The 452,762-nt window shown below is 62.7% G+C and carries 412 protein-coding genes, 6 tRNA genes and 12 pseudogenes (2 of these 430 cut by a window edge); 216 read left to right on the top strand and 214 right to left on the bottom strand.

What is annotated here, in order from left to right; genetic code table 11:
- Positions 1-588, bottom strand: the 5' portion of a protein-coding gene (gene nhaR / locus PspR32_RS16675) for a transcriptional activator NhaR (protein ID WP_159388912.1). 309 nt of this gene lie to the left of the window's left edge; 588 of the gene's 897 nt are visible here — the first part of the coding sequence; its start codon is at positions 586-588; its stop codon lies off the left edge, out of view.
- 135 nt (positions 589-723) lie between these two features.
- On the opposite strand from nhaR, the gene PspR32_RS16670 reads away from it, so the two are divergent.
- Both PspR32_RS16670 and PspR32_RS16665 read left to right on the top strand, forming a co-directional pair.
- Positions 724-966 carry a hypothetical protein gene (locus PspR32_RS16670; RefSeq protein WP_010222442.1) on the top strand — a complete coding sequence of 81 codons (243 nt, stop codon included), beginning with the start codon at positions 724-726 and terminating at the stop codon, positions 964-966.
- A gap of 32 nt (positions 967-998) precedes the next feature.
- Positions 999-1,748 carry a TerC family protein gene (locus PspR32_RS16665; protein ID WP_010222440.1) on the top strand — a complete coding sequence of 250 codons (750 nt, stop codon included), beginning with the start codon at positions 999-1,001 and terminating at the stop codon, positions 1,746-1,748.
- Positions 1,749-1,875: 127 nt separating this feature from the next.
- Here PspR32_RS16665 and PspR32_RS26200 read toward each other — a convergent pair whose 3' ends face one another.
- Entirely contained in the window at positions 1,876-2,052 is a 177-nt protein-coding gene (locus PspR32_RS26200) for a hypothetical protein (protein ID WP_010222439.1), read from the bottom strand.
- A gap of 161 nt (positions 2,053-2,213) precedes the next feature.
- Between PspR32_RS26200 and PspR32_RS16660 the strand changes: the two are divergent.
- Positions 2,214-2,952 (top strand): annotated as a pseudogene (locus PspR32_RS16660) (peptidase C39 family protein).
- 29 nt (positions 2,953-2,981) lie between these two features.
- On the opposite strand, the gene PspR32_RS16655 reads toward PspR32_RS16660, so the two are convergent.
- The gene (locus tag PspR32_RS16655; RefSeq protein ID WP_010222437.1) at positions 2,982-4,265 is read right to left on the bottom strand and encodes an NAD(P)/FAD-dependent oxidoreductase; all 1,284 of its coding nucleotides are present in this window, start codon (positions 4,263-4,265) and stop codon (positions 2,982-2,984) included.
- Between the two features lie 186 nt (positions 4,266-4,451).
- On the opposite strand from PspR32_RS16655, the gene PspR32_RS16650 reads away from it, so the two are divergent.
- The 5 genes from PspR32_RS16650 to PspR32_RS16630 all read left to right on the top strand — a co-directional run bounded on the left by PspR32_RS16650 (position 4,452) and on the right by PspR32_RS16630 (position 6,498).
- Positions 4,452-4,528: transfer RNA gene (locus PspR32_RS16650), tRNA-Val, on the top strand.
- A gap of 159 nt (positions 4,529-4,687) precedes the next feature.
- Positions 4,688-4,764 (top strand) — tRNA-Val (locus PspR32_RS16645).
- A 155-nt stretch (positions 4,765-4,919) separates the two neighbouring features.
- Entirely contained in the window at positions 4,920-5,489 is a 570-nt protein-coding gene (locus tag PspR32_RS16640) for an SPOR domain-containing protein (protein WP_100782418.1), read from the top strand.
- A 54-nt stretch (positions 5,490-5,543) separates the two neighbouring features.
- Positions 5,544-6,059 (top strand): GNAT family N-acetyltransferase, encoded by a 516-nt coding sequence (locus PspR32_RS16635; protein WP_010222435.1) that lies wholly within the window; start codon positions 5,544-5,546, stop codon positions 6,057-6,059.
- Positions 6,060-6,072: 13 nt separating this feature from the next.
- Positions 6,073-6,498: a bifunctional (p)ppGpp synthetase/guanosine-3',5'-bis(diphosphate) 3'-pyrophosphohydrolase gene (locus PspR32_RS16630; RefSeq protein ID WP_010222434.1), complete on the top strand. Its 426-nt coding sequence runs from the start codon at positions 6,073-6,075 to the stop codon at positions 6,496-6,498.
- A 3-nt stretch (positions 6,499-6,501) separates the two neighbouring features.
- Here the strand turns inward: PspR32_RS16630 and PspR32_RS16625 are convergent, their stop codons facing one another.
- The 3 genes from PspR32_RS16625 to PspR32_RS16615 all read right to left on the bottom strand — a co-directional run bounded on the left by PspR32_RS16625 (position 6,502) and on the right by PspR32_RS16615 (position 8,722).
- Complete coding sequence (locus PspR32_RS16625; protein WP_159388910.1) at positions 6,502-7,194, bottom strand: endonuclease; 693 nt, start codon at positions 7,192-7,194, stop codon at positions 6,502-6,504.
- 6 nt (positions 7,195-7,200) lie between these two features.
- On the bottom strand, positions 7,201-7,470 hold the full coding sequence (locus PspR32_RS16620) for a DUF1654 domain-containing protein (protein WP_026001273.1): 270 nt from the start codon (positions 7,468-7,470) through the stop codon (positions 7,201-7,203).
- 163 nt (positions 7,471-7,633) lie between these two features.
- A complete protein-coding gene (locus tag PspR32_RS16615; protein WP_010222430.1) occupies positions 7,634-8,722 on the bottom strand; it encodes an asparaginase in 1,089 nt (362 codons plus the stop codon).
- A 335-nt stretch (positions 8,723-9,057) separates the two neighbouring features.
- Here PspR32_RS16615 and PspR32_RS16610 point away from each other — a divergent pair, with 335 nt between their 5' ends.
- The 7 genes from PspR32_RS16610 (at position 9,058) to PspR32_RS16580 (ending at position 16,002) form a co-directional block, all read left to right on the top strand.
- The gene (locus PspR32_RS16610; protein WP_159388909.1) at positions 9,058-10,014 is read left to right on the top strand and encodes a sugar ABC transporter substrate-binding protein; all 957 of its coding nucleotides are present in this window, start codon (positions 9,058-9,060) and stop codon (positions 10,012-10,014) included.
- A 51-nt stretch (positions 10,015-10,065) separates the two neighbouring features.
- On the top strand, positions 10,066-11,616 hold the full coding sequence (locus tag PspR32_RS16605; RefSeq protein WP_036996269.1) for a sugar ABC transporter ATP-binding protein: 1,551 nt from the start codon (positions 10,066-10,068) through the stop codon (positions 11,614-11,616).
- Positions 11,613-12,605, top strand: a complete 993-nt coding sequence (locus PspR32_RS16600; RefSeq protein ID WP_036996268.1) for an ABC transporter permease — start codon at positions 11,613-11,615, stop codon at positions 12,603-12,605. Before PspR32_RS16605 ends, PspR32_RS16600 begins: the two co-directional genes overlap by 4 nt.
- Positions 12,606-12,609: 4 nt before the next feature.
- The gene (locus tag PspR32_RS16595; protein ID WP_010222426.1) at positions 12,610-13,632 is read left to right on the top strand and encodes a LacI family DNA-binding transcriptional regulator; all 1,023 of its coding nucleotides are present in this window, start codon (positions 12,610-12,612) and stop codon (positions 13,630-13,632) included.
- 14 nt (positions 13,633-13,646) lie between these two features.
- Complete coding sequence (gene rbsK, locus PspR32_RS16590) at positions 13,647-14,555, top strand: ribokinase (RefSeq protein ID WP_159388908.1); 909 nt, start codon at positions 13,647-13,649, stop codon at positions 14,553-14,555.
- The gene (gene rbsD / locus PspR32_RS16585; protein ID WP_159388907.1) at positions 14,552-14,956 is read left to right on the top strand and encodes a D-ribose pyranase; all 405 of its coding nucleotides are present in this window, start codon (positions 14,552-14,554) and stop codon (positions 14,954-14,956) included. Before rbsK ends, rbsD begins: the two co-directional genes overlap by 4 nt.
- 74 nt (positions 14,957-15,030) lie before the next feature.
- The gene (locus PspR32_RS16580; protein WP_374045212.1) at positions 15,031-16,002 is read left to right on the top strand and encodes a nucleoside hydrolase; all 972 of its coding nucleotides are present in this window, start codon (positions 15,031-15,033) and stop codon (positions 16,000-16,002) included.
- Here PspR32_RS16580 and PspR32_RS16575 read toward each other — a convergent pair.
- Entirely contained in the window at positions 15,974-16,183 is a 210-nt protein-coding gene (locus tag PspR32_RS16575; RefSeq protein WP_010222421.1) for a hypothetical protein, read from the bottom strand. The genes PspR32_RS16580 and PspR32_RS16575 overlap by 29 nt on opposite strands.
- A gap of 191 nt (positions 16,184-16,374) precedes the next feature.
- Between PspR32_RS16575 and PspR32_RS16570 the strand changes: the two genes are divergently transcribed.
- Together PspR32_RS16570 and PspR32_RS16565 are read left to right on the top strand one after the other, a co-directional pair.
- Positions 16,375-16,677, top strand: a complete 303-nt coding sequence (locus PspR32_RS16570) for a hypothetical protein (RefSeq protein WP_010222420.1) — start codon at positions 16,375-16,377, stop codon at positions 16,675-16,677.
- 130 nt (positions 16,678-16,807) lie between these two features.
- The gene (locus PspR32_RS16565; RefSeq protein ID WP_010222419.1) at positions 16,808-17,128 is read left to right on the top strand and encodes an I78 family peptidase inhibitor; all 321 of its coding nucleotides are present in this window, start codon (positions 16,808-16,810) and stop codon (positions 17,126-17,128) included.
- Between the two features lie 211 nt (positions 17,129-17,339).
- On the opposite strand, the gene PspR32_RS16560 is transcribed toward PspR32_RS16565, so the two are convergent.
- From PspR32_RS16560 to PspR32_RS16550, 3 genes are all read right to left on the bottom strand, one after another.
- The gene (locus PspR32_RS16560) at positions 17,340-17,552 is read right to left on the bottom strand and encodes a cold-shock protein (RefSeq protein WP_007956027.1); all 213 of its coding nucleotides are present in this window, start codon (positions 17,550-17,552) and stop codon (positions 17,340-17,342) included.
- A 160-nt stretch (positions 17,553-17,712) separates the two neighbouring features.
- A complete protein-coding gene (locus tag PspR32_RS16555) occupies positions 17,713-18,009 on the bottom strand; it encodes a hypothetical protein (RefSeq protein ID WP_010222418.1) in 297 nt (98 codons plus the stop codon).
- 45 nt (positions 18,010-18,054) lie between these two features.
- A complete protein-coding gene (locus tag PspR32_RS16550; protein ID WP_145959287.1) occupies positions 18,055-18,249 on the bottom strand; it encodes a hypothetical protein in 195 nt (64 codons plus the stop codon).
- A gap of 143 nt (positions 18,250-18,392) precedes the next feature.
- Here PspR32_RS16550 and thrS point away from each other — a divergent pair, with 143 nt between their 5' ends.
- The 10 genes from thrS (at position 18,393) to PspR32_RS26710 (ending at position 26,768) form a co-directional block, all read left to right on the top strand.
- A complete protein-coding gene (gene thrS, locus PspR32_RS16545) occupies positions 18,393-20,315 on the top strand; it encodes a threonine--tRNA ligase (protein WP_010222416.1) in 1,923 nt (640 codons plus the stop codon).
- The gene (infC, locus tag PspR32_RS16540) at positions 20,315-20,866 is read left to right on the top strand and encodes a translation initiation factor IF-3 (protein ID WP_174242331.1); all 552 of its coding nucleotides are present in this window, start codon (positions 20,315-20,317) and stop codon (positions 20,864-20,866) included. The genes thrS and infC overlap by 1 nt, the downstream gene beginning before the upstream one ends.
- 60 nt (positions 20,867-20,926) lie before the next feature.
- A complete protein-coding gene (gene rpmI / locus PspR32_RS16535; RefSeq protein WP_009394045.1) occupies positions 20,927-21,121 on the top strand; it encodes a 50S ribosomal protein L35 in 195 nt (64 codons plus the stop codon).
- Between the two features lie 29 nt (positions 21,122-21,150).
- Complete coding sequence (gene rplT, locus PspR32_RS16530; protein WP_010222414.1) at positions 21,151-21,507, top strand: 50S ribosomal protein L20; 357 nt, start codon at positions 21,151-21,153, stop codon at positions 21,505-21,507.
- Between the two features lie 104 nt (positions 21,508-21,611).
- Positions 21,612-22,628 (top strand): phenylalanine--tRNA ligase subunit alpha, encoded by a 1,017-nt coding sequence (gene pheS, locus PspR32_RS16525; protein WP_010222413.1) that lies wholly within the window; start codon positions 21,612-21,614, stop codon positions 22,626-22,628.
- A 36-nt stretch (positions 22,629-22,664) separates the two neighbouring features.
- Positions 22,665-25,040 carry a phenylalanine--tRNA ligase subunit beta gene (pheT, locus tag PspR32_RS16520; RefSeq protein WP_159388906.1) on the top strand — a complete coding sequence of 792 codons (2,376 nt, stop codon included), beginning with the start codon at positions 22,665-22,667 and terminating at the stop codon, positions 25,038-25,040.
- A 3-nt stretch (positions 25,041-25,043) separates the two neighbouring features.
- Positions 25,044-25,346, top strand: a complete 303-nt coding sequence (gene ihfA, locus PspR32_RS16515; protein WP_002553164.1) for an integration host factor subunit alpha — start codon at positions 25,044-25,046, stop codon at positions 25,344-25,346.
- Positions 25,327-25,683 (top strand): MerR family transcriptional regulator, encoded by a 357-nt coding sequence (locus PspR32_RS16510; protein WP_010222411.1) that lies wholly within the window; start codon positions 25,327-25,329, stop codon positions 25,681-25,683. The genes ihfA and PspR32_RS16510 overlap by 20 nt, the downstream gene beginning before the upstream one ends.
- 106 nt (positions 25,684-25,789) lie before the next feature.
- A tRNA-Pro gene (locus tag PspR32_RS16505) sits at positions 25,790-25,866 on the top strand.
- A gap of 551 nt (positions 25,867-26,417) precedes the next feature.
- Positions 26,418-26,768 (top strand): hypothetical protein, encoded by a 351-nt coding sequence (locus PspR32_RS26710; protein WP_232531746.1) that lies wholly within the window; start codon positions 26,418-26,420, stop codon positions 26,766-26,768.
- 177 nt (positions 26,769-26,945) lie between these two features.
- Here the strand turns inward: PspR32_RS26710 and PspR32_RS26405 are convergent.
- Positions 26,946-27,409: pseudogene (locus tag PspR32_RS26405) on the bottom strand (IS5/IS1182 family transposase); the annotation flags it as partial.
- A 232-nt stretch (positions 27,410-27,641) separates the two neighbouring features.
- Between PspR32_RS26405 and PspR32_RS16490 the strand changes: the two are divergent.
- The 5 genes from PspR32_RS16490 (at position 27,642) to PspR32_RS16470 (ending at position 37,109) form a co-directional block, all read left to right on the top strand.
- Positions 27,642-29,600 carry a UvrD-helicase domain-containing protein gene (locus PspR32_RS16490; protein ID WP_159388905.1) on the top strand — a complete coding sequence of 653 codons (1,959 nt, stop codon included), beginning with the start codon at positions 27,642-27,644 and terminating at the stop codon, positions 29,598-29,600.
- Between the two features lies 1 nt (position 29,601).
- On the top strand, positions 29,602-32,886 hold the full coding sequence (locus PspR32_RS16485) for a helicase-related protein (protein WP_159388904.1): 3,285 nt from the start codon (positions 29,602-29,604) through the stop codon (positions 32,884-32,886).
- Positions 32,887-34,785 carry a DUF1998 domain-containing protein gene (drmB, locus tag PspR32_RS16480; protein WP_159388903.1) on the top strand — a complete coding sequence of 633 codons (1,899 nt, stop codon included), beginning with the start codon at positions 32,887-32,889 and terminating at the stop codon, positions 34,783-34,785.
- Between the two features lie 3 nt (positions 34,786-34,788).
- Entirely contained in the window at positions 34,789-36,519 is a 1,731-nt protein-coding gene (locus PspR32_RS16475) for a nuclease-related domain-containing DEAD/DEAH box helicase (RefSeq protein ID WP_159388902.1), read from the top strand.
- A gap of 428 nt (positions 36,520-36,947) precedes the next feature.
- On the top strand, positions 36,948-37,109 hold the full coding sequence (locus PspR32_RS16470; protein WP_159388901.1) for a hypothetical protein: 162 nt from the start codon (positions 36,948-36,950) through the stop codon (positions 37,107-37,109).
- Positions 37,110-37,373: 264 nt separating this feature from the next.
- Here PspR32_RS16470 and PspR32_RS16465 read toward each other — a convergent pair whose 3' ends face one another.
- On the bottom strand, positions 37,374-37,817 hold the full coding sequence (locus tag PspR32_RS16465; RefSeq protein WP_335927529.1) for a very short patch repair endonuclease: 444 nt from the start codon (positions 37,815-37,817) through the stop codon (positions 37,374-37,376).
- Positions 37,818-38,286: 469 nt separating this feature from the next.
- Between PspR32_RS16465 and PspR32_RS16460 the strand changes: the two genes are divergently transcribed.
- From PspR32_RS16460 to PspR32_RS16445, 4 genes are read left to right on the top strand one after another with little or no spacing between them, the layout of a single operon-like run.
- Positions 38,287-39,951 carry a DNA cytosine methyltransferase gene (locus tag PspR32_RS16460; protein WP_159388899.1) on the top strand — a complete coding sequence of 555 codons (1,665 nt, stop codon included), beginning with the start codon at positions 38,287-38,289 and terminating at the stop codon, positions 39,949-39,951.
- Positions 39,948-41,969: an ATP-binding protein gene (locus tag PspR32_RS16455; protein WP_232531744.1), complete on the top strand. Its 2,022-nt coding sequence runs from the start codon at positions 39,948-39,950 to the stop codon at positions 41,967-41,969. The genes PspR32_RS16460 and PspR32_RS16455 overlap by 4 nt, the downstream gene beginning before the upstream one ends.
- On the top strand, positions 41,969-44,293 hold the full coding sequence (locus PspR32_RS16450; protein WP_159388898.1) for a Z1 domain-containing protein: 2,325 nt from the start codon (positions 41,969-41,971) through the stop codon (positions 44,291-44,293). The genes PspR32_RS16455 and PspR32_RS16450 overlap by 1 nt, the downstream gene beginning before the upstream one ends.
- Entirely contained in the window at positions 44,286-45,239 is a 954-nt protein-coding gene (locus tag PspR32_RS16445; protein ID WP_159388897.1) for a PD-(D/E)XK motif protein, read from the top strand. Before PspR32_RS16450 ends, PspR32_RS16445 begins: the two co-directional genes overlap by 8 nt.
- 710 nt (positions 45,240-45,949) lie before the next feature.
- Here the strand turns inward: PspR32_RS16445 and PspR32_RS16440 are convergent.
- From PspR32_RS16440 to PspR32_RS16430, 3 genes are all read right to left on the bottom strand, one after another.
- Positions 45,950-47,917, bottom strand: coding sequence for an ATP-binding protein (locus PspR32_RS16440; protein WP_159388896.1), 1,968 nt, complete (start codon positions 47,915-47,917; stop codon positions 45,950-45,952).
- Between the two features lie 147 nt (positions 47,918-48,064).
- Complete coding sequence (locus PspR32_RS16435; RefSeq protein ID WP_159388895.1) at positions 48,065-48,490, bottom strand: hypothetical protein; 426 nt, start codon at positions 48,488-48,490, stop codon at positions 48,065-48,067.
- Positions 48,491-48,697: 207 nt separating this feature from the next.
- Positions 48,698-49,660, bottom strand: a complete 963-nt coding sequence (locus tag PspR32_RS16430; protein ID WP_159388894.1) for a bifunctional GNAT family N-acetyltransferase/nucleoside diphosphate kinase regulator — start codon at positions 49,658-49,660, stop codon at positions 48,698-48,700.
- A 428-nt stretch (positions 49,661-50,088) separates the two neighbouring features.
- Here PspR32_RS16430 and PspR32_RS16425 point away from each other — a divergent pair, with 428 nt between their 5' ends.
- Positions 50,089-50,316 (top strand): hypothetical protein, encoded by a 228-nt coding sequence (locus PspR32_RS16425; protein WP_159388893.1) that lies wholly within the window; start codon positions 50,089-50,091, stop codon positions 50,314-50,316.
- Between the two features lie 81 nt (positions 50,317-50,397).
- Entirely contained in the window at positions 50,398-50,685 is a 288-nt protein-coding gene (locus PspR32_RS16420; RefSeq protein WP_159388892.1) for a DUF3077 domain-containing protein, read from the top strand.
- A gap of 61 nt (positions 50,686-50,746) precedes the next feature.
- On the opposite strand, the gene PspR32_RS16415 is transcribed toward PspR32_RS16420, so the two are convergent.
- Both PspR32_RS16415 and PspR32_RS26260 read right to left on the bottom strand, forming a co-directional pair.
- The gene (locus PspR32_RS16415) at positions 50,747-53,995 is read right to left on the bottom strand and encodes a DEAD/DEAH box helicase (protein WP_159388891.1); all 3,249 of its coding nucleotides are present in this window, start codon (positions 53,993-53,995) and stop codon (positions 50,747-50,749) included.
- 104 nt (positions 53,996-54,099) lie between these two features.
- Positions 54,100-55,440, bottom strand: a complete 1,341-nt coding sequence (locus tag PspR32_RS26260) for a hypothetical protein (RefSeq protein ID WP_178114660.1) — start codon at positions 55,438-55,440, stop codon at positions 54,100-54,102.
- A gap of 112 nt (positions 55,441-55,552) precedes the next feature.
- Between PspR32_RS26260 and PspR32_RS16405 the strand changes: the two genes are divergently transcribed.
- The 4 genes from PspR32_RS16405 (at position 55,553) to PspR32_RS16390 (ending at position 58,829) form a co-directional block, all read left to right on the top strand.
- Positions 55,553-56,818 (top strand): phospholipase D-like domain-containing protein, encoded by a 1,266-nt coding sequence (locus PspR32_RS16405; RefSeq protein WP_159388890.1) that lies wholly within the window; start codon positions 55,553-55,555, stop codon positions 56,816-56,818.
- Between the two features lie 187 nt (positions 56,819-57,005).
- Complete coding sequence (locus PspR32_RS16400; RefSeq protein WP_159388889.1) at positions 57,006-57,914, top strand: NAD synthetase; 909 nt, start codon at positions 57,006-57,008, stop codon at positions 57,912-57,914.
- Complete coding sequence (locus tag PspR32_RS16395; RefSeq protein ID WP_159388888.1) at positions 57,911-58,333, top strand: hypothetical protein; 423 nt, start codon at positions 57,911-57,913, stop codon at positions 58,331-58,333. Before PspR32_RS16400 ends, PspR32_RS16395 begins: the two co-directional genes overlap by 4 nt.
- Before the next feature lie 52 nt (positions 58,334-58,385).
- Positions 58,386-58,829: a hypothetical protein gene (locus tag PspR32_RS16390; protein ID WP_145997609.1), complete on the top strand. Its 444-nt coding sequence runs from the start codon at positions 58,386-58,388 to the stop codon at positions 58,827-58,829.
- A gap of 206 nt (positions 58,830-59,035) precedes the next feature.
- Here the strand turns inward: PspR32_RS16390 and PspR32_RS16380 are convergent, their stop codons facing one another.
- On the bottom strand, positions 59,036-60,373 hold the full coding sequence (locus PspR32_RS16380; RefSeq protein WP_010222389.1) for a ferredoxin reductase family protein: 1,338 nt from the start codon (positions 60,371-60,373) through the stop codon (positions 59,036-59,038).
- 242 nt (positions 60,374-60,615) lie between these two features.
- On the opposite strand from PspR32_RS16380, the gene PspR32_RS16375 reads away from it, so the two are divergent.
- Positions 60,616-60,948 (top strand): hypothetical protein, encoded by a 333-nt coding sequence (locus PspR32_RS16375; RefSeq protein ID WP_148276790.1) that lies wholly within the window; start codon positions 60,616-60,618, stop codon positions 60,946-60,948.
- 748 nt (positions 60,949-61,696) lie between these two features.
- On the opposite strand, the gene PspR32_RS16370 is transcribed toward PspR32_RS16375, so the two are convergent.
- The gene (locus PspR32_RS16370; protein ID WP_159388887.1) at positions 61,697-62,854 is read right to left on the bottom strand and encodes an aminotransferase-like domain-containing protein; all 1,158 of its coding nucleotides are present in this window, start codon (positions 62,852-62,854) and stop codon (positions 61,697-61,699) included.
- A gap of 446 nt (positions 62,855-63,300) precedes the next feature.
- Here PspR32_RS16370 and PspR32_RS16365 point away from each other — a divergent pair, with 446 nt between their 5' ends.
- Positions 63,301-64,719: an amino acid permease gene (locus PspR32_RS16365; RefSeq protein ID WP_026001269.1), complete on the top strand. Its 1,419-nt coding sequence runs from the start codon at positions 63,301-63,303 to the stop codon at positions 64,717-64,719.
- Positions 64,720-64,856: 137 nt separating this feature from the next.
- Here PspR32_RS16365 and PspR32_RS16360 read toward each other — a convergent pair whose 3' ends face one another.
- The 4 genes from PspR32_RS16360 to PspR32_RS16345 form a co-directional block, all read right to left on the bottom strand.
- Positions 64,857-65,471 (bottom strand): START domain-containing protein, encoded by a 615-nt coding sequence (locus PspR32_RS16360; RefSeq protein WP_010222383.1) that lies wholly within the window; start codon positions 65,469-65,471, stop codon positions 64,857-64,859.
- 48 nt (positions 65,472-65,519) lie between these two features.
- Positions 65,520-66,881, bottom strand: coding sequence for an LLM class flavin-dependent oxidoreductase (locus PspR32_RS16355; RefSeq protein WP_159388886.1), 1,362 nt, complete (start codon positions 66,879-66,881; stop codon positions 65,520-65,522).
- Positions 66,882-66,890: 9 nt separating this feature from the next.
- A complete protein-coding gene (locus PspR32_RS16350; protein WP_159388885.1) occupies positions 66,891-67,871 on the bottom strand; it encodes an aliphatic sulfonate ABC transporter substrate-binding protein in 981 nt (326 codons plus the stop codon).
- A 195-nt stretch (positions 67,872-68,066) separates the two neighbouring features.
- Entirely contained in the window at positions 68,067-70,010 is a 1,944-nt protein-coding gene (locus tag PspR32_RS16345; RefSeq protein ID WP_159388884.1) for an autotransporter outer membrane beta-barrel domain-containing protein, read from the bottom strand.
- Between the two features lie 105 nt (positions 70,011-70,115).
- Here PspR32_RS16345 and PspR32_RS16340 point away from each other — a divergent pair, with 105 nt between their 5' ends.
- The 4 genes from PspR32_RS16340 (at position 70,116) to PspR32_RS16325 (ending at position 74,140) form a co-directional block, all read left to right on the top strand.
- Entirely contained in the window at positions 70,116-70,559 is a 444-nt protein-coding gene (locus PspR32_RS16340; RefSeq protein WP_159388883.1) for a GNAT family N-acetyltransferase, read from the top strand.
- 219 nt (positions 70,560-70,778) lie between these two features.
- Positions 70,779-71,390: an SCO family protein gene (locus PspR32_RS16335; RefSeq protein ID WP_036996237.1), complete on the top strand. Its 612-nt coding sequence runs from the start codon at positions 70,779-70,781 to the stop codon at positions 71,388-71,390.
- A complete protein-coding gene (locus PspR32_RS16330) occupies positions 71,390-71,863 on the top strand; it encodes a copper chaperone PCu(A)C (protein WP_010222377.1) in 474 nt (157 codons plus the stop codon). The genes PspR32_RS16335 and PspR32_RS16330 overlap by 1 nt, the downstream gene beginning before the upstream one ends.
- A 162-nt stretch (positions 71,864-72,025) precedes the next feature.
- On the top strand, positions 72,026-74,140 hold the full coding sequence (locus tag PspR32_RS16325) for a TonB-dependent receptor (protein ID WP_036996235.1): 2,115 nt from the start codon (positions 72,026-72,028) through the stop codon (positions 74,138-74,140).
- Between the two features lie 43 nt (positions 74,141-74,183).
- On the opposite strand, the gene PspR32_RS16320 is transcribed toward PspR32_RS16325, so the two are convergent.
- The 7 genes from PspR32_RS16320 to PspR32_RS16290 all read right to left on the bottom strand — a co-directional run bounded on the left by PspR32_RS16320 (position 74,184) and on the right by PspR32_RS16290 (position 79,799).
- Entirely contained in the window at positions 74,184-74,711 is a 528-nt protein-coding gene (locus PspR32_RS16320) for a cytochrome b/b6 domain-containing protein (RefSeq protein ID WP_100782441.1), read from the bottom strand.
- Position 74,712: 1 nt separating this feature from the next.
- Complete coding sequence (locus PspR32_RS16315) at positions 74,713-74,976, bottom strand: PepSY domain-containing protein (protein WP_036996232.1); 264 nt, start codon at positions 74,974-74,976, stop codon at positions 74,713-74,715.
- 41 nt (positions 74,977-75,017) lie between these two features.
- On the bottom strand, positions 75,018-76,253 hold the full coding sequence (gene glcF, locus PspR32_RS16310; protein WP_159388882.1) for a glycolate oxidase subunit GlcF: 1,236 nt from the start codon (positions 76,251-76,253) through the stop codon (positions 75,018-75,020).
- Between the two features lie 3 nt (positions 76,254-76,256).
- Positions 76,257-77,312: a glycolate oxidase subunit GlcE gene (glcE, locus tag PspR32_RS16305; protein ID WP_159388881.1), complete on the bottom strand. Its 1,056-nt coding sequence runs from the start codon at positions 77,310-77,312 to the stop codon at positions 76,257-76,259.
- The gene (glcD, locus tag PspR32_RS16300; RefSeq protein WP_159388880.1) at positions 77,312-78,811 is read right to left on the bottom strand and encodes a glycolate oxidase subunit GlcD; all 1,500 of its coding nucleotides are present in this window, start codon (positions 78,809-78,811) and stop codon (positions 77,312-77,314) included. Before glcD ends, glcE begins: the two co-directional genes overlap by 1 nt.
- A gap of 125 nt (positions 78,812-78,936) precedes the next feature.
- On the bottom strand, positions 78,937-79,161 hold the full coding sequence (locus PspR32_RS16295) for a hypothetical protein (protein WP_010222367.1): 225 nt from the start codon (positions 79,159-79,161) through the stop codon (positions 78,937-78,939).
- Between the two features lie 62 nt (positions 79,162-79,223).
- Complete coding sequence (locus PspR32_RS16290) at positions 79,224-79,799, bottom strand: NADAR family protein (RefSeq protein WP_159388879.1); 576 nt, start codon at positions 79,797-79,799, stop codon at positions 79,224-79,226.
- Between the two features lie 223 nt (positions 79,800-80,022).
- Between PspR32_RS16290 and PspR32_RS16285 the strand changes: the two genes are divergently transcribed.
- Positions 80,023-81,204 (top strand): sugar transporter, encoded by a 1,182-nt coding sequence (locus PspR32_RS16285; protein WP_100782446.1) that lies wholly within the window; start codon positions 80,023-80,025, stop codon positions 81,202-81,204.
- 94 nt (positions 81,205-81,298) lie between these two features.
- Here the strand turns inward: PspR32_RS16285 and PspR32_RS16280 are convergent, their stop codons facing one another.
- The 4 genes from PspR32_RS16280 to PspR32_RS16265 all read right to left on the bottom strand — a co-directional run bounded on the left by PspR32_RS16280 (position 81,299) and on the right by PspR32_RS16265 (position 84,123).
- Positions 81,299-81,634: a hypothetical protein gene (locus PspR32_RS16280; protein WP_010222364.1), complete on the bottom strand. Its 336-nt coding sequence runs from the start codon at positions 81,632-81,634 to the stop codon at positions 81,299-81,301.
- Between the two features lies 1 nt (position 81,635).
- Complete coding sequence (locus PspR32_RS16275) at positions 81,636-81,896, bottom strand: YceK/YidQ family lipoprotein (RefSeq protein WP_223253850.1); 261 nt, start codon at positions 81,894-81,896, stop codon at positions 81,636-81,638.
- Between the two features lie 76 nt (positions 81,897-81,972).
- Entirely contained in the window at positions 81,973-83,496 is a 1,524-nt protein-coding gene (locus PspR32_RS16270) for an FAD-dependent oxidoreductase (RefSeq protein ID WP_036996221.1), read from the bottom strand.
- Positions 83,497-83,508: 12 nt separating this feature from the next.
- Positions 83,509-84,123, bottom strand: a complete 615-nt coding sequence (locus tag PspR32_RS16265) for a LysE family translocator (protein WP_036996220.1) — start codon at positions 84,121-84,123, stop codon at positions 83,509-83,511.
- 180 nt (positions 84,124-84,303) lie between these two features.
- Here PspR32_RS16265 and PspR32_RS16260 point away from each other — a divergent pair, with 180 nt between their 5' ends.
- Positions 84,304-84,972: a hypothetical protein gene (locus PspR32_RS16260; protein ID WP_010222360.1), complete on the top strand. Its 669-nt coding sequence runs from the start codon at positions 84,304-84,306 to the stop codon at positions 84,970-84,972.
- Positions 84,965-85,615: an RES family NAD+ phosphorylase gene (locus PspR32_RS16255; protein WP_010222359.1), complete on the top strand. Its 651-nt coding sequence runs from the start codon at positions 84,965-84,967 to the stop codon at positions 85,613-85,615. The genes PspR32_RS16260 and PspR32_RS16255 overlap by 8 nt, the downstream gene beginning before the upstream one ends.
- Here the strand turns inward: PspR32_RS16255 and PspR32_RS16250 are convergent, their stop codons facing one another.
- From PspR32_RS16250 to fdnG, 5 genes are all read right to left on the bottom strand, one after another.
- A complete protein-coding gene (locus PspR32_RS16250) occupies positions 85,616-85,843 on the bottom strand; it encodes a hypothetical protein (RefSeq protein WP_010222358.1) in 228 nt (75 codons plus the stop codon).
- Between the two features lie 121 nt (positions 85,844-85,964).
- A complete protein-coding gene (gene fdhE, locus PspR32_RS16245; protein ID WP_010222357.1) occupies positions 85,965-86,876 on the bottom strand; it encodes a formate dehydrogenase accessory protein FdhE in 912 nt (303 codons plus the stop codon).
- Positions 86,873-87,520, bottom strand: a complete 648-nt coding sequence (locus tag PspR32_RS16240; protein ID WP_010222356.1) for a formate dehydrogenase subunit gamma — start codon at positions 87,518-87,520, stop codon at positions 86,873-86,875. Before PspR32_RS16240 ends, fdhE begins: the two co-directional genes overlap by 4 nt.
- The gene (gene fdxH / locus PspR32_RS16235; protein ID WP_269467564.1) at positions 87,517-88,407 is read right to left on the bottom strand and encodes a formate dehydrogenase subunit beta; all 891 of its coding nucleotides are present in this window, start codon (positions 88,405-88,407) and stop codon (positions 87,517-87,519) included. Before fdxH ends, PspR32_RS16240 begins: the two co-directional genes overlap by 4 nt.
- A gap of 17 nt (positions 88,408-88,424) precedes the next feature.
- Complete coding sequence (gene fdnG, locus PspR32_RS16230; RefSeq protein ID WP_081839691.1) at positions 88,425-91,475, bottom strand: formate dehydrogenase-N subunit alpha; 3,051 nt, start codon at positions 91,473-91,475, stop codon at positions 88,425-88,427.
- Positions 91,476-91,996: 521 nt separating this feature from the next.
- On the opposite strand from fdnG, the gene PspR32_RS16225 reads away from it, so the two are divergent.
- Genes PspR32_RS16225 through PspR32_RS16185 form a run of 9 tightly spaced genes read left to right on the top strand, consistent with a single transcriptional unit; the run spans position 91,997 to position 104,677 of the window.
- Positions 91,997-94,060, top strand: a complete 2,064-nt coding sequence (locus PspR32_RS16225) for a TonB-dependent receptor family protein (protein WP_232531743.1) — start codon at positions 91,997-91,999, stop codon at positions 94,058-94,060.
- Positions 94,061-94,104: 44 nt separating this feature from the next.
- Complete coding sequence (locus PspR32_RS16220) at positions 94,105-95,820, top strand: ABC transporter substrate-binding protein (RefSeq protein WP_159388878.1); 1,716 nt, start codon at positions 94,105-94,107, stop codon at positions 95,818-95,820.
- A complete protein-coding gene (locus tag PspR32_RS16215; RefSeq protein ID WP_010222351.1) occupies positions 95,817-96,749 on the top strand; it encodes an ABC transporter permease in 933 nt (310 codons plus the stop codon). The genes PspR32_RS16220 and PspR32_RS16215 overlap by 4 nt, the downstream gene beginning before the upstream one ends.
- Before the next feature lie 22 nt (positions 96,750-96,771).
- Complete coding sequence (locus tag PspR32_RS16210; RefSeq protein WP_036996217.1) at positions 96,772-98,055, top strand: acyl-CoA dehydrogenase family protein; 1,284 nt, start codon at positions 96,772-96,774, stop codon at positions 98,053-98,055.
- A 20-nt stretch (positions 98,056-98,075) separates the two neighbouring features.
- Positions 98,076-99,419 (top strand): LLM class flavin-dependent oxidoreductase, encoded by a 1,344-nt coding sequence (locus PspR32_RS16205; protein ID WP_159388877.1) that lies wholly within the window; start codon positions 98,076-98,078, stop codon positions 99,417-99,419.
- Positions 99,420-99,479: 60 nt separating this feature from the next.
- Positions 99,480-100,370, top strand: a complete 891-nt coding sequence (locus PspR32_RS16200; protein ID WP_010222348.1) for an ABC transporter permease — start codon at positions 99,480-99,482, stop codon at positions 100,368-100,370.
- A complete protein-coding gene (locus tag PspR32_RS16195; RefSeq protein WP_010222347.1) occupies positions 100,367-102,028 on the top strand; it encodes a dipeptide ABC transporter ATP-binding protein in 1,662 nt (553 codons plus the stop codon). Before PspR32_RS16200 ends, PspR32_RS16195 begins: the two co-directional genes overlap by 4 nt.
- Positions 102,029-102,054: 26 nt before the next feature.
- Positions 102,055-103,263: an acyl-CoA dehydrogenase family protein gene (locus PspR32_RS16190; RefSeq protein WP_159388876.1), complete on the top strand. Its 1,209-nt coding sequence runs from the start codon at positions 102,055-102,057 to the stop codon at positions 103,261-103,263.
- A gap of 1 nt (position 103,264) precedes the next feature.
- On the top strand, positions 103,265-104,677 hold the full coding sequence (locus PspR32_RS16185) for an MFS transporter (protein WP_159388875.1): 1,413 nt from the start codon (positions 103,265-103,267) through the stop codon (positions 104,675-104,677).
- 650 nt (positions 104,678-105,327) lie between these two features.
- On the opposite strand, the gene PspR32_RS16180 is transcribed toward PspR32_RS16185, so the two are convergent.
- Both PspR32_RS16180 and PspR32_RS16175 read right to left on the bottom strand, forming a co-directional pair.
- A complete protein-coding gene (locus tag PspR32_RS16180) occupies positions 105,328-106,428 on the bottom strand; it encodes a sigma-54 interaction domain-containing protein (protein WP_010227094.1) in 1,101 nt (366 codons plus the stop codon).
- Positions 106,429-106,438: 10 nt separating this feature from the next.
- Positions 106,439-107,614 (bottom strand): acyl-CoA dehydrogenase family protein, encoded by a 1,176-nt coding sequence (locus tag PspR32_RS16175; protein ID WP_010227093.1) that lies wholly within the window; start codon positions 107,612-107,614, stop codon positions 106,439-106,441.
- A 214-nt stretch (positions 107,615-107,828) separates the two neighbouring features.
- Here PspR32_RS16175 and PspR32_RS16170 point away from each other — a divergent pair, with 214 nt between their 5' ends.
- On the top strand, positions 107,829-108,044 hold the full coding sequence (locus PspR32_RS16170; RefSeq protein WP_010227092.1) for a TOBE domain-containing protein: 216 nt from the start codon (positions 107,829-107,831) through the stop codon (positions 108,042-108,044).
- Here the strand turns inward: PspR32_RS16170 and PspR32_RS16165 are convergent.
- The 3 genes and pseudogenes from PspR32_RS16165 to PspR32_RS16160 all read right to left on the bottom strand — a co-directional run.
- Positions 108,039-108,260 (bottom strand): annotated as a pseudogene (locus PspR32_RS16165) (helix-turn-helix transcriptional regulator); the annotation flags it as partial. The gene PspR32_RS16170 and the pseudogene PspR32_RS16165 overlap by 6 nt on opposite strands.
- Positions 108,261-108,360: 100 nt before the next feature.
- Positions 108,361-108,486: a hypothetical protein gene (locus PspR32_RS26485; RefSeq protein ID WP_257792416.1), complete on the bottom strand. Its 126-nt coding sequence runs from the start codon at positions 108,484-108,486 to the stop codon at positions 108,361-108,363.
- Positions 108,487-108,617: 131 nt separating this feature from the next.
- On the bottom strand, positions 108,618-110,039 hold the full coding sequence (locus tag PspR32_RS16160; RefSeq protein ID WP_010227090.1) for a purine-cytosine permease family protein: 1,422 nt from the start codon (positions 110,037-110,039) through the stop codon (positions 108,618-108,620).
- A 212-nt stretch (positions 110,040-110,251) separates the two neighbouring features.
- Between PspR32_RS16160 and PspR32_RS16155 the strand changes: the two genes are divergently transcribed.
- The 5 genes from PspR32_RS16155 to PspR32_RS16135 all read left to right on the top strand — a co-directional run bounded on the left by PspR32_RS16155 (position 110,252) and on the right by PspR32_RS16135 (position 117,393).
- Entirely contained in the window at positions 110,252-111,139 is an 888-nt protein-coding gene (locus PspR32_RS16155; protein ID WP_036996208.1) for an EamA family transporter, read from the top strand.
- A 134-nt stretch (positions 111,140-111,273) separates the two neighbouring features.
- Positions 111,274-111,759 carry a DUF2165 family protein gene (locus tag PspR32_RS16150; protein WP_036996206.1) on the top strand — a complete coding sequence of 162 codons (486 nt, stop codon included), beginning with the start codon at positions 111,274-111,276 and terminating at the stop codon, positions 111,757-111,759.
- A 24-nt stretch (positions 111,760-111,783) separates the two neighbouring features.
- Positions 111,784-112,881, top strand: coding sequence for an efflux RND transporter periplasmic adaptor subunit (locus PspR32_RS16145; protein WP_159388874.1), 1,098 nt, complete (start codon positions 111,784-111,786; stop codon positions 112,879-112,881).
- A 22-nt stretch (positions 112,882-112,903) separates the two neighbouring features.
- Positions 112,904-115,987, top strand: coding sequence for a MexW/MexI family multidrug efflux RND transporter permease subunit (locus PspR32_RS16140; protein WP_010227082.1), 3,084 nt, complete (start codon positions 112,904-112,906; stop codon positions 115,985-115,987).
- Positions 115,984-117,393, top strand: a complete 1,410-nt coding sequence (locus PspR32_RS16135) for an efflux transporter outer membrane subunit (protein ID WP_159388873.1) — start codon at positions 115,984-115,986, stop codon at positions 117,391-117,393. Before PspR32_RS16140 ends, PspR32_RS16135 begins: the two co-directional genes overlap by 4 nt.
- A gap of 449 nt (positions 117,394-117,842) precedes the next feature.
- Here PspR32_RS16135 and PspR32_RS16130 read toward each other — a convergent pair whose 3' ends face one another.
- A complete protein-coding gene (locus tag PspR32_RS16130; protein ID WP_010226769.1) occupies positions 117,843-118,580 on the bottom strand; it encodes a nitroreductase family protein in 738 nt (245 codons plus the stop codon).
- Positions 118,581-118,610: 30 nt separating this feature from the next.
- Positions 118,611-119,270 (bottom strand): helix-turn-helix transcriptional regulator, encoded by a 660-nt coding sequence (locus PspR32_RS16125; protein ID WP_036996200.1) that lies wholly within the window; start codon positions 119,268-119,270, stop codon positions 118,611-118,613.
- A 309-nt stretch (positions 119,271-119,579) separates the two neighbouring features.
- Here PspR32_RS16125 and PspR32_RS16120 point away from each other — a divergent pair, with 309 nt between their 5' ends.
- The 6 genes from PspR32_RS16120 (at position 119,580) to PspR32_RS16095 (ending at position 125,630) form a co-directional block, all read left to right on the top strand.
- Positions 119,580-120,623 carry a methyltransferase gene (locus PspR32_RS16120; protein ID WP_159388872.1) on the top strand — a complete coding sequence of 348 codons (1,044 nt, stop codon included), beginning with the start codon at positions 119,580-119,582 and terminating at the stop codon, positions 120,621-120,623.
- A complete protein-coding gene (locus PspR32_RS16115; RefSeq protein ID WP_010226775.1) occupies positions 120,623-121,513 on the top strand; it encodes a VOC family protein in 891 nt (296 codons plus the stop codon). Before PspR32_RS16120 ends, PspR32_RS16115 begins: the two co-directional genes overlap by 1 nt.
- 81 nt (positions 121,514-121,594) lie before the next feature.
- Complete coding sequence (locus tag PspR32_RS16110; RefSeq protein ID WP_159388871.1) at positions 121,595-122,605, top strand: formylglycine-generating enzyme family protein; 1,011 nt, start codon at positions 121,595-121,597, stop codon at positions 122,603-122,605.
- 29 nt (positions 122,606-122,634) lie between these two features.
- Positions 122,635-123,231 carry a GTP cyclohydrolase II RibA gene (ribA, locus tag PspR32_RS16105; RefSeq protein WP_010226778.1) on the top strand — a complete coding sequence of 199 codons (597 nt, stop codon included), beginning with the start codon at positions 122,635-122,637 and terminating at the stop codon, positions 123,229-123,231.
- A 29-nt stretch (positions 123,232-123,260) separates the two neighbouring features.
- Positions 123,261-124,952, top strand: a complete 1,692-nt coding sequence (locus tag PspR32_RS16100; RefSeq protein WP_159388870.1) for a WD40 repeat domain-containing protein — start codon at positions 123,261-123,263, stop codon at positions 124,950-124,952.
- An 18-nt stretch (positions 124,953-124,970) separates the two neighbouring features.
- The gene (locus PspR32_RS16095) at positions 124,971-125,630 is read left to right on the top strand and encodes an SAM-dependent methyltransferase (RefSeq protein ID WP_010226782.1); all 660 of its coding nucleotides are present in this window, start codon (positions 124,971-124,973) and stop codon (positions 125,628-125,630) included.
- Positions 125,631-125,678: 48 nt separating this feature from the next.
- Here the strand turns inward: PspR32_RS16095 and PspR32_RS16090 are convergent, their stop codons facing one another.
- Positions 125,679-126,407: a class I SAM-dependent methyltransferase gene (locus PspR32_RS16090; RefSeq protein ID WP_036996196.1), complete on the bottom strand. Its 729-nt coding sequence runs from the start codon at positions 126,405-126,407 to the stop codon at positions 125,679-125,681.
- A 34-nt stretch (positions 126,408-126,441) separates the two neighbouring features.
- Positions 126,442-127,869, bottom strand: coding sequence for an MFS transporter (locus PspR32_RS16085; protein ID WP_159388869.1), 1,428 nt, complete (start codon positions 127,867-127,869; stop codon positions 126,442-126,444).
- A gap of 184 nt (positions 127,870-128,053) precedes the next feature.
- Between PspR32_RS16085 and PspR32_RS16080 the strand changes: the two genes are divergently transcribed.
- The 3 genes from PspR32_RS16080 (at position 128,054) to PspR32_RS16070 (ending at position 129,176) form a co-directional block, all read left to right on the top strand.
- The gene (locus tag PspR32_RS16080) at positions 128,054-128,374 is read left to right on the top strand and encodes a YbjQ family protein (RefSeq protein WP_010226788.1); all 321 of its coding nucleotides are present in this window, start codon (positions 128,054-128,056) and stop codon (positions 128,372-128,374) included.
- A 175-nt stretch (positions 128,375-128,549) separates the two neighbouring features.
- On the top strand, positions 128,550-128,735 hold the full coding sequence (locus PspR32_RS16075) for a hypothetical protein (protein ID WP_010226790.1): 186 nt from the start codon (positions 128,550-128,552) through the stop codon (positions 128,733-128,735).
- Between the two features lie 138 nt (positions 128,736-128,873).
- Complete coding sequence (locus tag PspR32_RS16070; RefSeq protein WP_010226792.1) at positions 128,874-129,176, top strand: hypothetical protein; 303 nt, start codon at positions 128,874-128,876, stop codon at positions 129,174-129,176.
- Here PspR32_RS16070 and PspR32_RS16065 read toward each other — a convergent pair.
- Positions 129,167-129,589, bottom strand: a complete 423-nt coding sequence (locus tag PspR32_RS16065) for a group II truncated hemoglobin (RefSeq protein WP_036996192.1) — start codon at positions 129,587-129,589, stop codon at positions 129,167-129,169. The two genes, PspR32_RS16070 and PspR32_RS16065, sit on opposite strands and share 10 nt — an antisense overlap.
- Positions 129,590-130,024: 435 nt before the next feature.
- On the opposite strand from PspR32_RS16065, the gene PspR32_RS16060 reads away from it, so the two are divergent.
- A complete protein-coding gene (locus PspR32_RS16060; protein ID WP_158491194.1) occupies positions 130,025-130,174 on the top strand; it encodes a hypothetical protein in 150 nt (49 codons plus the stop codon).
- 371 nt (positions 130,175-130,545) lie between these two features.
- On the opposite strand, the gene PspR32_RS16055 is transcribed toward PspR32_RS16060, so the two are convergent.
- On the bottom strand, positions 130,546-130,878 hold the full coding sequence (locus tag PspR32_RS16055) for a hypothetical protein (RefSeq protein WP_010226796.1): 333 nt from the start codon (positions 130,876-130,878) through the stop codon (positions 130,546-130,548).
- 362 nt (positions 130,879-131,240) lie between these two features.
- On the opposite strand from PspR32_RS16055, the gene PspR32_RS16050 reads away from it, so the two are divergent.
- The gene (locus PspR32_RS16050; RefSeq protein ID WP_026001537.1) at positions 131,241-132,731 is read left to right on the top strand and encodes a DASS family sodium-coupled anion symporter; all 1,491 of its coding nucleotides are present in this window, start codon (positions 131,241-131,243) and stop codon (positions 132,729-132,731) included.
- Between the two features lie 122 nt (positions 132,732-132,853).
- On the opposite strand, the gene PspR32_RS16045 is transcribed toward PspR32_RS16050, so the two are convergent.
- The 8 genes from PspR32_RS16045 to PspR32_RS16010 form a co-directional block, all read right to left on the bottom strand.
- Positions 132,854-133,399 (bottom strand): cupin domain-containing protein, encoded by a 546-nt coding sequence (locus PspR32_RS16045; RefSeq protein WP_010226800.1) that lies wholly within the window; start codon positions 133,397-133,399, stop codon positions 132,854-132,856.
- Between the two features lie 72 nt (positions 133,400-133,471).
- Positions 133,472-134,680, bottom strand: a complete 1,209-nt coding sequence (locus tag PspR32_RS16040) for an MFS transporter (RefSeq protein ID WP_051636791.1) — start codon at positions 134,678-134,680, stop codon at positions 133,472-133,474.
- Between the two features lie 94 nt (positions 134,681-134,774).
- Positions 134,775-137,276, bottom strand: coding sequence for a TonB-dependent siderophore receptor (locus PspR32_RS16035; protein ID WP_159388868.1), 2,502 nt, complete (start codon positions 137,274-137,276; stop codon positions 134,775-134,777).
- A gap of 85 nt (positions 137,277-137,361) precedes the next feature.
- Positions 137,362-138,315, bottom strand: coding sequence for a FecR domain-containing protein (locus tag PspR32_RS16030; protein ID WP_159388867.1), 954 nt, complete (start codon positions 138,313-138,315; stop codon positions 137,362-137,364).
- Positions 138,312-138,842 carry a sigma-70 family RNA polymerase sigma factor gene (locus PspR32_RS16025; RefSeq protein ID WP_010226805.1) on the bottom strand — a complete coding sequence of 177 codons (531 nt, stop codon included), beginning with the start codon at positions 138,840-138,842 and terminating at the stop codon, positions 138,312-138,314. Before PspR32_RS16025 ends, PspR32_RS16030 begins: the two co-directional genes overlap by 4 nt.
- Positions 138,843-138,930: 88 nt before the next feature.
- On the bottom strand, positions 138,931-140,184 hold the full coding sequence (locus PspR32_RS16020; RefSeq protein ID WP_010226806.1) for an OprD family porin: 1,254 nt from the start codon (positions 140,182-140,184) through the stop codon (positions 138,931-138,933).
- Between the two features lie 133 nt (positions 140,185-140,317).
- On the bottom strand, positions 140,318-140,848 hold the full coding sequence (locus PspR32_RS16015; RefSeq protein ID WP_159388866.1) for a cytochrome b: 531 nt from the start codon (positions 140,846-140,848) through the stop codon (positions 140,318-140,320).
- The gene (locus PspR32_RS16010; RefSeq protein ID WP_159389396.1) at positions 140,845-141,897 is read right to left on the bottom strand and encodes a catalase family peroxidase; all 1,053 of its coding nucleotides are present in this window, start codon (positions 141,895-141,897) and stop codon (positions 140,845-140,847) included. Before PspR32_RS16010 ends, PspR32_RS16015 begins: the two co-directional genes overlap by 4 nt.
- A 125-nt stretch (positions 141,898-142,022) precedes the next feature.
- On the opposite strand from PspR32_RS16010, the gene PspR32_RS16005 reads away from it, so the two are divergent.
- From PspR32_RS16005 to PspR32_RS15980, 6 genes are all read left to right on the top strand, one after another.
- A complete protein-coding gene (locus PspR32_RS16005) occupies positions 142,023-142,532 on the top strand; it encodes a sigma-70 family RNA polymerase sigma factor (RefSeq protein ID WP_036996182.1) in 510 nt (169 codons plus the stop codon).
- Positions 142,529-143,278 (top strand): anti-sigma factor family protein, encoded by a 750-nt coding sequence (locus tag PspR32_RS16000; protein WP_010226811.1) that lies wholly within the window; start codon positions 142,529-142,531, stop codon positions 143,276-143,278. The genes PspR32_RS16005 and PspR32_RS16000 overlap by 4 nt, the downstream gene beginning before the upstream one ends.
- Positions 143,279-143,353: 75 nt before the next feature.
- A complete protein-coding gene (locus tag PspR32_RS15995) occupies positions 143,354-143,689 on the top strand; it encodes a DUF2790 domain-containing protein (RefSeq protein ID WP_159388865.1) in 336 nt (111 codons plus the stop codon).
- Positions 143,690-143,927: 238 nt separating this feature from the next.
- A complete protein-coding gene (locus PspR32_RS15990; RefSeq protein ID WP_010226815.1) occupies positions 143,928-144,437 on the top strand; it encodes a sigma-70 family RNA polymerase sigma factor in 510 nt (169 codons plus the stop codon).
- Entirely contained in the window at positions 144,434-145,381 is a 948-nt protein-coding gene (locus PspR32_RS15985) for a FecR domain-containing protein (protein ID WP_036996180.1), read from the top strand. The genes PspR32_RS15990 and PspR32_RS15985 overlap by 4 nt, the downstream gene beginning before the upstream one ends.
- An 81-nt stretch (positions 145,382-145,462) precedes the next feature.
- Entirely contained in the window at positions 145,463-145,714 is a 252-nt protein-coding gene (locus PspR32_RS15980) for a hypothetical protein (RefSeq protein WP_010226819.1), read from the top strand.
- Between the two features lie 20 nt (positions 145,715-145,734).
- Here PspR32_RS15980 and PspR32_RS15975 read toward each other — a convergent pair whose 3' ends face one another.
- Positions 145,735-147,024, bottom strand: coding sequence for a sensor histidine kinase (locus PspR32_RS15975; RefSeq protein ID WP_159389395.1), 1,290 nt, complete (start codon positions 147,022-147,024; stop codon positions 145,735-145,737).
- 14 nt (positions 147,025-147,038) lie between these two features.
- A complete protein-coding gene (locus PspR32_RS15970; RefSeq protein WP_010226824.1) occupies positions 147,039-147,773 on the bottom strand; it encodes a response regulator in 735 nt (244 codons plus the stop codon).
- A 216-nt stretch (positions 147,774-147,989) separates the two neighbouring features.
- On the opposite strand from PspR32_RS15970, the gene PspR32_RS15965 reads away from it, so the two are divergent.
- Together PspR32_RS15965 and PspR32_RS15960 are read left to right on the top strand one after the other, a co-directional pair.
- Positions 147,990-148,253: a DUF2790 domain-containing protein gene (locus tag PspR32_RS15965; RefSeq protein WP_010226826.1), complete on the top strand. Its 264-nt coding sequence runs from the start codon at positions 147,990-147,992 to the stop codon at positions 148,251-148,253.
- Positions 148,254-148,280: 27 nt separating this feature from the next.
- Positions 148,281-148,871: pseudogene (locus PspR32_RS15960) on the top strand (thioredoxin family protein); the annotation flags it as partial.
- A 111-nt stretch (positions 148,872-148,982) separates the two neighbouring features.
- On the opposite strand, the gene pdxR reads toward PspR32_RS15960, so the two are convergent.
- Positions 148,983-150,491 (bottom strand): MocR-like pyridoxine biosynthesis transcription factor PdxR, encoded by a 1,509-nt coding sequence (gene pdxR, locus PspR32_RS15955; RefSeq protein ID WP_159388863.1) that lies wholly within the window; start codon positions 150,489-150,491, stop codon positions 148,983-148,985.
- A gap of 99 nt (positions 150,492-150,590) precedes the next feature.
- Here pdxR and PspR32_RS15950 point away from each other — a divergent pair, with 99 nt between their 5' ends.
- Both PspR32_RS15950 and PspR32_RS15945 read left to right on the top strand, forming a co-directional pair.
- Positions 150,591-151,796 carry a benzoate/H(+) symporter BenE family transporter gene (locus PspR32_RS15950; RefSeq protein WP_159388862.1) on the top strand — a complete coding sequence of 402 codons (1,206 nt, stop codon included), beginning with the start codon at positions 150,591-150,593 and terminating at the stop codon, positions 151,794-151,796.
- Between the two features lie 52 nt (positions 151,797-151,848).
- Entirely contained in the window at positions 151,849-152,319 is a 471-nt protein-coding gene (locus PspR32_RS15945) for an FAD/FMN-containing dehydrogenase (protein WP_159388861.1), read from the top strand.
- A gap of 121 nt (positions 152,320-152,440) precedes the next feature.
- On the opposite strand, the gene PspR32_RS15940 is transcribed toward PspR32_RS15945, so the two are convergent.
- Positions 152,441-152,896, bottom strand: coding sequence for an Lrp/AsnC family transcriptional regulator (locus PspR32_RS15940; protein WP_159388860.1), 456 nt, complete (start codon positions 152,894-152,896; stop codon positions 152,441-152,443).
- A gap of 98 nt (positions 152,897-152,994) precedes the next feature.
- Here PspR32_RS15940 and rarD (PspR32_RS15935) point away from each other — a divergent pair, with 98 nt between their 5' ends.
- The gene (gene rarD, locus PspR32_RS15935) at positions 152,995-153,924 is read left to right on the top strand and encodes an EamA family transporter RarD (RefSeq protein WP_036996172.1); all 930 of its coding nucleotides are present in this window, start codon (positions 152,995-152,997) and stop codon (positions 153,922-153,924) included.
- On the opposite strand, the gene PspR32_RS15930 is transcribed toward rarD (PspR32_RS15935), so the two are convergent.
- Together PspR32_RS15930 and PspR32_RS15925 are read right to left on the bottom strand one after the other, a co-directional pair.
- A complete protein-coding gene (locus tag PspR32_RS15930; protein ID WP_100782470.1) occupies positions 153,888-154,895 on the bottom strand; it encodes a GlxA family transcriptional regulator in 1,008 nt (335 codons plus the stop codon). The genes rarD (PspR32_RS15935) and PspR32_RS15930 overlap by 37 nt on opposite strands.
- Before the next feature lie 81 nt (positions 154,896-154,976).
- Positions 154,977-156,026 (bottom strand): MBL fold metallo-hydrolase, encoded by a 1,050-nt coding sequence (locus PspR32_RS15925; RefSeq protein WP_159388859.1) that lies wholly within the window; start codon positions 156,024-156,026, stop codon positions 154,977-154,979.
- Positions 156,027-156,253: 227 nt separating this feature from the next.
- Between PspR32_RS15925 and PspR32_RS15920 the strand changes: the two genes are divergently transcribed.
- The 5 genes and pseudogenes from PspR32_RS15920 to PspR32_RS15900 form a co-directional block, all read left to right on the top strand.
- A complete protein-coding gene (locus tag PspR32_RS15920) occupies positions 156,254-156,514 on the top strand; it encodes a GNAT family N-acetyltransferase (RefSeq protein WP_010226842.1) in 261 nt (86 codons plus the stop codon).
- Positions 156,511-157,071: a hypothetical protein gene (locus tag PspR32_RS15915; RefSeq protein ID WP_036996167.1), complete on the top strand. Its 561-nt coding sequence runs from the start codon at positions 156,511-156,513 to the stop codon at positions 157,069-157,071. Before PspR32_RS15920 ends, PspR32_RS15915 begins: the two co-directional genes overlap by 4 nt.
- Positions 157,072-158,493: 1,422 nt before the next feature.
- A complete protein-coding gene (locus PspR32_RS15910) occupies positions 158,494-159,153 on the top strand; it encodes an HD domain-containing protein (RefSeq protein WP_036996166.1) in 660 nt (219 codons plus the stop codon).
- 60 nt (positions 159,154-159,213) lie between these two features.
- Positions 159,214-159,525 (top strand): NIPSNAP family protein, encoded by a 312-nt coding sequence (locus PspR32_RS15905; RefSeq protein WP_010224063.1) that lies wholly within the window; start codon positions 159,214-159,216, stop codon positions 159,523-159,525.
- Positions 159,525-160,421 (top strand): annotated as a pseudogene (locus PspR32_RS15900) (LysR family transcriptional regulator); the annotation flags it as partial. The gene PspR32_RS15905 and the pseudogene PspR32_RS15900, both read left to right, overlap by 1 nt.
- Here PspR32_RS15900 and PspR32_RS26705 read toward each other — a convergent pair.
- Both PspR32_RS26705 and PspR32_RS15895 read right to left on the bottom strand, forming a co-directional pair.
- A pseudogene (locus PspR32_RS26705) lies at positions 160,372-160,485 on the bottom strand (hypothetical protein); the annotation flags it as partial. The pseudogenes PspR32_RS15900 and PspR32_RS26705 overlap by 50 nt on opposite strands.
- Before the next feature lie 62 nt (positions 160,486-160,547).
- A complete protein-coding gene (locus tag PspR32_RS15895) occupies positions 160,548-161,000 on the bottom strand; it encodes an Lrp/AsnC family transcriptional regulator (protein WP_010224061.1) in 453 nt (150 codons plus the stop codon).
- 154 nt (positions 161,001-161,154) lie between these two features.
- On the opposite strand from PspR32_RS15895, the gene PspR32_RS15890 reads away from it, so the two are divergent.
- From PspR32_RS15890 to PspR32_RS15870, 5 genes are all read left to right on the top strand, one after another.
- Positions 161,155-161,787 (top strand): LysE family translocator, encoded by a 633-nt coding sequence (locus PspR32_RS15890; protein ID WP_010224059.1) that lies wholly within the window; start codon positions 161,155-161,157, stop codon positions 161,785-161,787.
- 105 nt (positions 161,788-161,892) lie between these two features.
- A complete protein-coding gene (gene nspC, locus PspR32_RS15885; protein WP_010224056.1) occupies positions 161,893-162,990 on the top strand; it encodes a carboxynorspermidine decarboxylase in 1,098 nt (365 codons plus the stop codon).
- 27 nt (positions 162,991-163,017) lie between these two features.
- Positions 163,018-164,253 carry a saccharopine dehydrogenase family protein gene (locus PspR32_RS15880; RefSeq protein WP_036996162.1) on the top strand — a complete coding sequence of 412 codons (1,236 nt, stop codon included), beginning with the start codon at positions 163,018-163,020 and terminating at the stop codon, positions 164,251-164,253.
- A 271-nt stretch (positions 164,254-164,524) separates the two neighbouring features.
- Positions 164,525-164,599: transfer RNA gene (locus tag PspR32_RS15875), tRNA-Gln, on the top strand.
- 167 nt (positions 164,600-164,766) lie between these two features.
- A complete protein-coding gene (locus PspR32_RS15870) occupies positions 164,767-165,399 on the top strand; it encodes a LysE family translocator (protein WP_100783475.1) in 633 nt (210 codons plus the stop codon).
- Between the two features lie 9 nt (positions 165,400-165,408).
- On the opposite strand, the gene PspR32_RS15865 is transcribed toward PspR32_RS15870, so the two are convergent.
- The 6 genes from PspR32_RS15865 to PspR32_RS15840 all read right to left on the bottom strand — a co-directional run bounded on the left by PspR32_RS15865 (position 165,409) and on the right by PspR32_RS15840 (position 170,842).
- A complete protein-coding gene (locus PspR32_RS15865; protein WP_159388858.1) occupies positions 165,409-165,840 on the bottom strand; it encodes an MAPEG family protein in 432 nt (143 codons plus the stop codon).
- Positions 165,841-165,951: 111 nt separating this feature from the next.
- Positions 165,952-168,369, bottom strand: coding sequence for a glucose/quinate/shikimate family membrane-bound PQQ-dependent dehydrogenase (locus PspR32_RS15860; protein WP_159388857.1), 2,418 nt, complete (start codon positions 168,367-168,369; stop codon positions 165,952-165,954).
- Between the two features lie 155 nt (positions 168,370-168,524).
- Positions 168,525-168,812 (bottom strand): barstar family protein, encoded by a 288-nt coding sequence (locus tag PspR32_RS15855; protein WP_159388856.1) that lies wholly within the window; start codon positions 168,810-168,812, stop codon positions 168,525-168,527.
- Positions 168,809-169,222 carry a hypothetical protein gene (locus PspR32_RS15850; protein ID WP_159388855.1) on the bottom strand — a complete coding sequence of 138 codons (414 nt, stop codon included), beginning with the start codon at positions 169,220-169,222 and terminating at the stop codon, positions 168,809-168,811. The genes PspR32_RS15855 and PspR32_RS15850 overlap by 4 nt, the downstream gene beginning before the upstream one ends.
- A gap of 217 nt (positions 169,223-169,439) precedes the next feature.
- Complete coding sequence (locus PspR32_RS15845; protein WP_159388854.1) at positions 169,440-169,838, bottom strand: hypothetical protein; 399 nt, start codon at positions 169,836-169,838, stop codon at positions 169,440-169,442.
- A complete protein-coding gene (locus PspR32_RS15840) occupies positions 169,835-170,842 on the bottom strand; it encodes a hypothetical protein (RefSeq protein ID WP_232531741.1) in 1,008 nt (335 codons plus the stop codon). Before PspR32_RS15840 ends, PspR32_RS15845 begins: the two co-directional genes overlap by 4 nt.
- Before the next feature lie 597 nt (positions 170,843-171,439).
- Between PspR32_RS15840 and PspR32_RS15835 the strand changes: the two genes are divergently transcribed.
- The 5 genes from PspR32_RS15835 to PspR32_RS15815 all read left to right on the top strand — a co-directional run bounded on the left by PspR32_RS15835 (position 171,440) and on the right by PspR32_RS15815 (position 176,789).
- Positions 171,440-172,039 (top strand): DUF1842 domain-containing protein, encoded by a 600-nt coding sequence (locus PspR32_RS15835; protein WP_159388852.1) that lies wholly within the window; start codon positions 171,440-171,442, stop codon positions 172,037-172,039.
- A 19-nt stretch (positions 172,040-172,058) separates the two neighbouring features.
- Positions 172,059-172,538, top strand: a complete 480-nt coding sequence (locus PspR32_RS15830; RefSeq protein WP_010224032.1) for a DUF1842 domain-containing protein — start codon at positions 172,059-172,061, stop codon at positions 172,536-172,538.
- 114 nt (positions 172,539-172,652) lie between these two features.
- A complete protein-coding gene (dapF, locus tag PspR32_RS15825) occupies positions 172,653-173,483 on the top strand; it encodes a diaminopimelate epimerase (RefSeq protein ID WP_010224030.1) in 831 nt (276 codons plus the stop codon).
- A gap of 121 nt (positions 173,484-173,604) precedes the next feature.
- Positions 173,605-175,809, top strand: a complete 2,205-nt coding sequence (locus PspR32_RS15820) for an OsmC domain/YcaO domain-containing protein (RefSeq protein ID WP_100783229.1) — start codon at positions 173,605-173,607, stop codon at positions 175,807-175,809.
- 167 nt (positions 175,810-175,976) lie between these two features.
- Positions 175,977-176,789, top strand: coding sequence for a class I SAM-dependent methyltransferase (locus PspR32_RS15815; protein ID WP_010224026.1), 813 nt, complete (start codon positions 175,977-175,979; stop codon positions 176,787-176,789).
- Between the two features lie 230 nt (positions 176,790-177,019).
- Here PspR32_RS15815 and PspR32_RS15810 read toward each other — a convergent pair whose 3' ends face one another.
- Positions 177,020-177,958, bottom strand: coding sequence for a WD40 repeat domain-containing protein (locus PspR32_RS15810; protein ID WP_036996151.1), 939 nt, complete (start codon positions 177,956-177,958; stop codon positions 177,020-177,022).
- Between the two features lie 296 nt (positions 177,959-178,254).
- Here PspR32_RS15810 and PspR32_RS15805 point away from each other — a divergent pair, with 296 nt between their 5' ends.
- Entirely contained in the window at positions 178,255-178,950 is a 696-nt protein-coding gene (locus PspR32_RS15805; protein WP_036996147.1) for a tRNA (adenine(22)-N(1))-methyltransferase, read from the top strand.
- Here PspR32_RS15805 and PspR32_RS15800 read toward each other — a convergent pair.
- From PspR32_RS15800 to PspR32_RS15785, 4 genes are all read right to left on the bottom strand, one after another.
- Positions 178,931-180,520, bottom strand: a complete 1,590-nt coding sequence (locus tag PspR32_RS15800; protein ID WP_159388851.1) for a hypothetical protein — start codon at positions 180,518-180,520, stop codon at positions 178,931-178,933. The two genes, PspR32_RS15805 and PspR32_RS15800, sit on opposite strands and share 20 nt — an antisense overlap.
- A gap of 163 nt (positions 180,521-180,683) precedes the next feature.
- Positions 180,684-180,842: a DUF2986 domain-containing protein gene (locus PspR32_RS15795; protein WP_081492815.1), complete on the bottom strand. Its 159-nt coding sequence runs from the start codon at positions 180,840-180,842 to the stop codon at positions 180,684-180,686.
- 4 nt (positions 180,843-180,846) lie between these two features.
- Positions 180,847-181,737, bottom strand: coding sequence for a GGDEF domain-containing protein (locus PspR32_RS15790; RefSeq protein ID WP_159388850.1), 891 nt, complete (start codon positions 181,735-181,737; stop codon positions 180,847-180,849).
- 142 nt (positions 181,738-181,879) lie between these two features.
- Positions 181,880-182,278, bottom strand: coding sequence for a hypothetical protein (locus tag PspR32_RS15785; RefSeq protein ID WP_081492814.1), 399 nt, complete (start codon positions 182,276-182,278; stop codon positions 181,880-181,882).
- 187 nt (positions 182,279-182,465) lie between these two features.
- Between PspR32_RS15785 and PspR32_RS15780 the strand changes: the two genes are divergently transcribed.
- From PspR32_RS15780 to PspR32_RS15770, 3 genes are all read left to right on the top strand, one after another.
- Positions 182,466-182,903 carry an NUDIX hydrolase gene (locus PspR32_RS15780; protein WP_010224017.1) on the top strand — a complete coding sequence of 146 codons (438 nt, stop codon included), beginning with the start codon at positions 182,466-182,468 and terminating at the stop codon, positions 182,901-182,903.
- Between the two features lie 57 nt (positions 182,904-182,960).
- Positions 182,961-183,440 carry an isochorismatase family protein gene (locus PspR32_RS15775; RefSeq protein ID WP_010224015.1) on the top strand — a complete coding sequence of 160 codons (480 nt, stop codon included), beginning with the start codon at positions 182,961-182,963 and terminating at the stop codon, positions 183,438-183,440.
- A gap of 363 nt (positions 183,441-183,803) precedes the next feature.
- On the top strand, positions 183,804-184,094 hold the full coding sequence (locus PspR32_RS15770) for a hypothetical protein (protein WP_159388849.1): 291 nt from the start codon (positions 183,804-183,806) through the stop codon (positions 184,092-184,094).
- Between the two features lie 59 nt (positions 184,095-184,153).
- On the opposite strand, the gene PspR32_RS15765 is transcribed toward PspR32_RS15770, so the two are convergent.
- From PspR32_RS15765 to PspR32_RS15755, 3 genes are all read right to left on the bottom strand, one after another.
- Complete coding sequence (locus tag PspR32_RS15765) at positions 184,154-184,480, bottom strand: low molecular weight protein tyrosine phosphatase family protein (RefSeq protein WP_010224011.1); 327 nt, start codon at positions 184,478-184,480, stop codon at positions 184,154-184,156.
- Complete coding sequence (locus PspR32_RS15760; protein ID WP_010224009.1) at positions 184,477-184,671, bottom strand: hypothetical protein; 195 nt, start codon at positions 184,669-184,671, stop codon at positions 184,477-184,479. Before PspR32_RS15760 ends, PspR32_RS15765 begins: the two co-directional genes overlap by 4 nt.
- Positions 184,672-185,496: 825 nt before the next feature.
- Positions 185,497-186,366 carry an AraC family transcriptional regulator gene (locus PspR32_RS15755; RefSeq protein ID WP_036994743.1) on the bottom strand — a complete coding sequence of 290 codons (870 nt, stop codon included), beginning with the start codon at positions 186,364-186,366 and terminating at the stop codon, positions 185,497-185,499.
- 459 nt (positions 186,367-186,825) lie between these two features.
- Between PspR32_RS15755 and PspR32_RS15750 the strand changes: the two genes are divergently transcribed.
- Positions 186,826-189,045: a TonB-dependent receptor gene (locus PspR32_RS15750; RefSeq protein WP_159388848.1), complete on the top strand. Its 2,220-nt coding sequence runs from the start codon at positions 186,826-186,828 to the stop codon at positions 189,043-189,045.
- Positions 189,046-189,199: 154 nt separating this feature from the next.
- On the opposite strand, the gene PspR32_RS15745 is transcribed toward PspR32_RS15750, so the two are convergent.
- The gene (locus PspR32_RS15745) at positions 189,200-190,687 is read right to left on the bottom strand and encodes an aldehyde dehydrogenase family protein (protein WP_010224004.1); all 1,488 of its coding nucleotides are present in this window, start codon (positions 190,685-190,687) and stop codon (positions 189,200-189,202) included.
- Between the two features lie 159 nt (positions 190,688-190,846).
- Between PspR32_RS15745 and PspR32_RS15740 the strand changes: the two genes are divergently transcribed.
- The 5 genes from PspR32_RS15740 (at position 190,847) to PspR32_RS15720 (ending at position 197,880) form a co-directional block, all read left to right on the top strand.
- Positions 190,847-191,791, top strand: coding sequence for a LysR family transcriptional regulator (locus PspR32_RS15740; RefSeq protein WP_010224003.1), 945 nt, complete (start codon positions 190,847-190,849; stop codon positions 191,789-191,791).
- Positions 191,792-191,875: 84 nt separating this feature from the next.
- The gene (locus PspR32_RS15735) at positions 191,876-193,288 is read left to right on the top strand and encodes a DOPA decarboxylase (protein WP_159388847.1); all 1,413 of its coding nucleotides are present in this window, start codon (positions 191,876-191,878) and stop codon (positions 193,286-193,288) included.
- A 223-nt stretch (positions 193,289-193,511) separates the two neighbouring features.
- Positions 193,512-194,681, top strand: a complete 1,170-nt coding sequence (locus PspR32_RS26190) for a p-hydroxyphenylacetate 3-hydroxylase oxygenase component (protein WP_100783220.1) — start codon at positions 193,512-193,514, stop codon at positions 194,679-194,681.
- Between the two features lie 58 nt (positions 194,682-194,739).
- Positions 194,740-195,681 carry a p-hydroxyphenylacetate 3-hydroxylase reductase component gene (locus PspR32_RS15725; protein ID WP_100783219.1) on the top strand — a complete coding sequence of 314 codons (942 nt, stop codon included), beginning with the start codon at positions 194,740-194,742 and terminating at the stop codon, positions 195,679-195,681.
- 105 nt (positions 195,682-195,786) lie between these two features.
- Positions 195,787-197,880, top strand: a complete 2,094-nt coding sequence (locus PspR32_RS15720; RefSeq protein ID WP_010223997.1) for a TonB-dependent siderophore receptor — start codon at positions 195,787-195,789, stop codon at positions 197,878-197,880.
- A 12-nt stretch (positions 197,881-197,892) separates the two neighbouring features.
- Here the strand turns inward: PspR32_RS15720 and PspR32_RS15715 are convergent, their stop codons facing one another.
- Both PspR32_RS15715 and PspR32_RS15710 read right to left on the bottom strand, forming a co-directional pair.
- Positions 197,893-198,270, bottom strand: a complete 378-nt coding sequence (locus tag PspR32_RS15715) for a GFA family protein (protein WP_036994751.1) — start codon at positions 198,268-198,270, stop codon at positions 197,893-197,895.
- A gap of 13 nt (positions 198,271-198,283) precedes the next feature.
- Positions 198,284-198,676, bottom strand: a complete 393-nt coding sequence (locus PspR32_RS15710) for a VOC family protein (RefSeq protein ID WP_010223993.1) — start codon at positions 198,674-198,676, stop codon at positions 198,284-198,286.
- A 98-nt stretch (positions 198,677-198,774) separates the two neighbouring features.
- Here PspR32_RS15710 and PspR32_RS15705 point away from each other — a divergent pair, with 98 nt between their 5' ends.
- Positions 198,775-199,599, top strand: a complete 825-nt coding sequence (locus PspR32_RS15705; protein WP_010223992.1) for a class I SAM-dependent methyltransferase — start codon at positions 198,775-198,777, stop codon at positions 199,597-199,599.
- Positions 199,600-199,755: 156 nt separating this feature from the next.
- On the opposite strand, the gene PspR32_RS15700 is transcribed toward PspR32_RS15705, so the two are convergent.
- Complete coding sequence (locus PspR32_RS15700; protein ID WP_036994754.1) at positions 199,756-201,696, bottom strand: DNA topoisomerase III; 1,941 nt, start codon at positions 201,694-201,696, stop codon at positions 199,756-199,758.
- A 250-nt stretch (positions 201,697-201,946) separates the two neighbouring features.
- On the opposite strand from PspR32_RS15700, the gene PspR32_RS15695 reads away from it, so the two are divergent.
- A complete protein-coding gene (locus tag PspR32_RS15695; RefSeq protein ID WP_159388846.1) occupies positions 201,947-203,797 on the top strand; it encodes a polyurethane esterase in 1,851 nt (616 codons plus the stop codon).
- A gap of 25 nt (positions 203,798-203,822) precedes the next feature.
- Here the strand turns inward: PspR32_RS15695 and PspR32_RS15690 are convergent, their stop codons facing one another.
- The 3 genes from PspR32_RS15690 to alkB form a co-directional block, all read right to left on the bottom strand.
- Positions 203,823-204,404, bottom strand: a complete 582-nt coding sequence (locus PspR32_RS15690) for a class I SAM-dependent methyltransferase (protein WP_100783215.1) — start codon at positions 204,402-204,404, stop codon at positions 203,823-203,825.
- Positions 204,401-205,678, bottom strand: a complete 1,278-nt coding sequence (locus PspR32_RS15685; RefSeq protein ID WP_100783214.1) for a bifunctional O-acetylhomoserine aminocarboxypropyltransferase/cysteine synthase — start codon at positions 205,676-205,678, stop codon at positions 204,401-204,403. Before PspR32_RS15685 ends, PspR32_RS15690 begins: the two co-directional genes overlap by 4 nt.
- Positions 205,679-205,784: 106 nt before the next feature.
- Positions 205,785-206,441, bottom strand: a complete 657-nt coding sequence (alkB, locus tag PspR32_RS15680; RefSeq protein WP_159388845.1) for a DNA oxidative demethylase AlkB — start codon at positions 206,439-206,441, stop codon at positions 205,785-205,787.
- 308 nt (positions 206,442-206,749) lie between these two features.
- Between alkB and PspR32_RS15675 the strand changes: the two genes are divergently transcribed.
- Positions 206,750-206,823, top strand: a tRNA-Cys gene (locus PspR32_RS15675).
- Positions 206,824-206,919: 96 nt separating this feature from the next.
- On the opposite strand, the gene PspR32_RS15670 is transcribed toward PspR32_RS15675, so the two are convergent.
- Positions 206,920-207,159: a hypothetical protein gene (locus PspR32_RS15670; protein WP_442966883.1), complete on the bottom strand. Its 240-nt coding sequence runs from the start codon at positions 207,157-207,159 to the stop codon at positions 206,920-206,922.
- A gap of 47 nt (positions 207,160-207,206) precedes the next feature.
- On the opposite strand from PspR32_RS15670, the gene PspR32_RS15665 reads away from it, so the two are divergent.
- The 3 genes and pseudogenes from PspR32_RS15665 to PspR32_RS26400 form a co-directional block, all read left to right on the top strand.
- Positions 207,207-207,410 carry a hypothetical protein gene (locus tag PspR32_RS15665; protein WP_159388844.1) on the top strand — a complete coding sequence of 68 codons (204 nt, stop codon included), beginning with the start codon at positions 207,207-207,209 and terminating at the stop codon, positions 207,408-207,410.
- A gap of 96 nt (positions 207,411-207,506) precedes the next feature.
- Positions 207,507-207,992, top strand: coding sequence for a tail fiber protein (locus PspR32_RS26285; protein WP_198421645.1), 486 nt, complete (start codon positions 207,507-207,509; stop codon positions 207,990-207,992).
- A gap of 266 nt (positions 207,993-208,258) precedes the next feature.
- Positions 208,259-208,408, top strand: a pseudogene (locus PspR32_RS26400) (lysis protein); the annotation flags it as partial.
- A 66-nt stretch (positions 208,409-208,474) separates the two neighbouring features.
- Here PspR32_RS26400 and PspR32_RS15655 read toward each other — a convergent pair.
- The 6 genes and pseudogenes from PspR32_RS15655 to PspR32_RS15630 form a co-directional block, all read right to left on the bottom strand.
- The gene (locus tag PspR32_RS15655; protein ID WP_159388843.1) at positions 208,475-210,925 is read right to left on the bottom strand and encodes a PEP-utilizing enzyme; all 2,451 of its coding nucleotides are present in this window, start codon (positions 210,923-210,925) and stop codon (positions 208,475-208,477) included.
- 9 nt (positions 210,926-210,934) lie between these two features.
- A complete protein-coding gene (locus PspR32_RS15650) occupies positions 210,935-212,377 on the bottom strand; it encodes a TIGR01777 family oxidoreductase (RefSeq protein WP_010223976.1) in 1,443 nt (480 codons plus the stop codon).
- A complete protein-coding gene (locus tag PspR32_RS15645; protein ID WP_159388842.1) occupies positions 212,370-212,855 on the bottom strand; it encodes a cell division protein in 486 nt (161 codons plus the stop codon). The genes PspR32_RS15650 and PspR32_RS15645 overlap by 8 nt, the downstream gene beginning before the upstream one ends.
- 178 nt (positions 212,856-213,033) lie before the next feature.
- A pseudogene (locus PspR32_RS15640) lies at positions 213,034-213,237 on the bottom strand (GNAT family N-acetyltransferase); the annotation flags it as partial.
- 307 nt (positions 213,238-213,544) lie between these two features.
- A complete protein-coding gene (locus PspR32_RS15635; RefSeq protein WP_159388841.1) occupies positions 213,545-214,585 on the bottom strand; it encodes a fimbrial protein in 1,041 nt (346 codons plus the stop codon).
- A 160-nt stretch (positions 214,586-214,745) separates the two neighbouring features.
- Positions 214,746-214,991 (bottom strand): hypothetical protein, encoded by a 246-nt coding sequence (locus PspR32_RS15630; protein WP_159388840.1) that lies wholly within the window; start codon positions 214,989-214,991, stop codon positions 214,746-214,748.
- A 455-nt stretch (positions 214,992-215,446) separates the two neighbouring features.
- Between PspR32_RS15630 and PspR32_RS15625 the strand changes: the two genes are divergently transcribed.
- On the top strand, positions 215,447-216,103 hold the full coding sequence (locus PspR32_RS15625) for a Bax inhibitor-1 family protein (protein ID WP_010223969.1): 657 nt from the start codon (positions 215,447-215,449) through the stop codon (positions 216,101-216,103).
- A 178-nt stretch (positions 216,104-216,281) separates the two neighbouring features.
- A pseudogene (locus tag PspR32_RS15620) lies at positions 216,282-216,704 on the top strand (IS5 family transposase); the annotation flags it as partial.
- A 24-nt stretch (positions 216,705-216,728) separates the two neighbouring features.
- On the opposite strand, the gene PspR32_RS15615 reads toward PspR32_RS15620, so the two are convergent.
- From PspR32_RS15615 to rimI, 3 genes and pseudogenes are all read right to left on the bottom strand, one after another.
- Positions 216,729-217,154, bottom strand: a complete 426-nt coding sequence (locus PspR32_RS15615; RefSeq protein ID WP_159388839.1) for a hypothetical protein — start codon at positions 217,152-217,154, stop codon at positions 216,729-216,731.
- Between the two features lie 356 nt (positions 217,155-217,510).
- Positions 217,511-217,684, bottom strand: a pseudogene (locus tag PspR32_RS15610) (DUF2388 domain-containing protein); the annotation flags it as partial.
- Positions 217,685-218,100: 416 nt separating this feature from the next.
- Positions 218,101-219,210, bottom strand: coding sequence for a ribosomal protein S18-alanine N-acetyltransferase (gene rimI, locus PspR32_RS15605; protein WP_159389393.1), 1,110 nt, complete (start codon positions 219,208-219,210; stop codon positions 218,101-218,103).
- Positions 219,211-219,302: 92 nt separating this feature from the next.
- Here rimI and PspR32_RS15600 point away from each other — a divergent pair, with 92 nt between their 5' ends.
- The 3 genes from PspR32_RS15600 (at position 219,303) to PspR32_RS15590 (ending at position 222,741) form a co-directional block, all read left to right on the top strand.
- The gene (locus PspR32_RS15600) at positions 219,303-220,889 is read left to right on the top strand and encodes a RimK family protein (protein ID WP_232531739.1); all 1,587 of its coding nucleotides are present in this window, start codon (positions 219,303-219,305) and stop codon (positions 220,887-220,889) included.
- Positions 220,890-220,918: 29 nt separating this feature from the next.
- Positions 220,919-221,929 carry a magnesium transporter CorA family protein gene (locus tag PspR32_RS15595; RefSeq protein WP_036994769.1) on the top strand — a complete coding sequence of 337 codons (1,011 nt, stop codon included), beginning with the start codon at positions 220,919-220,921 and terminating at the stop codon, positions 221,927-221,929.
- A gap of 341 nt (positions 221,930-222,270) precedes the next feature.
- Positions 222,271-222,741, top strand: coding sequence for a GNAT family N-acetyltransferase (locus tag PspR32_RS15590; RefSeq protein WP_010223960.1), 471 nt, complete (start codon positions 222,271-222,273; stop codon positions 222,739-222,741).
- A gap of 205 nt (positions 222,742-222,946) precedes the next feature.
- On the opposite strand, the gene PspR32_RS15585 is transcribed toward PspR32_RS15590, so the two are convergent.
- Complete coding sequence (locus tag PspR32_RS15585; RefSeq protein ID WP_159388838.1) at positions 222,947-223,765, bottom strand: helix-turn-helix domain-containing protein; 819 nt, start codon at positions 223,763-223,765, stop codon at positions 222,947-222,949.
- 108 nt (positions 223,766-223,873) lie between these two features.
- Between PspR32_RS15585 and PspR32_RS15580 the strand changes: the two genes are divergently transcribed.
- Positions 223,874-224,185, top strand: a complete 312-nt coding sequence (locus PspR32_RS15580; RefSeq protein WP_010223958.1) for a hypothetical protein — start codon at positions 223,874-223,876, stop codon at positions 224,183-224,185.
- Positions 224,186-224,241: 56 nt separating this feature from the next.
- Here the strand turns inward: PspR32_RS15580 and PspR32_RS15575 are convergent, their stop codons facing one another.
- Positions 224,242-224,562, bottom strand: coding sequence for a YceK/YidQ family lipoprotein (locus PspR32_RS15575; protein WP_010223956.1), 321 nt, complete (start codon positions 224,560-224,562; stop codon positions 224,242-224,244).
- Between the two features lie 415 nt (positions 224,563-224,977).
- On the opposite strand from PspR32_RS15575, the gene PspR32_RS15570 reads away from it, so the two are divergent.
- From PspR32_RS15570 to PspR32_RS15545, 6 genes are all read left to right on the top strand, one after another.
- Positions 224,978-225,382 carry a hypothetical protein gene (locus PspR32_RS15570; RefSeq protein ID WP_159388837.1) on the top strand — a complete coding sequence of 135 codons (405 nt, stop codon included), beginning with the start codon at positions 224,978-224,980 and terminating at the stop codon, positions 225,380-225,382.
- 159 nt (positions 225,383-225,541) lie between these two features.
- Positions 225,542-225,736 carry a hypothetical protein gene (locus PspR32_RS15565; protein WP_036994773.1) on the top strand — a complete coding sequence of 65 codons (195 nt, stop codon included), beginning with the start codon at positions 225,542-225,544 and terminating at the stop codon, positions 225,734-225,736.
- A 35-nt stretch (positions 225,737-225,771) separates the two neighbouring features.
- On the top strand, positions 225,772-226,212 hold the full coding sequence (locus PspR32_RS15560) for a GNAT family N-acetyltransferase (RefSeq protein ID WP_036994775.1): 441 nt from the start codon (positions 225,772-225,774) through the stop codon (positions 226,210-226,212).
- A gap of 56 nt (positions 226,213-226,268) precedes the next feature.
- Positions 226,269-226,625, top strand: coding sequence for an I78 family peptidase inhibitor (locus tag PspR32_RS15555; RefSeq protein WP_010223950.1), 357 nt, complete (start codon positions 226,269-226,271; stop codon positions 226,623-226,625).
- A gap of 214 nt (positions 226,626-226,839) precedes the next feature.
- On the top strand, positions 226,840-228,420 hold the full coding sequence (locus PspR32_RS15550; protein ID WP_036994777.1) for a sensor domain-containing diguanylate cyclase: 1,581 nt from the start codon (positions 226,840-226,842) through the stop codon (positions 228,418-228,420).
- Between the two features lie 125 nt (positions 228,421-228,545).
- Positions 228,546-228,830: a hypothetical protein gene (locus tag PspR32_RS15545; protein WP_010223948.1), complete on the top strand. Its 285-nt coding sequence runs from the start codon at positions 228,546-228,548 to the stop codon at positions 228,828-228,830.
- A 72-nt stretch (positions 228,831-228,902) separates the two neighbouring features.
- Here PspR32_RS15545 and PspR32_RS15540 read toward each other — a convergent pair whose 3' ends face one another.
- Entirely contained in the window at positions 228,903-229,568 is a 666-nt protein-coding gene (locus PspR32_RS15540; RefSeq protein ID WP_159388836.1) for an SOS response-associated peptidase family protein, read from the bottom strand.
- Positions 229,569-229,635: 67 nt separating this feature from the next.
- A complete protein-coding gene (locus tag PspR32_RS15535; protein ID WP_100783205.1) occupies positions 229,636-229,878 on the bottom strand; it encodes a hypothetical protein in 243 nt (80 codons plus the stop codon).
- Positions 229,879-229,988: 110 nt separating this feature from the next.
- On the opposite strand from PspR32_RS15535, the gene PspR32_RS15530 reads away from it, so the two are divergent.
- Both PspR32_RS15530 and PspR32_RS15525 read left to right on the top strand, forming a co-directional pair.
- Entirely contained in the window at positions 229,989-230,444 is a 456-nt protein-coding gene (locus PspR32_RS15530; RefSeq protein ID WP_159388835.1) for an anti-virulence regulator CigR family protein, read from the top strand.
- A gap of 69 nt (positions 230,445-230,513) precedes the next feature.
- A complete protein-coding gene (locus tag PspR32_RS15525) occupies positions 230,514-230,723 on the top strand; it encodes a hypothetical protein (RefSeq protein ID WP_010223944.1) in 210 nt (69 codons plus the stop codon).
- A gap of 38 nt (positions 230,724-230,761) precedes the next feature.
- Here the strand turns inward: PspR32_RS15525 and PspR32_RS15520 are convergent, their stop codons facing one another.
- From PspR32_RS15520 to PspR32_RS15510, 3 genes are all read right to left on the bottom strand, one after another.
- Positions 230,762-231,175: a DoxX family protein gene (locus PspR32_RS15520; protein WP_159388834.1), complete on the bottom strand. Its 414-nt coding sequence runs from the start codon at positions 231,173-231,175 to the stop codon at positions 230,762-230,764.
- Between the two features lie 143 nt (positions 231,176-231,318).
- Positions 231,319-231,403 (bottom strand) — tRNA-Leu (locus PspR32_RS15515).
- Positions 231,404-231,608: 205 nt separating this feature from the next.
- Positions 231,609-231,803 (bottom strand): hypothetical protein, encoded by a 195-nt coding sequence (locus tag PspR32_RS15510; RefSeq protein WP_036994782.1) that lies wholly within the window; start codon positions 231,801-231,803, stop codon positions 231,609-231,611.
- 331 nt (positions 231,804-232,134) lie between these two features.
- On the opposite strand from PspR32_RS15510, the gene PspR32_RS15505 reads away from it, so the two are divergent.
- From PspR32_RS15505 to PspR32_RS15495, 3 genes are read left to right on the top strand one after another with little or no spacing between them, the layout of a single operon-like run.
- Complete coding sequence (locus PspR32_RS15505) at positions 232,135-233,298, top strand: two-component system sensor histidine kinase NtrB (RefSeq protein ID WP_010223939.1); 1,164 nt, start codon at positions 232,135-232,137, stop codon at positions 233,296-233,298.
- Between the two features lie 4 nt (positions 233,299-233,302).
- Positions 233,303-234,745: an ATPase domain-containing protein gene (locus PspR32_RS15500; RefSeq protein ID WP_010223938.1), complete on the top strand. Its 1,443-nt coding sequence runs from the start codon at positions 233,303-233,305 to the stop codon at positions 234,743-234,745.
- A gap of 19 nt (positions 234,746-234,764) precedes the next feature.
- The gene (locus PspR32_RS15495; RefSeq protein ID WP_010223937.1) at positions 234,765-235,136 is read left to right on the top strand and encodes a response regulator; all 372 of its coding nucleotides are present in this window, start codon (positions 234,765-234,767) and stop codon (positions 235,134-235,136) included.
- A 76-nt stretch (positions 235,137-235,212) separates the two neighbouring features.
- Here the strand turns inward: PspR32_RS15495 and csrA are convergent, their stop codons facing one another.
- The 7 genes from csrA to PspR32_RS15465 form a co-directional block, all read right to left on the bottom strand.
- The gene (gene csrA / locus PspR32_RS15490; RefSeq protein ID WP_010223936.1) at positions 235,213-235,410 is read right to left on the bottom strand and encodes a carbon storage regulator CsrA; all 198 of its coding nucleotides are present in this window, start codon (positions 235,408-235,410) and stop codon (positions 235,213-235,215) included.
- A gap of 367 nt (positions 235,411-235,777) precedes the next feature.
- Complete coding sequence (modC, locus tag PspR32_RS15485) at positions 235,778-236,866, bottom strand: molybdenum ABC transporter ATP-binding protein (RefSeq protein ID WP_010223934.1); 1,089 nt, start codon at positions 236,864-236,866, stop codon at positions 235,778-235,780.
- A gap of 2 nt (positions 236,867-236,868) precedes the next feature.
- Positions 236,869-237,549 carry a molybdate ABC transporter permease subunit gene (gene modB / locus PspR32_RS15480; RefSeq protein ID WP_010223932.1) on the bottom strand — a complete coding sequence of 227 codons (681 nt, stop codon included), beginning with the start codon at positions 237,547-237,549 and terminating at the stop codon, positions 236,869-236,871.
- Positions 237,549-238,307 carry a molybdate ABC transporter substrate-binding protein gene (gene modA / locus PspR32_RS15475; RefSeq protein ID WP_010223930.1) on the bottom strand — a complete coding sequence of 253 codons (759 nt, stop codon included), beginning with the start codon at positions 238,305-238,307 and terminating at the stop codon, positions 237,549-237,551. Before modA ends, modB begins: the two co-directional genes overlap by 1 nt.
- 81 nt (positions 238,308-238,388) lie before the next feature.
- Positions 238,389-239,462, bottom strand: coding sequence for an NAD(P)H-dependent flavin oxidoreductase (locus tag PspR32_RS15470; RefSeq protein WP_010223928.1), 1,074 nt, complete (start codon positions 239,460-239,462; stop codon positions 238,389-238,391).
- A 28-nt stretch (positions 239,463-239,490) separates the two neighbouring features.
- Positions 239,491-239,661 (bottom strand): hypothetical protein, encoded by a 171-nt coding sequence (locus tag PspR32_RS26185; RefSeq protein ID WP_010223926.1) that lies wholly within the window; start codon positions 239,659-239,661, stop codon positions 239,491-239,493.
- 4 nt (positions 239,662-239,665) lie between these two features.
- Positions 239,666-239,968 carry a DUF1883 domain-containing protein gene (locus PspR32_RS15465; protein ID WP_028941873.1) on the bottom strand — a complete coding sequence of 101 codons (303 nt, stop codon included), beginning with the start codon at positions 239,966-239,968 and terminating at the stop codon, positions 239,666-239,668.
- A gap of 159 nt (positions 239,969-240,127) precedes the next feature.
- Between PspR32_RS15465 and PspR32_RS15460 the strand changes: the two genes are divergently transcribed.
- From PspR32_RS15460 to ahpF, 7 genes are all read left to right on the top strand, one after another.
- The gene (locus PspR32_RS15460) at positions 240,128-240,478 is read left to right on the top strand and encodes a hypothetical protein (protein ID WP_010223918.1); all 351 of its coding nucleotides are present in this window, start codon (positions 240,128-240,130) and stop codon (positions 240,476-240,478) included.
- 133 nt (positions 240,479-240,611) lie between these two features.
- Positions 240,612-241,262 carry a c-type cytochrome gene (locus tag PspR32_RS15455; protein WP_010223916.1) on the top strand — a complete coding sequence of 217 codons (651 nt, stop codon included), beginning with the start codon at positions 240,612-240,614 and terminating at the stop codon, positions 241,260-241,262.
- Entirely contained in the window at positions 241,259-242,161 is a 903-nt protein-coding gene (locus PspR32_RS15450; RefSeq protein WP_159388833.1) for a c-type cytochrome, read from the top strand. The genes PspR32_RS15455 and PspR32_RS15450 overlap by 4 nt, the downstream gene beginning before the upstream one ends.
- A gap of 189 nt (positions 242,162-242,350) precedes the next feature.
- Positions 242,351-243,190, top strand: a complete 840-nt coding sequence (galU, locus tag PspR32_RS15445; RefSeq protein WP_010223914.1) for a UTP--glucose-1-phosphate uridylyltransferase GalU — start codon at positions 242,351-242,353, stop codon at positions 243,188-243,190.
- Positions 243,191-243,279: 89 nt separating this feature from the next.
- On the top strand, positions 243,280-244,635 hold the full coding sequence (gorA, locus tag PspR32_RS15440; protein WP_159388832.1) for a glutathione-disulfide reductase: 1,356 nt from the start codon (positions 243,280-243,282) through the stop codon (positions 244,633-244,635).
- A 239-nt stretch (positions 244,636-244,874) separates the two neighbouring features.
- Positions 244,875-245,438 carry an alkyl hydroperoxide reductase subunit C gene (gene ahpC, locus PspR32_RS15435; RefSeq protein ID WP_130264974.1) on the top strand — a complete coding sequence of 188 codons (564 nt, stop codon included), beginning with the start codon at positions 244,875-244,877 and terminating at the stop codon, positions 245,436-245,438.
- 121 nt (positions 245,439-245,559) lie between these two features.
- On the top strand, positions 245,560-247,122 hold the full coding sequence (gene ahpF / locus PspR32_RS15430; protein ID WP_159388831.1) for an alkyl hydroperoxide reductase subunit F: 1,563 nt from the start codon (positions 245,560-245,562) through the stop codon (positions 247,120-247,122).
- Positions 247,123-247,224: 102 nt separating this feature from the next.
- Here the strand turns inward: ahpF and PspR32_RS15425 are convergent, their stop codons facing one another.
- From PspR32_RS15425 to PspR32_RS15410, 4 genes are read right to left on the bottom strand one after another with little or no spacing between them, the layout of a single operon-like run.
- A complete protein-coding gene (locus tag PspR32_RS15425; protein ID WP_159388830.1) occupies positions 247,225-248,373 on the bottom strand; it encodes an ABC transporter ATP-binding protein in 1,149 nt (382 codons plus the stop codon).
- A 19-nt stretch (positions 248,374-248,392) separates the two neighbouring features.
- Positions 248,393-249,202, bottom strand: a complete 810-nt coding sequence (locus tag PspR32_RS15420) for an ABC transporter permease (protein WP_159388829.1) — start codon at positions 249,200-249,202, stop codon at positions 248,393-248,395.
- Positions 249,203-249,208: 6 nt separating this feature from the next.
- Entirely contained in the window at positions 249,209-250,129 is a 921-nt protein-coding gene (locus PspR32_RS15415; RefSeq protein ID WP_159388828.1) for an ABC transporter permease, read from the bottom strand.
- The gene (locus PspR32_RS15410; protein ID WP_159388827.1) at positions 250,126-251,151 is read right to left on the bottom strand and encodes an ABC transporter substrate-binding protein; all 1,026 of its coding nucleotides are present in this window, start codon (positions 251,149-251,151) and stop codon (positions 250,126-250,128) included. Before PspR32_RS15410 ends, PspR32_RS15415 begins: the two co-directional genes overlap by 4 nt.
- A 239-nt stretch (positions 251,152-251,390) precedes the next feature.
- On the opposite strand from PspR32_RS15410, the gene PspR32_RS15405 reads away from it, so the two are divergent.
- A complete protein-coding gene (locus PspR32_RS15405) occupies positions 251,391-251,579 on the top strand; it encodes a hypothetical protein (protein ID WP_100783199.1) in 189 nt (62 codons plus the stop codon).
- Between the two features lie 137 nt (positions 251,580-251,716).
- On the opposite strand, the pseudogene ribB reads toward PspR32_RS15405, so the two are convergent.
- Positions 251,717-252,549 (bottom strand): annotated as a pseudogene (ribB, locus tag PspR32_RS15400) (3,4-dihydroxy-2-butanone-4-phosphate synthase).
- A gap of 74 nt (positions 252,550-252,623) precedes the next feature.
- On the opposite strand from ribB, the gene PspR32_RS15395 reads away from it, so the two are divergent.
- Together PspR32_RS15395 and PspR32_RS15390 are read left to right on the top strand one after the other, a co-directional pair.
- Entirely contained in the window at positions 252,624-252,911 is a 288-nt protein-coding gene (locus PspR32_RS15395; protein WP_159388826.1) for a DUF1330 domain-containing protein, read from the top strand.
- Positions 252,912-253,056: 145 nt separating this feature from the next.
- Positions 253,057-254,064, top strand: coding sequence for an Ldh family oxidoreductase (locus tag PspR32_RS15390; protein WP_159388825.1), 1,008 nt, complete (start codon positions 253,057-253,059; stop codon positions 254,062-254,064).
- A 29-nt stretch (positions 254,065-254,093) separates the two neighbouring features.
- Here the strand turns inward: PspR32_RS15390 and PspR32_RS15385 are convergent, their stop codons facing one another.
- From PspR32_RS15385 to PspR32_RS15265, 25 genes are all read right to left on the bottom strand, one after another.
- On the bottom strand, positions 254,094-255,674 hold the full coding sequence (locus tag PspR32_RS15385) for an aldehyde dehydrogenase (NADP(+)) (RefSeq protein ID WP_159388824.1): 1,581 nt from the start codon (positions 255,672-255,674) through the stop codon (positions 254,094-254,096).
- 25 nt (positions 255,675-255,699) lie between these two features.
- Positions 255,700-257,082 carry a fosfomycin efflux MFS transporter AbaF gene (gene abaF / locus PspR32_RS15380; protein ID WP_100783196.1) on the bottom strand — a complete coding sequence of 461 codons (1,383 nt, stop codon included), beginning with the start codon at positions 257,080-257,082 and terminating at the stop codon, positions 255,700-255,702.
- 69 nt (positions 257,083-257,151) lie between these two features.
- Positions 257,152-258,069 (bottom strand): dihydrodipicolinate synthase family protein, encoded by a 918-nt coding sequence (locus PspR32_RS15375; protein WP_010223887.1) that lies wholly within the window; start codon positions 258,067-258,069, stop codon positions 257,152-257,154.
- Between the two features lie 124 nt (positions 258,070-258,193).
- A complete protein-coding gene (locus PspR32_RS15370; protein WP_010223886.1) occupies positions 258,194-259,222 on the bottom strand; it encodes a trans-3-hydroxy-L-proline dehydratase in 1,029 nt (342 codons plus the stop codon).
- Positions 259,223-259,318: 96 nt separating this feature from the next.
- On the bottom strand, positions 259,319-260,041 hold the full coding sequence (locus tag PspR32_RS15365; protein ID WP_159388823.1) for an amino acid ABC transporter ATP-binding protein: 723 nt from the start codon (positions 260,039-260,041) through the stop codon (positions 259,319-259,321).
- Positions 260,034-260,684, bottom strand: a complete 651-nt coding sequence (locus PspR32_RS15360) for an amino acid ABC transporter permease (RefSeq protein ID WP_159388822.1) — start codon at positions 260,682-260,684, stop codon at positions 260,034-260,036. The genes PspR32_RS15365 and PspR32_RS15360 overlap by 8 nt, the downstream gene beginning before the upstream one ends.
- A gap of 10 nt (positions 260,685-260,694) precedes the next feature.
- Positions 260,695-261,360 (bottom strand): amino acid ABC transporter permease, encoded by a 666-nt coding sequence (locus PspR32_RS15355; RefSeq protein WP_010223883.1) that lies wholly within the window; start codon positions 261,358-261,360, stop codon positions 260,695-260,697.
- Positions 261,353-263,134, bottom strand: a complete 1,782-nt coding sequence (gene lhpI, locus PspR32_RS15350) for a cis-3-hydroxy-L-proline dehydratase (RefSeq protein ID WP_159388821.1) — start codon at positions 263,132-263,134, stop codon at positions 261,353-261,355. The genes PspR32_RS15355 and lhpI overlap by 8 nt, the downstream gene beginning before the upstream one ends.
- A gap of 10 nt (positions 263,135-263,144) precedes the next feature.
- On the bottom strand, positions 263,145-263,963 hold the full coding sequence (locus PspR32_RS15345; RefSeq protein ID WP_010223880.1) for an ABC transporter substrate-binding protein: 819 nt from the start codon (positions 263,961-263,963) through the stop codon (positions 263,145-263,147).
- Between the two features lie 242 nt (positions 263,964-264,205).
- On the bottom strand, positions 264,206-264,955 hold the full coding sequence (locus tag PspR32_RS15340) for an AraC family transcriptional regulator (RefSeq protein ID WP_159388820.1): 750 nt from the start codon (positions 264,953-264,955) through the stop codon (positions 264,206-264,208).
- A 56-nt stretch (positions 264,956-265,011) separates the two neighbouring features.
- A complete protein-coding gene (locus PspR32_RS15335) occupies positions 265,012-266,268 on the bottom strand; it encodes an NAD(P)/FAD-dependent oxidoreductase (protein WP_159388819.1) in 1,257 nt (418 codons plus the stop codon).
- Positions 266,265-266,501, bottom strand: coding sequence for a (2Fe-2S)-binding protein (locus PspR32_RS15330; RefSeq protein WP_010223875.1), 237 nt, complete (start codon positions 266,499-266,501; stop codon positions 266,265-266,267). The genes PspR32_RS15335 and PspR32_RS15330 overlap by 4 nt, the downstream gene beginning before the upstream one ends.
- Complete coding sequence (locus PspR32_RS15325; protein WP_010223873.1) at positions 266,494-267,609, bottom strand: NAD(P)/FAD-dependent oxidoreductase; 1,116 nt, start codon at positions 267,607-267,609, stop codon at positions 266,494-266,496. The genes PspR32_RS15330 and PspR32_RS15325 overlap by 8 nt, the downstream gene beginning before the upstream one ends.
- On the bottom strand, positions 267,606-268,538 hold the full coding sequence (locus tag PspR32_RS15320; protein WP_159388818.1) for a 4-hydroxyproline epimerase: 933 nt from the start codon (positions 268,536-268,538) through the stop codon (positions 267,606-267,608). Before PspR32_RS15320 ends, PspR32_RS15325 begins: the two co-directional genes overlap by 4 nt.
- 246 nt (positions 268,539-268,784) lie before the next feature.
- Positions 268,785-269,456 (bottom strand): GntR family transcriptional regulator, encoded by a 672-nt coding sequence (locus PspR32_RS15315; protein ID WP_010223870.1) that lies wholly within the window; start codon positions 269,454-269,456, stop codon positions 268,785-268,787.
- Between the two features lie 93 nt (positions 269,457-269,549).
- Positions 269,550-270,113: an NUDIX hydrolase gene (locus tag PspR32_RS15310; protein WP_010223868.1), complete on the bottom strand. Its 564-nt coding sequence runs from the start codon at positions 270,111-270,113 to the stop codon at positions 269,550-269,552.
- Between the two features lie 2 nt (positions 270,114-270,115).
- Positions 270,116-270,868 (bottom strand): GntR family transcriptional regulator, encoded by a 753-nt coding sequence (locus tag PspR32_RS15305; protein WP_036994810.1) that lies wholly within the window; start codon positions 270,866-270,868, stop codon positions 270,116-270,118.
- Positions 270,869-270,912: 44 nt separating this feature from the next.
- Positions 270,913-271,302: a carboxymuconolactone decarboxylase family protein gene (locus tag PspR32_RS15300; RefSeq protein ID WP_100783306.1), complete on the bottom strand. Its 390-nt coding sequence runs from the start codon at positions 271,300-271,302 to the stop codon at positions 270,913-270,915.
- Between the two features lie 18 nt (positions 271,303-271,320).
- Complete coding sequence (locus PspR32_RS15295) at positions 271,321-271,806, bottom strand: flavin reductase family protein (protein WP_036994813.1); 486 nt, start codon at positions 271,804-271,806, stop codon at positions 271,321-271,323.
- Positions 271,807-271,818: 12 nt separating this feature from the next.
- Entirely contained in the window at positions 271,819-273,300 is a 1,482-nt protein-coding gene (locus PspR32_RS15290) for an aldehyde dehydrogenase (RefSeq protein WP_159388817.1), read from the bottom strand.
- A complete protein-coding gene (locus PspR32_RS15285; RefSeq protein WP_010223858.1) occupies positions 273,297-274,130 on the bottom strand; it encodes an alpha/beta fold hydrolase in 834 nt (277 codons plus the stop codon). The genes PspR32_RS15290 and PspR32_RS15285 overlap by 4 nt, the downstream gene beginning before the upstream one ends.
- A 26-nt stretch (positions 274,131-274,156) precedes the next feature.
- Positions 274,157-274,747, bottom strand: a complete 591-nt coding sequence (locus PspR32_RS15280; RefSeq protein ID WP_010223857.1) for an amino acid synthesis family protein — start codon at positions 274,745-274,747, stop codon at positions 274,157-274,159.
- A 206-nt stretch (positions 274,748-274,953) separates the two neighbouring features.
- Positions 274,954-276,000, bottom strand: coding sequence for a class I SAM-dependent methyltransferase (locus PspR32_RS15275; protein WP_010223856.1), 1,047 nt, complete (start codon positions 275,998-276,000; stop codon positions 274,954-274,956).
- Positions 276,001-276,091: 91 nt separating this feature from the next.
- On the bottom strand, positions 276,092-276,958 hold the full coding sequence (locus tag PspR32_RS15270; RefSeq protein WP_159388816.1) for an alpha/beta fold hydrolase: 867 nt from the start codon (positions 276,956-276,958) through the stop codon (positions 276,092-276,094).
- A gap of 29 nt (positions 276,959-276,987) precedes the next feature.
- Positions 276,988-278,043 carry a sugar phosphate isomerase/epimerase family protein gene (locus PspR32_RS15265; protein ID WP_010223854.1) on the bottom strand — a complete coding sequence of 352 codons (1,056 nt, stop codon included), beginning with the start codon at positions 278,041-278,043 and terminating at the stop codon, positions 276,988-276,990.
- A gap of 110 nt (positions 278,044-278,153) precedes the next feature.
- Here PspR32_RS15265 and PspR32_RS15260 point away from each other — a divergent pair, with 110 nt between their 5' ends.
- Entirely contained in the window at positions 278,154-278,750 is a 597-nt protein-coding gene (locus PspR32_RS15260) for a TetR/AcrR family transcriptional regulator (protein ID WP_159388815.1), read from the top strand.
- A gap of 1 nt (position 278,751) precedes the next feature.
- Here PspR32_RS15260 and PspR32_RS15255 read toward each other — a convergent pair whose 3' ends face one another.
- A complete protein-coding gene (locus PspR32_RS15255; protein ID WP_010223852.1) occupies positions 278,752-279,348 on the bottom strand; it encodes an eCIS core domain-containing protein in 597 nt (198 codons plus the stop codon).
- A complete protein-coding gene (locus PspR32_RS15250; RefSeq protein WP_010223851.1) occupies positions 279,335-279,889 on the bottom strand; it encodes a TetR/AcrR family transcriptional regulator in 555 nt (184 codons plus the stop codon). The genes PspR32_RS15255 and PspR32_RS15250 overlap by 14 nt, the downstream gene beginning before the upstream one ends.
- 91 nt (positions 279,890-279,980) lie before the next feature.
- Here PspR32_RS15250 and PspR32_RS15245 point away from each other — a divergent pair, with 91 nt between their 5' ends.
- From PspR32_RS15245 to PspR32_RS15215, 7 genes are all read left to right on the top strand, one after another.
- On the top strand, positions 279,981-280,712 hold the full coding sequence (locus PspR32_RS15245; RefSeq protein ID WP_010223850.1) for an SDR family oxidoreductase: 732 nt from the start codon (positions 279,981-279,983) through the stop codon (positions 280,710-280,712).
- A gap of 34 nt (positions 280,713-280,746) precedes the next feature.
- Positions 280,747-281,355, top strand: coding sequence for a 2-hydroxychromene-2-carboxylate isomerase (locus tag PspR32_RS15240; RefSeq protein WP_100783310.1), 609 nt, complete (start codon positions 280,747-280,749; stop codon positions 281,353-281,355).
- 79 nt (positions 281,356-281,434) lie between these two features.
- Complete coding sequence (locus PspR32_RS15235) at positions 281,435-282,064, top strand: LysE family translocator (RefSeq protein WP_026001380.1); 630 nt, start codon at positions 281,435-281,437, stop codon at positions 282,062-282,064.
- A gap of 17 nt (positions 282,065-282,081) precedes the next feature.
- On the top strand, positions 282,082-282,954 hold the full coding sequence (locus tag PspR32_RS15230; protein WP_100783311.1) for an alpha/beta fold hydrolase: 873 nt from the start codon (positions 282,082-282,084) through the stop codon (positions 282,952-282,954).
- Positions 282,955-283,059: 105 nt separating this feature from the next.
- Complete coding sequence (locus PspR32_RS15225; protein WP_159388814.1) at positions 283,060-284,517, top strand: efflux transporter outer membrane subunit; 1,458 nt, start codon at positions 283,060-283,062, stop codon at positions 284,515-284,517.
- Positions 284,514-285,641 carry an HlyD family secretion protein gene (locus PspR32_RS15220; RefSeq protein ID WP_100783313.1) on the top strand — a complete coding sequence of 376 codons (1,128 nt, stop codon included), beginning with the start codon at positions 284,514-284,516 and terminating at the stop codon, positions 285,639-285,641. The genes PspR32_RS15225 and PspR32_RS15220 overlap by 4 nt, the downstream gene beginning before the upstream one ends.
- On the top strand, positions 285,631-287,145 hold the full coding sequence (locus PspR32_RS15215; RefSeq protein ID WP_159388813.1) for an MDR family MFS transporter: 1,515 nt from the start codon (positions 285,631-285,633) through the stop codon (positions 287,143-287,145). Before PspR32_RS15220 ends, PspR32_RS15215 begins: the two co-directional genes overlap by 11 nt.
- Here the strand turns inward: PspR32_RS15215 and PspR32_RS15210 are convergent, their stop codons facing one another.
- Positions 287,146-287,925, bottom strand: a complete 780-nt coding sequence (locus PspR32_RS15210; protein WP_159388812.1) for an AraC family transcriptional regulator — start codon at positions 287,923-287,925, stop codon at positions 287,146-287,148.
- Between the two features lie 93 nt (positions 287,926-288,018).
- Between PspR32_RS15210 and PspR32_RS15205 the strand changes: the two genes are divergently transcribed.
- Entirely contained in the window at positions 288,019-291,975 is a 3,957-nt protein-coding gene (locus tag PspR32_RS15205; RefSeq protein ID WP_159388811.1) for a glycosyltransferase, read from the top strand.
- Between the two features lie 19 nt (positions 291,976-291,994).
- On the opposite strand, the gene PspR32_RS15200 is transcribed toward PspR32_RS15205, so the two are convergent.
- A complete protein-coding gene (locus PspR32_RS15200) occupies positions 291,995-292,903 on the bottom strand; it encodes a LysR family transcriptional regulator (protein WP_026001379.1) in 909 nt (302 codons plus the stop codon).
- A gap of 96 nt (positions 292,904-292,999) precedes the next feature.
- Between PspR32_RS15200 and PspR32_RS15195 the strand changes: the two genes are divergently transcribed.
- The 4 genes from PspR32_RS15195 to PspR32_RS15180 all read left to right on the top strand — a co-directional run bounded on the left by PspR32_RS15195 (position 293,000) and on the right by PspR32_RS15180 (position 296,339).
- On the top strand, positions 293,000-293,890 hold the full coding sequence (locus tag PspR32_RS15195) for a pirin family protein (RefSeq protein WP_159388810.1): 891 nt from the start codon (positions 293,000-293,002) through the stop codon (positions 293,888-293,890).
- Positions 293,891-293,917: 27 nt separating this feature from the next.
- The gene (locus PspR32_RS15190) at positions 293,918-294,604 is read left to right on the top strand and encodes a hydrolase (RefSeq protein WP_010223832.1); all 687 of its coding nucleotides are present in this window, start codon (positions 293,918-293,920) and stop codon (positions 294,602-294,604) included.
- Between the two features lie 51 nt (positions 294,605-294,655).
- Entirely contained in the window at positions 294,656-295,282 is a 627-nt protein-coding gene (gene ycaC, locus PspR32_RS15185; protein ID WP_010223830.1) for an isochorismate family cysteine hydrolase YcaC, read from the top strand.
- Between the two features lie 142 nt (positions 295,283-295,424).
- Positions 295,425-296,339 (top strand): DNA-3-methyladenine glycosylase family protein, encoded by a 915-nt coding sequence (locus PspR32_RS15180; protein ID WP_159388809.1) that lies wholly within the window; start codon positions 295,425-295,427, stop codon positions 296,337-296,339.
- Position 296,340: 1 nt separating this feature from the next.
- On the opposite strand, the gene PspR32_RS15175 is transcribed toward PspR32_RS15180, so the two are convergent.
- The 3 genes from PspR32_RS15175 to PspR32_RS26700 all read right to left on the bottom strand — a co-directional run bounded on the left by PspR32_RS15175 (position 296,341) and on the right by PspR32_RS26700 (position 297,446).
- Entirely contained in the window at positions 296,341-296,568 is a 228-nt protein-coding gene (locus PspR32_RS15175) for a DUF6555 family protein (protein ID WP_036994827.1), read from the bottom strand.
- Between the two features lie 100 nt (positions 296,569-296,668).
- The gene (locus PspR32_RS15170) at positions 296,669-297,229 is read right to left on the bottom strand and encodes an ATP-dependent Clp protease proteolytic subunit (RefSeq protein WP_010223824.1); all 561 of its coding nucleotides are present in this window, start codon (positions 297,227-297,229) and stop codon (positions 296,669-296,671) included.
- A 49-nt stretch (positions 297,230-297,278) separates the two neighbouring features.
- Positions 297,279-297,446 carry a KGG domain-containing protein gene (locus PspR32_RS26700; protein ID WP_081492811.1) on the bottom strand — a complete coding sequence of 56 codons (168 nt, stop codon included), beginning with the start codon at positions 297,444-297,446 and terminating at the stop codon, positions 297,279-297,281.
- Between the two features lie 229 nt (positions 297,447-297,675).
- Here PspR32_RS26700 and PspR32_RS15160 point away from each other — a divergent pair, with 229 nt between their 5' ends.
- On the top strand, positions 297,676-297,948 hold the full coding sequence (locus PspR32_RS15160; RefSeq protein WP_081492810.1) for a DUF1652 domain-containing protein: 273 nt from the start codon (positions 297,676-297,678) through the stop codon (positions 297,946-297,948).
- A 21-nt stretch (positions 297,949-297,969) separates the two neighbouring features.
- On the opposite strand, the gene PspR32_RS15155 is transcribed toward PspR32_RS15160, so the two are convergent.
- Positions 297,970-298,584 carry a Yip1 family protein gene (locus PspR32_RS15155; protein ID WP_100783319.1) on the bottom strand — a complete coding sequence of 205 codons (615 nt, stop codon included), beginning with the start codon at positions 298,582-298,584 and terminating at the stop codon, positions 297,970-297,972.
- Positions 298,585-298,731: 147 nt separating this feature from the next.
- Between PspR32_RS15155 and PspR32_RS15150 the strand changes: the two genes are divergently transcribed.
- Positions 298,732-298,899, top strand: coding sequence for a metallothionein (locus PspR32_RS15150; RefSeq protein ID WP_010223820.1), 168 nt, complete (start codon positions 298,732-298,734; stop codon positions 298,897-298,899).
- A 40-nt stretch (positions 298,900-298,939) separates the two neighbouring features.
- Here the strand turns inward: PspR32_RS15150 and PspR32_RS15145 are convergent, their stop codons facing one another.
- Together PspR32_RS15145 and PspR32_RS15140 are read right to left on the bottom strand one after the other, a co-directional pair.
- Complete coding sequence (locus tag PspR32_RS15145) at positions 298,940-299,227, bottom strand: hypothetical protein (RefSeq protein ID WP_010223819.1); 288 nt, start codon at positions 299,225-299,227, stop codon at positions 298,940-298,942.
- A 14-nt stretch (positions 299,228-299,241) separates the two neighbouring features.
- Positions 299,242-299,751, bottom strand: a complete 510-nt coding sequence (locus PspR32_RS15140) for a DUF4142 domain-containing protein (RefSeq protein ID WP_159388808.1) — start codon at positions 299,749-299,751, stop codon at positions 299,242-299,244.
- Between PspR32_RS15140 and PspR32_RS26695 the strand changes: the two genes are divergently transcribed.
- Together PspR32_RS26695 and ku are read left to right on the top strand one after the other, a co-directional pair.
- Positions 299,636-300,139, top strand: a complete 504-nt coding sequence (locus PspR32_RS26695; protein WP_442966880.1) for a PSPA7_2676 family Cys-rich small protein — start codon at positions 299,636-299,638, stop codon at positions 300,137-300,139. The two genes, PspR32_RS15140 and PspR32_RS26695, sit on opposite strands and share 116 nt — an antisense overlap.
- A gap of 13 nt (positions 300,140-300,152) precedes the next feature.
- On the top strand, positions 300,153-301,016 hold the full coding sequence (gene ku / locus PspR32_RS15135) for a non-homologous end joining protein Ku (protein ID WP_159388807.1): 864 nt from the start codon (positions 300,153-300,155) through the stop codon (positions 301,014-301,016).
- Here the strand turns inward: ku and PspR32_RS15130 are convergent, their stop codons facing one another.
- Both PspR32_RS15130 and PspR32_RS15125 read right to left on the bottom strand, forming a co-directional pair.
- Complete coding sequence (locus PspR32_RS15130) at positions 301,017-301,415, bottom strand: DUF4440 domain-containing protein (RefSeq protein ID WP_159388806.1); 399 nt, start codon at positions 301,413-301,415, stop codon at positions 301,017-301,019.
- 9 nt (positions 301,416-301,424) lie between these two features.
- The gene (locus tag PspR32_RS15125) at positions 301,425-302,621 is read right to left on the bottom strand and encodes an MFS transporter (RefSeq protein WP_159388805.1); all 1,197 of its coding nucleotides are present in this window, start codon (positions 302,619-302,621) and stop codon (positions 301,425-301,427) included.
- A 113-nt stretch (positions 302,622-302,734) separates the two neighbouring features.
- Here PspR32_RS15125 and PspR32_RS15120 point away from each other — a divergent pair, with 113 nt between their 5' ends.
- The gene (locus PspR32_RS15120; RefSeq protein ID WP_010223809.1) at positions 302,735-303,658 is read left to right on the top strand and encodes a LysR family transcriptional regulator; all 924 of its coding nucleotides are present in this window, start codon (positions 302,735-302,737) and stop codon (positions 303,656-303,658) included.
- Positions 303,659-303,726: 68 nt separating this feature from the next.
- Here PspR32_RS15120 and PspR32_RS15115 read toward each other — a convergent pair whose 3' ends face one another.
- The 3 genes from PspR32_RS15115 to fusA form a co-directional block, all read right to left on the bottom strand.
- Positions 303,727-304,491 (bottom strand): PIG-L deacetylase family protein, encoded by a 765-nt coding sequence (locus tag PspR32_RS15115; protein ID WP_036994837.1) that lies wholly within the window; start codon positions 304,489-304,491, stop codon positions 303,727-303,729.
- A 58-nt stretch (positions 304,492-304,549) separates the two neighbouring features.
- On the bottom strand, positions 304,550-307,033 hold the full coding sequence (ligD, locus tag PspR32_RS15110) for a DNA ligase D (protein ID WP_159388804.1): 2,484 nt from the start codon (positions 307,031-307,033) through the stop codon (positions 304,550-304,552).
- Between the two features lie 191 nt (positions 307,034-307,224).
- On the bottom strand, positions 307,225-309,330 hold the full coding sequence (gene fusA / locus PspR32_RS15105) for an elongation factor G (protein ID WP_010223806.1): 2,106 nt from the start codon (positions 309,328-309,330) through the stop codon (positions 307,225-307,227).
- 179 nt (positions 309,331-309,509) lie between these two features.
- Here fusA and PspR32_RS15100 point away from each other — a divergent pair, with 179 nt between their 5' ends.
- Positions 309,510-310,862: a D-serine ammonia-lyase gene (locus PspR32_RS15100; protein ID WP_159388803.1), complete on the top strand. Its 1,353-nt coding sequence runs from the start codon at positions 309,510-309,512 to the stop codon at positions 310,860-310,862.
- A gap of 2 nt (positions 310,863-310,864) precedes the next feature.
- Complete coding sequence (gene dsdC / locus PspR32_RS15095) at positions 310,865-311,797, top strand: DNA-binding transcriptional regulator DsdC (RefSeq protein WP_159388802.1); 933 nt, start codon at positions 310,865-310,867, stop codon at positions 311,795-311,797.
- Here the strand turns inward: dsdC and aroQ are convergent.
- Complete coding sequence (aroQ, locus tag PspR32_RS15090; RefSeq protein WP_010223802.1) at positions 311,790-312,260, bottom strand: type II 3-dehydroquinate dehydratase; 471 nt, start codon at positions 312,258-312,260, stop codon at positions 311,790-311,792. The two genes, dsdC and aroQ, sit on opposite strands and share 8 nt — an antisense overlap.
- A gap of 59 nt (positions 312,261-312,319) precedes the next feature.
- A complete protein-coding gene (locus PspR32_RS15085) occupies positions 312,320-313,372 on the bottom strand; it encodes a Gfo/Idh/MocA family protein (protein WP_159388801.1) in 1,053 nt (350 codons plus the stop codon).
- Positions 313,373-313,455: 83 nt separating this feature from the next.
- On the opposite strand from PspR32_RS15085, the gene PspR32_RS15080 reads away from it, so the two are divergent.
- The gene (locus tag PspR32_RS15080) at positions 313,456-314,400 is read left to right on the top strand and encodes a LysR family transcriptional regulator (RefSeq protein ID WP_036994847.1); all 945 of its coding nucleotides are present in this window, start codon (positions 313,456-313,458) and stop codon (positions 314,398-314,400) included.
- A gap of 105 nt (positions 314,401-314,505) precedes the next feature.
- Here PspR32_RS15080 and PspR32_RS15075 read toward each other — a convergent pair whose 3' ends face one another.
- The gene (locus tag PspR32_RS15075) at positions 314,506-314,937 is read right to left on the bottom strand and encodes a hypothetical protein (protein WP_010223796.1); all 432 of its coding nucleotides are present in this window, start codon (positions 314,935-314,937) and stop codon (positions 314,506-314,508) included.
- Between the two features lie 173 nt (positions 314,938-315,110).
- Here PspR32_RS15075 and PspR32_RS15070 point away from each other — a divergent pair, with 173 nt between their 5' ends.
- On the top strand, positions 315,111-315,401 hold the full coding sequence (locus PspR32_RS15070; protein WP_010223794.1) for a hypothetical protein: 291 nt from the start codon (positions 315,111-315,113) through the stop codon (positions 315,399-315,401).
- 9 nt (positions 315,402-315,410) lie between these two features.
- Here PspR32_RS15070 and PspR32_RS15065 read toward each other — a convergent pair whose 3' ends face one another.
- Positions 315,411-315,899 (bottom strand): DUF2938 domain-containing protein, encoded by a 489-nt coding sequence (locus PspR32_RS15065; protein WP_159388800.1) that lies wholly within the window; start codon positions 315,897-315,899, stop codon positions 315,411-315,413.
- A gap of 75 nt (positions 315,900-315,974) precedes the next feature.
- Here PspR32_RS15065 and PspR32_RS15060 point away from each other — a divergent pair, with 75 nt between their 5' ends.
- A complete protein-coding gene (locus PspR32_RS15060; RefSeq protein ID WP_100783349.1) occupies positions 315,975-316,610 on the top strand; it encodes an ArsR/SmtB family transcription factor in 636 nt (211 codons plus the stop codon).
- Here PspR32_RS15060 and PspR32_RS15055 read toward each other — a convergent pair.
- Entirely contained in the window at positions 316,607-317,857 is a 1,251-nt protein-coding gene (locus tag PspR32_RS15055) for a 2-aminoadipate transaminase (protein WP_100783329.1), read from the bottom strand. The two genes, PspR32_RS15060 and PspR32_RS15055, sit on opposite strands and share 4 nt — an antisense overlap.
- A 376-nt stretch (positions 317,858-318,233) precedes the next feature.
- Between PspR32_RS15055 and amaB the strand changes: the two genes are divergently transcribed.
- From amaB to PspR32_RS15040, 3 genes are all read left to right on the top strand, one after another.
- Positions 318,234-319,724 (top strand): L-piperidine-6-carboxylate dehydrogenase, encoded by a 1,491-nt coding sequence (gene amaB, locus PspR32_RS15050; RefSeq protein ID WP_159388799.1) that lies wholly within the window; start codon positions 318,234-318,236, stop codon positions 319,722-319,724.
- Positions 319,725-319,862: 138 nt separating this feature from the next.
- Positions 319,863-321,272: an amino acid permease gene (locus tag PspR32_RS15045; protein ID WP_051636752.1), complete on the top strand. Its 1,410-nt coding sequence runs from the start codon at positions 319,863-319,865 to the stop codon at positions 321,270-321,272.
- A gap of 108 nt (positions 321,273-321,380) precedes the next feature.
- The gene (locus PspR32_RS15040) at positions 321,381-321,878 is read left to right on the top strand and encodes a PaaI family thioesterase (RefSeq protein WP_010223767.1); all 498 of its coding nucleotides are present in this window, start codon (positions 321,381-321,383) and stop codon (positions 321,876-321,878) included.
- 4 nt (positions 321,879-321,882) lie between these two features.
- Here the strand turns inward: PspR32_RS15040 and PspR32_RS15035 are convergent, their stop codons facing one another.
- The 4 genes from PspR32_RS15035 to PspR32_RS15020 all read right to left on the bottom strand — a co-directional run bounded on the left by PspR32_RS15035 (position 321,883) and on the right by PspR32_RS15020 (position 325,798).
- Positions 321,883-323,199, bottom strand: a complete 1,317-nt coding sequence (locus PspR32_RS15035) for a hypothetical protein (protein ID WP_159388798.1) — start codon at positions 323,197-323,199, stop codon at positions 321,883-321,885.
- A 108-nt stretch (positions 323,200-323,307) separates the two neighbouring features.
- Entirely contained in the window at positions 323,308-324,456 is a 1,149-nt protein-coding gene (locus PspR32_RS15030; RefSeq protein WP_036995207.1) for a M14 family metallopeptidase, read from the bottom strand.
- A gap of 49 nt (positions 324,457-324,505) precedes the next feature.
- The gene (locus PspR32_RS15025; RefSeq protein WP_010223762.1) at positions 324,506-325,018 is read right to left on the bottom strand and encodes a DUF4880 domain-containing protein; all 513 of its coding nucleotides are present in this window, start codon (positions 325,016-325,018) and stop codon (positions 324,506-324,508) included.
- A gap of 447 nt (positions 325,019-325,465) precedes the next feature.
- The gene (locus PspR32_RS15020; protein ID WP_010223760.1) at positions 325,466-325,798 is read right to left on the bottom strand and encodes a DUF6124 family protein; all 333 of its coding nucleotides are present in this window, start codon (positions 325,796-325,798) and stop codon (positions 325,466-325,468) included.
- 131 nt (positions 325,799-325,929) lie between these two features.
- On the opposite strand from PspR32_RS15020, the gene PspR32_RS15015 reads away from it, so the two are divergent.
- A complete protein-coding gene (locus PspR32_RS15015) occupies positions 325,930-326,589 on the top strand; it encodes a LexA family protein (protein WP_026001374.1) in 660 nt (219 codons plus the stop codon).
- A 116-nt stretch (positions 326,590-326,705) separates the two neighbouring features.
- Here the strand turns inward: PspR32_RS15015 and PspR32_RS15010 are convergent, their stop codons facing one another.
- The 4 genes from PspR32_RS15010 to PspR32_RS14995 are packed head-to-tail and all read right to left on the bottom strand — an operon-like array spanning position 326,706 to position 332,267.
- Positions 326,706-328,661, bottom strand: a complete 1,956-nt coding sequence (locus tag PspR32_RS15010; RefSeq protein WP_010223756.1) for an acetyl/propionyl/methylcrotonyl-CoA carboxylase subunit alpha — start codon at positions 328,659-328,661, stop codon at positions 326,706-326,708.
- Positions 328,658-329,476 (bottom strand): gamma-carboxygeranoyl-CoA hydratase, encoded by an 819-nt coding sequence (locus PspR32_RS15005; protein WP_010223754.1) that lies wholly within the window; start codon positions 329,474-329,476, stop codon positions 328,658-328,660. The genes PspR32_RS15010 and PspR32_RS15005 overlap by 4 nt, the downstream gene beginning before the upstream one ends.
- Before the next feature lie 2 nt (positions 329,477-329,478).
- On the bottom strand, positions 329,479-331,086 hold the full coding sequence (locus PspR32_RS15000; protein ID WP_159388797.1) for a carboxyl transferase domain-containing protein: 1,608 nt from the start codon (positions 331,084-331,086) through the stop codon (positions 329,479-329,481).
- A 17-nt stretch (positions 331,087-331,103) separates the two neighbouring features.
- A complete protein-coding gene (locus PspR32_RS14995; protein ID WP_010223751.1) occupies positions 331,104-332,267 on the bottom strand; it encodes an isovaleryl-CoA dehydrogenase in 1,164 nt (387 codons plus the stop codon).
- Between the two features lie 256 nt (positions 332,268-332,523).
- On the opposite strand from PspR32_RS14995, the gene PspR32_RS14990 reads away from it, so the two are divergent.
- From PspR32_RS14990 to glgB, 5 genes are all read left to right on the top strand, one after another.
- Positions 332,524-334,197, top strand: a complete 1,674-nt coding sequence (locus PspR32_RS14990) for an AMP-binding protein (RefSeq protein ID WP_036995203.1) — start codon at positions 332,524-332,526, stop codon at positions 334,195-334,197.
- 45 nt (positions 334,198-334,242) lie between these two features.
- The gene (locus PspR32_RS14985; protein ID WP_158467532.1) at positions 334,243-334,386 is read left to right on the top strand and encodes a hypothetical protein; all 144 of its coding nucleotides are present in this window, start codon (positions 334,243-334,245) and stop codon (positions 334,384-334,386) included.
- Positions 334,387-334,455: 69 nt separating this feature from the next.
- Positions 334,456-336,480 carry an alpha-1,4-glucan--maltose-1-phosphate maltosyltransferase gene (locus PspR32_RS14980; protein WP_036995202.1) on the top strand — a complete coding sequence of 675 codons (2,025 nt, stop codon included), beginning with the start codon at positions 334,456-334,458 and terminating at the stop codon, positions 336,478-336,480.
- Between the two features lie 13 nt (positions 336,481-336,493).
- Positions 336,494-339,805 carry a maltose alpha-D-glucosyltransferase gene (gene treS / locus PspR32_RS14975; RefSeq protein WP_100783335.1) on the top strand — a complete coding sequence of 1,104 codons (3,312 nt, stop codon included), beginning with the start codon at positions 336,494-336,496 and terminating at the stop codon, positions 339,803-339,805.
- Positions 339,806-342,016 carry a 1,4-alpha-glucan branching protein GlgB gene (glgB, locus tag PspR32_RS14970; protein WP_100783336.1) on the top strand — a complete coding sequence of 737 codons (2,211 nt, stop codon included), beginning with the start codon at positions 339,806-339,808 and terminating at the stop codon, positions 342,014-342,016.
- Between the two features lie 96 nt (positions 342,017-342,112).
- Here the strand turns inward: glgB and PspR32_RS14965 are convergent, their stop codons facing one another.
- From PspR32_RS14965 to PspR32_RS26180, 9 genes are all read right to left on the bottom strand, one after another.
- Positions 342,113-343,183, bottom strand: a complete 1,071-nt coding sequence (locus tag PspR32_RS14965) for an autotransporter domain-containing protein (RefSeq protein ID WP_159388796.1) — start codon at positions 343,181-343,183, stop codon at positions 342,113-342,115.
- A gap of 310 nt (positions 343,184-343,493) precedes the next feature.
- Complete coding sequence (locus PspR32_RS14960; protein WP_249684659.1) at positions 343,494-344,309, bottom strand: endonuclease/exonuclease/phosphatase family protein; 816 nt, start codon at positions 344,307-344,309, stop codon at positions 343,494-343,496.
- A 43-nt stretch (positions 344,310-344,352) separates the two neighbouring features.
- Positions 344,353-346,515, bottom strand: a complete 2,163-nt coding sequence (glgX, locus tag PspR32_RS14955) for a glycogen debranching protein GlgX (RefSeq protein ID WP_159388795.1) — start codon at positions 346,513-346,515, stop codon at positions 344,353-344,355.
- A gap of 119 nt (positions 346,516-346,634) precedes the next feature.
- On the bottom strand, positions 346,635-346,886 hold the full coding sequence (locus PspR32_RS14950) for a DUF2934 domain-containing protein (protein ID WP_010223739.1): 252 nt from the start codon (positions 346,884-346,886) through the stop codon (positions 346,635-346,637).
- Between the two features lie 18 nt (positions 346,887-346,904).
- Positions 346,905-349,670, bottom strand: a complete 2,766-nt coding sequence (locus PspR32_RS14945) for a malto-oligosyltrehalose synthase (RefSeq protein WP_159388794.1) — start codon at positions 349,668-349,670, stop codon at positions 346,905-346,907.
- Positions 349,667-351,739: a 4-alpha-glucanotransferase gene (malQ, locus tag PspR32_RS14940; protein ID WP_036995197.1), complete on the bottom strand. Its 2,073-nt coding sequence runs from the start codon at positions 351,737-351,739 to the stop codon at positions 349,667-349,669. The genes PspR32_RS14945 and malQ overlap by 4 nt, the downstream gene beginning before the upstream one ends.
- Positions 351,732-353,510, bottom strand: a complete 1,779-nt coding sequence (treZ, locus tag PspR32_RS14935) for a malto-oligosyltrehalose trehalohydrolase (RefSeq protein WP_232531736.1) — start codon at positions 353,508-353,510, stop codon at positions 351,732-351,734. Before treZ ends, malQ begins: the two co-directional genes overlap by 8 nt.
- Positions 353,511-353,526: 16 nt before the next feature.
- Positions 353,527-355,086: a glycogen synthase GlgA gene (gene glgA / locus PspR32_RS14930; protein WP_010223733.1), complete on the bottom strand. Its 1,560-nt coding sequence runs from the start codon at positions 355,084-355,086 to the stop codon at positions 353,527-353,529.
- Between the two features lie 455 nt (positions 355,087-355,541).
- Positions 355,542-355,709 (bottom strand): DUF6026 family protein, encoded by a 168-nt coding sequence (locus PspR32_RS26180; RefSeq protein WP_010223732.1) that lies wholly within the window; start codon positions 355,707-355,709, stop codon positions 355,542-355,544.
- A 170-nt stretch (positions 355,710-355,879) separates the two neighbouring features.
- Here PspR32_RS26180 and gnd point away from each other — a divergent pair, with 170 nt between their 5' ends.
- Positions 355,880-356,890: a phosphogluconate dehydrogenase (NAD(+)-dependent, decarboxylating) gene (gnd, locus tag PspR32_RS14925; RefSeq protein ID WP_257792415.1), complete on the top strand. Its 1,011-nt coding sequence runs from the start codon at positions 355,880-355,882 to the stop codon at positions 356,888-356,890.
- Entirely contained in the window at positions 356,887-358,389 is a 1,503-nt protein-coding gene (gene zwf, locus PspR32_RS14920; RefSeq protein ID WP_010223729.1) for a glucose-6-phosphate dehydrogenase, read from the top strand. Before gnd ends, zwf begins: the two co-directional genes overlap by 4 nt.
- 25 nt (positions 358,390-358,414) lie before the next feature.
- Here zwf and nhaB read toward each other — a convergent pair whose 3' ends face one another.
- Complete coding sequence (gene nhaB / locus PspR32_RS14915; RefSeq protein ID WP_159388792.1) at positions 358,415-359,917, bottom strand: sodium/proton antiporter NhaB; 1,503 nt, start codon at positions 359,915-359,917, stop codon at positions 358,415-358,417.
- Positions 359,918-360,075: 158 nt separating this feature from the next.
- On the opposite strand from nhaB, the gene PspR32_RS14910 reads away from it, so the two are divergent.
- On the top strand, positions 360,076-360,888 hold the full coding sequence (locus tag PspR32_RS14910; protein ID WP_010223724.1) for a crotonase/enoyl-CoA hydratase family protein: 813 nt from the start codon (positions 360,076-360,078) through the stop codon (positions 360,886-360,888).
- A gap of 34 nt (positions 360,889-360,922) precedes the next feature.
- A complete protein-coding gene (nudC, locus tag PspR32_RS14905) occupies positions 360,923-361,753 on the top strand; it encodes an NAD(+) diphosphatase (RefSeq protein WP_036995193.1) in 831 nt (276 codons plus the stop codon).
- On the opposite strand, the gene PspR32_RS14900 is transcribed toward nudC, so the two are convergent.
- Positions 361,721-362,500: a TSUP family transporter gene (locus PspR32_RS14900; protein ID WP_010223718.1), complete on the bottom strand. Its 780-nt coding sequence runs from the start codon at positions 362,498-362,500 to the stop codon at positions 361,721-361,723. The genes nudC and PspR32_RS14900 overlap by 33 nt on opposite strands.
- A gap of 164 nt (positions 362,501-362,664) precedes the next feature.
- On the opposite strand from PspR32_RS14900, the gene PspR32_RS14895 reads away from it, so the two are divergent.
- Positions 362,665-367,578 carry a dermonecrotic toxin domain-containing protein gene (locus PspR32_RS14895; RefSeq protein ID WP_159388791.1) on the top strand — a complete coding sequence of 1,638 codons (4,914 nt, stop codon included), beginning with the start codon at positions 362,665-362,667 and terminating at the stop codon, positions 367,576-367,578.
- Positions 367,579-367,643: 65 nt separating this feature from the next.
- Here PspR32_RS14895 and PspR32_RS14890 read toward each other — a convergent pair whose 3' ends face one another.
- Positions 367,644-368,411 carry an SDR family oxidoreductase gene (locus PspR32_RS14890; RefSeq protein WP_159388790.1) on the bottom strand — a complete coding sequence of 256 codons (768 nt, stop codon included), beginning with the start codon at positions 368,409-368,411 and terminating at the stop codon, positions 367,644-367,646.
- Positions 368,412-368,433: 22 nt separating this feature from the next.
- Entirely contained in the window at positions 368,434-369,501 is a 1,068-nt protein-coding gene (locus PspR32_RS14885; RefSeq protein WP_159388789.1) for a phosphotransferase family protein, read from the bottom strand.
- Positions 369,502-369,728: 227 nt separating this feature from the next.
- Between PspR32_RS14885 and PspR32_RS14880 the strand changes: the two genes are divergently transcribed.
- Positions 369,729-374,921 carry a dermonecrotic toxin domain-containing protein gene (locus PspR32_RS14880; RefSeq protein WP_159388788.1) on the top strand — a complete coding sequence of 1,731 codons (5,193 nt, stop codon included), beginning with the start codon at positions 369,729-369,731 and terminating at the stop codon, positions 374,919-374,921.
- 71 nt (positions 374,922-374,992) lie between these two features.
- On the opposite strand, the gene PspR32_RS14875 is transcribed toward PspR32_RS14880, so the two are convergent.
- Positions 374,993-375,310 (bottom strand): SCP2 sterol-binding domain-containing protein, encoded by a 318-nt coding sequence (locus PspR32_RS14875; RefSeq protein WP_036995189.1) that lies wholly within the window; start codon positions 375,308-375,310, stop codon positions 374,993-374,995.
- A gap of 56 nt (positions 375,311-375,366) precedes the next feature.
- Entirely contained in the window at positions 375,367-376,077 is a 711-nt protein-coding gene (locus tag PspR32_RS14870) for a histidine phosphatase family protein (protein WP_010223707.1), read from the bottom strand.
- A gap of 197 nt (positions 376,078-376,274) precedes the next feature.
- Here PspR32_RS14870 and sohB point away from each other — a divergent pair, with 197 nt between their 5' ends.
- The 3 genes from sohB to PspR32_RS14855 all read left to right on the top strand — a co-directional run bounded on the left by sohB (position 376,275) and on the right by PspR32_RS14855 (position 378,556).
- A complete protein-coding gene (sohB, locus tag PspR32_RS14865; RefSeq protein WP_010223706.1) occupies positions 376,275-377,294 on the top strand; it encodes a protease SohB in 1,020 nt (339 codons plus the stop codon).
- Positions 377,295-377,393: 99 nt separating this feature from the next.
- Entirely contained in the window at positions 377,394-378,299 is a 906-nt protein-coding gene (locus PspR32_RS14860) for a dermonecrotic toxin domain-containing protein (RefSeq protein ID WP_159388787.1), read from the top strand.
- Positions 378,224-378,556 (top strand): hypothetical protein, encoded by a 333-nt coding sequence (locus tag PspR32_RS14855; RefSeq protein ID WP_159388786.1) that lies wholly within the window; start codon positions 378,224-378,226, stop codon positions 378,554-378,556. Before PspR32_RS14860 ends, PspR32_RS14855 begins: the two co-directional genes overlap by 76 nt.
- Before the next feature lie 57 nt (positions 378,557-378,613).
- Here PspR32_RS14855 and PspR32_RS14850 read toward each other — a convergent pair whose 3' ends face one another.
- Positions 378,614-379,108, bottom strand: a complete 495-nt coding sequence (locus PspR32_RS14850) for a DUF934 domain-containing protein (protein ID WP_010223700.1) — start codon at positions 379,106-379,108, stop codon at positions 378,614-378,616.
- Positions 379,092-380,744, bottom strand: coding sequence for a nitrite/sulfite reductase (locus tag PspR32_RS14845; RefSeq protein WP_159388785.1), 1,653 nt, complete (start codon positions 380,742-380,744; stop codon positions 379,092-379,094). The genes PspR32_RS14850 and PspR32_RS14845 overlap by 17 nt, the downstream gene beginning before the upstream one ends.
- A 217-nt stretch (positions 380,745-380,961) precedes the next feature.
- On the opposite strand from PspR32_RS14845, the gene PspR32_RS14840 reads away from it, so the two are divergent.
- The gene (locus PspR32_RS14840) at positions 380,962-382,044 is read left to right on the top strand and encodes an ABC transporter substrate-binding protein (protein ID WP_159388784.1); all 1,083 of its coding nucleotides are present in this window, start codon (positions 380,962-380,964) and stop codon (positions 382,042-382,044) included.
- Positions 382,045-382,305: 261 nt separating this feature from the next.
- On the opposite strand, the gene PspR32_RS14835 is transcribed toward PspR32_RS14840, so the two are convergent.
- Both PspR32_RS14835 and metH read right to left on the bottom strand, forming a co-directional pair.
- A complete protein-coding gene (locus PspR32_RS14835; RefSeq protein WP_010223692.1) occupies positions 382,306-382,524 on the bottom strand; it encodes a DUF2970 domain-containing protein in 219 nt (72 codons plus the stop codon).
- Between the two features lie 152 nt (positions 382,525-382,676).
- A complete protein-coding gene (metH, locus tag PspR32_RS14830; protein WP_159388783.1) occupies positions 382,677-386,384 on the bottom strand; it encodes a methionine synthase in 3,708 nt (1,235 codons plus the stop codon).
- 156 nt (positions 386,385-386,540) lie between these two features.
- On the opposite strand from metH, the gene PspR32_RS14825 reads away from it, so the two are divergent.
- Both PspR32_RS14825 and nfuA read left to right on the top strand, forming a co-directional pair.
- Positions 386,541-388,841 carry a fatty acid cis/trans isomerase gene (locus tag PspR32_RS14825; RefSeq protein WP_159388782.1) on the top strand — a complete coding sequence of 767 codons (2,301 nt, stop codon included), beginning with the start codon at positions 386,541-386,543 and terminating at the stop codon, positions 388,839-388,841.
- A gap of 85 nt (positions 388,842-388,926) precedes the next feature.
- The gene (gene nfuA / locus PspR32_RS14820; RefSeq protein ID WP_010223686.1) at positions 388,927-389,511 is read left to right on the top strand and encodes a Fe-S biogenesis protein NfuA; all 585 of its coding nucleotides are present in this window, start codon (positions 388,927-388,929) and stop codon (positions 389,509-389,511) included.
- Positions 389,512-389,609: 98 nt separating this feature from the next.
- Here the strand turns inward: nfuA and PspR32_RS14815 are convergent, their stop codons facing one another.
- The 8 genes from PspR32_RS14815 to PspR32_RS14780 form a co-directional block, all read right to left on the bottom strand.
- Positions 389,610-392,069, bottom strand: coding sequence for a TonB-dependent receptor plug domain-containing protein (locus PspR32_RS14815; RefSeq protein WP_159388781.1), 2,460 nt, complete (start codon positions 392,067-392,069; stop codon positions 389,610-389,612).
- 37 nt (positions 392,070-392,106) lie between these two features.
- A complete protein-coding gene (locus PspR32_RS14810; RefSeq protein WP_159388780.1) occupies positions 392,107-394,344 on the bottom strand; it encodes a TonB-dependent receptor in 2,238 nt (745 codons plus the stop codon).
- A 216-nt stretch (positions 394,345-394,560) separates the two neighbouring features.
- On the bottom strand, positions 394,561-395,619 hold the full coding sequence (locus PspR32_RS14805) for an ABC transporter substrate-binding protein (protein WP_010223683.1): 1,059 nt from the start codon (positions 395,617-395,619) through the stop codon (positions 394,561-394,563).
- A 30-nt stretch (positions 395,620-395,649) separates the two neighbouring features.
- Entirely contained in the window at positions 395,650-396,690 is a 1,041-nt protein-coding gene (locus PspR32_RS14800; protein WP_010223682.1) for an ABC transporter substrate-binding protein, read from the bottom strand.
- A gap of 12 nt (positions 396,691-396,702) precedes the next feature.
- Complete coding sequence (locus PspR32_RS14795; protein WP_010223680.1) at positions 396,703-397,857, bottom strand: LLM class flavin-dependent oxidoreductase; 1,155 nt, start codon at positions 397,855-397,857, stop codon at positions 396,703-396,705.
- Between the two features lie 202 nt (positions 397,858-398,059).
- On the bottom strand, positions 398,060-399,898 hold the full coding sequence (locus tag PspR32_RS14790) for an ABC transporter ATP-binding protein (RefSeq protein WP_159388779.1): 1,839 nt from the start codon (positions 399,896-399,898) through the stop codon (positions 398,060-398,062).
- Positions 399,891-401,660, bottom strand: a complete 1,770-nt coding sequence (locus tag PspR32_RS14785; protein WP_159388778.1) for an ABC transporter ATP-binding protein — start codon at positions 401,658-401,660, stop codon at positions 399,891-399,893. The genes PspR32_RS14790 and PspR32_RS14785 overlap by 8 nt, the downstream gene beginning before the upstream one ends.
- Before the next feature lie 31 nt (positions 401,661-401,691).
- A complete protein-coding gene (locus PspR32_RS14780; protein ID WP_159388777.1) occupies positions 401,692-402,909 on the bottom strand; it encodes an acyl-CoA dehydrogenase family protein in 1,218 nt (405 codons plus the stop codon).
- A gap of 310 nt (positions 402,910-403,219) precedes the next feature.
- Here PspR32_RS14780 and PspR32_RS14775 point away from each other — a divergent pair, with 310 nt between their 5' ends.
- The 7 genes from PspR32_RS14775 to PspR32_RS14745 are packed head-to-tail and all read left to right on the top strand — an operon-like array spanning position 403,220 to position 411,533.
- A complete protein-coding gene (locus PspR32_RS14775) occupies positions 403,220-404,278 on the top strand; it encodes an ABC transporter substrate-binding protein (RefSeq protein ID WP_036995169.1) in 1,059 nt (352 codons plus the stop codon).
- 12 nt (positions 404,279-404,290) lie between these two features.
- Positions 404,291-405,025 carry a class II aldolase/adducin family protein gene (locus PspR32_RS14770; RefSeq protein ID WP_010223671.1) on the top strand — a complete coding sequence of 245 codons (735 nt, stop codon included), beginning with the start codon at positions 404,291-404,293 and terminating at the stop codon, positions 405,023-405,025.
- 9 nt (positions 405,026-405,034) lie between these two features.
- A complete protein-coding gene (locus PspR32_RS14765) occupies positions 405,035-406,210 on the top strand; it encodes an LLM class flavin-dependent oxidoreductase (protein ID WP_036995168.1) in 1,176 nt (391 codons plus the stop codon).
- A 10-nt stretch (positions 406,211-406,220) separates the two neighbouring features.
- Positions 406,221-407,792: an ABC transporter substrate-binding protein gene (locus tag PspR32_RS14760; protein ID WP_010223668.1), complete on the top strand. Its 1,572-nt coding sequence runs from the start codon at positions 406,221-406,223 to the stop codon at positions 407,790-407,792.
- Complete coding sequence (locus tag PspR32_RS14755) at positions 407,785-408,846, top strand: ABC transporter permease (RefSeq protein WP_159388776.1); 1,062 nt, start codon at positions 407,785-407,787, stop codon at positions 408,844-408,846. Before PspR32_RS14760 ends, PspR32_RS14755 begins: the two co-directional genes overlap by 8 nt.
- A 12-nt stretch (positions 408,847-408,858) precedes the next feature.
- Positions 408,859-409,677 (top strand): ABC transporter permease, encoded by an 819-nt coding sequence (locus PspR32_RS14750; RefSeq protein WP_159388775.1) that lies wholly within the window; start codon positions 408,859-408,861, stop codon positions 409,675-409,677.
- Positions 409,674-411,533, top strand: a complete 1,860-nt coding sequence (locus PspR32_RS14745) for an ABC transporter ATP-binding protein (protein ID WP_232531734.1) — start codon at positions 409,674-409,676, stop codon at positions 411,531-411,533. Before PspR32_RS14750 ends, PspR32_RS14745 begins: the two co-directional genes overlap by 4 nt.
- Here the strand turns inward: PspR32_RS14745 and PspR32_RS14740 are convergent.
- The 5 genes from PspR32_RS14740 to PspR32_RS14720 form a co-directional block, all read right to left on the bottom strand.
- Positions 411,530-412,453, bottom strand: a complete 924-nt coding sequence (locus PspR32_RS14740; RefSeq protein ID WP_159388774.1) for a LysR family transcriptional regulator — start codon at positions 412,451-412,453, stop codon at positions 411,530-411,532. The two genes, PspR32_RS14745 and PspR32_RS14740, sit on opposite strands and share 4 nt — an antisense overlap.
- Positions 412,454-412,471: 18 nt before the next feature.
- Complete coding sequence (locus tag PspR32_RS14735; RefSeq protein WP_159388773.1) at positions 412,472-413,446, bottom strand: quinone oxidoreductase family protein; 975 nt, start codon at positions 413,444-413,446, stop codon at positions 412,472-412,474.
- 124 nt (positions 413,447-413,570) lie between these two features.
- Positions 413,571-414,458, bottom strand: a complete 888-nt coding sequence (locus PspR32_RS14730; protein ID WP_159388772.1) for an alpha/beta fold hydrolase — start codon at positions 414,456-414,458, stop codon at positions 413,571-413,573.
- On the bottom strand, positions 414,455-416,305 hold the full coding sequence (locus PspR32_RS14725; RefSeq protein ID WP_010223653.1) for a caspase family protein: 1,851 nt from the start codon (positions 416,303-416,305) through the stop codon (positions 414,455-414,457). The genes PspR32_RS14730 and PspR32_RS14725 overlap by 4 nt, the downstream gene beginning before the upstream one ends.
- Positions 416,306-416,411: 106 nt before the next feature.
- Positions 416,412-417,278, bottom strand: coding sequence for an alpha/beta fold hydrolase (locus PspR32_RS14720; RefSeq protein WP_100783359.1), 867 nt, complete (start codon positions 417,276-417,278; stop codon positions 416,412-416,414).
- Between the two features lie 186 nt (positions 417,279-417,464).
- On the opposite strand from PspR32_RS14720, the gene PspR32_RS14715 reads away from it, so the two are divergent.
- From PspR32_RS14715 to PspR32_RS14670, 10 genes are all read left to right on the top strand, one after another.
- Positions 417,465-418,040, top strand: a complete 576-nt coding sequence (locus PspR32_RS14715; protein ID WP_036995164.1) for a CGNR zinc finger domain-containing protein — start codon at positions 417,465-417,467, stop codon at positions 418,038-418,040.
- A gap of 253 nt (positions 418,041-418,293) precedes the next feature.
- On the top strand, positions 418,294-419,127 hold the full coding sequence (locus PspR32_RS14710; RefSeq protein ID WP_036995163.1) for an urease accessory protein UreD: 834 nt from the start codon (positions 418,294-418,296) through the stop codon (positions 419,125-419,127).
- 9 nt (positions 419,128-419,136) lie between these two features.
- Positions 419,137-419,439 (top strand): urease subunit gamma, encoded by a 303-nt coding sequence (locus PspR32_RS14705; RefSeq protein ID WP_010223644.1) that lies wholly within the window; start codon positions 419,137-419,139, stop codon positions 419,437-419,439.
- Between the two features lie 9 nt (positions 419,440-419,448).
- Positions 419,449-419,766 (top strand): urease subunit beta, encoded by a 318-nt coding sequence (locus PspR32_RS14700; protein WP_010223642.1) that lies wholly within the window; start codon positions 419,449-419,451, stop codon positions 419,764-419,766.
- A complete protein-coding gene (gene ureC, locus PspR32_RS14695; protein WP_100783360.1) occupies positions 419,763-421,466 on the top strand; it encodes an urease subunit alpha in 1,704 nt (567 codons plus the stop codon). The genes PspR32_RS14700 and ureC overlap by 4 nt, the downstream gene beginning before the upstream one ends.
- 9 nt (positions 421,467-421,475) lie before the next feature.
- A complete protein-coding gene (gene ureE, locus PspR32_RS14690) occupies positions 421,476-421,955 on the top strand; it encodes an urease accessory protein UreE (RefSeq protein ID WP_100783361.1) in 480 nt (159 codons plus the stop codon).
- A 22-nt stretch (positions 421,956-421,977) separates the two neighbouring features.
- Positions 421,978-422,523 (top strand): HupE/UreJ family protein, encoded by a 546-nt coding sequence (locus PspR32_RS14685; RefSeq protein WP_010223636.1) that lies wholly within the window; start codon positions 421,978-421,980, stop codon positions 422,521-422,523.
- Positions 422,523-423,197, top strand: coding sequence for an urease accessory protein UreF (locus tag PspR32_RS14680; RefSeq protein ID WP_010223635.1), 675 nt, complete (start codon positions 422,523-422,525; stop codon positions 423,195-423,197). The genes PspR32_RS14685 and PspR32_RS14680 overlap by 1 nt, the downstream gene beginning before the upstream one ends.
- Positions 423,198-423,207: 10 nt before the next feature.
- A complete protein-coding gene (gene ureG, locus PspR32_RS14675; RefSeq protein ID WP_010223633.1) occupies positions 423,208-423,828 on the top strand; it encodes an urease accessory protein UreG in 621 nt (206 codons plus the stop codon).
- 100 nt (positions 423,829-423,928) lie between these two features.
- Entirely contained in the window at positions 423,929-424,414 is a 486-nt protein-coding gene (locus PspR32_RS14670; protein WP_159388771.1) for a DUF2199 domain-containing protein, read from the top strand.
- 47 nt (positions 424,415-424,461) lie between these two features.
- Here PspR32_RS14670 and PspR32_RS14665 read toward each other — a convergent pair whose 3' ends face one another.
- The gene (locus PspR32_RS14665; RefSeq protein WP_036995213.1) at positions 424,462-424,782 is read right to left on the bottom strand and encodes a cupin domain-containing protein; all 321 of its coding nucleotides are present in this window, start codon (positions 424,780-424,782) and stop codon (positions 424,462-424,464) included.
- 73 nt (positions 424,783-424,855) lie between these two features.
- Between PspR32_RS14665 and PspR32_RS14660 the strand changes: the two genes are divergently transcribed.
- Positions 424,856-426,760, top strand: coding sequence for a M14 family metallopeptidase (locus PspR32_RS14660; protein WP_159388770.1), 1,905 nt, complete (start codon positions 424,856-424,858; stop codon positions 426,758-426,760).
- Between the two features lie 91 nt (positions 426,761-426,851).
- Positions 426,852-428,024 (top strand): MFS transporter, encoded by a 1,173-nt coding sequence (locus PspR32_RS14655; RefSeq protein WP_100783363.1) that lies wholly within the window; start codon positions 426,852-426,854, stop codon positions 428,022-428,024.
- Between the two features lie 128 nt (positions 428,025-428,152).
- Here PspR32_RS14655 and PspR32_RS14650 read toward each other — a convergent pair whose 3' ends face one another.
- Positions 428,153-428,938, bottom strand: coding sequence for a PhzF family phenazine biosynthesis protein (locus PspR32_RS14650; RefSeq protein WP_010223623.1), 786 nt, complete (start codon positions 428,936-428,938; stop codon positions 428,153-428,155).
- A 5-nt stretch (positions 428,939-428,943) separates the two neighbouring features.
- Complete coding sequence (locus PspR32_RS14645; RefSeq protein ID WP_159388769.1) at positions 428,944-429,639, bottom strand: helix-turn-helix transcriptional regulator; 696 nt, start codon at positions 429,637-429,639, stop codon at positions 428,944-428,946.
- A gap of 160 nt (positions 429,640-429,799) precedes the next feature.
- Here PspR32_RS14645 and PspR32_RS14640 point away from each other — a divergent pair.
- The 4 genes and pseudogenes from PspR32_RS14640 (at position 429,800) to PspR32_RS14625 (ending at position 435,638) form a co-directional block, all read left to right on the top strand.
- Positions 429,800-430,326 (top strand): annotated as a pseudogene (locus PspR32_RS14640) (sigma-70 family RNA polymerase sigma factor).
- Entirely contained in the window at positions 430,323-431,270 is a 948-nt protein-coding gene (locus tag PspR32_RS14635; protein WP_010223617.1) for a FecR family protein, read from the top strand. Before PspR32_RS14640 ends, PspR32_RS14635 begins: the two are co-directional and overlap by 4 nt.
- A gap of 77 nt (positions 431,271-431,347) precedes the next feature.
- A complete protein-coding gene (locus PspR32_RS14630; protein ID WP_159388768.1) occupies positions 431,348-433,804 on the top strand; it encodes a TonB-dependent siderophore receptor in 2,457 nt (818 codons plus the stop codon).
- A gap of 262 nt (positions 433,805-434,066) precedes the next feature.
- A complete protein-coding gene (locus tag PspR32_RS14625) occupies positions 434,067-435,638 on the top strand; it encodes a TerC family protein (protein WP_010223613.1) in 1,572 nt (523 codons plus the stop codon).
- Here the strand turns inward: PspR32_RS14625 and rarD (PspR32_RS14620) are convergent.
- Both rarD (PspR32_RS14620) and PspR32_RS14615 read right to left on the bottom strand, forming a co-directional pair.
- Positions 435,601-436,488 (bottom strand): EamA family transporter RarD, encoded by an 888-nt coding sequence (gene rarD, locus PspR32_RS14620; protein WP_159388767.1) that lies wholly within the window; start codon positions 436,486-436,488, stop codon positions 435,601-435,603. The genes PspR32_RS14625 and rarD (PspR32_RS14620) overlap by 38 nt on opposite strands.
- A gap of 61 nt (positions 436,489-436,549) precedes the next feature.
- A complete protein-coding gene (locus PspR32_RS14615) occupies positions 436,550-438,121 on the bottom strand; it encodes an EAL domain-containing protein (RefSeq protein ID WP_159388766.1) in 1,572 nt (523 codons plus the stop codon).
- A gap of 326 nt (positions 438,122-438,447) precedes the next feature.
- On the opposite strand from PspR32_RS14615, the gene hppD reads away from it, so the two are divergent.
- Positions 438,448-439,524, top strand: coding sequence for a 4-hydroxyphenylpyruvate dioxygenase (gene hppD / locus PspR32_RS14610; protein WP_010223608.1), 1,077 nt, complete (start codon positions 438,448-438,450; stop codon positions 439,522-439,524).
- 59 nt (positions 439,525-439,583) lie between these two features.
- Here the strand turns inward: hppD and PspR32_RS14605 are convergent, their stop codons facing one another.
- Both PspR32_RS14605 and PspR32_RS14600 read right to left on the bottom strand, forming a co-directional pair.
- Entirely contained in the window at positions 439,584-440,384 is an 801-nt protein-coding gene (locus PspR32_RS14605) for a CSS-motif domain-containing protein (protein ID WP_010223605.1), read from the bottom strand.
- 142 nt (positions 440,385-440,526) lie between these two features.
- Entirely contained in the window at positions 440,527-441,222 is a 696-nt protein-coding gene (locus tag PspR32_RS14600; RefSeq protein WP_010223603.1) for a type 1 glutamine amidotransferase domain-containing protein, read from the bottom strand.
- 179 nt (positions 441,223-441,401) lie between these two features.
- On the opposite strand from PspR32_RS14600, the gene PspR32_RS14595 reads away from it, so the two are divergent.
- A complete protein-coding gene (locus tag PspR32_RS14595; protein ID WP_010223601.1) occupies positions 441,402-441,839 on the top strand; it encodes a nucleoside deaminase in 438 nt (145 codons plus the stop codon).
- Positions 441,840-441,891: 52 nt separating this feature from the next.
- Positions 441,892-443,931, top strand: a complete 2,040-nt coding sequence (locus tag PspR32_RS14590) for a hybrid sensor histidine kinase/response regulator (RefSeq protein WP_159388765.1) — start codon at positions 441,892-441,894, stop codon at positions 443,929-443,931.
- Here PspR32_RS14590 and PspR32_RS14585 read toward each other — a convergent pair.
- The 6 genes from PspR32_RS14585 to PspR32_RS14560 form a co-directional block, all read right to left on the bottom strand.
- Positions 443,892-444,851: a lysylphosphatidylglycerol synthase domain-containing protein gene (locus PspR32_RS14585; protein ID WP_159388764.1), complete on the bottom strand. Its 960-nt coding sequence runs from the start codon at positions 444,849-444,851 to the stop codon at positions 443,892-443,894. The genes PspR32_RS14590 and PspR32_RS14585 overlap by 40 nt on opposite strands.
- Positions 444,848-446,059: a cardiolipin synthase ClsB gene (gene clsB / locus PspR32_RS14580; protein ID WP_010223595.1), complete on the bottom strand. Its 1,212-nt coding sequence runs from the start codon at positions 446,057-446,059 to the stop codon at positions 444,848-444,850. The genes PspR32_RS14585 and clsB overlap by 4 nt, the downstream gene beginning before the upstream one ends.
- Positions 446,056-446,829 carry an endonuclease/exonuclease/phosphatase family protein gene (locus PspR32_RS14575; RefSeq protein ID WP_100783370.1) on the bottom strand — a complete coding sequence of 258 codons (774 nt, stop codon included), beginning with the start codon at positions 446,827-446,829 and terminating at the stop codon, positions 446,056-446,058. The genes clsB and PspR32_RS14575 overlap by 4 nt, the downstream gene beginning before the upstream one ends.
- Before the next feature lie 232 nt (positions 446,830-447,061).
- Positions 447,062-448,117: a tetratricopeptide repeat protein gene (locus PspR32_RS14570; RefSeq protein ID WP_159388763.1), complete on the bottom strand. Its 1,056-nt coding sequence runs from the start codon at positions 448,115-448,117 to the stop codon at positions 447,062-447,064.
- Between the two features lie 254 nt (positions 448,118-448,371).
- Positions 448,372-449,799, bottom strand: a complete 1,428-nt coding sequence (locus tag PspR32_RS14565) for an efflux transporter outer membrane subunit (protein WP_036995146.1) — start codon at positions 449,797-449,799, stop codon at positions 448,372-448,374.
- Positions 449,796-452,762 carry the 3' portion of an efflux RND transporter permease subunit gene (locus PspR32_RS14560; RefSeq protein ID WP_159388762.1) on the bottom strand. The gene runs 213 nt beyond the window's last position, so the window shows 2,967 of its 3,180 coding nt (coding positions 214-3,180); its start codon lies off the right edge, out of view; the stop codon is at positions 449,796-449,798. Before PspR32_RS14560 ends, PspR32_RS14565 begins: the two co-directional genes overlap by 4 nt.

Raw genomic sequence — 452,762 nt, 5'->3', positions numbered from 1 at the left:
GATCAGCAGCGGCGCATGTTGCAGGCAGGCTGGGAAGGGACCCCCGTACTGTTCGGCCAGTGCGGGCGTGGCAAAAAAACTGATCCCGCATTCACCGAGCTTCTGGCTGTAGCCCTTGATGTCCAGGTGGCTGGGCATCGGGCTGTCGGAAATCACCAGGTCCAGGCGCTGGATCGCCAGGTCCGCCAGCAAGCGCTCGAGTTTGTCTTCACGGCAGCTCAGGCGCAGGGCGTCCTCCATGTCCATGGTCGGCGCCAGCAGGCGATAGACGATGGACTTGGGCACCACATCGGCCACGCCAACCCGGAACAGGATCTGCTGTTCATCCGGCCGGGCCCGCAGCATCGCCTCCAGCTCGCCGCCAATCTGGAACATCTGTTCGGCGTAGGCCAGGGTTTGCCGGCCGCTCTCGGTCAGTTCCAGCTGGCGCCCGACCCGGCGAAACAACTCGATGCCATAGGTTTGTTCAAGCAGGGTGATCTGCCCGCTGATGGTTTGCGGGGTCAGGTTCAGTTGCTCGCAGGCGCGCACGATGCTGCCGGTCTTGGCCACCACCCAGAAGTAATGCAGTTGGCGGTAATTGAGCATGCCGATTCCCGATTCGTAAAAACCGAAGTATAACCGCTGAAAATACGAATTTTCCTGATGTATTCGTCTCTTTAGAATCCCTTGCCATCACGGTGCCCCTGAATGAGCACCGATCAATTGCACGGAGATCCACAGATGCTGCACGTCAAATCCATCGGTACACCCCTGGTGTTGCTGCTGGCCCTGCTGGCCATGAGCGGTTGCGAGCAGGCGGAAAAGTCCGCCCAGCAGATGCTCAACCAGGCGGCGGAGTCGGCCAAGGAGGCCATCGACAAAACCAACGAAGCCGCCCAGCAGGCCCTGAGCGAAGCCACCGGCTCCGAAGGCAGCGACAAGGCCGGCAAACCCGAGCGCGACGCCAGCGCCCAGGACATCTGACCCACCCCTTACCCCGATGCAGGATTTGATTCATGGAATACTTGTTGGAACTCGCTGCAAGCCCGACTGCCTGGGTCGCCCTGGCCACCCTGGTGGCCATGGAGATCGTCCTCGGTATCGACAACCTGATCTTCATCTCGATCCTGACCAACAAGTTGCCTGAGGCCTACCGCTCCAAGGCGCGGCGCATTGGTATCAGCATGGCGCTGGTGATGCGCCTGGGCCTGCTCAGCACCGTGGCCTGGATTGTCCAGCTCACCGAGCCGGTGGTCGATGTGTTCGGCCATACCTTCTCCTGGAAGGACATGATCCTCGTCGCCGGTGGCCTGTTCCTGCTGTGGAAAGCGACCAAGGAAATCCACGAGAGCGTCGACCCGCGTGCCCAGGCTGAAGCCAAGGCGTCTTCGACCATCACCCTGGGCTTTGCCGCGGCGATCGGTCAGATCCTGGTGCTGGACATCGTCTTCTCGATCGACAGCATCATCACCGCCGTGGGCATGACCGAGCACCTGCCGATCATGATCATCGCCGTGATCAGTGCCGTGATCGTGATGCTGGTGGCCGCCGACCCGCTGGCCAAGTTCATCAACGACAACCCGACCGTGGTAATGCTGGCCCTGGGCTTCTTGATCATGATCGGCATGACCCTGATCGCCGAAGGTTTCGGTGCTCACGTACCTAAGGGTTATGTGTATGCGGCGATGGCCTTCTCGACGGCGATCGAAGTGCTGAACATCATGTCGCGCCGGGCGCGCTTGAAGCGCGAGGCTACTGAAGCTTAATAATTGCTGAAGTAGAAACTGTGGGAGCCGGCCTTGCCGGCGATGGGATCAGCGCGGTGCTTGTGACTGCGCGGTGTCCGCATCGCTGGCAAGCCAGCTCCCACAGTGCTTTATGCCAGCTATGAATCTAATGCGCCCCGGCATGCCGGCGACTACGCCGCACCGGCACCGCGTCTTTGCCTTCAGGCTGAATACGATGGTGCGGATGGTGACGCCGGGCGATGCGCAACACTCCCCAGAGCATGGCGGCAGCGACGCTCAACCAGGCGCCGACCAGCATCAGGATTGCCATTGTCAGGCTCATGTCTGCCTCCTCACGTCCGCGCCAAGGCAACAAGGCTCGCCACGCGGACACCTGTTCAGTCTAGCCCTTTGCATGTTGCAGGCTATTGACCGATGGTCTAGCCGCTTGGGCCGCTTTGTTCTAAGCCTGTGTCGGGCTATACCCCGGACGCTGGCCAGCCTATGATCAGCGCTCAGGGCCGGGCAGTGGCTGCCGGCCGTCATCGAGCGAGTGTTCATGCCTCCACTGACTTCCCTAATCGGCTTCACCCCACGGCACCTGCTGGCCGCCTGCGCGGTGAGCCTGGCCCTGGCCGGTTGCGCCAGCCAGCCGCTGTCCCAGCTTAAAAGCCTGCCGCAACGGGTCGAGATCGGCTCGGTACCGTTCTACCGTGGCGAAGCCAACCAGAGTGCGTCGATGGCCTTGGCGGCATTGCTGTCGCAACAGGGCGTGCGTATCACCCCGGGGCTGCTCGACAAACCGTTGGGCCTGCCGCACAACATCGACAAGCTTGAAGACTCGATCCAGCGGGTTGGCCGCGAGTACGGCATGGTCGTCTATCCGCTCGACCCGCGTCTGGACGCCTTGCTGGCGCAAGTGGCGGCGGGCAATCCAGTGTTGCTGCGTTTTCAGGAGGGTTCGGCGTTCTGGAGCGAGCCGCGCTATGCCTTGCTGGTCGGCTACGACCGCTACAAGCAGCGGGTGTTGTTGCGGGCGGGGGCGAACCGGCGCCTGCTGATGGAATTCGACGATTTCGAGTCAGCCTGGCAAAAGCAGGGGAGTTGGGCGGTGCTGCTCCAGCAGCCGGGCCAGTTGCCGGCCCAGGTTGACCGTCAGCGCTGGCTGAAAGCGGCCAATGACCTGGCCCAGGCGGGCCAGGAACAAGCGGCCCGGCAGGCCGTCAGCGCCCTGGGGCAATGATGGCGCAGGCCGGGCCGGGCCAGGGGAGCTTAGAAGCCCAGGCGGTCGCGCAGGCTGTAGTACCAGGCGCCCAGGGCGCTGAACGGTACGCGCAGCAGTTGGCCACCCGGGAACGGGTAGTGCGGCAGCTCGGCGAAGGCGTCGAAACGCTCGGCCTGGCCACGCAGGGCTTCGGCCAGCACCTTGCCCGCCAGGTGGGTGTAGGTGACGCCGTGGCCACTGCAACCCTGGGAGTAATAGATGTTGTCGCCCAGGCGGCCCACTTGCGGCAGGCGCGACAGGGTCAGCAGGAAGTTGCCGGTCCAGGCGTAGTCGATCTTCACGTCCTTGAGCTGCGGGAAAGCCTTGAGCATTTTCGGGCGGATGATCGCTTCGATGTTGGCCGGGTCACGGGCGCCGTACACCACGCCACCGCCGAAGATCAGGCGCTTGTCGCCGGTCAGGCGGTAGTAGTCGAGCAGGTAGTTGCAGTCTTCGACGCAGTAGTCTTGCGGCAGCAGGCTGCGCGCCAGGTCTTCGCCCAGTGGCTCAGTGGTGATCACCTGGGTGCCGCACGGCATCGACTTGGCCGCCAGTTCCGGCACCAGGCCGCCGAGGTAGGCGTTACCGGCAACGATGATGAACTTGGCGCGCACTTTACCTTGTGGGGTGTGCACCACCGGGTTGGCGCCGCGCTCGATGCGGATGGCTGGTGATTGTTCGTAGATCTTGCCGCCCAGCGACTCGACTGCGGCGGCTTCGCCCAGGGCCAGGTTCAGCGGGTGGATGTGGCCGCCGCTCATGTCGAGCATGCCGCCGATGTACTGGTCGCAGTCGACCACTTCACGGATGCGCTTCTGGTCCATCAGCTCCAGCTGGGTGTGGCCGAAGCGTTCCCACAGGCGCTTTTGCGATTCCAGGTGACCCATCTGCTTGGCGGTCAGGGCGGCGAATACGCCACCGTCTTTGAGGTCGCACTGAATGTTGTATTTGGCCACGCGCTCACGGATGATGCGCCCGCCCTCGAACGCCATGTGGCCCAGCAGTTGCGCCTGCTTGGGGCCGACGGTACGTTCGATGACGTCTATGTCGCGGCTATAGCTGTTGACGATCTGGCCGCCGTTGCGGCCCGAGGCGCCGAAACCGACCTTGGCGGCTTCGAGCACGGTAACCTTGAAACCGCTCTCAAGCAGGAACAGGGCGCTGGACAAGCCGGTGTAGCCGGCACCGATCACGCAGACATCGGTCTGTACCTCTTCCTGCAGCGCCGGGCGCGGCGGAACCGGATTGGCCGATGCGGCGTAGTAGGACTGAGGGTAGGGGGTATTGGCCATGCTGCGAAACCTCTGTTTTATATTTTTTACGACTGTACCGATGCTATCAATAATAATAAACACCCGCTAGTCGTGTGTTGAAAATCCTTTACCCCGGGTTTTCGCAAATACTTTTGTTATTCAGTGGCTTAGCGTTAAAAAAAGAGTTGACACTGTTCGTCGATTGCGTAGAATGCGCCCCACAGCAGGCACATAGCTCAGTTGGTTAGAGCACCACCTTGACATGGTGGGGGTCGTTGGTTCGAATCCAATTGTGCCTACCAAATCAAATCCGCCCCTGCTGGCGGTACACAAAAAGGCGATCCGCAAGGGTCGCCTTTTTTGTTTCTGGGCAATTTTGCCTGGCAAAGCAAAGCTGCTGATTTTTTTATGAAATTTCGCTTTACGAAGGTTAAAGACCTGCGTATTATGCGCCCCACAGCAGGCACATAGCTCAGTTGGTTAGAGCACCACCTTGACATGGTGGGGGTCGTTGGTTCGAATCCAATTGTGCCTACCAAACAAATCCACACTGCTGTGTGGTAACAAAAAGGGCGATCCGCAAGGGTCGCCCTTTTTGCATTTCAGCTGTAGGAGCGGGCTTGCCCCGCGATAGGGCCCTAAAGGCCAGCCAAGAATGCTAAAATCCGCCGCTTGCATTCAGGAGATAGACGCGTGCGCAAAGTGGCGGTGGTAATGGCGGTGCTGGCTCTGGCCGGTTGCGAGAACGAAGTCGAAGGCGTGCACAAGCAGGTGGCCGAACACCTGCAGAACCCCAAGACAGCCAAGTTCGCCAACGTGCGAATCGACCAGCAAGGCACCATTTGCGGCCAGGTGCGCGGCAAAGACGACGCCGGCGCCTTTGTGCCGTACCGCAGCTACGTAGCCCTCAAGCAGGCCAGCGGCTATGAAATCATCATCGCCGAGCAGGGCAGCAACCTGCGTATCCGTGAGCAGTGCGGCGGTGCCGACCTGCAGCGCGCCGCCGATGCTGCGGCCGACCAGCCTGCGCCACAAGGCTGGGATGTCGAGATCGTCCAGGGTGCGAACATGGGCGCCCTGAGCGACATGACCGCACGCCTGATCGAAAAACAGATCCCGTCCTCGGTGGTCTACCGCAACGGTAAGCCGGTGGTGCTGCTCGGCCCTTATCCGGACAAGGCTCAAGCCGAGGCTCAGCAAGCCGACGTCATGGCGCGCCTGGGCACCGACTCGATCGTCATCCAGCACGACGCCCCGCGCTAGCCAGCGGCTTCAAGCGCCTCGTACACTGGCGGCTCATACGCAAGGAGAGCCGTCATGAGTGATTCATCCGCCGCCATTACCCTGCAGCGTTGTACCGAACAGCATGTCGAGGGCCTGACTGCGCTGTACAACGACCCGCGGGTGGCGCGTCAGGTGCTGCAGATGCCTTACCAGTCAGCGGAGATCTGGCGCAAGCGACTGAGCCTGGACAACGAACGGATGCTGTTTCTGGTGGCGCTGCACCAGGGCGAAGTCATCGGCAGTTGCTCGCTGGAACAATACGCCCGCATCCGCCGTGCCCACTGTGGCGGGATCGGCATGGGCGTGGCGCCCGCCTGGCAAGGCCAGGGTGTCGGCAGCCGGCTGCTTGAGGCGGTGCTGGAGGTGGCCGACAACTGGATGGGCCTGCAGCGGGTCGAGTTGACCGTGTACACCGACAATCAACCGGCGCTTGCCTTGTACAAGCGCTTCGGCTTTGCGGTGGAAGGTCAATTGATTGACTATGCTATGCGTGACGGTGAGTTGATCGATGTTTACAGCATGGCGCGTCTGCGACGACATCAATGCTGAGCAGGAGGGCCATATGTCTACGCTGGAGCGGGCCATTGCGGTGGCGGCGAGGGCACATGAGGGGCAGCACGACAAAGGCGGGGCAGCTTATATCCTGCATCCGTTGCGGGTGATGCTCAGGGTCTCGACGCCCGAGCAGCGCATTGTCGCGGTGCTCCACGATGTGCTCGAGGATTCGCCGATGACGCTCTCGGACCTGGCCCGCGAAGGCTTTGCCCTGAAGATTCTCGCTGCGGTGCAGGCGCTAAGCCGGCGCGATGACGAAAGCTACGAAGCGTTCGTTGTGCGTGTCGGTGATGATCCGCTGGCGCGTGTGGTCAAGCTGGCCGATCTTGCCGACAACAGCGACCTGTCGCGCATTGCCGTTCCCGGCCCCGACGACATCGCCCGCCTGGCCCGTTACCAGCAGGCCAGCGCCTACCTGCAGGCGCTGGCCTGAGCCTCAACCGCAAGCGCTGAGGTTCACCGGGCCGACGAACTCGTTGCCGTGGCCCATCACACAGGCCACCCGTTGGTTGCGCTGGCGTTCCCAGGGCTGCGGCGGGTAGGTCTTGTTCCAGGCTTCGTACAGCTGGCGGTCCTGTTTGGACAGCTTGAGGCTGTACTGCTTGCTCATATAGAAGTAGGTGCGCGCGATCATCCCGCGAATCGACGGCCGCGGCATGACCTTCTTGGCCTTGAAGTCCACCTGGGTCAGGCACGAACCGTATTGCCCGCGCTGCTCGGGCAGCCAGCCGAAGCTGAAGTTACTGCGATCGCCATTGACCTCGCCAATGCTCGGCACCAGGTTGTGCAGGTCGGCCTCGGCGCGCTGGTAGACCTTGTCGTTGCGCGAGCAGTTCTTGCGCCCGCCGCTTTGCCAGCATTGGCGCTGATGGCCGATCTGCCAGGCGGGGACGATATGCTCCCATTCGATGCGCGAGGCGCGGTTGGCATTTTTGCGCGGCACATAACCGCAGGCCTGCAAATCGACCTTGTTACCGGTGTACTTGCAGCCGCAGTAGAACTCGGTGGACTGCGGAGCATACAGGCGCCAGGCGACCTTCTTGGCTTCGCTGAAGGTACGTGGTGCATCGGCGTGGGCGGTGGTGACACTGAACAACAGGCAAGCTACTGCAAAAAACGGAAATCTCATGCGCTTTCAATCTTCCTTCGGCACAACCCAGAAAATCTGCACGCCACCGTCGTCGCGGTAGGCGAGGGTGACGTTGTCGTTCTCGGCGATTTCCTCGAGCAGGGTCGCCCAGTCTTCAGGCGATTCGTGCTCCAGGCGGAAGATCAGCGCGGCGCGGGCTTTTTGCGCGGTGGGGGCGTTGATGATTTTCTGGATGCGGATGCCCAGTTGCTCGTAACTGCTGGCAGGGGCGGAAGTGGTGGCCACGAAGCGTTCCTTTTTTAGCTGTATGCGCATACAGTATTTTACTGTAAGCAATTTCGCAACAGCTCGTCGGTGAAAGAGCGCATGTGACCGCAAACCGCGCGGTTTGCTGCGGTCTGTTTAAAGTATTTTTGCGAGGGTAGGGGAGGCAGGCTTGCCCGTCCTACAGGGCGGGCAAGCGCTTTGGGTTACTGAATCAGTATTCCCAGAAGATCCGCTGCAGCTCTTTGCTGTCTTGGGTCTTGGTCAGGGCGACCATGGCCAGGATGCGGGCTTTTTGCGGGTTCAGGTCGTGAGCGACGACGTAGTCGTTCTTGTCGTCAGGCTGTTCGGCGTTGCGCAGCACGAAGCCGCCAGCATTGACGTGGGACGAGCGAATGATCTGCACGCCTTGTTTGCGCAGTTCCTGCAGGGTAGGCGCTACACGGGACGATACCGAGCCATTGCCGGTGCCAGCGTGGATGATCGCCTTGGCGCCATTTTGTGCCAGCGACTTGTAGGCGGTATCAGTGACGTTGCCATAGCCGTAGGCGATGTCCACGGCAGGCAGGCTGCTGATTTTCTTGATGTCGAATTCCGAATCGGCGGTGTGACGCTTGGCCGGCAGGCGGAACCAGTAGGATTTACCTTCCACGACCATGCCCAGCGGGCCCCATTGGCTCTTGAAGGCTTCGGTCTTGATGTTCACGGCCTTGCTGACATCACGGCCCGACTGAATCTCGTCGTTCATGGTGACCAGCACGCCTTTGCCGCGCGAATCCTTGTTGCTGGCAACGGCCACGGCGTTGTACAGGTTGAGCATGCCGTCAGCCGACATGGCGGTACCTGGGCGCATGGAGCCGACCACGACGATTGGCTTGTCGGTTTTTTCGACCAGGTTGAGGAAGTAGGCGGTCTCTTCCAGGGTATCGGTACCGTGGGTGATGACGATGCCGTCGACGTCCTTGCTCTCGGCCAGTTCCGCAACGCGCTTGCCCAGTTGCAGCAGGTTTTCGTTGCTGATGCTTTCGGAAGCGATCTGCAGCACTTGTTCGCCGCGCACGTTAGCCAGGGTGGCCAGTTCCGGAACGCCGGCGATCAGCTTGTCGACACCGACTTTGGCGGCCTGGTAGGTCGCGCTGTTGGCGGTGCTGGCGCCGGCGCCGGCAATGGTGCCGCCGGTGGCGAGGATCACCACGTTGGCGAGTTTCTGTTGGTTTTCGACTTCCTTGGCGTTGACGCCTGCGGGCATTAACAGCAGCAGGGCCATAGCGCCCGGAACGAAGGAATTAAGCGCAGCTTTCATCGTTGATTTCTCTTCTGGCTGGAGTTTGCTGTGTAACGCGCTCAAGGGAGCAGGTTTCATACCAGAACTGCCGTCCGTCGGTTTTCATCTTGATTCTATTGATTTTCATGGGCTTAGAAGAGTCGGTGATGCGCGGACGGAGCATTTTCCTATTCGGAATTCCGAATATTGTGTACAAGAGGTGTTCGGTTTTCCGGTTGTTTTTAGGATAATTCCTACGAGCACTGACCAGGTGGTCTCCGGCAGCGAATTTGACAAAACCGGGTGACGTTCTCATAGTGAGTTAACGCAAACGTTTGCGACCCGATAAAAATCATAAGATCCGGAGTAAACCCATGAAGCTGCCCTTTGCTGGACGCCTGCTGGCGCTCGCCGTTCTGTCCTCGCTGACCCTCGCCACCCCCTTTTCCCAAGCCCTGGCCGACGAAGCCAAGCCCAAAGTCGCGCTGGTGATGAAGTCGCTGGCCAACGAATTCTTCCTGACCATGGAAGACGGCGCCAAGGCCTACCAGAAAGACCACGCCAATGAATTCGAACTGGTGTCCAACGGCATCAAGGACGAGACCGATGCCGGCAACCAGATCCGTATCGTCGAGCAGATGATCGTCTCCGGGGTCAATGCCCTGGTCATCGCCCCGGCCGACTCCAAGGCCCTGGTGCCGGTGGTGAAAAAGGCCATGGACGCTGGCATCACCGTGATCAACATCGACAACCGCCTCGACCCCGGGGTGCTCAAGAGCAAGAACCTCAGCGTGCCGTTCGTAGGCCCCGACAACCGCAAGGGCGCACGCCTGGTCGGTGAATACCTGGCCAAGCAGAAGCTCAAGGCCGGTGACCAGGTCGCCATCATCGAGGGCGTCTCGACCACCACCAACGCCCAGCAGCGCACCGCCGGCTTCAAGGATGCGATGCAAGCGGCGCAGGTCAAGGTCATCTCGGTGCAGTCGGGCGACTGGGAAATTGCCAAGGGCAATGCCGTCGCCGCCGCCATGCTCAACGCCAACCCTGACCTCAAAGCCCTGCTGGCCGGCAACGACAGCATGGCCCTCGGTGCGGTTTCCGCGGTGCGCGCAGCGGGCAAGGCCGGCCAGGTGCAGGTAGTCGGTTACGACAACATCAACGCCATCAAGCCGATGCTCAAGGATGGCCGCGTGCTTGCCACCGCCGACCAGTACGCCGCCAAGCAGGCAGTGTTCGGCATCGAGGCGGCGCTGAAGATGCTCAAGGGCGAAAAAGCCGACGTCGACGCCGACAACGTCATCCAGACGCCGGTCGAGCTGGTCACCCACTAAGTAGTCGCATGATGGGCGTCCGCCGTGCGGCGGGTGCCAGGAGAACAGGCAATGTCAGCGACTGCGGATGTCGTACTTTCAGTCAGCGCGATCGGCAAGACCTACGCCCAGCCGGTGCTCGGCGATATCGACCTGAGCCTGCGCCGGGGCGAAGTGCTGGCCCTGACTGGCGAAAATGGCGCGGGCAAGAGCACCCTGTCGAAGATCATCGGCGGCCTTGAAGTGCCCACCACCGGGCAGATGCTCTATCAGGGCCAGCCTTACCAACCGGGCAGCCGCGCCGCCGCCGAGCGGCTGGGCGTGCGCATGGTCATGCAGGAACTCAACCTGCTGCCAACCCTGACCGTGGCCGAGAACCTGTTTCTCGACAATTTGCCCGGACGTGCCGGCTGGATCAACCGCAAGCGCCTGCGCCAGCTGGCGGTGGCGGCCATGGCCCAGGTCGGCCTGGACGCCATCGACCCGGATACCCCGGTCGGCGAGCTGGGCATCGGCCATCAGCAGATGGTCGAGATCGCCCGCAACCTGATCGGCGACTGCCATGTGCTGATCTTCGACGAGCCCACGGCGATGCTTACCGCCCGCGAGGTGGAACTGCTGTTCAGCCAGATCGAGCGCTTGCAGCAGCGCGGCGTCGCCATCATTTATATCTCCCATCGCCTTGAAGAACTCAAGCGTATCGCCCAGCGCATTGCCGTGCTGCGCGATGGCAAGCTGGTGTGTGTCGAGCCGATGCAGCGTTACAACAGTGAGCAACTGGTCAACCTGATGGTCGGCCGCGAGCTGGGCGAACATATCGACCTGGGCGTGCGCAACATCGGCGCGCCGATCCTCAAGGTCAACGGCCTGACCCGCAGCGACAAGGTCAAGGATGTCTCGTTCGAGGTGCGCAGCGGCGAGATTTTCGGTATCTCCGGCCTGATCGGTGCCGGGCGCACTGAGCTGCTGCGGCTGATCTACGGCGCCGACAGCGCCGACAGCGGCAGCCTCGAGCTGGGCAGCCCGTTGCGCCCGGTGCGGGTCGACTCACCTGTGGCTGCGGTGCGCCAGGGCATTGCCCTGATCACCGAAGACCGCAAGGGCGAAGGCCTGCTGTTGAGCCAGTCGATCAGTGCCAATATCGCCCTGGGCAACCTGCCGGCGATTTCCCGCGCGGGCGTGGTCGACAAAGGTGCCGAGCGCGAACTGGCCGAACGGCAGATCGCCGCCATGCGCATCCGCAGTTCCAGCCCCGAGCAGGTGGTCGGCGAGTTGTCGGGCGGCAACCAGCAGAAGGTGGTGATCGGCCGCTGGCTGGAGCGCGACTGTTCAGTGCTGCTGTTCGACGAACCGACCCGCGGCATCGACGTGGGCGCCAAGTTCGACATCTACGGCCTCTTGGCCGAACTGGCGCGCCAGGGCAAGGCGCTGGTGGTGGTGTCCAGCGACCTGCGCGAGCTGATGCTGATCTGCGACCGCATCGGCGTGCTCAGCGCCGGGCGCCTGATCGACACCTTCGAGCGCGACAGCTGGACCCAGGACCAACTACTGGCCGCGGCCTTTGCCGGCTATCAGAAACGTGATGCGTTGCTGCATGAAGCGGCGCCCAGGACAACCCCATGAAAACCACGCAACTGGACACCGCCGCCCCGAGCGCCAAGCGCAGCGGCACCTACTTTGGCCTGGGTACCTACCTGGGCCTGGCCGGCGCCTTGCTGGCGATGATCGTACTGTTCTCGTTTTTGAGTAGTCACTTTCTGTCGTACGCCACCTTCAGCACCCTGGCCAACCAGATTCCCGATCTGATGGTGCTGGCGGTGGGCATGACCTTCGTGCTGATCATCGGCGGCATCGACCTGTCGGTGGGCTCGGTGCTGGCCCTGGCCGGGTCGGCGGTCAGCGTGGCGATGCTCGGCTGGGGCTGGAGCGTGATGCCCGCGGCCCTGCTCGGCATGGCGGTGGCGGCGCTGGCCGGCAGCATCACCGGTTCGATCACCGTGGCCTGGCGCATCCCGTCGTTCATTGTTTCCCTCGGCGTGCTGGAAATGGCCCGGGGCATGGCCTATCAATTGACCGATTCGCGCACCGCCTACATCGGTGATGCCTTTGCCTGGCTGTCCAACCCCCTGGCCTTTGGCGTGTCGCCGTCGTTCCTGATTGCCTTGCTGGTGATCATCCTCGCCCAACTGGTACTCACGCGCACGGTGTTCGGCCGCTACCTGATCGGTATCGGCACCAACGAAGAAGCAGTGCGCCTGGCCGGTATCGATCCGCGCCCCTACAAGATCCTGGTGTTCTCGTTGATGGGCCTGCTCGCGGGCCTCGCCGCGCTGTTCCAGATTTCCCGCCTGGAGGCCGCCGACCCCAATGCCGGCTCCGGCTTGGAGTTGCAGGTGATCGCCGCGGTGGTGATCGGCGGCACCAGCCTGATGGGCGGGCGCGGTTCGGTGATCAGCACCTTTTTCGGCGTGCTGATCATCTCGGTGCTGGCCGCAGGCCTGGCGCAAATCGGCGCCTCGGAACCGACCAAGCGCATCATCACCGGGGCGGTGATCGTCATCGCCGTGGTCCTCGACACTTACCGCAGCCGGCGCGCGCGCAGGCGGAACTGAAACAATGGCTACCATCAAAGATGTCGCGGCACTGGCGGGGATTTCCTATACCACCGTGTCCCATGTACTGAACAAGACCCGCCCGGTCAGTGAGCCGGTGCGCCTCAAGGTCGAGGCGGCCATTGCCGAGCTCGACTATGTGCCCAGCGCCGTGGCCCGCTCGCTCAAGGCGCGCAGCACCGCAACCATCGGCCTGCTGGTGCCCAACAGCGTCAACCCGTACTTCGCCGAACTGGCCCGGGGGATCGAGGACGGCTGCGAGCGCAACGGCTACTGCGTGATCCTCTGCAACTCCGACGACAACCCGCAAAAGCAGCGCAGCTATCTGCGCGTTCTGCTGGAAAAGCGCATTGATGGCCTGATCGTCGCCTCGGTCGGCGAAGACCGCGACCTGCTCGACAGCCTGGCCAGCGTGCGCACGCCGATGGTCATCGTCGACCGCGCCCTGGAGGGCGTGGCCGCCGACCTGGTACGCATCGACCATGAGCAGGGTGCTTACCTGGCCACCCGGCACCTGCTGGACCTGGGCCATCGCGACATCGCCTGCATCGGCGGCCCGGCCAGCACCAGCGTTGCCCAGTTGCGCCTGGCCGGTTTCCATCGGGCGCTGGCCGAGGCCGGCGTTACTCCACGTCAGGACTGGCTGCTGAGCAGCGATTTCACCAGCCTCGGCGGTTATGCCGCGGCGGCGCTGCTGCTCGAAGGCGAGCGGCCGACGGCGATCTTCGCTGGCAACGACATGATCGGCATCGGCGTATTGCGCGCCGCTGCCGAACGCAACATCTGCGTGCCCAGCGAGCTGTCGGTGATCGGCTTCGACGATATCCAGATCAGCCAGTACGTGTTCCCGGCGTTGACCACCGTCGGCCAGTCGATCCGCGAGCTCGGTGAAAACGCCGCCGAACTGCTGCTGCGGCGTATTGCCGAACCGCTGCGCGGCGCGCCGGAGCAGCGCATTGTCGCGCCGAGCATCGTCCTGCGTGAGTCGACTGCGCCGCGCCCCGACCTTTTCAATGATTACCGCTGAGAACGAGCCCGCACATGCACGCCAATGTAGTAGTGGTAGGTAGCCTGAACATGGACCTGGTAACGCGCGCCCAGCGCTTGCCGCGCGGCGGCGAAACGCTGGTGGGTGAAACCTTCGTCACGGTGCCCGGTGGCAAGGGGGCCAACCAGGCGGTGGCGGCGGCGCGCCTGGGGGCGCAGGTGGCAATGGTCGGCTGCGTCGGTGACGATGCCTATGGCCAGCAATTGCGTCAGGCCCTGGCCGATGAACAGATCGACTGCCAGGCGGTGGGCGTTGCTGCCGGTGTGTCCAGTGGCGTGGCGCTGATCGTGGTGGACGCCGCCAGCCAGAACGCCATCGTCATCATTGCCGGTGGTAACGGCCAGTTGCTGCCCGAATCAGTGCAGCGTTTTGATGCCTTGCTGCAACACGCCGATGTGATCATCTGCCAGTTGGAAGTGCCCATGGCGACCGTCGCCTACACCCTTGAACGGGGCAGGGCGCTGGGTAAAACCGTGATCCTCAATCCGGCGCCCGCCAGCGGCCCGCTGCCGGTCGAATGGTTTGCCAGCATTGACTACCTGATCCCCAATGAAAGCGAAGCCGAGGCCCTGAGCGGTGTGCCGGTCACTGACCTGGAAAGCGCCAAGGTTGCCGCCACGCGCTTGTTGGCATTGGGTGTGGGCAAGGTGATCGTCACCCTGGGGGCCCAGGGTGCGTTGTTTGCCGATGGCCAGGCGTTCAGGCATTTCCCCGCGCCGGTGGTGCAACCCGTGGACACCACGGCGGCCGGCGACACCTTTGTTGGCGGTTTCGCCGCGGCCCTGGCGCGCGGCGAAGAGGAGGGCGCAGCCATCGCCTTCGGCCAGCGCGCGGCGGCGCTGTCGGTCACCCGCGCCGGTGCGCAGCCTTCGATTCCACACTTTGCCGAGCTGCAGCCATGAAGAAGACCCCGTTGCTCAACATCGCCTTGTCGCGCCTGGTTGCCTCCCTTGGCCATGGTGACATCCTGCTGATCGGCGACGCCGGCCTGCCGGTGCCGCCGGGGGTGGAACTGATCGACCTGGCGTTGATGCCGGGTGTTCCTGATTTCGCCAGCACCCTGCGGGTGGTGCTGAGTGAAATGCAGGTCGAAAGCCACGTGCTGGCGAACGAAATCCTCCAGCATCAGCCGCCGGGCCTGGCAACGGTCGAACAGTTGGCGGCCCAGGGCGAGTTGGGCGCCCGGCGCTTGCTCAGCCATGACGAGTTCAAGCAGTTGAGCCGCAGCGCCCGCGCTATCGTACGCACCGGTGAGTGCCAGCCCTACAGCAACATCGCGCTGGTTGCCGGGGTGACCTTCTAGCGCTTTTCCCTCTGACCATAAGGACGTGTCTTATGTTGAGCTGTGCCAAACGATTGCTCCAAGGAGTACTGCTAATGTCCATGCTGTCGGCTGGCGCCCAAGCCGCGCCCATTGACCTGATTATTGATACCGACCCTGGCGCCGATGATGTGGTGGCGCTGTTCCTGGCCATGGCTTCGCCTGATGAGTTGAAAATCCGCGCCATCACCACTGTGGCGGGCAACGTGCGCCTGGAAAAGACCTCGCGCAATGCCCGCCTGGCCCGGGAGTGGGCCGGGCGCGAAGAGATTCCGGTGTATGCGGGGGCGCCCAGGCCGCTGCTGCGCACGCCGATCTACGCCGCCGACATCCACGGTGAAGAAGGTTTGCCCGGTGTCACGGTCAGCGAGCCGCAGAAGGGGCTGGCCAACGGCAATGCGGTGCGCTACCTGATCGACACCTTGAGCAGCGCCAAGCCGCACAGCATCACCGTGGCCATGCTCGGGCCGCAGACCAACCTGGCCCTGGCGCTGATCGAGGCGCCAGAAATCGTCAACGGCATCAAGGAAGTGGTGGTCATGGGCGGTGCCCACTTCAACGGCGGCAATATCACCCCGGTGGCCGAGTTCAACCTGTTCGCCGACCCCCATGCTGCCGAAGTGGTGCTCAAGAGTGGGGTCAAGCTGACCTACCTGCCGCTGGACGTCACCCACAAGGTGCTGACCAGTGAGGCCCGGCTGAAACAGATCGCCAGCCTGAACAATGCGGCCAGCAAGCGCGTGGTGGATATTCTCAACGCCTACGTCAAGGCCGACATGAAGCACTATGGCATCCCAGGTGGGCCGGTGCATGACACCACGGTAATCGCTTACCTGCTTAAGCCCGAACTGTTCACGGGTCGCCAGGTATTCATGCAGGTCGACAGCCGTGATGGGCCGACCTTTGGCCAGACCATCACTGACTGGTACGGGGCCTTGAAGCAGCCGGCGAACGTCACCTGGATCGCCGATGGCGATGCCCAGGGCTTTTTCGACCTGCTCAGTAGCCGCCTGGCGCGTCTGCCGTAGCCGTATGGGCGTAACGTTCGAAGACCTGGTCGATGTAGCTGCGTGCGCCGTCGTGGCCCAGGTCTTTGACCAGCAGGTCGACCGCGATCAGCATCAACTCCTCGGCGCTGGCCGGGCTGTAGGCGCTCTGGCCCTCGGGCCATTTGACCTTGATGTCGGCATCGATGGTGTGGCTTGTCATGATCAATCTCGAAAGAAAACTGCGCGCGCTGTCGGTTCAAATGCCGGGCCCTGGCGTTTGAAGGGGAGGCTGGCCTGCGCTCCGCCGATGTTTGCAGTAAATCATGGGCGCCACCTGCCGCGCACTGCGACTTAGGCATAAGCACAGGGTCGTGGCAAACTAACGGTGTTTTAGCTTGCCGGGACAGCGCAGTGCAGATCGATTTGACCAACCCCAACGACTTTACCCTCGACAACGTGCGGGCCCTGCTGGTGGCCGGAAATGGCGCGGTACACAATCAGCTGCGGGTCAGTCGCGCCGGCATTGCCTGGTTGTCCCAGGTCACCGGTGGCCGTGAGCTGGACGGCCTGGCCTTTCGTCTGGAAACCTGGGCTGCGGGCTCCGGTTGCGTCGGCCCGCAAGTGGCCGACGACGAGCGCTGGATACGGCAGGTGTACAACGCCCTGAAGAATAACTGGCCGAAACCTGCCAGTGATTACATCGATCTGTATTGAGATCGTGCAAAATCCGGTCACGATTGCACTTGGCCCTGAGCGCTCTGGCTCGGGCACAATGGCGCGGTTTTGCAACAAAAAACCAGGAGTGCTGTCACATAGGCAGCATTCAAGTATTTAAGGAGGATTCATGTTCCGCACGCGTGCATCATTGGCAAGCCTGTTGGCTGTCGCCGTACTGGCAGGTTGCAGCAGCACGGGTGGCTCTTCGTCGAAGGCCCCGGAAGACGTTGCCGCCAATACCGATGGCCGTTGCCAGGCCAGCGGCGCCGAGTTCGCCATCGGCAAGCCGGCCACCCCCGAGTTGCTCGAGCAGGCGCGTAAAGCCAGCGGCTCGCAACTGGCCCGTGTGCTCAAGCCTCACGACGTCATGACCCTGGAGTACCGCTCCGAGCGCCTGAACCTCAACGCCGACGAAAAAGGCGTGGTTACCCGCGTGAACTGCGGCTAACACAGTCTCTGTGGGAGCAACTGTCTGTGGTGGGAGCGGGCTTGCCCCGCGATGAGGCAGTGCGGCTGACACATCAGGTGGCGCCTGGATTACGGTCGCTTCGCGCCCGATCGCGGGGCAAGCCCGCTCCCACAGAGAAACGCCCTTCAGCCCCAAAATACAGGCACAAAAAAACCCGCCACAAGGACGGGTTTTTTTATTCGGTCAGATCTTACTCTGGACGAACTTGTGCAGCCTGCATGCCCTTCTGGCCTTTTTCGGCAACGAAGGAGACAGTCTGGCCTTCCTTCAGGCTTTTGAAACCGTCGGTTTCGATAGCCTTGAAGTGAACGAACAGGTCGTCGCCGCCACCTTGTGGAGTGATGAAGCCGAAGCCTTTCTCATCGTTGAACCATTTTACGGTGCCGGTTTGGCGATTAGACATGGGTGTATCTCCAGGAAACATGATTTTCAGTAGTGCGGTGTTGCCGAGGCCAACAGGGTGCACGCCGACCATCATAGTCTAATTATGGGCTTGTAGCCCCTTTTACCTTCGCAGAATGCTGATCTGGAGCAAATTAGCGATGGATAACTGGCGAAAGGCCCTATTTTTTCGGGCCGCAGACCGCTGCAATATTTTTTTGCGCGCGTTCCATTACCGCTGCATCTACGCCATCCTGCAGGGTATCCAGGTCCTTGATCTCCTTGTCGCTGAGATTTTTTTCGAGCACGTCTCCGGCGCATTTGCAGTGCTGTTCGGCTTTATCCTGTGCCAGGCCTTGCTTCTGCGCCTGCGTTACGCAGGTCGTCTGGTAGTTGGCGGGTAGCTTGCCGGCATGGGCTCCCAGCGGCAGCAGCAGGGCAGATGCAGCCGCCAGGGCCAGAAGAGACTGAAGTCGCATAACCAACACTCCTTGGGGTCGAGTCTCACAAGAGTAGGACGCTTCTCAAACTCTGAGCGGAAAAAATCCGCGCAAGTTCACCGCCAAGGCATATTTTCCGAATATTTCTGCCCAGCCGGTCAATCTGCCCGCAATCGCCCGAAAGCTTTGTGCTAGCATGCGTGGCTTGAGCTCGCCGCCGGCTTTTTCTTGCAGCTTGCGGCTTGCAGCTCCCAACTGTTTTTTTACTATTCCAGTCACTCTGGTTCGTTCCCTGGCAGGCCTTCGGGCTTCTGCCACTGTGAGGCAGGCTTTGCTTGTGCAAAGACAGGGGCGGATCGCGTACTGGCTCATCCCAACCCACGTGACCTTTGGTAGGGGTCACCACTAGGAGAGGAGGCGCCATGCCCATTATTACTCTTCCCGATGGCAGTCAACGTTCATTCGACAAGGCAGTTTCGGTTGCCGAAGTCGCCGCATCCATTGGTGCGGGCCTCGCTAAAGCCACCGTCGCCGGCAAGGTCGACGGCAAGCTGGTCGACGCCTGCGACCTGATCGAAAACGATGCCAGCCTGCAAATCATCACGCCCAAGGACGAAGAGGGGCTGGAGATCATCCGTCACTCGTGCGCCCACCTGGTCGGCCACGCGGTCAAGCAGCTGTACCCGACTGCGCGCATGGTCATCGGTCCGGTCATCGACGAAGGCTTCTATTACGACATCGCCTACGAGCGTCCTTTCACGCCCGAAGACATGGCGGCGATCGAGCAGCGCATGCAGCAGCTGATCGACACCGAATACGACGTCATCAAAAAGGTCACTCCGCGCGCCGAAGTGATCGACGTGTTCAAGGCCCGCGGCGAAGACTACAAGCTGCGCCTGGTCGAGGACATGCCGGATGAACAGGCCATGGGCCTGTACTACCACGAAGAATACGTCGACATGTGCCGCGGCCCGCACGTGCCGAACACCCGTTTCCTGAAATCCTTCAAGCTGACCAAGCTGTCCGGCGCCTACTGGCGCGGCGACGCTAAAAACGAGCAGCTGCAGCGCGTGTACGGCACCGCCTGGGCCGACAAGAAGCAGCTGGCTGCTTACATTCAGCGCATCGAAGAAGCCGAAAAACGCGACCACCGTAAAATCGGCAAACGCCTGGGCCTGTTCCACCTCCAGGAAGAAGCGCCGGGCATGGTGTTCTGGCACCCGAACGGCTGGACCCTGTACCAGGTACTGGAACAGTACATGCGCAAGGTGCAGCGCGAGAACGGCTACCTGGAGATCAAGACTCCGCAGGTTGTTGACCGTTCGCTGTGGGAAAAGTCTGGCCACTGGGCCAACTACGCCGACAACATGTTCACCACCCAGTCGGAAAACCGCGACTACGCCATCAAGCCGATGAACTGCCCATGCCACGTGCAGGTGTTCAACCAGGGCCTGAAGAGCTACCGCGAGCTGCCGCTGCGTCTGGCCGAGTTCGGTGCCTGCCACCGTAACGAGCCGTCGGGTGCGCTGCACGGCATCATGCGTGTACGTGGCTTCACCCAGGACGACGCGCACATCTTCTGCACCGAAGAGCAGATGCAGTCCGAATCCGCCGCGTTCATCAAGCTGACCATGGATGTCTACGCCGACTTCGGCTTCAAGGACATCGAAATGAAGCTCTCGACCCGCCCTGAAAAGCGCGTCGGTTCCGATGAGCTGTGGGATCGCGCCGAAGCCGCACTGGCCGCCGCCCTCGACAGCGCCGGCCTGCCGTACGACCTGCAGCCGGGCGAAGGTGCCTTCTACGGGCCGAAGATCGAGTTCTCGCTGAAGGATTGCCTGGGTCGCGTCTGGCAGTGTGGTACCCTGCAGCTCGACTTCAACCTGCCGATCCGTCTGGGCGCCGAATTCGTCTCCGAAGACAACGGCCGCAAGCATCCGGTGATGCTGCACCGTGCAATCCTCGGTTCGTTCGAGCGTTTCGTCGGAATTCTCATCGAGCATTACGAAGGTGCATTCCCGGCCTGGCTCGCGCCAACCCAGGCGGTGATCATGAATATCACCGACAAGCAGGCCGAATTCGCCCAGAATGTTGAAAAAACTCTCAATGAAAGCGGGTTCCGTGCCAAGTCCGACTTGAGAAATGAGAAAATCGGCTTTAAAATCCGCGAGCATACTTTGCTCAAGGTCCCTTACCTTTTGGTTATAGGGGATCGCGAAGTCGAAACGCAAACCGTCGCTGTGCGTACTCGTGAAGGCGCTGACCTGGGCTCGATGCCCGTCGCTCAATTCGCTGAATTCCTCGCTCAAGCGGTTTCCCGGCGTGGTCGCCAAGAATCGGAGTAATTACTATTAAGCGTGAAATGAGAAACGATAAACGAGCTGCACCGAAGGCCCCGATCAACGAGAATATCTCGGCACGCGAGGTTCGGTTAATTGGCGCTGACGGCGAGCAGATTGGCATCGTCTCGATTGATGAAGCGCTTCGTATCGCTGAAGAAGCGAAGCTGGACCTGGTAGAGATCTCTGCCGACGCAGTACCGCCTGTCTGCAAAGTCATGGACTACGGCAAGCACCTCTTCGAAAAGAAGAAGCAAGCCAACGAGGCCAAGAAGAATCAGAAGCAGGTCCAGATTAAAGAAATCAAGTTTCGTCCAGGGACGGAGGAGGGGGATTACCAGGTAAAACTACGCAACCTGGTACGTTTCCTGAGTGATGGGGACAGGGCCAAGATTTCCTTGAGATTTCGCGGTCGTGAGATGGCCCACCAGGAGCTGGGTATGGAACTGTTGAAGCGGGTCGAAACTGACCTTTTGGAATACGGTTCCGTCGAACAGCATCCTAAGATGGAAGGACGCCAGCTGATCATGGTCATCGCACCCAAGAAAAAGAAATAACCACCAGGGCACGGCAGGCCTTGCGGTTATGTTTATCAACTGAATGCGGAGTATCCGAACATGCCAAAAATGAAAACCAAAAGCGGTGCAGCGAAGCGTTTCTTGAAAACCGCTTCGGGCTTCAAGCACAAGCACGCTTTCAAGAGCCACATCCTGACCAAAATGTCGACCAAGCGTAAGCGTCAACTGCGTGGTAGCAGCCTGCTGCACCCGTCGGACGTTGCAAAAGTCGAGCGCATGCTGCGCGTACGTTAATTTCGGTCAAAGATTAGAGGAAGTTACTCATGGCTCGTGTAAAGCGTGGCGTCATCGCTCGTAAGCGTCACAAGAAAATTCTGAAACTGGCTAAAGGCTACTACGGCGCTCGCTCGCGCGTATTCCGTGTTGCCAAGCAAGCGGTCATCAAGGCAGGCCAATACGCCTACCGCGACCGTCGTCAGAAAAAACGTCAGTTCCGCGCTCTGTGGATCGCTCGTATCAACGCTGGTGCGCGTATCAACGGTCTGTCCTACAGCCGCCTGATCGCTGGCCTGAAAAAAGCGTCGATCGAAATCGACCGCAAGGTTCTGGCCGATCTGGCAGTGAACGAAAAAGCGGCGTTTGCTGCGATTGTCGAGAAAGCTAAAGCCTCGCTGGCTTAAGTACCCCCGACAATCACCCGGTGTCATTTCCGGCACCTGGTGTTAAACGTCTTAATAGGGGAAGAGCCTGCGCTCTTCCCCTATTTCGTATCTGGAGTCTGTACATGGAAAACCTGGACGCGCTGGTCTCCCAAGCCCTGGAGGCCGTGGAACGCGCTGAAGACATCAATGCCCTGGAACAGATCCGGGTGCACTTCCTTGGCAAGAAAGGCGAACTGACCCAGGTGATGAAGACCCTGGGCAATCTGCCTGCCGAAGAGCGGCCAAAGGTTGGCGCGCTGATCAACGACGCCAAGGAACGCGTCACCGAGGTCCTCAACGCGCGCAAGGCGGCGTTTGAAGAGGCCGAGCTCAGCGCCCGTCTGGCTGCCGAGTGCATTGATGTAACCCTGCCGGGCCGTGGCCAGACCTCCGGTGGTCTGCATCCGATCACCCGTACCCTGGAACGCATCGAGCAGTTCTTCACCCACATCGGCTACGGCATCGCCGAAGGCCCTGAGGTCGAAGACGACTACCACAACTTCGAAGCGCTCAACATTCCCGGCCACCACCCGGCCCGGGCAATGCACGACACCTTCTATTTCAATGCCAACATGCTGCTGCGTACCCACACCTCGCCGGTGCAGGTGCGGACCATGGAGTCCACTCAGCCGCCCATCCGCATTGTCTGCCCGGGCCGCGTTTACCGCTGCGACTCGGACCTGACCCACTCGCCGATGTTCCACCAGGTCGAAGGCCTGTTGATCGATCGCGACATCAATTTTGCCGACCTCAAAGGCACCATCGAAGAATTCCTGCGGGTGTTCTTCGAAAAAGAACTGGCGGTGCGTTTCCGTCCGTCGTTCTTCCCCTTCACCGAGCCATCGGCTGAAGTCGATATCCAGTGCGTGATGTGCAGCGGCAAAGGCTGCCGTGTGTGCAAGCAAACTGGCTGGCTGGAAGTCATGGGCTGCGGCATGGTTCACCCCAACGTGCTGCGCATGTCGGGCATCGACCCCGAAGAGTTCCAGGGCTTTGCCTTCGGCATGGGCGCCGAGCGCCTGGCCATGCTGCGTTACGGCGTCAACGATTTGCGCCTGTTCTTCGACAACGACTTGCGGTTCCTTGCGCAATTTCGCTAGGTCGCGCACCCGTAACGAATCTTTCAGGAGAGCAGGATGAAATTCAGTGAAAAGTGGCTGCGCGGTTGGGTCAACCCGCAGGTATCCCGTGACGATCTGGTCGCCCGTCTGTCGATGGCCGGCCTTGAGGTCGACAGCGTCACCCCGGCCGCCGGCCAGTTCAGCGGCATCATCGTCGGTGAGGTGCTGAGCACCGAACAGCACCCCGATGCCGACAAGCTGCGCGTGTGCCAGGTCAGCAGTGGCAGCGAGACCTTCCAGGTAGTGTGCGGCGCGCCTAACGTGCGCCCTGGCCTGAAGATCCCCTTTGCCATGATCGGCGCCGAACTGCCGGGCGACTTCAAGATCAAGAAGGCCAAGCTGCGTGGCGTTGAATCCAACGGCATGCTCTGCTCGGCCGCCGAGCTGCAGATCAGCGAAGAAAACGACGGCCTGCTGGAGCTGGCTGCCGACGCCCCGGTTGGCGAAGACATTCGCGTGTACCTGGACCTGGACGACGCCAGCATCGAGATCGGCCTGACCCCGAACCGTGGCGACTGCCTGTCTGTAGCTGGCCTGGCGCGTGACGTCGGTGCCTTGTACGACGTAGCGGTGACCCGTCTGCAAGTGCCGGCCGTTGCCGCCGCCCACGACGAAGTGCGTCCGGTTGAAGTGCTGGCGCCAGCGGCCTGCCCACGCTACCTGGGCCGCGTTATCCGTAACGTCGACCTGTCCAGGCCGACCCCGCTGTGGATGGTCGAGCGTCTGCGTCGTTCCGACGTGCGCAGCATCGACGCTGCCGTCGACATCACCAACTACGTGATGCTCGAACTCGGCCAGCCGATGCACGCCTTCGATCTCGCCGAAATCAACGGCGGCATCCGCGTGCGCATGGCTGAAGAGGGCGAGAAGCTGGTATTGCTGGACGGCCAGGAAGTTACCCTGCGTCCCGACACCCTGGTGATCGCCGACCACAGCCGCGCCCTGGCCATTGCCGGCGTGATGGGTGGCGAGCACAGTGGCGTTGCCGCGGGCACCCGCGACCTCTTCCTCGAGAGCGCCTTCTTCGAGCCGATCTCCGTTGCTGGCAAGGCACGCTCCTACGGCCTGCACACCGATGCCTCGCACCGCTACGAGCGTGGCGTCGACTCGCAACTGGCGCGCGAAGCCATCGAGCGCGCAACCGCTCTGCTGCTGGAGATCGTTGGCGGCGAAGCGGGCCCGGTAATCGACGTGACCAGCGAAGCGCACCTGCCCAAGGTCGCACCGATCACCCTGCGCGCCGAGCGCCTGAGCCAGATGCTGGGCATGGAAATGGCCAGCGCCGACGTCGAGCAACTGCTCAACGGCCTGGGCCTGAAAACCACCGCCGGGGAAGGGCAGTGGCAGGTCGAAGTACCTAGCCATCGCTTCGACATCAGCCTGGAAGTCGACCTGATCGAAGAACTGGCGCGCCTGTACGGCTACAACCGCCTGCCGGTACGTTACCCGCAAGCGCGCCTGGCCCCGCAGGCCAAGGCCGAAGCCCGTGGCGACCTGCCAGCGCTGCGCCGCCTGCTGGTGGCCCGTGGTTACCAGGAAGCCATCACCTACAGCTTCATCGACCCGAAACTGTTCGAACTGTTCAGCCCGGGCGTCGAGCCGCTGCTGCTGGCCAACCCGATCTCCAGCGACATGGCGGCCATGCGTGCCTCCCTGTGGCCGGGCCTGGTCAAGTCGCTGCAGCACAACCTCAACCGTCAGCAAGACCGCGTGCGCCTGTTCGAAAGCGGCCTGCGCTTCGTCGGCCAGCTGGGCGACCTCGAGCAGCAGCCAATGCTCGCCGGTGTCGTCTGCGGCAGCCGCCTGCCGGAAGGCTGGGCAAACGGTCGCGACAGCATCGACTTCTTCGACGTCAAGGCTGATGTCGAGGCGCTGCTGGGCTTCTCCGGCTCGCTGGCCGAGTTCAGCTTCGTGCCAGGCAAACATCCGGCGCTGCACCCGGGCCAGACCGCACGCATCGAGCGTGACGGTCGCGAAGTCGGCTACCTGGGTGCCATCCACCCTGAGCTGGCCAAGACCCTGGGCCTGGACCGTCCGGTGTACGTCTTCGAGCTGGTCCTGGGTGAAGTGGCCGAAGGCCGCCTGCCGAAGTTCAGCGAGCTGTCGAAATTCCCGGAAGTGCGTCGTGACCTGGCCTTGGTGGCAGGACGTGATGTTGCTTCGAGCTCGGTGCTTGAAGTAATTCGTGACAATGCAGGCGAATGGCTCACGGACCTCAGGCTGTTTGATGTTTATCAGGGTAAAGGCATTGATCCTGATAGAAAAAGCCTGGCCGTCGGCTTGACCTGGCAGCATCCATCGCGCACTCTTAATGATGAAGAGGTGAATACTGCAACCCAGAACATCCTCACCTCGCTCGAACAAAGGTTGAACACCACGTTAAGGAAATAGCGTATGGGTGCTCTGACGAAAGCTGAGATGGCCGAACGGCTGTACGAGGAGCTGGGCCTGAACAAGCGCGAGGCCAAGGAATTGGTCGAGCTGTTCTTTGAGGAAATCAGGCACGCTCTAGAAGACAACGAGCAGGTCAAATTGTCCGGATTCGGCAATTTCGACCTGCGCGACAAGCGCCAGCGGCCGGGCCGTAACCCCAAAACCGGGGAAGAAATCCCGATCACGGCACGTCGGGTTGTCACCTTTCGTCCAGGGCAGAAGTTGAAAGCCCGAGTTGAGGCCTATGCTGGAACCAAGTCATAACGACGAGCTTCCGCCGATTCCAGGCAAACGCTACTTCACCATTGGTGAAGTGAGCGAGCTTTGCGCGGTAAAACCGCACGTGCTCCGCTACTGGGAGCAGGAATTCCCGCAACTCAACCCGGTAAAGCGCCGCGGTAACCGGCGGTACTATCAGCGCCAAGACGTGCTGATGATCCGCCAGATCCGCGCGCTGCTGTACGACCAAGGCTTCACCATCGGCGGGGCGCGCCTGCGCCTCTCTGGCGACGAAGCCAAGGACGACACCACCCAGTACAAGCAACTGATCCGGCAGATGATTGTCGAGTTGGAAGACGTGTTGGTGGTGCTGAAGAAGTAACCCTTATCGGGCCCGGAATTTTGGAAAAAATGCTTCCATAATTCAAAAGGTTAGGGTACATTCTTCAACGTTCTCAGCAACAAGGGGAACATGCTTCAAGCCCAGTCGGGGCGTAGCGCAGCCCGGTAGCGCACTTGCATGGGGTGCAAGGGGTCGAGTGTTCGAATCACTCCGTCCCGACCATTATTTAGAACGACTAAGCCACCTTCGGGTGGCTTTGTTGTTTTTGGGGTAGGGCACTTTTGGGTGAATTGGCTTTGTTCAATATCCCGATCTTCTGCTCAAAATAGTCAATGCTGGTCCTCGTGAAGCAGTGGCTCACATCGTATTTGTCGCCTCTATCAACTGGTAAGCCCGTCGTCTGAGTTGTGGTTGCGGATGCTCCCGTTCTTGTGATTAACCTTGATGAAAGGCCTGAGGTTCTTGGGCATCAAGGTGCCGGGGTAATCTGAAATCAGTCGGTATCTATTTGTTTTTGCTAGTAAATAATTATTTGGTCAACTTGCTTGGAATACCAGTTGGAACGCCGCGTGGTCTGGATTTCGATGGACGGTGCTGTTCGAGCTACGCGCCATAAATGAATTGGCATCGAATCTATAAAAATGGTCTTATAAAATCTAACTATTGGATGTCGTTTGTCGAATTTATGCATCTAATTTTCGGATGCCGCCGCACTGATAGATTTCAACATTCGCCAGTGCTACCTCAGTCCTTAATTGAACGAACGTAATTACATGCCAGACAACTACGGCGAGCCGCGTTGGCAGTTTGCTACCAGCCAGCAGTCGGGGCGCTGTGCCAGCAGATCGTTGAGCAATTGCGCCACCGCCATCAAGGCCGAGGGCATTGGTGAACCGGAGCTGATCCAGGGTGAATTGGATGCCGTGCAGGCAGACCTGCGGCCTGATTTGGCCTACGCGGAACTGCGCAACAGCTACGAGCAGGTGTTCGCCAGTGCTAGGCTCAACTTGCTGCTGAGCACCTTGCCGTCCAATGAGCTTGGACAGGCGGCAATGCGGGGCTTGGCCGGGGAGGACTCATCGCGCTGGTTGGCGAACAGTTGGTACTCCGCCTTCAGCGCCTGAAGTCGTTTGGTTCAGTCGATCAATCTTCGTCTCCTGTCGCGACACTGTTCCCGCGGTGTGTCTGGCCGCTGCAAGGTCATTTTGCGTGGTAATGATGTCGCACGGCTATGGTTCTACTCTGGTCTGAATTTGCTGGACGATTGAATAGACGGTATCGGCAGTAATTGCCCCGCCCTCCTAGGTTCTGTACGAAAAGAGATGTCGCAAACACCGCATGGAATAAGCCACTGAGACCATGGCGGCATAATTTTTCGCGAGCTTATCGAAGCGTGTCACGATCAGGCGGCTCTCTTTTCGCCAGCCAAACATGCGTTCGACGATGTTGCACTGCCGGTAATTGGGCTGATCAAACAGTCTTGGTAAGCCAAGCTTGGGCTTGCGCTTCACTGAGCTCCGAGGGGTGACGGATTGCATTCGACATTGGTCCCAGTCGTGGCGTAACCCTTGTAGGCAAGCAGCCATTTGCAGCGCTTGCGAGGGCGGCCGCGTTGGCTCGGTGGAGCGCTGACCTCGTCCAGCAGTGGTTGTGCGTAGCTGATGTCACTGGCTTGACCTCCAGATAGGAAGAAGCATAACGGTGTGCCGTTGGTTTCGCAGAACATGTGGATTTTGGTTTGGTGCATGAATCGCTTACGCATTAGCATCTACTGCTGGCCTTTTGCTTCATTTCAGGTCAGCCTTACGCACCTAAAAAATCGGATTGACCTGCTTAAAGAACCGCCTAGCGCCTCTGCGCACATCACTTAGGTGGTGGGGGGAAACGTGCCATTTGGCTGCTCCACGATGATCTGGCTCACTACATAAACGACGAATCTAAAATGAGAGCGAGGCTGCGTCCTAATTGAGACTCTCTTAAGTAGTCAAGGAAAACGCATGAAGCTTGATCTTGATGTAGAACAAAAGGAAGTCGTTGAAGCACCACCCAGCCAGTGGATGCTGGTCAACGCAGGGCCGGGCACCGGGAAGACGCAGGTTTCTGCCCTCAGACTAGTTCACCTGTTGCACCACGGACTGAATCCCGGACAGATCCTCGTGCTGAGCTTCTCTCGTAGCGCAGTACACACCTTATCTCGTCGCCTCGAGCGCATGAGCCTTTTAGATGAAAGCATTGCCGAGGATGTACGGCATCTTACCATTCGCACCTTCGACGCATGGGCATTCCGAGTATTAAGGCAGAGCGGTAGTGAAACAAAGTCTCTTCTAAATCGCTCTTACGATGAAAATATTATAGATGCTACCAGCCTTCTAAAAGATGATGACGCAGAGGAAATGCATAGTCGTCTTAGGTCTATCCGCCATGTCATTGTTGACGAGTTTCAGGACTTGCCAGGTGTGCGCGCCGACTTGGTCCTAGCCCTTTTGAAACGACTGAACGACGGTGCCGCTGATCCAGTTGGCTTTACAGTACTTGGTGATCCTGCACAGGCAATATATAGATTTTCGGAGCGAGCGCTTGGCAATGCTCCACCTGAGGACCCATGGCTGAAATTGAAACGTAGTTTTGCGCGTGGCCTGAAAGAAATCGAGCTGGCTCGCAACTATCGCGCAACTCCTTTACTCGCGACGCAGACAGAACTCTTACGAAGCGTTCTCCGTAATGATGGTCTGGATGGAGGCGAAAAATTGCAAGCACTCAGGGATCATCTAGAATCCTTGCCAATGAAGGAGCCCGGGACAAAAATCGGACCGGAATGGCTGACGCAATTACCTGACGGCTCAGTGGCAATTCTGACGCGAACTAACGGAGAGGCCATCCTATTGGTGCAGATGCTAATGGGAAAAGACCCTGGCGCCCCAACAACGCCTGTCGTTTTGCGACTGGCCGGTCAACCACGTTCCATACCAGCTTGGATCGGGGGATTACTGAGTCAACTAAAGGTCGCGAAATTAACGTTCACTATTTTTAAAGCAGTTTATACCAGTGCACTTTCCCGTCTCGGGTCCGAGGGAGGGATCCATCTACGTTTACCCACCTTAGTCATCTCATGGCAGCGACTTTTGAGGGTTAGCGGTGGCTCTGATACCGATACCTCAATAGACATGCAGAGTTTGAGAGATCGATTGGCTTGGCCGGATACCTGTCAAGAAGATCAGCTGGATGAGCAAGAACCAAGGGTATTTGTTACCACGATTCACCAAGCTAAAGGTATGGAGTTCGATCACGTGGCCTTGCTCGAAGTTCGGCCTTCGCGGAATAATGAAGCCGAAGAAGAGAAGGAGTCAGACCCCCAAGAAGAGGCGAACGTTAGCTTTGTAGGCATAACGCGTGCGGCTCAGAGCATTGGGCGACTAGCTGCAGATTGCATTTGGACGCCACCCTACGAATACAAGCTGCCGAGCAAAAGAAAGCGTTATGTGTCACGGATAGGAATGATCAACATTCAATTAGGCCTATCAGGTGATATTGAACCGAATTCATTTGTGTCAACGCAATTACTTGGTAATGACGAAGCGGTAAGTGAGGTTCAGGCACTCCTCATGAAACGAGGAAAAACGCTTTGTGGCCGAAAAATTGAACTTCGAAAAAAAGACGCAGAAATAGCTGTTGGCTTACGGTATGGAATTTTTCTGCTGGAAGATGATGGTAGTGAGTCGTTGATCGGATTGACGACTAAACAATTCACATTAGATCTGTTGGACTTGCTGAAAAAAGATAATCTCAGACCCCCATTCAAGCTATATAATCTACGGATTTCTGATGTAGTCACCGTCACGGCGCCTATTCGTGCCGATGACGCTATTCCGGAGCCGTGGCAAAGCAGTCGTATTTGGCTTGGTGTTACCCTATCAGGTACTGCAGCATTCAAAAAAATCAAACGCAAAGGCGCCTGACATGAAAGAAAAAAATAACCGGAAGCAGGCGGCACGCAGCGCTTTGTTGGAAATGACCTCTGCGCTCTTGTGCGGTCCACTTCAAGTCGATGAGATACTTACATCCGCGCCTGTGGACACCTATCTGACTGGAATACTCTGGCCAAGGGGAACTCTTGTCGGAGCGGAAGCAGATGACGACGATGTGCCACATGACGCTAGAAGCGGAGAGGCAGGAAGTACCTCGGATAATGAGCAAGGGATACCGGGATACCGCGCTATTCGACCTTGCTCGATTGGGATGACATTGTCAGTAAATCAGCGTGTCTCTTTAAAAGTTTCACTAGGTCAGACAGCTCGCTACGTCCCTGTCGACATGAGTGTTGAATCTGAGCAGAAAGAGAGAACTGAGGGAACGACTTTCGATACTAAAGAATCACGGCGCTGGGCTCGAAAAGTTCTTGGCTACTCAGTTCTAATACCAGCAGACCACGCGCCAGGAGACCATACCCTGAATGATTTTCTGGACGATTCGGGAAATCCTATTAGGGACCTCCGTCTTTCTTTACGAATGCGCCTACGGTGTAGGAACGGTCAGTCGGTTTTTACATTCACCTTGGTCAATGAAGAACAGGACAATACAGATACGCTTCGCGATACCAACTGTCTGTTTCAGTCAGAACTGATAGTGCATGCAGTCGAGGGAGAAAAAGGGGCCATTCAGCCCCGCGCGTTTGCAGAAATTGAGGAAGCGGATGAAGACGCGCTGTGCAATGCCTTGCTGTATCGGAATGTCCATGAATATGCAGTCGGTCATGGTATCGCTACTGTCTGGGATGAGCCAAATGGTCTACTAGTTAAGGAGGTTCGGACCGCTTGGCTGCCAATCACCAGCGTCCGCGGAACAAGTCCCAGTGGGCACGCACTGCTGAAGGGTTTCGTTGCGAACCATCCAGATGGTCTGAAAGCATCCTTTCTTGGCCAGGAAGGCAAACGCAGCATAGTTTTACATTCTCTCGAGTCGTTTGTTAACAGCTACCAGCTATGGATAGAGTCAGTGCTGGTACCAAACATCACCATTATTGAGGGGCAACTGGGTAGAGCTGCTGCGATCAATCTAGAGCGCTGTAAGTCTGTTCATCAACGCATGCAGCAAGGTCTGATAATGCTGCACGAAGATTCTGCTGCTTGGTCTGCATTTGCCTTGGCCAATCAAGCGATGGACAAACAGTCGCGCTACCCATCAAAGGAAGATCAAGCTAGACCTCTGGTCTGGCGACCGTTTCAGCTCGCGTTCATGCTGCTGGTTTTGCCGGGGATTGTGAATCCGGATCGAGAAGACCGTTCATGCATGGATCTTTTGTGGTTTCCAACTGGTGGTGGCAAAACCGAAGCCTATTTAGCCTTGACGGCCTTCCAGATTTTTCATCGCCGCCTCATCAGCCAAGTAGCAAGAAAGCAGGGAGGAGTAGATGTTTTAATGCGCTACACACTCCGGCTTCTGACCGTGCAACAGTTTCAACGTGCAGCAGCATTGATCCTTGCATGTGAAACCATGCGTAGTCTGGACAATCGCCTAGGCGTTGCGCGAATCAGCCTTGGGTTGTATGTGGGGGACGGTAGCACACCAAATAGTATGGAAAAGGCGCGTACGGTGCTTGAAGAAGAGCGCCTTGGACAAAAGCCTGTATCAACCCCTCGACAGCTGCTGCGCTGCCCAGCTTGCGGTAAAGATCTGCTCGCAAGCGCCTTCCGAGCTCATCCGTCGGAACCGCGGATTGATATTGTGTGCGAGAACAAATCATGTGAAACAAAAGGGTGCACGATACCTGTTCTTACAGTCGATGAAGCTATATTCGCATCACCGCCCTCGCTTTTGATCGGTACCATCGATAAATTTGCCCAGATACCTCGCTCTTCAAAGATGAGGCCTTTATTTGGACTGGATGGCGGAGAACCTCCAGGCTTAATTATACAAGACGAACTCCACCTGATATCAGGACCCCTTGGGTCCATGGCAGGGTTGTACGAGACAGCCATCGACATGCTTTGCACTCGAGGTACCGTTGGACCAAAAGTAATTGGGTCTACAGCTACTATTGGCAAAGCGGCATCCCAGGTGCGCGCGCTATTCGATCGCAACGTTTTGCAGTTCCCCCCTCCAGGCTTCGACGCTGATGACTCCTTTTTCGCCGTTCGAGATACCGTCGGTGCAGATCGCCTTTACGTCGGGCTACCCTCTGCGGGGAGAAGTCCCAAGTTTGCGTTACAAGCTATTATGGCCGCATTGCTGCAGTCGGCACACACGCTGGTAGAGCGGGGGAGCACTGACTTTGAGTCAATCGATGCTTATTGGTCCTGTGTAGCTTATTTCAATAGCCTTAGAGAGCTGGGTGGGGCCCACGTCCTCATGCAGGACGACGTACCTCGTCAAATGAACTTTCTTGCCACAAGGCTGGGTGTTTCCCCTCGACCACTTGAGAGCCAGCCAGTCGAGCTCAGCAGTCGCAAATCTTCACGTGAATTACCCGGAGTCTTACAGGCCCTATCTGCGACGCTACATGATTTCCATGAAGCATTGGCCCAAGGTGAATTCATGGACCAGCCAGAAGATACCGTGCTTGCATCCAACATGATTTCTGTGGGTGTAGACGTGCCTCGGCTTGGCTTAATGGTCGTTAATGGGCAGCCAAAATCCACTGCAGAATATATTCAGGCAAGCAGTCGGGTGGGACGAAACGGACCAGGATTGGTCTTCACGCTATACAACTTTAGCCGACCTAGGGATCTGTCTCACTTCGAGCACTTTCGGGCCTATCACAGCGCTCTGTATCGAAGCGTTGAAGCAACCAGTGTGACGCCATGGGCACCTAGAGCTCAAGATAAAGCCTTGCATGCAGTTGTGGCCTCAGTGATTCGACATCTTGTTCCTGGTATGTCGGGCGATGAGGATGCGCTGCGCTTCGATGGCGACGCTCCAGAAGTACATGCGTTGTTAGACCGCATCCTTACTAGAGCATCAGATGCCACAGAGGGAACCGAAGAAAATTCGACTCTGGCTGGGCTGCAGGGGATTATCAATCAGTGGGAATCACAAGTTTCCAATACTAAGGCTGCTAACAGGAAGTTGTTGTACTGGAAAAGACGAGCTCCGTTCGGCCGTTCGTTGCCACACCTAATGTGTTCAGCTGAAGAAAGCACTGGCGCAGCAGGTCAGGCTTGGCCAACACCGGGCTCGATGCGAGAAGTGGAGCCATCGTGTGCCTTTGTGCTGAAGTCCATTGCTCCCAAAGTCAGAGATCAGTAAATGGCCATTTTCAAGCGGACAGAAAAGCAATCTAGCAATTCGACATCGGTCTCTCCGGGCAATCCTGGAGTGGAGCCTGTAGGCCGTATTCGTCGCTCGCAACTGATTTCGACATACGGAGTGGGAGCGATTGTCGACCTTGAAAAAGGCTCCTACATGCCCATGGGGCTTGAAGATTGGGATCGAGCGACCAGTGCGCCAGCATTATCTATCAGTGAGGATCGTTTACAAATTCTACTGGGCGTTGATCATTTCCGTTTGGCTCCCATTGCAGAAGACCTACTGCCGACACGCCAGGTAGATCCTAAACACGCTGTACCTGTCATACGTTTTCCCAAGTGGCATCAATGCCCGAAATGTCTTCGAATTGGCAAAGAGGGGCAGCCATTTGAGTTGGCGGCAAATGGTTCTGAGCTGGAGTGTCGAGGACACCCTAAACCACTACTCACGACACCTGTACGCTTTGTAGTCGCATGCGCCAAGGGGCACATTGACGACTTTCCTTGGGAGTGGTGGTCTCATCGTCGTCGAGAAAGCGCTTGTGATCGCCCTACCCTTGAGCTCAAGTCGGATGGTAAGTCCGCTGCATTGGCTGACATTTATGTCCAATGCAAAAATTGTGGCGCAAGAGAGTCCCTAGGTGATGCTTTCCGACCTGAAGCCATGAAAGGTCAGAGCTGCCGCGGAAGTCGTCCTTGGCTGCACGACCGACAAGATGATTGTGATGCCCCACCTAGGGTCATCCAGCGCGGCGCGTCCAACGTGCACTTCCCTGTTGTAGCCTCCGCTTTGTCTATTCCGCCTGCATCTGAGGCGGCCTTTCAAATTATCGATGATCAGTGGCTTGCTCTGGGCGCATTGCCGGAGGAAGCCGTCATCCCCGCCTTGGCCGGTATTGCCAAGTCTTTAGGGGTGGACTTATCGATTTTATTGATCGCATACAGGGCAAAGCAGAAGCTACTCGAAGGTGCCTCAGAAAGAACTGAAATCAGTTCACGGCGAGAGGAGTACGAAGCGCTATCAAGCGACTGTAATCATGGCGCCTTCGCTGGGATAATGCCGCAGTTTTGTAACCAGGTAAAAGATGCTCCGGATTCCCTTTCGAAATGGTTCGATATCGTCGGTGCCGTATCTCGTCTACGAGAAGTACGTGCGTTAGCAGGATTCACGCGAATAGAACCCTATCCGGTCAGCCCGGAAAATATTCGGGACGCGCTAAACAGGGGGGTGATTTCACCGTTATCTAAGACTCCTAAAAAATGGCTGCCTGCCACAGAAATCCGCGGCGAGGGAATTTTTTTAAGGTTTCGAACAGCTGCAATTGATGAGTGGATCAACGACAATCGGAATGTCCAAGATCGAATTAAAACGCTAGAGCACCGCTCAGCAACTATTGCTTCAGAACGGAACTATGAGCGAGATTACACAATTACAGCTCGACTGCTTCTGATTCATTCTTTCGCACACGCGATGATTCGGACAATTTCAATTGATTGTGGCTACTCATCATCTTCATTGCGCGAGCGTTTGTACGTAAGCGAGGCTGATGGTGCGCTGGGCCCTATGAACGGTGTTTTGATATACACGGGTTCTCCCGACTCTGAAGGGAGTCTTGGGGGGCTAGTACGACTCGCGGATCCCACTCAGCTGACTCGGGTGATAATGAAGTCAATTCGATCCGCACTTTGGTGTGGCAGTGATCCGGTGTGTTCGGAAACCGAGCCGGAGCAGTCAGGTGACAAAGTTAGCGGTGCAGCCTGCCACTGCTGTCTTCTAGTTCCAGAAACCGCCTGCGAAAAGTTCAATAGAGAGCTTGATCGTACAATGTTGGTCGGCTCGGCACATCCCAAAGAAAATGGAGGCTGGCTAGGCTTCTTTTCAGATAAAAATGTGGAGTGAGTAATGGCAATTCTGATTCCGGAAAAACCAAAAGATTGCACTTATAGCGAGCGGGTTTTTTACGAGCGGCTGGGGCGAGAGCTGGACAGTGAGTGGATTATCTTACACTCGCTAGGCTTGCATGGCCATGAATCAAAAATTTGGGGAGAAGCCGACATTGTGATTCTTTCTACGAAAGGATTCTTCTCACTTGAAGTCAAGGGCGGCAGAGTATCTTGCAAGGATGGGGTGTGGCAGTTCGGGGATCCTTCTCGAAAGTCTTACAGCAAAAAAGAAGATCCTTGGACCCAATCTAAAGGGACCATGTTCGCGGTACGCAAGCTTCTTAACCAAATAGATTCTAGGTTCAAAGATCTGCTAATTGGATTCGGTGTAGTAATGCCAGGAGAGCGCTTTACTGCTACAGGAGCAGAAATCGAACCCGCAGTTTTGCTTGATAAGCGTGAATTCAGTAAAGATCTAGGCTTTTACATTGGAAAACTGGAGCGGCATTGGATTAGCGCTTATGAATCAAAGCATGGGCGTAAACCGCGTCTGCCTAGCAAGGAAGATATTCAGATAGCTCGACGGATCCTGCGACCAGATGTCGCATCAACCTTCAGTTTAGGCAGCTACTTAACTGGCATCGATGCAAAACTTGTCGAACTGACAAACGATCAAATACGTGTGTCGCGCCGTATGGCCGCAAACCCAAGAACAGTTGTCCGTGGACAGGCCGGTACTGGTAAAACAGTAATTGCAATGGAGCGAGCACGACAGCTCGCTGCTCAAGGTAAAAGAGTTTTGTTTCTATGCTTCAACCAGCTGCTGGCGAAACATTTACGCCTAACCCTTGAAGGAGAAGCTGTTGCAAATCGGATCGAAATCAGGCATGTGCATGCACTCTACAAGGAAGTCATTGATCGGGCCGGCTTGAGTAAGCTGCTTGAACAAGCTAGTGATGAATACCACCTCTTCGCTGAAGTTTTTCCCTCGGCGTTTCTTGAGGCGGCCATCGAGTGTGAGCTTCCTGCATGGGATGCATTGGTTGTTGATGAAGCTCAAGATCTTTTGACGCCGGAAAATTTGGATGCATTTGACTACATGTTGGGAGCTCCGGGTCTAAACTGCGGCCATTGGCATTTTTTTTTCGATCGCTTGCAGAATATCTACGGGGTTGAGGTACAAGGGATGGTCGAGCGTCGACTGTCCGAAGCACAACCAGCATATGATGACTTGTTCGAAAACTGCAGAAACACCAAGCAGGTGGCCGTTCAGGGCTCGATTATATCGGGTATCGATCTGGCGATAATAGGTGCTCCAGAAGGACTGGCGACTGAAAATACGTACTACCGTGACAAAAATGACTTCGTTGCGCGCTTAAGTGGCCTCATTACGATGCTAGTTGCTCAAGATATTTCTCCTGGAGATATTGCGATACTTTCAACAAGGCGCAGAGAGCACTCGAGCATTTCAGGCCTGGCAAGTATCGGCGGACAAGACTTGGTTGATGTATCCGTATCTAACGCTGGCGACATGGTATTTTCAACTATGCATGCTTTTAAAGGTCTTGAGCGTCGAGTCGTCATTGCAATTGATATGGATGAAATAGGGCAGGCTACTAGGTCAATGCTGCACTACGCCGGACTCTCCCGTGCAAAAACTTTGCTTTATGTGTTTCTCCCAGAGATCACAAAGGCCACATATTCAACACAAGCAAGTAGCTATGCACAGAGGTTGATCGGTAGTCTTTAGAAATCTTCGGATCTGGCTACTAGATTGGGCGTTACTTTCATTCTTCCATTGAAGTTTTATTGAGCGTACGCCCGACAGGCCTTCAGGGTGATCAATCCTTCCTCGCCGTCGTCTGTGACAATTCCTCGTGTATGCGCCGGGTCAAGTGTAAGCGATCAAGACTACTACGCATACCTAGGCATGAGGAGTTGGTCGAGAAGATCGAGGAGAAGCTCAGCGCAGCAGTTAGCCAGCAGCCGTAGATGTTGAGCAGCCTCATTCAGCGTGCCTACCTAGAGCTGCAACCATCGTTGGAGCTACAAGGATACTATCTGCCGCTACTGGAGGAGGACGAGGGCTACAGCTTTGACCTGGAGGCAGCACGCTCTGCGCTCTAGCACCTCGCCAGCCTGGCGACGCACTCCAGTGCGCAGGGCAAGGCTTGGTGCATGGTGCGTACTGACCGGGAAAATCAGCGCATCGTCAGTGCGGGCTCGCGCGCCCTTTATGCCGATGCGCCGGATAGTACCAAGACCGAAGGCAAAATTCGCAAGAAGTACACCATCGACAGTCCCATGCTGACTCTGATCCGGCAGAAGGCAGGGAAGTAAAGAGTTGGAGGGGCTCGCCAGCATTGGCCGGTGACCTCTGCCCAGCAGAATACTCCGACGGCAATATTTACTCATGGATCTCTGAACAACGATTGAAGGTAACTGTCCATAGCGGCCAGCAAGCATATCTTCAGAATCCCGGCATTAAGAGCGATGGTGTCCCCTAAAAATACGTGAACACTATCGCCCCTATCACAAGGGAGAAAAGACTGCTTTGGAGAATCTTTTAAGAATTTGGACATCGAGTGCTGAAAGCCGACAGGCTCAAATTACTGTGAACTGATCGCTGGGAGCGAGTAGGTCGGAGAAATTGGGCCATGAAACGTATTTTTGGGTACAGTCCGGTATCGTTTCCAGAAGCCAGTTCATCCCCTCTTCCGGTCCGCGTATTCCGCACTCCCAGAGCTCGATCACTCGCCAGCCTGACCTCAGCAGTTCATCTCGGTTCCTGATGTCACGCTTCACATTCTGATCGAATTTTGTCTGCCAAAAATCCTCGCGGGTCTTTGGGGTCGTGGCGTATCTGCAGCCCGGATGCCTGTGCCAGAAGCAACCATGAACGAAGATGCAGACACGGTGACGAGGAAGTACGACATCCGGTTTGCCTGGAAGATTTCGCTGATGCAAGCGATACCTGAAGCCTTGCCGGTGAAGCAGCTTTCTGACCTTCATCTCTGGTAATGTATCGCTGCCGCGGATGCCCGCCATCATTCGAGACCTGACTTCTCTGCTGACTATGTCCATGAACAACCCCCAAGATGAGCTTGCCCCTGTCTCAGGATACCTCCTTGGAAAAACTTTTCCGCTTCGCGAGCCGATTCAAATCGTGGGTTTCTTCGCCGGTCCGAAGGGCTCGGCGAAGGCGTTGCCTCATCAGGCAATGGTAAGCGACCAGATATTGTCGTTTAGGTCGAAATGGACCCCGTTGCCCGTGAAACCTTGGGGCTAAGGGCATTTTTTTCGCCGGTTGAGGCTGGCTACTTATGAAGGTTCACGCAGCCTGCGCAGGCGACACCTCGCGGCATTTTCATTACACTCTGACACGATGTAACATTTGGCGCCCGGTTGACGATTCGTCAAACCGGGCTGCGCCGCGTGGCCTGAACAGGCCTGAGCCGCCGTCCTTCTGCGCTCCGTGCAACTGGTCTTGGCGCATGTTCCCTATGAGAGATACTGGATGTCCATCCAAACCGAGCTGCTCAATTCGCAGCCCAGCAGTACCGATGAAGAGCCCCTTACCTTGGCTGAGGGCTTGTCCCCCTCGACTGGCAAGAATTCCCGCGCCTCTATCCCAGACGACGAGCTTATCCGCAGCAAGCTGCAGCGTATTCAAGAAGGCGGCGAAATCCGCTACATGGACATGTTCGCAGGTTGTGGAGGCATATCTCTTGGCTTCCTGACCGCCGGTTTCACACCGGTCGCATCGATCGAAATGGACCCGTGGGCTGCGAAATCCCACGGAGCCAACTTCGGCTCGCGCTCAGTTGGGGGTGACAAGGAAGCGCACCACGCCCCGCGCGACGCGGTAATCGAGACTGCTGACTCCGTCTTCGGCGATCTCGGGCTGCAGGGCGCCACGGACCGTCAGATCGATGTCCTCGTCGGCGGGCCACCCTGTCAGGCGTTCGCCCGCGTAGGTCGGGCGAAGCTCCGCGAGCAAGCGCGCCTTCGCGAAGAGGTGACCGCAGATCAAGCCTTCCTGGTGGATGGACGGGTCAGCTTGTGGGAGCGGTACGTCGCATTCATCCGGGCGACGAAGCCTGTCGCGCTTCTGATGGAGAACGTGCCAGACATCCTCAACCATGGCGGCACCAATGTTGCCGAGCTCGTTTCCAAAAGCCTTGCCGAAGAGGGCTACGACGTAGCCTACACATTGCTGAATTCCGTCTGGTATGGCGTTCCGCAGATGCGGGAGCGCATGATTCTGGTCGGCTTCCATCGTTCGACCGGCATCAAGCCAAGATTTCCGGTGCCAACGCACCATTTGATTCTGCCATCCGGCTACACCAGTTCCAAAAGTGCTGCGAGGCGGGTTATCAAAGCCGAAGGCTCGGCGCACCACCGCTGGATTCCCGATCCAGCTCCCGACTCTCCCGCGGCCACATCGGCCTTTGATGCGCTGGCAGATCTGCCGCACCTGTACGCTGAAGAAATGCTTCGCTCGGGTGCCATTCGTCGCGGGGCGAAAGACCCGTCAGAACCTGTCGAGTACACAGCAGAAAAGCCGTCGACTGCCTATTCGCGGCTGATGCGGGAGTGGCTAGGATTTGCGACTAGGTCTACGACTGGCCATGTTTTCCGGTATCTGCCGCGCGACTACAAGATCTTCGCTGAGATTCAGCCTGGCTGGGAGTATCCGCAGGTGCATGCCTATGTAGAGCAGAAAATTGCGAACTGGCTTGCCGACCGCAGGAGACTCGGTTTGCCCACAGACCCGAGAAACGCAGACGTCAGCGCATACATCATGTCCTGGCGCATCCCGTATGACCCGGGAAAGTTTCCGAACAAGTGGTGGAAGCTCCGCGCCGATGCGCCGGTACGTACGCTGATGGCGCACCTCGGCAAGGACTCTTATTCCCACATCCACTTCGATTCGAAACAGGCACGCACCATCACCGTCCGTGAGGCTGCGCGGCTCCAGTCATTCCCTGACGGCTTCGTTTTCAAAGGATCGATGAACCCGGCATTCAAGCAGATTGGTAACGCCGTGCCACCACTATTTGCCTATGCCATCGCTCGTGGAATGCGGGAGTGCCTGGGGGCACCGGAGACACAGGACATGCGTGTGGCATTGTTCGATTTGGAGCAATCACAAATCAAAACGACAGAGGGCAGGAAGTGAAGTTCACCATTCTCCGACTGCTTACTCATTCCGAACTCGGCATGTTTCATGAGTACCGCCGCCAGGGGAAGGAACGCGCCAAACAGCGTTCCATCAACTTCGACAGGGACGTCGTAGGCAAGGTTTTTCCTTCCGCAGAGAACCCGGACACCATCGCAATCACTTGCCGGCGTCTCGAAGACGAAGGTACCGTGGTTGAGATCGCTTCATGGCTCAAGCGACAGCATAAGAATTGGAGATTCGAAGGTGATTGCCCGAAAAGCTCCTTCTACAGTTTCGTCGATCCAGGCGTCCTGTTCGCAATGGTAGTTGACGCCTCGAGCACCCCGGCCAATGCATCCTGGGTTGTCATCCCTGCAGACCACCCAGCCCGCTCTTCGATCCTGGGCCATGGAGAGAGTGCCCAGCTCGGAAAATCCGCAATGATTGCGTTGTACGGTGAGGAAGGCCAGCACTGCCAGGCAGTGCTCTCGGATTACTTCCCGCAGCTATTCAAGGAGGCAGAAGCAGTGTCCGTGACGTCACAAAAAGAAAACGACAACATCCGCAACGATGATGACTCCGCACCGGACCCACTCGGTCTCTTCAAGATCCTGGCACGTGCCGGGCACAGCCTGCCCAGCGCCGTGGCCGATCTGGTGGACAACAGCCTGTCGCATGGCGCTCGGGAAATCGACATCACCTTCCCGAATCCCAATACGGGCGGTCGGTGGATGTGCATTCGCGACGACGGCACGGGCATGACTCCATCGGGTCTGCGCGACGCCATGAAGATCGGGCACCAGCGTGAATATGACGACGGCGATCTGGGCAAGTTCGGCTATGGGCTGAAGGGGGCGGCCTGGTCCCAGGCCGATCGACTGACGGTCGTATCGAAAGCTACCGGAAGCGAGAGCACGACACTCACCTGGGACAAGGACCATCTTGCCAAGACACGCCGCTGGGAGCTTCTGAGCGATCCGGTAGCTCCCGAGCACGCCTCGGCAGTGGGCATCGGCGACTCGGGCACGGCCGTGCTGCTTACGCAGATGCGCCCCTCGATGGAGCCTGCGAGAGGCAGAGCAGATTCTCCCTACGCGCAGGAGCTCGCTGCCATCAAGTCGCATCTCGAACTGGTCTTCCACCGGTATCTTGAAGGCAAGGCGCGCGGGCGCGATAAGGTGGTCATCCGGCTGAACGATGACGTTCTGCGTGGCAACAACCCTATGGGGCACCCGCTGACGAAAGAGTACGACCAGCATCGCATCGAGCTTCCCGGCGCGTCTCCGGACAAGACGCCTGTCCTCTATGTTCGTGCGTACGTCACGCCAAACGAGGCAGAGTTTGACGAATACATCAAGGATCTGTCTCCGCTGGTACAGCGCGTGGAACGAGACCGTCACTCCCTGAATGGTCGCGCAAACGATGCTCAGGGCCTGTACTTCTATCGACTTGACCGCCTCATCAAATGGGGCGGCTGGGAAGATCTCTTCGCCAAGGATGAGCACACCAAGCTGATTCGTGTCGCAGTCGACTTCGACAGGCTGGCAGATGAGCAACTGCAGGTAGATATCAGCAAGCAGCTCATTCGCCTGCCCTTTGCGATCACCAAGCCCCTCGGAGACCTGCTGAAGGCCCCTCGTGCAGCAGCCCGCTCCCGGTACAACAAGAAGGAAAAAGCTGCGCCGACTCAGAAAGGAGGCGGCAAGACTGTGTCGCCGGCCGGCACACCAGCGCCAGGCGGCTTCTTGCCTCCAACAACAACAGCAGCGGGAGGCACTCCCGTGGCCGCACCTGCTCCGGCCCCGACTGCAAAGAAGGACAGAACTTCAATCCGCCTTGTCAGCAGCGGCGACAAGCCATGGCAACGCAAGACCGGGTTCAAGGGGGAGGAAGTCGAGGTCACCCCGCTGATGCCGACGCTGGTGACGCTCGTGCAGCTCATCGACAAGGATGCTGAGGCCAAGACGGCTCTATCTGAATTCCTTCGCGCGCTTGAGACAGCCGGTGTCCCGGACCAGCTAACGGACAACGCCTGATGCAGGTCCAGCTTCCGCTTCCCATTACACTGAAGCCCAGGCTGACCCTGTGGACTGATGCAACCGCCTGGACCAACTGGTCCCGGCATGAAGCCTATCTGCGGGCCCAGCCCAAATGGAAGCCGCACCAGATTGCGTCGGTCGCGGAAGAGTCACTGCGGATCATCTCGAAGACCACACCGGTAGGTCGCCCGGAATTCCAGTGCCGCGGTCTGGTCGTCGGCTACGTTCAGTCCGGCAAGACCGCCAACTTTACGGCTGTGGCAGCGCGCGCAGCCGATGTCGGCTACCGCCTGATCATCGTTCTTTCAGGCATTCACGATTCACTGCGGAACCAGACGCAGAAGCGCCTGGATCTAGAGCTGGCCGGGACCGGCGTCGACTGGATCAAGCTGACCGATGAGGATTCAGATTTTCGTGAGCCGGAGGTGGCCGACGGGTTCGCATCGACCGGTACCGTTCTGATCGTCGCGAAGAAGATCACGCCGATCCTGAAACGGCTCAATCAGTGGTTCGGTAAACTCGAAGGCCGGCTCGCTGATGTACCGGTTCTTCTCATCGATGACGAAGCCGATCAGGCCTCCATTAATACACGCGGAAATCGGCGCGACCCGAGTATCGACACTGACACCGACACCGAACCGGATGACGACACGGCCCCGTCACTGACCAACGCCCTGATTCGCGACATTCTCCGAAAGATTCCGCGGGCCACATACATCGCCTACACGGCTACGCCATTCGCCAACATCCTCATTGACCCAGACGCCAGTGACAGCCAGGTCGGAGAAGACCTGTTCCCCAAGGACTTCGTCGTGCAGCTTCCGCGTCCGGACGGCTACACCGGAACGGAAGAGCTTTTCGGTGTCAGCTCGCAGGGCCGCGATGTACTACGCCCTGTAGACGGCGCAGATGTGAAGGCTCTGAAGCCTAAGCAGCGCAAAAGGGGCGAGGCGATTGTTGCCCGTGGACCGCTGGATCTTCCCCAGTCGCTCGCCGATGCCCTTCTGACCTTTGCACTCGCCGGTGCCATCAGACTGCAGCGCGGCCAGATGGGTAAGCCGAACACGATGCTAGTGCACGTATCCCATCTCCAGCAGGATCAGTTGCGCATTGGAAGGGCGATCAAGGAACAGATCCGCAACTGGTTCCATCATGAGAACGCCGAACCCGGGGTGCTCAAACAGATGTTCCGGTCAACGCTCGCAGGGCTGGGACCGGTAAATCTGCCTTGCAGCGAAGAGGTTCTACTGGAAGAGGCTGTGACGAACCTGGCCCGCCTAGTCGTCGTTGTGCTCAATAGCACAACGGGCGACGAACTGGAATACGACGCCAAGCCTGGACGGCAGCTCGTTGCTGTAGGTGGCAATCGGCTGTCGCGCGGATTGACGCTTGAGGGACTGACGATCGCATACTTCCTGCGTACTACAACGCTGGCAGACGCGCTGCTGCAGATGGCCCGCTGGTACGGTTTCAGGACAGGCTATGAAGACCTGATCCGCATCTGGACAACCGAAGGCATCGCTCAGTGGTTTGTGGAGCTGGCGCTGGTCGAAGAGTCCTTGCGTGACTCCATCACGGCGCTGAACAAGGCCGGCCGCAGGCCTGACCAGATGGCCGTCCGGATGCGCGCCCATTCAAAGCTCCTGCTCACCAGCAAGAACAAGAGCAGAATGCAGATGGATGATGCACGGTCATGGTCTGGTGAAAATCCGCAGACGATCCTGTTTCCCATGCAGGACCGGGAACTGCTGGAACGGAACTTGGACTTGGCGTCCGTCATGCTACGACAGCACCCCCCAACACAGGATGCACACGGGGGCGCCATAGCGCACGATGTGCCGGCCGAGGACATCGCACTGTTCCTGAGGCGTTATGAAGGGCACCCGAACAGCATTGCATTTCAGGGCGCAGAGATTGCCGACTGGATCCTGGAGCGAGCTGAGGCGGGAGAGCTGACGAACTGGACCGTGTTCGTAGCCAACCCGCAGCGGGAACGACAGGTACTATTGGGTGGAAGGCCTTTCGGCCTTGTTCGACGCTCTTTGCAGGCCAACGAGTCGATCGGCATCTTGATCGATCCACGCCATGAAGGTGTCGATCTGTATGGCGGACCGGAGAACTACCGCGCTGGCTCAGGCTTCAATGCACGGGCAATGCGCGAGGACCGACCTGCGCATCAGGGCCTGCTCCTGCTCTACCCCTTGGATCCCGAACCGCTCCGCGCGCCAACACAGGCAGTGCTGGGCCTCGCGCTTTCGCTGCCCCGCACTGCGGACGGCGAACAACGGCTTGTCGTGAACCGTGGGGTACGCAATGGTTGAGATCACGCAGGACCGCTGGACAAGTCTGCGCGAGCAGCGACTTGAGCACGAGTATATCTACGAACAGGTGGCCGAAGACCTGGAAGCAGCGCTGATCGGAGTGTCAGACGACGGACGCCTGCACCTGCTGCTGGCCATCGATGTCGCCCCGCAAAACCTGCCGCCGGACCTGCAGAGTCTTCAGGTCCGCATCCTGGAAGGTGGACAGATTTGGCTGGACGTTTCTGCACGTAGCCATCACGAAGAACTGCTTACGCTGGTAGCCAACAAGGTCCTCCACGCTATCCACATTGAAGGCCGCGACCCTGCCATTTCGGTTGAACGCATCATCGACGACATGCGTGCGGCATTGCGCCCGGTCGCACCTGACCTGAGCATGGCAGAGCAGGTCGGTCTTTTCGGCGAACTCTGGGTGCTGTCCAACGTGCTACTCCCGACCATCGGCCCGCGCGTCAGCCACCTTTGGAGCGGCCCTGAAAGCGAACGTCATGATTTCGTCGGCCAGGGCGTCCACGTTGAAGTGAAGACCACCACGCGATTGGAGCCGAAGCACGAAATCTCCCGTTTCGATCAACTGAGGGCACCCGCCAGCAAGCGCCTTCTGTTTGTCAGCGTCATGGTGGAACGCAGTCTTGGCGGCGAAGAAACGCTGGCAGACCGCGTCGATGAAGTTAGGGAGAAGCTAGTATCCGATGGGCGTGCGCTAGATGTTTTCGATTCACGCCTAGCACAACTCGGCTGGCACGAGGGCTTACGGCAGACAGGCGCTCTCCTGCGGTTCACATTCCGCGATGTCCATGTCTTCGAAGTTGCCGGCAACTTTCCCAGGCTCCCAGATGACTACGTCCCGCCACTCGGTGTGACAGGCATTAAGTACAGCGTCAATGTCGGCAGCCTGCCGTCGCTCGACGTATCGCAAGTTCAGGAGGTTCTTCTAACCGCCTAACGCGTCACCGCACAATTTGCGCTGCCGTACGCCACGGCAGTTTGACGTCGCTTGTGCGCAGGGTTAGTTGAAGACCTTCCCTAGCTTTCTCTTAGTCGCGGGTAGGCAATCTCATCGTCGGACGGTTCGCAGTTGGGCCGCTCCAACGGGTTGGTGCTGTGAAGCTGGTTCAATTACACCTCATCTAGGCAAGCGCGCCATAAACTGCGGCTTACTAACTACTTACGGCGTGCCGCCGTCAGCTACATGATGTAGATATTACGTCGTTCTTTGATGAGATCGACAATGAATGGATGCTGCTGTTTCTAGAACACCGGTTTGCAGAGCGGTGTTCTAGAAACAGCAGCAAATGGCTTTAAGCCGGTGTTATGGAGGCTGGCCGTAGGGTCGCAGGTATCAAGGGCACGCCCCAAGGCGGTGCTGCGACTGACCGCCAACAAGCCTATGCGTGCGATGTCGTTGGCAATTCTGGAGAAGTGCACTTACTTACCCACAGGATCGTTTCGCGTCACATCCTCAACTAGGTGCCGTGTACGGTAGTTCCGCACGTACGGATCTGAGCACCAGGGCGGCGGGCAACTGTCGTCCTTGCCGCAATCAAAGCACGTGGTGGGAATGAAGGGAATCAAACCCTCGTTTCAGCTTGGAATGCTGACAGCTCAGCGGAGCTAATATTCTGGCAGCGATCCCAAGCTATTCAAGGTGGCAGATTAGTCGAACAGCTCGCTGCTATAGGTCTTGCGGTGATAGTCCTGAACTCCGTCTACCGAGTTTAGATAATCGATTAGCTCTTTGAGAACGATGACATAGAATTTGGTTGTTGCAGAATTTAAAATGTGAGTGATTCCATGATAGTCGCGCAGATGCAAGTTGTCCAGGTCCAGTAGCGAAACAACATCATAGTTGCGCTGGCACTCTGAGCCTAACTCCCATGCGATGGCAAGATGAATTTCTTTTTCGCTTTTGTATTCGGACTCAAATTCGCGAATTAGCGCATCGATATTGAATTTGTACTCAAGAATTTTTGGAGGGCTCGTGTGCTCCTTGTTGTACTGAAGGTGTTGAACTCCCAAAGGATTACTTTCTTTGTCATATTCATGATTGGAGAGAGGGTCTCTAATGATGAACTTGAAAACTCCATCATACTGCTGGGTTTGACTGGTGGCCAATAATTTTATGCCTCGAATAACTCCGCCGGCAATTAACTGATTGAACAGTACAATCACATCTTGCTCTGACACAGGTTCGGATGTTATTGAGATTTCATTGGTGGGTGCAAAGAAGTTTTTATTGGTGAGGCTTAATGGTCGTTCTATTTCATGGGCTTCTTGTGCTCGTACCCAGTCATGGAGAGACCCCTCCCTAGTTATGTCGTTCTTGGCGCCTGTATCTATTCTTAGAAGGCGTCGCCATTTTTGGAAGCGCTTCACTATCTCCACTGAAATATGTTCTGCAGCCTCTTTCAGTTCAGGTTGAAAACCTTTCCGTCCTAAATCTGGATCTGCATCTACAAAGTGAACAATGACATGGCACTGGTTCTGGTGGCCAATGTTAGAGGTCAGCGGAATTGTGATCAATTCACCCTGTATCATCTGATTATTAGCGAGCTGTAGACCACCTTTCAAGACTCTGTACTGTTTTCTTAGCTTTGCAAGCTCGTCATTGAATTGATCCCAAATAGACGTAGAGTAAGCAAAGTAGCCGTATGCTGAAATCTTATACTGGTTGATTAGGGCGTTAAACTTGTCGGTGGGTGATAACAAAGAAAGTAAATCATCAGGGCTAAAAAATTCATATATTCCGTTTGCCTTCAGGTATTTCATCGGAAGGTTGGATGAATCCCTTCCCTGGGATTGAAGATTTTTCTGAGCTTTCAGCACATCCTTTAGGTTGACGCTTGCGCTTAATTTTAGGTGCGGATATATATAGCTGCAGCTTTGTTCGGATAATACTGAAACTTCGCCTTGCTTGCTTGTGACTTTGAGCTGGAATTTAATCTTTGAGATTTCTGATGTAAATGTTATTGCTCCGAGTGGGGTTTTGATAAGCAGTAGATACAGCCATTGTTCGGCAGTAGTGGCTGAGTACCAGGATAGATCTTTTGGTCGAGTGCTGGATCCGCCAAATTTTATTTTGAATGTCGATCCTCTTGTTATTGCTGCGAACGCTGGGTCGGTAATATCCGAGGATGTAACCATTGGGCGCGTAACAGTGCCGTGAAAGTCCTCCACCCAGTCCCGACCCTTCAAAAGCTCCCCATGGAACGTATGGCCGGAAACTTTTGTGCCAAATTGTAGGTAGTCGAAGCCGTAGCCTATGTAGGTGGCTCCAACTCCTTTATTGCCCCTCGTTTGGCCACCATTTTTAAAGGAGATATTGGGGGCGAGGAATGATTTAAATTCTTTTTCGTTGAATCCAATGCCATTGTCAGTTATGGAGAAAGAATTTTCCTCAAGATTTATAGTAAGCCAAAGCTTGGGGGCGTAGTTTGGCTCCTCAAGCTCAGTTGCGCGGCGATCCACGGCATCCATCGCATTTTGAATCAGCTCAGAAAAAGAGTCATACATACCAACGTAGGACTTTAAAATGTTCTTGATTTCACGCTTCTTCGCAGCGAACAGGATCTCTGCATCTACATCTTGACCGCTGGTGAGCGGATCCCATGATTCTAGCTTCATAGCAGTCCCTTTAGTTCAGCAAACGATCGGATTCTGTCCCAGAGCACCCAGCTCGAGAGCCCTGAAAGTTTCATTATCTGGACGTTACCAGCGAGCTGTATATTTAACTATTTAAAAAATTAATCGAGGGATGCCTCGTCAATAGAGTTAATGGTGAGATCGCCTCTGATCTAAACGACGAGCGAGCAGCCGGACAGTCAGCAAGTAGTAGTATCGCGTACGGACATCGAATTGCGCCTGGTAGGTGGGTGCAATGTCGTCGCTGCGTAAGAGGTGCTTGAGGTCGGTGAGGGTGATATCGACTCGATACCCTTGGTTGCTCCACTCGTTGAACGAGCGAGTTGGAGGGCGTTCGGCTTGGTAGGCATCGCGCTCGGCTTTGGCAATCGTGCGTAGGTAGTTGTCGTGGTAACAGAAGATCAAGTCTCCGGCTTTGACTTTACCGACGTTGTCCCAGTGGCGACGGGTTTGCACCTTGCCGGCTTGTGTACGCGAACTCAGCGGGGCCCAGAGAAAATTGCCGGACCTGGCTTCCTTGTGAGTCGTACCTAGGTTCACCCAGAAAAATTGCATCTCGCGTCCTTACAGGTCTGGCATATCGCCAGCAACCATACCGCGAGATCCTACGAAAATGAAGGATTGGTCCTACTTGCTGTTACCAAATTGAGCGCAGGAAGGAGGTCCTCTGGCCAAGTCCTGACCTTGTCCACCATGTCTGCATCAGGCACGGAAATCGTTGGGGATCTTCGTGCCTGATGGAGCACTTAGCTAAAGGCGCAATTACAGGTGGAAGTCGCCCGCAGCCTCGGGCTGGTAAAGCACTTTCCTGATCCCGATCCGGCGGGTCCGGTCAGAAACTCGCCAGTCGATGGCGTCCCCCTCCTGATAGCCCAGGATGGCGGCGCCGATGTCGGAACACACGGAATACTTCCCGGCGCTGCTGTCTGCGTCTTCAGGGTAGACCAGGGCCACTTCGATCTCTTCGTCGTCCAGCTGCAGCAAGGCCCTGGAGTTCATCGTGACGACATTGCGCGCCACCTGCTGCGGCGTGACGACGATGGCTCGCTCAAGCTCATGTTCGAGTTCAACAACGGCCGGGCCTTGCTCGAGCGCGATCAGGCTCTCGAGCCTGGCCTTGTCGATTTCGGTGATGTAGATCTCAGTGGAGTCGGCAACGGCACCTTCGCGCAAGAACTGCAGATAGCGCGCCGCCGTCATGGAAAATGACTTCAATGTCGGCGTTTCGCTTTCAAGCAGAAAACCGCTGCGCACAAAGGCTTTCAGCGAGCGGGTGTTGTCGGGGTGGATCTTGGCGATGAGCTTCTCGGCGCGCATGTCGAGAAAGGCCAGTTTCATGCCTTCACGGATCGTGCGCGCGCCAAGGTTTCGGCCCCATTTGTCGCTGTCTCCGATGACCAGGACGATCTCGCAATTCGGGCCGGTCTTGATGAGACGGACAAAGCCCACCGGGGCATCATGCCGGTCGTAGGCCATGAAGAATCGGCCGCCCCGGTTGAATAGATGGGTCAGGATCGGCAATTGAGTTCGATCGATAACTTGCTCGATGGAGCGGGAGACATGACGCGAATCGCTCAAGTAGCAGGTAACGCGCTCATCTTCCAACCAATCCATGAGCGTCAGTGCGTGTGCCCGAGTAATTTCCGGGCACAGCGAAATGAAAGGCTTGTTCATCTTCACCACAGTTATTTGGAAAGAATGAAAGCCCTTCATGGCTATGGCCATGACGGTTCTTTCGGCAACCGGCCATTTTATGGCAAAACGCTAGTGAATGGCGAACAGCCTGCGCACTCTGGCAGGCTTTTGCCGTTCTTTTCGATGACCTTGCTGATGAACATCCGCCCCATCAAAATCTTCAGAATTTCCTGATTCCCTGTAGTCCATTTCCCAATCATACTCCCACCGCCTTTAAGCCATTGCAGTGGTTCCTTCAGCGCTCTAGTCTCCCCCAGTCGTTGCCAACTCAACGACCGGTTTTGACAGGCCGAATTCAAAGTGAATCCGCATGTGCACGCGTTATGGCGGCTGTACGTGGGGCACCTTCGTGTGCGCCGGGTTTTCCTTTGCTTTGCCGGTCTGTCAACCCGCGTATAGCTGCCACCTTTTGTTTGACAGCAGGCGTGTGGCGGCTCCCTAAAGCAAAGGAGTTCGCTATGTTAAAAATCGTCCCCGACCCACCCCTCAACCCCAACCAATCCCTCGAAGACCTACTGGTCCAAACCTCCGAATACCTGGTCCGCGCCCTGACCATCGGCCAACAAACCGTCCTACTCCATCCCAAAGCTCCTGGGCAGGTCCTCACCTTGGCGACCATGCATGAAATCGAGCACGCCCGTGTTCTGGTCGAAATGGCCTTGAGCAAAGTGCAGTCACGCCACTGAGTTGCCAATAAGCAGACGCCCGCGTTGCTGACGAAATCGCTTAGCAACGCGGGCTCGCGATTTCAGCAGGGAGACCTATCAATGGATGAGGATTTGAATGCAGCCAGCACCGTTAAGACCGCTGGCATCGCTGCCTTCGGTGAAGGCGAAAGTGGGCATTCCACACAAAGGCTGTTCCGCGTCGAGCCCGGCCACAGTGCGGCGTTCGCTCTGGAGCAATCGGCCGTGCTGATGGGCTGCGTGCATCGGCTGACCTTGCAAGCCGGGATCGAGCATGACGCGGCGTTGGTCTGGGCGGCGCATTACCTCAGCGGCATGGCCAAGGCGTTGGTGGAGGATGTGGCGCACGGAATGGGCGCTGAGCAGTAGTCAGTGGCTCAACGCTGAAGCGCTCCAGCGTGGCACTCCACCACGCTGGCCCCCGCACTCATCAAACAGTCGTATTGCCCGCCGGACTCAGCACCACCTGCTGCTGCGTCGGCAACAGCTGCATCACCTCGCAGAACAACGAGCGGCCTTGCCAGTCGTTGCGATCACCAATCACATATAGGCGCCGCTTGGCGCGGGTAGCGGCGACATTCAACAGGTTCGGCTCGGACACGGCCCAGTCGCGGGCGCCAGGGCTTTCGGTGTTGCCGCCCAGCACCAGGATGATCACCGCGGCTTCCTTGCCTTGCATGGTGTGGATGGTGCCGAAGACGATTTTGCGTGGCAAAAAGCTGCTCAGCCGTTGGCGCACATCCTGGAAGGGGGTGATCACGGCGATGCTGTCTTCAGGTACACCATTGGCCTTGAGGCTGGCCAACAGCTGTTTGAGGGCGATGCCTTCGTTGCGTACCCAGTTGCCGGAGGAGGGGCCGCTGGCCTGAATCCAGCCGGTCAACAGGCTGGCGCGGGTCTCTTTTTCTGCCGAGGGGGCGAGGGTGCCGTAGACCATGGCGTTGTCGTAGGCGATGCGGTTGGCCAGGGTGAACATCGGCCGGTCGCAGCGACGATGCACCACCAGCGGCAAACCCACCCAGCACTTCTGGCCACGCGGGCCGGCCATTTTGCCCCAGTGGGTGGCTTGGTCTGCCAAGGTTTGTGCGGACTGGCGGTTGGGCAGCCAATGGGCATCGACCTGGTAGCGACAGCGCATGTGTTCCAGCACCGCGTCGGAGACGGTGACAATCGGTTTGAGCTGCAGCGGATCGCCCACCAGCACAGCCCGGCGTGCGCGCCACAAGGCGCCGACGGCGGCTTGCGGAGTGGCCTGGCCGGCTTCGTCGACCAGCAACCAGCCGATCTCGCCGCAACCGAGGCTGCCGAACGAGCGGGCAAAGGATGCGAAGGTGCTGCTGAGCACCGGGACGGCCATGAACAACGAAGCCCAGGCTGAACGCACGAGCTCGCGCGACACGCCCTGGTAGCGCCCGCCGGTGAGTACGCTGGTGATGAAGTACAGGTTGGCGGTCAGGCGTTTGGCTTCGATCTGGAAGAAGGTGCGGTGCAGGCTCAGGGCTTCGATGAACACCTTGGCGCGGGCTTGGCGCCAGTTTTCAAGGACCCAGGGCTCAAGCAGCTCGATGGCATCACCGCGGCCGATCTCGCCGGTGTCCAGCCAGGCCAACAGGTGCGCGGCCTGGCCTTCCTCGGCGAGGCGTCGGGCGTTGTCAATCTGCAAGGTGGCGTGCTGGTAGAGGGCAGCAAGCGCTTGCTCGTCGCTTGCCAGTTGCTTGTTCACTTCCATCACCTGTGCAACCAGGCGCTGCACCTGACGCTGGGCAGTGTCAAACGCATCCTTGGCCAGGGCATGGCTGGCGTCGAGCAAGCGCTGCTGTGCCGACCAGGCGCGGTGGGACGCCCAGCAACTGCACAGGTTGGCCCAGAAGCCGGGCTTGGTTTTCAGGTGGGCTTGCAGGGCCTGGAGCTGGGTTTCGAGTGTGCTCCGTGCAGGCGTCAGGGTCTTGGTTTCCTGGGCACTTTGTTCGCTTTCCAGGCCTTGGCGTTTGGCCAAGTGGTCCAGGCGTTGCTGTTCCTTCTCGGCGATTCGGGTTTTGGCGCTGATCACTGCCTTGATCAGGTCGATGATCGCGCAGGCGCGGGCTCGCAGCGCTTGCTCGTTGCGCTTGGCTTCGTTGTACTGCTGCACGGCGGCCTGCCAGGTGCTTGGGCGTTCCTCGGGCGATACTGCGGCGCTCATCAACCAGCCAAGGAAGCCCTTTGGCACTTGCGCCGGCTCTGCAGCATCGGCCACAGGCGCTTCGTTGGCCTGTTCGTGCTCAGTGTTGTCAAGGTCTTCGTCCTGGGCCAGGGCATCGAGCTCCTCAAGGTCAACCTGGGCTGCGGCGTCTGCCATGGGCTTTGTCGGTTTGGCTGGCTGCTCACCATAAAAGAAGCGTTTGACGAATTGGGTGCGTTTGGCTTTGCTGCCCAGCGCGGCAGAAATCATGCCCCATGCCGGCTTGCCACTGGTGAGCTCACCGAGGTGACTGAAGTACTCCGCTTCGGGCAGCCACGAGGGGTCGATCTTGTCGCGTTGCGGCAGCTCCAAGGTGACATTCTCGACTGCACCGTTGTTGGAGGAGGCCACCACCATTTCGAAGCCGAACAACTCAGGCACCAGCCGGTAGGCTGCACGCTCGCGGCCACTGTCATTGGCCGTTTCGCGACCGTCCTTGACGAAGGCATCAGAGGCCCGGTTGAACGACGCCAGTACATCGGCGCGCTGAGTCACCACGGCGGCAATCAGGTCGCGCAGCAGGGTAGTTTTGCCGGTGCCAGGCGGGCCATTGACGCCCAGTACACCGGAGGCGTCAGACAGTGTCTGCAAGATGCTGTTGACCGCCACCTGTTGCGAGTGCACCAGACCCAGGTGCCGTTCCGCGGGCCAGCAGCCGGGGGCGTAGCGGGAAGGGGACAGGCGATCAATCAGCGCCAGGGAGGCTTGTGGAGTATCCAGGTGCAGGCGGTTACCGGCGTCATGTTGCTGAAGGTAGTGCGCCAACGGTTGGCTGATCGTGCCCCGGGCTACTGCCTCGGCCACATCGGCCAGGTCGCCCAGCAGGAAACTGTTGAGCGGATCGTCCTCCTGCTCGGGTTTCTTCGGGTCGATGGGGGCCGAGCGAAACCGGTGGCGTCGTTGGTTCAGGTCACCGAAAAAGCCATCGAGGCCGAGACTTTGGCGTACATAGTCAGTCATTCGCTCAAGGCTGTCGGCCGTTACCACGCCACCCAACAGCATATTGGCCTGTTCACGGGCCCGGTCCTGGGCGTCGTCGAAACCACGGGTCCAGTCTTCACCGGCGATGGCGCACCCCACGAACCAGGCCTCGCTGGAGAGCACCAGGCTGTCGGCAATCATTACCCCGTCGGCACTGAACTTCAGCGCAAACAGTGCCGATTCGCGGCGCTGCGGCTCCTTGTAACCCTGGTCGGCACCGTAGAGCGCTTCCAATTGCTTGGCGACATCGAGGTTGTCGTACAGGTGAGCATAGAGGGTGTGGCTCCAGACGCGTATTTTCGGCAGCGTCTGCGTGCTCAATACACTGGTCGGCATCCAGGGCAGTACCCGGGCCGTGGCGGGGATGTCGTGGTAATAAGGCTGATAGTCGTCGTCGCGCTTTTTCAGCTTCGGGACCGATTGCGGTTGCAGCAGTTCAACCGCATGCCAGTACCGCACAATGCTTTGCTGGTTCATCAACGTCCTTGAGAGCAATAGCTGCTCGATTGTCCTGGCTGCCAATAGCATGGGCAGCGGGGTCACCGGCCATGTGGGGCCGGTCACCGTTGCATATCGTGAGGTCAGTCCTGCGCTTGGTCTTCGAGCAGGCGCAGCAACAGCGGCTCGATATCCAGGGTGCCTTTAACGGTGGCGTCCAGCAACTGCAGGTTCAACACCCAGTGCTTTTTCCCACGGCTCACTAGCTGAATCACCCCGAGGTCTTCAAGGATGGCAGCCAGGCGGCTCGACTCCGGAACCCGCTGTTGCTGGTTGATGGCCTGGTAGTAAGCGGTACCGATGCCTTCTTCGCTGGTGCCGGCCGGAACACCGTCGGCACTGTTGGCCAGGGGAAATTTCCCGCGCCCGAACTGCCGCCACAGGTAGTTGAGAGTATCGTTGACCACCTGCAGCGGGTAGCGGGTGATGCTCTTGCCGTGGGTCTCGAAGCCCTGACCGGTCACGCGGTAGTGAAAAGGCTTGCGATGGCTGGGCGTCCAGCATTCGACCCATCCCGCTGTTGGCGCGGGCATCGCGCTTTGGCTGGCCTCTGTCTCCGTAGCGGTCGCAGCGCCGCCGCCCAGGTCATAGCCAATCATGAACAATGCCGCTTCCAAACGCCGCAACGGGCTGCCACCCGAATCGTCGTGCTTGTTGAAGCCGCTGTCCTTGGCATCGGCGTGGGCGAGTACGGCGGCCAGTATCTGGCTGGCCTGAATGTTCCACTGCGCATGCACCGTACCGGGCTGCAATAATGGGAACCGCAAGTTGCCCTGGGACGGATCGCGCTGCTTGGATATGCCCTTGGTCGGCCTGGCCGCAGCCCAGGGGAAGGCCAGCTCAGGCGGTACCTGGGTAAGTTTGGGGTTCGCCTGCTGGCAGAACTTCACCACTGCCCAACCCAGCGCGGCTGCAACGCGGCTGTCGTAGATCACCAGTTGCTTGCAGATCAGCGAGTAGACCTTGGTCATGCCGGCATTGAAGCGCAGCTCGGGGTCAACCAGTACCGAGTGGTTCAATTCACCGCTGTCGATCGCGTCGCGGGTGCTGATCAGTAGGTTGGCCAGGCCGTCGCAGTTGTTGGTCAGCCAGCTGACGTTACCGTTCTGTACGCCACCCCAGATCATCACATCGATGGCTGCGCGGCTGGCGGCCTGGTCTTCGGGCGCGGGCGCGAGGGCGCGTTGCAGTTGCTGCTGGAGCGCCGCCAGCGCGCGGGTGTTGCTGGTGATGTTGCTGCCCTTGTCGACGTCCAGGTGCTCTATTGCCGGGTGCGGCCAGTGGTATTTTTCATACGCATTGAACAGGCTGCTGCAGTGCCAGGGCTTGTCACTCATGCGGTTCTGGTACTGATGAGTGAAGGTGGCGTTGTCCAGGTTGGCGCTCATCCATGCAATGAAGGCATCGAGCAGGGGCTGGGCCATGGCGGTTTCCTTGTAGGGCGGCTTGGGCGTGCTGGGGGCGGGATTTTGGGCTAATCGTCCAGTAGTGGCAATGTAGTATTATCGGCAAAGGTTCGAACAAGGATGCCGACGATTGAAGTTCACTAGCAATATCGTGCCGCTGATAAAAACGCAGCTGCAAAACGACAAGGTAGATCTGAAGATTTTCTCGCCCTATCTGACCGGTTCGGCAGCGCTGGAGATTGCCCAACTGGGTAAAAGTGCCAAGGTCTATACGCTGGTCAATGTGCAGGTGCTTGCGTCGGGTGCCTCCAGTTACAGTGCCATCAAAGCCCTCCTGAAGAAAAAGATCCCGGTTTACTACCTGCCCAATCTTCACGCGAAGATGGTCGTCGCCAAGGACCGCTTTGTGACCTTGGGCAGCCAGAATTTTACCGAGCGGGGTGCGAGTGCGAATTTTGAAACCAACGTTCGCGTTCGCGGGGTCAGCAAGGGCGTTGAGGCGCTGGTGGCGAAGATGGAGCGTAAGGCAACTTTGTTGACGCCGGGCTTTCTGGAGTCGGTTAACAATGCTGCGCAGGCGCTGGTTGGCAAATACGATGCGCTGCGCAAGCAGGCCGAAGAACTGGATCGCGACTTGATTGCTGCCGAAAAATCGCGCGCAAGTGCGCAACGCGGCGAGCGGGCAATCGATGCCGAGGTTCGCTCGGAGTTGGCCAAGCGGCCGCAGTCCAATCCCAGAAAGTGCACCATCGTTTCTCGCTACGATGAAAAAAACGCCAAGCTTCAACATTCGTTAAAAGGCGAAGAGCTGTTGAGCTGGTCCGTCGGCAAGGCACCCCACGAGCTCAAGCCTCAGCACCGCTATTTGTGCATATCCGGTGCCGGGAAGCTCGGCTGGGTCAGGGTGAACAGAACGGTGTACTCGTTCATCGAAAACCAGATCGATATGGAACGAGGCGAAATCAGAGGCCAGGTGCACTGGGAGGTTGGCGTTGATGCAACCGAGCAGGCGTGCAAGGCGAGGAGGGGCGGGTACAACTTGCGTGTGGCAGTTGCTGACCACCAGGGTAAGGAGCTGTGCCATGTGTTCATGCGCTACAACACCGAAGACCTTGATATCGATCCTGCCGTCTTGCTCAGAAGCACAGGCACGCCCAAAGCGCCGATTGCCGAGCGACGCAAGGCAGCCGAATGGATCAACGCCAATACCGAGAGCTTCAAGGAGGATATCAAGCGGATTATCACGACACCGTTCAAGTTCCAGGAAAAACTGACCGGCGATCGAGCGGACAAGTTCTTCGGCGGTGATGGAACTTCGCACCTGCTCTGCCTGGTCGAACTGAGCTCAAACGTAGCGTTGCGGGTGATTGACCCGGTGGAAACAACGGCGGGGTAATACGTCTATAAGAGCCTCAATGGTTTCCTCCTACAAGGCATTGTTTTTATTCTTGTTTTGAATGTGTAGGACGACATACCCGGCAAAAATACGCTTCTGAAACGTTGATTTTTAGCTGCTAAAACTAGGCCGCTCAAGCGCCTGCAACCTTCGGGTCTGCGGGCGCTTTCACGTTTCAGGAGACCCCATGAACGACTCAAGGATGAGCGGGCTTGGCGCGAGCCCGTCGCTGTACTTTGCGCGCCAGCGGATTGAAAGCCTGGTCAATGTGCCGAGGTTGTTCGCAGCGATTGACGCCGACCCCGGGATTGTCGGGGCAGGGGTGGTGTATATCGATGCGAACTACAACGTGGTGACGTTGCGGGAGTTTCGGCCGATTTGTAGTGTGTTGACTAAGCGGGTGGTGCTGCGGGAGGTGAAAAGGTATTTAGCTCCTGCGCAGTACTTGGAGCAGATCAGCAGCGATCCACGAGAGTCTCAAGTTTTCGAGAGGCTATTGGGTACTGCCGCAACCTGCGTGAGTACATACATCGGTTGGCGGGTGCTGTACAACGGTTCCATTGCTGTTGCTTTCGGAGGGCCAGTTGGCGTGGCGATTTCGGTTGTGAGCACAGCGGCCGCTCTGGCAGGAATTGGACTATGTGTTATTGGGGGGATTAGAACCACCATTGAAGCTGCCAAGCCTGAGCTGAATGATTTCCTTGACGATATGGTCGCCATGCGTTTAATTGAGTCGTCGCTTGAAACCATTTCGGTAATGGGGTTGGCAACTTCTTCTATGAGCATTTTTCGGATTTTGCAGGTTCGTAAGATGGCTACGGGTAGAGGTTGGTTCGATCTGTTCAGAGAACTGAGTCGTCAACAGCGAAAGAGTTTGACGGCAGAATTGCTATCGATAAAACACCCTTCGTTAACTGCTAAGCAGATCAGGTTGCAGCAGCGATTAGGCCATCTACCTAAGCGATATACACCGACACAGATCAAGCATTCCACCACCACTTTGATTAAGGATGCATTGGGTGTGGCATTGGGGATCGGTAGCAGCGCTAACGTCCAGACAATTGTCTTGGGGCTTTATGAGGAAGTAGACGAATGATGCTCGTTCCTGCAGTCGTCGAACGGATGAAGCGATATTTTTCGTGCTTTGCAAACGGATTCTTTCTTGCACTGTTTTCGATGATTTTTGCGTCGGTGCATGTTCTAGGTGTTTATCTGCATGACGTTGAACAGGTAATGCTGGCGGTACTTGGGGCTTCGTTTGTATTGTTCCTAGCGCACATCTTGTTACTGAGAGGTTTTGTCAACGCTGTCTGGACCACAGTTGCGCTTGTCGTGACTAGCCTTCTGGCAACGTTTGCTACATACGGGGCATCGACTAACCGTGTGTTTTTCGCAGTGTCGTTGATCACCGCATTGTCTGCCCTGCTCACGATCAACAGCCGCCGTTACCGGATGATGTGCAAACGTCTGGTGGTGATACGTAAGCAACGTAAAAAGTGGAGAGTCCGAAGATGAAGGTTCTACTCGCTTCATCGGTTTCGGCTCGTATACTCCAAGGGCATGTTAAATGAATCCCTTCTTCCGCGTTCGTACCTTTACACGACGCTATTTCCCGCGACTGATAGCCGTAATCTTGCTGACCACCGCTTCCTTCTCGTTTGCCACTTTGAGTGTAATGTATAGTTTTTTCCATAATCACCCCTATGAAAATGAATACGCTGTCGGCTCGGTAGTGACTGCCGCATTTTTGCTTTCCTTTGGCAGCTACATCCTTATCCGGGGGCGGGTATGGGGAGTCTGGGTGATCGTCGGGCTTCTATTGGCTTGTCTTCTCGCCGTGATTTCAACTGTCGAGAGAACGCCTCATAAGCTGTTTTCCGTCTTTTCTCTATTGGTTCCGCTGTCGGCGCTGCTCGTGATCAACAGCCGAAGATTTCGCCAGATGTGCAAACGTGTGGTGGTCATACGCAAGATGCGGAATCGATGTGTGGCGGGCGGTGGTAACGAATGAATGACGCGGCAAGTTTTGCTGGCCGCATCGCGGGGCAAGCCCGCTCCCACACGGTTCGGCGATGCTGCTGCCGACGCTGATCGGTACGCGGGTGTACATCGGTATCAGCGAGGTGACCTTCCGTCGGGTGGTGTTGACCCTGTCCGGGGTGGCGATGCTGGTGGCGGCGGCAGCCCGGGCTGCTGGCGCGCCACTTGCTCTGATCGTCAGCGCATCTGGAACAGCTCTTGATGGAAGTCGTTCGGCTTCAGCCCATGGGCCACCAGGTCTTCGCGCAGGGACTGCCCCAGGTCCGCTGGCCCGCAGTACCAGATACTCGCTTCCTGCCAATCGGCAATTTCCTTGCGCAGGCGTTCGCCGCTCAGCCGGCCATCCTGGCCTGACACCAATAGGTGCAAGCGCACGCCCGCAGCCGCCACGTCGGCCCGCAAGTTATCGATGACGTCGGGCGAATACACGCTGCAGGGATGAAACAGGTCAATACGGTGTTGCCGGTCAGGCTCCAGCGCCAGCTGCTTTAACCGGGCCACAAAGGGTGTGATGCCAATGCCGGCACCGATCCAGATCTGCCGCGGCTTTTGGTCTTCGAAGGTGAAGCAACCGTAAGGGCCTTCTATCGTCACTCGGTCGCCTTCTTTCAGGCGCGTTGGCAGTCGGCGGGTGTGATCGCCCAGCCCTTTGGTGATAAAGCGCAGCTGCGCGGCCTGCGGTTCCCAGGCAGAGGCGATGGTGTAAGGGTGCGGCCCCTCGGACTCCGATGAGGTCACGAAGGCGAACTGTCCGGCCTGGTGCCCAGGCCAGCCCCCTTGCAGGGCGATATGGGTTTCCAGCAGGTTCGCCTCTGGGTAGTGGATCAGGGTCCGGATTTGGCCCTGGACCTTGCGCTGCTTGCCGATGCGCTTGAACAACGCCTGCAACGCCGCCAGCGTGCCGCCGATCAGCAGCAGGGCGGTAACGATGCCGATAGGTTGCAGCCAGTACTCGAACTTGAGCAGCACCACGGTGTGGAACACCAGCACCAGATAGAGTGCCGCCAGAACAGTGTGGGTCTTGGCAAACCAGTGGTACGGGAAACGCTTGATCAGGGCCAGTATGATCAGCACCCCGATGACGTAGAACGTCCATTCCCCAAGGGTTTCGGCCAGGCCGCGCTGGCTGCGCAGCGCCTGCTCGATTGCGCCCAGTTCTGGCGCCACACCGCCGCCCTTGGCCGGCTTGGTCAGCCAGCCCCAGCCGACTGCCCACTTGGTGCCCTTGGCCCAGACCCAGTGCACGCTACCGAACACCAGTGCGCTGATGCCGAGCCATTTGTGCAGGCGATACATCTTGTCCAGCCCGCCAAGCAGGGGCTCCGGACGGCGCGGGCGCACGGCGAGCATTATTGCCACGCTCATGGCCGCTATCGCGATCACGCCGGTGTATTGCACCAGTACAGTACGCAGCGAGAAATAGCTCAGTGGGGTCGGCAGGAAGGTATCTGCCAGCGCCCATAGCACGGTTAACCCTATGAACAACGACCACAACGCTATCTTGATGCGCTTCAACTTGGCTCTCCACTGTGAATCCTGGAGACATTCTCAGCCTTCAGCGGGCAGGGTAGGGATGAGCGTTCTGGTTAACCGGTTAAATGTTGATGCAGATCAACTGGTTGGGGAGTTAACGACAGGCTTGGTCAAGAACGTTACTCATTACGCCCTCGGCGAAGGTGCAGGGCACCCGTCGCCGGTGCTTTGCTGCGCCAAGGCAAGACTGATAGCATTCGGCCACTTTCTGCGGAGGCGGTGCTGTGGCGCGTTCTATTTCCGGGCGGTTGGGATTGGCCCTGGTACTGGTGTTGGCGGCGTCCACGGCGTTGGCGGCCAATACGCCGTGCTCCGGGCGCAAGGGTGGGATTGCCGGCTGTGATGGCGACCTGTTTTTGTGCAATGACGGGTCGATCAGTGGTTCGAAGAAGAGCTGTACCGCGTACATGGGCGGCAGCGCCGCGCGGCCTTCGCTGCAGCCGCTGCGCGGGGCGAGCGAGGGCTGTGGTTGTGGCTCCGGGTCGTTTTGTACCGGGCCGCGGGGTGGGGTTTACTGCCTGACGCCCAGTGGCAAGAAGAGTTATCGGCGGCGGTGAGGGTGGTTGAATAGGCTGGGATTTTGGCTGGCTGTACCGGCCTCATCGCGGGTCAAGCCCGCTCCCACAGGTCGTATGCCAATCTTGGAAGTTGTGGGAGCGGGATTCAGGCAACGCTGAATGCGCTGGCTGTACTGGCCTCATCGCTGGCAAGCCAGCTCCCACAGGTCATGTGTCAACCGAGAGGGCGCCGTCGTACTTGTGGGAGCTGGACTTGCCAGCGATCGAGCGCGCAGCGGTCGTAACTCAGGCGGCGCCGAATGTGCTGGCTGAACTGGCCCAGCTCCCACAGGTCATGTATCAACCGTGAGGGCGCTGGCGTACTGGTGGGAGCTGGACTTGCCAGCGATCGAGCGCGCAGCGGTCGTAACTCAGGCGGCGCCGAATGTGCTGGCTGAACTGGCCCAGCTCCCACAGGTCATGTATCAACCGTGAGGGCGCTGGCGTACTGGTGGGAGCTGGACTTGCCAGCGATCGAGCGCGCAGCGGTCGTAATTCAGGCAACACCAAATGTGCAGGCTGTACTGGCCCAGCTCCCACAGGTCATTCGTCAACCGTGAGGGCGCCGTCGTACTTGTGGGAGCTGGACTTGCCAGCGATCGAGCGCGCAGCGGTCGTAACTCAGGCGGCGCCGAATGTGCTGGCTGTACTGGCCCAGCTCCCACAGGTCATTCGTCAACCGTGAGGGCGCTGGCGTACTGGTGGGAGCTGGACTTGCCAGCGATCGAGCGCAAAGCGGTCGCAGGCGCTATTGCCCCCGCCGCCCATGCTTGACCAGCAACTTCTCCAGCTTCTCCCACAACGCCGCCTCGGTACTGAACGCGACGTTGAAGCGCATCCACCCGGTCGCCTGTGAGTCGACCATGAACAACTGCCCAGGGCCGAGCATGATGCCTTGCGCCAGGGCGTCATCGACCAGCGCCGCGCTGTCGGCGATGGCCGGGTGGCGGGTCCACAGGTACATGCCTTCGTCGCCTTCGATAAAACGCTCGAAACCCAGCCGGGTGAGGTGTTCGCTGACCTGCTGCTGCGCCTCGGCCAGGCGCTGGCGCAGGCGCTTGAGGTGCTTGCGCCAGCGTCCGTCGGTGATGGCGGCGTACACCACCCGTTCCATCACCTGCGAGGCGGTCGGGCTGTGCAGGTGCGGCTGGGTGAAGAACACCGTCGGGCGGTGGTGTTCGAGCAGGCGCTCCAGGTGGTCGAGGTCGTAGCCATTCGGGGTGCGCGGCACGCCCAGCAAGGTGGCGCCCTGAAAGCGCAGGATGCTCATCAGGTTGGGGTAGCCGGGGTCGTCCACCAGCACCACGTCGCCGGGGCGCACCAGGGTACGCACGGCCAGGTCCAGGGCCTGGCTGGCGCCGTGGGTGAGCATCAGCTGGTTGGGGTTGGCGACGATGCGCAGGTCCTGCTGCAGGTTCTGCGCGGTCAGGGTGCGCAGCTCCAGCAGGCCCATGGGGTCGCCGTAACCGCTCAGTTCCAGCACGCTGCTGGCGACCTGGCGCATGCCCCGGCGAAGGCCGTCTTCGAACATCCAGTCGTTGGGCAGCCAGCCGCAACCGGGCTTGAACTCAAGCTGACGGCTTTCGAAGATCTGCTGCAGGTACCACTCGGAGTTGAATTCCGGCTTGCCCGGCGCCGGTTCCTTGGTCTGGTTTTCGATCAGCTCCACGGCCGCACGGTTGACGAAGAACCCGGCATTGCCACGGCTGACCAGCAAACCCTGGGCGACCAGGCGGTCGTAGGCCTCGACCACGGTGAAGGTGCTGACCGAGTAGGTGGCGGCGAAGGCGCGGATCGACGGTACCTTGGCGCCGGGTTTGAGGGTCTGGTTCTCGATCAACTCACGCAGCCCGTTGATGATCTGGTTGACCAGCGGGGGCGATGCGTCGGCTCGTAATTCAAGCATGGGGAAGCTGTGCCTTCAGGTGTGCGTAACGCCGGGCGCCTGCAGGAAATCGCGGTGTACTGCATCGGCGGCCTGTACAGTGCAGTGGATTTTTCATCGCGCTGTGCATGGCTCTATGTGTCGGACATTTTTACATTAGGGGTCTGTTACCGCTAGCTAAAGCACGTTGAAGCAGTATGAATAATCACAATGACACTGATGCTTTCACCCTTGGGCGCTGCCCAACCGCTCCTTGCGCACAGATGGCACTGATCCGCCATCGCGCCATTGCACCGTTCAATCCGACCAGAGGCACTCCGCTGGCCCCGTGAGCACCGTCGCCGACCCGGTCAACTGGGCCGGGCGATGTCGGCTGCCCGCACTTTCACACGTTTGAATGGGTGAGACCGCTGTAGCAGGCGGTCCCACGAGTTTCCTTGCATAAAAAGAACACGAGGTAGCTACTGATGGACGCAACATCCACTTCCACTTCCACTGCGAAGGTGGAGCACGAGAGCAAGCTCAGCGCTTCGCTCAAGTCTCGCCACCTGACCATGATGTCGATCGCCGGGGTCATCGGCGGCGCATTGTTCGTCGGCTCCGGCAGTGTGATTCACAGCGCCGGCCCCGCTGCCATTCTGGCCTACCTGGCTGGCGGCATCCTGGTGGTGCTGATCATGCGCATGCTCGGTGAAATGGCGACTTCGTCGCCCGACACCGGCTCGTTCTCCACCTATGCCGAGCGCGCCATCGGCCGCTGGGCGGGCTTCACCATCGGCTGGTTGTACTGGTGGTTCTGGGTCATTTTGATGGCCTGGGAAGCCTACGTCGCCGGCAAGATCCTGCACGGCTGGTTCCCCTCGGTCAGCGTCAACGTCTTCGTCCTGGCCACCACTCTGGTGCTGATTAGCGTCAACTTCTTCAACGTCAAGCACTACGGCGAGTTCGAGTTCTGGTTCGCCTTGATAAAGGTCGTGGCGATCATCTGTTTCCTTGTGGTGTGCGGGTTGGCGGTGGTCAACCTCTGGCCCACAGGCGAGGTCCATGGCCTGAGCAACCTCACCGCGCAAGGTTTCATGCCCAATGGCATTGAGACGGTGGTCGTCGCCATGCTCGGGGTGATGTTCGCCTTCCTCGGCGCGGAAATCGTCACCATCGCTGCCGCCGAGTCGAAGAACCCGTCCGAGCAGATCGTCAAGGCGACCAACTCGGTGGTCTGGCGGGTGTGCCTGTTCTACGTCGGCTCGATCTTCCTGATCGTCGCCCTGGTGCCGTGGAATGACCCGCTGATGGGCACCTCGGGCTATGGCTCGTACCGCCGGACCCTGGAGCTGCTGGGCATCCCGGGTGCCGAGTTGGTGATGAACTTCGTGGTCCTGACCTCGGTGAGCAGCTGCCTGATCTCCGCGCACTACACCGCGTCGCGCATGCTGTTCTCGCTGTCGACCCGTGGCGATGCGCCGTCGTTCTTCAAGATCACCCGTGCCGGTACCGGCGTGCCGGTGTTCTCGATCATCGGTTCCTGCTCGGTGGCGGTGTTCGTGGCCCTGATCAACTTCAGCGAAACCCTGCGCCCGAAAGACGTGCTCGATGTGCTGATGAACACCACCGGCATGATTGCCTTGCTGGTGTACCTGGTGATCGCCTTCTCGCAACTGAAGATGCGCCGCAAGCTGGAAGCCGAAGGCAAGCCGATCCGCCTGAAAATGTGGCTGTTCCCGTGGCTGACCTACCTGGTGATCGTGTTCATCATCGGCTGCCTGGTGACCATGGCCTTTGTGCCGGACTACCAGGTGCTGGTGTTCTCCACCGGTGCGGCGGCGATTGTCGTGGCCTTGATGGGCGCGGTGTTGCACGTGCGGGCGGCGAAAAAAGCCCTGTCCTGAAGCATCTGATCGCGGGTCAAGCCCGCTCCCACAAAATCTGTGGGAGCGGGCTTGACCCGCGATGAGGCCCGCAAACAACCCGCAAAATCTCCCCGGTCCTGTCCGCGCAGGGCCTGGTGCGCCCCCTGCAGGCCTGCTCAGGGCGTTGCGCCGCCCTGGCGCTCGGCCACTGCACGCAAGGTGCGCAAGGAGATGGTCGGCGCATCGAGGACGAACTGGTTGGCCAGCCACGAGGGGATGTCCCCGGCCGGATCGGCCTGCAGTTCATAGGTCACTTCGGTGAGGTGTTCGCCTTTGGGCACCAGGGTCCAGAGCCCCTTGAGCTGGCGCACGCGGATCTGCCCCGGCACATGCTTGACCATGCCGGGCACCGCCTTGAGGTGACGCACCAGGCTACCGTCGTCGCGGCGCTCGCTGTGCACCAGGATCACCATGTCGCGGGTGCTGGCCGGCCAGGGCAGGGCGGTGGTCAGGTAGACCCAGGTGCGGTCGCCCTCGACCTTGAGCAGGCGCATGTCAGCGCAGCCATACAGCCATTTGCAGGCGACCCGCAGGTTTTCCTGCAAGTCGCTCAGGGTGCGCACGCTGGCTTTGATCAGGGCAACGCCGCGAAACTGCTGGTATTGCGAACCTGGCACCTCGCTGAGGTAGACCTTGATACCGTCTTCGTCCTGGGCCAGATGCCAGCGTTCAGCGGCACCGGCCCAGGTGCTGAGGGTCAGCAGCAGGCACAGAACAAGGCGACGGCTCATGAACAGGCTCCAGCGGCTGGGCGACTGTTCAGAGCATAGTGCCTGGCATCAAATCTGGACGAGCCGGCCCTTGTGCTCGGGCGCCAAGCGGTCACCGCGGCCAAACAGCTTGTGGCGCAAGGTGCCGTCCTCATACGCGGTGCGGTAGCGGCCACGGCGCTGCAGCTCGGGCACCACCTGCTCGACCACCGCTTGCAGGTCGTCCGGTACCACTGCATAGGTGAGGTTGAAACCGTCGATACCGGTGCTGTCGAGCCAGTCCTCCAACTGGTCGGCAATGTGCGCGGGCGAGCCGAGCAAGACCGGGCCACGGCCGCCGAGGCTGACGAACTCGGCGGCTTCGCGCACGGTCCAGCGCCGCTTCGGGTCTGCCTTGGTGAACACCGCCAGGGCGGTGCGGCCGGCGTCGTTGTCGATGTATTCGATCAACGAATCGGGGTCGACGCCTGCGAAGTCGATGCCGGTCCAGCCCGACAGCAGGGTCAGCGCCGCCTCGACGTCCACGTACTGGCGGTACTCCTGCAGTTTGGCTTCGGCAGCCTGGCGATCTTCGCCAACAATCAACAGGGCCTGGGCGTAGATCAGCACCTCCTGTTCAGGCCGCCCGGCTTCACGGCTGGCCTTGCGAATCGCCTCGACGTAGCCGCGCAGCGCCGTTTGCGTGGGGGCGCTGATGAACACGCATTCGGCATGATCGGCGGCAAAGCGCAGGCCCCGTGGCGAAGCGCCGGCCTGGAACAGTACCGGCGTGCGCTGCGGCGAGGGCTGGCTGAGGTGAATGCCGGGCACCTGGAAGTGTTCGCCCTGGTGGTTGATCGGGTGCACCCGGGCCGGGTCGAGGAACTGGCCGCTGGCGCGATCCTGCACCAGCGCATCGTCGTCCCAGCTTTTTTCCCAGAGCTTGTACAGCACCTGCAAGTATTCTTCGGCCAGCTCATAGCGCTCGTCGTGGCCCAGTTGCCGGGCCAGGCCGAGGTTGCGCGCGGCGCTGTCGAGGTAGCCGGTGACGATGTTCCAGCCCACCCGGCCGGCGCTCAGGTGATCGAGCGTGGACATGCGCCGGGCGAAGGGATAGGGGTGTTCGTAGGTCAGTGAAAAGGTCACGCCAAAACCCAGGTGCTCGGTGACCCCGGCCATGGCCGGGACGATCAGCATCGGGTCGTTGACCGGCACCTGCACGCCGCCGCGCAGGGCACCGTCGGCGCTGCCCTGGTACACGTCATAGATGCCCAGCACATCGGCGATGAACAGCGCATCGAATAGCCCGCGTTCGAGCAGGCGGGCAAGGTCGGTCCAGTAGTCCAGGCGATTGAAATCGACGCTGGTGTTGCGCGGATGGCGCCACAGCCCGGGGGACTGGTGGGTGGCGGCGTTCATGCTGAAGGCATTGAAGCGGATGGTCTTGGACATGGGCTGTACTCAAGGCAGGACCGACACCGGGTAGACCGCGTCGGCCACCTTCAGCGGCTTGGGGATCAGGCCCAGGCCCTGGAAGGTGTCGGCAAGCTTCTGCTGCTCGGCGGTGATCTGCGCGTCGATGGCCACGGCGTTGTAGTTGCGCCGCTCGCTGGCCACCTGCAGTACGTCGGCGCCGATACCCAGTTGCGGCGCCAGCAGGGCGGCGACTTCGTCGGGCTGCTGGTTGGCCCAGCTGCTGACCTTGGCCAGCTCGCTGAAGAAGGTTTTCAGCAGCGCGCGGTTGTTGTCGGCAAAGGCCGCCGACGACAGGTAGAAAGTGCGGTTGTTGGACAGCCCGCTGCCGTCACGCAGGTTCTTCAGGCCCGGTTGTTTTTCCGCGGCGGCGAGGAAGGGGTCCCACAGGGTCACGGCCTGGACGCTACCCGACTGCAGTGCGGCCACGGCGTCGGCGGCGTTGTTGACGTAGGCCGGGGTGATGTCCTTGTAGCTCAGGCCGGCGTCCTGCAGGGCCACGGCCAGCAGGTACTGGGCGTTCCAGCCGCGGCCGGTGGCCACGCGCTGGCCCTTGAGGGCGGCGACGCTGGCGATCTTGTCCTGCTCGCGCACCACCAGGCCGATGCCTTTGGGGTAGGGCTGTTCGGCGGCCAGGTAGACCACCGGTTTGCCGGCGGCCTGGGCGAACACCGAGGGCGCGTCGGCGGCGTGGCCCAGGTCGATGGCGCCAGTGCTCAAGGCTTCGAGCAGTTGTGGGCCGGCGGCAAATTCGTACCAGCTGACGCTCACCCCTTGCGGTGCCAGGGCTTTTTCCAGGGCGCCGCTGCCTTTGAGGATGTTGATGCTGTTGAACTTCTGGTAGCCGATGCGCAGGGTCTTGCTCGCTTCGGCATGGGCCAGCGAGCCGGGCAGTAGCAGCGCGGCAAAGGTGGCAAACAGGCCGCCGGTGAGCAGGCGGCGCAAAGGGGAATGGGGCGTGTGCGACATGGGCGGACTCCTGGGATTCAAGGGCAAGGCATGCCCGAAAATATAAGGAGCCCGCGCAGGCCCTTCAATTTGTTTATTCCAAATTGTTAGATTGTTTTGTTATTTTTATATCCTTTTGTTGTGGGGGCGGGCTTGCCCCGCGGTTGCGATGTGACTGACAGGCCGCTATCGCGGGGCAAGCCCGCTCCTACAGGGTTAAAACTGCCATTGCACGCCCAGCGAGTAGCCGGCCTGATTACCCTCGCTATGGGCAAAGCGGCTGTTCACTTCGGCAAACACGCCCAACTGCTCGGTGAACATCAACTGCGCACCCAATTGCGCACGGCCAAAGTCCTTGTCGACGCCGCCCATGTCGGCCACCCGCACGCGGCCGTCGGCATGGCTGGTCAGGTCAATTTCATCCAGGCGGCCATCGGCCAGCTCGCGCACCCAGCGCACGCTGGCGTAGGGTTGCAGGGCCATGTTCGCGCCCAGGCCGACGCTGCCATGCAGGCGCCAGCCGAGGCTGGCTTCGAGGGCGTCGTAGTTCTGCTGCTCGTAGCCCAGGGCGGTGCGCAGGTTGTCGTCTTCGCTGAAGTCGTCGATGCGGTAATGCATGTAGTCCAGGCCGGCGACCGGGCCGGTTTTCAAGGCGCCGAAGCTGAAGTCGTAGCCGCCGTCCACCCGTGCGCCCCAGAACCACGCCGAGGTGTCGCCGCTCAGGCGCTGGTCGAGCAACACCGGGCCATTGTTGGCCTGGATGTACACCGAACGCTTGCTATCGAAGCGGGTGTGCCCGGCGCTCAGCTCGCCGGCCAGCCATTGCGGGCCGCCGTCGTTGAGCAGGGCGAACAGCCCGGCTTGCCAGGCATCGCCTTCGATGCGTCCGCCATGCTCGAGCGAATCGCGGCTGCGCTGAAAGCTCAGGCTGGCACCGACGGTCAGGGCTTCGTTGAGGCGGTAGTCAGCGACGCCATAGACCCCCACCCGTTTCGACTCCGGGTTGCCCGGCGCATCGAAGCCGCTGTCGGGCGAGACTTCGCCTTCGACACCCACTTCACCGTCAACACTGCCGACCGCCCGTGACGCATCCAGCAGGCTCAGCCATCGGCGGTCATGCAGGCGGGTCAGGGCCTGGTGCTGGCGTTGCAGCTGGTCTTCCATCTGCCGCGCCATGGCCCCGCCGGAAGCCGTGGAGGCGAGCAGGTCGGCGTTGGTCAGTTCCAGCACCAGGCGGGTCAGCAGCCGCGAGAAGTCGCGCAGGCGCTGGTCGATGCGCTCCTGGCCGAAAGCATGGGTCAGCACCTGCTGGTTGTCCTCGGCCGGGTCGTGCCAGGTCGAGCCGCCGGGGATCGCCGGGTTGCCGGTCTGCTCGTAGCCGTCCAGCTCACCCAGCTCCCAGTTGGTCGCCTCGATGAACAGCACCGGTACGTTGAGGCCCTTGAAGCTTTCGCCGTCGCTGCAGCAGCCGGTGCCGGCCGGGTACTCGGGGTTGAGGCCAGGGTTGGTGAACAGCGGGATGTTCATCTCCTGGGCGATGCGCAGCAACTGGTCGCGGTAGGCACCCAGGGCCGGGTTGGCGACGCTGTTGCTGGCGGCGTGGGCGTACATCTTGTCGCCGGTGATCAGGCTGTCGAGGTTGATCATGCCCAGCAGGTTGGCGCGCTGGCTGTCGCTCAATGACGCGACATAGGCACGCGAACCGCGCAGGCCTTCTTCCTCGGCACCAAAACCGACCACTTCCAGGCCGTTCTCCAGGGCCACGCCGCCGAGGTTGCGGGCGATTTCGGTGAGCACCGCGGCGCCCGAGGCATTGTCGTCCAGGCCTTGCAGGGTGGGGCGGCCGAAATAGGTGTCGTAGTGGGCGCCGAGCACCACGTAAGTGCTGTTCTGGCCCGGGGCCGAAGCGATGACGTTCTGCGAGCTGCGGTTGCCGGCCCAGGTGAAGTCCTGGCGGCGGGTCTGGTAGCCGAAGCCCAGTTGCGATTGCATCAGTGCGGTAGCACCTTCGAAACTGGCGGTACCACGGTAACGCCCGGGGTAGTCGTTGATCAGACGGTCCAGGGTCTGCCCGGCAAACTCCCCATACTCATAGGCGCTGGCGCCTGACGACAACATTGCGCAACCCAGGCTTACAGCGACTGCTAACGGTTTGAACACGGCACTTTTCCTTATGTGTCGTTACGAAAGGCGCATCATAGGATGCGTCGCCTCGCAGTAAGCAGGATGTGTACCGTTTTGTGACTGATGTAGGAAATTAGCAGCATGAAGGTTCAGATAAAGCCCGCACTTGAGAGTGAAAAAGCCCACTTTGAGGCGATGCTTCCGGGGTATTTGCGCGAACTCGGAGTTGAAGGGGAATACCCTTATTTACCGCTCTACTGGCAGGAACCAGGGCGTTTTGCCTACCTGCTGCTGGTTGAGGGCGACATCGCAGGGTTCGCCCTGGTTCGCCAGCAGCAAGAGCTCATGGTGTACGAATTGGCCGAGTTCTATGTCGCCAGTGACTATCGCTTGGCGGGGGTTGGCCATGCCGCCGCGCAGGCGTTGTTCGCGTTGCACAGCGGCCGATGGGAGCTATCGGTCTTGGCGGATAACCTCGCCGGCCTGCGCTTCTGGCCAAAGGTTCTGCCGGCGGGGGCACAGGTGCAAACCATTGAAACGCCCGAAGGGGTGCGATACCTCCAGTTCGAGTTTGTCAGTGTCTAGCTGCCCAGCGTTGCCAGTAACACGGCGATCGCCACCTGGCAGGCGTTGCCGAGTGTTCTTGCCACTGCCTGCGACAACAGGCCGCACCCCGTAAATACTGGGATACAGACGTACGGGGCGCTGCGCGCTGGAACCTGCGTCCACCGCCATGACAAAATGCGAAGGTTTCTCGACATGCCCTCTATCCAGGGGCTGGCACCTTCCCAAAAGGATGGTTACATGACTGATTTACTGACCCGGCGCCAGGTTGTTGCCGGGATCAGCCTGCTGGGCCTCGGCGCCCTTGCAGGTTGCGACCCCCGTTCCGGTGGCGCGCTGGACTTCAAATACGGCAAGGACATGAGCAACAAAATCCTCGGCCGTTCGTTCAAGCTCAAGGATACCCAAGGCAACGTCCGTACCCTGTCGAGTTTCTGGGGTTCGATGCCGATGGTGTTCTTCGGGTTCACCCAGTGCCCGGCGGTGTGCCCGACCACCCTGGCGCGCGCAGCGCAGATCAAGAAGCTGATGGGCCGTGACGCAGGCTTCTTGCAGGTGGTGTTCATCAGCCTCGACCCCGAGCGCGATACCCCCGAGGTGCTCGACGCCTACGTCAAGGCCTTCGATCCGTCGTTCGTGGCGCTGTCCGGCACCCTCGAAGAAACCGCGGCGGCAGCCCGGGAGTTCGGTGTGTTCTATGAGAAGGTGCCAGCCGGCGATACCTATACCATCTCGCACACCTCGACCAGCTACGTCTTCGATTCCCGCGGCCAGTTGCGCCTGGGGCTGTCCCATTCGCTCAATGCAAAAGAGTGCGCAGAAGACCTGCTCACTGTCATGGAGGTGTGTTAATGCTTCGCAACCCTGTCAAACGTACCCTGGCCGCGTTGGCCCTGATTGGCTTGGCCTTGCCGGCCGTGGCGCAAACCACCGTCAGCGACGCCTGGGCACGCGCCACCGTGGCGCACCAGCAGTCCAGCGGTGCCTTCATGACCCTCACCGCCAGCACCGACAGCAAGCTGATCAGCGTGGCCTCGCCGGTGGCCAAGATCGTGCAGGTGCACCAGATGACCATGGACAACGACGTGATGAAGATGGGCGAGGTCGACAGCGTCGCGCTGCCGGCCGGCAAGGCGGTGACCCTGGACCCCAACGGCTATCACGTGATGCTCATGCAACTGAACCAGCAGCTCAAGGAAGGCGAGCAGGTACCGCTGACCCTGGTGGTCGAGGATGCCAAGGGCGTCAAGCAGACCATTGAAGTCAAGGCGCCGGTGCGGGCGCTGAATGCTGAAGCCATGTCGGGCCACCAGCACATGCATTGATCGCCGCCACGCGGTCGACAACAAGCCAGGCTGCAGTCAAGGACGGCAGCCTGGCTTTTTTGTGCGTGGCGTCAAAATATTTAAAACGTAATAGTATTTAGTTCTCAATTACAAATCGTTACCATTTGCGCTTCTTTACAATCCTTACAAAAAAAGGAACGCATGGTGGCTCTTTCGCGCATTCACCCGGCCTCTCTCTCCGTGCTCAGCGTGCTGGTCGCTCCAGCGCTGCACGCCGAACCCCTGGCTATTCCGGCAACCTCGGTCAACAGCAACTATGAAGAACAGAGCTACAAGGCCAGCGAAAGCCGGAGTGCTCTGAAAATCGACGCGCCGCTGCGTGACATCCCGCAAACCGTCAACGTCGTGCCAGCGAGCGTGATCAAGGATCAGGGCGCGCAGTCGATGGAGGACGTGCTCAAGAACGTGCCGGGGATTGGCTTGTCCAACGGCGACGGCCAGCGCGACCAGGTGACGATTCGCGGTTTCAGTGCCATTGGCGACATGTATGTCGATGGCATGCGTGACGACGCCCTGTATTACCGCGATCTGTCCAATGTCGAGCGGGTCGAGGTGGTCAAGGGCCCGGCGGCCGTGCTCTATGGCCGCGGCTCCTCTGGCGGCCTGATCAACAGCGTGAGCAAGAAACCCACCTTCAGCCCGGTGCAGGAAGTGGGCGTCAGCTTCGACAGCGAGGGCAAGCGCCGTACCCAGTTCGATACCGGCTGGGCCGACCAGCAGCAGGGTGATAAGGCCTTTCGTCTGACCGGCGCCCTGGAAGACAGCGACACCTTCCGTGACGATGGCTACATCGACCGCAAGGCCCTGGCACCCTCGGCCTATTTCAAGCTGTCCGATGACCTGGAGCTGAACCTGGGCGCTACCTACCTGTACGACAAGCGCCTGATCGACTTCGGCATTCCGGCCTTGGGCAACCGCCCGGTCGATGTCGACCGCGACAAGCGCTTCGGCGCCGCCGACCCGGATGACGATTACGCCCGCAGCGAGGTGTTTTCCTTCAGCGCCGGTGTCGACTACCGGATCAATGACAACTTCACCTTGAGCAATACCAGCCGTTACTACCACTACGACCTGGACCGCAACAACACCTTGGCGGACTCCAGCCCGACCCGCTTCGTCACCGCCGCCAATGGTGAACTGCTGGTCAAGCTCAACCGCGGCAACGTGCAACGCAGCGAAGACGGCTGGTTCAACCAGACCGAGCTCAAGCAGCAGGCGCTGCTGGCCGGCATGAACCACAACCTGTTGTACGGCGTGGAGCTCGGCCGGCAGGTCAAGGACCAGAGCGTGTTCAGCCAGAACAACGTGGCCCAGGTCCCGGTGTTCCGTGACGGTCTGGTCGATGTGCCGTTCCAGGCCAACCGCCAGACCGCCAAGGGCACCACCACCCAGGACATCGCAGGTTTCTACGTACAGGACCTGATTGAGCTGGCGCCGCAGTGGAAGGCCCTGCTCGGGGTGCGTTACGACGTGTTTGACCAGGAGTACGCCGACGACCTGAGCGGCACCGAGCTGTCGCGCACCGACACCACCTGGAGCCCGCGCATCGGCCTGGTCTACCAGCCGGACGCGATCCAGTCCTACTACGTGTCGGTCAGCCGCTCCTACCAGCCGTCGTCGGAGGTCTTCGCCCTCAGTGCCGGCAACCAGGGCCTGGAACCGGAAGAGACCACCAACTACGAAATCGGCGCCAAGTGGGACTTGCTCGACAGCCGCCTGGCGGTGACCGCGGCCTTGTTCCGCCTGGAACGTACCAACATGAAAACCACCAACCCGGCCAACCCGGCGCAGTTGGTGCTGGCCGGTGAGCAGCGTACCGACGGTTTCGAAGCGACCGTGAGCGGGCAACTGACGGACAAGTGGCAAGTCTATGGCGGCTTTGCCTTCCTCGATGCCGAAATCATCAAGTCCACCAACCGCACCAATGGCGTGGCCAACGAAGGCCAGACCCCGACCCTGACCCCGCGCACCAGCGCCAACCTGTGGCTGGTACGCTCGTTGACCGAGCACTGGCGTGTGGGCATGGGCGCCAACTATGTGGATGAGCGTTACACCGCGCTGGACAACGTCGTGGTGATGCCGTCCTACACCACCGTGGACGCTGCACTGCTGTACAACCAGCCGAAGTGGGACATGGCCCTGCGCCTGCGTAACGTCTTTGACCGCGACTACTACGCCTCGGCCCACGGCTCGGTGGACCTGATCACCCCAGGGGCGCCTCGGACCCTGGAGCTGAGCACCAACTACCGCTTCTGATACCCGTGCCGGGGCAACGCAGCAGCGGCTGCGTTGCCCCGTTTCAACGCTGGCGCCGCCGGCCGGTGAGCATCGACAGCGGCAGGTTCTCCTTCAGCCGCCAGCTCTCGAACAGCGCCGCGGCAATGTGCAGGCACACCAGCGCCAGCAGGGTGTCGGCCATCAACTCATGGATATCCCGCAGGCCGTCTTCACCCCAGAAGTAATAGATCTCTTCCATCATGAAGCCGCTGACTCCAAGGCCGGCCATCAGCAGCAACATCAGTACCATCACCAGGGCGCCCAACGGCGAATGCCCGAGGCGGTGGTAGTTTGCGCCGCGGTACAACGCCTGCAGATGCCACTTCAATCGCGTTGGCGTCGGCCAGAAGTCCGCCCAGCGCGCTGCCGGGCTGCCGATAAAGCCCCATACGCTACGTAGCAGCACGATCGCCAGGCCGTAATAGCCCAGCCAGCGGTGCCAGCCATCGCCTTCTTCGGTGAAAAAATAACCGCCGATAAACACCAGCACCAACGACCAGTGGCACACGCGCACCACCGGGTCCCAAAGGCGCAGGTTATCGCCGCTCACCTCAGTCGATCTCTTCTTTCACTTTTTTGCCGGTCACCGGATCGAAGTAGATCTCGACCTTCTTGCCTTCTTTGTTCTTGCCATAGATCTCGTAGCAGTTGCCGTCGGTGACCTTGAATTTCTTGATCTCATAGCCCTGTTTTTTCAGTTCTTCCTGGAAGTTGTTCTGGTCCTGCCATTGCACCTTGTCGGCGGTGCTGCATTCGGTCTTGGCCAGAACGGCGGGGCTTACGACGAGCAATGAGACCAGTAGAAGCTGACGCATGACGAGTCCTCGGGTTGTCGAAAGGGGCTGCCCGATTGAGCTTATGCCAGGGTTGGCGACTTCGCTAGCGCCTCGTCCAGCAGCTCGATCCAGTGCCGCACCGGCGTGCGTCCGGCGCCGTCGAGGTGGGTCTGGCAGCCGATATTGGCGGTGACGATCAGGTCCGGCTGGCCGCTTTCCAGGGCATCGAGCCTGTTGTCGCGCAGTTGCCTGGCCAACGCCGGCTGGGTCAGCGAATAGGTGCCGGCCGAGCCGCAGCACAGGTGGCCGTCGGGCACGTTGCTGAGGGTAAAGCCCAGGCGCGAGAGCAGGGCCTCGACGCTGCCGCCAAGCTTCTGCGCATGCTGCAAGGTGCACGGGCAGTGCACCGCCAGCACCAGACCGCTGTGGCAGGCCAACGGCTCCAGGGGTTCGGCGCCGATGACCTCGACCAGGTCCCTGGCCAGTTCGCTGACCCGCCGGGCTTTGCCGGCGTACTGCGCATCGCCCTGCAACAGCGTGGCGTACTCCTTGACGAAGGCCCCGCAGCCGCTGGCCGTCTGCACGATGGCTTCGGCACCGGCCTCGATCGCCGGCCACCAGGCATCGATGTTGCGGCGGGCGCGCTCAAGGCCGCTGGCTTGTGCATCCAGGTGATAGTCGACAGCACCGCAGCAGCCGGCTAGCGGCGCCGGGGTGACGCTGATGCCCAGGCGATCGAGCACCCGTGCGGTGGCGGCGTTGGTGTTGGGCGACAGGCTCGGCTGCACGCAGCCTTCGAGCAGCAGTACGCGCCGGGCATGGCGGGGCTGTGGACGGGGTTGCGCGGGGGGCACCGAGCGCGGCAGCTTGGCCTTGAGCGGCGCCGGCAGCAGGCGGTCGACGCTGCGCCCCAGCTGCACCAGGCGCTTGAAGGCCTGCGGGTGGCTGGCCAAGCTGCGCAGGCCGCGGCGCAAGGCGCGTTGCAGGGGCGGGCGAGGCACGGCCTGATCGACCACGGCGCGGCCGATATCCAGCAGGTTGTGGTAATCGACCCCGGACGGGCAGGTGGTTTCGCAGTTGCGGCACGACAGGCAACGGTCCAGGTGCAGTTGGGTCTTGGCGCTGGCGGGGTGGCCTTCCAGCACCTGCTTGATCAGGTAGATCCGCCCGCGCGGGCCATCGAGCTCGTCGCCCAGCAATTGATAGGTCGGGCAGGTGGCATTGCAGAAGCCGCAGTGCACGCAGGTGCGCAGGATGCTCTCGGCTTCTTCGGCACGGGCCAGGCGTTTGGCGGCATCGCTGAGGGTGGTTTGCATGGTTCAGACCTGTGCGTACATCCGCCCGGGGTTGAAGATCCCTTGCGGGTCGAGGCGTTGTTTGAGTTGCTGGTGGTAGCGCAGCAAGGCGCCGGGCAGCGGCTGGAACGGGCTGTCGCTGGCGCTGTAGCAGGTGGCATGGCCACCCAGGCGGCTGGCGGCGCTGCGAATGGTCTCGGCTGGCGCCGAGGATTTCAGCCAGCGCTGGGCACCGGCCCAGTCCAGCAGTTGCTCGCCGGACAGTTCCAGCGCCGCGCTGTTGTTGGGCAAGGACAGGCGCCACAGCGGGCGCGGGTCGGCGAAAAAAGCCAGGCGGCGGTTGTTCAGGTCCTGCCACCAGCTGGCCTGGAAGTGCTCGCCGCCAAGCCGCTCGCGGGCGGCCTTGACCGAGCCTTCGCCACCCTCAAGACGCAGGCGCAACACCGTGCCGTCATGGCAGGCGGCGCTGATCGGGATCGGTTGCTGGCCCCACTGCGCCAGTTTCAGCAGGGCCTGTTGCGGGTCGAGGTGCAGGGCGATGTGCGCTTCGCAGCGCGGTTTGGGCAGCACTTTCAGCGACACTTCGGTGATCAGCCCCAGGCAGCCGAAACTGCCGGCCATCAAGCGCGACAGGTCGTAACCGGCGACGTTCTTCATCACCTCGCCGCCAAAGCGCAGGTGCACGCCCAGGCCGCTGATCACCCGGGTACCGAGCACATAATCGCGCACCGAGCCCGCCCACGGCCGGCGTGGCCCGGACAACCCGGCGGCGACCATGCCGCCGAGGGTGGCACCGTCGTCGCTGTGCGGCGGCTCGCATGCCAGCATCTGCCCGGCGGCTTCCAGCGCCGCCGACAGCTCACCCAGGGGCGTACCGGCGCGGGCGGTGATCACCAGCTCGGTCGGGTCGTAGTTGACGATGCCGCGGTGGTCGCGGGTATCGAGCGTAACGCCTGCAACCGGGCGGCCGAGAAAGGCCTTGCTGGCGCCGCCACGGATCTGCAACGGCGTGCCTGTGGCGCGGGCCTGGTTGACCTGCTCCAGCAGTGCCTGGCTGGCATCGTTGTTGTGGGCCGGCATCAGAACCGCTCCAGGTCGGGGAAGGGCAACTGGCCGGCGTGCACGTGCAGGGCGCCGAACTCGGCGCAGCGGTGCAGGGTGGGGATGTTCTTGCCGGGGTTGAGCAGGCCATGGGGGTCGAAGGCCGCCTTGACCGCATGGAACAGGGTCAGCTCGTCGCTGCTGAACTGCGCGCACATCTGGTTGATCTTCTCGCGGCCCACGCCATGTTCGCCGGTGATGCTGCCGCCGACGCTCACGCACAGTTCGAGGATTTCCCCGCCAAAGGCTTCGGCCCGCTCCAGCTCGCCCGGCTGGTTGGCGTCGAACAGGATCAGTGGGTGCATGTTGCCGTCGCCGGCATGAAAGACGTTGGCCACCCGCAGGTCGTACTTGTGCGCAAGCGCAGCGATGCACTGCAGTACATGGGGCAGCTCGCGGCGCGGGATGGTGCCGTCCATGCAGTAGTAATCGGCCGAAATCCGCCCCACCGCCGGGAAGGCATTCTTGCGCCCGGCCCAGAATTTCACCCGCTCCACTTCGTCACGGGCCTGGCGCACCTCGGTGGCGCCGGCCTGCTCCAGCAGGGTACGCACGCGGTCGCAGTCGTCGTGCACATCGGCTTCGACGCCATCGAGTTCGCACAGCAAAATCGCTTCGGCCGCCACCGGGTAGCCGGCGTGAATGAAGTCCTCGGCGGCGCGGATGGCCAGGTTGTCCATCATCTCCAGGCCACCGGGAATGATCCCGGCGGCGATGATGTCGCCAACCGCACGGCCGGCCTTGGCCACCGAGTCGAAGGCTGCCAGCAGTACCTTGGCCACCTGCGGCTTGGGCAGCAGCTTGACCGTCACTTCGGTGATGATCCCGAGCATGCCTTCGGAGCCGGTGAACAGCGCCAGCAGGTCAAACCCTGGGGCGTCGAGGCTGTCAGCGCCGAGGGTCAGGCATTCGCCTTCGACGGTGAGGATCTCGACCTTGAGCAGGTTGTGCACGGTCAGGCCGTACTTCAGGCAATGCACGCCGCCGGCATTCTCGGCGACGTTGCCGCCGATCGAGCAGGCGATCTGTGACGACGGGTCGGGCGCGTAGTACAGGCCAAAGGGCGCGGCGGCCTGGGAAATCGCCAGGTTGCGCACCCCGGGCTGCACCCGCGCGGTACGGGCGGCCGGGTCGATGGCGAGGATCTTGTTGAAGCGCGCCATCACCAGCAGCACGCCTTTTGCCAGCGGCAAGGCACCGCCCGACAGGCCGGTGCCGGCACCGCGCGCGACCACCGGCACCTTGCGCTCGAAACACAGTTTGAGGACGCCCTGGACCTGCGCGAGGGTATGCGGCAATACCACCAGCATCGGCGTGCAGCGGTAGGCCGAGAGGCCATCGCATTCGTAGGGCTTGAGGTCTTCCTCGGCGTGGAGGATATCGAGGTCGGGCAGTTGTGCCTGCAAGGCCTGCAGCAGCGCCGGTTTGTCGACTGCGGGCAGGGCGCCATCGACGCGTTCGTCGTAAAGGATATTCATTGACGGCTAATCACCGGTATCTGCCCGAACCTGCGGGAAATCGAAGACAGGAGCCGCGCCGGGCACCGGCGACCCTGGGTCTTGAAAGGATGACGCGCCTGCTGCCCGCCACTAGCCTCTGCGGGCTAGCGGAAACGGGGCAGTGGGCGTTCAACGCTCAGCGAGGTGAGGGTTTTTCTGACCAGCTGATCGTCGGCTTCGACGGCCTTGAGGGTGTCGCGGATCTTGCCGGCCACAGGCACATCACCCTGGCGGTCGATCCAGTCGGCAATCTCCTTGCACGCCGAAGCGAGCCGGGCCTGGCGCTGGTTGATCAGGTTAAGGGCGGTGGTGATCTCTTTATCGGACATGAGGGAATCCTCCATCTGCGCGAATAAAGTGTAGCAGCGCAGAAAAATCCTGCGCTGGGACCTCAGCCGGCCAGGCGCTCGCGCACGCGCATCAACGCATAGCCGAGCAGGTTCAGGCCTTGCCACTGGCGTGGGTCAGCCGCTTGCGGCGCCTTGGCGTCCAGGCCGATGCCCCAGATGCGGTCCACGGGGCTGGCCTCGACCAGCACCTGGCCGTCGGTGGACAGCAGAAACGTGCGCAGCCCCGGGTGCTGTTCGAACTTGAGCAGGTTGGCCTGCTCGACGATCGCCGAACGCTCGGCAACCCAGGCTGCCTCGTCGTACCCGGCAACTTCACGGCCGAGTTTCTTGGCCTCAGCGGGCGTGCGCGCGGCGAGGATTTTCTCCAGGGTGGCCTGGTCGTCGAACAGCCGCGCCTTGCCGGCCATCATGTAGTGCTCGGCGCTGGGGTAGTGCAGGTGCTGTTCCTTGAACCCGGCCTCGAACCACTGGCTGAAGCAGCTTTTGTCCGGCTTGCCCTCGACTTTTTGCCGGTGGCCCCAGAAGTACAGGTACTGCGGCGCAAGCCCCTGGTCGATAGCGGCGATCAGGCTGGCGTTGTCGAGGATGTTGGCCAGCGCGGCGGGCGTTGAAGTCATACGGAGTCTTCCATGAACGAATCGGGCCATGGTACTCCAGGCCTGCGCGGTTGTGACAGCCTCGGTGCTGACGTACTATCCTTGCCAGCAAGCGATACCCCGCATACTTACAAATCTTTCCTCAGCGCACACGCTTCACTCAGGCCCGACCGGCATGAGTGTCTGGCGCTGGGCGCGTTTTCGTTCCCGGCAACCGCAAACGACTCGGAGCAAGGCTTTACTCATGAATACATCCGTGGATGCGCGAACCGGCAGTTGGCTGAGTGTCATCGCCCTGGCCCTGGCGGCCTTCATTTTCAACACCACCGAATTCGTCCCGGTGGCGCTGCTCAGCGACATCGGCCGCAGCTTCGAGATGTCCACCGCCCAGGTCGGGCTGATGCTGACCATCTACGCCTGGGTGGTGGCCCTGGCCTCGCTGCCAATGATGCTGCTGACGCGCAACATCGAGCGGCGCACGTTGCTGATCATCGTCTTTGCCCTGTTCATCCTCAGCCACTTGCTCTCGGGGGTGGCGCAGAGCTTTGCCATGCTGCTGGTCAGCCGTATCGGCATCGCCCTGGCCCATGCGGTGTTCTGGGCCATTACCGCTTCGCTGGCAGTGCGCGTGGCGCCGCCGGGGCAACAGGCCAAGGCCCTGGGCTTGCTGGCCACTGGCACCACCCTGGCGATGGTCATGGGGATTCCACTGGGGCGGGTGGTCGGCGAGGCGCTGGGCTGGCGCACCACCTTCCTGGCGATTGCCGGGGTGGCGCTGGCGACCTTGCTGTGCCTGGTCAAATCCTTGCCGTTGCTGCCCAGCCAGAACTCCGGCTCGCTGCGCAGCGTGCCGGTGCTGTTCAAGCGCCCGGCGCTGGTCACCGTGTATGTGCTGGTGGCGCTGGTGATTGCCGCGCAGTTCACCGCTTACAGCTACATCGAGCCGTTCGCGTTGAATGTGGCGCAGATCGGCGCAGAGCTGACCACCGTGCTGCTGTTGCTGTTCGGCGGCGCCGGGGTGTTTGGGTCGGTGCTGTTCAGCCACTACAGCGAGCGCTTCCCGCAGGGCTTTCTGCTCGGTGCGATCGCCATGCTGGCGACCTGTCTGCTGCTGTTGTTGCCGTTGTCTGGCGATTTCAGCCTGCTGGGCACCTTGAGCGTGTTCTGGGGTGTTGCGATCATGTGCTTCAGCCTGGCGTTGCAGTCCAGGGTGCTGAGCCTGGCCTCGGACGCCACCGACGTGGCCATGGCCATGTTCTCCGGCATCTACAACATCGGCATTGGCGCCGGGGCCTTGATCGGCAGCCTGGTCAGCGTGCACATGGGCCTGGGCAACATCGGTTTTGTCGGGGGCGCGCTGGCCCTGGCAGGGTTGCTGTTGTGCGTGGTGACGACTTACCGTTTTGCCCGGGCTGAGGTGGCGTGACGAGGGGGCTGCTAGCTCCCACACGGACTGCGCGAAACCTGTGGGAGCCGGCTTGCCAGCGATCGAGCGCGCAGCGGTCGCCAAATGGTTTCCCTCAATCGCGAATCTTCAGCAGCCCATCGCACTTCAGGCAACGCACCTTCTTCAGCTTGTGCACTTCGCTAAAGCCGACCCGGCGTGACAGCGCGGTCCCGGCCTCGTCCTTGTACAGGTGCAGCATCGCCGCGTTGCACAGCGGGCAGCGCACCAGCATCGCCAGCGGGAAGCTCAGCAAGCACAGGCCGAGAATCACCAGAATGCAGGTCGCGGTAATGCTCTTCGGCATCCAGTCGAACACCGTCAGCGCCATCAGGGGCGCGCCGATATAGATGCTGAGATCATTGATGTAGATGTTCAGAAACGCCACGTGGCGGTAGTCGAGTTGCGGCATGTCAGTTCATCGCATCATGGGGCAGCAGGACGGTGTCGACCGCCATGTCCACCGGCAAGGTGACAATGGCAACCACCGGGCAGACGACGGTTACCCAGCAGAGCACAGTGGCGTAGGCGTCGTAGCCGGTCTGATTGTGCGAGGTCAGTAGCTCGACGTTGGTCTGGGTGCCTTTGTAGTAATCGTGGTGGTTGTAGCCACTGATGCCACGGGCGAGAAAGGTGCCGCAACTGGCCAGGGTCAGGGTCGAGGCCAGGAGCAAAAACGTGAAGATTCTAATGGTGCCATTCCTTAGCAGGTAGAGACGCGAGACAAGCGCGCATTCTCGCACATCACCACTAGTATCCGCGCAACCCGCGCGCGGCGAAGTAATCTTCCAGCACCTCTGGCCCGGCACCGACCTGGGCCAGTGCCACATAGCTGTCCGGACGTATCAGGTACACGCCTTCTTGCTGCAACCCGGCCACTTCATGAGCCTCGCGCCACTCGAACACCTCCAGCGGCATGCCGCGCTCGCTGCACCAGGCCACCAGGCTGCCGTTGGCGGCGCCATACACCTGTACCTGCCAGCACATCCGCGCCAGCCCGGCAAAGTTGTCGTGCCTGCCGTCGCTGACCCAGGGCATGCGTTCGCCGCCATGCACCTGACCGGCGCTGCCGACGCTCAAGGGCATGTCGCGATAGTTCAGGGTGATCTGCGACACCGTACGGAACAAAAATGCCCGCGCCGCCTTGAACGCCGCCACCCGCGGCAGCAGCAACGGCGCCAGGCGCGTACGCAGCAGGGCGGCCAGGCGGCCGTCGGCGGTGATGAAGTTGAACACCTGGTCGGTGGTCGACACCAGCCGCCGGGCGAAGGCGCTGCGCTCGATTTCATAGGTGCCGAGCAGGGCGTCGTTGGCGGTGCCTTGCAACACGGCCGCCAGCTTCCAGGCCAGGTTGATGGCATCGCCGATACCGGTGTTCATGCCCTGGCCACCGGCCGGACTGTGCACGTGGGCCGCGTCACCGAGCAGGAAGGCGCGCTCGCGGCCAAACTGCTCGGCCACCCGGTGGTGCACGCGGTAGGTGGAGAACCAGTTGACCTGATGAATCTCGACCTTCAGGTGCTCCATGGCCCGCTTGCTGACGTCTTCGAAGCGCAGGTCCCGTGGGTGTTCGGCGCGCTCGTCGCGCACCGTGCCGATCAGCCGCGCGCGGCCATTGCCAGCCAGTGGGAACACGGCGAGAAAATCTGCCTCGTCCAGGTCCACATGCAGCTCGCCATTGAAGGCCGGCCCCGCGCCGTCGACGTCGGCAACATAAAATACTTGCTGGTAGGTGCCGCCGGGAAAGCCGATGCCCAGCACCTTGCGCACCGTCGAGCGGGCACCGTCGCAACCGGCCAGGTAGTCGGCGTGGCAAACGTGCTCCTCACCCTCGGCATTGCGTAGCCGGGCAGTGACGCCGTCGCTGTCCTGGCTGAAACCGAGCAGTTCGGTTTGCCGTTCGACTTCCACCGCAAAGCGCTGCAAGCGTTCGATCAGCAGCCGTTCATGCTGGTCCTGCGGGTAGATGTGCAGGAACGGGTAGGGCGTAAGGTCGGCGCCAATGGCACTGAACGGCAAGCGTGCGGCGGCTTCGCCCTTGACCCACAGGTTGGCCGCCGGCACCTGGTGACCCTGCTCGATGATCGCCTCGGTCAGGTCCAGCTGGCGATACAGCTCCAGGGTCCGGGCCTGTACCGCCAAGGCCCGGGAAGTGGTGCCGGGGGCGGCGGTCTTGTCGATGATCCGTACCTTGATGCCCAGCTTGCTCAGCCACAGCGCCAGCACCAACCCGGTGGGGCCGGCGCCGATAATCAGTACGTCACAGCGGTTCATCGCAGGCGCTCCTCAGCGCTGAGTGAACGCCAGGTTCAGGCCCAGGCCGGCAAAAGAGGCAGCAAAACTGCGGCGCAGCCAGTTCTGCACCCGCGGCGATTCAATCACCGCGCGGCGAAACAGGTTGGCCAGCAGACCGTACAACACAAACACCACGAAGGTCATGAGCATGAACACCGCGCTCAGGCTGAGCATCTGCCCGGTCACCGAGCCCCCCTCGGCACGGATGAACTGTGGCAGGAAGGCGAGGAAGAAAATCGTCAGTTTCGGGTTGAGGATGTTCAACAGGCAGGCCCGCAGGATCAGGCTGCCAGCGCTGCCGACGGCGGTGTTACGGTCGACTGCAAAGGCCGAGCGGTCGCGCCAGGTGGCGTAGGCCAGGTACAACAGGTAGGCGACACCCGCGAACTTCAGGCCCTGGAAGGCCAGGGCGCTGGTGTGCAGGATGGCCGACAGGCCAAGGATCGAGGCCAGCAGGTGCGGGATAATCCCCGCCGTGCAGCCCAGCGCTGTATAGAGGCTGGCGCGCTTGCCGGCCACCAGGGCAGTGGAGAGGGTCAGGATCACGCCGCTGCCGGGAATCAGCACGACGATCAATGAAGTAATGAGAAAATCCAGGCTCGGCATTGCGACAGGCTCCATCTTGTCAGGGTTGGTTGAAGACCTGTTTACAGGCGTCCACTGCTTAGTTCAAGTGTAAAGCCGCCGGCAGGATTTGCTCGCCGGTCGTCGGCGCCTGGCTGGTGAGCCTGGGTTATCTGGATTATCCTTGATTAAAGGTATTCGATCTCATCATCAGGAGGTTCCATGAGCCGTGCTACGGATCAGCGTCCGGCGGTTAGCGCCCTGGCCGGGTCCCCCAAAGCCCTGCGCAAGCGCCTGAGCCACCAGCAAGCCGAGCAGGTGGTGGCCGTGGCCCTGGCCGATGCCAGCCCGGGGGAGGCCGATGCCATTGCCGCCACCTTCGCCAGCGTTGCCGAATTGGTCAAAAGCCTGATGGGCCGGCAACAGCAGCACACCCTCGAATCCATCGTCGAAGCCCTGGTGCCCAAGGCGCCGCCAACGCCCAATGCGCTCAAAGAGGCGGCGATGCTGGCCCAGGCGCGCACCGCAGTGCTGGAGAGCGGCGATTGGCTGACCGCCGCGCAGATCGCCGGGCTGGCCGGCTTCAGCCTGAGCAACCCCAGCGCCCAGCCGAACAAGTGGAAGCGCGAAGGGGCGATCTTCGCCCTGCGCCACCATGGCGTGGATTATTTCCCGGCCTATGGCCTGGACGCCGCTTACCGGCCGCTCAAGGCCATGGCCCCGGTGCTTGCACGTTTTGCCCAGGCCAAGGACAGCTGGGGCCTGGCGTATTGGTTCATGTCGGCCAACAGCTTTCTCGGTGGCAAGCGCCCGCTCGATGTCATCAGCCGTGCCCCGGAGCAGGTGCTGGCCGCCGCCGACGACGAGCTGCAGGGCGTCGCCCATGGGTGATACACCGGCACCTGCCGGTGTATTGCAACTGTCGACCCTGACCTGGGCCCAGGGTACGCCGATCCATCGGCTGCACCTGGAGAGTTACGGCCCCGGCCAGTTCAACCCCGGGCTCAAGGGCAATGCCCGTTTCAGCCCGATCCGGGACGCCCGTGGCCAGCCGATCCCGACCTTGTACGGTGGCACCAGCTTCGACTGTGCGGCAATGGAAACGGTGTTCCACGACGTGCCCTTTGCCGCCGGGCTCAAGACCTTTGACAAGGGCAAGTTGCAGGGGCAGCTGCATTCGGTGCTGCGCAGCGCGCAGGACCTGCTGCTGGTGGACCTGGGCAGCAAGGCCCTGCGCAAGCTCGGGGTGCCGCGCAACCAGTTGATCGATACCGAGAAGGACCAGTACCCGCAGACCCGCTTGTGGGCCGAGGCGATTCACCGGCAGAGCCCTGAGGTGCAGGGCCTGTGCTGGACCTCACGGCAGGATGACAGTGCGCGGGCGATGATGCTGTTTGGCGATCGGCTGGCGGGCAAAATGCTCAAGCCCCAGGGCCAATCGCGCAGCGTGCTGCAGGACAGCGGGGCTTACGCCGAGCTGTTGCACCTGGCCGAGCAGATCGGTGTGCTGCTGGTCGCCGGGCGCATGGGTTGATTACTCGGCTTTGCCGCGCACGATGCGTCCGCCCTTGATCTCGTCGGCGTAGGCCTTGAGCTTGTCGGAGTCTTTGTACAGGCGGTTCATCAGGTGCAGCACGGCAACCACGTCAACGCCGTCGATTCGCTCGGCCAGTTTGCTGATTTCACCGGCGGTGCGTTCCAGGTTGCTGGCGACGGTTTTAAGGTCGCGCTTGAGTTCGGCGGAGGATTTCTTGATGCCCATGGGGAGTCTCTTGGTGGGGTCGTGCTTGTGAGAGGGCTGCTGTGCAGCCCATCGCCGGCAAGCCAGCTCCCACAGGGGCCGGTGTATGCACTCTGTGGGAGCTGGCTTGCCAGCGATGCTGTCAGCCGGGAAACAAGAACGGGCTGACACCACTGCGCCCATACCCCTCACGCTCCACTTCGGCGTCCAGCGCCAGGGAGGCCAGGTCATCGGCCAGCACTTCCTGGTCGCGGTCCTTTTCCGGGTACAACACTTTCAGGTAGCTGTGACAGTCGTTGCAGCTCTCGGCCTTGATCGGCGCATCCTGCCGTTCCAGCGACCAATAGTCCAGGGCGCCGGTGGCTTCGCAGTTGCTGCATTTTACCCGAACCATGTGCCAGCGGCTTTCGCACAGGCTGCAATGCAGGTAGCGCAGCCCGGCCTGGGCGCCGGTCATGATCACGCTGGCCACCGGCGCGCTGGCGCATACCGGGCAATGCTGGCGCTGCTCGCCCAGGGAGGCCTTGGCCGAGGCCGGCAGGGCATTGGCCAACTGGGTGAAGTACAGCGACAGTGCGCTCCAGAGGAACAGCGCCTGGCCGCTGTCGACCTGGTCGTAGTCACCGGCGAGCAAGGCGCTGGCGAGGTCTTCCAGTTGCGCTGCCGAGTAGCCGCGCAAGCGCTCCAGGGTACCGCGAACCGTCGGGTTGGCATCGCTGTAGAGCGCATCGATCAAAGCACTGAGCAACTGCTGCCAGTAGGCGTCGCGTGGGTACTCGCGGCTCGCCAGCGGCGCCCGGCCATTGGCCAGGCGCGCAGCCAGCCCGGATGCCAGCGCTTCAGGCAACGGCAGCGTTTCAAGCAGCTGTTGCTGAGCCTCGGCGATGCCGGCACAAAAGCCCAGGTAATCGCCCATGGCATGGCCGTCGGCCAACTGGCGCAGGCGCGCCGCGCGTTGGCGGTAGCGGTCCTTGAGCGACGGCAGCAGCACCGCGACGATCTCGTTGACGCCACCGCTGGGCGTCTGCACCGGGGTCATCTGGATGCTGTTCATTTCTCGCTCCCAGCCTTGCTCTGCTTGCCGCTCAGTTGACGGTACCAGCGGTCATGGTGGGTCTTGGCCCAACTGCGGCTGACGTAGCCGGTGACCATGCCACGGATCGAGCCCTTGACCCAGAATGCAAGATAAGCGTGACCGATGATCAGCAGAATCAGGCTGATGCCGGCCAGCGCATGCACCAGCAGGCCGATGCGGATGGTCGGGATGCTGAACAGCGGGGCGAAGTACGGCCGCCAGATCACCACGCCGCTGAGCAGCAGCAGGCTGATCAGGCCCATGATTCCCCAGAACAGGATCTTCTGCCCGGCGTTGTACTTGCCGATGTTCAGCACCGGCTCATGCTTGCCGGCCAGTACTTGCTTGAGGTTCTTGAACCACTGCAGGTCTTCGCGCTCCGGCAGGTTGTAGCGCACGAAGCGCACGAACAGGAACATCAGCAGCAAGAACACCAGCACACCGAAAAACGGGTGAAGGATGCGCGCCAGCTGCGGGGTGCCGAATACCGCATTGAGGCCGTTGAGCGATGGGAAGAACCACGACAGCCCCGACAGCGCCACGGCGAAGAAGCAGATCACCATGAACCAGTGGCTGGCGCGCTCGATGAAGCGCGTACGCAGGATCAGTTTGTCCTTGTTCATGCGTGGGTATCCTCTTCGATCTTCTGGTCCTGTTCGTCGACTTCATTGGGGCCGACGCCGATGTAGTGGAACAGGGTGCCGGCCAGGGTGGCGAAGAACGCCGCCGCGGCCACCGGTTTCATCCAGCCTTTCCAGCCCTGGATGGCATTGCTGATGCGCGGGTCGGTGGGCAGCTTGTGGTACAGCTGCGGTTTGTCGGCATGCTGCAGCACGTACACCACGTGGGTGCCGCCGACGCCCTGCGGGTCATAGATACCGGCACCGGCAAAGCCGCGGCCCTGCAGCTCGGTGACCCGTTCGCTGGCCTGGTGCAGCATGTCCTGTTTGCTGCCGAAGTTGATCGCGCCGGTCGGGCAGGTCTTGACGCAGGCAGGCTCCTGGCCGACCGAGACGCGGTCGACGCACAGCGTGCACTTGTAGGCCTTGTTGTCTTTCTGGCTGATGCGCGGCACATCGAACGGGCAGCCGGCGATGCAGTAGCCGCAGCCGATGCAGTGCTCGGACTGGAAATCAACGATGCCGTTGGCGTACTGGATGATCGCCCCCGGTTGCGGGCAGGCTTTCAGGCAGCCGGGGTCGGCGCAGTGCATGCAGCCGTCCTTGCGGATCAGCCATTCGAGCTTGCCGCTTTCGTCTTCGACTTCATCGAAGCGCATCAGCGTCCAGGTTTCGGCGGACAGGTCGGCCGGGTTGTCGTATACGCCAACGTTGTGGCCGACCTCATCACGCAGGTCGTTCCATTCGTTGCACGCCACTTGGCAAGCCTTGCAGCCGATGCAGATGCTCACGTCGATCAGCTTGGCCACTTCGGCCTGGTGATCGCGGGTGTGCGGCGCCGGGGTCAGCACATTGGTGGCCGAGCGGCGGACGATGTCTTGGGATTGCATGGACATGGTATTCGCCCTCAGACCTTTTCAATGTTCACGAGAAACGCCTTGTACTCCGGCGTATGGGTGTTCGACTCGCCGATGCCCGGGGTCAGGGTGTTGGCCAGAAAGCCCTTGCGCGTGCTGCCTTCGTAACCCCAGTGGCAGGGGATGCCGATGGTGTCGACATCCTGGCCGTCGACCGCCAGGCGGCGGATGCGCTTGGTCACCACCGCCTTGGCCTTGATGTAGCCACGCTTGGTGCTGACCTTGACCAGGTCACCCTGGACGATGCCTTTGTCGGCGGCCAGCTTCTCGCCGATCTCGATGAACTGCTCGGGCTGGACGATGGCGTTCAGCCGCGCGTGCTTGGTCCAGTGGCGGAACAACTCGGTGATCGAGTAGGTGGTCGCCACGTAGGGAAACTCTTCGCGCTTGCCCATGCGCTGGCGATCGCTTTCATACAGCCGCGCGGTCGGGCTGTAGGTCACGTTCGGGTGCAGCGGGTTGCTCGCCAGCGGGCTTTCGGTCGGTTCGTAGTGCTCGGGGAACGGCCCGTCGTTCATGGCGCCGACCGAGAACAGCCGGCCCAGGCCTTCAGGCAGCATGATGAACGGGTTGACCTTGCCCCCAGGGGCGGCGGTGACGGCAAAGTCGGGCACGTCGACACCGCTCCAGCGCACGCCGTCCCAGCCGATCAGCTTGCGTTTCGGGTCCCACGGCTTGCCCTGCGGGTCGGCCGAGGCGCGGTTGTAAAGGATGCGCCGGTTCTGCGGCCAGGCCCAGGCCCAGCCCGGGGTGCAACCCAGGCCGCTGTCGGCGTTGTCGCGACGGGCCATCTGGTTGCCTTGTTCGGTCCAGGAGCCGGCGAAGATCCAGTTGAAGCACTGGGTGCTGCCGTCGTCGCGCAGTTGCGAGAAGTCGCTGAGCAACTGGCCCTTGCGCAGGATCAGGTTGCCTTGCTCGTCGTGCAGATCGGCGAGGGCGCGGCCGTTGGATTCCTTGGCCACTTCTTCGGGCTTGGGGTCCAGCGGGTCGGCGTAGTTCCAGGCCATGTTGAGGATCGGTGCCGGGTTGGCGCCGCCTTCCTTTTCGTACAGCTCGCGGATCTTCAGGAACAGGTGGCCGAGGATCTTGCCGTCGTGCCAGGCCTCCCCGGGTGGCGCAGCGCCCGCCCAGTGCCATTGCAGCCAGCGTCCGGAGTTGACGATCGAGCCGTCTTCCTCGGCGAAGCACGAGGAGGGCAGGCGGAACACTTCGGTCTGGATCGCGGCGCTATCGACGTCATGCTGCTCGCCGTGGTTCTGCCAGAAGCTCGAGGTCTCGGTGGCCAGCGGGTCGATGATCACCAGGAACTTGAGCTTGGCCAGCGCCGCCTGGGCCTTGTTCTTGTCGGGGAACGCCGCCACCGGGTTGAAGCCCTGGGCGATGTAGCCGTTGACCTTGCCCTCGTACATGCGGTTGCTGAAGTTGAGCACGTCGTAGCTGTCGTCCCACTTGGGCAGCCAGTCGTAGCCCCAGTCGTTGTCCTTGGTGGCCTTGTCGCCCCAGAGGCTTTTCATCAGGCTGACGAAGAACTTCGGCGTGTGCTTGTAGTAGTTGACCTGGTCCTCCAGCAGCGCTGTCGGCGTCGTCTGCTTGAGGTAGGTGGCAAGCGTAGTCTGCTCGTCGGACGGCAGGTTCATGTAGCCGGGCAGGCGCAGCGACAGCAGGCCCAGGTCGGTGTAGCCCTGGATGTTGGAGTGGCCGCGCAGGGCGTTGACCCCGCCACCGGCCATGCCGATGTTGCCCAGCAGCAGCTGGATCATGCCCGACCCACGGATCATCTGCGCGCCGTTGGTGTGGTGGGTCCAGCCCAGGGCGTAGAGGAAGGTCGCGGTCTTGTCCGGGGCAGAGGTTTCGCCAAGGATCGCGCAGATATTGAGGAAGTCGTCCTTGGGCGTACCGCAGACGTTGGTGACCATCTCCGGGGTGTAGCGGCTGACGTGGGCCTTGAGCAGGTTCCACACGCAGCGTGGGTGCTGCAGGGTCAGGTCGCGCTTGGCGTAGCCTTTTTCGTCGAGCTCGTAGGTCCAGGAACTGCGGTCGTAGCTGCGTTTTTTCGTGTCATAGCCACTGAACAGGCCGTCGTCGAAGTGGTAGTCCGCGCGCACGATCAGGCTGGCGTTGGTGTAGTGGCGCACGTACTCGTGCTGGATCTTGTCGTGGCTGATCAGGTAGTTGACCACGCCCATCAGGAAGGTCACGTCGGAGCCGGCGCGGATCGGCGAGTAGATGTCGGCCACCGCGGCGCTGCGGTTGAAGCGCGGGTCGACGACGATGACCTTGGCGCCGTTGCGGATCTTCGCCTCGATCACCCACTTGAAGCCCACCGGGTGCGCCTCGGCCGGGTTGCCGCCCATGATCAGCACGACGTTGGCGTTCTTGATGTCGACCCAGTTGTTGGTCATGGCGCCACGGCCGAAGGTCGGCGCCAGGGCCGAAACGGTCGGCGCGTGGCAGACCCGGGCCTGGCTGTCGGTGCCGAGGATGCCCAGGGCGCGGGTGAAGCGCTGGTCCAGCGAGCCGGTTTCGCTGCTGGCCGCCGACGAGCAGAGCATGCCGGTGCTGAGCCAGCGGTTGACCGTGGTGCCCTTGGCGTTCTTCTCGATGAAGTTGGCGTCGCGGTCGTCCTTCATCAGCCGGGCGATGCGCTCGATGGCGTGATCCCAGCTGATGCGCTGCCATTTGTCCGAGCCCGGCGCGCGGTATTCGGGGTAGAGCAGGCGCTGTTCGCTGTGCACGTAGTCGACCAGGCCGGCGCCCTTGGGGCACAGCGAGCCACGGCTGACCGGGTGATCAGGGTCGCCTTCGATATGGAAGATGCGCGCCTTGGCGTTCTTGGCACCGTCGCCAAGGCTGTACATGAGAATCCCGCAACCGACCGAGCAATAGGTGCAGTTGTTGCGGGTTTCCTTGGCGCGCAGCAGCTTGTACTGGCGCGACTGGGTCGCCTGGGCCACGCCCGGGGCAAAGCCCAGGCTCGCACAGGTGGCGGTGGCGACGCCGGCGGTACAGAGCTTGAAAAACTGTCGTCTGCCAAGTCCCATGGGTATCTCCTCATTCTTATCGGCTGCACAAAGCTGCGGGCATAGGCATGCCCGGCAACAAGGCGTCGCAAGCGCGGTTGGCTGGGGTAAAAAGCACGGTGTGTCGCAAGTCCCTGTCTGTTGCAGGGTTTTGAGCGGACGTATGCGCGCTAGTGTATTCCCGTACGGAATGTGGGACTAATCGACCTTGTTGATAGGTCTATCGACGGGATCTATCAAGGCTTGGAGCATGATCAACTGTTCGCCAGGCAACAGCAGTTGCACAGATACCCGAAATTCGAACAATTGTTTAAACCGCAGGAGCCGCTCAAGCGCAGGGATTACAAGGGTTTTACCGGTTGGCACGGTCACTGCAACAGCTCCCTTCGAGATTGACTATACCAATAGAAACTCGCCTATTTTTTAATCAGGTGGGGAGCAATACCTTGAATTTCGTGCCTCGGGCAACATCCGTTTTATTTAATTCTTCGACCAAAGTAGTAGGCAGGGACTGGACGCTGGCCAGCGTCGGCGCCGCACTGTTGAGCCTGGCGCCGCTGGCCCAGGCCGAAGATGCCACACAGACCGAAAAACGCCTGGAGACGGTCACCGTCCAGGCGGCCAAAGCCACCCCGGTGCAAGCGGCGCAGGCGCAACTGGACGAGATCCCCGGCGGTACCGGGCTGGTTCAGCAGGCCGAGGTGGAGAAGGGCCGTTCGGCCACCCTGGAAGACACCCTGGCCTATCAACCGGGGGTGTATGCCCAGGCCGCCGGTGGCAACGATGCGATCAAGATTTCCATCCGTGGTTCGGGTGCCAACACCTCGCCGGGCTATTTTCGCGAAGGCACCAAGTTCCTCTTCGACGGCCTGGCCCTGACCGGCGCCGGCGGCACGCCTTATGAGTTGCTCGACACCCAGGGCTTGAGCTACACCGAAGTGCTGCGCGGCGCCAACGCTTTCGAGTACGGCGCCTTGTCGCTGGGCGGGGCGATCAACTTCGTCACCCACTCTGGTCTCACTGCGCCAGGCAACCGCATCAAGGTCGAAGGCGGCAGTTTCGGCTGGCAGAAGCAGACCCTCAGCACCGGTGGCGTGGCCGGCAACGCCGACTACTTCATCAGCGTCGACAATTCCAAGCGCGACGGTTACCAGGACTTCACCTTCACCAAGGCCAAGGGCGTGGTGACCAACTTCGGCTACCGCTTCAACCCCAAGCTGGAAACCCGCCTGTACATCCGCTACCGCGAGGAGTACCACGAGAACGCCGGGGCCCTGACCCTGGCGCAGCTGAAAAAGAATTCCTCGCAGACCAACCCCAGCACCCGCGCCACTCGTGGCGACTCGACCAAGGAAGGCTCGACCTGGGTCGGCAGCAAAACCACCTACACCTTCGACGACGACTCGACCCTGGTGGCTGGGCTGGTCTATCACAACTACCCGCAGATCCTCAGCAAGAAGAGCACGGTCAACCCCAACTACTGGGACTGGCGCGACATCAACTACTCGCTCAAGTACACCCGCAGCGACCAGCTGTTCGGCCTGCCGAGCACCACCAGCGTCGGCTGGAGCAGCACCCAGCACATCCGCTCCGGGGTGCGCACCTACAGCGGTGACAAGGACCTGGGCAGGTTGCAGAAGCAGGTCGAGTACGACGGCTCGTTCGACCATGTGTTGTCGCTGGGCAACGACCTCGGCCTGACCGACAACCTGTACCTGTCCACGGGCCTCTCGGCCATCGAGGTCAAGCGCAACGTCGATGTCAACTTCAGCGACCGGCCCAACACCAGCGGCATCCCCAGCCACTACCGTTATGACGAGTGGAAACTGGCGCCACGGGTCGGTCTGCGTTATTACCTGACCCCGGACGTGCAGGTGTTCGGCAACGTCAGCCGCTCCATCGACCCGCCCAGCTCCTGGTCCAGTTCCGGCTCGGGGGTGACCACCAACTTCGCCAAGACCCTGGTGCCACAAAGCGCCAACACCGTTGAGCTGGGTATTCGCGGGCGCTCGGAGATCTTCGACGCCAGCCTGACCCTGTACAAATCCTGGATCAAGGACGAACTGCTCAACGTCGAAATCCTCCCGGCCACCAACACTGCGGCTGCCGTGGTCTCGACCTCCAACGCCAGCCCGACCATCCACCAGGGCATCGAGGCGGGGCTGACCACCAAGCTCTGGCAGCGCGATAACGGCGATGTGCTGAGCTGGCGCCAGGCCTACACCCTCAACGACTTCCACTACCGCAACGACCCGCTGTTCGCCAAGAACGAGCTGCCGGGCCTGCCCAAGCACATCTACCAGGGCGAGCTGTTCTACCAGTACGCCAATGGCTTTTACGCCGGGGTCAACGTGCGCTCGGCATCGAGCACGGCGGTGGACTACGCCAACAGCTTCTACGCCCCGTCCTACACCCTGTGGGGCGCACGCCTGGGCTACGACGCGCCGAACAAGACCTGGCAGGTGTACCTGGACCTGAAGAACCTCACCGACAAGGACTACGTCACCGCCCTGGTGCCCAGCTACGACGCCAAGGGCCAGGACACCGCTTCGCTGTATCCGGGTGATGGCTTCGGCGCCTACACCGGGATTGCCTACAACTTCTGAGCCAGGGGCGGGTGCCGTTCGTGCGGCACCTGCAGGAGAACCGCATGAGAGTAATCGCAAGGCTGGGTGGCCCCGCCGTGCTCGGCGCGCTGCTGGCCCTGGGCGCCTGCAAGCCGGTGGAGCCGGCGCCGGGGCAGGGCAGCGGCGGCATCGACGGCACGCTGCACAACGGCACCCTGAGCTATGCCGCGCAAGACTATTACGAGGCCGCCCCGGGCAAGCCCGGCGGTACCTTGCGGGTGTCCACGGCCTCGGACACCACGACCCTCGACGTGCATTCGATTTCCCACGGCAATGTGCAGTGGCTGGGGCGCATCCTGTTTGATTGCCTGCTGTACCAGGACGAGCAGGGCAATATCTCGCCGTGGCTGGCCAAGTCCTGGGAGATCTCCGACGACGGCAAGACCTACACCTTTCATCTGCGCGATGACGTGACCTTCAGCGATGGCGAAAAATTCAACGCCCGCGCCCTGCAGGTCAACCTCGAACACATGCGCGACCCGGCGACCAAGTCGCCGCTGGCTGCCGCCTATATCGCCCCCTACGTGGATGGGCGCATCGTCGATGAGTACACCTTCGAAGCGCAGCTGCGCGAGCCTTATTCGCCGTTTCTCGATGTGCTGGCGCAATCCTGGCTGAGCATGATCTCGCCACGGCAGATCCTCGAAGCGCCGAAGACCATCGCCGAACACCCGATCGGCTCCGGGCCCTTCGTGCTGGAAAGCTACACCCGCGACCAGGGCGCCAACTTCGTCAAGCGCAAGGGCTACAACTGGGCTCCCGCAGTGACCCGGCACCAGGGCGAGGCCTACCTCGACCGCCTGGAACTGAGCATCGTCCCCGAACCGATGATCCGCTTCAGTACCCTGGAAGCCGGCCAGTCAGACTTCACCGTCGATGCCCCGACCCAGAACGCCCGGGCCATTCGCGCCAACCCGGACTTGCAGATGCGCAGCCGTATCCGCAAGGCCAACCCGTTTCGCAGCCTGACCTTCAATGTCGAGCGCTTCCCCTTCGATGACGTCCAGGTGCGCCGCGCCGTGGCCAAGGCCATCGACCGCGACGGCCTGGCCTGGATCACCGGTTTTGGCGAGTACCTGGCCAAGGGTGATTTTCTCGCCGCCAACACCCGCTACTACGACCCGGCATTCAAGGACGTGCTGGCCTATGACGTGGCCGAGGCCAACCGCATTCTCGACCAGGCTGGGTGGAGCGAGCGCGACGGCCAGGGCTACCGGGTCAAGTACGGCCAGCGCCTGGCCGCGCATTTGCTGACCTACGAAACCGCCGCCTACCCCAGCAGCATCGCCGTGGCCATCCAGGCCGACCTGAAGAAGATCGGCCTGCAGATCGACATCGACCTGCTGCCCCTGGCCCAGGTCACCCAGCGCCGGTACGCCAGCGACTTCCAGCTGATTGGCGGCGGCTACTGGCACACCAACACCCCCGATGGCCTGTACATCCTCTACCACAGCCAGGCGATCAGCACTGCCAAGCTGATCGGCCAGAACGCCGGGCGTTTTCGCGATGCCGAGCTCGACCGGGTGCTCAGCGCCGCACGCCAGACCACCGACCCGGTCGAGCTGAGCGACCTCTACCGCATCGCCCAGCAGCGCCTGGCGCAGACCATCCCGGCGGTGCCGGTGTTCGAAAGCCATGTGCTGCTGGCCTACCGCAAGCAGGTCAAGGGCCTGATTTTCGACACCTCGCACAACACCCCGTTGTTCACCAGCGTGTGGCTCGACCCGGAGGGCAAATGACTACTTTGCAGCGATTGGCCTGGCGCCTGCTGGCCGGCATCGGCGTGCTCTGGGGCGCGGCGACCCTGACTTTTTTGGCCATCAACCTCAGTGCCGGCGACCCGGCCCTGGCAATTCTCGGCGGCCCCGACGCCATGCCCAGCGCCGAGCTGATCGCCCAGGTGCGCGCCGAGTACGGCCTCGATCAACCGTTGTGGGTGCAGTACGGCCAGTACCTGGCGCGCCTGGCCCAGGGCGACCTCGGTGAGTCGTACCGCCTGCGCATTCCGGTGCTGCAGGTGATCGGCAGCCAGTTGGGCGCCACGCTGCAGCTGTCGCTGGCCGCAGCCTTGCTGTCGATCCTCCTCGCGGTGAGCTGCGCGGTGCTCACCGCCAACCGCCCGCGCTGGGTGCGCGCGCTGGTGTCCGGCAGCGAACTGGTGCTGTCGTCGGCGCCATCGTTCGTGATCGGCATCGTGCTGTTGCTGCTGTTCTCGTTCGGCTGGCACCTGCTGCCACCGTCCGGCTCCAACAGCTGGCAGGCGCTGATCTTGCCGAGCCTGGCCCTGGCCCTGCCGGTTGCCGCGGTGCTGACCCAGGTACTGCGCCAGGAACTCGAGGACATCCTCGAACAGCCCTTTATCGCCATGGCCCGGGCGCGCGGCATGTCCGAGACGGGCGTGCGCCTCAAGCACGCCTTGCGCCATGCCCTGGTGCCGCTGGTGACGCTCTCCGGTTTTGTCTTTGCCAGCCTGCTGGGCGGTGCGGTGATCATCGAAATGCTGTTCGCCCGCCAGGGCATCGGCCGGCTGATGCTCGATGCCGCCATCACCAAGGACATGCCGTTGCTGTTGGGGATCACCCTGCTGGCGGCGGCGATTTATGGGGTCGTCAACGTTCTCGTCGACCTGATCAACCACTGGGTCGACCCGCGCAGCAAAAGCGTATGAACCCGCATTTCAAGGACCAGCCATGAGTGCCCATGAGTTGCCAACACCCCTGGCCGCGAACCCCGCAAGCCAGGACTATGCCCACCTGCAGGCGCGTTTTGCCGCGGTTTTTGCCCGCATCGCCGAAGGCGCGGTAGACCGCGAGCAGCAGCGCACACTGGCCCATGAGCCGGTGGCCTGGCTGCGCGAGGCGGGCTTCGGCGCCCTGCGCGTGCCCCAGGCGTTGAACGGTGCGCAGGTCAGCCTGCCGGTGCTGTTTCGTCTGTTGATCGAGCTCGCCGAGGCCGATTCCAACCTGCCGCAGATCTTCCGCGCCCACTTCGGTTTTGTCGAAGGCCGGTTGGCCAGCGCTGACGTCGCTTCGCAACGCCACTGGCTGACCAAGGTGGCGGCGGGGCAGTTGTGGGGTGCGGCCATGGCCGAACGTACCGACACCACCGGCAATTCGGTGCGGCTCACGGCTGCCGACCCGCAGGCGCCGCACGCTGGCTGGTTGCTAGAAGGCGAGAAGTACTACTGCACCGGCGCCATCTATGCCGACTGGGTGGCGGCGGTGGCCATGCTCGACGAAGATTTTGTCAGCGTAGTGGTTTCGACCACGGCGCCGGGGGTCAGCCTTGAGGATGACTGGGACGGTTTCGGCCAGCGCCTGAGCGGCAGCGGCACCACCCGCTTTGCCGCGGTCGCGGTGCCGCCGGCGCAGGTGTTGCGCCGCTTCAAGCCCGGCGAGCTGCGCGCTGAGTCCTACTTGTCAGCCTTTTACCAGCTGTACCACCTGGCGACCCTGGCCGGTATTGCCCGTGCGGTGCAGCGGGATGCCGTCGACTTCGTCCAGGGCCGCACCCGCGCCTTTGGCGTGCCTGGCCAGTCCAGCCCCAAGGACGACCCGCTGGTGCAGCGGGTGATCGGCCGCCTGTCGAGCCTGGCCTATGCCGCCCAAGCCCTGGTGCTGGATGTTGCCCAGGTGCTGCAGACGGTGCACGAAGCCGAGCTCGACGGCACGGTCGGCGAAGACCACTACGTCGAGGCCGATATCCGCACCTACCAGGCCCAGCAGGTGGTGCTGGAGCAGGTGCTCGAAGCCACCACCTTGCTGTTTGAAGTCGGCGGCGCCTCGGCCACCAGCCAGGCCCGGCGCCTCGACCGGCATTGGCGCAACGCCCGCACCCTGGCCTCGCACAACCCGGCGATCTACCGCGAGCGGGCGCTGGGCAACTACTACCTCAATGGCGTCAGCCCAGGTGCCGCCTGGCGCCAGTTGCACGAACAGGACAACGCCGCCCGCGACGAAGCCAGCGCGGTTTGACCCCCACTCAAGGAATTGCCATGAGCCAGCCCGCACAACACATGAGCATCGGCATGAACATCCTCGGTTTCGGCGCCCACGCCGGCGCCTGGCGCCAGGCCGAGGTGCCGGCCAATGCCTACCTCGACCACCAGTACTACAGCAACATCGCGCGCATCGCCGAACGCGGTAAGCTCGATGCGATTTTCCTCGCCGACGGCCCGGCGCTGCTGGGCGATATTGCCGAGCACCCGGCCGGGCGCCTGGAGCCGACCGTGCTGCTCACCGCCGTGGCCCTGGCCACCCGCCACATCGGCGTGATCGCCACCGCCTCGAGCACTTACAACGACCCCTATAACCTGGCCCGGCGTTTCAGCTCGCTGGACCATATCAGCGGCGGCCGCGCGGCCTGGAACGTGGTCACCAATGCCGGCGACGCGGCGGCGCAGAACTTCGGCCTGGCCGGCGCGCCGCGCCATGTTGACCGTTACGCCCGTGCCGATGAGTTCATCGACGTCACCCTCAAGTTGTGGGACAGCTGGGAAGATGACGCGGTGATTGGCGACGCCCACCGTGGGCGCTTTGCCGACCCGGCCAAGGTGCATGCGATCGACTTTGTCGGCGAGCACTTTTCGGTCAAGGGCCCGCTGAACCTGCCGCGCTCGCCCCAGGGCCGGCCGGTGCTGGTCCAGGCCGGGTCCTCCGAAGGTGGCAAGGCCCTCGGCTCGCGCTATGCCGATGCGATCTTCACCACCCAGACCACCCTGGTCGACGGCCAGGCCTTTTACCAGGAAATGAAGCAGCGCGCCCGCCAGTGGGGGCGCAACCCCGAGCACCTGAAAATCATGCCGGGGTTGTCGACGGTGATTGGCAGCAGCGAGGCCGAGGCCCAGGCGCGCTTCGACGAACTCAATGCCTGGTACGGCGAAGAGGGGCTGATCAATCAGGTGGCGGCGCGGGTGGGTCTTGCGGTCAACGAGCTGGAACTGGATGCGCCCTTGCCCTGGGAGCGGATCGGCCCGGTGGCGGAATTCGAGCGCGGCTCCCACGGTTTTCTCGAAGCCCAGTTGAACCTGGCGCGGCGCGAGCACCTGACCCTCCGTGAGCTGTCGCGGCGCATCCTGGTCGGCCACCGGCTGATCGTCGGCACCCCGGAACAGGTCGCCGACACCCTCGAACACTGGTTTCGCGCCGGTGCCGCCGACGGCTTCAACATCATGCCGGACATGTTCCCCTCGGGTGTCGAGGTGTTCGTCGACGAGGTGGTGCCGCTGCTGCAAAAGCGCGGGGTGTTCCGCCACGAATACCAGGGCAGCACCCTGCGCGACCACCTCGGCCTGCCGTACCCGGCCAGCCAGTACCAGCGCGCCGCCGAAGCGGTGTGAGCCTGGCCACCGGCAGAGCCGCAATCCTGCCCTTTAACGTTCAGCCCAAGGAGGTGCCCGATGGCGCCGATCAATTCAACGGCGGCGGTGCTGCCGGCCAACGGCCTGATCCAGGCCCAGGCGCGCTTCGTCAGGCCTCGACAGTTGGCCCTGCGCCCGGGGCTGGTACTGGCCGCGCTGTTTGTCGCGCTGCTGGTGCTGGCGGCGCTGCAGCCAGGTTGGCTGGTGTCCGCCGACCCGCTCGAGGCCAGCGCCCGCCAGGCATTCCAGCCACCGAGCAGCCTGCACTGGCTGGGCACTGACGAGAACGGCCGCGACATCCTCGCGCGGCTGGTGCATGCCGTGCGCCCGTCGCTGGTGCTGGGCCTGAGCGCCACGGCCCTGGGGTTGTTGCTCGGCACCGTGCTGGGCTTGCTGGCCGGGCTCGGGCCCCGGCTGGTCGACGGCGTGGTGATGCGCCTGGTCGATGTGCTGCTGGCCTTTCCCGACCTGCTGCTGGCACTGGTGATCATCACCTTTTTTGGCCAGGGCGCGCTCAACACCATCATCGCCGTGGGTATCGCCAGCGTGCCGCGTTATGCGCGCCTGGTGCGTGCGCAAACCCTGGTGGTGCGCAATGCCGGCTATGTCGAGGCGGCCACCACCCTCGGCCTGCCTCGGCGTCAGGTGATCTGGCGGCATGTGCTGCCCAATGCGATCAAGCCGATCTTGATACTCGCCACCATCGGCATCGGCAGCACCATCGTCGCCGGTGCCGCCTTGAGTTTTCTCGGCTTTGGCGCGCCACCGCCAGAGCCGGAGTGGGGCGGCATGCTCGCCATCGGCCGCAACTACCTGGCCAACGCCTGGTGGCTGGTGGCCTGGCCGGCACTGGCCATCACCCTCACCGTAGTCTCGATCACCGCCATCGGCCGCGAACTGCTGCGCCGCAACGAAGGTAAACGCCTATGAATGCTGTTATCCAACACCCCGCGCCGCTGATTGAGGTCAGCGACCTGCAGGTGCGCTTCGGCCAGGGCGTGCCGGTGCTCAAGGGCATCAGCTTCAGCCTGCAGCAGGGCGAATGCCTGGCGCTGGTGGGCGAGTCCGGCTCGGGCAAGAGCGTCACTTCGCGCACCCTGGCCGGGCTCACCGGTGCCCATGCGCAGCTGCAGGCCAGCCGCCTGGCCTTCGCCGGGCAGGACCTGCGTCAGTTAGACGAGCGTGCCTGGCGCCGGGTGCGCGGTGCGCAGATCGGTTTTGTCATGCAGGACGCCCTGGGTTCGCTCGACCCCCTGCGCCCGGTCGGCAAGGAGATTGCCGAACCCTTGCAGTTGCACAGCGACCTGAACCGCGCACAGCGCCAGGCGCGCGTGCTTGAACTGCTGCGCGCGGTCGGCGTGCCGGAGCCTGAGCTGCGCGCCCGCCAATACCCCTGGCAGCTTTCCGGCGGCTTGCGTCAGCGTGCCTTGATCGCCTCGGCCATCGCCTGCAACCCGCGCCTGCTGATTGCCGATGAGCCGACCACGGCGCTGGACGCCACGGTCCAGGCCCAGGTCTTGAGCCTGCTCGAATCCCTGCGTGGCGACAGTACCGCGATGCTGATCGTCAGCCATGACCTGGCGGTGGTCTCGCGCTTGGCCAACCGGGTGGCGGTGATGCACAACGGCGTAATCGTCGAGCAGGGCAGTGTCGAGGCGGTGCTGCAAGACCCGCAGCACCCCTATACCCAGTACCTGCTCAAGGCTGGCGCCGCCGTGCATTTTCGCCGGCCGCAGGCGCCGGCATTGGCGGCGGTCGCACCTGCGGTGGTGGAACGCAGCGCGCCGCTGTTGCAGGTGCAGCAGGTGAGCAAGGCCTTCAAGGGCCCGGACGGCACCTGGCGCACCGTGGTCGACCAGGTTTCGCTGCAACTGCACAAGGGCCGCACCTTGGGCATCGTCGGCGAGTCGGGCTCGGGCAAGACCACCCTCACCAGGATGATCCTCGGCCTGGAAACCCCCGACAGCGGCGAGATCCAGATCAAGGGCCGGCCCTGGTTGCGCCTCGATGACCAGGAGAAACGCCAGCTGCGCCGCAGCATCCAGGTGGTGTTCCAGGACCCGCTGAGCTCCTTCGACCCGCGCTACACCGTGCAGCGCGTGCTGTTCGAGGCGCTGCAAGTGGCCGGGCACCTGCGCGCGCAGTGGCGCCAGCAGGCCGTCGAGCTGCTGACCTTGGTGCGCCTCGACCCCAGCCTGCTGGAGCGCCGCCCGATCGAGCTGTCTGGCGGCCAACGGCAACGCATCGCCATCGCCCGCGCCCTGGCCGCGCAGCCGCAGATTTTGGTGTGCGACGAGCCAGTGTCGGCGTTGGATGTGTCGGTGCAGGCGCAGATTCTCGAGCTGCTCGACGACCTCAAGCAGCGCCTGGGCCTGGCCTGCCTGTTCATCTCCCACGACCTGGGGGTGATCAACCATGTCAGCGACCAGGTGCTGGTGATGAAAGATGGCGTGGCGGTGGAAAGCGGCGCCGTGCGCGATGTCTTCGACCGTCCGCAACACCCCTATACCCGTGCCTTGCTCGATGCCATCCCGCACCTGGAAAGCGGCCGTCGAGTCAGTTTCGAATTTCTCCGCCTGGCGATCTGATCGCCTGATCCGCACAAGGAAAGTCCATGCCTGGTTTATCCGCAGTACCCCGTGTTGAGCAGCGCAACCTCGACGACCTCAAGGGCAATACCGAAAACCTCTTGGCGCTGATTGCCGCCGGCGCCGCGCAACGTGAACGCGAGCGCCAGCTGCCCTATGAAGCGGTCCGCCAGATTGCCCAGGCCGGGCTCTACACCTGCCGTATTCCGCAGGCGTACGGCGGCCCGGGTGGCAGTGTCAGCGATGTGATCGGCCTGCTGCTGCGCATCGCTTCGGTGGACTCCAACGTTGCCCAGGCGTTGCGTCCGGGCTTCGGCTTTGTCGAGGGCTTGTTGTCTTCGACCGCCGACGGTGCCGAAGCCGAGCGCCAGCGCTGGTTCGCCCGCTACCTGCAAGGCGCGGTGCTGGGCAATGCCGGTTGGGAAGTGGGTGGCGCCAATGGCGCGATCAGCGCGCGCATCGTGCGCGAGGGTGAGCATTACCGCGCCAGCGGCAGCAAGTACTACAGCACCGGCGCCCTGTACGCCGACTGGGTCAGCGCCGTGGCCCTGGATGAAAACGATCAGCCGGTGTCGTTCGTGCTGCCGCGCGAGCGCCAGGGCCTGGAATTGCTCGACGATTTCGACGCCATGGGCCAGCGCCTGACGGCCAGCGGCACCACGCGCCTGAACGATGTGCTGGTGTACGCCGACGAGATTCGCACGCGCACCGTGGAGGAGGGCAAGCGCACCATCGTCACGCCGTTCTTGCAGTTGTTTCTGGCCACGGTGCAGGCTGGCATCGCCCGCAATGCCCTGGACGATGCCAGCCGCTTTGCCCGTGAGCACGCGCGGCCGATCAAGCACAGCAGCGCCACGCGCTCGATGGATGACCCGTACGTGCAGCTCAGCGTTGGTGAAATCGCTGCCCGCGCCTTTACCGCCGAGGCCGTGGTGCTGCGCGCTGCGGCGTCGATCGACCGCGCCTGGGCCGCCGGCCTTGACCCGCAACAGGTCGACCAGGCCGCCATCGACGTTGCCCAGGCCCAGTACATTGCTGCCGAATCGGCGCTCAAGGCCGCCGAATTGCTGTTTGACGTCGGCGGCGCCTCGACCACCGGCCGCAGCCACAACCTCGACCGCCACTGGCGCAACGCGCGCACGGTCGCCAACCATAACCCTCGGCACTGGAAGGCCGCGGCGGTCGGCGCCTGGCAGCTGACCGGCACACCGCCACCGACCTCGGGGTTGTTCTGAATTGGGCAGCGTGCAGGCGCCTTTGCTGAGCCTCAGCACCTGGCAATCACGGCGAGTACCGATAATCATCGGCTGTGCGCTGCTGATGGAGCTGATCGACTCCACCGTGGTGATGACCGCCTTGCCGCAGATGGCCAGCGAATTCGGCGCGCCGAGCGTGCGCATGAACCTGGTGGTGTCGCTGTACCTGCTCGCCGCCGCCTTGGCCGTGCCGGTCAGCGGCTGGGCGGCGGACCGCTATGGGCCACGGCGGCTGTTCGTCCTGGCCATCGTTCTGTTCACCCTGTCGTCGCTGGCCTGCGCCCTGGCCGGTTCGTTGCTGCAGCTATGCCTGGCACGCCTGTGCCAGGGCGCGGCGGGGGCGATGATGGTGCCGGTGGGGTTGATGATCCTGCTGCGCTGGTCGCCGCGCGAGCAACTGCTGGGCAATATGTCCTACCTGACCATCCCACCGCTGGTGGGGCCGATGCTCGGGCCGCCCCTGGGCGGTTTGCTGGTGACCCTGCTGTCGTGGCAATGGATCTTTCTGGTCAACCTGCCCATCGGCGTGCTCGGGGTTTACCTGGTGCTGCGGCATATTCCCGATTACCCCGGCGACAGCCGGCAACGCCTGGACCTGCGTGGCTTGCTGCTGGCCAGTGTGGCCCTGGCGTCACTGGTGTTCGGCTTCGAAGCCTTGGGCCATGGCTTGCTGGCGCGGCATTGGGTGCTGCTGCTGTTGCTGCTCGGGCTGTTGGCGGCGCTGCTGTATGTGCGCCATGCGCGCCACTGCGCCCAGCCGCTGCTGGACTTTGCGCCGTTGCGCGTGCGCAGCTTTGCCTTGAGTTTCTGGGGCGGCAACCTGTTTCGCCTGGGCACGGCGGCGCAGCCGTTCTTGATGGTGCTGTTGTTCCAGCTGTGTTTTGGCCTGAGCCCCTTGCATGCCGGCTTGCTGACCTTTACCGGTGGCGTCGGCGCCTTTGTGGTCAAGCTGCTGGCGGTGCGCATCGTGCGCCGCTTTGGCTTTCGCCGCACCTTGAGCGTCAATGCGTTGTTTACCGGCGTGAGCCTGGGCGCCTGCGCCAGTTTCAACCTCGACACGCCGTACTGGCTGGTGGTCTTGATCCTGTTCGCCAGCGGCCTGATCCGCTCCTTGCAGTTCAGCGCCATGGGCGGCTTGACCTATGCCGATGTCCCTGCCGAACTGCACAGTCGGGCCAGCAGTTTGTCGGCGGCGACGGTGCAGTTGGCCATGAGCGTGTCGGTGGGCGTGGCGGCTTCGCTGCTGAGCGTGCTGATGAGCGTGAAGGGCGAGCAGCAGGTGGCGGTGGCGGATATTGCCCTGGTGATTGGCGTGTGTGCGCTGGCGTGCATGGCCTCGGCGCTGGTGTTTCGTAAACTGGCGCCGGATGCGGGAAGTGAGATCTACCGCTGACCTTTTTTCGCCTGGACTGCGACCGCTGCGCGCTCGATCGCCGGCAAGTCCGGCTCCCACAGGATTGGCTGTGGTCATGAAATAGGTGCAGTACCTGTGGGAGCTGGCTTGCCAGCGATGGGGCCAGTCCAGCCAGCACATCATGCGGCGTCTGGATTACGACCGCTGCACGCTCGATCGCCGGCAAGCCCGGCTCCCACAGGATTGGCTGTGGTCATGAAATAGGTGCAGTACCTGTGGGAGCTGGCTTGCCAGCGATGGGGCCAGTCCAGCCAGCACATCATGCGGCGTCTGGATTACGACCGCTGCGCGCTCGATCGCCGGCAAGCCCGGCTCCCACAGGACTGGCTGTGGTCATGAAATAGGTGCAGTACCTGTGGGAGCTGGCTTGCCAGCGATGGGGCCAGTCCAGCCAGCACATCATGCGGCGTCTGGATTACGACCGCTGCGCGCTCGATCGCCGGCAAGTCCGGCTCCCACAGGATTGGCTGTGGTCATGAAATAGGTGCAGTACCTGTGGGAGCTGGCTTGCCAGCGATGGGGCCAGTCCAGCCAATACATCAGGTGGTGTCTGGATTGCGAGCGCTTCGCACTCGATCGCGGGTCGAGCCCGCTCCCACAGGATTGGTGCAGGGCCCGCGATGAGGTCATTAGATAGACAAATTCAGTACCCGCTCACCCTGGGTACTCCCCGCAGGCTGCCTGCGGTTCACCGCCAGCTCGCCCATCTTGATCAGGCGCGTGCGGGTGACATTGCGGCTCAAACCCAACAAGTTCGCCGTATGCACCTGGTTGTAATGACTGAACCGATACGCCGCGCGCAACAGCGCATCCTCGACCTTCTCGTGCAAGGCACCCGCGGGCTGCTCGAACAGCTTCTGGAACGCCCGCTGCAGCAGCCCTTCAGCCGAATCATCGGGGCCAGGGCTGTCGTCGGCGCGCTCGATGCGCATGTTCGACAGGCGCAGGTCGTCCTGGCGGATCACCCCGTCGCGGCAGATCAGCAAGGTGTGATGGATGACGTTTTCCAGTTCGCGGATATTGCCCGGCCAACCGTAACTGCACAGCTTGGCTTCGGCCTCGCTGCTAAGGCTGACGTCGCCATAGCCCAGGCGCTGGCTGTAGGCCTGGATGAAGTGGCGGGTCAGCGGCAGGATGTCACCCGGGCGCTCGCGCAGTGGCACCAGTTCCAGGCTGACCACGTCGAGGCGGTAGTACAGGTCTTCGCGAAAGTGCCCGGCATTGATGGCTTTTTCCAACTGCACGTTGGTTGCCGCCAGCACCCGTACATCGATGGGAATGCTCTTGCGCGAGCCCAGGCGCACCACTTCACGTTCCTGCAACACGCGCAGCAGCTTGACCTGGATCGGCATCGGCAAGTCGCCGATCTCATCCAGGAACAAGGTGCCGCCATTGGCCTCTTCGAACCAGCCGGCCTTGGAACCGAGGGCGCCGGTGAACGCGCCTTTTTCGTGGCCGAACAGCTCGGCCTCGACCAGCGATTCGGAAAACGCCCCGCAGTTGACCGCGACGAAAGGCTTGTCGCGCCGCCCGCTCAAGTTGTGGATGTGCCGGGCCACCAGCTCTTTGCCGGTGCCGGTCTCGCCGATGATCAGCACGCTGGCTTCACTTGGCGCGACCCGTTGCAGGTGCGCCAGCAAGGCCCGCGACTTGGGGTCTTCGAACACCTGCGCCGTGGCGCGGATCGAGGTGGCCAGGGCCGGGGAGGGCGGTAGGGTCAACAATTGCATGGCGGTCACACTATGAGTAGAAGGTCGGAGTCGGCAATTGCCCGCGCAGGGCCCATTCACCGAGTTCGTGCAGCTTGTAGTCGAGCGGGTCGTGCAGGCTTTGCGTGCGCAGGTTGCGCCAGTGCCGGTCGAGGCCCACCGAGGCCTGGGTGGCACGGGCGCCGGTAACCTCGAAGACCTTGCTGCAGATCTCCAGGCCATCCCGGCTGGCGGCGACCTTGGCGGTGGCGATGGTCACCGCCAGGCGCCCGCGCTGTTCGGCACTCAGCGCCGCGCCCTTGGCCCAGGCCTGGTCCAGCGCCTGGGCGGCCTGCTCGACCAACAGGCGTGCACCCTGCAGGCGCACCCAGAAGTCACCGAAATGGTTGAGTACATAAGGGTCGGCGCTGCTCTGTTCGGCCGCTGACTTGAACCACGGCCGCGATTCGCGCAGGGCGTAATGCCGGGCCTCCTCGAAGGCGCCTTCGGCGATGCCGAGGAAGATCGTGGCGAAATGCAGTTGGGCAATCAGCGGCCGCAGGCAGGCGAACGGTGTGCTCAAGGGGCCGGGGTTGAGCAGCAGGTCGCTTTCTTCCACCCGTACCCGTTCGAAGGTGGCGCTGCCGCTGTCGGTCTGGCGCTGGCCCATGTTGTGCCAGTCGTTGTGCAAGGTGATGCCGGTGCGGCCACTGGGAATCGCGGCGATCAACAGCTTGCCGCCGGCGTTCTCGTCGATTGCCGAGGCGATGAGCATCTCTGAATCGCTGGCGCCGGAGCAGAAGCTTTTTTTGCCGGAGAATTCACGAAAACTACCGCGGTCCTTGACCACCGTGCGGGTGTCCAGGGGGTTGAGGGCATTGCCCCAGAACCAGCTTTTGCGCGCGGTCAGTTCGAACCAGGGCTGCCACTGCGCCGGGGTGGCGAACAGGCGCACGGTGGCGAGCATCAGGTGATGAAAGCCGAACACATGGGCCAGCGAGCTGTCGACCCGGGCGAACTCACGTACCACCTCGAAGGTTTGCGACCAACTGGCGCCCAGGCCGCCGAAGTCGCGGGGGATACTCAAGGCCAGCAGGCCGCTGCTGCGGATGGCATCGCGTTCGGCCTTGGGCGTACCGCCCAGGCGGTCGCGCTCGACCGCGGTGCGGGCGAACTCATTGGTCAGTTCCCGCGCGATTTGCAGAGGGGTCGATGGCGTGCTGTGCAAAGGTTGCGCTCACTTGCTCTATGAGGGTGGCACTGATGCTAAGGGATCTAAAAAACTGAAAATAAATAACTTATAGGACTTTCGATATGTCGATTTACATATCTCTTTTAGTTCTATATTTGTACGTATTTATTCTTTTTAATTTTATCTGTTCGGGCGCACTCTGCACCTCAAGCACTGCGCGGCAGTGCACCCCAGGACGAGGAAGCAGCGCATGACCATCAAGGCGATCAACGTACGCAATCAGTTCAAAGGCACGGTCAAGGAGATCATCGAAGGCCCGGTGGTATCGGAAATCGATGTGCAGACCTCCGCAGGCATCGTCACCTCGGTGATCACCACCCGCTCGGTGCACGAGCTGGAACTGCGGGTCGGCAGCGAAGTGATTGCCTTCGTCAAATCCACCGAGGTATCGATCGCCAAGCTATGAGGCCTTGCCCGCCAGCTGAAAGCGACACACCTGACCACCACGCAGCATGCATTCCAGGTGCTGCACATCCCCGCCACCCAGGCTGTCGATCAGCGCCAGGTCGAGCTCACAGACTTCAGGGTGAGCCTCGGCCAGCTGATGGAACACGCAGTTGTGGGCGATGATCTGCGCCGGGCCCCCGGAGCGGAAAAATACCTGGGATTCGTAGCCGACTTCCTTCATCTCATCGATGCTCATGTCCGTAGCCCGATAGAGCAGGGCGGTGAGCAACGCCTGTTGGGTGTGGCCAAGGCCTTCGAACATCAGTCGACCTCGCTCAGAACTTGTCCGGGAACTGCTTGACCAGCGCCGCCGTCAAGGCATCGGCAAGGCTGAGGATATGCTCGCGCATGTGCTGCCAGCAGGGTATTGAGTGTCGCTTCTGGCAGGTAGGGGTTGGCACTGGCAAGGAACTTGGCCAGGGCCTTGGCGTTGTTGCTCAGATCGGTTACAGCATACAAATATGTTGTTATTGCCCGGGCTGCCAAATGGTCGCTGCCCGCCGACGGGCGGTGGGCAGCGGTTCCGGCCGGCTCAGCTTTTGGCCGCTTCCGGCAGGATCATGTGGCTAGGCGCTTGCGCCGCCTTGCCGCGTGCCACGCAGTAATACAGCACGCTCGGCACCACCAGGCCGATGATCCACGACAGGTCGACACCGCCCAGGTGGGCAACCATCGGGCCGGTGTAGAGCTTGGTGGAAATGAACGGCATCTGCACCAGCACGCCGACGGTGTAGACGATGATGCCCGGCAGGTTCCAGCGCCCGTAGCGGCCGTTGGGGTCGGCCAGCGCCGGCACGTCGTAGCGTTCCTTGGTGATGAAGTAGTAGTCCACCAGGTTGACCGCGCTCCAGGGGACGAAGAAGGTCAGCAGGAACAGGATGAACGACTTGAACGCCGCCAGGAACGAATGCTGGCCGAGCAGGGCGATCAGGGTCGAGGCACCGACAATGGCCAGGACGAAGAACAGACGCTGGCGGCGCGTCACTTCGATGTGCCCGCGAAAGCCACTGATGATGGTGGCGATGCACATGAAGCTGCCGTAGGAGTTGAGGGTGGAGATGGTCACCTTGCCGAAGGCGATGCTGAAGTACAGCAGCGCGGCGGTCGCGCCGGTACCGCCCAGGCCGACGATGTAGGCCACTTCACGGCCGGAGAACTGGCCGTTGGCAATGGCCGCAGCGAACACCCCGAGCACCATCGATGCCTGGGCGCCGACCACCGAACCCAGGCCTGCGGCGAGGAAGGTCTTGAACGATGAGGTGTTGCTCGGCAGGTAGCGCGAGTAGTCGGCGACATACGGGCCGAAGGAGATCTGCCAGGACGCCGACAGCGACACCGCGAGCAGGAACGAGGCCCAGGTGAAGTGGCGGTTTTCCAGGAGCTGGCCGATGTCGCTGATGACCATGATGCGGCTGAACAGGTAGACGAAGGCGATGATCCCCAACACGCTGGCGACCCGGCCGATCCAGTGGATCATGCGGTAGCCGAACACCGTGGCGAGGACGATGACCCCGGCGAAGATCAGGATGCCGGCACTGTCGCTGACGCTGAGCAACTGGCCGATGGCCTGGCCCGAGAGCACGGTGCCGGTGGCGGTGAAGCCCAGGTACATCAGGCACACCAGGGCAATCGGGATGGCCGCGCCATACACGCCGAACTGCACGCGGCTGGAGATCATCTGCGGCAGGCCGAGTTTCGGCCCCTGGGCGGCGTGCAGGGCCATGACCGCGCCGCCGACCAGTTGGCCGAGCAGCAGGCCGATCAGCGACCAGAACACATCGCCGCCGAGCACCACGGCCAGGGCCCCGGTGACGATTGCGGTGATCTGCAGGTTGGCGCCCAGCCACAGGGTGAACTGGCTGTACAGGCGTCCGTGTCGTTCGTTTTCCGGGATGTAGTCGATCGAGCGGCGCTCGATCAGGGGCTTGCTGCGCGAGGCATTGGCCTGGGTCATTGCTCGGGATCTCCGCCTATTGTTGTGTTGTCGCGGTCGGGTCGCCAGTCGATCGCAAGTGGGCGACTGAAACAGATATGAGCATGTATATACAAATACGGTCAAGTGAAGGTGTCGGCTTTGATGCACCCATCCGTCGCGATAGGTGGGTGCGATGATTTCGGGCATAAGGTTATGCTGTTGCGAAATATTACAAAGCCGGTGAGGGAACAATGCCATTAAAGGACTTGCTGTTGGCGCTGGTGGTGATCGTCGCCTGGGGCGTCAACTTCGTGGTCATCAAGGTTGGCCTCGATGGCCTGCCGCCGATGTTGCTGGGGGCCTTGCGCTTTGCCCTGGTGGCGTTTCCGGCGGTGCTGCTGGTCAAGCGCCCGCAATTGCCCTGGCGCTGGCTGATCGCCTATGGCGCGACCATTTCCCTGGGCCAGTTCGCCTTTCTGTTCGAGGCCATGGGTAACGGCATGCCGCCGGGCCTGGCGTCGCTGGTGCTGCAATCCCAGGCGTTCTTCACCCTGTTTTTTGCCGCGATCTTTCTCGGCGAGCGGCTGCGCGCGGCCAGCGTGCTGGGCTTGCTGGTGGCCGCCGGCGGCCTGACCCTGATCGGCAGCGAGAACGGCGCCAGCGTGCCGTTTTTCGCCTTGCTGCTGACCCTGTGCGCCGCGTCGATGTGGGCCATGGGCAATATCATCACCCGGCGTTTCGGCAACATCGATCTGGTGGCTCTGGTGATTTGGGGTGGGCTGGTGCCGCCGCTGCCGTTCCTGGCCCTGTCCTGGTGGCTGGAAGGTCCCGAGCTGATTGAACGCTCGCTGCGCGGCATTGGCTGGAGCTCGATTTTGTCGCTGGCGTACCTGGCTTTTGTAGCCACCATGCTGGGCTACAGCCTGTGGAGCCACCTGCTGTCGCGTTACCCGGCGGGCAAGGTGGCGCCGTTCTCGCTGCTGGTGCCGGTGGTGGGCCTGAGTTCCTCGGCGCTGCTGCTGGATGAGCGCCTGACACCGCTGCAAGGCTGGGGTGCGTTACTGGTGATGGCCGGGCTGTTGGTCAACGTTTTCGGCCCGCGCTTGCGCCAGCGAATGCTGGCCCGGTTGGCCGATTAGGGCAAAGCATGACCGCCGACAATGTTTGCTCGGCGCAGGGTGGTTAGCGTCTTGTGGGTTGTGCATTGGAAGGCACGGCTCTAATATCCAAGTGTTTTCTTGTGTTATTGCGCTCAACCACCACGGACGTACAAATGGATTTGCATACTTCCCTCTGGCTGTTCCAGGCCGTTCAGGCCATTGGCCTGAGCCTCTGGCTCTGCATCGCGGTACTCAACAACCTGCAGGCGTTTCGCGCCTCTCTCGGTGCGGTCGGCGCGACCATGGCGATGGCGCCGCTGCGCCAGGCACCGACCATCGACTTCCCGCTGTTGTCCCGGGCCCTGCATTCCACGGCTGCACATCGAATCGCCCTGGTGGTCGTGCTGGTGCTGCAGGTCGCGGCGGCAGCCACTGCCCTGATCGGCAGCTACGCCCTGCTGATCGGCGCGGGGCTTGAGGCGGCGCGGCCCTGGCTGAACCTGGCGCTGAGCGCGTTTCTCGGTTTTACCTTCGCCATGCTGCTAGGCGGCCTGTGGTTCGGTTACTGGATTCGCCAGGAGGGGTTGCAACTGACCCATCTGGTACTGGTGCTCTGGGCCTTGCTGGCCTTCGTGGTGTTCAACGTGCAGTGGGCCTGAGGCCAGCCTCACAGGGAGTGGTGGATGAACAGCAAGAATCTCGCGCTTGGTACGCTGCTGGCGGGTGCCGCCCTGGCGGTGCTGGTGGTCTGGCAACAGGCGCACACCGCACAGGCCTCGGCACCGGCGCCGCGGACGCTGGTCAAGGTGGCACTGGGCACCGTGCAGCGCGGTCCGGCCAATGGTTTTTTCGCCGGGGTCGGCGAGCTTGAGGCGGCGCGCCAGGTGCTGGTCTCGGCCGAAATCGGCGGGCGGGTGACACGCATCAACTTCGTCTCCGGGCAGAAGGTGCGCCGTGGCGACGTACTGCTGACCCTCAACGATGCCCCCGAGCAGGCCGAGCGCATTCGCCTGCAGGCGCAACTGCACAACGCCCGGATCAACCACCGCCGGGTGCGCGACCTGGTCGCGGAAAACGCCGCCACCCAGGAGCAGCTCGACAACGCCCTGGCCGCACGCGACATGGCCAGCGGCGAGCTGGCGCACACCGAGGCGGTGATCGCGCAGAAGACCATCCGCGCGCCATTCGACGGCGTGCTGGGCATTCGCAAGGTCAACCAGGGGCAGTACCTGAATGTCGGCGATGCGATCGTCAGCCTGATCGACACCCGCACCCTGTATGTGAACTTCTCCCTCGACGAGCAGTTGAGCATCCACCTCAAGCCCGGGCAGGCGGTCGACGTGTTGCTCGACGCCTATCCCGAGCGAACCTTTGCGGCGCGCATCAGTGCCATCGACCCACTGATCGACCGTTCGCGCACGGTACAGGTGCAGGCGACCCTGGATAACGCCGATGCGCTGCTCAAGGCCGGCATGTATGCCAGCGTCAAGGTTGCCGACCCGCAGGTGGCCGAGGTGCTCAGCCTGCCGGAAACCGCGGTGACCTATACCGCCTACGGCGACACGGTGTTTCTTGCCCGCCATGACGAGCAGCAGCAGGCGCTGGTGGTGCAGCGGGTGCCGGTGAAGATCGGCGAACGCCAGGATGGCCGGGTGATCATCCTTGAAGGGCTGCGGGAGGCCGACCAGGTGGTGACCTCCGGGCAGCTCAAGCTCAGTGACGGGGTCGCGGTCGAAGCCACCGAAGACACCCTGCAAGCCCCGGCGCTGTCCGGCTCCTGACCGATTGCCCAGAGACCCTTAGATGAAATTCACCGATCTGTTCGTGCGTCGGCCGGTGCTGGCGCTGGTGGTCAGCATCCTCATCCTGCTGCTGGGCATCCTCTCCCTGCGCCAGCTACCGATCCGCCAGTACCCGATGCTGGAGAGCTCGACCATCACCGTCACCACCGAATACCCCGGCGCCTCGGCCGAGCTGATGCAGGGCTTCGTCACCCAGCCGATTGCCCAGGCGGTGTCGTCGGTCGAGGGCATCGATTACCTGTCGTCGTCCTCGGTGCAGGGCCGCAGCCTGGTCACTGTGCGCATGGAGCTCAACCGCGACTCCACCCAGGCGCTGACCGAGGTGATGGCCAAGGTCAACCAGGTGCGTTTTCGCCTGCCCGAGCAAGCCTATGACCCGGTGATCGAACGCTCGTCCGGCGAGTCGACGGCGGTGGCCTATATCGGCTTTGCCAGCAACAGCCTGTCGACCCCGGCGATGACTGACTACCTGGCGCGGGTGGTCGAGCCGATCCTGACCACCATCGACGGTGTGGCCAAGGTCCAGGTATTTGGCGGCCAGACCCTGTCGATGCGCCTGTGGATCGACCCGGCGCGCCTGGCCGCGCGCGGCCTGACTGCCGCGGATGTAGCCGAGGCGGTCAGGCGCAACAACTACCAGGCGGCGCCCGGCAAGGTCAAAGGCCAGTTCGTGGTCTCCAATATCCGCGTCAATACCGACTTGACCAGCGTCGGCGAATTTCGCGAGCTGGTGATCCGCAACGACGGCAATGGCCTGGTGCGCATCAAGGATGTCGGCACTGTCGAGCTGGGCGCCGCCTCGGTGGAAACCAGCGCCTCCATGGACGGCGTGCGCGCCGTGCACCTGGGCCTGTTCCCGACCCCCGGCGGCAACCCGCTGGTGATCGTCGACGGCATCCGCAAGGTGCTGCCGGACATCCGCAAGACCCTGCCGCCGGACGTCAAGGCCGAGCTTGCGTTCGAAACCGCGCGCTTCATCCAGGCCTCCATCGACGAAGTGAGCAAGACCTTGCTCGAAGCGCTGCTGATCGTGGTCATCGTCATCTACCTGTGCCTGGGGTCGCTGCGCACTGTGCTGATCCCGGTGGTAACCATTCCGTTGTCGATGCTCGGTGCGGCGGCGCTGATGCTGATGTTCGGCTTCAGCCTCAACCTGTTGACCTTGCTGGCCATGGTCCTCGCCGTCGGCCTGGTGGTGGACGATGCCATCGTCGTGGTCGAGAACGTCCACCGTCATATCGAAGAGGGCAAGACCCCGGTGGCCGCGGCCCTGGTGGGGGCGCGGGAAGTGGCCGGGCCGGTGATCGCCATGACCATCACCCTGGCTGCGGTGTATGCACCGATCGGCATGATGGGCGGCTTGACCGGTGCGTTGTTTCGCGAGTTCGCCCTGACCCTGGCCGGAGCGGTGGTGGTGTCCGGTGTGGTCGCCTTGACCCTGTCGCCGGTGATGAGCTCGTTCCTGTTGCAGGCCAAGCAATCCGAAGGGCGCATGGCCCATGCCGCCAACCGTTTTTTCGACGCCCTGGCCAGACGCTACAGCCGGGCGCTGGAATTCTCCCTGGCGCGGCGCTGGCTGAGCGCCGGGTTTGCCTTGCTGGTGCTGCTCAGTTTGCCCTGGCTGTACGGCCTGCCTCAGCGCGAGCTGGCGCCGACCGAAGACCAGGCCGGGCTGCTGACCGCGATCAAGGCACCGCAGCACGCCAACCTCGAATACGTCGAGCGCTTCGCCGACAAGCTCGACCAGGTCTACAAGCGTCTGCCAGAAACGGTCAGCACCTGGATCATCAACGGCAGCGACGGCCTCGCCTCGGGCATCGGCGGTATCAACCTGTCGCTGTGGGACGAGCGCGAGCGTACCGCCTCGCAGATTCAGGTCGACCTGCAGGCGGCGGTCAACGATGTCGAAGGCACCAGCATCTTCGCCTTCCAGTTGCCGGCCTTGCCGGGTTCCACCGGCGGCTTGCCGGTGCAACTGGTGCTGCGCAGCTCCCAGGACTACCAGGTGCTGTACCAGACCATGCAGGAGATCAAGCAAAAGGCCCGGGACAGCGGCTTGTTCGCCGTGGTCGACAGCGACCTGGACTACAACAACCCGGTGGTTCAGGTGCGCGTCGATCGGGCCAAGGCCAACAGCTTGGGCATTCGCATGCAGGACATCGGCGAGTCGTTGGCGGTGCTGGTGGGCGAGAACTACTTGAACCGCTTCGGCCTTGAAGGGCGTTCCTACGATGTCATCGCCCAGAGCCCGCGTAGCCAGCGCCTGACCGCGCAAACCCTGACCCGCCAGTACGTGCGCAGCGAAGACGGCACGTTGGTGCCATTGTCGACCGTGGTGCAGGTGTCCGAGCAGGTCGAGCCGAACAAGCTGACCCAGTTCAACCAGCAGAACGCCGCCACCTTCCAGGGCATCCCGGCGGCCGGAGTGACCCTGGGTGATGCGGTGGCATTTCTCGATCAGGTGGCAGCGTCGCTGCCGGCCGGCTTCAGCTACGACTGGCAATCGGATGCACGCCAGTACACCCAGGAGGGCAGTGCGCTGATGCTGGCGTTCCTGGCCGCGGTGATCGTCATCTACCTGGTGCTGGCGGCGCAGTATGAGAGCCTGGTCGACCCGCTGATCATTCTGATCACCGTGCCGCTGTCGATCAGTGGTGCGTTGATCCCGCTGGCGCTGGGCTATGCGACGGTGAACATCTACACCCAGATCGGCCTGGTGACCTTGATCGGCCTGATCAGCAAGCACGGTATCCTCATGGTCGAATTCGCCAACACCCTGCAGGAACACGAGCAGCTCGACCGCGCGGCGGCGATCAGCAAGGCGGCGCAGATTCGCCTGCGGCCGATCCTGATGACCACCGCGGCCATGGTGGTCGGCCTGATCCCTTTGCTGTTCGCCTCCGGTGCCGGTGCCAACAGCCGCTTTGGCCTGGGGTTGGTGATTGTCTGCGGGATGTTGATCGGCACCTTGTTCACCCTGTTCGTGCTGCCCACGGTGTACAGCCTGCTGGCGCGCAAACACGCAATCGCCGCGAGTACACCGCGTGCGGTGTCCCTGGCTGATGCGCTGAGGAGCGAAGGATGAACAGAGTGAACCTGGCCCTGGCCTGTGTGATTTCGAGCCTGGCCCTGGCGGGCTGCAAGGTCGGCCCCGACTATGCAAAGGCAACCCCTGCGCCCATCCCCTTGAGCACGCCGCAACAGCAGCAGTTCGCCCAGCAGGCGCAACTGCCGGCGCAGTGGTGGTCGTTCTTTGAGGACCCGCAGCTGAACCGCCTGGTCGACACCGCGCTCCAGCACAACCACGATATCCGCCAGGCCCAGGCCAACCTGCTGGCGGCGCGGGCGCTGTTCGATGACCGGCGCCTGGACCAGTACCCGGGCGTTACCGCACGCAGCGGCTTCAGCCAGAGCCTTGAGCAGCAGCAACCGGCCGATGGCAGCGACCCGCAGCGCATGTTCTCGCGCAGTTATCGCGCAGGGTTTGACGTGCAATGGGAGATCGACCTGTTCGGCCGCTTGCAACGCCTGACCGCCGCTGCCGAGGCGCGCTCGGAGGCGGCGCGCGCCGACCTTGAACAGATGCGCCTGAGCATCGCCGCCGAAGTCGCCCGCGCCTACTACCAGCAGCAGGGTTTGCACCGCAGCCTGGAAGTGGCGCAGGCCCAGGTCGAGGCCTGGCGCGAAACCCTGAAACTCACCAGTGCCCAGGTGCGTGCCGGCAGCGGTCAGTACGAGGACGAGCAGAACGCCCATGCCAATCTGCTGCTCAGCGAAGCGGCGGTGCCGCCATTGCAGGCATCGATCCAGGAGGCCGGGTACCGCCTCGATGTGCTCACCGGGCGCGCGCCGGGCCTTGCCGAGGCGCCAGGGCAAGCACGCTTTCTGCCACCGCTGGCGCGACAACTGCCCTTGGGCGATGTCAACGCGCTGATCAACAACCGCCCGGATGTTGCCAGTGCCGAGCGGCAACTGGCAGCCAGCAGCGAAGACGTTGGCGTGGCCACCGCCGAGCTGTACCCGCGCCTGGACCTGGGCGGGTTTATCGGCTTCTTCGCCTTGCGCAGTGGCGACCTGGGCAGTGCCGCGCGCGCTTATGAGCTGGCGCCGACAGTCACCTGGCCGGCGTTGCGCCTGGGTAACGCCAAGGCTCGCTTGCGTGCTGCGCAGGCGCAAGCGCAAGGGGCGCAGGCGCGCTATGAGCAGTCACTGTTGCTGGCCCGCGAAGAAGTGGAAAACGCCGTCACGCGCCTGGCGCGCAACCAGACCCGCCTTGGTGCGTTGATGCAATCGGCGGCGCATGGCGCCGATGCCATCGACATCGCCTCCAAGCGCTATCGGCGAGGGGCGGGTACCTACATGGCGGTGCTGGAAAACCAGCGCGCGTTCTTCTTGATCAAGCGTGAAGTGGCAGAGGCAGAGACCGCTTCGTACCTGAATGCGATTGCGCTGTACAAGGCGCTGGGCTGGGGGAGTGGCGCGGTGCAGTGATCGGCTCATCGCGGGTCCGGCGTACAGCGATCGATTGTGGGAGCTGGCTTGCCAGCGATGAGGCCGGCCCAGTCAGTACTTCAGTGTTGCCTGACTTGCGACCGCTGCGCGCTCGATCGCCGGCAAGACCGGCTCCCACAGGTTTGGCGTACAGAGGTTCATTGTGGGAGCTGGCTTGCCAGCGATGAGGCCGGTACAGCCAGCACATCAGTGTTGCTTGGATTACGAACGCTTCGCGCTCGATCGCCGGCAAGTCCGGCTCCCACAGGTTTGGCGTACAGCGATCCATTGTGGGAGCTGGCTTGCCAGCGATGAGGCCGGTCCAGCCAGCACATCAGTGTTGCCTGAATTGCGACCGCTGCGCGCTCGATCGCCGGCAAGGCCGGCTCCCACAGGTCCGGGGTAAAGAGGTTCTTTGTGGGAGCGGGCTTGACCCGCGATGGGGTCGTTCAGTCTGCCGCCAACCCATTGGCCAGCAACTGCGCCTTGAGCTGCGGCCGGTAATTGCGCGCATAACAGCGGCCGATAGTGCTCGACCAGTTCTGCCCCTCGACTCGCCCGGCGAGCTGCCAGTGTTCCATCAGGGCCGCATCGTAAGCCTCGATTGCCGCCGGCAATGCCTGGGCGTCATAGCGCTCGTCATGACGAAACGAAGCCAACGGCAAGCGCGGTTTTTGCAGCGCCGGCTGCTGCACGTAACCCAGCGCAACCCCGCACAGGGCAAAGGACTTTTCCGGCAGGCCAAGCAGCTCGATCATGCCGCTGGCATTGGCGCGAATGCCGCCCACCGGCACCACGCCCAAGCCCAGTGAACGCGCAGCCGTCATCAGCGTCGAGAGGATGATGCCGCCATCGGTGCAAGCGGCAACCATGCCTTCCAGGTGCTGGTGAATGCACTGCTGGTCACCGCTCAGGCGCGCCGCCAGTGCGGTCTTGTAGAAGTCCACCACCAGGGTGATGAACACCGGTGCCGCGGCAATCCACGGTTGCCCGCCGGCGAGCTCGGCGATCTGGCGGCGGCGCTCGGCATCGCGCACCACCACGGTGGAAATGTGCTGGGCGTTGAACGAGCTCGGTGCCTGGTGGGCGGCCTGGAGGATGGCGTCGAGCAGGCTGTCGCTGATCGGCCGGTCCTGGAAACTGCGCTCGCTGCGATGGCTGGCGAGCAGCTCGATGGTCGGGTTCATGCTGGCCTCATTCCTTAAGGACTTATGAATTCACTGCGCGGGCGCCGTCCTCGGCAAGACCCGGTACACGCAGCGTCGGTCACCTGATATCAGATGTTCACAGCGCTCGACAAGCGCCTGTTCACCCAGCACCGACTGGAAGATCTGCAGCTCCGAGCGGCAAAACCCTTGGCATCGTGACGCCGCGGCACAGATCGGGCAGTGGTTTTCGATGATCAGCCAGCCGTTGTCGCTTGCGACCATTTCCGCCATGTAGCCAGCCCGTTCGCGCAGCTGCACCAGGGTCCGCACCTTGTCTTCGAGTGTTTCGGCCGGGCTGCAGGCCTGCAGGTATTCGCTGCGGTTGGCGTTTTCCATGCGGGTGATGAGTTGATCGACCCCCTCATGGCCGAACACCTGCTCGACCGTCTCGATCAGCTGCAGGGTCAGCACGCTGTGGGCGTCGGGGAAGCGCCGCTGTGCAGCGTCGGTCAGGGTCCACTTCTGCGAAGGGCGGCCAGCGCCTTTGGCCGGGGCGCTGATGCCGATGATCAGCTCGGCGGCCTGCAGCTTCTGGATCTGCTGGCGCGCGGCTTCGAAGGTGATCTCCAGCAGGCTGGCAAGGTCGGTGGTTTTCAGCGCGCCACGGGTCTTGAGTAAAAACAGGATACGGTCGGCGGTGGAGTTGGCGTCGGCGGCAGGTGCAATCATCGTGTGCAGATAACCATGCGAATAGGCGTTAACGGTCGACCTGTGGCGCCATCCATTGCGCAGGTAACGAGCTCGATCATAGCCCGTTTTAGCACTGCACCGATTATTTGTAAAAGGTATTAGCTACAAAGTTTAAAGCTCAAAAAAATATAAAAGTTCGAATTTGTGTTTTCCCCGGCAGCGACTAGCCTGAGATCTTAGTCTGCGTCCGTGGCAGCAGTGAGCACCGCCAATGGCCAGAACTTGCCGTGCAGGCAGGCCGTGGGCTTGGAGCATTTAGGGAATGAAACTCAACAGGGAAGTGAGTGTATGAATGCGCAAAAACCGGTGACCATCTATGAGCACGCCGAAGAGGCCAATACCCTCGACGGTGTGTTCGACCTAGTGAAACTCTCCGACCAGTATCGCCAGTCGGCCATCCTCCACGCGGCAGTCGCGCACAAGGTCTTCGACCATACCCGCCAGCCGGTCAAGGCCGAGGTGGTCAGCCTGGCGCTGGGCTGGGTGGCCAACAAAGGCAAGATCTTCCTCAATGCCCTGGTTGCCATGGGCCTGCTGCAAAAAACCGACAAAGGCTTTGTCAACCAGCCGTTGAGCGAGCGCTTCCTGGTCAGCAGCAGCGGCGAATTCATCGGCCCGATCATTGCCCACCAGCGCCTGCAATGGCAGAACTGGCCGCGCCTGGGGGAAATTCTCAGCACCACCCAATCGCTGGATTTCCAGCAGGAAAACCGCTTCAAGCATGACCTCGCTGCCCGTGATGCCTTCAACGATGCCATGGTCCGCTTCAGTCAGCCAATGGTCGATGTGCTGCGTGAGCTGTCAGTCTTTGACCAGGCGAACAAGGTCATCGACCTGGCCGGCGGCCATGGCACCTACATCGCCGAGATCGCCCGTCGCCACCCGCAGGTCAGCGGTGAGATCTGGGACCTGGACGCCACCCGCCAGGCCGCCCAGAGCACCATCGGCAAGTATCCGCTCGAGCAGCGCCTGAGCTTCAAGGAGCGCAACCTGCTCGACCTTGCGCGTTATCAGGACGCGCGCGCCGATGTGGTGATGCTCAACGACTGCCTGCATTACTTCACCCGCGAGCAGACCACTGCGCTGATCAAGGGTGCCAGTCAGTTGCTGGAAAACAACGGCGCCTTGCTGATCCTCAGCATGACCCTGGACGAAGACGAGATCCACCCGGCGCTGTCGGCGGATTTCTCCCTGCACATGATGGTCAACACGGTGAATGGCGAACTGCATCCGACCCGCTGGCTGGCAAAACAGATGCAGGACCAGGGCCTGAGCGTCGACCAGGAGCCGATTGGCCGCTATACCCTGCTGGTCGGACGGAGGGCCAACTGATGCTCAAGTTCATCGTTCTGCACTCGGCCAACCCGGACGGCCGTACCTTGACCCTGATCGGTGAGCTGGGCCAGGTGGCCAGCGCCGCCGGTTTCGAACTGCACGCCACGGCGCAACTGGCTCGCCAAGGCGAGGCCGATGGCCTGATCGTGCTGCTGGCTGGCGAACAGGAGGCGGCATTGGGCGCACAGCTCAAGGCGGCCGAGGCCCTCTACCGCAATACGGCGGTGACCCTGGTACGCCTGGCCGACGGCCAGGGCAGGGTGCCTGGCGCAGACGCCATCAATCACCAGTTGTTGCAGGCTGCGGTGTGCTTCGTCTATCCCTATGGCCTGACCCAACTGGATAAGCCGCTGGCCAGCGAAGCGTTGAAAAGCTGGCTTGCGGGGTATGCCAAGTTCACCGCCGCGGTAAAGATGTGGCGTGCCCTGGAAGGGGTATCGCTCGATGCTGCGGCGCTGGCCCGCCAGCAGCCGCAGCTCAATCACATCAACATCCTGGCTCGCGACCTGCAGGTGTCTCAGGCCTTCTACCGCGACATCTTCGGCGCACGCTACTGCTACAACCTTGGCCCGCGCAAAGTGGTGATGGAACTCAACGGCTTTGACTTCTTCATCGAGCAGAGCGCCGAGTTCAACTACCCGCCGGGTTATCACATCGGCATTCGCGCCTTGCCCGAAGACGTCAAGCGCATCGCCGAGCGGGTCACGGCCAATGGTTCGATCAAGCTGGTCAAAGGCAATGGCCCGGCGCCGGGCTATCACCATGGCCCGGACAACGTACGCAGCGCCGTGTACTTCGAAGACCCCGATGGCCTGGTGGTCGAAGTCTATAGCGCCGAAATCGAGATGATCGAAACCAACCGCCGACTGCTGCTCGACCAGCTCTGAGGCTAGCCCTGGGTACTGCGTTGTGGGCCGAACCAGGTTCGGCCCCGGCGTGGGCGTCGTTACTCAATACAAGGTGCAAGGATGAACAGTCTCAAGGATCGGCATTGGCCGCGGCTTCCCAGCCCGCTGCCCAAAGATGTCACTGACCGGGTGCTGATGGGCTACCCCGAGCATTACCGTGAATACCCGCTGGTGGAACAGGTGGGCATGGCCATCCGGGCGCTGCTCGATACCCCGGTCGAGCAGCTGCTGGCCCAGCTGCAAAGCGCAGATACGCCGCTGTACCAGCGCATTGGCGCGGGTGAAGTGCTGGGGTTGCGCGGTGACCCGCGCATAGATGTATTCAACCCGCAGATGATCGATATTCCGGGCGCTACCGTGCAGATCGGCCTTGCGCCAGAGCGGGTGGGTGAAGTCCTCGATGCGTTCGACGGGCTAGGCCTGGACCGCAGCTGGATCGAGAAGGAAACCCCGCTGCACAGCGTTCAGCTGGACCGCTATCGCATCGCCCGCTTTGCCGTGACCAACAGCGAGTACCGGGCGTTTTTGCTCGACACCGGCCACCCCTCGCTGCCCAGTAGCTGGGCCTTTGGCCGCTACCCGCAGCAGCGCGCCAACCACCCGGTGTACAGCGTCAGCGACAGCGACGCCGATGCCTATGCGCAGTGGTTGAGCCAGCGCACCGGCCGGCGCTTCAGCCTGCCGACCGAAGCCCAGTGGGAGCATGCCGCAGCCGGGCCCCAGCGCCTGCAGTTTCCCTGGGGCGAACAATTTCACGCCGAATATGCCAACACCATCGAACTGGGTTACCTGGACAGCACCCCGGTGGGGGTGTTCCCCGAGGGCGCCTCGGTGTTCGGCGTGCTGGACATGGCCGGCAATGTCGAGGAGTACGTCGCCGATGACTATCGGCCTTACCCCGGCGGCCCGCAGATCAACGACGACCTGGTGCTGGATGTCGGTCGTCACCGAATCGCCCGTGGTGGCAGCTTCACGCGCTTTCGCGACCTGGCGCGCAACCCTCGGCGACATGGGCGCTACCCACGACCGATCTATGTCATGGGCTTTCGCCTGGTAGAAAACAACAACTGAGTTATCTGTCAATCGTGCGAGGTTTGATCATGAACAACGACGTTTCGCTGCACACCAAGGTGCCGATCTCGATCCTCGGTGGTTCGGTCGACGCTCATTTCTTCGGCTTCAAGGGCTTCGACAAGCACAACGAACATTTTGCCGTCGGCATCAACCTGGACAAGGCCCAGGTGCCGCTGGTGCGGGTGCATTCCGAATGCATCACCGGCGATGTGTTCGGCTCCCAGCGCTGCGATTGCGGCCCGCAATTGCAGGAGGCGCTGAACACCTTGAACGTGCAGGGCGGTTACCTGATCTACCTGCGCCAGGAGGGGCGCGGCATCGGCCTGTATTCCAAGTTCGAGACCTACCTGCTGCAGGACCGCGGCCTGGACACCTACGAAGCCAACCTTGAGCTCAACCATCCCGCCGATTCGCGCAGCTTCGCCCCAGCGGCGCAGATGCTCAAGGCGTTGAATGTGCACCGCTGCCGGCTGCTGACCAACAATCCGGACAAGGTCCAGCAGTTGCGCGAAGGTGGCATCGAGGTCATCGACCAGGTGCCGACCGGGGTGTTCCTGACCCGGCACAACCGTAACTACCTGCTGTCGAAAGTGGCCAAGTCCAGCCACTCGATCAAGCTCTGATTGTTCTCTGAAGAAAAAAGGATTTTTCGATGAAACACATTGGCCCCATCAGCGGCATCGCCGCCCATGCAGCAGAGTTCGTCGCCACCGCAGGCTACGACAACCAGGTCATTTTGTGGAATGCCCGCACCGGTTTGCCCATTCACCGTGTGCACCACGATCATCTGGCCAATCAATGCGCTTTCAGTGCCGACGGCAAGCACCTGGTCAGCGCCAGCAGCGATTACACCGCGCGTATCTGGGAAGTCCCGAGCATGCGCCTCAAGGCGGTGCTGTCCGGCCACCAGGACGACGTCGAGATGGCGGTGTTCTCGCCCGACGGCACGTTGGTCGCCACCTGCTCGCGTGACCACGTGCTGCGCATTTTCGATGTGCACGGCAACCTCAAGGGCAGTTTCCACGGCCACCAGGCCGACGTGATTTCGGTGGTCTGGTCGCCGGACGGCAAACGCCTGATTTCCAGCAGCGACGACGGCACCGTGCGCCAATGGGACACCGCCAGCTTCAGCCAGTGCGATGAAGTGGACATCGGTGGCGTCGAGACCGACACCATCGCCATCACCCGTTCCGGTGTGGTGTTCGCCGGCGACGATGAAGGGCGCATCTCGATCATCGGCCAGGGCCAGGTGCGCAGCGTTGCCGCCCACGACGCCGGGATCAAGCGCATTGTCTGGAACGACGACAAGCAACTGCTGGTGACCCTCAGCTACGACCGCTCGGCGATCCTCTGGCGCTTCGATGCCCAGCACAACCTCAGCAAGCTGCGCAGCACTGCATTGCCGAGTATCATCTGGCCGCGCAGCTGCGCCTTTGTCGGTGAAGAAGAACTGGTGTTCGCCACCTTCGGCTCGCGCTATGCCACCTGGAACTACGAGCGCGACCAGTGGAGTGTCGAGGGTATCCAACCCGCGGTCAGCATCAACGCCGTGGTCAGTGCCCAGGGCCAGCAGTACAGCATCGGCGATGCCGGCTTGCTGTTTCGCGACAACAAACCGGTGACCGGGGTCGGCAGCCTGTGCAACTTCCTCCAGCCGTTCGGGCCGTTGCTGCTGACCGGCGGGCAGATGGGCCAGGTGTTCGATGCGCTTACCGGGCACCTGCTGTACCAGCACCGCTCACCATTGAACTGCGGTACCACCTTTACCAAGGATGGCGTGCTTCACGCCCTGATCGGCACCTACACCGGCGAAGGCCTGGTGTTCATCCTCGACGGTCGTGACGGCCTTAAACTAGTGGCTTCGATCGCCATGCACGAAAACGCCATCAAAGGCGTTGCCGCCAACGACCGCTACCTGTTCAGCGTTTGCGCCTCGGCCGATGCCGCGCTGCACCGTATCGACGATTTCAGCTGCGCCCGCCATATCGACAACGCCCATTCGCGCATCTCCAATGGTTGCTGCCAGATCGCGGGCGGCTTTGCCAGTATCGGCCGCGACCTCAAGTTGCGCCTGTGGCTGGAGAGCGGTGACGAGGTGTACGACTCGCCGCACCAGCATTCGATCAAGTGCATCGGCGCTTCGGCCGACGGCGCGATCATCGCCACCGCCGCCTACAACGGCACGGTGGCCCTGTTCGACCTGGCCACACGCAGCTGGCAGCCGCTGCAACGGCCCACCGCCAGCGGCATTTCCTGCATCACCCACAGCGGTCAGCAGCATGATTTTCTGGCCAGCTCCTATGACGGCAACATCTATGGCATCGCCGCCCGGCGTGCTTCCTGAGTGCGAGGAGATCGGTCAATGAGCAAGCAGGCAGTGGATTTCATGGAGCTTTCGGCGTACCGCAAGGCCCTCGATACCTCGTTTGTGCACCGCTATAGCCATGGTGAAGACGAGTGGTCGTGGGACATCGGCATGGCCCGGGCGGCGCGGATATTCCTCGCGGCGCTGGGTGACAGGCCCGACCAGCGCATCCTCGATGTCGGCGTCGGGCGAGGCCGCGATGCGTCGGAGTTGATTCAGGCCGGGCACCGGGTTACCGGCCTGGACATCGTCGAGAACTCCAGCTGGCCGCTGTTGCGCAAGCGTTGGGGCGAACGCCTGGAGTTGCTCAACAGCGCCCTGCAGGACTGGCAGCCGGTGGACGGCCGGCAGTTCGACGCGGTGCTCGACAACGGTTGCTTCCACCATCAGCACCCCGATGAGTGGGATGCGTACCTGGCGCACATGCGCAGCCACGTGCGCCAGGGCGGCCTGATTGCGCTCAATGTGTTTGGCGTGGACAGCAGCAACCCGGTACCGGGCTGGCGCGAGATGGACAACCAGCGCCAGGGTTACTTCTTCACCGAGCAGGGTATTCGCGACACCCTTGAAAGCTACGGCTTGACCTGGCAGGAGCTGGTGGTGATCGAACGCCAGCATGGCGACGCCATGTACCTGCTGGCGCTGGTACGCAACTGAGTGGGAGCACGGCCGGGGCCTGAGGGTTTCAGGTCCCGGCCGTTTTACTTACTTCCTGCAGATCAGACCGATCTGCAGGCTGTTGCTTTCGAACGCGTCCCAGTAGCCCGGCTCCCGGGCCGCCCGGCGTTGCTTGCTGATCAACGGCGCAATCCACAGGCAGTCGCGCAAGCCTGCGGCTTTTGCCGCGTCTTCATACACCTCTTTACGCCAACGGTAGTAAGTGAAGTCGGCCGGCGGCGTGGACATGAACTGGGCTTTGCAGCGATAGCCGCCGTTGACGGCGCTTTCTTCCAGTACGCTGATGCCGTAGCGGGTGAAGTTGCCCTTGGCCAGGTCAAAGGCCGGGTTGGCGGTGTAGGCCACCAACTGGCCGCCGGGCTTGAGGTTCTGCGCCGCGGTGCTGAACATCCGCCCCAGTTCCTCGACGCTGCTGGCGTAGTTGAACAACCAGGCCGCGGTGACCTTGTCGTAGCTGCCGATGCGCCCCATTTGCGCCACGTCCCGTACTTCATAGGCGATACCGTCGTTGGCCTGGCGGGCCTGGTAGATCATGCTCGGCGAAATATCCACGCCGCGCACCTGAGCCGCGCCCCAGTCCTTGAGCTGGCGGCTGAAAAAACCGTGGCCACAGGCCAGGTCGAGAATCTCCAGGCGCTGCACGTTGCCGACCATGTAGCGGAAGGTATCGACTTCGACACCGCGCTGGCTGGCATGGCTGGTGAAGTCCTCGAACTGTTCACTGATGCGCTCGTACACCTGTTTGGCTTCTTTCATCGCTGCTCCTTGCATGGCAGGGGGACTCAACTCTTCAGGCCAGGGCCCGGGCCGGGCTACGGGTAAGGCGCCAGGTCAGCCGCAGGGCCAGCACCGGCGCCAGGGCAAACACGCCGAACAGCCAGGCCGAGGCCTGCTGCGCACCGGCGACGCCACCGGGCTCGACCAGCCCGGCGCTGTTGCTGACCAGCCCGGCCAGTGCGGCGGCCAGGGCAGTGGCGTACAGCTGTACGGTGGTGATCGAGGCCGAGGCGAGGTTCTCTTCGCCCGGGCGGGCGGCGCTGAGTATCCGGGTCAACAGGTGTGGCCAGCCCAGGCCGATCCCCAGGCCAACCCCGGCCAGGGCCAGGCAATACACAACCAGGCCCTGGGTCTGCGCCAGCCACCGCTGTTGCGGGGTCATCAGCGCCAGTGCCAGCAGGGCAACGAGAATAACCGCCGGGCCGAAGCGGATCATGCGTTCGGCGCCAGCGCCTGTTCGGCTGGCGCTGAACAACGCGGCAACGGTCCAGCCACCGGCCATGGCGGCGGTCATGTAGCCAGCTGCCAGCGGGCTCAGGCCGTGAATCTGCTGAAGGAAATAAGGAACGAAAATCTCCGTGGTGATCGCCGCGATGAGCAGGCACATGACCGCGTACAACCCACCCAGCGGTGTGCCCAGGGCGTAGGCGCCGGTGGGCAGCAGGCGTCGGCCGGGCTGGTGGTCCAGGCGTGCGATCAGCACGGCGATGGCCAGCCCCGCGCCGATACCGATCAGGTTCCAGAGCAGTTGCGTCGACAGGCTGGCGGCGGAAATCGCCAGCACCGACGCCACCAGGCAGGCGATCAGGCCATAGGGTGGACGGGATTGCGAACGGGCGGCGACCTGGTTGCGCAACTGGCTGATGACGATCAGCGCCAGCAGCGCCGCTACCGGCAACAGCGACCAGAACGCCCAGCGCCAATGACCGCCCTGGGCGAAGATGCCACCGACCGCCGGGCCGCACAGGGTCGCCACGCCCCACATGCCGGACACCAGAGCCATGGCCCGCGGCCACAGGCGTTCATCGAACACCAGGCGGATCAAGGCATAGCTCAGGGCAAACAGGATACCGCCGCCCAGGCCCTGGACACTGCGGCCGATCAGCAGCACCGGCATGCTTGGCGCTGCGGCGCAGATCACCGAGCCCAGGGCGAACACCGCCAACGCCAGGAGAAAGGCGGCGCGCGCACCCAGGCGTTCGATCAATTGCGCCGACAAGGTCGAGCCGATGATCGAGGTGGCGACGAACAGGGTGGTGCTCCAGGCATAAAACGCCAGGCCGCCGATGTCGGCAATCACGGTCGGCAGGATGGTGGTGACGATGTAGACGTTGATCGCGTGCAAGGCCACACCCCCGGCCAGGGCGATCGAGCGCAGGGCATTGCGCCCGTGCAGCAGTTCGGCCCATGAAGCGGGGGCAGGGGTGTGGGCGGTGTTCATGTGCGGCTCCTTCGCAGGCGGGGCGTTCAGTGGCTGAAAGTCTAGGTGCAGTCGCCCTATTACACAATTTATAACTTGTATAAATAGCCAGCGCGCCAGGCGCCGGTTTTGCTACCATCGCGTTTTTTACCGCCCGCGCACTGAAGCGCCGGGCGGCTGACAGGCAAGGCCGAAGGAGAGCAGCATGATCATCACCACCACAGGTACCATCGAAGGCCGGGAAATCGCCGCCTATCTGGATGTGGTCAGCGCCGAGTCGGTCCAGGGCATCAACGTGGTTCGCGATATTTTCGCCAGCTTTCGCGACTTTTTCGGTGGCCGTTCGCAAACCCTGGAGAGCGCCCTGAAAGAAGCACGCATCCAGGCCACCGACGAAATCCGCAGCCGCGCGCGCAGCCTGCAGGCCGATGCGGTGGTGGGCCTGGATTACGAAATCAGCATGCCGTCGGCACGCGGTGGCATGGTTGTGGTGTTTGTCACCGGCACCGCCGTAAAGCTCAAGTAAGCCTCTAAGTCACCCGAGGGGTGCGACAAAATAGCCCGGCCATTGGTCGGGCTTTTTTGTCTTCGCCTGTGTGGTCCGTAAATGACCGGCTAGTCTCAGAATCACCAGGGTCAGTGCTTTTCTGGGCAATCATCTGCTTGCCGGTACTGATCCGCTGTCGGAGGGAGACTGGGGCATGGTTGACTTATTCAATGAGGACAACGGCGACGCTTTTCCAATCAACAATCTAATCCGTTGCGGGCAGAGCGGCTATCGGCTGGGCTTTACCAACATGACGCAGGAAGACGCACAGGTGCGCCTGAACACGCTGCCGCGTAGCAAGAAGGGCAAATTCACCCCGCGCTTGCCCGCGAAGAAGTGATTGAATCGACCACCACCCCGCCCAACGGCGGGGTTTTTTTTGCATTGTTTGACCTCGCGCAAAGGTTGTGCGGCTCGTACTCGCCTGATTTCGGGTTGTGTGCCTTACTACTGCCGCCATCAATACAGGAGTCACTCGATGCGTATCAGGGAAGAAACTTACTGGAGCTGGGCCGACGCGCAACTGCATAGCCGCAGCCATGACGAACAGCTCAGTGACGGGACCAGTATCGACGTGCAGGTGAGGTTGTCGCGTACCGGTGCCACGCAATTGTTCCTCGGCATCTATACGTGCCAGGGCAATGCCCTGGTCGAGGAGTATTACGACAACCGTCCCGGCGAAACCATGACCCGCGCCATGGTCTGGGGTGTCGACCGGGCCCGGGCACTGGCTACCGGGGCGTTGCCGCTGGAGACGGTGGCGCTGCGCCTTCAGGCCTGAGGATGGCGGGCGCGGCTGGCCTGGACGATGCGCTGGGCCGGCACGCGCAGTTGGCGCAGCAGGTAGTCGGCAAATTCGTCGGGGTAATCCTGCAGTGCAATTGCCTGCTCCATGCAGCTCAACCAGATAGCGCTGTGGTGTTCATCGATCGGCCATTGGGCATGGAAGGCCGGGATGGCGATCGGGCCATAGCGTTCGCTGAACAGCCGCGGGCCACCGAGCCAGCCGCTGAGAAAGCAGGCCAGCTTGTCGCGTGAGGCATCGAGGTTGTCGGGGTGCATCTGGCGCACGGCCAGTGCCTCGGGGTTCTCATCCATCAACCGGTAGAACTCATCGACCAGGCGGCGCAGGCCGTCGATGCCACCGGCGGCTTGGTAGGACGCATCACCGGTTCCGAAAGCAGGGTGGGTCATAAGTGGGCTCTTCAGGTAAAAGCGCCATTCTAGCCAAGTCCCGGGGTGAATAAAAAATGCTGTTCATGGAGTCTTGGGGGCTATGGTCCTTGGGTTGGGTTGGGTTGGGTTGGGTTGGGTTGGGTTGGGTTGGGATGTTCAGGCTGCGAGCTTATCCGTTCGCTGTGGCGCCGCTGCCTGCCCCTTCCGCCTTTACGGCGGCCTACTTTTCTCTTGGGAAAAGGTAGGCAAAACCGCTTGCTCCTGCATACGGCCCTACGCTGCGCTTCGGGTCCCCTCGCTACGGCGCCCTCCGGGGCATCGCGGCCTACGACTTGCTGCGCCAAGTCTACGTCTCGCGTCTTCGGCTAACGCCGAAGGTGCTGCGCACTGCCCCTACAGGCACCTTCGCTCGGCCTCCTGAAGTCGCTTTTGGCGGCGCCTGGAATTACGTGCATGAACATCAAAATCAAGACCAAGCAAGTCGGTGCTCGCTTTGCCAGCGAGCTTGCCCCGCTCTGGCGTCAGCCTGGCTGCGCCAACATCTGCTTTCGCAGATACGCCCGTGCAGGCGCCGCCCGTAACTTCGCGACTTCAGGAGGCTGAGCGTAGGTGTCTGGAGGGGGCTGGTGCGCAGCACCCTTCGGCGTCAGCCGAAGTCGCGAGACGTAGACTTGGCGTAGCAAGTCGTAGGCCGCGGAGCCCCTGGAAGACACCGAAGCGAAGGGACCCGAAGCGCAGCGTAGGGCCGTATGCAGGAGCGAGCGGTTTTGCCTACTTTTCCCAAGAGAAAAGTAGGCCGCCGTAAAGGCGGAAGGGGCAGGCAGCGGCGCCACAGCGAACGGATAAGCTCGCAGCCTCAACATCCCAAGCCAAGGACCATAGCCCCCGGGACTCCATGAATAACCATAAAAAAAGCCCAATCCGCAGGGATTGGGCTCAAGCGTGGCTGGGGCTGTGCCGCACCCCAGCGACCCTTAGCAGAGGCGGTCGATTACCGCGACGCCCGGTTTGTTCTGCAGCGCAGCCCACTCGCTTTGCAGGGTCTGCAGAACCCGTCCGACGTACTGGGTGTCGGCGGCGGCCTTCTTGCCAACGTAGCCCTGGCCGCGACGGTACATCTTCAGGCGAGCCCGCATGTTCGGGTTGCATTGCTCGAACTGCGCTTCGTCGCTCAGGGTATCCAGGCTGTCCAGGCGAACTTCACCCGATTCGCAAACCCAGAGGATGTGGCTGTCGAGGGTGTCCTTGCGCGCGGCGAACAGCCGGGCCAGTTCCTCAACAGTCGGTTGATTGTTCAGATTCATCATAAAGCCCCCTTGACCATTCGTTGTTTGTTCGCACTTGGCGCATAACATGTAGCGTTAAATGAAAGCTGCTACAGCAGCGTCACAACTGGGGGCTTCTACACGCTGCCTTTTGGGCAGTACCCATCCGCACACAGCTCATGGATCTGTCGAGCTGCCTGGAACACCCTTGCCAGTACCCCCGATCGGGGAGACGGCCTCATCATGCAAGGGGCGATGAACGGCGTCAACAGGTTTTGTAGTGATTTTTTACACGCACTACATATTGTCCGACAATGCCTCGAATTCAGGGCATTGATACGCATCAGTCCGCGTTGAGGTGACTTGCAGGATCATGCCTGGACATGTTTTGCAGGGAGTCACCCATGAATTCAGCGGCCAATGCGCCTGTCTCTCCAACTGCCGGAACCCGCGTGCCTATTGGCCTGTTGGTCGGTATCGCGGCCCTTGCCGGGGTGCTGTTGCTGCCGATGCCCGCCGACTTGCCGGTGGCCGGCCACCGGGTGCTGGCAATCCTGGCCTTTGCCGTGGTGGTGTGGATCAGCGAAGCGGTGTCGTACGAAGCCAGTGCGATCATGATCACCTCGCTGATGGCGTTTTTGCTCGGCACTGCGCCGACGGTCGCCGACCCTTCGGTAATCTACGGCTCCTCGGCGGCAATCACCCTGGCCCTGACCGGGTTCTCCAACAGTGCCCTGGCCCTGGTGGTCGGGGCCTTGTTCATCGCCGCGGCCATGACCCACACCGGCCTTGACCGGCGCATCGCCCTGGTGACGCTCTCGAGCATCGGCGTCAGCACCCGGCGCATCCTCATCGGGGCGGTGGCGGTTACCGTGCTGCTCAGCCTGGTGGTGCCCAGCGCCACGGCGCGCAGTGCCTGCGTGGTGCCGATCATGATGGGGGTGATTGCCGCGTTCGGCGTGGATAAACGCTCCAACATCGCGGCCGGGATCATGATCATCGTCGCCCAGGGCACCAGCATCTGGAACATCGGTATCCAGACCGCTGCGGCGCAGAACCTGCTGACCGTCGGCTTCATGGACAAGATGCTCGGGGCGCGGGTGTCGTGGATCGACTGGCTGATTGCCGGTGCGCCGTGGGCGCTGATCATGTCGGTGGTGCTGATTGTCCTGGTACTGAAAATGCTGCCGCCCGAGAGCGAAGCGATACCCGGCGGCAAGGCGGCGGTGAACAAGACCTTGGCCGAGCTCGGGCCGATGACCGCTGCGCAGAAACGCCTGCTTGGCGTGTCACTGCTGTTGCTGCTGGCCTGGGCCACCGAGGGCAAGCTGCATCACTTCGATACCACCTCGACCACCTATGCCGGGTTGGTGATCCTGCTGCTGCCACGGCTCGGGGTCATGACCTGGAAAGACGTGCAGGCGCGCATTCCCTGGGGCACGGTGATTGTCTTTGGTGTCGGCATCAGCCTGGGCACTACCTTGCTCACCACCCAGGCCGGGCAATGGCTGGGCGCGCAGGTGGTGGCCCATACCGGGCTGGATCAACTGGGGACGCTGGGGGTGTTCTCGATTCTGGCGGCCTTCCTGATTCTGATCCACCTGGGCTTTGCCAGCGCCACCGCGCTGACCTCGGCACTGCTGCCGATCCTGATCGCCGTGCTGCAGACCCTGCCGGGTGACTTCAGCCGCCTGGGCATGACCATGGCCCTGGGCTTTGTGGTCAGCTACGGGTTTATCCTGCCGATCAACGCACCGCAGAACATGGTCTGCCTGGGCACCGAAACTTTCACCGCCAAGCAGTTTGCCCGGGTGGGGATCCTGGTGACCTTGATCGGCTATGGGCTGATGCTGGTGTTTGCCGCTACCTGGTGGCAGTGGTTGGGCTGGATGTAAAGGGCCAAGATTGCGACCGCTTCGCGCTCGATCGCTGGCAAGCCAGCTCCCACAGTTCCGGTGTACACAAATCTACTGTGGGAGCCGGCTTGCCGGCGATGGGTTGGCAGCAGCCCCCGAATCTAGAAATTCGCCGGCGTGTTGGCGCTGATGATCTCGGCCTCGTCCTGGCCGATGTTCTTGAAGCTGTGGGGCAGGGTGGTGGGGAAGTAGTAGCCGTCGCCCGAGTTGAGGATGCTGACCTGGCCATCGACCCGCAACTCGATGGTGCCTCGGGTCACCAGGCCGCATTCTTCGCCTTCGGCATGCACGATCGGCTCACCGGAATCGGCGCCTGGCGCGTACAGCTCGCGCAACATGCGCATCTGCCGGCCCTCGACACTGGCACCCACCAGCAACATGCGCAGGCCGCTGTTGCCCAGGTCTGGCTGCTCGGTGGAGCGGAACACAAAGCGCTCCTCGCGGATCGGCTCGTCGAAACTGAAGAACTCCGCCAACGACATCGGAATGCCTTCAAGCAGCTTTTTCAGGGAACTGACCGACGGGCTGACGCGATTCTGCTCGATCTGCGAGATCGTCGAGTTGGTCAGGCCACTGCGTCGAGCCAGCTCCCGCTGGGAGAGTTTGTTGCGTTCACGCACCAGTTTGAGTCGTGTCCCCGTGTCCATAGCCGCCTTATGTGTCAAAAATTTTGGGCGAGGCATTAAAGCACATTCGGCCAGGCTTTAGCGGCCCACCTGTTAGGCGGGCTTTTTCGGCTGCGGCCACAGGCCTACCAACAACAGTAACGCAGCGACAATCAGGTATGGCAGGCGCGGATCAACGGCATAGATCAGGGTCCCGGCCAGCGGCCCGATGACCACGCCCAGCCCCTGCACCGCGCCGATGGAACCGGCCGTGGCGCCTTGCTCGCTGGCGTCCATGGCATTGGCCGCCAGCGCCGAAAACGCCGGGAACACCCAACCCATGCCACAGGCCGAAACAAAGAAACACGCCCACAGCCCCACGGCACTGCTGGCCAGGGCGCTGGCGGCAAAACCCACGGCGGCGATGCTGGCGCCGACGCGGATCATCCGCAGTGGTGGCCACTCGAGCTTGCGCACCAGGATCTGCGAGAGGATCAGCGCCACGCCGACCATGGTCAGGGCAACCCCGGCGGTTTGCGCGGCATCGGCCGGGGCCATGCCCAGGCGGTCTAGGGCGAAGAAACCGACGGTGATCTGCGCCACCGACACGCTGAGCATTGCCACGAAGGCCACCAGCAAGGGCCGGCGCAGGCGCGGGTCGGCCAGGCGTACCGGGCGTGGCGGTTGCTTGATGTGCAACTCCTGACGCTTGAGCTTGAGCAGCAGCACCAGGAACGCCAGCATCGGTAGCACCGCCATCCCATAGAACGGCAGGCCCAGGCTGTAGCGGGCCAGGACCGCTGCCAGCGCCGGGCCGATCACCAGGCCGAAGGCGTTGGCCGCACCCAGCGAAGCCATTGCCCGAGCGCGGTGCTGAGGTTCGATGTTATCGGCAATCAGCGCTGCGCCAGCAACCGGCAGAGCGGCGTAGAAGGCGCCGATCAAGCCGCGGCCAAGCACCAGCCCGGCAAAGGCCAATGCGGCGCTGGGCAGCAGGTGCAAAGCAGTGTCGATGAACAAACACAACGCCCAGTAGGCGGCGGTGAAGCCTGCGGTGCCGAGCAGCAATACCTTGCGCCGCCCCAGGCGATCACTGGCGCGGCCCCAGGGGCGGGCCAGAAGCATCCAGATCACTCCGGCAACCGTGACTGCAATACCTGCCTGCCAAGTGGCCAGGCCCAGGGTGCGGGCAATCGGGCCGATCAAGGAAACGAAGGCCATCAGCGCCATGGTGCAGGCCATGTTGGCCGCCAGTAGCGGGCGCAGGTCGAAAGAGGAGCGCTCGGCTGAAGCGAGCACGGCAGGGTCCGTTGCAGTGGTCATGGGCTATCCAGGGCAGGTGAGGGCAAGGCGGTCGACGACCGGCACAAGATGATAACGATTATCATCGGCTGGCGTCGACCGCAAATCACCGGCGTCAGAAATCGCCTTTGAGGGTCACCATGAAATTGCGCGGCTCACCATAGAAGTTACCCCAGGCCAGGGCGCCGACGCTGGAGTAGTAGTGCTTGTCGAACAGGTTGTTGCCGTTGACGGCAATGCTCCAGTTGTCGTCCAGCTGGTAGCCCAGGCGCGCGTTCCAGATCGCGTAGCCGGGCTGTACGGTTTTCGCCGCGCGGTCCTGGTAGTGGTTGTCGCTTTGCGCGTTGACCCCGCCGCCCAGGCTCCAGCGTTGCAGCGGCCCGTCCAGTTGGTAGTCGGCCCAGACCCGCAGCAGATGGCGCGGCACGTAGCTGGCGGTGAAGGTCGCGTCTTGGCTGGTGCTGTTGGTCTTGAGGTACTCAAGCTCGGTGTAGGTGTAACCGGCCAGTACCTGCAGGCGCTCGGCCAGCTCGCCGCTGAGTTCGGCTTCAAAGCCCTGGGCGCGGACCTTGCCCTTGTCGCTGTAGCAGTAACCGTCGGAGGAACCGGCGCACACCGAATCGTAATCGGCTTCGGCGCGGTGCGCCTCGATGGTGCGGAACAGGTTGAACGCCGCGTTCAGGCCGCCATCGAGCCATTCGCCCTTGATCCCCAGCTCATAGTTGGCGCCGGTCTTGGGTTGCAACGGGCTGCCCTGGGTATCGGTGTAGGTGCCCTGGGGCTGGAAGATGTCGGCGTAGCTGCCGTACACCGACCAGGTGTCGTCCAGGTCGTAGATCAGCGCGGCAAACGGCGTGACCTGGCCGTTTTCCTGGCTGCGGTCATGCTGCCAGTAGTCCCAGGCCTGGGTGTAGGAATCGCGCTGGCTGCGGTACCAGCTGACCCGGCTGCCAAGCACCAGGGTCAGGGGCTCGGCCAGTTTCAGGCGCAAGGTGGCATAGGTGCCCATCTGCCGCGTGTCGCTTTCCACCGGCAGCGGGCCGCCGCGGTAGGAGGCGGTCTGGTACAAGCTGTCCGGCGGCTTGGGAATGTCGCGGTTGGGGGCGAAGGGGTCCATGGTCACGCCGAGCAACTGGGTCATGTTGATCAGCGCGTAGCTGTCGCTGCCCTTGGCCCGGCTGGCGTTGGCGCCGATGATCAGTTCATGCTCCAGGCCCCAGGCGTTGAACTTGCCGTCCAGGTAGGCGTCCATGCCGTAGTCGTGCTGGTCGTAGTCGAACACGCCGGAGTACAGCTGGTTGTTGGCCGAGCTGCTACCGACCGGCACGCTGCCCAGTGTCATCGCGTACTGCATGTCCTGGGTGTTGTGGCTGTGCATGGCGGCGACCTTCAACCGCCACTGGTCGTTGAAGTGATGGGTGAGGTCGGCGAACAGGTTGACCCGCTGGCTTTCCCAACTGTTCCAGGTCGCGCCCAGGCAGGTGGAGCGCGACAGCTTCAGGTCCGCACCATTGCTGTAGCGCGGCAGGCCCTGCCAGCAAGGGGTGGCGTTGAGCTTCTCGTAGGCGGCGCCGATACCGAGGGTGGTGGCGTCGTTGAAGTCGTAGTCCAGGGCGCCGTAGACCACCTGGTCGTCGCGCTTGCCCATGTCGTAGAAATACTGGCGGTCCTGCCCGGCAACCACCAGCCGGCCACGCAGGCTGCCGGATTCGTTCAGCGGGCCACCGGTATCGAGCTGGGCACGGTAGTTGTCCCAGGAGCCGGCCGAAAGGCTGACGCTGGTGGCGGCCTTTTCCTGGCCGCGCTTGCGGATGAAGTTGACCCCGCCGGCAGAGCTGCCAGAGCCCTTGAGCATGCCGGCGGCGCCGCGCAGCACTTCGACACGATCGTAATAGGCCATGTCGCTGGCAAAGCTGTTGGCCTGTACGTAGTTGCCACCCAGGTCCAGCGGCACGCCGTCGTACTGGTACTGGCCGGCGAGCATGAAACCGCGCGAGTAGAAGTATTTGCCGCCCATGGGCGAGTCATGCACGGTGATCCCTGGCGTCTTCTCCATCACCTGTTCGAGGGTAGTGAGGTTTTGGTCATCCATCATTTTGCGGGTGATCACCGTCACCGACTGCGGCGTTTCGCGCAGTGAGTGCTCGCCCTTGGCAAAGCTGACCTGACGCACGGTGAGGCTGTCGGTGGTTTCCATGTGGGTGTTCAGGGTGCTGGCGCCAATGGTGGTGGCGCCCAGTTCCAGCGCGCCATCACTGGCCGGCAGCGGGCGGATCGAGTAGCTGCCGTCGGCCTGGCGGTAAGCCTGCAGGCCACTGCCAGCGAGGATCCGGCTCAGGCCTTCGAGTACCCCGTAACGCCCCTGCAGGCCCGGGCTCTGCTGGCTGCTGGTCAGTTGCGCGTCGTACGACAGGTTGACCCCGGCCGCCGCCGCAAAGCTGCCCAACACCTGGCTCAAGGAACCCGCGTCAATGGCAAATACCTGGCCGTTACTGGCGCTGTCGGTCTCTGCTGCCTGGGCAACGTCGAGGGGCAATAGGGGCATGACCAGAGCGGCGGCAAGCAGGTGTCGGCCAATCAGCTGGGGGAGGAGGGCACGGGGGAAGCGGGGTTGCATGGAAATCCTCTTCGTTCGCAAATGAGATTATTTCCTACAGAGGCGGACGAACGAAAAAAAACAGGCACCCCTTGCTGAAAGAATTTCAACTCAGGCCAACGCTGACCCAGAAGCGGTTGTACCGGCGTACCTGAAGCTTGAACGACGTGGCCAGGGCCGACAGCGCCGCATCGCTGTTGGTGAGGGAGAAGGTCCCTGAGACGCGTAGCCCGTTAAGCTCACTGGCGTAGGACAACAGCCCAGGGCGGTAGCGGCCGAGTTCTTCGAGTACATCGCCCAGGCGCCAGTCCTCGACGATCAGGTGCCCGCTGGTCCAGGCCGCTTCGCTGCTGGCGACGGCCTGCGTGGCGTGGACCGCATGGCTGTCGAACTGGCAACGCTGGCCAGCGTCCAGGCGACGAGCCGGCGCCTGATGCGGGTTGATGCGCACCGCCTGCTCGAACACCTCGACCTGGCTGGCGGCTTCGCGCTGATCGACGCTGAAGCGCGTGCCCAGGGCTTCGACCAGGCCTTGGGCGGTTTCCACGCGCAAGGGGCGTTGCCGGCTGTCCTTGCCGCTAGTCAGAAAAACCCGCCCGTGACGCAGGCGAATCAGTCGTTGCTGAGCATCGAAGCGGATGTCCACGGCGCTGGCGGTGTCGAGCACCAACTGGCTGCCGTCGGCGAGGGTCAGGTGACGAATTTCACCGGTGGCACTGTGCACATCCGCCAGCCAGTGCTGCGCCGGCTGGCTGCGATAGCTGGCCCAGCCGCCAAGACCAAGGCCGCTGGCCAGCAGCAGGCCCTTGAGCACGCTGCGCCGGGGCAGGCCTTCGGCTTCGCTACGCTGCAAGGTATCGAAGGCGAGGCCGCCTGGCACACTGGCCAGGCGCCCCTGCAACTGCTCGACCCGCGCCCAGGCCCAGCGATGCTCGGCAGCGCTGGCCAGCCATACCTGCCAGGCCTGGTGCAGTTCGGCCGGGGCATCGCCGGCGGTCAGTTGCACATGCCAGCGGGCGGCGGACTTCAGGGCTTGGCGCTGGCGCTCGCGGTCAGTCATGGCTGAGCATCGTAAGCGAGCAGCAGGCAGCGCTCGGTGGTCTTGATCAGGTACTTTTTCACCGTGGTCAGTGACACACCCAGGGCCTCGGCAATTTCCACGTAGGTCATGCCCAGCCAGTTGGCCATCAGAAACGCCTTGCGTGCCTTGGCGCCGCAGCCCGCCAACAGTTGGTCGATTTCACGCAGGGTCTCCAGAATCAGCACCTGCTCTTCGCTGGAGATCTGTTCGGCTTGCGGTTGCGCTGCCAAGGCTTCCAGGTAAGCGCGCTCCAGTTGCTGACGACGGAAATGATCGATCATCACCCGCCGCGCCACCGTCGCCAGGTAGTTGCGCGGCTCACGCAGCAGGCGCACCAGCTCCAGCGCCTCGGAGGAGGCGAGGATGCGTACGAAGGTGTCCTGCATCAGGTCCGCCGCCCGTTGCGGACAGCTCAGGCGCCGGCGCAGCCAGTGTTGCAACCACAGGTGATGGTGCTGATAGAGCTGGCCGAGTTCGGCATTGGGCGGTGACGGCGGTGCGCTCATCCTGGCTGCATCCCGGAAAAATAATGCAGATGATAAGCATTCCCAAAAAACTAATAAAGCGTTGTTTTCACACGGCCGCCACCTTTGCTTACCAGAGCGCCAGGGTGTAGCCGACAATCAGCCGGTTCTCGTCGATGTCCGTGGTCAGGCCGCCACTGGAACGGAAGGTGGCGTTGCGCAGCCGCACGCTGACATTTTTCAGCGGCCCGCTTTGCACCACGTAGGCAATGTCGGTATCGCGTTCCCATTCCTTACCGCCGCTGACACTGGCGGTTTCGATATGGCTGCCATTCACGTAGCGGGTCATGAAGCTCAAGCCCGGCAGGCCGAGGGCGGCGAAGTTGTAGTCGTAACGCGCCTGCCAGGCATCGGTTTCAGCCTTGGTGAAGACGTTCACGGTGACCAGGTTGACCGAGTAGGGGTCCAGGCCCGGGTAGGCAAAATCGCCATCGCCTGAGAGGTTCTGGTAACCGAGGCCGAACTTGTGTGCGCCCACGCCCAGGGTCAGCATGCCGTTGAAGAAGCGGTTGTCGATCTTGCCGCCGTCGACCCGCGAGGCCGCGCGCAGGTTGTGGCTGCCCTGTTCGCGGGTGTCGAAGTAACGCAGGTCGCTGCGCAGGTTGATGCCTTCTGCCAGGGGCAGGTCGTGGACCAGCCCGGCGTAGTGCTGGCGGTAGATATCCTGCATCTGCGCGTAGTAATAGCTGACGGCCAGGCGCGGGTTGATCGCGTAGGTGCCGCCGGCCAGGTCCAGGTGATTGCTCTCGACCCCGGCGTAGCTCATCTCGTCGTTGCTTGAGGAGTCGCGCAGGTTTTGTTTTTCCAGGCGGCCGAGGTTTAGGGTCAGGCCGTCGATGTCCTGGGAGGTCAGCAGGCCGCCGCTGTAGGTCGAAGGCAGCAGGCGCACGTCGTTGATCGCCGCCACCGGCAGCATCGGTTGCAGGGTGCCGAGCTTGAGGGTGGTTTTGCTGACCCGCAGCTTGGCGGTCAGGCCCAGTTCGCTGTAGTCGTCCACCGGCTCCTGGCTGGCGCCGAAGGGCAGCAGGCCGGTACCGCGCCGGTCGCGGCTGGCGTCGAGCTTGACCCCCAGCTCGCCCAGGGCATCAAGGCCAAAGCCTACGGTGCCTTCGGTAAAGCCCGACTCCATTTTCAGGATGAAGCCCTGAGCCCATTCCCGCGCCTGGCTCTGCGGCGCGCCGCTTTGGCGAAAGTCACGGCTGAAGTAGAAGTTGCGCGCCTCAAGGCTGGCCTTGCTGTCCTTGATGAACTCGGCCTGGGCGATGTAGGGGGTGAATGCGGCGCACAGGCCGGCACTCACCGTCAGCGAACGGGGCAGAAGCATTGGGGGCTACCTTTCTTGTTGTTGTGTGTGGCGGGTGCCAGGTGTCTCTGCCTATATTGTTAACATATTATCTTTATTTTTGAATAGACCTCTTGCTGGTAGAAATGGCCTGGAACGGAAATTAATTAATATATTAATCCTTTGGCAGTGGCCCCGGCCACATGCTGCGCAGCACGGCGTCACGGCGTACCAGCCCGTGCACCAGCGCCGCACCCAGGTGCACCAGCACGCTGGCAAACAGCACATAGGCCAGCCAGCCGTGGGCCTGGCGCAGCAGGGCATACAGTTGCAGGTCGTGGGGCACCAGCGCCGGCAGTTGCAGCGGCAGCGGATAGCCGCCGGCAGACTGCATGCCCCAGCCCAGCACCGGCATCGCCAGCATCAGCCCGTACAGCAACAGGTGCGAAGCTTTCGCCGCCCAGCGCTGCAGTGGCGGCAAGTCGTCGGGTAGCGGCGGGTGCGGCAGGCTCAGGCGTACGCCAATGCGCACGATCACCAGCAGCAACAGGGCCAGGCCAATGGCCTTGTGCAGGCTGATCAGCCAGGTATGGCGCGGCGACAGGTCGCTGACCATGCTCACGCCAACAAACAGCATGGCCAGGATCAGCAGCGCCATCAGCCAGTGCAGGACGCGGGCCAGGGGGTGGAAGGCAACAGGTTTCATCGGCGAGCTCCCAGCTGCGCGGCTTCACGGCTGCGGCGGTTGAAGGATTCCGAGTAGGCCGCCGAGCGCGCCGCGAGGATCGGGTCGGCCGAAGGCTGGATGCCGCTCGGCAGAATCAGCGGGTCGAAGTTCAGGTCGCGACAGGCGCCTTGTTCCGCGGCATCGACCTGGTCGATCACCAGGGTGCCGGCGTTTACCGTGGGCCGCTGCGCAGGCCAGGGCTGGCTCGGGTCATCGACGGCATCGCCGGCTGCGGCCAGCGTCAATTGCAGGGTCCAGCGCAGCGGGCCCTGGTTCAGGCGCTGGCGTAGGTCGTGTTGCAGGTAGTCGTTGTCGTCGACCTGAGCCGGCAGGGCGGCGAACGGGGTTTGCGGCAACAGGCTCCAGCGCACGTAGCGGGCCTTGCCAGCGGCATCGATCAGGGCAAAAGCGTTGATGCTGTTGTAGCTGGAGCTGGCGAAACTGTCCGAGGCTTTGTAGTCCTTGGCCCATTGGCGAAAGGCGGCGCTCTCCGGGTGGGCGGCAAAAAATGCCTGCAGGCGCGCCGGGTCCGGTTTGCCGGAGGCCGGGTCGGGGGTCATGGCCAGCACTTGCTGGTAGAAGGCCTCGGGCGTGCCCACCGCCAGCACCGGCGGCGTGTTCATGCCGGTGCGCCACTGCTGGCCATCGTCGCTGCGCAGTTGTAGCGCCAGGCTGCGGGCCGGCACGCTGGCATCAGGGCTGTGGGGGTTGGCGCCGCCGATGGCGAAGCGGCCGATTACCGGCACCCTGGCCTGGCTGAACACCCTCGCAGTGGACAGCTTCGCCGCAGTGCCGCTGCTCTGAAAGTAGCCACTGACGCACAGGCCCTTGGCGTGATTCTTACGGTAACCGGGGTAGTGCCCGGCCTGGGCTTCGAAGGTGTCGATAATGCGCTTCGGGGTCAGGCGCTCGGCGCCGATCCAGCCGGCGGCATAGGCAAAACCTGCGGCCAGGGCCGTCAGCCCGAAGCCGATGGCAGCCAGGCGCAAGGCGCGCGGGCGACCGTGTAACGGAGTGCTCATGGCGATGATCCGGGTCAGTGAATGAGCCCGTACGACGCGTGGCGCAGAATTTTATTCCAGCATCAGGGAATAATTCTTCACCGCCAGCGTCTGCTTCGTACACTGATCGCCTACAGGCCAAGACTGCGGCAATGAACGAACTAGACGACGAGCAATTACGCCAGATGCTTGAGCGCCTGCGTCGCTTCGCCCTGTGGCTGACCCGCGAGGCCAGCAGCGCCGACGACCTGGTCCAGGCCACGGTCGAGCGCGCCTTGAGCCGCCGTGGTCAACAACGCGAAGACGCCAGCCTGCGCGCCTGGCTGTTCTCGATCCTGTACCGGCAGTTTATCGACGGCAAACGCCGCGAACGCCGCCAGGCACGTTGGCTGGCCTGGTTCGGCCGCAGCGAGGAGGCGGGCAGCAACACCGAAGATATCGTCGTTGCCCAGTTGGGCCTGGCAGCGTTCGCGCAACTGCCCACCGAGCAGCGTGCCTTGCTGTTGCTGGTCAGCGTTGAAGGCCTGAGCTACAAGGAGGCTGCCCTGGCCCTGGATGTGCCGATTGGCACGGTAATGTCACGCTTGTCGCGCGCCCGCGCGGCCATGCGCGAACTGGCCGAGGGCGACACACCGCCCCCGGCGCTGCGGAGGTTGAAATGAGCTTGATCCCGTCCGAACACGAACTGCACGCTTATGTCGACGAGCGCCTGGACAGCGAGCGGCGGCGGGCGGTGGAGCTGTACCTGGCGGCCAACCCCGAGCAGGCGGCGCGGGTCGAAGCCTGGCGCAACGATGCCCGCCAGCTGCGCGCGGCGCTGTCCGGCTTTGCCGCGCAAGCACCCAACCCGCGCCTGGACCCGGCCAACGTGCGCCGTGAGTTGCGCCGCCGGCGGCAACGGCGCTGGGCCAGTGCTGCGGTACTGCTGCTGACCCTGGGCATCGGCGGCCTGGGCGGCTGGCAGGTGCGCGAGGCGAGCCTGCTGGCCAGCAACCCGCCGATGGCCGATGCCGTGCAGGCCCATCGGCTGTTCGCCGATGCCAAGGCCCTCGACCTCAGCGCCCAGGACCCGGCGCGCCTGCAGGCCTGGCTGGGCCAGCACTTTGCCCATGTCGGCACTTTACCGGACCTCTCGGCCTACGGTTTTACCCCGCTAGGTGCGCGGCTGCTGAGCAACGAGCAGGGGCCGGCGGCGCTGTTGTTGTTTGAAGACGCCCGGGGCCAGCGGGTCAGCCTGTTCCTGCGCTCGCCGGGTGAGCACTATGCGCGCATGCCCAGTGGTGAGCGAACCGACGGCCAGCTGCAGGCCCGCTACTGGTCGCGAGGGGACTACAACTACGCCCTGGTCAGCGCCGCATCCGACCGCCGAGGCGAGCAATTGCGTCAGGCGCTTGGTATCACTTTGTAGCTGAAATGCCATTAGGGGCGTAAGCTCAAAGCCGTTGTTACTGTCGTCATTTAACTTTATTCGAGGTATCCGCCAATGAAGCGCACGCAAGGTTTGGTATTGGCCGCAGTGGTTCTGCTGGCCGGCCAAAGCGCGCGGGCTTCGGCACCAGAGGTAAAGGATGCGCGTCTGGTTGCCCATGAGCAGGCAGTGCAGGCCTATGCAGCAAGAACCGGCAAGACCGTCCCCGCGATCCAGGATTTTGCCTACGGCAAATCTGTGGATGTCGCCCGTCTGATCGAGCAAACACCCATGGCCCGCGGCTGCGAAGCGGCGCCAATGCTGATGACCTTTGAAGACTCCAGCGGCCAGCTGGTTACCCTGCGGTATCGGCTCGAAGGCCAGTGTCCGCGCTTTCAGTCAACGCGATAACGCGCCCCGGCAGCGGCGAGGGATCGTCGCTGCGCCACGCCAGGTGAAGGCCCAACCGCGGACTGGTGTCTTGCAAGCGGCAAAAGCACACACCCACTGCGCGGGGTATCGGCCCCCACAGTGCGGGAGGTGCGCCAGCGCTGGCAGATGATAAAAGCCGTGTAATAGCGCTTGGATTGCGCCAGGGTATTAATTAGAATCAATCTCATTTGAGTCTGATCCATCCAGGTGCGTAGACATGAGCGAAGCGGCGAGCCCAACCGAGCAGACCCTGCATGGCCTCTATCGGGAGCATCGCAGCTGGCTTGAACGCTGGTTGTATCAGCGCTTGGGCAACCGCTGGGATGCCGCCGACCTCAGCCAGGACACCTTCCTGCGGGTGCTGGCCAGCCCCCAGGTGCTTAGCGAACTGCGTGAGCCGCGGGCCTACCTGCTGACCGTCGGCAAGCGCTTGCTGGTCAACTTCCACAAACGCCGCAGCCTGGAACAGGCCTACCTCGAGGCCCTGGCCAACCTGCCCGAAGCGCAGATGCCGTCACCGGAACAACGCTGGTTGCTGCTGGAAACCTTGCAGGCCCTGGACGAACTGCTCGATGGCTTGCCACCAGCAGTGCGTCGGGCGTTTCTCTGGTCGCAGCTCGAAGGCCTGAACTACGCACAGATTGCCGAGCGTCTGGCTGTCAGTGAGCGTACGGTCAAACGCTACATGGCTCAGGCCTATGAGCATTGCCTGTTGGTTGATCTATGAACCGCACCTTCAGCCGCGAATCCCGGCAACTGGCCCGCACGGCGGCGCGCTGGCTGGCCTTGCTCGATTCCGGGCGCGCCAGCGCCGACGACTTGCAGCGCTTGCAGTACTGGCGCGCGGCAAGCCCGCAGCACGAGCAGATCTGGCAGCGTGCCGAAGGCTTGCGCCAACGCTTTCAGGAGGTGCCGCCAAGCTTGGCCATGGCCAGCCTGGATCGCCCCGAACCGAACCGTCGTACCTTGCTCAAGCGCGGCCTGATGGTAGCCGTGTTGCTGCCTGCTGGCTGGCTGCTCAGCCAGCAGACGCCGCTGCAGGCCTTGCGCGCCGACCTGCGTACCGCAGTGGGTGAACGCCGTGGCGTGCGCCTGGCCGATGGCAGCCTGCTGCAATTGAACACCGCCACAGCCGTCGACCTTGACCTTGTTCACCAGCGCTTGACTCTGGTCGAGGGTGAGATCGCCCTGAACGTCAGTCGCGCCCAAGCCCTGCACGTCGAGCTGGGCATGGCCCGGGTGAGCGTTGGCCAGGCCCAGGTGTGCCTGCGCCGCGATGCCGAACAGTGTCGCATCGCCGTGCTGCATGGCTCGGTGCAGGTGCGGCCGCGCCACGGTGCGGCGCTGGCCTTGCAGGCCGGCGATCAACTGACCATCAGCGCCGACGGCAGTGGCGCCATGGACCGTTTCGATCCCCATCAACCGGACTGGCGCGACGGTGTGCTGAGCGTCAACGACCAGCCGCTGGGGCAATTTTTGCGTGAGCTGTCGCGTTATCGGCCGGGTTGGTTGCGCTGGGAGCCGGCGCTGGAGTCGCTCAAGGTTACGGGGACCTTCCGCCTGGATGACACCGACCGGGTGTTGACCTTGCTGGCTGCCAGCCTGCCGCTGGCGGTGCAGGCACGCAGCCGCTACTGGATCACCCTGGTGCCGCGGCAGAAAGCGGCATGAACGGGGCCTGGTATTTTTGCCAGTAGCGCACCCGCTTGCAGAGGGTGATGATGCCGGTTCAAGGGCTGGAGCCATGCGGACATGGACGACGACAACAAAGAGCGTCTTCGCCTGTATCAACCTGGAGACACCGTGGTGCTGTATGGCTGTTTTGCCGCCGAGTACGGGGTCATGGACAGCCAGTCAGGCGAAGTACGCCGCATCGACTGGGGCGCGCACCAATTGCAGCTGTACTTCGCCTGCGATGATGAATGCCGCTGCATTCCATTCGCCAGCATCACTGCGGTGCTGGTACCCGGCCACTGCCGCGCCGCAGTAGCTGATCAAGGCTGAGCGTGGCCGCGCCAGCGGCTTCAGGGCAGTTCGATCTGCGCGCACAGCCCACCGCTGGCCCGGTTGCTCAAGGTCAGGGAGCCGCCGATGGCCTGGGTGAGCTGCGCGGCGATAGCCAGGCCCAGGCCGGTGCCGCCGGTGCTGCGGTTGCGCGAGTTCTCCACGCGATAGAAGGGCTGCAATACCGCGTCGAGCTCTTCGGCGGGAATCCCCGGGCCCTGGTCGAGCACGCGAATCACAGTGCTGTGGTTGGCGCTGCTGTGCACCTCAAGCTGCGCCGCGCCGGCGAACTTCAGGGCGTTGTCGATCAGGTTCACCAGCACCCGGCGCAAGGCTTGCGGGCGGGTCTCGATCAGCGCGCCGTTCTTGCCGTGCAGCTCGACCGGCTGGCCGCTGTCCTGGTAGTCGAACACCAGGCTGTCGAGAAAGGCATCGAGGTTGACCCGGCACGGCACCTCGCTGTTGCCATCGATGCTGCGGGCATAGGCCACGCCTTCGCGCACCAGGTGTTCCATGGCCTCCAGGTCGCTCCAGAATTTGTCTTTGTCGAGGCCATTGTCCATGGCTTCGACCCGCAGCTTCATGCGCGTGATCGGCGTCTGCAGGTCATGGGAGATCGCCGCCAGCAGTTGCATGCGCTCTTTCAGGTAGGCGCCGATGCGCGCCTGCAAGGTATTGAAGGCCACCGCGGCATACACCACTTCCCGTGGGCCACTTTCGTCCAGCTGTGGCCCCGGGGCGTTGGGGTCGAGCTGGTCGACCGCTTCGGCCAGGCGGGTCAGCGGGCGGATCGCGGTTTTCACCGCCAGCCAGGTGCACAGCAACAGCACCGCCAGCTGGATCAGCAGGACCACGGGCAGCCAGCTCGACATCGGCACCGGCGCCGGGGTGACGTCTACAGTCAGCGGCTTGCCATCGGCTAGGCGCAGGCGCACCTGGAAGTGCGGTGTGGGCCCGGGGATGTTCTGGTAGTCCAGCGCGTACTGGCCGCCCAGGGCCTTGCTGATGGACAGCGCGGCCATGGGCGCATCGTCCATGCTCAGGCGCTGGCCGGGCTCGCCGCTATCAAGGCGGTAGCGGTAGGTGCGCCGCTCCAGGCGCGGCAGCCAGGCGGCGCGTTCAGCGGCCGGCAGGCGGTCGAGGATGGCCACGGAGGTGGCGACGTCCTGCTCCAGGTTACCGAGCATCATCGAGCGCGAGCTCTGGTAGCGCTCGTAGAACTGGAAGCTGAACGACAGCCCATAAGCCAGCACCAGGCCGGTGAAGAAGATCAGCGCCAGGCGCGAGGCGAGGGTGCGCGGCCAGCGCAACAGGGTAGTCATGTTCAGGCCTCGACCCGTTGTACCGGCAAGGAGAACACATAGCCCTCGCTGCGTACCGTCTTGATGTAGGCCGGCTCGCGGGCGTCATCCTGCAGGCGCTGGCGCAGGCGGCTGACCAACAGGTCGATGGAGCGGTCGAAGATATCCGCTTCGCGGCCTTGCGTGAGGTTGAGCAGTTGCTCGCGGCTGAGCACCCGTTGCGGATGATCGAGGAACACCCGCAGCAGGCGATACTCGGCGCCGCTCAGGGCCACCAGGGTGCCGTCTGTGTCGAGCAGGTGACGCGCCGTGGTGTCCAGGCGCCAGTGGCCGAAACCGATCAGGCGGCTGCTTTCGCTGACGGTCAGGTTCGGTGGCAGCATGCGCGTGCGGCGCAGTACGGCGTTGATTCGGGCCAGCAGTTCGCGAGCCGAAAAGGGTTTGCTCAGGTAATCGTCGGCGCCCATTTCCAGGCCGATGATGCGGTCGGTTTCGTCGTTGCGGGCGGTCAGCATCAGCACTGGCGTGGCCTTGTGCTTGCCGGCGCGCAGTTCGCGGCACAACTGCAGGCCGTCGTCACCGGGCATCATGATGTCGAGCACGATCAGGTCGACCACATTGGACTCGAGGAAGGCGCGCATCTGCCGGCCATCGGCGGCGATGGTGGTGCGCAGCCCGTTCTTTTTCAGGTAGTTGCCCACCAGCTCCCTGATCTCGCGATCATCGTCGACGATCAGGATGTGATCGACATGCTCCATCGTCCGGCTCCCGTCATGGTGGTGGCGGCAAGTGTACCGAGGCCGGTGTCGCTTGCCTGCCGGGGTTTGTATTGCAGTGTATCTGCTGTGGCCATAGATACCTGAGGAGGCAAAACGGCGCGATCCGGACACATCGGCGATACCTGGCGGGCCTGAAATAGCCAGCAACGCGGTGGAACCCTTCACCGCCTTGCAACCTGCTTCGGGAGTACCGCCATGAACATCAAGCCCCTTGCCACTGCCAGCCTGGTGACCCTGCTGAGCTTCGGCACCATTGCCGCCCAGGCCAACGACAACGTGCCGGTGCAGCCCTATCGCTATGGCCAGCAACTGGATGTGCACAAGGTCCTGGCCTTGCACGAAGACAGCCGCATCGGCTGCGGCGTGGTCAATGCGCAAATGGACTACCTTGATTCCCAGGGCAAGGAGCACCGCCTGCAGTACCAGAAATTTGCCAGCGACTGCCATGAAGGCGGTTAAGCCATCGACCAGGGAGGTTCGTCCATGAACATCAACGTTAACGCTACCCGCCGCCGGGCCTTGGGCCTGGCCGCCTTGCTGGCCGTGCTGCTGGCGGCCGCAGGCCTGGGCAACCGCCTTTTCGCTGGCACGCCTGCAAGCCTTGAAGTACTGGGGCCGATGCCGGAGCTGGCGGGTGCCGTGCAGTGGCTCAACTCGCCGCCACTTGACCGCGAAGCGCTCAAGGGCAAGGTGGTGCTGGTGGACTTCTGGACCTACGAGTGCATCAACTGCCGACGCAGCCTGCCGCACGTCAACACCTGGGCCAAGCGCTACGCTGAGCGGGGCCTGGTGGTGATCGGCGTGCACACCCCGGAGTACGCCGAAGAACGGGTGGTCGACAATGTGCGCGAGCAAGTGGCCAAGCTGGACATCGATTACCCGGTGGCCATCGACAACGACTATGCGATCTGGAACGCCTTCGGCAACCAGTTCTGGCCGGCGCACTACATCGTCGACGGCAACGGCCAGGTGCGCTATGTGCACTTTGGCGAGGGCGCCTACGACACCCAGGAGCAGGTGATCCAGCAACTGCTCGAGGAGCGACCTGTGGGAGCGGCGGTGCGGCGTCCCGACTAGACCCGCGATCGAGCGCAAGCGGTCGTAAACCAGGCGCCGCCTGATGTGCTGGTTGTACTGGCCTCATCGCGGGTCAAGCCCGCTCCCACAGATAGTTGCTACCACTATTTTTCACTGACGCGATGGTTGTTTCAGGGCCTTGGCCAGCTGCCGGATCGCCGTTTCGATTTCACTGGCCGTCAGTGATGAATAGCCCAGCAACCAGCCCTGCTGCTTGTGTTCACTGGCATACAAGCGGCTGAGCCCGGGCAGTTGCACACCGGCACGGGCGGCCAGGCGTTGGGTCTGTGGTTCTGACCAGCCCGGCTCGAGCACACAGGGAATCTGCAGGCCACCCGGCGGGCGCATGGCGGTGACGATGCCCGCCAGGTGCTTGCCAATGGCCTCGAGCAGGCACGCCCGGCGTCCGGCGTAGAGTTTGCGCATGGCTCGCACATGGGCGTTGTAGTGGCCGTCGTCCATGAAGCGCGCCAGGGTCAGTTGCAGCACCTGCGGCGTATGCCCGTCGATGATGCTGCGTGCCGCGCTGAAGGGCGCCACCAGCTCCGCCGGCAGCACCATGTAGCCGATGCGCAGGCCGGGGTAGAGGGTCTTGCTGAAGGTGCCGATGTAGAGGGTGCGCTGGTGGCTGTCCAGGCCCTGCACGCAGGTGGTCGGCAGGCCGTCGTAATGGAATTCGCTGTCGTAGTCGTCCTCGATGATCCACGTGCCGTTTTCCGCTGCCCAGTTGATCAGTTCAAGGCGGCGCTCCAGGCTCAGGGTCGCGCCCGTGGGGTACTGATGCGAAGGGGTGAGGTAGACGCAGCGGGCGCCGCTGCGGTCGGCACGCAGCAGGTCGGTACGGATGCCCTGGGCGTCGACGTCGATGGGTACGATCCGCGCTTGCGCCGCCTCAAAGGCTTTTTTCGCGCCAAAGTAGCCGGGGTTCTCCAGCAGGATCGGCTTGCCGGCGTCCACCAGCATCTGTGCGCAAAGGAACAGCGCCTGGCGGGTACTGCTGAGCACCAGCACCTGCTCGGGTGCCACTTTGGCGCCACGCTCCAGATTCAGGTAGGTGGCGATGGCCTTGCGCAGGGCCTCGCAGCCCTGTGGGTCACCATGTAGCAGGACGTTGTCGCGATGGTCTTTCACGGCTTGGCGTTGCAGGCGCTCCCAGACATCCATCGGGAACGAGCGGGTTTCCGGCAGGCCGGTGGCAAAGGCCTTGATTGCCTGTTGATCGCTGACGCCACCGTTGTCGAAGAGGGTTTGGCCACGCTGGCTCAGGCCCTGGCCAGGCAGCCGGTTACTGGTTTTTTGTGCCTGGGCCTTGATGCGCCGTTGCGTGCCGCCGTGCAGTTGCGCGCCGAGGTTGTGCGACACATAGCTCCCCGAACCCTCGCGGCGCAGGATGTAGCCATCGCGCTGCAATTGCACATAGGCGTTCTCGACGGTGTCGCGGGCCACCCCCAGCGACGTGGCCAGGGTCCGCGTCGCCGGCAGTTTCATGCCGCCGGCCAGTGCGCCTTCAAGGATCAGTGCACGCAAGGCGCGCTGGATACGCTGGTGCAGGTCCAGCGGCGCGAACTGCGCGTCGTTGACACGCATCTTCAGGGTTTCAAGCTCGAACGTGGTTGTCATGTGGTCTGCTGTAAGTGAAAAAACTGGCCTGAATGGGCAGGCCAGTCTATTCGTACACTCGGTCGCTCGTCACTGCCTACCTGCAAGGAACCACCTGCTATGCCTGATTCAGCGATACGCGCCAGCGACCTCATCCATCCGATCATTGCCGGCCTTATCTCGGTGATCGTCAACTATGGCGGGACGTTCATCCTGGTGTTCCAGGCGGCCCAGGTTGCCGGTTTGAGCCCCGCACTCACGGCTTCCTGGGTGTGGTCGGTATCCATCGGCGTTGGCGTTACCGGGCTGTTGCTCAGCTGGGTGATGCGTCAGCCGATCATCACCGCCTGGTCCACCCCGGCGGCGGCCTTTCTGGTCGTAGCCTTGGCCAGTACGCCTTATGCCGAGGCGGTAGGCGCTTACCTGGTCTCGGCGGCCGCGTTCGTGCTGCTGGGCTTATCGGGCTGTTTCGACAAGCTCATCCGCCTGATTCCAGCGGGCATTGCGGCGGGGCTGCTGGCCGGGATCCTGCTGCAATTCGGCATCGGTGCCTTTGCCGGGCTGAGCGTCGACCCGCTGCTGGCCGCGCTGCTGATCGTTGCCTATCTGCTCTTCAAACGCTTCAGTGCGCGCTATGCGGTGGTGGGCATTTTGCTGCTGGGGCTGGGCTTTTTGCTGATGCGCGGGCAACTGGACTTGTCGGGGCTGCGCCTGCAATTGGCGGCGCCGGTCTTCACCGCACCTGTGTTTTCGCTCAATGCCGTGCTCAGCGTAGCCCTGCCGTTGTTCCTGATTACCCTGACCGGCCAGTACATGCCCGGCATGCTGGTGCTGCGCAATGACGGCTTCAAGGCCAGTGCCAACCCCATCGTCACCCTTACCGGACTGGGCTCGCTGTTGATGGCGCCGTTCGGCGCCCACGCCTTCAACATCGCTGCAATCACCGCGGCGATCTGCACGGGCAAGGAGGCCCACGAAGAGCCCGGCAAGCGCTGGATCGCCGGGGTGGCAGCAGGCGTGTTGTACCTTGTTGTCGGTGTCTTCGGGGTAACCCTGGCCGCGCTGTTCATGGCCTTTCCGGCCACTTTCATCAGCACCCTGGCGGGGTTGGCGCTGCTGGGCAGCATTGGTGGCAGCCTGGCCAATGCCATGGCCGATGCGCAAACCCGCGAAGCGTCGCTGATCACTTTTCTGGCGGCGGCCGCCAATATCAATGTGCTCGGGATTGGCGGGGCGTTCTGGGGATTGCTGATTGGGCTTGGGGCTTATGCCGTGCTCAATGGCCGCTTGCCGCGCCGGGATGTTCTCCCGCAAAGGGTACTTTAGCCCTGGTATCCACGCTAGGATCAGCAGTCCTGCACTGACAACGAGGTCACCTGTGAAATATGCCATTGCCCTGCTACTGAGCCTGACGCCGCTATTGGCCAGTGCCGCCGACGTCGGCGAGCGCCTGGCGCCGTTTACCTTGCTTGACCAGCACGACCAGGCCTACAGCCTCAACGCGCAGACCCGCGTGCTGCTGGTGGCGCGCAACATGGACGCGGCCAAGCTGGTCAAGGCCGCGCTGGGCGAGCAGCCCAAGGGCTACCTGGAGGCGCGCGATGCGGTGTTCGTCGCCGATATCCAGCGCATGTCGGCGCTGATCAGCAAGCTGTTCGCGATCCCGGCCATGCGCGATTACAACTACCGGGTGGTGCTGGACCGCGACGGCAAGGTCGTCGCGCAGTATCCGGGGGCTGAGGACAAGGTGTTGTGGCTTCAGTTGGAGCAGGGCAAGGTGGTGGCGCAGAAGGAATATGCCAGTGCCGAGGCGTTGGCGGCGGCACTAAAGGCTTTACCGCCGCAATAATGGCGGGGCTGCTTTGCAACCCATCGCGGTCAAGGCCAGCTCCCACAGTGGATGTGCATGCACCGGAACCCTGTGGGCGCTGGCTTGCCAGCGATGAGGCCGGTGCAGGCAGGCGCACAGCCTAGAGCGGCACCTGCAACGTCGTCTTGACCCGGTCCAGCACCACAACGGTCCGAAACCATTTCACGTTGGGGTTATCGTGAAACAGCCGCTGGGCGATGTCCTGGAACACGGTCATGCTCGCCACCGTCAGTACCAGCAAGAAGTCGGCATCGCCAGTGACGTAATAGCACTGCTGAATCGCCGGCCCTGAGAAGGCGCGCTTCATCGCGTCCAGGTCCGCCGACTGGGTGCGGTCGGCATGCACCTCGACCATCAGGGTAATCACCTGACCGACTTTGTCCGGGTTGATGACCGCAGCGTTGGCCTGTATTACCCCGGACTTTTTCAAACGCTGAATACGCCGCTGCACCGAGGCCGTGGATAAATGCACCTGTTCGGCCAGCTCGCGCAGGGGCTGGCTGTTGTCCCGCTGCAAGGCAGCGAGCAGGGCAAGGTCGAATTCGTCCAGGTCCATGCAAAAATTTCTCATCTTGAGCGGTGAAAACGAGGGCACTTATCAGTGCCTGCGGAATAAATTATCACCCTCTGCTGGCCCTGATTAAGGTATTTGCAATGACCGCGCATAACTCCACATTGGGCGTAGCGCTCAATGTCCTCGCCTCGGTGCTGTTCGCGGTGATGTACGCCTACACCAGCCTGCTCGCGCCCCTGGATGGCGCCGAAATCTATGGCTGGCGGATCCTGCTGACCGTGCCGTGCCTGACCCTGATGGTGGTCGCCAGCGGGCACTGGCCGCAAGTGCGGCGGATTTTTCAGCGGCTGTTCGAGGAGCGCGGGTTCTGGGCGATTCGCCTGGTTTCGGCGGCCTTGCTCGGCGTGCAGCTGTGGCTGTTCATGTGGGCACCGATCAATGGCTATGGCCTGGACGTGTCGCTGGGCTACTTCCTCATGCCGCTGGTCATGGTGATTGTCGGCCGCCTGGCGTTCAAGGATTCGATCAGCCGCCTGCAACTGCTGGCGTGTGCGTTGGCGGCGCTGGGCATCATCAACCAGATCGCCATCGCCAAGGCGATCTCCTGGCCGGTGCTGGTGGTGAGCCTGTGCTACCCGCTGTACTTCTGGCTGCGCCGGGTGACCGACAGCAACAACATGGGCGGGCTGTGGTTCGACATGAGCCTGAGCCTGCCGGTGAGCCTGTACTTCGTGCTCAAGGGTGGCGTGGTGCTCGGCCTTGCCGGGCTGGCCTCGAACCTGCCCTGGCTGGTGCTCGGCCTGGGCGCGATCAGTGCGGCGGCGCTGGGCTTGCAGGCGCTGTCGGCGCCGCGCCTGAACCTGACCCTGTTCGGCCTGCTGATCTATGTCGAGCCGGTGTTGCTGGTGGTCGCCGCGGTGCTGTTGGGCGACAGCATCGCCCCGGCGCAGTGGCCGACCTACCTGGCGATCTGGCTGGCGGTGCTGGTGCTGGTGGTGGAGGGCGGCTTGAGCCTGGGCGGCAACCGCCGCACTTACTCGCCGAGGCGCTGCTCGCGTGAAGGCGGGTAGCCAAAATAGGCGCAGTAGCACTTGCTGAAGTGCGAGACCGAAACAAAGCCGCAGGCAATCGCTACGTCCATCAGCGGCAGGTCGGAATACTGCAGCAGGCGCCGGCTCTTGGTGATGCGCAGCTCCATGTAGTAGCGGCTTGGCGAGGTGCCGAGCTGGGCCTGGAACAGGCGGTCGATTTGCCGGCGCGAACGGCCGCTGTAGGCGGCCAGCTGATCGAGGCTGAGGGTTTCTTCCAGGTTGCTTTCCATCAGCTCGACGATAGTGCGCAGGGGGGCGCTCATGGTTTTTTTCTGGCTGCTGTCGACCCGGCGAAAGCGCGCACTGGAAAACGCCAGGATTTCCTCGACACCCTCGGCCAGCGCTTCACCATGTTGCCACTTGAGCAACGCCAGCATCATCTCCAGTGCGCCGTTGGGGCTGGCGGCGGTCAGGCGCTCGCGGTCGAGCACAAAGCTTGCCGGGGTGATGGTGCACTGCGGGCTGCGCTCGGCCAGGCTCGCCCGTTGTTCGGGGTGGATGGTGCAGTTGTAGCCTTCGAGCACGCCGGCGCGGCCAAGAAACCAGGCACCGTTCCACAACCCGCCGAGGGCCAGGTGGTGAGCGGCGGCATCGGCCAGCAGCCTGTCCAGCTGTGGGTACTTGAGCGGGGTACGCAAGCCGCCGCAGACGATCAGCATATCGAGGTTGTCCAGGGCCGCGCGGTCGAGGTGCGCGGCATAGATCTCCAGGCCCAGGTCACTGGTCACCCGTTCGCTGTCCAGGGAAAACGGCGTGCTCAAATACAGATGGCTCTTGAGCAGGTTGGCCGTCACCAGCACATCCATGGCCACGGTAAAGCTGGCCATGGAGAAGTTCTCCAGCAGCAGGAAGCCCACCTGATAGGCCGGAGTAGAGGCCGCCTCGGGGTGTTTGAGATTAAGCATGTTGCTGGTGCTGGATTTCTTGCTGAACTGGCGTGGGGTGGGCAAGGTCGACTCCGCGAGGCATGGCGTGGCGTGGCCGAGTGTGCGTTCACAGGTTGCGAAACACAATATGGTGCGCACAGGGCTCTACTCGTGCGGTGGTAGCGGTACCTGGGAGAACGGCTCGGGTATGACCGGTGTGTAGTGAGGCATCTGCTTGAGCAACCCCTTGTAGCCTTGCAAGGGGATGGTCCGTGCTGGTTTTTTCGGGTCGCTGGCGAAGAAGTTTTCCCAATGCCCCAGCACCAGGGTACGCGGCTGGGTGATGCGCAGCAGGGCGGCAGGGTAGTTGTGCACCTGGTCCCAACTGGCGGCGCAGAGAATCTCGACATCGATGCGTTTGCCGTCGGCGATCAGCGGCGGGAAGCCCAGAGGCGGGGTGGCGGCGCTGTCCTGGTAATGGATGCGATACACCGGCTTGCCGTTTTCGTCGAGCAGGTCGATCAGCCAGGCCAGGGTTACCTCACCGAGCCGCCAGCCAAACAGGCTTTGGGGGAGCGTGCCGAGAGGGTGATCGTATTGTCCCTGAATGAAGTTGATGCCAAAGGCATGCCCGGCATGTTCGCTGTGGATCGGCATGGCGCGAATCATCCCGGGCGTTGGCCCTTGGGGCCGGGTGCCATCCTTGGCTGACTGGCCGTTGGAGTAGAACCAGGTGCCGCGACGGCTGGGCTGGTAGGGGTTGGCAATCTCGTCTGCTACCAGCACCTTGATTCGGCGGGCATCAACCTTGCCGGCATGAAGGATATGACCGACGGTTTGCGAGCCGTAGACCGTCGCCTTGGGGGTATGGATGTGCATGACCCTGGGGACATCGAGCAAATGGTCGTAGTGGGCATGCCCGACCAGGAGCATTTTCACGTCGCGGGCGCTTGGCATCAACGCGTCGATGCGCTGCGGGTTGGCCTTGACCCGTAACGGCGGCAGGCCACGGATACCCAGGCCGCCGGGGTTGGAAAACGACGGTGCGAGCAACAGGCCTTCGCCTTTCCAGTGGACCAGCCAACCACCGACGCCCAGGTAGTGCAGCGTGGGTTCAGGTAGCGATTGCTGGTTGCTCACGATCAAATGCCGGGAGCCTGGCAGGTAAGTGCAGGCCGAGATCATCAGGGTCAGGGCGAGCAGCAGCCAGCGCATGAGGTCACCTCGCAGGCGTGATGAAGGGCACACCCACAGTTCAGTCGAGCACTTGGCAAATTGCCATTGCCGGGTGATGTGGCGGATGAACGGCAGGGTGGGTACATTTGATGTTTTATCGGCAGCAAGCGCCGGGCGGTTCGCAACCCCGCGCTTGCTTGCCCGCGAACTTTCTCGTCAGGACCTGTCGGCCCTGACTGCCATCCTCAGTGACCCCGAAGTCATGGGTGGAGCAGGCCAGCCTGGGTTATCGTCTGGCCACGCGCTTTTGGCGTCAGGGGCTCGCTAGCGAAGCGGTGCGGGGCGTGCTGGAGTATGTATTCAGCCAGCAACAGCAGCCTGCCGTCATTGCAATCATCGAGTCTGCAAACGTCGCCTCCTTGCGTGTGGCGCAAAAAGCCGGTTTCAATACCTTCGATACCGTGCAGTTCCACGGGCGGCCCGTACGTGTGTACCGGCTGACGCATCAGGACTGGAAGGCGCCATGACCAGCAGACACCTCGACCCGTTGCGCCAGGCCATCCGCCAACGGCCGGTCTCGCCACCTCCAGCACCCTGGAAGCGGACAGGCCAGTTCACCGTCGCCGGCCTGCTGGAAATCGGTTTTGACCGAGACAGCGAGCGGCTGTTGGTGGCTTCAAGCTCCGGCCGCAGTGTGATCGACTGTCGCACCGGCGAGAAGATCGCTCGCGACCGTACTGACAACCTGGGCAGCGACCATTACCTGGAAACCCGCGGTATTGGCCCGCTGCACGACCGGGTGATCCGCATGGCCGGCATTCAGGGCGGTGGCCTGCCGATCAGCACCAGCGATGGCTGGGTGGTGGAGAACATCACCCTGGCCTGGCCCGAGCAGTACCTGCTGCTGGTCGAACCGGGGTCCTGGCTGCATGGCGCGCGTTACAACCGGCCCTGGCAGTTTCATACCCTGGCGATCGAGACCGACGTACGCGCGTTCGGGTTCTCCTATACCGGCATGAGCCTGGTGCTTGCCACCAGTGGCGAGCTGGTGATTTATGGGCGCTCCGCAACCCTTCGCGGATAAATCCGCACACAAGCTTGGCGCAGAACCTGTAGACGCGGGCTTGACCCGCGATACAGGTGTTGCCTGGATTGCGACCGCTACGCGCTCGATCGCGGGCAAGACCCGCTCCCACAGGTTCGGCGTACACAGATCCACTGTGGGAGCTGGCTTGCCAGCGATGAGGCCGGTACAGCCAGCACATCAGGTGGTGCCTGGATTACGACTGCTGCGCGCTCGATCGCTGGCAAGGCCAGCGCCCACAAGTCCGGCGTACACAGATCCACTGTGGGAGCTGGCTTGCCAGCGATGAGGCCAGTACAGCCAGCACATCAGATGGTGTCTGGATTACGACCGCTACGCGCTCGATCGCTGGCAAGGCCAGCTCCCACAAGTCCGGCGTACACAGATCCACTGTGGGAGCTGGCTTGCCAGCGATGGGGCCGGTCCAGCCAGCACATCAGTGTTGCCTGAATTACGACCGCTACGCGCTCGATCGCTGGCAAGGCCAGCTCCCACAAGTCCGGCGTACACAGATCCACTGTGGGAGCTGGCTTGCCCGCGATGGGGCCGGTACAGCCAGCACATCAGGTGGTGCCTGGATTACGACTGCTGCGCGCTCGATCGCTGGCAAGGCCAGCTCCCACAAGTCCGGCGTACACAGATCCACTGTGGGAGCTGGCTTGCCAGCGATGAGGCCGGTACAGCCAGCACATCAGGTGGTGCCTGGATTACGACTGCTGCGCGCTCGATCGCGGGCAAGGCCAGGGCCCACAAGTCCGGCGTACACAGATCCACTGTGGGAGCTGGCTTGCCAGCGATGAGGCCGGTACAGCCAGCACATCAGGTGGTGCCTGGATTACGACTGCTACGCGCTCGATCGCGGGCAAGGCCAGCTCCCACAAGTCCGGCGTACACAGATCCACTGTGGGAGCTGGCTTGCCAGCGATGAGGCCCGGTACAGCCAGCACATCAGGTGGTGTCTGGATTGCGACCGCTGCGCGCTCGATCGCTGGCAAGGCCAGCTCCCACAAGTCCGGCGTACACAGATCCACTGTGGGAGCTGGCTTGCCAGCGATGGGGCCGGTCCAGCCAGCACATCAGTGTTGCCTGAATTACGACCGCTTCGCGCTCGATCGCTGGCAAGGCCAGCTCCCACAGGTTCGGCGTACACAGATCCACTGTGGGAGCTGGCTTGCCAGCGATGAGGCCGGTACAGCCAGCACATCAGGTGGTGCCTGGATTACGACCGCTGCGCGCTCGATCGCGGGCAAGACCCGCTCCCACAAGTCCGGCGTACACAGATCCACTGTGGGAGCTGGCTTGCCAGCGATGGGGCCGGTACAGTCTGCACATCTGGGATGGCCTGGATGACGAGCGCGAAGCGGTCGCAATCCAGGCGATGCTGGCGTATTTTCGATTGCCCAGTCCAAGAATCCGCTCATGATGCCCGCCCAACCGTTCCACCCCTGCCAGGCCCTCGCCGACCTTTTGTTGCCGCACTTGCCTGCGGACAACGGCGATGGCTCCCACGACCTGGCCCACATCCACCGGGTCTGGACCAACGCCCGAACCCTCCAGGCCAAGGAGGGCGGCGACCTGCAGATCCTGTTGGCCGCCGCCTTGCTGCACGATTGCGTTGCGGTCGAAAAAAATTCCCCGCTACGCGCCAAGGCGTCGACGCTGTCCGCAGACAGGGCTACAACGCTGTTGGCCGAACTCGGCTGGCCTGCCGAGCGCATCAGCGCCGTGGCCCACGCCATCGCCACCCACAGTTTTTCTGCCGGCTTGCAGCCTGAAACCCTTGAGGCAAAAATTCTTCAGGACAGCGACCGCCTGGACGCCATCGGCATGGTCGGCGTGGCCCGTTGTTTTTACGTCGGCGGGCGCATGGGCTCTGCGCTATACGACTTCAACAACCCCACCGCGGCAGGGCGTGATTACCAGGATCGCCAGTTCAGCCTCGAACATTTCCATACCAAGCTGCTGAAACTGGCCTCGGGTTTTCAGACCGGGGAGGGCGCACGCCTGGCCGCCGAGCGGCATCGGCGCCTGGAGCTGTTCGTTGAAGGCTTCATGGACGAGATTGCCGGCCCTCAAGAGTGATGCGGGCAGCGGTGGATTCGTGCATTCTCGGCTGCCGAACAATCTGAGCGAGAGCCACCGATGATCACCTGCTACCTGCGCTACGTCCTCGACCCCTACAAACTCGCCGAGTTCGAGCATTACGGCAAACTCTGGATACCGCTGGTGGAGCGCTTCGGCGGCCAGCACCACGGCTACTTCCTGCCCTCCGAAGGCGCCAACAATATCGCCCTGGCGATGTTCAGCTTTCCAAGCCTTGCCGAGTACGAACGCTACCGCCAGGACTCGATGAACGACCCTGAGTGCCTGGCCGCCTTCCAGTACGCCCAGGACACCCGGTGCATCATTAGCTATGAGCGCTCGTTTTTCCGTCCGGTATTCGGTCAGGACTGATGAGCACGCTTTTTGATCTTGAGCTGTTCGTGCGCGTGGCCGACGAGGGCAGTTTGTCTGCTGCCGCGCGCAGCCTGGACATCACCCCGGCGGCCGCCAGCCTTGCGCTCAAGCGTCTGGAAACGCGCCTGCAGGTCCGCCTGTTTGCCCGTTCCACCCGCCAGCAACGGCTGACCGACGAAGGCCGTCGTTACCTCGACAGCGTGCGCCTGGCCCTCGGGGCCCTGGCCGAGGGAGAGCAGGCCCTGCGCGAACAGTCCCTGGCGATGGGCGGCCTGTTGCAACTGGCGGCACCGTCGGATTTTGGTCGCAGTGTGCTGCTGGCCTGGCTGGATGAGTTCAAGCGCGAGTTCCCGCGGGTGCAGCTACAGTTGCTGCTCAATGACCAGGCCAGTGACCTGTACCGCGAACCGGTCGACGTCGCCTTGCGCTTTGGCGTGCCTGCCGACTCCGACATGGTCGCCTTGCCGATTCTGCTCGATCACCACCGTGTTGCCTGTGCCAGCCCCGAGTATCTGGCCCGCCATGGCACACCTTCGACGCCCCAGGACCTGGCCCGCCATCAGTGCGTGATCTATCAGCGCAACGGGCGACCTTACGACCTGTGGCGTTTTGCGCGCGGCAGTGAAGTGAGCGAAGTACGGGTGCAGGGCGAGTATCGCTGCGACGACGGTGAGGTCGCCCGGCGCTGGGCCCTGGCCGGGCATGGCGTGGCGTACAAGGCCTGGCTGGACGTGGCCGCGGACGTCGAAGCCGGGCGCCTGCTGCCGCTGCTGGGCGAGTGGCAGGGCGAGCACGTTCCGGTGTACCTGATGTGCCCGCATCGGGCGCAGGTGACCGAGCGGGTCAAAGCGCTGCAGGCCTTTTTGCAAACACATTCAGCCAGGCTGAAGCGACCAGCAGCAACGCCAACAGTTGACTGAAGCGCCGCAATCGCGCACTACCGACGCCCAACAGGGCGTGGGCATGCACGACCCTAACCCGTTTGCGCGACGGGGGTTTAGAGCAATTGTGCGCTCGGCTCACATCGGCAACGGGCGGTTGTCGATAACCCGCTTCATCACCAGGGTCGAGGTCAGGCGCTGGACATTGGGCAGTGCCGACAGCTGCTCATCGTACAGCTGCTGAAAGGCGGGAAGGTCGCGGCTGACCACCTGCAGCAGGTAGTCCGGATCACCAAACAGCCGCTGCGCCTCGACGATCTGGGGTATCTCCTGCAGCGCCGCTTCAAAGGCGCTCACCGCCTGGCGATCACCTTCGCGCAAGGTCACGAACACCATCGCCGAGAAGTTCAGCCCCAGGGCTCCCGGTGCCAGTTGCGCGCGGTAGCCCTGGATCACCCCGGATTGCTCCAGGGCACGCAGCCGACGGTGGCAGGGCGACAGGCTCAAACCCACCCGGTCGGCCAGTTCGGTCACCGACAGGCGTCCGTCGTTTTGCAGTTCAGCAAGAATCTTGCGGTCAATCCTGTCCATTGAGAAGAACCTTTATCCAGGGGCGGTCAAGGCTGGAATATTCGAAAGATAATCCTACCAGCTTTTCTCTAATCTCCCTCCGAACTCCACATCCGGACTGAGAGAGCACGATGCAGACAACAAACTTCCAGGCGCAGCCCCAGGCGGTGCAGCCATGACCTTGAACATGCTGGCCGCTTTCTGGGCGGTATCCTTGTTGTTCGTGATCACCCCGGGCGTGGACTGGGCTTATGCCATTTCTGCCGGTATGCGCGGCCGGGTGGTGGTGCCTGCCGTGACCGGGCTGTTGCTCGGGCACCTGGCGGCAACCCTGGTGGTCGCCGCCGGGGTTGGCGGGCTGGTGGCGAGCAACCCCATGGCCCTGACGCTGCTGACGGTGGCGGGGTCGGCTTACCTGCTGTGGCTGGGCGTGAACATGCTCATCCATCCTTCGGTACCACAAGCCGGGCAGGCACAGGCGTCGGCCTCCTGGGCACGCTGGACACTCAAAGGCGCTTGCGTCAGCGGTTTGAACCCCAAGGTGTTTCTGCTGTTTCTGGCCTTGTTGCCACAATTTACCGACGCCATGGCCGCTTGGCCTGTGCCGGTACAGGTCATCACCCTGGGCCTGGTCCATGCCTTCAGTTGCGCGGTGGTCTATCTGTTGGTGGGCTTTGGCTCGCAGGCGGTGCTGCAGGCGCGGCCCACGGCGGCGAAAGTGGTCAGCCGGGTGTCGGGGCTGGCGATGATCCTGATTGCCGCGGTTTTGCTCGTCGAACAGTGGCTCGGCCACCTGCGAATGCTCTGAATTTGACCGCTGATCAAGGGAAAAGCGCTTTTGCTCTTTCGACTTGGGACAAGGGAAGGCACAATGCGTGTCCTTTTTTTGGCCGGCCTGGCCGGGGGCCTCGAAATGATCAAAACGCCGTACTACCTCATCGATAAAACCAAGCTGCTGCGCAACATGGAAAAAATCGCCTACGTGCGCGAGCAGTCCGGGGCCAAGGCCCTGCTGGCACTCAAGTGCTTCGCCACCTGGTCGGTGTTCGACCTGATGCAGCAGTACATGGACGGCACTACTTCGTCGTCGCTGTACGAGCTCAAGCTCGGCCGCCAGAAGTTCGCCGGCGAGACCCACGCCTACAGCGTGGCCTGGGCCGACGATGAAATCGAAGAGATGCTCGACAACTGCGACAAGATCATCTTCAACTCCATCGGCCAGCTGCAACGCTTTGCCGATGCCTCTGAAGGCAAGGTCCGCGGCCTGCGCGTCAACCCGCAGGTGAGCAGCTCCGACTACCTGCTGGCCGACCCGGCGCGCCCGTTCAGCCGCCTGGGCGAGTGGGACCCGGTGAAGGTCGAAGAAGTCATCGAGAAGATCTCCGGCTTCATGTTCCACAACAACTGTGAGAACAGCGACTTCGACCTGTTCGACCAGATGCTCGGGACCATCGAAGAGCGCTTCGGCCACCTGCTGTACAAGGTCGAGTGGGTCAGCCTCGGCGGCGGCATCCACTTCACCGGGGAAGGCTATGCACTCGACGCCTTCTGCGCGCGCCTGAAAGCGTTCTCCGAGAAGTACGGCGTGCAGGTTTACCTGGAGCCGGGCGAAGCGGCGATCACCCAGAGCGCCTCGCTGGAAGTGACCGTGCTCGACACCCTCTACAATGGCAAGCACCTGGCCGTGGTCGACAGCTCGATCGAAGCGCACATGCTCGACCTGCTGATCTACCGCCTGAACGCCAAGCTGGCGCCAAGCGAGGGCGAACACACCTACATGGTATGCGGCAAATCCTGCCTTGCCGGGGACATTTTCGGCGAATACCAATTCGATCGTCCGCTGGCCATCGGCGATCGGCTGTCGTTTGTTGACGCAGCGGGTTACACCATGGTCAAGAAAAACTGGTTCAACGGCTTGAAAATGCCGTCCATCGTAGTGAAACAACTCGACGGTAGTGTCGAGCTGGTTCGTGAATTCGGGTTCGAAGACTACTTGTCCAGCCTGTCGTAAGCTGGCAGTAAAGGAGAGAAAGAGAAATTGAAGAAGAACGTTCTTATCATTGGTGCAGGAGGTGTCGCCAAGGTGGTGGCCCACAAGTGCGCGCAGCACAACGACGAACTCGGTCGTATTGCTATCGCGTCGCGCAACATCTCCAAATGCCAGGCCATCATCGACAGCGTCAAGGCCAAGGGTAGCCTTAAGCAACCTGCAGAGATCAAGGCCTTCTCGTTGAATGCGCTGGACGTCGAAGCGACCAAAGCGCTGATCCGCGAAACCGAATCGCAAATCGTCATCAACGTCGGTTCCGCTTTCCTCAACATGTCGGTGCTGCGTGCCTGCATCGATACCGGCGTGGCCTACCTGGACACCGCCATTCACGAAGAACCGGGCAAGATCTGCGAGACGCCGCCCTGGTATGGCAACTACGAGTGGAAACACCTCGAGGAATGCCAACAAAAGAACGTTACCGCCATTCTTGGCGTGGGCTTCGATCCGGGCGTGGTCAACGCCTATGCGGCCCTGGCCAAGCAACAGTATTTCGACAGCATTGATTCGATCGACATTCTCGACGTCAATGCCGGATCCCATGGCAAGTACTTTGCCACCAACTTCGACCCGGAAATCAACTTCCGCGAGTTCACCGGGCAGGTGTGGAGCTGGCAGAACAGCCAGTGGACCAGCAACACCATGTTCGAAGTCAAACGTACCGACGACCTGCCGGTAGTCGGTTCGCAGAACCTGTACCTGACCGGCCATGACGAAGTGCACTCGCTGTCGAAGAACCTCGACGTGCCGAACGTGCGTTTCTGGATGAGCTTCGGCGAGCACTACATCAACGTCTTCACCGTGCTGAAGAACCTTGGCCTGCTTTCCGAGCAACCGGTCAAGACCGCCGAAGGCCTGGAAGTGGTGCCGCTTAAAGTGGTCAAGGCCGTGCTGCCCGATCCTGCCTCGCTGGCGCCGGGTTACACCGGCAAGACCTGCATCGGCGACCTGGTCAAAGGCACCAAGGACGGCCAGCCGCGCGAAGTGTTCATCTACAACGTAGCTGATCACGAGGAGGCCTACGCCGAAACCGATAGCCAGGGCATTTCCTACACCGCAGGCGTGCCGCCAGTCGCCGCAGCGCTGCTGGTTGCCCGTGGCGAGTGGGACGTGCAGCGCATGGTCAACGTCGAGGAGCTGCCTGCCGAGCCGTTCCTCAAGGCGCTGGACGTGATGGGCTTGCCGACTCGGGTTAAAGACGAGAACGGCGACCGTCCGTGGAACTGAGCTCCACGCGGCGGTAAAACACCGGCTGCGCCAGGTTGTGCGCAGCTGGTGAACGGTCGAGGCGCCGATCTGGCGCCTCGATTCAGAGTAAGTGGCTGTTTTAACAACAATTTGTGTAGTCAGGGGCTTCCCAGGCACAACAAAGTTTGATAAATTGCCGACCATTCTTGCAACGGCCCTCACGGGGCTGGCAGCGTAGGCCCGCAACGTCTCAGGTTGCACCACGTTGCATCATCGCAAGCGAGTGCCAGGCACTCATCGCTACAGCTACAGGGGCGTCGCCAAGCGGTAAGGCAGCAGGTTTTGATCCTGCCATGCGTTGGTTCGAATCCAGCCGCCCCTGCCATTTTCTCGTTGTACCTTTCCTCTTTTTAAGTCCCTGCACATCAGGTGTTGCCTGAGTTGCGAGCGCCTTGCGCTCGATCGCTGGCAAGCCAGCTCCCACAGTGATTGCCACGCCAGTGCACCTCCTGTCATTGTTGCACCTGTTCCCCTTTGGCAAGGACTGCCCACATGGCACTGCACCTCTGGCTCACCTTTTCCCTGGCATACCTGCTGACCTCCCTGATCCCCGGCCCCAACGTACTGCTGACCGTGCGCAATGCCTTGCGCCATGGCCCGGCAGGCATGGGCGTGACCTTGTTCGGCAACCTGCTGGCGCAACTGCTGGTTATCAGTGCAGTGGCCTGGGGCGTGGGGGCGATGTTGCTGGCGTTGCCGACGGCGTTCCTGGCCTTGAAAGTGGTAGGCGCGGGGTACCTGATCTACCTCGGTGCACACCAGCTGTTTGCGCGCAAATCGGTTTCGACTGCTGCCGCCGAAGTCGCCGTGCCAGCAGCACAATCGAAATGGCGGATCGGCATTGAAGCCTTCCTGGTCTCGGCCAGCAACCCGAAAACCCTGATCTTCTTCTGCGCCTTCCTGCCGCAGTTCCTCGACCATGCCCGGCCGATCGCCGAGCAGTTCACGGTCATGTACCTGACCAGCACCGTCATCGTTTGCGGCGTGCATTCGTTCTACAGCTTCAGTGCCATGCACTTTCGCAAACACGTGAACGCCTCGCGCGTGGTTGCCGCACTCAAGCGTGCAACGGGCGCCTTGTTCATCGGCCTGGGGGTGCGCTTGTTGAGTGCCAAGGCGGTATAAGGCAGCGGACTAGAAATGTCGCACGGCACCCATGCTGACCATCGCCGCCAACCCCAGCAGGCAGGTGATTGCCACGGCATAGGCGATCGTGCGCCACGGTTGCCAGCGTGCCAGGAAGGTCAGGGTGTGCACCATGCGTGCGACGGTAAACAGCACCATCAGCCCGGCCGTGAGCATGAACGGCGGGTTGAATACCAGGCACAACGCGCCCAACACAAAAAACAGCGGGATGTTCTCCAGGTCATTGGCCCAGGCCTGGGCCGCGCGGCGGACTTGCGGCAACTCCTCGGGGCTCGCCGGGCGGCCGACAAAACCAGCATCTTCGGGGTGCTTGAAGGTCAGGCGGCTGATGCGATAGAAGCCCTGATAGCAAGAGATCGCCAGCATCTTCACAAACAGCGCGACCACGCAAAGGGCGTAGATGCAGAGGAGCGAGTTCATCTTCATTCCTTGAAAACAGGGGGCGCGATCATCGCCCAGATTACGCTGGTGCGTATATGCAAAAATGCCCGCTCCAGGTAGGAGCGGGCTTGTCCCGCGATTGGGGGCGATTTACGGCAAGGCGTATGCCACCACATAGTCGCCACGATCAGTCGACTGGCGCGCACCACCGGCGGTGATCACCACATACTGCTTGCCGGTTTTCGGCGACACATAGGTCATCGGGCCACCCTGGCTGCCTACTGGCAGGCGGGCTTTCCAGATTTCTTCACCATTGGCGCTGTTGAAGGCGCGCAGGTAGAAGTCCTGGGTGCCGGCAATGAACACCAGGCCGCCCTGGGTCGACAGGGTGCCGCCGAGGGTCGGCAGGCCAACCTTGATCGGCAGGTGCATGCGGATACCCAGCGGGCCGGTGTCTTCAACGGTGCCGACCGGCACTTGCCAGGCCACCTTCTGGGTCTTCATGTCGATGGCGGTGAGGGTGCCGAACGGCGGCGCCTGGCACGGAATGCCAGCCACCGACAGGAAGCGGTTCTTGTTCACCGCATAGGGCGTGCCCTTGAGCGGGACCGCGCCCATGCCGGTGTTCAGCGCTTCCCCACCGGAGGCGGCCTGGGCCTTGTTCTGCGACGGGATCATCTGAATCCACAGGCCCAGGCGCATGTCGTTGACGAAGATAAAACCATGCACCGGGTCGGTGGAGATACTGCCCCAGTTCATGCCGCCCAGCGAGCCCGGGAAGCTCAGCGCCAGGTCGGTGCCGGGCGCTGTGTAAAGGCCGTCATAGCGCATCTTCTTGAAGTCGATGCGGCACAATAGCTGGTCATACGGGGTGGCGCCCCACATGTCCGACTCGGTCAGTTGCTGGGCACCGATCTGCGGCATGCCCACCGATTTTGGCTGGGTTGGCGAGTACGGCTCGTTGGGGATGTTGCCCGGCTTGACCGGGGTTTCCAGTACCTCGGTCAGCGGCTTGCCGGTGGCACGGTCGAGCACGTAGATCTGCCCGGCCTTGGTACCGATGACCACGGCCGGCACCGACTGGCCATCGGCCTTGGTGAAGTCGATCAGGCTCGGCTGCATCGGCAGGTCGAAGTCCCAGAGGTCGTTGTGCACGGTCTGGTACACCCACTTCTCTGCGCCGCTGGTTGCGTCCAGGGCCAGCACCGAAGCGCCGTACTTGTGGTTCAGCTCGGTACGCTCGACGCCGTAGAGGTCGGTGGACGAGCTGCCCATCGGCAGGAACACGGTGTTCATCGCCGGGTCGTAGGACATCGGCGCCCAGCTGTTGGGGGTACTGCGCACGTAGGTGCTGTCGCCAGTCGGCGCATTGCGGTCTTCAGGGTTGCCCGGGTCGAAGGCCCAGCGCATCTGCCCGCTGATCACGTCGAAGCCACGGATCACGCCACCCGGCATGTCGGTCTGGACGTTGTCGGCGACGCGGCCACCGACCACTACGGTTGTGCCCGCCATCAGCGGCGCCGAGGAGAGCTGGTAGAAGGCGTCCGGGACATTGCCCAGGCCGGCCTTGAGGTCAACCTGGCCGTTGCTGCCAAAGCCCTGGCAGAACTCACCGGTATCGGCGTCGACTGCGATCAGGCGGGCGTCGATGGTGTTGGTCAGCAAGCGGCGCTGGCAGTTGGCACCGGCCGGCACGCTGGCGGCGATGATTGGCGAGCTGTTTGCCTGGGTCGGCTGGGCGATCGGTGCGCTGGCATCGAAGTAGGCCATGCCGCGGCAACGCTGCCAGACTGCCGACTTGGCGTTGATCTCGTTCTTCCACAGCGCTTTGCCGGTGTCGGCATCGAGGGCGATCAGGTTGTTGTGCGGGGTGCAGATGAACACCTTGTTGCCGACCTGCAGCGGCGTCAGCTGGTCCTCGGCGCCGTTGCCGTCGCTGATGGCCACGTCACCGGTGTGGTAGGTCCAGGCCACTTTCAGTTTGTCGACGTTACTGCGGTTGATCTGGTCCAGCGCGGCGAAGCGGCTGCCACCTTCGGTGTTGCCATAGTGGGCCCAGTCTTTTTGTGCCTTGGCCGGGTCGACCGCGGTCAGGCCCGGGCCGTCACCGGTAGGGGCAACGCTTGGATGGGCGACGAACATATTGCCCGCTGCCACCGCCAGGGCAATTGCAAGCACCGCCGCCAGGCCATAGGCACCTCGGCCGGGCGTGGCGCCAGCGGCACGCTTGAGCAGCGGATAGACCAGCACCACTGCCAGGCCCATCGCGCCGAACATGAACAGGCGCGAGAACAGCGGCCAGAACACCAGGCCGACATCGGCCACGGCCCAGATCGCGGTGCCGATCAGAAAGGCGGCGAACAGCCAGGCGCCGGCCGGCTTGCGGCGGGCGATCAGCAGGCCAGAAAGCGCCATCAGCAAACCGCCGATCAGGAAGTACCAGGAACCGCCCAGGCTGACCAGCTTCACGCCACCGGCGGCTAGCGCAAGGCCGAGCAGGGCGATGATCACGCCCAGGCCAACCAGGATGAATGTTGAGGCGCCAGTGGCGCGCGGTGAGTGCGTCATGTCGAATAAAACTCGAAGGAAGGAGTGGCCGAATGGTATACCCTTAGCAAGCTAATTAACAAGTTAGTACATAATTGCGGCGACCGTTGCTCTGCGGTTGAAAAAGGGCAGAAGTGCCCTATCTGCCAGGCCTTGGCCTCAATCTGAAAAACCGCTCACTCGAACAGCACATCGGCAGCCAGTTGCGGATACTCAACCTGCATAGCGGCCAGGCACTTTTGCAGCAGCTCGGCATCCCTCGGCAACCGGCTGGAAAAAGCGTCCCACCCACGGATCTGCAATTGCCTAGGCATCTGCACAAGCCCGGTAATCGCATCCCAGAAGGCATCCCAGTTACAGCCATACCAATCGGGAAAGCCGAGGGCGTCCCTCAACAGGCAATGCAGCTCCTTGGCGCTTGTCACCTGGCCCAGATCAATCCCTACAACCTGCAGGCGACTCAATTGAAATGCCCCAGATAGGTGAGTATGGCTGTGCTTTGCGGTTGCCGTGAATGCGATCCACCCGGCGAACGCCGATCCCCATAGATCGCGTTGTCGCCGACGATGATGAAGTGACTGAAACCGTCCAGAGACCGGGAACACAGCAGCGCTTTCTGCGCCTCGTTGGCCACCAGGCTCTGCACATACTCCAGCGATTCATCCAGCTCGACAAAGTCCGAATCCATGAAGAATTCAAGCTCCTGGGCCAGACGCCAGGTGGGATTGCGTGCCTCCCACGCCTGGTACTCGTCTGCGCTTGCCTCGGCCGACGGCTCGGGTTGCCACTGCTCGAAGGCGAACAGCTGAGCATGGGCTTCGCTCTCGAAGGTGGCGGCGAAGAGGTGGAAGGGGTAGTAGGTTGGATCATCCATAATCGGCCTTGCTGAGTGTCCTGAACGGGGCTGCAGGTTACCAGTGATCAAGGGTTAATTTTTGCCGAGTTCGCAGGTGTAGATTGGTCCGGGACCTCCCAGGGATTACGACCGCTATGCGCTCGATCGCAGGCAAGCCTACTCCCACAGGTCCGGCGTACACAGATCCACTGTAGGAGCGGGCTTGACCCGCGATGGGGCCAGTCCAGCCAGCACGTCAGTTCATGCCCAGTTTTATCAGGCCTATACCAACCATCAGCCAGGCGAATCCTACAATTGTCAACCAGGACGAAATGTACATTCGGCGTTTTAGGTAAGGTGGGAAATCTGCTACTTCCGCTGGGTCCAATACTCCTTTGCGGATACCAAGGCGCGGCCTGAGCATTGCGCCGCAGATACTACCCACGACAAGCGTGCGTGAACTCACGCGGGTGGTTCCCCACAAGTTTATTTGCTGATGAAGCCAGGGGCTATTTTCAAGGGCTTTAAGCATGACCTTGAAATGTCGGCTACAAGCGATATAGACGCCAATGCTTAAGCCAGACAAACAAAATACGAAGGGGGCCAACCCAAAAGCAATTTGAGCCTCTAGTGGCCAAGCTTTCAGGTCCATCATAGACGAGCCTCGTAGATCATCTCTCCCATCCGTTCTCCAAACAGACCGCCTCCATAACCGCCTATGAGTGAACCTGTACCAACAATGACTATGACGCAAACGGCGGCTCCCAACGGCCCGAAAGCAACGCAAACGGAAAGCGCTGCTTGTGTTCCGAAGTAAGCACCCGCCGCTCCACCAGCAAGCCCCCCGGCAAAGCTACCCGTCGCGGTAAACCGGATCCTTTTGCATTCATCCGTCTCCCCAACCCGACATGCATCCCGCACCGTCAACCACGACGCCGTCCCACCCAACCCAATCCCGACGTACCCTCCATACTTAAGATACTTCGCCGTCTTCGCCACCTGGTCCAAATGCGTAGCGTACCCGGGAATCTGCCCGGCCCCGCCGGCCCGGTTCCAGTGGTGCACCAGGCTACGCGTCGAAATTCCCAGGCCCTTGCGCAAGCTGTCGTAGCTCCCCAGGTTCAGCTGCTTGTTCAGGAAGGCACTCTTGAGCTGCGCATCAAGCTGCAAGTGCAGCCGTCGGCGGGCGTTGAAGAAGTCTGCGCTGTTCAACTTGCCGCTGCGGCTGAATTCGCGTTGATGCAATTGCTCGATACTGCGCAACGTTGCTTCGACCTGGCGCAGGCCCTTTTCCAGCATGTCCTTGCCGACCCCCATGGCCTGGCTCACACCCGCGGACAGCCCGGCAATCTCGGCCTGATGGCGCATCATGAAATTGGCCTCATCAGCACTGAGTGCAGCCAGGCTTTCGCGCACCTGCGCCGCAGCCGTCATCAGATCGGCCTCTTCACGCGTGCAGGCATTGCCGATGTCCGGGTCAGCAATGACGAAGATTTCCCCCGCCTTGAAGCCACTGGCAAAGGTCGGGTTAAGTCGCTGTAATCGAGCGATCAACTGAGGCCCCTGTTCTGCCGTCAGCAGGGCCAGCACCTGGGCTCCGGTCATGCTGCGCGGCACGATGTAGAAGCCAGGTTGCAACGTGCCGCTGGCGGCGGTCATCGCAGGAGGTCGGGGGAAAACGGGGGATGGCGTCCTTGTCATGCGCAGGTTCCTTGGGCAATGAAGCCCGGAACCTAGCACTGGTGTTCACGACTTAACGCACCGCTGGACGGAATCGGAATCGTCCCACGGCAAAATCGGATTGATCCAATACGCCTAGAATGTCTGGCCAAGAACCCTTTGGGTGCTGGCGTGCCCGCGATGGCCACGTTCACTCGAACACCAATCAGCAGCCAGCTGCGGACACTCAACCTGCAGTTTGCGTTTTTCAGGGGCCCGCTCAACCACCCGTCGGGCATAACGCACTTTTGCCACTACCCCCTGGCCAGTCCGGTTTTCCCTGCTTAACTGATCAGGGCTGCCAGGCAGGCAGCTATGCGCCCAGGGAGGGTTCCATACCCGTTGCACCTCGGCAAACCGTGCCTATTTGGGCATGGCTGTGCCGGACCGCAGCGTCTTCGCCGCAGGCAATCTGCGCGTGACGCCATCGTGGAGGTCGCAACGCCGTTCGCCTGCATCCAACTGCGCGCCAAGGAAGTCGCCCGCCAGAAACAGCCCACGCGCTTGTTTCCACTCATTGATTGCAATGGAGGCACCATGACTGACTCAGTACAAGCACCCGTGATAGGACTGTTCCCACTGTCCTATGTTATCGGCACCGATGCGCCCGGCGCTCAGCGCCTGGTTCTCGACCTGCTGGTGCACCCGGCCGATCGCACCCTGCGCGGCACCGCTCAGATTACCCAGTCCAGCAATCCGCCGCTGGACCTGCACCTGGATGTGTGGGGTACCTACAGCTACCAGCTGTTCCTGCCGCCGAGCCCGAGCAGCATCCTCATCACCCTGCAGGGCAACCATGGCGGCCCTACTGCCAACTCGCCGGTTATCTTCAGCCTGCACCTGGCGGTCGGCACGGACTGGCAAAAAGGCCAGGCCGGCTACCGTTACCTGAACAGCCAGGGGCAATGGATTGTGGTCGAGGCGCCGGCACACCGGGAAGACACCCGCATCAAGGCCTTCGGTGACCTCGATATCCCAACGCTGTTGCACGCCGCCACCCTGGAGGCGGCGATTGCCACTGGCGATCTCGCCCACCTCAAGGCCCTGGCCGCCGGTGATGCGGGCGCTGCCCTGAACACCGCCATTGATTCGACCAAGAGCGCTTCCGGCAAAGCTGGCAAATCCAGCCGCGCCTGAACAGACAAGGAGTCGCACCATGCCTGCAATTGGACTGTTCCATACCCGCCTCAACGTCCGCACCGGTCTGCTCGGTGCGCCGGTCCTGACCCTCGATCTGCTGGTCAACACCGTGCAGAAGAAGATCACCGGCGTGGCCAGCATCTTCGCGGCCACTTACCCTCCGCTGAACTTCCACGCCGACGTGTGGGGGGACTATTCCGACCTCAAGCTTGGCCTCAAAGGTGAGGGCCATATCGTCCTCAACCTGACCGGCAGCCCGAGCGGCCCGTTCAGCACCCTGGAGCAGACCTTCCATCTGCACGGGATTCTCAGTGCCAACTGGGCTCGCGGTACCGCCAGCTATCGCTACCTGCCGCTGGATGGCAGGCCATGGCAGGTGGTGCCGCATGCCAGCGTGCGCCAGGCACCGACTGAAACTCACCAGGCCCAGAAGGACGTCAGCGAACATAGCCGCAATCGCTTGCAGGCGGCGATTGATCAGCTGAAAAGCGCTTAAACACGTGTGGGAGGAGGGCAGCCCGGGGTGACCGGGCTGTCTTGCCTACCCTTGCAAAGGCTGTAGGAATTAGGCTAGATCGAGGCATAGGTGTCTCGTTGCCAGGGTCGATCCATGCCGCTGATTTTTCACAAGATGCACGCCAATGGCGACGACTTCGTTATCGTCGATGCGCGCAACGCCTCCAACCCCATCACCAGCACGCTCGCTCGGCGGCTGGGTGATCGCGTCAGCGGCATCGGCTTCAATCAACTTGCAGTGGTGCTTGATTGCCAAGAAGCTGATGCGCGGCTGATGTTCTGGAATGCCGATGGCTCCACGCTGGACGTTTGCGGCAGCGCAACGCGGGGTGCTGCGCACAGGCTGATGAGCGAAGCGAACACCCGTTCGATAACGCTGCACACCAACCGTGGCTTACTGACGTGCGAACGAACAGCAACCGGCGCCATTTCAGTCAGTATGGGAGTGCCGTTGTTCGGCTCGGCGGATGTTCCGCTGGCTACGCACCTGGATACGGCTGTGTTGCCGCTGGCTGGTGGGCCTATCGCCTGCAGTATGGGCAACCCCCACTGCACCTATTTTGTCGATGATCTGGCGGCTGTTGATGTAGCGGCCATTGGGCCGACCATTGAAACCCACCCGCTGTTCCCCCTCCGGACCAACGTGCATTTCGTTCAGGTCATCGACCGAAGCCACATCCGCTTGCGCATCTGGGAGCGCTGGGGCGGCATTCCATTGGGCTCGGGGTCGTGTTCCTGTGGTGCGGTGGTCAACGGTATCCGTCGCGGCCTGCTCGATCCTTGCGTTGAGGTGGCGTGCGATGGCGGGACGGTGACCGTGCAATGGGATGGCGTGGGCCCGGTGTTTCTCACCGGCCCGGTGGCGTTGAGCTATTCGGGCGAAGTTGTCGATGACCTGTTACAGCCAGGCTCCGGCGGCGAATAACGCGCCAGCGCACGGCGTAACGCCTGGCGGGTTTGCCCGAGTATTTGCGCCCGGCACAAGACTTCCCGGCGAAAACCCGGATAATGGCCGCCAAATCGTTTTGCTCGTATGGTATTCCCGCATGGAAATCAAGGTTAACTTTCTCGACAACCTTCGACTTGAAGCCAAGTTCGATGACTTCACGGTGGTGGCCGATCAACCGATCCGCTACAAGGGCGATGGCTCGGCACCGGGGCCGTTCGATTACTTTCTGGCTTCGTCGGCCCTGTGCGCGGCGTACTTCGTAAAGCTGTACTGCCAGACCCGCGATATTCCCACCGATAATATCCGCCTGTCGCAAAACAACATTGTCGATCCGGAAAACCGCTACAAGCAGATCTTCAAGATCCAGGTCGAGCTGCCGGCCGATATCAGCGAGAAGGACCGCCAGGGCATCCTGCGCTCGATCGACCGTTGCACGGTGAAAAAAGTGGTGCAGACCGGCCCCGAGTTTGTCATCGAAGAGGTAGAAAACCTCGATGCCAACGCCCAGGCCTTGCTGATGCTCGACCCGGCCTCGGACACCAGCACCTATATCGTCGGCAAGGACCTGCCGCTGGAGCAGACCATCGCCAACATGTCGGGGATTCTCGCCGGCCTGGGCATGAAGATCGAGATCGCCTCGTGGCGCAACATCGTGCCCAATGTCTGGTCGCTGCACATTCGCGATGCGCAGTCGCCGATGTGCTTCACCAATGGCAAGGGCGCAACCAAAGAGGGCGCGCTGGCCTCGGCGCTGGGCGAGTTCATTGAGCGGCTCAACTGCAACTTCTTCTACAACGATCAGTTCTGGGGCGAAGACATCGCCAACGCCGACTTCGTCCATTACCCGGACGAGCGCTGGTTCAAGCCCGGGCGTAAAGATGCGCTGCCGGCGGAGATTCTCGACGAGTACTGCCGCGAGATTTACAACCCCGATGGCGAGTTGCTTGGCTCGCACCTGTACGACACCAACTCCGGCAACATCGAGCGTGGTATCTGCTCGCTGCCGTTCGTGCGCCAGTCCGACGGTGAGGTGGTGTATTTCCCCTCCAACCTGATCGAGAACCTGTACCTGAGCAACGGCATGAGCGCCGGTAACACCCTGGCTGAAGCCCAGGTGCAATGCCTGTCGGAGATCTTCGAACGGGCGGTCAAGCGTGAAATCCTCGAAGGCGAGCTGGCATTGCCGGATGTGCCACAGGACGTACTGGCCAAGTACCCGGGAATTCTTGCCGGTATACAGGGCCTGGAAGAACAGGGCTTCCCGGTGCTGGTCAAGGATGCATCGCTGGGCGGTGCCTTCCCGGTGATGTGCGTGACCTTGATGAACCCGCGCACCGGCGGTGTGTTTGCCTCGTTCGGCGCGCACCCAAGCTTTGAAGTGGCGCTGGAACGCAGCCTGACCGAATTGCTCCAGGGCCGCAGTTTCGAAGGCCTGAACGACCTGCCGCAACCGACTTTCGAAAGCCATGCGGTGACCGAGCCAAACAACTTTGTCGAACACTTCATCGACTCCAGCGGTGTGGTGTCGTGGCGCTTCTTCAGTGCCAAGGCAGACTTCGAATTCGTCGAGTGGGACTTCGCGGCCGAGGGTGAAAACGCCAACGTCGAAGAAGCCGCGGCGCTGTTCGGCATTCTCGAAGACATGGGCAAAGAAGTGTACATGGCGGTGTACGAGCACCTGGGCGCCACCGCTTGCCGCATCCTGGTGCCGGACTATTCGGAAATCTATCCGGTCGACGACCTGATCTGGGACAACACCAACAAGGCGCTGTTTTTCCGCGAAGACATCCTCAACCTGCACCGCCTGGATGATGAGCAGCTGCACGCGCTGGTCGAGCGTCTGGAAGAAAGCGAGCTGGATGATTACACCGACATCACCACCTTGATCGGCGTCGAGTTTGACGACAACACCGTCTGGGGGCAGTTGACCATCCTCGAGTTGAAGCTGCTGATCCACCTCGCGCTGCAGCAGTTTGAGCCGGCAAAAGAGCTGGTCGAAACCTTCCTGCAGTACAACGACAACACCGTTGAGCGCGGCCTGTTCTATCAGGCGCTGAATGTGGTGCTTGAGGTGGCGCTGGATGACGAGCTGGAACTGGCCGATTACGAAGTCAACTTCCGCCGCATGTTCGGCAACCCGCGCATGGACGCGGTGCTTGGCTCGGTGGACGGCAGTGTGCGCTTCCATGGCCTGACGCCGACCAGCCTGAAACTCGAAGGGCTCGATCGCCACCTGCGCCTGATCGACAGCTATAAGAAGTTGCACGCGGCCCGGGCCAAGGTAGCGAACCTGTCCCGTTAAATCGCGCTAACAAAAAAAAGCACCTTCTGGTGCTTTTTTTGTGTTTATTCGCCCGGGTTATAGCCATGTAGCCAACGGTTCTTGCCACCGAAACAGCAGCCCTTGCCGGATGAAGGGGTTAGCGTTTAGCTGAACGCTTGTGTGTACAACCTCATCAGGTGCAGACCATGAGCACACCCCTGGATTTGAATGCATTGAAGGCACGCCAGCAGGCGGCGTGGGCCAGTGGCGATTACGCGGTGATCGGTACGACCTTGCAACTGGTTGGCGAATGTTTGGCTGAGGCCTGCGACTTGCGCTGGGATGAAAAGGTCCTGGATGTTGCGGCCGGCAACGGTAATGCCACCCTGGCCGCCGCACGCCGTGGTTGCCAGGTGACCTCCACCGATTACGTACCCGAGTTGCTCAAACGAGGTGAGGAGCGCGCCCGGGCTGAGCGGCTGAACGTAACCTTTCAAGTCGCCGATGTCGAAGCCTTGCCGTTCCAGGACGGCACCTTCGATGCTGTGTTGTCGACCTTCGGCGTGATGTTCGCCCCCGACCAGGCACAAGCGGCGAAGGAGCTGGGCCGCGTGTGCCGTTCGGGTGGGCGCATTGGCCTGGCCAACTGGACCCCGCAAGGGTTTGTCGGGCAGATGTTCAAGACCCTCGGCCGCCACGTGCCGCCGCCTGTCGGCGCGCAACCGCCGTCACGCTGGGGTGATGAAGAGCAATTGCACAACCTGTTCGGCGATAACATAGGTGCGATCAAAGTCAGCCGCCAGCATTTCAATTTTCGCTATCGCTCGCCAGCGCATTTCATCGAGGTGTTCAGGACCTGGTACGGGCCGGTGCACAAGGCATTTGCGTCGTTGGAAGGTGACCAGGCCAGCGCGCTGGAGCGCGATCTGACGCAGTTGCTCAATGATAACAATGTGGCGGGGGACGCGTCGCTGGTGGTGCCCAGCGAGTACCTGGAGATCGTCATCACTCGCCGTTGAAGTACCTGCATCATCAACGTTGTGAGCGCCGGTATGTCGAGTGCCCGCTATGCCGTACGAGGTTTGTAGCCGCAATGGATCTACAGGCTCTCAGTCTCATTTCGGTGGATGTCAAAGCCGCATTGTTTTAATGCGTCTTTGACCCTATCGACAACATCGAGGTACTTCGCTGCGCGCACGAGCTATCCCGCGGCTTTCTCCCTTTGGCAGTACAAGCATGGCGTGCATTCTCACCTGTGGCTATCAGCGGCTAGGGTGCTGTTCAGATCAAGCACATCGACGACATCACCGGTGAAGAAATCCACGACCTCCAGACGATGGGTCAACAGCCGATCGCCAAACCAGTCGGCAGCGAGCCGGCCGGGTGGGCCCTTCTGGCGTACCACCGTGGTCTCGGTCTGGCCGCTGGCCGTTGCGATAATGACGTCTTCGCCCCAATTGGAGCGTTGTGTTGCCGGGATCGGCATGCACAGGTGGCTACCGGATTCATTGAACAGGATGTTACCGGCACCTATCTGGCCGTATTCGCCCATGTCCCTGGCCCAGCGCGTCGCGCCAGTGCGATCGCAGCACAGCAGGCGGTTGTTTTCGCCGGTGGCGAACAGGTACTGACCATCACGGGAAAAACGCAGGCTTTTGACTTTGGCCTCCAGCGCCAGGCTGATCTTGTTGATCTCGCCACTGGCGCAGTCAACCGTCAGCACACTGTTGCGGGCACGCTCATCGGGTGCCCAGAGTTTGCCTTGCTCAGGGTCGATACAGCCGAACCTGGCATCGACATCACGGGCGATAGGCTCGCTGCACTCACCGCTGTCCAGGTCGATGATCACAGGGCGCTTTCTATCGTTGCCGACGCTGACCAGCGCGTACTGGCCACTGGGGTCCAGACGTGACCAGTACGACAGATACCTGTCGGTCTCATGCAACTGCGTGCAACCCTGAAGAAAGCTCAGGCGCGAACGGCTGGCGCCACGCACCACCTGCCAGTCGCAACCTCGCAGGGCCATGCGCCGACCATCGCGGGAGATGTCGCAGACACTATCATCGGCCTGGGGGCCGGCTGGCCGGGTCAATGCGCCGGTGTCCGGATCGTACTGGGTCAGGCAGGTGGGCCGAATGCTGTCGCTTTTGTCGAAGAACACCAGGCGGCGGGGTACATCAATGTACATTGCAACTCCGGAAAACCAGTGGGCAAGGTGGCGCAGGATAAAGGCTGGATAGGGTGGCTGGAAACCAGTTCTGCCTGGATTACGACCGCTGCGCGCTCGATCGCTGGCAAAGCCAGCTCCCACAGGGTGGGGTGTATACAGGTCCATTGTGGGAGCCGGCCTTGTCGGCGATGAGGCCAGTGCAGCCAGCAGATCAAACGTTGCCCGGTCGCATAAAGTTGAAATACCCCGCATTGCCCGCCAGAATCGCGCCCCGGCCAGAGGTGCCGGATGTTGCGGGTGAAAAGGGGCTGCAGTTGAACGAACAGACATTGTCCATGCGCCTGGAGCGCGTCGCGGCGCAGGTGCCAGCGGGTGCGCGGCTGGCCGATATTGGCTCGGATCACGCCTACCTGCCGGTGGCGTTGCTGCGCCGTGGCGCGATTGCGGCGGCGGTGGCTGGCGAGGTGGCCTTGACGCCATTCAGCGCGGCCCAACGCACCGTGCGCGACAACGGCCTGGAGCAGCAGGTCAGCGTGCGCCTGGCCAACGGCCTGGCGGCGATCGAGCCGGCTGATGGCATCAGCGCGATCAGCATCTGCGGTATGGGCGGCGAGACCATTCGCGACATCCTCGACAGTGGCAAGGCGCACTTGAACGGGCAGGAACGGCTGATCCTGCAACCCAACGGCGGCGAGCAGCCTGTGCGCCTGTGGCTGATGGAAAACGGCTACCGGATACTCTGCGAAGAAATACTGCGGGAAAACCGCTTCGACTACGAAATCATCGTTGCCGAGCGCGCAGGCCCTGTGACCTACAGCGCCGAACAGCTGTACTTCGGCCCGCTGCAGATGCAGGCCCGCAGCCCGGCGTTCCTGGCCAAGTGGCAGAGCATCCTGCGGCGCAAGCAGCAGACCCTGGCCAACTTCGCCCGGGCGCGGCACGCCGTGCCCGAGGCGAAGGTTCAGCAAGTCGCCCGGCAGGCCCGGTGGATTACCGAGCTGCTGGCGTAAGCCTTTGTATATCCGTTGGGTCGGCCTGCAATTGCCACTGGCTGCGTAGCGACTGCAACTGCGCCTCCAGGATCGACACGCCGCGCTCGCGCTGGGCGATGCGCTCGCGCTCGAACAGGTCGTTGAGCAGGCCGACCAGGTTGCGCGACTCGGTGGCCGAGGTCGGTGTATTCACGTCGTTTTCCACCTGGCCATTGGCGTAGGTGCGCACCCGTTCATTGCGGCTGGCCTGCTGGGTGACGCTGGCCTCTACCAGGCGACTTTTGTCGTAGACCAGGCGGGTACTGCTGCTCGATTGATCGTTGATCTCGTGGTAGCGGTAGTTCTGCGACGCTGGGTCAAGGCTCAGCCCCACCTGGGGGTTGAAGTCTGCATGATAGGCAGCCGTCAGCCGTGCCTGCTGATCCTGTTGCACCGTGCGACCCAACTGGGCCGTGCCGCGGACCGTGGTCGACTGGGAGACCTGATAGTCGAAGTGGTCGGTTTCTGTCGGCCGCATCGGGTTGATCTGCTGGACTGACTGGCTGATCGAGGCGCTGAAGTCGGCCAGGCCGCTGAGCAGGGCAGTGTCTTTGGCCGCCAGCAGCGGGATACGGCCGCTCGACGGTTTGCCTGCGTCGTCGGCACTGTTGAGCTGGACGAAGGCGTCCTTGAACAGGCTCACCAGGCCCTCGTCGCCGTTGCCCCGGCTTTGCGCCGCGTCGAACTGCTTCAGGTAATGACTGATCGCCGCCTGACGCTGGGTGCTGGTGCCCAGCAACGACGTGTCGCGGGTATCGAGGTTCAGTTTCACGTTACCGTCAGGCCCTTGCAGGCTGAGGGTGCGTGCGCTGTCGTTCAGGCTCAGGTCAAAGCTCAGCGGCTCGCCGCTGGGTGTCTCAAGCCTGGCGTTCATCTGCAGCGAGCGGAACAGCGCCGGGTCGAGCGTGGCCAGTTTGCCCAATTGCAGGCGCGGGGGCTGTGCGCTCAGGCCATTGATGGTCGCCTGGAAACTATCGGACAGCGCCGCCAGGCCCTCGAGCTCATCGCTGCTGAGTTGGCCGCCCTGCACCTCGGCGCTCACCGCCAGGCCTTGCTCATTGCTGGCCAGGGACAGGGTGACAGTGGCTCCGGAGGCGGTAGTCAGGCTCAGGCTCACGCCATTGGCCGGGTGCTGGCGCAGGTTATCGCCTTGAAGCTTGAGGACTTCGGCGCTTGGCTGGGCCCCGTCGGCGAAGGCGAATACCGATTGCGTAAAGGACTGCCCGCCGTTGGCCACCAGTTGATTCAGCACGGCAGCGCCAAGCCCGTGCAAGCGCGAGCCGATAGCGGAAGACTGGACGCCGCCGAGCAGGTTCATGCTGAGCTTGTTCAGGCTGTCGTGTTCCAGCACGTAGCGCATCGGTACGGCAACTGCCCCGCGGGACGAATAGGTGCCTGCGTCGTCGCCACGGGGGCTCTGGCCCAGGCTGACGGTAGTACTCGGGGTGGCCGCGACCTGCTCGGTGCGGGTATTGGCGGTGCTGGCCGGTGTCGGCTGGGGGGCTGTGTATGCAGGGGCAATACGCAATCCTGCGATGATTGGGCTCATGGTCGGTACCCGTAGTTTCCATACTAGTTAAAGGGGTATCGGCGGCGTTTTGCCGAGCTTGAGCATCAGGACTGCGATGCTGGTTGCGCGGCACGGTAGGTGGTGATCAGGCCGGGCGCACCACGCTGAGCTTCGTATGGGGGGCTATCCAGTTGGCGGCGATTCATTCGCCCTGAGTGACGGCGTCGTGACTGGGTTCAGCGGCCAGTTTCAAACGGTCAGCTTTACTGATGTATTTAGGCTTGCTCTTCGGTGCCAGTTTGGCACTGGCCTTTTTGGCATGAGCCTTCAACAGCTGCTTTATCTTCTTTTGACGATTCACGTTGTTACTCGGCTGGTAAATGCTTGAATGATATCAGCTGTGCGCCACGTTGTTTTTTGACCCGGTACATATCGCCATCCGCATGACTGAGCAACGTGTCGGCATCCTCTGCGTCCTTGGGGTAAAAGGCCACGCCGACACTACAGGAGGGCATTTTGATCCCGCCAAATTCAGCGCCGAGCGGCTCGGCCATGGCCGCGAGAATCTGCTCCACCTTCGCGTAAACGGCATCGTGTGACTGGATACCCGGCAGCAGCACGGTGAATTCATCACCCCCCATCCGGGCTACCGTGTCGGTTTCACGTACGCAGCGTTCCAGGCGCCGGGCAATCGTGCAGAGAATCCGATCACCCATTGCATGCCCATGGACATCATTAATACCCTTGAAGTCATTGATATCCAGAAACAGCAGCGCCAGGGTGCTCTGGTGGTGCTGCGCCGCTCGAAGGGCCGACTCCATTCGTTGATTGAACAGCGAGCGGTTGGTCAGTGCTGTCAATGGATCATGATGGGCCAGGAAGCGTAATTCCTCCTCGGCCTGCCTGAGGGCCGTGACGTCCCGCGCCACACCGATTCGTGCACCCACCTCCTCGGACCAGAAGGCCGCCCACAGGATATGCACGACACCGCCATCCTTGCGGATGTAACGGTTGCGAAAGTCAACGTGGGAGTGGCCATTCATGACCCGGACAATGGAGGCCCGGGTGACCGCCAGGTCATCAGGATGGATGTAGTCGGTGATCGGGGTACCGGTCAGCTCGTCGGCACCGTAGCCGAGCAGTGCCTCGCAAGCATCACTGACAAATACAATCTGGTTGTCCCTGTCGACCACGAAGACCGTGTCCAGCATCAGATGGATCAGTTTGGGGTAGAGCGCTTGGAGGTCTATGGGCATAGGCTGGGACGTCCGGTTCAGGTCGCCTGATCATAACGCTATCGCGCGGGGCCAATACAGTGTGGACCGGAGCAACGTAATCTGCCGCGGTCCGGCCAATGGCTGACGGTTATGGGGGACGCGAGCGACCCGTCTTTACACCTTAGCGGCGATAGTAGCGGCGATCGTCCTCATAACGGTAACGCATGGCCCGATCATGGTGGCGTTCCCAGTAACGATGGCGCTCGGCTTCGCGCCGGGCTTGCTCGCGACGCCATTGTTCCCTGCGCCAGTTGTCTCGGCGCCAATCGTCTCGACGATCATGCCAACGGTCGTCATGCCGGTAGTGGTCATCATGGGCAAGCAACGGCCCAGGCTGGTTTTCGGCCATGCTGGCGATAGTCGGCCACGGGTTGCCGGCCGCCAGGGCCGGCGCCTGGACAACCGGCGTTGGAGCGGCGACAGCAGGGGTTGAGGTCTTCATCTGTGTTGCTGATGCCGAGCCCACTGCCGCGAATGCGAACAGGGCAACGAGCACCATCCGTGGGGCTTGGAATTTCATGAGCGATGACAACCTCTGAAGGACGATTGAACGTATCCACATAGACCGATAAAAAGGGAAAAGTTCTAAGCCGTCGCTGCTTAATTCGGCGTGGGCTTGGCCCCGCGAATCTATATGACCGCCATCGCGAGGCAGGCCTGCTCCTGGCGTATGATGCTCAACCGTCTTTGCCGATAAGGAAATCGCCATGCTCCCTGACAAGGCCTGCGCAGTGGTTTTTTCATCCACGCCGCACCCCAGGCTCCTGTTGTTTCGTCATCCGCTGGCCGGAGTGCAACTGGTGAAGGGCAGCATTGAAACCGGCGAAACACCTGCTCAGGCAGCGCTGCGAGAACTGGCGGAAGAGTCTGGCATCAGTGCCGCCACCATCGTGGACGACCTGGGGTGTTGGGATGCCGAGCACCTTGGCCAGACTTGGTCGTTTCAATTGTGCCGGGCGAGCGGACCGCTGCCTGAGCAGTGGTCTCATCAGACGCTCGACGATCATGGCCACGTGTTCACATTCTTCTGGGCTGGGCTTGAGCATTTGCCCCTTGCCGACTGCCACCCTGTGTTTCAACGAGCGCTGCGGTTTGTCTGCGCGACCTTGAAAACGCGTGGTCATTGGCCAGGCAAACAGGGCTAAATAATCCGCCGCAGGGCGATATACTCCGGGCCATTGGTTGATGCCCGAGAGAAGCTTATGCGCCAGGTTTTGCTTATCGTTGATGTCCAGTCCACGTTCAGTCCACCCGAGTGGCTGGTCGATGGGGTGCGGGCGTTGTCAGAGCGGATTGTCACGATTGCCTCGGTCGAGCTGCATGATGAGCAGGTAACCCCGTTTGCACAACAACTCGGTTGGCATCCTGCGGCCGAAGACGAGAGCCTGGTCGAAGCCGACAAAGTGTTTGTAAAGCACGGCTATGGGCAGACCGCAGAAACCATCGAGTACATCAAGCAGCTCGGTGTGGAGCGCGTGCTGGTTTGTGGCCTGCAGACCGAAACCTGCGTGCTCGCCGCCGGGTTTGCACTGTTCGATGCAGGGTTGATGCCGACGCTGGTGACCGACTTGACCGTTGGCTCATCCCTGGACAGGTCAGGTCGGTTGGGCATCGATCTGTGGAAGCATCATTTCCGCCAGGTGACTACCAGGGCAGAGGTGCTTGCTGAACTTGATGCGTGAGTTCTTACAAGGTGGCAGGAGCGCCTGGGTCGATCCATGTGCTCATCACGACACGCCTGCTTCAGGCCAGTACGCAGCGGTTTTGAGCTTTAGCGGGAGAGCGCGCAAGTGTGAGCCCAACGCCCATCGTTGACCGTTCGCTATCGACTTTCAAATCGCTATGCGCTGATGAGTCTGCCTGAATGCGCACATCCCGCTGCGGGTCGCGGCCAGCGGCCAGAAGAAGCTGCCGGTGGTCGTTGCATTTCGCTTGTCGTCGACGTATGGCTAAGCTTAATAAACCGGGGCGAATTGAAACCTGGCTGAAAGCAGCCATCGGTGGACCTGGATTAGCATCAAGGCGGCGCCCCAAAGGAGACGAACATGTATGCGGTTATCAGAACCTATCTAGGTACTGGAGCAAAGCAGCTTTTCGAGCTTTTAGAAGTGCGCAAAGCCGACGTCGAAGCAGCCTTGCGGACAGTGCCTGGGCTGGTCAGCTACACGCTGCTGAATACGGGTGATGGCGGTACGTCGATAACTGTCTGCACGGACAAGGCCGGCAGCGATGCGAGCTTGAAAGTCGCCCGTGACTGGATTCAGAAAAATGCCTCGAGTATCCACGCGCAGCCGCCGATCGTAACGGAAGGTCCGGTCATTGTGCAGATCAAATAGCGCGTTCTTGCGCTTGATCTGGCGACACTTTCGCTGTCGCAGGCTTTGCGTGTCTGCTTCTACAGCGCCAGACAGGACGCGACCGCATCTTCGAGCATGGCCACCAACTCAGGGTCCATGAAGCGAAAATCATCCGGTATATCCAGGGTATACAGCCGCTTGTGCTCAAGCAGCCGCGCGTAGTGCGCCTGCAGGCGATTCTGGTGTTTGCGTTCCATGACAAAAATCACATCGGCCCAGCGAATATCCGCCGGGCCGATGGGTTTACGTGCATTCGGGCTGGTGCCCGCCGACCGGGCATCGAAGCCGGGGCGGCGGCGCCAGAGCGCTTCTGCGGTAGGGCTGCGCCATTGATTACGGCTGCAGACGAACAGGAGGTTAGTCACTCTTGATCCAACAGTTGGCGGGTGGAGCGGATGGGATAGCTCATGCCGAGTTGGCGTGCCCTTATCAGCTTGTCGGCACGGGTGTACAGCAGCTTCCAGTTCTTTTCGGGCTTGAACTCCAGCGGATGCACCGCTTTGGTTTTGCCACTTTTACGGGCCTGTGAGCGTCTCCAGGCGCGGGTTCTTTCCATGATCTTGTCCTCGTGAGTACCGGGTTCAGCAGCCGCGGTAATACGAGTTGGCGCTATAGTAAGCGCGAATCGGGATTGTGGCTAGAGGCCGGTCCAGCCAGCACATCAGGTGGTGCCTGGATTACGACCTTTGTGGGAGCTGGCCTTGCCAGCGATGAGGCCGGTACAGCCAGCACATCAGGTGTTGCCTGGATTACGACCGCTGCGCGCTCGATCGCTGGCAAGGCCAGCTCCCACAAGTCCGGCATACACAGATCCACTGTGGGAGCTGGCTTGCCAGCGATGAGGCCGGTACAGCCAGCACATCAGGTGGTGTCTGGATTGCGACCGCTTCGCGCTCGATCGCTGGCAAGGCCAGCTCCCACAGGTCCGGTGTACACAGATCCACTGTGGGAGCGGGCTCGACCCGCGATGAGGGCGGTACAGCCAGCACATCAGTGTTGCCTGAATTGCGACCGCTGCGCGCTCGATCGCTGGCAAGGCCAGCTCCCACAAGTCCGGCGTACACAGATCCACTGTGGGAGCTGGCTTGCCCGCGATGGGGCCGGTACAGCCAGCACATCAGGTGTTGCCTGGATTACGACCGCTTCACGCCCGATCGCCGGCAAGGCCAGCTCCCACAAGTCCGGCATACACAGATCCACTGTGGGAGCTGGCTTGCCAGCGATGAGGCCGGTACAGCCAGCACATCAGGTGGTGTCTGGATTGCGACCGCTTCGCGCTCGATCGCTGGCAAGGCCAGCTCCCACAGGTCCGGTGTACACAGATCCACTGTGGGAGCCGGACTTGCCGGCGATGGGCTACGCAGTAGCCCCAAGACGCCGACTACCGCAACGGCACATAAATATCCGTCTGCCACTGCTCCTGCGGCGTTTGCGGATAAGCACTCAGGTAATGAAAAAACAGCGGCTGATCGCGCAACTCTTCACCACTGTCCGGCAACCAGTCGCGATAAAGCGGATAGATGGATTCACCAATATGGTCCGGCGAACCTTCATGCCGCACTACCGCATAACGCCCGCCAGCAATCACCCGTTCGTGCACGCCGAGTTCATTTGCCGCCACCGCCTCATCAATCTCACCACAAATGGCGAAACGAAAATCCTCCGCCGGCGTGGTATCGGGGTTGCCATAGGGGATGCCAAAGCTGCGGCTCGACGCCACCGGCGACTGCCCGCTCGCCATGCGCCAGGCAATGAACTGGCGCACGCTCTCGTCGACCTGCGCGGCCGGCCCGCAGTGCTCCAGCGCTGCGACCCGGGTTTGAACAAATTCCACAATACGAACCTGCATGATGACGCTCCTGGAAAAGTGAGGGATAGCGAACACCGCATTCCAGGCCTGCCAGTTCGGCTGGCGGCGAAAGGCGCTAGGCGACATGCCCAGCGCCCGCCGAAACGCCCGGCTGAACGCCTCGGGGCTTTCGAAACCAGCAGCTAACGCAGCCTCCAGCACCGAGTGATCGGCATTGGCCGCCAAACGATGCGCCGCCTGGCGCAAGCGCATCAACTGCACATAGCGCGAGACCGGCACCCCGACGTACGCCGTGAACTGGCGATGAAAGTGAAACACCGAAAAGTTCGCCACCTGGCTCAGGGTTTTTACCGACAGATCACCTTCGAGGTTGGCGTCGATGTAGGCGAGCACAGCGCTGAAGCGCTGGGTGTAGGCGGCGTTGGGCGGCAAGTCGGGCACGGCTGGAGGCTCTTGGAAGTACGGTCGGCATAGAATCGACTATACCCGCGTAGCTGTGCCTAGCCGTGTTTGCTCTAGGTGTGTTTTTCACGGGGATGAGCATTCGCTCGATGGGCCGCGTCGGCGGCCCGGGCGTAGCCCTCGGCGTTTACTTGGCCGAGGCTTGGTCCACCCTGCACGCCTTAGAGTACTCGGGCTACCAAACCCGGCCGCTGGATTTACAGCGACAGGGGGAGGGTCGCGAGGTTGCAGAATGGATTGAAGGGAAGATTGGAGCGCGCTCGTAGTTAAAGGTTTGGCCCCTGCTGATGCTCACGCAAACAGTGCTGGCCAGCTGCTCATCAGGCAACATCTCATCAATCGCAAACAGACAAAACCGATACAAATCAAGCCACTACCCACCTGGCACAACCATTGCGAAGGCCCTCGTCTCTTCCCCCTCGTGGAACATCGACGTTCATGACCGCTCCCTTCGCCCGCGTGCCCCTGTTACTGGCCATCGCCGCCGCCTTACCCACGCTACCGAGCTTCGCCGCCGAGCCAAGCCCCGAAGCGCTGCCCACTGTCACGGTTACTGCGCAAAAGCGCGAAGAGTCGGTGCAGGATGTGCCCTCGGCCATCTCCGTGGTCAGCGCCAAGCAGATCGCCGACAGCGGTGGCGGCTTCAGTGCCGGCAAGGCCCTGCAGAACGTGCCCAACGCTATCGCCCCGGAGTTCGCCGGGCACCAGCGGCCGCGCTGGTACATTCGTGGCATGGGCTCGGGGGACATGGCGTCGACCACGGTTTACCCGGTAGGCATCTACACCGATGACGTGTATATCGACCCCCACGTGGCTACCGGTTTTCCGCTCTATGACATGGAGCGCGTCGAGGTGCTGCGCGGGCCGCAGGGCACGCTGTGGGGCAAGAACACCACTGGCGGGGCGATCAACTTCGTTTCGCGCAAGCCGGATTTCGAGAAAGCCAACGGTTACTTCAAACTCGACCTGGGCAACTACAATTCGCGCCTGTACGAAGGCGCCTATGGCGATACGCTGATCGACAACAAGCTGGCCGCACGGGTGGCGTTTGTCGACCAGAGCGCCGATGGCCAACTGGAGAACCAGGTCGATGGCCATACCGTTGGCGACATCCACGATCAGGCCCTGCGCCTGCAATTGCTGGCGCAGATCAACGACGACCTGCAGGCCACCCTGCAATTGCATGGCCGCGACTACAAGGGGCAGGGCATCGCCACCCGCGCCTGGGGTTCGGGGCCGGGTGGCAGCACGCTGTTTGGCCCGGCGCCGAAGCCGGATACCGACGAGGCCGCGTTCACTGGCAAGGCCGAAGACCGCATCGAGCACAACGGTGTGCAGTTGGCACTGAAGTGGGATCTGGGCGACCTGCAACTGGACTCGATCACCGCCTTCGACGATATCCACGAAAAAGCCGAAAGCCCGAACATGAGCCTTTACGAGTTCGGCCGTGGCTTTAACGATGACCGCTGGAAGCAGGTGTCCCAGGAGCTGCGCTTGTCTTCGGCGAAAAACCAGCCGGTCAGCTGGATCGTCGGCACGCATGTGTTCCATGAACAACTCGACAGCCGCAACGACAACGGCCTGTTGCCCAAGCCCTACAACCAGGCCTTGGGCGTGGCTGACTATGGCCGTACCGATATCGACCAAAGCACCGACAGCTTCGCGATTTTCGGCAGCAGCACCTGGCAGGCCACCGACAACCTGAGCCTCACCGCCGGCCTGCGCTGGACCCGCGAAACCAAGGACATCGACCTGCACCGCGTAGCCGCGCCGGATGCCGATGCGGTCAGCTACAGCAGCGAGCGCGACTGGTGGAAACACTACACCGGCGACCTGGTGACCCGCGTCGAACAGGACGAAAAACGCACCTGGAACAAGCTCACCTACGACTTCACCCCCGAGTACCAGCTCAACGACAACGCGCGGGTGTACTTTCGCTATGCCAAGGGGTTTCGTTCAGGTGGTTTCAGCGGCGGTGCGCAGGTGCAGGCCGAGGCCTCGGTGGTGGCGCCGGAGAACGTCGATGCCTACGAACTGGGGGTCAAGAGCGAGTGGTTCGACGAGCGCCTGATCGCCAATGCCAACGTGTTTTACTACGACTACTCGGACATTCAGGTCAACGCCGTGTCGGTGCGCGACGGCCAGGTGGTGTCGCTGCTGACCAACAGTGGCCAAGGGGTGATTCGCGGCGCCGAGTTCGAGCTGCAGGCGTTGCCGTTCAGCAACCTGGAACTGCATGGCTCGTTGGGCTTGCTGCATACCGAGCTGCAGGATTTCGAGTCCGGCGGGGTGGATTATTCGGGTAACCGCATTGCCCGCTCGCCGTCGCGGACCCTGGCCGTGGGCGGCAGTTACCGGATACCGCTGGAGAATGGCGATGAAGTGCGGTTGGGCACGGATTGGCGCTATCAGAGTCGGATCTTCTTCCTGCCGACGGCGCAGCAGGATCACAGCGTTTCCCAGGGCGGCTATACCTTGGGCAATGCCAGTGCCACCTATCACCTGGGCGGGCGCTATGACCTGGATCTGACGGCGCATGTGAACAACCTGACCGACAAGCAGTACAAGACCGACAGCGTGCCGTTGCCGTTCGATATTGCCTGGGACGCGCGGGGCGATCGGCGCACGTTCGGGGTGAGTGCGACGACCCGCTTTTAGCCGTCAGTGCCGGGCCGGCCGCGGGCCTAAAGCGCTTGGGGGGGGGTGGTGCAGTAGGTTTTTGGGCAGGGCTTTGCCTTGCATCGCTGGCGAGCCAGCTCCCACAGGTATTGCGGACCTTGTGGGCGCTGGCTTGCCAGCGGTGCTTTTGGGGTCAGTAGCGAATCATCACCGACTTGAGCTCGGTGTAATCCTCGATAAACGCCCCGCCAAATTCACGGCCAATTCCCGAAGCCTTCACCCCGCCAAACGGCACCGCCGGGTCGAGCAGGGTATGCATGTTCACCCACACCGTACCGGCCTGCACCTGCGGGACCAGGCGCAAGGCCTTGCTCAGGTCGTTGGTCCATACACTGGCACTCAGGCCATAAGGGCTGTCATTCATCAGGGCGATCAGTTGCTCTTCATCGTCGTAAGGCAAAAAGGTCGCCACCGGCCCGAAGGTCTCTTCAGTGAGCAGGCTGTCGTTCAGCGAATGGGCCAGGATCACCGTCGGTTCCACATAGCATCCCGGCCCTTCGATCAGGCGCCCGCCATGAATGATCTGGCTGTTCTCGCGGCGCGCCTTGGCAAACAGCGCACCGAGTTTGGCCTGGTGCTGCTTGTTGCTCACCGGGCCGAATTCACTGGTTTCATCCAGCGGTGAACCGATCTTCAACGTTGCCAGGCGCTCGCTCAAAGCACCGGTCACCGCCTCGATCTGCGAACGATGCACATAGAAGCGCTCGGCTGCGGCGCAGATCTGCCCGGCATGCAAAAAGCCCGCTTCGATGATGCCGTCCACCGCTTTGTTCAACGGCACATCACGCAGGAACCCGGCCGCATTCTTGCCGCCCAGCTCCAGGGTGGTGCGGGTCAGGTTGGCGGCCATGGCACTCTGGCCAACAGCAAGGCCGGTGGGCACGGAGCCGGTGAACGAGACCTTGTCGGTGCCCGGGTGCTCGATCAGCGCCTTGCCGGCCAGGCCGGCGCCGGTCACCACGTTCAGTGCGCCAGCGGGCAGGCCTGCGTCAATGGCCAGCTCGGCGATGCGCAGGATGGTCAGCGGGGTGAACTCGCTGGGCTTGATGATGATGCTGCAACCGGTAACCAAGGCCGAGCCGAGTTTCCACAGGGCGATCATGGTCGAGAAGTTCCAGGGCACGATGCCGACCACCACCCCCACCGGTTCGCGCAGGGTGAAGGCGCTGTAGCGTTCGCCGTTGAACGAGGGCAGCGATGGGGTGAGGGTCTGGCCGCTGAGCTTGGTGGCCCAGCCGGCGTAGTAACGCAAAAAATGTGCGGCCTGGTCGACCTCGAAGTTGCGCGCAAGCGTGATCAGCTTGCCCGACTGGCAGGTCTCCAGCTGCGCCAACTCCTCACGGTGCTGTTCGATCAGATCGGCGAGTTTCAGCAGCACGCTGGCTCGTACGGCCGGGGCGGTTTGCGACCATTGCGCAAAGCCTCGGCGCGAAGAGGCGACGGCGGCGTCGACCGTGCGCACGCAGGCTTCGGCCACGCGGCTGATGACCTGGTCGTTGGCCGGGTCAATCACCTCAAGGAGCCGGGCATGGTCCGCAGGCTGTTGGCGACCGTCGATAAAACTGCTGTGCTCGCGTTGCAGAAACGTGCGCACCTGGGGCAAAAGGCTGATGTTGCTCATGGGACGAACCTCAAGGGAAAGCAAGGCCCCGACCCTAGCGCAGCATACCGGCGCCGGCTTGACTGAGCCTGCCGCCGGCCATGCACCGGCCTGCCAGGCGCTTTGTAGTCTGCAGGTTTTGCCCGTAGGCTGCGGCATCCGCCTGTGCAGGAGCGCCCCTTGAATCCGATCTTCGCTTCCCTGAGCATCGCCCACCTGCGGGCGCTGCAAAGCATGCTGCAGCTGAAAAACCTCAGCCGTGCCGCCGAACGCCTGGGCAGCAGCCAGTCGGTGCTCAGCCGTCAACTGGCGCATATGCGCGAGGCGTTCGACGACCCGCTGCTGGTGCGTCAGGGCCGCGGCTATGTGTTGAGCGAACGCGGCGAAAGCCTGCTGGTGCCGCTGGGCCAGGTGCTGGCCGAGCTTGAGGCCTTGCGCCAACCGCAGGCCTTCGATCCCAAACGCTGCGAGCGGCGCTTTTGCCTGGCGGCCTCGGACTACATCGCCGAGCACATGCTGCCGCTGCTGGTCAGCACCCTGGAGCGCGAAGCGCCGGGGGTGTCGATCGAGTACCGCACCTGGCAACCGGGGCAGTATGAACTGCTCGCCAGTGGCGAAGTCGACCTGGCCACCACGCTGTTCGACGACGCCCCGGCCAACCTGCACGGGCGCATGCTCGGTGAAGACCGCGCGGTATGCCTGATGCATCGCGAACACCCGTTGGCGAGCAAAGCCGAACTGACCCAGGACGATTACCGCGCCTGGAACCATGTGCGTATTTCCGGTGGTGGCGACAAGGACAGCTTTATCGACCGCCACCTGCGCGAGCAGGGCCTGAGCCGGCGCGTCAGCCTGCAGGTGCCGTTCTACTCGGCGGCGGTGCAGGTGGTCGGCAGCAGCCAGGCGCTGGTCACCGTGCCCGAGCACATCGCCCGTCAGCTCAGCCGCCTGCATCCGCTGACCTGGCGGCCACTGGCCTTTGTCGAGCACAGCCAGCGCTACTGGGTGGTCTGGCACCAGCGCCTGCACGCCTCGGCCGAGCACCGCTGGTTGCGCAACCTGGTGTTCGAGCAGTGGCAGCAGTCGCAGTTCGGCGTGCACGGCGGCCATGCGCATTCGCCATAGCAGCTATGCGCCGGGCGGCGTTTTTTGTCGGTGGGCCAGGGCCTAGACTCAGGCCCACTTACCGACAACAACAGGAGCCGCTGCATGAGCCCGGAAGCATTTCGCAAACATGGCCACCAACTGATCGACCTGATCGCCGACTACCGCCAGGGTGTCGGCGAACTGCCGGTGATGGCCCAGGTCGAGCCCGGCTACCTCAAGGCGGCCTTGCCCAGCTCGGCGCCGGTTCAGGGCGAGCCGTTCGAGAACATTCTCAAGGACGTAGACCAGTTAGTGATGCCCGGCCTGTCGCACTGGCAGCACCCGGACTTTTTCGGCTACTTCCCCTCCAACGGCAGCTTGTCGTCGGTGCTTGGCGATTTTCTCAGCACCGGCCTTGGCGTGCTCGGCCTGTCGTGGCAATCGAGCCCGGCCCTGAGCGAGCTGGAAGAAACCACCGTGGACTGGCTGCGGCAGATGGTCGGTTTGTCGGCGCAGTGGAGCGGGGTGATTCAGGACACTGCGTCCACCAGCACCCTGGTCGCCTTGATCAGCGCCCGCGAGCGCAGCAGCGACTACGCCCTGGCCAAGGGCGGCCTGCAGGGGCAGGGCAAGCCGCTGATGATCTACACCAGCGCCCAAGCCCACAGCTCGGTGGACAAGGCCGCGCTGCTGGCAGGCTTTGGCAAGGACAACATCCGCTACATCGACACCGACGACAACTTCGCCATGCGCCCGCAAGCGCTGGCCGCAGCCATCGAGCAGGACCTGGCCGACGGCCTGCAACCCTGCGCGGTGGTGGCCACCACCGGCACCACGGCAACCACCGCCCTCGACCCGTTACAGTCGATCGGGCAGATCGCCCGTGAACATGGCTTGTGGCTGCACGTGGACTCGGCCATGGCCGGCTCGGCGATGATCCTGCCGGAATGCCGCTGGATGTGGGACGGTATCGAGCAGGCCGATTCGATTGTGGTCAATGCGCACAAATGGCTGGGGGTGGCTTTCGATTGCTCGCTGTACTTCGTGCGTGATCCGCAGCACCTGATCCGGGTCATGAGCACCAACCCCAGCTACCTGCAGTCGGCGGTCGACAGCAAGGTCAAGAACCTGCGCGACTGGGGCATTCCGTTGGGGCGGCGGTTCCGTGCCTTGAAGCTGTGGTTCATGTTGCGCAGCGAAGGTATCGAGAGCCTGCAGCAGCGCTTGCGCCGCGACCTGGGCAACGCCCAGTGGCTGGCCGAACAGGTGCGCAATGCGCAGGGCTGGGAATTGCTGGCGCCGGTGCAGTTGCAGACCCTGTGTATTCGCCATCGGGGCGACGGCCTGGAGGGGGAGGCGCTGGATGCGCATACCCGCTGTTGGGCTGATCGGCTCAATGCTTCGGGGGTGGCCTATGTCACCCCGGCAACCCTGAACGGCCGCTGGATGGTGCGGGTGTCGGTGGGGGCGTTGCCGACCGAACGTGAGCATGTGGCTGAGCTTTGGCGCAATTTGCAGAACGTCGTAGCGGGGTGAATCCATCGCGGGTCAAGCCCGCTCCCACAATGGAGCTGTGTACGCCGGACCTGTGGGAGCGGGCTTGACCCGCGATGCCTTTAAACAGCTATGAAAAGTACAATCTTGCCTATGGAAGTTGCATTTTCCCCCTGAGCCAAGCCTCCCATACTGGCCCCTGCATCCGCCGCCACCTGCCACTTCGCAGGCCTCGGTGGACATCCAATAATAAGCAGGGCCCCTCATGAAAAAGCCAAATCCGCTGCTCGAAGACCTTCGTTCGATTTTGCCCACCATCGCCGCCAATGCCGCCCGTGCCGAGCAAGACCGCAAGGTCCCGGACGAAAACATCGCCCTGCTCAAAAGCATCGGCCTGCACCGTGCCTTCCTGCCCAAGCCGTACGGCGGCCTGGAAATCTCCCTGCCGCAGTTCGCCGACTGCATCGCCTTGCTTGCCGGCGCGTGCGCCAGCACCGCCTGGGCCATGAGCCTGTTGTGCACCCACAGTCATCAGTTGGCAATGTTCCCGGCCAAGCTGCAGGAAGAAATCTGGGGCGATAACCCCGACGCCACCGCCAGTAGCAGTATCGCTCCGTTCGGCAAGGTCGAAGAGGTCGAAGGCGGCTTGCTGTTCAGCGGCGAGATGGGCTGGAGCAGTGGCAGTGACCATGCCGAGTGGGCGATTGTCGGTTGCCGCCGGGCCAATGCCGAAGGCACCCAGGATTACTGCTTCGCCGTGCTGCCACGCAGTGACTACGAAATCCGTGACGACTGGTTCGCCGCCGGCATGAAAGGCAGCGGCACCAAGACCCTGGTGATCGACAAGGTGTTCGTCCCCGAGCACCGCATCCAGAAAGCCAAGGACATGATGGAAGGCAAGTCCGCAGGCTTTGGCCTGTACCCGGACAGCAAGGTGTTCTACTCGCCATACCGGCCGTACTTTGCCAGTGGCTTCTCGACCGTCAGCCTCGGTATTGCCGAGCGCATGCTCGACGCCTTCCGCGAAAAGACCAAGAACCGTGTGCGTGCCTATACCGGGGTCAATGTTGGCGCCGCCACACCCGCGCTGATGCGCCTGGCCGAGTCCACCCATCAGGTTGCCGCCGCTCGCGCATTTCTGGAAAAAACCTGGCAGGAACACGCCGAGCACAGCGAACGTCACCAGTACCCGACGCGCGAGACCCTGGCGTTCTGGCGCACCAATCAGGGCTATGCGGTGAAGATGTGCATTCAGGCGGTCGATCGTCTGTTCGAAGCTGCTGGCGGTACCGCGTGGTTCGACAGCAACGAGATGCAGCGGTTGTGGCGCGACGCGCACATGACCGGCGCCCATGCCTACACCGACTACGACGTTTGCGCGCAGATTCTCGGCCGCGAGCTGATGGGCCTGGAGCCTGACCCGAGCATGGTCTGAAGGGCCTCGCCAATAACAACAATGACGGCTGCCGCTCAAGGCAGCCGGGGAGTCTTGCATGTCTAGCGCAACCGCCTTCGACAGCCGTGCCTTTCGCCGCGCCCTGGGCAACTTCGCCACCGGCGTCACCGTGGTCACCGCCGCCGACCCTCGGGGCAACCTGGTCGGCGTCACCGCCAATAGCTTCAACTCGGTGTCCCTCGACCCGCCACTGATCCTCTGGAGCCTGGATAAACGCTCCAGCAGCCTGGCGGTGTTCGAGGCGGCCAGCCATTTTGCGGTGAACATCCTCGCCGCCGACCAGATCGATTTGTCCAATAACTTCGCCAAACCCAAGGATGATCGCTTCGCCGGCATCAGTTACCAAGCAGGCGAGGGCGGCGCGCCGATCCTGGCCGATTGCTCGGCATGCTTTGAGTGTGAAACCCACCAGATCCTCGATGGCGGCGATCACTGGATCATGCTCGGCAAGGTGGTGGCCTTCGATGATTGCGGGCGCTCGCCCTTGCTCTATCACCAGGGCGCCTACTCCATGGTGCTGCCGCACACCCGCATGACCCGCCGTGAAGAAGGCCAGCCACCGAGCAGCCACTTCCAGGGCCGCTTGAGCCACAACCTGTATTACCTGATGACCCAGGCTCTGCGTGCCTACCAGAGCAGCTACCAGCCACGGCAATTGTCCAGCGGCCTGCGCACCAGCGAGGCGCGGATGCTCATGGTGCTGGAGAATGACGCCGGGCTGAACCTGGCCGACCTGCAGCGTGAAGTGGCAATGCCGGCGCGGGAAATCGACGAGGCAGTGGCCAACCTCAAGCGCAAGGGCCTGGTCTGCGACAGTCAGGCGGCCGGGCATGTGCGCCTGACCAGCGCTGGCATCGACCAGACCGAAGGCTTGTGGAGCATTGCCCGCGAGCAGCAGGACAAGGTGTTCGGGACGTTCAGCGAGGAGCAGATTGCGACCTTCAAGACCGTGCTGCAGGCGGTGATTCGCAGCTGTTGAGGTTTGATCGCGGGGCAAGCCCGCTCCTGCAGGAGCGCTTGCGTCGCGATGCTTTTATATTTCTCCTTAAGTTGTTATGTTATTACATGATTTTAAGGAGCCCCCATGAACTACCCCGTAGGAAGGTTGTCCCTAGGCCTGTCCGCCTCGCTGCTCGCCCTGCCAGCCGTTGCCGCCGACGCCGTAGTACTCGATGCCCTCAACGTCAACGAGCGCCATTACGAAGAAACCGCGACCGGCCCGGTGCAAGGCTATCGCGCAAGCCGCTCGAGCACCGCGACCAAAACTGACACTGACATCCGCGACACCCCGCAAAGCATCGCCGTGGTGCCCAGTCAGGTGCTCGAGGACCTCAACAGCACGCGCATCGACCGCGCCCTGGACTTTGCCGGCGGGGTCAGCCGGCAGAACAACTTCGGTGGCTTGACCTTCCTCAACTACAGCGTGCGCGGCTTCACCACCGGCGAGCTGTACAAGAACGGCTTTGCCGTCAACCGCGGCAGCTACAGTGCCCCCGACACCTCGAACATCGAACGCATCGAAGTGCTCAAGGGCCCGGCGGCAAGCCTGTACGGGCGCGGCGACCCAGGTGGTTTGGTGAACATCGTCACCAAGCGTCCGCAGGCCGAGGCCTTCACCCGCTTCAAGGCCAGCGCCGGCAGTTGGGACCGCTACCGCAGCAGCCTGGACGTGAACACGCCATTGAGCGAGGACGGCAGGGTGCTGTCGCGGGTGAACATGGCGGTGGAGGATAACGGCAGCTTTCGCGATTATGTCGGCAGCGAGCGGCGCATCGTCAGCCCGTCGCTGAGCTGGCAATTGAGCCCCGAGACCCTGCTGTCGATCGATACCGAGTTCTCGCGCACCGAGTCGGTGTTCGACCGTGGTATCCCGGCGGTCAACAATGAGCTGGGCTCGGTCAGCCGTTCGACCTTTCTCGGTGAGCCCAATGACGGGCGCATCCGCAATGACAACCAAACCCTCGACCTGACCCTGGAACACAGCCTCAGCGACAGCTGGACACTGCGCCTGGCCAACCATTACACCCAGGGCCGGCTCAAGGGCAACAGCTCGGAGCCGTCGCGGGTGGTCGGCAGCACCATCAGCCGCTTCTACCGCGAGCGCGATTTCGAGTGGAACGACAACATCACCCAGGCCGAACTGCATGGCCAGTTCCAGTTCGCCGGCTGGGAGCACCAGAGCCTGATCGGCCTGGAGTACGAGAACTACCGCAACAGCCAGAAGTACCCGCAGAGCGCCACCTCGCTCGGCTATGGCCTGGACATCTACAATCCGGTGTACGGCCAGGCGAAACCGCCGCTGATCAACCCCAATGACTTCTTCGAGCACACTGAAAGCTACGCGCTCAATTTGCAGGACCAGATTGCCTTTACCGAGCGTTTGCGCGGCCTGCTGGGCGTGCGCCTGGAGCACATCGAGCAGACCGCGCAGAACCGCACTACGCAGGTCAGCAACCGCCAGGAAAAGGACGTTGCCACGCCGCGTGTGGGCTTGCTGTACCAGCTCACACCTGAAGTCGGTGTGTTCGCCAATGCCTCGACTTCGTTCAAGCCCAACAGCATCGGCACCCAGGGCCAGATCTACAAGCCGGAGAAGGGCCTGGGCTATGAAACCGGGCTCAAGCTCGACCTGTTCGACAGCCGTCTGGGGGCAACCATCGCGCTGTTCCAGATCGACAAGGAAAACGTCATCACCACCGATGCCTTCGGTGACAGCATCGCCGCCGGCAAGGCGCGCAGCCAGGGTGTTGACCTACAGTTCAGTGGCCAGCTCAGCGACGCGGTGCGGGTGATCGGTGCCTATGCCTATATCGATGCCGAAGTGACCAAGGGCGATGCCGCCTTGCCCAAGGGCAGCGACCTGCTGGGCATCCCCCGGCACAGCGGTAGCCTGATGGCGGTGTATGAGTTCCAGAGCGGGCCCTTGCTCGGTTCGGACATTGGCGCTGCGGCCAACTATGTCGGCGAGCGCTCCGGCCAGGCCGGCAGCAGCTTTCGCCTGCCGAGCTACAGCACTGTCGACCTGCTGGCCCACTACAAGGTCAGCGAACAGGCCACGGTGGGCCTGAACCTGAACAACCTGTTCGATCGCAAGTACTACGAGCGCGGCTACAACGCGGCGTGGAACCTGCCTGGGGAGCCGCGCAATCTGATGGTCAGCCTGAGCCTGGCGCTGTAAATCGGCAGTGCGTTATTGCACGCACCACCAGCGCGGCAACTGGTCGTTGAATGAATGCGCGGTCGGCGCCAGGGCCTGATGCTGGTTGCTGTCGAAGCTACCCAGCAGCAGGGCCACTGTAGGCTCATCATCGATGGCACCCAGCGAGCTGCCGCAGGTGGGGCAGAAGGCGCGGCGGGAATAGTCCGAGGAGCGAAAGGTGGCCGGAGCGCCTGCCGGGCCGATCCAGCGAACCTGCTCGCGGGCAAATTCTACCCAGGTGGCTGTCAGCGCGCCGGTATGGCGCTGGCACCATTTGCACGAGCAGCAGTGGGGGTTCAGTACCGGTCCTGTGGCTTCAAAGCGGATCGCCCCGCACAGGCAGCCACCGCTGTAGGTTTCAACGTCCATGGTTATCTCCGGGCTAGTTGCCAACCGGCGTGCACAGCTCCACCAGGGTGCCATCGGGGCAGCGCACATACGACAGTGTTTGCCCCCAGGGCTTGGCTTCGGGGGTTTTCAGCTCGATGGCGCCGGCAGCCACGGCGCGGGCATGGGCGCTAGCGACATCGTCGGTGACCAGGGCGATTTCCATGCCCAGCGGTTTTGCCGATTCGCTGGCTGCCAGCACACCGCCCGGAAAGTGGCTGTTGCCCAGGGCCAATGAGGCGAAGGCGAGGGTGGTGGCGCCGGTGTCCAGCTCGCCATAGTCGCCGGACTCATGGAGAAAGCGCCGGCCCAGGCCGAAGGCCTGTTCGAAGAATGCCAGCGAGGCGGCGACATCCGGGACGTAGACGATGGTGTATCCGAGTTTCATCAATGCTTCCTTGATTGAAGAGGACGTGGGCGGTTTATACAGCACTTGCCGGCGGCTTGGGTACGTCGCTAAGGTTGTGGCTGCAAAGGAGAGCCCTGATGACCGACCCGATCGAACTCAACCGCCGCAACTGGGATGAGCGTGCGCCATTGCACGCGGCATCCAAAGACTATGAAGTAGACACATTCGTCGCCGACCCTGCGCACCTGTCTGAAGTGGTACGTTTCGACTTGCCGCGCCTGGGCGATATCCGTGGCCTGCGGGCGGTGCACTTGCAGTGTCATATCGGAACCGACACGTTGTCGCTATCGCGTTTGGGGGCCGAGGTCAGCGGGCTGGATTTTTCTGCGCAGTCCTTGGCTCAGGCGCGGGCCTTGGCTGAACGCTGTGGGGCCAGGATCGACTATGTCGAGTCGGATGTGTACGCCGCCGACCAGGTGCTGGCGCCGGCGTCGTTCGACCTGGTGTACACCGGCATCGGCGCGTTGATCTGGTTGCCGAGCATCGAGCGTTGGGCGCGTACCGTGGCGGCGCTGCTCAAGCCGGGTGGACGGCTGTTCCTGCGTGAAGGTCACCCGATGCTGCTGGCGGTGAACGAAGATCATCAGGACCAGTTGGTGATCGAGTACCCGTACTTCGAGCGCGAGGCGCCGACGGTGTGGGACAGCGGCCAGACGTATGTCGAGACCGACAGGTTGCTTGAGCAAACGGTTACCCATGAGTGGAACCACGGCTTGGGCGAGATCATCAGTGCCTTGCTCAAACATGGGCTGCAGCTCACCGCGCTGGTGGAGCATGACAGCATTCCCTGGGAGGCGCTGCCGGGGCAGATGAGCCAAGACGGGGCAGGTGAGTGGTCGCTGAACAAGGATCGCTGGCGCTTGCCGCTGAGTTACACCTTGCAGGCGGTCAAGCGGGGCTAACGGCTGCGGACCTTGAGGGCCTCATCGCCGGCAAGACTGGCTCCCACAATGGCTTGGTAGACGCCGATCGTGTGGGAGCAAGTGTTTGTTGTGGGAGAGGACTTGTGTACGCCGGACCTGTGGGCGCTGGCCTTGCCAGCGATGAGGCCGGCAGCCTCACTGCGCTGCCGCCTTCGGCTTGCGCGTTCGCTTGCCCGCCGCTGCGCTGCTTTTGCGTTTTTTCTTCCACGGCGCAGCACCACGCCCGGCCGGGGTGGCCGGGCCGCTGATGGTCAGGCGCATGCCGGCGCAGCGCTCGACCTGCTTGCTCATCCACGCCGACTGCTTGGCGACGAAGTCCTCCAGGCTCATCTCGCCGCTTTGCACCATGTCCAGCGCCTGTTCCCAGATCGCCGTGGTGCCCGGGTCGGCAATCGCCCGCGGCACCGCGTCGATCAGGCTGAAGGCCGCCGGGGTGGCACTCAGGGCCTTGCCGTTCTTGACCAGGTAACCGCGATCGAGCAGGCCCTGGATAATCCCGGCACGGGTGGCTTCGGTGCCGATGCCGGTGGTGTCCTTGAGCTTTTGCTTGAGGCGCGGGTCGTCCACCAGCTTGGCGACGTTTTTCATCGCCTTGATCAGGTCACCTTCGGTAAACGGCTTGGGCGGCTGGGTCCACAAGTCTTTGAGGTTGACCCCGGCCACGGCACAATCCTGCCCTTCACGCAGCAGCGGCAGCACCTGAGCCACCGGCGCTTCGCGGCCTTTGCCAGGCGTCAGGGCCTCAGGCAGGGCGCGGCGCCAGCCTGGCTCGACAATCTGCTTGCCCACCGCACGTAATGCCTGGCCTGCGCAATCGAACTCGGCCTGGGTGCGATCGTACTCGTGGTTGGGCAGGAACTGCGCCAGGTAGCGGGCACGGATCAGCGTATAGACTGCCTTGTGCCTGGCCGGCAAACGCGACGGGTCGCTGGCCGCCGCAGTGGGAATGATGCCGTGGTGGGCGCTGACCTTGGCGTCGTTCCAGGCCCGTGAACGGCGTTGCGCTTGCAGGTACGGTTGCAAGGGCGCAAGGCTGGCATCGGCACGCTGCAAGGCGGCGAGAATGGCCGCTGCCTCGCTGTGCTGGCTCAATGGCAGGTAACCGCAGTCGCTGCGCGGGTAGGTGATCAGCTTGTGGGTTTCGTACAGTGCCTGGGCGATGTCCAGGGTCTCCTGGGCGCCGAGGCCGAGTTTTTTCGAGCACAGCTCCTGCAGGGTGCCGAGGTCGAAGGGCAGCGGCGCCGCTTCGCGAACCCGCTCGGTGGCGACGTTCATTACCCGGGCACTGCTGGCCGCACCGATGGCCGCAGCGGCCTGCTGGGCCAGGGCCTGGTTCAGGCAGCGGGCCTGGTCGTCGCAGGCGTCCTCCGGTGCCCGCCACTGTGCAGTGAACTGCTCGCCAGCGCTGCGTAGCTGCACGTCGATGGCCCAGTAGGCCACCGGCACGAAGTCGGCAATACTGCGGTCGCGATCGACCACCAGACGCAATGTCGGCGTTTGTACCCGGCCTACCGGCAATACACCCTGGTAACCGGACTGACGGCCGAGCAGGGTGAACAGCCGGCTCATGTTCATGCCGATCAGCCAGTCGGCTCGCGAGCGCCCCAGGGCCGAATGGTAAAGGCTGAAGGTTTCGCTACCGGGCTTGAGCGTCGCCAGGGCCTTGCGGATGGACGCGTCGTCGAGCGCCGACAGCCATAGCCGGCTGATCGGCCCCCGGTAGCGGCAATGCTCGACCAGCTCACGGGCGATCATCTCGCCTTCGCGGTCGGCGTCGGTGGCGATCACCAGTTCGCGGGCCTCGCCGAGCAGGCGTTTAACCGCCTTGAACTGGCTGGCGGTCTTGGGCTTGACCAGCATTTTCCACTTCTCGGGCACGATCGGCAGGTCGGCCAACACCCAGCGCTTGTAGCGCGCGTCGTAGCTGTCGGGCGGAGCGGTTTCCAGCAGGTGGCCGATGCACCAGGTGACCGTGACATCGGTGCCGACCCAGCAGCCGTCGCCGCGGCGGTTGGCGCCGAGCACCTTGGCGATGTCTTTGGCCTGGGAAGGCTTTTCGCAGAGAAACAGGCGCATGCCGTTCGATCTATGGCTGGTGAAGGCCATAGGATGCGCAGGATTGATAGGCGTGGCAAGCTTTATCTGTATGGATATACAGCTTGGTGTTGCCGCCCTGGTAACGAAAACTCCTCGCATTTGGCCAGCTTGCCCTCGACGTGACCGTGGACGGGAGAATTGCCCTTGTGGCAGCGTTTGACCTGCCCTCGGGTGTGTCAATGGACGATGTCGCCAGGGCTTTCTGCCAACTGCACAAGGATGTACCCCCATGCCTGTTTTCGATTATCGCAACCTCGACAGCGCCGCTTCCAAGGCGCTGTACAGCGACGCCATGGCCTTGACCCTCTATGCCTATCACGGCCTCGACAACGGTTTTGCCGTTGGTTACCAGCAGAACGGTTTTGGTCTGGGCTTGCCCGCCACCTTGGTCAAGGCACTGATTGGCGGCACCGACAGCCAGGGCGCGATCCCGGGCATCCCCTGGAACCCCGACTCCGAAGCCCAGGCCCTGGCCGCTGTAAAGGCCGCGGGCTGGACGCCGATCAGCGCCAAGCAACTGGGCTATCAGGGCAGCACGGATTTTCGCGGAACCTTCCACGGCGAAACCGCCGGCTACACCAGTGCCCAGGTCGAGATCCTCGGCAAGTATGACGCCGCCGGCCAGTTGAGCGGGCTGGGCATTGCCTTTCGCGGTACCAGCGGGCCACGGGAAAGCTTGGTGGGCGATACCATCGCCGATGCCATCAACGACCTGATGGCCGCCATTGGCCCGGACGGCTACGCAAAAAATTACGCCGCCAATGCCTTTGGCCGATTGTTCGACGATGTCGCCGCCTTTGCCAAGGCCAATGGCCTCAAAGGCGCCGATATCACCGTCAGTGGCCACAGCCTTGGCGGCCTGGGCGTCAACAGCCTGGCTGAGCTCAGTCACGACAAGTGGGGGGGCTTTTATGAGGATGCCCGTTACGTAGCCTTTGCCTCACCGACCCAGGCCAGTGACAGCGGCAAGGTGCTGAATATCGGCTACGAGAACGACCCGGTGTTCCGCGCCCTCAATGGCTCGAGTTTCGACTGGGCAACCGTCGGCGTGCACGACGGCGCCAAGCCTTCGAGCACCGACAACATCGTCAACTTCAATGACCATTACGCCTCCGATGCCTGGAACCTGCTGCCGTATTCGATCGGCAATATCGCCACCTGGTTGTCGCATTTGCCTACGGCGTACGGTGACGGCCTGGGCCGGGTGCTGGATTCGAAGTTCTACGCCTGGACGGCCAAGGACTCGACCATCGTCGTCAGCAACCTCTCCGACGTTACCCGTGGCTCGACCTGGGTCGAGGACCTGAACCGCAATGCCGAGACGCACACGGGCAGTACCTTCATCATCGGCTCCGAAGCCGGCGACCTGATTCATGGCGGGCATGGCAATGACTACCTGGAAGGGCGCGGCGGCAATGACACCTTCCGTGACGACGGCGGCTACAACCTGATCGACGGCGGCGCCGGGCACGACACCCTGAAACTCGGCCAGGCCCTTGGCAGTTTCGATATCGCCCGCGATGGCAACGGCACCCTGTACCTGCGCGACGCAGCGGGCGGCATCAGCCTGGTCAACCAGGTCGAGACGCTGGTCAGCAAGGAGTCGAGCCTGGTGCTCTTCAGCAAGGAGGTCAGCCACCAGATCGACCCGCAGGGTGTGCTCAGCAGTGGCAAGCTGCACGCCTATGCTACGAGCCAGAACGGCACGGCGGCTAATGACAGCCTGACCGCGAGCGCCCAGGGTGACTGGTTGTTTGGCCTGGACGGCAATGACCACTTGCAGGGCGGGCGTGGCAACGATGTGTTCGTCGGCGGCGCTGGTAACGATGTGCTGGTTTCAGGCGGCGGTCAGGATACCTTCCTGTTCAGCGGCCACTTTGGCCAGGATCAGGTTCAAGGCTTTAGCAGTGATGACCGTCTGCTGTTCATCGGCGTTGATGGCGGCACCGCGCAACCGGACTTTCGCCAGCACCTGAGCCAGGAGGGTAACGATACCGTACTGCGTTTTGGCGCTGACAGCGTGACCCTGGTGGGGGTGTCGGCAGATAGCCTGAGCGCGGCGCAGATCGTCATCGCCTGAGTGAACCGCTGCTGGCCGGCAAGCCTTAAGCGGTCTTGCGGGCCAGCACCGAGTAGGTGTGCCAGTGTTTGCTGCGGCCCAGCAACGTCTTGCCGGGCTGGTTGTGCTCATAAAGATCGAGCAACTCGAAGCTGTCGAACAGTTGCTCGGTCTGTGCACGGTCATGCACGCTCAGGTCGCGACGCTCAAGCTGTACCCAGGAGTCCATCGGCCCCATGAAGTGCCCGCAGAATATCCCGCCCGGGCGTAACGCCTGAACGATCCGGCGCCAGGCCTCTGCGAAGTGTTCCGGCCGACAGAAAAACAGGCAGGAACTGGCGGTGATCAACGCCGCCTGGGGGTAGTCGAAAGTTTCAAAGCTGCTGCAGGCGGTAAACAGTTGCGGCTTATCGGCCAAGTCGCGCACATACTCCAGGGCCTCGGGGTTGTTGTCGTAGGCGTGCACGACAAACCCGCGCTCCAGCAAGAACCGCGTGTTGCGGCCCGCGCCGCAACCGACATCCACGGCAATGGTGCCTGCATCGATGGCGACCAGCTCAACTGCCTGACGCAGGTGCGGGTACACCGCAGCCTCGCGTGAGGCTGCGTAGTAGTCGGACTGGATCATCCGCGACTGGCCTCCAGGGCCTGGCTCAGGTCGGCAATGATGTCATCGCTGTGCTCAATGCCGATCGACAGGCGCACCATGTCCCGTGGCACGCCGGCGCGCTCCAGTTCTTCGTCGTTGAGCTGGCGGTGGGTGGTGGAGGCGGGGTGGCAGGCCAGCGACTTGGCGTCGCCGATATTCACCAGGCGCACCACCAACTGCAGTGCATCGATAAAGCGCGCGCCGGCCTCCTGGCCGCCCTTGATCCCGAACGACAGGATCGAGGCCGGCTTGCCTTCGGTGTAGCGCCGGGCCAGGTCATGTTCGGGGTGATCAGGCAGGCCGGCGTACTTCACCCAGGCGACTTGCTCATGGTTCTGCAGGTAGTGGGCGACCTTGAGTGCGTTCTCGGTGTGACGCTCCATGCGCAGGGCCAATGTTTCCAGGCCTTGCAGGATCAGGAAGGCGTTGAATGGCGACAGCGCCGCGCCAGTATTGCGCAGCGGCACCACCCGGCAGCGGCCGATAAAGGCGGCCGGGCCAAAGGCTTCGGTGTAGGTCACGCCATGGTACGAAGGGTCGGGGGTATTGAGCAGGGCGAAGCGCTCTTTGTTTTCGGCCCAGGGGAACTTGCCCGAGTCGATGACAATGCCGCCGATGCTGGTGCCGTGGCCGCCGATGTACTTGGTCAGCGAGTGCACGACGATATCGGCGCCGTGTTCGAACGGGCGGCAGAGAATCGGCGTGGCCACGGTATTGTCGACGATCAGCGGTACGCCATGGCGGTGCGCGGCATCGGCCAGGGCTTGCAGGTCGACGATATTGCCCGCCGGGTTGCCGATCGACTCGCAGAACACTGCTTTGGTGCGGCTGTCGATCAGCGCTTCGAGGGCGGCGATGTCGTCATGGGCGGCAAAGCGGGTCTGGATACCAAAGCGTGGCAGGGTATGGGCCAGCAGGTTGTAGGTGCCGCCGTAGAGCTTGGCCACCGAGACGATATTGTCGCCGGCTTCGGCCACGGTCTGGATCGCGTAGGTGATCGCGGCCATGCCCGAGGCCACGGCCAGGGCACCGACGCCGCCTTCCAGCGCCGCCATGCGTTGCTCGAGCACATCATTGGTGGGGTTCATGATCCGGCTATAGATGTTGCCGGCGACTTTCAGGTCGAACAGGTCGGCACCGTGCTGGGTGTCGTCGAAGGCAAAAGAGGTGGTCTGGTAGATCGGTACCGCGACGGCCTTGGTGGTCGGGTCGGGGCTGAAGCCCGCGTGGATGGCCAGGGTTTCCAGCTTCATGCAATCGTTCCTTGAAAGTCGGGGGGGAAGGGGCTAGAGCATGGAGCGCGGAGCGAGTGACGGTCAAGGTCCATGGGAGCAGGCTGGCCCCGCGATAGCGTTCTCTCTAGCCCGCCTTGCGCAAGGTCAGGTTGATGCGCCGGCTGCCCAGCACGGGATGGTTGCCCGGTTTGAGAGGCAGCACCCCATGAAAGCGCAGGCGATCCTCACCGCCCCAGACCATCACATCGCCATGGCGCAGGCCGATGCGTTGGCTGGGCGCGTTGCGGCTGTGGCCACCGAACTGAAACACCGCCGGCAAACCCAGCGAAACCGAGACGATCGGTTGGCTGTAGTCGCGTTCATCGCGGTCTTGATGCAGGCTCAAGCGATTGCCCGGCTGATAACAGTTGACCAGGCAAGCGTCCGGCTGGAAGTCGGCAAAGCCTGCGGCCGAAGCGGCGAGGGCGGCCAGTTCGCTGAATACGGTTGGCAATGCCGGCCAGGGTTGTTGGCTGAGTGGATCGACCGGGCTGTAGCGATAACCGCGCCGATCACTGATCCAGCCCAGTGTCCCGCAGTTGGTCAAACCCACGGCCATGTTCAGGCCACCGGGAGTGACCATATGCCGCAAAGGCGCGCAGGCGATGATCTGGCGCAGCTCAGGTAGCAGGGCGTCGAGCCTGGCCAGGGCAAGCCCGGGCAACACTACCGCCTGCTTGCCGATCCACTGTGGCTCGGCGGGGTTGGCGGGGTTGAACAGGTCCAGTTCGGTTTGCATCATAAGCGGCGATTCAGGCAGCGGGCTGGGTGCAGAGACTGTATAGTAACGCGCTTTGGCACCTGTGCCGTCCCCCTGTTTGTTGCGCGCAAAGCCCGCACTTCAGGGTGCCCAGGGCCCCTCGAAGAAAAAAATAAACTTTTTGAATTCAAGGGGTTGCCAGAGCGGGGGAATGAGTACATAATTGCGTCCATCGAAAACGAGGCACTTAAAAAGCCTAGCGTTTTCAAGGAGATAGCGGTTTTAGTAAGTTGTTTCCTTAAAGAGTTGTATATGTTTGAGATCGCAGTTTCAGGGTCTCGGGCATTTGAGGCCGAGTAGCAAAGTGGTTATGCTCCGGATTGCAAATCCGTCTACGCCGGTTCGATTCCGACCTCGGCCTCCATTATTGAAAGCCCCGCAGATTAACGTCTGCGGGGTTTTTCTTTGTGGGTCGGAAAAGGTTGGAGTTCCGATACTTCAGGCATTGAGTTCCGAAATTTCACCCTTTGCAGGGCTTGGCGATGGCCCCGACGCGACGGTAAGCGCGCTCGGTGATTCCCTCTTTCGAGTGGCCGAGCAGCACGCTCGCATCGCTCAGATCGTTGATCTCAGATGCCGCTTTCGGTCGGATGTCCCTGAACTGGAACTGGGCTATTCGATTGGTAAGGTCAGGCTTCTTCTCCAGCTCTGCTTTCAACCTCGCGGCCTCGCGTGCGTCGGCCCACCGGTTGCGCAACATTGGCCAGCTCATCCGCTTGCCATGCTCATTGACGATGAAAAGCGGGGATGGTTCAGTATTTTCGCGCCACGATGACCAACCCGGCCGATGCTACCTATGCCCCTGATGGGCTCGCAGCGGCTCCGATTTATGGCTTGGGTGGGCAACTGCTGCAGGGTGACGAGATCGTTGCTGGCGGCAATGTCACGCTGGTCTCGCATATTGGCCCTATGCTCAACGGCGGCGCTTTGTGTTGGGTGTTGATCAAGTAGCGACGGCGGTGCACAGCAGGTCGCCAATGCAACACGTAGCCAGCACGCGGTAACCTTGGGTCAGATCTCCATCGCTTCGGGAGCTGCGCGGGTGATGTGAAATTTTCGGCTGCCAATTCCGTTCCTGCGGGTTGGCTCAAAGCAGATGGCGCTGAGGTTTCACGTAGCACGTTTTCTGCGCTCTTTGCGGCAATTGGAGCGACCTATGGTGCTGGGGACGGTTCGACCACATTCGTATTGCCTGACTTGCGAGGCGAGTTCATCCGCGGCTTTGATGACGGCAGGGGGATAGATGCTGGGCGTGCATTTGGATCGTCGCAAAAGGGCACCCTGCACCCCTACGATACCACTGACAATAAAGCCAACGGCATCTGGAGTGCTTCAACCACACAAAACTCTGGTGCAGCATCGCAAGTAGCGATGGGTGTAGACCCGTACTCGACCACTGATTACCCGACTGTTACCGTCGGTGGAGTCGATGCGACAGTCAATTATGCATTACCGGGTCTCGCCGGCGACCGCGGTTACTCAGGCGTCGCTCGGCCACGCAATATTGCGCTACTTGCACTGATCAAGTATTGAGTTTCTCGCTTTTAAAACTCTCATATCTCCGGCGGTGTACTCCCACTATGCCGCCCTTGTGCTCTCCGAACTGCTCGCACGAGAGAACTGGCGAAAGCGTATGACCGAGCCCGAATAGCAGGCCTGGCGTTCGAGGCGTCCTATACTGCTCTGGTCAAATAACCGGAGCAGCAGCGTGAAGAGGACTCTGGCGGGAATTATCGAGGCTGTCACCGAGTACTAGCTCCGATCGCTTGGTGGACCGGCGCGCTCACTCCATTGAATAGTCCGACACCTGCGGCGTGGTTCATGGCGCCACGCGAGGCGAACTTGCCCCTGCGGCTGCTCAACGAAATGCCGCCATCGCCGATGCCGGCGACCAAGGCTTAATTACCTTGCGGGCGTGCCAGGCCCACGTCCGAAACATCGGGCAGTGAGCAGTAAAACAAGCAAACGCAGATGGCTGCTTTCAATGGCTGGGGGTCCACAATTCTTAAACTGCATCACGACTGGTTATCAGGGTGCGATAATCGCAACTCCCCGTCGCAATAAACCACCTCGCGGCCCAGCCATCCATTATCTACCTGCGGCAGCACCGCCGATGGTTTGCGCAACTCGCGCAGCAGGGTTGAACCGTGGGACAACCGCCCACCCATTCGTGCGATCACCGCGCTAGCCTGCTGATATTGGGCATGCCGCCCCGGGTCGAGGCTGTCCTCAAAAAGGATATCCTGGCCGAGAATGCCCCGCACGTAGCCGGGATAGATCATGAAGCCGGCAGCCTGCTCAAGGCCCTCGCGGCCATCTTGCCAGAAGCTGCCCGCGCGGTTGCGCACTTCAGGGTGTGGTGCGAACCAGCGTGCACGCTCGGCTCTTGGCATCGCGTGGTGCACCCGGAAGAAGATACGCATCAGGTTGTCCCGGTACCATTCGCGCACCTGCAGGTAGTACCCCCGAAGCCCCGGAAAGCCAAGGCGGTGGGCCATCGCGATGGGCCTGGGCCAGAGTGGCAGCGGTTGCAGGGGCAGTTCGGCATGGCTGGGGCGTGGGGTGCCTGGGTCGGTTTCCCAAGGCAGGCGATGCGGGCTGAAGCCCAGGTCGTCATAGGCGGTTGGCGGGCGCCCGAACAGGGTGCCGCCACTACTGGCCAGTGCGGTGGCGATGCACAGGTTGCCCTGCACGACGAAGACATAGAAGCGGCTGAACCAATCTGCCAATTGCTGGCCATTGGCGCCGTCGGCCTTGAGCTGCGTCAGTTCATCATCAAAGCGGCGCAGCCCCGACTCCAGGGTATGCAGGTGCCCTCGGGCTATGCGCTGCATGCGCCAGAACAGCGGCAGCGAGCGCAGCAGGCGCAGCGGTCGCCAAGGCAGAACCGGGGTGGCGCCACCTACTTCGCCTGCATAGCTTGCGGCCGATACGCCCCAGTCTGCCAGGCGGGCCAGGAACAAGTCGTTGTTGATGTAGGAGGCGCCAGCGAATACAGCGGTAAAGGGTTCGTTGTCTTCCAGAATGCGGCAGTCCCAACGTGCCATGATCGCCGGGATACTTGCGGCTGCGCGGCGCTGGGCATATTCGACAAAGCAGCTGGGCTGTGGCGGCAGGATCTCGGCAATGTTCGCCGCGGTCAGGTGGCGTCGCCAGCCATGCTCGCTGATCGGTCGATACTGCAGCAGCCAGAGCTGTTGGCCGTCCCAGGCCCATTCGACATCGCCGGGCACATAATGGAACACCTTGAGCACCCCTTGCAGGAAGCCCCATAGCGCGGTTGCGTCGAGCCCGTGCAGGTTCCGAAACTGCCCGCTTTCCCACGCTGAACCCAGGCGCGAAAGGGTTGCCCGCTCTGGCGTGGCCTGGCCATCGGCGAGCGATTCCAGATGCCCCTCGACCCACTCCAGTTCCACCGCAAGATGGCGAACAAAAGCGATACCCGAGAGCTTGGGAGTAATGAAGCGCTGCACCACGACCTCTTCGACACCCGCAACGCGCAGCTGCTTTACCCGGGCTGCAACGTCGCTAGCCGTTACCCGCAGGTACGTGGTGCTCAGGCCGGCATTGGCCGCATCGGCCTGGTCTTCGCCATAGCTGGAGGAGCGTACGGCCCAAGTCATGTGCGCAGTGCCGGCGAGCAACTGCGCCAGGCGGGGGTCGCTCTCATGCTCAATGGTCAACGCCTGGGGGACTGGTTGTCCGGCAAGCTCGGCCAGGCGCAAGCGACCGCCCTTGGTGTGGGCGACGAAGCCTTGCGCCCCTGATTCCAACCAGGTCGCGAATGCGCTGGGTGCGTCGATCCAGGGATAGTGCCCCCAGCCTGGTTGCAGGCTGATGCGCAGGTCGGCGCGGGCCAGGATTGCCGACCAGGCTGCTGCCTGGGCAATGCCGAGCATCTGGTCCTGATCGCCCCAGACCAGCTCGATGGGGTCGGTGATCCACTCCAGCAGCGTCAGGGCTGTGTCGGCGCGCAGTTGGTCCCAATAGGGCATGAAGGCCCTGCATCGGGTATAGCCGGCGCCCATACGGCGGTATTGCGCAGCGCTCCAGCGGTGTTGGGAAAACTTGCGGGCGAACCATTGTGGCTTGTGGCCGAGCAGCCAGTGGATGGTCTTGCGCAGCGGCAGGGGCGACATGAGGGCCGGCAGACGACGCTGCCAGAGAAACGCCCCGACCGGCGCCAGCAGCACGCTGCGGGCAAAGTGCCCCGGGCGGCGCTGCAAAGCATGCAGCACGATAAGCGCATTCACCCCCACGGCCATGATTTCCTGGCCAGGCTCGGTCATCTCCAGCAGTGCCTGAGCATAGCCTGACAGGTCCGTGCAGGGCGGCTGTGGGTTATCACCAAAACCAGGCAGCTCCAGGGCCTGTACCCGGTAATGGCGAAAATGCGCGAGCGCATCGTCCCACCAGTCGGCGGCACTGCCATTGCCAGCCAACAGGTACATCAAGGGCTTGTTCATTGATGCTCCTCAGGCCAGGTCGCGCAGCGCGCTGTCCAGGGTTGGGTACTGGAAGCGGTGGCCGGCTTGTTGCAGCCGGGTCGGCTGCACGCGCTGGCCGTCGAAGAACAGCTCGGCCATCTCGCCGGCGATCAGGCGTACCGGCGCTGCCGGAACATGTAGCCATACCGGACGCTTGAGCAGCGTACCGGCGGCCGCGACGAACTCGGCTTGGCTGACGGGCTCGGGGGCGACCAGGTTGTATGTGCCGTTCATCGAGGTGTCGTCCATGGCCCGTGCCATCACCTGCAGCACATCGTCGCGGTGCACCCAGCTCATGATCTGCCGACCATCGCCCATGCGCCCGCCAAAGCCCAGGCGCAACGGCATCAGCAGCGCAGGTAGTGCTCCACCGGGGCCGAACACCACACCCAGGCGCAGTACAACCTGGCGTACCCCCAGTTCGGTGGCGGGCCTGGCCGCGGCCTCCCAGTGGGCGCAGAGCTTGGCCATGAAGCCTTCACCCTTGCTGGCGTTTTCGTCCAGCTGTTCACTGCCATCGCGCACGCCGTAGTAGCCAATGGCTGAGGCCTGGATCCATAGCGCCGGCTTGTGGGTGGCATGTCTCATCCAGCCCAGCAGCGCCTCGGTGGTGGCGACCCGGCTGGCGAGCAATTGGGCCTGGCGCCGCGGTGACCAGCGCGGCCCGGCGACCGGCGCGCCGGCCAGGTTGATCACTACATCGAATCGTTCGCCATGGCCGAGCTTGCCCAGTTCGCGCACGCACCGGGCCCGGCCATCGAACAGGTAGGCTGCGCGCAGCGGATCTCGGGCCAGCACGGTGACGGTGTGACCGGCATCAAGCAGTTGGTTGACCAGCGCTTCGCCAATGAAACCGGTGCCGCCGGTGACCAGCACCTGCTTGTAGGCTGCCCCTGCAAAGAGGTTGGGCGGTAGGCCCTTGCGTTGCATGCGCAGCGCCGCCAGGCCATCGCGGACACCCGAAGCCGTGACGCCAACGGCAAACAGCGTCAGTACCCAGCCTTGCCAGCCGAGATCGATTGCCACCAAGCCGCTGGGCAGGTGCGACCACTCCAGTAGCTGCATGCCATACAGGGCGAAAAAGGCACCGGCGTTGATTGCCAGTACCGTATGCATGATGCGCTCGATCGCCGGTAGCTTGCGGCTACGGTCCTCGACCACGAAATCCCATAAGGTTAAGCCGATTTCCAGGGTAAACAGCACCGCAACGACAATGGCCCATCCCCCCTGAAAGGCAACGTGCGCAATGCCCAGGAACAGGACCCCGTAGAAGCACGAGCGTACTGCGTGGATCGCCAACTCCAGGCGTGCACTATGGCGCTGGGGCAGGGCCACGGTCAGTTCATGATGGTAGAGAGTGTCGAGCGCCCCAAGAAACCCTTGGAACAGCAGCAAGATAATGGCCCAGTGCAGTGTAGGCAGTTCAGCCACGTTCAAGTCCTTTTACAGTGGAAACAGAGCGGTCATGGCGATACAGCCAGAGCAGTGGTGGAATCAGGACCAGGAGGGCCACACCGTCGACAACCAGATGCGACCAGATACCCACCTGTAGCGAAATCAGGGCATCCTGAGGTGCCCAAAGCACAATGCCGGCAATCAGCCAGGCCCAGGCCTGGTGGCTGCGAAGGCGATCACCCAGGTGGATGAGGCCGAGCATGTACAGCGAGTAGCTTTGCAGGGTGGCGCCGAACAGGGCCAGCCACCAGACCTGTTGGTTGCGTGCGGGTACGGGTGCAGCCTGGCCCCAGAAGGCCTGCTCGATACTCAGTTGATAGTCGTTCAGCAGCAGGCTGTGGCCAGCCCACGTCAGCCCGACACCTACCAGCAAATGCGCCAGGGCGGCAGCCTGGAGCCAGCGCACCCAGAAGCGGCGCCGACTGGTTAGGGATGAAGAGTGTGAAGATGGCATTCCGTGTCCTGTCGATTTCCTTGACGGTGAGCAGTGTACCGGAGGTTGCAGGTCAACCGAGGATGTTCAGCCCATCGCTGATCCTGCAGCGACCAGTTGAATCCACAACCCAAAGCTGCCGGTCAGCATTTGGCTGAAATTGGCCGATTGTGGTCCGCTATGAAGCCGCTATCGGGCCAAGATCAATGAGCAGCCATTGATATGAGACCTTGCCGTACAGGCCGCCTATATCTTCGTTACTGTCAGGGTCCCGTAGCAACAGGGCCAATGTTTCATGGGCGTCGTCCCCACCGTTGGCCAGATTATGGGCCAGTAGTGGAGACAAAATGCCTAACCGGTCTGCTTCAGTTGCATTTTCCGAACGCTGGATCTCTACAGACATGTCGCTCTCCCTGAGCGGTGAGTAGCGAAGCTCGAATCGCCGCTGGCCTATACTGCTTTGACCAAATGACCGGAGCGGCAGAATGTGAAGAAGACCCTGGCGGGAGTTATCGAGGCGGGCGAGCCGCTGATACAATAGGCCATCGATGCGCAGCGACGTTACCACGCTGCTCAGGGTGCCGGTCAGTCAGCAAAGAAAGTCGAGCGCCTGGGGCTGGAGGCTGAGTCGCAGTACCAGGCTGTTACCGAATACCAGCTACGATCGCTTGGAGGTCCTGCAGCATCCTGCACGCCTGGTGACCGAGGGTTCATAGATAGCTCATAACGAATGACACCTCGCTGTTGGCCGTTCCAGGTCTTACCCCTAAATCATTCTTGCCTCCGCTGCTTGCTGGAAGTGTTCGATAATATCGTACGCTCAGTGGTATCCGGAAACTCCCGCCTGTAGAGGTGTAGTCGCTGAATACGTAATCTTTGTTAAGTTCTAGAGGAGTTTGATTGCTGTCCAGTATTTGTAATGCAATACCTTGTGCAGTAGAGCTCTTGTTGAGCTCTATGATTCCCAGGGCGGCATTCCAGGCTGGGGTGGTTGGATTCGGCGCTAAGGTGTACATGACCTTTTTTATCCCGCTTGGACAGTTGTTAAGCAGGATGTTGAAGGACGTTGCTTTTGAGGTATCACCGATTTCGGAGAAAATACCAAGATCGTATTGCCCCATTTCGACGTTAACGTCTGGAGTTTCACAGGATTGAGCTATGAATTTCAACTCGTTGCTGATTTTCAAGCTGATTGGATAAATTGTGCCTGCTTTTAAACTTCCGATTTCTCCTGCAGAAATCGTAGTGTTGTTTTTGACTGTTCCTGTTTTCAGCAGGCGAAGCGCATGTGTCGTATTAGCGAATCCATAGGTTTCGCCGCCATTAAGTACTGACGCTCCTCCGTCGCCGGATACTGGAGTGCCATTATATATCCACTGCCATGAGATGCCCGTGTCACCGATCGGAAAGGTTTTGCTCGTGGGGGAGTCTGTGCCTAGTTTGTTTTTTACACCCCACCTTGTATCCGTAGTGCACGTGAACGACGGCCCTGTAGCGTTGGCACCCCCTGACTCATAAAGGACAGTGTTGTCTGGAGTGTCTCGCGGGAAAGGCAAAGTTGAGGGTACGCTTACCGTTAGGGTGGCTGCGCTGTGCCCTGTGACAAGGCTGCAAGCCGCCATCGCATTAAAGCTAATACTTTGAAATATAAGTGCTTGCAATAAGCGGTTTAGCCTGACGGGATTTCCATTTTTAAAGAGATGGTTTGAATTTTGAGATTCTTGTAAATTAAAATTCTTATTGAGCGTCATTGGTTGTATGACCTCTCAATAAATTCCCAGTGATAATCAGGGTTTTCGGCTTTTAATTTGTTGTAGTAGTGCTCGTTAGAATAGTTTTGTTTTATATCATGCTGCGAAGCAGTAGTGTATCCAGAAAGTGCAGTAAAAACACTTGCGGCAATACTTATTTTTAGCTTATAATTGCTTGCTTGCTTGCTTGCTTGCTTGCTTGCTTGCTTGCTTGCTTGCTTGCTTGCTTGCTTGCTTGCTTGCTTGCTTGCTTGCTTGCTTGCTTGCTTGCTTGCTTGCTTGCTTGCTTGCTTGCTTGCTTGCTTGCTTGCTTGCTTGCTTGCTTGCTTGCTTGCTTGCTTGCTTGCTTGCTTGCTTGCTTGCTTGCTTGCTTGCTTGGCGTTAATTCCGAATTGTGTAAGTTCATTGCTAATTCGTACTAATTCAAAATGGATTGGTGAAACTACCTACGCCACCTCGAATTCGAAATCAGACGATTCTCATTTTTGCCACAAGCGCTAGGCCTTGGGCGGCATTCCTCTCCTGGTTGGCGAGCAACCATCTAGCTACTAGGCTCTGTACGAAATCCCCAGAAACCCAATCGTCACCTCACCCCTCAAACGCTGAAATTTTGCGGCCTAAGCCGAAGTGCCATTTCTTAGTCCATTTTGCAGATGATTACGGTTACCATCACGCTTGCTGTCAGAGCGTACCTGGCATCGTAATATCACCACGCTCCGAGCCATCGAACTCGCGCTTGCGCTGGCGGCTCCTGCGTGGGGCATCGATCTCGAGTAACAGTAGCGGCTCAGCCAGGTGGCATTGAACGCACGTCATTCCGGGCAGCATTCACAGAGACAGTATCCAGGGAGCATAACGGACATGCTGGAAAACCAAACTTTCAACCGGGTCGGAACCAACCATCAGATTTCGGCCAACGCCTACAATCTCATCCTCGGTGCAGTGCTGCTGTGGGGCTTTGCCGTCAACTGGTACCTGGTAACCACTGTGCCGGCCGACGTTATTCAGGCTATCCCCATGCTGCTCTTCATGGCCGGTTACATGATCACTACGCTGACGGGTGTCGCCATCATATTCAAGTCTGAGAAACCGCTGTACAGCTTTCTCGGCTACAACCTGATCGTGGTTCCGATAGGCTTGCTGCTTGTCATTGTCCTCCCGGACTATTCGCATCAAAACATTATTAAAGCCGTGCAAACGACCGCCTTGCTGACCGTGGGCATGATGCTGCTGGGTACCGCGTTTCCCGCCTTCTTCAAACGCATCGAAGCGTCGCTGTTTATCGCCCTGGTGGTTGCGATAGTCGTCGAGTTGGGGCAAGCCTGGTTGTTCGGCACCCGTCTGGCGGCGATGGATTGGATCGTTGCAGCGATCTTCTGTGGGTATATCGGGGTGGACTGGGGACGTGCGAACCAGATCGAGCGTACCGTGGACAATGCGATCGACAGTGCCGCATCGCTGTATCTGGACATCATCAATCTGTTCCTGCGGATCTTGCGGATCATGTCCAAGAAGTGAGTTGCGCAGCTGCTACGGCACAAAATCCCAGCCTTTGAAACCGCTGTCGCCGCACCTGAACACTGATATTCGGTAGAGTTCGCGCCCATCGAAGGCAGGAGGCCCCGATGGTCAGCGGTACGAAATCCCCGATGCAGCCTGGGAGCTGGTTGCTGATCTCTTTGAACAGCCCCGGCGCAAGATTCATATGCTTTGCGACGCCAATGGCGTACCGCTGCGCTTTCTGCTTTCGGGCGGACAGGCCAGTGACATCTCGTACGCTCAGCCCCTGTTCGATGAAGCCTATGTCCCCAGTTTGCGCGGTCGCCCTCGCAAACGCTGTCGCTGGCTTTTGGCTGACAAGGGCTACGGTGACCGTTACCGGATGCAACCGGTAATCCCTCTGCGATCGATGAAACGCAAACCCAAGCCCGGCTTGCCTCGCTTGTTTGATCGGCCGAAATATCGACAACGCAACATCATCGAGCGCATGTTCGGCTGGCTGAAAGAGAACCGACGGATCGTCACACGCTTCGACAAGCTCGCGAAAAGCTACGCAGCGATGGTCTCGTTAGCTTGTGCCATGCGGTGTTTGCGACATTACTTTTCGTACAGTGCCTAGGGACCAAATGGAAGGCCCGTGCGGTCATAGAGATCGCGGGTGCCTCCTGCTATTCATCATCAGCATTACATGGGAAACCACAGCGGCGGTGAGCCACATGAAGACAAAGAGTCGAGCTTTACGGGTTTCCTTGGCAGAGGCCCACTCCTCGCATTCGTTGCCTGAGAGGCACATGGGAGAACAGAGGTCCACGCCTTCCACTTTGCAATGCAGAATGCTGCTACCGACGAACGACAGTTCGATCTCTTTGCCTTGGGCTTTTCTAAACAGGTCCGACGGACGGAGCAGTTTGGAGTCGAGCTGTTTAAGTCTTCCCGAGTCCAGGTCCCGGAGGGTGATCTTGGGATGATTACCAGTCGTTTGATGGACCGCCACTCCTCGCATGACTTCAATGTCGGCCCCACGATATCCATAGGACCTGCTGATGACGACCATGAGCACGACTAGCATGATCCCTCCCAGAACAACGGAGGTTGATCTTAGTTGCTTCCAAGTCTCATTTGACGGCCTCCGCATGTCCTTCCCTCTTCGTGCCCAGAGAGAGTATAGGTATGGATGATCCAGTACTGCGGGGCGACGTCGCTACTCTGCCTCCCTCCCTGCCTTGGACCTGGCACACGCCAACTTAAGCTTTTCATGCACATTGCGCAGCCTGCCTGCAACGTCACTGCCACTGCCCCAATCAAGACTCGCCTATGATCCCTCCTTTAAAATGGGTGACTGTAGCGAGGACCTGGCCGGGCAGCCAAATGCAAAAAGCCCAGCGTGGGGCCGGGCTCGTCACCAGTGGTCGAAACGCTTTTATGCTAGCGAAACTCGTAAATCAAAACGGCTTGAGCTAGCTCGATGTCGCTGACTGTGCCCACTTGATTCTGAGTACGCAACACCTCGAATGCTGCCTCCAGGCTCGCGCCTCGGATATACCCATCACTCGCGACAAAAGCTGCAGCATCATTGCGAGCGGCAAGAATTTTCTGGTCCCCCCCTTGTGACTACCCTGGGTGCTTTCGTCGATCTCTTGAGTAAGCGTAAAGGGGGAAAAAGTCACAACAAAAGTCGCTGAAACAACCGCCCCCATGCCTGACACTCTGACGCCACCATCACCAGCGATTACGGGAAAACTGCACGGAAAACCGAGCATAAATACAACAATCAGCTTGCGCAAAAATCCACTCCATGGGTGAGAAGCATCCTTCAGAGATTGAATCTACTGTCTTCCTGTCCGGGCATCCAGTGTGGAGGGGAAGCCAGTCACTGAGCTGGTCGCTGGTGTAGTGGCTTTGTGCCTCCAGCGAGCTGCCCCAGTTTTGAACATCCGCAGGCATTTGCGCAAGCCATTGCGCGGATAATCGATCCTGCTTTTCTCGGGAATTCAAGCGGCTGCTAGCCTGTTCGATCACACTCCACCGGCCGGGCGGGGATAAAGCACGACTGCCGCGCGCAACTTATTACCGCCGAAAAGACTCATGCGCTGAAACTCTTGGTGGGTTACCGGGAGGTGCTGGCAATCCAGGACGTGGCGATGCCGGCTATGGTCGATATCCGGATCATGCAGGTAAACAAAGTCTTCGTCGCATCCTGTCACCAGCACCCAGTGTGGTGCTTTGCTGCGGGTCATGCGAAAGCAACTGATCAGCACCAGCGGCTGACCGCCCGCCGCCAATAGACCCGCGATGTCGATTTTCTTGCTCTGTACCTGCACCACGTCGCTACTCTGAAGCGCTGTGCAGAGTTCCTCATGCACCAGGCGGATCACTGCTTTTTTGTTCTCACTGCGTACGCCATTGAGGAACAGCGGGCCGTCGACACTCACCTGCAAAGTCACCCGAAAATTCCTGCGCCAGGCCGCCAATGCGAGCCCCTGGGGGCTGCAGCCACCATGCCCCGAGGTCATGAACACCGTGGTTGCTTCGCGCCACAGCTGAACCTCTTCACGTCTGTCCAGCGCCCGCCCGGGTTGCAGTGCGGCCATGGCCATCAATAGGCATGCCGGGCCACAGGTAAAGTCGGTGGTCTGCTGATAGTAAGGCACCCGCCGCGCATTGCCGGAAGGCTGTTCAATGATGCGTTTCTCATAGCGCAGGGCGTCAGCATGATCCTGGTAGTAGTCGTTGATCACCGCGAAGCGTCGATAGCCTACGCCTTCATAAAGGCTGATCGCCGTCTTGTTGTCGTGACGGACCTCAAGACGCACGTAGGCACAGTCGAAACTGCGCGCGTTTTGCTCCGCTTCAGCCAGCAACCGCTTACCCAGCCCTTGACCGCGAGCGGTGGGCGAAATGGCGATGGAGTAGAGGCGCGCCAGGGATGTTCCACGATGAAACAACAGCAAGGCGTAACCCATCAACTGCCCCTCGGCCTGAGCGACGATCAGGCTGGCGTGTGCACGGCTGATCATCCATTGAAAGCTTCGAGGCGATAGCCGGTCATGCTCGAAACACTGGTTCTCCAACGACAGTAACGAGGGCAGGTCTTGGGCGCAGGCGGTGCGAAATATAAATTCCATATAGATCACCGTAAAACTTTCGTAAGGGAGCGAGACTTTTTTAATTTTCCATGCTTAATAGATAAGCACTTGGTCTTCGTTAGGCACTTGAAATGACAATAGCACCGTCAGGTTTGCGCGCAGTATTGGGTAAACGTGTTGAGTCGGCAATAGTCAGTCAACCGCGTGGCGCAATTGAAAGCAAGAGTTCAAGTCAACTTGTTATTATTGTTGAGCGTAAGGAAGATTGGAGTAAGTACTTTCCCAGTGAAGACCTGGTGAGCGCCCAGGAATACCTGGAACGGCCGCGGGATCGCGAGCCAAGCAAGCGCGTGCAGGTCATTAACCTATGTCGCAGTTACAAGTACCTTGGGCATGGTTATTACTGTTCGCTTTTGGCCGAGGCGAGAGGTCACACAGTAATACCGTCGGTCAAGACCATCAGTGAGCTCACCCGCAAGTCGCTCTATGGCTTGGCCCTGGACGACGTGGAAAAGACCCTGGAGAAAAATTTAAATAATAATGTATATGCCAGCGCTGAAGGTTTTACCTTGAGTCTTTACTTTGGCTGGACACACCTGGAACCGTTGCAGTCCATTGCCCGTCAGCTGTTTGAGGCGTTTCCCTGTCCGATATTACTGGTCGAATTCCGCAAGGCGAATGGCTGGCATATCGCTGGAGTAAAAGCCGGGTCAATGCACAAGCTGCGTGAAGATCAGGAAGATCAGTTTGCCAATGCACTGGATGGGTTCAGTCGTAAAATCTGGCGTGTCCCCCGGTCCAGGCGCATGGCGCGCTACGATCTGGCCATCTTGCATGACCCCGACGAAACATTACCGCCCTCGAATGCCAAGGCGCTGGAAAGTTTCGTGCGGGTAGGCCGCGGCATGGGCATCGATGTCGAGATGATCGAGAAGAAAGACTACTCGCGCTTGGCCGAATATGATGCACTGCTGATTCGTGAAACCACCAGCGTCGACAATCATACCTACCGCTTCGCTAAAAAAGCCGAGAGCGAAGGGCTGGTGGTGATGGACGATCCAACCTCGATCCTGCGGTGCACCAACAAGGTCTACCTGACTGACCTGTTGCGCAGCAACAAACTGGCTATGCCGGCCAGCGAGATTCTCTACAAGGACAACCTCCAGGAACTGCAGCACGTGGGAGAGCGCCTGGGTTTCCCGCTGGTCGTGAAAATCCCCGATGGCTGCTTTTCCCGTGGCGTAATCAAAGTGGAGAACCAGGATCAGCTGCTGCGGGCTACGGCTGAACTCTTCGAGCACTCGGTGCTGCTCCTGGCTCAGGAGTACCTCTATACCGAGTACGACTGGCGCATCGGTATTCTCAATCGTAAGCCGATCTTTGCCTGCCAGTACTTCATGTCGAAAGGCCATTGGCAGATCTTCAACCACAAGGCCAGTGGCGCCGACGTTATTGGTGAATGCCGCACGTTGCCCGTCCACGAAGTACCTCGAGCAGTGGTAGAGCTGGCGGTAAAAACCGCCGGCCTGATTGGCGACGGTTTGTATGGTGTCGACCTCAAGCAAGCGGGAGACAAAGTGGTGGTCATCGAAGTGAACGATAACCCCAATCTGGACGCTGGCATCGAGGACGCTTATTTGCAGGACGACCTGTACACCCTGGTGCTGGAAGAGTTCGTGCGCCGGTTGGAACACAAGCGCCGCGGCCAGGTCTGGTAGAGGCGCGGCATCGATCCGGGAGTGCCGCGATGATTAAAAGCTTCCTGCTCGCCCAAGGGGCGCTGCATCCGAGTGAAGGCCTCGACAGCCCGGTACTGTTGTTCGTCGATCCGGACCCTGCCGAGCGCGAACTGCTCAAGCACCGCTTGCGCATTGATGAGCACGCGCTGGCGTCAGCGCTTGACCCTGATGAGGTCTCACGCATCGAGTTCCACCCAGACAGCCTGTTCCTGATCTGGAAACGTCCTGAGAACTACTCAGGCGGCGACAGTTTCTCCTTTGAAGTGTCCTCCTTCGGTCTTTTGTTGCACGCCGAGCGCCTGGTGTTGATCGCGCCGGACGACTCGCAGTTGCAAGGCCTGGGTACCCGCCATGACTTGCAGACACCGCTGGATGTGTTGTTGGACATGCTGTTCAGTAATATCCATCACTACCTTGGGCACTTGAAGGTGATCAAGCGGGTTGCCCGCGAGCTGCAGCAGCGCTTCAACAGCTCGATGCACAACAACCACCTGATACAGATGTTCAACCTCAGTGAAAGCCTGATCTATTACATCAACGCCATCCACAGCAATGGCACGGTGCTTTCGCGTCTTCGCAATCATGCGCAGAAAAACCACTTTGACGCGCCGCTCATCGAGTTGATCGACGACCTGATCATCGAGAATACCCAGTGCTACAAACAGGCAGAGATCTACTCCACGGTGTTTGCCGGGCTGATGGATGCACGTGGCAACCTGGCCAACAACACCATGAACGAAATGCTGCGCAAGCTGACCTTGATCAACGTGGTGTTTCTGCCCTTGAACCTGATCGCCAGCATCGGCGGCATGTCCGAATTCAGCATGATGACCAGTGGTGTCCCGTGGTGGCTTGCTTATCCGGCACTGGTCCTGGCGATGCTGTTGTTGGGCGGGGTGATGGTCTTGTTTCTCAAGCGTCTGGCCCGGGATTTTCGTGGGGGAAGTCGAGCAGGGGTGGTGGCTACTGCCTCGCGTCCGGGCGGCGCAAAGCGATTGTTTACACGTGTGTTCTCGTGATCGGAGCAGCGATCTGCCAAGGAGATGTAGATGAACAATACCGTTGTTGGTTTGCTGGTGGTAAGCGCAATTCTGCTGGTGGGCGCTGTGGGCTTCTATCTGGATTTCATCAGGAACAAAGACAAGCCCAGTTGATGTTCGCAGGTTAAGCAGAACTCTGGAGATTAAGCAAATGGTCTGGCCGCAGATCAAAAACTGGATGGGCTACCTCGGCCATTGGCACGCTATAAATCAGTTACCAAGCGTGTTGATACCACGTGGGGGCGGCGCCGTACCGGATAGAAACGGAGCGGGGCATCTACATTTCTAGTTATCGTTTCTACCGTCATTAAGGATTGAGCATGACAGCAGGACAACAGGTTTTATCGGTTCGCCCAGTAGAGCAAAAGGACTTCGACACGTGGTGCGAATACTGGGCTAAGTATCAAGCGTTCTACCAGGTGGATGTGGGCATGGAGACGACCAAGACCACCTGGGCGCGTTTCTTCGACAGCACCGAACCTGTGCATTGTGCAGTCGCCTCAGATGGCGAGCACCTCTACGGTTTCGTTAACTTCGTTTTTCACCGATCCACCTGGGGCCGCAACGACTTCTGCTACCTGGAGGATCTATACGTATGCCCAAGCGTACGCGGCCAGATGATCGGTAAGACGCTCATCGAATATGTGCAAGGGCAAGCGCGGGAAAAAAACTGTGACCGGCTTTACTGGCACACCCAGGAGACCAATCAAACCGCCCAAAGGCTATACGACTGGATTGCCGAAAAGCCTGGCGTTATCGAATACCGAATGCCGTTGGATGCAACTGCGTAAACGCTGGATTAGCGATCGAGAATGAGGATTTCTGACTGAACGCCAAGAGGGCCGCTGATGACTTTCCGTGTGTCGCGTCATAAACGAAGGCCTCTTGGTTGAATCACCCATCAGTGTTGGCGTGGGTGACGTTGCGGTCGCGGTTGTGCACCGCTTTGAAGTTCACGCCTTGCGTAGGGACGATAATGTTGTGCCCTTGTGCCACTTATGCTTGAACCGCTAGCCACTGTTCATAGGCCGCCGTCATCGTTTTCCAGGTCTGCGTGTCGGCGGGAATCAGGTGCTCAATACGCAACGATGCCACAGTTATGTCCAGCGGCATGCCGAAGGTTGTAAAGGTTGAAAGGAACGCCAGCTCCCCCTGTTTTGAATGCACGCGAGTAAGCACTACAGGGGAGAGCGCCGCATCTGCAGGAAGGCTGGCAGGGGCGGGAATACTGCTTAGCAGATGAGACAGATCAGCGTTGCTTGCAGCCTCCCTCGTCGCTCGCTGCCAGGCGATTGCCCTGATCTCTTCGGCATTGATCAGGTAATCACCCAAGCCCCCCGGGCACAGTAGCGTCGTCAGCAGATTGAGGCCTGAGCGATGTCCTTGCGCAAGACCGACCATGTCAAACAGCAATCCTGTGCTGACATTGGCGGCCGTAATGTCCCAGTTGCTGGCAATGACAATGGCTGGAGCCGGATTGTTGGCCTGCAGAATATGATTGACCGCTGCATACACCATCTCCATTTCCGGTGCGTTTAGCGGCGATGCGGTGTAGCGAGGTGCGTACCCCGCCGCGAGGAATACGTCGTTACTTTGCTCCAGCGGAACGTCAAGCGCAGAGAGCACTGCGTGCAAGGTGCTGGGGCTCGCGTTGGCACGTCCTGTTTCTATGCAGCTAAGGTGGCGTTGGGAAATTCCGGTAATGAGCGATAGGTCTAACTGGCTCAATCCCGCGTGTTGCCGGAACCGGCGCAGATAGGCTCCGGCTTCTGTACCGGCAGCGGCGGCTCTGCGATGGAAGTGATGGTTACTCATGCTTCTACCTTGGCTGTCCATGTGGGAGACGTCCATGACCTGTCAGGTCATTGAGTGGCGAGGAACCCTATCACTACTGTACCGGGGTGACTCACCAAGGAGAAAAACGTGAGAGCTCGCTATCTTGCACTGCCCCCACTGATGGCCTTCACGCTATATACCGGCTGGACGCTGCTGATTACAGAGCAATCGCTCCTCGCTTTTGGTCTTGAGCTGATGTCCCGGCCTGACACCGCGCAAGTGGTTGTCGACCTCTACTTGATGGCCGCGCTGGCCTGCATGTGGATGGTAACGGACACCCGCGCACGAGGAGGCGCTCTGATTGGGGTGCTGCCTTACATGCTGATCACGCTGGTCTTCGTTTCAATCGGTCCTCTGCTGTACCTCGTAATCAGGGGGGCAGAGAGAAAGAAGGGATGACGATGCGCCGCCACCTGGCGAACAGAACCACCACCTGGCCATCAGTGCTTGAAGCCTCAATACTCCAGTCGCCGTACTGGGGTATTTCCATGTTTGAACTGCCGGTAGCCGGTATAGGGAAGCATGACGGTGTCGGCGATACCCGATGCGGCCATATCCAGAAGGATCGGCGCTGGCGCCCAGTGAGCAGTCGATCTGGCCGGTCCGTTAAGGTTGCAAAACTGATAGGCAACGCCACTGTAGGCGCGCGGTATCGAATGGCAGTTGGTTTCCCATTTGGCCAGATCATCTACTGCGCGTGATTCGTCCGTCACGGTTCTGACCGTTGCGCATCCGCACAGTGTCACCAGCAGCAGACCTGCAATCCCTAGCTTCATAACGGCTCACTCCTTTGACAAATCAATCCTGGCGGGCCTGGGATGAATGCCTATCGAAGCCAGGTCCGGGTTTGGTCGTGTTGCAACATCAGCTCCCGTCGTCCGCAGGGTAGCAACATTCCCGGCAGCCCGAGGCGTGGAGCGCAGGTGGCCAACGTTCACCTGATAGATGTGAATACTAAATGAATTCCAGGCCCTGGCAGTTCATTTATATCGTGATGACGGGATCACTTCGCAAGGTTCTGGAGGTCCTTCGATGAAGCAGCTAGAGTTAGGCGCTGTACTGCGGCTGCGAACTCACCGGGCAGGACTGAAATACACCGCGTGCGCCTTGCGGCGCCAGCATTCCTGCGAACTGCCGCTGGCCCTTCGAGAATCGGCCCGGTAACGAGAAACACGGACAAGGAGGTTTGTGATGATGGCCAAGCTGCTGGTAACGATCGGGATCGTCTTCTACGCCGTTGTGGTGCCTATTCTCGAGATCAACCAGACCCATGTGTTCAACCCGGCGTGGGAACCCCATGCACGGCTCCATGAGACCTGGCAATTGTTCACCAATACCGCGCTTGGCGCCTATAGCGTCTGGCTGGTGTGGATCAAGGACAATCTCAGGTTGGCTAGCCTGCTGACCCTTTTCGTCACCGGTGGTTTCCTGATGGCTTACTGGCTGCGGGAGGGCTACGGTGGGTCAATGGTGCTCACGGACGGTTCAGAGAAGATGATCCTGGGGATTAACCTTGGCCTTTTCGCCTTCAGCCTGGCTATCGTGCTGGCGGCGCTGGCGGTGTTCCTCGAGCAGCGCAAACACACGCAAGGCTAGCGGCTGATTATCGCTGTAGCGGTAGCGATGTGGCTGCACAGCGCGAAATGACAGGCGGTATTACGAAACATTCTCAAATCTATCGTTCTCCTGTAATCTCGCCGCCGCTCAGGTGACGACCCGGTCGAACACCTGTTTTCAGTGGACGTGGGGGCGGGGATGGAGACGAAGAAAGGGATGGCGGCGATTCTTGAGTGGCGGGCCCGCTTCCTGGGAGAAGGTGTGCTGCAGGAGGCCGAATACGACCAGGCCTTGATGGCCGCGCAGCAGCTTGAGCAGTCCGGTCTGGTCAGCCCGGCGGAGTGGGTGGCCATGGTCCGCCAGGCGAATGCGGCATTGTTGGACCAGAGGTAGGTCCGCCGCGGTATTGACTCAAGGCAGGAGGCCGAATGAGCGCAACGCACGACGATACAATCATCCGCAGGGCCATGCCCGAAGACGTGGGCGCCATGCTCGCATTCGATGCCTACGCCAGTGTCAACACCGGGCGCGGGCGGTTTCTTGGCGAAGCCGTCGACAAGCAGCAATGCCTGGTTGCCGTGCACGCTGGGGCGGTGATTGGCTACGTCGTGCTCACCTACAGCTTTTTCGATTACGGTTTTATCAACCTGGTCGTCGTTGCCCCTGAATATCAACGTCAGGGCATGGCAGGTCGGCTACTGCTCGCCGCCGAGGCGACCTGCAAGACAGCAAAGCTGTTCATCTCGACCAACCAGTCCAACCTTCCTTCGCGCAAGCTCATCCTCAAGGCCGGTTTCGAGCCGAGCGGCGTCATCGACAACCTCGATGAGCATGACCCGGAGCTTGTCTACTTCAAACGCACCCGCTGATCGATCGGGAACTCGCGTGGGGGTGTTCGGTCTGAGCAGCCTTTGAAGGCTTTTTTATGGACAAAAGTGCAGCGCGGGGTGTGCTTGACCTGCTCCCGAACATTATTCTCGGGCTCTCCCTGGCCCTGGTCGGCTGGTTGTTGTTCAGCGTGGTGATCGTCGAGCTCGCAGAGACCATCAGCGAAGATTCCAGTGCGTATTTCAGCGATGAGCAGGCGTGCACGGCAGAGTCGGTTGAGGTCTTGTTTGGCCAGGAAGTGGGCAAGGACGTACTGCTGCTTGCCAAAGTGTTATCGGGCGTCAGTTCGGTGCGTGTGTTGTCGATGCCGGGTCGCGACCTGAGCTTCGTGCCTGATCGGCTGAATCTGGAAGTGAATGAGCAGAAGCGGATTGTCGGGGCCTTCTGCGGCTAGCGCCTGTACTACCCATCTGCGTTGCCGGATACCATGCCCCTGGTTCATCGCATTGATCAGCCATTGTTGAGCATAGCGCCCGACGTAGCGTGCTTTTTTGCACGCCAGCGCTAGGTGGGTGGGCCTGGGTGGTCTATGTTAAACGCCAAGTGCTATCAGACAGTCGGGAGGTGGTTTATCACTGTGGTTGGAGTTTTATGGAACAGGGACCTGTATGCCCTCCTGCGATGACTTGAACGGGCACGATGCGGAGTCATTCTCGCCACGTGAAGGGCGTTCGGCGCCGCTGTTTCGCTTGATTCTGAGTTTCCTGCTGCTGGTCGTGCTGCTGTTCGTCGGCATCGAAGGCTGGCGGATCTGGCGCGATTACCGGCACGCCTTCGCCAGTGCTCATGACTCGGTGACCAACCTTGCCAGTGCCACTGCCCAGCATGCCGAAGACGCGATTCGTCAGGTCGATGTGGTAACCGCGATGCTTGGGGAGCGGCTGGAGGGCGACGGGTTTGCGCGGATGAACATTGCACGGCTGCACAAGCTGCTCAAGCAGCAGGCAACACTGATGCCGCAGCTTCACGGCTTGTTCGTGTATGGCTCGGACGGCCGCTGGATCGTTACCGACAAGAGCGGCACTCCGACCAACGCCAATAACGCCGACCGCGATTATTTCGAGTATCACCGCACCCATGAAGATCGCGGCGTGTATATCGGCGCGGTGGTGAAAAGCCGCTCCACCGGCGATCTGATCATTCCTGTTTCCAGGCGCTTGAACAACCCCGACGGGTCGTTTTTCGGGGTGTTGCTCGGCACCGTCAAGGTCGACTATTTCGTCGAGTTCTACGGGGCGTTCAAGATCGATGACCGCGGGGCGCTGGTACTGGCCAAACGGGACGGGACCATCCTGGTCCGCCGGCCTTTTGTCGAGCGGGTGATTGGCGGCAGCCTGGCCAGTAGCGAGATTTTCCAGGACTATCTTCCGCAATCCCCCGAAGGTGTCGTCGAAACCACGGCAGTGGTCGACGGCACGCAGCGCCTGTACGCCTACAAGGCGCTGGACGCTTATCCGCTGGTGGTGGAAGCCGGGCTGTCGAGGGCTTCGATCATCGACCCTTGGCGTGAAGACCTGATCAAAACCGCCATGGTGTTGCTGTTGTTGCTGGTGGGTTTGAGCAGCTTCGGCGCCTTGGTGCTCAGGCAATTGCGCGAACGCATGGTGATGGAGACCGCGCTTCGCCGTGCGCACCAGACCGTCCGCGACCTGGCCTTGAGCGATAGCCTGACCGGCCTGGGCAACCGGCGTCGGCTGGACACCGCCTTGGCTGAAGAAATTCGCCGGGCCAAGCGCCAGGGCTATCCATTGGCACTGGTGATGATGGATCTGGATTACTTCAAGCGCTACAACGACAACTATGGGCATCCGGCCGGTGACGACTGTTTGCGGGCAGTAGGCGCCGCCATTCAGAGCAGCCTCAAGCGCCCTGGCGACCTGGCCGTGCGCTACGGCGGGGAGGAGTTCACCCTGCTGCTGCCCAACACCGATGCCGCAGGTGCCAGCCGGATTGTCGAGGGCATCCTCGAAGCCATTCGCTCACTGGCTATCGAGCATGTGAAAAGCCCGTCAGGGCGGGTCACGGCCAGTGCCGGCATTGCCCTGGGTTACCCGGTCAGCGAGCCGCTCACGGCGCACGTGCTGATGGGCGCTGCCGATTCGGCGCTTTACCAGGCCAAGGACAAGGGGCGTAACGGCTGGTGCCTGGTCGACGGTCTGGCCGCAGGGCGGGCGAGTAACCGGACCTAGCCATCCGCCGCCCGAACGGCGCACAGTGAACACCTCGAATGTGATGCCGGCCACCGTCAGGCAATGCATGATAAACGTTGCGCGCATCGGTAAAATGGCCGACCCGCACATGCAAAGGACTGATCATGGACGACCCCTTTTTGCCCCAACGCTTGTTTGCACTGGCTGCCCTTGTTGTCGCGGCGATAGGCGGCTGCGTTTTCGTATTTATCCTGTTAAGCCCTGAAGGGCCTTTCCCGGGCCTTGGTAGCGCCCTCGCGCTATTCACGCTGGGGGTAACCAATGGCTTATGCCTGCCGTTGGTGGGCACTTATTGGTGGCTCGCCGGAAAACCCGCAGGCGCGGCTACATTACTGATTTTGCAGGTAATAGGATTGATTGCCTTCATCGGATGGTTTGCCGCGGCTTGATAGCGACTGCGCTATTACCCGGTCGCTTGCCGCCGCCGTCATCGGGCTCTACGAACGCCCTGTCATCAGCCGCTACCCTGGGAGGCGAGCGATCAATTCGGCGCCCTGATTACGCACATTACCGACGGCGGAGCTGACCGGGTACCACTCGAACAGCGTGGCCGGCTCGCTCAGGTGCAAGGCGATCTGTTCGGCGTGCTCACCGGCAGTGGCCGGGTCCAGCCATTGTCGGGCGAAAGCCGGCGCCAGCACGACCGGCCGGCGGTCATGCACGTCGAGCAGGCCGCCTTCACTGTCCGCCGTGAGCATCACAAACCCCGCGTGCTCGCCGCTGAACTGGGCGATCGCGGCGCACAGGGCAGGGCGCTGATCGGCGCGGCGGATCAGATAAGGCTGTTTTTTCGCGCGGCCTTCATCGACCCATTCGAACCAGCTGTCAATCGGCACGATGGCCCGGTGTGGCCAGATGGCGCGAAAGAACGCGCCATGGGCGACCTTCTCCACTCGCGCGTTGATGGGCGTGGCGTGGTCCTTGGACCAGTGCGGCCGCCAGCCCCAGGGCAGCAGGTCCGCGTGCAGGCTGGCGGCCGCGATATGCAGCAGTGCCACCGGTGTGCTCGGTGCCAGATTGAAGCGCCCAAGCGGTTGATCACCGACGTTGTTGACCAGAGCACCCGGCATGCTCAGGGCGTCGACGAAATCGTGGATGCCACGGTACTGGGACAACCTGCCGCACATGCTGCGATGCTCCGCGAGGTGCCTATCGGTTGAGGATAGACCCGATCGCCGGGCAAGCCTGCGACAGTCATGTCAGCGCCCAGACCGCCAGCGATACAACCAAGGCCAACAAGGTGCCCAGCCAGGCGCTGACTTCGAAGGTCGAGCGTCGTGCGCTGGCGTGCACTTCGCGCAGGAATTGCGCCTGGGTTGGCGCCCGCTCGCGGTAGCGCAGGTGCTCGGCCAGGTCCTGTAGCCGAGCCTCGATGATCGAACCGACCACGAAAAATGTTGCCCCGTAGCTGGCGATGAAGATCAGCAGGTATTTCATTGTCGCTCCTTGGCGGGCACCGCTCCCGGGTGCCGTTACCCTGGCATGGAACCTTGTGCCTGTACAACGTCTAAGCTGCTGTGGGATGTCCCATTATCGAGCGCATCGTTATGTCCAGATCACGCTTGCTGGTTGTCGCCGTCACTTCGCTGAGCCTGATGCTCGGCTCGCTTGGCGCTGTTGCCGATCCGGGCAATGGCAAAGGCAATCCGGCGCATGGCCAAGGCCAGGGCAAACAGGGTGGCCAGGGTACCGGCCAGAAAGGCGGCAAGGGTGCCGAGCAATGGAGCCACGGCCCAACTATCGATCGCACCAGCGTTATCAACGTGCTGCATGGCTATCCTGATTACTGGAGCCGCGGCGCCGACCTGCCCCCGGGTGTGCGCAAGAATCTGGCGCGGGGCAAACCCTTGCCACCGGGCATTGCGAAAAAACTCGATGACCGCCTGCTCGGCAGACTACCGCACTATGATGGTTACGAATGGCGCCAGGCCGGCACCGACCTGATCCTGGTGGCGATTGCCACCGGCATCATTTACGAAGTGCTGACTCACGTGCTCGATTGAAACCGCAGTTGACGGTGTGGGCCAGTGCGCTTATACAGGCGCCCCCACACCGGCAAGACAGGCCCTGCAATGAACGACGACGAACTGGACATTCACGAACCTGAACATGATCACTTGCTGGATCATGAGTTCGCCGAAGACGATTACCCGTTCCAGGATGAGGTCAACCCGTTGTTCGATCCGCAAGATGACGACGAGGACGAGGAGGGGCCTGGTGCTGGCGCGGGGGACGATGATGCCTTCTGGGATGAAGGCGTAGACACCCTCGACGACCTCTAGGCGCCAGCAACAGCGCTGGCACCTGGAGGGGGGCGCGGTTAACGGCCATCCACCGAGAAGCGCCCGGCACCGGTGACCGACAGCAACAGCAGGCCGCCGACGATACTCATGTTCTTGAAAAACTGCACGGTGTTGGCCGCTTTGGCTGGGTCGACCATGTTCCAGAACGGATGGCCGATGACTGCGGTACCGATCACGAACAGGGCGAACAGGAAGGCCAGCGGTCGGGTGTAGAAGCCCAGGATGAGAATGATGGCGACAAAAAACTCCATGACTACCGCCACCGTAGCCGCGACTGCTGGCAGCGGAGCCCCCAGGGATGCCAGGTAGTCGACCGTGCCGTCGAAGCCGGTGAGCTTGCTCCAGCCAGACATCACGAACAGGATCATCAGCAGTATCCGCGCCAGCAGGATGATAACGTCGCGCTGGTTGTCGAACAGGGTATAGCGCATGGCGGCCTTCCTTTGTTGTTGGGCAATTTTACCTTAGCAGTTGCCGCAAGGATTTGCGGCGCGCCGGCGCAAAAAGGGCATAAGGCTGTAATTGGATAAACGCCAGACAGCAAAAGGCGCCGATAAGGCGCCTTTTCAGAAGATGGTGCGAGTGGCGGGACTCGAACCCGCAAGGCTCACGCCGGCAGATTTTAAGTCTGCTGTGTATACCAATTCCACCACACTCGCATTGCCTTGAGGAAAATGCTTTTGCTCCCTCAATCAAGCGAGCTTTATAACCCATCGTTATATTCGAGTCAACCGCGCGCAAGGCTCTGGGCGGCGCCTGTGCTGAGCGCCAGAGCACTTGCCCTGGACCTGGGCCAGGACCACCCGGTGGCGTTTCCAGACTGTTTCGCCGCCAGCTGGCGCAGACGCCACGCAGCCTGTGTGGTCAGTAGCTGATCGTATCGGCGACGCTGCGCAAGTCAGCCACCGACGTCTGCAGGCCAGCGATCCTGCCCAGTACTGCGGCGGCGTCGGCCTGGTGCATGGAGTGCTGCAAGTGCAACACGTGCCCGCGCAAGTCGTGCGACACCCGCTCAAGGTCGGCGGCGGTGTGTTGCAGGTCATCGTGGATGGCTTTCATTCGTAGGTCTGCGGCCACGCGTCGTTCCCTCGAGGTAGGTGGCAGATAGCAAATTCGGGGCGACTATAGAGCAATTGGCTCCTTGCTGTCATTGGGCCACTGTTGCTTTCATGTTTGATCAACTCAAGGCAGGCACACCTGTCCACGCAGGCGCCTCGCACTGCTGAAACGTCCGTCGGCAACCCCTGGGTCAGGTGGTATTGGCCTGTGCCGTTTGCCAAGGTCTGGCAGTGGGCGAAGAATCCGACTAAGTTTTAGACCAGCGAAGGGAATCGCGTGCAGCGTATGCTGTCATATCCAGACAAGCCATCTGCGGTTTCGTGGGGCAGCCATGGTCTCATCCGACTCCGATCTGCATGCCAATCGCTTCGAGCAACTGGTGCAAACCGTCGCTGATTACGCCATCTACATGCTCGACCTCGAAGGTCATGTGATGTCATGGAACGCCGGTGCCCAACGGATCAAGGGCTACTGTGCCGATGAAGTGATCGGTAAGCATTTCTCGATATTCTTCACCCCGCAGGATTGTGCCGACGGCAAGCCGGCCTGGCTGCTCGATCGCGCCTTGAGTACCGGTGGCGCCCAGGATGAAGGTTGGCGCCTGCGCAAGGACGGCTCGCTGTTCTGGGCGCTGGTGGTGCTGGACGTGATCAGGGCGCCCGATGGCAAAGTGGTGGGGCTGGCGAAAATTACCCGCGACATCACCGAGCGGCGCGAGGCCGCGCTGCAACTCGATGAGGTGCGCGCGCAGCTGTGTCAGTCGCAGAAGCTCGAAGCCCTCGGCCAACTGACCGGGGGCATGGCGCATGATTTCAACAACCTGCTGACCATCATCATCGGTTCGGCCCGGCTGGCGCTCGTTAGCCGGGATCCACAACGTACCCAGCGCCTGCTCGGGCATATCCTCGATGCCGGCGAACGCGGCAGCCAGATGACCCAGCAACTGCTCAGTTTTGCCCGCTACAAGGCGCTGAAGTCTGGCCGGGTCAAGGTGTCGGCGCTGATTGAGTCGACACGCTCGCTGCTCGGGCAGGCCTTGCCCAATGCCGTGGCGCTTCAGGTAAAGCTTGCCGAGGACCTGTGGGATGTCGAAGTCGATGCCGGGCAGTTGCAGATGGTTTTGCTCAATCTGATCTTCAATGCCCGCGATGCCATCGACGGCGAGGGCGTGATCAGCGTGCACGCACGAAACTGTGAGCTGGATGGCCAACAGGACGGTCTGGCCGGGTGCTTTGTCTGCATCAGCGTGCGCGATACCGGCCGAGGAATCGACAGCCAGGTGCTGCCGCGCATCTTCGAGCCGTTCTTCACCACCAAGAGTCTTGGTAAGGGCACAGGCCTGGGCCTGAGCCAGGTCTATGGTTTCGCCAAACAGAGCAATGGCACGGTCAGCGTCAGTACTGAAGCGGGCAAGGGCACTTGCATGAGTGTCTATCTGCCGGTGTACTGCGCCGCCATTGGCCTCGCCCCTACACCAGAGTACGGAGGTGCATAGCATCGTGGAGCAACTCAACCGCCTTGCCACCGGCATCCCCGGGCTCGATGAACTGCTCAAGGGCGGGCTGGTGGTGGGTGCCTCCTATATCGTTCAAGGGCGGCCCGGTTCGGGCAAGACCATCCTGGCCAACCAGCTGGCCTTCAACCATGTCGCGCAAGGCGGCCGCGTACTGGTGGCGACGCTGTTGAGTGAATCCCATGAGCGTCTGTTCCAGTACCTGGCGACGTTGAGCTTTTTCGATCCGGCGAAAATCGGTGCGCAATTGCAGTTCGTCAGTGCCTTCGACACCCTGGAGCAAGAGGGGCTGGACGAAGTGGTGAAACTGCTGCGCGGTGAAATCAGCCGCCACCAGGCCAGCTTGCTGATCGTCGATGGCTTGCTCAATGCCCGCTCACGGGCGGAAACCCCGCTGGACAGCAAAAAATTCATTGCCGAGTTGCATGGCCATGCCGCGTTCGCCGGCTGCACCGTGCTGTTTCTGACCAGCTCGCAGCTGGATGACGGAAGCCCGGAACACACCATGGTCGATGGTGTTATCGAGCTGGGAGACACGTTGCTCGGCAGCCGTTCGCTGCGCCGCATCCAGTTGCGCAAGACCCGTGGCAGCGGTGCGTTGTCGGGCATTCACGAGTGTGAGATCACCGAGGATGGCCTGCAGGTGTACCCGCGCCTGGAGTCGCTGTACAGCCACCCGAGTGGCCAGGGCAGTGGCGAGCTGACCCGCGTCGCCAGCGGCATACCGATGTTCGATCGCTTGCTCGGCGGGGGGCTGCCCGCGGCATCGGTCACCCTGGTCATGGGGCCCTCGGGTATCGGCAAGACCTCGATGGGGGCGAGTTTTCTGGCTGCAGCCACCACCGAAGCGCCCGGGCTGCATTTCGGTTTTTATGAAACGCCTCAGCGCCTGCGCCTGAAAGCCAGCGCCCTGGGGCATGATTTCAGCGCCATGGAACTTAGCGGCGCACTGCACATTGCCTGGCAACCGACCACCGAAGGCTTGCTCGATGAGGTTGGCATGCGCCTGTTGCGCCTGGTCGAGCAGCACAACATCAAGCGTGTACTGATCGATAGCCTGGGCGCTTTTACCCGGCTGGCAAGCAACCCGAGCCGCCTCAACGAGTTCTTCCGCGCCCTGACCGGTGAGTTGCGCGCCCGTGACGTCAGCGTCCTGGCTACCTGGGAAATGCGTGACATCTTTGGCTCGGAAATCAACGCGCCGGCGCCCGACCTGTCGAGCATCGTTGACAACCTGCTGCTGATGCGCTTTGTCGAAGTGGACGCCGAGCTCAAGCGTTTGCTGTCGGTCCTCAAGGTGCGCGACAGCTATTACGACCCGGCGCTGCTGGAGCTGGTCATCAGCGACCAGGGTATCGATCTGAAGAAGGCATTTGCCCAGGTCTCGGGGGCGATGTCCGGCACGCCTTCACCGGTGTCGGGATCATGAAGAGGCGGGTGGTAACACCATGAGTACCATTCTGGTCGTCGATGACGAGTACCTGATCGCCGATATCCTCAGGTACGCCCTTGAGGACAGAGGTTTCGACGTGGAACTGGCCAGCAATGGGCAGAAGGCCCTGGACGTATTGAAAGGCAAGCGGGTGGAGTTGGTGATCACCGATTACATGATGCCGGTGATGGATGGCGGGGCATTGGCCGTCAGCATTCGTGCAGAGCCGCTGCTACAGGGCTTGCCGATCATACTGATGAGCGGGGCACAAGCTCACATGGGGCGGGATAATTCCGGGCTGTTTGCTGCCGTGTTCGACAAACCCTTCGACATCGTTCAACTGATGGCCAAAGTGAAGGAACTGGTCGACGCGCCCGAGGCATCTTGAGACCTGGTGAGGCAGCCGCAGGGCCGTCAGTACAGGATCAAGCGCATCCGTGCGGCTTGAGTCAGCTGGGGGCTACTTAGTGCTCGTCGCCTCCTTTCTCCGGTGCCGGGCTACCGGCCTGAATGCGTTTGAAAATCTCCTCGCGGTGCACCTGTACATCTTTTGGTGCATCGATACCGATCCTCACTTGCATCCCTTTGACGCCCAGAATGGTGACTTTGATGTCATCGTTGATGACGATGCTTTCGCCAACCTTGCGGGTGAGTATCAGCATGTATATCTCCTTGGTAACGTAAGTTGCCTTGCAGGCGGGGCCCGCAGAAGCCGGGATCACACAGGGGGTGAGTCCCTCTTTCCCTTCATTAAAGACGCTTTCGGCGGATATTAATTCCCCCGAACACAGATTCTGTAGTGAGTCTTTAGTCGCAGGTGCCGATTGGCTGGATGAGCGCTCCCGAACAGCGAGTGCTGCCCGTACCCGCAAGCATAGGGGGGTTGAACGAATATGGGAAATTTCTCTGCATGATACCCAAGGTGGGTTTCGCTGAATGGCTTTTCAAGGGGCGGCCAGGTTTTGCATGAACAGCGCCGACGCCACTTCCTCGCAGCCGCTGATGGGGCTTGCCCAATTGTCTGCAGGGTTAGCCCAGCAGTGCCACCGACTTGATCTGTGCCCACAGCGCTTGCCCGGCGTGCAGCTTGAGCTGGTCGGCGGAGTAACGGGTGATGCGCGCCAGCAGGGTGGTGCCGACCGCGTCCAGGCTGACCAGCACATGGGCGCTGTTGTCGGCCGGGCGATGGCCGCTGACGGTCACCGGCAGGCGATTGAGAATGCTCGAGTGCTGGTCGGCGCCCAGGCTCAGGCTGACATCGCGCGCCTGCACTTTCAGGCGCAAGGGCATGCCGACGGCCAGCGGCTCGTGGGCCACGCGCAGCTGCAGGTCGCTGTGTGGCAGTTGCAGGCTGAGCAACTGATAGTCGCTGTTGTAGGCACTGACCTGGCCTTCGATGATCACCCCGGCGTCATCGCCCTGGGCCAGCGGCAGGTCAAGGCGGGCGAGGGTGGCGGCAATCGGCCCGCTGGCCTGGACCTGGCCCTGTTCCAGCAGGACCAGGTAATCGGCCAGGCGTGCGACTTCATCCTGGGCATGGCTGACGTAGATCAGCGGGATGTCCAGCTCGCTGTGCAGGCGCTCAAGGTAAGGCAGGATCTCGCGCTTGCGTGGGCCGTCCAGGGCTGCCAGCGGCTCGTCCATCAGCAGCAGTTGCGGGCTGCTCAGCAGCGCCCGGGCAATGCCCACGCGCTGGGCTTCGCCGCCGGACAGCGTCGCCGGCTTACGTTCAAGCAGGTGTTCGATGCCCAGCAGCGCGCAGGCCTGCTCGAGGCTGACCTTGCGCTGCTGGGCGGGGATGCGCTTGTAGCCGAAGGTCAGGTTGGCGCGTACCGACAGGTGGGCGAACAGACTGGCCTCCTGGAAGACATAACCGATCGGGCGTTGATGCGGGGCGACGAAATGCTCGCGGCGCGAGTCCTGCCAGATCTCGCCGTTGACCTCGATGTAGGCTTCGGGGGCTCGCTCCAGCCCGGCCAGGCAGCGCAGGCAGGTGGTCTTGCCCGAGCCTGAATGGCCGAACAGCGCACTGATGCCGCGCCCGGGCAGTTGCAGGTCGACATCCAGGCTGAAGTCGTCGCGGGCAAGCTTCAATCGGGCATGAATCATAGCCGCCATGCTCAGCTCCAGGCCGATTTGCCCCGGCGGCTGGAGTACAGCGCCAGCAGCACGAGGAAAGAGAACACCAGCATGGCCCCGGCCAGCCAGTGGGCTTGCAGGTACTCCATGGCTTCGACGTGGTCGAAGATCTGTACCGAGACCACCCGGGTCTTGTCGGGGATGTTGCCGCCAATCATCAGTACCACACCGAACTCGCCGACGGTATGGGCAAAGCCGAGGATACTGGCAGTGATGAAGCCTGGGCGCGCCAGTGGCAGCACCACGTGGACGAAACAGTCCCAGGGGCTGGCGCGCAGGGTGGCGGCCACCTCCAGCGGCCGTTCACCGATAGCGCTGAAAGCGTTCTGCAGCGGCTGCACCACGAACGGCATGGAATAGACTACCGAGCCGATCACCAGACCGCTGAAGCTGAACACCACGGTGCCCAGGCCCAGCGCCTCGGTGGTCTGGCCGATCCAGCCGTTGGGCCCCAGGGCCAGCAACAGATAGAAGCCGATCACCGTCGGCGGCAGCACCAGCGGCAGGGCTACCACCGCGCCCACCGGCCCGCGCAGCCACGAACGGGTGCGTGCCAGCCACCAGGCGACGGGGGTGCCGACCAGCAACAAGATCAACGTGGTCAGGCTGGCCAGCTTGAAGGTCAGCCAGATAGCGCCGAGGTCGCTGGCATCCAGGGGCATCAGATTTGGTAACCGTAGGCTTTGATCACGGCAGCCGCTTTTGGTCCCTTGAGGTATTCAACCAGGGCTTTGGCAGCGGCGCTGTCCTTGCCTTTGTTGAGAATTACCGCGTCCTGCTTGATCGGCTCATGCAGGTTGGACGGCACGATCCAGGCCGAGCCGCTGCTGACCTTGCCGTCCTTGTAGATCTGCGACAGGGCGACGAAGCCCAGTTCGGCGTTGCCGGTGGAGACGAACTGGAAGGCCTGGGTGATGTTCTGGCCTTCGACGATCTTGGCCCTGGTGGCCTCGCTCAGCTGCAGTTTGTCCAGCACCTGGGTCGCTGCCAGGCCGTACGGCGCGGCTTTCGGGTTGGCGATCGACAGGTGCTTGAACTGGTTTTTCTTCAGCACGTCGCCCTTGCCATCGACATAGTCGTCCTTGGCCGACCACAGCGCCAGGGTGCCGATGGCGTAGGTGAAGCGCGAGCCCTTGACGGTATTGCCTTCTTTCTCGAGTTTTTCCGGGGTGCTGTCGTCGGCGGCGAGGAACACGTCGAACGGCGCGCCGTTCTTGATCTGTGCATAGAACTGGCCGGTGGCGCCATAGGCGGCAACCAGCTTGTGGCCGGTGTCTTTCTCGAAATCCTTGGCGATCGCCTGGATGGGTGCGGTGAAGTTGGCGGCGACGGCCACCTGTACCTCATCGGCCCAGGCGCTGTTGAAGGTCATGAAGGTGGCCAGGGCGGCCAGGGCAAAACGTGGTGCGCACTTACTCATGAAAAACAGCTCCACAGGCTGAGGGGTATTCGTTATATAGGTGAATATATAGCGAATACCCGACCAACGGGAAGTACTGCTTCAGCGTTTGAGCTGGGCGAGGGCTTTTTCAGCCAGGGTGCGCGTCAGTTCGTCAGCCGACAGCGCCTGGCCCAGACGCAGCGCCTGGCCCGACCAGAGGTTGCTGAAATCGCTGTTACCCTTTGGCTCGCTGATTGCCCGCAGTGGCATCAGCGCACCTCCAGCCAGCGGGAAGTGTGGCGCAAGCGCACTCATCGGCCCCAGCTCGCGCATGATTCGGGTGTTGATCCCGCGCGCCGGGCGCCCGGTGAACAGATTGGTCAGGGCCGTGTCGCTTTCCTTGGCGCTGTGCAGGGCCTGGCGATGGGCCGCCGAAACCTTGGCTTGCGGGCAGAACAGGTAGGCGGTGCCCAGTTGCACCGCCGAGGCGCCCAGGGCCAGGGCAGCAACGATGCCGCGATGATCGCCAATGCCGCCGGCGGCAATCACCGGCACCTTCACCGCATCGACAACCTGCGGCACCAGCGCCAGGGTACCGACCTGGGTATTGAGGTCGCGGCTGAGGAACATCCCGCGATGGCCGCCGGCCTCATAGCCCATGGCAATGATTGCGTCGCAGCCGTGATCTTCCAGCCACAGGGCCTCATCCACGGTGGTGGCGCTGGATAGCACCTTGGCGCCAGTGGCCTTGACCCGCTTGAGCAGGCAGGCTTCGGGCAGGCCGAAGTGAAAGCTGACCACCGCCGGCTTGAATTGCTCGACCAGTTGGCAGGTGGCGTCATCGAATGGCGCGCGATTGGACACTGGCGTTGGCGCATCGAAATCGGCGCCCAATTCCTCGTAATAAGGCTTGAGTGCCAGTTTCCAGGCCGCGTCGCGGGCAGGGTCCGGCTGCGCTGGCTGATGGCAGAAGAAGTTGACGTTGAGCGGGCCGTTGCTGCCCTCGCGGAAGGCTTCAAGCTCGGCGCGGATCTGTTCCAGGCTCAAGGTTGCACAAGGCAGCGAGCCCAGGCCGCCGGCATTGCTCACGGCGATGGCCATAGCCGAGCCGGTGGAGCCGGCCATTGGCGCCTGAAGGATCGGCAGTTCGATACCGAGCAGATCGAGGAGACGGGTGTCCGGCCATTGGCGCATGCCTGGGGTTCCTTGTGCTGAGGTGGTTTTACAGCGCTTTGCTCACCTTGATATCAGTGATCTTTTTGGCGTCTTCGCCGTGGAGCTGCTGCAGCGCTGCCTGCACATGTTCAGGTGCATCGCTGATCATCTGGGCGAAGTCGAAACGTTGCTCACCGTCGAGCTTGTACTTGATGACGTACTTGGTGGTCTGGGTCATGGGCTTATCTCAGCTTCGACGACGAACGGCGAATGATCTTGATGGTGTGGGTAAAGGTCGGCTTGGTCACGGCCGACAGGGCCCGTGGGCCGACGGTATCGATCGTGATGTTCCAGAAGCCGGTGCTGGGCACGGTGATCTTGGCCGGGAAGTCAACGAAGGCACCGCCGTGGTAGGTGTGGCGGCCGCCGTTCTTGAAGCTGCGGAAGTTGGCGTCGTTCATCAGGCGGATATTACAGCGCTGGGAGCAATGGATGACCACGATGTCATCCTCGTTGAGGTGCTCGCGCTGGTGTACGAATTTCATGTTGCACTCCGCATTGGATCTGTCAGCAAATCAAAACGATACCATGATGTCGGTTACACTGTTGGTCTTCATGCCAGACCCAGGATAAAACTGCCATTCAAGGGAGCAAAATGGTCTGCGCGTGGTCATAGTCTTTTTTCCGTGGTGGAGGTGTGTTTGATGAAGTGGGTCGTAGCAGCGTTGGCAGTGACGCTGGGTGGCTGTGTGAGTGTGTCCGAGCTTGAGCGCAGCCCGGAAACCCTCAATGTGATTTCTGGCAAGAAACCCCAGGAATATGCCGATTGCGTGCAACAGCAATTGAGCGAAACCCGCGGGCAACTGGTGGTGGAAGAGCGCCACGATGGTCTGCGCCTGGTCGTGCCGCAAAAAGTCGGCTCCGGCCCGGCTGCGCTGGTGGATATCGACAAGCGTGGCAGTGGCAGCAGCATCAAGTTGTATGAGCGGTTGAACAATTTCCCGCTGCGCCTGGGTGATGTGAAGACGGCAGCGACACGCTGCATCTCCGGGTAAGACCTCGATCGAACTAACCGATTCAGCTGGCATCTAGCCATCTTTCTGCGTTGTAGCTCACGGCGTATAGGCCTACTATCCAAAGGCTTATACTTATTAAGCCTAAGCTTATAACAAGAAAATGGAGTCCGTGATGATCCCACTGGATCGCATCCTGATCAGCAGCCTGCTGCTGTTTTCTCTGCCTGCTGTACAAGCCGCCGACGGCCAAAAGATCTTTACCCAGGGCGGCCAGAACCCGGCCGCCATGGCCTGTCTGGGCTGCCATGGCCCGGACGCCAAGGGTATCGCGCCGGCGGGGTTCCCGCGCTTGGCCGGCCTGCCTGCGGCATACCTGAGCAAGCAGCTGCATGATTTTCAGAATGGCAGCCGCAAGCACCCGATCATGGAGCCGTTGGCCAAGGCCCTGAGCGCTGAGGAGATCCAGGCGGTCAGCGCAACCCTGGCGGCCATGCCCAGCGCACCGGCCGGCGACAGCCATCGCCAGCAAATGGCCGCCGATCCAGTCCAGAAGTTGGCGTTGTATGGCGACTGGAAACGCAAAATCCCCGGTTGTGTGCAGTGCCATGGGCCTGGAGGCGCGGGTGTTGGCGAGCATTTCCCACCCTTGGCCCATCAGCCGGCAAATTACCTGATTGCCCAGCTCAACGCCTGGCGCGACGGCAGCCGCAGCAACGACCCCAATCAGTTGATGGTCGGCGTGGCCAAGGCCATGACCGATGACGAAATCAAGGCTGTGGCCAACTATTTCGCCAACCCTGTCAGCCCGGAGGTCAAGCCATGAAACCGATGATTTTCGCCGCCTTGGCCCTGAGCCTTGGCACTGTTCACGCCGCCCCGATTGCCATGGAAGACCAGTCGCAGCTCAAGCCTGCGCCTGGCGCGCCAAGCTTCACCCCGCCTGCCGAGAGTGAGTTGCCTGACAATGCCTTCGGCAAGCTGGTCCGCGATGGCCATGCCTTGTTCGTCGATACCCGGCGGTTGATGCCGGACAATGTCGGCAACGGCCTTAACTGCAGCAACTGCCACCTCGACCAGGGCCGCCTGGGCAACTCGGCACCGCTGTGGGGCGCGTACCCGATGTACCCGGCCTATCGCAAGAAAAACGACAAGGTCAACACCTTCGCCGAGCGTATCCAGGGCTGTTTTCAATTCAGTATGAACGGCAAGCCACCAGCGGCTGACAGCCCACAGATGACGGCCTTGTCGGTGTATGCCTACTGGCTGGCGAGCAAAGCACCAATCGGCGTCGAAAGTGCTGGCCGTGGTTACCCGGACGTACCGCAATCGGCTGAAGGCTATGACTTCAAGCGTGGTGAGCAGGTGTACCAGGCCCAGTGTTCCATTTGCCACGGGGCCAACGGCGAAGGGCAGAAAGTGGCCAAGGACTACGTGATGCCGCCGTTATGGGGTAAAGACTCCTACAACTGGGGCGCCGGCATGCACCGGATCAATACCGCAGCCTCCTTCATCAAGCACAATATGCCGCTGGGTAAGCCCGGCAGCTTGAGCGACCAGCAGGCCTGGGATGTGGCGGCGTACATCAACCGCCACGAACGGCCGCAGGACCCGCGCCTGGTAGACGGCTCGATCGAGAAAACCCGGCTGAAGTTCCATGCCAATGATGGCGTGAACCTCTATGGGCAGAAGATCGACGGCGTGTTGGTCGGGCAGGGCATGTAGGTAGCACAAAGCCCCTGGTGATGTGCCGGTGGTCTTTCACCGGCGCAATATTTATGATCCTGGGGAACTATCTACCCCAGGATTTCTCTATCATGGCATCGGCCGCCAGGTGGTGGGGCATTGTAAGCTGACCGCCGCCTGATTAGACTGCGCCGAATTTCGTACGCAAAGCCCTTGTTAAGGACGTATATGATCAAGAAATGCTTGTTCCCGGCAGCCGGTTACGGCACTCGCTTCCTGCCTGCTACCAAAGCCATGCCCAAGGAAATGCTGCCGGTGGTGAACAAGCCACTGATCCAGTACGGCGTTGAAGAAGCGCTGGACGCTGGATTGAACGAGATTTCCATTGTTACCGGTCGCGGCAAACGCGCCCTGGAAGACCACTTCGACATCAGCTACGAGCTGGAAAACCAGATCAAGGGCACCGACAAGGAAAAATACCTGGTCGGCATCCGTCGTCTGCTCGACGAGTGCTCGTTCTCCTACACCCGCCAGACCGAAATGAAAGGCCTGGGCCACGCGATCCTCACCGGTCGCCCGCTGATCGGCGACGAGCCGTTCGCCGTGGTGCTGGCTGACGACCTGTGCGTCAACCTCGAAGGCGACGGCGTGCTCAAGCAGATGGTCAAGCTGTACAAACAGTACCGCTGCACCATTGTTGCCATCATGGAAGTCGACCCGCAGGAAACCAGCAAATACGGTGTGATCGCCGGTGACCTGATCGGCGACGACCTGTACCGTGTACGCAACATGGTCGAGAAGCCAAAGCCTGAAGATGCCCCGTCGAACCTGGCGATCATCGGCCGCTACATCATGACCCCGGACATTTTCAAACTGATCGAAGAAACCGAGCCGGGCAAGGGTGGTGAGATCCAGATCACCGACGCCCTGATGAAACAGGCCCAGGATGGTTGCGTTATTGCCTACAAGTTCAAGGGCAAGCGTTTCGACTGCGGTGGCGCCGAAGGTTACATCGAAGCGACCAATTTCTGCTTTGAGAACTTCTACAAGACCGGCAAAGCGTACTGAGTCTGGTCGCTAGCGGTTTGATAAAGCCACCTTCGGGTGGCTTTTTCTTGTAGCTTGTAGCTTGAGACTTGCAGCTTGAGAGCATCGAGATGACCTACGATTTTGATCTGTTCGTGATTGGTGCCGGGTCTGGCGGTGTGCGTGCTGCGCGCTTTGCCGCAGGCTTCGGTGCGAAAGTGGCGGTTGCCGAAAGCCGCTACCTGGGTGGCACCTGTGTCAACGTTGGCTGCGTGCCGAAAAAACTGCTGGTCTACGGCGCACACTTTGCCGACGATTTCGAGCAGGCCGCAGGCTTTGGCTGGTCGCTGGAAGATGCCCAGTTCGATTGGGGCCAGCTGATCGCCAACAAGAACCGCGAGATCGAGCGGCTCAACGGTATCTACCGCAACCTGCTGGTCAACAGCGGCGTGACCCTGCTCGAAGGCCACGCCAAGCTGACCGGCGCCCATGAGGTGGAAATCGATGGCCAGCGCTACAGCGCCGAGCACATCCTCATTGCCACCGGTGGCTGGCCGCAGATCCCGGACATCCCGGGCAAGGAACTGGCGATCAGCTCCAACGAGGCGTTCTACCTCAAGGACCTGCCCAAGCGCGTGCTGGTGGTCGGCGGCGGCTATATCGCCGTGGAATTTGCTGGAATCTTCCAGGGCCTGGGGGCCAAGACCTCGCTGTTGTACCGCGGCGACCTGTTCCTGCGCGGCTTCGACGGCGGGGTGCGCGAGCACCTGAAGGACGAGCTGCAAAAGCGCGGCATGGACCTGCAGTTCAACAGCGACATCCAGCGTATCGAGCGCCAGGACGACGGCAGCCTCAAGGCCACCCTCAAGGATGGCCGCGAACTGGTGGCCGACTGTGTGTTCTACGCCACCGGCCGGCGGCCGATGCTCGACAACCTGGGCCTGGAAAACACCGGCGTCGAACTCGACCCGCGTGGGTTTATCCGTGTCGATGACCTGTACCAGACCACCGCGTCGTCGATCCTGGCCATTGGCGATGTGATCGGCCGGGTGCAACTGACCCCGGTGGCCCTGGCCGAAGGCATGGCCGTGGCCCGGCGCCTGTTCAAGCCAGAGCAGTACCGCCCGGTGGATTACCAGAACATCCCCACCGCAGTGTTCAGCCAGCCGCCGATCGGCACCGTTGGCCTGACCGAAGAGCAGGCGCTGGAACAGGGCTACCAGGTGCAGATCTTCGAGAGCCGCTTCCGGCCGATGAAGCTGACCCTGACCGAGGTGCAGGAAAAGACCCTGATGAAGCTGGTGGTCGATGCCGACACCGACCGTGTGCTGGGTTGCCACATGGTTGGCCCGGACGCCGGCGAGATCATCCAGGGCCTGGGCATCGCCCTCAAGGCCGGGGCGACCAAGCAGCAGTTCGACGAGACCATTGGCGTGCACCCCACGGCGGCGGAAGAGTTCGTCACCTTGCGTACGCCTTCGCGTTAAGCGGCGTACGCTATCGCCGGCAAGGCCGGCTCCCACAGGTACAGGTACAACTGGCTTTGTGGGAGCTGGCTTGCCAGCGATAGGCTGCACAGCAGCCTCAGTATCATTCCCTTCTATTAATATCCCCGCCTTATAGCCAAAACCAATCACCAACATGAGCTTTGCCAATGAGCATTAATCCAATGCATTGGCTACGATTCTCCCATCAGTTTTTTCAACCCCCTGAAGGAGCGTCACTCATGCCTATCATCAACAGCCAGGTCAAACCGTTCAAAGCTACCGCTTACCACCAGGGCAAGTTCGTCGAAGTCTCGGATGCCGACCTGAAAGGCAAATGGTCCGTGGTGTTCTTCTACCCGGCCGACTTCACCTTCGTCTGCCCGACCGAGCTGGGCGACCTGGCCGACAACTACGCGCAGTTCAAAGACCTGGGCGTGGAAATCTACGGCGTGTCCACCGACACCCACTTCACCCACAAAGCCTGGCACGACACCTCGGACACCATCGGCAAGATCCAGTACCCGCTGATCGGTGACCCGACCCACGTCATCTCGCGCAACTTCGACGTGCTGATCGAAGAAGCCGGTATCGCTGACCGTGGCACCTTCGTGATCAACCCGCAAGGCCAGATCAAGATCGTCGAGCTCAACGACGGTGGTGTAGGCCGTGACGCCAGCGAGCTGCTGCGCAAGGTCAAAGCTGCCCAGTACGTTGCCGCCCACCCGGGCGAAGTCTGCCCGGCCAAGTGGAAAGAAGGCGAAGCGACCCTGGCGCCATCGCTGGACCTGGTCGGCAAGATCTAAGACCGTGAGCCAGCCGAGGGCGGTGGTCTACCGCACCTGACGTTGTCACCGCCCCGCAAAACGCCCGGGCGCTTTCGCCCGGGCGTTGTTATTTCTACCGTTTGAAAAAGGAATCGCCCGTATGTTGGACGCCACGCTTAAAACTCAGTTGAAAGCCTACCTGGAGCGGGTCACTCAGCCGATCGAGATCGTCGCTTCCCTCGATGACGGCGCGAAGTCCCGCGAATTGCGCGACCTGCTGGTAGAAATCGCCGGCCTGTCGAACCTGATTACCCTGCGTGAAGATGGCAGCGACGCCCATCGTCCGTCGTTCTCGCTGAACCGCCCGGGCGCTGACATTAGCCTGCGCTTTGCCGGCATCCCCATGGGCCACGAGTTCACCTCGCTGGTGCTCGCCCTGCTGCAGGTCGGCGGTCATCCGTCCAAGGCCAGCGCCGAGGTGATCGAGCAGATCAGCGCGCTCAAGGGTGAGTTCAACTTTGAAACCTACTTCTCGCTGTCGTGCCAGAACTGCCCGGACGTGGTCCAGGCGCTGAACCTGATGGCGGTGCTCAACCCCAATATTCGCCACGTCGCCATCGACGGTGCGCTGTTCCAGGCCGAAGTCGAGAGCCGTAAGGTCATGGCCGTGCCCAGCGTCTACCTCAACGGCGAAGTGTTCGGCCAGGGCCGCATGGGCCTGGAAGAGATCCTCGCCAAGCTCGACACCAGCGCCGGTGAGCGCCAGGCCGAGAAGATCAACGCCAAGGATGCCTTTGACGTGCTGGTCGTTGGGGGTGGCCCGGCCGGCGCCGCAGCGGCGATCTATGCCGCGCGCAAAGGCATCCGCACTGGCGTTGCCGCCGAGCGTTTCGGCGGCCAGGTGCTCGACACCATGGCCATCGAGAACTTCATCTCGGTGCAGGAAACCGAAGGGCCGAAGCTGGCCATGGCCCTTGAGGAACATGTCAAGCAGTACGACGTCGACATCATCAACCTGCAGCGCGGTGAAGCGCTGATCCCGGCCACCGACGGCGGCCTGCACGAAGTGCGCCTGGCCAGCGGTGCCTCGCTCAAGGCCAAGACCGTGATCCTCGCCACCGGTGCGCGCTGGCGCGAAATGAACGTGCCGGGCGAGCAGCAATACCGCAGCCGCGGCGTTGCCTATTGCCCGCACTGCGATGGCCCGCTGTTCAAGGGCAAGCGGGTGGCGGTGATCGGTGGCGGTAACTCGGGTGTGGAAGCGGCCATTGACCTGGCCGGTATCGTCGCCCAGGTGACCCTGATCGAGTTCGACAGCCAGTTGCGTGCCGACGCGGTGCTGCAGCGCAAGCTGCACAGCCTGCCGAACGTGAAAGTGATCACCAGTGCGCTGACCACCGAAGTGCTCGGTGATGGCGAGAAGGTCAACGGCCTGCGCTACAAGGACCGCAACAGCGATGAGCTGCATGACCTCGCGCTGGAAGGGATCTTCGTGCAGATCGGCCTGCTGCCCAATACCGACTGGCTCAAAGGCACGGTCGAGCTGACCCCGCGCGGCGAGATCATCGTCGATGCCCGCGGCCAGACCAACCTGCCGGGCGTGTTCGCGGCCGGTGACGTGACCACCGTGCCGTACAAGCAGATCGTGATTGCCGTGGGCGAGGGCGCCAAGGCTTCGTTGGCGGCCTTTGATCACCTGATCCGCACCTCGGCGCCAGCCTGATCGATTGTGGGGCCGCTTTGCGGCCCATCGCTGGCAAGGCCAGCTCCCACATGTCATGCGTGTACACATCCACTGTGGGAGCCGGCCTTGCCGGCGATGGCTTCAATGTGCTCCGGCAGCCTTGTTCAGGTCACTTTCCGCCCACTGGGTATACACGCAAGCATCCGCCACCGCCCAGCGCACCTTCACGCTATCGCCCGGCTGCATCGGCATCCCCGCCGCTGACAAGGCCTTGACCGTCATCGCCGTACCGCCCGCGGTCACCACGCTGCAGGTCTGGCTCTCGCCTAGAAACAAGACTTCCCCGACCTTGGCCGTCACCTCGTTCCAGCCCGCCGGCAACGCCTCACGCGCCGCTTGCTCGACACTCAGGGCCAGGGCTTTTTCCGGGCGCACCATCAGCAGCACTTCCTGGCCCTCAGCCAGCCCCGGGGTAAGGCGCATCGCCACCGGCTGCCCCTCGAAACTCGCCGCGCCGTTGCCATGGGCCTTGATCCGCAAGAAGTTGGAGTTGCCCAGAAACGAGGCGACAAAGGCATTCGGCGGATTCTGGTAGAGGTCGTAACCGCTGCCCAGGCCGACGATCTTGCCGTGGCTGAAAATGGCGATGCGCTGGGACAGGCGCATGGCTTCTTCCTGGTCGTGGGTGACGTAGACGATGGTGATGCCCAGGCGCCGGTGCAGTTGGCGCAGTTCATCTTGCAGGTCTTCACGCAGTTTTTTATCCAGCGCCCCCAGCGGTTCGTCCATCAGCAGGATGCGGGGTTCATAGACCAGCGCCCGGGCAATCGCCACCCGCTGTTGCTGGCCGCCGGACAACTGCGCCGGGCGACGGTGGGCGAAGCTGTCCAGTTGCACCAGCTTGAGCATGGCATCGACCTGCTTGTCGCGTTCGGCGGCGCTGCGTTTGCGGATGGCCAGGGGGAAGGCGATGTTGTCGCGCACCGACAGGTGCGGGAACAGCGAGTAACGCTGGAACACCATGCCGATATCGCGCTTGTGCGGCGGCACGTTGACCAGGGAGGCGCCATTGACCAGGATCTCGCCGCTGCTCGGCGTCTCGAAGCCGGCGAGCATCGACAGGGTGGTGCTCTTGCCTGAGCCGCTGGAGCCGAGGAAGGTGAGGAATTCACCGTCCTGGATGTCCAGGCTGATGTCGTCCACGGCGGCAAAATCGCCGTAGTGCTTGTTCAGGTTGCGCAGGCTGACCAGGGTCCTGGCCGGTTGCTTGTCGTTGAGGACTGCACTCATCTTGTTGTTCTCCAGGCGCTCAGGCGCTGACCGGGTTGCGCCGGCGCAGAGCGGCGGCAATCATCATCACCAGCACCGACAGGCCGATCAGCAGCGTCGAAGCGACGGCGATCACCGGGGTCAGGTCCTGGCGCAGGGTGGTCCACATTTTTACCGGCAGGGTCTGCAGGTTGGGGCTGGCCATCATCACGCTGAGCACCACCTCGTCCCACGACACCAGGAAGGCGAACAGCGCGCCGGCGATCATCCCCGGGCGAATCGCCGGGAAGGTCACCTTGACGATCGCCTGCAGGCGCGAGGCGCCGCAGATCACCGCGGCGTCTTCGATCGACTGGTCGAACAGCTTCAGCGAGTTGATGATCGAGATGATGGTAAAGGGCAGGGCGACGATCACGTGGCTGACCACGAAGGCAAACAGCGTGCCGGTGTAGCCGAGCTTGAGGAACAGCGCGTACACCGCCACGGCGATGATCACCAGCGGTACGATCATCGGCAGGGTGAACAGGCCATAGAGCATCTCCCGGCCAGGGAAGCGCCCGCGCACCAGGGCAAAGGCGCTGGGCAGGCCCAGGGCCACGGCAAACGCCGTGGTCAGCAGCGCGACCTTGAGGCTGGCCAGGGCCGCTTCCATCCACTCGGCGTTGGAGAAGAACTGCTCGTACCACTTCAGCGTCCAGCCCGGTGGCGGGAACACCAGCCACTGCGACGAGCCGAACGACAGCAGGACGATGAACACGATCGGCAGCAGCAACAACAGCGCGATCACCCCGGTGGTGGTGTACAGGCCGAAGCGCAGGCGCCGGCTCATGGCATTGGGCGTCAGGAGCATCTTGGCTTACCTCGCGTTACTGTTGCCGACCGGGGATTCCGGTTGCAGCTTCAGGTAGAAGTAGAACAGCACCAGGGTGATGGCGATCAGCAACGCGGCAGCGGCACTGGCCAGGCCCCAGTTGAGGAACGACTGCACCTGCTGGACGATGAACTCGGGCAGCATCATGTTCTGCGCGCCACCGAGCAGCGCCGGGGTCACGTAGTAACCCAGGGACATGACGAACACCATCAAGGCCCCGGAAAACAGCCCGGAACGGCACAGCGGCAGGAACACCTTGAAGAAGTTGCTCCAGGGGCTGGAGCCACAGATGGAACCGGCCTGCAGCACCATCGGATCGATGGCCTGCATGGTCGCCTGCAGCGGCAGGACGATGAACGGGATCATGATGTAGCTCATGCCGATCACCACGCCGGTGAGGTTGTGCACCATCTCCAGCGGCGCATCGATGATGCCGAGGGCCATCAGTGCCTTGTTGATCACCCCCGAGGCCTGCAGCAGCACCAGCCAGGAGTAGGTGCGGGCGAGCAGGCTGGTCCACATCGACAGCAGCACGATGTTCAGCAGCCAGCGGCCCCAGCCGCGCGGCACCAGGGTGATCGCCCAGGCCAGGGGGAAGCCCAGCAGCACGCTGATCAGGGTCACCAGGCCGGCCACCGAGAAAGTGTTGAACAGCACCCGGGCATAGGCCGAGTTGGCGAACAATTGCTCGTAGTTGCCCAGGCCCGGGACGGGTTCGAGCACGCCACGCAGCAGCAGGCTGATCAGCGGTGCGAAAAAAAACAGGCCAAGGAACAGCAGGGCCGGCAGCAGGTTACGGCTGCCGCGCCAGCGTTCACGCAGGGGTGGCGTGTGCTTCATCGCTGCTCCCTTGGCGCCGGTCGCAGCGCCGGACGGGGCTTGCAGGGCATTGATGGCGACTTTCATTTGACCAGCCACTCATTCCAGCGGGTGGCGATGGCCGGGCCGTTCTTGGCCCAGTAAGCGAAATCGAGGGTCACCTGATCCTGAGCGTAGGCGGTCGGCAGGTTGGGTGCGAGCTCGGGCTTGAGCAGGCTGATGCTGTTGAGGTTGACCGGGGCATAGGCGGTGAGGTTGGCAAAGTCGGCCTGGCCCTGGGCGCCGCTGGCATTGGCCAGGAATTTCATCGCCGCATCCTTGTTTTTCGCGCCCTTGGGGATGACCAGAAAATCGGCCATGACCAGGTTCTGCTTCCAGCTCACCCCGACCGGTGCGCCATCTTGCTGCAGGGCATAGACCCGGCCGTTCCAGAACTGGCCCAGGCTTGCCTCACCGGAAGCCAGCAGTTGCTGCGATTGCGCACCACCGCCCCACCAGACGATGTCTTTCTTGATGGTGTCGAGCTTCTTGAAGGCGCGGTCCAGGTCCAGCGGGTAGAGCTTGTCGGCAGTGACGCCGTCGGCCAGCAGGGCCAGTTCGAGCACGCCGGGGCTTGGCCACTTGTACAGGGCGCGTTTGCCGGGGTAGGTCTTGGTGTCGAACAGCGCAGTCCAATCTTGTGGCTTGTTGGCGCCGAGCTTGCCTTCGTTGTAGCCGAGGACGAAGGAGAAGAAGAACGATCCTACACCGTGATCGGAGACGAAACGCGGGTCGAGGCGATCACGCTTGATGGTGGTGAAGTCCAGCGGTTCGAGCAGACCTTCGCTTGCCGCACGCAGGGCGAAATCCGCTTCGACATCGACCACATCCCACTGCACGTTGCCGCTTTCGACCATGGCCTTGAGCTTGCCATAGTCGGTGGGGCCGTCCTGGACCACGCGGATTTTGCTGCTGGCACTGAAGGGCTCGGCCCACGCCTGCTTCTGCGCATCCTGGGTGGTACCGCCCCAGCTGACGAAGTTCAGGCTGTTGGCGGCCAGGGCCCCCTGGCAGGTCAATGTCAGCAGGCTGGCAGCCAGCACTGCGCTTGCGCGTTTGGAGAACAGCATAGGTACGCCCTCGTTTCTTGTGTTTTGAGCGGGCTTTGTGTTGCCCGCCTTGTAGTGGGGAGCATCAACAGGTATTTCGGTCTACGGGATGTCATATTATGGTATTCCAAACTTTTGACAAGAGGCTGCAGGCTACCGGCTATCACCCGGCGCCGGTTCGCGGGCGCAGATGCCCGAGACAGGGCCTTCGCGGTCTACCGTCTATAGTGAAGTAATGTGTTTCAGCGAGAGCCATTGCCATGGAATTGATCAGTCGCGAACCCTGGTGGCGCAATCCGCCCAAGCCCGGTCAGCATGAACAGGACCTGGAATGGGGCTATCTGGAGATCTACAAGGATGGCCGGACGGTGTTCGTCGAGCAGCGCCCTACTGACAAGGAGCTGGCCGAGCGCAAGAGTTGCCGCAATTTCCCCGAGGCGCAGGACTAGCCCGTGGGAGCTGGCTTGCCAGCGATGAGGCCAGCCCAGTCAATGCAGCAAGTGTTGGCTGGACTACGACCGCTTCGCGCTCGATCGCGGGCAAGCCCGCTCCCACAGGTTCGGTGGTGTTATCGGCATTGGTGCGGCTATGCGCTGAACGGGATGCTCTGCACCACTTCCAGGTCATAGCCGGTGAGGCCGGCGTATTTCAGTGGCGGGCCCAGGTGACGCAGCTTGCCCACGCCCAGGTCCTGGAGAATCTGCGCGCCGGTACCCACTTCTGAGTAGCTGCGCGATTGCCCGCGCGGGTAAGGGCGCGGTGGCTGGGTCAGGTGCGGTACCCGTTCAAGCAGGGCTTGCGAGGACTCATGGTTGGCGAGGATCACCAGTGGATCAGCTCGGCGATGGTGCCGATCTTGATGCCATGGCGGGCGGCGAAGACTTCCAGGTCCGGGCGCCGGGCCATGCTGCCGTCGTCATTGAGCACTTCGACGATGACCGAGGCGGGGCTGAAGCCGGCCAGGCGCGCCAGGTCGCAACCGGCTTCTGTGTGCCCGGCGCGGGTCAGCACGCCACCTTCGCGGGCGCGTAAAGGGAAGATATGCCCCGGCTGCACCAGGTCCTCGGCGCGGGCACCGGGCGCCACGGCAGCCGCGACCGTACAGGCGCGGTCGGCGGCAGAGATGCCAGTGGTGACCCCACGCGCCGCCTCGATCGACACGGTAAAGGCGGTGCTGAAGGCGCTGCCATTGGCCGGCACCATCTGCTCAAGGCCCAGGCGCTGGCAGTGCTCGTCGGTCAGGGTCAGACAGATCAGGCCACGGGCTTCGCGAGCCATGAAGCTGATGGTCTGGGCGTCGCAGCGTTCAGCGGCGATCAGCAGGTCGCCTTCGTTCTCGCGGTCTTCGTCGTCCACCAGCAAGACCATCTTGCCCTGGCGGTAGTCCTCGAGGATGTCTTCGATGCTGTTGAAGGGCATTGCGGCGTACTCGCTATCTGAGGTAGATTTCATGGTATACCATAATACATATAAACCTTGAGCGGGAGTGTGCGATGAAGGCTTACTGGATTGCCCATGTGGATGTGACCGACCCCGCGCAATATCAGCAATACACCCAGCGGGCGCCGGCGGCCTTTGCCGCGTTTGGCGGCACGTTGCTGGCCCGCGGTGGGCGCAGCGAGGCGCTGGAGGGCAGGACGACGCCGCAGCGCAGCGTGGTGATCGAGTTCGCATCCTATGAGCGGGCGCTGGCGTGTTATCGGTCGGATGAATATCAGCAGGCGTGCGCGTTCAGGCAGGGGGTGGCGAGGGCCGAGGTGATTATTGTCGAGGGGGTGTGAGGGCAGGGCAAAGCATCGCGGGGCAAGTCGAGTCGTCGCACCGCCGCGCCCACTGTGCCGAGTTCGTCATCGCATGGGGCTAAAGCGATCAAGTCGGCGCGCCTGGGCTTAGGGCAGGCTGATCAGTCAGCCCAAGGAGATGACCATGACCCGACTGACCCTGTCCGAAGCCCATTCACTTGCCTATTCAATCCTCTTGCACAATGGCTTTGGAGCCGACCACGCCCAGGCGGTGAGCGACACCATCGTCGCCGGCGAACGCGATGGCTGCGCATCCCATGGCCTGTACCGGGTACTGGGCTGCGTCAGTTCGCTCAAGGCCGGTAAGGTGGTCGCCGATGCACGCCCCGACGTCATTGACCAGGCGCCCTCGATCGTGCGCGTGGACGCCGGCGGCGGGTTTTCCCAACTGGCGTTCCAGGCCGGCTTGCCGGTGTTGCAAGCCAAGGCCCGCAGCAACGGCATCGCGGCCCTGGCGATTAACCGCTGTGTGCACTTTTCCGCGTTGTGGGTCGAGATCGAGCAACTGGCCGAGGCCGGCCTGGTCGCCCTGGCGTTCACCCCCAGCCATGCCTGGGTCGCACCTGCCGGTGGGCATCGGCCGGTGTTCGGCACCAATCCCATCGCCTTCGGCTGGCCGCGGGCGGGCAAGCCTCCTTACGTATTCGACTTCGCCACCAGCGCCATCGCCCGCGGTGACATCGAACTGCATCGGCGTGCGGGCCAGGCCATTCCCGTAGGCTGGGGTGTCGACGAGCACGGCCAGCCCAGCACCGACCCCAGTGTGGTCCTGGACCGTGGCGCGATGCTGACCTTCGGCGGGCACAAGGGCTCGGCGCTGGCGGCGATGGTCGAGCTGATTGCCGGTCCCTTGATCGGTGACTTGACCAGTGCCGAATCCTTGGCCCATGCCGACGGCAGCAAAGCCTCGCCCTACCACGGCGAATTGCTGATCGCCCTGGACCCGCGCAGGTTCCTGGGCGATGCCGCCGATCAGCACCTGGCCCGCGCCGAAGCGGTATTCGAGAGCATTGAAGGGCAGGGCGCGCGGCTGCCGTCTGCGCGTCGTTATGCAGCACGCGCGCGCAGCCTGGTGGAGGGCGTGGAGATTCCGCAGGCCCTGTACAACGATCTCAGGGCGCTGCTGGCCTGAGCCCCTGTAGGAGCGGCGGTGCGGCGACCCTACAAGGCGGCGCTGCTGCTCCGGCCGTCAACCAGGCGAGCGATGCCCAGCGGGTTGGCGTCCTGCAGTGCCGGTGGTAACAGCGCATCCGGGCAGTTCTGGTAACACACCGGGCGCAGGAAGCGCTCGATGGCCAGGCTGCCGACCGAGGTCCCGCGGGCATCCGAGGTGGCCGGGTACGGCCCGCCATGCACCATCGCATCACAGACTTCGACGCCGGTCGGGTAACCGTTGAACAGCACCCGGCCGACCTTCTGTTCCAGCAGCGGCAGCAGCTCGGCGTGGGCCTGCAGGTCCGCGGCTTCGGCGATCAGGGTGGCGGTGAGCTGACCGTGCAGGCCGTTCAAGGCCTGCTGCAGTTGGCCGCTGTCGGCCACCTCGACCAGCACGGTAGCCGGCCCGAAAACCTCTTCCTGCAACAGCGCATCGCCCTCGAGCAACAGGCTCACATCCGCCTTGAACAGCTGCGGCTGCGCCTGGTTGCCCTGTTGCGCATGCCCCGCCAGGTGGCGGATACCCGGATGAGCGAGCAGCGCCTCGACGCCCTTGCGGTAACTGGCGAGGGTGCCGGCATTGAGCATGGTTTGTGCCGGTTGCTCGGCCAGTTGCGCCGTCAGTTGTTCGGTAAAGGCACTGAATGCCTGTGAGCGCAGGCCGATGACCAGCCCCGGATTGGTACAGAACTGTCCGCAGCCGAGCACCACCGAGGCGGCCAGCTCGCGGGCAATCTGCTCGCTACGCTGGGCCAGTGCCTGGGGCAGTACCAGCACCGGGTTGATGCTGCTCATTTCGGCGAATACCGGGATCGGTTGCGCCCGCGCGGCCGCCATGTCGCATAGCGCACGGCCGCCCTTGAGCGAGCCGGTAAAGCCCACGGCCTGGATGGCCGGGTGCTTGACCAGTGCTTCGCCGACGCCGGCGCCGTAGATCATGTTGAACACGCCCTTGGGCATGCCGGTGAGTTCGGCCGCGCGGATGATCGCGTCGGCGACCCGTTCGGCCGTGGCCATGTGGCCGCTGTGGGCCTTGAACACCACCGGGCAGCCGGCGGCCAGCGCGGCGGCCGTGTCGCCACCGGCTGTGGAAAAGGCCAGCGGAAAGTTGCTGGCGCCGAACACGGCGACCGGGCCGACGCCCAGGCGATACTGGCGCAGGTCGGCGCGTGGCAGCGGTTGGCGATCCGGTTGCGCGCGGTCGATCCGCGCGCCGAGAAAATCGCCCCGGCGCAGCACCTGGGCGAACAGGCGCATCTGCGCACTGGTGCGCCCGCGCTCACCGAGGATCCGGGCAGCGGGCAGCGCCGTTTCGCGGGTCACCAGCGCGATGAAATCATCCCCCAGGGCTTCCAGTTGCGCGGCGATGGCCTCAAGAAACTGCGCTCGCCGCTCTGGTGACAGGCTGCGCAACACCGGGTAAGCGTGCGCCGCCGCCTTGGCGGCGGCATCCACTTCTTCGGCGGTTGCCTGGTGGAATTGATACGGCAAGGCCTCGCCGCTGACCGCGTCGTGGCTCTGCAGGGTGAGGGTGCCAGCGGCGCTGCGTGCACCGCCGATGTAATTGTGGCCAGTGATATCCGGCATGGAACACTCCTGAAAAAGGGTGGGATCAGGCCAGCGAACTGCCCTGGCGAACAGGCGCAGCTTGCCCGGCAGCGATACGCGCGGCGGCTTCGGCGTCTACCTGGTGCAGCGACGTGCCGCGGGTCTCGCGGGTCAGGCCGACGGCGACGATCGAGATCAGCGCGGCGCCGACCAGGTACCAGGCGATCGGCGTCGAGCTGTGGAACTCATTGAGCAGGCTGATGGCGATCAGCGGCGCCAGAGAACCGGCAAAAATCGGTGCCACCTGGTAGCACAGCGACAGGGCGGTATAGCGCACATGGGTCGGGAACAGCTCGGCCATCAGGGCGGAGTAGGGCGCATAGGTCATCGACTCGATGGCCAGGCCCAGGGTGATCGCGGCCATGATCAGCCAGTTGTTGCCGGTGTCCATCATCGGAAAGCCGACGAAGCCCCAGAACGCCGTGAGCACCGCGCCCGTCAGGTACACCGGCTTGCGCCCGACCAGGTCGGACAGGTAACCCATCAGCGGGATCATGAAGAAGTGCAGCAGGTGCGCGCCGAACATCAGCAGGAGGATCTGCGAGGTGTCCTTGTGCACCACCAGCTTGAGGTAGGTGATGGAGAAGGTCACCACGGTGTAGTAGAGAATGTTCTCGGCAAAGCGCGCGCCGATCCCCACCAGCACCGCGCGCCAGTGATGGCGCAACACTTCGACCACGCCCAGTTGTTGCTCGGCTTTTTGCGCCTGGCGCGCCTGAGCCTCCTTGAAGATTGGCGCGTCGTCGACGCTGGTACGGATCCAGTAGCCGATCAGCACCACCACTGCCGAGAACCAGAAGGCCACACGCCAGCCCCAGGCCAGGAACTGCTCTTCCGAGAGGTTGCTCGACAACAGCAGCAAGGCGACGGTCGCCACCAGGTTGCCGGCCGGCACCCCGGCCTGCGGCCAGCTGGCCCAGAAGCCACGGCGGTTGTCCGGGCAGTGCTCGGACACCAGCAGGATGGCGCCCCCCCATTCGCCGCCGAAGGCGAAACCCTGGATCAGCCGCAGCAGCACCAGCAACACCGGCGCGGCATAACCGATACTGTCGAAGCCCGGCAGGCAGCCCATCAGGAAGGTGGTGATGCCGACCACCACCAGGCTCAGTTGCAGCAAGCGCTTGCGGCCGAACTTGTCACCGTAGTGACCAAACACCAGACCGCCCAGCGGGCGGGCGAGAAAGCCCACGGCATAGAGGGCGAAGGCAGCGATGATGCCGTCGACGGGGCTGTCGGTCTGGCGGAAGAACAGCTGGCCGAAGACCAGTGCCGAGGCGGTACCGTAGAGGAAAAATTCATACCATTCGGCGACGGTACCGGCCATGGCCGCGGCCACGACACGTTTCAATCCCGAAGGGGTGGTTGCGCTGGAAGGGTGACTGGACATGCTGGCGTTTCCTGTATGGGCGCAAAACAGGCAGGCCGGTCTCCACGACGGAGCCGGCCCGGCAATCACTCAGAGGCCGACGTCCGGCAGCTGCGGACGGTTGGCCAGGGCCTTGGCCATGATCTGCTCGACGTAGACGCGATCCGCTTCCGGCAGGGCCAGACGTGGCGGACGGGTCAGCGCACTGCCGCGACCGGCGATGGCTTCGCACAACTTGATGCACTGCACCAGGTCGGCGCGGGCGTCCAGGTGCAGGATCGGCATCAGCCACTCATAGATCGGCATGGCCTCGGCGAAGCGACCGGCCTTGGCCAGGCGGAAGATCGTCTCGCCCTCTTTGGGGAACACGTTGGACATGCCCGAGACCCAGCCCTGGGCACCGACGGCGATGCTTTCCAGGACCACGTCGTCCAGGCCCGCGAACAGCACGAAGCGATCGCCCACTTCATTGCGCACGTCGATGAAGCGGCGGGTGTCGCCGGAGGAGTCCTTGAAGCACACCACGTTGTCGCAGTCGGCCAGGGAAATCAGGATGTCCGGGGTGACGTCGTTTTTGTAGATCGGCGGGTTGTTGTAGACCATCAGCGGCACGTCGGTGTGCTTGGCCACGTAACGGTAGTGCTCGGCGGTTTCGAAAGGCTTGGAGCCATAGACCAGCGCCGGCATCAGCATCACGCCGTCGACGCCGACCTGGCGCACCGCGTTGGCCACCTTGGCGGCCTGCACGCTGGTGAACTCGGCCACGCCGCAGATCACCGGAACCCGGCCGCGGGAGGCATCGACGGCGACCTCGGTGACGGCGATTTTCTCTTCGGCGCTCAGCGAGGTGTTCTCACCCACCGAACCACAGACCACCAGGCCCGAGACGCCGTCGCGGATCACGTTGGAAATCACCTCGTGGGTCTTTTCCAGGTTGATCGAGAAGTCGTCGTTGAATTGAGTGGTGACCGCAGGGAAGACGCCGCTCCAGTTTACGTACTTGCTCATGGTGTTCTCCGGTTGTTTATTGTATTTCGTATACGATATTTCAAGTGATTCGAGTGGACCAGCGTTTTTTCACGGCTGTGGCTGATCGGTTTTCAAGGGTGTTTCGAAATCAAGGGGTTAGGCTTCAGGCACCGGGCCAGGTGTCCGACAACCGGTAGCCTTGTGGCCAGGGATCGCTCGGATCGAGCAGCAACTGATGGGTGCCGGTGATCCAGGCACGGCCGGAAATGCACGGGTAGATGGCCGGGCGACCGGCGATTTCGGTCAGTGATTCGATACGGCAGTCGAACTGCGAACCGATGATCGAGCGGCCGATGAAACGCTCGCCGACCTTCATCAGGCCTTTGGCCTGCAGCACCGCCATGCGCGCCGAGCAGCCGGTGCCGCAGGGCGAGCGGTCGATCTTGCCGGGGCGGATGACCACGGCGTTGGCGCCGCTGGCGACGCCGTCCTGGTACTCGACGGGCGCGGCGATCTGGCAGAAGGAAATGTGCGCCCAGTCCGGGTTCAGCGGGTGGCTGAAACCCAGTTGTTCGTTGGCGGCGCGGGTGATCTTGAGGCCGATCTCGACGATGTCCTTGGCTTCGTCGGGGCGTATCGCAAAGCCCAGTTGCCGGGCATCGGCAATGACGAAGCTGTCGCCGCCATAGGCGGTGTCGACCTGCAGCGAACCGTGGCCTTCGACCTCGATCCAGGCGTCGAGACGGTCGGCGAAGGAGGGCACGTTCTTCACTTCCACCCGCTCTACCTTGCCGTCGCGGCATTGGGCGACGGCCTCGATCAGGCCGCCGGGGGCCTCGAGCACCAGGCGCGTTTCGGGCTCGGTCATTGGCAGGATGCCGCTGTCGAGCAGCACGGTGGACACGCACAGCGAGTTGGAACCGGACATCGGCGGGGTGTCGGCCGGCTCCATGATGATCCAGGCCATTTGCGCGCGCGGGTCCTTGGGCGGGACCAGCAGGTTGACGTGGCGGAACACGCCGCCGCGCGGCTCGTTGAGGACGAAGTTGCGCAGGGTCTGGTCTGCGGCGATCCAGCGCGATTGCTCCCAGACGGTGGCGCCGGGGGGCGGGGCGACGCCGCCAACGATGACGTCGCCGACTTCGCCTTCGGCGTGGCAGTTGACGATGTGGATGATCTTGGATGAACGCATTCACAGGACTCCTTGTGTTGTTAGGGCAGGCCTCATCGCGGGGCAAGCCCGCTCCTACAAAGATCCCTGTAGGAGCGGGCTTGCCCCGCGATGCTTCTATTTCACCGACTTCAAGAACGCCGCCGTCTCCGGCTGCAACGGGTTGCCGATCACCTGGTCCGGCGAGCCGATTTCGTGCACCAGGCCGTTGCGGAAGAACGCCACCCGGTCCGACACATCCCGGGCAAAACGTATCTCGTGGGTCACCAGGACCATGGTCATGCCGTCCTCGGCCAGCATGCGCATGGTGTCGAGCACCTCACCCACCAGCTGCGGGTCGAGCGCCGAGGTGGCCTCGTCGAACAGCATGTAGTCCGGCGACATCGCCAGCGCCCGGGCAATCGCCATGCGCTGCTGCTGGCCGCCGGACAGTTTGCCGGGGAAGGTCTTGAGCTTGTCGCCCAGGCCCACATGGGTCAGTTGTTTCACTGCCAGCGCCTCGGCGTCTTTCTTGTTCTTGCCGAGCACCTTGCGCGGCGCGAGCATGACGTTTTCCAGCACCGTCAGGTGTGGGAAGGCGTTCCACTGCTGGAACACGATGCCGATCTTCTGGCGCAGGCGGTTGAGGTCCGTGGCCCGGTGGTGGACCTCGACGCCGTCGACGCGGATGTTGCCTTTCTGGATCGGCTCCAGGCCGTTGATGCACATCAGCAAGGTCGACTTGCCCGAGCCCGAGCCGCCGATGATCGACACCACTTCGCCCTTGTCCACGGTCAGGCTCACGCCCTTGACCACTTCGAGGTCGCCGAAGGATTTATGTACGTTCTCGATCTCAATCATTTTCCTGCCACCTTCTTTCCAGACGGGCGCCCAGGCGGGCAACCACCAGGCTCATGACGTAGTAGATGAGGCCCGCGATGCACAGCACCAGCAGGGGTTCCTGAATCCGCGTAACGATGGTCTGCGAGGCGCGCAGCAGTTCGACGATGCCGATCCACATCACCAGCGCCGTGTCTTTCATCACCCCCAGGACCAGGTTCAGCCAGCCGGGAAACGCCACCCGAGTGGCCATCGGCAGGACGATCCAGCGCAGGTCCTGCAGGTAGCTCATGCCCAGCGAACGGCTGGCCCGGCGCACGCTCAGCGACACCGCCAGCACACCGCCACGGACGATCTCGGTGAAGTACGCAGCGGTGTAGACGCCGAGCACGATGCAGCCGACGCTGAAGGCGCTGATGTCGAGCCCGACGATGCTCTTGAACGAGTTGAACAACACGAACTGGATCAGCAGCGGCACGCTGCGAAACACATCCAGTACCCACGCCAGTGGCAGGCTGAGCCGTGGCCACAGGGCCCGGGCCAGGCCGAACAGCAGCCCGGCAAAGGTGCCCAGGAGGACGGCCCAGAAGGTCAACTGCAAGGTGATGCGCGCCCCGTCGAGCAGGAACACCAAGTCGTTCCAGGTAAAACCGGTGGAAAACATGCCGAGCTCCTCAGTAACGGAACAGCCGCCAGGCCATCAGCCGGGCCAGCGCGACGATCGCCTTGGCAATCACGTAGTACAGCGCCGCCGCCAGGGCGAAGTATTCGAAGGTGCGGAAGGTCTTGACGTTGTAGTCCTGGGTCACGCCGGTCAGGTCGTTGTTCAGGCCGACGATCACCCCCAGCGACGTCATCAACACTGCCCAGACCATCTGGTTGGTCAAGGGGTAGAACACCACCCGCAGCAGTTGCGGGATGACGATCATCCGGTAGGTCTGGAAGGCACTCATGCCCAGCGAGCGCGCCGCGCGCACCTGCGTGGTTGGCACGGCCTTGAGGCCGCCGCGAAAGTTCTCAGCCAGGTACCCCGCGTTGTTGAAGGTGATGCCCGCCAGCAGGGCGATCCAGGAACTGACGTGCAGGCCCAGGGAGCCGAGGCCGAAGTACAGGATGTAGATCTGGAACAGCGAGGGCGTGTTGCGCGCGATCGACACCCAGCCGTTGGCAAAGCCGCGCAGCAGCGGCTGCTTGCCTTCGCGCATCACGGTCAGGGCCAGGGCGATCAGCACCCCGAAGATCATCGACAGTGCGGCGGTCTCGAAGGTGACCCAGGCGCCGGCCAGCATGTCTGGCAATGCGCGCAGTGCCGAGCGCCACTGGAAGGTGTAGTCAAACATGCGCGGGGTCCTCCTTGCAGGCAGCCGGTTGCAGCCAGGCCGGCAAGCGGCCGCTGGCCTGGCCGCTGCAGGCCGACTCGACGCATTCGGCGAGGCTGGCGAAATGCACTGGGCGACCGGCCAGGCCCGGCCCGTAGTGGGCATATTTGCCGGAGTTGGTCATCAGCGTGCGCGCCGCTGGCGGGATCACCGGTTCACCGAGCATGCACCAGCAGGTGTCGGTCACCAGCGTTACACCGAAGCGTTCAAGCCCGGCGATCAGCCCGGCGGCGCGGGCCTGTTCGAGCACCGCGCGGCCGCAGGTGATGGCCACGACCACCTCCGGGTGCTTGTGCCGGCCCCGGCACAGCTGCGCGAGCGCGGCGAATTCGCTGAAGGAGAAATGCGGGTTGCCCAGCGACACCACATCCACCCGCGCCTCGCGGGCGCTGTTGAGCGCGCGCCAGCTGTGCAGCAGGCCCTTCAGTTCAATACGCTCGCTGGGCAGGCTGGCGTCAGGTTCGAGTACCTGCGCCGGGTCCAGCGCTTCGGGGGTGACCCCGGCGATATGAAACAGCGGCGCCGCCGAGGTGGTGGCAAAGGCGGCGCCGAACGCCTTGAGGTCGTCCAGGCTCGGCTGCGCCTGCTCCAGCCCGCGCACCAGGGGAATCCGCGAGCCGGCCAGGGCGCCGATGTGATAGCCGAGCAGGGGGTAGAAGCTGTCGTCCAGCGCCTCCAGCGCCGGCACCTGCACAATCAGTCGGGCCTTGCGCTGGCTGTCCAGGTGGCAACCGATGCGCGGCGCGCGGCCGGTCAGGGCGATGCAGATATCGAGGTAGTCGGGGTACTTGAGGGTGCGCGCGCCGAGGACGCTGTTGGCGTAGACCACTGCATTGGATTCGGCCCAGACGATCTGTTCGCCCTGGGTCGGCGCGCTGTCCAGCAGGTAAGGCGCGCAGGTGAAACTCATCTGCGCGCCCATGGCCATGTAGGCATCGCCCAGGGCGCTGGCCGGCTCGCCCAGCGCCGGGTCGATGCCCAGCTCGCGCCAGCGGCGCTGGTCGACCGAGATGGCGTTGAGCGTGGTCGGCACCCGCACCTTCGCGCCCCAGCGCAGCAGTTGCTCGGCAAAACCGAGGCTGGCGGGGCCGGTGTAGATGCAGCCGTCGATATGGGCTTGGGTCACGTCCAGCAACTGCTCGGCGCCTTGCAGCTCGGCCATGCGCAGCACGATCTGCATCGCCATCTGCGCAGCCTTGCCGTGGCTGCCGTCGAGCAGCGCCTGGTCCTGTGCTTCCAGGCTAAGGCGGGTGGTGAAAGGCTGGCCGTCCTGGGCAGGCGGCACGGCCTGCCAGTGATCGCCTGGCGCCTGGGAATACAGGCTCAGGCGATCCCCTTCGACCCGCGCCCAGCCTTCACCGCGCAAGCCGGCGAAGGCCTCCTTGCCGATGCACAGCACCGGCAGGGAGCGCTGGAACAGGGTCTGCGCGACCAGCACGCCGAGGGTCAGGATCTCGTCGGCTTCGGCCAGCACCAGTGCCGCCGGTGCGTGGCCGTTGCTGATCAGCTCCATCATCACGCTGCTGCCGGTGCATGAGCCGCGCCCGCTGGGAATCGCCAGCACGCGCCCGGCGATGCGCTGGCCGCTGAGTGGATGATGACGGTCGATGACTTCGCCGCTGCAGGCGTCAACCCCGCCCCAGAAGCTCAACCCGGTATCGGCGAACAACAATGGGCCCTGGGCTGCGCCCTCGACCAGGCTGCGCCCGGTCAGGGCAATGGGTGTGCTGGTCATGCTGCCCACCTCAGTAGTAGACCTGTGGCACGGTCAGGTCGGTCGGGGCGATTTCAGTGCCCACCCACTTGGTGAACAGTTCCTTGTAGCGCCCGGTGCGCACCTGCTGGTTGACGAACAGGTCCAGGTAGCGCAGCAGGCCATACTCGTTGCGCTTGGCGCCCAGCGACACGTAATCGATCACGTAGGGGGCATTGCCGGCGACCTTGAGGTTCTTGTACTTGCCGGACTTGAGGGTGGCCGCGGCAACGGTGTTGGTGACCACGGTGGCATCGATGTGCCCCTGGGCGACGGCCAGCAGGGTGTCGTTCTGCGACTGGTAGGCGCGGAAGGTGCCGCTGCCCCAGCTTTTCACGTCTTTTTCAAGGGCGATGGCTTCGTAGGTGCCGCTGGTGTTGCCCAGCGCCTTGCCCTTGAGGTCATCGAAGCTGTTGATGCCGGTGTTGTCGCGGGTCAGCACCACCATCTGGAAGGCGAAGTAGGGCACGGTCAGGCCGACGGTCTTGGCCCGCTCGAGGGTGTCGGAAGTGGACGCCACGATCACGTCGGCGCGGCCGGAGACCAGCGCCGGGATACGGTCGGGGAAGGGCGTTTCGACCACTTCCGGTTCGACCCCCAGCACCTTGGCCAGGTCGCTGCAGTAGTCGACGTCGAAGCCGGCAGGTTTGTTGGCTTCGTCGCGAAAGCCCATCGGCGGGAAGTCCAGGGTCACGGCGCAACGTAGCTTGCCGGAGCCGATGATGTCGTCGAGCTTGTCGGCCTGGGCGTTGGCAATGCAGGCGGTACTGAGAACAGCGCTGAGGGCTACGGCAAATGTGCGGTTTTTCATAGGTGCCTCGTGGTCGGGTAAGTGCTGTTAGATATCGTATTGGTAATTTCGTATACGATATTTTCTAGTGCAATGGCCGTGCCTGTTTTGTTGTGGCTGTAGGAATAATCCTGCGGCCCGTGAGCTAGGGCGCCTGAAGCAAACGAGGGCGGGTGCGGGCGGTTTTAGCGCAGCCGGATAGGTGCAGCGCAGGTGTTACATATCGGAGCACTGCCTGTGCGCAGCGCCCGATAAAGGAACACTCAGCGCTGGTTGTCGCGGTACTGGCTGGGCGAAAGCCCGGTGAGGGCACGAAACTGTCGGCTGAAGGCGCTGTGGTCGGTATAACCGCAGCGCAGGGCGATGTCGGTGATCGGCAGGTCGAGGTCTTGCAGCAGGCGCGAGGCTTCCTCCAGCCGCGCCTTGTGGATCATCTGCCGCGGCGTGAGCTGGAAGATGCGCTTGCAGTGGCGCTCCAGTTGCGCCACCGACAGCCCGGCGATAGCGGTCAGTTCGGCGAGGCTGATCGGGCGGGTGAAGTGGGCGCGGATATGCGCGTCGACGGCGGCAAGCTTGTGGAACGCCGGGTGGTTCGACTGGGGCAATTGCAGGTCGCGGGAAATGCCGGCGAGCCCGACAATAGTGCCCTCGGCATCCTTGAGCGCCCGTTTGTGGGTCAGGCACCAGATCGGCTGGTTGCCGAAGTAAAGGTGCAGTTCGAGCTGGTCGGCCAGTTCCCGGCCACTGCTGAGCACGCGGCGGTCCTGCTCGGTGTAGAGCGGCCCGAAGCGGGCGGGGAATACGTGCTCGGCGGTGAGCCCGAGCAACTCTTCGCGGTGCTTGCGCCCGCAGCGCCGGGCCAGGGTCTGGTTGACGAAGGCGTAGCGCGCCTCGCGGTCCTTGATGAAGAACACCACATCGTTGAGCGTGTCGAGCAGCGGCGCGATGGGCTGCAGGCTGCTGAGCAGGGTCGGCAGGTCGCAGGGCGCGAAGTGGTTGAGCGTGGCGTGCATGGCGCTGACGTTCCGGGGGCGACCGTCGGGATCATAGAGCGCCCCCGGCGTTTATCTCAAGCGTCGCCGGTTTCCTCCAGGCACAGCAGGGTGTCGATGCGCGCCGGGCTGAACGGCGGGCGTGGCGCCGAGGGTTGCCAGCCGAACAGCTGCGCGGTGGCCGCACCGCACACCCGGCCCTGGCAGGCGCCCATGCCGCAACGGCTGGCAAGCTTGGCCTGGCGCCAGTCGCGATGCCCGACGAGGGCGGCATAGGGGACGTCTTCGCAGCGGCACACCAGGGTGTCGGCAGTGGCCAGCGACTTGAGTGCAGGGTCCAGGTCGAAGGCGTTGTTCAGCGCGCTGGCAAAACCGTGCCAGCGGGCGCGGCGGCGCCACAGCTGCTGCGCCGCCTGGCGATTGCCGGTGGCTGCACAGCCGGCAATCGCGCCTTCAACCAGAGCGCGCTCGCTGCCGCCGAAACCGGTGCATTCGCCCGCGGCATAGATGCCGGGTTGCGAGGTCGCCTGCCAGGCGTCGACGGCAATGGCCTGCTGTTCCACGGCGCAGCCCAGAGCCTCGGCGAGCTGGATGTTGGGGATCAGGCCGAAGCCGCAGGCCAGTCGGTCGCACGCCATTTCCACCACCTTGCCTTTTTGCTTCAGGCGCACGCCTTCGAGCCGGTCGGTGCCCAGTGCGGCCAGTACATGGCTGGCGGTGCGGTACTGGCGGTCGAACAGGCTGATCGATTGCAACAGCTTGCGCGGCCAGCGTGGCAACCGTGCGGCGAAGCCTGCGACGGCAGCGCCCGAGGCCTGTTCGGCGATGCGCAGCACCCGGGCACCATTAGCCTTGGCGGTGGCGGCGCTGGCCAGCAGCAAGGGGCCGCTGCCGGCGATGACGATACGCTGGTTGTGCACCGGCGTCCCGCCCTTGATCAGTGCCTGCAAGCCACCGGCACCGGTCACGCCAGGGAGCGTCCAGCCGGGGAAGGGCAGTAGCAGCTCGCGGGCGCCGGTACAGAGGATCAGCCGGTCGTAGCGGATCTGCCAGCCGCGCTCGGCGTCTTCCACCAGCAGGGTGTCCGGGCCGGGCTGGGCGATCACCCGGGTGCCGCTGTAGTACTGCACATTGGTACAGGCGAGTACCTGTTCGCGCAGTTGTCGGGCCTGGGCAGGCACCTTGGCCTGCGGCCCGTCGCGCCAGATCTGCCCGCCCGGCAGCGGGTTGTCGTCGAGCAGCACGATGCGCGTGGCCCGCGGCGCGGCGGCCAGTGCCGCGGCCAGTCCGGCGGGGCCGGCGCCGATGATCAGCAGGTTGGTGTATTCGTTCATGCGCGGGTCTCCACCTGCATGCCGTCGCGGCACAGGGTCTGGCAGGCCAGGCGCTGGCGGCCGTCGATGCGCACCCGGCATTCCTGGCAAATGCCCATGCCGCACAGCGGTGCGCGGCGCTGGCCGCTGACCGAGGTGCGCGAGCAGCCATCGCCGCCCAGGGCCAGGGCGGCGGCCACGCTGGTGCCGTCGGCCACGCGCAGAGGGCGGCCATCGAGAGTCAGGTCAGGCATGGGTGAGTGCTCCCAGGAAGCGATCTGGCAGGTAGGGCCTGGCCGCCAGTGGCGGCGTTTCGTCGAACAGTTGCGCGCTCAGCAGGTCGGCGGTCGCCGGGGCAGTGGTGACCCCCAGCCCTTCGTGGCCGACCGCCAGCCACAGGCCGTCCTGGTGCGGATGGCGGCCCACCAGCGGCAGGCCGTCGGGGCTGGCGGCGCGAAAGCCGGTCCAGGCGCGGATGCCGTTCAAGTGTGCCAGGCCTGGCATGTATTCAGTGGCGCGCTTGAGCATGCGCGCGAGCATCCAGCCTTCCACGGCCGGGTCGGTGGTGCCGAACTGGCGCGAAGCGCCGATGAATAGCTGGCCGGTCGGGCGCGGCTGGATATTGCACGCGGTGGACGGGCCGCTGGCAGTGTGGGCGCTGGTTACGTAGCCCAGTTCCACCAGGGTGTGGGTGACGGTGCCGGGGTAGCGGTCGGTGATCAGCAGGTGGCCTTTCTTCGGTTCGATCGGCAGTTCCGGGCATAGGTCAACGGCCTGGATGCCGTTGGCCAGCACCACGGCCTCGGCGCTCAGCCACTGGCCGTTATCCAGGCGCACGCGGTTGCCTTGCAGCGCAGTGACCCGCGCCCGGCGCTGTTCGATACGTGGCGATTGCAGCATCCAGCGGGCGGTGGCCGGCGCGTAGAGGATGCCGTCGCCGTTGATCAGCAGACCCCCTTCGAGCCCCTCGCGCAGCGCTGGTTCGCGCTGGCGCAGGGCGTGCCCGGCGACCAGCTCGCAGGTCACCCCCTGTGCTTGCAGGACGTTGAATTTATGCTCGGCCACGGCCATCTCTTCGGCGTTAGCCGCCAGCCACAGGGTGCCGTTGCTGCGGTAGGCGCAGTCCGCGGGTAGCTGCGGGGCCAGTTCGCGCCAGCGTTGCAGCGAATGTTGGCTGAGTGCCAGCTCTGCGGGGTTGTCGTCGAGCACCAGCAGGTGGCCCATGCCGGCTGCCGTGGCGCCATGCAGCCCGGCGTCCAGCACCAGCACGCGCAAGCCACGCGCGGCCAGCGACTGCGCGCAGGCCGCGCCGATGATCCCGGCGCCGATCACGATCACATCGGCCACGGCAGCGCCGCTCACGGGCGAATGCCCCAGGCGAACGGGTCGTCTTCCTCGAGGATGAGCGTGGCTTCGGCGCTGATGTACGCGCGGCCGCGAATGGTCGGGATGATGCGCTCGCCGTCGGCCTCGAACGAGCCCTCGAAGGTGCTGCCGATCACGCTGGCCTGGTGCCAGGTCTGACCTGGCTGCAGCTTGCCGTCGGCGGCAAGGCAGGCGAGCTTGGCGCTGGTGCCGGTGCCGCAGGGCGAGCGGTCGTAGGCCTTGCCGGGGCAGAGCACGAAGTTGCGGCTGTCGGCGTCGGGGTCGTCGGCGAACAGTTCGATATGGTCGATCAGGCCACCGTCCTCGCCGCGGATGCCCTGATGCTCCAGCGCCTGTTGCACGGCGTAGGTGTAGGCCGTCAGTGCTTCGATGTTGTCGCCAGCGACCTTCTGGCCGTGGTCGGCGATCAGGAAGAACCAGTTGCCGCCCCAGGCCACATCGCCAACCACCCGGCCGAGGCCCGGCACCTCCAGCACCAGGTCCTTGCGGTAACGGTAGGCCGGCACGTTGCGCACGCTGACCGAGAGGTCCTCGTGCAGCGTCGCCTGAACGGTGCCGACCGGGGTTTCGATGCGGTGCACGCCCGGCCCGATCCGGCCAAGGTGCGCCAGCGATACCACCAGGCCGATGGTGCCGTGGCCGCACATGCCCAGGTAACCGCTGTTATTGAAGAAGATCACCCCGGCGCAGGCGCTCGGGTCCACCGGTTCGCACAGCAGCGCGCCGACCAGTACATCACTGCCGCGCGGCTCCAGCATGCAGGCAGTGCGCCATTGATCGTGTTCCTGGGCAAGGCGCTGGCGGCGCTGGGCCATGCTGGCGTTGCCAAGGTCGGGGAATCCGTCGGTGACCAGGCGGGTCGGTTCGCCGCCGGTATGGGAGTCGATCACGTTAATGCGTTTCATCGAAGGCCGCGTCCGTTCAGGGAAGTGAACGACAGAGTGGCCTGTCCCCCAGTGCGCAGGCTTGATGCCTTTACGCCACGCCGATGACGAAATCGGCATAGCGCCGGAACCCTGGTGGGACCTGTAGGAGCGGGCTTGCCCCGCGATGAGGCCAGTACAGCCAGCACATCAGGTGGCGCCTGGATTGCGACCGCTTCGCGCTCGATCGCGGGGCAAGCCCGCTCCCACAGGTCCACCAGGTTGCCATTATTTGGTGGGCGGCAGGTGCTCGAAGAGGGTCTTGCAGACGCCGGCGATGTGTTCGTCGAGCAACCTGACGGCGAGTTCGACATCCTTGGCCCGGCAGGCGTCGAGGATGTCGCGGTGTTCGTGATCGGCGCGTTCCTTGCCGGCCGAGAGGCTCATCTGCATGCGCAGGTAGCGCTCCAGCTTGTCGTTCACCGAGCGGATCATGTTGACCAGAAACGGCCGTTGCGCCGGTTCGTACAGGCAGGCATGCAGCTCCCAGTTGAGCTCGGCCCAGCGACCGACGTCGTTCTCGCCGACGAACTCCTGGCAGATGCGTTCGGCGCGGGCGAAGGTTTCTTCGGTCATGTTCGGGATGGCCAGGCGCAGGGCTTTGTCTTCGAGCAGCATGCGCACTTCGAACATCTGCGCCAGCTCCGACTCGGACATGCGCGTGACCATCGCTCCGCGATTGCGCTGGAACATCACCAGGCCTTCGGCCTCCAGGCGCTTGAGCGCTTCGCGCACCGGGATCTTGCTGACGTTGAACTGGCGGGCGATATCGTCCTGGCGGATCGGTTCGTCTTCGGCGAAGTGCCCGGCAATGATTGCATCGCGCAGGTGACGGGTGATGATTTCCGAGGTCGAAGGCGTGTTGCCCAGGTCCGGGGCGTTGAGGCGGGGTACGGTCACGGTGGCGTCGTCCGAAGTTATTTCTGGATATGGTATACGAAACTGGCCGGGTACGGCGCCACACATGCCCGACGGACAGCGCTGGCGGCGGGCTTAACGAATGAAATGCACCTTGCCGGTGTCGTCATTGCCCATGTAGATCCCGTATACCCCGGCCTGGCGCTCCTCGATGTAGCGTTCGAGAATCTGCCGGATCGCCGGGTAGTAGATCTCGTCCCAGGGGATGTCTTCAGGGGCGAAGAAACGGTAGTCGAGGGTCTCCGGGCCGTACTGGCCGGTGATCTCCAGGGCGATGGCGCGAAAGATGATGTACACCTCGCTGATGGTCGGCACGCTGAAGATCGAGTAGGGCGAGATGATCTCGCCGCGTACGCCGCTTTCTTCCCAGAGCTCGCGCAGTGCCGCCTGCTCGGTGGTCTCACAGCTTTCCATGAAGCCTGCCGGCAACGTCCAGGTGCCCGGGCGCGGCGGGATCGCCCGTTGGCACAGCAGGTACTTGCCGTCCTGCTCGATGATGCAGCCGGCGATGATCTTCGGGTTCACATAGTGAACATAGCCACAGGCGCTGCACAGCAAGCGCTCGTGGGTATCGCCGCTGGGCCGTCCCTGGTGCAGCTCGGCAGTGCAATGCGGGCAGTAACGCGGGACGGCGGGCATGGTCAGCGGCCTATACGGGGTTCTTTGAGGGCAATGGGCGCGGCGATGTCGCGCACCTTGCTGTTGTCGTTCTGTTTCAAGCGCAGGTAGTCCAGCGCCACCTTGGCGGCGGCGCGCACGTGATCGACCGAGGCCTGGTGGGCGGCCAGCGGGTCGCCGCTCTTGATCGCCTCGACGATCTTTTCCATTTCCTGGTTGCTGGCGCCGCGGCGGTTTTCCTGGGACACCGAGGTCGCTCGCAGGTAGCTGATGCGTGCCTGCAACTGGCGCAGCTGGGTGGCGGCAACGTGGTTGCCCGAGCCTTCGAGCAGCACGTCGTAGAAGCCCTGCACCGAATCGATCACCTGTTGCAGCTCACCTTCCTGCAGGGACTTGCGGTTGACTTCCAGGGCCTTTTCCAGGGCGCGGATGTCCTTGGCCTTGGCGTTCAGGGTGAACAACTGAACGATCAGGCCTTCGAGCACGCAGCGCAGCTCATAGATGTCGCGAGCGTCTTCGAGGGTGATGATGGCTACCCGTGGGCCCTTGGCGTCGGCGAACTCCACCAGGCCTTCGGACTCCAGGTGGCGCAGCGCTTCACGCACCGATGTACGGCTGACGCCGAGGCGGTCACAGAGGTCGCGCTCGACCAGGCGGTCGCCCGGCAGCAACTGGAAGCTCATGATCGCCCCGCGCAGTTTGTCGAGGACGATTTCACGCAGGGTGACGGGGTTGCGGTTGACCTTGAAGCTGTCGTCGAGGGGCTGGCGTTTCATCATCGGTGCTCTGCAGAGGGCTGTCGCAGTTGAACAGCCCGTCGTTATCGGGTGGGCTCCGAGTCGGCCTCGGCGAAGGCTTCGCGGGCCAGCCGGAAACTGTCCACGGCTGCGGGCACACCGCAATAGATACCGACTTGAAGCAGGATTTCGCGTATTTGCTCACGACTCAGACCGTTACGCAAGGCACCGCGTATATGCAGCTTGAGTTCGTGTGGGCGGTTGAGCGCGGAAATCATCGCCAGGTTGATCATGCTGCGCTCCTTGAGCGACAAACCGTCGCGACCCCAGACATGCCCCCAACAGTATTCGGTGACCAGCTCTTGCAAGGGCCGGTTGAAGTCGTCGGCGTTCTCGATCGACTTGTTGACGTAGTCCTGGCCCAGCACCTGGGTGCGGATCTGCAGGCCTTTTTCGTACTTCTCGTTGTTCATCGCTGCGCTCCCAATCAATCAGGCCAGTGGCGGCAGGGCGCCGAGCTTGCCTTTGTGGTAGATCATCGGCGTTGCCGGTTGCTCGGGCAGGATCAGGTGCTGGACCGCGCCGACGATGATGGCGTGGTCGCCGCCGTCGTACTCGCGCCACAGTTCGCACTCGATGATCGCCGTGGCATTGGTCAGCAACGGGTTGCCCAGCGCGCTCAGGTGCCAGTCGATGCCCTTGGCCTTGTCTTTGCCTTTGCCGGCGAAAGCGTAGGCTTCGGCGGTTTGCCCGGCGGCCAGCAGGTGAATGGCGAACTGCTTGCTGTCACGCAGGATCGGGTAGGTGTCGGAGGCGTAATTTGGGCAGAACAGCACCAGCGCCGGGTCGATCGACAGCGCGCTGAAGGCGCTGGCGGTGATGCCGACGATGCCGCCGTCGGCGTCCAGGGTGGTGACCACGGTGACGCCGGAGGGAAAGGAGCCCATCACGTCTTTGTAAATGCCGGGTTCGATCATGGACTGGCGCTCCTAACGCATGACAAAGGGGTCGGGCATGGGCGCGGTGGAGAGGTTGATCCACACCGTTTTCAGCTCGGTATACGCCAGCACCGAATCGATGCCGCTTTCACGGCCGTAGCCGCTGTTCTTGAAGCCGCCGATCGGCGCCATGGCCGACACTGCGCGGTAGGTATTGACCCAGATGATCCCCGACCGCACGTCTCGGGCCAGGCGATGGGCGCGGCCCAGGTCGCGGGTCCAGATACCGGCAGCGAGGCCGAACTGCGAGTCGTTGGCCATGGCCAGGGCCTGGGCTTCGGTCTTGAAGCGGATCACCGCCGCCACCGGGCCAAAGACTTCTTCCTGCATGATCTTCAACGAATGGCTGTCGCATTCGAACAGGGTCGGCTGGTAGTACCAGCCGTTGCCTTCGACCTCGGCACGCTGGCCGCCCAGGCGCAGGGTGGCGCCTTCGGCCTTGGCCGCGGCGACCAGGTTTTCGACCACGGCCAGTTGCTGGGCGGTGGCCATCGGGCCCATTTCGCTGTTTTCATCCTGCGGGTTGCCGATCTTGATGCGTTTGGCCCGTTCGATCAGGCGCTCGACGAATTCATCGAAGATCTCCTCCTGCACCAGCAGGCGCGAGCCGGCTACGCAGCTCTGCCCGGAGGCGGCGTAGATACCGGCTACCGCACCATTGACCGCGCTGTCCAGGTCGGCGTCGGCGAAGATGATGTTCGGCGACTTGCCGCCCAGCTCCAGCGACAGCTTGGCGAAGTTCTCGGCGCTGCTGCGCACCACATGGCGGGCGGTGGCGGCGCCGCCGGTGAAGGCGATCTTGCGCACCAGCGGGTGGCGGGTGAGGGCCGCGCCGGTGCTCGGGCCGTAGCCGGTGACAACGTTGACCACCCCCGGCGGGAAGCCGGCCTCAAGGGCCAGGCGCGCCAGTTCGAGGATGGTCGCCGAGGCGTGTTCGGACGGCTTGATGACAATGGTATTGCCAGCCGCCAGGGCCGGTGCGAGCTTGATCGCGGTCAGGTACAGCGGGCTGTTCCAGGGGATGATCGCTGCCACCACACCGATCGGTTCGTGCACGGTGTAGGCAAACAGGTCGGGCTTGTCCAGCGGCAGGGTGCCGCCTTCGAGCTTGTCGGCAAGGCCTGCGGTGTAGTGGAAGAACTCCGGCAGGTAGCCGACCTGGCCGCGGGTCTCGCGGATCAGCTTGCCGTTGTCACGGCTTTCCAGCTGGGCCAGGCGTTCCTTGTTGTCGCTGATCAGGTCGCCCAGGCGGCGCAACAGCTTGCCCCGGGCAGTGGCGGTGATGCCGCGCCAGGCGGGGCTTTCGAAGGCTTTTTGCGCGGCCTGTACCGCCAGCTCGACATCGGCTTCAGCGGCATCGGGCAGTTGCGCCCAGGCCTGGGCGGTGGACGGGTCGAGGCTGGTGAAGGTCTTGCCGCTGAGCGCATCGCGCCACTGGCCGTCGATGCACATCTGGAAAGGTACAAGTGTCATGCAACGATCCCCTTGGCTGAATCGGAGAGGGTTCGGGCGTGCCCGAGAAAGTCCAGGAGCATCTGGTTGACCAGGCGCGGCGACTCTACCGGCATCATATGCCGTTGCTCGGCCAGCACCATGCTCCGGGCACCGGGAATGCGCCGGGCCAGTTGCTCGGTCATGTCCGGGGTCGAGCCCAGGTCCCATTCGCCGGTGGCGATCAGGGTCGGCACCTGGATGCTGGCCAGGTCATCGGCGCGGTACATGTCCTGGGTGGCAAACAGTTCGTAGGTCGTCAGGTAACCCTGCGGGTCGTTGCTGGCCAGGGTCTGGCGAATAGCGGCGATCTGCGCTGGGTTGGCCGCCTGGTATTCGCGGCTGAACCAGCGTGCCAGGGCTGCTTCGGCATTGGCGTCGGGGCCGTGTTCGGCCGCCTGGGCAGTGCGTGCGATCACCCCGGCGCGCTGTTCGGCGCTGCGGTTGAACACGCTGTTGAGCACCACCAGCGCGGCCAGGCGCTGTGGGTAATGCAGGGCGAAGGCGCGGGCCACCAGGCCGCCCATGGAGAAGCCGATGATGGTCGCCTGAGGTACTTGCAGGTGCTCGAGCAGCTCGGCCAGTTGCGCGGCATAGCCGGGCAGGCCGGTGCCTGCGGCCGGGCGCGGGCTGTGGCCATGGCCGAGCATGTCGTAGGCGATTACCCGGTAGTCGCTGGCCAGGCCAACGATCTGCCCGCCCCACATTTCTTTGTTCAGGCCCACGCCGTGGATCAGGACCACGGGTTGGCCTTGGCCGGTCGCCAGGTAACTGGTGCCGGCCGGGGTGCGTTCAGCAGCAGGCTGAATCATCGGTCGCTCCTAGGGCGTCATTATTGTTATTGCGCTTTTTCAGCGGCCAGCTCTTCCAGGTCGATGTAGCGGTTGCCGATGCGCGGGTGCAGGCGGCCACCGTCGGCGCAACCGAGCACCACGACGATCTCGTCGGCGCGCGGGGCGTCTTCGATCTGCATTTCCAGGGTGATGTAGTGCGAACGCAGGCCTTCGTCGTCCTTGTGCATCATCGGGATCTGGATCGAAGTGCCCGGGCCGCCGCGCTTGTTGGTGAAGCTCAGGTAACTCTTGGCCTTGACCGCTTCGCGGTAGTGGTTGCCAAAACGCAGGGTGTGGATCACCGCCGAGGCGTGTTCGATCTCGCCATCGGCGCCGACCACGGCCGCTTTGCCGTACGCCTCGATCTTGTCGGCACCGCCGATGGCCGCGCACAAGCGCTCGACCATCTGGGCGCCGAGGTCCGAGCAGTTGGCGCGGATTTCGGGTTTCAAGTCTTCGACAAAACCGCGACCCAGCCAGGGGTTCTTGATCACCACAGCCAGGCCGACCATGGTCACCGGTTTGTCGCTGGCCTTGCCGCCTTCAATCAGGGTCTGTTCGCTGTAGGTGACGATCTTGCGGATTTCGAAACTCATGGGCTGCTCCCGTGCAGGGTGGGTTGGTCTTGTTGTCTGATGGTATACCATAATATTTGCCATGCAAGTGCTTCCGGCAAATTTCTCTGCTAGGGGGACGGGTGGGGATGTACAGCATCGCGGGTCACACCGCCGCTCCCACAGAGGTTCAGATAACCTTGTAGGGGCGCCGGTGCGACGACTCGACTTGACCCGCGATAGGGGGACTACTTGCGGGCTTCGAGGATCAGGTTGAACGGTGTTTCGGTGGCCCGGCGAAAGCGCTTGAACCCGGCCTCTTCAAACACTGCCCGCAACCTCGCTTCCCCCGCCTGGGCGCCAAGCCCGAGGCCGACTTCCTGGGACAGCGAGTTCGGCGTACAGATAAAGGTCGAGGCGGCATAGAACAGCCGCCCGACCGGCGTGCTGTTTTCATCCAGGGTGTCGTTGGCATACGGCTCGACCAAAAGTACCGTGCCATCGGCTTTGAGCGACTCATAGGCATGGCGGGCAGCGCCGACCGGGTCGCCCATGTCGTGCAGGCAGTCGAAGTAGCAGATCAGGTCGTAGTCGTTGCCGGGGAAGTTCTTGGCGCTGGCCTGGACGAACTCGGCGCGCTCGGCCACCCCCCCTTCGGCAGCACGTTGGTTGGCGATAGTGATGGACGGGCCGTGGTAGTCAAAGCCGCTGAAACGCGAGGCCGGGAACGCCTGGGCCATGATTACTGTCGAGGCGCCATGGCCGCAGCCGACATCGGCGACCTTGGCCCCGGCCTGCAGCTTGTCGATTACCCCGGTCAGGCTCGGCAGCCATTCGGCCACCAGATGGGCGCGGTAACCAGGGCGGAAGAAGCGCTCGGTACCGCTGAACATGCACGGGTGATGATCGCCCCAGGCCAGGGCGCCATCGCCGCGCATCGCGGCGACCAGTTTGTCTTTGTCATGAAACAGTGCGGCGATCACCGAGGCGCCGCCAGCCGCGTACACCGGTGAATCTTCAATGGCCAGGGCCATGGCCTGTTCTTCCGGCAGGCGAAAGCGCCCATCGCTGTGTTCCATGTATCCGGAGGCCGCCTGGGCGCTCAGCCATTCGCGTAGCAGGCGGGCATTGCAACCGGTCTTGTCGGCTAGTTGTTCGGGTGTGATGAATTGGCTGTCGGCCATGGCCCGGTACAAACCGAGCTCATCACCGAGGATCAGGTTGGCAAGCATGGCGGCGGCACCCATGTCGGTCACCAGCTTGCCCATGAAGTCATTGAGTCTGGCTTCGTCCATTGCGTGTTCTCCTGCAGAAGTCCAACGTCAACGGGGTTGCCAGCGGGGCCGGCAACCTCGGGCCAATATGTTGCGGGGGCAACTTTTAAGTCTAGTTCGCTTCGAAGAACGCCAGCACTTGTGTGCTGAACGCTTCGTCCGCTTCTTCCATGACGAAGTGCCCGCAGTCGGCGATGACGCTGCCACGCAGGTTGTCGGCATGGGCCTGCAGGGTCTGCAACGGCACCTCGCCAGTAGCATGCTCGGCGCCGATGGCCAGCACCGGCATGCCCAGGCGTTTGCCCGCGCGCTGCTGGTTCTGGGCGATGGTCTGGCTGATCGAGCGGTAGTAGGCCAGCCCGCCACTGAGACCGCCGGGCTTGCTGTAGGCCTTGATGTAGGTATCAACCGCAACGCGGTCGACATGGTGCGCCCAGCGCTCGAACATGAACGTCAGGTAGCGGTCCTCGCGGCCACTGATCAAGGCTTCGGGCAAGTCCTGCAGCTGGTTGAACAGGAAGTGCCAGATGAAGATGTTCTGCTCGGCACTGACAAAGATTGGCGGCGCCTCGGCCAGGCCTGGAATCACCGCTTCGCTGAGCACCAACTGGCTGACGGCGTCGGGGTAGTCGCTGGCCAGCGCGTAGCCAACCCACATGCCGACATCATGGCCCGCCAGCCGGTAACGCTGATGCCCCAGTTGGCCCATGGCCCGGTGCAACAGCGCGGCAATGTTGCCGGTGTCGTGGCCTTCGGCGGCCGGGTCGGACAGGCCGGTGCCCGGCAGGTCGACGGCGATGGCCTGGTAACCCTGGCGGGCCAGGGCTTTCATCACATGCCGCCAGGTGTACCAGGTCTGCGGCCAACCCGGGATCAGCAGCACGGGCTGGCCGCGGCCCAATTGCACGCAATGCAGGCGGCGGCCGGGTTCCAGGATCAAATAGCGATGTTCGAAGTCGGCTTCGGGGGTTGCTGACATCTGTTGCACTCCATGTGAAAGAGAGGGATTCAAGCCAGGCCCAGCAGGGTCTGGATCTGTTGCGGGTCGACCGGCGCGCCGGCAAAGTCGTCGAAGGTGCGAGTGGTGACCTGGATGATGTGCTCACGGATGAATGCTGCGCCTTCGCGGGCGCCGTCTTCCTGATCCTTGAGGCAGCACTCCCATTCCAGGGTGGCCCAGCCGGGGAAGTCGTATTGCGCCAGCTTGGAGAAGATCGCCTTGAAATCGACCTGGCCGTCGCCCAGGGAACGGAAACGCCCGGCCCGCTCGGTCCAGTCGCAGTAACCGCCGTAGGTGCCCTGGCGGCCCGTTGGGTTGAACTCGGCATCCTTGACGTGAAACATGCGGATGCGCGCGTGGTAAATGTCCAGGTAGTCCAGGTAGTTCAATTGCTGCAGGACGAAATGGCTGGGGTCGAACAGCAGGTTGCAGCGCGGGTGTTGGTCCACCAGGTCGAGGAAGCGTTCGAAGCTGCTGCCGTCGTGCAGGTCTTCGCTGGGGTGGATTTCGTAGCAGAGGTTGATGCCGTGGTCTTCGCAGGCATCGAGGATTGGCCGCCAGCGCCGCGCCAGCTCTGCAAACGCCGCCTCGATCAGGCCCGCCGGGCGCTGCGGGAAGGGGAACAGGTAAGGCCAGGCCAGCGAGCCGGAGAACGTGCCCATGTCGGTCAGGCCCAGGCGTTGCGAGGCCTTGATTGCCAGGTGCAATTGTTCCAGCGCCCAGGCCGTGCGCGCCTGGGGTTTGCCGTGCAGGGCCGGCGGGGCGAAGTTGTCGCACAGGGCGTCGTACGCCGGGTGTACCGCGACCAACTGGCCGAGCAGGTGGGTGCTCAGTTCGCTGATCTGCAGGCCGTGGTCGGCAAGCATGCCGCGCAGCTCATCGCAGTAGGTCTGGCTTTCGGCGGCACGTTCCAGGTCAAACAGGCGCCGGTCCCAGGCCGGCACCTGCAAGGCCTTGAAACCATGGCCGGCAGCCCAGCGGGCGATCTCGGGGAGGCTGTTGAAGGGGGCTTGCTCAGCGCTGAACTGGGCCAGGTGCAGGCTGGGTCCTTTGAGGGTACGCATGGTGACTTCCTATTGTTTGTCGATCGACAAACAATAGGTCGGCAACAGGCTTGCGTCAACTGTTTTGCAGGGTAGAATCCGCCACACCTGATTTGATGGACACACAACCCATGGCCGGACGTCCCCGGGAATTCGATCGCGACCAGGCCTTGCACAAGGCCCTGGCGACCTTCTGGCAATACGGCTATGAAGGCACTTCGATGGCCTTGCTGGTCAGTGCCCTGGGCATTGCCTCGGCGCGCATCTACGCCGCCTTTGGCAGCAAGGAGCAGCTGTTTCGCGAAGTGGTGGCGCTGTACCTGGCCGAGCAGGGCGGCTTTGCCGAGCGGGTCATCAACCGTGGCCTGCCGGTGTGCCAGGCGCTGGAGCAGATCCTCCTCGATGCCATCGCGACCTACACGGCGGCGGATGGCCCGCGCGGTTGCCTGGCGGTGTCATCGACCGCCAGCGGCGGGCCGGATATCAGCGGCGTGCTCGACTGGATGAGCGAGATGCGCCGCCAGCGCACCCAGTCGATCATCGACTTGCTGCAGCAGGCCCATGGCCGTGGCGAGCTCAAGGCCGATGCCGATCCGCAGGCACTGGGCGATCTGTTCGCTACCTTGCTGCACGGCATTGCCATCCAGGCCCGCGACGGCATTGCCACGGCGCGCCTGCAGGCGATGATCAAACCGGCACTAAGCGCACTGCGCGCGGCCCAGGCCTGATTCAGCGCGCCTGGCCCGAGGCCCGCTCACGCAGGGCCTTGCTGACCTTTGCCTGGATTTCGTAGGCCGGCGTTTCGACGGCGTCGAAGTCGCGCGAGTAGCGCCGGGCGAATTCCGCCACTCCCCATTGCTGGTACTGCTGCACATGGTGCAGTTCGTGGGCCCAGAGCGCGACGTTGTCCTGGGCGTCGGCTTCGTTGCGAAAGACGATGATGTCGATCAGGGTCACGGCGTTGACATCGGGGTTCTGCAGCAGGGCATTGGCGCTGTCCAGCGCCTCTTGGTCGCCAACCTTGTAGCGCGCGGCATCGAGCACCTGGAAGTCATAGAACGGCTCGAGCTGGGCACGGATGTGCAACGGGATCGGCAGCACCGTGCCGGCCGCGGCGGTGTCGCGTGCCTGTTGCAAGGCCATGGCCAGGGAGCTGCTGGCCATGCGCCCGAGGTCGTCGAGCACGGTGCCGGCCTGGCCGAGGTCGATGGGCGAGCAGATGCAACTGCCCAGACAGATTTCATACTGGCCGGCCGGGCAGGCGGCGAGGGCGGTCAGGGGGGCGCTCAGGGCAAGGCTCAGCAGTAGCGACTCAAGAGGCTTCATGCAAAGCCCCGGCAATAAAGTCGCGGGAGGCCTTGAGCACGTCTTGCTGAATCGGCTCGCTGGCCAGCATGCGCGCAATCACCAGCGCGCCCACGCACTGGCTGAGCAGCGCCCAGGCCAGGGCCGGGTCTTTCAGGGTCTGCGCCCAGGCGTGCTGCAGATGGCACAGCCAGTGTTCGGCTTCGGCGCGCACCGGTAACTCGGCGCGGGCGATCTCCGCGCCCAGGGCCGGAATCGCGCATCCGCCTTCGACATTGTGCAAATGGGCCATGCTCAGGTACTGCTCCAGGCAACGCTCCAGCCGGGCGCGGTTTATCGGTTGCTGGGCGATGGGGCTCTGCGACAGTTCGCGACGCACCACTTCGCTGAACAGGTCGTCCTTGGACGGGAAGTGGTTGTAGAAGGCGCCGCCGGTCAGGCCGATGGCCTTCATCAGCCCGGCCACGCCGGTGCTGCCGAAGCCCCCGCGCTTGGCCAGGGCGCCGCTGCTTTCCAGCAATTTTTGCCGGGTTTGTTCCTTGTGGGTGGTGGAGTAGCGCACGCCGACAATCTCCGCTGGGCTGGCTTGACGAAGCCTGGATCATAGCATAGCGTTCGTTTACTAAATGATCGTTTACTAATGGAGGCGACAGATGACCCAAGGCAAGAAGGTGGTACTGGTGGTAGGGGCCGGCGATGCAACCGGCGGCGCGATTGCCAGGCGTTTTGCCCGCGAGGGTTATGTCGCCTGCGTGACCCGGCGCAGCGCCGACAAGCTGCAGCCGCTGGTGGACGAGATCCGCGCCGCCGGTGGCGAAGCCCACGGTTTTGCCTCGGATGCGCGCAAGGAAGAGGAGGTCGCGGCGCTGGTCGAGGAGATCGAAAGCAGCCTTGGCCCGATCGAAGCCTTTGTCTTCAATATCGGCGCCAACGTGCCCTGCAGCATTCTCGAGGAGACCGCGCGCAAGTACTTCAAGATCTGGGAAATGGCGTGTTTCGCCGGCTTTTTGACCGCTCAGGCGGTCGCGCGGCGCATGGTCACCCGCGAGCGCGGGACTATCCTGTTTACCGGCGCCACCGCTGGTTTGCGCGGCGCTGCGGGTTTTGCCGCCTTTGCCGGTGCCAAGCACGGTATTCGCGCTCTGGCCCAGAGCATGGCCCGCGAGCTTGGGCCGCGCAATATCCATGTCGCCCATGTGGTGGTGGACGGCGCCATCGACACCGCGTTCATCCGCGACAGCTTCCCCGAACGTTATGCGCTCAAGGACCAGGACGGCATTCTCGACCCGCAACACATCGCCGACAGCTACTGGTTCCTGCACAGCCAGCCTCGCGATGCCTGGACCTTCGAGCTCGACCTGCGGCCGTGGATGGAACGTTGGTAAGCCCCTCACCACAACAAGAAAGGAACCGCTGCAGATGAGCAAGACCGTCGAATTCTTCTTTGACCTGGGCAGCCCGGCCAGCTACCTGGCCTGGACCCAGTTACCGAAACTGTGCGCCGAACACGATGCGCAACTGCTGTACCGGCCGATGCTGCTGGGCGGGGTGTTCCAGGCCACCGGCAATGCCTCGCCGGTGATGGTGCCGGCCAAGGCCCGGCATGTGTTCGTCGACTTTCAGCGCTATGCCAAACGCTATGGCGTGACGCTGGCGTTCCCACCGGGCTTTCCGATCAATACCCTGGGCCTGATGCGCGCTACCGTTGCCGTGCAGCGCTACCAGCCAGAGCGTTTCCAGGCCTACCTGAGCGCGATGTTCGAGGCCCTGTGGGTTCGCCAGCGTAATCTTGGCGACCTGCAGGTCCTGACGGGTGTGTTGCAAGAAGCCGGTTTCGACCCCGAGCAGTACCAGGCCTGGACAGCCGCGCCCCAGGTCAAGGCTGCGCTCAAGGATGCGACCGAGGAAGCCGTGCGCCGTGGCGTGTTTGGCGCGCCCACCTGTTTTGTCGGCGAGCAGATGTTCTTTGGCCAGGACCGCCTGGAGTTCGTCGTCGAGGCGCTGGCGGAGCAGGACAGTCAAGTGTAGCGGCGTTATTTTCAGCAACTGTATGGTCGGTCCGGATCGGGACTCCGTTAGTGTCAGTGCAGCCCAATAAAAAAACTGGATGCCTGCCATGCTCGGTTCACTGGACCTGATCACTGCCTTCGTGTTGTTCGCCTTCGTCTCCTCGATCACCCCGGGGCCCAACAACACCATGTTGCTGGCCTCCGGGGTGAACTTCGGCGTGCGCCGTTCGATTCCCCATGCGCTGGGCATCAGCGTGGGCTTCATGGTCATGGTGCTGGCGGTGGGCTTTGGCCTGGGCGAAGTGTTCAAGGCCTATCCGCCGATCTATACCGTGCTGCGTTATGTCGGCGCCGCCTACCTGCTGTACCTGGCGTACAAGATCGCCACCTCCGGGCCGCTGTCGGTCAGCAATCCGGAGAGCCGCAAGCCCTTGGGTTTCTGGGGCGCGGCGGCATTTCAGTGGGTCAACCCGAAAGCCTGGGTCATGGCGGTGGGTGCGATTACCACCTACACCCCGGCTCAGGGTTACGTCACCAATGTCATCGTCATTGCCTGCGTGTTCGCTCTGGTCAACCTGCCCAGCGTGTGCGTCTGGGTGATGTTCGGCAGCGCCTTGCGCACGGTGCTGCAGAACCCGCGCTGGCTGATGCTGTTCAATCTATTGATGGCGGCGCTGCTGGTGATATCCCTGTACCCCTTGCTGTTTGTAGAATCGAGCTTTTCCTGACATGAGTGCGCTGGCACATGCAGTTGATTCCCTGGTCCCATGACACAAGTGCTGGCTTCACCCTGCGCGGCTGGCGCTCCCCAGCCAGTGGCAAACCGTTGCTGCATTTTCTCCACGGCAACGGTTTTTGCTGCCTGGCCTACCAGCCATTGCTGGCGCGCCTGGCCGAGCGGTTCGACCTGTGGCTGTGCGATGTCCAGGGCCATGGCGACAGTGATCATGGTGGCCCGTTCGCCGGCTGGAACCGCAGCGCGCAGCTGGCCATCGAAGCCTTCGAGGCCGGGCGCGGCGAATACGGCGAGGTGCCGCGGTTTGCCGTCGGCCACAGCTTTGGCGGGGTACTGACCGGCTTGATGCTGGCGCAGCAACCGCAGTTGTTCCAGCGCGCAGTGCTGCTCGATCCGGTGCTGTTCACCCGTGCGATGATGGGCATCATGGGCGCCGCCGCCCTGGTTGGCCTGCACCGTCGACATGCCCTGGCGCGCAAGGCCGCTACCCGCCGCAGCCACTGGCCGGACCGCAGCGCGGCGCGGGCGTCGCTGGAGGGGCGGGGGATCTTCAAGGGCTGGAGCGAATCGGCGTTGCAGGCCTATATCGAACACGCCATCGGCGATTGCGGCGAAGGCGTGGTGCTCAAGTGCCGGCCCAGCCGTGAGGTGGAAATCTTCAGCTCCTTCCCGCGGCGCATGTGGGCTTTGCTGACCCAGGTGACCACCCCGAGCCTGGTGCTTTATGGCCAGTCCACCTATCCCTTCGTGCCGCAGTCGGTGCAGCGCTGGGCCCAGACCAACAAGCATGTCACCGCCAGCCAGGTGCCGGGCGGACACTGCTTCATGCAGGAAGACCCGGCGGCGTGCTGCGAGCAGGTCGAGACCTTCCTGTTGAGGTGATCGGGTCGTTGTCCATTTTGCGACGATAGGTGGCCTGATCACGAGCGAACGACAACGCGCCATTCCCTAAGCTGCACCTCCACAGACAACAACAGGAGAGGCAGCATGGGACAGGCGCGTTGGCCGTTGCTGTGCGCAGGCGTGTTACTGAGCGGGGCGTGTAGCCAATTTGACGAGGGCCGGGCGCTGGCACCGGCACCGCGGCCCGACGTCGAACTGAGCCGTACCGCCGGCACGCATGCGCAGGCGTTGCCGCAGGATTGGTGGTCGCTGTACCACGACCCGCAGCTGGATCGGCTGGTGCAAGCCGCCCTTGCGCATAACCGCGAGCTGGCCGCTGCCCAGGCTAATGTGCAGGTATTGCTCGGTGGCTTGCGCAGCGCCGCTGCCGGCCGCTGGCCAACGACGCGGCTGGGGTATGGCTATCGCTATGGCCGCGATGGCGATGACCAGACCCTGGCACAAGCCAGCGACAGCCATGCTGACAGCCAGTGGCAGCATGAAGCGCAATTTGCCCTGGACTACGAACTTGACCTGTGGGGCCGGGTTGCCGCCAGCATCGTGGCCGCGCGCGCCGATGCCGAGGCGGCGCAGGCTGCCCGTGATGGGCTGCGGGTCAATGTGGCGGCACAAACCACACGCGCCTACTTGCGCGTGTGCGCCCTCGGCGCTCGCCGCGAGGTGCAGCTTCAATCAGTGGCGGTATTGCAAGGCAGCCTGGCCCTGACGCGTCAGCAACAGGCCGCCGGGGTCCTCACGGCGCTGGACATCAGCCGCCAGCAAAGCCTGCTGGAGCAGACCCGGGCGCTGTTGCCTCGGTTGCAGGGCCAGCGCCAGGCTGCCTTGTTCGAGCTGGCGGTACTCAGTGGCCAGCCGCCGCAGCACCTGGATCAACAGGCCAGCCATTGCCAGCGCCTGCCCAGCATTGCCCGGCCATTGCCAGTGGGCGATGCCTGGAGCCTGTTGCAGCGCCGCCCGGACATCCGCCAGGCCGAACGCCAGTTGTTCGCCGCGCGGGCACGGATCGACACGGCCAAAGCGCAACTGTATCCGCAGGTGCAGTTTGGCGCGGCGCTGGAGTCTTCAGCGGCCACTTTCGGCGCCATGGGCGACAGCAAGGCGCTGACCTTTGCCATCGGCCCCATGATCAGTTGGCGCTTTCCCAACCGCGCGCAGGCCCATGCCCGGGTCGAGCAAGCACACGCGAGCAGCGACGGCGCACTGGCGTGCTTCGACAGCGTGGTGCTGGGGGCTTTGCGCGACGTCGAGCAGGCCTTGGCGCTGTATGCCGGCGAACGCCAGCAGCGCGCGGCCCTGGCCCGCGCCACCGCCCAGAGCCAGCGCGCCTTCGAGCTTGTCCGGCTGAACCTGGACGCTGGCGCCGTGGACGGCCTGGAGCTGCTCGACAGTCAACGCACCCTGGTCCGCCAGCAGGCCGAGCTGGCCGAAGCCGACTTGCGCCTGTTGGAGCGCCAGGTCGAGCTGTTCCGTGCCCTCGGCGGCGGCTGGCAGCGTACCGACACTCCTCAATCCCTTGCCTTGCACACCGGAGCCCGCCCATGAACCAGGTCGTTACCCCCGATCCGCAGCGTGTCGGCGCGCAATTGACCCGCCGCCGGCACGCCCGCTATGCGCTGGGCACCGCCGGGCTGTTGGCCGTGCTGGCCTATGGCGGTTACTGGTGGAGCAGCGCGCGCTTTTTCGAACAGACCGATGATGCCTACGTGCGCGCCGACTGGGCGCCGGTCAGCGCGCGGCTGGCAGGTTATGTGGCCGAGGTGCGGGTGGCCGACAATGCCAGGGTCAAGGCCGGTGACGTGCTGGTGCGCCTGGATGCCCGCGACTACCAGCAGCGCCTGCGCCAGGCCCGCGCGCAACAGGCCGCCAGCGCCGCCGCCGTGCAGGCACAACAGGCGCACCTGAGGACCTTCGCTGCGCAACTGGACGAGCAACGCCAGGCCATCGCCCGCGCCCAGGCCGAGCATGCCGCCTGTGCAGGCGAGGCGCGGCGTGCACAGCTCGACTGGCAGCGCTACCGGCAACTGGCCGGGCAACAGGCCGCCAGTGCCCAGCGCCTGGAAAGCGCCAGCGCCAGCCGGGTCAAGGCTCAAGCGCTGTTGCGCGCGGCCGCCGCCGAGCTTGAGCGCCAGCAGGCGCGGCAACAGGTGCTGAGCAGCCAGCGGCAACAGGCGCAGGCCGATCTGGGCGCACGCCAGGCCGCGCTGGAACAGGCCGAGGCCGAGCTGGGCCTGGCCGAGAACGCCCTGGCCGACACCGAAATCCGCGCACCTTTCGATGGCGTGATCGGCCAGCGCAAGGTGCGCCAGCAGCAGTACGTCACCCCCGGTTTGCCATTGCTGGCGGTGGTGCCGGTGGCCCAGGCCTATGTGGTCGCCAACTACAAGGAAACCCAGCTTGAGCACCTGCGCCCCGGTCAGCGGGTCAGGCTTGAAGTCGACACCTTCGGCCGCCACTGGCAGGGCACGGTCGACAGCGTGTCGCCCGGCTCCGGTGCGGTGTTCGCGCTGTTGCCGCCAGACAACGCCACCGGCAACTTCACCAAAATCGTCCAGCGCTTCCCGGTGCGCATCCAGCTCGACCCGCCGGCCGCCGGTGAAGCGCAACTGCTGCCGGGCATGTCGGTGATCGCCACGGTCGATACCCGGGAGGCCGATCATGGCCGCTGAAGACAAGGTCTCGCTGCGCGCCTGGGTGGCGGTGATCGGCGGCCTGTTCGGCTGCTTCATGGCCGGGATGAACGTGCACGTCACCAGTGCCGCCTTGCCGGAGATCGAAGGCGCGCTGGGGGCCAGCTTCGAGGAAGGCTCGTGGATCTCCACGGCCTACCTGGTCGCGGAAATCAGCATGATCCCGCTCACCGCCTGGCTGGTGCAGGTGTTCTCCCTGCGCCGGGTGATGCTGGTGGGCTCGGTGGTGTTTCTGCTCAGTTCGGTCAGTTGCGCCCTGGCGCCGAGCCTGCAGGCGATGATCGCCCTCCGGGTGATTCAGGGCGCCTCTGGGGCGGTGCTGATCCCCCTGTCTATGCAGCTGATCATCACTGAACTGCCGGCCAGCAAGATCCCGCTGGGCATGGCCTTGTTCAGCCTGTCCAACAGCGTTGCCCAGGCGGCCGGGCCATCGATTGGCGGCTGGCTCACCGACGCGTACTCATGGCGCTGGATCTTCCTGTTGCAGTTGCTCCCGGGGGTGGCGCTGATTGCGGCGGTGGCCTGGTCGATCGGCGCCCAGGCCGGGGACCGGCGCAAGCTGCGCCAGGCCGACTGGCTGGGCATCGCCGCCATGGCCCTGGGCCTGGGGGCGTTGCAGATCGTGCTGGAGGAGGGCGGACGCAAGGACTGGTTCGACTCCTCATTCATCATCGGTTTCAGCCTGTTTGCAGGTATCGCCCTGGTGCTGTTCATCTACCGGCAGTTGTGGGGCGAGCGGCCCTTTATCAACCTGCGCCTGCTGGCCAGTTACAACTTTGGCGTCGCCAGCCTGGCCATGGCGGTGTTCGGCGCGGCGACGTTCGGCCTGGTGTTTCTGGTGCCCAACTACCTGTCGCTGGTGCAGGGTTACAACGCCCGCGAGATCGGCATCAGCCTGATCGCCTATGGCATGGTCCAGTTGCTGCTGGCGCCATTGTTGCCGCAGCTGATGCGCTGGCTCAATGCCAAGTTGCTGGTGGCCAGTGGCTTCGCGATCATGGCCTTGGGGTGTTGGCTGGGGGCGCATTTGTCGAACGATGCCGCCGCCAATGTGATCATCCCCTCTACCGTGGTGCGCGGCATCGGCCAGCCGCTGATCATGGTGGCGCTCTCGGTGCTGGCGGTCAAAGGCCTGGACAAGGCCCAGGCGGGCTCGGCCTCGGCGTTGATCTCGATGCTGCGCAACCTCGGCGGCGCGGTGGGCACGGCGTTGCTCACGCAGTTGGTGTCCCAGCGTGAGCGCTTTCATTTCGAGCGTATCGGCGAGGCGGTGACGATGTTCGACGGCGCCTTGCAGCAGCGTCTGCCGCGCGGGCTGGTCGATGTGCAGGCGCCGCAGGTGATGCAGACGCTGAGCCTGATCGATCATAGCGTGCGCCAGCAGGCTTACCTGATGGCTTATTCGGACGCCTTCTACCTGTCGTGCCTGGCCCTGGCCGCCTGCGCCCTGGCCTCGTTGCTGCTGCGTCAGAAAGACGGCTGATCAGTCCGGCTGCGCCGTGCCATAGGCCTGGGCTTTGCCAAAATAGGCTGAGGGCGACACCCCCAGGGTGCGGCGGAACATGGCGCTGAAGGCGCTGGGGCTGTCGTAGCCCAGGTCCAGCGCCACATCGAGGATGGGATGCCCGGCGGCCAGCGAGTCGAGGCTGGCCAACAGGCGCATGCGTCGCAGCCACTGGATGAAGCTCAAGCCGGTTTCACGCTGGAAGGCGCGGGTCAGGGTGCGGGCGCTGGTGCCGATCAGGCGGGCGGCGCGCGCAAGGTTCCAGTCTTCACTGGGCGCATCCCGCAGGGCCTGGCACAGCTCGGCCAGTTGCGGATCGCGGGGGGAGGGCACGTGCAGGGCCATGATCGGCAGCACGCGGATCTCATCGAGGATCAATTGCATGACCCGCTCGTCGCGCCCTGTGCGCGGGTAGTCGGCGGGAATGTCCATGGCGCTGATGATCAGCTGGCGCAGCAGCGGCGAGATGTCGATCACCTGGCAGCCCTGGGGCAGATCCGTGCGCGCTTGTGGGTCGATGAACAGGGTACGCATGCGTACCGCGCCGGCCATCTTCAGGTCGTGTTCGATCGCCGCCGGCACCCACACACCACGCCCTGGCGGCACCACCCAACTGCCCTGCAGCGAGTTGACCGTGATGACCCCGCTCAAGGCGTGGATCAACTGTGCGCGGTTGTGGCAATGGGCAGCGATGCGTTCGCCGTGGCGGTAGTTTTCGGCCAGGGTGAGGATGGGCGGGTTAGTCACGGTGGTAGGCATTCATCCGCTGACCCGAAGGCGGCATAGTTGTTGGATCCAAGGTTCTAAAATGCCATTATTGATGGGTCCTTCTATCTGAATCAAGAGTTACGCATGGCCCAGGCGCTCAACACCCTCGTCAGTTTCGCCACCAGCTGGGGAACCCGTTTCGGCGGTATAAACAGCTTCAACTATGACCTGTTGGGGGCGTTTGCCATCTTGTGCTGCCGGCAAGTCGAAACGGTCTGCGTCGTGCTCTGGGCAAACGACGAGGACTTTGTCGATGCGGCAAGCAAGCAGGTTCGCCTGATTTCGCTCGGGCTGGAAGGGCAGAAGCATTTCTCTCCCGAGCTGAAATCGAGCGTACGCAACGCGCTTGATGCTGAAAAAGTGAGCTTGGGGACGGATACGGTCTGGCTGGGCCATGATCGTATTACCGGAGATATCGCCGTGGCTGCGGCGCACGCATGGAAGGGGCGGTCGGCGCTGATCCACCACATGAGTTACAGCCATTATGAAGCGTTCGCGGAAAACAGCGTGGATGCTCGCGGCAAGGAGGATCAGCAGCGGGCGTTGTTTCAATCTGCCGATGTGGTCATGGCCGTGGGCCCACTGTTAAGAGATGCGCTTCTCGATCTGCGCGAAGACGGCGCCGTTGCGATGCTGGTGCCAGGGTTGCCGGAAATTGACGCGAAAGGAGCGGCGCCGCGTAATTTCAAGGCGATCCTGAGTGGGCGCTTGAGTGAGGACGCGCGCAAGATCAAACAGGCTCATCTGGGGGTCGCAGCGTTCTCCCAGGCCATACGAGTCGCGGACACCACGCCTCATCTGGACAACGTGTTCCTTGCCAAAAGGCAGCCGAGCTTGTTGCTGCGTGGCGTCGACTTCGAGAAAAGCGAAAGTGAACAGATCGGCGAAGCAGAACTTGAACTGCGCTGCTTCGCCGAGCAGCACGCGGACCGTGCGTACAACCTTAAGGCGCTGCCATTTACCACAGACCGCAAGGCGTTGTTCACGGATATCCGAAACGCCAGTGTGGCGATGATGCCGTCCTGGCATGAAGGCTTTGGCTTGGTTGCCTGGGAAGCTATCGCGGCGGGTGTGCCAGTTGTCATCAGCGACAAAAGTGGTGCTTACCAGATGCTGGAGGAATGGCAGGAAGGTTTGTACAAGGGACATGTAACGTCTATCGATGTGCGTGGTAGCAATATCGATCCTTTTTACAAGGAGCAGGACATACAACAGTTGGTCGGCGCGTTGAATGTGGTCGGCAATGATTCGTCCAAGCGCAGGCAGGCCGCTAGTTTGCGTGAGGCGCTGGCAGCTGAGTTTACCTGGACCGCGTGTGCCAGAGCCTGCGCGAACGCCTTGGGTTGGGACATTTCTGAATCGGCAACTACATCAGTTCCCAGCGTGTCCACAGCGGCGCAAACGCCACTTGAATTTGACTGGCTCAGTTGCCCTGGCCGATCGAGCGCCGCAATGGGCCACAGCGATAGCCAACTGCTGCGCGCGGAAGCGGCTGTGGTGCCTTTTGACAAGGATCGCGAGCCGTTCTTGAACCTGCAGTTGGACTGGGTCAAGGCCCCCACCCATTCATTGGCAATCAGGCTACTCACCGGTGCTGGAGGGGTGGGGAAAACCCGCCTGGGATTGGAGCTGTGTCAGCGCTTGCGGGAGAGTGGCTGGCTCAGCGGCATACTGTCCAGCGAGTTTACCGCCAGCAGCATGGCTCGGGTGGCTGAGCAGCTGAAGGCTGCCAAGCAACCTTCGCTGATTGTGATCGACTATGCCGAAACCCGACAGGACGCATTGCTGGCACTGATTAAAGTCTTGCACAACGGTCGGTTCGAACAGCCGATACGTATACTGCTTCTTGCCCGAGATGGTGGCGAATGGTGGCGGCGGCTGCCAGAACACGACAGCGAGTGTGAAGGCGTGCTTAGCGGGTCGCAAACGAGTGGCCCTTATCAACTGCCTATGCTTCATGAGTCTGTGGCCAGTCGTCAGCGCGCGTATCAGGAAGCCTCGCTGGCATTTGCTCAGCATTTGAACATCGGCGCAGTTGATCTTCAGCCCAACCTTGAAGCCGAGCATTTTGATCGGCCGCTGTTCATCCAGATGGCGGCACTGATGACGTTGCGAGGGGAGTCTGCAAAGTCCGCCGAGGGATTGCCCAGGGCGGTGCTCAACCGTGAGTCGGAGTATTGGCAGAAGACCTTGGCAGCACAGGGGTTGGCGGACGTCCAGTCGCTCCGTCAAGCGACAATGCTGATGACCTTGTCGACGTTAATCAGTGGCATACCGACCGCTCGGGTACTCGATGATATTCTCGATTTGAAAGCAGAGGAACGCGCCAACCTTAAGCGTCTCTACGATGTCTTGACCCCGCTCTATCCTGATCGACAAGGGCTGCAAGCACTGCGCCCTGACTTGTTGGGAGAAGCGCTGGTGGCGAAAGTATTGCTGGAGCACGGCGGTTCTGTGTTCGAGCGCGTGCTGGCCGAGGGCAGCGGCAGCCAGGTCCGTTCGGCATTAACGGTTGTTGCACGGATGCTGCGCTATCGGGAGGATCTTGCGCCCACGGTGTTTGAAGTGATGGATCGGCAGTTTTCAGCAACCATGGATGGCTGGATTGCTGTTTGTCTGGAAACCCGCAGCCCGCTGCCTGGCATCCTGGAGGATGTATTTTCACAGATGAGCCCTAAGCGCAAAGTACAAGTGGCCGGTGTGTTGAAGGGTAAATTACAGGTTGAAATGATCGCGCTACTCGGATTGCGCCAACAGGTTGGGGAAGTACTGGTCGAACACTTCAGTGATAAAAATGACAAGGTTGGACGTAAGGGCGATATTGCGCAGTCGTCCGCGTTGACATGGCACTCGAAAACGCTTCGTTACATTGGTCAGTCGGTGCTGGCGAAGGACACAATGGAGCAGGCATTGAGTGTCTCGCGAGCCATTGCCAAGCGAGATCCAAGGCATACCCCGACACTGATAGACCTCCTGTGTGACATCTCTCAGCATCGCTCCGAATTTGGAATGTCGGACAGTGCGATGTCGGCAATTGAGGGGGCGCTTGCATTGGTTCACAAGCATCGCAATATCCTGGTGCAGCAAAGGGCGAAGGTACTCGGCCTGTATGCGCTGCGACTGAATGAGTGTGGTCAGGGCGACAAGGCCATTGACTATGCCAAGCAGTCCTTGGAACTGCATCGAAGTGCCAGTCAGGCGAATACCTCTAGGTACCATGAAAATATGGGGATCGCCTACAACCGTTACAGTGTCTTGTTGGGGAGCAACGGCTTTGATGAGGATGCCCTTCAGGCAGCCAAAAACTCCTTGGAGGCCCACCGTCAGCTTATCGAGTGTCGTGGATACCCAGAGGATCCGGATTGGGTTGTCTCACTGAGTAACTACGCCAATCGTTTGTCGCATCAAGGCGAAATGGAGGAAGCCGTTTCATACATTGAGGAAGGCTATGCGATTGCGGGTAGGCTTGTAGAGGCCAAGCCTGAGCGGTTCACAATTGACTTGGCTGACGTGGGGTACAGCTACTCGTTGATCCTCGCCGAGGATGGCGACATTGCCAAGGCTTTTGAGGTGGGCGAAGCTGCGTTGAAAGGTTACCTGGGGTTGAATGAACCTCATCTGCTTTATCGGCACGGCATCGATCGAGAGAAGTGTCGACTGTTAGTGGCATTGCTGCGCTGGCTGGACTCAGGCGAAGATCTGCATGCTGAAGCGAAAAAACCTTTGGGAATGGAAAGTCATCCCGAAATTCAAGGTATTGCTTTTCTGCGCCTGTGGTTGTGTGCCATTGCGGATCCAAGTCGAGCTCATCTGCAAAGCGCCTTCGAACATTGGAGAAGCTTCAATCGCGTAGATCAACATGCGTGGAAAACAGGTTATTTCTTGATATCGGCATTGGCTGAACATTTTCTGGGTGCTGACGACGCACCCTCCGAATGGCGTACGGAATTCCTGACGTATCTACAAAAGCGCAACGGCCATTTGCCGTGCTGGATGAGCGAAACGCTCAACCGTCTAGGTTGCTCGTTTCCAACGCCATAAGGAAAAAGCGGACATCCCCTTACGCTATATCACTGGCCTCGAACTCCGCCGCGAGAAAATCCAGCAAGCTGCGCACCGACGGCAGCAATCCGCGGCGCGAGGCAAACACCGCATGCACCACGCCGCACTCCGGTGCCCAGTTCGGCGTGGCTTGCACCAGCCGGCCGGCTTCGAGTTCTTCGCGGATCACCACCAGCGGCAGGTGCACCACGCCCACGCCGGCCACGGCGGCCTGACGCAATACCACCAGGTCATCGGTCACCAGCCGCGGGTTGTGCCGCAGGCTGGCGCGGGCGCCGTCGGGGCCGAGCAGGTGCCAGTGATAGTCGCGCTGCGGATAGCCCCAGTGCAGGCTGGGCAGGCTGCTGAGGTCGGCAGGCACCGGCCGCTGCGGCAGGCGCTCAAGCACTGACGGCGCCGCCACCAGGTACTGGGTGCTGCGCGCCAAGACCTTCATCACCAGGTCGCTGCTTTCCAGCGGCGGTACGCGCACACGCAGGGCGATGTCGATGCCTTCCTGGATCAGGTCGACCTGACGGTTGGTGCTTTCGATATGCAACTGCACCAGCGGGCACTGGACCATGAAGCGGGTGAGCATGGCCCCCACCCAGAAATCCAGCAGCGCCGTCGGGCAACTCAAGCGCACGATGCCCTGGGGTTCGGCACGGTTGCGCTCGATCAGTTCGGCGGCGCCCTCGGCTTCGACCAGCATGGCCAGGCAATGGCGATAGTAGGCCTGGCCGATTTCGGTCACTGAAAAATGCCGGGTCGAGCGCTGGATCAGGCGCACGCCCAGGCGTTCTTCCAGCCCGGCAATGCGCCGGCTGAGCTTGGACTTGGGCATGTCCAGGGCGCGGCCGGCGGGGGCAAAGCCGCCGTGATCGACTACCTGGGCAAAGTAGTAAAGGTCGTTGAGGTCTTCCACCAGTGTTCTCCAAATGGAACGCTGAGGGCAGTTTAACCGATCTACCGCCGATGTCGTTGCGCTCGTATGGTTATAGCCATGCACGAGAGGAGGCATCTGATGAAAAAGATCCAAGGCGTCTACAGCAGCCCGCACCCGCATTGGGTGGGTGATGGCTTCCCGGTCCGTAGCCTGTTTACCTACGACAACCTGGCCCAGCACATCAGCCCGTTCCTGCTGCTGGACTATGCCGGCCCCCACGACTTCACCCCGACCACCGCACGTCGCGGGGTCGGCCAGCATCCTCATCGCGGTTTTGAAACCGTGACTATCGTCTACCAGGGCGAACTGGAGCACCGCGACTCCACGGGTGCCGGCGGCCTGATCGGCCCGGGCGATGTGCAGTGGATGACCGCTGCCGGCGGGATTCTCCACGAGGAGTTCCACTCGCCAGCCTTCGCCGCCAAGGGTGGCACCCTGGAGATGGTCCAGCTGTGGGTCAACCTGCCGGCCAAGGACAAATCGGCGCCGGCCGGTTACCAGACCCTGCTCAGCACTGACATCCCGCGGGTGCCGCTGGGCAACGGCGCTGGCACCTTGCGGGTAATTGCCGGTGCATTCCGTGGCCATCAGGGGCCGGCGCAGACCTTTACGCCCATGGATGTCTGGGACCTGCAACTGAAGGCCGGCGCGCCGCTACGCCTGCCTAGCGCCGCTGGGCGCAGCACGGCGCTGGTGGTGTTGCGTGGCCAGTTGCTGGTCAACGGCGAGCGCCAGGTCGGTGCCGCGCAACTGGTGCTGTTCGACCGCGCCGGTGACGAGCTGCTGCTTGAAGCGCAAAGCGATGTATCGGTGCTGCTACTGAGTGGCGAACCGCTGGACGAGCCGATTGTCGGTTACGGCCCATTCGTGATGAACAGCGATGCCGAAATCGCCGAGGCCTTCGACGATTTTCGCGCCGGACGCTTCGGCCAGATGAGCGGGCAGGCCGGGCCGCGTCACCACAACTAGTCTCATAAACCCGAAGGAGAATATGCCATGAGTACATTTGCCAACGTTGCCAACTTCAACGGTCAGGTCCCGCGCATCGACCCCGATGACGCTGCGATGCTGCTGATCGACCATCAGAGCGGCCTGTTCCAGACGGTCAAGGACATGCCCATGACCGAGTTGCGGGCCAATGCCATCACCCTGGCCAAGATCGCATCGCTCGCCAGGATCCCGGTCATCACCACTGCCTCCGTGCCGCAGGGGCCCAATGGTCCGTTGATCCCGGAAATTCACGAAGCCGCGCCGCACGCCCAGTACGTGGCACGCAAAGGTGAAATAAACGCCTGGGACAATCCCGAATTCGTTGCCGCCGTAGAGAAGACCGGACGCAAGACCCTGATCATCGCCGGCACCATCACCAGCGTGTGCATGGCCTTTCCGAGCATCAGTGCGGTCAATGCCGGCTATAAAGTATTTGCGGTGATCGATGCCAGCGGTACTTATTCGAAGATGGCCCAGGAAATCACCCTGGCGCGCATCATGCAGGCCGGTGTGGTGCCGATGGACACCGCCGCGGTGTGCTCGGAAGTCCAGCGCACCTGGAACCGCGAAGACGCCCAGCAGTGGGCCGAAGCCTACAGTTCTGTGTTCCCGCATTACCAATTGCTGATCGAAAGCTACCTCAAGGCGCAACAGGTGGCCCGCGACAACGAACTGCTCGATTCCCAACGCTGATCCCTCATGTCCGGTGCCCGGCACCGGCGTCTCAACGCAAGGAGTAAGACCATGACCAAGCCCTACGTCCGTCTGGACAAGAACAACGCTGCCGTCCTGCTGGTCGACCACCAGACCGGCCTGCTGTCGCTGGTTCGAGACATCGACCCGGATCGCTTCAAGAACAACGTGCTGGCCGTTGGCGACCTGGCCAAGTACTTCAAGCTGCCGACCATCCTCACCACCAGCTTTGAAACCGGCCCCAATGGCCCGCTGGTGCCCGAGCTCAAGGCGCAGTTCCCCGAGGCGCCGTACATCGCCCGCCCCGGGCAGATCAACGCCTGGGACAACGAAGACTTCGTCAAGGCGGTCAAGGCCACCGGCAAGAAGCAACTGATCATTGCCGGGGTGGTGACTGAAGTGTGTGTGGCCTTCCCGGCGCTGTCGGCCCTGGAAGAAGGTTTTGACGTGTTCGTGGTCACCGATGCTTCCGGTACGTTCAACGAGCTGACCCGCGACTCGGCCTGGAACCGCATGTCGCAAGCCGGCGCGCAGTTGATGACCTGGTTCGGCCTGGCCTGTGAGCTGCACCGCGACTGGCGCAACGACATCGAAGGCCTGGGTACCTTGTTCTCCAACCACATCCCCGACTACCGTAACCTGATGACCAGCTACAACACCCTCACCAACGGCAAATAACGCCGTGCACTGATCAACGGCCGGGCGCTAGCGTAGCCCGGCCGTCGTCGTATCGACATCCCCCTGAAGGGCAGACCTTTGGGGCGCCGAAATTCTGCGAAACCTCTGGCGTCGTGAGGTTTGCGCAGGTGATGATCGGCGCATGAAATCTTCCACCTTGGCTGGCCATCGTCGCACCGTGCGGCCGGGCAGCGTCATCAGCTTCTGGCTGCCCTATCAGCCACCGTTGCACTGGCCGTCGCTGCTGGGGTTCTTTGCCGCGCGGGCGATCACCGGGGTCGAGACGGTCGTGGCGGGGGTGTATGCGCGCAGCTTCGATCTTGCCCAGGGCCAGGGCATCGTCCAGGTGTCTCAGGCGCGTGGGCACCGGCTGAAAGTCACCGTATTCGGCGCCTCTGCGCGAGCGCTGCCAGGTATGCTGGCCAGGGTCCGACGGGTGTTTGACCTGGATGCCGAACCGCACAAGATCCAGGCGCAGCTCAGTCGCGACCCGTTGATGGCGCAACTGATCAGCCTGCGTCCGGGGCTGCGTGTGCCGCGCGGCTGGGACGCGTTCGAGCAAGCCATGCGTACCGTGCTGGGCCAGCAGATCAGCGTGGCCGGGGCCATCACCCTGGCCGGGCGGATGGTGGCGGGCTACGGCCAGCGACTCCCCGCGCATGTGCAGCAGTTGCCCGGCTTGACCCATGTGTTCCCCAGGGCCGAGGCCATTATTGACGTCGACCTCAGTGGCCTGGGCATGCCGCGCTCCCGGGCCGCGACCTTGTCGACCCTGGCCCGGGCTCTGCGCGAGGACCCGCAGCTGTTTGGCCCGGACCGTGACCTGGAGGCCTGGGTCCAGCGCCTGTGCCGTTTGCGCGGTATCGGCCCGTGGAGCGCCCACTACCTGGCCCTGCGCCAGATGGGCGCGGCCGATGCCTTGCCGCTAGGGGATGTAGCCCTGATCAAGGCCTTGCGCCTGCTGGAGGGCCCCGAGGCGCAACTGGCACAGCGCGCTCAGGCCTGGCGCCCATGGCGCGCCTATGCCGCCCAGCACTTGTGGGCGTCGCTGAGCTGACTCAACCGGACTGGCGCCACTTCACATCGCTAATACCGTAGCGCTCGGCCAGGGGCCTGCTGACTTTTTTCACTTTTTCGTGCCCGTAACGGCCTATTCGACCAATACCGGCGTCGCAACTAGCCCAGTGCCAGGCATCGGCGTTGTCCATCGTTTCGGCGCGGACGATAAAGGACTTGTGATCGCCGTGCAGTTGGTAGTCGATGACGAACAGTTTTGCGTTTTCCATGGGGCTGGAAAGATCCTTACAGAGCAGTGACCAGGAAAATCTCTTCAATGCTTTTAGTGAGTGCTGCGCCTGCAGAAAAATTCCATTGGATTTCAGCCCGTCAGTGGGTGCCGCTGACGCTCAGGTGCCGGGCATCCTTGGCAAACACCACCTGCTCTAGGCGGTGAGCGATACCACAGGCCAACGAGTCATAGGCGGGAATGACCTTTTCTTCGGTCGACAGACAATGAAAAATGTCCAGCTTGCGCTCGGCCTGGGCGGTCTCCTGCTCGAAGATGCGCACGTAGCGCTCCAGGTCGTTGTTCAGGCTCGAGAGGTATTCACGCAGGCGCGAATGGTCCACTGCGCTTTGGCTGAAGTGCCAGGTCATGGGGTGGATGAGAAAGCGTGAATGCGGTGCGGCGACGCGCTCGGCGGCTGCCAGGTACATGATGATGCCCATTGACTCGATGTTGCCGGCATTGACAGCGCACAGCGGTACCGGCAAGGACTTGAGAAAGCTGTAGAGCGAGAACCCGAAGTTGGTGCTGCCGCCAGTGGTCGACAGAAACAGCAGCAACGAGGTGGCGCCATCAGCGATGGCCTGCAGGCACCGATCGCGAAAGCGCTCGGTGGTGTCCTGATCGATCTGGCAATGGAAGTGGATCACCTGTTGGCTCATTGCGCTCTCTCGGGACCGACGCACATGACGTGCGCCGGTCTTTCGTCCGTCAGCTACGGCCGCCACCACTGGGTTTGCGGGGCTGGTCCTTGTCCATGTCAGGCTTGCGGGGCTGGCCAGCTGCGCCGGAGGCCTGGCCACCTTTTTTCCCGGCATCAGATGCTTTTTGCTTGTCGTTAGCGAAATTCCCGGGATTCGAAGTGCCTTTATTAGCCATGATTCTCTTCCTCTTGTGAATGTTCGCAAGGCGTTTGCCTTACATAAGTTGGGAGACGGCCGCGCTGGGCAAAGTTTGAAATATTTCGCCGCTTCATGACGAACGGTCAGGGCACCGACCATTGCTGCCTTGTATGGGGTAGCGGTGCGGTATCAGCAATTACAATTGGCATCTGGGGCTGGTCGGGTACTAACTCAATATTCGGGCCTTACGACACGAGGATCGAATCATGTCACTGATTGGTGTTTCTACGCTTGAGCTGTGCCATCTGATCGAACAGGCCTTTCTGCCTGAACGGTGCATCGTGTCCTGCCTCGATGGTGAGCATCTGACCCTTCAACTGGGGCAGGGCGATACCCTCGGCGAGTGCCTGACCGTCACCGGAATCCATGTGCACAGCCTTACCACCTGCCATGAACTGGCCGCCCTGGTCGCCCAGGTGCGTGAAGAACAGCGCCTGGGGCGTAGCCATATTCCCCTTACGCCCCAAGCGATGGTCTGAAGACTCAGCCCGGATGCCCGGTCAGCCAAGGCTGGCCGGGCGCAGGTATTCAGGGTTGAGCACGTTGAACCAGAACAGGATCATCGACACCAGGATGGTCACCAGTACCAACAACCCCACCGCCCAGACACTGGTCGAATACAGCAGGCCGTCTTCCTTGCGCAGGCGCAGAAAAGTCGGCAGGCCAATGTAGAGCAGAAAGGTCGCATAGGCCGACGCCACAGCCAGCACGATCAGCGCCAGCCAGCGTCCGGGGTAGAGCCCGGCGACACCGGCGACGAAGTATGGCGTGGCCGTGTAGGCGGCAAAACCGATGCATTGATTGAGCGTGGGACGTGCGTCGAAGGTGCGTGACATCCAGCGAATGAACCCGCCCATGATTATCAGCCCGAGCACGCTGGTGGCGTACAGCAGCACGCCCAGTTCGGCGGCGCTGGTCACACTCAGGCGTACCCGCTCGGTGCCGGCCAGGCTCCAGCCAATACTGGTGGTGCCAATGAACAGGCACAGGGCGGGAATCAGCGCCATCAGCAGCAGGTGCGGCAGGTAGTGACGCGGGTGCAGTTCTTCTTCCTGGCGAATTTCCATCCAGGCGTCGTCGGGGTGGGTGAAGAGTTGAACCAGATGGGTACTCATGGTGACCTCCGAGGGTGAGCAGAGTAGAAAACACCTCTCCCTGTTCTATGGAGACTTGGCCTGCGCTGGGGTTTCATTTTTTTTGAACCACTCCCGGTATTGTCTGGTCACTGACATGTGACCAGCACCACCCAAGGAGTCAACGCCATGAACGCACAAACCTGTGCCTGCCCAGGTTGCAACTGCAAGCTGGGTGAACATCCGGTGATGAGCGAGGGCAGGGCCTATTGTTGCCAGGCCTGCGCCGAGCACCATCCGTCCGGCAAACCGTGCAATAGCAGTGGCTGTGGATGCGCCGCCAGCCCCAAACGCTGACCGAACGGTGGGCGCGTCGCACCGCCGCTCCCACGCGTGTTCACTGTAACTCCAGCTGCAACTGCAAGCCGCCGTCATCGCAGCGCCGGTGATACTGGACAATCCCGCGATAGGTGCGGCCTTCCCAGACAAACGCCACGCTGTGCGAACGCTCAAGCTTGTCGGGTACGGGCGCCTGTACCTGCATGCGCAAGCCAGGCAGGCCGTTGATGTTCAGCGGTGCCAGTTGCACTTCACATTCGGCGCTGTGGGCGATGGGACCGAACAGCGTGTCCTGGACGAAGTCGATCTGCAGGCAGGTCGGGCAGGCCGGGCTGACCTTTCTCATACCAAGGGCCTCCTTCAGTTCTTGCGGTGCGCGTTCTGCAGTTGCTTGGCCATTTCCAGGTGGTGCTTGAGGGTCGCCAGCGTGGACTTGGCAAAGGTGCGCAGATCGTCAGGGTCCGAGGTAGACCGGCTCTCTTCGTCGAACAGGCGCACCGCCTGCTCATGGGCGTCGACCTGATGGGTGGCATAGGCCGCATCGAACGACGCGCCGTCCTGCACCTGCAACATCATCTTGCGCGCCTTGCTGGTGAGGGCTGCGTCATCCGGGACGCTGAAGCCATGTTGCTTGGCAAGATCGAGCAGGTGCTGATTAGCTTTAGTGTGATCCTTGATCATCTGCTGGGCAAATGCCTTTACCTGGGGCGATTGGGTTTTTTCCAGGGCCAACTGGCTGGTCTGGATTTCAGCCATGCCGGCACCGATCGCTTCGCTGACGAAGGCATTGTTGCTGTCAGCCTGGGTACTGGCACTAAGCACGACGCACAGGCTCAGGACAAGGCGGATGGGACGGAAAAAAGGGTTCATAAGCGGTATCTCCCGGGGCGTAAACAGCATGCAGCTGTTAGTTTTACGAAAGGCCCAAGGCGTCAGAGTTCAGCCCGATTGCTGTCTACGGACCACTGGCGCCACGGTGTATGCTGCTGGCCAGCCAGTAATCGAGTTGCATCAACGGCAACGTGTTCGTCGTCACCGGTGGCAATCCGCTGTCCTGACGGCAATCGCAGCAAACCTTCGGCGCCTGGCGCAGTCACAACAGGTAAGGGGTGGTCCAAACGCCCCATGGGAGGGCCCCATGACCATTATCTGTCTGTTCAAGGGCTGCCACTGGTGCGATGAGCCCGAGGGCGAAGGTGCGCTGCTATGCCAGCGTTGTGAGCGCTGCGGCGCCGTGCGCTGGCACGCTACGTGTTAAGAGGAAAGAGGTCATGGCCAGAGCCATCTGGAAAGGTGCAATCAGCTTCGGCCTGGTGCATATCCCGGTGTCGTTGAGTACTGCTATCAGCAGCGACCGGGTCGACTTCGACTGGCTCGACGAGCGCAGCATGGAGCCGGTGGGCTACAAGCGGGTGAACAAGGTCACCGGCAAGGAGATCGCCCGCGAGCATATCGTCAAGGGCGTGCAGTATCAGAAGGGCCAGTATGTGGTGATCAGCGAAGAGGAGATCCGCCAGGCGCGCCCGCAAGCGACCCAGACCATCGACATCTTCTCGTTCGTCGACAGCGGCGAAATCCCTCTTCAGCAGTTCGACACCCCGTACTACCTGAGCCCCGACCGGCGTGGCGGCAAGGTCTATGCCTTGCTGCGCGAAACCCTGGAGAGCACCGGCAAGGTGGCCCTGGCCAAGGTGGTGCTGCACACCCAGCAGCACCTGGCGCTGCTGCGCCCGCTCGAGGACGCGCTGGTGATGATCACCCTGCGCTGGCCCGAGGAAGTGCGCGGCCTGGACAGCCTGGACCTGGACGCCAGCGTGCGCGATTCAAGCCTCGACAAGCGCGAGCTGCAAATGGCCACGCGCCTGGTCGAGGACATGAGCGGGCATTGGACGCCCGAGGACTATCGTAACGACTTCAAGGACACCATCATGAGCCTGGTCGAAGAGAAGGCCCGCCAGGGCAAGATCGCCACGGTCGAGCCGCTGGAGGGCGAAGGCGAACAGAAAAGCGCCGACATCATCGACCTTACCGAACTGCTCAAACGCAGCCTGGGCGGGCGCAAACCGGCCGCGAAGAAGGCGGCGCCGGCCGCGAAAAAACCGGCAGGCACCAGCAAGCTGCGCAAGAAAGCCTGATCAGTCCGTCACTGGCGTTTCATGCAGATGGCGCCAGCGCAGGGCGCCATTGGTGTTGTGTTCGAAGACCACGGTCGAGCGCCGTACTGAGCGGTTGCCTGCCGCGTCGGCCTGCCACTCGCGATAGCTGACCACCGACAGGTTCGGGCCTGTGGCGATCAATTGCAGCTCATCGATGCCGATTTCCAGGCCCGCACGCTTGCCGTAGGCGTGCTGAAACACACTGTGCAGGCCTTGGTAATCGATCACCTGGCCGGGCAGGGTGATCATTGAGAATTGCCGGCTGAAACGCGCCACCAGCGCGTCGAACTGGTCAGCCGGGGCGTTGCCCGACAGCCATTGCTCAATGGCGACGTGGGCATCGATGACTTCCTTGAATGCGGGGGTGTTTTGGTTCATGGGCAGGGCTCAGGTAGGGGTGGTGCAAAGCCCCAGGGTGCGAGCCCCGGGCAGTTTGAAAACCATCGGCAGCGGTAGCAGGGTCAGCAGCGCAGCGAGGATGAAGCTGTGGGCAAATGCTTGCGGCGCCGGCAGCAGATGATTGAGCGTGGCGCCGAGCACGGCGACGCCGAGGCAAAAGCTCAGTTGCCGGTTGAGGTTCCACAAGGCGCTGGCCTGGCCCATCTGCTCCGGCGCGATGGCCAGGAATGCCAGGCTTTGCGCACTGCTGCTGCACAGGCTGCTGCCAAGGCCCAGCAGGGTGAAAATCAGCGCCAGCCAGGCCGGATGCGCAGCGACCCACGGCGAGGCCAGCCACAACAGTGCCGTGAATTGGATCAATATCCCGGCGCTCAGCAGGCGTTTGGGCCCGGTCAGGTTGAAGCGCCAGCGGACAACGGCAATGGCACCCAAGGCGCCCAGCGCCCAGGGCAGCATCAGCGCGCCGGTGGCTGTGGCGTTCAACCCAAGGCGCTGTTGCAGGTACAACGCCGCCACCAGGTTGGCGCCGATGAATACGCCCGGCACGCACAGGTAAATCAGCATTGCCGTGCGCAGCAGCGGCTGGCCGAGCAGGCGCAGGTCAAGCATTGGCTGTGGGGCAGGCAAGGGCAGGTTCGCAGGCAGCCAGGCCAGCACCAGTACGCCTGCAATCAAGGTCAGCGGCAGCATGGCCAAGAAGATCCAGCGCCACGAACCCTGATCGACCACCACGCCACCCAGTGCCGGCGACACGGCCGGGACCAGCAGGGCCACCATCATCACCAGCGAGGTCAGGTGGTGGCGCTGCTCGGGTGCATATAAGCGATAGGCCATGGCCTGGCCCACCGGAATCAGCAGGCCGCCACCGAGGCCTTGCAGCAGGCGCCAGGCGAGCAGGCCCTCGATCGAACCGGCGCTGCCCGCAAGGGCCGATCCCAGGCCGAACAGCGCCAGCGAAAGCAGCAGTGTCTGGCGTTCGCCCAGACGCGCGGCCAGCCAGGTGCCCAGCGGGATCACCAGGGTCAGGCCGAGCATGTACAGGTTGCTGGTCCAGCTCAGTTGCGCCACCGAGGCGTGCAGTTCCTGGCCCAGCGCCGGGTAGGCGGCGTTGAGGGCGAACATGTTGAGCAGGTCGAGGGTGAAACCCAGCAGGTAGACCAGGGTGACTTTCGCACGATAAGGCATGAGCAGTTCGATGGGCCGGAGAAAAGCGCAGTCTAGAGACTTGCAGGTGCTTGAATAAGACGCGAAAACCCGGCAGATTGGTTGAATTATTTTGACAATGGCGAAGGCATTGCATGGTCAGCCTCGACCGATTCGAACTGTTTTGCGCGGTAGTCCAGGCCGGCTCCTTCACGGGGGCCGCCGAGCGCTTGCAGCAAACCCGCGCTGCGGTCAGCTTCAGCATCAAGCAGCTGGAAGCTGAACTGGGGGTCACCCTGCTGACCCGCACCACCCGCCGGATCGCCCTGACTGACGCCGGTGAGCGCTTTTACCAGCGCTGCCTGCAGGTGGTCGAAGACGCGCGCATCGCCATCGACGAGGCGCGCGCCGAACACAGTGGCTTGCAGGGCAGCTTGCGGATTACCTCCACGGTCGAGTACGGGCTGAAAGTCCTCGCCCCGGCACTGCAGGCGTTCTGCCGGCTGCACCCGGGGCTGAGCGTGCGCCTGGAGACCCATACGGCGCAGGTTGACCTGGTGCGCGAGCGCTTCGATGTCGCCATTCGCCTGGGCCAGGCGCAGGACTCCAATTATCGCGGCGTGTGCCTGGCGACCTACAACGTGCGCCTGGTGCTGGCGCCGAGCCTGTTGGCCGTTCATGGGGCTCAGCTGATCAACGCCCCCGAGCACCTGGCTAACGTCGCGCAACTGGTGCACAGCCGTTTCGAGCAGAACAATCGCTGGGAGCTGCTGGGCGACAAGGGGCGCCGCGCAGTGTTCGCGCCGCAGGGTACGCCGTTGCTGGTGGCCGACAATGCCTCGATCCTGCGTGCCTTTGCCCTGCAGGGCGCGGGCGTTACCTTGTTGCCGGACTGGCTGGTGGCCGATGACCTGGCCAGCGGGCAGTTGCTCGACGGCCTGCCCGGGTACCGCTTCGCGGCGCAGAGCGTGTATGCCCTGTATCCGTCCAGCCGCCATGTACCGCGCAAGGTTCGCGCCTGGATCGATTTCATCAAGGCCTGGCTGGCGATGCCCGAGCCGGGTCGCCGAGGTTGTTGAGAAAGTGCCCCAGTCGCCGGGCAGGCCGCGTTGTTTGATGCGTTACTCGAAACAGCGTGCCGATACGCTCATGTGAACACCAGTTCGAACGGTTGCAGCAGGCGTGCCAGGGCCTCGCGGTCGAGGACCGGCGGGGTCTGCTCGTCGGCCTGCAGCTGGCTGGTGTGGGCGGCGACGGCCTGCTGCTTGAGGGCCAGCACCGCGCGGTCGAGGAACAGCTTGTGGGCGCGCTGCCAGGGCAGGCGCGGGTCGCTGGGGCGGGCCCAGTGCCAGGCCCAGATCGGCACTTCGATCAAGCGCGCACCGACGGTTTCGCAAGCGCGGGCACAGGCGCGGCCGACCGCTTCATGGTCGCAGTGGCCGTCCAGGCGCCAAGTGGTCAGGACCCGGTCGCTGGCGCGCAGCAGTTGCACCAGGCGTTCGGCCAGCCAGCGTTCATGATTGGCCACGGCGCCGTCCGCCAGGCCCAGGCGCAGCCAGCTCAGCCGGGTCAGGTCCAGGCCCAGGCGGCGCAAGGCGTCGGCGCTTTCCCGCGGGCGTTGCTGGCGCAGGCGTTCGCTGGTCCAGTGGCGCGAATCAGGATGGCTGGCTTCGCCGTCGCTGACCGAGATCAGCAGCAGATCCTGCTCGCGGCCACGCATGCCGGCCAGCACGCCGCCGCAGCCGAGCACTTCGTCATCCGGGTGCGGGGCGACCACCACCAGGCGGCCGCCACGCGGCACCAATTGATCGTGGCTGATGGCCGGCACCGCTTGCAGGGTCGTGGAGGATTGCCAGTGCGCCAAGGGCGTGCCCGGTGCCTGGATCGGGTTTTGCGGTCGCTGCAGGGTCATAGCCGCCAGCCTCCCTCGAGGGGTGTACTCAATTGTCGGCCTAGTTCGGCCAGGTCGCTCATGATTCAACGCCCATGCGTCGGCGCAGGTCCTTGCTGATCGACTGCCGTACCCGGCCATAATCGGCCCAGGGGTCATCGCCTTCGACCAGGCGTTTGCCGAGGTTGAGCAGGTTCCACTGGTTGGCGCCTTCAAGCTCAGTCAGCTCTTCGCGGCGAATCGGCACCGACACCGGCAGGCCCTCGCGGGCGCGGAGCGAATAGGCGCAGACGGTGGTCGCGCCTTTGCCGTTGCGCAGGTAGTCGATGAAGATCCGCCCGACCCGGTTCTTCGGCCCGGACACCGCCGACAGGCGCTCGGGGAACAGCCCGGCCAGGTGCTGGACCATGGCTTGGCTGAAGGCCTTGACCTCGTCCCAACCGGCACGCCGGGTCAGCGGCACGACGATGTGCATGCCCTTGCCGCCGCTGGTCTTGAGGAACGACTGCAAGCCCAGTTCATCGAGCAGGGCCAGGGTCAATTGAGTGGCTTCGAGCATGGCCTTCCACGGCAGCGCCGGGTCCGGGTCGAGGTCGAGAATCAGCCGGTCGGGCGTGTCAAAGTCCTTGGCGGTGGCGTTCCAGGTGTGCAGTTCGAGGGTGTTCATCTGCACCGTGCCGAGCAGTGTTTCGACCCGGTCGATGATCATCAGCGCCTGACCGGCTTCGGCCTTGTCGTGGCGCTCAAGGCCGGGGATGTTCAACGGTGTGGCGTTCTTCTGGAAGAACAGCTCGCCGGCCAGCCCGTCGGGTGCCCGCACCAAGGCCACCGGGCGGCGCTTGAGGTGCGGCAGGATCCACTCGGCGACCTGGGCGTAGTATTCGCCGACCTGGCGCTTGGTGATACCGGTGCTGGCGTCGACCACCCGTTGCGGGTGGGTCAGCTGCAGTGTGGGCGTGTTGCTTGCCGGGCTTTTCACGGGCTGCTCCAGGCCAATGGCCTTGGCCGGTTTGTCGTCACGCAGGCCATGGAACACCGAATGGCGCACCACGCCGTCGCGGGTCATCTGCGCATAGGCGACCTCGGCCAGCAGCTGCGGCTTGAGCCAGTGCACGCCTTTGGCCTCGGCGCCGGTTGGCGGCGTGGGCAATGGCGGCTTGCCGACTTCAAGCGGCGCCAGGCGTTGATGCAGGTGGGCAAGGGTGGCGCTGTTGAAGCCGGTACCGACCTTGCCGGCATAGCGCAGCTCGCCGCGCTCATCGTGCAGGGCCAGCAGCAGCGCGCCAAACGCTGCGCGCGAGCCTTTGGGGTCGGTGAAGCCGACGATCACGAATTCCTGGCGCTGCTTGCACTTGAGCTTGATCCAGTCGCTGCTGCGGCGGTTGACGTAGTGGCTGCCCAGGCGCTTGCCGATCAGGCCTTCCATCTTCATCTTGCAGGCGCTGTCGAGCAGCGATTCGACACGCTGGTCAAAGCCGGCAGAGAAACGCAGGCACTTGTCGTCGGCCTTCTCCAGCAGCGCGGCCAGGGCCGAGCGGCGCTGTTCCAGCGGGCACTGGCGCAAGTCCATGCCGTTGAGGTACGGCAGGTCGAACAGGTAGTAAACGATCTGCTCGTCGCAGGCCTGATCGAAGGCATTCTGCAGCGCCTGAAAATCCGCAACGCCGTGCTCGTTGGCCACCACCATCTCGCCATCGAGCCATGCCGATTGCACGCCGAGCCCGGCCAGGGCCTTGGCCTGTCTGGGCAACTTGGCGGTCCAGTCATGGCCGTTGCGGGTGAACAGGCGTATTTGCTCACCGTTGATGCGGGCGAGGATGCGGTAGCCGTCGAATTTCACTTCGTAGCCCCAGTCGCCCTCGGGGGGCGTCTCTACCAGGGTCGCCAATTGCGGTTTGAACGAAGCGGGCAAAGCGGCTTTGCTGGCGCCGTCGAGCTTGGACTTGCTCGCGGGCCTGGCCTTGCGGGTGGTTTTGTTCGCCGCTGCCCTGGGGCGGCGGGCAGTCAGGCTGCGTTCGCTGAGCACGCTGTCGGGCTCTGCTTCGAGGATGTCGTAGTCTGCTTGCGGGCGCGCCTGGGCATCGTCGGACTTGACCAGCAGCCACTGCTCCTTGGTGCCGGCCAGGTGGGTGCGAAACAGGTTCCAGGTGCCGGACAGCTTCTCGCCCTGCAGGCGAAAGCGCAGCTTGCCTTTGGCATAGGCCTTGCGCGGGTCTTCTTCGGGAATCCACACACCGCGGTCCCAGACGATTACCTCACCGGCGCCGTAATGGCCTTCGGGGATACGGCCTTCGAAGTTGGCGTAGTCCAGTGGGTGGTCTTCAACGTGCACCGCCAGGCGCCGGATTTTCGGGTCCAGCGACGGGCCCTTGGGGATGGCCCAGCTTTTCAGGGTGCCGTCCAGTTCCAGGCGAAAGTCGTAGTGCAGGTGGCTGGCGTGGTGTTTCTGGATGCAGTACTGCAGGGCGTGGGCGGCTTTTTTGCCCTGGGCATGGCTACCCACAGGCTCCGGGGTGGCGTCGAAATTGCGCTTGCGTGCGTACTCCTGCAACGGCTTGGCCATGGCGGTGTCCTGCTGCTTATGGGCGGCTCCTAAGGATTGGGATCGGACGGCTGGGGTGAGAGTTCAATCGGCTTTGTTCGAGGTGGGGCTGCTGCGCACCCCATCGCCGGCAAGGCCCCACAGGTGTCGAGCGCACCGCTATCCTGTGGGAACCGGCCTTGCCGGCGATCGACCGCGAAGCGGTCGCCGTATCAGCCTTGCTTCTTGATAATCGCCTCACTGATGCTCGCCGGCGCTTCAGCGTACTTGGTGAACTCCATGGTGTAGCTGGCCCGGCCCTGGGTCATGGAGCGCATCTGCGTGGAATAGCCGAACATCTCGCCCAATGGCACTTCGGCGCGTACCACCTTGCCCGCCGGCGTCTCGTCGCCTTCCTGGATCATCCCGCGACGGCGGCTCAGGTCGCCCATGATGTCGCCCTGGTACTCCTCGGGGGTCACCACCTCGACTTTCATCACCGGCTCCAGCAGCACCGCGCCGCCTTTTTGCGCCAGTTGCTTGGTGGCCATTGACGCTGCGACCTTGAAAGCCATTTCGTTGGAGTCGACATCGTGGTACGAGCCGTCGAACACCGTGGCCTTCAGGCCAATCAGCGGATAACCGGCCAGCACGCCGTTCTGCATCTGCTCTTCGATGCCTTTCTGGATCGCCGGGATGTACTCGCGCGGCACCACGCCGCCGACCACTTCGTTGACGAATTCCAGGCCCTCTTTACCTTCCTCGCCCGGGGCGAAGCGGATCCAGCAGTGGCCGTACTGGCCGCGCCCGCCAGACTGACGGACGAACTTGCCTTCGATCTCGCAGGTGTTGCGGATCTTCTCGCGGTAGGCGACTTGCGGCTTGCCGATATTGGCCTCGACGCCGAACTCGCGCTTCATGCGGTCGACGATGATGTCCAGGTGCAACTCGCCCATGCCGGAGATGATGGTTTGCGCCGTCTCTTCATCGGTGCGCACCCGGAACGACGGGTCTTCCTGGGCCAGCTTGCTCAGGGCGATGCCCATTTTCTCCTGGTCGGCCTTGGTTTTCGGCTCGACCGCCACCGAGATCACCGGGTCCGGGAAGTCCATGCGTTCGAGGATGATCGGCTTGTTGATGTCGCACAGGGTGTCGCCGGTGGTGACGTCCTTCATGCCGATCAGCGCGGCGATGTCGCCAGCGCACACGTCCTTGATCTCGGCGCGCTGGTTGGCGTGCATCTGCACCATACGGCCGATCCGTTCCTTCTTGCCCTTGACCGAGTTGAGCACGGCATTGCCTGAGCTGAGCACGCCGGAGTAGACCCGGGCAAACGTCAGGGTACCGACGAACGGGTCGGTGGCGATCTTGAAGGCCAGCGCCGAGAACGGTTCGTTGTCGTCGGCGTGGCGCTCCAGGTGCTTGTCTTCGTCGTCCGGGTCGGTGCCGTTGATCGCCGGGATTTCCGAGGGCGCCGGCAGGTAGTCAATCACCGCGTCGAGCATCAGCGGCACGCCTTTGTTCTTGAACGACGAGCCGCAGATCGCCGGCACGATCTGGTTGGCCAGGGTACGCTGGCGCAGGCCGGCCTTGATCTGTTCGTTGCTCAGCTCCTGGCCGTTGAGGTACAGCTCCATGAACTCGTCATTGGCCTCGGCGGCGGCCTCGATCATGTGTGCCCGCCACTCGCGGGCAAGCGCCAGCATGTCGGCGGGAATCTCTTCTTCGCGGTAGCTGGTGCCCTGGTCGTCCTCGTTCCAGTAGATGGCCTTCATCTTCACCAGGTCGATCTGCCCGGCGAAGTGCTCCTCGGCGCCGATCGACAGCTGGATCGGCACCGGGTTATGGCCCAGGCGCTGATCGATCTGCTTGACCACGCGCAGGAAGTCGGCGCCCTGGCGGTCCATTTTGTTGACGTAGGCCAGGCGCGGCACATGGTACTTGTTGGCCTGGCGCCAGACCGTTTCCGATTGCGGCTCGACGCCATCGGCGCCGCTGAACACCACCACCGCGCCGTCGAGCACGCGCAGCGAACGCTCCACCTCGATGGTGAAGTCGACGTGGCCGGGGGTGTCGATGATGTTGAAGCGGTACTTGTCGGGAAATTGCTTGGTCGAACCCTGCCAGAACGCCGTGGTCGCCGCCGAGGTGATGGTGATGCCGCGCTCCTGCTCCTGGGCCATCCAGTCCATGGTCGCGGCGCCGTCGTGCACCTCGCCCATCTTGTGGTTGACCCCGGTGTAGAACAGGATGCGTTCGGTGGTGGTGGTCTTGCCGGCGTCAACATGGGCGACGATGCCGATGTTGCGGTACAGCTCGATGGGAGTGGTGCGCGCCATGAGGGGTCACCTGTGTGTGATGCGGATGAAGAGGGTATTCCCAAGGTAGCAGAAGTGCGGCGGCTTGCACGGCGGTCCATGGCTGAAGCAGGTTCATCCATGGCCTGAGTAACCATCGGTTGTAAAGCCTGCGGCGCTGACGCTTAATCCTTCTATCCGCTTGCCGATGGAGTCGCCCAATGCCGCTGGAACAATCCGTTAATGCCTGGTGCCAGAGTCATCCGTTGATCGCCGAACTGGTGGCGTTGCGCCCTACCTGCTGGTTCAACCCGGCCCTGGCACCGAGCGCCGAGGCCCTGGGGGACGTGGCGCTGACGGCTGCGGATATCCGTGAAGCCAGCGCCAGGCTCGAGCGCTTTGCCCCGTACATTGCCTCGGCGTTCCCCGAGACCGTGCCCAGCGCCGGTATCATCGAATCGCCCGTGTTGCCGCTGCGCGCCCTGCAGGCGGTGCTCTGTGCTGAACAGCACCTTGCGCCAGCCGGTGAGCTGTGGCTCAAGGCCGACAACCTGTTGCCGATTTCCGGTTCGATCAAGGCCCGCGGCGGCATCTATGAAGTGCTCAAGCATGCCGAAGACCTGGCCCTGGCAGGCGGTTTGCTGCGCCCGGGCGACAGTTACGCCACGCTTGACAGCGATGAGGCCCGGGCATTCTTCGGCCAGTACAGTGTGGCGGTCGGCTCCACCGGCAACCTCGGCCTGTCGATCGGCATCATCAGTGCGCGCCTGGGCTTCAAGGCGACGGTGCACATGTCCGCCGACGCCCGTCAGTGGAAAAAGGATCGCCTGCGCGCCTGCGGCGTCGCGGTGCGTGAGTACAGCGCCGACTACAGCGTGGCGGTGGAGCAGGGACGCCAGGAGGCCGAGGCCGATCCGCGTTGCCATTTCGTCGATGATGAAAACTCGCTGAACCTGTTCCTTGGTTACGCCGTGGCCGCCGAGCGCCTGCAGCGCCAGTTGGCGGAGCAGGGCATCCAGGTCGACGCCGAGCATCCGCTGTTCGTCTACCTGCCCTGTGGCGTCGGCGGTGGCCCGGGTGGCGTGGCCTTCGGCCTCAAGCATATCTTTGGCGATGCGGTGCATTGCCTGTTCGCCGAGCCGAGCCATTCACCGTGCATGTTCCTCGGTGTGTACACCGGCTTGCACGACAGTGTCTCGGTGTATGACTTTGGCATCGACAACCAGACGGCCGCCGACGGCCTGGCGGTTGGCCGCCCCTCGGGCTTTGTCGGCCGCTCGCTGCAGCGCCTGATCGACGGCTACTACACCGTCAGCGACGACACCCTGTACCGCCAGCTTGCGCAAATGCACGCCTGTGAGGGCATCGAACTTGAGCCCTCGGCGCTGGCCGGGGTGTCGGGGATGTTCAGCGTGATGCAAGAGCAACAAGGCTACCGTCAGCGCCTGGGCTTGAGTGATGAGCGCATGGCCCGTGCCACCCACCTGGTCTGGGGCACCGGCGGCAGTATGGTGCCGCGCGACGAAATGGACCGCTACCTGGCCAAGGGCCGTGCCGTGCTGGCCGGGCGCTGAGCATGCTCAACCTGCCCGATCGCCTAGGCATGCGCTTGAACGGCGCCCAGTTCGCCAACCTGCATACCTTCCTTGCGGTCGCCCGGCACCTGAGCTTCAGCCAGGCGGCGCAGGAGCTGTGCCTGACCGCCAGCGCCGTCAGCCACCGTATCGCCCGCCTGGAACAGGCGCTGGCACTGCGCCTGTTCGAACGGCTGACCCGGCGCATTCGCCTGACCGCTGAAGGTGAGCGGCTCTATCAGGTGCTGCAAGGCTTCGAGGCGCAACTGCAGGAAGCCCTGCAGCCGTTGACGACGCAGGTCAGCGGGGCCCTGAGCCTGTATGTACGGCCTTCGGTGGCCCAACACTGGCTGGTGCCGCGCTTGGCAGATTTTCAGCAGCGTTATCCGCAACTGAGCCTGGATATTCGCACTGGCAACGACCCGGTGGATTTTCGCACCCGGCCAGTGGACCTGGCCTTGCTGTACGGCCACGGCGAATTTCCGGGGCTGGTCAGCCGATTGCTGATGGACGAGCGGATAGCCCCGGTGTGCAGCCCGCAGTACGCCGAACGCCATGGCTTGATCGGCCACCCCGAGCGCCTGGCCCAGTGCACCTTGCTGCACGACGCGCTGGCCTGGGAACACGCGGCCTTTGACGCCGAGTGGCAACGCTGGGCCCGCGAACAGAACCTGCAACAGCTCCTGCCCGCCAGCCACCTGACCTTCGATCGCTCCGACCTGTGCAGCGCCGCTGCCCGCCACCATGCCGGCGTGGCCATGGGGCGCCAGCGCCTGGTGCAACCGTTGCTGGACCAGGGCGCGTTGATCCTGCCCCTGGGCGGCTTCAGTCAGGCGGCGGGGCAGGGTTATTACCTGGTGCATCCGCCGCGCGAGCCGCTGGCGCAGCGCGTGCGGGTGATGGTTGAGTGGTTGCGTGAGTGTGCGCTCAGCTGACCTCGGCCGTCGTGCACAGGCGTGCCAGTGGCGTGAGCTCGCGGGCAAAATGTTCGATGGCCAGCACGTAGCCGTGGGTGCCGAAGCCGGCCAGCACCGCCTTGGCCACCAGCGACACATAGGAGTGGTGGCGGAAGGCTTCACGGCGATGGACGTTGGAGATATGCACTTCGATCACTGGCACCTCGGCGGCAATCAAGGCGTCATGAATCGCCACCGAAGTATGGGTCCAGGCACCGGGGTTGATGACGATCCCGGCGACCCGGCCACGGGCCTGGTGAATCCAGTCGATCATCTGCCCTTCGTGGTTGGTCTGCTGGAACTCAAGCTTCAGTTCCAGCCGGCTGGCGGCCTGCTGGCAGAGGTTTTCGACATCGGCCAGGGTCTCCCGGCCGTAAACCTGCGGTTGGCGCAGGCCGAGCATGTTCAGGTTGGGGCCATTGAGCACGAGCAGGGTTTTCATGGTGCAGGTTTCCAGTCTGGGGGTTGGCGCGCAGGGCGTCGTAGGCGGGTAAAAAGGGCTCAGAGGCTGTCGGTGGCGACGATCTGGCCGCTACGCGCGGCGCTGCTGATGGCCTCGACAATCTGCACATTGCGCAGACCGTCGCGCACGCTTACCAGCGGCGGCTCGTGGCCGCGAATCACCTGGCAGAAGTGTGCCAGCTGGCGGGCCAGCGGGTCGGCGCTGTGCAAGGGCACCACGGTGCTGGTGAAGGGCTTCCACCACGAGCGGTCGGCGCGCTGCTCGTAGTACTTCAGGCGCATGCTCGGGATCGACAGTGAGCCCCGGGTGCCGCTGATCACATAGCAGTCTTCGTCGGCGTAGCTGGGGTAGTCGAGGTTCTCGCCCGTGGTCTGCTCCCAGCTGCGGGCGCAGGCGGCGGTGTCGGACAGCATGAAGGTGCCCAGGGCGCCGCTGGCAAAGCGCAGGCTGATGGCCACGCTGTCTTCCACGGCAAAGCCGCGGGTGGCGCTGGAGGCCTGGGCCTGCACGGCGACAATCTCGCCGCACAGCGAACGCAGGTTGCCGATCTCGTGGATCATGTTGATCAGCACCGGCCCGCCGCCGATCTGGCGGCGCCAGGGCGCAGCGTCGAAATAGTCGTCGGGTTTGTAGAACAGCGCGCTGCCCATCACCGCCACCAGATTGCCCAGCAGGCCTTCGGCGATCACCTCGCGGGCCTTGGCCAGGATCGTGCTGTGGGCACGATGATGGCCGACCAGCAGCCGCGCACCGGTTCGCTCGGCGATGGCCAGCAGGCGCTTGCCTGCTTCCAGCGTGTGCGCCAGCGGTTTTTCGATCAGCACGCCAATGCCGTGTTCAACGCAGGCCAGGGCGCCTTCGACATGCAGGTGATTGGGCGTGGCCAGGATCACCGCGTCCGGGCGCTGCTCGGCGAACAACTGCTCAAGGCTGGGGTAGAGGGCAACGCCGTGGCTGGCCGCGAGTTCGGCGGCGGCCGGGGCCGGGTCGACCAGGGCGGCCAGTTCGCACTCGGCGCTGGCCTGGATCAGTTCGATATGCCGGCGGCCAATCAGGCCGGCACCGGCGACGGCAATACGGATCGTGTGCATGGCGCTCTCGTTATTGTTATGCGGACCGCGGCAACGGTTTTGTGAGAGGCTAATAAAAAACTCCCAGGAGATAATCGGGCCAGATGAAGAATCAGAATGCGCTATTAGCGAATAATGACCCGCTGCTGCGCGACCTGCAGTTGTTCTGCGAAGTGGCGCGGCGCTCCAGCTTCATCGCCGCCGCCACCGAGATCGGCCTGTCGCCGGCCCATGTCAGCAAGCGCATCGCCACCCTGGAGACGCTGCTGGGGGTCAAGCTGTTCAACCGCACCACACGGCGGGTGAATATCACCAGCGATGGCGAAGCGGCGTTCATCTGGGCGCAGAAGATCCTCGAGAATGTCGAGTCGATGCTCGAGGCGTTGTCCGGGGCCCACAGCGAACCGCGCGGCACCTTGCGCATCAGCACCAGCCTGCGCCTGGGCCGCGAGCACATCGCGCCGATCCTGTCGCTGCTGCGCAAGCGTTATCCGACCCTGGATATCTGGCTGGAGCTGCTCGACCGGCGGGTGGACCTGATTGGCGAGAATTTCGATATCGACATCCGCGTCGGTGAGGTGCAGGAAAAACACCTGATCGCCCATCGCATCGCCGAGAACAAGCGGGTGCTCGCGGCCTCGCCGGCGTACCTGGCGCGCCGCGGCCAGGTGCGGGTACCGGCGGAACTGGCCCAGCATGATTGCCTGCTGTTTCGCAGCCGCGACGATCGCTTCGGGGTGTGGCGGTTGATTGGGCCGGGCGGGTCGGAAACGGTCAAGGTCACCGGGCCCATGGCGGCCAACCACAGCGATGTCGTCCGCCAGTGGGCCATGGACGGGCACGGCATCATCATGGCCTCGTACTGGGACGTGGCTGGCAGCTTGCAGGAGGGGTCATTGGTTCGGGTGTTGCCGGCCTATCACCAGCCGGCGGATGTCTGGGCGGTGACGGCGGCGCGTTCGGACAGTTCGGCGAAGGTGCGCAGTTGCGTGGCGTTCTTGCGCGAGCAACTGGCGCAGGGGCCGTTTGCGTTGGCGGTGGGTGGCTGAGGGGGGGGCATCGCGGGGCCGGCCAACTCCCACAGGTGCTGTGCAGGCTCGAAACTGTGGGAGCCGGCCTTGCCGGCGATGGGCTGCGCAAGCAGCCCCAGGCACTCAATCGCCGGCTTGAACCTGCAGCATCCACTGCCCGTCGATTTCACGCACCAGGCCACTGGCCAGGAACAGCGGCAGCAGGCGCTTGTGCAGCTGCGGTTCAACAAAACCTTTCACTGCGCTCAGGTCCAGCGCACCCAGCGTCGGCAGGTCGACCTTGGTGTACGAAAGCCAGGCCTTCTTCAGTGCATTGAGCACATCGCTGCCCGTAGTGTTGGCAAAGCGCCGGTTGAGCGTCTGGCCATCGAGCACGAAGGTGTGCTGGTACTCGTAGCCCGTTTCGTCACCGCCGCTGGTGCGGCAGCGGATACAGGTGCAAGGCCCGTCGCCGAAGGCTTTTTGCAGGTAGTTGTTGAAATCCACCACGGGCTTGAGCCCCAGGCGCTTGTCGACCTCGAACATGTCCGAGGTCAGGTTCTGTTCAGCACTCAATGTCATTCCTCTGACAGGTTTTTACCGGGGGGCACAATACCAGCCGGGGCGGGCCGAGGGTACCTTCGTGCGTCGCCTCGTCGAAGGGCGCGGGCTTTTTCCGTGCCGCTCCTTTACCCTATGCGCCCGCACGCGTCAGCTGACGCGGTTTTCCCTGTCGTTGGAGTTCGACCATGTTGTACAAATACACCGCCACCGTGACCGTCAGCGACGACCTGCATGAAGATGTCGAGGCCGTGGAAAACCCCGGGATCAAGATCGGCCTGGAGGCCGTCAGCGAGACGCTGAAAAAGGTTCACTTCATCAATACCCTGGCCGCTCCCGACAAGCCGACGCATATCTGCGTGACCCTGGAAAACGGCCTGAGCTACTACGGCCCGATCGTTAACGGCCATGCCGAGCTGGAAGGCGGCTGGATCGCCTTCGAAAGCGACATGCTCACCCCGGAAGAACTGGGCCTGTAATCCGTTGGGCTACAGCACCGTGGCCCAGAGCAACCCGGCCAGGTACAAGGCCACGCCGAACACCCCATGAGCCAGCAGGCTGCGCGCCCGCGCCGCATTTGGCTTGGGGGTTTTCGAGGCGAAGACGCCCGCGCCCATGCCGGGCTGCATGATCAGATAAGGCGCCGCCACGGTCACCAGGCCGAGCACGAACGCAGGCACAAACTGCGGCTGGTGTGCCCACGCCACACCGCAGATTGCCAGCAGCAACCCGGCGAAAATCACCCCGATGGTGTAATGCGCACTCCAGCCGATCAGCCGTTCAGTGGCCAGCGCAGGCGCCTTGGCGATGCTTTGATGGACGAACTGCCCGCGCGGCATATGCCCGATCCAACGTCCCACCAAACCCCAGTTCGGTCCGGCCATGCCCAGCACGCGCTGCTGGAACAGTGACCAGAGGTCGGCCAGGGCCGTGGCGGTTACGCCGATCAAAACAGCAAGAACGATTCCTTCAGGCATGGCGTACTCCATTTAAAAACATTCAATAGATTGATTGAATGATTGGCCAATGCTACCTTCCTGTCAATGACCGATATGAAAACCCAGCAGCACCAGCACATCGCCGAACTGGCGCGGACCCTTGGCCACGCCCATCGCCTCAATCTGCTCGAACAGATCGCCAGCGGCGAGCTTGCCGTCGAGCAACTGGCCCAGCAGTGCGAGCTGTCGGTGGCCAACGCTTCCCAGCATTTGCAGCACTTGCGCCGCGCAGGCTTCGTGCAGACCCGCCGCGACGGCAAGCGCGTGCTCTACCGGCTTGGCGTCGGGCCAATTGCTGATGTGTTGGTGGCACTCGCTCAACTGGCCGCGTTCAATCGCGCGGCGATTCGCGAGCTGATGAGCGATAGCGTGAGTGCGCCCGAGCACCTGGAAGCGATCAGCAGGGAAGAGCTGCTGGAGCGTTTGCAGGATCACAGCGTGACCCTGCTCGATGTGCGCCCGGCCGAGGAGTTTGCCCAGGGGCATTTGCCGGGGGCGATCAATATTCCGTTCGCTGAACTGCAGCAGCGCCTGGGCGAGCTGCCGGTCAGCCAGGAAGTGGTGGCCTATTGCCGCGGGCCCTGGTGCGTGTTCTCCCGCGATGCGGTGACGGCCCTGAAAGCCAGGGGCTTGAGGGCGCGTCACTTTCTTCAGGGCATCGAGCTGTGGCCTGGGCCGCTGCAGGATTAACCCAGTTCGGCCAGGCAGCGCTCAAGGATGTCCAGGCCTTCTTCGAACACTTCAGCCTCGATGGTCAGCGGCGCCAGCAAGCGGATGATGTGCCGTGCCTTGCCGCTGGGCATCAACAGCAGCCCGGCGCTCCTGGCCGCTGCCAGCAGTTGCGCCAGCTGCGCGGTGGCCGGTGTGCCGTCGGCGTTGACCAGTTCGATGCCGCGCATCGCCCCGGTGCCGGTCAGGCGGCCCAGATAAGGCGAGAGTTTGCTGGCCTGCCAGCGCTCGAAGCGGCTTAGCAGCGCGGCCTCCTGGCGTTCGCCCCAGGTCGAAAGGTTGGCGTCGCTCATTTCATCCAGGGTCGCCAGGGCGGCGGCGCAGGCCATCGGGTTGCCGGAGTAGGTGCCGCCAAGGCCGCCTTTGGGCAGGTTGTCGAGCAGCGCCTTGTGGCCGACCACGGCGCCCAGCGGCATGCCGCCGGCGATGCTCTTGGCCAGCAACAATAAATCCGGCTCGATGCCCAGGCGCGGGAAGGCGAAGCGCTGGCCGGTGCGGCCAAAACCCGACTGGATTTCATCGATGATGATCAGGATGCCGTGCTGGTCGCAGAAGCTGCGCAAGGCGCGGGCAAACGCGGGCTCCATGGCCAGAAAGCCGGCTTCACCCTGGACCGGTTCGAAGATGAAGGCGGCCACGTCATTGACGTCGATCTCGACGCTGAACAAGCGCTCCATGGCCTTGAGCGCCTGCTCGCTGCTGACGCCGGTGTCCTGGCTGGGGTAGGGCAGGTGATACACCGGCCCCGGCAGTACGCCGACGCGTTGCTTGTAGGGCGCAACTTTGCCGTTGAGGTTGAGGGTCGCCAGGGTGCGGCCATGAAAGCCGCCATCGAAGGCGATGATTGCCGTCTTGCCGGTGGCACCGCGGGCGATCTTCAGGGCGTTTTCCGCCGCTTCCGCGCCGCTGTTGGTGAGCATGCCGCTGAGCGGGTAGGACACCGGCACAAACGTCGCCAGGCGATTCATCAATTCGAGGTAGGGTTCATGTGCAGCCGCGTTGAAGGCGTAGTGCGTCAGGCGTGTGGCCTGCTGCTGGATGGCCGCGACAATCCGCGGGTGACAATGGCCCAGGTTCAATACGCCGATGCCGCCAACGAAATCGATATAGCGTTTCCCGTCGGTGTCCCAGACTTCCGCGTTTTTACCGTGTGACAGTGTAATAGGGTGAACGACGGAAATAGACTGGCTGATCGTTTCGTGACTCATTTGCCCGCGGCCTCACTGGAGTTTCTTATTATCTAAGCGAGGCCCGCTACTGCTGTGCAAGCGAAATAATGGATTGCAATCATTCCTGCAGGTCGTGAACTTTATCGCCCTGGCTTATCCATTCGGCAATCCACCCGACCAAGGCGTGCACCTTGGACGCCTTGACAGCTATCCAGGTAAAAGCACGGAGCAGAGTGGTGGTGGGGGGCACCAGGGGTTTGTACATGGGCGGAGTCAACCGGGCGAAAAAGAGATAGGGTCATTCCATTACGGAATCATGTGCTTCTAAAAGGTCGTTTGTGAGCAGCGGCCCTATAGATTAATACTGACTTGCATCAATGATTTCGACCCGTATCCGCTGTAGGAGAATAATAAGATGGTTGCTGAACTACTTACCCGTTTGGGCGTGCCTGAAGGTTTATATAACGGCGGCACACACGCTGTTTGTACCCCCATCGACGGCAGCCAGATTGCAGCGCTTACCCTGCAAAGCAAAGTCCAGGTGACCGCCAAGATCGATCAGGCCGAAAAAGCCTTCCAGGCCTGGCGCAACGTCCCGGCCCCGCGCCGCGGTGAGTTGATCCGCCTGTTTGGCGAAGTGCTGCGTAAGTACAAGGCCGAGCTCGGTGAACTGGTGTCGATCGAAGCCGGCAAGATCACCCAGGAAGGCCTGGGCGAAGTGCAGGAAATGATCGATATCTGCGACTTCGCCGTCGGCCTGTCGCGACAGCTTTACGGCCTGACCATCGCCTCCGAGCGCCCGGGCCACCACATGCGTGAGACCTGGCACCCGCTGGGTGTGGTCGGGGTGATCAGCGCTTTCAACTTCCCGGTCGCGGTCTGGGCCTGGAACACCACCCTGGCGCTGGTGTGCGGCAACGCCGTGGTGTGGAAACCGTCGGAGAAAACCCCACTGACCGCGCTGGCCTGTCAGGCGCTGTTCGAAAAAGCCCTGAAGGCGTTCGGCGAGGCGCCAGAAGGCCTGAGCCAACTGGTCATCGGTGATCGCGACGCCGGCGAAGCGCTGGTCGACGACCCGCGCGTGCCGCTGGTCAGCGCCACTGGCAGCACCCGCATGGGCCGCGAGGTCGGCCCGCGGGTGGCCGCGCGTTTCGGCCGCAGCATCCTTGAGCTGGGCGGCAACAACGCGATGATTCTTGCGCCGAGTGCCGACCTCGACCTGGCCGTGCGCGGCATCCTCTTCAGCGCCGTCGGTACCGCCGGCCAACGCTGCACCACCTTGCGCCGGCTGATCGTCCATCGCTCGATCAAGGACGAAGTGGTTGCCCGGGTCAAAGCCGCCTATGCCAAGGTTCGTATCGGCGACCCGCGTAAAGACAACCTGGTCGGTCCGCTGATCGACAAGGCTTCGTTTGAAGGCATGCAGGACGCCCTGGCCCGTGCCCGTGATGAAGGCGGCCAGGTGTTCGGCGGTGAGCGTCAGCTTCAGGAGCAATACCCGAATGCCTATTACGTGGCGCCGGCGATCGTCGAGATGCCAGGCCAGAGCGCGGTGGTGCGTCATGAAACCTTCGCACCGATCCTCTACGTGTTGGCCTACGACGAATTCGACGAAGCCCTGCGCCTGAACAACGAAGTGCCGCAAGGTCTGTCGTCATGCATCTTCACCACCGACCTGCGCGAAGCCGAGCGCTTCCAGAGCGCGGCGGGCAGTGACTGCGGGATTGCCAACGTCAACATCGGCACCAGCGGTGCGGAGATTGGCGGGGCGTTTGGCGGCGAGAAGGAAACCGGCGGTGGCCGAGAGTCGGGTTCGGATTCGTGGAAGGCCTACATGCGTCGGCAGACCAATACCGTGAACTATTCCCGCGAGCTGCCGTTGGCGCAGGGGATTGTCTTCGACTGATTACCGAGTCGGCCCCATCGCTGGCAAGCCAGCTCCCACAAGGACTCTGTGGGAGCTGGCTTGCCAGCGATGGCCGCGCCACCGATCCCGCCAGTGGAACAATAAAAACGCTTTCACCCTACCAGTTGAGGGTTACCCATGGCATCGCTACAACAAAAGAAACAGCGTTCGCTGCAACACGGTCTGACCTCGCGCCAGGTGTCGATGATCTCCATTGCCGGGATCATTGGCGCCGGCCTGTTCATCGGCTCGTCCACCGCCATCGCCACGGCCGGGCCGGCCATTCTGATCTCCTACACCATGACCGGCCTGCTGGTGCTGCTGGTCATGCGCATGCTCGGGGAAATGGCCATCGCCAACCCCAACAGCGGCTCGTTCTCCACCTACGCAAGCCAGGCCATTGGGCCCTGGGCCGGGTTTACCATCGGCTGGCTGTACTGGTGGTTCTGGGTGCTGATCATTCCGGTCGAGGCGATTGCCGGCGCCGATATCCTGCACGCCTACTTCCCCGGCGTGCCGTCGTGGCTGTTCGCCTTCCTGATCATGATCGTGCTGTCGGGCACCAACCTGATCAGCGTGAAGAACTTCGGTGAATTCGAGTACTGGTTCGCGCTGATCAAGGTCATTGCCATTCTTGCCTTCATTGGCGTCTGCACCCTGGCGGTGTTCGGCGTCTGGCCGTTGGCCGAAGTCTCGGGTGTGCAGCAACTCTGGGCCAGCGGCGGCTTTATGCCCAACGGTTTCGGTGCGGTGCTCGGTGGCGTGCTGGTGACCATCTTCTCGTTCTTCGGCGCCGAGATCGTCACCATCGCCGCCGATGAAACGGCCAACCCCAAGGACAAGATCCGCAAGGCCACCAACCTTGTGGTGTACCGCATCGCGATCTTCTACATCGTCTCGATCTTCTTCATCGTTTCACTGGTGGCCTGGAACGACCCGGGTCTGAAGGCGGTGGGCTCGTTCCAGCGGGTGCTGGAGGTGCTCAACGTGCCCGGCGCCAAGCTGATGGTCGACCTGGTGGTGCTGGTGGCAGTGACCAGTTGCATGAACTCGGGCCTGTACACCGCTTCGCGCATGCTTTATTCGCTGGGCTCGCGCGGCGAAGCGCTGAAGATGACCAAGCGCATCTCCGGCAATGGCGTGCCGACCGTGGCGGTAATCCTCTCGACCTTCGCCGGCTTTGCCGGTTGCCTGGTCAACTATGTGTTCCCGGGCAAGGTCTTTGGCTTCCTGCTGTCGACCACCGGCGCCATCGCCTTGCTGGTGTACCTGGTGATTGCCGTGTCGCAGCTGCGCATGCGCGCCATCACTGACCGCCAGGGCACCGAGCTTGCGTTCAAGATGTGGCTGTTCCCCTGGCTGACCTGGCTGGTGATCGGCTTGATCACCCTGGTGCTCGGCTACATGCTGATCAGCCCGGCCTACCGCTATGAAACCCTGATGACCGCAGGGGTGACCCTGGCCATCCTGCTGATCTCGCTGACCCGGCGCAAAACGCCGGCCGATGCGCCGGTCGGCAGCCCGGCGGTGTCAGGCAAAGGCCTCTAGCGCGGCGCTTGGCAAGGCAAAAGCCCATGACCGGTTCATGGGCTTTTTCGTTGTGCGGCGTTACTATCGGGGTCGCTTTCCCACCAATAACAGACAATCAGGAAGCCTATGAGTACCCAAGCCTTATCCCTGCAGGAACTGGCCGCCCCCGAAGGCGTCTGCTACGGCTGCGGCTGTTCCCACCCCAGCGGCCTGCACCTGAAAAGCCACTGGGACGCCGATGGTATCCACCTGCTGTGCCGCCACTCACCCGACGGCACCTTCCTCGGCTGGCCGGGGCTGGTGTATGGCGGCTTGCTGGCAATGCTGGTCGACTGCCATTCCAATTGGACCGCCATGGCCTACCACTACCGTGCCGAAGGCCGGGAGCCCGGCAGCCTGCCGCGCATCGACTGCGTCACCGGCCAGCTCAGCCTGACCTACCTGAAACCAACGCCGATGGGCGTCGAGCTGTTGCTCAAGGCCCGGGTCGAAGGTGAGGTCGGGCGCAAGAGCCGGGTGATCTGCGAGGTCTGGGCCGACGACGTGCTGACCGTGACCGCCGATTCGGTGTTCGTGCGCGTCGATACCGAGAAACTCAAGCACAAGGCCCACGGCACGGCTTGAGTGCTCAGAAGGGCACGGCGATGGTCAACTGGCTGTAGACGTTGGTGCCGTTGCCGCCCACCTGGTTGCCGCCGTTATCGCTGCTCTTGCGCGGTTGGTACAGGCCCAGCAGCGGGCTGATGATCAGGTGCTCGCTCACCGCCCATTCGGCGTACAGATCCAGCTCGCGGCCGTCGAGGTTCAGCGTGCTGCGCTCGTGCAGGGTCTTGTAATTGAACAGCAGCACGCCCAGGGTCAGCGCCTCGACCGGGGTGGCCTTGAGGCCGACAAAGTGCACGTCGTTGTTGCTGTTGAACGGGCCTGAATAGTTGCCCGTGACCTCGCCCTGGAACCAGGTGCCGTAGCCGCGGTTCATGCCGTTGAACATCGAGTCCCAGCCTTCGGAATAGCGGCTGTAGCGATAGGTCAGGTCCGGGCGCCAGGGCACATCGGCAAAGGTGTAGCCGGCCTCGGCGTACCAGGCTTTCTCCGGCCCTGCGTGCTTGTTCTGCCTGGCGTACTCAAAGGCAAAATGCGCGTTCTCGACCCCGGCGTCACCGGCACCGCGCAGGCTGTAGATGTCCATGCCTTCACGTTGCTTCTGGAATTCGCTGGCGTAACGATCATCGACATTCAGGCCACGGATGTAGGTCAGCTCCAGGGTGCCGGGGGCGGCGCTGTAGGCCAGGGTGCTGGCGGCCAGTTCGCTGTTGGCCTGGGCGCGGTTATCCGACTTCATCCACAGCAGGCTGGCGTGCAGGCCATCCTTGCCGCCCAGGCGCAGTACTGCGGTCTTGTCGAAGGCATGGCGGGCGGCCAGGTAATAGGCGCCACCGCGATTGAGCTCGCCATCGGCCGGGCCTTTGCCGAAGTTCAAGCCGTCGTCGTTGATGATGAAGCCATCGCCGAGGGTGATGACCTGGCGCCCGAACGACAGGTCCAGGCCATCGTCGCCCAGTGCCGGGATCAAATTGCCCGAGCGCCAGCCGGCGAAGGCTTCGTCGAATTTAGTGGTGCGCTCGCTGCCATCGCTGATGCCGGCGGCATCGCCGTCGCCCCAGGTCGCCGAACTGACCAGGTTGGCGGTGCCGTAGACTGTGCCCAGCTCGCCCAGGCGCTGGTCGGCACTCAGGCCATATTTGATGAAGCCCTCGCGCCAGGTCGAGCCGCCGGTGGTGCCGTCGTAGTTCTTGCGGCTGTTGAACAGGCCATACACGGCGAGGAAGTTGGCGTTCAGGTGCGTGTCGTCATCGGCATACAGCTCAAGTGCCTGAACCGGGGGCAGGGCCAGCAGCAGGCTCAGGCTGGAGCCCTTGAGAAAATGGGGGAGGCGGGTGGTCATGGCGCAGGTTCCCTAAAGGAGGCGTTGGTGGCCGCCATTTAGGGTGGCAAGGCCCCGGCAGGTCTTTGCTTTGCCTGCCAGGGCGGTTGATCCTGCTCGCCAGCAGGGTTAGCGCAGGGTGCCGGCCATCTGCCCGAACACGTCCAGCACGGCGCTGGCCAGGTCCTTGCTGCGCAGGCCGTTCCAGCCGGTCTGGGGGTTGGGGGCGTCGTCGTGGTCCTTGAACGGCATTTCCAGGGTCAGCGACAGGCAGTCAAAGGCCTGGCCGACGCTGTTGCAGGCCAGGGTCATGTTGGCTTGGCCAGGAGCGGAAAGCGGATAGCCATGCACCTGCTGGAAGTCCACGGTGCGCTTGCACAGGCTGTCGCGGAAGGTGGCTTCCAATGCAGCAATACGCGCGGTATAGCCGGGGTTGCCTTCGCAGCCGGCGGTGAACACGTGGGGGATTTCTTCGTCGCCATGCACGTCGAGGAACACGTCGACGCCATGCAGTTTCATCTGCTGCTGGGCGAACAACACTTCCGGGCTTCTGTCGATGCTTGCATCCTGCCAGGCGCGGTTCAGGTCCTGGCCCTTGGCGTTGGTGCGCAGGTGGCCGTGGAGGGCGCCGTCGGGGTTCATGTTCGGGATCAGGTACAGGTCGGCCTCCTGCAGCAAGGCCTGGATAGTCGGGTCATTGTGTTGCAGGCGGTCGATCACCCCTTCCATGAACCATTCGGCCATGTGCTCGCCTGGGTGCTGCTGGGCGATGATCCACAGTTTGCGCTTGCCCGGCGCCCCGCTGCCGGCACGCAGCAACTGGATGTCGCGGCCCTCGACGCTGCGGCCGGTGGCCAGCAGTTCGACGCCGGGAAGGCTTGTGGCACGTTCAATCAATTGATTGTGGCGCGCGCGCGGGTAAGGCTCGAAGTAGGCAAACCAGGCTTGGGGCTGCTCGGCCTTGAGGCTGAACTCAAGGGCCTTGCCATCGAAGCGGGTGGGCACCCGGAACCATTGTTGCTGATCGTAGGAGGCGACAGCCTGGTAGCCGCTCCAGGCCTCGTGGTAGGACGAGGCGCCGGCGTTTTCCAGGATAAAGCCATGGGTCTGGCCCGGGGTTAGACCGGCGGCCTTGAAGTGAAACCACTGGAAGTGCTCGCTGCGGGTGTCGGGGCGAATCGCCAGGCACACCCGTGCGGGGTCACTGGCATCCTTGACGAGGATGTTGCCGGAATCGAAATCGCAGTCGATGTGCAGGGGGGACAGCGTCACGGTCATCACCAGGCTCCATGTAGAGTTGTTGTGACACCTACTCTACACGCCTGGCTCAGGACCAGAAACCGATCGCTGCCAGGGCGGCCAGGCCCAGGCCGATGGCCACCGAGCAACCGCCCAGCGACAAGCTTGCCCGTGGTTGCCGGTACCAGCCGTCCTCGCCCAACTGGCGGGCCGGGGCCAGCAGGGTGCGCCAGCGCAGCTCGGTGGCATGGAAGGCCTCACGGTGCTCGGGGGCGCTGTCCAGCCAACGGCGAAAGTCGATGCGTTCGCTGGCGGTCACCTGCGGGCTTTGCAGGCGTACGTACCATTGGCCGGCGATGTTGGCCAGGGCGTCGCGCTCTTCGCGGGCGGTGTGCAGGGCCTGGTTCATGTGGCGCTCGACGGTGACCGCGGGCAGGTTCAGGCGCTCGGCGATGCTGGCGAACGACAATTGGTCGAGGCGGCTGAGCAGGAACACCTGTTGAACGCGGCGTGGCAGCTTTCTAAGGCGCTGCAACAGGGCATCGTCCGTCAGGTCGTGGGAAAGGGAATTGTGTTCAAGGGGCAGCAACAGACGGGTCATGTACAAGCTCCTTGCTGGTCGGTGGAGTGGGGGCGTCTTCCGTGACGCTGTAACAGCTTATTCGTAACGAGATTGATTCTCAAGTGCTAATTCTGCAAAGCGCTGTTACAACCATTCACTGGGCGACATTCATTTGCTATCATCGCGGCCATTCGAGCAACACCCCTCTTCATTAGCCTGAAGACCAAAAAAAAGACCCGGCAAAAAGCCGGGTCAAAAACCGTGATTAGCCTGATGAGGAGATAATCTGAGAGTCCGACCTAAGGGCTTTCAGTTTATCCAACCAGTCTCGCGACCAGTTGTGAGCAATAATAATCGTTATCATTTGCAAGTCAAATGAATTTTCTGTCATTCCGTAAAAATCTTTTACCGAATGCGCTCCCTCCAGACCGGCGGACACCAACACCCGCCTTCGGTCGACTCCCCACGAAATCCGTAGATCGCTGCTCAGGCAGGGTCCTGGTTGGCCGCCTTGCGTTCGAGCATGGCCCTGGCCATGTTGATCATGTGCATTGACGCCAGCGCCAGGTCCCGGGGGACGCCTTGCAGGCCGTCAGCCGATTCGTAGGCGGTGGCGGCGGCGCAGCGCAACAGGTTGGTGGCGTGAGCCGTGGCCTGGGCGCCGCTGAGGCCTTCGCGGGCCACCATCAGCGGTTCGTCCGGGCCGAACTGCACGGGTGCGGGGTTGAGGTAGTAGTCCAGCGCACGCCGGGCGGCATCACTGTTACTTAATGCTTCGCTATCAAGGCTGAGGTCCGTGTCAGGAAATGTCGGTTTCATTCGGCTGCCTGCTGTTTGGGTAAGCGATTAAAGGTGCTGGGGAATATTAATACGGCATGTAGTTTTTGCGATTGTTTGAATACTACAATATGTGTATTGAGTGCCAGAAGGCAGTCCGTATCGTGCCAGCGATGGATAAATGGACTGACCTGGTAAAAGCCAGGATGCGTGAACTGAAGGTCACGCAGGAAAATCTTGCCGAACGCATCGGGGTCACCCAGGGCGCCGTGGGCCATTGGCTGCGCGAGGAGCGCGAGCCGAAACTCAAGGTGCTCAACCAGATTCTGGTGGAGGTGGGTCTGCCGCCGTTGCAGATGGTTTCCCCTCACCAGGTGGCGGAAAACCACGGTTCCTACACAGTCTCGGGTAACCCGACTACTGTTACTGGCGCCGATGGCCTACAGCACGATCTGTATTTTCGCTATCCGATTCTGAGCTGGGGCAATCTCGACCCGATCGAGGTAGGTGAAGACTGTGCGCTGCAGTCAACCGACTATAAAGCGCAGGGGCGGGCGTTCTGGCTCAAGGTCGAAGGCGATGCGATGACAGCGCCACTGGGTGTGAGTGTGCCGGAAGGGATGTTGATCCTGGTGGACACTGCGTTGCCTGGCGAGCCCGGCAAGCTGGTGATCGCGCGTTCGCCCGACAGCAAAGCGCCGCGTTTTCGCCAGCTGATCGAGGAGGGCGGGCAGCGCTATTTAAGGCCGCTGAACCCGACCTATCCCAAGGTCCTGTGTACCGAGCAGTGTGAAATGCTGGGGGTGGTGGTGCAGGCGTTGGTGAAATTCTGAGACACCGTGTCGCCTGCATCGCCGGCACGACTGGCTCCCACAATGAGCCCGCATGCACCGATATCCTGTGGGAGCCGGCCTTGCCGGCGATGGGCTGCGTTAGCAGCCCCAATGACTCAAGCCTCTTCCAGTTCCACCAGCACAGCCCCTTCACTGACCATCTCGCCTTCCTGGCAGAACAACGCCTTGACGGTGCCGGCATGGGTCGCGCGGATACTGTGTTCCATCTTCATGGCCTCCAGCACCACCAGTTGCGTTCCGGCTTCCACCGCCTGACCGACCTCCACCAGGACCCGCACGATGCTGCCGTTCATGGGCGCGCCCAGACCGCCCTGATGGCTGTGGCTGGCGTCGGCTTCGGCGATCGGGTCGTAGCGGTTGACGCTGTGCAGCTCACCGTCCCATTGCAGGTACAGGGTGTCGCCACGGCGGATCGCCAGGTGCCGACGGCGCAGGCCGTCCTGATCGATCAGCAGGTGCTCACCGTCGAGCTTCAGGTTCGACGCCGCCGCCTGGCTCAGGTTGATGGCCCGGGCTTCACCGTTGCAGGTCAGGTGCAGGCTGATCTGCGCCGCAACACCTGCGCGAAAGCCGTTGTTGGCGGCCCAGGGTGAATGACGGTCGTCCGCGCGCGGTTGCAGCGGCTGGCTCTGGATGCAGGCTTCAGCTGCCGCCTGCCAGAACGCCTCGGGCAACGCTTGCGGCGCTGGCAGCAGTTGCTCCTGGTAGCGCGGGATAAACCCGGTATCCAGCTCGGCCTCGGCAAACGCCGGGTGGGCGAGGATGCGCCGCAGGAAGGCAATGTTGGTCTTCGGCCCGCCAATGGCGAACTCGTCGAGCATTGCCAGCAAGCGCAGGCGCGCCTGTTCACGGGTTTCGCCCCAGGCGATCAGCTTGCCGAGCATCGGGTCATAGAACGGCGAGACGTCGTCGCCTTCGCTGACGCCGCTGTCCACCCGCCGACCGTCGCCCGGCGCCGACTCGCGGTACAGCGCCAGATGGCCGGTGGCCGGGAGAAAATCATTGGCCGGGTCTTCGGCGTACAGCCGCACTTCGATGGCGTGGCCGTTGAGCGGCACCTGCGCCTGGGTGAGCGGCAGCGGTTCGCCACAGGCGACGCGGATCTGCCAGGCCACCAGGTCCAGGCCGGTGATCGCTTCGGTGACCGGGTGCTCGACCTGCAGGCGCGTGTTCATCTCCATGAAGAAGAACTCGCCACGGGCATCGAGCAGGAACTCCACGGTGCCGGCGCCGACATAACCGATGGCCTGGGCGGCCTTGACCGCCGCTTCGCCCATGGCTTGGCGCTGGGCGCTGCTCAGGCCCGGGGCCGGGGCTTCTTCGACCACCTTCTGGTGACGGCGCTGGATCGAGCAGTCGCGCTCGTTGAGGTACAGGCAGTTGCCGTGCTGGTCGGCGAATACCTGGATCTCCACGTGGCGGGGCTTGAGCACGTACTTTTCCACCAGCATGCGCGCATCGCCAAACGATGACTGGGCTTCACGCTGGGCCGAGGCCAGGGCTTCGCCGAGCTGGCTTTCGTGCTCGACCACCTTCATGCCCTTGCCACCGCCGCCGGCGGTGGCCTTGAGCAGCACCGGATAGCCGATCTTCTCGGCGGCGGTGCGGAAGGTTTCCAGGTCCTGGGCCTCGCCGTGATAGCCCGGCACCAGTGGCACGCCGGCCTGTTCCATCAGGGCCTTGGCCGCCGACTTGCTGCCCATGGCATCGATGGCGCTGGCCGGTGGGCCGAGGAAGATCAGCCCGGCCTGCTCGATGGCACGGGCAAAGCCTGCGTTCTCGGACAAAAAACCGTAGCCGGGGTGGATTGCCTGGGCGCCGCTGGCTTTTGCCGCGGCCAGTAGCTTGTCGATGTCCAGGTAGCTGTCAGCGGCCTTGGCACCGCCGAGGTCGACGCGAATATCAGCTTCGCGGCTGTGCCGCGCTTCACGGTCGATGGCGCTGTGCACGGCCACAGTGGTCAGGCCCAGGGCCTTGGCGGTGCGCATCACCCGGCAGGCGATCTCGCCGCGGTTGGCGACCAGCAGGGTGGTCAACGGGGTGCGGCTCATGGGCGCGGCTCCTTGTTCGACGGTTGGCCCTGCCAGGCCGGGCTGCGTTTTTCCAGGAAGGCGCGCAGGCCTTCCTGCCCCTCGGGGCTGACGCGGATGCGGGCGATGGCGTTTTCGCAGTAGCGACGGATGGCCGGGGTCAGTTCGCCGTGGCCGACTTCGCGCAGCAGCTCCTTGCTGGCGCGCATGGCTTGCGGGCTGTTGAGCAGCAGGTTGTCGATCCATTGGCCGACCTGCTGTTCCAGCTCGGCGGCCGGGTAGGCTTCGGCCAGCAGGCCCAGCTCGCGGGCGCGTTCGCCGCTGAAGCGTTCGGCGGTCAGGGCGTAGCGGCGCGCGGCACGCTCGCCCATGGCCTGGACCACGAACGGGCTGATCACCGCCGGGGCGAGGCCGATGCGCACCTCGGACAGGCACAGTTGCGCGTCACTGGCGCCAATGGCCATGTCACAGCAGCTGATCAGGCCCAGGGCGCCGCCAAAGGCTGCGCCTTGCACCACGGCCAGGGTCGGCACCTTGAGCCGCGCCAGGTTGTACATCAGCTCGGCCAGCTCGCGGGCGTCGTCAAGGTTGGTGTTGTAGTCCAGTTGTGCCGACTGCTGCATCCAGGCCAGGTCGGCACCGGCGCTGAAGTGCCGGCCACGGCCACGCAGCAGCACGAAACGCAGGCTGCTGTCGGCGCCGATGTGGTCGATGGCGATGATCAGCTCGCGGATCATCTGCGCGTTGAAGGCGTTGTTCTTGTCTTCCCGGCTCAGCCACAGGGTGGCGAAACCACGGGGATCCTTGATCAGTTCAAGGGTAGTGAAGTCGCTCATGGTCACATCCGGAAAATGCCGAAACGGCTTTGTTCGATCGGTGCGTTGAGGGCCGCAGACAACGCCAGGCCCAGGATCTCGCGGGTTTGCGCCGGGTCGATGACACCGTCGTCCCACAGCCGCGCACTGGAGTAGTAGGGGTGGCCCTGATGCTCGTACTGATCGAGGATCGGTTGCTTGAGGCGTGCTTCATCCTCGGCGCTGAAGGCGTGGCCGCTGCGTTCGCTCTGCTCGCGCTTGACCTGGGCGAGCACGCCGGCGGCCTGTTCGGCGCCCATCACGCCGATCCGCGCGTTGGGCCACATCCACAGGAAGCGCGGGTCGTAGGCGCGGCCGCACATGCCATAGTTACCGGCACCGAAGCTGCCGCCGATGATCACCGTGAACTTCGGCACCTGGGCGCAGGCCACGGCGGTGACCAGCTTGGCGCCGTGCTTGGCGATGCCGCCAGCCTCGTACTTCTGGCCAACCATGAAGCCGGTGATGTTCTGCAAGAACAGCAGGGGGATGCCACGCTGGCAGGCCAGTTCGATGAAGTGCGCGCCTTTTTGCGCCGCTTCCGCGAAGAGGATGCCGTTGTTGGCCAGGATCGCCACCGGGTATCCGTGCAAGTGGGCGAAGCCGCACACCAGGGTGGTGCCGAACAGCGCCTTGAATTCATCGAACACCGAGCCGTCGACCAGCCGCGCAATCACCTCGCGCACATCGAACGGCTGCTTGGCATCGGCCGGAACCACACCGTACAGCTCTTCGCTGCTATACAGCGGCGCCACCGGGGCACGTTGCTGCAACTCGCCAAGCTTGTGCCAGTTGAGGTTGGCCACGCAGCGCCGGGCGATGGCCAGGGCGTGTTCGTCGTTGTCGGCATAGTGGTCGGCCACGCCGCTGGTCTTGCAGTGCACGTCGGCGCCGCCGAGGTCTTCGGCGCTGACCACTTCACCGGTGGCAGCCTTGACCAGCGGCGGGCCTGCGAGAAAGATCGTCGCCTGCTGGCGGACCATGATCGCTTCGTCGGCCATGGCGGGCACATAGGCGCCACCGGCGGTGCACGAGCCCATGACCACGGCGATCTGTGGAATGCCGAGGGCGCTCATGTTGGCCTGGTTGAAGAAGATCCGCCCGAAGTGCTCGCGGTCGGGGAACACTTCATCCTGGCGCGGCAGGTTGGCGCCGCCGGAGTCCACCAGGTACAGGCACGGCAGGCGGTTCTGCAGGGCGATGGCCTGGGCACGCAGGTGTTTTTTCACCGTCAGGGGGTAGTAGGAGCCGCCTTTGACCGTGGCGTCGTTGGCGACGATCATGCATTCGACGCCTTCGACCCGGCCGATGCCGGCGATCACGCCAGCGGCCGGGACGTCTTCGCCGTACACCGCATGGGCGGCCAGTTGGCCTATTTCGAGGAACGGCGAGCCGGCGTCGAGCAGGCGGTCGATCCGATCGCGCGGCAGCAGTTTGCCCCGCGAGGTGTGCCGCTCCTGGGCTTTGGGGCCGCCGCCCTGGTGAACCTGGGCGATCAGGCTGCGTAGGCCATTGACCTGTTCAAGCATGGCCGCGCTGTTGGTGGCGAACTCCGCCGAGCGTGGGTTGATCTGGGTGTGCAAGGTAGCCATGGCGCGATTCCTTGTGCTCAGCGGGTTTCGTTGAACAGTTCGCGGCCGATCAGCATCCGGCGGATCTCACTGGTACCGGCGCCGATCTCGTAGAGCTTGGCGTCACGCAGCAGGCGGCCGGCCGGGAACTCGTTGATGTAGCCGTTGCCCCCCAGGATCTGGATCGCCTCAAGGGCCATCTGGGTGGCGCGCTCGGCGGTATAGAGGATGACCCCGGCGGCGTCCTTGCGCGTGGTTTCGGCGCGATCGCAGGCCTGGGCCACGGCGTACAGGTAGGCGCGGCCGGCGTTGAGCTGGGTGTACATGTCGGCGATCTTGCCCTGGATCAGCTGGAACTCGCCGATGCTCTGGCCGAACTGCTTGCGGTCGTGGATGTAGGGTACGACCAGGTCCATGCAGGCTTGCATGATCCCGGTCGGGCCGCCGGAAAGCACTACGCGTTCGTAGTCCAGGCCGCTCATCAGCACTTTTACGCCGCCGTTGAGCACACCGAGGATGTTCTCTTTGGGCACTTCGACGTTGTCGAAGAACAGCTCGCAGGTGTTGGAGCCGCGCATGCCGAGCTTGTCGAACTTGTTGCTGCGGCTGAAGCCCTTCCAATCGCGCTCGACAATAAAGGCGGTGATGCCGTGGGCGCCTTTTTCCAGGTCGGTCTTGGCGTAGATCACATAGGTGTTGGCGTCGGGGCCGTTGGTGATCCAGGTCTTGCTGCCGTTGAGGACGAAATGGTCGCCGCGCTGTTCGGCGCGCAGTTTCATCGACACCACGTCGGAGCCGGCGTTGGGTTCGCTCATGGCCAGGGCGCCAATGTGCTCGCCGCTGATCAGCTTGGGCAGGTACTTGGCTTTCTGCTCGGCGTTGCCGTTGCGGTTGATCTGGTTGACGCAGAGGTTGGAGTGGGCGCCGTAGGAGAGGGCGACCGAGGCCGAGCCGCGGCTGATTTCTTCCATGGCCACCACGTGGGCCAGGTAGCCAAGACCGGCGCCGCCGTATTCTTCCGGGACGGTGATGCCGAGCAGGCCCATGTCGCCGAACTTGCGCCACATGTCGGCGGGGAACAGGTTGTCCTGGTCGATCTGCGCGGCGCGCGGCGCCAGTTCAGCGGCGACGAAGGACTGGACCTGGTCGCGGAGCATGTCGATGGTTTCGCCCAGGGCGAAGTTCAGGGTCGGATAACGCATGCTGGCACCTTCTATTTGTTCTTGGATCAGGGTGTGGTGTCTGCCCTCATCGCTGGCAAGCCAGCTCCCACAAGTAGCGAGTGCACCGAACACTGTGGGAGCTGGCTTGCCAGCGATGGGCTTGTAACCTTTACGTTAACGTAAACCTGCCGCCCGATGCTGTCAATCTCGTCATGACCTTTACGTTAACGTAAATTTGGGCCAGAGTAAGACCCGCTTGAGTCAGCTCCCAGAACAACCACAAAAAGGGACCGCCATGAATCAACCGAGCTATACCCAGGGCCGCCAGGACAAGCCGTTGCTGGCCATGACCATCGGCCAGGCGTTTGACCGGACCGTGTCGCGTTTTGCCACGCGGGAGGCACTGGTGGTGCGCCACCAGCACCAGCGTTATACCTGGCAGTCGCTGGCCGCCAGCGTCGACCTGCATGCCCGGGCGCTAATGGCGCTAGGGCTGAAAACCGGCGATCGCTTAGGAATCTGGGCCCCCAACTGTGCGCAGTGGTGCATTGCCCAGTTCGCCAGTGCCAAGATCGGCGTGATCCTCGTCAACATCAACCCGGCCTACCGCACCAGCGAGCTTGAGTATGTACTCAAACAGTCCGGCTGCCAGTGGTTGATCAGCGCCGGTGCCTTCAAAACCTCCGATTACCACGCCATGCTCGGTGAATTGCTGCCGGACCTGGCCCGGCAAACACCAGGGCAACTGCGCAGTGAGCGCTTGCCGGAGCTGCGCGGGCTGATCAGCCTCGACCTGCAGCCGCCGGCGGGCTTTCTGCCCTGGGATCGTCTGGCCGAGCTTGCCAGTGAAACCGAACCGGCCGAGTTCCAGGCCCGTCAGCAAAGCCTGCAGTTCGACCAGCCGGTGAACATCCAGTACACCTCCGGCACCACCGGCTTCCCCAAGGGCGCCACGCTCAGCCACTACAACATCCTCAACAATGGCTACATGGTCGGCGAGAGCCTGGGCCTTGACGAGCACGACCGCATGGTGATCCCGGTGCCGCTGTACCATTGCTTCGGCATGGTCATGGGCAACCTCGGTTGCATCACCCATGGCAGTACCATGATCTACCCCAACGACGCTTTCGATCCGCTGCTGACCCTCAGTTGCGTGGCTGAAGAGCAGGCCACCACCCTGTACGGTGTGCCGACCATGTTCATCGCCATGCTCGACCACCCGCAGCGGCCGGAGATGGACCTGTCGAGCCTGCGCACCGGGATCATGGCCGGCGCCACGTGCCCGATCGAGGTGATGCGCCGGGTGATCGGCGAGATGCACATGAGCGAGGTGCAGATCGCCTACGGCATGACCGAAACCAGCCCGGTGTCGATGCAGACCGGTCCCGATGACGACCTGGAACTGCGCGTGACCACGGTCGGGCGGACCCAGCCGCAACTGGAGAGCAAGATCATCGATGAACAGGGCTGCATTGTGCCGCGCGGGCAGATTGGCGAGCTGTGCACCCGCGGTTACAGCGTCATGCTCGGTTACTGGGGCAATCCGGCGGCCACCAGCGAAGCTATCGACCCGGCGGGCTGGATGCACACCGGCGACCTGGCGACCATGAACGAGGCAGGCTATGTGTGCATTGCCGGGCGCAACAAGGACATGATCATTCGCGGTGGCGAGAACATCTATCCGCGAGAGCTCGAGGAGTTCTTCTTCACTCACCCGGCGGTGGCGGATGTGCAGGTGATCGGTATTCCCGATGAGCGCTATGGCGAGGAGATCGTCGCCTGGATCAAGTTTCACCCCGGCCACAGCGCCAGCGAGATCGAACTGCAACAGTGGTGCAAGAGCCGCATTGCCCACTTCAAGACTCCGCGTTACTACCGCTTTGTCGAGGAGTTCCCGATGACGGTGACGGGCAAAGTGCAGAAGTTTCGCATGCGTGAGATCAGCATTGCAGAGCTGATCAAGCGCTGAATTTTTCGCGGGGCAAGCCCGCTCCTACAGATTGTAGGAGCGGGCTTGCCCCGCGATGTCTACGCTTTCACCGGCGGCTCGTTACTCGGCGAGTCGCCCACGGTGGGCGGCACCGTCGGTTTGACCGGCACCGATGGGAATGTGCATGACCTGCTCAGGATTCCTACCCTGGCCTTGGCCAATTGCTGATTTTTTTTGAACCCCAAGCCGCGCCCCCGCTCGAACCTTTACCGTCACTTCATAACGGAGCAATGTTCGATGACCCGCGATGAGCCCTTCGAAACCGACCGCATGCCCTCGGCGAGCGACCACCCGGACCAGGCCCTGAGCCTGTCCCAGGCCTTGCTCGAACCGCGGATCGTGATCGAGAACACCGTGCCGGTACTCGATGGCGGACTGTTTGCGGTCAAGGCGGTGGTGGGCGAGCCGGTGCAGGTCAGCAGCAAGGTCTATGCCGATGGCCATGATGCCCTGGCGGTGATGCTCAACTGGCGCCAGGCCCATAGCCGGCGCTGGCATTGCGTGCCGATGCAGTTTGCCGGCAATGACCTGTGGCAGGCCGAATTCACCGTCAGCGAGCAGGGCCGCCACCTGTTCAGCATCGAGGCCTGGATCGACCCGTTCGCCACCTATTGCCATGACCTGGAGAAGAAATTCAACGCCGGTGTCGCGGTGCCACTGGAGCTGCAGGAAGGGCAGCTGCTGGTCAAGCACAATATCGGTCGCAGCAGAGGCCCCTTGCGCGACCAGCTGCAGGCCTTGCACCAGCAGCTGCCGGGCCTGCCCGCCGATGAGCAGGTGGCCTTGCTGCTGCACCCGGACACCGCGCTGTTGATGGCCGAGGCCGAGCATCGTACCTACCTCAGTCGCAGCCCCGAATACCCGCTGGAAGTCGAACGCCTCCAGGCGCAGTTCGCCAGTTGGTACGAGCTGTTTCCCCGTTCGATCACCGATGACCCTGAGCGACATGGCACCTTCAATGATGTGCACGAACGCCTGCCAATGATCCGCGACATGGGCTTTGACGTATTGTACTTCCCGCCCATTCACCCCATTGGCGTGCGCTACCGCAAGGGCCGCAACAACGCCTTGCAGGCCGAGCCGGATGACCCGGGCAGCCCTTATGCGATTGGCGGCGCCGAAGGCGGGCACGAGGCGATTCACCCGCAACTGGGCAGCCGCGAGGATTTTCGCCGGCTGGTGGCTGCCGCTGCCGAGCATGGCCTGGAAATCGCCCTGGACTTTGCCATCCAGTGCTCCCAGGACCACCCCTGGCTCAAGGAGCACCCGGGCTGGTTCTCCTGGCGCCCGGACGGCAGCATCCGCTACGCCGAGAACCCGCCGAAAAAATACCAGGACATCGTCAGCGTCGACTTCTACGCCGCCGATTCGGTACCGGCCTTGTGGCTGGCCCTGCGCGACGTGGTCGTGGGCTGGGTGAAGGAGGGGGTCAAGACCTTCCGGGTCGACAACCCGCACACCAAGCCCTTGCCGTTCTGGCACTGGCTGATTGCCAATGTGCGCAGCCAGTACCCAGAGGTCATCTTCCTCGCCGAAGCCTTCACCAAGCCTGCGATGATGGCGCGCCTGGGCAAGGTCGGCTATTCCCAGAGCTATAGCTACTTCACCTGGCGCAACACCAAGGCCGAGCTGCAAAGCTATTTTGAAGAGCTCAACCAGCCGCCGTGGTGCTACTGCTACCGGCCGAACTTCTTCGTCAACACGCCGGACATCAACCCGTACTTTCTGCATGAGTCCGGGCGCGCCGGGTTTCTCATCCGCGCCGCCCTGGCGACCATGGGGTCGGGCCTCTGGGGCATGTACTCGGGCTTCGAGCTGTGCGAGGCGACGCCGGTGCCGGGCAAGGAGGAGTACCTGGATTCGGAGAAGTACCAGATCCGCCCGCGGGACTTCACCCAGCCCGGCAACATCATTGCCGAAATCGCCCAGCTCAACCGCATTCGCCGGCAGAACCCGGCCTTGCACACCCACCTGGGCGTGGCCTTCTATCACGCCTGGAACGACAACATCCTGTACTTCGGCAAACGCACCGCCCAGCGCGACAACTTCGTCCTCATCGCTGTCAGCCTCGACCCGCACAACGCCCAGGAAGCGCATTTCGAACTGCCGCTGTGGGAGCTGGGGCTGGACGACAATGCCGATACCTTCGGTGAAGACCTGATGAGCGGCCATCGCTGGACCTGGCACGGCAAGACCCAATGGATGCGCATCGAGCCCTGGCATCTGCCGTTTGGAATCTGGCGTATCGAAAAAGCCCACTAGAAAGGAGTCGAGCATGGCCAAGCGCATCCGCCCAGCCGCCTTTATCGATGATCCGCTGTGGTACAAGGACGCGATCATCTACCAGGTACACGTCAAGTCCTTCTTCGACTCCAACAACGACGGCATCGGTGACTTCCCCGGCCTGATCGCCAAACTCGACTACATCGCCGAGCTTGGAGTCAACACCCTGTGGCTGCTGCCGTTCTACCCCTCGCCACGCCGTGACGATGGCTACGACATCGCCGAGTACAAGGCGGTGCACCCCGACTACGGCACCCTGGCCGACGTCAAGCGCTTCATCGCCCAGGCGCACACGCGCGGCTTGCGGGTGATCACCGAGCTTGTCATCAACCATACCTCCGACCAGCACCCGTGGTTCCAGAAGGCCCGCCACGCCAAGCCCGGGAGCAAGGCCCGGGACTTTTATGTGTGGTCCGACAGCGACCAGAAGTACGACGGCACGCGGATCATCTTCCTCGACAGCGAGAAATCCAACTGGACCTGGGACCCGGTGGCCGGCCAGTACTTCTGGCACCGCTTCTACTCGCACCAGCCGGACCTCAACTTCGACAACCCGCAGGTGCTCAAGGCGGTGCTTGGGGTGATGCGCTACTGGCTCGACCTGGGCGTCGACGGCCTGCGCCTGGACGCCATCCCTTACCTGATCGAGCGTGACGGCAGCAACAACGAGAACCTGCCCGAAACCCACCAGGTGCTGAAAAAGATCCGCGCCGAAATCGACGCCAACTACCCCGACCGCATGCTCCTGGCCGAGGCCAATCAATGGCCGGAAGACACCCAGCTGTACTTTGGCGAAGGGCAGGGCGATGAGTGCCATATGGCCTTTCACTTCCCGTTGATGCCGCGCATGTACATGGCCGTGGCCCAGGAAGACCGCTTTCCAATTACCGATATCCTGCGCCAGACCCCGGAGATTCCGAGCAACTGCCAGTGGGCGATCTTCTTGCGCAACCACGATGAGCTGACCCTGGAAATGGTCACCGACCGTGAGCGCGACTACCTGTGGAACTACTACGCCGAGGACCGCCGGGCGCGGATCAACCTCGGTATTCGCCGCCGCCTGGCGCCGCTGCTGCAACGCGACCGGCGCCGGGTCGAGCTGTTGTGCAGCCTGCTGCTGTCGATGCCCGGCACCCCGACCCTGTATTACGGCGACGAGATCGGCATGGGTGACAACATCTACCTGGGGGACCGCGACGGTGTGCGCACACCCATGCAGTGGTCGATCGACCGCAATGGCGGTTTCTCCCGCGCGGACCCGGCGCGCCTGGTGCTGCCGCCGATCATGGACCCGCTGTACGGCTTCCAGTCGGTCAACGTCGAAGCCCAGGCCCATGATCCGCACTCGCTGCTGAACTGGAACCGGCGCTTGCTGGCGGTGCGCAAGCAGCAGAAGGCCTTTGGCCGCGGCACGCTGAAAATGCTGTCGCCGAGCAACCGGCGGATCCTGGCCTATCTGCGCGAGTACACCGGCACCGATGGCAAGACCGAGATCATCCTCTGCGTGGCCAACGTCTCGCGCGCCGCACAAGCGGCAGAGCTCGAACTTCAGCAGTATGCCGACAAGGTGCCGGTGGAGATGCTCGGCGGCAGTGCCTTTCCGCCGATCGGCCAGTTGCCGTTCCTGCTGACCTTGCCGCCCTATGGCTTTTACTGGTTCCTGCTGGCTGACAAGGATCAGATGCCCAGTTGGCACGTCGAGCCGGCCCAGAGCCTGCCGGAGTTCACTACGCTGGTGTTGAAAAAGCGTATGGAGGAACTGCTGGAGGCGCCGTCGCGGGCCATCCTGCAAGACAGTGTGTTGCCGCAGTACCTGCCCAAGCGCCGTTGGTTTGCCGGCAAGGAAACCGTGATCGAACACGTGCAGATCGCCTATGGCGTGCGCTTCGGCGCGCCCACCAGCCCGGTGTTGCTCAGCGAGATCGTGGTGCAGGGCGGCGGTCGGAGCAGTCGCTATCAACTGCCGTTCGGCCTGATCGCCGAAGAGCACCTCAACAGCCCGGCGCCGCAGCAGCTGGCCTTGGCGCGGGTTCGCCGCGGTCGCCAGGTGGGCTTGATTACCGACGGTTTTGTCCTGGAAAGTTTCGTGCGCGCGGTGCTTGCCGGCTGCAAGGATGGCCTGCGCTTGCCGTGCGGCGAAGGTGAGCTGCGTTTCGAGGCCAGCGGGCAACTGGCGGCCTTGAACCTGGGTGAGGACGCTCAAGTGCGCTACCTGAGCGCCGAGCAGTCCAACAGCTCGGTGGTGGTCGGTGGCAGCCTGGTGCTCAAGCTGATCCGCCGGGTCAACCCCGGGGTGCACCCGGAGCTGGAAATGAGCGCCTACCTGAGCGCCGCCGGCTTTGCCAACATTTCGCCGCTGCTGGCGTGGGTGAGCCGCGTGGATGATCAGGCGCAGCCGCACCTGCTGATGATCGCCCAGGGCTACCTGAGCAACCAGGGCGACGCCTGGGACTGGACCCAGAACAACCTGGAACGGGCCATTCGTGACGAGATGGAGCCTTCGAGCAAGGACCAGGACGTGCACACCGATGCCCTGCAGGACCTGGCCGATTTCGCCGCCTTGCTGGGGCAGCGCCTGGGTGAGATGCACCTGCTGCTGGCCGCGCCCAGCGCAGATCCTGCGTTCCAGCCGCGGGCCAGCAACCGGCGCGACAGCCAGGCCTGGAACAAGCACATCAGCGCCCAGCTGAGCCGCGCCCTGGACTTGCTGCAGGAACACCGCGCCAGCCTCGACAGCGACAGCCAGGCCCTGGTCGACGACCTGCAACAGCAGCGCAAGCGCCTGCTCGAGCACATTGGCGAACTGAGCAAGCAGGCGCTGGGCGGGCTGCTGATGCGTGTGCACGGCGACCTGCACCTGGGCCAGGTGTTGGTGGTCCAGGGCGACGCCTACCTGATCGATTTCGAGGGTGAGCCGGCGCGGCCGCTGCAACAGCGGCGGGCCAAACACAGCCCGTACAAGGATGTCAGCGGCGTGCTGCGCTCCTTCGACTATGCTGCAGCGATGGTGCTGCGCAGTGCTTCTGCTGTCGACCTTTCCGAGGCTGCCCGTCAGGCCCGTCAACGTGTTGCCCGCCGTTACCTGCACCAGGCCCGGCATGCCTTCATCGAAGCCTATGGCCTGGCCAGCGCGGCCATGCCCCATGCCTGGGAGCACGGCGACGGCGAGCAGGCGGCGCTGGCGTTGTTCACGCTCGAGAAGGCCGCCTATGAAATCCTCTACGAAGCCGAGAACCGTCCGCATTGGCTGGCTGTGCCTTTGCATGGCCTGCATGGTCTGATCAGTACCTGGGGAGAGCAGTAAATGACTCAACGCAAGCGCGAGGAAGGCGGGCTGGGGCAGCGTGATATCGACGCCCTGGTAAACGCCGAACACGCCGACCCGTTCGCGGTGCTCGGTCCGCACCCGGATGGTGCCGGAGGCCAGTTTGTCCGCGCCTATTTGCCCAATGCCCTGAACGTGCGGGTGTTGGCGCGCGACGACAGTCGTGTCCTGGCCGTGCTGGAGCAGGGCCCGGTACCGGGGTTGTTCATCACCCGTCTGGCGGAGCAACAGCCGTACCTGTTGCAGATCAACTGGGCCGGCGGTGAGCAGGTCACCGAAGACCCTTACAGCTTCGGGCCGGTGCTCGGCGACATGGACCTTTATCTGTTCGCCGAGGGCAATCATCGCGACCTGTCCGGGGCCATGGGCGCGCAACCGGTGAAGGTCGAAGGCGTCGACGGCGTGCGCTTTTCAGTGTGGGCACCGAATGCCCGGCGGGTGTCGGTGGTGGGTGATTTCAACAATTGGGACGGGCGCCGACACCCCATGCGCCTGCGCCACCCGTCCGGGGTCTGGGAGCTGTTCGTGCCGCGCCTGCAGGCCGGCGAAGCTTACAAGTATGAAGTGCTCGGGCGCGAAGGCATCCTGCCGCTCAAGGCCGACCCGCTGGCTCGCGCTACGGAACTGCCGCCAAGCACCGCCTCGAGGGTCGCAGGTCCCCTGGCCCACGACTGGCAGGACCAGGACTGGATGCAGCAGCGTGGCGAGCGCCAGGCCACCCATGCGCCGCTGTCGATCTACGAGCTGCACGCTGGCTCCTGGCAATGCGAGCTGGACGACAACGGCGAAGTGGCGCGTTTTTACAACTGGCGCGAACTGGCCGAGCGCCTGGTGCCTTATATCCTGCAGCTGGGCTTTACCCATATCGAGCTGATGCCGATCATGGAGCACCCCTTTGGCGGCTCCTGGGGCTATCAACCGCTGTCGATGTTCGCGCCCACCGCGCGCTATGGCACGGCCGAGGATTTTGCCGCCTTTATCGACGCCTGCCACCAGGCGCGCATCGGCGTGATCCTTGATTGGGTGCCGGCGCATTTCCCCACCGACAGCCACGGCCTGGTGCGTTTCGACGGCACCGCGCTGTACGAGTACGACAACCCGCTGGAGGGCTTCCATCAGGACTGGGATACGCTGATCTACAACCTCGGCCGTACCGAAGTGCACGGCTTCATGCTGGCTTCGGCGCTGCACTGGCTCAAGCACTTTCATATCGATGGCCTGCGGGTGGATGCTGTCGCCTCGATGCTCTACCGCGATTATTCACGCAAGGCCGGGGAGTGGGTGCCCAACCGCCATGGCGGGCGCGAGAACCTCGAAGCCATCGACTTTTTGCGTCACCTCAACGACGTGGTGGCGCTGGAAGCCCCCGGTGCCCTGGTGATCGCCGAAGAGTCCACGGCCTGGCCGGGCGTCAGCCAGCCGACCCAGCAGGGCGGCCTGGGCTTTGCCTACAAGTGGAACATGGGCTGGATGCACGACACCTTGCACTACATCCAGAACGACCCGATCCATCGCACCTATCACCACAACGAGATGAGCTTCGGCCTGATCTATGCCTATTCCGAGCATTTCATCCTGCCGATCTCCCATGACGAAGTGGTGCACGGCAAGCACTCGCTGATCGACAAGATGCCCGGCGATCGCTGGCAGAAGTTCGCCAACCTGCGCGCCTACCTGACCTTCATGTGGACCCATCCGGGCAAGAAGCTGCTGTTCATGGGCTGCGAGTTCGGCCAGTGGCGCGAGTGGAACCACGACAGCGAGCTGGACTGGTATCTGCTCAAGTACCCCGAGCACCTGGGCGTGCAGCGCCTGGTCAGCGACCTCAACCGCCTGTACCGCGAAGAGCGTGCCTTGCACGAGCAGGACTGCCTGCCCCAGGGCTTTCAATGGTTGATTGGCGATGATGCACACAACAGCGTCTATGCCTGGCTGCGCTGGAGCGCTGACGGCGAGCCGCTGCTGGTGGTGGCCAACTTCACCCCGGTGCCGCGCGAGGGTTATCGCATCGGTGTGCCGTTTGGTGAGCGCTGGGCCGAGGTGTTCAATAGCGATGCCGAGGGCTATGCCGGGTCCAACTACGGCAACCTCGGCGAGGTGGCCAGCCAGGCGTTGCCCAGCCATGGCCAGCCGTTGTCGCTGGGGTTGAACCTGCCGCCGTTGGGGGTGTTGATCCTGCGACCGCAGTGATTGCCATCGCCGGCAAGGCCGGCTCCCACAAAGGGCCTGCATGCAGCGAACCTGTGGGAGCTGGCCTTGCCAGCGATCGAGCGCGAAGCGCTCGCATCACCACCGTACCCTGATCCCCAGGTTGCCGATCAGCCCGTTCAGGTCATTGTCATCGACATTGCTGCTGTAATCGGCACTGACAAACAGCGCCACCTTTGGCGTTACCCGTGCCACCAGGCCCAAGCCCAGTTCGACCGTGGCGGAATTGCGCCCGCTGCTGATCTTGTCGACCTTGTCCAGGCTCAGGGTGTCGGCGTTGGAGAAGTCATACCAGACGTTGGTGCGCACGAACGGTTCGATCGGCATGCCGCGTACGTTGTAATGCGCAGACAACTTGGCACCGACCCGGCCGGTCCAGTTCGGTTGCTGGTCGAACGCCTCCTGGGTGTCGGTCTGGGTCTGGCTGCCCGGAAAGTACTGCTGGTTGATCAACTGTGCTTGCGGCTCGAGGGTCCAGTTGTTACCCAGGCTGATGGGGTAGCCACCTTCGACCGACAGGGTCAGGGCATGGCCGTTGCCATCCAGGCGCTGGCCGGTTTCGCTGCGGCCATTGATATCGAAGCGAGTGCCCATGGCCACGGCATCCAGGTGCCAGCCCTGATCGTGGGTCATGCTCCAGTACACACCCAGGCTTTGTCCGTCGAGGTTGAGGACGCTTTCCTTGTTGCCGACCTGGGGTTTGCGCAGGCCGTCAAAACCGCTTTGCAGGTTGCTGTGGCCGACAAAGAAACCGGCACGGTGAGTATTGCCGCCACTGGTTTCACGAATGAACAGGTCCGGGCTGATCTGCAGACTCTGGTTCGATATGCCGAGGTTGTCGACTTCCGGGCTCGGGGTGCGGACCGGGGTCGGGAAAAACTGCGCCCACTGGCTGGCGATAGGGTCGGTCGCGGCCGGGGCGTGGCGCTCGGCCAGGCGCTCGGAAAACGCCCCGAGGGTGCTCAGGCCCAGGCCGCTGGTGCTGACCGGGTTGAGCGAGAGTACAGGCTGAGCCTGCACCAGGTTGCTGAACGGTTCGTTATCCTCCAGGCCCAATGCATGGGTTTCCAACGGGGTTGCCAGTAGCAGCGACGTGGAAACCGCATAGAAAACATACTCAAAGCCCGTAGGATTCGGAGTTTTTTTCATAGCGGATATCCTCTGTTTTTATAGCCAGGGTTCTGGCCTGATGTCACGGGCTGTAAGGCAAAACCAGAGGGCGACCCAAACCAGCAAACCGGTCCCTGCCGCGCGCTGAAAAGCGCGCGCTAGAGGCTCGGAATGGAATCTGCAATTGCTGCATTACTTCTAGCTAAGGAGAGGAGCGGGCGGGCGTCAAGAAAGCGTGAAATAACTGTTATCAAACTATTAGTGGTGGCAATACATTGAAATAAAACAAAAATTCACATTCGATAGCCGCAACTGCTCTTTCCAGCGTCACGGCTATGCCGAATGATTGCTAAAGCTGCACTTCCACCGCCAATGGCAGATGATCGGAGAGGTGGCTCCAGGGCTTGTTGCCGAGGATTTGCGGGGCATGGCTATTGGCGTTGCGCAGGTAGATGCGGTCCAGGCGCAACAGCGGCAGGCGCGCGGGGTACGTGCGGGCGAGCAGGCCATGATGGCGCTCGAAGGCTTCGTGCAGGTCGCGGTGCAGGTTGAGGGTGCGATTGCCACGCAGTTGCCAGTCGTTAAAGTCGCCGGCGATGATCACCGGGGCATCGGCCGGCAGCGAATCGAGCAGCCGGCGCAGCAACTGCAGCTGTTGTTGCCGATGGCTTTCGAGCAACGACAGGTGCACGCAAATGGCATGCACCTCGCGCTGTCCGGGTACATCCAGCACGCAATGGAGCAAACCGCGGCGCTCGGGGCCGGTAATCGACACGTCGAGATTACGGTGCTCGATGATCGGGTACTTGGACAACAGCGCATTGCCGTGATGGCCGTCCGGGTACACGGCGTTGCGACCGTAGGCGAAATCGCTCCACATACTGTCGGCCAGAAATTCGTACTGCGAAGTCGGCGGCCAACTGGCGTAGCGTGCGGCATGCCGGTCGTGGGAACCGAGCACTTCCTGAAGAAACACAATGTCGGCGCGGGTACTGCGCACCGCTTCGCGCAGTTCGGGGAGGATGAAGCGGCGGTTAAAGGCGGTAAAACCCTTGTGGGTGTTGACGGTCAGCACCTGCAGGCGCTTGACCGCTGCAGCCTGGCGGGCGGTAGCTGTATGGCGGGTGTCCGATTCAGCGCTCACGGTGACTCCTGTTCGACCCATCTATAGCATCGGACTTGCCGGGGTACGTGCAGTTCCCCGGCAGTCACGCATCGTCGTCACGGTACAGCTCGAGCAACACCAGCGAGCGACCGCTGACCTGAAACTCGCTGGCAAAGGCATGCTGCTCGTCTTTGCGCAGGTGCGGCCGGTCGGTGTCGACCAGGCAGTTCCAGTATTCGCCCTCCGGCACGCCGGGCAGGGTGAAGGCCACCGTGTCGTGATGAGCGTTGACGATCAGCAGCAAGGTGGCGTCGGCCCCCGGGCGCAGGATGCCACTGACCTGGGCGCGGCCATCCATGAGCATGCCCAGGCAGCGCCCGTGGGCGTCCTGCCATTGCTCGACGCTCATTTCGCTGGCGTCCGGCGCCAGCCACGTGACATCCTTGACCCCGATCGCCTCATTGTAGTCGCCGACCAGAAAACGCGAACGGCGCAGCACCGGGTAAGTCAGGCGCAACGTGGTCAGGCGCTTGACGAACTTGAGCAGCGCGGCGCCGTCGTCGTCCAGCTCCCAGTTGACCCAGCCGATCTCACTGTCCTGGCAATAGGCGTTGTTGTTGCCGTGCTGGGTGCGGCTGAATTCGTCACCGGCAACGATCATCGGCGTACCCTGGGCCAACAGCAGGGTGGCGAACAAGTTGCGCATCTGGCGCAGGCGCAGGGCCTTGATTTCGGGGTCGTCGGTGGGGCCCTCGACGCCGTGGTTCCAGGACAGGTTGTTGTTGCTGCCATCCTGGTTGTCTTCGTCGTTGTCCTCATTGTGCTTGTCGTTGTACGACACCAGGTCGCGCAGGGTGAAACCGTCGTGGGCGGTGATGAAGTTGATCGAAGCATAGGGCCTGCGCCCGCGGCGGTTGAACAGCTCGCCGGAGGCGGTCATGCGCGCGGCAAAGTCGGCCAGCTGGCCTTCGTCGCCTTTCCAGAAGGCGCGCACGGTATCGCGAAAGCGGTCATTCCATTCCGCCCAGCCGGGAGCGAAGTTGCCCACCTGGTAACCGCCGGGGCCGCAATCCCAGGGCTCGGCAATCAGTTTCACCTGGCTGAGCAACGGGTCCTGACGGCAGGCGACAAGAAAACTGTGGCGCTCGTCAAAGCCCTGGTGATAACGGCCGAGGATGGTCGCCAGGTCAAAGCGAAAACCGTCCACGTGCATTTCCCCGGCCCAGTAGCGCAGCGAATCGGTCACCAGCTGCAGCACGCAGGGGTGGCTGAGGTCGAGGGTGTTGCCGGTGCCGGAATCATTGACGTAGAAGCGCTTGTCGTCGGGCATCAGGCGGTAGTAGGAGGCATTGTCGATGCCGCGCATCGACAGGGTCGGGCCCAGCTCATTGCCCTCGGCCGTGTGGTTGTAGACCACGTCGAGGATCACCTCCAGGCCGGCGTCATGCAGGTGTGCGACCATCTCCTTGAATTCGGCGATCTTGCCGTTGGCCAGGTAACGCGGGTGCGGGGCAAAGAAGGCAATGCTGTTGTAGCCCCAATAATTGTTCAGGCCCTTTTGCAGCAGGTGCTGGTCGTTGACGAAGGCGTGAATCGGCAGCAATTCGATCGACGACACTCCCAGCTGTTTGATATGGCCGAGCAGTTCGTCGCACATCAGCCCGGCGAAGGTGCCACGGTTGGCCTCGGGGACTGCCGGGTGGCGCATGCTGATGCCACGTACGTGGGCTTCGTAGAGGATCGTCCGCTCCCAGGGAACGCCTACGCGCTGGTCGCGGCCCCAGGTGTAGGCCGGGTCGATGACCTTGCACTTGGGCACGAACGGCGCGCTGTCGCGTTGATCGAAACTGAGGTCGCCATCAGGGTGGCCGATGGTGTAGCCGAACAGTGCCTCGGACCATTTCAGGCGGCCGACCAACTGCTTGGCATAGGGGTCGATCAGCAGTTTGTTGGGGTTGAAACGGTGGCCGTTTTCCGGGGCGTAGGGGCCGTGCACCCGGTAGCCATAGATTTGCCCGGGGTGGGCGTCGGGCAGGTAGCCGTGGAAGATCTCGTCGGTGTATTGCGGCAGCTCGATGCGCTCGAGCTCGACCTCGCCGCTGGCATCGAACAGGCACAGCTCGACCTTGGTGGCATTGGCCGAGAACAGCGCGAAGTTGACCCCCAGCCCATCCCAGGTGGCGCCCAGGGGGAAGGGCAGGCCTTCACGGATGCGCGAGGGTTCGGGGTGGACTTCGGCGGCGGGCTTGGCTTTGCGGATGGTCATTTGTGCTCCTTGATGAGGCTGGGACTGCTCTGCAGCCCATCGCCGGCAAGCCGGCTCCCACAGGATTCGGTGCAAGCAGCCCCTGTGGGAGCTGGCTTGCCAGCGATGCTTTCAACGGCTTAAGCCAGCGGCGGCTTCTTGGCAGCCCTGGGCTTCTTCGGCGCCGCCGTAGCGCCGGCCGGCTTGGCCTTGCCGGTGCTGGCCGGCGGCGCCTTGGCGGGTTTGCGCGGTGTCACCTTGGGCGCCAGCGCTTCGGCTTCGGCGAGCTTGCGCGCCATGTCCCAATGGCGCTGCTCCTGGCCTTCGGGCCGGCCTTCCGATTCCCAGATCTGATAGGCGAATTCACGGATACGTTTTTCTTCGACACTCATCTCGACGCTCCTGAGGACTTAATGATGTTCAATGAACAGATTGACCGGAAACTCCTTGAGTGCAGTACTCAGCCACAGCTCCTGTGAGGCTGAGACTGCGCCTGTGGCAAACAGTCCCGAGCAATTGGCAGGCGACAAGGCAAACGGCAGGATCAGCCGGGTATCGTCCCAGTTCTGTGCCGGGATCAGGGGTATTGGCGACTGTGCAAGCAAGCCCCAGGCCAGGCGTGGCACGACAACAATGGCGTGCTCGTCGGCACTCACCCGGGCAAACGCCAGGACCCGCTCGGCGTGCCTGCCGCGCACTTCAACGGGCAGGTAGCGACCGCGCAGGAACAACAGGGGGTACTGTTGACGCCACTCCAGCACCTGGTTGATCAGCGCCTGTTTGACCCGACCGCTGCGCCAGTCCTGCAGCAGTTGCGACGTTGTGGTGCCGTCCCCCAGCGCCTGGCGGCGGCGGGCAAAATCCACCGGCCGGCGGTTGTCCGGGTCGACCAGGCTCAAGTCCCAGAATTCGTTGCCCTGGTACAGGTCGGGCACCCCTGGCGCAGTCATGCGCAGCAGGCATTGGGCCAAACTGTTGAGGGCCCCCGGGCAGGCGATCGCTTGCGCCGCCTCGGCCAGGGAATGGCGCAACTGCTGACTGGCGCGCTCCAGCAGCAGGGTATCGATAAAGTCCAGGCAGGCCTGCTCGTAGGCCTCGTTCGGTGCGCTCCAGCTGCTGCGCAGCTTGGCTTCGCGCAGGGCTTTGCGCTGCCATTGGCGCAGGCGCTCGGCAAAGGCTTCCAGGGCCAACGGATCGTTCTCGTCGAGCTCCAGCGGCCAGCTGCCGAGCAGGGTCTGATACAACAGCAGTTCATCACCGGCGCCAGGCGCCTCACCGTCGGCCAGGGTGCAGCGCAAGGGGCTGGCAAGTTCGCGCCAGTGTTCGACCCGGCTGGCAAACCAGCTGCTGCGCTCGCTCAGCACCGCCAGGCGCGCGCGGGTGTCTTCGCCGCGTTTATGGTCATGGGTGGCGGTGGTGAGCAGGTTGTCCGGGAACTGCTCCAGGCGCTCGCTGCAGTGCTGATGGAAGTCCTCGACCGGGGCGCTGAAGCGCTCGGCATCAAAGCCGACATCGTTGCGCGACAGCAGCAGAGCCGAACGGTATAACGCGGTGTCTTCCACGGCCTTGGCGGCGGTGGGTGACGTCAGTTGCTGGAAGCGCACGCAGGCATGACGGCGGTGTTTGCGTGGCCGGCCTGGCGGCAACTGGCGCCAGGGTTCGCCGCCGAGCCAGCGCTGCAGGTAATCGAGCACCGGCCAGTCGGCTTCGCTCAGGCACTGGCGAGCGCCACGCAGGGCCTGCTGGAAAAACGCTTCGTCTTCGCTGGGGCGCCCGCAGGCATTGATGTAGGTGCGGTACACCGGGTAGTGCTCGATCAGGGCCTGCACGGTGCGGCGGATGGCGCCGAAGGTCAGGTCGCGGCTCATCAGGTCGTCGCGGGCTACCTGCAACAATGCCTGGGCCACCGACTCGAAATCGCCGGCCAGGCTGCCATTGAGGATCTGCTGGCGGGCCAGGCGCACTTCCTCGGTAAAATCCGGGCGATCGCTGAGTGCGCTCCACAGCGCGGCCAGTTCACCTTCGCCGTCCGGGTCATGCTGCAGCAGCGAGACCTGGTTCATGAACTCATAACCGGTGGTGCCGTCGACGTGCCAATCGCGGTGCAATTGCTCGCCGGCGCCGAGGATTTTCTCGACATAGATCGGAAAGTGCTCCAGTGCCGCCTCCAGTGGGCGCTGGGCCAGCAGCCCGTCGACCCGGCGGCGCAGCTTGCGGCAGTAGCCTCGCGGGTCGGCCAGGCCGTCGATGTGGTCGATGCGCAACCCATCGACCAGCCCGCGGCCGATCAGCTCGAACACCTTGCCGTGGGTCGCTTCGAACACCGCTGCGCGCTCCACGCGCAAACCGCCCAGTTCGTTGACGTCGAAGAAACGCCGCCAGTTGATGTCGTCGCCGGCGGTGCGCCAGCTGGCCAGGCGATAGGGCTGGCGCTCGAGCAGCGCGTGCAGGCGCTGGAAGCCTTCTGGCGTGCGGCTGTCGAATGCACTGAGCAGATTGTCCAGGGGCTGCTGCCTGGACAGCGCGGCCAGCTCGGCCAGCAGCGGCCGGGCGCGCACCGGCGCATCGGCAGCCGTGCGCAGGCTCTCCAAGCGTGCGCCCAGCGCCTGCAGGGCGGCGCCACCATTGGCGAGAATCACCCCGTAGTCGGCCGGGCAGATCGGAAAGCGGTGGTGGTGATGCTGGATATGAAACTGCCCAGTAGCGGCATCGAACTGCAGAGGGATTTCACCGCCTTGCAGCATCGCACCGTAGTCACTGGCCAGAAACGGCAGCAACAACTGGCCTTCGAGCAGCGGGTCGGGCGAGTGCCACTGGATGTCGAAGAATTCGGCATAGCGGCTGCGCCGGCCCCAGGCCAGCAGGTCCTGCCACCAGGGATTGTCGCTGCCGACCGCCATGTGGTTGGACACCATGTCGAGGATCAGGCCCATGCCGTGCAAGCGCAGCGCCGCCACCAGCCGCACCAGCGCCGCTTCGCCGCCGAGCTGCGGGCTGACCTGGCCGGGGTCGACCACATCGTAACCATGGCGCGAGCCGGGGCGGGCGCGCAGCAACGGCGAGGCATACAGGTGGCTGACCCCTAAGCGGGCGAAGTAGGGCACCAGCGCGGCGGCGTCGTCGAGGCTGAAGTCAGCATGAAACTGCAGGCGCAGGGTGGCGCTCAGGGCTTTCATCGGTCACGCTCCCAGGCTTGTTCGCGAGCCTGCGCCAGCAGCTCCAGGCGCCGCGCCGCGTCCTCGTCGTCGAGCAGGGCAGTGGCCGGCAGGGCAAAGCGCCGGCGCCAGTTCGGGTGGCTGTTGGTGGTGCCCGGCAGGTTGGGTTGCTCATCGATGCCCAGCAGGTCTTCCAGCGGGACCAGCACCAGCGGCGCGCGGGTATGGCCGAGGTAGCGGATGCTGGCATCGATCAGGGCGTCGCTGTCTGCCAGGGGTTGGCCGTAGTTGTGTTCGAGGATCCGCCGCAGGCCCTGACGCTCGTGCTGGCGGGTTTCGCGCCAGTGGCGTTCGGTGATGCCGTCGATCAGGGCCAGGCGCTGGTTCCAGTCAATATCGCGGGCCTCCAGCCAGCCGGCCAGCGTCGGCAGGTCATGGGTGCTGGTGGTCGCCAGGGCGCTGTCGGGCCAGTCGAGGATGGGCTTGAAGTGGCCGGGCGGGTCCTGTTCGAACAGCAGCACGCGCATGCCGAGGATCGCCCGTGCGGCGAGTTTCTCGCGCAGCCCTTCAGGGACGGTGCCGAGGTCTTCGCCCAGCACGATTGCCTGGTGTCGCACTGACTCAAGGCTGAGCAGGCGCAGCAGGTCATCGAGTGGGTAGTGCAGGTAGGCACCCTCGGCCGGGCTTGCGCCTTGCGGGATCAGCCACAGGCGTTGCAGGCCCATGACATGATCGATGCGCAGGCCCCCGGCATGGGCGAAGTTGGCTCGCAGCATTTCGATAAAGGCGCGGTAGCCGTTGCGCCGCAGGCCTTCGGGCGAGAAGGCGCAGATGCCCCAGTTTTGCCCGGTACGGTTGAGGATGTCGGGCGGGGCGCCGACATTCAGACCCGCCAGCAGCTCGTCCTGGCGGCTCCAGGCCTGGCTGCCGGCGCCGTCGGCTCCCACCGCCAGGTCAGCGATCAGGCCGATGCTCATGCCGTTGCTGCGCGCCGCATCCTGGGCGCGCTGCAGGCTGCGTTCGATCAGCCATTGGCAGAAGGCGTGAAACTCCACCTCCTCACTGTGCTGGCGGGCGAAGGCGCTCACCTGCGGGCTATGCGGGTCGTGCCAGGCGGCGGGCCAGCCGCGCCAGTCCTGGCCGATATCGCGTTTGAGCGCATGCTCGAGCAGCACCTCGAAGCGGCAGTGGCGCTCCAGTGCGGGCCCAGCGTGCTGGCGATAGCTGCTGAAATCGGCGAACAACGGGTGCTCAGCGGCGATGAAGTCGCGATACAGCGCGCGCAGCAGGCGCTGGCGAAACGACGCCGCCTGCGGCCAGTCGATCAGTGGCAATAGTTCAAGCTGCTCAAGCGGGTCGTGCAACTGACAAGCCTCAATGGCCATGCGCACCGCGCGGTCCCCCAGCAGCGCCGCGGGGCTGGCATACAGGCTGTTGAGAAACAGCCGGCTGGACGGCGAGTAAGGGCTGTAGCGCTGGGTGTCGCTGGCGAACATGGCGTGCAGCGGGCTGATCGCCAGGGCATCGGCGCCACGTTCGGCGGCGCTGCGCACCAGGGCTTCGAGGGCCAGGCAGTCGCCATAGCCGCCGTCGTTGGGGCGACGCAGGCTGTACAACTGGGCGCTCAGCCCCCAGCAGCGCGGTGTTGGTGTGCCGAGGGCATCGGCAATGCTGTAGCAGCGTGCGGGCGCTACGGCCAGGGTGAAGTGCTGCTGGTCGATCTGCACCTGGTGATAGCCGATAGGCAAGCTACCGGCAAGCCTGGCCTGGTCATCCAACTGCAGCTGTTGTTCGCTGCCATCCTCAAGCAGCACCCGGCACGGCATCGACGCCGGGAAATAGCCTGCCAGCTCCAGTGGCTGGTGTTGGTCAACGGTCAACAGCGGCGGCAGGTGGCGGGCATCGTGGGCACTGAGCAGGGCCTGGATGCTGGCTTCGATCGCCTCGACGCTATCGGCCGGATGGCCAAGCCCGGCCAGCACCCGCTGCAGCGCCGGGTCGCTGACCCGCTGGGCGCGGCCGTTGGCGTCGATCCAGTCCACGGCCAGGCCCGCCAGTTCGGCCAGTTGCTGCAAGCGAGGGTCAGTCATGGGCAGGCTCCGCTGGGGTGGTCGGCATCAGGCTGACCAGGGTGGTGTAGGGCGGCAGGTGCGTAGTGCCGACGCAAGCCTCGCTGCAGGTGAACAGTCGCGCAGCGTTATCGGGCAGGTCGGCACGTTGCGAGGTCGGGCCAAGGTTCAGGTCGATACGCAGCACGCCGCCGCTTTTCAGCTGCCAGCGCACACTCAGGGCCTGCGGCCCCAGCACCCGGGCACCGAGGGCGCGGATACCAGGCAGGTGCGGGGCGATGTGCCGGGCGCGCAGGGCCAGCAGTTCACGGTATAACTGTAGCCAGGGTTGCTGGCGCGATTGGGGCGGGCGCGGCCTTGAGGCGTTGAAGGTGGTGACGGCGTTGGGGTCGGGAATCCGCGCCCGGGTCGCGGCGTCGGCAAAGGCGGCAAAACTGGCGAACTCGGCCCGCCGGCCTGCGCGCACGGCATCGGCGAGTTCGTCGTGATGATCGGTAAAAAAGACGAAAGGTTGCTCGCAGCCCCATTCATCGCCCATGAACAGCAGCGGGATCATCGGTGCCAGCAGCAACAGGGTGGTGGCGGCCCGCAAGGCGGGTAGCGGGCACAGCTGGTTGAGGCGCTCGCCGAATGCGCGATTGCCGATCTGGTCGTGGTTCTGCAGGAACAGTACAAAGGCGGTAGGCGGCAAATGGCCGCTGGGCTCGCCGCGGGGGCGGCCGTTGCGGTCGGGCTGGCCCTGGAAGACGAAGCCCTGGCTCAGGCAGCGTGCCAGTTTGTCGATGGTCGATTCGCTGTAATCGGCGTAGTACGCCTCCTGCTCACCGGTCAGTAGCACGTGCAGGGCGTTATGGCCATCGTCGTTCCACTGCGCATCGAAGCCCTGTTCGAGCAGGTGTGACTGGTTATGTTCGTTCTCAAGGCTCAGCCACACCTGACGCCCGGGAGCGATGTCATTGCGCACCCGGCGTGCCAGCTCGGCGAGAAAATCCGGCTCATCGATGGCGTGCACGGCGTCCAGGCGCAGGCCGTCGATGCGGTAATCCTGCAGCCACATCAGGGCGTTTTCGATAAAGAAGTCGCGCACCTGGCGGCGGCGAAAATCGATCGCCGCGCCCCAGGGGGTCTTGCGATCTTCGCGGAAAAATCCGCTGGCATACTGGCCGAGATAATTGCCGTCCGGGCCGAAATGGTTGTAGACCACATCGAGCACGACCATCAGGCCATGGCCGTGGGCCTGGTCAATCAATTCGCGCAGTTGCATCGGGGTGCCATAACTGTGTTGCGGGGCAAACGGCAGCACGCCGTCATAGCCCCAGTTGCGTTCGCCCGGAAACTGTCCGACCGGCATCAGCTCGATCGCGGTGATACCCAGTTCGGCCAGGGCTGGCAAGCGTTCGATCACTCCGGCATAACCGCCGCACAGGCCGACGTGCAGCTCGTAGATGACCGCTTCGTGCCAGGGGCGTCCGTGCCAGTCCGGGTGCTGCCAGCGGTAGGCGGCAGGGGCCAGCAGCGCGCTGGGGCCGTGCACGCCTTCGGGCTGGTGGCGCGACGCCGGGTCGGCGACGCTTAGCTTGCCGTCGATGCGATAGCGATAACGGCTACCGGCGCGGCACGCGAGCCGGCCGATGAACCAACCGTCAGCCTGTGCCGGCAAAACTTCACGCCGCCCCGACGCGAACTCGACATCTACCCGCTGCGCGTCCGGAGCCCAGAGGGCAAACCGGGCGCTGTTGCTGTCCAGCATCGCGGCCCCGTGAGTCGCGCGCTCCTGTGACCTAAAGGGCATACCTGCCACCTCGCGTTCAGCGTGGGGTTGCACGGGCGTTTTCGACCAGTTCCTCGTAGAGACGGGCATAAGGCTCGACAGCCTGGCACCAGTTGAAGGGTTGGGTCATGGCCAGGCAACGCATGGCGTTGAGCAGGTTTTTTTTGCTGTACACGTAGAACGCCCGGCCCAGGGCTTCGCGGTAGCTGTCGACGGTGGGCTCATCGAACAGAAAGCCGGTCACGCCATTTTCGATGGTGTCGGCCAGGCCGCCGGTGTTACGCGCCACCGGCAGTGAACCGAAGCGCTGGGCGTACATCTGGCTCAGCCCGCAGGGTTCGTAGCGTGATGGCATCAAGAGGAAGTCGCTGCCGGCGAACATGCGTCGGGCATCGGTTTCATTGAAGCCAATACGCACGCCAATCTGCCCGGGATGGCGCAGGGCAAGTTCGCGCATGGCCTGTTCTTCTTCCGGTTCGCCACGGCCGATGATCGCAATCTGGCCCCCTTGGCGCACGATGTATTCGGCCACCCCCAGGGTCAGGTCCAGGCCCTTTTGATACACCAGGCGCGAAACCACGGCGAACAGCGGCCCGCTCGAAGGTTCGAGGTCGAACAGTTCGCGGACCTGCCGGGAGTTGGCGGCCTTGCCTTGCCAGTCGTTGAGGCTGAAGGGGTGGGCCAGGTGCGGGTCGCTGGCCGAGTCCCAGCTTTCGTCAATGCCGTTGGGGATGCCGCTGAGCAGGCCTTGCTGGGCCTTGCTGGCAAGAAAGCCATCCAGCCCGCAGCCAAATGACGGCGTGGTGATTTCCCGGGCGTAGGTGGCACTGACCGTGGTGATGTGGCTGGAGTAGGCGAGGCCGGCCTTGAGGAACGACAGCTTGCCATAGAACTCCATGCCTTCCTGCTGCAGGGCATGATCGGGGATCGCCAGCTCCGGGCAGCAGGCGCGGCTGACCACGCCCTGGTAGGCCAGGTTGTGAATGGTGAACAGGGTCGGGGTCTGCAGGCCGCGCCAGTGCATATAGGCCGGGGCCAGGCCCGCCGGCCAGTCGTGGGCGTGGACCAGGTCGGGCTTCCAGTGGACCATGCCTTCACCGGCGGCGATTTCCGCGGCGGCCAGGCCCAGGCGGGCGAAGCGGATGTGGTTGTCGGGCCAGTCGCGACCGTTGTTGGCACCATAGGGGGTGCCTTCGCGCTGGTACAGCTCGGGGCAGATCAACACATAGATGACCAGGCCATCGGCCAGGTCCATGCGTCCGATCTTGCACGGCGGCAAGGCCGCGTGGCCGCCCAGCTCGCCCACCAGGTGGATCGGGTTGTCGCTCTCCAGCACCTGCGGGTAACCGGGAATCAGCACCCGCACATCGTGCAAATGGCGCATGGCCCGCGGCAGCGCCGCCGAGACATCGCCCAGGCCGCCAGTCTTGACCAGGTCGGCGATTTCCGAGGTAACGAACAACACCTTGCGTTTGTGCGATGAATGTCTGGGGTCAGCACCCAGTGCCTTGGCTGTCGGCGTGAACTCCGCTCCAAGCGGCTCACGCGTATCCGGGGTGAAATGCTCTACATGAGGTTCGACAGCGGCACTGATCATACGTCTCTCCGTCCCTAAGTGGTGCGGGCGTGGGCGCCCGTTGTTGTTTCTTTACCGATACTGTTCTCTGTAAGTGATGTTGCCTTGCGTTCCATGCCCCGAAGCCAAGCGCACAAGCGCTACGCAAGCCGGCATCCTGCCGACGGCGTGGTGACAATATGGGGTGGGTGGGCCGCGTCCGTTGAAGCGGAATCGATGGCCTACTTAGTTCCTGACCTACCGCAATTCCAGAAGTTTCGACTAATTTCAGTCGAGTTTTCCGGGCGATGTCTGGCCGAGTACCGAGTGTAGGAGAGATATCGTGAAAAATGTGACCCGCTGGTCATTTTTGCAGAGGGGAAAACCTGCTGCCCCTGGACCGCAGGTCATGGCGCAGGTTCAGCGTGCGGCGGCAGCGAGGAGTGATGGCGGCTGATCGGCCACTGCTGGCCATTTTCTGTACGCCACGCTAATCGTCAGGCGCGGGTTGGCACCTGGCCGTCCTGGGCTTGCTGCAGGAGCAGATTCAGTTGGGCGACTTGTTGTTGCAACTGGTCGCGCTCCTCCTTGAGGCGACGCAGCTCGTCGCGGCGAACCGTCACGTAGAGGGTCTGGGCAGGCATTTTTGGCAGAAGGGTTCCCATTGCACACCTCGCATAGGGTGGGTCGTTTTTCTAACAGCGTAGCTGCTGGATCGGCGGCGATTCTGAATTCTTTTCGCGGTCATTGGAACTTTTTTGTTTCTGGTTGTCTTGCCGTTCGTCGCTGAACCAAGTGGGCGACGGCTGGACTAACCTTGAAGGCCTGAACCGGCATTTTTCATTCCAGGGGAGCATCGCACATGCAATTGGGAATCGTGGGGCTGGGCCGCATGGGCGGCAATATTGCGCGGCGCTTGATGCGTGGCGGGCATCGCATGGTGGTGCATGACCGTGATCGCCAGGTGGTGGAAGCCCTGGTCAAGGACGGCGCCAACGGCGCCCATGACCTTGGCGCGCTGGTGGGCAAGCTGGACAAGCCGCGGGCGGTGTGGGTGATGCTGCCGGCCGGTGCGGCGACCGAGCAGACCATTGCGCAACTGGCCGACCTGCTCGACGCCGACGACGTGATCATCGACGGCGGCAATACCTTCTACAAGGACGACATGCGTCGCGCCGCCGAGCTTGGCAGGCGCAACCTGCACTATATCGACGTCGGTACCTCGGGCGGCGTCTGGGGCCTGGAGCGCGGCTACTGCATGATGATCGGCGGCGAGCAGGCGGTGGTCGATCGCCTCGATCCGCTGTTCGCCACCCTCGCCCCGGGCGTTGGCGACATCCCCCGCACCCGTGGCCGCCAGGGCCCGGCCGGGCGTGCCGAACAGGGTTATATCCATGCCGGGCCCGCAGGTGCCGGGCACTATGTGAAGATGATCCACAACGGCATCGAGTACGGCCTGATGCAGGCTTATGCCGAGGGCTTCGACCTGCTCAAGAGCAAAGGCAGCGATGCCTTGCCGGCCGAGCAGCGCTTTGACCTGAACCTGGCCGAGATCGCCGAAGTGTGGCGCCGTGGCAGCGTGGTCACCTCCTGGCTGCTCGATCTCACCGCCGATGCCCTGGTGGCCGATCCGCAACTGGGCGGCTACAGCGGCTCGGTCGCCGACAGCGGCGAAGGACGCTGGACCATTGATGCGGCCGTCGAGCAGGCAGTGCCGGTGCCGGTGTTGTCCAGCGCACTGTTCGCCCGCTTCCGCTCGCGCCAGCAGCAGGGCACCTACGCTGACCGCATGCTGTCGGCGATGCGCTTCGGCTTTGGTGGTCACGTCGAGAAGAACGCCGAATGAGCAAAACACAGATCGAAGCGGCCCCGCCTTGCAACCTGTTTCTGTTTGGCGCCAATGGCGACCTGGTCAAACGCCTGCTGATGCCGGCGCTGTACAACCTGAGCCGCGATGGCTTGCTCGACAAAGGCCTGCGGATCATCGGCGTCGACCACAACGCCGCCACCGACGGCGAGTTTGCCGCACGCCTGGAAGCCTTCATGCGCGAGCGTGACAAGGCCAGCCAAGGCGCCAGCAAGTGCCTGGATGACAAGCTCTGGGCGCGCCTGGCCAAGCGCATTGGCTACCTGACCGGCGACTTTCTCGACCAGGCGACCTACCAGGCCATCGCCGAGCGCATCCGCAGCAACCCTAGCGCCAACGCGGTGTTCTACCTGGCCACCTCGCCGCGTTTTTTCAGCGAAGTGGTGCAGCGCCTGGGCGCCGCCGGCCTGCTCGACGAAACCGACGGCTTTCGCCGGGTGGTGGTGGAAAAACCCTTCGGCTCGGACCTGGCCAGCGCTGAGGCGCTCAATACCTGCCTGCTCAAGGTCATGAGCGAAAAGCAGATCTACCGTATCGACCATTACCTGGGCAAAGAAACGGTCCAGAACATTCTCGTCAGCCGCTTTTCCAACGGCCTGTTCGAAGCCTTCTGGAACAACCACTACATCGATCATGTGCAGATCACCGCCGCCGAAACCGTCGGCGTTGAAAGCCGCGGCGGGTTCTACGACAACACCGGCGCCTTGCGTGACATGGTGCCCAATCACCTGTTCCAGCTGCTGGCCATGGTCGCCATGGAGCCGCCAGCGGCCTTTGGCGCCGATGCGGTGCGCAGTGAGAAAGCCAAGGTCATCGGGGCGATCCGGCCCTGGTCGAAGCACATGGCCCTGAAGAATTCGGTGCGCGGCCAGTACAGCGCCGGCAAGCAAGGGCGCAAGAAAGTCCCTGGCTACCGCGAAGAACCGCGGGTCGAGCCCGACAGCAACACCGAAACCTTCGTCGCCCTCAAGGTGATGATCGACAACTGGCGCTGGGTCGGCGTGCCATTCTACCTGCGCACCGGCAAGCGCATGAGCGTGCGCGACACCGAGATTGCCATCTGCTTCAAGCCGGCGCCCTACGCGCAGTTTCGCGACACCGAGGTCGAGCGGCTCAAGCCCAACTACCTGAAAATCCAGATCCAGCCCAACGAAGGCATGTGGTTCGACCTGCAGGCCAAGCGCCCGGGCCCGGCCCTGGCCATGGAGAACGTCGAGCTGGGCTTTGCCTACAAGGACTTTTTCAAGATGCAGCCGTCGACCGGCTACGAGACGCTGATCTACGACTGCCTGACCGGCGACCAGACGTTGTTTCAGCGTGCCGACAACATCGAGAACGGCTGGCGCGCGGTGCAGCCGTTTCTCGATGCCTGGAAGGAGGGCGGCGAGGTGCAGCCCTATGCCGCCGGCGAAAATGGCCCGACGGCGGCGGATGAGTTGCTGGCCCGGGACCGGAGGGTCTGGCACCGCATCGGGTGAAACCCATCGCGGGACAAGCCCGCTCCTACAACCAGTACGTCACCGCCCACCAGCCCAGCCCACCCATGACCACGGTGTAGGGCAGCGCCATCCACACCATGCGCCCGTACGACAGGCGAATCAGCGGCGCAATCGCCGAGGTCAGCAGGAACAGGAACGCCGCCTGGCCATTGGGCGTGGCCACGCTCGGCAGGTTGGTGCCGGTATTGATTGCCACCGCCAGGGTCTCGAAGTGCTCACGGCTCATGCCGCCGTTGACAAACGCCTGCTTGACCTCGGTGATATAGATAGTGGCGACGAACACGTTGTCGCTGATCGCCGACAACAGGCCGTTGGCGATAAACAGCATGCCTGGCTGCTGATCGGCCGGTAGCGCCAGCACCCACTGGATCAGCGGGGTAAACAGCTGCTGCTGGTGAATCACCGCCACCACGGCAAAGAACACCACCAACAGCGCGGTAAACGGCATGGCGTCCTGGAACGCGCGGCCCAGGCGGTGTTCGTCGGTGATGCCGGTAAAGGCGGTGATCAGCACGATCACCAGCAGGCCGATCAGGCCCACTTCGGCCACATGCAGGCCCAGGCCGATGATCAGGATCAGCGCCGCCAGGCCCTGCACCAGCAGCGCGGCACGCTGCTGGGTGGTGCGCTGGGCGTCGTCTTCGGCGGCATAGGTGGCCAGCACCTGGCGCACGGTGTCCGGCAGCAGGGTGCCGTAGCCGAACCAGCGCAGTTTCTCCAGCAGGACACAGGTGACCAGCCCGGCCACCAGCACCGGCAGCGACACCGGCGCGACCTTGAGGAAGAACTCGGCGAAGTGCCAGCCCATTTCGTGGCCGATCAGCAGGTTCTGCGGCTCACCCACCAGGGTGCACACGCCGCCCAGGGCGGTACCGACAGCCCCATGCATCAGCAGGCTGCGCAAGAACGCGCGAAACTGCTGCAGGTCTTCGCGGTGCAGGTGAGCGATCTGCTGGTCGCTGTCCAGGTCGGACTCTTCCCGCGGGTTGCCGCCGGAAGCGACCCGGTGATACACCGAATAAAAGCCCACCGCCGCGCTGATGATCACCGCCGTGACCGTCAAGGCATCGAGAAACGCCGAGAGGAACGCCGACAGAAAGCAGAACAGCAAGGCCAGCAGGGTCTTGGAGCGCACCCCCAGCAGGATGCGCGAAAACAGGAACAGCAGCAGGTCTTTCATGAAGTAGATGCCGGCGACCATGAACATCAGCAGCAGGATCACCGGAAAGTTGTGCTGCAGCTCTTCATACAGCGCTTGCGGCGTGGTCATGCCCAGCAACAGGGCTTCGACCATCAGCAGGCCGCCGGGCATCAGCGGGTAGCACTTGAGCGCCATGCCGAGGGTAAAGATGAACTCGATCACCAGCACCCAGCCGGCCACCACCGGGCCAAAGGTGAACAGCAGCAGGGGATTGAGCAGCAGGAACAGGCACAAGGTGGCCTTGTACCAGCGCGGCGACTGACCGAGAAAATTGTGGGCCAGGGCGCCGGCCAGGGAGCGGGACATGAAAATGTATCCTTATGATTCAACAGCTGGGCAAAGTGCCGCATGTGTGAACGGAGATCAAGGTAAAAGTCCCGGTTTTGGCACAAGCGCGGCCTTGGCGCCGACGGCCACCTTGTTATAGTCCTGCGATCAACCTCGCCGCCATCAAGGAAAGCACCGTGACTGAGTACCAAGCGTTCAAGGTCGAACTGATTCACCACATCGCCCACGTGCAGATCAACCGCCCGGAAAAGTACAACGCCATGAACGCGGCGTTCTGGAGTGAGATCGTCGAGATCTTCCAGTGGATCGATGAAACCGACGCGGTGCGCGCGGTGGTGATCAGCGGCGCGGGCAAGCATTTCTCCGCGGGCATCGACCTGATGCTGCTAGCCTCGGTGGCCAACGAGCTGGGCAAGGACGTCGGCCGCAACGCACGCTTGCTGCGCCGGACCATCCTGCGCATGCAGGCGTCGTTCAATGCCGTGGACAACTGCCGCAAGCCGGTGCTGGCGGCGATTCAGGGCTATTGCATCGGCGGCGCCATCGACCTGGTCTCGGCCTGTGACATGCGCTACTGCAGCAGCGATGCGCAGTTCTCGATCAAGGAGGTCGACATGGGCATGGCCGCCGACGTCGGCACCTTGCAGCGCCTGCCGCGGATCATCGGCGACGGCATCATGCGCGAGCTGGCCTACACCGGGCGCAATGTCGCGGCTGACGAAGCCCTGCGCATCGGCCTGGTCAACCGGGTGTTCGACACGTATGAGGCGCTGCTCGACGGAGTCTTTGCCATTGCCGCCGAAATTGCGGGAAAATCGCCGCTTGCCGTGGCCGGCACCAAGCACATGATCAGCTACATGCGCGATCACCGCATCGACGATGGCCTGGAATACATCGCCACCTGGAACGCCGCCATGCTTCAATCCACCGATCTGCGGGTGGCGGTTGCCGCCCACATGAGCAAACAGAAACCCGAGTTCGCCGACTGACGCCCGGCGGCGAACCTGCGCAAGGAACTGCACAATGTCAGCGCGCTGGATCACCGCAGTACTGGATACGAACATCAGCGGCGGCTGGGCAGTAGCCCGCTGCAGCGAAGGGTTCCTGGTCGATGATAACGGCGCGCTGTTCCCGCGCGACTGGCTCAAGCGCCAGGAGCTGGACGTGCTGTGCGAGCACGGTATCGGCCATTTCGATGGCCAGCCGGTGTTCCTGCTCGAATTGCGCAGCCCGCAGGCGGTGCAGGGCTGCAGCTGGCGGGGGTTGCGTCAGTTCATGCTTGAAGGCGACTTCGACACCTACAAGGTTCTCGGCTACGCCGCGCAGATCGGCACCTGGGCCCGCGAGCACCGGTTCTGCGGCAGCTGCGGCCAGCCCATGGCGCAGATCCACTGGGAGCGGGCCATGTACTGCGCGCCGTGCGAGCTGCGCAGCTACCCACGCATCTCGCCGAGCATGATCGTGCTGGTCACCCGTGGCGATGAAATCCTCCTGGCCCGTTCTCCGCGCTTTGTCACCGGCGTGTACAGCACCTTGGCCGGCTTTGCCGAGCCGGGCGAGTCGGCTGAGGATTGCCTGGTGCGCGAGGTGCGCGAAGAGGTGGCGATCGAGGTGCAGAACATCCAGTACGTCGGTAGCCAGTGCTGGCCGTTCCCGCATTCGATGATGCTCGGCTTTCATGCCGAGTACGCCGGTGGCGAGATCATCATGCAGGCGGACGAGATCGAAGACGCCCAGTGGTTTCGCGTCGATGCGCTGCCGCCGTTGCCGGCGGGGCGCTCTATTGCCCGGTATCTGATCGACCTGTACGTGGCGCGGCGTCTAGGCCTGGCCGAACCAGTGCTGCCACGCTAGGCGCACGGTCAACGCCAGCACCACGGTGATGAACACCGGGCGGATGAACTTGCTGCCGCCGCTGATGGCGGTGCGCGCACCGAAAAATGCGCCGACCATCAGCGCCGAGCCCATCGACAGGCCCACCAGCCAGTCGACCTGGCCGGAGAAAATGAACACCGACAGGGCCGCGGCGTTGCTGACGAAGTTCATGCTGCGCGCCACGCCGCTGGCCTTGACCAGGTCGATGGGGTAGAGCAGCAGGGTACTGACGGTCCAGAACGCCCCGGTACCGGGGCCGGCCACGCCGTCATAGAAACCCAGGGTGAAGCCCTGGGGGATCTGCCACTTCTTTTTCACCGGTGCGTCGGCATCCAGCGGCGCCTTGGGCGTGCCGCCGAACAGCAGGTAAACACCGCAGAGGAAGACGATCACCGGCAGCATCTTGTTCAGCCATTCGGCCGGCAGGTAGTGGGCCACCACTGCACCGATCAAGGCGCCGACAAAGGTGCCGGCCAGGGCGTGACGCCACTGCGCCGGGTGGAACAGTTTGCGCCGGTAATAGGTAAAGCCGGCGGTGGCCGAGCCAAAGGTCGAACTGAGCTTGTTGGTGCCCAGCACCAGATGCGGCGGCATACCGGCGGTGAGCAGGGCAGGGGTGGTGAGCAGGCCACCACCACCGGCGATGGCATCGATGAAGCCGGCGACAAAGGCGACGGCGGCAAGAATCGCCAGGGTGGTGAGGTCTACGCTGAGTTCGAAAGGCATGGCGTGGGCTTAACAGGACGCGCGTTGGCAGGCGCAAGGCCGCCATGGTAAACGCAAGCGTTTGCGCTGCCCAGTGCAAGGCCGGTAGTGAGTAAATATCTATATGATCGACGCTGTCGGCTTCTGATGAACTGAAGGTTCTCTTTCAATCAGAGGTATCCGTCATGTCATCGTTATTGGCCAATACCCCCGCAGCGTCGTTGCCGTATGCCGGGATCGGTTACATACCATCGTCGTTTTCACCCCTTGAACAGGAAGGTTTGCCCCAATGGCTGCAGACCGCCGAGCCGGCCAAACGCCTGCGCCTGATGCGCATACGTGAAGAGGGCCGTACGCTGCGCCGTGAACTGACGGCGGCGATCTGCGGGCTGCAGACTCTGTATGAATTCTGTCGACCCAAGCTCGAGCAAATGGCCCGTGAAAGCTCTGGCGAAGTGGTCGACACTGTCAACGGCACGTTTCTGGTGTTCAGCCCCGACTCAGCCGCGTTACCCAATCGCCTGGATGAGGTGCTGCTGAGTCAGCGCTCGATGTACGAAGCCGCCTTGCAGAACTTCAGCCTGGCGCAGCTGCGGCAATTGGCTGGCAACCCTTTCGTCAAGCTGGCAATACCCACGGAGTTCGATCTGTTTGCCGGCTTCACCGGCAAGGATCGGGATGCCGTCGATGCCGTAAGTTCCATCGTGTGTTACGCCGACGAGGGTGTTGCCTATGCGCTGCAAGTTCGCATCCTGGATATGGGCAAGCAGTATCAGGAGTACCTGACCCGCCAGCTGGCTGCCGGTTCCCTGCCGCAGGTCAAATGTGTGGCCGCCATGAATGTCCTGGCCGAGGAACTGGCGATTGCCGATATCAAGGGCCAGCTGAGCAGCGCCGCGAAGGTCATCCTCAACGCATTCATCAACGGGGCGGCGCGCGATACCCCCCATGGCAGCCAGGTCCGGCATATCCTCGACGACGGCATCTCACCCTACGATTATGCCGAGGAGTGGTCGCTGCACCTGCTTGACGATGTGGCGTTGAGTGAAATTCTCGTGTTTGGCGTCGACAAGCCACAGTCGCCCTGTGTTGCCTTTGTACCGGGGCATCCGCAGCAGCCGTTGAAGGAGTACCCCTCCCGTTCAGCGTTCCTTTACGATCTGCAGGAACAGCTGACTGATGGGGCTTTCCAGGCCTTTTTCCGCCGTTTTGTACCAATGGCCAAATGGTCCATCGTGCTTGAAGCGTTGCTGGAGACCGACGAATACACACGCAACAGGCGCTTGAACCTGCGCACCGAATCGCTGAGCAAGGGTTTGAAGGCACACTGGTTCGAACAGATGTGCCGCAGGCTTGGCGACGATGCCAGGTACCTGGCCGTGCCCACGGCGGCGGTAGAGGGCCGCAGGACGCTTGGCAACATCGCATATTTTCTCGAGGCTACTCAGCAACACCTGATGTTCGGTGCCGGGGTCGGGTTTCAAGCCGGCGAGGAGGATGAGGGCCAGGCCCCCTCCGACTACGTCATGCCCTGGCGCTGGGTGATCCTGCCCAACGGCCGTTACGGGCGTTGGGCCAGCAACCTGAGCGCCTACACCTTGCCGCCCCCGCAGCAGTTCGATCCGCCAAATGGTCAAGGCATCATCCACTCGTCCCTGGGGCGGGAAATCCGAATCAATGGCCGCAGCTATTTGATCAATTTCGATGCCAGTATCGAAAAAGAGCGCTTGAGTCTGATTAGCGATCAGCGCGCCTATAGTCCGATCCTCGAGCACAACGGCGCGGGCAGTTGGCACCATAGCCTGGAGCGCCCGGAGCGATGGGGACGGCTATCGTTGCTGCGGCGCCTGGGTAGCTGGCTGGAAGACCTTGGCGATGACGATTTGATGCTGGCTGCACGCCTCAGTGGTGTAACCAATACCACCTTGCGCAGGGTGTATAGCCATGACGATGCGCCGCCTGCATTACTGGTGTGGACGATCGGCCGACTGCGGCGGGTGCGCAAGACCGAATCGCTGCTGGCGCTGGTCAAGGACGGGCGTGTGGTGCCTGCTGAGTACGAGGTGCCAGAACTGGCAGAATTCCGTGCGCTGTTTACTGTCACCGAGACTCAGGTACCCCGGCCACGACGCAGCCCACAACCGGACGACAGTAACGCTTATTGCGGCCCTGACTGCGGCGCACCGCCGGCGGTGCTGTTTCTGGAATGGTACGACAGGCTATTTCGCGCGTTCCTGGCCCGCAGCGAAGTCGCCCTGCAACTGCCTGAGCCGGCGCAGGTGGCTGGCGACGTGCAAATTGACGAACTTCGCCAGCACTACCCGGACCTGCCTGTGCAGATGCTTGACCGGCTGATTACCGACTCCTCACCTCCCGTGCTGGAACGTCTTTCCCGCGGTGTCCTTGACCTGGACCTGTTCGAGCGTTCACGCCAGGCCTGGAACGCCTATCGGCTGACGCGTGCGCTGATGGGGTTTCGCGCTCCTGCCCAAGCCCACATCGATACCCGCCTGCTGGCGTTCGCACTATTACCGTCCCTGCCTGGCTGGCACTCAGACCTGAACCTGGCGTTGTATCCGGGAGATGTGCGAAGCACGACGCCGAGGCGCCATGCGCAGGTGCAAGGCGCGCCGTCCTGGGGGATGGGCGCCGGCAGCCCGATCAGCTACGAAGTGGTTCGACTGGAGGGTGAGCGTTACCTTGACAGCCGTTTCCACAGTGACTTCTATGCCGCGCTGCTGGATCTGATGGGGGCTTCGCAGCGCCAACGCCTGGGGCTGGGTACGAACGAGACTGAGCGCTTGCGCAACCTGCTGGATGAACTGGCCGCTACCAATCCGACGCGTGCTTTGGCCCTGCTTGGCATCGAGCGCCCACCCGTTACCTTGCATCCGCACGGCTCCGGCCGCCGCGCCCGGGCGATGGGTGGCACCGGTGGGCGGTTCGAGCGCGAGCGTGGTCGCGAACGGTTGCAACTCATGTTCCCTATGGCATCCGAAAGCCAAATCGATCGTATTTTTGGCGAAGTGGCACGACAGGGGCCGACGCTCACCGCCGCATTCGATCGCCTGGAAGACGCGCGCTTGCGCCTGGATGGCGCGTTGCGGGCTTGGGTCCGGGTCAGCAATGTGCAGGGGGCGGGTTACGGTGCGCGCCGGCGGGGGATTATCGCCGAGCAGTTGCTCAATGCCATGGCCCCGACAATCCGTGAGCTGGAAATCAACGATGGGTCTGTCGACAGCCTGCCCGAGCTGCCGCTGGACTTCGCCGCAATCGAGCGCCTGACCCTCAACCTGCCGGCGATGGAAAATCTGCCTGGCAGCTTCATCGCGCGCTTCCCTAACCTGCGCGAACTGCGCTTGATAACCAGGATTGGTCGTCTGCCAATCGGCCTGACCGATTTGCCGCAGTTGCGCACGCTGTCCTTGACCAACGCGTATCTGCGCCCAGAGGACTTGAGGCCGATTGGCCTGCTTGCGCAATTAAGGGAGCTGAACATCATCAATCTGTGGCCAAGGCAAAGTCGTCGCGAAACGCTTACCTGGCGCGCCGAAGACATGGCGGCTATCGCCCGCTGCCAACACCTGCAGCGCTTGCAGATCCAAAACAGCCGGGCGTGGTTCGCGGACGATGTGATTGGCGCGCTGGCGCCCCTTCAACATCTGACGCATCTTGACCTGTCCGGCAACGCGTTCACCCTGTATGGAGAGAATGTTCGCGGTCTCGTTCATTTACGCCATCTGGACCTGAGCCGCACTCCGCTCTTCGGCACAGTCGATGTCAGCAGGATGGGCGATTTGCGTTGCCTGGACCTGCATTACTCCTACGCCAACTGGCCGGCGGGCCTGGAAAACCTAGCGCACATCGAACACGCCAACCTTGAGGATGTCAATCTGGACAGCGTGCCGGCCGGTGCTGGCCTTGTGCCTGGACTACGCCTGTCGGTTGACGGGCTCAATACCCCGGACCGCGAGCGAGTGCTGAGGGAATTGACTGAAGTGAACAACCTGCCTGGCGCGGTTTATGGCGAAGTCCGCCTGTCACGCGCCATGGTGGGCGAGTCATCAACTGAATCCGAAGAGGAAATGGACACTGAGGAGAACGCCGAGGATACGTTGCTCGACGGCTTGTCGGCAGAGGAACGGCGCCTGGCGCAGCAATTGATTGACGAGAACAGTAATGGCAGCCGTGCGTTTTTTGCCTTGATGAATACGATACGCTCGCGAACGCCAGTGGATGAGCGCGAAGAGGTCACCGGGCAAATCCACTCGATCATCTTGCGCATGTTCAATGAGACCACCCGCGAGGCGTTCTATCGTGTGGCACTGGACCTGGGGTGTATCGATTCCGCGGTGCAACGTTTTTCCGACCTGCTGGGGCTGGCAGAAGCGGATCGGGTAGTGGCCAGTACCTCCGGCGACGCCCGCCCCGAACTGATCGAACTGGGCCTGTCGCTCTGGCGGGTGCGCAGCCTGCGTGAGTCCGTTGCCAGGCGTTATCGCGATTGGTGGGCGCAGCACCGTGATCCTGACGGCCAGCCGGATTATGCCGAGATCGAGTTGTATATTCGTATCGCTTTGACCACCCCGCTGCGTTTGCGTCACCAGCCGCGGCGCCAGGTCAATGCCGACTTGGTAACGTGGATGAGCAGCGCGATGGCGCATGAAGTCGAGACGGACGTCCTGACCGCGCAGGCACAGGATTTCCCTGTGGCGTTGAGCGATCAGCCGTTCTGGCAGGAGCACCTGGGTGCGCAAGAGTGCGCCCCCTGGAGTTACGACGTTGCATCGGCGCTGGAGGAACTGGGGGTTGGCGAAGGTGTGCCGCTCACGTTGAGCGAACCGGCACGTAACCGCCTGGCGCAGCTCCTCACCCAGGCCCGCAAGGTCATTGCCGAGCGTGACGGCGTGGCAGTGAACACCGGGGCACTGGTGCTGGACAGCAACGACCATCGGCTGCAAGCGCTCCATCTGATGCCGGCAATGATCCAACTGTCCAGGGTTGAATACACCCGGCAGATCGTCAACGAGTACTTTGCCCAGGGCATGTCGACACAAAGCCCGCAGCCGGGGCCTTCGGGCGTACAGCGCAAACCTTGATCGTCAATAGCGGTGAGTCATGAAGAAAGGGGCCAGAGCCCCTTTCTCTTTTGCGGTCATCGCCATCAGCTTAGAAAACCGCCATCCACGTTCAATGCCACACCGGTGGTATAGCTCGACGCGTCACTGGCCAGGTACAACACTGCCCCGGCCATCTCCTTCGGATCGGCCACGCGCTTGAGCGGGATCTGCTGCAGGGCGGTGTTGAGGATCGCGTCGTTGTTGACCAGCGCCGAGGCGAACTTGGTATCGGTCAGGCCCGGCAACAGGGCGTTGCAGCGGATGCCGAACGGCGCGCACTCCTTGGCGAACACCTTGGTCATGTTGATCACCGCAGCCTTGGTCACCGAGTAGATGCCCTGGAAGATCCCCGGCGATACGCCGTTGATCGAGGCGACGTTGATGATGCTGCCGCCGCCGTTGTCGCGCATCAGCTTGCCGGCTTCCACTGACATGAAGAAGTAGCCGCGGATATTGACGTCGACGGTCTTCTGGAAGGCGCTAAGGTCGGTGTCCAGCACGTTGCAGAACTGCGGGTTGGTGGCGGCATTGTTGACCAGGATGTCCAGGCGCCCGAATTGTTCGCGAATGCCGGCGAAAACCTGACTGATCTGCTCCATCTCGCCGATATGGCAGGCAACCGCAGTGGCCTTGCCGCCGCCGGCAGTGATCGCATCGACGACCTGCTGGCAGCCCTCGAGCTTGCGGCTGGAGACGATTACATGGGCGCCTTGCTGGGCCAGCAGGTGGGCGATGGCTTCGCCGATGCCGCGACTGGCGCCGGAAACGAAGGCGACTTTACCGTCGAGGTCGAACAGGTGAGTCTTGGACATGGTCTTTTCCTTGTTGTAGTCGTCAGAGTGGGGACTTGGCGATGACCTGCAGGCTCATGTGCTCCAGCAGCGTGTTCATGTGAATGAACTGGGCGAAGCGCTTGTCCTGGGTCTGGCCGTGGAAGAACCGGTAGTAGATCTGCTGGACGATGCCGGCCAGGCGGAACAGGCCGTAGGTGTAGTAGAAGTCATAGTTGTCGATTTTGATCCCGGCGCGCTCGGCGTAGTAATCGACAAACTGCTGGCGGGTCAGCATGCCCGGGGCATTGCTCGGCTGGCGGCGCATCAGTTGCACCGGCGCCGGGTCCGCCGCTTCGATCCAGTAGGCCAGGGTGTTGCCCAGGTCCATCAGCGGATCGCCCAGGGTGGTCATCTCCCAGTCGAGCACACCGATGATGCGCATGGGGTTGTCGGCATCGAGGATGACGTTGTCGAAGCGATAGTCGTTGTGCACGATTGCAGGCTTGGGGTGGTCGGCGGGCATCTTCTCGCGCAGCCAGGCGATGACCTTTTCCCAGCGTGGCGCATCCGCAGTCAGGGCTTTTTCGTAGCGGCTGGCCCAGCCCTCGATCTGGCGTTGCACATAGCCTTCGGGTTTACCCAGGTCGCCCAGGCCGCAGGCGTTGTAGTCCACCTGGTGCAGTTCGACCATGCGCTCGATGAAGCTCTTGCACAGCGCCTCGGTACGCTGCGCATCCAGGCCCAGCTCCGGCGGCAGGTCCGAGCGCAGGATAATGCCCTTGACCCGGTCCATGACGTAGAACTCACCGCCGATCAGCGCCTCGTCGGTGCAGTGCACGTAAGCCTTGGGGCAGTAGGGGAAACCGCTGTTGAGCTGGTTGAGGATGCGAAACTCGCGGCCCATGTCATGGGCGGATTTGGCCTTGTGGCCAAAGGGCGGACGCCGCAGCACGAACTCGCGCCCGGGGTACTGCACCAGGTAGGTCAGGTTCGAGGCGCCGCCGGGGAACTGGCTGATGCTCGGCGAGCCGCTCAGGCCCGGGATGTGCGCCTTCAGATAAGGGTCGATCACCGCAGCGTCGAGTTCTTCGCCGGGGCGGACCTGGGTGGACTGGTCGGTGAGCGTCATGCGTTTCCCTTATGATCAAAGCCAGAGATTATTGGTCAATCTAATTCCTGTAACGGTTGCTCACAAGCATAGGTCGGCCTTATAGGCGAGCGTGTTGCAGCCCAATCAGCAGGCTTGATCGGCTGAGCCGGTGGGTGGGGCAAGTGGCGGGTGAATACATATCTACATCCTCGCGCCAGCGTGCCTTTGATTGACTGCTGCCTCAAGCCATCCATGAGGCAGTGCACATGACAACCGACGCTTTGAGGCCATTCAAGGCCCACGACCAGTACTTCGAACAGCAGATCCCCACTTGGCTGAGCCATTCCAGCCCCCATGCCATCAAAGAGCTGCATCAACGTCAACTGCCCCCTGCCCAGGTTGCCGCCGATACGGTGTCGCAGCTGCGCGACGCCTTCAATGACAGCCTGCGGCGTAGCCAGGCATCCAATGCCGCCGCCGCCAGGGTTCTGCGCACGGTCAAGGGTATCAGCGAGTTCGCCGAACCGCTGCTGCGGGCTGAACTCAAGAGACGTTTCTCGCTGGATATCAGCGTGACCGCCAATGAGCTGGTGCACATGCGCAATGACGCGTCCTGGCGCGAAGACCGCCTGGCTTCGGTGCTGATTTCTCGCCAACCGTTGTTGCAGGCGGCCTTGCAGAACTTCAGTGCAGGTGACGTTGAGGTCTTTCGCACCGATGCCTACAGCGCCGTTACAGCGTTCGGTGCCTTGCAGCCCTTTCCTGAAGCGGTCGACCCTGCTCGGCGCGCCCACCAATCCATCCGCTACTCGAGCAAACTGTCGATCAGCCCTCATCAGTTCGCGCAAATGTGTCGGGAGCTGGATATCGGCCAGCAGTATCAAGACCATCTTCAGGCAATTTTCGACGCCCCCAATACCCGTGACGCCGTGCGCCAGACCCTGGTTGCAGCCGCCAGAGACCTGTGCGAAACCAGCATTCACGCTGCCCGCGTCGCTGGGCACATCAGCGAGCCGGCCTACCGCATGCTGAAAAAACTGCTTGCCCAGTCGGCGACCTCCCCGGCGTCGCGTACCTTGAGGGTCGACAAGGTGTATGAGTATGGCAAGAGTGCGTTCGACGGTTCGCGTTGTTATTTGCTGAACCTGTTCGGTACCACCCTGGGCGCCGGCTTTTTGCTGATCGGCCCCGATCCTGCGAGCGCGCAGTCGTCTGTGCCATTGGTGGTACTGATGCCGGGCGCTGCCAAGCCTGTGCAGGAATACGACTCCTACGCGGATTTTTACCTCAGCCTCAAGGCGCGCTTGCTGAATCAGGATTTCAGGCGTTTCTTCAGCCGGTTTCTTGGGTGGCGTGGGCAGTCCAAGGTGTTCGGGCAGTTGACGTCGCCCAGCAGTTGGCAAGCGCAAAAGCCCAGGACCCAGGAGGTGCGGGGCGAAGTGTTCGACTACCTGCACACGGCGATGTTGGTCAGGGCCAGGGATGACGCCAGGGCCCTGGCGGTACCGACTCGGGAGGTGGACCGCGAAGCCTGGCTGCAGGAGCTGGACCATTGCCTGGGCTTGGGTTTTAGCATGCTCAATGTCGCCGCCTTCTTTGTGCCGGGCCTGGGGGAAGTCATGATGGTGGCCCTGGGTGCACAATTGCTCGGCGATCTGTTCCATGGCCTGCAAGCCTGGGAGGCCAATGACAAGGAGCAGGCAATCACCTACCTGCAGTCGTTCGGCATCAACCTGGCCATTACCGCCGGGCTCGGTGTGGCGGCAGGGGTCGTGGGTACAGCATTGAGCCAGCCGCTGGCGATCGACCTGCTGGAGGCCGTCGAACTACCGGGGGGCGAGGTCCGTTTGTGGCGGCCAGACCTTGGCCCTTACCAGCGCAGCGCAGAGGTGCTGCAGGGAAGCGTTGCCGATCCACAGGGCATTTACCGGGTCGATGGCAGGCGCTATATCCGCATCGAGGGCAAACCGTTCGAAATCACCCTGGATTCGAGCCTGGGCAAATGGCGGATCAAGCATCCCGACGATCCCCAGGCCTATCGGCCCGTGCTCGAGCATAACGGCCAGGGGGCCTGGCATCATTCACTTGAGCGCGTGGACAGTTGGCCACGCAAGACACTGGTACGCAGGTTGGGGCCGGGGTTCGAGGGCTGGTCCGATGCGCTGCTCGAACGCATGGCCGACATCAGCGGGGTCAGCGACGCGCAACTGCGTCGCGTCTACAGTGATGACCTGCCCACCCCGGCAGCGCTGCTCGATACCCGGCACCGTTTCGAAATCGATCGCTTGATCAGTGCGCAGATCAACAATGTCAGGACCGGGCAGGGGCTGCAAAAGGGATTCGACTATCCGGTATCGCTGTTGCCGGAATTGCCGCAATGGCCGAGCGGCAAATCCATTGAACTGTTTGACAGCGCCGAGTTGTGGGGGCAACCGCAGGTGCATGGCAGCCCGGCGCCAGGTGTGGCGGCGATCAAGGTGTCGCGCAGCGATCTTGCGGCGGGACGCCTGGCCCGCAGGGTGATAGAAGGCTTGAGCCCGGCTGAGCGTCGCCATTGGTTTGGCAATGACTACCTGGCACGAGACCTCGAAGCAGTGCTGCGCCAGAGCCTGGCTGAGCGGATGCTGGCGTCAAGGGTGCGAATCTTCGATAGCCTGTACTTGGACCAGACGGAAATTGTCGACACCTTGCAACGGGCCTTGCAGCGTGATTTCCAGGGGTTGTCGCGCCCGGTCGCCAAGGCTTTGGCCGAGGCTGCCAGTGAAGTTGAAAGCAGTCGTTGGCAGGCTTCGCAGCGGGTGCCGCTGACGCTAGCCAAGCGGGCCCGCGAGGCTTCGCGGCAGATCCGCCTGTCACGCGCTTGCGAAGGCCTTGAAATAAGTTACCTGGCCAAAGACGACACCTACCGGCTGGCCCTTCATTTGTTGCCGGAACTACCCGGCTGGAGCGATACGGTTCATTTGAGCGTGCGCAGCGATAGTGTTTCCGGCACCGAACTTGACAGCATCGGCAGTGCTGCAGCAGTGTCGCGCAAAACGCTGGTACGCACCGCGCAGGGGTGGCGCGCACATGACGAACGCGGGGAAACGTTGGACGGGCTGAACAGCTCAGACCACGGATTTTTCACCAGCGTGCTGCTGGCCTTGCCGGACAGCGAGCGTGTGGCACTTGGCCTGAATATCGACGACAGCGACGCACTGCGCCGCAAACTATTGGAGCTGGCCGCCCGCCAGCCGGCCAAGGCAAGGCTGGCGCTGGGCATGGCGGTGGACCATGGCGGCTTCAGGCCTCCTCTGCCTGTAGGCGCCGGGCGCCGTGGTTACCCCTTGGGCGGTGTGATCGGGCGCTTGTTGCCCCGCACTCTGGAGCAGCGGCTCAGAGCGCTGTTTCCAGATTTTACCGATGGGCAGTTGCGTGACTTTTTCCGCAACGCGAGCGTACAAGGTGAGAGCCTGGAGAACGTAATCGGCGATCTGGAGCAGGAGCTGAGGGCCGAACGGGAAAGCTTGTCAGCCTGGGTAGAGCAAGGGGCTACGGCCACTGCCCGCACACGGCGCAGGCTAGTGGCGATGCAGTTGCTGGATGTATGGCAGTTGCGTCACCGGGCGCCACTTGAGGTCAGTGAGTACCAACTGGATGGGACGCCGGGTTACCTGCTGAGACTGAACTCCCCTGTGGTTGACGCGCTGCCACCCCTGACGTACGAAATCGACCAGGTTCTGGAACTCGAATTGAGCACCATGTCGGCCATCACCGAATTGCCCGCGGATTTCCTCCGAGCCTTTCCCAACTTGCGCCGCTTGAGCGTGCGCAACACACCGATCACTGACCTCCCTGAAAACGTGGCGCAACTGAGTGAGCTGCGGGTGCTGGATTTCACCTACACGCAAATAGGCCTGGCCAATCTTGAACGCTTGAGCGGGCTTCGACGCCTGTGGTCACTGGACCTCAGAGGCGTCTCGCGCTCAGCGCTCATGCTTACCGCCGCACAACTTGCGCCCTTGTGCCAGTTACCCGCCTTGCGCTTTTTGTCGCTGATGGAAAACCAAATCAGCTTCGGTCCGGGCGTGTTTGCCGAGTTGGCGCGGCTGCCGAACGTGCGCCGGTTGTATTTGACCCGCAATAACATCACCCTGACCGAGGCCGATGTCGGTGAGCTGGCTGGCATTACCACCTTGCGAGAACTGTCCATGGGGCGCAACCCCTTGATGCGCGCCCCGGATATCCGCCAGATGCCGGCGTTGCGCCTGCTGGCCTTGCCCGAAGCGCAGATAACCACCTGGCCGCTCGGGCTTGAAACCACCTCGACTATCGAGGTTCGGCTTGAAGGCAACGCCATCACCGAGGTACCTGAGGGTGCCGGACGGATGCGGGGCCTGTCGTTTGGCTACGAGGGCATGAGCGAGGCGCTTATTACCCGGTTTATTCGTGAGCGCATGCAGTTGCAGCCCGATCCGGGCGCGGACGTGCTTATCGAGGAGGAGTTGGATGAGGGCGCGGACGATGACCTCAGTGCCTATCATGCGCTGACTGAAGAACAGGCGCACACCGCGCTGGAGCTGTTTCGCCTGCCTGAGTCGCGCTCATTCCGGCGCTTGCTGGCCCGTTTGTTGAGCCACGAGCAAATTACCGAGGCTCAGGCCGTGCAGATGATCGAGGCGGCAGCGGCTGACCCTGAAGGGCTGGGCAGGCAACTGTTCGCTCAGGCAGTCGACGCTGATACCTGTGAAGACCGTGACGTCGTGGTGTTCAGTGATCTGCAGGGGCTTGAAGAAGCAGACCAGGCCCTCAGCCAGGTTGCGCTTGCCCAAGGTGACCAGGCCAGTCGCCAACTGCTCGCCCTGGGTATCAGCCGCTGGCGCCTGCAGCGCTTGCGTACCTATGTGGCGGAGCAGATTCGGGGCTGGCGATCGTCGATGCCAGACATCGACGACATAGAAGTGGAGCTGTACTACCGAATTCACCTGGCCGCACGTCTGGGCTTGCGCAATCAGCCGTCCACGATGAGGTTTCCTGGTCTTGTGACCTGGGTGACCAGCGATATGCTGGAGGCGGCGGCGCGCGTCATTAGCCAGGACCAGGCTGGCTTGCTACCGCAGTGGATGGTCGAGGAAGTCTACTGGCAGAATTATCTCAGGCGTGTGCACAGCGAGCGCTTTGAGGCGCTGCAGGTTGAACTGGCCGAAGTCTTCGACCCTGCAATCGATTTCATGGAAGCGCTGCAACGGCTCCGGGGAGAGCAAGCGGACCTGGCAACGCCGCTTCCTGTGGTACAGGGCCAGACGGCTGAGCAGCTGGCGCTGGCATTCGGGGTAGCACAAAACGAGCTGGCGCAGTTGGCTTATGTCGAGGCCGAATGGAGTCAGGCGTATGCAAACCTGCAGGATGCCAGGGAGGCCAGGGAGAATGAGCTTCCAGGGCTTCTGACCAGAGAGGAAATTGAGCGTAACGCCCGATAGCGACCTGCCGGCGATTGCAGCAGGCAAAAAACCGAAGCCAGGGCTTCGGTTTTTTTATCGCTGCAAGCCGATCAGGCCGGGAACAGCTCGCTCAGTTTCATCGACAGCATCATGTCGCCTTCAACGCGCAGCTTGCCGCCCATGAAGGCCTGCATGCCGTCGGTTTCGCCGCTGACGATACCCTTGAGGGTTTCGCTGTCCAGTACCAGGGTGCAGTTGGCGTCAGCGTTTTCGCCTTCCTGGATTTCGCAGGTGCCATCCTTGACGATGAGGGCGTAGTGCTTGTCTTCGTCAGTGATGTTGAAACCGAAAACCAGGTCCAGGCCGGCGGCAGCGGCTGGGTTGAACTTGGCTTTCATCGCTTCGACGGCTTTTGCTACATCGCTCATGGTGTGTTCCTTATTAAGTGATTTGCGTGACGGGTGAGGTCACAACGAGCCGGGGTTCATCGGTAGGTGATGAGCTCCGGCGCCTTCAACAGCTGCACATGGGCCTGGCTGTTGAAGGAAGCCAGGGCCACCTCGCGGCCGCGAAACTTCAGTTGGCTGAGCGAGGTGTTGATGATCTGCCAGTTCAGCTCGAAAGCCTGGCCGGCAGTGATACGGGTTACCAGGTGGAGCAGGGCGGCAATGGTGCCGCCCGAGGTAAAAATGGCAATGTTGTCGCCGTTGCCGGCCTGTTGCAGCACCCGCTGCAGGCCGCCGTCGACCCGCTGGACAAAGCCCTGCCAGCTCTCGGCGCCTTCGCAGGCATGTTCGCCGCCGTGCCAGCGCTGTACCAGCAAGGCGAACAGGCGCTGGAATTCGCTGCGGTTCTGGGTGGCGTTGCGCAGTACATGCAGGGCTTCGGGCTCGTCCGGCAACAGGCCGGGCAGCAGGCCGCGGATCACGCCATCGGCGTCGAATTCGTTGAAGGCGTTGTCGGTTTCCAGCGCGGGCACTTCACAGCCGGCGTTGTGCATGACGGCCAAGGCCAGGCGCGCGGTGTCTTGCTGGCGGCGCAGGTCGCCGGCCAGGCAGCGGTCCAGGCGCAGGCCCAGTTGCGCCAAGTGCTCGCCGAGGGCCTCGCTCTGGCGCATGCCCACGGGCGAGAGGACATCATAGTCGTCTGCACCAAATGAAGCCTGGCCATGTCGAATCAGGTAGATACTGCCCACGTCGTCCGCCTGCACTTAAGGATGAGCCGAGGTTAGGTTGCCGCTGTCGGGCTGTCAACGAAAAAACATACAAGCGTTTGAAAAGAGCGTTTGAACTGCATTGCCGAAGATTTCCTACGCTGGCAGGGTCAAGGCCGCCTCGGTATGCTTGACTATCGGTTCGCGCCGTACGGGCGCAGGCATGTTAAGGAGTTACTGTGGAGTTTCTTGCAGAGTACGCAAGCTTTCTCGCCAAGACCGCGACCCTGGTGATCGCGATTCTGATTGTCCTCTCGGCGATTGCCGGTTTGCGCGGCAAGGGCCGGCGCAAGGGCGGCGGGCAGTTGCAGGTCAACAAGCTCAACGAGTTCTACAAGGACTTGCGCGAGCGCCTGGAAAGCAGCTTGCTGGACAAGGCCCAGCTCAAGGCCCTGCGCAAGCAGCAGGCCAAGGCCGAAAAGCAGCAGAAGAAAAAGCCCGAAGAAAAGCCGCGGGTGTTCGTCCTCGACTTTGACGGCGACATCAAGGCCTCGGCCACCGAGAGCCTGCGTCACGAAATCAGCGCCGTCCTGAGCCTGGCCACGGCCCAGGACGAGGTGGTGTTGCGCCTGGAAAGCGGCGGCGGCATGGTTCACAGCTATGGCCTGGCCGCCTCGCAACTGGCGCGTATCCGCCAGGCCGGGGTGCCGCTGACGGTGTGCATCGACAAGGTCGCCGCCAGTGGTGGTTACATGATGGCCTGCATCGGCGACAAGATCGTCAGCGCGCCGTTTGCCATCCTCGGCTCGATCGGCGTGGTGGCACAGCTGCCCAATGTCAACCGCCTGTTGAAAAAGCACGATGTCGACTTCGAGGTATTCACTGCCGGGGAATACAAGCGCACCGTGACGGTGTTCGGCGAGAACACCGAGAAGGGCAGGGAGAAGTTCCAGGAAGACCTGGACGTCACCCACCAGTTGTTCAAGGATTTTGTCTCGCGCTATCGCCCGCAGTTGCACATTGATGATGTGGCTACCGGTGAAGTCTGGCTCGGCGTTGCGGCGCTGAACAAGCAACTGGTCGACCAGTTGATGACCAGCGATGAGTACCTGAGCCAGCGCGCCCGCGAGGCCAACCTGTATCACCTGCACTTTGCCGAACGCAAAAGCCTGCAGGAGCGCGTCGGCCTGGCGGCCAGTGGTTCGCTCGAGCACCTGGCGGTCAAGCTCTGGAGCCGTCTCAGTGGGCGTCTTTGGTAACCGGCAACCCCCGCGGCGCGCAATGCGCAAGCATTAATTAGCACCCAGGTGGTGCTGCCGGCAGGTCTCCTAGGCGTTCAAACCTACAGGAGACTTGCCATGCCCCCCCCTCCAGTATCTGTTCCCGGCCTGCATGGCCCCTTCATCTTGCAACGCCTGCCCGCCTGGATCAGGCACGCCAGGCCCGAAAACTTCGACCAGATGGGCGCTCACCTGCTGCCGGAACAGCATGGTCGCGACCAGGGCGACTGGTTTACGGCCGCCAGCGAGGTTGAAAAAAAGCTACTGGCCGATTACCAGATACGCAGCCGCCGTTCCGGGCAACGCCTGGCCCGTGAGCTGAAGGACTTCAAGGGCATTGGCGCGTTTTGCGAACCCTTGCTCAAGGCCCGCCTCAAGGCCGACCTCGGTGCCGAGCCTGATATCGACAACGATGAGTTCGTGCGTATCGAGCGCGAATCGGTGTTGCTGGGGGTAATGCTCAAGACCATCCCGCGCCGCCAGCGCCTGATGCAGGCCGCGTTGCAGAACTTTGCCGCCGACAGCGAGTTTGAAGACGGTACCGCGCTGGCCCCCAAGGATGCGTTCTTCCTTGAGCGGGTGCCGGGTAGCGAGCAGGGCTACCCGCGTTTTCGCTATCGCTACTCGCAAAAGCTCGATATCGATCCCCAGGCATTTGCCCACTTGTGCCATGACCTGGATCTGGGTGGGCAGTACCAGCGTCACCTGAGCGAGGTGTTCGAGCATCCGCGCAGCAGCGTCAGGCGCCGTACCCTGGCCATCGAACTGTACAAGGACCTGCTGCGGGTCGGTCTGCAGGTCGCTTTTCTCAAACAGCAGATCAGCGAGCAGGCCCGCGCGGTGCTGCTGGAGCTGGTCCAGGGCGCGCAGAGCTGCCAGGTCAGCCCCAAGGTATGCTGTTCGAGCACATGGCCAATGTCACCGCAGCGCAACTGGACAGCGCCGCAACCGAGGTGCTGGAGGGGGAGACGCCGGAATCCTTGAAGGCGGGTATTTCGGGGCGGGACTTCTGGATCGACTTTCTCAAGACGCGTTATGCGACACGTTTCGATGAGGTCAACAAACCTTACTTTGCCCGGCTGGAAGCGCTGGACGCCGACAAGCAGACGATGAGTGACCAGGCGTACCGCACTCGCTCGGAAACCATTGGGCAACGGCGCACGTTGGACGAGCAGCGCTTGATCGAGACGCTGACGACGGATATCTGGAATAGCGTGCCGGATCAGGTTACCCGTTTGTAACCCTGTTGGCAGTGCAACTGGCACCCGTGCCGAGTGAGGCTCGGGCGCCGTTTTGCATCAGCGACGACGGAACAGCGGTTGCGGTTCGTCAGTGGCGGCCTGGTAGGTCACCGAAAAGTCCTGCAGGCTTTGCAGCGCTTCGACCGGGTCCTTGTCGGCACGCAGGGCAAAGGCGTCGAAGCCGCAACGCTTCATGTAGAACAACTGGTCACGCAGTACGTCGCCAATGGCGCGCAGCTCGCCGGTGAACTTGTAGCGGTCACGCAGCAGGCGCGCATTGGAGTAGTTGCGCCCGTCGGTGAAGGCCGGGAAGTTCAGGGCAATGACCTGGAACTGGTTGGCGACTTCGCCGATTTCTTCGGCTTCTTCATCGGCGTCCAGCCACACGCCCAGGCCGCCGTCGCGGGCCATGAGCATATGGCCGTGTTCACGCCACAGCTGCAGTGGAACAATGTAGTCGTCGCAGTTGGTCACTTCGTCGATGCTGAAGTCCTTGGGCAGCAGGTGCCAGGTTTCGTCGACGATCTGGTTGTTCTTAATGATTCGCTGCATAGACGCGTTCCTTGAATGGGTCGATGCCAATACGTTGGTAGGTGTCGATGAAGCGCTCGTCTTCGGTACGTTTTTCAACGTAGACGTCGATCAGCTTCTCGATCACATCCGGCATGTCGTCCTGGGCAAAGGAAGGGCCGAGGATCTTGCCCAGGCTGGCGTCACGGCTGGCGCTGCCACCCAGGGAGACCTGGTAGAACTCTTCGCCTTTCTTGTCCACCCCGAGGATGCCGATATGGCCGACGTGGTGGTGACCACAGGCGTTCATGCAGCCGGAGATATTCAGGTCCAGCTCACCGATATCGAACAGGTAGTCCAGATCGTCGAAACGGCGCTGGATGGATTCGGCGATCGGGATCGACTTGGCGTTGGCCAGGGAGCAGAAGTCACCGCCCGGGCAGCAGATGATGTCGGTCAGCAGGCCGATGTTCGGTGTTGCGAAGCCGTTTTCGCGCAGCTCCAGCCACAAGGCGTGCAACTGGCTCTGCTCGACGTCGGCGAGGATGATGTTCTGCTCGTGGGAGGTACGCAGCTGGCCGAAGCTGTAGCGCTCGGCGAGGTCGGCGACGGCATCCAGTTGCTTGTCGGTCAGGTCACCCGGGGCCACGCCAGTAGGCTTGAGCGACAGGGTCACGGCCACGTAGCCGGGCTTTTTATGCGCCAGCACGTTGCGCGTGCGCCAGCGGGCAAAGCCTGGGTGCTGCTGTTCGAGTTCGCTGAAGTCGAGGTTGTCCAGCGCCTTGTAGTCCGGGTCGACGAAGTGCTTGGCCACGCGGTGCACTTCGGCTTCGGTCAGGGTAGTGCTGCCGCCGCGCAGGTGGACCATTTCGGCCTCGACCTTCTCGGCAAACACTTCAGGGGTGAGCGCCTTGACCAGGATCTTGATCCGCGCCTTGTACTTGTTGTCGCGACGGCCGTAGCGGTTGTACACGCGCAGGATCGCGTCCAGGTAGCTGAGCAGGTCCTGCCAGGGCAGGAACTCGTTGATGAAGGCGCCGACCACCGGGGTACGGCCCAGGCCGCCACCGACCAGTACGCGAAAGCCCAGTTCGCCGGCTGCGTTGTACACCGGCTCCAGGCCGATATCGTGCACTTCGATGGCCGCGCGGTCGCTGCTCGAGCCGTTGATGGCGATCTTGAACTTGCGCGGCAGGTAGGCGAATTCGGGGTGGAAGGTGGTCCACTGGCGAACGATCTCGCACCACGGGCGCGGGTCGATCACTTCATCGGCAGCGACACCGGCGAACTGGTCGGTGGTGACGTTGCGCAGGCAGTTGCCGCTGGTCTGGATCGCGTGCATCTGCACGGTGGCAAGCTCGGCCAGAATTTCCGGGATGTCTTCCAGGGCAGGCCAGTTGTATTGCACGTTCTGCCGGGTACTGATGTGGGCGTAGCCCTTGTCGTAGTCGCGCGCGATCTTCGCCAGCATCCGTGTCTGACGCGACGTCAGCTGGCCGTAAGGCACGGCGACCCGCAACATCGGGGCAAAACGTTGGATATAGAGGCCATTTTGCAGGCGCAGGGGGCGGAACTCTTCTTCGCTCAGTTCACCGGCCAGGTAGCGGCGGGTCTGATCACGGAACTGCTTGACGCGGTCCTCGATGATCCGCTGATCGTACTCGTCGTATACGTACATAGGGGTCCTGTTCTCAAGCTGCTTGCAGCTAATCGCGCGCACGGCCGCGCACTCCGATGCGGAGCCGAAGAAAGATAGCAGTTTGCGTTTATGCGCAAAAGTGAAGTTTTTGCATATGAAAAGAACCATTTGGACTAAGTGAGACTGACTGGCGTTTAGCCAATGTGCCACTACGGGCGGTTATAATCGGTGGTTTGAATAGCGGGAGCGTTAACGCATGCTCAAGGCCTTGTGCCAAAGCCTTTGCCTGAGCCTGCCACTGGTGGCTGGCGCACAGGCGGCTTCAGTGGTGTTTCTCAATCCGGGCTATTCCAACGAGACCTTCTGGGTCAGCTATTCGCGTTTCATGCAGGCTGCCGCCGACGACCTGGGCATGCAGCTGAGTATCCAGTACAGCGAACGCCGGCCGGAGCTGGCGCTGACCCAGGCCCGGGAAGTGCTCGAAGGTCAGCGGCGCCCGGACTACCTGGTGCTGGTCAACGAACAGTACATCGCCCCGGAGATCATCCGACTGTCCCGTGACAGCGGGGTCAAACTGTTTCTGGTCAATAACGGCCTGACCCCGAACCAGGCCGAGCTGATCGACAGCCACCCGGACAAATACCCGCCGTTGCTCGGCACCCTGGTGGGCAACGACGAGCAGGCTGGCTACCAGATGCTCAAGCAATTGATCGCCTTGCGCGCGCAGCCGGGCCTGACCCGGCCGCTGGAACTGCTGGCGTTTTCCGGGCTCAAGACCACCCCGGCCTCGCAATTGCGCGAGCAGGGTATGCGCCGCGCCCTGGCCGAGCACCCCGAAGTGCGCCTGCGCCAGGTGGTGTATGGCGGCTGGGGCAGGGAGCGCGCCTATGAGCAGGCCAAGCAATTGATACAGCGCTACCCGAAGATCGAGCTGGTGTGGTCGGCCAATGACGAGATGGCCTTTGGTGCCATGCAGGCGATTGTCGAGGCTGGGCATGTGCCGGGCAAGGACGTGCTGTTCAGTGCCGTCAACAGTTCGTCGGCGGCGCTGCAGGCGCGCATTGACGGGCGCCTGAGCGTGCTCATGGGCGGGCACTTTTCCCTGGGCGGCTGGGCCATGGTGTTACTGCACGATGATGCGTTGAAACTGCCAATTGATCGGGACGGGCGCCGTGAACATCAGGTGCCGGTGTTGCAAATGATCGACCCGCTGCGAGCGCGGCGCTGGCTGAACCTGCAGGAACAGGCCGACTACGGCCTGGATTTCAACCGTTTTAGCGCCCAAGGGCACCCGGGCGACTACCGTTATCCGTTCCTCAAGGCCCCCGTCGAATATTGAAATGCCCCTGCTTGAGCAATGGCCATTGCTGGACTTAACTGCAACGGGTTACATGCATTCCCATAACCACTACAAGAGGCGATGCAATGGGAAATTCGACCAAAGCGGGTAAGCCTGACAGCAGTGTCGATGCCTGGGCGATACTCTGTCTGATCATCCTGGTGGTGGTGACCGCCGTGTATTGGGTCAGCCACCAGTGACATCACGCGATGGGTAACAGTGAACCGCCCGCAGAAGGGATATCTGCGGGCGGACTGCTGTTTAGCGGGCGGTAAGGTGCATGGCCAGTTGCACCAGCCCGATCAGTACCAGAATGAAAAGCAAGGTGAACACGGTGCCCAGCGCAATAAAGTGGCTGGCCTTGCCGTGGTTGAAGTCGCGGGCGCGGTTCTTGCCGCTTTGCACCCCGAACGCCGCCGCCAGGATGCTTTGCAGCATCTGCCAGAAGGTTGGGGGTTTGCCTTGGGCGGGTTCGTCCATGAGGGGCTCCTTATAGAAGGCATCTCCCCCAGTGTAGACGGAAGCTGCAAGCTGCAAGCTGCAAGCTGCAAGCTGCAAGCTACAAGCTACAAGCTACAAGCTACAAGAGGCTGATGCGCCCTCTTGCAGCTTGTGGCTTGCAGCTTGCAGCTTCAGTTGTCATAGCCAAGGTTAGGCGCCAGCCAGCGCTCGCTTACGCTCAGGTCCTGCCCCTTGCGCACCGTGTAGCTCTGCACCTGGTCCTTGTCGATCTTGCCCACGGCAAAGTACTGCGCCTGCGGGTGAGCGAAGTACCAGCCGCTGACCGCCGCCGCCGGGAACATGGCGAAGTGATCGGTGAGGAACACGCCGCTGGGGCCGGTTTCGCCGATGGCGGTGCCGTCGAGCAGGCGGAACAGGGTTTCCTTCTCGGTGTGGTCCGGGCAGGCCGGGTAGCCCGGGGCAGGGCGGATACCCGCGTACTGCTCCTTGATCAGCGCCTCGTTGTCCAGGTGCTCGTCCTTGGCATAACCCCAGTAGTTTTTCCGCACCTGTTCATGCAGCCACTCGGCGCAGGCCTCGGCCAGGCGGTCGGCGAGGGCCTTGACCATGATCGAGTTGTAGTCGTCGCCCTTGTCCTGGTAAGCCTTGGCCACTTCCTCGGCGCCGATGCCGGCGGTGGTGATGAAGCCACCGACGTAATCGGTGATGCCGGTCTCTTTTGGCGCAACGAAGTCGGCCAGGGAGAAGTTCGGCTTGTTGTCCGGCTTGATGGTCTGCTGGCGCAGGTGGTGCAGTTGTGCCAGCGGCTGGCCGTCGGCGCCATAGACTTCGATGTCGTCATGGTTGACCTGGTTGGCCGGCCAGAAACCGAACACCGCGCGGGCGCTGATCAGCTTCTCGTCGATCAGCTTGGCGAGCACCTCCTGGGCATCCTTGAACAGCGCGGCGGCCGCTTCGCCGACCACTTCGTCGGTGAGGATGCGCGGGTACTTGCCGGCCAGGTCCCAGGAAATGAAGAACGGCGTCCAGTCGATGTAGGCGGCCAGCACCTTGAGGTCGATGTCCTTCAGCACTTTGACGCCGGTGAAGCTCGGTACCACCGGCTGATAAGCGGCCCAGTCATATTTCGGCTTGGCGGCAATCGACTGCTCGTAGCTCAGGCGCTCGGTGCGGGCGCTGCGGTTGGCGGTGCGCTCGCGGACTTCAACGTAGTCCTGGCGGGTCTTTTCGACGAAGCCCGGCTTGAGCTCCTTGGACAGCAACTGGGTGGCGACCCCCACGGCACGCGAGGCGTCGGTGACGTAGATCACCGCGTCGTTGCTGTATTTGGGCTCGATTTTCACCGCCGTGTGCGCCTTGGAGGTGGTGGCGCCGCCGATCATCAGCGGCAGGTGGAAGTCCTGGCGCTGCATCTCACGGGCAACATGGACCATCTCGTCCAGCGACGGGGTGATCAGCCCGGACAGGCCGATGATGTCGCACTTCTGCTCGCGGGCGGTCTGCAGGATCTTCTCGGCCGGGACCATGACCCCAAGGTCGACGATGTCATAGCCGTTGCAGCCGAGCACCACGCCGACGATGTTCTTGCCGATGTCGTGCACGTCGCCCTTGACCGTGGCCATGAGGATCTTGCCCTTGGCTTCGGGCTTGTCGCCTTTTTCCGCTTCGATGAACGGAATCAGATGGGCCACCGCCTGCTTCATTACCCGCGCGGACTTGACCACCTGGGGCAGGAACATCTTGCCGGCGCCGAACAGGTCACCGACCACGTTCATGCCGCTCATCAGCGGGCCTTCAATCACCTCGATGGGGCGCGCGCACTGCTGGCGGCATTCTTCGGTGTCTTCGACGATAAAGGCAGTGATGCCTTTGACCAACGCGTGTTCCAGGCGCTTGTCGACTGGCAGTGAGCGCCATTCTTCGTTCTCGACTTCCTTGACCGCGCCACCGCCCTTGTAGTCGTCGGCGATAGCGAGCAGGGCGTCGGTGCCGTGCGGGGTGCGGTTGAGCACCACGTCCTCGACCTTCTCGCGCAAGGCTGGCGGGATTTCGTCGTAGATCTCCAGCTGGCCGGCGTTGACGATACCCATGGTCAGGCCATTCTGGATCGCGTGGTAGAGGAACACCGAGTGGATCGCCTCGCGCACCGGGTTGTTGCCGCGGAACGAGAACGACACGTTGGATACCCCGCCCGAGGTCAGGGCGTAGGGCAGATGGTCGCGGATGTAGGCGCAGGCTTCGATGAAGTCGACGGCGTAGTTGTTGTGCTCTTCGATGCCGGTGGCGACGGCGAAGATGTTCGGGTCGAAGATGATGTCTTCCGGCGGGAAGCCCACTTCATTGACCAGGATGTCGTAGCTGCGCTGGCAGATCTCGCGTTTGCGCGCAGCGGTGTCGGCCTGGCCGACCTCGTCGAAGGCCATCACTACCACGGCGGCGCCGTAGCGCTTGCACAGCTTGGCGTGATGCTTGAAGGCCTCGACGCCTTCTTTCATCGAGATCGAGTTGACGATGCCCTTGCCCTGGATGCATTTGAGGCCCGCTTCGATCACGTCCCATTTGGAGGAGTCGATCATGATCGGTACGCGGGAGATGTCCGGCTCGCCGGCGATCAGGTTGAGGAACTTGACCATGGCTGCCTGGGAATCGAGCATCCCTTCGTCCATGTTGATGTCGATCACCTGGGCGCCGGCCTCGACCTGCTGCAGGGCGACTTCCAGGGCTTCGGTGTAGTTCTCTTCGCGGATCAGCCGGGCGAACTTGGCGGAACCGGTGATGTTGGTGCGTTCACCGACGTTGACGAACAACGAATTGCGGTCGATGGTGAACGGCTCCAGGCCCGACAACCGGCACGCCTTGGGGATGTCCGGAATGGCCCGTGGCGGGTACTTGGCCACCGCTTCGGCAATTGCCTGGATATGCCCGGGGGTGGTGCCGCAGCAACCGCCAATGATGTTCAAAAAGCCGCTGGCGGCGAACTCTTCGACCACCACGGCCATCTCGGCCGGGGTTTCGTCGTATTCACCGAAGGCGTTCGGCAGGCCGGCGTTGGGGTGCGCCGAGACATGCGTGCCGGCCTTGGTCGACAGCTCTTCGAGGTAGGGGCGCAGGTCCTTGGCGCCGAGGGCGCAGTTCAGGCCCACGGAGATCGGGTTGGCGTGGCGCACCGAGTTCCAGAAGGCTTCGGTGGTCTGCCCCGACAGGGTCCGGCCGGAGGCGTCGGTGATGGTCCCGGAGATCATGATCGGCAGTTCGACGCCGTCCTCCTCGAACACCTGCTGCACGGCGAAGATCGCCGCCTTGGCGTTGAGGGTGTCGAAGATGGTTTCGATCAGGATCAGGTCGGCGCCGCCCTCGATCAGGCCGCGGGTGGCCTCGATGTAGTTTTCTACCAACACATCGAAGGTGACGTTGCGGTAGCCCGGGTCGTTGACGTCGGGGGAAATCGAGCAGGTGCGGCTGGTCGGGCCGAGTACGCCGGCAACGAAGCGTGGTTTGTCCGGCGTCTCGAGGGTCTTGGCGTCGGCCACCTGGCGGGCGACGCGCGCGCCTTGCACGTTGAGCTCGTAGACCAGTGCTTCCATGCCGTAGTCGGCCTGGGAAATCTGCGTGGCGTTGAAGGTGTTGGTTTCGAGAATGTCGGCGCCGGCGTCCAGGTAGGCTTTCTCGATAGCGGCGATGACGTCGGGGCGCGACAGCAGCAACAGGTCGTTGTTGCCTTTGACATCGCTTGGCCAATCGGCGAAGCGCGTGCCACGATAGTCGTGTTCCTCGAGGCGGTAGCTTTGGATCATAGTACCCATGCCGCCATCGAGAATCAGGATGCGCTCTTTGAGTGCTTGCTGAAGTGCTTGGAAACGAGCGCTGCGGTCAGACATAGGACTACCTGGTCGGGCAAAAACAAAAGTTGCGGAATAATAACAAAGCTGCGCGGTTTTTAGACGTGTTGAAGATTTACATGAATTTCATTCATGTTGGCACGCCGCCAGCACCGGTAGAATCGTGAAGCTATCAATACCCAGGACATTCGGCACATGGTGCATCGCTTACTTGCCGGCGCTTTCGCTCTGTTCATCAGCGGCGTGGCGTTGGGGCAAGCCCCTCAATCAAGCTCGGCTATTTCGTATACCCGGGACATCCAACCGATCTTTACCGAGAAATGCGTGGCCTGCCACGCCTGCAACGACGCGGCCTGCCAGCTGAACCTGGGCAGTGCCGAGGGTGCCTCGCGGGGCGCTTCGAAAGTGCCGGTGTACCAGGGCGACCGCAGCACGGCGGTGGCGCCGACGCGGCTGTTCTACGACGCCAACAGCACGCAAGCCTGGCAGCGCAAGGGCTTTTACTCGGTACTCGACAACCAGGGCAGCCAGGCTGCGCTGATGGCGCGGATGCTCGAACTGGGGCACAAGACCCCGCTGACGCCCAACGCCAAGCTGCCCGAGGAGATCGTCCTGGGCCTGAACCGCAACAACATGTGCCCGCTGCCCGGCGAGTTCGACGCCTATGCCGGCGCACACCCGAAAGAGGGCATGCCGCTGGCGGTCACCGGCCTCACCGATGCCCAGTACCAGACCCTGCAACGCTGGCTGGCGGCCGGTGCGCCGGTGGAGCACAACCCGATCCAGCCGAGCGCCAAAGAGGCCGCGCAGATCGCCGACTGGGAGGCGCTGCTCAACCGCCCGGGTTCGACCGAAGCGCTGGTCGGCCGCTGGCTGTACGAGCACCTGTTCCTGGCCCACATTCATTTTGTCGGTGGCGAGCAGGGGCACTTCTTCCAGTGGGTGCGATCGCGCACGCCAAGCGGCCAGCCGATCGACCTGATCGCCACGCGCCGGCCCAATGACCCGCCGGGCACCGACTTCTATTACCGGCTGATGCCGGTGCAGGGCGTGATCGTGCATAAAACCCACATCACCTACCCGATGGGCCCGCAGAAGCTCAAGCGCGTCAAGCAGCTGTTCTACAGCGGCGACTGGCACGCCAATGCGCTGCCCGGCTATGGCCCGCGCCACCGTGCCAACCCGTTCGAGACCTTCGAAGCGATTCCGGCGGTGGCCCGCTACCAGTTCATGCTCGATAACGCCGAGTACTTCGTACGCACCTTCATCCGTGGCCCGGTGTGCCGTGGCCAGATCGCCACCGACGTGATCCGCGACAACTTCTGGACGCTGTTCCAGGAACCGGCCCACGACCGCTACCTGACCGATGCCGAGTATCGCGGCCAGGCCACGCCGCTGCTGGCCATGCCCGGGCAGATCGACGACGTCGGCAGCATCCTGACCCTCTGGCATGCCTACCGCGACAAGCGCAACGAGTACGAAAAGCTGCGCCGCGATGCCTATGCCGAAGTCCCGCCGCCGAGCTGGTCGACCCTGTGGGCCGGTAATGACAACGCGCTGTTGACCATCTTCCGCCACTTCGACAGCGCCTCGGTGAGCAAGGGCCTGATCGGTGACGTGCCGAAGACCATCTGGCTGTTCGACTACCCGCTGTTCGAGCGCACCTATTACCAGCTGGCGGTCAACTTCGACGTCTATGGCAACGTCTCGCACCAGGCGCAGACGCGGCTGTACTTCGACCTGATCCGCAATGGCGCCGAGGTCAACTTCCTGCGCCTGATGCCGGCCGATGCCCGTGCTGCGATCCTCGGCGACTGGTACCAGAACAGCGGCAAGGTGAAGATGTGGATGGACTATGAGGACATCGACACCGACACCCCGAGCGCGCTGAAGCTGGATAAACGCGACCCCAAACGCGACTTCGGCCTCAAGCTGATTCAGCGTACCGGCAGCCTCAATGCCACGCCCGACCCGATCAACCGCTGCCAGGGTGCCTACTGCTCGCGCCCGCAGATGAGCGAAGCGTTCCGCGATGTCGAACAGGCCCTGAGCCGCCTGGTATCACGCCCGGCGGCCGGCCTCAAGGTGATCAACCAGTTGCCGGAAGCGACCATGCTGCGCATCGAAGGGCCGGGCGGCCAGCGCCAGGTCTACAGCCTGCTGCGCAACCGCGCCCACAGCAACGTCGCCTTCATGCTCGGCGAGGCCTACCGTTACCAGCCGGGCCTGGACACCCTGACCCTGGTGCCGGGCGTGCTCAGCAGCTACCCGAACTTCATCTTCAACGTCCCGGCCAGTGATGTGCCGGAGATCGTCGAGGACCTGGAAGCGGCCCGTGATGACACCGCCAAGTTCGAGCGTATTGTCATGCGCTGGGGCGTGCGTCGCAGCCATCCGCAGTTCTGGCAGTACTTCCATGACCTCGACAGCTACATCAAGGAGACCGAGCCGGTAGAGTCGGGCGTGCTCGACATGAACCGCTACGAGAATCTCTGAACATGATCTTTTCCGACAGAATTACTAGGACTTTGTTCGGCGGCCAGGTTGGCGTAAACTGCCGACAAGTCTGTGAGGAACTTCCATGAGCGCCATAACTATTACCGACGCCGCGCACGATTACCTGGCCGATCTGCTGGAAAAGCAGAACACCCCGGGTATTGGCATTCGCATTTTTATTACCCAACCGGGCACCACCTACGCCGAGACCTGCATTGCCTACTGCAAGCCGGGCGAAGAGAAGCCGGAAGACCAAGCGGTGGGCCTTAAATCCTTCACCGCCTACCTCGACGCGGTCAGCGTGCCGTTTCTCGAGGACGCCGTGGTCGACTACGCCACCGACCGCATGGGCGGCCAGCTGACCATCAAGGCGCCGAACGCCAAGGTGCCGATGGTCAACGAAGACAGCCCGATCAACGAGCGTATCAACTACTACCTGCAAACCGAGATCAACCCGGGGCTGGCCAGCCACGGCGGCCAGGTCAGCCTGATCGAAGTGGTCGAGGACGGTATTGCCGTGCTGCAGTTCGGTGGCGGTTGCCAGGGCTGCGGCCAGGCCGACGTGACCTTGAAGGAAGGCATCGAGCGGACCTTGCTCGAGCGTATTCCGCAACTCAAGGGTGTGCGTGATGTGACTGACCACAGTCAGAAAGAGAACGCCTACTACTAGCTCCATAGGGCCCCATCGCTGGCAAGCCAGCTCCCACAAGGTTCGGTGCATGCTGTACCTGTGGGAGCTGGCTTGCCAGCGATGGCGGTCTTCAAGCCTCAAAAGTCATAACTGACACTCGCATAGTAAAACGCCCCCTGCGCCCCCTCCGGCGACGTAATCGAATACTTCGGCACCCCGTACAACTGCGGCCCTTCGAGCTTGTCCGGATGGCTGTCGAACAGGTTGATCGCGCCCACCGACAGTTTCAGCCCCTGGTCGAAGCTGTAGCTCAGGTCCAGGTCGGTGATCCACTGCGGGCTGAAGGTCTGGTCCAGGTTCGGGTTGCTGCTGTTCAGGCTCTGCCACTGGCCATAACGGCGCTGGGTCAGGGTCACGCCCCAGTTCTCGTACAGCCAGTTGGCGCTCAAGGTCAGCTTGTCTTCCGGCGTGCCGTGTTCGATCAGGCCCTGGGTGGCGCGGCCGACGATCTGCTCGCCGCTGATACCGCCGACATCGCGCAGCTCGGTGATTCGCGTGCGGGTCTTGGCAACGCCTGCGTTGAGGTTGAGCCGGCCAAACTGCTGCAAGTCCCACTGGTATTGCCCCGCCAGTTCCAGGCCGTCGGTGCGGGTGTCGGCGATGTTGGTGTAGAACGCCGCGCTCTGGATGTTGGCGTAGGGCGTGCCGGCAAAGATCGGCCCGACCACGTTGCTGGGCAACTGGTCGGAGAGGGTGATGCGGTTGTCGATATCGATGCGGTAGGCATCCAGGGTCACCGAAGCGTTGCTCAGCGGGCGCCAGACCAGGCCCAGGGACAGGTTGGTGGACTCCTCGGGCTTCAATGCGCGGCCACCGAGCAAGGCCGCCTCCGGGCTGTCGGCGCGCAGGGTGCGCTGCTGTACTTCGACCCAGTTGCCGCTGCCTGAAGGCTGTTCGACCACCTGCACGCTGAACGACGACAAACCGCTCTGCACCAGCGATGGCGCGCGGTAACCGGAACTGATGCTGCCGCGTGCGGCGATTTGCGGGGTGAAGTCGTAGCGCAGCGAAAGCTTGCCGTTGGTGGTGTCGCCAAAGTCCGAATAATGCTCGGAACGCACCGCAACCCCGGCCTGGAACTTGTCGGTGATCTGCCCTTCGACATCGACATAGGCACCGAACACCTTGCGCTCAAGCGACGCGGCATCGACCTGGGTGATACCTGCGTAGTAACCGGGAATGCGCCGGCCACTCAGTGGGTCGAGCGTGTTGAACAGCGGCCCGTTCTGCCAGCCAGCCGCTTCGCCGGCACTCAGGCTGTAGTGCTCCTTGCGCCAGGCCAGGCCCGCCGACAGGGTCAGCGGCTTGGCCAGCAGGTCGGTAGGGAAGTCGCGGACCCAGTCCAGGGTCAGGTTGGTCTGTTCGTTCTCGCGCTCGCCGGTGTAGATCTTCTGCGGGCTGGCGTTGCCCCAGCTGGGGTTGATGGCATTGCGGTCGGTGGACTTGAGCGTGTCGTTGCCGTAGTTGGCCGCCAGGTCGAACTTGCCCAGTTGATCGTCTTCGTAACGCACGCCACCGGTCACGGCATAGTCTTCAAGGTTGTAGCGGGTGATCGGCAAACGACCGTCCGGGTAGCGCTGCAGGGCCACGCTGCCGTAGTTGTTGCGCAGGGTTGTCGGCGGGTCGAAGAAGCCTTCGGCGTCGGTGTTCTTGTGCGCGTAGGTGGCAAAGCCGTAGGCGGTCAGGCCGTCGCCGATGCCGAGCTCGCTGTTGGCCACCAGGTTGTACTGGTCGCAGACATTGCCCGAGCCCCAGTTCCAGGTGCGGTAGCGGTTGTTCTGTTCGCGCTCGCTGTTGATGCTGGGGGAGCCTGGGTAAAAGATCCGGTTGTCCGGGCGGGTGTCGCTGGCCGGGTCCTGGCTGCCGGCGTCGAAACTCAGGTTGAGAAAACCATCGTTGGGCAGGGCCAGGCCCTTCCAGCCGCTGAGCTTGCGCTGCAGGCCGTCGCCCTTGGCGTAGCCGCCAAAACGATAGCCGATGTTGCCGCCGGCGTCGTTCTCCTTGAGCACGATATTGATCACCCCGGCGATGGCATCCGAGCCGTACTGGGCAGCGGCGCCATCACGCAGGATCTCCACCCGCGAGATGGCGCTGAGCGGGATCAGGCTCAAGTCCACCGCCGCCGCACCGCGGCCGTTGGCCAGGCCCTGGCGGGTGACGTTGGCACTGCTGTGGCGGCGCTTGCCGTTGACCAGCACCAGCACCTGGTCGGAGGCCAGGCCGCGCAACGAAGCGCCCTGGGCAATGGAGCCGGCAAAGGCCCCTTGCGGCGACTGCGGGAAGCTGAACGACGGCGACAGCGCAGTGAGCGCACCGGACAAATCCTGCGCGCCGGTTTCCTGCAACTGCTCGGCGCTGAGCACATCCACCGGGGCGGCGCTTTCCAGGGCGGTGACATCGCTGCGGCGGGTGCCGACCACCACCACGGTGTCGAGCTTGCTGTCGCTGGCGCCCGGCGCCTGGGCGTAAACGCCGGGCGCGCCGAAGCCGCCGATGACCAGCGCGATGGCGCTGGCCTTGGGGGTAGGTCGGAACATGGGAACAGACTCCTGTAAGGCGCAAAAGGTGCAGCGATCAGAACCGGCTGGTGACACTCAGGCCCACGGTGCGCGGGTCGCCATAGGTGATCACGTACTGGCCGGCGGTGCCGTTGGGGCGGCCGTGGACCTGGTAGCGGCGGTCGGTGAGGTTGTTGACGAAACCGGTGACGCTGAGCTTTTCATCCGGGCTGAACCAGGTCAGGCGGGTATTGGCCAGGGTGTAGTGCGGCTGGTTGAGGGGCTGGTCGGCGCTGCTCTGGCGATCGGCGAGGAAGTACTCGCGGTCACGGAAGCTGACATCGGCACCGGCCACCAGCTTGCCGCCGACTTCCAGCGGGATGGTGTAGTCGCCACCCAGCGACACCACGTAGCGCGGCGAACGCACGAAACTGTTGCCGCTGTAGTCGGCGGTGACAGCACCGGTGGTGGGGTTGGTGTTCTTGAAGTCGGTGTATTCGGTGTCGAGGAACGACAGCGCCGCGCGCAGGTGCAGGGCGTCGGTTGGCTGGCCCTCGATTTCGAGCTCGGCGCCCTTGACCTTGCCCTTGGCACCGTTGGTCAGCGCCGTGGTGAGGATGCCGTTGTTGACCGTCAGCAGGTTGACCTGGATGTCCTGGTAGTCGTAGTAGAACAGGTTGGCGTTGACCGTCAGGCGATGGTCGAGCCATTCGGATTTAAGCCCCAGCTCGTAGGCGTCCAGCTCTTCCGGATCGACCGTGGTCAACTGCGCGAGGCTGGTCGACAGCCCGGTGTTGAACCCACCGGAACGAAAGCCATGGGCGTAGCGCAAGAACACCCGCAGGTTGTCATTGATGCGGTACTCGGGGGTCAGGTCGTAGGTCCAGGCATCCCAGCGCTTGGCTTCTTCCTGGGAGCCGTTGCTGCCGTTGGCGGTCAGCGGGATCAGCGGGCCGTTGGCGGTGGCGCGGGTCAGTTGCACCAGGTCCAGGTCGATGTCCTTTTTCTCGGTGGTCCAGCGCAGGCCGCCGGTCACCGTCAGGTTGTCGGTGACGTCGTAAGCCAGGTTGCCGAACAGCGCGTAGCTGTCGGTCTTGTGGGTGTAGCTCAGGTCGCGAAAGTCCACCACACCGCCAGTCTGGTTGGAGCCCGTACCATTGGGCGTCGGCCCCGGGGTGACGGTGCGCAGGGCGCTGCTGTCGAGGGTTTCGTGGAAGTAGTGGGCGCCGAGCATCCAGCGCAGGGTTTCCTGCTGCGGCGAGGCCAGGCGAAACTCCTGGGAATACTGGTCGTAGCGGTTGTCGCTGTCGGCGGCGCCGTTGACTTCATAGGGGGTGTAGTCGGCGTCGCTGAGCTGCTGGTTGCGGATGTAGTCGTAGGCGCTGATCGAGGTCAGCGTGTAGTCGCCGATGTCCCAGTTCAGGGTCAGCGAGGTGCCGTTGTGGTCGAGCTTGGCATCTTCATCGACGTTCAGCTCGATGCGCCGGCCTTCCGGGCGCTGGTAACCGACGTTGTAGTAGCGGCCGAGCGTTAGCGAACCGCTGCTGCCATCGCCCTTGAACTGGCGGCCGTGGATCTTCCACAGCGCTTCCAGGTCGGGGTTGAGCTTGGCCAGAAACTGCACGCGCACCGCCTTCTTGTTGACGTCGCCGTAGGTCTGGTCGTTGCTCAGGTTGTGGGTGAAGCCATCGCGCTCTTCGGAGTACAGCGACACCCGTGCGGCCAGGCGCTCATCGACCAGCGCGCCACCGATGGCACCACTGAGGATGCGCTCGTTCTTGCTGCCAAAACCGATTGTGCCAAAGCCGTCGGTCTCGAAGCCCGGCTTCTTGGAGATGATGTTCACTGCACCAGCGGTGGTGTTCTTGCCGTACAGGGTGCCTTGCGGGCCGCGCAGGATCTCGATGCGCTCCAGGTCGAACAGCGGGCCGCCGCCGGCCACCGGCGCATTGAGGTAGACGTCGTCGGCGTAGATGCCCACCGGGTAGACGGTGGCAGCGCCAGTGTCGCCGGTGCCCAGGCCGCGGATGTACCAGCGCGGGCGGCCGTCGCCGTCGGGGTTCTTCGCTGAAGCGTTGGGGATGAACGTGGTGATGTCGCCCATGGCCCGAACGCCGTCGGCGGTGATGCTGCTGCCTTGCACGGCGGTGACCGCCACAGGGACTTCCTGCAGGGTTTCTTCGCGGTGCTGGGCGGTGACCGTGACGGTCTTCAGGGCCGGTGTGGTGCTGTCGTCGGCCCTGAGCAGTTGCGACTGGCTGGCCAGCAGGATGCTCAGGCCGATGCCTGTGGCGATTGGGTTAAGTGTGTGCATGCTGCTGGTCTCCCCGGATGTGCAGTTGAAGGGGATAGAGCAGGGTTTGTGCCATGTTTATAACATGCTGTATTTAAAGGGTTTTATTGGGTTTTTTAGCGGTGACTGTTAGCTATTCAGCAGGGCGGTGTGGAATGCCTGCTGCTCCAGCAGCAATCGCGAACCCTGTGGGAGTTGGCTTGCCAGCGATGGGCTGCAAAGCAGCCCCAAAAAACCTCAGGTCGCCACCCGCGAAGTGGAGCCGATCACCGCCTCCAGCACCCTGAAATCAATCCACTCACGCACATCGAAGCGCCGCGGTATAAAGGCCCAGCGATGGAGAAAGTCGGTGAAATCCTGCAACGCCTCGATCGAGCGGCTATCGAGCGTGGTGCGCAAGCGCCGATGGGCATCCTCGCCATAGGCCGCCGCCACCCAATACTCGCTGGTGTTCAGCTCACGGGCCAGGTAGCGCCGGGTTTCATCGGCATTGGCCCAGGCCCACTGCTCGGTGCGCAGCAGCACGTCAACGATGCGCTTGCAGGCACCGAAGTGCTGCTCCAGCAGGTTGATATCCACGGTCAAGGTGCGCGGCGTACCGTTGTTCGAACGAATCAGCGGGTCAGGGTGGGAGCCGGTGTCGATCACCACCCGCAAGCCGAACTCGTGGGCCAGTTGCAGCGCTGAGGCGCCCTTGAGGAAGATCGCATCGATATCCCCGCGCAGCAGGCCGATCAGTTCGTTGTTGCGCCGGCTGACCCGGTTCACCCCCAGGGTCACCGCTGCGCCATGCACATGGGTGACCTGTTCATCACTGTGAGTGCCGCCATAGGGGTAGTCGACCAGCTCGACATCGGCCACGCTCAGGCCTTCGAGTTTCAGCGCGTTCTCCAGCCCGCGCAGGGCCTGGGCGCGGGTGAAGTCGATCTGCACGTTGGCCCATTTCGGCAGGCCGAAGCGGCGGTTCTTCAGGTCGCGAACCGTGCGCACGCCACTGTCTTCGGTGGTCAGGATCAACTGCACTTCATCGGCCCAGCTCAGGCCCAGCACGCGGGTCTGCACGCCGCTGGCATAGGCCCAGATCGCCGGAATGTTGCCGCCGTGGCGCACCGAGTTGCGCAGGTGATGGTCGTAATGGGCTTCGCGCACTTCGCGCTCGCTGGATTCACGCAGCGACTGTATCGAGGTGCCCAGCGGCTGGAAGGCTTCGGCCAGGCGCCCGCTTTGCACGGCGATGCCAAGGCCGGTGGGCACCGGGCTGTGGGTGTACCAGAGGGTGTCGAGGGGTGTACTCATCGTGGGTTCCAGTCCTTGTAGAGTGGCCGGTTAGCCGGCCAGTGTGGTCTGCAGCCCATCCATGGGGCGGCGGTCGATCCATTGGCGCACATCGAACGCCGTGCGGATAAAGCGCCAGCGCTGCAGGAAGGCAATGAAGTCCTGCAGGGCGGCGATGGCCTGTTCGTCGAGGGCGGTGTGCAGGCGCTTGTGGGCGTCTTCGCCGTAGGCGCGGCTGACCCAGTACTCGCTGCTGTTGGTTTCCAGGGCCAGGTAGCGGCGGGTCTGCTCCGGGTGCTGGTGAGCCCAGGCTTCGGCGCGCAGCACGCTGTCGAGCACCCGGGTGGCGACGGGCAGGTGCTGGTCGAGCAGCGCCTGGTCGACCGTCAGGGTGCGCGGCGTGCCGTTGTTGCTGCGCATCAGCGGGTCGGGGTGGGCGCCGATGTCCAGTAATGTGCGCAGACCGAAATCATGGGCCTGCTGCACGGCGCTGGCGCCCTTGAGAAAGATCGCATCGACGTCACCGCGCAGCAGGCCGATCAATTCCAGATTGCGCGCTTCTTCACTGCTGGTCACGCTGCTGCCGGCAACAACGCGCACCGGGCTGTCACTGAAACCGCTGTCGTAGCGGAAGTTGACCAGCTGCAAGTCGCCGACCTGCAAGCCTTCGAGTTTCAGCGCGTTTTCCAGCCCGCGCAGGGCCTGGGCGCGGGTGAAGTCGATCTGCGCGCGGGCGCGGTCGGGCAAGCCGAAACGCTTGCCAGCCAGCTGCTGGATGCTGTGAATGCCGCTGTCGGCGCGGGTCAGGATCAACTGCGCTTCATCGGCCCAGGACAGCCCGATCAGGCGCGTGGCACGGCCTTGGGCGCGGGCCCAGATCGCCGGGATGCTGCCGCCATGGCGCACCGAATGGCGCAGGCTGTGATCGAAGTGCGACTCGCGCACCGCAGCATCGTCGGCCTCGCGGATCGACTGCACCTGGGTGCCGAGGCTGCGCAGGCTGTCCTGTAACCAGCCTTGCTGCACGGCGATGCCCAGCCCCGTGGGCACCGGGCAGCGGGTGTACCAGAGGGTATCGAGGGGTGTGCTCATGTCAGGCTCCGGTCAGGCAGTAGCGGTCAGGGGCAGGGCGGCGGGCGGCGCCTGACGCACCAGCGGCAGCACCTCTTGGCCGATGCGCAGGGCTTCTTCCAGGTGCGGGTTGCCGGCCAGGATGAAGGTCGAAAAGCCGGCGTCGCGGTACTCGGCCAGGCGCTCGGCAATGTGCTCGTGGCTGCCCACCAGGCCCACGGTCGGCCCAGGCTTGGCCTTGGCGAATCCGGCCCAGAGGTTGGGACCGATGATCAGGTCGTCGAAGCGCTGGATGTTCTGGTGATAGGCGGTTTGCCGTGCACCGCCGACCGAGTCGCTGGCGCTGGTGAAGGCCGTGGAGACGGCGCTGGGCTTGCCTCCGAGCTTGTCGAACTGACGGCGCAGGTCGCGCCAGGCGGCTTCTTCGGTTTCACGCGCGAACAGGTCGACCCGCAGACCGAAGCGCACCGTGCGCCCTTGCTTGTCGGCAAGCTCACGTACCCGCTCGATGTGCGGCTTGAGCTGCTCAACCGGCTCGGCCCAGTTCAGGTACACGTCGGCGTGGCGGGCGGCGACTTCTAGTGCCGGCTCGGAGAAGCCGGAGAAGTACACCCCTGGCTTGCGTTCGTTACCCAGGTGCGGCGGCAGTGCGCCGTTTTCCAGGCGGTAGATGTCGCCGTCGTAAGAGAAGCGCTCGTTGCTCCACAAACCCTGGATGATGTCGAGGAACTCGCCGGTACGCTTGTAGCGTTGGTCGTGGTCGAGAAAGTCACCCTGGGCGCGCTGGCTGGCCGGGTTGCCGCCGGTGATGATGTTCCAGTCCAGGCGCCCGTGGCTCAGGTGCTGGAGGATCGCCGCCTGCTGGGCGGCGTAGGCGGGCAGGGTCCAGGTGGCCTGGAAGGCGATCAGAAAGCGCAGCCGGCGGGTTTCCCGGGCCAGGGCCGCGGCGGCGATCCACGGCTCGGGGCCGGTGGGCAACAGCGCGCCTTCGAAGCCTGCAAGTTCCGCGGCCTTGGCCACCTGGGCGATGTAGTCGATGTAGGTGAAACCGTCGGCGCTGCCGTCCTGCAGCAGGCCGGGGGCGATATGCCCGGGCGTGTGGCTGAAGCTGCCGCGGTTGTGCTTGTCGGTGCTCAGTTGCGGGCCGTCGGTGCCCAGGGGCAGACGCCAGAAGAATTCGGTGCTCATGGCTGTTCCTCGGTGAATGTGAGGACACTGGTGCAACGCCCATGCCACGCCGCGCGGGCCCGGAATTACAGGGGGTTGAGGGCAGGGGTGTTGCCAGGGCAGCAGCGGGTCAGCAGTGGCTGCGGCGGTTGCAGCACAACAGCATCGCTGGCAAGCCCGCTCCCACAGGCTGTGGGAGCGGGCTTGCCCCGCGAAAAGGCCCTCAACTAGCTTGCAGTTCAGCACCATGCTGATAGCGCCGGTACAACGCCGCATATTCGCCACCCCTGGCCAACAACTGTTGATGCGGCCCTTGCTCCACCAGCCTGCCCTCGCGAATCAGCACGATCCGGTCGGCATCGCGGATGGTCGCCAGGCGGTGGGCGATGATGATCGCCGTGCGCCCCTCGCACAGCCGCCGCAGTGCCCGCTGGATGCGCCGCTCGGTGTGCACGTCGACCGCCGAGGTGGCCTCGTCCAGCACCAGCACCGCCGGGTCGGCCAGGTACGCCCGCACCAGGCACACCAGCTGGCGCTGGCCCTGGCTCAGGTGGCTACCCAGCGGCCCGACCTGGGTGTCGTAGCGATGGGGCAGGCGTTCCAGCACCTCGTCGGCACCCAGCTCGCGCACCGCAGCAATCAGGGTTTGATCCTCGGCATCCGGTGCGGCCAGGCGCAGGTTGTCGAGAATGCTGCCGTTGAACAGTACGTTGTCCTGCAGCACCACACCCACATGGCGGCGCAACTGTTGCTGGCTGAGCTGGCGGATATCGACGCCATCGAGGGTCACTGCGCCCCGGTCGACTTCGTAGAAGCGCGTGAGCAACTGCACCAGGGTACTTTTGCCATGCCCGGACGGGCCGACGATCGCCAGCACTTCACCGGCATGAATGCGCAGGTCCAGGCCGTCGATCACCGGCCGGGCCGGCTGTGGCAGGTAGGCAAACTGCACCTGTTGAAAATGCACCTCGCCACGGGCCCGGGGCAGGTCAACCGGGGTAAGCGGGTCGAGGATCTGCGGCGCCGTGTCGAGCAACAGGAAGATCCGTTGGGCCGAGGCGGAACCGGTCGCGTAGCGTTCGAACAGGTCGGTCAGCTCTTGCAATGGCCCGAGGAACAGCATCACGTAGAACAGGCTCTCGCCCACCTGGCCGACTGTGACGGTGCCCGCGGCCAGGCTGTAGCCGCCGACCAGCACCAGCACCGCCATGCCGGCGGCGGTGAGCAGGGCGGTAAAGGGCGCGAACCAGCCCGAGCGCAAACTGCCGACGATCAGCGCGTTGTTGAAGGCGTGCAGCAACTGCTGGTAGTGCGCCAGGTTCGGCGCTTGCTGGCCGGTCTGCTGCAACAGGCGAACGCCGCTGACGCTCTCGACCAGGTGCGCGGTAAAGCGGCTGCGCTGTTCGGCGACCTTGGCCCAGTTGCGCTGGGCGATGCGCTTGAAGGCCCAGGTCGCCGCCAGCAGCAAGGGCACGCTACCGATCAGGCTGAAGAAGAACAGCGGTTCGATCAGCCACAGCATCACGGCCGCCAGGCTGCAGCGCAGCAGGGCGCCGAGCAGCTCCGGCGGGCCCTGGATCAGCAGCGGCTCCAGGGCATCGACGTCGCGGTCGGCGCGGGAAATGATGCGCCCGGCGCGGGTGCGATCGAAGTAGCCGACGCTCAAGGCCTGGACATGGGCAAACACCCGCACCCGCAACTGGTTGAGCACGCCGATGGCGGCGCTGCCGGCAATGTACTGCGACACCCCGGCAAGTAGAAAACGCCCCAGCCAACTGGCCGTAAGCCCCAACCCCAGCCATAGCACCAGTGGCTGGTCGAGCAGCCAGCGGTTGCCGTCGTGGATCAGGCCGCGGTCGAGCAGTTCACGGACGAACCAAGGGCGCAGGAACACGGTGAACACCAGCACCAGCTCCAGGCCAATCACCCAGGCGATCTGCTTGCGCACCGGCCGCAGCAACGGCAGCAGGCGCTGGAACATGCTGCGGTCGAGGGCTTTTTTGGCCAGCAGTTCTTCTATTTCGATATCGCTCAGGGCGTTGCCCGGCAGTGGCTTAGCCATGGTCGATCCCCAGCAGGTCACGGTAGGTCGGGTTGCGTTGCAGCAGTTGCGCGTGGGTACCGCTGTCGGCGATGGCGCCATTGTCGAGCAGCAGCACGCGGTCGGCGCGTTGCACGGTGGAAACCTTGCTGGCGATCAACAGCAGGGTAGTGGCCTGTGGTTGCCGGCGCAGGTTGTCCAGCACTCGGCCTTCGCTGTGCGCGTCGAGGGCGCTGGTGGCGTCGTCCAGGCAGAGAATGGCGGGCGCGGCGAGCAATGCCCGGGCCAGGCACAAGCGCTGGCGCTGGCCGCCGGAGAGGGTCACGCCGCGATCGCCGAGCGGGCTGTCGAGGCCATCGGGCAAGCGTTCGAGGATATCCTCGGCGGCGGCCTGGTGCAGGGCCTGGAGCAGTTGCTGGCCGCTGGCGCCGGGGGCGCTCAGGCGCAGGTTGGCGGCGAGGCTGTCGGCAAACAGGAAGCTCTCCTGGGGCAGTACATGCACGCGCCGGCGCAGGTCGCTCAGGTCCAGGTCGCGAATGTCCTGCCAGCCGGATTGCGCGTTGCCGAGCAGCACACGGCCTTCGGCAGCATCGGTCAGGCGAGGCAACAGGCTGGCCAGCAGGCTCTTGCCGGTGCCGGTAGCGCCGACCAGGGCGACGGTTTCACCGGGTGCCAGCTCGAAGGCGCAGTGGCGCAGGATCGCCTGGCCACCGCCGGGGGCGGCCACGCTGACGTCTTCGAGCCTCAGCCCTAACGGCCCCTCGGGCAAGCGCTGACTACCGCCGACAATCAGCGCCGGCGCATCCAGCAACTGCCAGATACGCCCGGCCGAGGCGCGGGCGTCGGCGAAGGTCTGCATCACCCGGCCAATGCCTTCGATGCGAAACACCAGGGTGGTGGCGATCAGCAGCGAGGTCACCAGTTCGCCAATGCCGATCCGGCCTTCTGCGACCAATCGTGCACCCATCACTAGTATCCACACATGCCCCAGCGCCACCACCGCCTGCGGCAGCGGTATCCGCGAGCTGGCGTAGGCCAGGGCCTGGCGGGCCAGGGCGCTGAACTGCACAACCTGGCGCTCGAAGCCGGCGATGCGCTGGGCCTGCAGGCCGAACGACTTGATCACCCGCACCGCGCCAATGCCTTCGGCCAGGTCCTGGTTGACCCGGTCGTAGGCGGCGCCGACCGCGCGGTCGAGGCTCACCAGGCGCTCGGTCTGCAGGACGAAAATCCACACCCCGAGCACCGTCAGCAGCAACGGCCCGAGAGCCAGCAACGGGTCGTACCAGGCCAGCAGGCCGACGGTGGCCAGCACCACCAACGGCGTTTCGATCAATTGCCGCCAGAAGCTCACCAGCGCATCGCGAACCTTGTCGGCATCGCGAGTGGTGCGGGTGACCATCTCGCCCATGCCATGCTGCCAGTGATAGCCCAGGTGCAGGCGCAACACCTGTTCGAGCAGGCGTTCGCGCAGGCGCGTCAGCAATGCCTGGCCGAGGATCAGCGAGCCGATGGCGGCGGCGTACTGCAACAGCGCCCGGCCGAGGGCCACGCCGAGGATCAGCCAGAACCAGCGCCAGGCGCGCTGGCTGTCGAGGCTACCATCGGCCAGGCGCTGCACCGCCGTGCCGGCGCTGACCTCGTTGAGGGCGTGGCCGATCAGCCATTGCTGCCAGACTAGCCCGAGGTTGATGGAAACGAACAGCCCGGCGACCAGAGCGAAACGCCAGGGCATTTCGCGGTAGATCGCCAGGCTGCGCAGCAGCGGGTGTCGAGGGCTCATGAAGGACTCGCGGCAGAAGGAAAGTGTGTGCTCAGCGGCTGGCGCCGGCCTTTTGCTTGGCATTGAGGATGGCGGTGTATTCGCCCGGGTCGATGCCGTTGAGGTAGTAGTTGCCGACGTGGTGCAGGCGCCAGCGGATCGGGTCGTGGGTGGTGTGCACGCGGGCGTTGCGCCAGAAGCGGTCGAGGTTCCACTTGCTCAAGGATGAACTGGCACCGAGCAGCGAGAAGATGTCGCTGGAGATTTTCAGCGAAGCACCATCGGCATGGGCGCGGGCGGTAGCCACCGAGAGGATCAGCTCGTCTTCCAGGGCCTTGTTGTCCGGCTCCCGCTCATGGGCGTCGAAGGTTCGCGCGGCGTCGCGCAGCAACGATTCGGCCGCGCGCAGGGCCACCGCGTATTCGCCGATCTGGCGGATGATATGCGGCTCGTCACTGGCCCGTTCCACCTCACTCTCGACCCACGGCCGGGCGTGCTGGTTGAGGTAGTCGATGCCGGCCTGCAAGGCGCCGGCGGCGATGCCGGTGTCGATGGCGGCGTGGAGGATCTGCGGGAAGGTCAGGCCGGTGCGCTTCATCGGGCCCTGGCGACGCAGTACGTAGCGTTCGTCCAGTTCGATGTTGTCGAAGATCACCGTGCCGCTGACCGAATTGTTCTGGCCGAAGGCGTCCCAGTCGTCGACCAGGGTCAGGCCGGGCGTGTCGCGCTGTAGCAGCACCCCGGCGCCGCCGTCATCGCTGGCGGCGGTCAGCGAGATCCACTCGGCCAGGTAGGCGCCGGTGGAGTAGAACTTGCTGCCGTTGAGGATCAGCTTGCCATCGGCGCGGCGCTCGACCCGGGTCTTGAGGGCGAACTTGTTCTTGCCGCCGACCTCGGCCAGGGCATTGCCCAGGCGCTTGCCGGCCAGCACGTCGCTGACCACGCCGTCGCGCACCTCGTCCGGGTAGCCGCTGAGCACGCCGCGCAGCATCACGTTGTGAATCTGCAGTAACTGGCCGACGCCGCCGTCGGCGCGGGAGATGATGCGCACGGTTTCAACGATGGTTTCTACCGACGCGCCCAGGCCGCCCAGCGCTGCGGGTACACCGATGGCGGTGATGCCGCTGTCGGACAGCAACTGCGCCTGGCGCCGGGGCAGTTCGCGGTTGAGCAACGGGTCGGCGGCGAGGGCGGCGATGGCCTCGGCAATCTCATGGGCCGCGGCGATGGCCTGGGCGGGGCTGTGCAGGCGACGGGGCAGGGTACTCACGATAGGGCTTCCTTGAATGAACAGGTACCCAGGGCCTTGAGCAGGTTCTGTGCCATTGGCGGCAAAGCCCCGCGCAGCAAGGCTTGCGCAGCGTTTGCCAAGGCCGGGTGTTGCTGGAGCAGCAATCGGCGGGTGATTGTTGCTCTGGCAGCAGCAGGGCTGCGGCACAACTGCTGGCAGATCAGCAGTCGATGCCTTTGACAAAGGGCAAGGTCCAATGAAATCAGGGCCTTGCCGAGTTGGCACGGGCGCTGCAATACCTCAGGCAAAGGCCACCTGGCCGATTCGATCCGCTTGATGGAGCATGCCCATGACAATCGCCGCCACCTTGCCGCTGCCTACCACAACTTCGCTTGAGCAACTCTGGTTTACCCGCTGCCCGGTGCCGACCGCTTCCGGCATCGCCTATACCCTGGGCTGGCTCACGGAAGAATTCGCCGCCGACGGCCTGCCGGTACACACCCTGCAGGAAGCCCGGCAACTGGGCCATCACCACTACGATCACCAACTGCCCGGGCTGTTTCGCGAGGGCGGTAATGTCCCGGCCTTGGCCGCCCGCGCCGCCGGTGCGCCGAGCCGCCTGATCGGCCTGACCTGGATCGAGGAGTGGCAGACCATCCTGGTTCGCCCCGACTCAGGCATTCGCAGCGCCGCCGACCTTAAAGGCAAGCGCCTGGCTCTGCCGGCCTGGGGCGCCAACCGCCCCGGCAGCATCGCCCGGGCCATGAGCCTGCACGGCTACAAAGGTGCCCTGAGCCTGGCCGGGCTGAGCTTCGATGATGTCCAGCTGGTGGAAGTGGCGCTGCACTCCCAGGACGATGCACCGACCCCGCAGCAGGGGTTGCAGCGCCTGTGGTCGGGCCTGGATTACCTGGTGCGCGGCGAGGTCGATGCGGTCTACGTCAAGGGCGCTGCCGCCGCCGACGCTGCCCGGCGCCTGGGCCTGGTGGTGGGTATCGACCTGGACCAGATCGAAGACCCACGCTTGCGCATCAACAACGGCACGCCACGGCCGATCACCGTGCACCAGAGCCTGCTCGACGATCACTTCGAGCTGGTGGTGCGCTTTCTCGCCCAGACCCTGCGCGCCGCCGACTGGGCCCGCGATAACCGCGCCGGCCTGCTGCGCATCCTTCAGGACGAAACCCGCGCCGGTGCCGAAGGCGTCGATCAAGCCTACCGCGGCGACTTCCATACCACCCTGGCCCCGGACCTTTCGGCCGAGCGCCTGGCCTACCTCGACATCCAGAAAACCTTCCTCAACCTGCACGGCTTTCTCGAAGCCGATTTTGCCCTGGCCGACTGGGTCGACCCGCGTCCACTGCAAGCCGCCCAACAACTGCTGGCCGAACGCCGCGCCCGCGCTTAAAGGAGCATTGCCATGACTGTACTGACCAGCGACCACCTGATCGATGCCGAACTGAAAACCTTCATCGAGCAGGTGATCAACGAGGCCGAGCAGGCCTTCACCGTGTTCCGCGAAACCAACACCATCACCGCCAACGGCACCGTCGGCTTTATCGAGCGGGTACCGGGCCGCGAGCTGCTGGTGTCGGTCAACTACCCGGGGCCGTGGGAGTACCGCAAACCGCTGCAGGCCACGGTCAGCGACCTGGCCGGCAACCTGGTGCATGGCCAGGGCAAGGGCGGCCTGGGCCGATACGCCAAGCTGTTCCGCGAGCAGGCGCAGATCACCACGGTGTCCCATGTGCACTCGCCGTACCTGGGGGCCTGGGCCCAGACCCAGCGCACCTTGCCGTTCAACTATGTGCCGGTGCAGCGCTTCCAGCTGGCCCGCGAGCTGCCAACCTACATCGACCGGCGCCAGGACGAGGTCGATTTCATCCTCGAACGCCTGGTCGAGAACCCGTTCACCCCGGCCATCCTCGAAGCCAACGGCGGCGCCACGGTCTGGGGGCAGCACGGCCTGCGCGCCACCGCCGAGTTCATCGTGCTGCTGGAGGAGGGCGCGCAACTGCAACTGCTGGCCGAAGCCATCGGTGGCTCGCGGCCCTTCGGCCCGGGCGTGCTCACCCAGCAATGGAAGATGAGCAAGCTGATCGACAAGGCCAACGAGCTGGGCCTGATTCCCGCCACCGACCGCATTCGCGCCTGAGGAAAGACCATGGCAGTCAAGATTCTCTGGTACCTGACCAGCCCCGACGGCCCTTATCCATGGGAAGCCCAGGGGCGCTGGAAGACCGATTTTGCCCACCTCAAGCAACTGGCGGTGGCCAGCGATCGCCTCGGCTACTACGGCTCGCTGCTGGGCTCGAGCCCCAATGAAAGCCTGGCGGTGGCCGCCGCGCTGATCGACGCCACCGAGCGCTTGCGCTTTCTGGTCGCCCAGCACCCGGGCGAGCTGTCGCCGGCGGTGTTGGCCAAGTGGGCGCTGACCTTCGATGAGTTTTCCAACGGCCGCCTGTTGTTCAACGTGGTCAACGGCAGCGATGCCGGCCTGGCCCCCCTCGGTGTGCACTATCCGCACGATGAGCGCTACCAGTTCAGCCTGGAATACTGGCGCGCCTTCCAGAGCATCTACGCCGGCGAAACCGCAGGCTTCGACGGTCAGTACGTCAAGCTGGCGCCGCGCCCGGCTGCGGCGGCGCGCCACCCGCTCGGAGGCTGGCATCCGCCAAAACGCGCAAGCGTTCCGCTGTGGGGCGCAGGTACCTCGGGCCCGGGGGTTGCCCATTCGGTGCAACTGCTCGATGTCTACCTGAGTTTTGCCGACACCCCGCCAAAGCTTGGCGACAAGTTCCGCCGGGTGGCGGCGGAGGCGGCGAAGATCGGCCGCGAACTGACCTTCGGCACGCGCCTGCAGATTATCGTCCGCGAAACCGAAGAAGAGGCTTGGGCCCACGCCGAAAAGCTGCTGCAACAGACCTCGCTGGCCACCGCCCGCGCCGCCATCGAGCGCCAGTTGCCGCCAGGGCAAACGCTGGACACTTTCACCAGCGACAACCCGCAGATCCAGCGCAATGTGCAGAGCATCCGCGACGGCCGCCTGCCCACGACCCGCGAGCTTGAGATCTACCCCAACGTCTGGACCGGCCCGAGCCTGTTCGGCTTCAACATCCTCGGTCCTGCGGCCGGCACCTACCTGGTCGGCAGCGCCGAGCAGGTGGCCGCACGGATTCGCGAGTACCAAGCCCAGGGCACCTCGGCGTTCATCCTCTCGGGTTTCCCGCTGATCGATGAAGCCCACCGGGTCGCCGACCTGCTGTTCCCCTTGCTCGACCTGGACCACGGTTTCGACATTCCGCGCCTGAGTGCACGCACGGTTGCCGAACCGGCTTAAGGAGTTGCCCATGCCAAACGAATTTTCCCGCCGGGTGTTCCTCGGCAACAGCCTGGCCGTCGGTGGCGGCCTGTTGCTCGGCTCCAGCCTGCTCAGCGGCTGCGGCGGCGGTGAGCCTGCCGTGGTCGGTGCCATCAGCCGCCCCACCCAGCCGGTGCGCGGTGGGCGCCTGCGGGTCGGCATCATCGACGGCGACCAGGCCGGCAACCTCGATGCGCACAAGCCGTCTGGCGGCGGGATCATTCGCGGCTGGGCGCTGTACAGCAAGTTCTGGGAGTGGAACGACGACGTCAGCACGCGCCTGGGCCTGGCCGAGTTTGCCGAGCCCAACGCCGATGCCAGCGCCTGGACCATCCGCATCAAGCCGGGCCTGGAGTTCCACCATGGCAAGAGCATCACTGCCGACGACATGCTGTTCTCGATCCTGCGCCTGACCGACCCGAAACTGGCTTCGCCGTTTGCCGGGCTGGTCGGCGCCATCGACCGTCAGGCCCTGCGCAAGCTCGATGAGCGCACCATCGAGATCCGCTTCAAGCAGGGCCGCAGCTTCTTCCCGCTGGATGAAACCCTGATCGCCTTCGGCGGCATCGTGCCGACCGATTACCACCCGGTGAGCAACCCGGTGGGGGCTGGGCCGTACCGGCTGAAAAGCTTCGTGCCGGGCCAGCGCGCGCTGTTCAGCCGTTTCGAGAATTACTTCAAACCCAACCAGCCGTATGCCGATGAGCTGGAGATCATTGAATTCAAGGACCAGGTGTCGCGGGTCGCGGCGTTGCGCGCCGGGCAGATCGACGTTGCCAGCGGCGTGCAGGCCGAGCACAGCGCCTTGATCAAGGCCGACCCGCGGCTGCAACTGGTGGTGTCGCCGACCACTTCGTTCAGTGGCTTTAACCTCAACACCGCCAAGGCGCCGTTCCAGGACGAACGGGTACGCCAGGCCTTCCGCCTGCTGGCTGATCGTCAGGAGCTGATCGGCCGTGGCCTCAATGGCTTCGGGCGCATCGCCAACGACCTGTACTCACCGCAGGACCCGACCTACAACCACGCCATCGCCCAGCGCGGCCACGACCTCGACCAGGCCCGCTCGCTGCTGCGCCAGGCCGGCGCCAGCGACCTGCGCGTCGAGCTGACCACCACTGCCAACGAAGTCAACGCCGCCCTGGTGTTCGCCCAGCAGGCGAAGAAGGCCGGGGTCGAAGTCAAGGTCACGCCGGTGGACAGCTCGGTGTTCAACGGCCCGCAAAAAGAACAGTGGCTGATGTCGCCAGGCTCCACGCCAGCCCGTGGCTTCTTGGCCACCGGCCTGCACAACGACGCGCCGCTGGCGATCTACAACCGCAGCAATTTTCGCGATGAGCGTTTCTCCGAGCTGTTTACCCAGGCCCTCGGCCAGCCCGACCTTGAGCGGCGCAAGCAACTGGTACATGAGGCCCAGGCCATCCAGCACCAGCGCGGCGGCTTGCTGATCTGGGGCTTTACCGACGTGCTCGATGCCGCCTCCAGTAAGGTCGGCGGTTTGCACGGCGAACAGACCACTTTCGCCTCCTGGCGCTTTGACAGCCTGTGGTTGAACCATGCCTGAACCTTGCGCACGCACTTCCCGACTCCCGGCCTGGTTGCCGTGGTTCATCGGCCGCCTGGGCTACGGCCTGCTCACCGCCTGGGTCATCAGCCTGGTGGTGTTCATCGCCACCCAGGCGCTGCCTTCGGACCCGGCGCGGGTCATTCTCGGCCCCGAGGCACCGCTGGAAAGCGTGCTGACCCTGCGCGAGCAATTGGGCCTGAACCGGCCGATCCTGGTGCAGTACTTCAGCTGGCTCGGCCAGGTGCTGCGCGCTGACCTGGGGATTTCCCTGGACTCCAACCAGCCGGTGGCCTCGATCATCTTCAGCCGCTTCGGCAATACCCTGGCGCTGCTGGCCGGGGTGCTGGTGCTGGTGGTGCCGCTGGCCTTGAGCATCGGTGTCAGCCTGGCCTTGCGCCGCGACAGCCGCCTGGACCGCTTTGGCCTGTCGGCGCTGATCTTCCTCAAGGCCACGCCGGGCTTTCTGCTGGCCATCGGCCTGGTGCTGCTGTTCTCCATGCCCCAGGTCAACCTGCTGCCGGCGGTGTCGATCCTCGACCCGGACAAGGCCCTGTGGCAGCAGCTTGAGTACCTGTTGCTGCCGATCTTCGCCCTGAGCCTGTCGTCGCTGCCGTACCTGGCACGCATGGTCCGCGCCTCGATGATCGAAGCGCTGGATTCGGACTACGTCAGCGCGGCGCGCCTGCGCGGTATCGCCGAATGGCGCATCGTCTGGCGCCACACCTTGCCCAATGCCCTGGTGCCGGCGATCCAGGGCGTGGCCCTGACCCTGCGCACCATGATTGGCGGTGCGTTGCTGGCCGAGGTGATCTTCAGCTACCCGGGGATCGGCACCCAGCTCAATAGCGCGATCCAGATGCGCGACCTACCGCTGGTGCAGGGCGTGGTGCTGGTCATCACCCTCGGGGTGGTGCTGATCAACCTGGTGGCTGACCTGCTTACCGTTCTGCTCACCCCGAAACTGCGCACCGCCCGCCGCGCCACCCTGATCCAGCGCAACCGCCGCGGCATCCAGAGCTGGTGGCGGCGCCCGGCGGCCAAAGCCCCTTGAAAGGAATAGCCCATGTTCTATGCACGCTGGTGGCGTGAGCCACAGATTCGCCGCGGCGCCCTGGTGACCCTGGCCATCGTCCTCCTCGCCCTGTTCGGCCCCTGGCTGGCCCCCCATGCGCCCACCGACATGGTTGGCGGTGTCTACGGTGCTCCGGCCAGTGACGCGCCGCTGGGCCATGATTTTCTTGGTCATGACGTGCTGTCACGGTTGCTCAATGGCGGTTTGTCGATTTTGTGGATGTCGCTGGCGGCAGCGGCCATCGCCTTGATCGTCGGTACCGTGCTGGGGCTGCTGGCCGGTTTGTCGCGCCAGCGCCTGGACCAGGCGATCACGTGGCTGGCGGATGTCTGGCTGGCGTTTCCCGACTTGATCCTGGTGCTGTTGATTGTCTCGATGCTTGGCCGGGCGCCGTGGTTGATCGTGCTCACCGTGGCCATCGCCTTCACCCCTGGGGTGATCCGCCTGGCCCGTGGCAGCGCGGTGGCGGTGGCCAGCCAGGAGTTCGTCGAGGCGGCGCAGATGATGGGGTTTTCGCGCACGCGCATCCTCTTGCGCGAGATATTGCCCAATGTGCTGACGCCGTTGCTGGTGCACTTTGGCAACATGCTCACCTGGGGCATCGGCATGCTCTCGGGGCTGAGCTATCTCGGTTACGGCGTAGCGCCTCCGGCCGCCGACTGGGGCCTGATGATCAACGAAAACCAGGCCGGCCTGCTGGTCCAGCCCTGGGCGGTGTTGGCCCCGGCGCTGCTGATCGGGGTGTTCGCCTACGGCACCAATATCTTCGCCGAAGGCATTGCCCGGCATAGCGCGGGAGAACGTCGATGAACTCATATGCCCCACTGGCCCCATCGCGGGTCAAGCCCGCTCCCACAGTGGAACTGCATGCACCGAACCCTGTGGGAGCGGGCTTGACCCGCGAGAGGCCGGCCCTGCAGGTGCAAAACCTGCGGGTTGAACTTGGTCCCGGCGCCGACATCATCGACCACATCAACTTCACCCTGGCCTCTGGCGAAATCCTCGGCCTGGTCGGCGAGTCCGGCTCGGGCAAGACCACCCTGGCCACCGCTTTGCTGGCCCATGCCCGGCGCGGTGCGCGCATCGCCGCAGGGCATATCCAGGTTGCCGACGTCAGCCTCCTTGAGCTGCACGGCGAGCCCCTGCGCCAGGCCCGTGGCGGGCTGATCGGCTATGTCGCCCAGGACCCGGCGCAAGCCCTGAACCCGGCTCTGCGCATCGGCCCTTTGCTGCTGGAAACCCTGCACGCCCATGAACCGCAGTTGCCAAAAGCCGCGCAGCAACAGCGCCTGCAACAGACCCTGGTCGACGTCGGCCTGCCGGGCGATGCGCAGTTTCTGCAGCGCTTCCCTCATCAACTGTCCGGCGGCCAGCAGCAGCGGGTGATGCTCGCCCTGGCGTTCGTCCTGCGGCCACGCCTGATCGTGCTCGACGAACCGACCACGGCCCTGGACGTCAGCACCCAGGCGCACATCCTGCAAACCCTGCGCCGGCTGTGCAAAGAGCAGGGCGTGGCGGCGGTGTACGTGTCCCACGACCTGGCGGTGATCAAGGACCTGGTCGACCGGGTGCTGGTCCTGTACGCCGGACGCATCGTCGAAATGGCCAGCCGCGAACGGTTGTTCGCCCGCCCCAGCCATCCCTATACCCTGGGGTTGCTGGCGGCGATCCCGGACGTTGCCCGCCAGCACCCGCTGCAGGCGATCCCGGGCCATGCCCCGGCACCGGGCCAGCGCCCCAACGGTTGTGCTTTCGCGCCACGCTGCCCTCGGCGTACGGCGGCCTGCGAGCAGGGGGAGCCGGGCTTGCAAACGCTTGAGGCCCGGCAACAGGTCGCTTGCCTGCATCCGCAGCTTGAGGCGCTGGCGCCGACAGCGGCGCCGCAGGTACGGGCGACGCGGGCGGATCAGGCACCGTTAATGGCGATCAGCAACCTCAACCTGACCTACGACCGGCCGGTGCTGTTCGACCTGGCCCTGGACGTACAGGCGGGGGAGTGCCTGGCGGTGGTCGGCGAGTCCGGCTCGGGCAAGACCAGCCTGGCCCGTACCCTGGCAGGCCTGGGCGACAACGCTACGGGTGAGCTGCGCTTCGATGGCCAGGCGCTGAGCCTGCTGGCCCGGCAACGTCCCAGCGCTACCCGCCATCGCATCCAGTACATCTTCCAGAACCCGTACCGGGCCTTGAACCCCCGGCAGACTGTTGGCCAATGTCTGCAGGCACCGCTGGAGCACTTCTTCAAGCTCAAGGGCCAGGCCTGCCGGGCGCGTATCGAGGCGGCGCTGCAACGGGTGGCCTTGCCGGTCACGGTCGCCGACAAGTACCCCCACCAGCTGTCCGGTGGCGAGCGCCAGCGGGTGGCGATTGCCCGCGCGTTGGTGTGCGAGCCGAGCGTGCTGATTTGCGATGAGGTGACCTCGGCGTTGGACGTTTCAGTCCAGGCGGCGATCCTGGCCCTGCTCAAGCAACTGCAAGGCGAGGGCATGACCCTGGTGTTCGTCACCCACGACCTGGGCGTGGTGCGGGCGATTGCCGACCGGGTGGTGGTGATCAAGCAAGGGCGCATCGTCGAGCAAGGCCCGGTGGATCAGGTGCTGGACCGGCCGGTCGACCGCTACACCCAGAGCCTGCTGGCCCATACGCCGAGATTGGCAGCAGCGCTTTAGCGGCGGCGCCAGGGCGCGCCGTTGGCAAAACGCGCCTCGATCCACTGCTTGAAGGCGAGGGTCGCGGCGCTGTTGTAGCGGGCGCCGGGGCGCACGAAGTAGATGCCGGCGTCGCTATCCAGTTGCCAGTCGGGCAGCACCGGCAGCAGGCGACCGCTGTCCAGGTCGTGCTGCATCAGCCAGTCACCGCCGGCGAGGATGCCGACTCCGGCGCGCGCGGCGGCCAGTAGCGCTTCGTTGTCGTTACTGACCAGCGAACCGCGTACTTTTACCGTCTGCCGCTGGCCAAAGCCTGCCAGGCGCCATTCGGGGTACGAGCGCAGCCCGGTAAAACCCAGGCAGTTATGGCGGGCGAGGTCGGCCGGTGTTTGCGGCTGGCCGTGTTGTTGCAGGTAGGCCGGCGCCGCGCAGAGGATGCGCCGATGCTCACAGAGCTTGCGCGCCACCAGCCGGCTGTCGGCCAGCTCGCCAATACGGATTGCGGCATCGAAGCCTTCGGCGACGATATCGACAAAGCGTTCGGCGTATTCGGTCTCAAGCTGTACCTCGGGAAACGCCAGGGCAAACTCGGCGAGCATCGGGCTCAGCCACAGCCGGCCCATCGACGAGGGCAGGGCGATGCGCAGCCGCCCGCGAATCTGCGTAGCGCCCTGGGCTGCTTCGCGTTCGGCCTCGCTGATCAGGTTTGCGGCCTGGCGCAGGCGCTCCACCAGCCGTGCGCCTTCATCGGTAAAGCGCAACTGGCGGGTGGTGCGCTCGACCAGGCGAATCCCTAAGCGCTGCTCCAGCGCACCCAGGCGCTTGGACAGCACCGACGGGTGGCGCTGCAGCGTGCGCCCGGCGGCGGCAAACGAGCCTTGCTCGAACAGCGCCAGGAGGGTGGCAAGCTCATCGGCCTGGCGACTGTCGAACGGGTCCATCGGGGCTACCTCGGTAGGTCAGGGCGTGAGGATGATCGCGCCCTGTGAACGTCCATATTGCAGGTCTTCATGGGCCATGGCGGCGTCGGCCAGGGCATAACGCTTGCAGATCTGCGGGCGAATGATACCTGCCGCCACCGCCGCCAGCACCTCCCCGGCACGTTGCTGGTATTCGGCAGCCGTTGCCGTGTGCGCCGCCAGCGACGGGCGGGTGATGAACAACGAGCCCTTGGCGTTGAGGGTGCTCAGTTCGATGGCCGGCGGTGCACCCGAAGCCATGCCGCAGGACACCAGCAAGCCGCGTGGGCGCAGGCTGTCCAGCGAGGCCTCGAACGACACCCGGCCAATCGGGTCGTAGACCACGTCGAGTTTCTGCCCCTGGGTCAGTTCCAGCACCTGCGCAGCCAGGGTGGCGGCGTCGAACACCAGCACCTCGTCGCAGCCGGCGGCCCGGGTGCGGGCGACACTTTCTGGTTTCGACACCACGCCGATGACAAACGCGCCCAGGTGCTTGGCCCAGGGCACCAGCAACTGCCCCAGGGCACCGGCGGCGCCGTAGATCATCAGCCGCGTGCCGGGCCCGACCGGGTAAGTGCTGTGAAGCAGGTAGTGGGCGGTGATGCCCTTGAACAGCAGCGCGGCGGCGTGGTCCAGGCCGAGCGTGTCCGGGAGTTTGACCAGCCGCTCGGCGGGGTACAGCCGGGCGCTGGCGTAGGCGCCCAGCGGGCCGGTGGCGTAGCCGACGCGCTCGCCGACAGCGATGCCGCTGACCCCCGCGCCAATTGCCGCTACCGTCCCGGCGCCTTCCAGGCCCAGGCCCGAGGGCAGGGCGATGCGCACATCGCCCTTGCGCTGGCTGACGTCCAGCGGGTTGACGCCGATCGCCGCCTGTTCAAGCCAGACCTCGCCGGGGCCGGGTACTTGCGCGGTGGTTTGTTCGAGGTGCAGAACACGTGGTGCGCCAGTCTGCTGGAGGCGGATGTGCATGACCATGGTTGAGAATCCTGAAACACAGTTAAGGTGCGTTCAAGGGTATTTTCTCAACCAGGGTCCAGCAATCGGCTTGTATGCAGTTGATTGCAGCAGCCAGTGCACGAGTCTGAGGGTTTGAACGTGCTTATGCCAGCAAAGGCCGTAATACGCCCGCTACGATTGTGTCGTTGAGGTACTCGACGATGCCGTGGCGGTTATCGCTGCCGTTGCTGGCGTTGCTGTGGTTTTGCACCGCAGGTGCTCCACTGAACCGCGCGGCGGGAATTTCGTAGAGCGCCACCACATCGCGTTTGTCACGAATGTTGACCCAGCTGGGTACGCCATCCGGGGCCTTGCGCGGCGAACCGTTGGAGGGCAGCCGGCTCAGGATGGCTTCAATGCCCAGGGGCGAGCCGAGGGTCACCAGGCCCTTGATATTGCTGCGTGCAGGCCGGTTCATCAGCAGGTTATAGGCAATGATGGTACCCAGGGAGTGGGCCACCACGATGCACGGATCGTTTTCTGGAAGCTGCGCATCGACCAACGTGTTGACCGCGTCACGGATGGTTTTTTCGGTCAGGTAGTACCACACATCGCGTGTGAACAACTCGACCGAGGTCGCGCCGACACCGGGCAACTGATCGAGCAGGCGCAGGGCCGCCAGCACGCCGCGCCAGTTCTGAACACCTTTCTCAAGCACCTCGCCATTGGCCTCGGCGTTGATCTGTTCCTTGCTGATACCTTGCTGCTTGGCAATGTCGTAAATGACCTGGCGCATGAACTCTTCTTCCTCGCCACCCGGGGCCGCGGCGTCGGCGCCTTTGTCGGTGAGTACCTGAAAGTCTTTCTGCGCTCTGCGGTAGGTTTCGTCGAACAACAGATCGCCGTAGTAAGGGAAGGCCACATCGACCACGCCAGTGTAGGGCGAACCGATGTCTTCAAAACCCTTGATCAAGGCATTGGTCCAGGTGTTTTGCAGGGTGAGCGGGTTCTTGCCTTGTTGTGACCGGCCATGGATGAACACGACTTTCATGACAACTCTCCTTGTAGAAAAGCTTCGATAAGCGGTTGGGTATCGCGGCGGCGAAAGGTCGACCATTCAGTATTGAGCCGGTATTTACCGGCTTCGAGGATTGCAGGGTGGAGCTTCTGGTTCTTGCCATGGGCTGCCAGCACTGTCCAACCCAGGCTCATCATCGGGCAGAACGGGGCGATCAGCGGCCGTGCCTTGCGCTTGCCGGATGCCAGGGCGCCGGCGAGCAAAGCCACATCGAACGGCACGGGCAAAGGCGGTTGGGACGATGCCTGGTAGTCAAGGAAGTAGCTCAGTACCGAACGCACGCCTTGGTCGTCAGCGGCCAGCAGATAGGCGTAGGCGGCGTAGATGCCCAAGGTCGGGTCCAGGCGCTTTTCCTGGCGCAGGACATCGGCGAAGCTCGATGCCTGGGTCGCGGCCAAGGTGCGCAGTTTGGCGCTGCTGGCGAAGGCTGCGGCAAGTGCTTGCAGGTGGTGCAGGTGCAGGCGCCTGCTCGGAGTTTGCGCAAAGGTCTGGGCCAGGGTCATACCCATCTCGAACGAAACCGACTGCACCAGGCCTTCGTCTACGTGGACTGTGCCGATGTAGCCGGGCATGACCGGCAAGACGATCAGGGTGTCGTCGCTGAACGTGACGATGACTGACTGTGCCTGAGCAGACGGCGCCAGGCTGATGATGCTCTGCTGGTCATGGGTTTGCACAAGGGGCGCCGCTTGGCCGGGGGCCACCAGCACGCTGATGGCCTGGCTGCCGATGATGCGCAATCCGCTTTCGGCCAGGCTCTGGGGGAGTGCTGTGTAGCGCTGCAGGTTGCGCCGGTAGGCTTCGTCGAGGCCGGCTTGTTCAAGCAATGTGGTGCTGATGTACGCCTCGGGTTCCTTGAGAAAGCTGCTGGCCACCTGTTGTATCGCCTGGTTTCGGCTGGTGACCCTGAGGTCTGCTGGAAACAGATCGGGAAGCGGCAGGATCTGGATTTGCTCAAAGTAGGGTGCTCCGGCTCCAGCCGGCAGGCCGTAGTCCAGCGGCCCGGGGCCAGGCAGCGGGGAAGGGCTGGCAAAGACTAGCGGCGGGCTGGCATAGCCGAGGAACAGCGGTTGGCGCGCCTGGACAATGATGTCCGGCGTTTGCTCGAATCGCGGTGTTTGCTGCTGGGCGCGGGTCGGCACCTGGTTGTACAGGTAGTCTTCCAGAAGCCAGGTGGGAATGATCGGCACGCTGGAGCCCGGCCAGGTCTCGCAAATTTCTGTCGGTGGGCTTTGCAGCGCTTCGAGCAGGACCTTGGTAAAGAAGCCTTCGCCTTTGTACTCCTTGGCGGTTTGTGACGGTTCGGTGGCGTAAAAGATATCGACCTTGCCGGGCTTGATGCCGACCACCGCACCGCGTTTCACCGCCGGCCTGCCACTGACCTGGCCCAATGAACCAAAGGGGTCGACCGCATTGCGACAGGCGTCGGAGATGATCACGACATGGGGTACGCCAATATGGCGGGCGTTGAGCGCCGTTGCGGCAATGTTGATGGCTTCGTCGGGGTAGTCCTTGACGTTCGACAGCAAGACTTGTTCATCGGCGCCGTTCTTGACAATGCCGTGCCCGGAGAAATACAGAATCAACAGGTCGAGCCCGCCGACCGCGAGCAAGTCGCGGGCGGCGGTCTGGATCGCCTTGGCTTCGACCACCTGGTCATTCTGATCGGTCAGCACGCTGATGCTCGGGCTGATGCCGAACTGCTGTTGCTCCTCCAGCCAGCGGGCAAATTGCAGTGCCCCGCTGGCCGCGCCCTTCAACGAATCCAGAATGCCAGTGTGATCCACCCCGACGGCAATCAAACCAACGTTTCGGCTCATGGCCCGGCCCTCGGTCCGCTAGAGGCGTAGTGCTATCAGTATGGGGCGGTTTTTGCGCTTATCCAGTGCGGCGCCGGTGCCGGGCGACGAGGTGCCAGCAGGGCAGTCAGGCCAACACCTCGATAATTCGCCGGGCAATGCAGGGCGCATGAGTCTCCAGGGCAAAGTGGCCGGTATCGAGCAGCTCGACCACGGCATTGGGGTTGTCGCGCTTGTAGGCCTCGGCCCCCGGGGCAATGAAGAACGGGTCGTGCTTGCCCCAGATGATCAGCGAAGGCACCTGATACTCGCGCAAAAACGCCTGGAACTGCGGGTAGCGCTCAAGGTTGTTGGCGTAGTCGAGGAACAGGTCGAGCTGGATCTCCTTGTTGCCCGGGCGCTCCAGCAACAGCGCATCGAGGGTGTAGGACTCGGGGGCGACCAGGCTCGGGTCCGCCACGCCATGCAGGTACTGCCAGCGAGTGCCCTCCAGGTGCAGAACCGCATCGCCCACGGTTTTCCGGTTGGCCGCCGAAGGGTCAGCCCAATACGCCCTGATCGGCGCCCAGGCATCGCCCAAGCCTTCAAGATAGGCGTTGCCATTTTGCGAGACGAAGCCGGTGACCCGTTCAGGATGCGCCACGGCCAGGCGCAGGCCGGTGGGCGCGCCGTAGTCGAACACATACATCGCGTAGCGCTTGAGGTTAAGGGCCTCGACAAAGGCGCCGAGGGTCTGCGCCAGGGCATCGAAACTGTAGCGATAGTCGCGCTCGGGCGGCACTTCAGTGAAGCCAAAACCCGGCAGGTCCGGGGCAATCAGGTGAAAGTGCCCGGCCAGCAGCGGGATCAGCTGGCGAAACTGATGGGATGAACTGGGAAATCCGTGCAGCAGGAGCAATACCGGGGCCCCCGGCTCGCCGGCTTCACGGTAGAACACGCGAACGCCGTCGGCGTCGACGTACTGGTAGCGCACGGTTGGGGTGAAAGTGCTCATCGGACTGATCCTCTGTAACCGATTAAATTGGTTTGTTGGGTTACTGCGCAAGCAAATCTTGCACGGGCTTAGTAACCTGTCAAACTCAATTTAAACGGTTACAGATCTTTCGCGATGAGTGGTGCTGTAACTTGTACTGCAGAAAATAAGGGTTACCATGGACCAACCCCACCACCGAGAACGGCCATGACCGACACCATCACCGAGCCCTACGTCCTTGCCGACCACCCGGTGCTGGACATGCTCAACACCGTGGCCATTGTCGACGGCCAGCGCACCGATTTCTGGCGCAGCGATGCCGATGTGCTGACCTGGCTGCAGCGCCTGGGCTTACACCCGCAGGCGATGCCGCGCCTGGCCAAGGGCGCTTTGCTGGCGGCGGCAGTCACTTTGCGTGAAGCACTGCGCGACCTGGTCGAGCAGCGCAAGGCGGGCGAACGCGGCAATCCGGCGATCCTCAACCGCTTCCTGGCCCAGGGCGCCAGCCACGGGCAACTGGTGTGGGACCAGGACGCCAACCCGAAACTGCTGCGAGTGGCCGAGCAGCGTTCGGCCGAGCAACTGCTGGCGCCCCTGGCCGAGCAAGCGGCCGAGCTGTTGGCCGGCGGCGACTTCAGCCTGGTCAGGACCTGCGAACACCCGGACTGCATCCTCTGGTTCTACGACCGCACCAAGTCCCACCGTCGGCGCTGGTGCAGCATGGCGGTGTGCGGCAACCGGCATAAAGTCGCCGAGCACCGCAAGCGCCTGCGCCAGGAGTAGCCGCCATTGTAGGAAGGCTCTGATGCCCGGGTTTAAACACCCGGCAGCCGGGCAGCGCTAAACCGGTGCATGCCGGCGGTTTAAACAAACCCCTCCAGAGCGCCATCTTGGCCCGCTATGTGCTTTGCCTCTGCCATCGATTGCTGATCGATTGGTCAAACCTGCAAGTCGCCGCATTGGCTTGAGCGCGCAGGTTGTTTCTTGCAAATGCGCCTGTAGCCCGATAGCTGCAGCGTTTACTGGAACCTGAGGCATGTCGCTCCCCGAACTCCCCGACCAGGTCAACGCTGATGCCGGCTGGCGCGCCGAGCTCAGGCTGCGTTTCGTCCGGGGCGAGACCAGGACCTGTATTGGTGCGCGGCGCCATTTCGGTCCTCTTTTGGTGCAGCGGCCGTTCTATCCCGAAGGCGCACCGTGCCACGTCTATGTGCTGCACCCCCCAGGCGGCGTGGTCGGTGGCGATAAGCTGCTGCTCGATGTGCAGTTGGAGGCGGGTAGCCATGCGCTGCTGACCATGCCCGGAGCGACCAAGTTCTACCGTAGCGCCGGCCCGACCTCGATTCTCCAGCAGCACTTCTGCCTGGCCGAAGACAGCACGCTCGAATGGCTGCCCCAGGGCAACATCTGCTTTGCCGGCGCCCGCGTGCATCTGGAAAACCGTTTTACCCTGGCGCCTGGCGCGCGCCTGCTGGCCTGGGAAACCCTGTGCCTGGGCCGCCCGGTGATGGGCGAGACCTTCAGCCACGGCGCCCTCGACAGTCGCCTGCACATCGAGGTGGCCGACGACCCGGGCCTGCACGAACGCTTGCGCATCGACGGCGGGCCGCTCGACAAGCTCGCAGGCTTCCCCCTGCAAGCGACCTTCTGCGCCTACCCGGCCAGCAGCGAACTGCTCGACCACAGCCGCGCCCTGCTCGAAGACCTGGGCGCCCCGGCCGGCGCGACCCTGCTCGGCCAACTGCTGGTGGTACGCCTGCTCGACCACGACAACCAACGCCTGCAATCCACTTTGCAGCGGCTCTGGCATGCCTTGCGACCCGCCGTGGTCGGCCTGGCGCCATGCCCGCCGCGGATCTGGGCCACTTGAGAGAACGCCATGGAGCTGACCCCGCGAGAGAAAGACAAACTGCTGCTGTTCACCGCCGCGCTGCTGGCCGAGCGGCGCCTGGCCCGTGGCCTGAAACTCAACTACCCGGAAGCGGTGGCATTGATCAGCGCCACGGTGATGGAAGGTGCCCGCGACGGGCGCACCGTGGCCGAGCTGATGAACCTGGGCCGCGAAGTGCTGCGCCGCGACCAGGTGATGGCCGGGGTCAGCGAAATGATCCCCGATGTGCAGGTGGAAGCGACCTTTCCCGACGGCACCAAGCTGGTCACCGTCCATGACCCGATCATCTAGGAGCGCAGGATGATTCCCGGAGAAGTACAGGTCGCCGACGGCGACATCGAACTCAATGCAGGCCTGGCGGTAATCAGCGTCACCGTCGCCAACCACGGCGACCGGCCGGTGCAGGTCGGCTCGCACTATCACTTTTACGAGGTGAACAACGCCCTGGTGTTCGAGCGCGAGCCGACCCGTGGCTTGCGCCTGGATATCGCCGCCGGTACCGCCGTGCGGTTCGAACCGGGCCAGGCACGCACCGTCCACCTGGTGCCGTATCGCGGCAAACGCGAGGTCTACGGCTTTCAGGGCAAGGTCATGGGCAAGCTGGAGAATCAGGCATGAGCCGGATATCGCGCAGGGCCTATGCCGACATGTTCGGCCCGACGGTGGGCGACCGCGTGCGCCTGGCCGACACCGAGCTGTGGGTCGAGGTCGAGAAGGACTTCACGGTTTATGGCGAGGAGGTCAAGTTCGGCGGCGGCAAGGTCATCCGCGACGGCATGGGCCAGGGCCAGATGCTTGCCGCCCAGGCGTTGGACCTGGTGCTGACCAATGCGCTGATCATCGACCACTGGGGCATCGTCAAGGCCGACATCGGCATCAAGGACGGGCGCATCGTCGGCGTCGGCAAGGCCGGCAACCCCGATGTGCAACCGGGGGTGACCCTGGCGGTGGGGCCGGGCACCGAGGTGATCGCCGCCGAAGGCAAGATCGTCACCGCCGGCGGCATCGACTCGCACATTCACTTCATCTGCCCGCAGCAGGTCGAAGAAGCGCTGACCTCGGGCATTACCACCTTCATCGGCGGCGGCACCGGGCCTGCCACCGGCACCAATGCCACCACCTGCACCTCCGGGCCCTGGTACCTGGCGCGCATGCTCCAGGCCGCCGACCAGTTGCCGATCAATATCGGCCTGCTGGGCAAGGGCAACGCCTCACGGCCCGAGGCCCTGCGCGAGCAGATCGAAGCCGGCGCCGTCGGCCTGAAACTGCACGAAGACTGGGGCTCGACCCCGGCGGCCATCGACTGCTGCCTGAGCGTGGCCGAGGAACACGACGTGCAGGTGGCGATCCACACCGACACCCTCAATGAATCCGGCTGCATCGAGGACACCCTGGCGGCCATTGGCGACCGCACCATCCATACCTTCCACACCGAAGGCGCCGGCGGTGGCCATGCGCCGGACATCATCCGCGCCGCAGCCTTTGCCAACGTGCTGCCGTCCTCGACCAACCCGACCTTGCCCTACACCCAGAACACCGTCGACGAGCACCTGGACATGCTCATGGTCTGCCACCACCTGGACCCGAGCATTGCCGAAGACGTGGCCTTCGCCGAGTCGCGCATCCGCCGCGAGACGATTGCCGCCGAAGACATCCTCCATGACCTCGGGGCGTTTTCCATGACCTCGTCCGACTCCCAGGCCATGGGCCGGGTCGGGGAGGTGGTGCTGCGTACCTGGCAGGTGGCGCACCAGATGAAACTGCGCCGTGGCCCCTTGGCGCCAGATAGCGCACGCAGCGACAACTTCCGGGTCAAGCGCTACCTCGCCAAGTACACCATCAATCCGGCGCTGACCCATGGCATCGCCCATGAAGTGGGCTCGATCGAGGCCGGCAAACTGGCTGACCTGGTGCTTTGGGCGCCGGCGTTCTTCGGGGTGAAACCTGCGCTGGTGATCAAGGGCGGGATGATCGCCATGGCACCCATGGGCGATATCAACGGCTCGATCCCGACCCCGCAACCGGTGCACTACCGGCCGATGTTCGGCGCCCTGGGCGCCGCGCGCCATGCCACGCGCATGACCTTTCTGTCCAAGGCGGCGATCGACCGTGGCGTGCACCGGCAACTGGGGCTGCACAGCCTGATCGGCGAGGCTCGAGGCTGCCGCACGGTGCGCAAGGGCGACATGGTTCATAACGGCCGGTTGCCGATGATCGAGGTCGACTCGCAAACCTACCAGGTGCGCGCCGACGGTGAGCTGCTGGTGTGCGAACCGGCCACGGTGTTGCCGATGGCCCAGCGTTATTTTCTGTTTTAAGGAGCGAGCATGATCCTCTTGACCCGTCGCCTGAGCGACACCGCCCAGGTAAGCGGCACCGTCACCCTCACTGTCGACACGCGCATCAAGAGCCGCGTGCGCGTCACCCTCGACGATGGCCGCGAGGCCGGCTTGATGCTCGAACGCGGGCAGTTGCTGCGCGGTGGCGAACTGCTTGGCGAAGCGCAGGGCGGCGAGGTGATTCGCGTGCTGGCGGCGGCCGAGCAGGTGTCCACGGTGCGCTGCGCCGATCCGCTGTTGCTGGCCCGCGCCGCCTACCACCTGGGCAACCGCCATGTACCGCTGCAGATCGAGGCCGGCCTGGTGCGTTATCAGCACGACCATGTGCTCGATGAGATGGTCCGCGGCCTGGGCCTGGAGGTGGCGCTCGAGCAGGCGCCGTTCGAGCCTGAAGCCGGTGCCTACCAGAGCGCGCCGCACAGCCACGCCCACAGTGACCATTTGTTCGTTCGCGTCGCTCAGCACTGATTGTCGATAAGGAGATTGCCCGATGAAAAAACTCATTACCCTCGCACTGCTGCTGGTTGCGGTTCCGGCGTTCGCCCACCCCGGCCATGACGCCAACCCGTTGCAGGACGGTTTGCTGCACCCGCTGACCGGCCTTGATCACTTGCTGATGCTGCTCGGCACCGGCGTGCTCGCGGCCCTGACCGGGCGCACCCTGGCGCTGCCGTTGCTGACCCTGGGCGCGATGTTCGGCGGGGCGCTAATGGGCCACGTGTTCGGCGGTGTGCTCGGCATGGAAACCATGATCATCGGCTCGCTGCTGGTGGCCGCCGCGGCGCTGCTGGTGCCCAGCCGCCAGGTATTGCTGGCCCTGGCCATGCCGCTGTTTGCCCTGTTCCACGGTTGGGCCCATGGCGTTGAAGCCAGCCCGGGCGCGTTCTGGGTGTTCAGCGCAGGGTTCGTCAGCGTCAGTGGCCTGTTGTTGCTGGTCGGCTTTGGCGCGGGATGCCTGCTGCGTCGGCACCAGGGCTTGCAGAAGGCCTTCGCTGGCGGCCTGCTGGCCGGCGCCGCGTTGGTGCTGGCCGGTTGATGAGCCACGACCTGAAGCTGCTGCGCTTGCTGCAACTGGCCAGCCCGAGCCTGCCGGTGGGTGGTTTCACCTACTCGCAAGGCCTGGAGTGGGCGGTGGAGGCCGGCTGGGTGCAGGGCGCCGAAGGTTTTCGCAACTGGCAATGCCAACAGATCGAGGACACCCTGTGCCACCTCGACTGGCCGCTGCTGGCGCGGCTGTATCAAGCTTGCCTGGATGACGATGCCGAGGCGTTCGCGCGCTGGAGCCGGTTTTTACTGGCCAACCGCGAAACCGCCGAACTGCGCCTGGAAGAACGCCAACGCGGCATGGCCCTGACCCGCCTGCTCGATGGCTGGCAACTGGGCCAGGCGCCTGAATGGCGTGCGTCGCTGGAGCTCAGCCAGCTCGGTGGCATGGCCTGGTTGGCTGTGCACTGGGAGATCCCGTTGCGTGATCTGGCCCTTGGTCACGGCTATGCCTGGCTCGAAGGCGCGGTGATGGCCGGGGTCAAGCTGGTGCCGTTTGGCCAGCAAGCGGCACAGACCTTGCTGCGTGACCTGAGCGAAGTTCTACCCCAGGTGCTGCAAACCGCCCTGGCCCTTGGCGATGACCAGCTCGGCGGCGGCTTGCCGTTGCTGGCGATTGCCTCGGCGCGGCACGAAACCCAATACACCCGCTTGTTCCGATCCTGAGGAAACCCCCATGCAAAGCTACCAACAACCCCTGCGCGTCGGTGTCGGCGGCCCGGTCGGCTCCGGCAAGACCGCGCTGCTCGAAGCGCTGTGCAAGGCCATGCGCGACCATTATGAGATCGCCGTGGTGACCAACGACATCTACACCAGGGAAGACCAGCGCATCCTCACCGAGGCCGGCGCCCTGGCCCCCGAGCGCATTGTCGGGGTGGAAACCGGCGGTTGCCCGCACACCGCGATCCGCGAGGACGCCTCGATGAACCTGGCGGCGGTGGAAGAACTGGCGCGCACGTTCGGCAACCTCGAAGTGATCTTTGTCGAGAGCGGCGGCGACAACCTCAGCGCCACCTTCAGCCCGGAGCTGGCGGACCTGACCGTGTACGTGATCGATGTCGCCGAAGGTGAAAAAATCCCGCGCAAGGGCGGGCCGGGGATCACCAAGTCGGACTTCCTGGTGATCAACAAGATTGACCTGGCGCCTTACGTCGGAGCTTCGCTGGAGGTAATGGAAAAGGACACCCAGCGCATGCGCCCGCAACGGCCGTGGACCTTCACCAACCTCAAGACCGGGCAAGGCTTGCAGCAGGTGATCGATTTCATCGTCGAGCGGGGCATGTTGAAACCGCTGTGATCGTCAACAGCATCGCTGGCAAGCCAGCTTCCGCAGGAATGCGTGGGCCTGATAGAGTCGCCACCCCCAACGACTCGATCCAATGCAGGAGGCAACTTTGATGATGTGCAGTCAGTGCGGCAAGGACCACGCCGATGACCTGGGTGAACTGGCGTTCCGGCGTCCGGATGCGCTGTTCGCGCTTAGCGCCGAGGAGCGCGAGCACAAGGTTAGGGAAAGCAACGACTGGTGTGTGATCGCCGGCGAGCGGTTTTTTCTGCGGGCACTGTTGCCACTGGCCGTGGCGCAAATGAACGATAGCTACTGCATCGGTATCTGGGTTGAACTGCAGCCGAGCGATTTCGAACGTGTCTGCGAGCTCTGGCGTGATGAGGGCCAGGCTGGCGAGCCGCCTTTTGCCGTACGCCTGGCCAACAGCATTGCCAACCTGCCAGAGACCCTGGGGCTGGAAGGCCTGCTGCAGTTGAGCGGGCCGACCTCACGCCCCTGTGTGACGCTGAGCGCCAGCAGCCACCCGTTGGCCGTGGAGCAGGCCAACGGGATTTCCTTGCACCGCGCGCATGAGTACAGCGTGATCTTCGCCTGAAAGGCCCAGGCCCGTTCCGTGCTGGGTGGCCAGGCCTATGCCACCCATCAGTCATAATGTACCCCGAGCCACACCGTGGCCTGGGTGCTGTCGGTCCATTCGACCCGATGCCGGCAGTGCGCCGGAATATCAATGAAATCCCCCGGTCGCAGCACCCGCTCGGCAGGCTCATGTTCCAGCCGCAACCCGGCAGACCCGGCCAGCAGCAGCACCCATTCGCCCTGCGCCTGGTTGTACCAGAACCCCGGTGGGCTGGCCTGGCCGTGGGAGACGATGCGTTCAATGCGCAGCCCCGGGCGGGTCAGCAGTTGTTCGAAGTGCTCTTGTGCGCCCGCCGCGGGCAGTGGATCAAACAGGTTGTCGAGCATGGTGGCCTGGCTCTCGTCTGGTTGCACGTTGTGGTTTAAGGTGGGCACCTGCCACTCATGATAGGGATTGATCATGAAACACCCGCTTTTGCGGCCCCTCGTTGTTGCAATGCTGCTGGGCGCGGCCCTGCCAGCCCTGGCGGCATTGCCAAGCGCGCCGTCCTACATCGACGATAGCGGTTATTCGCCGGCTGCCAAGCAGCGCATCCTGCCGCCAATGTTCGCCCAGGCCCTGACCAGCACCCGCTACCTTGCCAAGCCGGACAACCCGCTGATCACCCAGGCCGAAGCCAGCGAATTCCGCCAGACCAGCAACTACGACGAAACCCGCGCCTACATGACCCGCCTGGCGGCGGCCTCCGGTGGCAATATCGTGCTCAACGACCTGCCGGAAAAAAGCGCCGAAGGTCACCCGATGTTGATGGCCATCGCCTCCCTTGAGGTCGACAAATCGCCGGCCGGGTTGAATGAATCGGGCAAGCCGACGATCTTCGTCGAGGCCCAGATTCACCCGGGCGAAGCCAATGGCAAGGATGCGATGTTCATGCTCCTGCGTGACATGACCACGGGTGACAAACCGTTGGCTGCCTTGCTGGAGAAGGTCAACATCCTGTTCATTCCCACCGTCAATGTCGACGGCGACCTGCGCCGCAGTGCCTACGGGCGGATCAACCAGAACGGCCCGGATGAAACCGGCTGGCGGGTCAACGGCCTGAACTACAACCTCAACCGTGACTTCACCAAGCTCGACAGCGCCGAAATCCGCAACGTCGCCTGGGTGTTCAACACCTACCAGCTGAGTTTCTTCGCTGACACCCACTCCACTGATGGCGCCATGTACCCTTACGACAGTTCGTATTGCCACAATGGCAATGGCTGGTCGCCGGCCAGCAGCGCCTGGATGGACAACGTCATGCGCGCACCGTTGTACCAGGCGCTGGAGGCCGACGGCCATGTGGTGCACGAGTGCATCAGCCTCAACAGCAACCAGGACCCGAGCCAGGGCTACTACCCGTACCGCACGGACTACGCACGTTTTTCCAACCAGTACGGCGATATCCGCAATGTACCGTCGATCCTGATCGAGCAACACGCATTGCACCCGTACCAGACCCAGGTGCTGGGCAATTACGTGATGCTCAAGAGCATGTTCCAGGTGATCGGCGATCAGGCGGTGTCGCTCAACGAAGCCATCCGCCAGGACCGCGAACGCCTGGAGACGCAAGAGCAGGTGACCCTGACCTGGAAGCCGGGCAAGGCCCAGACCACAGCGTTTACCGTAGGTGATTACCGCTATGAGCAGTCGCCGATTACCGGCGCCAGGACCATTGTCTGGAGCAACACGGCGAAAAAACTCAAGGTCCCGGTCACCGGCAACACCGAGCCCGACCTGGTGGTCAAACGGCCCCGGCAGTACGTGGTGCCGGGGCAGTGGCGCGAGGTGATCGCCCGGCTCAAGGCCCATGGCATCCACATGACCACTCTCGACAAGCCGACACCGATTGCCGTTACGCTGTATCGCATGGATGAGGTGAAAGTGGCGGGTGGTTTCGAACCCGATCGCACGCAAAGCAACCAGATCCCCGGTTACGAAGGGCGCTTGCTGGTCAGTGGCGTGGCCAAGCCGCTGGAGCGCTTGCAGACCTTCCCGGCCGGCTCGGTGGTGATCGATACCGACCAGCCGTTGGGCGTGCTGGCGGTCAACCTGCTATACCCCGAAAGCCCGGACTCGTTCTGGGCCTGGGGCTTCTTCAATTCGACCCTGGTGGCGGCTGAAGAGCCGGAGGAATACGTGATGGAACCCATGGCGCGCAAAATGCTCGCCGAGAGCCCGGAACTGAAGGCCGAGTTCGACAGCAAGCTCAAGAACGACAAGGCCTTCGCCGCCAGCCCCAGCGCACGCCTGCACTGGTTCTACGCGCGCACGCCGTTCTATGACGTCAATGCGTTTGTCTATCCGGTGGGCGCGGTGTACTGACCGGGTATCAATCGGTCTGAAATCGGTATTGGTCTTGGGCAAAAGCGGTGATCTATAAAGGCTCTGGTCTTTCAGCCAGAGCCTACATTGCATGAACATCCGCCGTCGCTCGCTTTTCGCCGCCAGCATGGCCCACGCCGTGCACGACGGCCTTACCGACGTTATCTACGTATTGCTGCCGCTGTGGCAGGCGCAGTTCGCCCTGAGTTTTGCTCAGGTCGGCCTGCTGCGTGGCGCCTATGCCGGGATGATGGCGGGCCTGCAACTGCTGGCCAGCCGCGCGGCAAAGCGCTGGGGCCGGGAGCGCCTGTTGGTCGGCGGCACGGCCCTGGCCGGGCTGGCTTACCTGGTTGCCGGGCAGGCCAGTGGCCTCGCTGTGCTGTTGCTCGCGCTGTTGCTGGGCGGCCTTGGCGCCAGTACCCAGCACCCCCTGGCGTCGTCGTTGGTCACCGACACCCATGAGGCCGGGGGCGGGGTCAAGGAGGCGCTGGCGCAGTACAATTTTGCCGGCGATATCGGCAAGATGCTGGTGCCTGCCGGGGTCGGTTTGCTGTTGCTGGTAACCAGTTGGCAAACCAGCGTCACCGTGCTGGGCCTGCTTGGCCTGGCTGCCGCCGGCGTACTCTGGTGGCTGCTTGCGCCGCAGCCGTCGTTGCCGTCGAGCCCGCGCAAAACCGTGTCTGCCCGTGGTAACGACTCCGGCAGCGGCCTGGCCGCCTTGCTGCTGACCGGCACCCTCGACAGCGCCGTGCGCATGGGGTTTCTTACCTTTCTACCGTTTTTGCTGCAAGGCAAGGGCGCCGGCTCCGCGGGTATTGGCCTGGCGTTGATGCTGCTGTTTGTCGGCGGCGCCTTCGGCAAGCTGGTGTGCGGCTACCTGGGTGCGCGCATTGGCATGATGAAAACCGTGTGGTTCACCGAGTCGGCCACTGCGTTGCTGATCCTGTTGATGTTGTTCCTGCCGCTAGCGGCGATGATGGCGCTGTTGCCGCTGCTGGGCCTGGTGCTCAATGGCACCTCGTCGGTGCTGTACGGCGTGGTGCCGGAACTGGCGGGGGCGGGCAGGCGCGATCAGGCCTTTGCCTTGTTCTACACCGGCACCATTGGTGGCGGCGCGCTGGCGCCGGTGGTGTTCGGCCGCCTAGGCGATGGGTCCGGCATCACTGCGGCGGTAATCGGCCTGGCGGCGCTCCTGCTGCTGACCCTGCCGTTGTCCTGGTGGGTCGAGCGGCAACTGCATAGCTACCTGCCAAGGACCCTTTAGGCGCAGCGGTCGCAATCCAGGCGCCACCGGGTGTGCTGGCTGGGCGGTCCTCATCGCTGGCAAGCCAGCTCCCACAGGTTCTGCGCCAGCCGAGCCCTGTGGCTAGGGCAGCCAGTTGTTGAGCCTGCTCAGATAAAGATCGTTCCGCGCAGGTACAGCGCACCCTCACCGCTGATGATCACCCGGCCGTTGTCCAGCACTTGACAGTGCAGCTGGCCCTTGCGCACGCCGCCTTGCTCGGCCGTCAGGCTGCGCTTGCCCAGGCGCTCGGCCCAGTAGGGGGCCAGCGAGGTGTGCGCGGAGCCGGTGACCGGGTCTTCATTGACGCCTACCCGCGGGCCGAACCAGCGCGAGACGAAGTCAAAGTGCTTGCCCGGGGCCGTGACCGCAATACCGCGCACGTCAAAGGCCGCCAGCGCAGCATAGTCGGGCTCAAGATCGGCGATCAGCGCTTGATCCTCGACCACCACCAGGTAGTCATCGGTGCGGTACAGCGCCTCGATCCGCTCCAGGCCCAGGGCCTGCAACAAGCCATCGGGCACTGCCACGGCTTGTGGCTGCTTGGCCGGGAAGTCCATGGCCAGGCGAGCACCGTCACGGCGAACCCGCAACTCGCCGCTACGGGTGGCAAAGCGCAGGGTGTCGCGCTGTTCAGCGAACTGCTCGAACAGCACCCAGGCGGTCGCCAGGGTGGCGTGGCCACACAGGTCGACTTCTACCGTCGGGGTAAACCAGCGCAATTCGAACAGCTCGCCATTGCGCACCACATAGGCGGTTTCCGACAGGTTGTTCTCGGCAGCAATCTGCTGCAGCGTCGCATCCGGCAACCAGGCCTCAAGCGGGCACACTGCGGCCGGATTGCCGCCAAACGCCGTGGCTGAAAACGCGTCTACCTGGAACATTTCAAGTTGCATGCTGCTCATCCCTGTCCGTTGTCTGTCGCCCGGATCTGCTCCAGGTAGTTGTAGATGGTGTAGCGGGTCACGCCGAGTGTGGCGGCGGCTTTCTCGATACCGCCCTTGACGATGAACAGGCCGCGCTCCTGCATGTGCCGCACGGCCTGGATCTTTTGCGCTTTCTTCATGCCTAGCACGCCGCGGGGGCAGGCGTCCTGGATGATTTCGATCATCAACTGTTCCATGTCCCGGGATTCATCCGGCACTGGCGCAGGTGCGCTGGCCAGCCCCAGCAGGCCTGCGAGCACGTGATGCGCGGCAGCGATCGCGCTGAGGTCGGTGTTGATGCACAGGCTGGCAAACGGCTGCCCGCTGCTGTCGCGATAAACCACGGTAGCGCTGCGCAAGGGGCGGCCGTCGGGGGCGAGGGTGGCGTAGTTCTCGACCACGATCGGCTCGCTACTGGAGCGATCGTCCATCGCCCGGCGCACGGCGGCGAAACCCTGGTCATGACGCGGCCCGGCCAACACCGAATCACCGACCTGGCGCCCGGTGACATGGCCGTTGGCGATGGCGAGGATGGAGCGCTGCGGGTTGAGCACGTCATGCAGGACGATTTCGGTATGGGAGCCGAGTGCATGGCTGAGCATTTTCAGGGTGCTGTGCAGTACGCCGAGGATCAGCTGTCGTTCGCTGCTCAATGCGCTGGAAACCTTCATCAGGGCCTTCGAGGGAGTTGAATGGTCGCGGTCAAATTATCAACTAGTAGTTGAAATATCAACTAACTGTAGATTTTATGTCCAGCATCTCCACCCGCTAGGGCCCTTCAGGATTGCGTCCGCCCGGCTCAGGCACTTAAGATATAACCATTCTCATTTAATGCCTGCGCCGATGAAAGTGCCTCCTCCTGCTGACAGTCTCGACACCTTGTACAAGGGCTATCACGGCTGGTTGCTGGGGTGGCTGCGACGGCGCCTGGACTGTCCGCACAATGCCGCCGACCTGGCCCAGGACACTTTCGTGCGCCTGCTCAATGCCGGTGCCTACGTGGCGCCGCGCGAGCCGCGAGCGTTTCTGGCCACGGTGGCGCGCCGCCTGCTGGTCGATCGCGGCCGTCGGCAAAAGCTTGAGCAGGCGTACCGTGAAGAACTCGCGCGGCACGTCGAGCACCTCGAGCAGGCCCCTTCACCCGAACAACTGCTGGCGGCCGTAAATGCCCTGAACACATTGCCCGCGCGCTGGAGCAGATGAGTGCGCGCGCACGTCAGGTGTTTATCCTGCGCCACCTGGAAGGCCTGAGCCATGCGCAGATCGCCGAGCGCTTCCAGGTCTCGAGCAAAACCGTGCAGAACGATCTGGTCCAGGCCTTGCTGCAGTGTCATGCCGCCAGCGAGTCGGCACGATGAGCCCGTCACCCAGCGCCGCGGTGTTGCGCGAGGCGGCCGAATGGTTGGTACGCCTGGATGATGAACCGAGCGCTGCCGATCAGCAGGCGTTCAGCGCCTGGTTGGCCGAGGCCGATGAACACCTGGACGCCGTGCAGCGTTTGCAAGGCAGCCTCGCACCGCTGCGCGAACTGCCGCGTGCGCCGGCCCGTGCCGCCTTGCAGCGGGTGACGGCGCGAGCCCCCGGCAAGCAGGCACTCAAGGCGCTGGCCGTCAGCCTGGCGCTGTTGCTGCCCGGCGCTGCCTTGCTCCAGCATTATCCGCCGGCCTACCTGATGGCCGATCTGCGCACCGGTACGGGCCAGTGGCGCAGCGAGCAATTGCCGGACGGCAGTCGGATCAGCCTGGAGGGCCGTACGGCGGTCGACCTGCAGTTCGACGCGCAGACCCGTACCGTTCGGTTGCTCAGCGGTGACATCCTCGTGGACGTGGCCAAGGATGCCGCCCGGCCGTTCCGGGTGGTGACCGAGCATGGCAGCATTCGCGCACTGGGCACGCGTTTTAGGGTGGAGCGCCTGGACGAAAGCACGCGCCTGGTGATGATCGAGTCGAGCACCGAAGTGCGCAGCGGCGCCAGCACCCAGACGGTGAGCGCCGGACAGCAGGTACAGTTCAGTGCCTCGGGCATGCAGGCGGTGCAGGCAGTGGATGCCTCGGGCCAGGAGCAGGCCTGGGCCAGGCAGCAGATGCTGGTGCGCGAACAACCCTTGAGCGAGGTGCTGGAGCGCCTGGCCCGCAATCACCAGGGCTACCTGCTGTTCGATGCCAAGGCTCTGGCGCACCTGAACGTCACCGCGGTGCTGCCTGCCGACGACAGCGAGCGGGCCTTGCGCCTGCTGGCGCGCAGCTTCCCGATCCGGGTCGAGCACTACACGCCGTGGCTGACCCGTGTCAGGCTCGAATAAAAATTATTATCAAACGCTTCCAGTTCTTGTTACCCGAGCGTCCTTGTATTAGCCCAATACATCGGAGAGTCGGGAACATGCTTTCACCCAAGCCATTCAAGCCCTGCCGTGCGTTGACCCTGGCGGTCCACTTCGCCCTCGGCGCCGTGCCTCTGCTGGCTGCCCAGCCGCTACAGGCCCAGCAGCAGATAAAACGCTACGACATTCCTGGCGGCCCTTTGGGTGACGTGCTGAGCCGCTTTGCCCGCGAGAGCGGCCTGGCCATCTCGTTCAATGCCGGGCAAGTGGCAGGCCTTGCCAGCGCCGGTCTGCAGGGCAGTTACGCCGTGCAGGAAGGGTTCGCCCAGGTCCTGCGGGGCCATGCATTGCAGGCACAGGCGAGCAGCGATGGCTATGTGCTGGTCGAGGTGCCCGCCGCCAATGGGGCATTGGAACTGGGCGCCACCAGTATCAATGGGCAGGTGCTGGGAAGCATCACCGAAGACAGTGGCTCCTACACCACCGGGCCGATGCAGACGGCGACCAAGCTGGCCCTGACCATCCGCGAGACACCGCAGTCGGTAACGGTGATCACCCGTCAGCGCATGGACGACCAGAACCTGCGCAGCCTTGAAGATGTGCTCAAGAGCACCCCCGGCATGTCCATGACCAAGGATGGCCCGCAGCGCCCGACGTTCTACGCGCGTGGCTTTACCGTGGAAAACCTGATGAACGACGGGCTGTCCAACGACCTGTCGCATTACCTGTCGCGGGACATGAACTCGGCGCCGGACATGGCCATCTACGACCACGTCGAAGTGGTGCGCGGCGCCACCGGGCTGATGCAGGGAGCGGGTACGCCGTCGGCGGCCATCAACATGGTGCGCAAGCGCCCGACCGCGGACCCGCGCGTGAGCATCACCGCCAGCGCCGGTAGCTGGGACAACTACCGCAGCGAAGTGGATGCTTCCGGGCCACTCAACGACAACGCCACCTTGCGCGGGCGGGTGGTCACGGCGTACCAGACGCGCAACAGCTTTCAGGACGTCACCGATAGCGAGCGTTCGGTGTTCTACGCCATTGGCGAGGCCGACCTCAGCGACAACAGCACCTTGACCCTCGGCGTCTCCAACCAGCGCGTCAACAACACCGCGACCTGGGGTGGCCTGCCAACGGCAATCGATGGCAGCGACCTGCATTTGTCCCGCAAGACCTACCTGGGCAATGACTGGGAGTACTGGGACCAGGACAACACCACCGTGTTCAGCCGCCTGGATTACCGCTTCGACAACGACTGGAAACTGCTGTTGGCCGCCAGCCGCACCTGGTCGGACCTGAAGATGCTGGGCACCATGACCGAACGCATGGGCGATGAGGGCGAGGTGTTCGGTCAGTACCTGGGCCAGTACCACTATGACGATGAGCAGAGCAGTTACGACGCCTACGCATCGGGGCCTTTCCAGTTGCTCGGGCGGACCCATGAACTGGTGGTCGGTGCCAGCCGGCGTGAGCTGACCTTCGAAGGCAAGGGCAACTACAGCGACGACGCGATCGGCATAGATATCTACAACTGGGACCCGGGCTCGCTGCCCAAGCGCGAGCTGGACCTGAGTTACTGGCATCAGGATCGCGAGACCTCGCAGACCGGCGCCTACCTGACCACCCGCTTCAACCTGGCCGACGACCTGAAGCTGATCCTCGGCGGGCGCCTGGACTGGTACGACAACGACACCCGTACCCGCAACGGCAGCCGCGCGCCAACCGGCAGCGACTACTCGGTGACGCGTCATGTCACGCGTTACGCCGGCATCATCTATGACCTGGACGTGCACCATTCGCTGTACGCCAGCTACACCGACATCTTCAAGCCGCAGTCGGAACTGGACGCGGCGGGCACCGCGATCGAGCCGATGGAGGGCAAGAACTATGAGCTCGGGATCAAGGGCGAGTACTTCGACGGCAGTTTGAATGCCAGTGCCGCAGTGTTTCGCATCGACCAGCAAAACCGCGCCAAGACGCTTGAGATCAATGAGTGTTCGGCGCTGGTGCCCAGTTGCGCGGAGGCTGCCGGCAAACTGCGCAGCGAAGGGATCGAGCTTGAGCTCAACGGCACCGTTCTGCCGGGGTGGGAGTTGGGCGCGGGCTATACCTTTGCCCAGGTCAAATACGTCAAGGACAGCAACCCGGCCAACGAGGGACGCCTGTTCGATACTGATATTCCCCGCCATGTGTTCAAGGCCTTCACCACCTATCAACTGCCGGGTGAACTGCAACGCTGGAAGGTCGGCGGCGGCCTGTACCGGCAGAACCAGATCTACAACAAGGGCAACAACTTCTATGCCACCGAGAGCCGTTTCCGTATCGAGCAGCAGGCCTATACCCTGGTCGATCTGATGCTCAGCTACCAGGCCTCCGAGCACCTGGATGTGCGCTTGAACCTGAACAACGTGTTCGACAAGAAGTACTACCAGAGCATTGCCGGCAATACCGCCTACGGCGGCAACCTGTACGGTGATCCGCGCAACTTCATGCTGACCACGCGCTGGAGCTTCTAAGGGCCGAGCCTGCGGGGTAACCGCAGAGGGCACAGGTAAGGCAAGAGCGGCGCCCTTGATGTGCGGGCCGCCGCTCAAGCCTTACAGAATTTGAAATAGTTTCATGCTGTGAGAAAAGACTGCTGCAATTGTAGGATCACTTCCCCAATTGATTTCAGGTTGACATGACTTCGTTCTCGGAGCCCCCCAGTACCCGGCCGTTCCGGCCTTTCTCCCGTCCTTGTGACGCTTCCCGCCTGTTCCCGCACATGAGTAATCGCCCATGGAATGGCTAGCCGACCCCACGGCCTGGCTGGGCCTTGCCACGCTGATTGTGCTGGAGCTGGTACTGGGTATCGACAACCTGGTATTCATCGCCATCCTCGCCGACAAGTTGCCGCCCCATCAACGCGACCGCGCGCGGGTGATCGGCCTGTCGCTGGCATTGATCATGCGCCTGGGCCTGCTGGCCAGCATTTCCTGGATGGTGACCCTGACTGCGCCGCTGTTCGAGGTGTTCGACAAGCACTTCTCCGGTCGCGACCTGATCATGCTGTTTGGTGGTGTATTCCTGCTGTTCAAGGCCACCATGGAGCTGCACGAGCGCCTGGAAGGCCACGTTGCGCAAAATACCGGCAGCGTGCGGCATGCCGCGTTCTGGCCAATCGTGGCGCAGATCGTGGTGCTTGATGCGGTGTTCTCCCTGGACGCGGTGATCACCGCCGTGGGCATGGTCGAGGAACTGTCGATCATGATGATCGCGGTGGTCTTCTCGATCGGCATCATGATTGTCGCCAGCAAGCCGTTGACCCGCTTCGTCAACAACCACCCGACGGTGATCATGCTGTGCCTGGGCTTCTTGATGATGATCGGCTTCAGCCTCACCGCCGAGGGCCTGGGCTTTCATATCCCCAAAGGCTACTTGTATGCGGCCATTGGCTTCTCGATCCTCATCGAGCTGTTCAACCAGTTGGCCCGTGCCCGGCGCAAACGTAGCCTGCAGCAGCACCGGCCGCTGCGTGAGCGTACCGCCCATGCGGTCATGCGCCTGCTGGGCGGGCGTCGGGTCGAGGCCGACGACGTTGGCGAGGAGATCGCCGACCTGGTTGAAGGCGGTGAAGCGCAGGTGCTGTTCGACCGCCGCGAGCGGGTGATGATCAGCGGCGTGCTGAACCTTGCCGAGCGGCCAATCAAGACGGTGATGACGGTTCGGGCCGAGGTCGACGCGATTGACCTGGCGCAGCCGGCCGAGGCGATTCGCACTGCTCTGATGCATTCGTCCTATTCGCGCCTGCCGCTGATTCGCGACGGGCGCATCGAAGAACCCCTGGGCTTCGTGCACAAGAAGGAGCTGCTCAAGGAGCTGCTGGCCGGTCATCAGCCCGACCTTGAGAGCCTGGCCCGGGTGCCGCTGAACCTGCTGGAGAGTTTCAGCATCCTCAACGCCCTGGAGCAGATGCGCAACCAGTCGACGCACATTGCCTTCGTGGTCAACGAGTTCGGTGATTTCACCGGGGTGCTGACCATGACCGATATCCTCGAGTCGATTGCCGGCGAGCTACCGGATGCCAGTGAGGTCGAGGGGCCGGGCATTGTCGAAGACGAGCAGGGCTTTGTCGTCAGCGGCGCCCTGAACCTCAGCCAGATCCAGGCGCGCACCGGTTTTGCCGCCAAACCCACCGAGGACTACCAGACCCTCGCCGGCCTGGTCATGAGCCTGCTCGATCGCTTGCCAATGGTCGGCGACAGCCTGGTGTGCAATAGCTGGAAGATGACCGTGGTCGCGGTGGAGGAGCGTCGGGTGCGGCAGGTACGCCTTACACCGAACGCCGCCGTTGACGCAGCAGGTGCCTGACGCCCTCAGCGATCAGCACCAGCACCGCCAGCCAGATCGGCAGGTAGGTCAGCCACTGGTCGGGGCCGATGGTCTCGCCCAGTAGCAGGGCGACGGCCACCAGCAACACCGGTTCGACATAGCTGAGCAGGCCGAACAGGCTGAACGCCAGCAGGCGGCTGGCCAGTACATAGCAGATCAGCGCCAGGGCGCTGATCACCCCCAGCAGCGGAATCAGGCCGTACAGCCCCGGATGCTCGGCCAGGTCCCGGGCCGACAACGGGCCCTGAATGACGAAGTACAGCGCCGCAGGCAACAGCAGGCACATGTCGGCCCATAGCCCACCGAGGTGATCGGTGGCGCATTTGCGCCGCAACACGAAGTACAACGGGTAGCCGCCGGCGACCAACAGGGTTTCCCAGGCAAAGCTGCCGTGCTGGTAGAGCTCATGGCCGACGCCGGTCATCGCACAGGCTACCGCCAGTTTCTGCAGGCGCGACAGGCGCTCGCCATAGACCAGGCGGCCGGTCAGGACCATGGTCAACGGCAACAGAAAGTAACCCAGCGAGACTTCCAGGCTGCGCCCGTGCAACGGCGCCCAGAGGAACAGCCAGAGTTGCACGCCCATCAACGACGACGTCCCCAGCAGGCCGAGCAACAGCAGCGGCTTACGCCGCACGCGCGCCAGCAACCCGGTGACCAGCGGCCAGTCGCGGGTGAACAGCATGAACAGGGTGACGCACGGCAGGGTCAGGAGCATGCGCCAGCCAAATACCTCTTCGCCATCCAGGGGTGTCAGCAGCGAGGTGTAGTAGTACATCACGGCAAACAGGAACGATGCCGTGACCGATGTAATGATGCCTTTTGACACAAATGCCTCGGTTGCAAAAGATGACAGAGCGGGTAACCCGCCATGATCTCAGGCTGCAGGCCTAACCGGCAACCTCCGCCCTCTGTGGCGCGACCTCGGCCTGGGCCGCCAGGGCGCGGACAAAGTCTTCTATCGGCATCGGCAGGGCGAACAGATAGCCTTGCTGAAAATCGACGTTGTGGCGTGCCAGGTAGTCGCGCTGGGTGTCGGTTTCCACGCCCTCGGCGACGATGCCCAACTCAAGCTTGGCCGACAGCTCGATGATGCTGTCGAGAATGTGCAGCGACAAGGCGTCGACGCCGATCAGGGCAACGAAACTCTGGTCGATCTTCAGGTAATCGACCTTGAACTGGCGCAAATAGCTGAGGCTGGACTGACCGGTGCCGAAGTCGTCGATGGCGATCATCACCCCCAGTTCGTGCAGCTTGGCGAACAGCGTCTGGGTGGCCTCGCTCGGGGCGATCAGTTTGCGTTCGGTCAACTCCAGGGTCAGCAACACCCGCCCGGGCGGGAAGGCGGCGAGAAAGTTCCGGCAGTCGTGGTACAGGGCCAGGTCCTGGCAGTGATCGGCGGTGATGTTGATGCCAATGTGAAAGCCATCGTCCATCAGCGCGGCATGCGGCGCCAGAAGCTGGGCGGTGCGCTGCATGAGCAGGCGCGTCATCGGTACGATCTGGCCGCTGTGTTCAGCATAGGGAATGAACAGGTCGGGGCGCACCAGGCCTTCACGCGGGTGCTGCCAGCGCATCAGCACTTCGGCACCGGCCCAGCGGTAGTCGCCCTTGCGCACCACCGGCTGGAAGTAGGGCAAAAATTCGTCGGCCTCCATCGCCCGCTGCAGTTCGACCCGCGGCGAACTGGCCCGGCGCAGCATCCAGCGGCACACGGCGCCGGCGATCACGCCGAGAAACACCAGCAAGCCGAACAGGGCAGGGTATTCGTCGCGCATCACCTGGCCGATCTTGCCGTGCTCATAACCGCTGTGAATCGAGAACGGGTAGTGGCTGGAGTCGAGCCGTACCGGTGCAACGGCGGCAGCGGGGGCGAGCCCCTCATGCACCAGGCCGTCCTTGCCCATCCAGTAGCGCCCCACCTGCAGCAACAATTGGGTGTGCGGGCCGATCAGGCGCAGGGCGGTGAGCAGGTGATCACCGTCGACGGTGCTGATGGCGCCACGCTCGCCTTCGTAGACCCGATACACCAGCAGGGGGTGGCCGGGGGTCACCGAGTTGCCATTCATCAACCAGAGTTTGCCATCGACATAGTCGCTGGCGTTGACCTGCTCGCTGTAGGGGCCGAACAGCGAACTGCAATACAGTTCGTTGCGGTACACCAGATTGGTCGAGCGCACGAACGAGCGACGGGTGACCTGATCGCGCAGGGCCAGTTTTTCTTCCATGCACGGCAGGCCGGCCAGCGGCAGCAGCGACCTGGCCGCACCGGAAATGTTATCCAGGATCAGCTCCACCTGCGCCACCACCTGCTGCGCCGTGGCCTGGCTGCGTGCGTCAAGCGCGCGCTCGGCCTGCAGGTGCATGATCACCAGCCCGCAAAGCACCGGCACGGCGCCGACGGCCCAGGGCAGCAGGGCACGCAATGTCCAGCGTCCGGGACGTTTTACCGTGAGCGGCATGGCAGCTAACCTGTATAAGCGCAGGGAATGAAAACGGCGGTGTGCCTAGGATAGCCGCTCGTCGGCCGATGGGTGTCAACTTAAGTGCGGACAAAACGGTTTACGCACTGTAGAATCCTGTTACGCATACAATAATAAGGTTCTCCACCGTCGGGGAATCAACCCACCGAGAATGGGTCCATATGAAGTGTCATGGGTTCAAGCTGATTTATGGTGACTACCTCGCCAGAAGTGTGAGGGGCATCTCTTGCGCGCCACCACGCCTGCTCGACATCGATAGCAATTAACGACCGTTATTTACCCGCTTTGATGATGAGGAAACGAGCATGGCTGATATCTTTGAAAACCCGATGGGCCTGATGGGCTTTGAATTCATCGAGTTCGCGTCGCCGACCCCGGGCGCCCTGGAACCGATCTTCCAGATCATGGGCTTCACCAAGGTGGCCACCCACCGCTCCAAGGACGTGCACCTGTACCGCCAGGGCGACATCAACCTGATCCTGAACAACGAGCCGAAAAGCGTCGCCTCGTACTTTGCCGCCGAGCATGGCCCGTCGGTATGCGGCATGGCTTTCCGTGTGCGTAATGCCCACGAAGCCTATGCCCGAGCCCTGGAACTGGGCGCCCAGCCGGTGGAAATCGAAACCGGGCCAATGGAGCTGCGCCTGCCGGCGATCAAGGGTATCGGCGGCGCGCCGCTGTACCTGATCGACCGTTTCGAGGAAGGCAGCTCGATCTATGACATCGACTTCAACTTCATCGAAGGCGTCGATCGTCATCCGGTGGGTGCCGGCCTCAAGATCATCGACCACCTGACCCACAACGTTTACCGCGGGCGCATGGCCTACTGGGCCGGTTTCTACGAGAAGCTGTTCAACTTCCGCGAGATCCGCTACTTCGACATCAAGGGCGAGTACACCGGCCTGACCTCCAAGGCGATGACCGCGCCCGACGGCATGATCCGCATCCCGCTCAACGAAGAGTCGTCCAAGGGCGCCGGGCAGATCGAAGAGTTCCTGATGCAGTTCAACGGCGAAGGCATCCAGCACGTCGCGTTCCTCTGCGACAACCTGCTCGAAAGCTGGGATGCCCTGAAGAAACTCGGCATGCGCTTCATGACGGCGCCGCCAGACACCTACTACGAGATGCTCGAAGGTCGTCTGCCAGGTCACGGCGAGCCGGTTGGCGAGTTGCAGAGCCGTGGCATTCTGCTCGACGGTTCGTCCGAGGCGGGTGACAAGCGCCTGCTGCTGCAGATCTTCTCGGAAACCCTGATGGGCCCGGTGTTCTTCGAGTTCATCCAGCGCAAGGGTGACGATGGCTTCGGTGAAGGCAACTTCAAGGCATTGTTCGAATCCATCGAGCGTGACCAGGTGCGTCGCGGTGTGCTGAGCACCGACTGATCTGGGCGGTCACTGAAAAGGCCATTGGGCGTGTGCTCAATGGCCTTTTGTATGGGTGATCACTCAGTCGGCGACGACGGCCTGCGGCGTTGCCTGAACAAACCCCAATAAGCCACCGCAGACGTGATGATGCCAACCAGCAGCAATGATGGCGCGGTTGAAGCCATGGCCTGGGTGATCATCTGCCAGGTATGACCATCCGGGTAGCCGGCATGCACGGTGTAGCCATACTTCTCCGAGACCGTGCGCTGGAGATTTTCCTTGTGATCGGGCACTTGCGAGGCGCTGCCATTGCCGGTTGCCCAGATATAGTCATTACCGAATTGCAGTACCAGGACGATGGCGTTCTTGAAACCCTGCAACTCGGTCTGCAGGATGCGGGCATCGCTGATGGCGATCACGCCGAAAGGGTATTCCTGGATACGGTAATGCAACACCGGAACATCCGGAGTGATTTCGTTGCGCAGGTCCAGGCGCAGGCGCTGGTTGAAGAAAGTGCCAGGGTCCACCGCCGCGTCAAAGTCGCCGAGCAGGGTGCTGCAATAGCCGCGGTTTTCCCTGACCAGCACCAGCGAGCGCACGTTGGGCTGTTTGAAGGCTTGCTGGCGCAGGGTGGGGAGAGCGCTCTCGCAGCGTTGTCCGGCCAGGCTGAGTACCGCACCGGCGGCGTCATGCAAGGTATCGATTACCCGGTCAATGACGTAAATGGCTTCAACGGCGGACAATTCGGAGGTTTCTTCCTGTTTGCGCTCGACCTGAAGTGACAGCACCAACAGCCCGCATGCGACCGGTGCCAGACCGATCAGGAGGGTAAGCAGAAATTCGAGCAGACTACGGCCGGCAAGACTGGGTGGAGCCATGATTGCACCTCTATGCTGAACGTAACAACGACCTTCCTGGTCGTGTGGTTACGCGTCAGCATAAAGAGTGAAGTCAGAAGCGACTGTAGGCTTGATTTACTCTGTGCGACGTACCAATCGACAATCGGTGTAATCAAGCGACTCAGCGCTTTTTCAGCGCTTCAATCACCCGGTCCGCCACAACGCCCGCCGACGCAGGGTTCTGGCCGGTGATCAAGCGTCCTTCCTTCTGATCGGCAATGGCGAAGGCTTGCCACGGCTCTTCGGCCTTGACGTACAACCCGCCGCGGGCCTTGAGCTCGGTTTCGGTCAGGTAAGGCACCACCTTGTCCAGTTCCGCCAGTTTCTCTTCCGTGTCGGAAAAACCGGTTACCTCGCGGTCCTTGACCAGCAAGGTATTGTCGCTGAGCTTGATATTGAGCAGAGCAACGGCGCCATGGCACACCGACGCCACCACGCCACCGGCTTCGAAGATGCGCCGGGCCAGGGTTTGCAGCTCAATGTTGTCGGGAAAGTCCCAGATCACACCATGGCCGCCGGCATAGTAAATGGCGCTGTAGTCCTGGGCCTTGACTTCGCCGGGGGGCAGGGTGTTGCCCAGGCGGTTCATGAACGCCTTGTTCTGATACCACTCCCAGTCGATATCCGCCGCCATTTGCAAGCTGTGCGGGTCGATCGGTACATAGCCGCCGCCGGGGCTCAGGTAGTCGACCTTGTAGCCAGCCTTTTCGACCTTGTCGACAAAGTGCACCGCTTCACCCAGCCATAGACCAGTGGCGCGCTTCAGCGTCGGGTATTTGGCCGTATTGGTCAGCACCACCAGTATCTTCTTGCTCATCGCAACGCTCCCTGATTCCGGAACCGATCCGGACTGCCCGGATCGCAGTGGAGAAACCTGTTCAGCATAGTAGCGGCTGGCATGGATGCCATTCCCCGCCGGCGATATGCTAGCCTGCGAGGATATCGCCAGCTTTGCTACAGGGAGTCTTCAAGCGGATGAACACTTTGACCCAACCCGTGGATGCGTTCATGCAGGCGGCCATCGATGAGGCCCGTCTGGGCCACGAAGAGGGTGGCATACCGATCGGCTCGGTGCTGGTGCATGACAACCGGATCATCGGCCGTGGCCACAACCGCCGCGTGCAACAGGGCAGTGCGATCCTGCACGGTGAAATGGATGCGCTGGAGAACGCTGGCCGTCTGCCAGCCAGCGTCTATGCCCAGGCGACCCTGTACACCACCCTGTCACCGTGCCCGATGTGTAGCGGGGCCATTCTGCTGTATGGCATCAAGCGCGTCATTGTGGGCGAAAACCAGACCTTCATGGGCGAGGAAGACCTGCTCAGGGCCCGTGGTGTCGAGGTGCAGGTCCTGCACAATGATAACTGCGTCAAAATGATGAAGGATTTCATCGAGGATCGCCCCGAACTCTGGAACGAAGATATCGGCGTCTAGGTCCGACTATCAAACTCCTTACCGCCAGCCGAGCTCGCCCATGTCAGTACCGATGAGTGTCAAGGTTCGCAATCACGACTGGGGCAGCACCGCCCTTGGGCCTTTGCACCTGTGGCCGGCGTCATTGCGCATTGCCGTGGACATGCTCCTGGCGTCGAAATTTCCCGGTTGCCTGATCTGGGGGCCGCAGCTGGTAACCCTCTACAACGATGCGTTCAAGCCGATCCTCGGGGCCAAGCCCGAGGCGCTCGGGCGCGGTTTTGACGAGGTCTGGAGCGAGGCCTGGGACAATATCGGCGCGCTGGTGTTTCGCACCCTGTCCGGCGAGGCGATCTTCATCGAAAACTTCCCGTTGATGATCAATCGCAACGGTTCGATGGAGCAGACCTACTTTACCTTCTGTTTCAGCCCTATCCGCGATGAGCGTGGGGCGGTGGCGGGGTTTCTCGACACGGTGATCGAGACCACCGCCAGCGTCGAGGCCGAACAGCAATGGCGTCATCTGGCCAACACGTTCGAGCGCCAGGTGCAGGAGCGCACGGCTGACCGCAATCAGTTCTGGCAACTGTCCAGCGATATCATGTTGATGGTCCTGCCGGACCTCACGATCAGCGCGGTCAACCCTGCCTGGACCCAGGTCCTGGGCTGGCACCAGGACGAAGTGCTGGGCTGCTTGATCATGAATTGGGTCCATGCGGACGATTACCAGGAGGTCTCGTCGGTGGTTGAGCGCCTGCGCGCGGGCCAAGGCACTGGAAACACGGTCAGTCGCTTGCGTCACAAAGACGGGCACTATCGTTGGTTCAACTGGGCAGCGGTGCCTTCGGCGCTTGGTTTTACCGCCGTAGGCAGCGACATCACCCAGGAGCGCGAGCGCGAAGAGGCGTTGCGTCACGCTGAAGAATTGCTGCACCAAAGCCAGAAAATGGAGGCAATCGGTCAGCTTTCCGGCGGCATGGCCCATGATTTCAACAACCTGCTGACCAGCATCAGCGGTAGCCTGGAACTGCTCGAACGGCGCATTGCCCAGGGGCAGCTGGATAACCTGCACGTCTACCTCGATGCCGCCCGTGGCGCGACCAGGCGCGCGGCGTCCCTGACCCATCGATTGCTGGCCTTTTCCCGGCGCCAGGCACTCGATCCCAAACCTGCCAGTGTCAATCAGTTGGTACTGGACATCGAGCGGTTGATCCAGCAGACCCTGGGTACGCACATCGAATTGCAGGTGCAGGTCGAGCCTGCCCCCTGGTGGGTGCTGGTCGATGCCACCCAGCTTGAGAATGCCCTGATCAACCTGTGCATCAATGCCCGCGACGCGATGGGGGCCGGTGGCTGCCTGCGCATCAGTACCGGAAACGAACGCCATGAGCTGCCCTTCGAGGGCGAAGATGGCCTGGGCCCGGGCGACTATTTTTCGCTACAGGTACAGGACAACGGTCAAGGCATGAGTGCCGACATCGTCGCGCGTGCCTTTGACCCGTTCTTTACCACCAAGCCGGTAGGCCAGGGCACCGGGCTTGGCCTGTCGATGGTCTATGGGTTTGTCCGCCAGTCGGGCGGGCGGGTATGGATCGATTCGAGTCCCGGGCAGGGCACCCGGGTGAAGATACTCCTGCCACGCTACCTGGGCGAACTGCCGGAATCCGCGCGTGGCAAGCCTTCTGGCAAAGCCTACGCACGGGCCAATGGCGAGCGCATCCTATTGGTCGACGATGAGAGCAGCTTGCGTTCAATGATCAAGGAGGCCCTGGACGAGGAAGGCTTCGAGGTGTTCGTCGCGGGCGATGCCAATGCGGCGCTGCAGCAGTTTCAGGCGTTGGGCTCGGTCGACCTGCTGATCACCGATATCGGCTTGCCGGGCGGCTTCAACGGCCGACAGCTGGCCAATGCCCTGCGCATGCTGCAGCCAGAGCAGAGGATACTGTTCATTACCGGCTTCGCAGCACAGGAAGTGACCGAACAGCAAGTCCTTGAGCCTGGTTCTGCGCTGATGACCAAGCCTTTTTCCCTGCAAGACCTGGTCCACCAGGTGCAGGAGATGCTGGCACCGGTTCAGCCGCTGGTTTGCGACCTGTCCCCGGTGCTGCGCTGACTGGCCAGGTGCTCGAGCACCAGGTACGTCAGTGTGGCAATCAGCAGCGGCAGCAGAAAGTAGATCGCCCGATAGCCAATCAATGCCGCAAGCAGCGTACCTTTGCCGTAGCTCCCGTGCAGCAGGGAGAGAAACACTGTTTCAAGCACACCGAGCCCGGCCGGAATATGGGTAATGACCCCGGCAATGCTGCTGATCATCAGCACCGCCAGAAGGGTCGGATAGTCTGCCCCTTTGGGCAGCAGGGTGAACACCACCAGCGCCATCAACGACCAGCTGCAGGCGCCCATCAGCATTTGTAGCGTGGCCAGGCGGATGCCCGGCAGGCTGATCTGATGCTGGCGCAAGCGCCAGGTACGACGGGTAGCGAACCCGCAGGCAAGCCAATAGATCACCGCCACCAGCAACAGCAGCGCGCCGATCAGGCGCAGGCCGGTATTGCCGATCTCCATGCCGGCCGGCAATCTGGGCAGCCCGCACACAAACAAGCTACCCGCCACCACGCAGTACCCCACCCAGTTGGTCAGTAGCCCCAGGCTGAGCACCCGGGTAATGGTCGAGACCTTCAGGCCGAGGCGGGTATACAAGCGGTAACGCAGGGCGATGCCACCGACCCAGGCGCTAAGGTTGAGGTTGAAGGCGTAGCACACGAACGCCAGCGGCAGCACCTGACGGGCCGGCAGGTGGTGCCCGGTGTAGTGGCGCCCGAGCAGGTCGAAGCTGCTGAACAGGGCAAAGCTGCCCAGGGTCACGCCAGCGGCCAACGCCAACGTGCTCCAGCGATAGGCGGCCAAGGCCTGGTGCACTTCCTGCCAGTCGAGGTTTTTCAGCACGCTGAACAGCAACACCGGCACCAGGATGAAAAACGCCAGGGTCAGTGCCTGCCGCGCACGGCGCCAGCGCTTCTGGTGCTTGTTCATGTCGGTTTTCCCGGTAGTTCGTGGCCTTCGTACAGCGGTTTGAGCCGTGGTACATGGGCCGGCAGCCAGCCAATCAGGGCCGGAAAATGGCGGATGAAGTGAAAGGTCAGGAAGATCAGCGGCGCCCGCCACCAGTAGCCGCGCAGCACGCGTTTCAGGCTGACCGCTTTGCAGCGATGGGCGGTGAGCTCCTGCAGGTGCTCGTGCAGGCGGGTGTTGAAGGTCTCATCGCGGATGATCAGGTTGGCCTCAAGGTTCAAGGCCAGGCTCAGGGGGTCGAGGTTGCTGGAACCGACCGTCGACCAGTGCCGGTCCACCAGCGCCACCTTGCCGTGCAAGGGCCGCTCGCAGTACTCGAAAATCCGCACGCCGTCGCTGATCAGGTAGTTGTACAGCAAGCGCGAGCACATTCGCACCCAGGGCATGTCGGGCACGCCCTGCAGCACCAGGGTGACCCTCACGCCGCGGCGGGCGGCATTGCGGATCGCCCGTAGCAGCCGGTAACCGGGAAAGAAATAAGCATTGGCGATGGTGATCCGTTCGCGCGCACCGTTCAACGCCCGCAGATAGTGCTGCTCGATGTCATTGGGATGATCCTGGTTATCGCGGATGCACAGGGTCATGCTCGCCTGATCACTGTCCGGGGCGATCGGCACCCGCCGTTGCCACCAGCGCCGGCTGCCCGGTTTGAGCGCGCTGTGTTGTTCCAGCAAGCGCAGGGTAGCGCGCTGCAGGTCGGCGACGATCGGCCCGCGCACCTGTACCGCGTAGTCCTGTTTGGCCATCGGTCCGAAGTCGGCCAGGTGATCGGCGCAATAATTGATGCCGCCGACAAAGCCGACCTCGCCGTCGACCACCAGGATCTTGCGGTGCAGGCGGCGAAACAGGTTGGTGCGCAGGCCCAGGCGTTTCGGGCTCGGGTCGAACGCCTGCAGGTGAACGCCGGCGTCGCTGAGTTCGCGCAGGTAGTCGACGCTCAGGTCGGCGGTGCCGTAACCGTCGACCAGCATCTCGACCTTGACCCCGCGCTTGGCTGCAGCGATCAACAGTTGCTGCAGCTGCTTGCCGACTTTGTCTTCAAAGATGATGAAGGTTTCCAGGAGGATTTCCACGCGCGCCTGTTCAATGGCGGCAAAGGCACTGGCGAAATAGTCTTCACCGTTGATCAGCAACTGCACCTGGTTGTCGGGTCGCCATTGGTTGTTCACAGGAGCACCTCCACTGCCAATGGCAGGTGGTCGGAAAGGTGGGTCCAGGGCTTGCGGGCCATGACCTTGGGCGCATGCGCGCGGGCGTTGCGCAGGTAGATGCGGTCCAGGCACAGCAGCGGCCAGCGCGCCGGAAAGCTGCGCGCCGGCTGGCCATATGCCTGGCTGAAGACTTCCCGCAGGCCGCACTCGAGCAGCACCCCATCGGCGCGCTGGCGCCAGTCGTTGAAGTCGCCGGCAACGATGACCGGGGCATCGCCGGGCAGGCTGTGCAGCAGCGCGCAGAGCAGGCGCAACTGTTGCTGGCGCTGGCGTTCGTCCAGGCCCAGATGCACGCACACCGTGTGCAGTTCGGTCTCCGCCGGCAGCGCCAGGACCGAATGCAGCAGGCCACGTTGCTCAGTGCCGTGGACGCTGACATCGAGATTGTCGTGGCGCAGGATCGGGAACTTGGACAGCAGGGCATTGCCGTGTTCGCCTTGCGGGTACACGGCGTTGCGGCCATAGGCGAACACCGGCCAGAGGCTGTCGGCGAGAAACTCGTACTGCGGTACCTGCGACCAGTTGCGGTGGCGCAGGCCGTGCTGGCGGTGGCTGCCCAGCACTTCCTGAAGGAACACCAGGTCGGCGTTCTCGCTGCGCACCGCTTCACGCAGCTCGGGCAACACGTAATGGCGGTTCAGCGGGCTGAAGCCCTTGTGCGCGTTGACCGTCAACACCCGTACCCGATGCACTGCCGGCGCCGCAGCAAGAGGGCCGGTTGATTCCATCCGGCTCATGGCCGACGACCCTTGCCAAGGTAGAGAGGCCGGGTCAGCTGGCTGAGCTGCACCGGTGCCGGAATCAGTGCTCGTTCGGCATTGGCTAACGCATTGCCCACGGGTGGCCTCCGTTGATAACGCTCAGGCAAGCACTGTGGGTGCCTGCTGTCCTCGCACTATCTCTGGACCACAGGGGTTGCCGGGGGGTTCAACCGGGGGGGCGGACGGTTGTCGAAGCGGGTCAAAGACCTTGTTGCACCAGCGGGTCGTCCGGGTTCTGCTGTTCCAGCTGGGCCAGCAATACCTGCACATTCTGCAGTTGGCCGGTTTCTTTCCAGTACTCGATCAGCAGCACCCGCGCCTTGCGATTGGCCGGTTGCCGGGCAAGGATGGTCTCCAGCTGCTTTTGTGCGGCATCGACCTGCTCCAGCTGGTGCAGGCTGGTGGCCAGGGTGTAGCGGTAGTCGTTGTTCTCCGGTTCCAGCTCCAGGGCCCGGGCGAAGGCCAGCAGGGCGTACTCGTCCTGGCCATGGCGCAGCAGCCAGCGGCCCAGTTCATGTTGCAGGAAGGCTGAACCCGGGCGTTGTTGCAAGGCCTTGGCCAACACCTGGCGCGAGGCATCGGTCTGATTCTGGCGCTCCAGCAACTGGACCTGGGCGGCCAGTGCATCGAGATTGTCCGGGGCCAGTTGCAAGGTGCGCTGCAGTGCTTGTGCGGCCTCCTGGTAGCTGTTTTCGTGCAGGTACAGCTGAGCCAGGTGCAACTGCGCGCTGGCATCGTCGTCACGCCGGGCCAAGACCTGCTGATACTGCTCCAGCACCTCCTGCAGCGGGCCAAAGTACAGGCCAATTTCATCCGGGCCCAGCCCGAGCAAGGCATCGACCACCGCGAAACGCACACTTTGCTCGTCATCGTCGAGCAAGGGGCCGAGTACCAGGCTGCGCTGGGCGCCGGGCAGCATCGCCTGAATGCTGGCAATGGCGGCGCGGCGCACCAGCGGATCGTCGTGCTGCAGGTCGCGGCTGGCCAGTTTCAGGGCCAGGGGCGAGGGGTAGTTGGGCAGTTCGGCGTACAGGCTGGCGCGGCGGATAGGCGACAGGTCAGCGCGCCCCAGTTGCTGGTAAAGCACCCGTGCAGCGCCTGGCTGGCCGTCATGGGCCATGGTCAGCGCCTTGGTGTAGCTGTGCTTGAGGGCCGGTGCCGGTGCCGGGCTGTCGTCACGCCAGAAATAGCCACCAAGGCCCAGGATGATGAGCAGGGTCAGGCTGATGAACGTGTACTGGCGCTGTTTCGACATGGTGAATCCGAAGCGTGTCGCGGCTGCAAAGGGTTGAGCTTGGGTCACGAGGGCCGGTGGCGTCAAATGCAAAGCGTGGTTATGCGCTGACTGCATCGCCGGCAAGGTCCAGCGTATGCAGCACCTGTGGGAGCTGGCCTTGCCAGCGATGGGCTGCAAAGCAGCCCCTGGAATCGTCAGACACAAAAAAGCCCCGCCAGCGTGAGCCAGCGGGGCAAAAGGCCGGTCAGAAACCAACCAAAGGAGCTATTGAATCAGTTCACCGCCGCCACGCTCTCGGCCTGCCAGCCACCACCGAGGGCCTTGTAGATGGCGACAATGCCGCGGTACAGGTCGACTTCACCCTGGGCCTGGGCGTCTTCGGCGCTCAGGCGTTCGCGTTCGGCGTCGAGCAGCACCAGGTAATCGACCGTACCTTCACGGTAGCGAATCGAAGCCAGCTCCGCCGCCTTGCGGCTGGCTTCGCTCTGGCGCAGCAGGGCCAGCAGGCGTTGCTGACGTTTGCTGTAGTCGCTGAAGGCGTTTTCCGACTCTTCCAGGGCCAGCAGCACCTGCTGTTCATAGTTGGCCAGCGCACCCTCGGCATCGGCATTGGCGCCGCGCAAACGGGCGCGCACGCTGCCCAGGTCAAAGGCCGCCCAGGTAATGCTCGGGCCCAGGGCCCAGGCTTTGGCGGCTGACGAGCCCAGTTGCGAACCGCGCCCGGCGGTAAAGCCCAGGAAGCCGCTGAGGCTGACCCGTGGGAACAGGTCGGCCGTGGCCACGCCGATGTTGGCGGTGGCGGCGGCCAGTTGGCGTTCGGCGCTGCGGATATCCGGGCGGCGCTTGAGCAGCTCGCCCGGGTCACCCACCGGCAGCGCTTTGGCAATGGCCGGCAGTTGCGCCGGTGACAGGTCCACCGCCAGGGTGTCCGGGCGCTGGCCGAGCAGGGTGGCGATGCGGTTGCGCGCCCGCACCTGTTCGGCCTGCAGTTGCGGCACGCTGGCTTCGACCGCCGCCAGGCGGGCATCGGCACGCACCACGTCAAGGTCGTTGCCGACCCCGGCGTCGCGCAGGGTTTCGGTAATGCCACGCGAATCCTGCTGGGTCTTGAGGTTGGCCAGGGCGATCTTCTCGCGCAACTGTGCACCGCGTAGCTGGCCGTAGGCGTCGACCAGCTCGGCGATCAGGCTGACCTGCAACTGCTGCAGGTCGGCCTGGGCGGCATCCTGCTCGGCTTCGCTGGCTTCCAGCTGGCGCTGGATACGGCCGAACAGGTCCAGTTCCCAGGCCATGTCCAGGCCCAGGTCGTAGCGTTCGCTGTTGACCCGGTCCTCGGTCTGGCCGGGGACCTGGCCCTTGCCCAGGTCGCTGCTGGCGCGGCTGGTCACCGTTGGCAGGGCGTCGTTGCTGACATCGTCGCGAATCGCCCGCGCCGCTTTCAGCCGGGCGAAGGCCACGCGCAGTTCACGGTTGCCGTCCAGCGACTGGCTGACCAGCGTGTTCAGCACCGGGTCGTCGAACTGCTTCCACCAGATGCTTTCGAAGCGGCTGCGGTCGAATGTAGCCTTGGCGCTCGGCTCGTTGGCGGCGCTCAGTTGCGCCGCTGCGGTATCCGGGGCCTTGTAGTCCGGGCCCACCGCACACGCGGCCAGGGCCAGGACCAGCAGGCTGGGCATAAAGAGTTTCACACTGCGGTTCATGCATGAGTCTCCAGCTTCAGCGCACGCGCCGCTTTGCGGGCCTGGCTGCGTTCCACGTAACGGCGGATCAGGACAAAGAACACCGGCGTCAGCAGCAGACCGAAGAAGGTCACCCCGATCATCCCGGAGAACACCGCCACACCCATGGCATGACGCATTTCGGCACCGGCACCGGAAGAGAACACCAGCGGCACCACACCCATGATGAAGGCGATCGAGGTCATCAGGATCGGCCGCAGACGCAGGCGGCAGGCTTCCAGTACCGCGGCCAGCGGGTCGAGGCCTTCGGCCTGTTTGTCCTTGGCGAACTCGACGATCAGGATGGCGTTCTTGCACGCCAGCCCCACCAGTACGATCAAGCCGATCTGGGTGAAGATGTTGTTGTCGCCACCGGACAGGATCACCCCGGTGATCGCTGACAGCAGGGTCATCGGCACGATCAGGATCACCGCCAGCGGCAGGCTCCAGCTTTCGTACTGGGCGGCCAGCACCAGGAAGGCCAGCAGCACGCAGAGCGGGAAGACGAACAGCGCGGTGTTACCGGCGAGGATCTGCTGGTAGGTAAGCTCCGTCCATTCGAAGGTCATGCCGTTGGGCCGTTCTTCCTTGAGCAGCTTCTCGATGGCCTTTTCCGCTTGCCCGGAACTGTAGCCGGGCGCTGCGGCACCATTGATCTCGGCGGTGATGAAGCCGTTGTAGTGCATGACACGGTCCGGCCCCGAGGTGTCACTGACCTTGATGAAGGTCGCCAGCGGGATCATCTCGCCCTGGTTGTTGCGCACCTTGAGCTGGCCGATCTGCTCGGCTTCGAGGCGGAACTGCTGCTCGGCCTGGACGTTGACCTGGTAGGTGCGGCCAAAGCGGTTGAAGTCGTTGGCGTACAACGAACCCAGGTAGATCTGCAGGGTGTCGAAGATATCGCTGATGGCGACACCGTGGGTCTTGGCCTTCTCGCGGTCGATGGCGGCATCGACCTGTGGCACGTTGACCTGGTAGCTGGTGAACAGCCCGGCCAGTTCCGGCACGTTGTGGCTCTTGGCGATGATGTTCTGGGTTTCCTTGTACAGCGCTTCATAACCCAGGTTGCCACGGTCTTCGATCTGCAGGCGGAAACCACCGATGGTGCCCAGCCCCTGTACCGGCGGCGGCGGGAAGATCGCAATGTAGGCGTCTTCGATGTCGGCGAACTGCGCGTTCAGTGCGGCGGCAATCGCGGCGGCCGACTGGCTCGGGTCCTTGCGCTCATCGAACGGCTTGAGCGGGGTGAATACGATGCCGCTGTTCGGGCTGTTGGTGAAGCCGTTGATCGACAGGCCCGGGAAGGCCACCGAGTCGGCTACGCCGGGTTGCTTGAGGGCGATCTCGCTCATCTTCTTGATCACCGCTTCCGTGCGGTCGAGGCTGGCGGCATCCGGCAGTTGCGCGAAGGCCACCAGGTACTGCTTGTCTTGCGCCGGGACGAAACCGGTCGGCGTCGAGGAGAAGCCCAGCCAGGTCATGATGATCAGGCCGCCATAGACGAACAGGGCGATGCCGCTGCTGCGGATGACCCGGCCGACCGCGCCGACGTAGCCATGGCTGGCACGGTCGAAGAAGCGGTTGAACGGGCCGAACAGCCAGCCACCGAGCAGGCGTTCGAGTACTTTCGAGAAGCGGTCCTTCGGTGCGTGATGCTCCTTGAGCAGTACCGCGGCCAGGGCCGGCGACAGGGTCAGGGAGTTGAAGGCCGAGATCACCGTCGAAATGGCGATGGTCAGGGCGAACTGCTTGTAGAACTGCCCGGTAAGGCCGGAAATGAACGCTGCCGGCACGAACACCGCGCACAGCACCAGCGCCGTGGCGATGATCGGCCCGGTCACTTCGCTCATGGCCTTTTGCGTGGCTTCCAGGGGCTTGAGGCCCAGGCCGATGTTACGTTCGACGTTCTCCACCACAACGATGGCGTCGTCGACCACGATCCCGATGGCCAGTACCAGGCCGAACAGCGACAGGGCGTTGAGCGAGAAGCCGAACAGGTGCATGACCGCGAAGGTACCGATCAAGGATACCGGCACGGCCACCAACGGGATGATCGAGGCGCGCCAGGTCTGCAGGAACAGGATGACCACCAGCACCACCAGGATCAGCGCCTCGAACAGGGTATGCACCACCGCTTCGATCGAGCCGCGGACGAACACCGTCGGGTCATAGACGATGCTGTAGTCCATGCCTTCGGGGAAGTCCTTCTTCAGCTCGGCCATTTTCCCCCGGACCTCGTCGGAGATCTCGATGGCGTTGGAGCCAGGACGCTGGAAGATCGGGATGGCCACCGCCGGCTGGTTGTTCAGCAGCGAACGCAGGGCGTACTGGCTGGAGCCGAGCTCGACCCGGGCAATGTCCTTCAGGCGAGTGATTTCGCCATCGGCGCCTGAGCGGATGATGATGTTCTCGAACTCTTCTTCACTGACCAGGCGGCCCTGGGTGTTCACCGACAACTGGAAGCTGGTGGTCCCCGGTGCGGGTGGGGCACCGAGTTGACCGGCAGCCACCTGACGGTTCTGCTCGCGAATGGCCGCAACCACGTCGCTGGCCGTCAGGTTGCGCGATGCGGTCTTGTTTGGATCAAGCCAGACCCGCAGCGAATAGTCGCCCATGCCGAACAGCTGCACGTCACCGACGCCGCCCAGGCGGGCCAGTTCGTCCTTGATGTTAAGGATGGCGTAGTTGGACAGGTAGAGCATGTCGTAGCGGTTGTCCGGCGAGGTCAGGTGCACGACCATGGTCAGGTCGGGTGAAGCCTTGTCGACGGTGATGCCGATCCGCGTCACTTCCTCGGGCAGCTTGGGCTGGGTCCGGGTCACACGGTTCTGCACCTGCACCTGGGCGTTGTCCAGGTCGGTGCCCAGGGCAAAGGTGATGGTCAGGGTCAGCTTGCCATCCGCGGTGGACTGGGAGGACATGTAAAGCATGTTCTCCACCCCGGT

The organism is Pseudomonas sp. R32 (genome assembly GCF_009866705.1).
GTDB lineage: Bacteria > Pseudomonadota > Gammaproteobacteria > Pseudomonadales > Pseudomonadaceae > Aquipseudomonas > Aquipseudomonas donghuensis.
Note: the sequence above shows the minus strand (reverse complement) of the source record. Positions and strands in the feature narration are given on the sequence as shown.

Coding starts and splice junctions, on each gene's coding strand:
- PspR32_RS16670 (WP_010222442.1), top strand. CDS start 724: ATGCTGCACGTCAAATCCATCGGTACACCCCTGGTGTTGCTGCTGGCC.
- PspR32_RS16665 (WP_010222440.1), top strand. CDS start 999: ATGGAATACTTGTTGGAACTCGCTGCAAGCCCGACTGCCTGGGTCGCC.
- PspR32_RS26200 (WP_010222439.1), bottom strand. CDS start 2,052: ATGAGCCTGACAATGGCAATCCTGATGCTGGTCGGCGCCTGGTTGAGC.
- PspR32_RS16655 (WP_010222437.1), bottom strand. CDS start 4,265: ATGGCCAATACCCCCTACCCTCAGTCCTACTACGCCGCATCGGCCAAT.
- PspR32_RS16635 (WP_010222435.1), top strand. CDS start 5,544: ATGAGTGATTCATCCGCCGCCATTACCCTGCAGCGTTGTACCGAACAG.
- PspR32_RS16630 (WP_010222434.1), top strand. CDS start 6,073: ATGTCTACGCTGGAGCGGGCCATTGCGGTGGCGGCGAGGGCACATGAG.
- PspR32_RS16625 (WP_159388910.1), bottom strand. CDS start 7,194: ATGAGATTTCCGTTTTTTGCAGTAGCTTGCCTGTTGTTCAGTGTCACC.
- PspR32_RS16620 (WP_026001273.1), bottom strand. CDS start 7,470: ATGCGCATACAGCTAAAAAAGGAACGCTTCGTGGCCACCACTTCCGCC.
- PspR32_RS16615 (WP_010222430.1), bottom strand. CDS start 8,722: ATGAAAGCTGCGCTTAATTCCTTCGTTCCGGGCGCTATGGCCCTGCTG.
- PspR32_RS16610 (WP_159388909.1), top strand. CDS start 9,058: ATGAAGCTGCCCTTTGCTGGACGCCTGCTGGCGCTCGCCGTTCTGTCC.
- PspR32_RS16605 (WP_036996269.1), top strand. CDS start 10,066: ATGTCAGCGACTGCGGATGTCGTACTTTCAGTCAGCGCGATCGGCAAG.
- PspR32_RS16600 (WP_036996268.1), top strand. CDS start 11,613: ATGAAAACCACGCAACTGGACACCGCCGCCCCGAGCGCCAAGCGCAGC.
- PspR32_RS16595 (WP_010222426.1), top strand. CDS start 12,610: ATGGCTACCATCAAAGATGTCGCGGCACTGGCGGGGATTTCCTATACC.
- rbsK (WP_159388908.1), top strand. CDS start 13,647: ATGCACGCCAATGTAGTAGTGGTAGGTAGCCTGAACATGGACCTGGTA.
- rbsD (WP_159388907.1), top strand. CDS start 14,552: ATGAAGAAGACCCCGTTGCTCAACATCGCCTTGTCGCGCCTGGTTGCC.
- PspR32_RS16580 (WP_374045212.1), top strand. CDS start 15,031: ATGTCCATGCTGTCGGCTGGCGCCCAAGCCGCGCCCATTGACCTGATT.
- PspR32_RS16575 (WP_010222421.1), bottom strand. CDS start 16,183: ATGACAAGCCACACCATCGATGCCGACATCAAGGTCAAATGGCCCGAG.
- PspR32_RS16565 (WP_010222419.1), top strand. CDS start 16,808: ATGTTCCGCACGCGTGCATCATTGGCAAGCCTGTTGGCTGTCGCCGTA.
- PspR32_RS16560 (WP_007956027.1), bottom strand. CDS start 17,552: ATGTCTAATCGCCAAACCGGCACCGTAAAATGGTTCAACGATGAGAAA.
- PspR32_RS16555 (WP_010222418.1), bottom strand. CDS start 18,009: ATGCGACTTCAGTCTCTTCTGGCCCTGGCGGCTGCATCTGCCCTGCTG.
- thrS (WP_010222416.1), top strand. CDS start 18,393: ATGCCCATTATTACTCTTCCCGATGGCAGTCAACGTTCATTCGACAAG.
- rpmI (WP_009394045.1), top strand. CDS start 20,927: ATGCCAAAAATGAAAACCAAAAGCGGTGCAGCGAAGCGTTTCTTGAAA.
- rplT (WP_010222414.1), top strand. CDS start 21,151: ATGGCTCGTGTAAAGCGTGGCGTCATCGCTCGTAAGCGTCACAAGAAA.
- pheS (WP_010222413.1), top strand. CDS start 21,612: ATGGAAAACCTGGACGCGCTGGTCTCCCAAGCCCTGGAGGCCGTGGAA.
- pheT (WP_159388906.1), top strand. CDS start 22,665: ATGAAATTCAGTGAAAAGTGGCTGCGCGGTTGGGTCAACCCGCAGGTA.
- ihfA (WP_002553164.1), top strand. CDS start 25,044: ATGGGTGCTCTGACGAAAGCTGAGATGGCCGAACGGCTGTACGAGGAG.
- PspR32_RS16510 (WP_010222411.1), top strand. CDS start 25,327: ATGCTGGAACCAAGTCATAACGACGAGCTTCCGCCGATTCCAGGCAAA.
- PspR32_RS26710 (WP_232531746.1), top strand. CDS start 26,418: ATGCCAGACAACTACGGCGAGCCGCGTTGGCAGTTTGCTACCAGCCAG.
- PspR32_RS16490 (WP_159388905.1), top strand. CDS start 27,642: ATGAAGCTTGATCTTGATGTAGAACAAAAGGAAGTCGTTGAAGCACCA.
- PspR32_RS16485 (WP_159388904.1), top strand. CDS start 29,602: ATGAAAGAAAAAAATAACCGGAAGCAGGCGGCACGCAGCGCTTTGTTG.
- drmB (WP_159388903.1), top strand. CDS start 32,887: ATGGCCATTTTCAAGCGGACAGAAAAGCAATCTAGCAATTCGACATCG.
- PspR32_RS16475 (WP_159388902.1), top strand. CDS start 34,789: ATGGCAATTCTGATTCCGGAAAAACCAAAAGATTGCACTTATAGCGAG.
- PspR32_RS16470 (WP_159388901.1), top strand. CDS start 36,948: ATGGTGCGTACTGACCGGGAAAATCAGCGCATCGTCAGTGCGGGCTCG.
- PspR32_RS16465 (WP_335927529.1), bottom strand. CDS start 37,817: ATGGCGGGCATCCGCGGCAGCGATACATTACCAGAGATGAAGGTCAGA.
- PspR32_RS16460 (WP_159388899.1), top strand. CDS start 38,287: ATGTCCATCCAAACCGAGCTGCTCAATTCGCAGCCCAGCAGTACCGAT.
- PspR32_RS16450 (WP_159388898.1), top strand. CDS start 41,969: ATGCAGGTCCAGCTTCCGCTTCCCATTACACTGAAGCCCAGGCTGACC.
- PspR32_RS16445 (WP_159388897.1), top strand. CDS start 44,286: ATGGTTGAGATCACGCAGGACCGCTGGACAAGTCTGCGCGAGCAGCGA.
- PspR32_RS16440 (WP_159388896.1), bottom strand. CDS start 47,917: ATGAAGCTAGAATCATGGGATCCGCTCACCAGCGGTCAAGATGTAGAT.
- PspR32_RS16435 (WP_159388895.1), bottom strand. CDS start 48,490: ATGCAATTTTTCTGGGTGAACCTAGGTACGACTCACAAGGAAGCCAGG.
- PspR32_RS16430 (WP_159388894.1), bottom strand. CDS start 49,660: ATGGCCATAGCCATGAAGGGCTTTCATTCTTTCCAAATAACTGTGGTG.
- PspR32_RS16425 (WP_159388893.1), top strand. CDS start 50,089: ATGTTAAAAATCGTCCCCGACCCACCCCTCAACCCCAACCAATCCCTC.
- PspR32_RS16420 (WP_159388892.1), top strand. CDS start 50,398: ATGGATGAGGATTTGAATGCAGCCAGCACCGTTAAGACCGCTGGCATC.
- PspR32_RS16415 (WP_159388891.1), bottom strand. CDS start 53,995: ATGAACCAGCAAAGCATTGTGCGGTACTGGCATGCGGTTGAACTGCTG.
- PspR32_RS26260 (WP_178114660.1), bottom strand. CDS start 55,440: ATGGCCCAGCCCCTGCTCGATGCCTTCATTGCATGGATGAGCGCCAAC.
- PspR32_RS16400 (WP_159388889.1), top strand. CDS start 57,006: ATGAACGACTCAAGGATGAGCGGGCTTGGCGCGAGCCCGTCGCTGTAC.
- PspR32_RS16395 (WP_159388888.1), top strand. CDS start 57,911: ATGATGCTCGTTCCTGCAGTCGTCGAACGGATGAAGCGATATTTTTCG.
- PspR32_RS16390 (WP_145997609.1), top strand. CDS start 58,386: ATGAATCCCTTCTTCCGCGTTCGTACCTTTACACGACGCTATTTCCCG.
- PspR32_RS16370 (WP_159388887.1), bottom strand. CDS start 62,854: ATGCTTGAATTACGAGCCGACGCATCGCCCCCGCTGGTCAACCAGATC.
- PspR32_RS16365 (WP_026001269.1), top strand. CDS start 63,301: ATGGACGCAACATCCACTTCCACTTCCACTGCGAAGGTGGAGCACGAG.
- PspR32_RS16360 (WP_010222383.1), bottom strand. CDS start 65,471: ATGAGCCGTCGCCTTGTTCTGTGCCTGCTGCTGACCCTCAGCACCTGG.
- PspR32_RS16355 (WP_159388886.1), bottom strand. CDS start 66,881: ATGTCCAAGACCATCCGCTTCAATGCCTTCAGCATGAACGCCGCCACC.
- PspR32_RS16350 (WP_159388885.1), bottom strand. CDS start 67,871: ATGTCGCACACGCCCCATTCCCCTTTGCGCCGCCTGCTCACCGGCGGC.
- PspR32_RS16340 (WP_159388883.1), top strand. CDS start 70,116: ATGAAGGTTCAGATAAAGCCCGCACTTGAGAGTGAAAAAGCCCACTTT.
- PspR32_RS16335 (WP_036996237.1), top strand. CDS start 70,779: ATGACTGATTTACTGACCCGGCGCCAGGTTGTTGCCGGGATCAGCCTG.
- PspR32_RS16330 (WP_010222377.1), top strand. CDS start 71,390: ATGCTTCGCAACCCTGTCAAACGTACCCTGGCCGCGTTGGCCCTGATT.
- PspR32_RS16325 (WP_036996235.1), top strand. CDS start 72,026: ATGGTGGCTCTTTCGCGCATTCACCCGGCCTCTCTCTCCGTGCTCAGC.
- PspR32_RS16315 (WP_036996232.1), bottom strand. CDS start 74,976: ATGCGTCAGCTTCTACTGGTCTCATTGCTCGTCGTAAGCCCCGCCGTT.
- glcF (WP_159388882.1), bottom strand. CDS start 76,253: ATGCAAACCACCCTCAGCGATGCCGCCAAACGCCTGGCCCGTGCCGAA.
- glcE (WP_159388881.1), bottom strand. CDS start 77,312: ATGCCGGCCCACAACAACGATGCCAGCCAGGCACTGCTGGAGCAGGTC.
- glcD (WP_159388880.1), bottom strand. CDS start 78,811: ATGAATATCCTTTACGACGAACGCGTCGATGGCGCCCTGCCCGCAGTC.
- PspR32_RS16295 (WP_010222367.1), bottom strand. CDS start 79,161: ATGTCCGATAAAGAGATCACCACCGCCCTTAACCTGATCAACCAGCGC.
- PspR32_RS16290 (WP_159388879.1), bottom strand. CDS start 79,799: ATGACTTCAACGCCCGCCGCGCTGGCCAACATCCTCGACAACGCCAGC.
- PspR32_RS16285 (WP_100782446.1), top strand. CDS start 80,023: ATGAATACATCCGTGGATGCGCGAACCGGCAGTTGGCTGAGTGTCATC.
- PspR32_RS16280 (WP_010222364.1), bottom strand. CDS start 81,634: ATGCCGCAACTCGACTACCGCCACGTGGCGTTTCTGAACATCTACATC.
- PspR32_RS16270 (WP_036996221.1), bottom strand. CDS start 83,496: ATGAACCGCTGTGACGTACTGATTATCGGCGCCGGCCCCACCGGGTTG.
- PspR32_RS16265 (WP_036996220.1), bottom strand. CDS start 84,123: ATGCCGAGCCTGGATTTTCTCATTACTTCATTGATCGTCGTGCTGATT.
- PspR32_RS16260 (WP_010222360.1), top strand. CDS start 84,304: ATGAGCCGTGCTACGGATCAGCGTCCGGCGGTTAGCGCCCTGGCCGGG.
- PspR32_RS16255 (WP_010222359.1), top strand. CDS start 84,965: ATGGGTGATACACCGGCACCTGCCGGTGTATTGCAACTGTCGACCCTG.
- PspR32_RS16250 (WP_010222358.1), bottom strand. CDS start 85,843: ATGGGCATCAAGAAATCCTCCGCCGAACTCAAGCGCGACCTTAAAACC.
- fdhE (WP_010222357.1), bottom strand. CDS start 86,876: ATGAACAGCATCCAGATGACCCCGGTGCAGACGCCCAGCGGTGGCGTC.
- PspR32_RS16240 (WP_010222356.1), bottom strand. CDS start 87,520: ATGAACAAGGACAAACTGATCCTGCGTACGCGCTTCATCGAGCGCGCC.
- fdxH (WP_269467564.1), bottom strand. CDS start 88,407: ATGCAATCCCAAGACATCGTCCGCCGCTCGGCCACCAATGTGCTGACC.
- fdnG (WP_081839691.1), bottom strand. CDS start 91,475: ATGGGACTTGGCAGACGACAGTTTTTCAAGCTCTGTACCGCCGGCGTC.
- PspR32_RS16220 (WP_159388878.1), top strand. CDS start 94,105: ATGAGAGTAATCGCAAGGCTGGGTGGCCCCGCCGTGCTCGGCGCGCTG.
- PspR32_RS16215 (WP_010222351.1), top strand. CDS start 95,817: ATGACTACTTTGCAGCGATTGGCCTGGCGCCTGCTGGCCGGCATCGGC.
- PspR32_RS16210 (WP_036996217.1), top strand. CDS start 96,772: ATGAGTGCCCATGAGTTGCCAACACCCCTGGCCGCGAACCCCGCAAGC.
- PspR32_RS16205 (WP_159388877.1), top strand. CDS start 98,076: ATGAGCCAGCCCGCACAACACATGAGCATCGGCATGAACATCCTCGGT.
- PspR32_RS16200 (WP_010222348.1), top strand. CDS start 99,480: ATGGCGCCGATCAATTCAACGGCGGCGGTGCTGCCGGCCAACGGCCTG.
- PspR32_RS16195 (WP_010222347.1), top strand. CDS start 100,367: ATGAATGCTGTTATCCAACACCCCGCGCCGCTGATTGAGGTCAGCGAC.
- PspR32_RS16190 (WP_159388876.1), top strand. CDS start 102,055: ATGCCTGGTTTATCCGCAGTACCCCGTGTTGAGCAGCGCAACCTCGAC.
- PspR32_RS16180 (WP_010227094.1), bottom strand. CDS start 106,428: ATGCAATTGTTGACCCTACCGCCCTCCCCGGCCCTGGCCACCTCGATC.
- PspR32_RS16170 (WP_010227092.1), top strand. CDS start 107,829: ATGACCATCAAGGCGATCAACGTACGCAATCAGTTCAAAGGCACGGTC.
- PspR32_RS16160 (WP_010227090.1), bottom strand. CDS start 110,039: ATGACCCAGGCCAATGCCTCGCGCAGCAAGCCCCTGATCGAGCGCCGC.
- PspR32_RS16155 (WP_036996208.1), top strand. CDS start 110,252: ATGCCATTAAAGGACTTGCTGTTGGCGCTGGTGGTGATCGTCGCCTGG.
- PspR32_RS16150 (WP_036996206.1), top strand. CDS start 111,274: ATGGATTTGCATACTTCCCTCTGGCTGTTCCAGGCCGTTCAGGCCATT.
- PspR32_RS16145 (WP_159388874.1), top strand. CDS start 111,784: ATGAACAGCAAGAATCTCGCGCTTGGTACGCTGCTGGCGGGTGCCGCC.
- PspR32_RS16140 (WP_010227082.1), top strand. CDS start 112,904: ATGAAATTCACCGATCTGTTCGTGCGTCGGCCGGTGCTGGCGCTGGTG.
- PspR32_RS16135 (WP_159388873.1), top strand. CDS start 115,984: ATGAACAGAGTGAACCTGGCCCTGGCCTGTGTGATTTCGAGCCTGGCC.
- PspR32_RS16130 (WP_010226769.1), bottom strand. CDS start 118,580: ATGAACCCGACCATCGAGCTGCTCGCCAGCCATCGCAGCGAGCGCAGT.
- PspR32_RS16125 (WP_036996200.1), bottom strand. CDS start 119,270: ATGATTGCACCTGCCGCCGACGCCAACTCCACCGCCGACCGTATCCTG.
- PspR32_RS16120 (WP_159388872.1), top strand. CDS start 119,580: ATGAATGCGCAAAAACCGGTGACCATCTATGAGCACGCCGAAGAGGCC.
- PspR32_RS16115 (WP_010226775.1), top strand. CDS start 120,623: ATGCTCAAGTTCATCGTTCTGCACTCGGCCAACCCGGACGGCCGTACC.
- PspR32_RS16110 (WP_159388871.1), top strand. CDS start 121,595: ATGAACAGTCTCAAGGATCGGCATTGGCCGCGGCTTCCCAGCCCGCTG.
- ribA (WP_010226778.1), top strand. CDS start 122,635: ATGAACAACGACGTTTCGCTGCACACCAAGGTGCCGATCTCGATCCTC.
- PspR32_RS16100 (WP_159388870.1), top strand. CDS start 123,261: ATGAAACACATTGGCCCCATCAGCGGCATCGCCGCCCATGCAGCAGAG.
- PspR32_RS16095 (WP_010226782.1), top strand. CDS start 124,971: ATGAGCAAGCAGGCAGTGGATTTCATGGAGCTTTCGGCGTACCGCAAG.
- PspR32_RS16090 (WP_036996196.1), bottom strand. CDS start 126,407: ATGAAAGAAGCCAAACAGGTGTACGAGCGCATCAGTGAACAGTTCGAG.
- PspR32_RS16085 (WP_159388869.1), bottom strand. CDS start 127,869: ATGAACACCGCCCACACCCCTGCCCCCGCTTCATGGGCCGAACTGCTG.
- PspR32_RS16080 (WP_010226788.1), top strand. CDS start 128,054: ATGATCATCACCACCACAGGTACCATCGAAGGCCGGGAAATCGCCGCC.
- PspR32_RS16075 (WP_010226790.1), top strand. CDS start 128,550: ATGGTTGACTTATTCAATGAGGACAACGGCGACGCTTTTCCAATCAAC.
- PspR32_RS16070 (WP_010226792.1), top strand. CDS start 128,874: ATGCGTATCAGGGAAGAAACTTACTGGAGCTGGGCCGACGCGCAACTG.
- PspR32_RS16065 (WP_036996192.1), bottom strand. CDS start 129,589: ATGACCCACCCTGCTTTCGGAACCGGTGATGCGTCCTACCAAGCCGCC.
- PspR32_RS16060 (WP_158491194.1), top strand. CDS start 130,025: ATGAACATCAAAATCAAGACCAAGCAAGTCGGTGCTCGCTTTGCCAGC.
- PspR32_RS16055 (WP_010226796.1), bottom strand. CDS start 130,878: ATGATGAATCTGAACAATCAACCGACTGTTGAGGAACTGGCCCGGCTG.
- PspR32_RS16050 (WP_026001537.1), top strand. CDS start 131,241: ATGAATTCAGCGGCCAATGCGCCTGTCTCTCCAACTGCCGGAACCCGC.
- PspR32_RS16045 (WP_010226800.1), bottom strand. CDS start 133,399: ATGGACACGGGGACACGACTCAAACTGGTGCGTGAACGCAACAAACTC.
- PspR32_RS16040 (WP_051636791.1), bottom strand. CDS start 134,680: ATGACCACTGCAACGGACCCTGCCGTGCTCGCTTCAGCCGAGCGCTCC.
- PspR32_RS16035 (WP_159388868.1), bottom strand. CDS start 137,276: ATGCAACCCCGCTTCCCCCGTGCCCTCCTCCCCCAGCTGATTGGCCGA.
- PspR32_RS16030 (WP_159388867.1), bottom strand. CDS start 138,315: ATGACTGACCGCGAGCGCCAGCGCCAAGCCCTGAAGTCCGCCGCCCGC.
- PspR32_RS16025 (WP_010226805.1), bottom strand. CDS start 138,842: ATGAGCGCACCGCCGTCACCGCCCAATGCCGAACTCGGCCAGCTCTAT.
- PspR32_RS16020 (WP_010226806.1), bottom strand. CDS start 140,184: ATGCTTCTGCCCCGTTCGCTGACGGTGAGTGCCGGCCTGTGCGCCGCA.
- PspR32_RS16015 (WP_159388866.1), bottom strand. CDS start 140,848: ATGAAACCTGTTGCCTTCCACCCCCTGGCCCGCGTCCTGCACTGGCTG.
- PspR32_RS16005 (WP_036996182.1), top strand. CDS start 142,023: ATGAACGAACTAGACGACGAGCAATTACGCCAGATGCTTGAGCGCCTG.
- PspR32_RS16000 (WP_010226811.1), top strand. CDS start 142,529: ATGAGCTTGATCCCGTCCGAACACGAACTGCACGCTTATGTCGACGAG.
- PspR32_RS15995 (WP_159388865.1), top strand. CDS start 143,354: ATGAAGCGCACGCAAGGTTTGGTATTGGCCGCAGTGGTTCTGCTGGCC.
- PspR32_RS15990 (WP_010226815.1), top strand. CDS start 143,928: ATGAGCGAAGCGGCGAGCCCAACCGAGCAGACCCTGCATGGCCTCTAT.
- PspR32_RS15985 (WP_036996180.1), top strand. CDS start 144,434: ATGAACCGCACCTTCAGCCGCGAATCCCGGCAACTGGCCCGCACGGCG.
- PspR32_RS15980 (WP_010226819.1), top strand. CDS start 145,463: ATGGACGACGACAACAAAGAGCGTCTTCGCCTGTATCAACCTGGAGAC.
- PspR32_RS15970 (WP_010226824.1), bottom strand. CDS start 147,773: ATGGAGCATGTCGATCACATCCTGATCGTCGACGATGATCGCGAGATC.
- PspR32_RS15965 (WP_010226826.1), top strand. CDS start 147,990: ATGAACATCAAGCCCCTTGCCACTGCCAGCCTGGTGACCCTGCTGAGC.
- pdxR (WP_159388863.1), bottom strand. CDS start 150,491: ATGACAACCACGTTCGAGCTTGAAACCCTGAAGATGCGTGTCAACGAC.
- PspR32_RS15950 (WP_159388862.1), top strand. CDS start 150,591: ATGCCTGATTCAGCGATACGCGCCAGCGACCTCATCCATCCGATCATT.
- PspR32_RS15940 (WP_159388860.1), bottom strand. CDS start 152,896: ATGGACCTGGACGAATTCGACCTTGCCCTGCTCGCTGCCTTGCAGCGG.
- rarD (WP_036996172.1), top strand. CDS start 152,995: ATGACCGCGCATAACTCCACATTGGGCGTAGCGCTCAATGTCCTCGCC.
- PspR32_RS15925 (WP_159388859.1), bottom strand. CDS start 156,026: ATGCGCTGGCTGCTGCTCGCCCTGACCCTGATGATCTCGGCCTGCACT.
- PspR32_RS15915 (WP_036996167.1), top strand. CDS start 156,511: ATGACCAGCAGACACCTCGACCCGTTGCGCCAGGCCATCCGCCAACGG.
- PspR32_RS15910 (WP_036996166.1), top strand. CDS start 158,494: ATGCCCGCCCAACCGTTCCACCCCTGCCAGGCCCTCGCCGACCTTTTG.
- PspR32_RS15905 (WP_010224063.1), top strand. CDS start 159,214: ATGATCACCTGCTACCTGCGCTACGTCCTCGACCCCTACAAACTCGCC.
- PspR32_RS15895 (WP_010224061.1), bottom strand. CDS start 161,000: ATGGACAGGATTGACCGCAAGATTCTTGCTGAACTGCAAAACGACGGA.
- PspR32_RS15890 (WP_010224059.1), top strand. CDS start 161,155: ATGACCTTGAACATGCTGGCCGCTTTCTGGGCGGTATCCTTGTTGTTC.
- nspC (WP_010224056.1), top strand. CDS start 161,893: ATGATCAAAACGCCGTACTACCTCATCGATAAAACCAAGCTGCTGCGC.
- PspR32_RS15870 (WP_100783475.1), top strand. CDS start 164,767: ATGGCACTGCACCTCTGGCTCACCTTTTCCCTGGCATACCTGCTGACC.
- PspR32_RS15865 (WP_159388858.1), bottom strand. CDS start 165,840: ATGAACTCGCTCCTCTGCATCTACGCCCTTTGCGTGGTCGCGCTGTTT.
- PspR32_RS15860 (WP_159388857.1), bottom strand. CDS start 168,369: ATGACGCACTCACCGCGCGCCACTGGCGCCTCAACATTCATCCTGGTT.
- PspR32_RS15850 (WP_159388855.1), bottom strand. CDS start 169,222: ATGGATGATCCAACCTACTACCCCTTCCACCTCTTCGCCGCCACCTTC.
- PspR32_RS15845 (WP_159388854.1), bottom strand. CDS start 169,838: ATGATGGACCTGAAAGCTTGGCCACTAGAGGCTCAAATTGCTTTTGGG.
- PspR32_RS15840 (WP_232531741.1), bottom strand. CDS start 170,842: ATGACCGCCGCCAGCGGCACGTTGCAACCTGGCTTCTACATCGTGCCG.
- PspR32_RS15835 (WP_159388852.1), top strand. CDS start 171,440: ATGACTGACTCAGTACAAGCACCCGTGATAGGACTGTTCCCACTGTCC.
- PspR32_RS15830 (WP_010224032.1), top strand. CDS start 172,059: ATGCCTGCAATTGGACTGTTCCATACCCGCCTCAACGTCCGCACCGGT.
- dapF (WP_010224030.1), top strand. CDS start 172,653: ATGCCGCTGATTTTTCACAAGATGCACGCCAATGGCGACGACTTCGTT.
- PspR32_RS15820 (WP_100783229.1), top strand. CDS start 173,605: ATGGAAATCAAGGTTAACTTTCTCGACAACCTTCGACTTGAAGCCAAG.
- PspR32_RS15815 (WP_010224026.1), top strand. CDS start 175,977: ATGAGCACACCCCTGGATTTGAATGCATTGAAGGCACGCCAGCAGGCG.
- PspR32_RS15810 (WP_036996151.1), bottom strand. CDS start 177,958: ATGTACATTGATGTACCCCGCCGCCTGGTGTTCTTCGACAAAAGCGAC.
- PspR32_RS15800 (WP_159388851.1), bottom strand. CDS start 180,520: ATGAGCCCAATCATCGCAGGATTGCGTATTGCCCCTGCATACACAGCC.
- PspR32_RS15790 (WP_159388850.1), bottom strand. CDS start 181,737: ATGCCCATAGACCTCCAAGCGCTCTACCCCAAACTGATCCATCTGATG.
- PspR32_RS15785 (WP_081492814.1), bottom strand. CDS start 182,278: ATGAAATTCCAAGCCCCACGGATGGTGCTCGTTGCCCTGTTCGCATTC.
- PspR32_RS15780 (WP_010224017.1), top strand. CDS start 182,466: ATGCTCCCTGACAAGGCCTGCGCAGTGGTTTTTTCATCCACGCCGCAC.
- PspR32_RS15775 (WP_010224015.1), top strand. CDS start 182,961: ATGCGCCAGGTTTTGCTTATCGTTGATGTCCAGTCCACGTTCAGTCCA.
- PspR32_RS15770 (WP_159388849.1), top strand. CDS start 183,804: ATGTATGCGGTTATCAGAACCTATCTAGGTACTGGAGCAAAGCAGCTT.
- PspR32_RS15760 (WP_010224009.1), bottom strand. CDS start 184,671: ATGGAAAGAACCCGCGCCTGGAGACGCTCACAGGCCCGTAAAAGTGGC.
- PspR32_RS15750 (WP_159388848.1), top strand. CDS start 186,826: ATGACCGCTCCCTTCGCCCGCGTGCCCCTGTTACTGGCCATCGCCGCC.
- PspR32_RS15745 (WP_010224004.1), bottom strand. CDS start 190,687: ATGAGCAACATCAGCCTTTTGCCCCAGGTGCGCACGTTTCTGCAACGC.
- PspR32_RS15735 (WP_159388847.1), top strand. CDS start 191,876: ATGAGCCCGGAAGCATTTCGCAAACATGGCCACCAACTGATCGACCTG.
- PspR32_RS26190 (WP_100783220.1), top strand. CDS start 193,512: ATGAAAAAGCCAAATCCGCTGCTCGAAGACCTTCGTTCGATTTTGCCC.
- PspR32_RS15725 (WP_100783219.1), top strand. CDS start 194,740: ATGTCTAGCGCAACCGCCTTCGACAGCCGTGCCTTTCGCCGCGCCCTG.
- PspR32_RS15720 (WP_010223997.1), top strand. CDS start 195,787: ATGAACTACCCCGTAGGAAGGTTGTCCCTAGGCCTGTCCGCCTCGCTG.
- PspR32_RS15715 (WP_036994751.1), bottom strand. CDS start 198,270: ATGGACGTTGAAACCTACAGCGGTGGCTGCCTGTGCGGGGCGATCCGC.
- PspR32_RS15710 (WP_010223993.1), bottom strand. CDS start 198,676: ATGAAACTCGGATACACCATCGTCTACGTCCCGGATGTCGCCGCCTCG.
- PspR32_RS15705 (WP_010223992.1), top strand. CDS start 198,775: ATGACCGACCCGATCGAACTCAACCGCCGCAACTGGGATGAGCGTGCG.
- PspR32_RS15700 (WP_036994754.1), bottom strand. CDS start 201,696: ATGCGCCTGTTTCTCTGCGAAAAGCCTTCCCAGGCCAAAGACATCGCC.
- PspR32_RS15695 (WP_159388846.1), top strand. CDS start 201,947: ATGCCTGTTTTCGATTATCGCAACCTCGACAGCGCCGCTTCCAAGGCG.
- PspR32_RS15690 (WP_100783215.1), bottom strand. CDS start 204,404: ATGATCCAGTCCGACTACTACGCAGCCTCACGCGAGGCTGCGGTGTAC.
- PspR32_RS15685 (WP_100783214.1), bottom strand. CDS start 205,678: ATGAAGCTGGAAACCCTGGCCATCCACGCGGGCTTCAGCCCCGACCCG.
- alkB (WP_159388845.1), bottom strand. CDS start 206,441: ATGATGCAAACCGAACTGGACCTGTTCAACCCCGCCAACCCCGCCGAG.
- PspR32_RS15670 (WP_442966883.1), bottom strand. CDS start 207,159: ATGTTGCGCAACCGGTGGGCCGACGCACGCGAGGCCGCGAGGTTGAAA.
- PspR32_RS15665 (WP_159388844.1), top strand. CDS start 207,207: ATGGTTCAGTATTTTCGCGCCACGATGACCAACCCGGCCGATGCTACC.
- PspR32_RS15655 (WP_159388843.1), bottom strand. CDS start 210,925: ATGAACAAGCCCTTGATGTACCTGTTGGCTGGCAATGGCAGTGCCGCC.
- PspR32_RS15645 (WP_159388842.1), bottom strand. CDS start 212,855: ATGCCATCTTCACACTCTTCATCCCTAACCAGTCGGCGCCGCTTCTGG.
- PspR32_RS15635 (WP_159388841.1), bottom strand. CDS start 214,585: ATGACGCTCAATAAGAATTTTAATTTACAAGAATCTCAAAATTCAAAC.
- PspR32_RS15630 (WP_159388840.1), bottom strand. CDS start 214,991: ATGAACTTACACAATTCGGAATTAACGCCAAGCAAGCAAGCAAGCAAG.
- PspR32_RS15625 (WP_010223969.1), top strand. CDS start 215,447: ATGCTGGAAAACCAAACTTTCAACCGGGTCGGAACCAACCATCAGATT.
- PspR32_RS15615 (WP_159388839.1), bottom strand. CDS start 217,154: ATGCTAGTCGTGCTCATGGTCGTCATCAGCAGGTCCTATGGATATCGT.
- rimI (WP_159389393.1), bottom strand. CDS start 219,210: ATGGAATTTATATTTCGCACCGCCTGCGCCCAAGACCTGCCCTCGTTA.
- PspR32_RS15600 (WP_232531739.1), top strand. CDS start 219,303: ATGACAATAGCACCGTCAGGTTTGCGCGCAGTATTGGGTAAACGTGTT.
- PspR32_RS15595 (WP_036994769.1), top strand. CDS start 220,919: ATGATTAAAAGCTTCCTGCTCGCCCAAGGGGCGCTGCATCCGAGTGAA.
- PspR32_RS15590 (WP_010223960.1), top strand. CDS start 222,271: ATGACAGCAGGACAACAGGTTTTATCGGTTCGCCCAGTAGAGCAAAAG.
- PspR32_RS15585 (WP_159388838.1), bottom strand. CDS start 223,765: ATGAGTAACCATCACTTCCATCGCAGAGCCGCCGCTGCCGGTACAGAA.
- PspR32_RS15575 (WP_010223956.1), bottom strand. CDS start 224,562: ATGAAGCTAGGGATTGCAGGTCTGCTGCTGGTGACACTGTGCGGATGC.
- PspR32_RS15570 (WP_159388837.1), top strand. CDS start 224,978: ATGATGGCCAAGCTGCTGGTAACGATCGGGATCGTCTTCTACGCCGTT.
- PspR32_RS15565 (WP_036994773.1), top strand. CDS start 225,542: ATGGAGACGAAGAAAGGGATGGCGGCGATTCTTGAGTGGCGGGCCCGC.
- PspR32_RS15560 (WP_036994775.1), top strand. CDS start 225,772: ATGAGCGCAACGCACGACGATACAATCATCCGCAGGGCCATGCCCGAA.
- PspR32_RS15555 (WP_010223950.1), top strand. CDS start 226,269: ATGGACAAAAGTGCAGCGCGGGGTGTGCTTGACCTGCTCCCGAACATT.
- PspR32_RS15550 (WP_036994777.1), top strand. CDS start 226,840: ATGCCCTCCTGCGATGACTTGAACGGGCACGATGCGGAGTCATTCTCG.
- PspR32_RS15545 (WP_010223948.1), top strand. CDS start 228,546: ATGGACGACCCCTTTTTGCCCCAACGCTTGTTTGCACTGGCTGCCCTT.
- PspR32_RS15540 (WP_159388836.1), bottom strand. CDS start 229,568: ATGTGCGGCAGGTTGTCCCAGTACCGTGGCATCCACGATTTCGTCGAC.
- PspR32_RS15535 (WP_100783205.1), bottom strand. CDS start 229,878: ATGAAATACCTGCTGATCTTCATCGCCAGCTACGGGGCAACATTTTTC.
- PspR32_RS15530 (WP_159388835.1), top strand. CDS start 229,989: ATGTCCAGATCACGCTTGCTGGTTGTCGCCGTCACTTCGCTGAGCCTG.
- PspR32_RS15525 (WP_010223944.1), top strand. CDS start 230,514: ATGAACGACGACGAACTGGACATTCACGAACCTGAACATGATCACTTG.
- PspR32_RS15520 (WP_159388834.1), bottom strand. CDS start 231,175: ATGCGCTATACCCTGTTCGACAACCAGCGCGACGTTATCATCCTGCTG.
- PspR32_RS15510 (WP_036994782.1), bottom strand. CDS start 231,803: ATGAAAGCCATCCACGATGACCTGCAACACACCGCCGCCGACCTTGAG.
- PspR32_RS15505 (WP_010223939.1), top strand. CDS start 232,135: ATGGTCTCATCCGACTCCGATCTGCATGCCAATCGCTTCGAGCAACTG.
- PspR32_RS15495 (WP_010223937.1), top strand. CDS start 234,765: ATGAGTACCATTCTGGTCGTCGATGACGAGTACCTGATCGCCGATATC.
- csrA (WP_010223936.1), bottom strand. CDS start 235,410: ATGCTGATACTCACCCGCAAGGTTGGCGAAAGCATCGTCATCAACGAT.
- modC (WP_010223934.1), bottom strand. CDS start 236,866: ATGGCGGCTATGATTCATGCCCGATTGAAGCTTGCCCGCGACGACTTC.
- modB (WP_010223932.1), bottom strand. CDS start 237,549: ATGCCCCTGGATGCCAGCGACCTCGGCGCTATCTGGCTGACCTTCAAG.
- modA (WP_010223930.1), bottom strand. CDS start 238,307: ATGAGTAAGTGCGCACCACGTTTTGCCCTGGCCGCCCTGGCCACCTTC.
- PspR32_RS15470 (WP_010223928.1), bottom strand. CDS start 239,462: ATGCGCCAATGGCCGGACACCCGTCTCCTCGATCTGCTCGGTATCGAA.
- PspR32_RS26185 (WP_010223926.1), bottom strand. CDS start 239,661: ATGACCCAGACCACCAAGTACGTCATCAAGTACAAGCTCGACGGTGAG.
- PspR32_RS15465 (WP_028941873.1), bottom strand. CDS start 239,968: ATGAAATTCGTACACCAGCGCGAGCACCTCAACGAGGATGACATCGTG.
- PspR32_RS15460 (WP_010223918.1), top strand. CDS start 240,128: ATGAAGTGGGTCGTAGCAGCGTTGGCAGTGACGCTGGGTGGCTGTGTG.
- PspR32_RS15455 (WP_010223916.1), top strand. CDS start 240,612: ATGATCCCACTGGATCGCATCCTGATCAGCAGCCTGCTGCTGTTTTCT.
- PspR32_RS15450 (WP_159388833.1), top strand. CDS start 241,259: ATGAAACCGATGATTTTCGCCGCCTTGGCCCTGAGCCTTGGCACTGTT.
- galU (WP_010223914.1), top strand. CDS start 242,351: ATGATCAAGAAATGCTTGTTCCCGGCAGCCGGTTACGGCACTCGCTTC.
- gorA (WP_159388832.1), top strand. CDS start 243,280: ATGACCTACGATTTTGATCTGTTCGTGATTGGTGCCGGGTCTGGCGGT.
- ahpC (WP_130264974.1), top strand. CDS start 244,875: ATGCCTATCATCAACAGCCAGGTCAAACCGTTCAAAGCTACCGCTTAC.
- ahpF (WP_159388831.1), top strand. CDS start 245,560: ATGTTGGACGCCACGCTTAAAACTCAGTTGAAAGCCTACCTGGAGCGG.
- PspR32_RS15425 (WP_159388830.1), bottom strand. CDS start 248,373: ATGAGTGCAGTCCTCAACGACAAGCAACCGGCCAGGACCCTGGTCAGC.
- PspR32_RS15420 (WP_159388829.1), bottom strand. CDS start 249,202: ATGCTCCTGACGCCCAATGCCATGAGCCGGCGCCTGCGCTTCGGCCTG.
- PspR32_RS15415 (WP_159388828.1), bottom strand. CDS start 250,129: ATGAAAGTCGCCATCAATGCCCTGCAAGCCCCGTCCGGCGCTGCGACC.
- PspR32_RS15410 (WP_159388827.1), bottom strand. CDS start 251,151: ATGCTGTTCTCCAAACGCGCAAGCGCAGTGCTGGCTGCCAGCCTGCTG.
- PspR32_RS15405 (WP_100783199.1), top strand. CDS start 251,391: ATGGAATTGATCAGTCGCGAACCCTGGTGGCGCAATCCGCCCAAGCCC.
- PspR32_RS15395 (WP_159388826.1), top strand. CDS start 252,624: ATGAAGGCTTACTGGATTGCCCATGTGGATGTGACCGACCCCGCGCAA.
- PspR32_RS15390 (WP_159388825.1), top strand. CDS start 253,057: ATGACCCGACTGACCCTGTCCGAAGCCCATTCACTTGCCTATTCAATC.
- PspR32_RS15385 (WP_159388824.1), bottom strand. CDS start 255,674: ATGCCGGATATCACTGGCCACAATTACATCGGCGGTGCACGCAGCGCC.
- abaF (WP_100783196.1), bottom strand. CDS start 257,082: ATGTCCAGTCACCCTTCCAGCGCAACCACCCCTTCGGGATTGAAACGT.
- PspR32_RS15375 (WP_010223887.1), bottom strand. CDS start 258,069: ATGAGCAAGTACGTAAACTGGAGCGGCGTCTTCCCTGCGGTCACCACT.
- PspR32_RS15370 (WP_010223886.1), bottom strand. CDS start 259,222: ATGCGTTCATCCAAGATCATCCACATCGTCAACTGCCACGCCGAAGGC.
- PspR32_RS15365 (WP_159388823.1), bottom strand. CDS start 260,041: ATGATTGAGATCGAGAACGTACATAAATCCTTCGGCGACCTCGAAGTG.
- PspR32_RS15360 (WP_159388822.1), bottom strand. CDS start 260,684: ATGTTTTCCACCGGTTTTACCTGGAACGACTTGGTGTTCCTGCTCGAC.
- PspR32_RS15355 (WP_010223883.1), bottom strand. CDS start 261,360: ATGTTTGACTACACCTTCCAGTGGCGCTCGGCACTGCGCGCATTGCCA.
- lhpI (WP_159388821.1), bottom strand. CDS start 263,134: ATGACCAGCACACCCATTGCCCTGACCGGGCGCAGCCTGGTCGAGGGC.
- PspR32_RS15345 (WP_010223880.1), bottom strand. CDS start 263,963: ATGAAAAACCGCACATTTGCCGTAGCCCTCAGCGCTGTTCTCAGTACC.
- PspR32_RS15340 (WP_159388820.1), bottom strand. CDS start 264,955: ATGCACGCCACGCTCAACCACTTCGCGCCCTGCGACCTGCCGACCCTG.
- PspR32_RS15335 (WP_159388819.1), bottom strand. CDS start 266,268: ATGAACGAATACACCAACCTGCTGATCATCGGCGCCGGCCCCGCCGGA.
- PspR32_RS15330 (WP_010223875.1), bottom strand. CDS start 266,501: ATGCCTGACCTGACTCTCGATGGCCGCCCTCTGCGCGTGGCCGACGGC.
- PspR32_RS15320 (WP_159388818.1), bottom strand. CDS start 268,538: ATGAAACGCATTAACGTGATCGACTCCCATACCGGCGGCGAACCGACC.
- PspR32_RS15310 (WP_010223868.1), bottom strand. CDS start 270,113: ATGCCCGCCGTCCCGCGTTACTGCCCGCATTGCACTGCCGAGCTGCAC.
- PspR32_RS15305 (WP_036994810.1), bottom strand. CDS start 270,868: ATGAAACGCCAGCCCCTCGACGACAGCTTCAAGGTCAACCGCAACCCC.
- PspR32_RS15300 (WP_100783306.1), bottom strand. CDS start 271,302: ATGAACAACGAGAAGTACGAAAAAGGCCTGCAGATCCGCACCCAGGTG.
- PspR32_RS15295 (WP_036994813.1), bottom strand. CDS start 271,806: ATGATCGAACCCGGCATTTACAAAGACGTGATGGGCTCCTTTCCCTCC.
- PspR32_RS15290 (WP_159388817.1), bottom strand. CDS start 273,300: ATGACACTTGTACCTTTCCAGATGTGCATCGACGGCCAGTGGCGCGAT.
- PspR32_RS15285 (WP_010223858.1), bottom strand. CDS start 274,130: ATGATTCAGCCTGCTGCTGAACGCACCCCGGCCGGCACCAGTTACCTG.
- PspR32_RS15280 (WP_010223857.1), bottom strand. CDS start 274,747: ATGAGTTTCGAAATCCGCAAGATCGTCACCTACAGCGAACAGACCCTG.
- PspR32_RS15275 (WP_010223856.1), bottom strand. CDS start 276,000: ATGGACGAAGCCAGACTCAATGACTTCATGGGCAAGCTGGTGACCGAC.
- PspR32_RS15270 (WP_159388816.1), bottom strand. CDS start 276,958: ATGTCAGCAACCCCCGAAGCCGACTTCGAACATCGCTATTTGATCCTG.
- PspR32_RS15265 (WP_010223854.1), bottom strand. CDS start 278,043: ATGCGTACCCTCAAAGGACCCAGCCTGCACCTGGCCCAGTTCAGCGCT.
- PspR32_RS15260 (WP_159388815.1), top strand. CDS start 278,154: ATGGCCGGACGTCCCCGGGAATTCGATCGCGACCAGGCCTTGCACAAG.
- PspR32_RS15255 (WP_010223852.1), bottom strand. CDS start 279,348: ATGAAGCCTCTTGAGTCGCTACTGCTGAGCCTTGCCCTGAGCGCCCCC.
- PspR32_RS15245 (WP_010223850.1), top strand. CDS start 279,981: ATGACCCAAGGCAAGAAGGTGGTACTGGTGGTAGGGGCCGGCGATGCA.
- PspR32_RS15240 (WP_100783310.1), top strand. CDS start 280,747: ATGAGCAAGACCGTCGAATTCTTCTTTGACCTGGGCAGCCCGGCCAGC.
- PspR32_RS15235 (WP_026001380.1), top strand. CDS start 281,435: ATGCCTGCCATGCTCGGTTCACTGGACCTGATCACTGCCTTCGTGTTG.
- PspR32_RS15230 (WP_100783311.1), top strand. CDS start 282,082: ATGCAGTTGATTCCCTGGTCCCATGACACAAGTGCTGGCTTCACCCTG.
- PspR32_RS15225 (WP_159388814.1), top strand. CDS start 283,060: ATGGGACAGGCGCGTTGGCCGTTGCTGTGCGCAGGCGTGTTACTGAGC.
- PspR32_RS15220 (WP_100783313.1), top strand. CDS start 284,514: ATGAACCAGGTCGTTACCCCCGATCCGCAGCGTGTCGGCGCGCAATTG.
- PspR32_RS15215 (WP_159388813.1), top strand. CDS start 285,631: ATGGCCGCTGAAGACAAGGTCTCGCTGCGCGCCTGGGTGGCGGTGATC.
- PspR32_RS15210 (WP_159388812.1), bottom strand. CDS start 287,925: ATGCCTACCACCGTGACTAACCCGCCCATCCTCACCCTGGCCGAAAAC.
- PspR32_RS15205 (WP_159388811.1), top strand. CDS start 288,019: ATGGCCCAGGCGCTCAACACCCTCGTCAGTTTCGCCACCAGCTGGGGA.
- PspR32_RS15195 (WP_159388810.1), top strand. CDS start 293,000: ATGAAAAAGATCCAAGGCGTCTACAGCAGCCCGCACCCGCATTGGGTG.
- PspR32_RS15190 (WP_010223832.1), top strand. CDS start 293,918: ATGAGTACATTTGCCAACGTTGCCAACTTCAACGGTCAGGTCCCGCGC.
- ycaC (WP_010223830.1), top strand. CDS start 294,656: ATGACCAAGCCCTACGTCCGTCTGGACAAGAACAACGCTGCCGTCCTG.
- PspR32_RS15180 (WP_159388809.1), top strand. CDS start 295,425: ATGAAATCTTCCACCTTGGCTGGCCATCGTCGCACCGTGCGGCCGGGC.
- PspR32_RS15175 (WP_036994827.1), bottom strand. CDS start 296,568: ATGGAAAACGCAAAACTGTTCGTCATCGACTACCAACTGCACGGCGAT.
- PspR32_RS15170 (WP_010223824.1), bottom strand. CDS start 297,229: ATGAGCCAACAGGTGATCCACTTCCATTGCCAGATCGATCAGGACACC.
- PspR32_RS26700 (WP_081492811.1), bottom strand. CDS start 297,446: ATGGCTAATAAAGGCACTTCGAATCCCGGGAATTTCGCTAACGACAAG.
- PspR32_RS15160 (WP_081492810.1), top strand. CDS start 297,676: ATGTCACTGATTGGTGTTTCTACGCTTGAGCTGTGCCATCTGATCGAA.
- PspR32_RS15155 (WP_100783319.1), bottom strand. CDS start 298,584: ATGAGTACCCATCTGGTTCAACTCTTCACCCACCCCGACGACGCCTGG.
- PspR32_RS15150 (WP_010223820.1), top strand. CDS start 298,732: ATGAACGCACAAACCTGTGCCTGCCCAGGTTGCAACTGCAAGCTGGGT.
- PspR32_RS15145 (WP_010223819.1), bottom strand. CDS start 299,227: ATGAGAAAGGTCAGCCCGGCCTGCCCGACCTGCCTGCAGATCGACTTC.
- PspR32_RS26695 (WP_442966880.1), top strand. CDS start 299,636: ATGCCGGCACCGATCGCTTCGCTGACGAAGGCATTGTTGCTGTCAGCC.
- PspR32_RS15140 (WP_159388808.1), bottom strand. CDS start 299,751: ATGAACCCTTTTTTCCGTCCCATCCGCCTTGTCCTGAGCCTGTGCGTC.
- ku (WP_159388807.1), top strand. CDS start 300,153: ATGGCCAGAGCCATCTGGAAAGGTGCAATCAGCTTCGGCCTGGTGCAT.
- PspR32_RS15130 (WP_159388806.1), bottom strand. CDS start 301,415: ATGAACCAAAACACCCCCGCATTCAAGGAAGTCATCGATGCCCACGTC.
- PspR32_RS15125 (WP_159388805.1), bottom strand. CDS start 302,621: ATGCCTTATCGTGCGAAAGTCACCCTGGTCTACCTGCTGGGTTTCACC.
- PspR32_RS15120 (WP_010223809.1), top strand. CDS start 302,735: ATGGTCAGCCTCGACCGATTCGAACTGTTTTGCGCGGTAGTCCAGGCC.
- PspR32_RS15115 (WP_036994837.1), bottom strand. CDS start 304,491: ATGACCCTGCAGCGACCGCAAAACCCGATCCAGGCACCGGGCACGCCC.
- ligD (WP_159388804.1), bottom strand. CDS start 307,033: ATGGCCAAGCCGTTGCAGGAGTACGCACGCAAGCGCAATTTCGACGCC.
- fusA (WP_010223806.1), bottom strand. CDS start 309,330: ATGGCGCGCACCACTCCCATCGAGCTGTACCGCAACATCGGCATCGTC.
- PspR32_RS15100 (WP_159388803.1), top strand. CDS start 309,510: ATGCCGCTGGAACAATCCGTTAATGCCTGGTGCCAGAGTCATCCGTTG.
- dsdC (WP_159388802.1), top strand. CDS start 310,865: ATGCTCAACCTGCCCGATCGCCTAGGCATGCGCTTGAACGGCGCCCAG.
- aroQ (WP_010223802.1), bottom strand. CDS start 312,260: ATGAAAACCCTGCTCGTGCTCAATGGCCCCAACCTGAACATGCTCGGC.
- PspR32_RS15085 (WP_159388801.1), bottom strand. CDS start 313,372: ATGCACACGATCCGTATTGCCGTCGCCGGTGCCGGCCTGATTGGCCGC.
- PspR32_RS15080 (WP_036994847.1), top strand. CDS start 313,456: ATGAAGAATCAGAATGCGCTATTAGCGAATAATGACCCGCTGCTGCGC.
- PspR32_RS15070 (WP_010223794.1), top strand. CDS start 315,111: ATGTTGTACAAATACACCGCCACCGTGACCGTCAGCGACGACCTGCAT.
- PspR32_RS15065 (WP_159388800.1), bottom strand. CDS start 315,899: ATGCCTGAAGGAATCGTTCTTGCTGTTTTGATCGGCGTAACCGCCACG.
- PspR32_RS15060 (WP_100783349.1), top strand. CDS start 315,975: ATGAAAACCCAGCAGCACCAGCACATCGCCGAACTGGCGCGGACCCTT.
- PspR32_RS15055 (WP_100783329.1), bottom strand. CDS start 317,857: ATGAGTCACGAAACGATCAGCCAGTCTATTTCCGTCGTTCACCCTATT.
- amaB (WP_159388799.1), top strand. CDS start 318,234: ATGGTTGCTGAACTACTTACCCGTTTGGGCGTGCCTGAAGGTTTATAT.
- PspR32_RS15045 (WP_051636752.1), top strand. CDS start 319,863: ATGGCATCGCTACAACAAAAGAAACAGCGTTCGCTGCAACACGGTCTG.
- PspR32_RS15040 (WP_010223767.1), top strand. CDS start 321,381: ATGAGTACCCAAGCCTTATCCCTGCAGGAACTGGCCGCCCCCGAAGGC.
- PspR32_RS15035 (WP_159388798.1), bottom strand. CDS start 323,199: ATGACCACCCGCCTCCCCCATTTTCTCAAGGGCTCCAGCCTGAGCCTG.
- PspR32_RS15030 (WP_036995207.1), bottom strand. CDS start 324,456: ATGACCGTGACGCTGTCCCCCCTGCACATCGACTGCGATTTCGATTCC.
- PspR32_RS15025 (WP_010223762.1), bottom strand. CDS start 325,018: ATGACCCGTCTGTTGCTGCCCCTTGAACACAATTCCCTTTCCCACGAC.
- PspR32_RS15020 (WP_010223760.1), bottom strand. CDS start 325,798: ATGAAACCGACATTTCCTGACACGGACCTCAGCCTTGATAGCGAAGCA.
- PspR32_RS15015 (WP_026001374.1), top strand. CDS start 325,930: ATGGATAAATGGACTGACCTGGTAAAAGCCAGGATGCGTGAACTGAAG.
- PspR32_RS15010 (WP_010223756.1), bottom strand. CDS start 328,661: ATGAGCCGCACCCCGTTGACCACCCTGCTGGTCGCCAACCGCGGCGAG.
- PspR32_RS15005 (WP_010223754.1), bottom strand. CDS start 329,476: ATGAGCGACTTCACTACCCTTGAACTGATCAAGGATCCCCGTGGTTTC.
- PspR32_RS15000 (WP_159388797.1), bottom strand. CDS start 331,086: ATGGCTACCTTGCACACCCAGATCAACCCACGCTCGGCGGAGTTCGCC.
- PspR32_RS14995 (WP_010223751.1), bottom strand. CDS start 332,267: ATGCGTTATCCGACCCTGAACTTCGCCCTGGGCGAAACCATCGACATG.
- PspR32_RS14990 (WP_036995203.1), top strand. CDS start 332,524: ATGAATCAACCGAGCTATACCCAGGGCCGCCAGGACAAGCCGTTGCTG.
- PspR32_RS14980 (WP_036995202.1), top strand. CDS start 334,456: ATGACCCGCGATGAGCCCTTCGAAACCGACCGCATGCCCTCGGCGAGC.
- treS (WP_100783335.1), top strand. CDS start 336,494: ATGGCCAAGCGCATCCGCCCAGCCGCCTTTATCGATGATCCGCTGTGG.
- glgB (WP_100783336.1), top strand. CDS start 339,806: ATGACTCAACGCAAGCGCGAGGAAGGCGGGCTGGGGCAGCGTGATATC.
- PspR32_RS14965 (WP_159388796.1), bottom strand. CDS start 343,183: ATGAAAAAAACTCCGAATCCTACGGGCTTTGAGTATGTTTTCTATGCG.
- PspR32_RS14960 (WP_249684659.1), bottom strand. CDS start 344,309: ATGGGTCGAACAGGAGTCACCGTGAGCGCTGAATCGGACACCCGCCAT.
- glgX (WP_159388795.1), bottom strand. CDS start 346,515: ATGACCATCCGCAAAGCCAAGCCCGCCGCCGAAGTCCACCCCGAACCC.
- PspR32_RS14950 (WP_010223739.1), bottom strand. CDS start 346,886: ATGAGTGTCGAAGAAAAACGTATCCGTGAATTCGCCTATCAGATCTGG.
- PspR32_RS14945 (WP_159388794.1), bottom strand. CDS start 349,670: ATGAAAGCCCTGAGCGCCACCCTGCGCCTGCAGTTTCATGCTGACTTC.
- malQ (WP_036995197.1), bottom strand. CDS start 351,739: ATGACTGACCCTCGCTTGCAGCAACTGGCCGAACTGGCGGGCCTGGCC.
- treZ (WP_232531736.1), bottom strand. CDS start 353,510: ATGCCCTTTAGGTCACAGGAGCGCGCGACTCACGGGGCCGCGATGCTG.
- glgA (WP_010223733.1), bottom strand. CDS start 355,086: ATGATCAGTGCCGCTGTCGAACCTCATGTAGAGCATTTCACCCCGGAT.
- PspR32_RS26180 (WP_010223732.1), bottom strand. CDS start 355,709: ATGGGAACCCTTCTGCCAAAAATGCCTGCCCAGACCCTCTACGTGACG.
- zwf (WP_010223729.1), top strand. CDS start 356,887: ATGAGCAAAACACAGATCGAAGCGGCCCCGCCTTGCAACCTGTTTCTG.
- nhaB (WP_159388792.1), bottom strand. CDS start 359,917: ATGTCCCGCTCCCTGGCCGGCGCCCTGGCCCACAATTTTCTCGGTCAG.
- nudC (WP_036995193.1), top strand. CDS start 360,923: ATGTCAGCGCGCTGGATCACCGCAGTACTGGATACGAACATCAGCGGC.
- PspR32_RS14900 (WP_010223718.1), bottom strand. CDS start 362,500: ATGCCTTTCGAACTCAGCGTAGACCTCACCACCCTGGCGATTCTTGCC.
- PspR32_RS14895 (WP_159388791.1), top strand. CDS start 362,665: ATGTCATCGTTATTGGCCAATACCCCCGCAGCGTCGTTGCCGTATGCC.
- PspR32_RS14890 (WP_159388790.1), bottom strand. CDS start 368,411: ATGTCCAAGACTCACCTGTTCGACCTCGACGGTAAAGTCGCCTTCGTT.
- PspR32_RS14885 (WP_159388789.1), bottom strand. CDS start 369,501: ATGACGCTCACCGACCAGTCCACCCAGGTCCGCCCCGGCGAAGAACTC.
- PspR32_RS14880 (WP_159388788.1), top strand. CDS start 369,729: ATGACAACCGACGCTTTGAGGCCATTCAAGGCCCACGACCAGTACTTC.
- PspR32_RS14875 (WP_036995189.1), bottom strand. CDS start 375,310: ATGAGCGATGTAGCAAAAGCCGTCGAAGCGATGAAAGCCAAGTTCAAC.
- PspR32_RS14860 (WP_159388787.1), top strand. CDS start 377,394: ATGCCCCCCCCTCCAGTATCTGTTCCCGGCCTGCATGGCCCCTTCATC.
- PspR32_RS14855 (WP_159388786.1), top strand. CDS start 378,224: ATGGCCAATGTCACCGCAGCGCAACTGGACAGCGCCGCAACCGAGGTG.
- PspR32_RS14850 (WP_010223700.1), bottom strand. CDS start 379,108: ATGCAGCGAATCATTAAGAACAACCAGATCGTCGACGAAACCTGGCAC.
- PspR32_RS14845 (WP_159388785.1), bottom strand. CDS start 380,744: ATGTACGTATACGACGAGTACGATCAGCGGATCATCGAGGACCGCGTC.
- PspR32_RS14840 (WP_159388784.1), top strand. CDS start 380,962: ATGCTCAAGGCCTTGTGCCAAAGCCTTTGCCTGAGCCTGCCACTGGTG.
- PspR32_RS14835 (WP_010223692.1), bottom strand. CDS start 382,524: ATGGACGAACCCGCCCAAGGCAAACCCCCAACCTTCTGGCAGATGCTG.
- metH (WP_159388783.1), bottom strand. CDS start 386,384: ATGTCTGACCGCAGCGCTCGTTTCCAAGCACTTCAGCAAGCACTCAAA.
- PspR32_RS14825 (WP_159388782.1), top strand. CDS start 386,541: ATGGTGCATCGCTTACTTGCCGGCGCTTTCGCTCTGTTCATCAGCGGC.
- nfuA (WP_010223686.1), top strand. CDS start 388,927: ATGAGCGCCATAACTATTACCGACGCCGCGCACGATTACCTGGCCGAT.
- PspR32_RS14815 (WP_159388781.1), bottom strand. CDS start 392,069: ATGTTCCGACCTACCCCCAAGGCCAGCGCCATCGCGCTGGTCATCGGC.
- PspR32_RS14810 (WP_159388780.1), bottom strand. CDS start 394,344: ATGCACACACTTAACCCAATCGCCACAGGCATCGGCCTGAGCATCCTG.
- PspR32_RS14805 (WP_010223683.1), bottom strand. CDS start 395,619: ATGAGTACACCCCTCGACACCCTCTGGTACACCCACAGCCCGGTGCCC.
- PspR32_RS14800 (WP_010223682.1), bottom strand. CDS start 396,690: ATGAGCACACCCCTCGATACCCTCTGGTACACCCGCTGCCCGGTGCCC.
- PspR32_RS14795 (WP_010223680.1), bottom strand. CDS start 397,857: ATGAGCACCGAATTCTTCTGGCGTCTGCCCCTGGGCACCGACGGCCCG.
- PspR32_RS14790 (WP_159388779.1), bottom strand. CDS start 399,898: ATGGCTAAGCCACTGCCGGGCAACGCCCTGAGCGATATCGAAATAGAA.
- PspR32_RS14785 (WP_159388778.1), bottom strand. CDS start 401,660: ATGAGCCCTCGACACCCGCTGCTGCGCAGCCTGGCGATCTACCGCGAA.
- PspR32_RS14775 (WP_036995169.1), top strand. CDS start 403,220: ATGACAATCGCCGCCACCTTGCCGCTGCCTACCACAACTTCGCTTGAG.
- PspR32_RS14770 (WP_010223671.1), top strand. CDS start 404,291: ATGACTGTACTGACCAGCGACCACCTGATCGATGCCGAACTGAAAACC.
- PspR32_RS14765 (WP_036995168.1), top strand. CDS start 405,035: ATGGCAGTCAAGATTCTCTGGTACCTGACCAGCCCCGACGGCCCTTAT.
- PspR32_RS14760 (WP_010223668.1), top strand. CDS start 406,221: ATGCCAAACGAATTTTCCCGCCGGGTGTTCCTCGGCAACAGCCTGGCC.
- PspR32_RS14755 (WP_159388776.1), top strand. CDS start 407,785: ATGCCTGAACCTTGCGCACGCACTTCCCGACTCCCGGCCTGGTTGCCG.
- PspR32_RS14750 (WP_159388775.1), top strand. CDS start 408,859: ATGTTCTATGCACGCTGGTGGCGTGAGCCACAGATTCGCCGCGGCGCC.
- PspR32_RS14745 (WP_232531734.1), top strand. CDS start 409,674: ATGAACTCATATGCCCCACTGGCCCCATCGCGGGTCAAGCCCGCTCCC.
- PspR32_RS14740 (WP_159388774.1), bottom strand. CDS start 412,453: ATGGACCCGTTCGACAGTCGCCAGGCCGATGAGCTTGCCACCCTCCTG.
- PspR32_RS14735 (WP_159388773.1), bottom strand. CDS start 413,446: ATGGTCATGCACATCCGCCTCCAGCAGACTGGCGCACCACGTGTTCTG.
- PspR32_RS14730 (WP_159388772.1), bottom strand. CDS start 414,458: ATGAAAGTCGTGTTCATCCATGGCCGGTCACAACAAGGCAAGAACCCG.
- PspR32_RS14725 (WP_010223653.1), bottom strand. CDS start 416,305: ATGAGCCGAAACGTTGGTTTGATTGCCGTCGGGGTGGATCACACTGGC.
- PspR32_RS14720 (WP_100783359.1), bottom strand. CDS start 417,278: ATGAGCACTTTCACCCCAACCGTGCGCTACCAGTACGTCGACGCCGAC.
- PspR32_RS14715 (WP_036995164.1), top strand. CDS start 417,465: ATGACCGACACCATCACCGAGCCCTACGTCCTTGCCGACCACCCGGTG.
- PspR32_RS14710 (WP_036995163.1), top strand. CDS start 418,294: ATGTCGCTCCCCGAACTCCCCGACCAGGTCAACGCTGATGCCGGCTGG.
- PspR32_RS14705 (WP_010223644.1), top strand. CDS start 419,137: ATGGAGCTGACCCCGCGAGAGAAAGACAAACTGCTGCTGTTCACCGCC.
- PspR32_RS14700 (WP_010223642.1), top strand. CDS start 419,449: ATGATTCCCGGAGAAGTACAGGTCGCCGACGGCGACATCGAACTCAAT.
- ureC (WP_100783360.1), top strand. CDS start 419,763: ATGAGCCGGATATCGCGCAGGGCCTATGCCGACATGTTCGGCCCGACG.
- ureE (WP_100783361.1), top strand. CDS start 421,476: ATGATCCTCTTGACCCGTCGCCTGAGCGACACCGCCCAGGTAAGCGGC.
- PspR32_RS14685 (WP_010223636.1), top strand. CDS start 421,978: ATGAAAAAACTCATTACCCTCGCACTGCTGCTGGTTGCGGTTCCGGCG.
- PspR32_RS14680 (WP_010223635.1), top strand. CDS start 422,523: ATGAGCCACGACCTGAAGCTGCTGCGCTTGCTGCAACTGGCCAGCCCG.
- ureG (WP_010223633.1), top strand. CDS start 423,208: ATGCAAAGCTACCAACAACCCCTGCGCGTCGGTGTCGGCGGCCCGGTC.
- PspR32_RS14670 (WP_159388771.1), top strand. CDS start 423,929: ATGATGTGCAGTCAGTGCGGCAAGGACCACGCCGATGACCTGGGTGAA.
- PspR32_RS14665 (WP_036995213.1), bottom strand. CDS start 424,782: ATGCTCGACAACCTGTTTGATCCACTGCCCGCGGCGGGCGCACAAGAG.
- PspR32_RS14660 (WP_159388770.1), top strand. CDS start 424,856: ATGAAACACCCGCTTTTGCGGCCCCTCGTTGTTGCAATGCTGCTGGGC.
- PspR32_RS14655 (WP_100783363.1), top strand. CDS start 426,852: ATGAACATCCGCCGTCGCTCGCTTTTCGCCGCCAGCATGGCCCACGCC.
- PspR32_RS14650 (WP_010223623.1), bottom strand. CDS start 428,938: ATGCAACTTGAAATGTTCCAGGTAGACGCGTTTTCAGCCACGGCGTTT.
- PspR32_RS14645 (WP_159388769.1), bottom strand. CDS start 429,639: ATGAAGGTTTCCAGCGCATTGAGCAGCGAACGACAGCTGATCCTCGGC.
- PspR32_RS14635 (WP_010223617.1), top strand. CDS start 430,323: ATGAGCCCGTCACCCAGCGCCGCGGTGTTGCGCGAGGCGGCCGAATGG.
- PspR32_RS14630 (WP_159388768.1), top strand. CDS start 431,348: ATGCTTTCACCCAAGCCATTCAAGCCCTGCCGTGCGTTGACCCTGGCG.
- PspR32_RS14625 (WP_010223613.1), top strand. CDS start 434,067: ATGGAATGGCTAGCCGACCCCACGGCCTGGCTGGGCCTTGCCACGCTG.
- PspR32_RS14615 (WP_159388766.1), bottom strand. CDS start 438,121: ATGCCGCTCACGGTAAAACGTCCCGGACGCTGGACATTGCGTGCCCTG.
- hppD (WP_010223608.1), top strand. CDS start 438,448: ATGGCTGATATCTTTGAAAACCCGATGGGCCTGATGGGCTTTGAATTC.
- PspR32_RS14605 (WP_010223605.1), bottom strand. CDS start 440,384: ATGGCTCCACCCAGTCTTGCCGGCCGTAGTCTGCTCGAATTTCTGCTT.
- PspR32_RS14600 (WP_010223603.1), bottom strand. CDS start 441,222: ATGAGCAAGAAGATACTGGTGGTGCTGACCAATACGGCCAAATACCCG.
- PspR32_RS14590 (WP_159388765.1), top strand. CDS start 441,892: ATGAGTGTCAAGGTTCGCAATCACGACTGGGGCAGCACCGCCCTTGGG.
- PspR32_RS14585 (WP_159388764.1), bottom strand. CDS start 444,851: ATGAACAAGCACCAGAAGCGCTGGCGCCGTGCGCGGCAGGCACTGACC.
- PspR32_RS14575 (WP_100783370.1), bottom strand. CDS start 446,829: ATGGAATCAACCGGCCCTCTTGCTGCGGCGCCGGCAGTGCATCGGGTA.
- PspR32_RS14570 (WP_159388763.1), bottom strand. CDS start 448,117: ATGTCGAAACAGCGCCAGTACACGTTCATCAGCCTGACCCTGCTCATC.
- PspR32_RS14565 (WP_036995146.1), bottom strand. CDS start 449,799: ATGAACCGCAGTGTGAAACTCTTTATGCCCAGCCTGCTGGTCCTGGCC.